The following is a 461,373-nucleotide window of genomic DNA, read 5'->3' as shown; positions in this document are numbered from 1 at the left end:
CCTGGCTCACCCGCGTGGGCAACCGCAAGACCCAGCTCGTCTTCGAGCTGCCCATGTTCGCCATGATCATCCTGGTCATCACGGTCATTGAGGACCTCAACACGCCGTTCGTGGGCATTGTGAACATCGACACGTCGTTTTTCGACTACGCCCTCAAACGCGTCAGCGAACTGGCCGGGCTGCCAAGGCCATAAGGCCACGCCGCCTGACGGCCGACAGCCGGCCGGCCCGGGCGATTTCCCCGAACCGGCCGGCGCTTCAATCAACCCGGGCCGCGAATCCCTGGGCGGCGTGGCCGGCCACGATGGCCTCGGCCAGCCGGTCCAGGGCGGCATACGTCTCCGGGGTGGGCAGGCCCTTGCACAGGACCGGCTCCAGCACCTCGGCCTTAATGTTGGGCACCATGCCGGCCAGGACCTCCACCGTGCGCCCGCCCCAGCCATACGAGCCGATGATGGACAGGAACTTGGCCTTGGGCCGCAGGGCGTTGGCCAAAAAGGCGGCATGGGCGGCCAGGGGATGCGGCCCGGCCAGGACCGTGGGCGCGCCGACCACGATGGTTCCGGCATCCAAAAGGGCCATAGCCAGCTTGCCGACGTCGGCCACGGCCAGATTGAACAGTTCCACCGCCGTCCCCCGGGCGACCAAGGCGGCCGTCAGATGCTCGACCATGCGCCGGGTGCTGCCGTGCATGGACACGAAGGGCAAGGCGACCAGATTGGCCGGCGCAGCCGTGGCCCACTGCCGGGTGGCGGCCACGATCCAGTCGGGCTTGTCGTAGACCTGGCCGTGGCTGGGGGCGATCATGGCCATGGGCAGGCCGGCCAGCTTGTCCAGGTTCTTTTCGATCATGGGCCGAAACGGGGCCATGATCTCGGCGAAGTAGCGTTTGGCCGCCTCGCGCACCCGGCACGGGTCGGTGACGAACAGCTCCGAGGCGGCGATGTGGGAACCAAAGAAGTCGCAGCTAAAAAGGATGCGGTCCTCGGCCAGGTAGCTGGCCATGGTCTCGGGCCAGTGCACCCAAGGCAGATGCAGGAAGGTCAACGTCTTGCCGCCAAGCTCCAGCCGGTCCCCGTCTGCCACGGCCTCCACCCGGTCCTCGGGGAGTCGCAGCAGATCATGGAGCATGGCCTTGCCCTTGGCCGTGGCCATCACCCTGGCTTCGGGATAGCGCTCAAGGAGCAAGCCGATGGCCCCGGAATGGTCCTGCTCCGCGTGCTGGCTGATGATGTAGTCCAGGCGCGGCACGTCGGCCAACTGGGCTAAAAGCGTATCGGTCATGGCCGGTTCCACGGCGTCGAGAAGGGCCGTCTTGTCCGTGCCCTGCACGAGATAGGCGTTATACGAGGTGCCGTCGGGCAGGGGCACGAGGTCGTCGAAAAGCCGCCGGTCCCAGTCCACCGCGCCAAGCCAATAAACGCCCGGGGCCATCAGTTTTTTTTGCATGACTTGCTCCTTGTCGTTTCTCGGCCGCGCACGGCCCGGCCGGTGAAAGCTCTGGGGCCGCAACAACACGATTGCGCCCTGCATCCATCGCGTCTTGTCCGTTTCCCCACGGCTAGGCCTCCTGGGTGCAACAGCCGCCCAGCCGCCCTTGGCCGGCCATTGCTGGCGAAAGCGGAAAAGGTTTTGGAAGGAAGCTAGCACGCAGGCCGACTTGTTCACAAGGAAAAGCAACAGAAGGCGGATGTCGGCGACGATGCCCGACGCGTCACCGACGACCGGGGCCGACCGGCGGCGGCCGGCCAGGGTGGCACGGCAGGCCGTCCCCCTTGCGCCATGGCCGAAAACTCCACGCGCCGCTTGGCCGCCCCTGGGACGGCGAACGCAAAAAAGCCCCAGTCGCGGCCAGCGACAGGGGCTTGGTAAAAACGCGGACCCGAAGGCCGGTCGGCTATTCTTCCTCGATGCCGTTGCGGTCGTCCACCACGCGCTTGGTCTTGCCGAAGGTGCGCGGCAGCGTGCCCGGAGCCATGATCTCCACCCAGCCGCGCACGAAGAGGTGCTTGCGCATTTCGATGGAAATGGCCTCGGACAGGTTCTGGTCCAGCTCGGGCCCGGTGCCGGGCTTGCGCTCCACCTTGACCACCATCTGGTCGCGGCCGTCGCGGCGCAGCAGGCGAATCTGGAACTCGCTGTCCACGTCCTTGAAATGCTCCAGCACGCTGGCGATCTGGCCGGGGTAGATGTTGACCCCGCGAAACACGAACATGTCGTCGGAACGGCCGAGAATCCGGTCGTGGCGCGGCATGGACAGGCCGCACGGGCACGGCTCGGGCAACTGGCGGGTGAGGTCGCGGGTGCGGTAGCGAATCAGCGGCGCGGCTTCCTTGCACAGCGAAGTGACCACCATCTCGCCCACCTCGCCCGGGGCCACCGGGGTGAGCGTCACCGGATCAAGGACTTCCAGGATGAACTTGTCGGCCCAATAATGGATGCCCTGGTGGGCCGTGCATTCCAGGCCCGCGCCGGGACCGTAAAGCTCGGTCATGCCGGTGATGTCGAAGCTCTCCTCGATGCCCAGCCACTTCTCGAAGCGCCGCCGCATCTTGTCGGTGTGGGTCTCGGCCCCGAAAATCACCTTTTTGAGCTTCACGCGCTTGCGCAGGTCGCGCTTGTGGACCTCCTCGGCCAAAAGCAGGGCCATGGAGGCGGTGGAGCACAGGCAGGTGGAGCCCATGTCTTCCAGAAGCTGCAAGTGGATTTCCATGTTGCCCGGCCCCACCGGCAGGGCCATGGCCCCGAAATGTTCGCAGCCCAGCTGAAAGCCGGCCCCGGCCGTCCACAGGCCGTAGCCCACGGCGATCTGCACCCGGTCCAGGGTGGTCAGGCCGGCCAGCTCGTAGCAGCGGGCGAACATCTCCTTCCAGGTATCGATGTCGCGCTGGGTATAGGCCAGGATCTTGCGCTTGCCGGTGGTGCCGGACGAGGCGTGGATGCGCACCACCTCGGTCTCGGGCACGGACAGAAGCGGCAGGGGATAGCCCTGGCGCAGGTCCTCGACGGAGGTCAGCGGCAGGCTGGTCAGGTCGTCCAGGGTCAGGTTCTGGCCGGGTTCGTAGCCGGCCTCGGCCAGGCGTTCCCGGTAGACCGGGCTGCCGGCAAAGGCATGGCGGCAGGTCCAGTTGAGGCCGGAGGCCTGAATGTCGGCGATGGCTTCGGCGGAAAGATCGGGCAAAAAACGGTATGCAGACATGGACGGCTCCGAGTGGGCGGGATCGGTGGGGGCTTTTATCCGAAAACCGCGATAAAGAAAACGCCCACCACCATCACCGCTGCGCCGGGCAGACGGTGGGCCAGGTCGGGCTCGCGAAAAACCGCCGCGCCAAGGAGCACGCCGAAAATGATGCTCAGGCGTTTGACGGCAATAACGTAGGACACCTGCGTAAGCGGCAGGGCGTGCATCTGGCAGAAAAGGCCCACGGCTTCCAGAAAGCCGGCCGTGAGGATGGCCCAGGGAAAGCCCGGCAGGGCGGCCAGGGAATGCTTGAGGGTTCGGCCCAGAAACGGCAGCAGCCCCAGGGCCGTAGCCGTGTAGACGCTGGCTCCCCACAGGGCCGGGGACGAGGCTTGCAGCCCCAATTTGTCGATGTTGGCCCCGATGCTCCAAACCACGGCCACGGCCAGCATCAGCCGCGAACCGGCGTTGGTGAAAAGCGCCCGCACCGGGCCGAGCAGCCCGTGGCGGCGCTCCCGGAGATTAAGGACGTAAGCCCCGACAACCACCAGGGCGATGCCCACAAGTCCGCCTGGACGCGGAAACTCCCCAAGGGTTATGGGAGAGGTGATGAGCAAAAAAAGCGGCGTGAAGGCCAGCATGGGCAGGGTCAGCGACAAATCGCCGCGCGACAGGGCCAGGCCGTAAAGCCAGTAGGTCAGGCCGCCAAGCGCCCCGCCAAGGGCTAAAAGCGGCCAAAAGGACGGGGCCAGAACGACCTCGGCCGTGGGCGCGGCAAAAAGCCACAGGAACATGGCCGCGCCGGCGCTGTAGAGAAACATGGCCAGGGTCGGATCGGTCCGGCCCATGGCGGCTTTGAGGAAGGTGTCCTTGACCGCCTGGGTGGCGGCAGTGGTGAGGGAAAGCCAGAACCAGTGCATATTGCCCAATTGCCAACATAACGGATGTTATGTTTGAAAATATGTAAACGCATCCGTGGATATGGCTGGTTCCGGCTGCACTATGGCAGCGTAACCGAAACACGGCCCGCCGTGCCTGAATAGCCCGGCCGCGCGGGCCGCGTGCCGGGCACGGTACAGAGGCCGGCGGGCAAGGGCAAGGAACTTCGGCCGCCGGGCGGATGCCCGGTTGCCAAAGGAGAACGGCATGGAGTGGGGGCAGGTGTTTCCGCTGGCCCCGGCGGCGCTCAAGACCGGCTGGTTGACGGCGCTGTTCGGGGGCATGTTGGTGCTGTGGGTGGGACTGTTCTTTTTCATCACCCACATGATCCAGGGCGCGGCCTCGGCGCGCATCGCCGTTTCCGGCGGCGTGCTTTCGGCCAAGGGCGGCTTCTACGGCCGCGACATCGCACTTGCCGACGTGGACGCGGCCGGCGCGTATCGCCTGGACCTCAGCCAGGGCGGCCCCAAGGGCCTCAAATGGCGCACCAACGGCGTGGGCCTGCCGGGGCTGGCCGCCGGCTGGTACCGGCTGACCGGCGGCGAAAAGGCCCTGGTCTTCGTCACGGACAAGGCCCGGGCCGTCTACGTGCCCACGCGCCTGGGCTACGCCCTGGTGGCCAGCCCGGCCGACCCGGACGGGTTTCTCAACGCCCTGCGCCGGGCGGCCGACGACGCCGCCAAGGACGCCGACGCGCCCCGGGCGTCGGACGCCCCGCCGCCGGCGGCCGGCCCGGCGACGTGAGGCGGAGGGGATGCCTCCGGCGGCCGGGGGCCTGAGGCCCCCGGACCCCCCGCATGGAGGAAAAGTTCAAGGGGTTTTGGCGACAGCGGCGGCCAACAGGTCGGCCGTTTCGATAAGCCCCCGCTCCCGGCCGCGTCGGCTCCCCCTCCCCCAGGGCCACGGGCACCATGAGCCAGCCATGGCGGCAATCCCCATAGAGCGCGTCAAAGGATGGATAGCGCGCGAGAAACGTCAGATAGTCGGCCACGGCGGCCAGACAGGTGGGCGTATCGGGCATGGGGCCTCGTAAGAAGAACCGGCTTCCCGCCGTGCCATGGGGGCTTACGAAAGTCCACTAGAGACGAGGCGACGCAAGGACGGCGACCAACCGTTGCTGTCGCCGACCAGTTGCAGCAGCCGGCCGACCGAACGGCAGCCTGCCGCTCTGCGACTATTGCCATGACAACTATACACTTTTGGAATTGCCTATTTTGCGACCAACCTCTTGCACTGGTCCATAAATTCTATATTATTAAAATAGTCTAAAAGTGACTGCCGGCCATAGGCGAACAGCTCCCGAGCCGACACATGGTCTGCACGAGACTGAAAAGCCGTAAACGTTCCTTGCTGTTTGGCGTAAACCTGCCGGCGTGACGCACAAAACCCAAGGACAAACGCCCTGGAGACAATTACGATGAAAGTTCTGCTGTCCGCCGCTGCCTTGCTGTCCGTGCTTTGCGCCGCCACTTTGGCCTTCGCCGGTTCCGACGACGCCAAATGGGTGGCGAAATGCATCTCGGACAACAAGGATGCCAAGGTCTCCATTGAAGTCGTCACCAAGTACTGCACCTGCATGAACAACAAGATGGACGACAACGAAACGCTGTCCATCACCGCCTGGGAAAAGACGCATCCGACCGAACAGGCCGCCTGCGACAAGGAATCGGGCTGGACGAAATAGGTTTTCGCGCGTGCGGGACAACCACGTGCCCGCCCCCAAAACAAACGACCGGAACCTGTGGGGGGTTCCGGTCGCCGTCGTGGGGTTGGAGGGTTTTGGAGGTTGTGTGGGATGCGATGTATGGCTTGCCGGACCATGCGTCGTCCGGTTTGCTTGTGCTTTCGTATCGGGCCGGGCCGCCTGCGCCAGACGCCACTGGACAGGCGACCGCCCGGCTCCGGGTTGCCCCGTCGCGTTGGAATTATTTCTAGATCAATTGAGATTAAGAATCAAGATCAAAAATTAGCCTTTGTTAACGAAATCCCGAGGGCAACAAATATCCCGCTCGAACTGACGGTTGCCATACGCTCCGCACAGGCCGCAAGAGTCGAAAAACGGAACACCGTCCAGCGTCCTCAAAACCGCAACCCGCTTTTTGAGAACCCAAACAGGAAGGGCTGCCCCTGGCGCGGAAGGCTCGAAACGGCAAGCCCTGAGGTGACGCTACCGGCCGCGACGACGCAGGCAGGCCGCCCCCAGGCCCAGGTTGGCCAGCAGGCTCAAGCCCAAAGCCACGTCGCGCCAGTTCGGCCCGATGCCGGCCGTGGAAGCGGCCTGGGCGGGCATGGCTGCAAGGGCGGACGCAGTCATCGTGGCCGCGCCGGACTGTTGCGGCGCCCCGGGCTGGCCGGGTTGGCCTGTAACATCCCCAACCCCGCCGGCCGTCTGACTGAAAACGCCGGGGTTCGTTCCGGCAGCTTTCGCCCCGCCGGATGAGCCAAGCGCGGACGTCGCGCCAACCGCGACCTCCCGCTCGGCCCGATGGCCCTGGCCGTCACTGGCGGCCACGCGCCACACGCCGCTGCCCGACGGCAGGAAGGCGAACCCTCCCTTGCCGTCGGTGCGGGCGCTTTGGTGGACGGTCCCGTCCGGGGCCGTCACCTGGACCTGGGCAAAGGCCATGGCTTCCCCGTCGGCGTAGAGGAAGACCATGGCCCGGGCCGCGCCCGGGTCCAGCTCGCGCGAGCCGACGCCGTGGGCCATTGCCCCGGCCGGGTGCCAGACAGCTGCGACAAGGCACAGCGCCGTAAGCGCGAGGGGGAGGCGGAACATCGTTACTTCACAAAAAAGGTCAGGGTGGAACGCAGCACTTCCTGATCCGCCGAACCGTCGGCCGGCACGGCCTTGGCTTCCGTGCGCACCAGCCACAAGCCGGCATGGGTCAGGCGAACCTTGGCCACGCCGCTGTCGTCGGTTTCGGTGTAATAGGCGTAGGTGTTGGGATTTTTGGTAAACCCGTCATAGGTAGCCAGCACCGTGGCCGGCATGGGCTGGCCGTCCAACAGCACCTTGACCGGCAGATCCTCGCCCACCTTGGCCTTGGCCGGATCGGTCAGGGGCACGAGCTCCAGGCGCGCGCCGACCAGGGCGTCGAAGCCGGCCGTCTCGCCGCCCACGGCCACGAGTCCCTTGGCGAACTTCTCGTAGCGGTTGCTCTTGGTCGCGCCGGGCAGCTCCTTTTTGGTCCCCTTTTTCATGCCCTCCGGGGTCAGGCTCCAAAACTGGGGCAGCCGGTGGACATAGACGATGCCCGTGCCGGGCTTGGAGAAGACCGCTTGGCCGTCATAGGTTAAGCCCTTGTCGTTGGCCTTAAGGGCCAGGGCCACCTCGGCCAGCTTGCCGCCTTCGAACACAAAGGCCTTGACGTCGGGCGCGGCTTCCAACTCCTCGCTTTCAATAAACACGTGGGCCGAATGGACGCCAAAGGGCAGGGCCTTGCCCGGCGCGGCCGCTTCGGCCCCGGGTTTGACCACGGTCTCATGGGCCAGGGCCGGCCCGGCCGCCAGCAACGCTCCAGCCAGGAACAACGTCAGGCCTTTGATCAGGCTGTGCATGGAACTCCCCCTCTCAAGTGCTTTTGAAGAAATTTCATATGCGATCATTCGTCTTAAATATTTTTTCGTAACACGTGTCAACAACGTTTTCCCTCTCCACCCGCACTCCAGACGATCCTTGGCCCCGCCCCGAAACCCGGTTAGGATGGCCCAAAGGAGGCGCTCATGCCGCATACCTCGCCCATCCAGCCCATCTTCGCCCCGGACGCCATCGAGGCAGCCTCCCTGGCCATCATCGACAGCGAGGTTCCCGAACCGCGTCCCTACGACGGCCCGCGCTGGGACGTCGTGCGCCGGCTCATCCACACCACTGCCGACTTCGAGCTGCTTGATCTGGTCCGCTTTTCCGAAGGCTCGGTCCGGGAGGGCATCCGGGCCATCGAGGCCGGGGCCACCATTGTCACGGACACCGAAATGGCCCGCTGCGCCATACCGCCCCGGCGGCTGGCCCCCTTTGGCTGCGCCGTGCGCTGCTTCATGAACGACCCGGAGGTGGCGGCCGCGGCCAAGGCCGCCGGTTCCACCCGGGCCGCCCTGGCCGTGGATTTCGCCCTGGACCTGCCCGGACCGCTTATTTTCGTCATCGGCAACGCCCCCACCGCCCTGCTGCGGCTTTTATCCCGCATCGACGGCGGCGCGTCCGCCCCGGCCCTGGTGGTCGGGATGCCGGTGGGGTTTGTCAACGCCGCCCAGTCCAAGGCCCTGCTCATGACCCGGGCCGACCTGGCCTGGATCGCCATCGCCGGCCGCAAAGGCGGCTCGGCCCTGGCCGGAGCGACCATAAACGCCCTGGCCATCCTGGCCGGAGCCAAGACGGCTTAGCACCGCGATGCCGCAGATCGGATTCGCTTGAGGCGGGAAACGGGCCTGCGGCGCGACGGAAAACCGCAGGCATTCAAACAACCGGGGTTACGACCATGTCCCGGGTTCTGCGGCCCCGGGCCGTGACGGCCGGCCGCCATGAAAAAGGGCCGGACCAACAATTGTTGGTCCGGCCCGATCCGCAACAGGGCGGCCGCCCGCCCGGTTGCGTCCGTTTCGCCTTAAGCCGCGTCCTGGAAAACGCCTTGGCGCTTTCGCCGTAAGCGGCCTGCAACCATGGCTTATCCCCAAAAATGCCGTCGCTTCGGCCAGGGTCGCCGGGCTAGACGTTAAACAGGAAATGCACCACGTCGGCGTCGGCCATGACGTATTCCTTGCCTTCCTGGCGCAGGACGCCGGCGGCCCGGCATTTGGCCTCGGTCTGGTGCTTGAGGTAGTCCTCGAAACCGATGACCTCGGCCCGGATAAACCCGCGTTCGATGTCGGAATGGATCTGCCCGGCGGCGGCCGGAGCCTTGGTGCCGGCGGCGATGGTCCAGGCCCGGACTTCCTTGGGGCCGGCCGTGAAAAAGCTCAAAAGCCCCAGGGTCCGGTAGGCCAGGCGCACCACACTGTCCAGGCCCGACTCGTCGAGATTGTAGGAGGCCAAAAATTCCAGGCGCTCCTCGTCGGTCAGCCCGGCCAGATCCTCTTCCATGCGGGCGCACACCACCACCGTCTCGGCCCCGCGCGACTCGGCGATGGCCCGGACCTTGGCCACCAAGGCGTTGTCGGGCTGGCCCAGGTCCCCTTCGGCCACGTTGGCGCAGTAGATGACGCGCTTGGCCGAAAGCGGGCGGATCTCGTCAAAAAGAGCGATCATGCCCGGCGTATCGACCCCGTCCACGGAACTGGCCGGCTGGCCGGTCATGAGATGGTCGAGCAGACGCTTGCCGGCCTCGACCTTGTCGAGCAAATCGCGGTCCTTGCTGCCCTTGGTCTGTTTCACCATGCGGTCGAGCCGGTTTTCCAGCACCTGGGCGTCGGCCAGGATGAGCTCGGCGTCGATGACCGCGATGTCCCGGGCCGGGTCCACCGAACCCGAGACATGGACCACGTCGTCGTCCTCGAAGGCCCGGGCCACGTGAATGATGACCTCGGTTTCGCGGATGTGGGCCAAAAACTTGTTGCCCAGCCCCTCACCCTTGCTGGCCCCGGCGACCAGGCCGGCGATGTCGGTGAAGCGCACCGTGGCCGGCAGCACCTGCTGGGGCCGCACCAACTCGGCCAGGGCGGTCAGGCGCGGGTCCGGCACCGGCACGATGGCCACGTTGGGTTCGATGGTGCAGAACGGATAGTTGGCGGCCTGGGCGTTCTGGGCCTTGGTCAGGGCGTTGAAAAGCGTGGATTTGCCGACGTTTGGCAGACCCACGATGCCGACGGAGAGGGCCATGGGGCGATGATCCTTTTGCGGCGGGGCCTCCGCCGGACGGGGCCGGGAAACGGCCGTTGGCAGGAAAAAAAACCGGGCGGCGGCAGGCCGCCCGGCCGGGCTACTTGATGTCGCGGGTACGCAGCACGGTTTTTTGCATGAACGCGATGAGTTCGTAATCCGAGGCCATGCGGCTGAGGGCCTTGGACACGGTCATGCTGAGCAGCTTGTCGAACTCCGGCTCCACGCCCTCGGCCGGCAGCTTCCAGACCGTGTCGGCCTCATAGCGCCGGGTCAGGATCTGGCCGTTGTTGTCGGCCGTGACCTTGACCGCGCACACGGCCTTGGCGGCCAGATGCACGCCCTCGTGGCTCGGTTTGTAGGCCAGCTCCACGAGCTCCACCGTGATCGTGCGCACCACGGATTCCCGGGCCGGCGACGGGGTGAACCCCTTGTCGCGAAGGCCCTTCTCCACAGCCGCGTGGATGGCCGGCGACGGATCGCAGGCCGTTTGCAGCTTGCCGGCGAACGACGACTGGGGATTGCACAGCCCCACTTCGTCGTTGGGCCGGGCGTCCTTGACGGCCACGGACACGTCCACGCCGCGTCCAAGGGCCTCGGGCTCGACCACCACCGACGGCGTCACCGTCGCTTTCTGGCCGCCGCAGCCCCCAAGGGCCAAAATCAGAACCAGGGCCGCAAAAAGGGCCGACGCCCGAAGGCGTCGGCGCGAAGACGAATGGTTTTTCATGGTCGCACCTGCGCCGCCCCAAGGGCGGACAGGCCGTCTCTACAAGACCTTGCCCAAGGCCGCAAGGGCGGCGGCGTAGTCGGGCTCGTTGGTGACTTCCTTGACCAGTTCCAGGTAGGCCACCTTGCGGTCCGGGCCAAGGACCAGCACGGCCCGGGCGAGCAAGCGCAGTTCCTTGATGAGCAGGCCATACGCCTGGCCAAAGGAGGCGTCGCGGTGGTCGGACAGCGTCACGATGTTGGTGACCCCGGCCGCTTCGGCCCAGCGTTTCTGGGCAAAGGGCAGGTCCATGCTGATGACGAGCGCCTTGGCCTTGCCGCTAAGGCTCTCCATCTCCTTGTTGAATTTGCGGGCTTCCAGATCGCACACGGCCGTATCCAGGGACGGCACGGCAATAAGGATGAGGCCCTTTTCGGGGAAATCGGCCAACTTGGCCGGGGCCAGTTCGTTGGTGAGTACGGCAAATTCCGGGGCCGCGTCGCCAACGCCGACCGGGTTGCCGACAAGGGTCAAGCCGCCGCCAAGAAACGTGATAAGTCCGGTACGCTCGCTCATGGGCGTGTTCCTCCTGAGGGTGAGTAAGCCGCCCTGAAAAAAAGGCGACCTTATGACTTTATGCCCCCGGCGGGGTTTGGCGTCAAGAAGAGGCCGCGCCGCCGACCCAGGGCTTGCCCGCCGCCCGTATTGACAAGGCCGCCCGGCCGGGCATTGTGCCGGAAACAAAGGAGTCGCCCATGCCCGTTCGCCGCCTTTGCCCGCCCTTTACGGCCCTGTGCGCTTTCACCCTCGCCCTCCTCCTGGCCGCTGCCCCGGCCCTGGCCCAGAAAACCCCGGCCCAGGCCGGCCTGGTGGACATCACCACCGTGGCCCCGGACATCGCTCTCGACATCCGCTACGCCACGCCCAACAATTTCACCGGCGTGGCCGTCTACCCCGCCCCGCGCTGCTTCCTGCGCGCCGACGTGGCCAAGCGCCTGGCCAGCGCCCAGGCTGAACTCAAAAAAGAAGGCCTAAGCCTCAAAGTCTACGACTGCTACCGGCCCTTTGCCATCCAGAAGAAATTCTGGGCCCTGGTCCCCAACGAGGACTGGGTGGCCAAACCCGTGGAAAAGGACGGCAAGCCGGCCAGCGGCTCCAAGCACAACCGGGGCGCGGCCGTGGACCTGACCCTGGTGGACGCCGCCGGCCAGGAATTGCCCATGCCGTCCGGGTTCGACGATTTCTCGGAAAAAGCCCGCCGCGACTACACCGGCGGCGATCCGGCCGCCCGGGCCAATGCCAAACGGCTGGAAGCGGCCATGCAAAAGGCCGGCTTCGATCCGCTGCCCTCGGAATGGTGGCACTTCGACGGCCCGGGCTGGCAAAGCTTCGAACTGCTGGACGTGCCGATTAATTAATTGAAGACGGGGGAGGCCTCCGGCGGCTGGGGGCCTGAGGCCCCCAGACCCCCCGCATGAAGACAAAGGGTAAAGGGGGCTTGGCGTTGAGCGGCGAGGCGGCGTGGGGTCAGCGCGACGCGCCGTCGGCCGGCTTGGCCGAACAGGCGTCGGGCGCGGCCGCCCGGGGCAGATACACCTCGAACCGGCTGCCCTTGCCCTGGGCCGTGGTCAGAAGCACCGCCCCGCCGCAGCTCTTGACGATGCCATGGACCACGGCCAAGCCCATGCCCGTGCCCTGGCCGGGCTTTTTGGTGGTGAAAAAAGGTTCGAACACCCGCTCCGCCACTTCCGGGGCCATGCCGTGGCCGGTGTCTTCCACCCACAGCCGCACATACGGCCCCGCCGCCAAGGACGCCAGGGGTGCGCCGGCCGCGATGCCGCCGCCCTCCGGCCGCGGCGGCCCATCCACCGGGGCCAGCCCCACTTCCAGCCGGCCGCCGCCAACCATGGACTGCACCCCGTTGAGGCACAGGTTGACCAGCACCTGATGCATCTGGGCCGGATCGGCCCGCACGCAATACGGTTCTCCGCCGATCTCCAACTTCAGCTCCACCCCGGCCGGGGCCATGCCGCGCACCAGCTTGGCCGTCTCCTTGACCAGCGGGGCCAGGGGCAGATCGGACACCGAAATCTCGCCCTGGCGGCTGAAGGCCAAAAGCTGGCGCACCAGATCGCGGGCCCGCTCCGAGGCCAGCACCACGTCGGACAACGGCTTGCGCAGGGGATGCAGCACCGGCAGATCGGACAGCACCAGCTCGGAATTGAGCAAAATGGGCGTGAGGATGTTGTTGAAATCGTGGGCCACCCCGGCGGCCAGCACGCCAATGGCTTCCAGTTTCTCGGCCTGGCGCAGCCGGCGTTCCAGGTCGAGTTCGTAGGTCATGTCGCGCACCAGCAGGATATGGTTGACCACCTGGCCGGCCGTGTCGCGCACCGGGGAAATAAGCGCCTCGGCCACGGCTTCCTCGCCGCCCGGCCGGGTCAGACGCAGCCGGCCCGACCAGCGCAGCCCCAGCCCCAGCATCTTGCGCACGGACTCGGTCAGAAACGGGGCCAAAAGCCCATCCAGGGCGTCGCGGCCGAGCATCCCCTGGCCGCCGGCCACGATCTGGGCAAAGGCCGGATTGGCGTATTCCAGACGAAAATCCCGACTGACGATGACCAGCCCCTCGGCGCTCTGGTCCACGGCCGAAACCAGCAACATGCGCTCGCCCTCGGCCCGCTTGCGGTCGGTGATGTCCCGGGCCGCCCCCTCCACCCGGGCCAGCCGGCCGTCGGCGTCCAGCACCGCCCGGGCGTTGACGGACAGCCAGGCGGCCCGGCCGTCGCGACGCACCACCTGCATCTCGAAATCGTAGACCCGGTTGTGGCGGGCCAGCTGGCGCAAAAATTCCAGACGGTCCTCCTGCCGAGCCTGGATGCGGGTGAACAGGTCGCCCGGCTCGGCCAGGACCGCTTCCGGCGAGGCATAGCCGAGGATGCGGGCCAGGGCGGGATTGCAGGCGACAACGGCTCCGCTCGGCTCGAACTGGAAAATGCCCTCGGCGGAATGCTCAAAGATGTCACGATATTTGGCTTCGCTTTGCGATAGTTCCTGTTCCATGCGGCGCACGATGGAGACGTCGCGCCCCAGGGCCTGGTATTCGCCGATGCGGCCGGATTCGTCGAAAATGGCCCGCACCGACCAGTGCAGCCGGCGCTCTTCGCCCGAGGGCAGGACAATGGCGTGTTCCAACTCGCAGGTTGAGGCGCGCGGCGTCAGTTCCAGCAGCCGCCGACGCAAGGCCTGGGTCTCGGCCTCGGGCAACCGGTCGCCGAAATACCCGCCAATGAGGGCTTCCACCGGCGCGCCCAGCAGGGCGGCCAGATTGGCGTTGACGAAAGTGCGCCGCAAGGCCGGGTCCAGGCGAACCACCAACTCGGTCTGATCCTCCACGAGAGCCCGGTAGCGCCGTCGGCTGGCGTCGAGTTCCCGCTGGGCCATGTTGCGGTCGGTGATGTCCGTGAGCAAGCCCCACACGCCCAAGGGCAAGCCGTCGCGCAGAAGCGGAATGCGCGTGGCCAGGTACTCGCGCTCCCGGCCGCCGTGGACCAGCGTCACTTCCTCCGTGTTGGGCGTGCCGCTGTCCAAGGCGGCCAGGGCCGCCGCATGGAAACGAGAAAAGATGGCCGCCCCAATGATATGGGCCAAATGGCGGCCGAGGTACTCCCCGGCCTGTCCCCCGTGCAGCGAGACAAAGGCCCGGTTGACGTAACGCACGATAAAATCCCGGTCCACGGCAAAAATCGAATTCGGGGCCTGTTCGAGCACCGGCAACAGCCCCTCCTGGACCGTCCACACGCCAGCCTCGAAAACGCACACCACCCCGTCCCGCCCGTCCGGCCCAAGGCCGACGCAGGCTGCGCCAGGCGCGATCACGGCCGGCCCGCCCCGGGTCGGACAGGCCTCGCAGCCCTCCCCCCTGGCTCGAAGTACCCGATGGCAGGCCGCGCCCTGCCTTTCAAAAAACTCCCTGGCCCGGGCGTTGCCCCGCACGAAGCGGCGCTGCCCGTCCAGCACGGCCACGCCCAGGGACAACCCCTCGGCCAGGCTGCGCGACGGTTCGCCCGAAAGCGCCGACGCGCCCTCCTCAGCCAGGGCCTCGGCCAATTGGCGCGGCGACGGCCCGGTCATGAACAGCCCGAGCCCGAAACGGCTCCGGACGGCTGGTTTCGCCGCCAGGGAAAGATGGCCCGGCCGGGCTGGCCTTTTCGCCTGAAACGGTTTACCTTCAAACCATCCACCCATTTCCATCGGTCGTTTCGCATGGAAAAAGTCCTTATCGTCGAAGACAGCAAAGTCTTTGCCCGCATCCTCATCCGCAAGATCGAGGATGAACTCTTCTTCGACGCCTGCTGGGCCTCGAACTTCGAGGAAGCCCGCTATCTTATTGAGGAAAACCCCGACAAACACGACTACATCGTGGCCCTGCTCGACCTGCACCTGCCCGACGCCGCCGATGGCCGGATTGTTGATTATGTCATCGGCAAGGGCATCCCGTCCATCGTCTTCACCGGCGACGTCGACTGCGCCGTGCGCGACCGCATCTGGTCGAAAAAAGTCGTGGACTACGTCGCCAAGGATTCCCCCGACAGCCTGGACTATCTGTGCTCCCTGGTGCGCCGGGTGTCGCTCAACAAATACGTCCACGTCCTGGTGGTCGACGACTCCTCCACCGTGCGCCGCCATCTCATGCGCCTGCTCGAAGCCCACGAATTCATCGTCCATGAGGCCGAAAACGGCGAAACCGCCCTGGACGCCATCTCGCGCCACCCCGAAATCAAGGTGGTCATCGCCGACTACTTCATGCCGGGCCTGGACGGCGTGGAACTCACCCGCCGCATCCGCCGGCTGCGCCGCAAGGACGAACTGGCCGTCATCGGCATCTCCGCCTACGGCAACACCATCCTCTCGGCCCGGTTCATCAAGAACGGCGCCAACGATTTCTTGAACAAACCCTTTTCCAGCGAAGAGTTCTACTGCCGGGTCACCCAGAACCTGGAAATGCTCGAATACATCCAAAAGCTGCGCGAGACCGCCATCCGCGACCCCCTGACCGGCCTGTACAACCGCCGCCACTTCTTCGAGGCCGCCAAGACCCTCCACGCCGATCTGGCCCGGGGCGACACGCCCATGACCCTGGCCATGATCGACATCGATTTTTTCAAGAAGGTCAACGACACCTACGGCCACGCCGCCGGCGACGAAGTCCTCAAGCACGTGGCCCAGGGCCTTGGCAACCGCTTCCGCGGCCACGACGTGGCCGCGCGCCTGGGCGGCGAGGAATTCTGCGTCCTGGCCCGGGGACTCTCCGGCCAGCAGGCCATGGCCGCCTTCGACGATCTGCGCAACAGCATCGAACGCTCCAAGGCCAAGGCCGGCAAAACCGCCATCGGCGTCACCGTCTCCATCGGCATCTGCGACAAACCCCACGGCTCCGTGGACGCCATGCTGGCCGCCGCCGACGCCGCCCTCTACAAAGCCAAACGCACCGGCCGCAATCGCGTGTTGTGGGCAGAGTAAGCGTTATGAATAAATTAAGATGCCTCCGGCGGCTGGGGGCCTCAGGCCCCCAGACCCCCGAAAGGGGTGAAGGGGAAAGTGTCAGCTTGTCGAGGGAGTGGGAAAATTACCAGGCGCGCGGGGGCAGGCCGGTCAGCGTCCGGAAACGGTCTTCCAAGTCGGCCAGATAGGCCGCCGCCCCGGGCGTTCCCTCGGCCGGCGCGAACGGCGCGAAATCCTTGTCGTCAAGCGGCGCATACGGCCCGGGCTTGACCTCGAACACGGCCGTGTCCGCAGCCAACGCCACGATGCCATGCCACAGCCCCGGCCGCACGTCGATGGCCAGCACGCCCCGCTCCCGGTCGAGCACCACGCAGTCCGCCGCCGTAAAACTCCCGTCATCGGCAAAAACCACATGCCCCAGACTCCCGGTGAGCAGCACGAAGGATTCGGACTTGGCCGGCGACAAATGCCGGTGCGGCCGCACATAGCTCCCGGGCTGGAGCGCGTTGACCATGCGCTGGGGATTTTCGGCGTTGGCGGCGTGGAAGCGGTGCATATCACGTAGCCGGGCGTTGGCCCGGGCGTCGGCGGCCTTGACCGCAAGCAGAGCCGCATCGACCACGGCGAACCGGTCGTGGCCGGACTCGGTGGCTCCGGGGCCGATGCGGCGAAAAAGGGAATCGGAAGGCGTGTTAGCCATGCAGGGGCAGACCGGCGGCGATCATGCGGCAATAGGCGGCCGTGAGCTGGCCCGACAGGCACATGTCGCGCAGGACCAGGGCGGCGATGACCAGCCAGAAGCCCCAGGAACAGATGCATTTTTCCCGGCCCGAGGTCTGGCCGCGCTGCACGCCGAACAGATAGAGGCTCACAGCGGCGATGGGCAGCATGATCCACCAACGGATGGTGACGGCTTCAAAGAACATAAAAAGCACGAACAGCGCGCCAAGCGCCACGGCGATCCAGGTCATGGGCGCGAAACACGAACACGGGCAACCGCATTTGTTGTCGGACATGTGGGCGACTCCTTTGAAGGTTTGCCCGCTTATAGCGTCCGGGGCGCGCATATGTCCAGCCGGGCGTAGGCCGCGCCAAGGGCATCGGCCACGGCGGCCGGACTGTAGCGCGCCGCCACGGCCTGCCGTCCGCCCTGTCCCAGCCGGGCGGCCAGGGCCTCGTCTGCCAGAAGCGTGGCCAGGGCATCGCCCAGGGCCGGGGCGTCGCCCGGCGCTACGACCAGCCCCGTTTCGCCCTGGCGGTTGACCGCCGCCACGCCCGAACCGGCAATGGCCGTGGAAACCACCGGCTTGCCCCAGGCCATGGCTTCAAGCTGCACGATGCCGAACATCTCGGCCCGGGTCACCGACGGCAGGCAAAACACGTCGCAGGCCGCGAACCAGGCCGGCAGCTCGTTGTCCGGGATGCGTCCGGCCAGCAACACCTTATGGCCAAGGCCAGCCGTCTGAATCTGCCGGGCCAGTTCCCCGGCCAGGGGTCCGCCGCCGCCGATGACCGCCACGGCGTCGTCCGGCAGCCAGCGCGCCGCCTCAATGAGCACGGCAAAGCCCTTGTAGGGCACAAGCCGCCCCAGGGCGAACACCAGCCGCCGCCCGCCCGCGCGCGCCCGCACGGCGGCAAGGCCGGCCGGGTCGAGGCGGTCGGGATCGGCCGTGCCCGGCTCGACATAAAACGGGACCACGGCCCCCTTGCCGACAAAAAGCGCCGCCCTATTGGAAGCCTGCAAATGGACTGCCGTGGGGCCGATGACCAGATCGGCCCTACGGCACAGCCAGGCCTCAAAGGGCGAAACCAGGGCCCGAAGCGCTTTCTTGCCGATGATGTCGCTGTGCCAGTGGAGCACGATCTTCGCCTGGGGGCGGATCAGCCATAGAGCCACGGCGGCCAAAGGGTTGGGGCAATGGACGTGGAGCACTTCGAAACGCGGGGCCAGATCGGCCAGACGCAAAAGATACTCGGTGGAAAGGGGCTGGGAGGCGATGGTGGCCCAGGCCGCGGCCCGCAGGACCGGAACCGTTTCTGCTCCGTCGTCGTAGGGGCCGGCTCCGGCAAAACACAGCACGGCGTTTTCGTGGCCCAGCCGCGTCAAGGTCTCGACCATCTGCCGGGTGCCGGTTTCCACGCCGCCAGCGTCGGGCGGATAGAACTTACCGACCTGCAACACCCTCATGACGGCGGCAACAGCCCTTCCAGGGCTTCGGTGACGGTGCGGCGCAGATTTTCGACCCGGCGCAGGGTGAATTCATTTATGGGGTCGGCGGCCACGTCCTTGACCAGCCATAAGGCTCCCAGGGGCCGGCCGCCCTTGGCCAATAGCGGCAGTTCGAGCTTCATCACGGCCGGCGAACACAACAGTTCCCGGTCGGACACGGCCGACCCTTCCCGCCGCCAGCGGTAGACCGGCGGGCCGTCGACGGGAGCCGCCCCGGGCGGCTCGGGGTCCAGCCGGCAGGAACCGGCCCCGTCGCCGGACAGCACCATCTCGGCCAGGTCGAAGCGCAGATGGTCCAGAGCCTCGGTCATGCGCGTCCACAGCTCGGCCAGATCGTGGGCTTGGGAAATCTCGATTTGATGATGCAGAAACGTGCGCCGCTCCCGGGCAAACCCGGCGTCGTCGGACACGTCGCGCAGCCAGCCAAGAATCTTGTCCATGGCGAAATAGCTGCAATAACCGGCCTTGCGCACCAAAAAGACCAGCGCGCCGCCGACGACCAGCAAAAACAGCCCCGCCGGCACGTTGCGCAGATTGACCAGCACCAGGGCCGAAAGGGCCAGAAAAATGGTGATGCCATAAAGGAAAAGCACCACCTGGCGCTGAGACCAGCCGCGCGAGAGGAGCTTGTGGTGGACGTGGCGCTTGTCCGGCTCGAACATGTCCCGGCCGCGCATGAACCGCCGCAAGGGCGCGGAGATGGTGTCGAGAAGTGGCACGCCCAGGGCGATGACCGGCATGAGCAGCGTGGCCCCCACCTGGCTCTTGACCGAACCGGAGACGGACAACGCCGCCAGCATGTAGCCCAGGAAATAGCTGCCGCCGTCGCCCAGAAACAGGCTCGCCGGATTGAAATTGTAGCGCAAAAACCCCAGCGTGGCCCCGGCCAGCACGGCGAAAAGCGCCGCCGTATGCGGCTCGGCCCGCATGACGGCCAGCCCGGCCTGTACGGCGCTGGCGAAAAACACCACCCCGGCCGCCAGCCCGTCCAGGCCGTCGATCAGGTTGATGGCGTTAATAAGCAGCACGAACCAAAAGACCGTCACCAGATAGGACGAAACGTCGAACTGGACCACAAAAAGCCCGGGCAGGGCAAAAGACGTGATGCGCGCGCCGCCGTAGTAGGCGATGGACGCCGCCGCGATCTGGGCCAACAGCTTGAGCTTGGATGGCAGCGTCCACTTGTCGTCGGCAAAGCCCACGGCAAAGACCAGCGCCGCGCCCAGCAGCACATAGCCCATGGTCCGTCCGCCCAGCACGGCCACGGCCGCCGGAGGCAACAAGGCCGCCGCCAGGGGCAGACAGGCCATGAAGGTCAGAAACAACGCCAGCCCGCCGCTGCGGGGCATGGGCGTCACGTGAATGTTGCGGGCCGCCGGCATGGCCAGAATGCCGAAACGCCGCCCGGCCCACCGGGCAAAGGGCGTCAGCGCCAGGGACAGGCCCAGGGCGATGAGGAAGAGTACGGCGATTGGCGTCATAGGCGTACGGGCGGCCCAGGGCCGCTATTTCAAAAAGACGGCCAGCAGCGTCCCCAGCCCCAGCAAGGCCGCGATGACGCCGTTTAAGGTGAAAAAGGCCACGTTGATGCGCGACAGGTCGTGCTCGGAAATAAGCTTGTGCTCCACAAGCAGCACCGCCGAACACACGGCCCAGAAGGCGTAGTAGATCCAGCCAAGCCCGGCCGCATAGCCGGCCAGCAGATAAAAGGCCGCCGCATCGACATGGGCAAACGCCGCCAAGGCCAGGGCTGTGCCTACACCAAATCGCGACGGCATCGAGTGCAACCCCTGCGACCGGTCGAACTCCACGTCCTGGCAGGCATAAAGCACATCAAACCCGGCCACCCAGCAGGTGACGCCGCAACCGAAAAGGATCGCCGGCAAGGCGAATTCCGGCGCAACCGCCAGCCAGCCGGCCACCGGAGCCAGGCCCAGCACCGAGCCCAACACGAAATGACACAGCCAGGTGAAACGCTTGGTCAGGCTGTAAAACGCGCCCCAGGCCAAGGCCACCGGCGAAAGCGCCAGACACAGCGCATTGAGCCCGGCGCAGGCCCCGACAAAGACCACGGCGCAGCCGGCCGCGAACACCCAAGCCGCCCGCAACGACACCTCGCCCGTCACCAGCTCCCGGCCGGCCGTGCGGGGATTTTTCCGGTCAAACTTCACATCCGCCAAGCGGTTGACCGCCATGGCAAACGACCGCATGGCCACCATGGCCACCGTCAGCAATAGAAACGGTCGCCAGCCCGGCCAGCCGCCAGCCGCCACAAAAAGACCAATATACGCGAACGGCAAGGCAAACACCGAATGCTCCACCTTCACCAACCGCGCCATCGCGCCGACCATAGTGCGATCTCCTTTGGAAACTGGGAACCTGAGGGAGGGAACCTTTTTTTGCAAAAAAAGGTTCCCTCCCCCAGACCCCCACCCTCCCAAAAAACTCTCAATGGGGTGTTCAGTCCTGTCGCGGCCCTGTGTCGTGTTGCCGCCAACACCCAGCCCGGCAAGCAGCCCGAGGCTGGGCCTATCTGGTCGCTTTTTCTCCAACTTTTCGGCCCCGCTTCGGGGCCGAGGGCCAGGTGGGGCCTGGAATTTCAGGGGGCGCGGCCGGCGCGCCAGCGCTGGCCGCGCCCCCTGAAATTCCAGGCCCCTTCTTCGCGGCCAGCCGACTGCCGGCCGACCGCCTTCCCCGCCCGCCCGACCGCGCCCCGATCGGGGGTCCGGGGGGATGATCCCCCGGCGGGTCCGGGCAGCGCCCGGCGGGTGCAGGGCAGCGCCCTGCCGGGGTCCGGGGCAGCGCCCCAGCTAAACTCCGAGAGTAACTACGCCGTAGTTCTTTTTGCCTTTGCGCAACAGGGCGATATTGCCGCCGATGTAGTCACTGGCGGCAAGGGTCTGGTTTTCGTCGGCCACGCGGACGTTGTTGAGGTAGATGCCGCCGGCCTTGATGTCCTTGCGGGCCTGGGACAGCGACGGGCACAGGGCCAGATCGACCAGGAGCTTGGGCAGGGGCGGCACGACGTCCAGGGCGTCGTAGTTCTTGCCGGGCGCGGCGTCCAGGGCGGCGCGCAGGGTGGCGGCGTCCACGGTGCGCAGGTCGCCGCCGCCAAAAAGCGCTTCGGTGACGGCTTCGACCTTGGCCAGTTCCTCGGCCCCGTGGATCATGGTGGTGGTTTCCCGGGCCAGGGTTTTCTGGGCGGCGCGCAGGTGGGGCCGCTCGGCGGTCTCCACGGCCAGGGCGTCGATGGCTTCCTTGGATAAGTAAGTGAAGTAGCGCAGGAAGTTGCAGACGTCGCGGTCGTCGGCGTTGATCCAGTATTGGTAAAAGGCGTAGGGCGAGGTCAGGGCGGTGTTTAAGTAGATGGCCCCTTTTTCGCTTTTGCCGAATTTCGCGCCGGTGGCGGTGGTGATGAGCGGGAATGTCAGGGCAAAGGCCTGGGAGCCGGATTTGCGGCGGATGAGTTCCAGGCCGGCGGTGATGTTGCCGAACTGGTCGCCGCCGCCGATTTGCAAGGTGCAGCCCATGGTGCGATTCAAGTATTCATAATCCAGGGACTGCAGGATCATGTAGCTGAATTCGGTGTAGGAGATGCCGGTATCTTCACGGCCGATGCGCGATTTCACGGAATCCTTGGCCATCATGTAGTTGATGGTGAAGTGTTTGCCGGTGTCGCGCAAGAATTCGATGACCGAGATGGGCTGGGTCCAGTCGAGGTTGTTGACCGGGGTAACGCGGTCGGCCACGCCTTGGCGCTCGAAGAATGCCATGGCCTGGGACCGGATTTTCTCGGCCGAGGCGGCGACCATGTCGGCGGTGCGCATCTGGCGTTCCTTGTCCTTGCCGCTGGGGTCGCCGATAAGGCCGGTGGCGCCGCCGAGCAGGAACAGGGGCTTGTGGCCGGCCTTGGCGAAGCGGGCCAGGGCCATGAGCGGCACGAGGTTGCCGATGTGCAGGCTGTCGGCGGTGGGGTCGAAGCCGCAGTACATGACGCGGTCACGGGAGCTTAAGTGTTTGCGCAGTTCGGCCTCGTCGGAGCACTGGTGCACGAGGCCGCGCCAGGAGAGTTCGTCGAAAATATTCACGGCGATTCCTTTTCGGTAAAGCAGTCGGACGGATCAGATGCCCGAAGCAGGCACGGCCGGGGCTGGCGAGGAGCCGGCCGGCGCGGCGGTCTTGGCCGGCGTGCGTTCGCGCAGCAGGGGTTTCACCCCGGCGATGCGCTCCAGCCGGGTCATGGTGTCGGGCTGGCGGTCGTAGACGTCGACCAGGACGTTGAGCACGAACTGGCCGTTTTTGATTTCGGTCTCGATGCGGCATTCAAAGCCGTTCTGGCCAAGCTTGGCCTTGAGCGCATTGGCGTTGTCGGCTTTGCTAAACGACCCGACCTGATAGGTGTCATGGGGGCGTTGCCAGTCGTAGACGGTCTCGTCGCCGCAGCCGCCAAGCAGGCAGACCCCGGCCAGGAGCAGGCCCAGAAGAAGCGCGCGCATGCCTGGACCGCCTAGGGTTTGGCGTCGGGCCGGCGACGCTGCTTGTCGTTGTATTCGATGATCTCGGTGCGGCCGTTCTGGCGCTCGGTGACCAGCAGCAAACGGTCGCCGTCCACGTTGACGTTGACCAGGCGCGAACATTTGTTGATGGCGGGCACCACAGCATAAGTCTTGTCCGCGCCCACGGCCACGAGGTCGTAGGTGATGGGGCATTCGGCGTTGCCCACGCCATGGCGGATGAGCACGGCGTCGTAGCCGTCGCCGAGTTCGCCGACGCTCATGTAGGACTGGGCGGTGAGCGCCGCGCCCATGGCCTGGTGGATGACCCGGCCGCCGAGGAGCACGGTGGAGGACGCGCCGTCGCGCACCACTTCCAGGGGGCCGGCCACGGTCATGTAGATGGCCGTGCGTTCCGGGGCGGCCTGGGCGGCGGCGGCCAGGACCAGACAGGCCAGGGCGGCAAGCAGCAGTCTTCGGGCGTATCGCATGGGTGTTCCTCCGCTTCGCGGCGGTTTATCCGGCCAGCCGCCAAGGCGCAATAGTTACGACCTTGCCGGCGGAGGCGTCAATATCCATAAGCGCCCCCTGCATCTCGGGGGCGGCCTTGGACACGACGAACCGGCGCGGCAGGCCGGTGCGGAACCGGGCGATGACCTCTTCGGGGTCCATGCCCAGGGCCGAGGCAGCCGGACCGGTCATGCCCAGGTCCGTCATGTAGGCCGTACCCTGTGGAAGCAGCTGGGCGTCGGCGGTCTGGACGTGGGTGTGGGTGCCCAGGACGGCGCTGACCTTGCCATCGAGAAAATAGGCCAGGGCCTTTTTTTCGCTGGTGGCCTCGGCGTGGAAGTCGATGAGCCGCAGGGGCACGTCGGCGGGCAGTTGGCCGAGAATGCCCTCGGCGGCGGCAAAGGGGCAGTCCACGGCGGCCATGAAGGTGCGGCCCAGGAGGTTTATCACGGCGTAAGGGGCGGCGTCCTTGGGGCGAAAGACCTGCCAGCCGCGCCCGGGCGCGCCGGCCGGGTAATTGGCCGGACGCAGCAGCCGGTCGTTGGCGCCCAGCAGCGGCGACAGGTCGGGGTGGCGGAAGGTGTGGTTGCCGCCGGTCAGGACATCGAGGCCGGTTTCCAGGAGCTGGCGGGCCGACTTGGCGGTCAGGCCAATGCCGCCCGAGGCGTTTTCGGCGTTGGCGAGAACCCGGGTCAAGCCCAGGTCGCGCCGCAGTCCGGCCAGGCGCTGGGTGACGATGGCCCGGCCTGGCCGGCCGAAGATGTCGCCGAGAAACAGCATCCGCATGACATGCAGTCCTTATTCGTAAACGAGAAAACCCGGGAGGTCCGGCACTTGGGCTTGGTCCGCCTCCGGGCCGCCGCCCCAGGCGGCGAGGCCCTGGGCCGGTTCGGCTTCGGGCACGGCAAAAAGCCGCAGGGTTAGCAACAAATCGCCCGGCGGCCCGTCGCCGACGCCGGGCTGGCCGGCTCCGGCCACCCGGACCATGTCGCCGTCGCGGGAGTGCGGGGCGATGACGAGCACGCCTTGGCGGGGCTTGTCGTGGCGTCCAGACCCGGCGCAGGCCGGACAGGTCGCGACAACGAAACCCCGGCCCGAGCAGGGCGGGCAGCCCACGGCGGACAAGCCGCCGCCAAGGGGCTGCCAGATGGTCCCCCGGCCGGCGCACATCCAGCAGGCTTGGCGCAGCGCCCCCTTGCCGTCGCAGACCGGACAGTCGCCGCCAACGCCGAAATCCAGGGTCAGCCGGCCGCCGACAGCGGCCAGGGAGTCGGGGATGTCCAGCATGGCGGCCATGTCCTTGCCCCGTCGCGGCAAAAGGACGCGCGGATCCAGGGGGGCAAAGGCGGCGGGCGACGATGCCGCGACCGGAGACGGCGTCACGTCCCGGACCGCCTTGGCGTAGCGGCGGCGGCCGTCATAGGCGGCGCGCCGGGCCGGATGGCCCAAAACAGCGTAGGCGGCGGCCAGGGTCAGGAAGCGTTCGGCGGCCCGGGGATCATCCGGGTTGGCGTCGGGGTGGCAGTGCCTGGCCAGACGGCGGTAGGCGCGGCGCACGGCGGCCGCGTCAGCGTCCTCGGGCAAGCCAAGGACGGCATAGCAGTCGGGCTGTTCCATGCGCCCCCGCTTGGTCTGGTTTTTCAAAACGCGCCACGGGCCGCCCGAGGAAGGCGGCCCGAAACGCGGCAACATCGGCCTGGCCGCTATTTGGCGATGCCCACGGCCCGCCGCTCGCGGATGACCGTGACGCGAATCTGGCCGGGATAGGTGAGGTTTTCCTCGATGCGCTTGGCGATGTCCTTGCAGAGCAAAAACGTCTTGTCGTCGTCGACGTTTTCCGAATCGACCATGACCCGCACCTCGCGGCCGGCCTGGATGGCGTAGGCTTTGGACACGCCGTCGAAATCCAGAGCCAGGTTTTCCAGTTCTTCCAGACGCTTGACGTAGCTTTCCAGAAGTTCCTTGCGGGCGCCGGGACGCGCGCCCGAAAGGCTGTCGGCGGCTTGGACCAGGGTGGCCAGTATGGACTTGGGCGGCACGTCCTCGTGGTGGGCCATGATGGCGTGGAGGATGTCGCCGGATTCGCCGAATTTCTTGGCCAGATCCGCGCCGATGACGGCGTGGGGGCCTTCGATCTCGTGATCAACGGCCTTGCCGAGGTCGTGGAGCAGGCCGGCGCGCTTGGCCCGTTTGATGTCCACGCCCAATTCGGCGGCCATGATGCCGGCCAGGGAGGCCACTTCCAGGGAGTGCTGGAGCACGTTCTGGGAGTAGCTGGTGCGGTATTGGAGCTGGCCGAGCAACCGCACGAGCTCGGGGTGGATGCCGTGGACGCCGCAGTCGAAGGTGGCCTGCTCGCCGATCTCGCGGATCTTGACGTCGAGTTCCTGCTCGCACTTCTTGACGATGTCCTCGATGCGGGCGGGATGGATGCGGCCGTCGGTGATCAGCCGCTCCAGGGCCATCTTGGCGATCTGGCGCTTGAGCGGCGAAAAAGCCGACAGGATGACGGTCTCGGGGGTGTCGTCGATGATGAGATCGACGCCGGTGGCGGCTTCCAGGGCGCGGATATTGCGGCCTTCGCGGCCGATGATGCGGCCCTTCATCTCTTCGGAGGGCAGGGTCACGGCGGTGACGGTCTGCTCGCCCACGAAATCGCCGGCATAGCGCTGGATGGCCAGGGCCAGGATCTTTTTCCCGCTCTTGTCGGCGGTCTCCTTGGCCTCCATCTCGATCTGGCGGACCATGCGGGCGGCCTCGTGGCGGGTCTTGGACTCGATCTCGTCCATGAGGCGCTTTTTGGCCTCTTCCATGGTCAGGCCGGAAATTTCCTGAAGCCGTTTGTCGTGCTCGTCAGCCAGGCGGGTAAGTTCCTCGGCCTTGTCGGCCAGTTCCCGCTCCTTGGCGGTAAGCCGCTTTTCCGAGGCCAGCATCTCGGATTCCTTCTGGACGATGAGCTCCTGCTTTTCTTCCAGACGTTCCCGGCGCTTGTGGACCTGTTCTTCTTTTTCTTCCAGGGACTGGGTCTTGTCGCGGAATTCCTTTTCGAGTTCCTGTTTCTGACGGAACAGCTCGTCCTGGGCGGCGACGACGACTTCTTTTTTGTGGGCGGAAGCTTCCTTGCGGGCCTCGTCCAGGATGCGGTCGGCCAGGGTCCTGGCTTCGTTCAAGGTTTTCTGGGAAATCCACTTGTCGAGATAATAGCCGGCCGGCACACCAAGGCCAATGCCCACGATGCCCATGAATATGGTCGAAAATTCCATGCGTTCTCCCGAAGCGGGGGGAGAAAAACGGGGCAGAGCCCAAGGGCAGGGAGGGGGGACCGGCTCAATCCGGACAATGCGTGGCGCTCGCCGCGTGCGGTATGGCATGGGACGGGGGATGTCCGGCCGCCCGGGACAACGGCGGCCAGTCATCAACACCGTTTTATAACAAAGCCCCAGAGCGCCGTGTCGTCAGTTCTTTTGAACCTTGGCAACCAAGGTGGACGCCACTGTTTGACCTTCAGGCCACCCGGACGAGCCGGGCACGCACACCAGCCACGCGTCGCAGCATCCTATTTTTGAGTATCGGCTCAAAAATAAACCGACGATCACGCACACCCCAGGGAACTTTTCAAGGACGCGCCAGCAGACGCCGTCCGTCAATCTATCTTGTGCAGCAGCTCCCCCACCCGATCGTGGAGCGCGTCGAGCCGCTGGTTCGAAAGCAACATATCGTCAGCCAGACCCAATGCGACAAAGGCCAGCAATTTCTCCTTGCCGAGCGTTTTCCCGCCCGCCTGAAGCAAGTTATATCGTTGTTCCACCAGTTTTCTGGCGGCTTCCACGCGCTGCGGTTCGGCGTCCGTCGTAAACGACAGGTCGAGGCCCACTATGGACAAGGAATACTTGGGCATCGCCGTACCGAATTGTCCCCGCCGGCCACATGACCGGCCGCGCGTCAGGGCTCAAGCTCCTCCTGGAGTTTCTCCAGGAGGCCGTCGAGTCGCGTAGCGACCGTCTTTTGCTCGTCGGCCAAGCGGGCCACCTCGGCCTGAAGCGCCGCGTTCTCTTCTTCCAAAGCCTTTTTGCGGGCAACAAGGGCTTCAACCCGTTGTTCCAGGGCGTCGAAAATGTCCATGTCCCTTGCTAGCTCCATTTCTCCTGAAAAGCAAGCCAGGGCCTCACTTCCTGGGCTTAATCACCTGCCGGCCGCGCCCCAGGGCCAAGGCCCCGTCCGGCACATCCGAAGTAATCACCGATCCGGCCCCGACAAGTGCGCCGTCGCCTATCGTCACCGGCGCCACCAGGGACGTATTGGAACCGATGAAAGCCTTTTTGCCGATGACGGTCTTGTGCTTGTGCACCCCGTCGTAATTGCAGGTGATCGTGCCGGCCCCGACGTTGGTCCCAGCCCCGATTTCGGCGTCGCCAAGATACGTCAGGTGGTTGGCCTTGGCCCCGGGACCAAGGGTGGCCTTTTTCATCTCCACGAAATTGCCGGCGTGGGAACCCTCTTCCATGACCGCGCCGGGCCGCAGACGGGCATAAGGGCCGACCAGACAGCCCGAGGCAACCCGGGCCTGGGCGATGTGGCAATAGGAATGGATGGTCGCGCCCGAAGCGATTTCCGCGTTCTCGATGCGGCAGTGGGAGGCGATGGTCGTGCCCGTGCCGATAGTCGTGGGGCCGTAGATTTCCAAGGGGCCGCAGAGATCCGCCCCTGGGCCGATGGCCACTTCCGGGCCGATGCGCACGGACTCCCCGGCCCGGATAATGACCCCGGCGTCGAGGTGGGCGTCGACGATGCGCCGGCGCAGGATCTCCTCGGCGGCCACCAGCTCGCGCGGGCAGTTGATGCCGAGATAGGCCTCGTCGTCGCCGCAACCCACCGGCAGCACGGACAGGCCCGCTTTCTGGGCCAGGGCCACCAGGTCGGTGATGTAGTATTCGCCGCTCTTGTTGGCGTTGGACAGGCGGGCCAGCAAGGGAGCGATGGTCTCCAGGCGCAGCCGGTAGACCCCGGCGTTGATCTCGCCCGTGGCCTCGCCGTGGACGGCCGGATCGAAATCCTTGGCCTCGACAATGGCCACGCCTTGCCCCGAACGCACCACCCGGCCGTAGGAACCGGGATCGGGCAGGCTGATTGTGACGAAAGCCAGATCGGCGTCGGCATTTCTGGCCGCGTCCAGGAACGCGCCCAGGCTGGCGTCCGTAACCAGCGGGGCGTCGCCGTTGACCACAAGCACGTGGGTCAATCCAGCGGCGGTGAGCGTCGGCAGGGCGCAGGCCAGGGCATGGCCGGTGCCGAGCTGCTCGGCCTGGAGCACCAACCGGCCGGCCAGTTCGGGAAAGGCGGCTTCCACCGCCTCGGCCCGATGGCCGACCACGGCCCGGACTTCGTCGCCAAAAAGCGCGGACAGCGCCCGGGCAACGTACCACAGCATGGGTTTGCCTAAAAGCGTGGCCAACACCTTGGGGGCGTCGCTTTTCATGCGGGTGCCCTTGCCGGCGGCCAGGGCCAAAGCGCCTTCGCGCTGCGTCATGGGAAGTCTCCGAGGGTAAACGCCAACCGCCTCGCCGGCGGGACAGCCAGACGAGGCAGCGACCAATCGCTTGGGACCAATAAAAGGCCTTAGGGCCGACCGAGGCCGGCGGCCTGGGGCACGTTGCCCAGTTTCATGCGGGTCAGCGCCCGTTGCAAGGCGGACTTGGCCCGGGTGTAGTCGATGTTTTCCTGGCGGGTGGCGGCCAGCCGGGCTTCGGCCCGCTCCCGGGCCTTGCGGGCCCGGTCAATGTCGATCTCCTCAGGCAGTTCGGCCGCCTCGGCCAGGATCAGGACCTTGCCGGCGGTGACGTCGGCAAAGCCGCCCGAGACGAAGACATAATTCAACCGCCCGTTTTCCCGGTAGGCCAGGGACCCCACGGACAAGGCGGCCAGAAACGGCACGTGGTACGGCAAGGCAGTGAATTCGCCGGCCACGCCCGTGGCCGTAACCGAGTCCACGTCCTTTTGGAGCACCATCCGGTCCGGGGTCACGATCTGCAGCGCAAACGTCTTGGCCATGGCCTGTCCTTGTCTTCGGGTTTCATCGCTTGTTTCTGTGCTTTACCAGAAACCGGCCCAGGCCGACAACCGCTTCGAAGCAGCCTCAGCCACAAGGAACGGCAACCCTGCGGCTCATGTTACGTTGGCCAGCGTTCCCAGCCCCCCGGCCCGCCGATGTCGCCAAACTGCTTCCTCAACAACGGTAGCCAACAATACAACGGGGCGCATGGCGGCGTAGGAAAAGACGTATGAAGCTTTCACGACAGGGCAGGCCACAAAAAAAAGGCGGCTCCCGAAGGAGCCGCCTGACAGCCGGAGAGTACGGGGTCGGCCTAGTGGGCGTTCTCGCGCACGCGCATGCGGTAGAACGCACGCTGCATGGCGGACTGGGCCCGGGCGAAGTCGACCTTGTCCTTTTCGCGGTCCATGCGCTGCTTGGCCCGATCCTGGGCGCGGCGAGCGCGTTCGATATCGATGTCTTCCGGACGCTCGGCCACCTCGGCGAGGATGGTGACCTTGTTGCCGGAGACCTCGGCGAACCCGCCGGCGACGAAGACGTAGTTCGCCTTGCCGCCGACCTTGTACATCAAGCTCCCGATGCCCAGGGCCGACAGGAACGGGATGTGATTGGCCATGACGCCGAATTCGCCAAGCAGACCCGGAGCGCCCACATAGTCAACATCCTGGGACAAGACCAGCTTGTCCGGGGTGACGATTTCAAGGCGGAGTTGGGCCATGATCGTTATCCTTTCTTGGCGTTTTCAACGGCCTCGTTGATGTCGCCGACCATGTAGAAGGCGCCCTCGGGGATCTCGTCGTGCTTGCCGTCGATGATCTCGCGGAAGCCCTTGATGGTGTCCTCAAGCTTCACGTAGCGGCCTTCCTTGCCGGTGAACTGGGCGGCAACGAAGAACGGCTGGGACAGGAAGCGCTGGATCTTACGGGCGCGGGAAACGGTGAGCTTGTCGTCGTCGGACAGCTCGTCCATGCCCAGAATCGCGATGATATCCTGGAGATCCTTGTACTTCTGCAGGATCGACTGGACTTCGCGGGCGGTGCCGTAGTGCTCGCCGCCCAGGACGTTGGGGTCCAGGATGCGGGAGGTGGAGTCAAGGGGGTCAACCGCGGGGTAGATGCCGAGCTCGGCGATCTGACGCGAGAGAACCAGGGTGCCGTCCAAGTGGGAGAAGGTCGTGGCCGGCGCGGGGTCGGTCAAGTCATCGGCGGGCACGTAAACGGCCTGGACCGAGGTGATCGAACCTTTGTTGGTCGAGGTGATGCGTTCCTGGAGACCGCCAAGGTCGGTGCCGAGCGTGGGCTGGTAACCGACCGCGGAGGGCATACGGCCAAGAAGCGCGGACACTTCGGAGCCGGCCTGGGTGAACCGGAAGATGTTGTCGATGAAGAGCAACACGTCCTGGCCTTCCTCGTCGCGGAAGTACTCGGCGCAGGTCAGCGCGGTCAGAGCGACGCGGGCACGGGCTCCGGGAGGCTCGTTCATCTGGCCGTAAACAAGTGAGGCCTTGCCCAGGATGTCGGCTTCCTTGAACTCGTTGTAAAGGTCGTTGCCTTCACGGGTACGCTCACCAACGCCGGCGAACACGGACAGACCGCCGTGGTGCTTGGCGATGTTGTTGATGAGTTCCATGAGAACGACGGTCTTGCCGACGCCGGCGCCGCCGAACAGGCCGAGCTTGCCGCCCTTGGGGAAGGGAATCAGCAAGTCGATGACCTTGATGCCGGTTTCCAGCAGCTGGATGCTGGTGGACTGGTCGACGAAGGCCGGAGCGGCACGGTGGATGGGCATGAAGGTCTTGGAATCGACCGGACCCATTTCGTCCACCGGGCGGCCGACGACGTTGAGGATGCGGCCAAGGGCGCCCTTGCCGACGGGCACGCTGATGGGCGCGCCGGTGTCGATGGCGGTCATGCCGCGCACGAGACCGTCGGTGGAGTCCATGGCGATGCAGCGCACGACGTTGTCGCCGAGGTGCTGGGCCACTTCGACCACGAGGTCGGTGGCGAATTCGTTGTTAACGTTCTTGATGTCGAGGGCGTTCAAGATATTCGGCAGTTTGCCCTCGGGAAATTCGACGTCGATAACGGCGCCGATGACCTGCACGATTTTTCCGACATTTCCGCTTGTCGCGCTCATTGTATGGTGCCCCCTTGGTTATCCCTTGAGTGCTTCGGAACCGCCGACGATGTCCATCAGTTCCTTGGTAATGGCCGTTTGCCGGGCCTTGTTGTAGACCAGGGTAAGCGAGCTGACGAGGTCGTCGCAGTTCCTGGTGGCATTGTCCATGGACCGCATGCGGGCAGCGTGCTCGCTGGCCGAGGTGTCAAGCAGCCCGCGGTAGATCTGGACATTGATGAACCGGGGCAGCAACTCGGCGAGGAGGCCTTCCACGGACGGTTCATAGATGTACTCGGCCTTGGCCCCGACGTCCTCCTTGACCTCGCCGGCTTCGGCGGGGGAAAGGGGCAGCACGGGCAAAAGCGTCGGTTCCTGGCGGGCAAGGCTGATGAACTTGCCAAAGGCCATGGTCACTTCGTCGTAGGTCCCGCCGACGTAGCCGCCGATGACCTCGGCGCCGATGCGCGTGGCCAGGCTGAAGTCGAAGGCGGCCATTTCGTTGACGTAGGCGGCAACGATTTCGAAGCTGGTGCGCCGGAAGCTGTCGCGAGCCTTGCGGCCCACGCACATGATCTTGACGTCCTTGCCTTCGGCGGTCTTGGCCCGGGCGACCTTGAGGGCCGCGTTGATGATGTTGTTGTTGAACGCGCCGCACAGACCGCGATCGGAAGTGATGACGACCAGAAGGACGGTCTTCACTTCGGCGCGGGCTTCCAGCAGCGGATGGATCGAGGAATCGGCGCCCTTGGCCAGTTCTCCGAGCATTTCGTAGAACTTGTCGGCGTAGGGACGGAACCGCTCGATGCGCGACTGGGCGTTGCGCAGTTTTGCCGAGGCCACCATGTTCATGGCCTTGGTGATCTGCTTGGTCTTTCTGACCGCGTTGATCTTGACCTTTACGTCTTTGAGCGCAGGCATGGCTCCCCCTTTAGGCCTGTATCAGCGTTGCGCGGCGGCCGGCTCGGGCCGCCTGGTTGCAAAAACCCTGCATGGTTTTTGACCGCGTCGCTTAGGCCTTGAAGCCCTTTTTGAACTCGTCGATGGCCGCGCCGAGCTTGGCGATGAGGCCTTCGTCGAGCGCCTTTTTCTCCTGAATCTCATTCAGGATGTCGCTCTTGGCGTTGTGGAAGTACTCCTGGAGGCCTTCCTCGAACTTGCGGACGGCTTCGACGGGCACATCGTCCATGAAGCCGCGGGTGCCGGCGAACAGGGAGATGACCTGCTCGGCCACGTTCATGGGCTTGTACTGGGGCTGCTTGAGCAGCTCGACCATGCGCATGCCGCGGCTGAGTTTCAGCTGGGTGGCCTTGTCCAGGTCGGAGCCGAACTGGGCAAAGGCGGCCAGTTCGCGGTACTGGGCGAGGTCGAGGCGCAGCGTGCCGGCGACCTGCTTCATGGCCTTGACCTGGGCGGCGCCGCCGACGCGGGAGACCGACAGACCGACGTTGATGGCCGGACGGATACCGGCGTTGAACAGGTTCGGTTCGAGGTAAACCTGTCCGTCGGTGATGGAGATGACGTTGGTCGGGATGTAAGCCGACACGTCGCCCGCCTGGGTCTCGATGATGGGCAGAGCGGTCAGCGAACCGGCTCCCAGGGCGTCGGACAGCTTGGCGGCGCGCTCCAGCAGACGGGAGTGGAGGTAGAAAACGTCGCCGGGGTAAGCTTCACGTCCGGGAGGACGACGGAGCAGCAGGGACATCTGGCGGTAGCTGACGGCCTGCTTGGAAAGATCGTCATAGATGATCAGGGCGGCGCGGCCGTTGTCGCGGTGGTACTCGGCCATGGTGCAGCCGGAGTAGGCGGACATGAACTGCAGCGAAGCCGGCTCGGAAGCGGTGGCCGAGATGATGGTCGTGTATTCCATGGCGCCGTGGCGACGCAGGGTCTCGGCGACCAGGGCGACGGTGGACTTCTTCTGGCCGATGGCGACGTAGAAGCAGAACACGCCCTGTCCCTTCTGGGCCAGGATGGCGTCGATGCAGACGGCGGTCTTGCCGGTCTGGCGGTCGCCGATGATCAGCTCGCGCTGGCCGCGACCGATGGGGGTCATGGCGTCGACGGCCTTGAGACCGGTGTACATGGGCTCATGGACCGACTTACGGGCGATGATGCCGGGGGCCTTGATTTCGACGTTACGGGTCTCCTTGGCTTCAACGGGGCCAAGGCCGTCGATGGGGTTGCCCAGGGGGTCGATGACGCGGCCGGTGACGGCGTCGCCGACGGGCACCGAGAAGATCTTGCCGGTGCGCTTGACCGGGTCGCCTTCCTTGATGTGGGTGTCTTCGCCGAGCAGCGCGACACCGACGTTGTCTTCTTCCAGGTTGAGCACCAGGCCCATGACGCCGCCGGGGAACTCCAAAAGCTCCATGGCCATGGCGTTTTGGACGCCGTACACGCGGGCAATCTGGTCGCCGACGGACAGCACGGTGCCAGTCTCGCTCATCTCAACGCGAGACTCGTAATGCTGAATCTGCTGTTCGATGATCTGGCTGATCTCTTCCGCTTTGATTTGCATGGCCCTACTCACCCCTCTTGATTTGTTCTTTCAATATTTCGAGCTGGGCGCGAAGGCTCGCGTCCAACACCTTGTCGCCGACCTTGAGGACGACGCCGCCGATGATGGAGGGATCAACGGCGAAAGACAGCACCAGCTTCTTGCCGGATTGCTTTTCGAGCTTGACCTTGATCTGGTCCTGGCGCGCGTCGGCCAGGGCGAAGGCGGTGACCAGCTGGCCGCGCATGACGCCTTCGGCCTCGTCCAGAAGAGTCCGGTAGAGGGCGGACACTTCCAGGACGCAGGGCAGGCGGTCCTTGTCGGCCAGAAGGGACAGGAAGTTGATGACCATGGGCTTGAGGCCGATTTTGCCAGCCACCCCGGACAGCACCGACTTCTTCACATCGGCGCTGATGATGGGGTTGGCAAAGACCTTAAGCAGATCCGGAGACCCCTCAAGGACGGAGGCAAAGGCCTCCAGGTCCTTGCCGTACTCCGCCGGGGCTTTCTTGCCGGCCTTTTTGGCCAGCGCGAAAAGCGCCTTGGCGTAACGGCGCGCGACGATGTTGCCGGTCAATTGAACACCACCTTGGTTAAGTATTCATCCACGAGCTTGTCCTGGTCCTTGGCGGTCAGCTTCTTTTCCAGCGAAGCCTTGGCCGCGGCCACCACGGAGTCGGCCAGCTGGGCGCGAAGCTCCTGCATGGCGACACGGGCTTCGGCAGCGGCGGCAGTAACGGCCTGCTCCTTGATCTGGGCGGCCTTGGCCTCGGCGGCGGCGACGATGGAGTCGCGAAGGGCTTCGCCCTGGCGACGGTATTCGTCTTCGATCCGGGCCTTCTCGTCGCTCAGATTGCTGATGGAGGCCTCGATCTCGGCCAGACGCTTGGCCGCTTCGGCCTTGCGCGACTCGAGCTCGCTCAGCTGGTTCTCAATGGCCTCGCCGCGCCCCCGGAAAAAGCCCACGATCTTTTTCCCGGCCAGCTTGGCGATGACGCCGAACACCAACACGAAGTTGACCACGCGGAACAGGAAATCCTTCCAGTTCAGTCCGTGGGCTTCCGCGCCCCCGGCGTCGCCCGACGCGTAGGCCACGGCAGCCAGGCCGAACACCAGGGCCACGGTGGCGATGAGGTGGAGCCTTTTCAATTGAACCCTCCCTTTCCTTGAGAAATCCTGGAAACCTTCGGCCTTACGCCGCCAGCACCTTGGCAACGGCCTTGGAGGCCAACCCCGACACCTTGCCCTCCAGGGCCTTTTTCGCCGCAGCGGACTGGGCGGAAATCTCGGCCCGGGCCGCCTGCAGTTTCGAAGCCGCCTCAGCGCCGGCAGCCTCGAGCAGATCCTTTTCCTTGGCCTGTCCCTCGGCCTTCATGGCCATGCGGCCGGCCGTGGCGGCCGCGCGGGCGGCGTCCAGGGACAGTTCGTAGTCCTTGAGCTTGGCGTCGGCCGAGGACGCGAAAGATTCGATGCCTTCCATCTGGGAGGCAACGAACTCAGCCCGCTTTTTGAGAATCTTGCGGATGGGGCCGATGAGGATGACATTGAGCAGGATCAGGATGAGCACAAAGTTGACGAGTTGGACGAAAAACGTGGCGTTTAAGTCAATCATCGGCGCCCTCCGGGAGGTTGTGAAAATTTTTGCAAAGTCAGCAAGCGGCAGTAGCGGATTTACTCCGCCCTGTCTAGCCCTTTTTGACAAATTCCGTACTGCCCCGCACCCCAAAAACCCGCGCCCCGCCTAGCTTGGCGGGGTTTGTGAAGAATTGACCGAAGAACCTGCGGCCAGGGCCTGACGGGGCGGTTGCTCCCCGTTGCCCATGGTCACCAGCCCGTCCACCCGGCCCCCTTCGGCCACGGACAACGACGGCGTGCGCACCGCGCCGCAAAGCCGACCCCGACCATGCACCGCCACCGAAGACGACGCCGCCACCTCGGCGGCCACGACCCCGTCACACACCAGGCGCGCCACCTCGACCCGCCCGGCCACATGGGCCTGGCTGCCGACCACCAGGGTTCCCGTCGAGACGATTTCGCCTTCGAAATGCCCGTCAATGCGCACCACGCCGCCAAAGGTCAGCCGTCCCACAAAAGACGTTCCGACCCCCAGGAAGGCGTTGATGTCGTGCTTGCCCACAAGGCCCTCCGACCGCCGGGGAACGCTCCCTCCGTGGCCGCAAGTCCTTTCCGCGCTAGCCTTTCTTGAACAGGTAGCGCCGCATGGAGACGTTGACGACAATGCCCACGAGGGTGAAGTTCACGATGGTGGCGCTCCCCCCGTAGCTGATAAACGGCAAGGGGATGCCAACGACCGGCATGATGCCGAGCACCATACCCATGTTGATGAGGATTTGCCAGAAGAAATAGAAGAACACGCCCGCCGCCAGATAACTGCCGAAACGGTCCTTGGCGTTTTTGGCCGTGACGTAGAATTGCAGCAAAAACAGGCAGAAAAGGGTCAGCAGCGCGATGCCGCCCATGAAACCCCACTCCTCGGCGAAAACCGCCACGGCAAAGTCGGTGTGCTTTTCGGGCAGGTAGCGCAACTGGCTCTGGGTGCCCTCCAAAAAGCCCTTGCCCCACATCTGGCCCGAGCCGATGGCGATCTGGGACTGGATGATGTGGTAACCGGCCCCGAGGGGATCGCGCTGGGGGTCGAACAGGGTCAGGATGCGCCCCTTCTGATAGGGCTTGAGAAAAAACCAGCCGCAAGGGATGAGGATGGGGCCGGCGATGGCCAGGGTCTTGAACACCGGGCCGGTAAGGCCCCGGTAGAGGATGAGGCCGGCCACCAGGAGCAGGACGTTTAAGCCCGTGCCGAGATCGGGTTCCACGATGATAAGCAGGGCGACAGGCAGGGACACGGCCAGGATGCCGGCCAGGTCAAGCCAGCCCAGCCGCTCCGAGCGTTTGGACAGGATCTTGGCCGCCAACAGCAGCAAGGCGATTTTGGCCACCTCGCTTGGCTGGAAGGCAAATCCGCCAATGGGCAGCCAGCGTTTGGCCCCGCCCACGGTCTTGCCCATGACCAGCACCAAAACCAGCAGCACCGAGGTGGAAATGACCAGGGGCCAGGCGATGGCGGCCAGATACTTGTAGTCGAAAACCACCATGGCCAACATGCAGCCAAGTCCGGCCAAGCCCCAGATGAGCTGGCGGTTGTAGAAAGGCTGCATGGACAGCTCATCGCCCATGCGAAAGCCGCTGGCCGAATAGAGATTGAGCACCCCGACCCCGAACAACATGGCGGTCAGGGCCACCAGGGACCAGTTCACGCTCAGGATGAAGCGTCTGTCAAAGGGCATGGAGCAACCCCGGCTTGGCGGCGGGCGCCCGGCCCGTCGTGGGAAAGGTCCCGCGACGGCCGACGGCCGCGTCTGCATGGTTAAAAGGGCGCCGTCTGCGGCCGGCCGGCTAATCCCCGACGTCGCCGGGGTCGACGGCCGGTTCGCCAGGCGCGGCGGCCGGGGCCGCGCCGGCCGCCCGGGGCGGCTTGCCCGGAGCCGGGCCGAACAAATATTCGTAGACCTTGCGCACCAGCGGACCGCTGACCTCGCCGCCGTGGCCGCCGTGCTCCACCAGACAGACCACCACGTAGGTCTTGCCGTCCTTGCGGCCCCAACTAGCGAGCCAGGCGTGGTCGCGCTGCTCGTAGGGCATTTCGTGGGTCTTGCGGCGGATGTCGGCGTTTATCAGCTTGACGACCTGGGCCGTGCCGGTCTTGCCGGCCATGACCGCGTCGGAGCGCAGCAAGGACTTGGCCGTGCCGCTTTCCACCGTGGCCACCATGGCGTCGAGGATCACCTGCCGGTCGCCGTCTTTCAGCGGCAGCGTGGCGTCCACCTGGGGCGCTTCGGTCTCCACCAGCTCGGGCTTCATGAGCCGGCCGCCGTTGACCAGGGCCGACAGGTAGCGCCCGATCTGCAGCGGCGAGGTCAGGACGTAGCCCTGGCCGATGGAGGCGATGACGGTCTCGCCCTTGGACCAGGCCGCGCCGAAACGTTTCTTTTTCCATTCCTTGGAGGGAATGAGCCCGGCCTTTTCGTGGGGCAGGTCGATGCCGGTGCGGGTCCCGAAACCGCTGGCCACGGCGTAGTCGTGGAGCCGGTCGATGCCCATACGGTCGCCGAGCTTGTAAAAATAGATGTCGCAGGAATGGACCAACGCCCCGCGCAGATCCAGCGCCCCGTGGCCGCCCTTTTTCCAGTCGTGGAAGTCGCGGTTGCCGACCTTGTAGACCCCGGGGCAGGCCACCACGTCGCCGGGGCGGACAAAGCCCTCGGACAGGCCGGCGGCGGCCATGAGGAGCTTGAAGACCGAACCCGGCGGATACACGCCCTGGGTCACCCGGTTCTGGATAGGATGGCGCGGGTTGTCGCGCAGCTCCCGCCATTTGTCGGCCGGCACTCCAAGGACGAACATGTTGTTGTCAAAGCTCGGCTGGCTGACCATGGCCAGGATCTTGCCGGTGTCGGGTTCCATGACCAGCAGCGCCCCGGCCTGGCCCTCCAGCAATCGGGAACACTCTTTCTGCAGGCCGATGTCGATGGACAGCTTGAGATCGGCTCCGGCGCGCGGCGGCTCCAGGATGAATTCGTTATGCTGGCGGCCGAAAGCGTCGACTTCCACCTGCTTGCGGCCCTTGGAGCCGCGCAGCTCGTCCTCGTGAGTGAGTTCCAGGCCTTGCTTGCCCACGGAGTCGCCCAGGGAAAGCTGGGGATTTTTCTCCAGTTCGTCTTCGTTGGCCTCGGCCACGTAACCCAACACATGGGACATGAGCGCGCCGGTGGGGTAGTAGCGTTTCTGGCGCACCACGATTTCCAGGCCCGGATAGAGCATGGCGTTGGCCTCGATGCGGGCCAGGGCCTCGTAGGGCAGGTCGGTGATGAGGATGAGCGGCTCAAAGGGCTTGACCCGTTTCTTGCCGCGCTTGACCGTCTCGGACAGCACGTGCTTGTCCACGCCGGTCCATTCCGAAACCTTGGTCAGGGTGCCGTCAATGTCCTCGCAGTCCTCGCGCACCAGGCCCAGGGCAAAGGACGGTTCGCTGACGGCCAGGGGCGTGCCGCTCCTGTCGAGGATGCGCCCCCGGGCCGAACCGATGAGCACCTGGCGCAGCTGGTTGTCCCGGGCCATGTCGGAAAACGTGCCGCCCTTGTGGACCTGCAAATACCACAGGCGCAGGGTGAACAGGCAAAAAAGCCCGAGCACCAGGGCCTGGAGCAGAATCAGCCCGGAACGGGGGGCGTGTTGTTGCGGGGTTTCGGTCTCAAGCCGCATGGGGATCGCCCGGCAGATGGTGGTGGATGAGGTACAAAAGGCCCCATTCGATGGGGAAGATCAGGGCCTGCTGCACCGCCTCGACGCCCAGTCGGTCCATATAAATGGACCAGTCCTGGAGCAGGGCCATGACGTTGATGAAAAGGAAATGCATGGCGCCGAGGCAGGCTCCCAAGATGAGCATGAAAAGGAAATTTCGGGCTTCAAACAGCCAATGCCCGAAAAAATACAAGCCGGCCAAGGCGCCGTACCAGAGGATACCCGCCCCGAAGGGCATGGAGCCTGTCCCCTCCTGGATGAAGAGCCAGATGCCCCCCAGCCAGACCGGCACGGTCCATTTCTCCTCCTGCATGGCCAGGATAAGCCCTGGAGCCAGGAAGTCCACCCCGGGGACGATGTTTTGCAGCCAGACCCCGCCGAGCGTCAACAGGGTCCAGAAGACGATGTGGGCCGGTCTCATTGCCCTTCGGTCCGGGCCGGCTTGCGGCGTTTTTTCTCGGACTCCGCCGGCTTGTCGGCCTTCTTGGCCGGTTTGGCCGGTTCGACCACGGCCGGGGCCGGAGCCGGCGTCGGCGCGGGAGCCGGGGGCGGGGGCGGCGGCGCGCCCTGGCCCGGAGCCGGCGGGATGGCGGCCGGGGTCTTGAGGCCCTTGGGCGGCTTGACGGACGGGGCGGCGTTTGGCGGGGTGATGACCGGCGACACCGGGGCTGTGGCGGGCGGCGGCGGCGGCGCGACCACGGGCGCGGTCGTGGGAACCGGCGCGGCCGCGGCCGTGGCCCTAAACAGCAGGGCCACTTCCTCAAGCTGGCGCGGCGTGAAAAGCGGCGCGGCGTGGATAAGCTGAAACAACGACGACCCCGAGCGCCCCACCGAGGTCACCTTGGCCACGGGCAGCCCCTTAGGGAAAATTTCTTCCAGCCCCGAGGTGACCAGCACCTCGCCTTCTTCCACGGGCGCTCCCTGGGGCACGTACTGCAGGGTGAGTTCCTTGGTCGGCCCCTCGCCCTTGACGATGCCCTGGGTGCGGTTTTTCTGGGAAACCACAGGAATGCGGCTGTTGGGATCGGTGATGAGCAAAATGGTCGCGGCCGTGGGCGACAGGCGCAGCACCCGCCCGACCACCCCGTCGGGAGAGACCACCGGCATGTTGACCGAAACGCCGTGGGCGCTGCCCTTGTCGATGAGAAACGTCTCCAGGGCGGCGTTGGGACCCAGGCGATGGGAAATAATACGTGCTGCCCGACGCGTCCAATCGATGGGCGGCGTCAGGGACAGAATTTGGCGCAAACGCTCCACCTCCGAAGCGCTTTCACGCAACTCGGCGAGCTCCTTTTTCGCGGAATCCAGCTCCAGGCGCAGCTGGTCGTTTTGCTGCCGGATGCCCACGAAATACAGATAGCGGCTCCAAAACGACGCAACCTGTTCGTGGACCCACTTTCCCGGGGCCAAAACCCACCTGGCGAACTCCAGTCCGGTGTGGCTCGCCAGCGTGTCGACGTAGCCTGTCCGGATGTTCCAGGTGAAAAGGCCGAGGTAAAGAAACAGGACGACGAGCAGGCCGATCGCGATCCGCTGCGGGGTGGGTTTAATCTATCGTGACCTCCTTCAGGACGTCCAGGTTGTCCAGCGCCCGGCCGGAGCCGAGGACAACCGTCGAAAGGGGGTCGTCAACAACCGTGATGGGCAGCGAGGTTTCCTCGCGCAGCAGCTGGTCGAGGCCGCGCAGAAGCGCGCCGCCGCCGGTCAGCACGATACCCCGGTCCACGATGTCCGCCGCCAGCTCCGGAGGCGTCTGCTCCAGAGCGATACGCACGGCCTGGACAATGCTCTCCACCTGCTCGGAAATGGATTTCTGCACTTCCTCGGAGGAGATCGTGATGTTCTGGGGAATGCCCGTGACGAGGTCGCGGCCCTTGACTTCCATCTCGCCCTGGCTGGTGGAATGATGGGCCGAGCCGACCTGGATCTTGATCTGTTCGGCCGTGGATTCGCCGATCAGCATGTTGTACTTGCGCTTGACGTACTGCATGATGGCTTCGTCCATCTTGTCGCCGCCAACACGCACGGATTTCGAATAGACCACGCCGGACAGCGAAATGACCGCCACTTCCGTGGTGCCCCCGCCGATGTCCACCACCATGTTGGAGGTGGGTTCGGTGATGGGCAGGTTGGCCCCGATGGCCGCGGCCATGGGTTCCTCGATGAGGTAGACTTCACGGGCGCCGGCGCTCTGGGCCGATTCCTTGACCGCCCGCTTTTCCACCTGGGTGATGCCCGTGGGCACGCAGATGATGATGCGCGGGCGCACCAGCCGGCGGGAATTGTGGACCTTGGAAATAAAATGCCGCAGCATGGCCTCGGTCACTTCGAAGTCGGCAATGACGCCGTCCTTCATGGGACGGATGGCCACGATGTTGCCCGGGGTGCGGCCAAGCATCCGCTTGGCTTCCAGGCCCACAGCCAACACCTTGTTGCCGCCGCGGGGGTCCTTTTTCACCGCCACCACCGAGGGTTCGGACAGGACGATGCCCTTGCCCTTGACGAACACCAAGGTGTTGGCCGTTCCCAGGTCGATGGCCAGATCGTTGGAGAAAAGCCCCAATATCCTATTCAAAAAACTGGACATATCGCCTCGCTTGCCGCAAAATCGGCCTATGCTGTCGCAGACGGGTTGTGTTTGCCGATTCGTCCCGTGTTGTCAACGAGAGATTTTCCGGCCAAAAAACCGCCATGACTGCCCGCGTCCACACGCTCGCCCAGGCTTTTCGGGCCGTTTTCGGCCGAAAGGCCAAGAAAATTCCTTTGGATGCGGGAAGTTCCTGCCCCAATCGGGACGGTGCGCTCTCCCGGGGCGGCTGCCTGTTTTGCAACGCGGCCGGATCGGGAACGGGATTGCACCTTAAAGGCTTCGGCCTCCGGGCGCAATGGGACAGACTCACTCTCCCGGCCCGGCGGCGCAATGAAGCCCTCGTCGCCTATCTCCAGTCCTTTTCCAACACCTACGGCCCGCCCGAGCGCCTGGCCGCGCTTGTGGCCGAACTTGCCACCCTGCCCGACATCGAGGGCCTTTGCCTGGGCACGAGGCCGGATTGCCTGGACCTCGAAAAAATCGCCCTGCTGGCCGCCGCGCCCGTGGGCCATGTGCGCCTGGAAATGGGCTTGCAGTCGGCCAACGACGCGACGCTTCGGCGCATAGGCCGGGGCCACACGACGGCCGATTTCGCCCGGGCGACCATCATGGCCGCCGACGCGGGCCTTGCCGTCACGGCCCATCTCATGGCCGGCCTGCCCGGCGAGGGCGTCGAGGATTTTCTCGCCACCGTGCGTTTTGTCGCCGCCCTGCCCATTGCCGGGGTCAAGCTCCACAATACCTTGGTGGTGGCCGGCTCCGGCCTGGCCGCCCTCCACAAAGCCGGCGGCTACCAGCCCATGGCCCGCGAAGCGTATGTCGAGGCCGTGTGCCGGGCCATCGCCCTGCTGCCGGGTCACGTGGCCGTGGAGCGCCAAAACGCCGACCCCGCCCCGGGCGAACTCCTCGCCCCGGCCTGGGCCGCCGACAAACAGGGCATCCTGGGCGACATCGCCGCGCGGCTGGAACGCGAGGACATCCGGCAGGGGTGCGCGCTAGGAAGCGAGACAGGCATGCAGCCCCAGGGGCCTCCCTCGCCTCGCCCTTGATTTTTATCGGCCAGCCAATACACTGACAGCGAACAATCCACCCCGCCCTGCCCTACGGGTCAATCGAGAGCGGCACCCTCCCGGACGCCCAGGCCGACATGAAGGATCGTCCCGCCCATAATAAACGCTGGCCAAAGCCCGCGATTTTCTGGAGCCTGCTGGTCCCGGGCCTGGGGCACATCGCCGTCGGCTATCCGGCCAGAGGGATAGCCCTTTCCGTGCTTCTCACGGCAACGTACTTGGGGCAGATCTACTTCAAGACCATCTACACGACCTCAGGCTTCTTCCTTCTCATCGTTTCCTATACCGCGATCTATGGATACATCATATTCGACGCCTGGCGGCTCTCCTCAAGTGAACCCCAAAAAGAAAAACGATGGTTCATGCGTCTGGACAGTCTCATAGCGTTCGGCGTTCTTGCTTGTCTGTCTTCCTTCTATTTTGATTCATTACATTTTATCCCGGACGAGTGGCGCATGCCTTCCAGCTCCATGAGCGACGCTATTCTCTTAAACGAGCATTTCCTTGTCGACCTGACGGCATACTCGCCAGGAGAACCGGATTACGGCGATGTGATCGCGTTTCTCTTCCCCGAGGACGAAACGAAATTGTTCATCAAACGGATTATCGCCAAGCCCGGCGATCTCGTGGTTATCGAGAACAAGCAGGTGTTCGTCAACGGCGCTCCTATTGACGACAGCCATGCCAGGCATGGCGACACGGCGTTTCAGGCCAGAAGAGACTCGATGCCCGCCATGACCGTAGCCCCCGACACCTACTTCGTCCTTGGCGACAACAGGGAAGAATCCTACGATTCCCGCTTCTTCGGCACGATTCCCAAAAATAAAATCCTTGGCCGGGCCAGAATCATTCTCTGGTCCGACACGCTTTCGCGCATCGGCAAAACCTTGTGACGCCGCCGCGCCCCCTTGAGCCACGCCCGGGATTTCCGCCACGACCAACTCCAAAGAGGCTCCCATGACACCGACTTTCCCCTTGCTGCTGCGCCGCTTCGCCCTTTTCCTGCTCCTCCTCGCCGCCCCGGCCCTGGCCCGGGCCGCCGCCCCCAGCCTCATCGAACGGCCGCAGTGGCAAAAACCCTTCAACGACGCCGGCCTGACCGGAACCATGGTCCTGCGCCAGGAAGGTTCGCCCGAAATCCTCGTCCACAATCCGGCCCGGGCCGCGACCGCCTTTCTGCCCGCCTCCACCTTCAAAATACCCAACTCGCTCATTGCCCTGGAAACCGGGGCCGTCTCCGGCCCCAGCGAAGTCTTCCCCTACGACGGCAAGCCGCGCCATCTTCCCGAATGGAACGCCGACCTGACCCTGGCCCGGGCCTTTGCCGTGTCCTGCGTGCCGGTTTACCAGGAAATCGCCCGGCGCATCGGCCCCGAACGCATGGCCAAATATCTGGCCGACTTCCACTACGGCAACGGCGACATCGGCGGCGGCATCGACCGGTTCTGGCTCGACGGCGCGCTGCGCATCACCGCTCTCCAGCAACTCGACTTCCTCGGCCGCCTGCACCGCCGCGAACTGCCCCTGCGCCGTCAAGTCATGGACGACGTGCTGACCATGATGATCACCGACAAGACGCCAAACGCCGTGCTGCGGGCCAAGACCGGGCTGACCGCCCGCGTTTCGCCCAACGTCGGCTGGTACGTCGGCTCGGTCACGCGCGGCCCCGACGTCTGGTACTTCGCCCTCAATCTCGAAGTGCCCGAAAACACCCCCGCCGCCGTGGCCGCCCGAAAAAAGATCGCGCTGGATATTTTGAAAATGGAAGGACTTTGGGAATAAGATCTCGGGAGGGGGTCACCCCCTCCCGAACCCTCCTGTCATGGGGCGGCGTTTTGCCTGGGCGGACGAAGCGTCCGCCCAGGCAAAACGCCGCCCCAAGGCAAGGGGATGCGAGATGATGGCAGGGCGGGACGAAATAGCGTAAAAGACCGCAACCCCGTCGCGGGGGTCCGGGGGGATCATCCCCCCGGCGGGTCCAGGGCAGAGCCCTGGCCGCCGGAGGCAAAACACCATGTCCGCACAGACGTTCACCGACATCTGCGTTGCCGATCCGTTGGCGTTGGAAATCACCTGGAAGGACGGCGAGGTCACGGCCTTGAAACTGACCTGGGCCGAGGGCAAGACGCGCAGCGTGGCAAGCGAGGCCGGCCGGGCGGTGCAGGCCGCCCTGGAGGCTTATGTGGCCGGCGGCCAGGCCGACTGGCCCAAACTGCCCTTTGCCTGGGGCAAGGCGACGGATTTTTCGCGCCGGGTGTTGGAAGAGCTGGCCCAGGTGCCGGCCGGACAGCCGGTCAGCTACGGCTGGCTGGCGGCCAAGGCCGGACGCCCCAAGGCGGCCCGGGCCGTGGGCCGGGTCATGGCCTCCAATCCGTTTCCGCTCATTTACCCCTGCCACCGCGTGGTCGGGGCCAAGGGCGCGCTCACCGGCTTCGGACCGGGCATCGACATGAAAAAATACCTGCTGGAACTCGAAGGGACGAAGTAGGCGGAAGACCGGGAAGGAAGCGGCAAGACCGGGCGCTGCCCGGACCCGCCGGGGGGCTCAGCCCCTCGGACCCCCGACATGGGGAACGAGTGAACGCAGGGCGAGGACAGGTTTTTTATGTTTACGGGACTGGTGATGGGTTTGGGCCGCATCGCGGCCGTGGAGTCGCGGGGCAATGAGACGCGGTTTCGCATCAAGGCGCTTTTCGATCTGGACAACATCGTTCTCGGCGAATCCATCGCCGTCAACGGCGTGTGTCTGACCGTCGAAACCTTCGGCGACCGGGAGTACACGGCCTATGCCTCGGGCGAGACGCTTTCGCGCTCGAACCTGGGCAAGCTCAAGATCGGCGGTGTGGTGAACCTGGAGCGCGCCCTGGCCCTGGGCGACCGCCTGGGCGGCCATATGGTGTCGGGCCATGTGGATTGTCTGGCCGAGGTGGCGACGGTGACGCCGGCTGGACAGTCCATGCAGTATAAAATAGATTTCCCGAAGGAATTTTCGATTTTCGTCGTACCCAAGGGGTCGGTGGCCCTGGACGGCATCAGCCTGACCGTCAACGAATGCGGCGAGGGGTGGCTCACGGTGAACATCATCCCCTCGACCCAGGGTGCGACCACGATTTCCGGCTGGAAGCCCGGCACGGTCATCAACATGGAGACCGACGTACTGGGGAAATACGTGCTGCGGATGCTTGGGCCGTGGCAGGACGCCCAGGGGAAGAAGGAATCGAAGATTTCCGAGGCGTTTTTGCGGGAGAACGGGTTTTAACCGCCGCATCGCCGCGACCTGAAAGGAGCCGCCCCATGAAACGTCTCGCTTTCTTCCTCCTTTGCGCCATGCTCTGTCTGGCCGCCGGCTCGGCCCTGGCCGCCGAGGGCGACGAAGCCGCCGCCGAGGCCGCCGCCGGCAAATGGCTGGCCCTGTGCGACGCCGGCAAGTATTCCGAAAGCTGGCGCGAAGCCTCGTCGTTTTTTCGCGGCGCCGTCACCGAGGACGTCTGGAACAAGGGCCTCTCTGGCCTGCGCGCCCCGCTGGGGCCGGTCCAGAAACGCGTCCGCAACACCATCATCCAGGCCCGGTCCCTGCCTGGCGCGCCCGACGGCTCCTATGTCGTGCTGACCTACGACACCACCTTTGCCCAGAAAGCCGCCGCCATCGAAACCGTGACCGTCATGCACGAAAAAGACGGCTCCTGGCGTCTGGTCGGCTACTACATCAAGTAATTCCAGCCGCCTACGCCACGGAGGCCCCAATGCCCATCGAATACCGCAGCGTCTGCATCTTCGTGGCCGACATCGACCGCGCCCGGGCCTTTTATGAAGAGCTTATGGGCCAGTCGCCCCTGCACGTGCTGCCGGGCTACGTCGCCTACCCGCATTTCTGCCTGTGGCGCGAGGACACCGCCCGCCGCATCGTTTTCGACGAGGAAGCAGGCCCACCGGCCGGTCCCATGGGCCGCGACAATCTGGAACTGTATTTCGAGGACGCGGCCCTGGAAGACGCCTTCGAGCGCGTCATGACCCGGGCCGAGATCATCCATCCGCCCAAGTCCGCGCCCTGGGGCCAGCGCGCCTTTCGCCTGCGCGACCCGGACGGCCACATCGTCGAGGTGGCCGAACCCATGGAGGCGGTCGTCGAGCGCCTGCGCGACAAGGGCCTGTCCCCGGCCGAAATCACCGCCGCCACCATGATGCCGGCCGAATTCGTGGCTTCGGTGCTGGGCGGCTAACCCCCCTCGCCTTCAAGGCCCGACTGTCCAGGGAACCAGTCGGCTCTCAAGCATCGCTTCTTTCGCGCCAGCTGTTGGCCGCAGTCGCGGCCCCCAACCCCGGCGAGACGTCCGACCGGTCAGGTCGTTACACTATTTCCCATCCCTCCCTAATCTTCCTCTTACGGCCGGCCGATAAGTGTTGACACGCCAACCGGAGGAAAACCGATGGACGTCGCCGCCCTTTCCGCGCTGACCCAGACGACCAGCGCCGTGGCCGCGCCGACGACGAAAAGCCCGCAACCCGCTGTTGCCGCCAAGACCGACAACATGCTGGCCGGCAACTTCGTCCAGGCCGACGCCGGTCCCTCGAAATATCTGCAGGCCCGGCTGGATGGCTTGCAGACGGAAAAATCCTTTGGCGGCTCCATGAGCGCCCTGCTCACGTCCATGTCGACGCAATTTGCCTCCACCATGGCCAAGGTGGGGTCCAGCAGCGGCGACTCGACCTTTGTCGCCGCCGTCATAAACAAATACAAAGTGGAAGACAGCGTCGGCCAGGCCGTCGATAAAGAAGTCGGCGACAGCGCCCAGGACAACCTCGACGCCACCCGCCAGGACATCGAGGACAAGGCCGAGGCGGCGGCGACCGGCCAGTCGGAAGACGCCGCCGGCCAGGGAGCGGCCACGCCCGATGCGACGACCACGGCCGGCGACGCTTCGACCACCGAGGCCATCCAGGCGGCCGCAGCCGCCCAGGCCACGTCGGCCGGGCAAACGGCCGAAGCCGTGCCTGCCGAAGCAGCCGGGCAGACAGCCGAGACCGCGCCTGCCGAATCGGTCGGGCAGACCGAGCCGGCCGGGCAGGCCGAGCCGGCCGGGCAGGCCACGCAAGCCGGGCTGGTCGCGACGGCGCAAAGCCCGGCCCAGGCCGCTCCCGTGCCCGCGCCCGGGTCCACCATCGACATTCGGGTTTAGTGTCGCGTCCGCGAGAAGCCCACAGGGCCTTTCGCAGGAACGAGACGAACGCCATGACTTTTTTACAATTCCTTGCGCATTGTTTCAGGGGCGCGACGCGGACCGCCGCGTCGCGCCGACCCTTTTGCCGACGCCCCGCCGCGCCTCGAAAATCCCGCTATTCCGCCCCGCTTGCCTTGGCCGCCGGCCTGGAATAGGATGCGTCCCCTTTGACCCGGCCCGTCCCGGGTCTTTGGTCTTTTCCCCAGGGAGCCGGCCGCACAGCGCCGACCCGAACGAGGTATACCCACATGCGCTTAAGCCCCATCGAGGACGCCATCGAGGACATCCGCGCCGGACGGATGATCATCCTCGTCGATGACGAAGACCGTGAAAACGAAGGCGACCTCACCGTCGCCGCCGAAAAGGTCACCCCGGAAATCATCAATTTCATGGCCACCCACGGCCGCGGCCTCATTTGCCTGTCGCTGGCCCCCAATCTCGTGGACCAGCTCGCCCTGCCCATGATGACCCAGGACAACAAGTCGCCGTTTGGCACCGGCTTTACCGTCTCCATCGAAGCCAAGGTCGGCGTCTCCACCGGCATCTCGGCCTATGACCGGGCCACCACCATTTTGGCCGCCGTGGCCGACGGGGCCGTGCCCGAAGACCTCGTGACCCCAGGCCATATCTTTCCCCTGCGCGCCCGCGAAGGCGGCGTGCTCGACCGCGCCGGCCAGACCGAAGGCAGCGTGGACCTGGCCCGGCTGGCCGGCCTCAAGCCCGCCGGCGTCATCTGCGAGATCATGCGCGAAGACGGCAACATGGCCCGGATGCCGGACCTGATCGAATTCGCCGAGAAGCACAATCTCAAGATCGCCTCCGTGGCCGACCTCATCCGCTACCGCATGCGCTACGGCCACGTGGCCGTGACCAAGGTGGCCGAAGCCACCCTGCCCACGGCCTTCGGCTCTTTCCGCGCCGTGGCCTTCGAGGCCAGCTCGGACAAAAAGACCCACATCGCCCTGGTCAAGGGCGACATCGTGCCCGGCGAACCGGTGCTGGTGCGGGTGCACAGCGAGTGCCTGACCGGCGACGTGTTCGGGTCGCTGCGCTGCGACTGCGGCAACCAGCTGCATGAGGCCATGCGGATGATCGAAGAGGAAGGCAAGGGTGTCATCCTCTACATGCGCCAGGAGGGCCGGGGCATCGGCCTTGGCAACAAGATCAAGGCCTACGCGCTGCAGGACCAGGGACTCGACACCGTGGAGGCCAATCTGAAGCTCGGCTTCAAGGCCGACCTGCGCGAATACGGCACCGGCGCGCAGATTCTGGTGGAGCTCGGGATCAGCAAAATGCGGCTTATGACCAACAATCCCAAAAAGATCGTGGGACTGGAAGGCTACGGCCTGGAAGTGGTCGACCGGGTGGCCATCGAGACCTGCCCCTGTTCGGAAAACACCTGCTACCTGACCACCAAGCGCGACCGCATGGGGCATATCCTGCATCTGCCGGACCCCGACTGCGGCCAGGCGAAGTAAACTCGGACATCAATCCAGACGACGGCCCGGCCGTCAGGGAGAACAGCCATGCTGCACGTGAGCACCATCGAAGGCCAGCTTGACGCCAAGGGACTCAAATTCGCCCTGGTGGCCGGCCGCTTCAACGACTTCATCACCGAACGCCTGGTCGGCGGGGCCGTGGACTACCTCGTGCGCCACGGCGGCGACCGCGCCGACCTGACCATCGTGCGCGTGCCCGGGGCCTTCGAGATTCCCCTGGCCGCCAAGAAACTGGCCGCCTCGGGCAAGTACCATGGCATCATCTGCCTGGGCGCGGTCATTCGCGGCTCCACCCCCCACTTCGACTTCGTGGCCAGCGAATGCGCCAAGGGCCTGGCCCATGTGATGCTCGACGCCAACGTGCCGGTGGGCTTTGGCGTGCTGACCGTGGACAACCTGGAGCAGGCCATTGAGCGCGCCGGCAGCAAGGCCGGCAACAAGGGCGTTGAAGCCGCCTCGGCCGTGCTGGAAATGGTCCGCGTTCTGGAACAGATTTAGTGCGGCGTTCGCAAAAACCGCTCCTGTTTTTTGGTGAAGGACAACAACGGGCGCAACCCGTTGTTGCGCCAACAGACAACGCGGCGTTTCCGAACGCTTGCATGAGCTACGCGCCCGCCTCGCCGTCCCCCGGCGCGGCGACAACACTCTAGACTCCTTGCATGTCCCCCGGGCTTCCGGCCGGAATCCCGGGGGACGCATCGCCAGGCAACGACACCATGACCGAATCCGACGACAAAAAGCCCATTGTTTCCCGGCGTAAGGCCCGCAAACAGGCCTTCGAATTCCTCTATGGCCTCAGTTTCGAGCCGGCCGCCGACGAGCGTTCGCTGTTGCGACTGTTCAAGCGCTGTCCCCACGACGTGGCCGAGGGCGAGGACGACGCCGGCCACGAATTCGCCTGGGAGCTGGTCCTTGGCGTGTGGCGCAACCAGCGCGACATCGACGCGACCATTGTGCGCTTCTCCAAGAACTGGAAAATCTCGCGCATCGCCAAGGTGGAACTGACCATCCTGCGGCTGGCCGTGCATGAAATTCTAAGCCGCCCGGACATTCCGCTGCGGGTGTCGCTCAACGAAGCCATCGAACTGTCCAAGCGCTACGGCGACGAAAACTCCCGCAACTTCATCAACGGCATCCTCGACGCCCTGGCCAAGGCCGTTGACAGCGGCGAATTCGGGATTCAAAAGGATTTGTAAGCAAGCAATCCGGTATCTGGAGCACTGGCGATGAACATGGAAAAGGTCCTGGCCGATCTGGCCGCCCTGCCGCCGCAGGCCATGGAAGAGGCGGCCGATTTCATCGCATTTCTGCGGGCGCGGCACGGCTCGGCCGCGTCCGACGCTCCGGCCGGAACCAAGTTCGCGTCGGGCGAGACCTTTTTCGGCCTGTGGCGCGACCGCCGCGACCTGTCCGATGCGAGCGCCTGGGTGGACGGGTTGCGGCGCGACGAGTGGAGACGTTAAGCGTGCCCAACGTCGTGCTGTTCGACACCGACGTGCTCATTGACTACGGACGCGGCGACCCTCATGCCGCCGCCGTTCTTGACGCCGCGCACCAGGATGGAATTTCGGCCGTCAGCGTCATCGTTCACTGCGAACTGCTGGCCGGCTGCCGGGACAAACGGGAACAAGGCATCCTGGACGCCTTCATGGCCGGTTTTCGTTGCGTCCATATTGACGCGAACATTTCCGGCGGCGCGCTGGGCCTGTTGCGTCGCTACCGCTTAAGCCATGGCCTGCGTCTGCCCGATGCGCTCATCGCGGCCACGGCCCTGGCCCACGACTGGCCGCTGGTGACAAAAAACCAGAAAGATTACCGTTTCATCGAAGGGCTTCAGCTTCCGCCCTACTAAGAACTCGACGCGCCGCCCTTTGCCCGGTGTGCGCTAAGACTAATTTTGCGCCAAGGAGCGTTTCCCCATGAGTAAATACGTGCCCGAGGACGTCGAACGGAAATGGCAACGCATTTGGGAGGAAGGCGGCCACTTCCACGTGGAAGCCGACCCTTCAAAGCCCAAGTACTACGTCCTGGAAATGTTCCCCTACCCCTCGGGGCGCATCCACATGGGGCATGTGCGCAACTACTCCATCGGCGACGTGGTGGCCCGGTTCAAACGCATGGAAGGCCACAACGTCCTGCACCCCATGGGCTGGGACGCCTTCGGCATGCCGGCCGAGAACGCCGCCATCAAGCACAAGCTGCATCCCGCCGCCTGGACCATCTCCAACATCGACTCCATGCGCACCCAGCTGCAGCGCCTGGGCTATTCCTATGACTGGCGGCGCGAAATCGCCACCTGCCACCCCGGCTACTACGTCCACGAGCAGCGCTTTTTCCTGAAGTTCCTCGAAAAAGGTCTGGTCTACCGCAAGCACTCGCCCCAGAACTGGTGCGAGACCTGCGGCACGGTGCTGGCCAACGAACAGGTCATCGACGGCTGCTGCTGGCGCTGCGACCAGGCCGTGGTCCAAAAGGACCTGGAGCAGTGGTTTTTGCGCATCACCGACTACGCCGAGGAACTGCTGGCTGACCTCGACCAGCTCGTCGGCGGCTGGCCCGAGCGCGTGCTCACCATGCAGCGCAACTGGATCGGCAAGTCCGTGGGCGCGGAGATCACCTTCAAGCTGGCCGAACCCGTGGCTGGCTCGGAGGGCGTCACGGTCTTCACCACCCGGCCGGACACGCTGTTCGGGGCCACCTTCATGAGCCTGGCCGCCGAGCATCCCCTGGTGCCGAGCCTCATCGCCGGCAAGCCCCAGGAAGCGGCGGTGAACGCGTTCGTCGAAAAGGTCCGCAACATGGACCGCATCGTGCGCTCGGCCGATGATCTGGAAAAAGAGGGTGTTTTCACCGGGGCCTACTGCGTGAACCCGGCCACGGGCAAACAGATTCCCATTTACGTCGCCAACTTCGTGCTCATGGGCTACGGCACCGGCGCGGTCATGGCCGTGCCGGCCCACGACCAGCGCGACTTCGAATTCGCCCGCAAGTACGACCTGCCCCTGACCGTGGTCATCGAACCCAAGGGCGAGACCCTGGACGCCTCGGCCATGACGGCGGCCTATACCGATCCCGGCGTGCTGACCGCTTCCGAGCAGTTCACGGGGATGGACAACGAAGCGGCCAAGGCGGCCATCATCGACTGGCTCGACGGTTCCGGGCGCGGCAAGAAAAGCATCAATTATCGCCTGCGCGACTGGAACATCTCCCGCCAGCGCTACTGGGGCGCGCCCATCCCGGTCATCTACTGCGAGTCCTGCGGCATCGTGCCCGTGCCCGACGCCGATTTGCCCGTGGAGCTGCCCCGCGATCTGGCGCTCATGCCCGACGGCCGCTCGCCCCTGCCCCATTCGCCGTCGTTTACCGACGTCGCCTGCCCCAAATGCGGCGGCAAGGCCCGGCGCGAGACCGACACCCTGGACACCTTCTTCGAGTCGTCGTGGTACTTCGCCCGCTACGCCTCGGCCCGGGAGGCCGGCCGGCCGTTTGATCCGGCCGAGCTGGCCTACTGGCTGCCCGTGGACCAGTACATCGGCGGCATCGAACACGCCATTTTGCACCTGCTCTACTCGCGCTTTTTCGTCAAAGCCTTGCGCGACCTCGGCTATGTTGGTTTCGACGAGCCGTTCGCCAACCTGCTGACCCAGGGCATGGTCATCAAGGACGGCTCGAAGATGAGCAAGTCCAAGGGCAACGTCGTGGACCCGGATCTCATGATCGGCAAGTACGGGGCCGACACGGTGCGCGTGTTTATCCTCTTTGCCGCGCCGCCGGAAAAGGACCTGGAGTGGAGCGACACGGGCATTGAGGGGGCTTCGCGCTTCCTGTCGCGCCTGTGGCGCCTGGTGACCGAGGAGCTTTCGGGCGTGCTGACTCCCATGCCGGCCTGCGCTCCGGCCGAGGTCCTGAATCTGGACGGTCTGCCGCCCCTTTTCGCCGAGCTGCGCCGCCGCGAACACGCCGCTGCCGCCAAGGCCGGGGCCGACATCCGCGAGCGATTCCAGTTCAACACGGCCATTGCCGTCGCCATGGAGCTGGTCAACTTCCTGTACGCCAACGTCGAGGCCCTGCGGGCCGAGCCCAAGGGGGCCAAGGCCGTGTCCTCGGCCGTGGCCACGCTGCTCACCGTGCTCTCGCCCATCGCCCCGCACATCTGCGAGGAGCTGTGGCAGACCGTGGGCCACACGAGCCTGCTTTTGAACGAACCCTGGCCGACCCACGATCCGGCCGCCCTGACTTCCGACACGGTGGAAATCGTGGTGCAGGTCTGCGGCAAGCTGCGCGGCAAGCTCACCGTGCCGGCCGACGCCGACAACACCGCCCTGGAGCAGGCCGCCCTGGCCGAGCCCAACGTGGCCAAGCACATCGAAGGCAAGACCGTGCGCAAGGTCATCGTGGTGCCGGGCAAGCTGGTCAACGTGGTGGCGAACTAGGCCGCCGACTGCGCCGTCAAGAACGCCAAAAGCCGGGAGGACTTCCGTCCTCCCGGCTTTTCTATTTTGGGATGCGGTAAGGTTAGGCCCGGTCGCTCCAAGCCCCGCAGCCGGCCCCAGGGCCGGTCAGGGCCGCCCTGGCCGCCCGCAACAGAAACGAGGAACGGCTGACGCCTTGCTCCCTGGCTCGGGCGTCAATGGCCTCCAAATCCGCTTGGGGCAGCATGACGTTGACACGCACGTTTTTCGGCCTGGCTTCCGGCAGGGACACGAGCACGGCCACGCCGTCGGCGAAATCGGGATGGCGCGCCACGGCGTCCAAGGTCATGGGACGCGGCGGCGAAAGGCCCTCCTCGGCCAGGCCGCGCACATGCAAGGCCAGGGCCTCGGCCGCCATGCGCCGGGCTTCCTCCAGGGTCTCGCCGGCCGTGACGCAGCCGGGAAAATCCGGGAACGACACGCCCCAATCCGAATCCGCGTCCTTGTGGATGACGGCGATATAGTCCACGAAATCCTCCTTAGGACCGCAGGGAGATGCCGGCTTGGCGCTCGATGCTGCGCAGGGTGCCGGCCGGAAGATCTTTTTTCGGATGCGGCGCCGTCACCCGGCCCGGCTTGACGGCGTGCTTAAACTGGAGATGGGAGACGGCCTGGGCGACGCGGAACCAGCCGTCGGCTTCAAGACGGCGTATGATCTCCCGACTATCCATCCGTGTGTAAAATCACACACGGCGAGCAAAAGTCAAGCCGCCCTCAGGCCGCTGTCGGCGCAGCGCGCCGCTTGCGCAGCGGCGCGCCGGTCAGCACGGCGTACAGCTTCGGCGTAAACCGCGACAGGCCCCGGGCCAGCCAATAGAGCAGGATCAGGGCGACCAGACCCGGCAGCATAAAGGCGACGAGCTGCGCCGCCGCGCCCTCGGGCCGCCATACGGCCAAAAGCCTCGTCTGCAGGATCGATACGGTCGGCTCGTGGGTCAGGAAAATGAAAAAGCTCGCCGCAGCCATGCGGTGCAACAGCCCGCTGCCCATGATCCAGGGCTGGCGCGACAGACACCACAAGGCGACCACGCCGAGGATCTGATAGAACCGCTTGCCCACGGCATAGGCCACCACGTCCTGGGTCAGCCACGGGGCCAGCCCGACCACGGCCGTGGCCAGGACGAAAAGCGGCAGCACCCACCGATCCAGCCGGGCCGTGTCGCCCAGGTCCAACCCGGACCGGGCCAGCAAGCCGCCGCAATAGAACCAGAAGGCGAAGCCGCAAAAGCCGTATTCGTCGGCGGGACGCTCAACGAACCACAAGACGAACAGTAGCGCCAGTCCGGCGCGCGGCAGCCGCCCCAAAAACAGCAGAAACACCGGTGTGATGGCAAAGATCTTCAGCAGCTCACGCAGAAACCACAGCGGGTAATTGACCGGCGAAGTGTCGTAGCCCAGAAGCTTGGGCAGGATGCCGGCTTCCAGGATGTAGGAACGGCCGCCAAACTGGGCAATGCTGCCCACCCAGAGAAACCAGACGATCCAGATGGCGTTGAAAAGAAGAAACGGCAAGCCGATGGAGTAGAGTTTGCGGCCCATGAGCTGCACGTAGCCGGCCGGGGTGAGTTCGAGCTTTCGCAGCAGCAGATAGCCGGAGATGGCGAAAAACAGCGGCACGGCCAGACAGGCCGGCCCCCGGTTGAAGGCCGTGGCCGCAAACTGGACTACCGGGCCGTCAAAAGGGACCAAGACGCCCAGATAACGGCCGCCGTGGCACAGGACGATCAGCCCGATGAGCACAATGCGCAACACGTCGATGCGCGCCGAAACGCCGGCCTCGACCGGTCCGCGACAAGGGGCGAAACCGCCCGCAGGAGAAGAAAAAAGCAAAAGCACTCCGCAAGATGGGGACGAAACGCCAAGACTTCCGCCGCAGGACGGCAAGGGCAAAAGCCGCGACCACAGCCACGCAGACTGCGTCGGATCATCCCCCCGGCCGGTTACAGCACGACATGGACCCTCAAGGCCCAGGCCCGACCCTCCCGGAGACGCTACGAACGCTTGTGGGGCCTTCTACCCGTCATGATCCGCCAGGGCAAGCCGTGGCGGCAGGCGACGGCTGCCCGCCCGGTCCGGCAAGCGGCCACGGAGCCAGGGGCGTGGGCGCGCTCCAGGCCTCCCAGACCGTCCGGGTCGGCGAGGCGATGGCCCGCCAGAAAGCCGGGAAACTCGTTTCCGTGACCTCCATATGAGGACTGCCCAGGTCGAAATGGGCGGCAAAAGCCTCCCGACGGGCCGGACACTGGCCCAGATCGAGATAGGTCGCCTGCCAGTCGGCCGGGGCACGAAGCCCCCGGCCATAGGCGGCCGACCAGACGTATTCTTCCCGCCAGCCGGTTCCGGGCTTGGCCAGATCCAGAAAATAGGTGGTCACGTCGAGCAGTTCCAGCGTGGCCCGGTCGTAGGTGTGGCACTGGTAGCCGGGGTTGTTGCCGGTGATGGGCGAGATGGACGGGGCCAGCCCCATGCCGCCGGCCGGCTCGCCGCTGGATGTCTTCCAGATGCGGAAATCGTCGCGGTGGACGTGGCCGGCAAACGCCGCCTTGACGACGGTTGGCGCATAGGCGGCCAGCAGTTTGGCGTAGGCGTCGTTTTGCTCCTCGCGCAGGAACCCTTTGTAGCGGTCCTCATCCTTGCGCGCCAAAGCCGCGCCGCTGGCCATGCTGTCGTCGCCGGGCGGAATGTGGGCCATGAGCCAGACCTTTTCCCCGCGCGCCTTGGCCCCGACCAGCTCGCGCTCCAGGAAGGCCAGCACCGGGTCGCCCAGGGCCGCGTCCGGGTGCTTTACGGACAGGAAAACATTGTTGATCACCACCAGCCGCACGCCGCCGGCCTCGGCCAGGGTCACGGCGTAACAGCCGTACTGGGGATAGGTGGCCCCGAAATCGGCCCGGGCCGATTCGTTCGGCAGCAAGGCGGCCAGAGCCTGGACGGTCAGGGAAAGGTAGGGGCTGTGGGCCGCGATGCGGTAGTCGCCCTCCACGCTGTCGTTGTTGCCAAGGGCCGCGTAGACCGGCACGCCCGGAAAACGCCGGGCCACTTCGCCGAAGAAATAGGCCACGGTCTTTTGAATAAACGCCTCCAGCCCGGCCTGGGTCGTGTCCTTGGAGAGCTTGGGATACAGCGTCCAGAAATCGTGGCACAAGAGGTCGCCCGGGAAAAGGATGAAGTCCGGGCGCGGATTCCTGGCGGCCATGTCGTCCAAAAACGACTGGAACAGGGCGTTGTTGGTGTCCTGGCCGTAGGGCGACAGCCCCGGCTTGGACCGGGCCAGGATGGCCCGCCACCACTCCACGGGCGAGCCGGCCAATTCGCGCACCAGGGAAGGATCGGCAAAGGGCGAAAAGTGGACGTCGGAAAACAGCGCAAAACGCCCCGTGGCTCCGGGCTGCGAGGCCGTATAGGATGCGGTCGGCCCCAGGGGGCACGACTCGTCGGCCAGGGCCGGCCAGACAGCCAAAGCCAGGCAGGCCAGAACCGCCCATAGTGTCCGCTCCGTCAGCCGCCCAAGCCGAACCACACACTCCCGACCCCGCGCACTTTGCCTGCCCATGCCGCCCCCCGCATTGTCTTTTTCCGGTCGTTGTCCCAGCCAGACCCCAGAGCCGCCCCTTCTCCGCTTCTTCGATTTCTTCCATGCCCCGGCCTTCCTGGCAACCCTGACGACAGAGATTGCGACTCTTCCGGCCCGGGAATACGGCCTGCTCCGGTTCACGGACGCAACCGCAACAAGGCGCTACGCCGTAGCAAGCAATTTCGTTTGACGACCAAAATGAAATTGATTATCGCTCTCGACACGGAGACGCCATGCAGGAACAAGTCATCGAAATTCGCGGCTTGCGCCACAGTTACGACGGCCGGGTCATCCACAAGGGCCTCGATCTCGACGTGGGGCGCGGCCGGGTGGTGGGCCTGCTCGGCAAAAACGGCGTGGGCAAAACCACACTCATCAACATCCTCATGGGCTTCCTGCGGCCGGCGGCCGGGCGCTGTCTGGTTTACGGCGAACCTTCCCACGCCCTGTCCCCGGCGACCAAAAGCCGGGTGGGACTGCTGTTCGAAGGCCACCTGGCCTACGATTTCATGACCATTGACCAGATCGAACGCTTCTATTGCCGCTTCTACCCCCGCTGGAACCCCGGGCGATTCCGCGACCTCATGGCCCGGCTGGGGCTGCCCGGAAGCCACCGCATCCGCCACATGTCCGAGGGGCAACGCTCCCAGGTGGTCCTTGGCCTCATCTTTGCCCAGGAACCGGATCTGCTCATTCTCGACGACTACGCCATGGGCCTGGACGCCGGCTATCGCCGCCTGTTCGTGGATTATCTGGCCGATTTCGCCCGGGAAGGCAGGCGCACGGTGTTTTTGACCTCCCATGTCATCGAGGACATGGAGCGGCTGGTGGACGAACTGGTGCTGCTGCGCGCCGGCGGCGAGGCCCGGCGGATGCCCCTGGCCGCTTTTCGCGACGACTTTCGCTGCTACATTTTGCCCGGCAACGCCCGCGAGGTTCCCCGGGCCGGCGGAGCCATCCACAACGTCGAGCGGGCGGCCGGGGGGCGCTACGAAATCTTCAGCTTCGCCGATGCGCCGGAGGTGGCCAAGGCCCTGACCGCCGCCGGCGTCTCGCCCGAGGGGCTGGCTCCCCAAGCCATGAGCCTGGAAGACGCCTTTGTCGGCTACACGGGGCGGTATTAGCTCCGCAACACCACGACCGTATCGGCAACAACCGCCCGTGCCGCGAGGTGACGGCGACGGCCATACGTTTCCAAGGATGGGGCACGAGCCATGACACGCGCGCTTTTCTGGAAAGACTGGCTCAAGGTCCGGGCCGCCTTTTTCGCCCTGGCCGCAGCCCATGCCGCGGCCGGGGTCTGGGCCGTGGTCGCCCTGCGGGCGGCCTTTGCCGCTGAGCATCCCGAATCGGTCTGGTATCAGGCCGCCGTGCTCGGCAACGTCTCCTTCGACATCCTGCGCCATCTGCCCTGGGCCGGCGGCCTGGCTTTGGCCTGCGCCCAGCATCTGCCCGAAACGCGGGGCAAGCGGCTGCGCCTGACACTGCATCTGCCCGTGACCATGGAACGAGCGCTTTCCTGCTCCCTGGCCCTGGGACTGGGCCTTTGCGCCTGTCTGGCCGCCTGGGACCTGGCCGTGGTCGGGCTCTCGGCGGCCGCGCGGTTTCCCCGGGAGATCGTCACGGCCCACCTGGCCGCCCTGGCCCCTTGGGAAGCGGCCGGATTGGCCGCCTATCTCGGGACCACGAGCCTGCTTTTCGAACCGACCACGGCCGGCCGGGCGCAACTGCTCCTCGTGGCCGCCAGCGTGGCGGCGGTGTTTCTGCTCCCGGCCGCGCCCGGAGCCTGGGGCCATCCCGGGGCCCTGGCCCTGGGGCTGACGCTGCTGGCCGCCCTGGCCGCCGTGCCGTTTCTGGCCGTCTCCCGCCAACGCCTCACCGGCAAGAACCAATAAGGCCCCGCCATGCCCGCCGCCGCCCTGGGCCGGATCGCCCTGGCCCTTGCTACCTGCCTCGTGGCCGCCGTCTGGCTGCCCCTTGGCCTCGACGCCCTGTTTGGACTGCGCTGCGTACGCAGCATCGCGCTTTTCAGCCCCGTGGCCGGCCAGTTCCTTTTCCGCGAGTACCTCAGCCCCGGCCAGGAAGCCGCCCTGACCGCCGCCGAGGCCGGGCTGGCCGAACATGGGCTGCTGCACCGCGACGCCTCGGGCAAAGCCCTTTCCCGCATGGACTTCGAAAACGCCCTGCCCTTCCAGTACGCCGAAAGCCTGCGGGTACGGGGGCTTTTACCCGTCACCATCCAAGGCCGGGAATTCGACGCCGAGGCCCTGCGCCAGGGCCGGCTCATCCTGGGCATCCGACCGGCCGATGTCGCCGGGGGCCGGCCCGACCCGGGGCTGTACGCCCTGCTCGACTCCCGGCCCGACCGGGTCACCCTCGTCTTTCCCGAGGACCGCTTCCGCCTGGCCGGCCGTCTGGAATTTGTCAACGCCGACCACAACGCCCCGGACCCGGCCCTGTCCGAGGCGGTCAACGCCGCCCTGGCCGCCGCCGGCTTCGTCTTTCCGGCCACGGCCGCCTACGGCCGCGACACGTTGCTCAAGCCCTTCGACGCCGGCTGGTTTCTCACCGACGCCGCCGGCGGACTGTATCAGCTGCGCCGGGTGCGCGACCTGCCCCAGGTCGCCCGGGTGCCCCTGCCATCGGGCGAGGCCGTGGCCCATGTGCAGGTGCAGGAGGCGGCTGGCGGGACGGCTCTGGGCCTTGTGGTCGGCACGTCGGGCACGGTCTACTGGCTCGGCGGCGACCTCGGCCTTCGAGCGCTGCCCTGCCAGGGCTACGATCCGGCCCGCCACTGGCTCAAAGCCGTCATCGATCCCTTTGGCGACGCCTGCATCGTGGATGACGCCGCCGCCGTCGCCGCCGCCTACCGGCCGGCCGGCGGCGGGCCGGAAATCCGGGCCACCCGGGCCGTGCCCTCGGCCGCGTCCGGCCCCGGGGCCATGGTTTCCTGGCTGTTGTGCCCGCTGCGCCTGACCCTGGCCCCGGAAACGAGCGCCTTTGTCGCGCCGACCCTGGCCGTGGGCGGCCTGTGGTCGGTCCTGGGGGCCGGCCTGTGGGCCGCCGTCGCCGGGGCGTTTGCCTGGAGAAAGGGCGGGGCAGCCGCCGTGCCCCTGGCGGCCGCCTGCGGCGCGGCCGGCGGACTTTGCGGGCTGGCCACGGGCTTTTGGACGCCACACAAACCTTGCGCTTCGCCGCTTCACGACACCCCTGTCGCCTGCCCAGCCGACGCCCCTAACGGCTGATCGACCACGCCCTTGGGCAATATTGACCGCAAAAAAGCGCGGCGACCGCATCCCGGCCGCCGCGCTGCCAACATTTGCCGCCCCTTCCAGGGCTTGCGCCCATCGTTACGGCAACGCCGCTTACTGTTCCCCCAAGTGGGGGGGCCGGGGGCCTCAGGCCCCCGGCCGCCGGAGGCTTCTTCCTCTTATTCCTCGCCCGCCTTGGGCGGGGTGTAGTCGCACAGGGGTTCCGGGGCCATGTAGTTGCCGGACATGGTCTGGGCCCGGGCGCGGCAGCCGCCGCAGACGCGGTGGTACTGGCACACGCCGCACTTGCCTTCGTACTCCTCCTTGTTGCGGAACTGGAGGAACTGCCGCGAGGTGCGCCAGATTTCCGGGAACGGCTTTTCGCGCACCTGGCCGCAGTCGAGATCGAGATAGCCGCAGGGCTGGACCTGGCCCACGGCCGAGATGAAGCAAAAGCCGGTGCCGCCAAGGCACCCCCGGGTCATGGCGTCCATGCCGAAGGTGTCCGGGGTGACGGCCAGGCCCTCGGCCTTGGCCCGCTGGCGCATGATCCTGTAGTAGTGCGGAGCGCAGGTGGCCTTCAAGTGCATCGTGGTGGTCTTGCGGAAGTCGTAGAACCAGTTGAGGACTTCCTCGTATTCCTTGGCCGTGATGATTTCGGCCCCAAGCTGGGCGGCCCGGCCGGTGGGCACCAGCAGGAAGATATGCCAGGCAGCGGCCCCGAGCTTTTCGGCCAGTTTGAAGATCTCCTTGAAGTTTCCCATGTTGTGCCGGGTCACGGTGGTGTTGATCTGGAACTCCATGCCGGCCGATTTCAAGTATTCGATGCCGCGAAGGGCCCCTTCAAACGCGCCGGGCACGCCCCGGAAGTCGTCGTGGTCGGCGGCGGTGGGGGCGTCTATCGAGATGGAGCAGCGGGCAATGCCCGAGGCCTTGATCTCCCGGGCGTTTTCCGGGGTGACGAGCGTGCCGTTGGGGGCCATGACGCAGCGCAGGTCGCGGCTTCTGGCGTGGCGCACGAGGTCGAAGATGTCGGGACGCAGCAGCGGCTCGCCGCCGGTGAAGATGATGATGGGGCTGCCGGTCTCGGGGAAGGTGTCGATAAGCGCCTTGGCGTCTTTCGTGTCGAACTCGCCCGGCCAGGGATCGAGGCAGGCTTCGGCCCGGCAGTGCTTGCAGGCCAGGTTGCAGGCCCGGGTGACTTCCCAGGCGACGAGGCGAAGCGGCGGCGCGCCGGCCGGGCCGGTCTGGGGGTGGCCGCCCGGATGCCCGAGGGGATGGCCGCCGGGGTGGCCGGAGCCCATGCCGTGGGGATGGCCGGAACCTTTGCTGTGGGGATGCTGCATATGGCGTGGGCCGCGACAACGTGCGTCGCGGCGTCCTCCTTGGCGGGAATTTGCCGCCAGCTTGGCGGCGACGGTCCGCTCAATATAACGGTTGGGGCGGGTGAGGCAAGGCAGGGGCGGGGGCTTGCCGGGGGAGGGGCGGCGGGAACGGCCGGGGGCATCGCCCGGGCTGATGTCGCTGCCCGCGCCCGCCGGCGGCAGGGCGCGGCGAAGGCCCCTCGCCGGGAAACCCTGTGGCAGCGAGGTCGCGGCGGCGCGGCCAGGCCACGACCGCCTTGACATTTCACGGAAAATACCATCCATCATGGACACTCTGGCAGCCAAGGAGCCGTTCATGAAATCCGCTGCGACCGTTCTTGAATTCGTTGCCGCCTGCTTTGTCGTCGCCTGCCTTGCGCTTTTGCCGTCCGTGCCGCGCGCCGCCCACGGCGAAACCCTGGCGCAGTTCCAAAAGAGCAACACGGACAAAAGCATTACAATCCAAGGCAATCAGATCAAATTTTACGACCTCGACGTCACATTCAAGAAGAGTCGCGACCCTATGACGCCCTGGGTCGTCGATGCCGTGTACAAGGGCAAAAAAATCCTCAAGTCGGCCCAGACGACCGACACGTTCAAGCAAACGGAAATCGCCGTCAATTTTCCTAAGCAGGGCATGTCTACCCTGGTGCTCAAACTCTTTGACGGCGGAGCCAGCTGTTGCTGGGCCCATGAAGTATTCACCTACAACGGTGTATCCATCAGCTATGCCCAGGTCGCCATCGGCTGGGGCGGTTCCTTTTCGCCTTTTGCGCAGGACGGCTTGCTGGAAACCGTTGACCACAGTTTAAACGGCTTCAGCGACATGGCCCCCAACGACGTCGTCATCGATTATTATCCCGGTTCCCACCCCGCCCCGATCCGCTACGGCGTTTTCGCCGACGGCGGCTGGCGTCCCGACAAGCCGGGCGAATTCCCCAAACGGTACGAAGAACTGGAAGCGGCGGCCAAGAAAGCGGCCACCGCCGCCGGCTCAAATGAGCAAAAACACCTCGAAGCCGCCACCGCTGCCTACTACTGCCTCATGGCCGGCAAGGCCAAGGCCCAATGCCTGGGCGACCTCAAGGCCAACCTGCCCCAGGGCTACCAGCCCTTGGCCGGAGCGCTGCTCGACGCCATCGACACGTCGGTCCAGAAGTTCAGTTTTCATTAATCCGGCGTCAGGCTTGCCCCGCGCTCCGGCTCCCGGCCCAACGTCCGGCCGACGCGCAGGGCGCGGCGGCCTCGCAACTCCAGCCCCGGCCGCCGGCCGGAAGCCGCCGGCGGCAAAACGAGACCGCCTCGGCCCGCAACATTCAGCCCAACGCCTCTTCCAACGAAAAACGGCGTCCGGAAGCCTCGCTCCCGGACGCCGTTTTCACGTGGCCGTCGCGCCACCCTATTTGATCCAGGGCAGCACTTCCTCGGCGAAGTAGGTAATGATCATGTCCGCGCCGGCCCGTTTGATGCCCAGGAGCGCCTCAAGCACCGAACGCTTGGGGTCGAGCCAGCCGTTGGCGATGGCGGCTTTGAGCATGGCATACTCGCCGCTGACCTGATAGGCGGCGATGGGCGTGTCGAAATTGTCCCGCAGCGCCCGCAAGACGTCGAGATAGGGCATGGCCGGCTTGACCATGAGGATGTCCGCGCCCTCGGCCAGATCGGCCGCGGCCTCGCGCAGGCCTTCGCGGAAGTTGGCCGGGTCCATCTGGTAGCCCCGGCGGTCGCCGAAGGCCGGGGCGCTGTCGGCGGCGTCGCGGAAGGGACCATAGAAGGCCGAGGCGTATTTGACGGCGTAGCTCATGATGGGGATATGGAAAAAGCCGGCATCATCGAGTGCTTCCCGGATGGCCGCCACCCGGCCGTCCATCATGTCCGAGGGGGCCACGATGTCGGCCCCGGCCCGGACATGGCTCACGGCCGTCCTGGCCAGCAGTTCCAGGGTCGGGTCGTTTCGCACCTCGCCGTGGGCGTCGAGCAGGCCGCAGTGGCCATGGCTGGTGTATTCGCACAGGCACACGTCGGTGACCACGGTGAGCGAGGGGTAGGTTTCCTTCAGGCGCGTGACGGCCCGCTGCACGATGCCGTCGTCGGCGTAGGCTCCGGTGCCGGCCGGGTCTTTCTTGGCCGGCAGGCCGAAGACGATGGCCGCCCGAAGCCCCAGGTCCATGGCCTGGCCCACCCGGGCCACCAGCCGCTCCACCGAGAACTGGCTCTGGCCGGGCATGGATTTGATGGGCTTTTCAAAGTCGGCGTCCGGGGAATCGACCACGAAATAGCCCTGGATCAGGTCGGCCGGGCGCAACTCGGTCTCGCGGACCAGGTCGCGCAGCCCTTCCGTGCGCCGCAGACGACGGCCACGGTGGAAATCACCGATATTCACGATACACCTCTTTTCTGGAATGTGGATCAATGCTTGCGGACAGGGAAAAAGGCGCTGACGATCTCTTCCACCTGGGACAGCCCGGCCTCGGCCAGCTCGCCCAGGCGCTCGGGGGCGACGCCGATCCGCTCCCAGGCCGGGGCGTCGAGGATGGGCGCGACAAAGGAGGCCGGCGGCGAAATGCCCATGCCCACGGCCATGAAATCGGCCACGTGGAGGATGGCCGGCTCGACATTGCCGGCGCAACTGGCCGGCTTGTGATGGCAGGCCACGCAGGACACCAACGCGTCGGGGAACTTCCAGGCCCGCAACAGCAGCCCGCCGACCAAGGGATGGGAAAACCCCATGACCTCTTCCTCGGCGGCGTAGAGCGGCAAGCCGTTGGCCTTGGCGTAGTAGATGGCCTCCACGGCCGCGTGGGGCATCTTCTTGAACAGCACCAGCCGGCCGATGTCGTGGAGGATGCCGGCCACGAACAGCCGTTCGGCCCCGCCCTGGCCGGCCGCCGCGCCCAGCAGCCGGGCGTAGACGCCCACAGCCACGGAATGCTCCCAGAACGTGCGCATGTTGATCAGTTCCGGGGGAATGTCCTTGAAGGCGTTCATGGCCGAAATGCCGAGCACCAGGGTGGAGATCTCCTGGCCGCCGATGACCATGACCGCCCGGGAAATGGAGTCGATGCGCTGGGGCAGCCCGTAAAAGGGGCTGTTGACGAGCTTTAAGAGCTTGGCCGAAAGGCTCGTGTCCTTGCTGACGACGTCGGCCACCTGGCTGGGCGAGCTGGTGGGCGAATCGAGGATCTGGCGGATCTTGAAATAGATGTCCGGGAAAGACGCCAGCTTGACTTCGCTGGTGACGATGTCCTTGACGCTGCCTTCCTCGCGGAAAAACATGTCGGGCATGGACTCGGCCCGGGGACTCGGAAAAATATCGGGCAAAAGCGGCGCGCCGGCGGCCAGTTCCCGGGCCTGACGCAGCACGGCGGCTTCGTAGACGGCGGCCACGGCCGGATGCTCGACGTCGTTGGCGGCAAAACGCCTGACCACGTACTGGGCGCTGGCTTCGATCAGGGCCGGGTCGAGATTGGCCGCACTGGCCATGGCCTCGTCCTGGCCGCTGCCCACGTCGGCCTGGACCACGCCGCGACGCCGCAGGCTGGCGATATGGCTCTCGGTAAGGACGATCCCCTTGGGCAACAGCATGTTGCCGTCCGGCCCCTTGAGATCGGAGGCCAGGGTCATGCCGGATTCCAGGGCGTCCACAGGCAACCAGGCCACGGTCTCCCCCTTGCCGGCCGCCCATGCCGAACGGCGGCCAGTCGTAATCGCAACACTATTCCTTTTTCCCGTGCACGGTCAACCGGGGAAGAGGCTTTACAGACCGGCGGCCCGGGCGTATGAAGCCGCCGGGAAAACACACGGCCGCCCGGCCAGCAAGGGGATGCGAGATGAGCGCCACTGCCGCCACTGTCAAGAAAGCGAAAGAAATCGAGACCGTTGTCGCTGACATAAACCTCTCCGCCGAGGAACGTCTGGCCATCGCCGTGGAGGCTCTGGCCGACATCGTGGCCGAGAACGACCTGACCTGCATGCGGGCGCTTTTCCGTATGCGCCGCCGGGCCGAAGTCGCCCTGGCCCGCGTCGCCGCCGCCGACCATCCCCGCCACTAGGCGACCGCCCCTTGGCTGGCCCAACCGCCGGCCCCCCGCCCCGGAACCCCACCGTGCTTGAAACGGCCCGGGCGTCCGCCCCCCAGGGAGACGGACGCCCGACTGACGCGTCGCCTACGCGGCCTTTATTCGTGCTTGAGGCTCATCTTGTAGACGAGGGTTCCAAGCAGGGCCAGAAACACCAGCGCGCCAAGGATGGCGCCGACATCCATCAGACTCATGTCCGACTCCTCGGGGGGTGTCCCCAAGTCGCCGACGGGCGGCTGCCGTCGTCCGCCGGGTTTGCGTCCGGCGATCTCGTGCGGCGTCCGGGGCCCGGGCGGGCGGATGGCGGGTCCGGGTCTCGTCGATCAGGCGCTTGCCCCGGGGGCGGGCGTCCGGTCACAACGGAAACACGAGGGGCGTTGGTTGCGGGGGTTGTCCAAACCAGGGCCGTTTCGCCTCTTCTCAACCATGCCGTCCCGTCGTCCGCTCTCCGAACAACATTCCGAACGCGGCGGCAGGCCACAAGGCCCGGGTACGCCCGGCCCGGGCCACTGGCAAGGCCTTCTTGGGAAAAAAATCACAGGAAGCTCGGGATGTGGCCGCATCCTGTCGTTATATTGCGACAATTATTTCAAAAAGAAATTTTCATTCATCCGCCCCCGACCCCGGCGGCGCGGCCTGGGAAAGTCAATCCGCCCATCCGGGCCAACGCGCCGAGGCCTGAGCGAGCAAGGCTGGGCCGCCATGGGGCCGATGGCTAGTGTAGCATCCCTTAAAACATACGAGAGTATTATTTAAGAAAACCACATGATTTTAATATGATGCTTACGGAATGTCGTATGTGCTTCTCGCGGACGCGACGCTAGCGGGCATAGAGCAGGAAATCGAGAAACACCGCGGCCAAGGGCCGGGCGTCGGTCGGCATATGGGCCATGGTCCGGCCGTTCCAGTCGGACACGGCAAAGGCCAAGACGTTCTCCCCGGGCCGGGCCTGGAAGGTCAGGGCCGCCGCCACCGACGGCTCCAGCCAGCCGACCCGGGGCAAGGGGCCGTAGGTCGCCAGAACGCGCCCGTTGAGGGAAACCGTCACCAACTGGTCCGGCAGCGGGTTCATGAGGCGAAAACGCAGGGTGTAGGGCCGGGCCGCGTCGCTGGCGAAGGCCACCCGGCCTTCGGGGCCGAGCAGCCAGCGCCAGGCCCCCTTCTCGTCGTGCTCCAGCCCTTCGATATTGGTGAGCACGGCCGGAGTCGTCTGGCGGAAGGTGAACAGATCGAGCATGGCCAGGGGCGCTGGCCGGCGGCTGTCGCAGCCAAGCACCGCCAGGGCCAGCAGCAGGGCCAGGACACAGGTCGCGGCGCGTGTTGTCATGATCCGCCTTCCTTTCCCGCGACGGCGGAAGCCGTTACGGCTTCCTCTAATGGGATCACCTTCACGTCCAGGCGCTTGAAACCCAAGGTGGATTGGTTGCCGCCAGCGAAATCCGCCGTGTACGGGGCCAGGACCATCTCCACCCGGATGGTCAGGCGCTTGTACGGCTCGCGGCGCTCGGCCACGAAGCCCAGGTCCACGGCCGGGCTTGGCCCCGTCAGCCGGGCCGCTTCCACGAAGGACTCGTCGTTGAAGCGGTAGCGCACCACATAGGTGTTGCCCCGGCCGGTGTTGACGAGTTCCTGATGGCAGACCACGAGCTGGGGTCCGGCCACGTGGTTTTCGATGACGTATTCAAAGCCGCCCTCGCCGGTGTCGGCCGGGCCGGCTGCCCCGCCCCAGTCCGGGTTCAGGGTCAGGCCCCAGGCCCGGTCCACGCCGGCGAAAAAGCTCGTCAACCCGGCCTCGGCCGTGGCCGTGTAGGGCAGTGCGCCGATGGCCGGCAACGGCGTCTTGGCCACGTCAAAGCGGTAGACCGCCGCCTGGAAGGTCTTCTCGACGCTGGCCGGCGCGCCGTAGCGGGCCAGGAATTCGGCCTCGGTCTTGGCGAAGCCGCCAAAGGAGCCGCTGCCCGAGACGAACCGCACCGGGCGAACGGCCTGGCCCTGCTCCACGGCCTGGGCGCGGATGCGATCCCCCGCGCCATACTGGTCGGCGTACCAGTAGTAGCCGTTTAACGTGCACATGTCGCAAAAGACCACGGCCCCGTCCTGGCCGATAAGCGGCGGCAGATTGCGGGCCAAGGGCTTGGACAGGGTGAAAAAGGGCAGGATGGCCGTGTCCGGGGCGTAGAAGGCGTCGTAGCGGGGCCCAAGCATCCAGGCCCCAAGCCCGGTGGCCAGCACAAGCGCTGCGGCCGCGGCCGGAACCTGGGCGGCCACCCGGGCCGACAGGCGCGCCGCCGCCAGCCCGAAGGCCATGGAAAACGGCACGAGCAGAAACGACAAATGCCAGACATTGAAGGCGTAGTAGTCGTATTTGGTGGCTCCCAGAAACACCACTGGCAGCACGCCCAGGCACAAGACGACCCGCCCCAGGTTGGAACGCAGCCGGGCCGCCAGGACCAGCCCGACCAGGACGATCAGGGCGAAAAACACCGCAGCCGGCCACTGGTGCGGGAAGAACCACAAGGTTTCGCCGACCTTGGCCAGCATGTTGCCGGCCGCCTCCAGATAGGAATAGCCCATGAACTGGCCGCGATGGGTGCGCAGCAGGCGGCTGATGAAAAACGGCGCCACCAGGCCCACGGCCAGGGCCGAACCGGCCAGGTAGAGGCCGATGTCGGGCCAGGGCCGGCGGCCGCCCCGACGCGGAGCGATCCACAGCACGGCCGCGAACTGGGAGGCCAGGATCATAAACGAGACGTAGTGCAGGCTGGTCATGACCAGATTGACGCCGACCAGGCGCAGCAGGTCGCGCCGGGAGCCGCTCTGGGCCCAGGCCAGGAGGAAACCGGTGGAGCAGATGAGGAGAAAAACGAGGATGGCGTACATCCGCACCACCCGGGACACGTACAGCGCCAAGGGCGTGGCCGCCAGGAAGGCCATGGCGAACAGGGCCGGGGCCAGGCCGGCATGGCGGCGGGACAGGACAAAGATCGCGGCCACGCTGGCCAGGCCAAAAGTCGCCGAAAGGCTGCGCAGGGCGAAATCCGACACGCCGCAGGCCATCAGGAGTTTGACCAGCAGATAATACGTGGGCGGGTGCACCTCGGAGGTGGTGACCAGATCGAAGAGGTAGGACACCGGATGGCGGGCGGCCATGGGCACGAGAATCTCGTCGAGCCACATGGACGGCGTTTCCAGGTGGAAAAAGCGCAGCCAGGCGGCGACGAGCAGGATGGCCCAGAAGACGGCCCGCACGGCCGGCCCGTCGTCGGCAAGGCCGGGCCGGCCCGGATCGGACCTGACGGCCGGAGAAAAAGGCCACAAGAAGCGCGACAGGGTCACGGCGGCGGTCCTCCCGAGGCGGCCGTCGATGGCGGCGTCGCCTGCGTCAAACAGGTGCGGCGGCGCACAGGCCGTGCGCCGCCGCGTATGAAGTCCGTAAGCTCTCGCGTCCGGCTCAATCCTCGGCGCGAATCTCGTCGTCGGTCAGGTAGCAGGCCGGATCGGGCGCCCAGACGTCGTCGTACACGGCCTCGGCCCGGGCCCGGAAGTTGCCGCCGCAAATCGACAGGTAGCGGCAGGTGGCGCAGCGCCCCTTCACGTGCTTTTTCTTGTCCTTGAGCTTGGCCAGCAGTTCGATGTTCGGGTCGTCCCAGATCTCGGAGAACGGACGCTCGCGCACGTTACCGAAAACATGGTGCCGCCAGAACTGGTCGGGATGGACCTTGCCGTCCCAGGAGATGCAGCCGATGCCCCGGCCGGAGTTGTTGCCTTCGTTAAAGGACAGCAGCTCCATGACGTCGGCGGCGCGGGTCGGGTCCTCGCGCAGCAGGCGCTGGTAGACGTAGGGGCCGTCGGCGTGGTTGTCCACGGTGAGGACTTCCTTGGGCAGGCCGGCGTCGTGCAGGGCCTTGGTGCGGTCCATGATGAGGTCCACAATCGCCCGGGTGGCGGCGTGGTCAAGGTCCTCGGCGATGAGTTCCGAACCCCGGCCGGCGTAGACCAGATGGTAGAAACAGATGCGCGGCACTTCGCGTTCGCGCAAGAGGTCAAACAACAGCGGCACTTCGGAGGCGTTGCGCTTGTTGATGGTGAAGCGCAGGCCGACCTTGAGGCCCTCGTTCTGGCAGTTCTCGATGCCTTCCAGGGCTTTTTTGAACGAGCCGGCCACGCCGCGAAACTTGTCGTGGACCTCTTCGCCGCCGTCCAGGGAAATGCCGACGTAAGAAAGGCCCACGGACTTGAGTTCCCGAGCCTTGTCGCGGGTAATGAGCGTGCCGTTGGTGGAAATAACGGCCCGCATCCCCTTGGACACGGCATGGGAGGCCAGTTCGGTCAGGTCCTTGCGCACCAGCGGCTCGCCGCCGGAGAACAGCATCACCGGCGCGCCGTAGGCGGCCAGATCGTCGATCATGGCCTTGGCTTCGACGGTGCCGATGTCGTCGGCGCCCTCGGGGTCCACGGCCTTGGCGTAGCAGTGCACGCACTTGAGGTTGCACCGGCGGGTCATGTTCCAGACCACGACGGGCTTTTTGTCCTTGGAAAATTGCAGCAGGTGCGACGGGAGCTTGCCGGAATGCCGACCGTAGCGCAGGGCGTCGGAAGCCTCCACGCCGCCGCAGTAAAGCTTGGATATGCCGATCATGAAGAGTCCTTTGTTCGATGGGTGGGATGGGCCTATAATACATTTTGCCGGCCGGCGGTAGGGGCCGGCCGGGAGAAAAACCCGGCCGGCCCACGGCCAATGGACTAGTGGGGAAAAGGCGTCAGGCCTCCCCTAAAACGTGACGTCGGTCACGCTTTAGGGGAGACATATCAGGAGATTATCCCTTGCACCGGCGGCAACGCGGGAAAGGGAAAAAGCCTCAGGCCCGTGGCGCGGCCCCCTTGGGCGGGAAGGGTTTGATGCCCCAGATGTCGCGGGCGTACTCGCGGATGGTGCGATCCGAGGAAAACCCGCCCATGCGGGCCACGTTGAGGGCGGCCTTGCGCATCCAGACGTCGGGGTTGGCGTACTCCATGCCGATGCGTTCATGGGCGTCGAGATAGGTCATGAAATCGGCCAGATGCAGGTAGCGTTCGTTTCGCGACAAGAGCTTTTCGAACATCCAGTGGAACACGGCCGGCTCGTCCGGGGAAAAGCGCCCGGCCGACAAGGCGTCGAGAACCCGGCGGATTTCGGGGTGCTTGCGGTAGTATTCCCAGGGGTCGTAGCTGCCTTCGCCAAGCAAACGCTCCACCTCCGGGGTGGTCAGGCCGAAGAGGTAGAAGTTTTCCGCGCCCACGGCCTCGCGGATCTCGATGTTGGCTCCGTCGAGGGTCCCCACGGTCAGCGCGCCGTTTAAGGAAAACTTCATGTTGCCTGTGCCCGAGGCCTCGGTGCCGGCGGTGGAGATCTGTTCGCTGACGTCGGCGGCCGGGATGAGCTTTTCGGCCAGGGACACCCGGTAGTCGGCGGCAAAGACCACCTTGATCCAGTCGCTGGCCCGCTTGTCGGCGTTTATGACCTTGGACAGGCGGCAGATGAGGTGGATGATCTCCTTGGCCTCGAAATAGCCGGGCGCGGCCTTGCCGGCGAACACGTAGACGCGCGGGGCCGGCGGCACGTAGCCGTCCTCGGTCACGCGCAGATAATCGTGGATGACGTGCATGGCGTTTAACAGCTGGCGCTTGTATTCGTGGATGCGCTTGGCCTGCATGTCGAAGACGGCGTCGGGCGAGACCACGATGCCGGTGGTCTTGGCGAAATAATCCGCGAGCTTGGCCTTGGCCGCCCGCTTGACCCCGGCGAAGCGCTCCCGAAACGACGGGTCCTCGGCCAGGGGGGCGAGCTTTTGCAACTGGTCGAGGTCGGTGATCCAGTCCTCGCCGATGGCTTCGCTGATAAGGCCGGACAGCCCGGGGTTGGCCTTGTACAGCCAGCGCCTGGGCGTGATGCCGTTGGTCTTGTTGTTGAATTTGCCGGGCCACAGGGCGGCGTAGTCCGGGAAGAGCACTTTTTTCACCAGCTCGGAATGGAGCTTGGACACGCCGTTGACCGAGTGCGAACCGACCACGGCCAGATGGGCCATGCGCACCTGCTTGCCGCCGTTTTCATCAATAAGCGACATGCGCCGGATTTTCGCCTCGTCGGTGACGCCCGAGGCGCGCACGGTATCGAGGAAGCGGCGGTTTACCTCGTAGATGATCTGCAAATGGCGCGGCAGCACCTTCTCCATCAGCTCCACCGACCACATCTCCAGGGCTTCGGGCATGAGCGTATGGTTGGTGAAGGCGAGCGTCCGGGTGACGATGTTCCAGGCCCGGTCCCAGGGCACCCGGCGTTCGTCGACCAGAAGCCGCATGAGCTCGGCCACGGCCAGGGCCGGGTGGGTGTCGTTGAGCTGGATGGCGGTGAATTCCGGCAGCTCCTCAATGTTGCGGTTCTGCTTGAGGAAGCGGCGGGTGATGTCGCGGATGGAGCAGAAAACCAGGAAGAACTCCTGCACCAGCCGCAGCTCCTTGCCAAAGGAGATGGATTCGCTGGGGTAGAGCACCTTGGAAATGAGTTCGGAATAGACCTTCTGGTGGATGGCCTTGATGTAGTCGCCTTGGTCAAAGATCTGCATGTTGAAGTTGTCGGTGGATTTGGCGGCGAAAAGGCGCAGGTAATTGACGGTGCGGTCGCCGTAGCCCACGATGGGGATGTCGTAGGGCACGCCGACCAGATCCTGCCAGTCCACCCACAAGGGCAGATAGCCGCCGTCCGGGCCTTGATGGTCCTCCACCCGGCCATAGAGCGGCACAATGACGGCCTGGTCGCGGCGTTCCAGTTGCAGGGGCATGCCTTCGGCCATCCAGTAGTCCGGCCGCTCCACCTGACGGTCGTTTTCGATGGACTGCTTGAAAAGCCCGTATTCGTAGTGGATGCCGTAACCGCAGCCCGGCATGTCCAGGGTGGCCAGGGAGTCGAGGAAGCAGGCGGCCAGTCGGCCCAGGCCGCCGTTGCCCAGGGCCGGGTCGCGCTCGTGCTCGCGGATTTCCTCCAGGGAAAAGCCCCAGGACTGGAGCAAACCGGCCATCTCGCCCTGCAGGTTCATATTATAGATATTGTTGCCCAGGCATCGGCCGAGCAAATACTCGATGGACAGGTAGTACATGCGCTTGGCCCGGGACTCGCGGTAGCGGTCGCGGGTTTCCAGCATCCGGTCGACCAGCCGGTCGCGCAGGGTCAGGGCCATGGCCGTGGCCACGTCGCGGCAGCCGGCCTCCTGGCCGCGTTTTCCCAGCGAGTGGGCGACATGTTCGCGGATGGAGCAGGACAAATCGTCGGCGTCTAGGCCATGCACGGGGCAGGAAGCGACAGGCATGCGGTCCTCCTGGACGGGGCTTGAGTCGTAGCCGGGTCATAGCAGCAAAAAGGACGCCCTGTCCAACCAGACGCTAAACTCCGCCCGAACCGTGGCCGATAAGTGACGAGGAGCGGGAAATTTTCCCTCAAGGAGGCGACATGGACGCAGTGAGCGGCGGCAGCGCCAAACCCACGACTTCGGCCTTGGACCAGCAGACCATGGGCGCCCAGGTGGTGACCCAGACCCTGGACAAGCTCAACACCGACGCCAACGGCAAGGTCGACGCCGACTACGATTTTCAGACCAAGGTGCTCTCGGCCATGGGCAAGGGCGCGCATCTCAACACGTCCGCCTGAGGCGGGCGGGGCCTTTTTCCTCCAGGGGCGCGACTCGGAACCTTTCCGGCCGCGCCTCTTGCTTTTCCCGCCGCCCCGTCGCACCCTCCCCCATGGCCGTGATTCTCCATCTCGACATGGACGCCTTTTTCGCCTCCGTGGAACAGCACGACGAACCTTCCCTTAAGGGGAAGCCCGTCATTATCGGCCACCACCACCGGGGCGTGGTCTCGGCCGCCTCCTACGAGGCCCGGGTCTACGGCGTGCGCTCGGCCATGCCCGTGTCCGAAGCCAAACGCCGCTGCCCCCACGGCGTGTTCCTGCCCGGCAACCGCCGCCGCTACAGCGAGGTTTCCCGGATCGTCATGGAAACGCTCGGCCGCTTTTCCCCGCTGGTCGAACCCGCCTCCATCGACGAGGCCTACGTCGACATCACCGGCAGCCAGACCCTCTTCGGGCCGCCCGAAACCATGGCCCGGGCCATGAAGGCCGACATCCGCGAGGCCACGGGCTTGCCCTGTTCCGTGGGCGTCGCGCCGGTCAAATTCATCGCCAAGATCGCCTCGGACTACGACAAGCCCGACGGGCTCACCATCGTCACCCCGGAAACCGCCCTGGATTTCCTGGGGCCCCTGCCCGTGTCCAAGATTCCGGGCGTGGGCAAACGCGCCGAGGAGAGTCTCGCCCGCCTGGGCATCCGGGTGGTGGCCGACATTCGCCGCCACGAGCCGGAATTTTTGGCCCGCCACTGCGGCAAATGGGGCCTGGACCTCTACGACAAGGCTCACGCCCGGGGCAGCGCCGTCGTTTGCACCGACCGCGAAGCCAAGTCCGTCAGCGCCGAGAACACCTTCGAGGCCGACACCGCCGACCGCGACATCCTGGCCGCCTGGCTCCTCAAACAGGCCGAACGCGTGGGCCGCGAACTGCGCCAGGAATCCCTTCGCGGCCGCACCGTCACCATCAAGCTCAAGTTCAACACGTTTAAGCAGATCACCCGCAGCCGCACCCTGGCCGAACCCACCGCCTCGGACAGCGCCATCTTCGAGACCGCCCGGGCGCTGCTCGACGCCGAACCCCTGCCGCACCCCCTTCGCCTCATCGGCGTCGGCGTCTCGCAGTTTGGCGAGCCGCACCGCCAACTCGCCCTCCTCGAACCGCCAGGCAAAACACAAGCCCGACACGACGCCCAAATAGACGCCGCCCTGGACCGCATCCGCGACAAGTTCGGCAAGGCTGCCATCATGCGGGGGAGACTGTTTGAGTACGAACGGAACGGGGAGCGAAAAGAGGAGTAAGAGGCCTCCGGCGGCCGGGGGCCTGAGGCCCCCGGACCCCCCAATGGGGGGAGGGGGCGGGGCTAGTCCGCCGCTCCGCGCGCCCGACAGGCCGGGCACAGGCCGAAGAAATCCAGGCGATGGGAAGTGATGGCATAGCCCGTGGCCTCGGCCAGAGCTAGGGCCATGGCCTCGACGCCCGGCAGGTCGGAATCCGTCACCGTGCCGCAGCCCTGGCAGATCAGATGCGGATGGGGCTTGGGCCGGGCCGCGTCGTAGCGGTTGTCCTGGTTGCTGAACTGCAGCTCCAGCACCTCGCCGCAGGCCTTGAGCGCGGTGAGGGTCTTGTAGACCGTGGCCAGGCTCAAGTCGGGGATGTACGGGAGCAAGCGGCGATGCACAACCTCGGCCGTGGGATGGTCCGGGCTGTCGGCCATGGCGGCCAGAATGGCCTCGCGCTGGGGCGTGACCCGGTAGCCGCCCTCGTGCAGCCGGGCGATGATGGCCTGGAGGCGTTGCGAGCGCGGCGGTTTCATGGCCCTTGCTCCCTGCCGGATGTCGCGTGCCGCCCGGGAGGGACGGCAGCAGTTTTTTTATCAGACAATTTTACGTCTCCGGCAAGGCCCGGCCGGGCGCATATTGCGGCAACCAGCCGTTTGCAGGGAACTGCAGGCCGCACACCTGGGAAACGGCGGCCGTTCCGGGCCGCTCCTGAGCAAGGACGCTAGCGAGCCAGCATGGCCCGCAGGATGTCGGCGCAGCCCTCGGCGCTGTGGCTGGCCCGAAACACGTATTCCACGAACCGGATGATCTGGTAGACCCGGGCGAACTCCAGCTCCGAGGCGTAGGCGGCGGCAATAAGCGAGCGTTTGGAACGCACCACCTTGAGGTGCTGCAGCCGGATCTCGTGCATCCGTCCCTTGACCTCGCCCCGGTCGCTGCGGCCGGCCAGCACATGGTTCACGGTTTCCGAGAGGGCCGGCTCCAAAAGCTCCACCGTGCGCCGGGCCTGGGCCACGCACTCGATCATGGCCTCGGCCAGGTCGCGCGGCATGGCGAATTCGCCAAGTCCCAGCCAGACCACGGCTTCCTGCACGGCGTCGAGGATATTGTCCTGGCTTCGCGTGTAGTTGAGAAACAGCGTCTTGTCGACGACCATGAGAAAGCCGGCCGGCAGATGGTTGCGGATGCGCCGCTTGATCTTGTCGGCCTCGGCTTCGAGGATGTCGATCTCCCCGGCCAGCACCTTGAATCCCGCGTCCTGTCCGGCGGCCAGGCTGCGCCCCAGGGCCTCGCCCAAAAGGGCCATGCCCCGGGAGATGGGCACGTAGTGGTCGAGCAGCCCCGGAAGGTAATCCTGGCGGCGGGGGCCGAGAAATCGCAGGGAAGGACTGAGCATCATGGTCTCCTTGGCGTGGGACGCCCGGTCGGGCGCACGAGGCCAAGGGATGCGGCAAAGGGGACGCCCTGTCAACAGCCCGGCCGCTTTCGACGATTCGGGCCGGACGGTGAGCTGGGAACACAGAAGGAAACAACCGACGACTGGACTGTCCTGTCGCCGGTACGGCCGGCCACCGTCGGCTCGCATCAGGCGGATGCGATTCACCGTGCATGAAAATGCAATAGTTACATATTGTATATTATCGTTGCCGCGGCAACCGCCGCCATCCTGCCCCAACCGTTGCCGACTCGCAAAGATTTCTCGCCCTTTTTGGAGATTATGATTGCGCCAACGTGCCAGCTTTTTTATAAAACAGATATCGTATGCCACCGCCAAGGAGAACTGCCATGCGCCGACTGTTGCTGCGCCCCCTGCCGACCTGTCTGTCTCTGCTCCTGCTTGCCGCCCTGGCCTGCCTGTCCGGTTGCGGCGACCAGGACGCGGCCAAGAAACAGGCGGACGCCAAACCGGCTGAACCGCCGGCGGTGCTGGTGCAGGCCAAAAAGCCCGTGGTGGCCGATGTGCCGGTCTACGGCGAATATGTGGGACGGGTGGCGGCCAAGGAAAACATCGAAGTCCGCGCCCGGGTGGAAGGCTATCTCAAGGAGCGCAACTTCACCGAAGGCGCGCTGGTCAAAAAGGGCGATCTGCTTTTCGTCATTGAGCCGCGCCAGTATCAGGAAAACCTGCAGAAAGCCCGGGCCGAGCTGGATCGCCAGAACGCGCTTCTGGCCAAGGCCAAGGTCGATCTCGGCCGCTTCGAGCAGCTCTATAAGCAACGCGCCGTCAGCCGCGACGAATATGACACCCGGCTGACCAACGAACGCGAGCTGGCCGCCAACGCCGACAGCGCCAGGACCGCCGTGGAAACCGCCGAACGCGACCTCGGCTACACCCGCGTCACCGCCCCCATCGCCGGCCGCATCGGCAAGGCCTACGTCAATGTCGGCAACCTCGTCGGCAAGGGCGACAACACGCTTTTGGCCGAAATCTCCTCCACCGACCCCATGTACGTCGATTTCTCCATCAGCGAACGCGACTACCTCGAATTCACCAAGGCCATCATGGCCAATGGCGACAAGCCCCGGGAATATCCCCTCACGCTCATCCTGGCCGACGACTCCATCTACCCCTTGAGCGGCGACGCCGACATGGCCGACCGGGCCCTGGACGCCAAGACCGGCACCCTGGCCGTGCGCGGCGTCTTCAAAAACCCCCAAGGCGTGCTCAAGCCCGGCCAGTTCGCCAAGGTCCGGGCTTTGCTCGAGTACCGCAAGGCCGCGCTGCTCGTGCCCCAGCGGGCCATCATCGACGTCCAGGGCAGCAAGTCCGTCTACGTCGTGGCCGGCAACGGCAAGATCGAGGCCAAGGCCGTGACCCTTGGCGGCTCCAAGGACGGCAACTTCGTCATCGACTCGGGGCTTACCCCCACCGACATGGTCGTCGTGGAAGGCGTTTCCAAGATCCGGCCGGGCGTGCCGGCCAAGATCGTCGAGGCCGAGGCCCAGACGCCGGCCCAGCCCCCGGCCGCCGCGCCGGCCGCCAAGCCCTAGTGTCGCGTCCACGGAAAACGCCTCCGGCGTTTCGCGGGCAACAGCTTAAAACCATGAAGTTTTCTTAGAAAATACGTGCGTATTTTCTAAGGGACGCAACACCAGGACGCCGCCATGGTCAACTTTTTCATCGACAGGCCGGTTTTTTCCGCCGTCATCTCCATCGTCATCACCCTGGTCGGGGCCATCTGCATCCTCACCCTGCCCATCGCCCAGTATCCCCAGATCGTCCCGCCCACGGTCCAGGTTTCCGCCACCTACGACGGGGCCAGCGCCCAGGTCGTGGAGGAATCCGTGGCCACGCCCATCGAGCAGGAGGTCAACGGCGCCCAGGACATGCTCTATATGAACTCCGTCAGCTCCAACGACGGACGCATGGTCCTAAACGTCACCTTCGACATCTCCCGCGACCTCGATCTGGCCACCGTGGACGTCCAAAACCGCGTGGCCCTGGCCAACTCCCGCCTGCCCTCGGAAGTCGTCAGCCGGGGCATCTCAGTCAAAAAGCAGTCCCCGGACATGCTGCTGGTGATTAACTTAAGCTCCCCCGACGGTAGCCGGGACACGCTTTTTCTCAACAACTACGCCAAGATCAACATCACCGACGCCCTGGCCCGAGTGCCCGGCGTCGGCAACGTGGCCGTTTTCGGCGAGCGCGACTACGGCATGCGCGTGTGGCTCGACCCGGACAAGCTCGCACGCCTGGGCCTGACCTCCTCCGACGTGGCCCAGGCCATCCGCGAACAAAACGTCCAGGCCCCGGCCGGCCAGATCGGCCTGCCGCCCGCCCCCCCGGGCCAGGAATTCCAGCTGTCCGTCCAGGTCAAGGGCCGGCTGGCCGACCCCGAGGAGTTCGCCGATATCATCGTGCGCACCGGCAAGGGGGCGGAGATGGTGCGCGTGCGCGACGTGGGCCGGGTGGAGTTGGGCAGCCAGAGCTACAGCGCGTTTACGCGCCTGAACGGCAACCCCACCTGCACCATCCAGGTCTACCAGCTGCCCGGAGCCAACGCCCTGGACGTGGTGGAAAAAATCCGGGCCATCATGGCCGAGCAGGCCGGCTACTTTCCGCCCGGCGTCAGCTACACCATCCCCTATGACACCACCAAGTTCGTCACCGCCTCCATCCACGAGGTCATAAAAACCCTGTTCGAGGCCGTGCTGCTCGTGCTCATCGTGGTCTACGTGTTCCTGCAAAACGGCCGGGCCACGCTTATTCCCATGCTCACCGTGCCCGTCTCCCTGGTCGGAGCCTTTGCCTTCATGCAGGTCTTTGGTTTCTCCATCAACACCCTGACCCTATTTGGCCTGGTGCTGGCCATCGGCATCGTCGTGGACGACGCCATCGTCGTGGTCGAGGCCGTGCAGCACAAGATCGACCACGAAAAACTGCCGCCCAGGGAAGCCACCAAGGCGGCCATGGCCGAGGTGGCCGGCCCGGTCATCGCCATCTCCCTGGTGCTCATCTCGGTGTTCGTGCCCGTGGCCTTCATGGGCGGCGTCACCGGCCGGCTCTACCAGCAGTTCGCCTTGACCCTGGCCGTGTCCGTGGCCCTGTCGGCCATCTGCGCCCTGACCCTCTCCCCGGCCCTGTGCGCGCTCATCCTGCGTCCGGCCGGCGAAGGCAAGGGCCCGCTTGGCGCGTTTTTCCGGGGCTTTAACCGCGTCTTCGACGCCTGCACCCGCGGCTACGCCGCCGGCGTGCGCGTGGCCATCCGGCGGATGCTGCTCACCATCATCTGCCTTTTCGCCGTGGGCGCGGGGGCCTGGCATCTGCTCGTCACCCTGCCCACGGGCTTTGTGCCCGACGAGGACCAGGGCTACTTCATCGTCAACGCCATGCTGCCCGAAGGCGCGTCGCTGGAGCGCAACGACGCCGTGGTCAAACAGCTGGAACAGACCTTGTCCGCCGACCCGGCCGTGGCCGACGTGCTGGCCCTGGGCGGCTTCAATCTGCTCACCAGCACCTACAGCTCCTACAGCTCGGTCCTGTTCGTCATTTTAAAGCCCTGGGAAGACCGCGCCACGCCGCAGCTCTCCCTGGACGCGGTCATGGACCGCACCCGCAAGCAGTTCGCCGGGGTCCAGGAAGCCATCGTCATGGCCTTTAACCCCTCGCCCATCCCGGGCCTGGGCACCACCGGCGGCTTCCAGTTCGAACTGCAAGACCGCACCGGCGGCCCGGTGGCCGAACTGGCCGCCACGGCCTACGACTTCCTGGCCGAGGCCCGGACCATGCCCGCCGTCACCGGCCTTTTCACCGACTTCAGCGTGGAGGTGCCCCAACTCTTCTACAACCTCGACCGCGACAAGGTGCAGACCTTGGGCATCCCGCCCAAGACCGTGTTCGAGGCGCTGCAGACCTATCTGGGCGGCCTCTACGTCAACGACTTCAACAAATTCGGCCGCACCTACCGCGTCATGCTCCAGGCCGAGCCGCGCTTCCGCACCAGCCCCGCCGACATCGAACGCTTCTACGTGCGCTCCTCGGCGGACGAGATGGTTCCCTTGAGCACCCTGGGCGTAACCAAAGACATCCGAGGCCCGGAATACATCCGCCGCTTCAACCTCTTCCGCACCGTGGAAATCTCCGGCGGCACCCCCGAAGGCTTCTCCTCCGGACAGTCCCTCAAATCCATGGCCGAACTCGCCCGCGACAAGCTGCCCCAGGGCTTCGGCTACGCCTGGACCGGCATCGCCTACCAGGAAGCCACCTCCGGCGGCCAGTCCGTGTTCATCTTCGGCCTGGCCCTGCTCATGGTCTTCCTGGTGCTGGCCGCCCAGTACGAATCCTGGGCCGTGCCCTTCGCCGTCATCCTGGCCGTGCCCATGGCCGTGCTTGGGGCCATGGGCGCGCAAATGCTGCGCGGCCTGGAAAACAACGTCTACGCCCAGATCGGCCTGGTCATGCTCATCGGCCTTGCCGCCAAGAACGCCATCCTCATCGTCGAATTCGCCAAGGCCCGCCACGAGGCCGGCGACAGCCCGGCCGAAGCCGCCGTCTCGGCCTCCATCCTGCGTTTTCGGCCCATCCTCATGACCTCGTTCGCCTTCATCCTCGGCGTCGTGCCCATGCTCGTGGCCAAAGGGGCCGGCGCGGCCAGCCGCCACGCCCTGGGCACCGCCGTCTTCGGCGGCATGATCGCCGCCACCGTCCTCGGCGTGTATTTCGTGCCGGCGCTCTACTGCGGCATCCAACGGCTGGTGTCGCGGGGCGATGTGAAAGGGGAGAAGACAGCGGAATAAAGAAGAATTAAGAAGGATTAAGAGGAAAGATGCCTCCGGCGGCCGGGGGGCTCAGCCCCCCGGACCCCCGATATGGGGAAGGGCAGGACGGGCGCGGCAGCGAAGCGGCGGGATCGGCGCGATCAAAGCCTCGCGCCGATCCCGCCGCTTCGCGATGTCCTGAGCTTGATCGACAGGACAGGGGAAAGCTAAGAACCCTGAGCCTGCCCCGCTCTTCCCCAAAGAACGCGCTTGCCCGCTTCGGGTAACCCAGGGCGAACCGGGTTGTTGGAATTTGCGGGGCGTCGAGCACCCGGCGACAGCCGGGCGCATCGACGCCCCGCAAATTCCAACGACCCATGCGGCGCAGCCGCCCAGCGCGCCAGCGCTCTTTTCCCCTGCTTCACCTCCGCCCGCTGACATGACCCCATCTCTTGCCATAACCCCGATGGGGGGTCCGGGGGCCTCAGGCCCCCGGCGGGTGTGGGCAGAGCCCGCTCTTCGTCTTCCTCTTCCCCTTCCTCTCCCCTTACCTACTGAAATATCTGCCCCAACGTCTCCAGCACGGCGGCGGCGGCCAGGGGTTTGGGCAGGGTGAATTTCGCGCCGTAGCTTTTGGCCCAGCCCAGGGTTTCGGTGTCGGTGAAAGTGCTGCCGGCGCTCATGGCGATGATGGGCAGGCTTGGGGCCAGTTCGAGAAGCTCCTTGATGGTGGCCAGGCCTTCCTTGCCGGGCATGAAGATATCGACGAAGGCGGCCTGGGACGGGGTTTCGCGAAAGGCGGCGATGGCAGCGTCGCCGTCGGCGGCCTCAACCACTTGGTGGCCGGCTTTTTCCAGGATGCCGCGCAGCATGGTGCGGGTGATGGCGGCGTCGTCGACGATGAGGATTCGGGCCACGGGCGATGCTCCTTGGGCGTTTGAGGGTCAGGACGGCAGGCGGCGCGGTTGGTCGTCGGTCTCGGCCTCGCCGCTGGTCTGCATGTGTTCGATGAGTTGGCCAAGTTCCCGGGTTTCGTCGTTGAGTCCGCGCACGGCGTCCACCGAGGCGTCCATGCCGGCGCGGATGTCTTCGGCGATGCGGCTGACTTCCTCGGTGGCCCGGCTGATTTCGGCGGCGGTGGCGGATTGTTGTTCGGCGGCGGTGGCGATGGCCCGGACCTGGTCGGCGGTGCTGTCAACCATGCCGACGATGGCGGCCAGGGCTTCGCCAGCGGCTTCGGCCAGATCGGTGCTGCGCGACACGGCTTCGGCGGCCCGGACGGTTTCCTGATTGCCCCGGCGGGCGGCTTGTTGCACGGCGGTGATGGCCTGGCCGACCTCGCGGGTGGCGGTCATGGTTTTTTCGGCCAGTTTGCGCACCTCGTCGGCAACGACGGCAAACCCCCGTCCGGCGTCGCCGGCCCGGGCGGCCTCGATGGCGGCGTTAAGCGCCAGCAGGTTGGTCTGGTCGGCGATGTCGGAGATGACCTCCAGCACGCGGCCGATATTCTCGGCGGTCTTGTCGAGTTCGGCCATGTCGCCGCGCAGGGTTTCGGCCATGGCTTTGACGTCCTCGATGGCGGCCACGACCTGGCGCACCATGTCCGAGCCTTGGCGGGCCTTCTCCTTGGCTTCGTCGGCGCTGCCGGCGGCCAGGCCGGCGTTTTGGGCCACTTCCAGCACCGAGGCGTTCATTTCCTCCATGGCCGTGGCGGTTTCCAGGGTGCGTTGGCGCTGGTAGGACACGCCTTCATTGGTGCGGTCGATGCGTTCGGCCAGGTCGCGGGCGTTGTCGGCCACCTTGGCCGAGATGCCCTCGGCGGTGTTGGCGGCGGCGGCGATGAGCCGGTTTTGTTCGGCCAGGGCTTCTTGTTGCAGTTTGACCTTGGTCAGGGTGGCCAGCATGGCGAAGACGCCGAGCATACGGCCAGCGCCGTCGCTGATGGGCGCGGCGTCGATCTTGATGAAGAAGCGCTCACCCCAGGCGTACCGGCCGTCGTATTCGACGTTGGTCATAATTTCCCGGCGGCTCATGACGTCGCCAAGGACCTGGGAGACGATGGCGTGGCTGGCGAACACGTCGTTCATGTGGCGGCCGACGTAGGCTTCGGGTTCTTTTTTCTCGCCCAGGAAGTGGGCCAGCCAGCGGTTGACCAGGGTGATCTTGCCGTCCGGGGCGGCCACCACGCAGGGCAGGGTGACGGAGTTGAGGATACCCTTGGCGAACTCCAGTTCGGTCTTGAGGTGGTCCACCATGGCGCTGATGGAGGCGGCCAGGCTGGCCATTTCGGCGGTCAGCCCCGAGGCGGGCGCGGCGGCCAGGTCGCCGCCGGCCACCTTGTCGGCGTAGGAGACGATGGCTGAGATCGGCCGGTTGAGCAGCCGGCGCACCGTAAGCAGGCACAGGGCGGCCATGCCGATAAGGAAGACGATGGAGAAGATGACCAGTTTGACGACGATGGCCCGCACGGCCTGGTCCAACTGGGCGGCTTCCTGGGCCACTTCGCGGTCGATGCCGTCCACGTAGTCGCCCATGCCCACGATCCAGTTCCAGGGTTTGAACAGCTTGACGTAGCTGAGTTTGGGGTAGGATTCGCTGGTTTCGCCGCCGCCGGCCTGGGGTTTGGGCCAGGCGTAGCTGACGAAGCCTTCGCCGGTGGCGGCCACAGCGTCGGCCATGCCCGTGGCGATGTTGGTCTTGCCGCCGGGATAGGGCACTGCGGCGGCCTGTACGCCCGGGCTCATGGACGTGGCTTTGTCGAACTGGGCCGTATCAAGGATCTTGCCGTCGAAATCCGGCCGGATGGGGTGCATGACCACCCGCGGAATGGGCCGGGTGTTGTCGTAGATAAAGAAATAGTTGCCGTCCGGCAGGCGCATTTTGGACAGCTGGGCCTTGGCTTCGGCCTGCAGCCGGGCCGTCTCGTCCTCGACCCAGGCCCCGGAACCGAAGATCCAGCCCAGTTCGGGCACAAGGCGCACGTAGGAAACCTTGAGCTTGGGATCGTTTTTGGCCCCGGGCTTGTCCCACATGTAGGCCACCATGCCCTGGCCCTTGTCCTTGGCCGCCTTGACCATTTCCTGGAAAAGGGCCGTGCCCTTGGGATCGCGGTAGCCCGAGATGTCCTGGCCCTCCAGGGCCGGCTGGGTCGGGTGCATGACCATGCGGGGGGTCAGGTCGTTGATCCAGATGTAGTTGTCGCCGTCGAAGCGGGCCTGACGGACCATGGCCTTAAGCTGGGCCTCAATCTCCTCGCGGGGCATGGCGTCTTTATGGGCGTCGTAGTAGGCCTTGGCCTGGCCCGCGACCGCGTCCACCACGGCTTTTAAATGGTCGTGGGCGCGCTTTTTGAGCGCCGCGTCGTCCTGGGAAACGTCATAGAAGTATTTGATGACGTCGTAAGCTTGGCCCACGGCCTGGCGTTGGCTGTCCTTGGCCTCGGCCATGAGCCGGTTTCGCAGCTCAAGGCCGCTGGCCTCGCGGTATTGGCCAAGCTCGTAGAGGAAGTAGAGCATGGTGAAGCCCGACAGGGCCGTCAGCATGGCAATAAAGACAATGGCGATCTTGAGGCTGATGGACCAGTCGCGCGGTGCTTTCATGGACCTCTCCGGGGCGTTTGTCTGGCGGCGTCGGGCGGCGCATAAAGGAGAGACGACGCTTGACCGTATATGACGCAACACTCGGCCCATGGCAAGCGCCCGACGCAAAAGAGGCTTCCCTTTCAGGGGGGCATGGTGCATAAGCCTGCCAGGAATACCCTATGAGCACGTTTTACGAACTCGCCACCGATCTCTTCGACCCCCTGCACTCCTTCTGGGAACACCCGAAGACCCGACGGGTCGTGGCCGTGAGCCAGGTCGTGGCCTTTCTCATCGGCCTGATCGGCATCGAACTCAACATCCGGGGACTTTTGCCGCCGTTTCTGGCCCGCATGACCCCCATGTCCCATTTCTACGCCATCAACTTGGCTTTCACCCTGGTGCTGATCCAGGAAGTCGTGGACCTCATCTTCGTCCTGCCCTGTTCGGTGACCAAGTCGCTGGGCAAGCAGTTCGAGGTCTTGTGCCTGATTTTATTGCGCGACGCCTTCAAGGAACTCGTCCATCTGCACGAACCCATCGTCCTCGTTGAAGCTGTGGATGTGTTGTTGCCCATGCTGGCCGACGGGGCCGGCGCGCTGATCGTGTTCATGGGTCTTGGCCTGTACTACCGGCGTTACCGCAAGCGCGCCCAGGGCAAGAAAGGCCCGTGGCTCTATCCCTTCGTGGCCACGAAAAAATTCCTGGCCTTCTGCCTGCTGCTGGCGTTCCTCGCCTACGGGGCCTGGATCGGCTGGCAGGCCATGACCACCGGCCATGTCCATCCGTTTTTCTCGGTGTTTTATACCGTGCTCATCTTCAGCGACATCTTCATCGTGCTGTTGTCCCACACCTATCAGCCGGCCTTCCATTCGGTCTTCCGCAATTCCGGCTTCGCCCTGGCCACCCTGCTTATCCGCTTCGCCCTGGCCGCGCCGGCCTACTACGCCCCGGCCATCGGCATCGCGGCCATGGCCATGGCTTACGGCGTATCCCGGGCCAGCGAAGCCTTCGAGGCCGACACGTAACAGGAGATCGCCATGCCCTCGGAAACATCCATCGCCCTGCGTCCCATCGGCGTGATCCGCACACCCTACGCCGCCCTCGAAGGCATGCCCATCCAGCCCGGCGGCGCCAGGGACAGCCTGGGACGGGTGGAGCTTGACCCCGAACTGGCCCCGGCCCTGGCCGACGTGGACGGCTTTTCCCACGTCTACCTCATTTACTGCTTCCACGAGTCCTCGGGCTACAAGACCACGGTGACGCCCTATCTCGACGACACGCCGCGCGGGCTTTTCGCCACCCGCGCCCCCAAGCGGCCCAATCCCATCGGCCTGTCCGTGGTGGAGGTGGTTGCCATTGACGGCAACGTGCTGACCGTTCGCGGCGCGGACATGCTCGATGGCACGCCGCTACTCGACATCAAGCCCTATGCCCCGGCCTTCGACGCCCCGGCCGGCCCGGTGCGCAGCGGCTGGCTGGAAGGACGCGGCCAGACCGTGGGGCAGACGCGCTCCGACGACCGGTTTGTCGGCCCCAACTGAGCCGTCCCCTTCCCGATCCCGACAATGAAAACGGCCGCATCCTTGCCTGGATGCGGCCGTTTTTTCAGCGTTGGCCTATAAAAGGCCCGGGGGAACCCCGTAAGCCTGCGGCGCAGGCCGTGGGAAGGCCATGGGGCCGCGTCCGGAACACCCGGCGCGGTCCCATGCCTTCGGGCGACCCGTCGCTACTTGGCGACGTCGGCCTTGAGCTGCTTGATCATCTCGGAAACCTTGGCCAGGGACGCCTTGTTGGCGTCGCCCTCAAGGGTGACGGCCAGGGCGTCGGCCGTGGCGGCCAACTCGGCCAGACGCGCCGCCGCCATTTCCTTGCGCAGCTTGCCCGGCAGGGCGTCGAAGGCCGCGATCTTGGCGTCCATGGCCGCCACCTTGGCCGGCACGTCGGCCACGGACTGGGTCACCACGGACAGTTTGGCGTCCAGGGCGACATACACGCCCAGGGCCAACACAATGGCCAAAATCCCGATGGCCAGGCCGGCCCGGGCCGAATTGGCCGTTTCCTTCGCCTCAACGGCCGGATTGCCGACCTTGCTCTCGACGTCATCGCCATACATCGCCCGGACTTTCTTCTCCATGCCAAGCATAGTGGTCTCCTCCGAGGCAAAAATTTAGAATTCAAAGTAAACTAGTCGAAAGCCATTGGAGTCACAACGGGAAATGCGGTCTTTTCGACACGCGCTTGTGAATTTTTTTTCAATCTCCCAGCGGACAAGTCGGAAAATGCCCCGTATTTTGACGGAAACTGGCTGGTTCACGGCCGGTTTCCATGGACTTGTGGGTCTTGAGGGCGGCGGGAACAACCGCCGCGAAAGGAGACCCAAACATGATCCTGCGCTGCCGCCTGTGTCACGCCCCCATTGCCGCCTGCGACCCCGCCCGCCTGATCCCGCCGCTGACCAGCGCCGTGTTTGAGCCTCTGGAGCCGGGGTTCCCGCCGCCCTTCCCCCCGGACGTCCCCTGGGAGGCGGCGCGCTGCCCCCAGTGCCGTCACCACCCCCAGGGGTACGCCCCGGACGGGGCCAAGAGCCTCGAAACCGACCAAGGAACCTGGCCGCTTCCCGAACCGGAACAGCCCGACGCCGCCAGCCCCGACCCGAAACCCGCCAACCCCGGCCCGATCCCCAAACGCGACAAGCCCAACCGGAGAAGCCGATGACCGACGCTGTCAACCAGCTCCTGCCCCCGGCCGCCGAGCCCCAGCGCGTGGGCCGCCGCGTCTTCGAACTTCTCGAGGCGGTGGTGCGCGACAAGGCCCGCCTGGGCCTGGCCGAGGCCTGGACCCGCAACTACCGACTGGGCCAGGGCCGCCCCTGGCAGGGGCCGGCCCAGCCCGGCCTGCCGCGCCTGGGGGCCAATCTCCTGCACCTGCACCGCCAGCGCACCGTCAACCTGCTCACCGACAACCACCCGACCTTCAACGTCAGCCGGGTCAGCCCGGTGGGCGACGAGGACGTCTACCGCGTCCTGGAACGCGCCGCCGCCTGGTGGTGGAACGAACAGGAACAGCAGGCCGTGTTCGAACGCTCGGTCATAAACGGCGAGACCTACGGCCTGGCCGTGGAAAAAGTCGTCTTCGACCCCGAACTGGAATACGGCCTGGGCGAAGTGCGCACCGTAAACGTCGATCCCTTTGCCTTTGGCGTCTATCCCACCAGCTGCCTGGACATCCAGGAGGCCGAGGCGGTGCTCCACTTCGCGCCCATGAGCCTGCGCCAGGCGGCCCGGCGCTGGCCCGAGGCAGCGGGCCAGCTTAAAAGCGACGCCGCAACCCTGGCCGATCTCGGCGACGGCCGGCGCGAAATCCTCCTCGGCGACGGCCGGCGGCAAGGGCTTTTCACCCGCTTCGGCGAGGTGCTGCGCCAGCTGGCCGGAGCCGGGGGCGGCGACGCCCTGGGCCAGGACACGGTGCTCGTGTGCGAATGCTGGGCCCGCGACTACACCATGACCGACGACGGGCCGCTGTACCCGGGCTTTATCCGCTGCGTGGTCGTGGCCGGCCCCGGGAGCCTCGTCCTGTCCGACCAGCCCAATCCGTCCATCAATCCCGCCCTGCCCCTGGACCAGGCCATGGCCAGCTATCTCTACGACCGCTACCCCTTTGCCCTGGCCAATTCGCTGACCGATCCCACCACCATCTGGGGAGCCTCGGACTTCGAACAGCTGGCCGAGCTGCAGCTCGAAATCAACAAATGTCTGTCCCAGCTCACGTATCATAAGGACCGCTGCGCCCGGCCCAAGATCATCAACCCGCGCGACTCGGGCGTGGACAACGCCGCCTTCACCAACCGCCTGGGCATCGTCAACCCGACCTCCATGGCCGCCGCCCAGGGCATCCGCTATCTGGAATTCGCCAACAACACCCGGGACATCGAAAGCGTGCTGACCCTCTACCGGGAGCTTTTCAGCCAGATCTCGGGCATCGGCGAACTGGAGCGGGCCGCCTCCCCGGACCATCCCGTGGTCGCCTACAAGGCCATCGCCGCGCTGATTGAACAGGCCTCCACCCTGCTGCGCGGCAAGATCCGCAACTACTCGCGGCTGGTGCGCGAACGCGGCCGGATGTTTTTAAGCCACATGCAGAACTGGTACGCCAAGGAACGCTGGATCAGCTTCGCCGAAAACGGGGCCATCGCCATTGCCCCGCTCAGGGGCGAGGCCTGCCGCGTGCCGGCCCGGCTCACCGTGGTCGCCGGCTCCACCATGCCCGTCTCCCGGGTCCAACGCCGCGAGGAAGCCCTGGCCCTCTACGACATGGAGGCCATCGACCGCCGCGATCTCCTCGAAAAGCTCGACTGGGACAACCGCGCCGCCGTGCTGGCCAGGATGGAAGAGCCAGGAGGGGCTCCGCCCCTCCTGGACCTCCCCGCCGGGGGGGATAATCCCCCCCGGACCCCCTTGGCGGGGTGAGGCCAGGGGCGTTTGGCCGGACTTGGGTTGTTCATGCCGAACCAAAGACACGGGAGTAAATAAATGCCGCTGTATGATTTCGCCTGCCGGGTCTGCGACCGGGAGTTCGAAGCCATGGCCCCCATGGACCGGACCGAAAACATTTGCACCTGCGGCGGCTCGGCCAAGCGCTTGCTGTCGGTGGGGCGCGGCTACCGGGCCGACGCCGACTGGCTCCCGTCCGTCACGGCCGTGGCCGACAAGACCTCGCCTGCTCCCCATGTCCGGGCCTTCCTGGCCGAACCCAGCCGGGCCAACTACCGCCGGTTCCTGCGCGGCGAAGGCATCCGTCCCCAGGAACCCGGCGAGGAGCGCGCGCGCCGCCCGGACCCCGGCCCGGCCGTCGCCCGGGAAGTCCTGGAGCGCCATAAAGCCCGACGCGGGCTGGTCTGACGCCGCGTCGGACGCCGCCGAACCGCCGTTTCCCGACCGTTTTCCCCGGGCTGCCGCCACGGCCGTCGTGGCCTCGCGCGCCCAAAACAGCGCCGGCAGCGCCCGGGACAACACCTTGCGCCAAGGGCCCGGCCGCGCCCGGCCCCGCGCGCCAACCCCAGCCCACCTATGAGGGAACCATGGAACAGCCGACCCATCCCGCCGCCGCGCCAACCGCCGGTCCCGCCCCCGGGACCGCTCCGGGAACCGAGGCCGGGACCGACCCCGGCATCGCCGGCCTGGAATCGGTCTTTAGCGACCTGGAGGCCCGCCTCGACGCCCTCATCGAGGCCCGTCTGGAAAACCTCGAAGCCCGGCGCGCCGCCTCGCAGCGGGCCGAACTGGCCCAGCGCTTCGCCGCCGAACACCCGGATTTCGAAACACTGCGGGAAAACGGCGCGCTTGCCGCCCGCCAGCGTGAAAACTCGCTTCTGGACGAGGTCGGGGCCTACTTCTCCCACCACCTGGCCGAGGCCGGAAAGGCGAATCAGGAAGAAACCGAGCGCGTGCGCCAAAAAGCCCTGGCCGAAGGCGAGGCCGCGGCCATGGAGCGGCTGCGCGCCCGGCGCGGCAGCGTCGCCCTGGGCGCGCCTTCAGGGGCTCCCCAGCGCGGCCGGGCCGACGATCCCCAGCTTGAAGCCCCGGACCGGTTCGGCGGCGTCCATGCCGTCCTGGCCGCCCGCATGGCCGCCCGCCGCCGCGACGCCGGCCTGTAACCCCAAGGAGGAACCAGCATGTCCCTTTCGCTCAGTGAAATCGAAGCCATCACCAACGACTATTTCGCCGCCGCCGGCGGCCGGGCCGTGGACATCTACTTCCGCAACTCGTTTCTGCTCGACCTGCTCATGAACCGCCAGGCCGGCCTGTTCGAGCGGCCGGCCGGGGGCGAGAAGATCCGGGTGCCCCTGTCCTACTCCGACAGCGAAGGCGGCTTTTTCACCCGGGCCGACACGCTCTCCAGCGACGACCGCGTCACCATCAACGCCGCCGCCTTCAACTGGAAGCACGCCTACGGCAACGCCACCGTCTACCTCACCGACGAGGTGGCCGCCGCCGGGGACTACGCCGTGGTCCAGTTCGTCACCCAAAAGCTCGAAACCGCCCAGCGCACCTGCTCGGGCTGGCTGGCCGCCACCCTCTATTCCGCCGCCGGCGACGAGGCCCCGACCCTGACCGGCCTGCGGGCCCTGACCAGCCCCGATCCCGACAAGGCCTACGGCGGCATCGCCGAAAACGACCTCGTGGCCGCCGACGGCTCCAAGCCCTGGAAGGGCGTCACCGTGGCCGACGCCGAAACCATGAGCCTGGAGACCCTGCAGACCCTGCGCAGCGCCGCCAAGGTCTCCGACGGCCGCGACGGCAAGCCCAACGTGGCCGTCACCACCGAGGCCCTCTACAACAAGGTCTCCCGCATCCTGCAAGTCCAGCAGCGCTTCGTCACCGACGACGGCGTGGCCCAGGCCGGATTCGCCCACCTCGTCTACGAAGGCATGGTGCTGGCCGCCGACGACTACTGCCCGGCCGGCCATCTCTTCGCCGTCAACACCAACCATCTCGGCTTCGCCATCCACCAAAACGGCTTCTTCGCCCGCCAGCCCTGGGTCGATCTGGCCGGACCGGCCGGCCGCTCCATGAAGATCCTGTGGCACGGCAACCTCATCTGCTCCAACCGCAAGGCCCACGCCTGCCACGCCAATCTGTCCTAACCGCCAACCATCGGAGGCAACAATGGCCCAACCCATGAAGCTTTCCTTTACCCAGGACGTGGGCGAAACCTCGCCGGCCAAACGCGAAGCCGTCGGCGCGCTGCGCATCACCGCCGACGGGCGCAAGTTCCGCTATGCCAAGGCCGGCAGTTCCCCGGTGCCGGCCGGCTCCCTGGTCATGGCCCCGGCCGCCGTGGCCGCCCACACCGGCCGCGCCGCCACCCCGGCAAACGTTGGCGACCGCGTCGTGAGCCTGGTCGTCGGGGCTGCGTCCGTGTCCGAAAACGCCTACGAGGACGGCTACCTGCAAGTGGCCGCCAACGACGGCGGCGGCCGGCAGCATCGCATCCTGTCCAACACCGCTTGTCCCGCCGGCGGCACGACTGTCATCACCCTGGCCGAGCCGGTGCGGGCGCCGCTCACCGCCGCCTCCGTGGTCTCGCTTATCCCCTCGCCCTGGTGCGGCGCGACCGTGTCGGCCAGCGAGGAAAACCTGCCGGCCGGGGTGGCCGTCTGCGACGTGCCGGCCGGGCACTACTTCTTCGCCCAGACCGGCGGCGTGGCCTGCTGCCTGGCCGCCGGCACGGCCGCCGTGGGTTCCATGCTCGTGCCCGGGCCGGCCGCCGGGAGCCTGGCCGCCATGAACGCCAGCCTCGACGTGGACCAGCCCGTGGCCGGCGTGGCCTTTGCCGCCGCCTTTACCGACGGCAAGCATCAGCCCTGCCTGCTCACCCTCGATTAGCCCGCGCCCCGCAGACAAGACCTCAGCCCAAACGTGTTGCCGGGACGCGACGCAGGTCCGCCCCGACCCACCCCCAACCAACGGAGAACGCCATGGCCATGGCCGCCATGAACCTGCCCCGGGCCGACGCCCAGGGGATACGCCGCGCCGTGCCCGACAGCCTAGCCGGGCTTACCGCCGAAGTGTCGGGCATCGTCGGCGACCCGTCGGTGTCCGAGGACGACGTGGCCCGGACCCTTGGCCGGGGTTTGCTCGCCGCCGCCGCCGCCGCGCGCCTGCCCGATCTGGCCGCCTGGGCCGAGATTCCCCTGGCCCCGGGACAGGCCGACGCGCCCTTGCCGGCCGATCTCCTCCATGCTCCGGTCGATGCCTTCCTCCTCCCCGCCCGTGGCCGGGTCCGGCTGGCCCCGGACCTGGCCGTCCTGCGGCGGTCCTGCCCGGCCACGCGCCCCGGCCGGCCGCGCCTGGCCGCGTTGGCCGGCGGCCGGCTCCATGTCCGGCCCGTGCCGGCGGTGGATGTCGTCATCGGCTTCGAATACGGCCGTCTGCCCGCTCCCCTGGCCGCGCCCGGGGACAAGCCCGAGGGGCTGCCCGTCCATCTGGCCGGGCCGCTGCTGGTCGCCTACGCCTGCCGCGAACTGTTCGAGCGCCTGGAGGAAGGGGCCGACGGCGTCAAAACCCAAACAGCCGCCTACGGCAAACGCTACGAGACCTTGCTGGCCGAGCTGACGGCCACGTCCGCCCCGCGTCAGACCGCGCCGGCCGATGTCCCGTCGGCCGCCGACCCGTACGGATTTGGCGAGGACTGGCCGTGAGCCGGGTCGTGCGCCTGACGTCCTGCCTGGGCCTTGGGGCCTCGGCCGCCCCGGTCGGGCTGGTCTGCGACCCGGACACCGGCCGCTATGCCCTGGCCGAGGCCGTCAACGTAGACGTGGTCGAGGGCCGGCTGGTCCGCCGGCCGGGATACGAACGCCTGGCCGGGTTCGGCTTCGGCGAACTGTGTTCCGGCGGGGGCGACCTCTACGGCGTCGCCGGGGACGGACTCTACCTGATCCCGGGCCAGGGCCAGCCCAGGCTCCTGCGCGGGGGGCTGACGCCGGGCGCGCCCATGGTCTGGCTGCGCCTCGGCGACGACGTCTACTACGCCAACGGCTTTGAAAACGGCCGCCTGCGCCAGGGCCAGGCCCAGCCCTGGGCCGGGGAGCGCTATCCCGGCCCGGACCGCCTGGACCGCTTCGGGCCGCCGCCGGTCGGCCATGAACTGGCCTTCCATGCCGGCCGCATCTGGATCGCGGCCGGGGCGCTTGTCCACTTCACCGAAGGGGCCGGCCTTTTCGACTGGGTGGACGCCCTGGCCGGCTATCTGCCGCCCTTTGTCGGCCGGGTGCGCCTGCTGGCCCCGGTGACCGGCGGACTCTACGTCGGCGACGAGGCCGGCGTGGCCTACGTGGCCGGCAACGACCCCAGGACCATGACCTTTGCCCGGGTCTGCCCGACCCCGCCCATCCCGGGCAGCCTGGCCCGGCTGCCGGCCGGCCGCCACGAGGCCGTGGCCGGCGAGGAGCTTGGGGGCGACGCCGCCGTCTGGGCCGCAAGCGACGGCATCTGGCTCGGGCTTCCCGGCGGGGTCGTCAAACGCCTGGCCGCCGTGCCCGTGCCCCTGGCCGGCCGGGCCGCCGCCGTGGCCACGCGCGGACGCTACCTGCTTTTTGACCGCATCTGAAACCTCCCCGGCCCCTGGCCGCCAACCCTTTTGCCCAGGAGATCCCCATGGCGCTTCGTCTTTCCACCGGCCTTCGCAACATGCTGCTCGGCACGGCCAGCTTCAAGGACATCATGCAAAACGGCGTGATCCGCATCTTCCCGGGCGTGCAGCCGGCCACGGCCGACTACGGCGAAGGGGCCACGCCCCTGCTGGAAATCACCGTCTCCTCCGGGACCTTCACCCCGGGCACGCCCACAAACGGGCTAAACTTCACCGCCCCGGCCTCCGGGGCCTGCGCCAAGGCGGCCGGCGAAGTCTGGTCCGGCGCGGCCACGAGTTCGGGCACGGCCGGCTGGTTCCGGTTCTACGCCAACGACCGCACCACCGGGGCCGACACCGGCCACGCCCGCTTCGACGGCTCGGTCTCTACCTCCGGGGCCCAGCTCAACATGAGTTCCACCGCCATCACCGCCGGAGCCACCACCACCATCGACAGCTTCGTGGTCACCATGCCGGCGTCCTAGCCAGGCCACGTCTCGAAACGCTCCTGCGCCGCCTGGGGCATTGCCCAGGCGGCGCGATCCCGGGGCCGGGAGTCCGTCCCGGCCCCGTTAACCCCCACCCGGGCCGCGCGCCCAAGGACAGGCCATGGCCGACCTCTATCCGCAGTCCCTGCCCTGCCGTTTCGAGGGCTTTCCGCCCCGCATCCAGGTCGTCTGCGGCCGGGCCTTTTCCGAGCGCCCGGGCACGCCCTATTCCTTCGGCAGCCGGGTCATCCTGGCCCAGACCCCGAGAAGCGGCCAAACCTCCTGCGTCCTGGCCGTGGGCGAGCCCATCCCGACCACCGAAATCATCTACGCCGACACCGGCGACGACGACGAATACAACCTCAAAATCTCCCACTACGGCCTGGGACGGTTCTATTTGGCCGACGCCGACGACGCCTGGTTCCGCCTGGTCGTGGTCAAGGGCATCCGCCTGGAAGCCGCTGGACTGTCCCGCGCCTTCGAGACCGTGGACATCTGGGAAACGCTGATCCCGGCCACCGCCGCCGTGCCCGCGCCGTCCGTGACCCCGGACGCCGTCTGGCTGGAAGATGCGACGGACGCGACCGAGACCGACCGGGTGCGGGCCACCTGGTTTACCGGCGACATTCCGGCTGGCGGACGCATCGTGCGCGGCCGGCTGCAACTGGCCGGCGACGTCGCCGTCGGGTTCTAGGAGAGTCCCATGACCAGTTCCCTCGTCTACTACCAAACCGGATCCACGGTCGCCGCCGCCGCCCTTGATCCGGGCCAGACCGCCTTTTACCGCGACCTGCTCGTGCGCCACCGCTTCCGCGACGCCTTGGGCCACGTGCCGGGCGACGACGACGCCCTGCTGTGGGTCGAGGGCGAGGTGTTCTACTCCACCTGCGGCGTGCCCGGCCCCCACTCCGTTAATACCTTCAGCGTCGGTTCCAGCGACGGCCGCAACGGCTGCTGGGCCCCGGACCCCAAAAACGCCGTGCCGGAATATGTCGGGGTGCGCTTCGACACGCCCATCCGCGTCACGGCCTTCCAGTTCGCTTCAGGCCTTTTCAGCAATCATTACTGCCCCTACGGCTACGGCCCCTGCGCCTGCCCCACGGATTTCCGTTTCGAGGCCTCAAACGACGAGGTCAGCTGGACCACCCTCTACGCCGCGACCAACTACGGCGGAATGCGGGTGGCCACGGCCAGCCCCTTTTACGACGAGCCAGCGGACTACTGGGACGACGGCGTGTTCCTGTCCGAGCGCCTCAATTGCGACAACGACCACTATTACCTGAGCTACCGGCTGGTCGTCTCGGCCTTCAAACCCGACAAGAACGGCAACTACAACATCTCCGAACTCGTCTTTTACGGCCGCACGGCCTGAGGCCCAGCCCCAGTGAAAGAAAGGACCAGCCATGAAACAACAACAGTCTTCCGCGCCGCCCCTGGTCATGGCGGAACAGGCCGGCCCGAGCGGGGCGCTCATGACGGCGACGGCCGGACAGGACGCCGATCCGGCCGGGCGGGCCGTGCCGGCCGCGTTTGCCGGCCTGCGCTGGCGTTTGCTGCCGGACCGAAGCCCGGCAAGGGGGCATGATGGCAAGCCTTGACGAGTACCTTTTCGCCATGGAGGCCCTGCCCGAAGAGACCCTTGCCGCCCAAAGCCTTGTCGTCCTCGACCTGGCCGCCGCCGCGACCGGCACCTGCGGCGTGGTCACGGCCGGCCACGGCCTGACCCTGCCGCTGCCGGCCGCCCTGGCCCAGGGCTCCTGGAAGCCCGCCGCCGCCGCGCGCCTGCCCCTGCCCGAGATCCGGGCCAGCCAGGCCGGCTGGCGTCCGGGCGTCGGCGAGACGACGCTTCCCCCGGTCCAGGCCGCCGCCACGGGGACCATCCCGGCCCTGGCCGAGGCCGTGCTGGTCCCGCTGTTCGCCCTGGCCGGCGGCGCGGCCTGCGCCGCGCTGACCCTGCCGCTTACCGTGCTGGGCCTGTCCGACCTTTCCCGCCGGGGCAGCGGCGCGCCGCGTCTGCCGGGATTTGTCGTCCGGGGCCAGTCCTGTTCCCTGGAAAGCCCGGCCCTGACCGGGGTCGTGGAGGCCGCCCGGGCGGTGGCCCTGCTCGGCGTCGGCGACCCGGACCTGGCCGAGGCCGTGGCCGGCCTGCCGTCTGGTGACGACGCCATCGCCCTGGCGCTCCTGGACAGGACCGCTCGGGCGCTGACCTACGTGGCCGATGCCGACGACGCCTGGCGCTGCGCGCCGGCCACCTTGGCCCTTGGCCGGGGCGACTGCGAGGACGGGGCCATACTGCTCCACGGCCTGATGCTGGCCGCCGGGCTGCCGGCCGACCGCATCGTCACGGTCTTTGGCCGGGTGGGGGCCAACCGCGACGGCCATGCCTGGGTGGCCTGGCGGCGACATGGAGACGGCCGCTGGACCGCCCTGGACTGGACTCTCGGGCCGGCCCAAGGCCCCATGGCCGCCCTGCCGACCATGGGCGACCCCAATGCCTACACTTTCGTGGACTACGCCCTGACCAGCGGCGCGTTTTTCCCGGTGCGCCAGGATGTGGCGGTCTTTTTCGCCCGGGCGGCCGGCGACGCTCTCGCCCTGCCCCTACCGGCCTGTCGGGCCGGGGCGGCCCACGGCGCGGCCGGAGAAGCCGATTTGCCGGCGACTTGGGACGCCGCCGGCCGCACCGGCGCGCGCGCCGCCGTGGCCCTGGCCGCGCCGGCCGTTGTCGGGCGGGCCGGATACGTCCGCGCCGTCCTTGTCTGCCCGGGCCTTGTCGCCAAAGCCTTGGCCGGAGAGCGCGCCAGCCTGCCGCTGCCCGGCTGGCGCACGGCCGGGTTTGGCGGCGGCGGCGGGCAGGCCGCCGCCGGACTGCCGGAGTGGGCCGGCCTGGGGCAGGCCGTCCAGGCCGCACTGGTGTCGGGCGAGGGCCGGTTGCCCTATCCAGACTGCCGGGCCTGTGGTCTTGCCGGCGCAGCCGGCTTTGTCCTCTGCCGCTTGCTGCCGCCGCGAGGGGCCGGGATCGGCCTGGTCGGGCCGCTGGGCGTGAGCGTGGCAATGCTCCCGTGCCTGATCCCGGACGGAGCGGGCCGGCCGGAAAGCCTGGCCCTGGGAGCCATGGCCCTGGGCGGCCCGGCCGCCGCCGGGCAGGGACGCGCACAACGCCCGGGCCTTGGCGGCCGGGGCAACGGGGAGGAATGGACATGACGGGTGAAGGACTTTCCCTGGAGCTGGCCTCGGGCGCGACAACGGCCGTAAGCAGCCTGCCCGTGGCCTGCGCTTGCCTGCACAACGGCCGGGTGGTTTTCAGCGACGGCGTGGCCCTTTATCGCGTCGGCGGCGACAACGACGACAGCGCGGCCATCCCGGTGCGCCTGACCCTGCCGCCGGTTGTTTGCCCCGGCCCGGCCCGGTTGGGCGGCTTGGCCCTGGACGGCCTGGCCGATGGCCGTGTGGCAATAACCGCCGTCAGCGACGCCGGCGCGGAAGCTTGGGGCGAACTCGGCCCGGCCGGCCGGGGCGGGCTGCCGGGTCGGGCCGCTTGCCGGCTTGGTCGGCAGTATGGCCATGTCTGGTCCATCAGCCTGCGGGCCGACGACGGCGCGACCCTGGACGTCGTCGCCCTGGAAGCCCGGTTTACCGACCTGGACCGGAGGCCGTGATGGACGACGACTTTACGCCAACCCCGCGCCTACGTCTGGCTGTCGGCGGCGACGAACCGGCCCGGCTGCGGCGGGCCGGGCTTCGCGAACTCGACATCATGCGCCGGGAAAACGTCTTCGATCTGCCCGTTTACGAACGGCGTTCGCGCCTGGCCACCGGCGAAACGGTCCTGTGCCGGCTGGTAGGCGGCCAGGAGTACGTGACGCTGGGTCCAAGCCGCCGCCGGGAACCCACCGACGAACCCCGAACCGCGCCAGCGCCCAAGCGGCGGCGCGACGGCGACTTCTACGCCATCCCGGACTGCCTGGCTCGCTACGAAGGCCTGGCCGCTCTCCAAAACGCCGTGCCCCACGGCTCGCTGGCCGGCTGGACCCTGGGTCTGGGCGCGGCCGTCACCGTCATTCCGGCGGCCGAGGCAGGGCTGCCGGCCTACGCCGGCCTGCCCCAGGCCGGCATCAGCCGCGACGTCGGCGTCTTTCGCCTGCCTGGCGGGGCCGCCTCGGGCCTGCTCTACGGCCGGGAGCATATCCCGGACGACGCGCCCTTTTCCGTGAGCTGCCTGGTGCGCCTGACCGCGCCCCTGGAATACGACTACGACTTCGACGCCCGGGGAGTGCTGAACCCTGTGCGAGCCTATCTGTTGCGAAGCCAGGACGGTGGGGACTTCCTCAAGGACTGCCCGGGCGACCTGTCGCCGCTGCTCGGCTTTTGCTCGCCCCATCGCCATCCCAAATGGGAAGAGGACGCCGTCTATCCCTGGTCGCCCTGGAACGACGACTTCCACGCCGCGCCGGACCGCATCGCCGGCGCGCGCCGGGCCAGCGCCCCGTGCCCCGAGGCCCCGCGCCTGACCGGTGAAGCGTATTTGGACGGCCAGGGCAACCCCTATCCTTATCCCGACGGTTTCGAGATGGGCGTCCAGGCGGCCGGCGTGTTCGTCACCGGCGGCAACCGGCTGCTGGCCGCCCGGCTGTCGCACTTTGAAAACCAGTTCGGCGCGGCACCGGCCGTGTCCGATCCCCTGGAAATCGGGGTCTGGCACCATGTCGTCATGACCCATGAAACCGACGAAACCGTGCGGCTCTACGTCGTACGCGAGGACCAGGCCCAGGGAACGGCTTACGGCGGTAAAATGCCCCTGTGCGCCCTGGATGCGGCTTGTACCTACCAGGCCAGCGGGGTCAACGCCTGGACCCTTCGCAGCGGCGAGAACGGCGAGGCCATCGCCGCCTATCGCATGAACGCTGCCATGGACGTGGGCTTGCCGCGCTTTTTCCACTACGCCCTGTCGCCCGGCCAGGCCTGGCTGCTGTCCCTGGAAGCCCTGTCGGGCCTGTTTGTGGCCGACGACCACGAAACGGCCCAGGCCGTGGCCCAGGGCCTTACCCCCGTCACCATCGTCAAGGAGGAGGCATGAGCGAACCAAACGACGCGGCCGGCATTGTGCGCAACAAGTTCGAGACGGCCCAGAACTACGCCAACGACGCCTGGCATTCGGCCACGAGCTTTCTGGCCCGCCTGGGCGGCCTGGCCCGGGTGGCCTATCCCAAGGACCACCTGCCCGAGCTGCCGGCCGCCCCGCAGTACTCGGGGGTCCCTCAGCCGCCGGAACTCTCCGGCGTGGCCCTGGACACCGTGGCTGCCCCGATCCTGCCGCAACTCAAGGACCTCGACCTCGACGGCATCGAGATACCGGCTTTCCGGGCCGTCGCGCCGGACATCGTCCTGCCCGCCGCCCCGGCCATGGAATTGCCCCGGCCGCCGGGCGACGCGCCGAACCTGCCCGACCTCGAACTGCCGGCCGAGCCGGCTCTCGTCCTGCCCGCGCCGCCAGTCTTTGCGCCCCTGGTCATCCCCGAGCTGACCACGGCCGTCACCCCGACCTTCGAAGGGGAGCGCCCGCCCCTGCCCGACATGTCCGCTCCGGGCAACCTCTATGTGGTCCCGGGCGAGGAGCGCCACGACTCCTCCCTGCGCCGGGCCCTGGCCCAGCGTCTGGAAGCCGAGGTGCGCGCCGGCGGGGCCGGCTACGGCCCGGAGCTTGAGGAAGGCCTGTGGGAGCGCGCCAAGCGCCGGGTGGACGACGCCCTGGCCCAGAAACTTCAAGAGGTGTCCGACGACTTCGCCGCCCGGGGCGCAACCGGCCTTGGCGGCCCCATGGTCGCTCTGCTGCGGGCCGCCCGGGCCGATGCGGCCGAGGGGCTCGCCAGCCACAGCCTTGATCTCCTGACCAAGCAAACCGAAATGGCCGCCCAGAACGGCCGGGCCGCCGTGGACCAGGCCCTGGCCCTGGAAGCCCAGGACATCGACCTGGTCAACCAGCGCGTCGCCCGGTCCTTTGAAGCGGCCCGGGAGCTGGCCCGGTTCGGCTACGAGGGGCTTGCCGCCGAAGTGGCCGTGCACAATGCCCAGCTGGCCCGCTACCAGGCCGACGCGGCCGTGTTCGAGGCCCGCATCCGGGCCGGGCTGTCGGAGCTGGAGGCCTACAAGGCCCGGGTCGAGGGGGCGCGGCTGGCCAGCGAGGTTCAAAAACAGGCAGCCGATCTCTACCTGGCCGAACTGTCCGGGGTCACGGCCATGATTGGCCTGTACAAGGCCCGCATGGAAGGCGCGGCGGCCAAGGCGTCACTCGGGCGCGACCGGCTTTCCGCCTACGAGGCCCAGGTGTCGGGCTATGTGGTGGCGGTCAACGCCAACACGGCCCGTTTCAATGCCCACGCCGCCGCCCTGGCCGGCGAGGAGGCCAAGGCGCGCATCTACGCCGAGCAGGTCCGGGCCTACGGCGGCGAGGTGGAGGCGGCCAAGACGGCGGCCGAGACCAGACTCGCCGTTGCCGCCCGGGAAAACGACACCCGCCTTGAAGCCTACAAGGCCGACGTGGCCCGGTTCGAGGCCGAACTGCGCCAGGCCCAGGCCAAGGCCGACACGCTGCTCAAGGAAAAGGAACTGGCCCTTGGCCTCTACGACGCCGTGCTCAAGGCCGACGGAGCGCAAAACGAACTGCGCTCCCGCGACCACGCCGCCCAGGTAGACGCCTTTCTGAAGTCGGCCGAGGCGTCCATCAAGGAAGCCGACATGCTGCTGCAAAATTCGCTGGGCGAACTGCGCCTGGAGTCGGAGAAAATCCGCTCCGGCGCCCAGATCTCGGCCCAGATGGCGGCCAGCGCCCTCAATGCCGTCAGCGCCACGGCCCAAATAGGATTCAGCGAATCCGTGGGCGAGCGCACCACCACCACCACCTCCGATTCCACCCAGCGTTCGGTCAGCGAATCCACCTCCCGCTCCACCGGCTCCCGCGAGAGCTTCAACCACAACTACAACTACCGGGTTTAACGCCGCAAACCGTCGCCGGTTCGACGCGGGCGCGCTCCCCTTGGGGAACGCGGTCTTGCCTCGCGGCCCCGGCGCGACACAGGAGGCAATCATGGCCGATCTCATCTACGCGAGCTTCAAGGAAGGGCTGGGCAAGGGGCATTTCAACCTGGCCGCCGACACGGTGCGCTGTGCCCTGCTCACCAGCGCCTATGTCCCCTCGGCCGGCCACGCCGCCCTGGCCGACGTGGCCGCAAGCGAAACGGCCGGCGCGGGCTACGTGGCCGGCGGCCAGGCGCTTTCCGGCGTCGCCTGGACCCTTGCCGGCACAAGCGCCGCCCTGGCCGCCGCCGATCCGAGCTGGACCGAGGCCTCCATCACGGCCCGCTACGCGCTCATTTACGTGGCCAAAACCGTCGCCGGCCGGACCAACCCCCTGGTCTGCCTGCTGGACTTCGGCGCGGACCGGGGCGTCACCGGCGGCACGTTTTCCGTGCGCTTCGACGCCTCGGGCGTCCTGGCCCTGGAGTAGGCCGTGAACGGACCGTGGAGCAACGCCGCTGCCGCCTGGACCGCCGTGGCCGCGGCCTGGGGGAAATTGGGCGGCCAGGCGGCGGAGGCGACGGTCGGCCGGCCAGCCATCGCTCTGGCGGCAACAGGCGGCGCGGGCGCGGCCCGGGCCGATAACGGCGGCGAGAACCTGGCCTTGCGTATGGAGACACGGCCGGCCGGAACCCTCGCGGCCGCTCAGGCGCCGGTCAGCTCGGCCGCCCCGGGCGTCGCCGGTCGGCCGGCGGCCGCAACCGGACTGGCGGAATTGATCGCCGCCAGGACCGATTTGGACATGGCCGGTCGGGAGGCCAAGACATTTGCGGCGTCGACCGCCCTTGCCCGGCCGGCCGTCCTGGCCGCCGCGCCCCGGGCCTGTCTCGCCGGCACGGGCATCCGGGAAGTGCTGCGCCTGCTCTCGCCGCCAACGACGGCGACTCGGCTGGCTTCCCCCCTGTCCACGCGGCTTGGCCTGTCTTGCGCCATCGACATCGAACAGACGTGAGGAACCCATGGCAGACACCATCTATCAAGGCGACGTCGGCCTGGAAATCCTGGTCGACTGCGGCCGGGACCTGACCGGCGCGGCCAGCCCCGCCCTGCACGTGCGCCTGCCCTCGGGCGCGGCGCGCTCCTGGCCGGCGGCCGTGGCCGGCCCGGGCCAGGACGCCGCCAGGCTGCGCTATGTCACCCGGCCCGGCGACCTGGCCGAGGCCGGTGTTTATAAACTCCAGGCCGCGCTGACCCTTGGCGATTGGTCCGGCCTGGGTCGGACGGCCAGCTTCACGGTGCGGCCGCGATTTTCATGAGGCAAGACATGACCACTCCCGTTTACGATAGCGTGGCCTTCCTGGCCTCCGACACGTTCGCCGTGTTCAACGCGGCCGGGGATTCCTTCGTCAGCGCGTTCGCGCCCGGCCTGCGGCTGCGGGCCGACTGCGGGACCGATGGGGTTTTGTTTGGCACGGTGGCGTCCTCCAGCCATGACGCCGAGACCGGCCGCACCGTAGTCGCCACGGCCATGGACGGCGGCGCGGCGCTGACCGCCAATCTGGCCGAAGTGCTTCACGGCAATGATGTGCCCGAGTCCCTGTGCGCCCACGCGGCGCTGCACGCTCTTGGCGGCCGCGACGCCCTGCCGGCCGCGTCCACCGGCGTTCCGGGATTGGTGGCCTTGGCCAACGCCGCCGAGACCAGGGCCGGGGCTGAAGCCGCCAAGGCCGTGACCCCGGCAGGATTAGCCGCCGCCGTAAAAGGACTGATCACCACCAATACGACCATTTACGTGGCGACCACCGGCAACGACACGAGCGGCGACGGTTCGTCCGCCGCGCCGTACGCCTCCATCGCCAAGGCGCTCTCAAGCATAGCCAACAAGCTCATTGCCTCGGGTGCGGTTGTGACCATTCAAGTCGCCGATGGAACGTATTACAGCAACAGCACCATCACCATCGACCATCCGGACGCCGACAAAACCCAGATACTCGGCAACACCTCGACCGAGACGACGGTGCCCATTGCGAGCATCGACACATTGGCCCAAACGCTTACCATCGTCGGCAACTATCTCTCCAACGCCGACGGCGCCAAAAACATCCAGCCCGGCGATATTATCGGCCTGACAGGTTCCAGCACCAGCGGACTTAACGGGGCGTATCTCGTCTCCGGGGTCAGCTTTGACGGGACCAACACGATCATTGCGTGCTTGGCCGAGGCCATAGCGTCAGCCACGGTCGGCGGCGGGGTCGCGGTGATCAAGCCGTGCAACCGCGTGCAGCTCAATTTTGCCAGCGGCGTGCATGGGGTTACTTTTGCTGTCCCGACGACTTTCAAAAACCTCAAGGGGTTGCGTCTCAACAGTCTCGGAGGATCGTCGCGCGGCCTGTACGCTCCCCGGGCGGCGGCGGCCAACGTAGGCGGCCAGCTGATTTTTCACGGTTGGGCTGTTGGCGTCTACGCCGCGTCTCAAACAATTTTTGACCTCACGACAGCGTATTTCTATGGATGCACGACGGCTGTCTTGGGCTACATGTCAAAGGCAAACCTTTATACAGGGTGTGTGATTTCTAAATGCACCACAGGGATAAACGCTCAACGTGGATCGTACATTTTCTCCAACAGCACAGTTTTCCGGGCGAACACCACCGACACGTCTCCGGCTCTCAACACGGCCGGATTCAACGGGCAGTCGTACATTACCACTTCCTAAAGGAGCCAGGCATGTTCGTAGTCGTAAAAAACGGCGTGATCGCGGCAACATCCCCGGCCGCCCCTGATGCATCGTCCCTGGCCGCCTATCAGGGAGCCGTCGTCCTTAGCGTCCCTGATGGCACGCCCGTGGAGATCGGCCAGGCCTGGGACGTGGCTTTGGACGCCGCCAAAACCTCGGCCTGCAACGCCATCGACGCCGAGGCCGAGCGCCGCCGCAGCCTCGTGCTCACGCCCGGGGCTGGGCAGATGGCCGCCTATCAGGAAAAAGAGCGCCAAGCCCGGACGCTTCTGCAAGACGACACGCCCACCGAGGGCGAGTACCCGGACATTTTCAGCGAGATCGGCATCACGGCCAACTCTGCCGGCGAGGTGGCCATGGCTGTGCTGGCCGCTGCCGAAAAGTGGCGGGCCTACGGCCGGCAGGTGGAGCGGGCCCGGCTGACCGGAAAAAAGACGGTCCGGCAAGCCGAGGACGTCGAGACTGTCATTGCCGCCAAAGACAGGGCGGTCTGGCCGTAAAATCGCGGCTTCGCCTTGTACGAAGCCGGAAAAGCCTATAGCATGTCCGGGCGGCGTCACAGCCGCCCGGACTTTTTTTTACCGGCTGCGAGGCGACCATGGACAAGCCCTGTATCCTCTTTGTCGATGACGACCCGGAGATCCTGGCCGCATACGGTCGCGCCCTACGCAAACGCTACGCCGTGGAAACGGCGGCCGGACCGGAAGTCGGCCTGGAACGGCTGGCCGCCCTGCCCGATGTGGCCGTGGTGGTCTCGGACCTGCGGATGCCGGGCCTGGACGGCGTGGAGTTCCTGGGCCGTGTCCGGGAGTTGCGCCCCGACGCCGTGCGCATCATCCTCACCGGCTTTGCCGACATCGACGTGGCCATCGCCGCGGTCAACAAAAGCAAGGTTTTCAGCTTCCTGACCAAGCCTTGCCCCGAGGAGGCTCTGGAAGAGGCCCTGGAAGCCGCTTTGCGCCAATACCAGCTCATAGCCGCCGAAAAGGAACTCCTGCGCGGCACCGTGCGCGGCACCATAAAACTCCTGACCAACCTGCTCGAAATGGTCAGCCCCGAGGCCTTCGGCAAATCGTCGCGGGTCAAGCGTCTGGCCGTGGACCTGGGCGCCTACCTGGGAATTGCCGAAGCCTGGCGGCTGGAGCTGGCCGCCATGCTCTCCCAGATCGGCTGCGCCGCCATGCCGGCCGAAACCCTGCGCCGAGCCTATCGCGGCGACCCTCTGCCCGGCGACAAGGCCTACGAATTCGCCATGCACCCCAAGATCGCCGCCGAGCTTGTGGCCAACATCCCCCGTCTGCGTGAAGTCGCCGAGATCATCGCCTATCAAGAAAAACGCTACGACGGCGGCGGGCTGCCTCCCGACGCCCTGGCCGGGGAGCGCATTCCCCTTGGCGCGCGCATCCTCAAGGTCGCCCTGGATTTCGACACCCTGACCGCCCACTACGGCGAGAAGCGGCGTTCCCAAACCCCCGAGGCCGACGCCCTGGCCCGCATGCGCGACCGCGACGGCTGGTACGACCCGGAAATCCTGGATGCCCTGGAAACCCTGGCCACCCTGCCCGACGGCTTCGAACCGCGCCAAGTGCCCACCGATGCCCTGGCCGCCGGGATGCTGCTCGACCAGGACGTGGTCGCCCTGGGCGGAACCCTGGTCCTTGGCCGTGGCCTGGAACTCAACGCCATGTCCATCCGCCGCCTGGCCCGGCTTGACGGCGAACGCGGCGTCAAGGGCCGCTGGCGGGTGCTGGTGCCGCCCCCGGAACAACTGGCCTTTGCCATGATGCTTGATGGCTAGGCCCGTTTGCGCCTATCAAGGTCAGGCGTCCCGTCCGCACGGGCCGCGATCCGGTCCGCATCCCCAACCATCCGGCCCGTGCCGACAGCCCCATGGCAGCAGTTCCACAACCCGACAGCCCCCCGCCCAAGGCCGCGAACGAGCCTTTTCGCGGCGTTTTTTCCACCCAGACCCAGGCCTTCATCGGCTTCGGCGCGACCAAGCGCAAGGTCAAGCAGAACGTCCAGGTCTATGCCGAGGAGCAGGCCGACGGCTCCTATCTCCTGCGCAGCCTCAACAAGCATTTCATCCCCTCCGGCAAGCCCCGCCGTGTGACCCGGGAACAGCTCCTGTCCGAATACCTGCCCGAGCCCGACCTCTACATGAACAAGGTCGTGCCCATGATGCGCCGGGCCAGACAGTACGTCGACGCCGGCGACGCCCACCGGGCCGAGGGCGAACTCCTGTCGGCCGAATTCGAATACAAAAACGCCTTGCGGGTGGACGAGGAGCACATCCGGGCCACCTTCGGGCTTGGGCTCACCTACCTCGACCGGGGCGAACTGGACAACGCCCGGCTGGTGTGCCGGCGCATCATCACCCTGGAGGCGGCCTTCGGCGAAGAGCACAAACACCTCTTCAACGAATTCGGCATCAAGATGCGCAAGCACAAGATGTACGATCAGGCCCTGCGCTACTATTTCAAGGCTTATCGCTTGAGCAAGACCGACGACCATCTCCTGTACAACATCGCCCGCACCTATTTCGAACGCGACAAACCAAAGCTCGCCCTCAAGTTCCTCGGCATGGCCCAGGCCATCAATCCGGCCTTTCCCGAAGCCGAGGCCCTTGCCCGGGCCATCGAACGCAAAGCCCTGGAAGAGACCCCCCTGCCGTCATCGGGACGGTCCTCGGCCAGAGGCTTCTAACGAGGCGGCCTGCCGCCGCGCGAGGACGCACATGAGCTTTCTCGGACGTTTCCTGGTGGAGCAGGGGGCCATCACCGAAGCCCAATTGGCAGAGGGCCTGGCCTACCAACGTGAAAAAAACCAGCGCATCGGCGAGGTGGCCGTGGAGCGCGGCATGCTCACCGCCGAGCAGGCCGAGGACATCCGACAGCGCCAAAACGTCGATCCCCGGCTTTTCGGCGACATCGCCGTGGGGGAGCGCCAGCTCTCCCGGCGGGCCGTGGACGACCTGCTTTTTCTCCAGAAAATCCACCATACCTACCTGGGCGAGGCGCTGCTCGTGCTCGGACACATCGACCGGAACCAATATCAGGCGCTCATGGGCCGCCACTACGCCCTGCGCGACAAGGGGCGGGTGAGCCTGCGCTACCTGCAGGAGTTTTTCGCCGAGAACCGTGTGGCCGAATGCCTGTTCGCCGCCCTGTCCCGGGCCCTGCAGCGGTGGACCGGCGAGGAAGCCGCGGCAAACGGCCTGGACAGCGCCCACGATCCCGCCGAGTTCCCCGAGCACACCCGCATCGAGGGCACGGTGCTTGGCCAGCGGCGTTTCGCCGCCACCATCGGCCTGTCGCGGCCGCTGGTCGAGCGCCTCGCCCAGGCCGGCCCCGGACTGGACGCTTTTTACGCCACCGTGCTCCACTATTTCGGCGACATGCTGCGCGACAAGGGCCTGCGCCTGGAAACCGGGACCCTGCTCCCGGCGGCCGGACATCCGCAGGCCTGCCAGGACTGCCTGGTGGTGCGCGCCCACACGCCCACAGGCGGGCTCGGCCTGACCTTCTGGCTCGAAGAGGCTGGGACGTGAGCTCGGACCGGGCCGAAACAACCATGCCCTGCGACGCGGCCCAGCGGGAAATGGCCCTGGCCGCCCGGGACATCGAGCTGTTGCTCGGCTCCATCCGCTCCATCCTCGTCACCCTGGACGGCCACAACCGCGTGCGTCGTTTCAACGCCAGCGCCGAAACGGTTTTCGGTCTGACGGCCGGGTCCGCAGCCGGCCGGGATTTCTTCGACCTGGGCATTTGTTGGGAAGGCCCGGACGTGCGCCTGGCTCTGGAAGAAAGCCGGCGCGCCCACGCGCCGGTGCGGGTGGACGAGGTGCGCTGCCGCACGGCAGCCGGCGAGGAGCGCCTGCTTGGGCTCACGGTCAACCCCGTGGACCCGGCCGGCGACGAGGCCCCGGGGGCGCTGATTCTCGGCCAGGACCTCGGCGAGATCAAAGCCCGGGAACTCAAGGCCATCCACGAGCGCCGGATGCAGGCCATCGGACGCCTGGCCGCCGGCATCGCCCACGAAATCAACACCCCGGTCCAGTACGTCGGCTACAACGCCGGCTTTCTCGACGAGGCCTTCACCGAACTGCTGGCCCTGCTCCAAGCCCACGGCCGGCTGCTGGAGGCCGTGGAAGCCGGCGACGCCCCCGCCGTGGCCGCCGCCGCCGCCGAGGCCCGGCGCGTGGCCGGGGAAACCGACATCGACTACCTGCGCCAGGAAATCCCGGCCGCCATCGCCAATACCCGCAAGGGCATCGGCCAGGTGGCCGACATCGTGCGGGCCATGCGCCAGATGTCCCACCCCGGAACCGGGGAGATGCTCTTTTTCGACGTCAACGCCAGCGTGCGCGACATCGTGGCCGTCACCCGCAACGCCTGGAAACATGTCGCCGAAGTGACCCTGGACCTTTCCCCCGAGCTGCCCTTGGTGTACGGTGCCCCTCACGAGGTGTCCCAGGTCCTGCTCAATGTGGTGTTAAACGCCGCCCAGGCCGTGGAGGAACGGGTCGCCGCCGAACCCTGGCGGCACGGGAGCATCCTCGTTTCCTCCCGGCTCGTTCCCGGCTTTGCCGAGATTGCCGTGGCCGACAACGGTCCGGGCATGGACGAGGCGGTGCGCGGGCGCATCTTCGACCCCTTTTTCACCACCAAGGCCGTGGGCAAGGGCACCGGCCAGGGGCTGGCCATCAGCCACGCGGTCATGACCCGCCACGGCGGCGGCATCGACTGCCTGTCCCGCCCTGGGGAGGGCACGACATTTTTCCTCCGTTTTCCGCTGGAAGACGGCCAGACGCAACACGGGGCGGCCTGACCGCGCCCCGGCAACCGGCAAAGGCGGCGGGCCAATGGGCGGCAAGGCAAAAATCCTGTTCGTGGACGACGATCCAGAAATTCTGGCGACCCTTAAACGCACGTTTCGACGCAAGTACCTGGCGGAAACCGCCCTTGGCCCGTTGCGGGGGCTGGAAGTCGCCGCCGAGCACGGCCCCTATGCCGTGGTGGTGGCCGACCTGCGGATGCCGGGCCTGGACGGGCTGGAATTTTTCACCCAGCTCAAAAAACTCTCCCCCGAAACTGTGCGGATCATGCTGACCGGCTACGCCGATCTGCGCGCCGCCATGGACGCCGTCAACACCGGCCACGTCTTCCGGTTCCTGGCCAAGCCCTGCCCCGAGGAGGAGCTGGCTGAATCCCTGGCCGCCGGCGCGGCCCTGTATGCCCAGGCCACGGCCGAGCGCGATTTTCTCAAAGGGGCCCTTCGCGGCATCATCAAATTGCTGTCCGACCTGCTCGCCCTGCAAAACCCCGAGGCCTTCGCCCGGGCCATGCGCGTGCGCCGGCTGGTGGCCGACATGGCCCGCTACCTGGGCGCTCCCGACGCCTGGCGCATCGAGCTGGCCGTCACCCTGTCCCAGCTGGGGGGCCTGGTCCTGCCCCAAGACCTGTTTGCCAAGCTGCGCCGGACAGGCGATCTCGCCGGCGACGAGGCTCGGCTTTTCGCCCGCCACCCGGGCCTGGCCGGGGATTTGCTGGCCAACATTCCCAAGCTTGACGAAGTGGCCGCCATAATCCGCCACCAGGAAACGCCCCACGCCGGAGCCGGCCGGGACGTTCCGCTTGGGGCCAAACTCCTCAAGGCCGCCCTGGATTACGACGTGCTCCTGACCTCGGGCCGCGCTCGGGACCAGGCCCTGGACGCCCTGGCCGGCCGGGAAGGCCTCTACGATCCCCAGGCCCTGGACGCCCTGACCGCCCTGGCCGGGGAGCGGGAAGGACTGGAGCGCCGGGAAATCCCCCTTTCGGCGTTGACCCCGGGCATGATCCTGGAGGATGATGTCGCCTTGCCCCACGCCGCAGTCCTGGCCACGTCCGGCCAGATGGTGGACGCCGGCTGGCTGGCCTGCCTGGAGGCCGAGTCCCTGCCGGGCGACGTCCGCTGCCGGGTGCTCGCACCGCCGGCCGAGGACGCGCCGCCCCCGGGCCTGGCCGACCCCGAACTGCTGGCCCTCTTGCGCCGGGTCGGGCGCGCCCAAGGCTCCCCCTGACCCCAAGGACCCTAGCCCATGCCCAATGCCGTCAAATTGCGGGCCGAACAAGCGGCCCGACGCTACGAGCGCATCGTGGCCGACTATTTCGCCGAAGGCGGACTGGCGGTCCTTTGCACCGACGACGACAGCTTCGTGCGCCAGCTCAAATACGCCCTGGGCGCCCTGCGCGTGGACGTCAAAACCGTGCTGCGCGAGGTGGCCGACTACGACGACGTGGCCACCCTGGCCGCCAAGATCGCCGATCGGCTGCCCGTCCCCTTGCTGGTCTTTCTGGAGCGCCGCCTGCGCCAGACGGCCTGCTTAAAGACGGTGCGCACCCTCAAAACCCTCTACGGCGACAAGATCCGGCTTGTGGTGACCACGGTGGAGCTTTCCCGGGACGAGCTGGTGCTCACCCACGAGATTGGGGCCGACAGCTGCATCACCAAACCCATTTCGGCCAATGCCCTGGTGGAGAAGTGCGCCTTTGCGGTGCGCCCCAACAACCAGCTCGGGGTGCTGTTCGACCGGGCCGCCGCCCTGCTCGCCGCCGGAGACCTGGATCAGGCCGCGCGGGTGGCGGCCAAGGCCTTCGAGATCAAGCCCGACAGCTTAAAAGCCCACCTGCTTCTTGGCGACGTGGCCCTGGCCAAGGGCGATCACGCCCAGGCCGAAAGCCATTACAAGGACGCGGCCCGGGCCGAGAAGCTTTATATCGAACCCCTCAAGCGCCTGGTCGAGGTCTACACGCAGACCGGCGACGACGCCAAGCGTCTGGCCTGCCTGACCCGCCTGGACGAGCTGTCGCCGCTCAATTTCGAGCGCAAGGCGGTCATCGGCGAGGCGTATCTCGACCTGGGCGAGAACGACAAGGCCCGGGCCTTTTTCGAGGAGGCCCGCAAGGTGGTGGGCAAGGTCGCCTCGGACATGGTCAGCGACGCCCTGATGGAAATGGCCAAACGCATCGGCGAACGCGACCAGGAAACGGCCCTGCGCTTCGTCACCGAGGCCATCGAGGCCAAGGGCGAGGCCCTTGGCCCCAAGGATCTGTGGATGTTCAACAATCGTGGCATCCTGCTGCGCCGCCAGGGCAACTGGCGCGAGGCCGCGGAGAACTACCGCAAGGCCCTGTCCATCGCCCCCAGCGACGCCGGCCTGCGCTACAACCTCGGCGTGGCCCATGCCGAGGGCAAGGACTACTATACCGCCCTGACCCACTTCGAGGAGGCCCTCAAGCTCGATCCCGACCTCCTCCTCCAAGGGCCCACCGTGGGCTACAACATCGCCACGGCCTACCACCGTTGCCGCGATCTGCCCGCTGCCAGGGAATTTTTGGCCCAAACCCTCAAACGCCACCCAGGCTACGAACCGGCCAGGCGCCTGCTGGCCCACCTGGGCCAATGACCGCCGCCGCGACGTCGCCCCGCGCCATGTCCATGCGTCCCCTCGCCTGCCTGCTGGCTGCCTTGTGCCTGGGCCTGTCGTCCGGATACGCCCGGGCCGGGACCGACGCCTCCCCGGCCGTGACCGCCCTGGTGTGCGGGGCGCTTCTCCGGGACACCGTCCCGGGCGAGGGCTGGCCGGCGGCCAGGGATGTGCGCTTGGGCGAGGCCGTGGGCGCTGCGGACCGGGGCCTTGGCTGCCGCTTCGTTGTCTCCGGCGAGGCGGGACAAGCTCCCGTCGTCGTGGCCGTCCGGCTGACGCGGCCATTGCCCGAAGGCGGGACAGCCCAGGACATCTGGCAGGCGGCGGCCCGGCCGGGAGAACCGGCCGTGGCTGCCTACGCCCTGGTTGCCGGCCTGCCCGTGGCCGCCGGGGAGTGGACGCTGACCCTGATCCCGCCGGGCGGCCAGCCGGCCGTGGCCCGCTTCCAGGTGGCCGGCCGGCCGGCCGAGGCCGCCGCGTCGCCGCCGGCCGCCATGCCAACGGCCCCAGGGGCCAAGGCGGCGGTCAAAGCCGCTGCCGCCGCGCCGCGCCCCGAACCCGCGCTCCCCGTGGCCGCGCCCCAGACCCCTCCGGCAGCCCCGCAGGCGGCTCCGGCCCTTCCCGCCCTGGCGGCCGCGCCCGTCGCCCCGGCCGAGCCCGGCGACCAGACGGCCCGGCCGGTCGTCCCGACTGCGGCCCAAACGACCACGCCGGCCGCCGCACCGGCCGGCCAGGCCAACACCTCGGCCCCACCGTCCCCCCCCCCGGGGCCCGCCAAGGCCGAACCGCGCCCCAAAACCCCGCCGTCTCCCAAGGCCGAACCGGCGGCCGGCTATCTGGCCCTGCAAACCGGCCTTTTTGCCGACGCGGACAACGCCGCCGCCCAGGCGGCCAAACTCCGAGCCCAGGGCCTGCCGGCCTGTCTGGCCATGTCGGACAAGGACGGCAAACGCCGTTACCGGGTGCTGGCCGGCCGCTTCGGCGACCGCCGGGCCGCTGCCGCCGCCCGGGCCGAAGTCATGGCCGCCACGGGCGTGGCCCCCCTCGTCACGCCCGTGGCGGCCAGCGACATTCCCCGGCTGCGCTGCCGGTAGGGAGGCAAGCCATGCCCGTGACCGCCTCCCTGGCCGTGTCCTTCGTGGTGGACGCCCAGCCGAAATTCCGCCTCCAGGCCTTCAACCTGCTGGCCACCCTGCTTGGCTCGGGCACCGTTACGCCCCAGGCCGTCCAGGTGCATCTGGTGGGCGAGCACCCCCCGGACTTTGTCCGTTTCCTGGCCGGCCTGAGCGTGGTCGCCGTCCCGACCAAACCCTACGGCGCGGCCGCCTCACCTTATTGCAACAAGCTGACGCAACTGCGCTCCAAGGCCCTGGCCGGGGCGGACCACGTGGCCCTGCTCGACGCCGACGTGGCCGTGACCGGGGATCTGTCCCGGGAACTGCCCGGGCCGGGGGCGCGGGGCAAGATCGTGGACACGGCCGCGCCGCCCCTGCCGCTGCTGCTCGCCCTGCTGCGGGCGGCCGGCCTGCCCCGGGACGCGGCCACGGCCCCGGCCGGCTTTGGCCCGGGCCAGACCCTGGCCGCCAACTTGAACGGCGGGGTAACGCTTTTTGACCGCGAAACCCTGGCCGCCGTGGGACCGCACTGGCTCAAGTGGACCCATTTCACCTTGGAAAACGCCCGGCTTCTTGGCCCCTACGCCAAGCACGCCGACCAGGTCGGCCTGGCCCTGGCCCTGATCGACCTGGGCCTCCCCCCGGGCCACCTGCCCGACCGGCTCAATTTCCCCACCCATCTGCGCCCGGCCAGCTACCGCCCGGAGCACGACCAGGACGCGGCCATCCTCCACTACCACCATCGCCTGGACGACGACGGCTGCCTGACCCCTCTCGGCCTGCCCCGCATCGACGCCGCCCAGGCTCGGGCCAACGCCCTGATCCGGGATTTCCAGCTCCGCCATGGCCGGCAGGCCGGTCTGGATGCCCTTTTGGCCGATTGGCGGCGCAGCCGTTCCCGGGCCTGACGCGGCCTGCCTCTTCCCAGTCCTTCCCCGCCGGCGCGAGCCGGTTTTTTTTGTCGCTTCGCCCGGAGCCCGGCCTAAAGAACGCGTTTTACGGCGTCGATATGAAGGCAAAGAGGCACAATCCGCCACCCAGGCCGAAGGCCCACGGCCGGCGGATGACACAAGGGCAAGGACGCCCGTCGCATTCAAGGAGGAAACAACCATGGCTCTTACCATTAACAGCAATCTGATGGCCGCCAACGCGGCCCGCAACCTGTCCAACTCGTACTCCGCCCTGGCCACCTCGACCCAGCGTCTGTCTTCGGGGCTGCGCATCAACAGCGCCGCCGACGACGCCGCCGGCTTGGCCATTCGCGAGCTCATGCGCGCGGACATCGCTTCCATCAATCAGGGCGTGCGCAACGCCAACGACGCCATTTCCATGATCCAGACCGCGGACGGCGCGCTCCAAGTCATCGACGAAAAGCTCATCCGCATGAAGGAACTGGCCGAACAGGCCTCCACCGGCACCTACACCTCGGACCAGCGCCTCATCATCGACTCGGAATACCAAGCCATGGCCTCGGAAATCACCCGAATCGCCAACGCCACGGACTTCAACGGCATCTATCTGCTCAACGGTAACCTGTCCGGCTCGACCCACAGCGGCGCCGGCATCAATTCCAGCGGCAAGCTCAAGGTGCACTTCGGGTCCGGCAACGAATCTTCGGAAGATTACTACTACGTCCAGATCGGCACTTCCACCGCTTCGGCCCTGGGTCTGGGCATCGGCGCCGCCTCGGGCAACGACGGCCGCAGCATCTCCACCCAGCAAATGGCCCAGAAGGCCCTGGAAGCCATCAACGACGCCATCGTGTCCAAGGACAAGATCCGCGCCAACCTGGGCGCCCTGCAAAACCGCCTGGAGAACACCATCTCCAACCTGCAGATCCAGTCCGAAAACCTCCAGGCCGCCGAGTCCCAGATCTCCGACGTGGACGTGGCCACGGAAATGACCCAGTTCGTGCGCAACCAGATCCTCACCCAGTCGGCGGTGGCCATGCTGTCCCAGGCCAACTCCATGCCTCGGATGGCCATGCAGCTCATCGGCGGTTAATAAGCGACGCTTCCGGCCGGACCGCCCCGGGCGGTCCGGCCCCTCGCAGTTGGCATCCGCCTTGCTCCTGACGTGACGAAGTCCTGCCGCCAGGAATTTTTTGCCGCCGGGGGAGCACCATGTCGAACACCGTCAGCAGTTATTCGCCGATCACCACCTCGGGGCAGATCACCTATTCGGGCCTGGGCAACGGTACCGATTTCGATTCGATGATCAAAAAGCTCGTCCAAGTCGAGCAATCACGAATCACGAGCCTGCAGACCTGGAAAAAATCCTGGACCGACAAGCAGGCCGCCTTCCAAGAACTCAACACTCAGATGCTGACCCTCAAGACCAGCCTTGAGGACATGGACAGCATGGACGAGTTCATGACCAAGGCGGTGGATTCCTCGGATTCCACCGTGGTCTCGGCCGTGGCCGGGGCCGGGGCGGAAAACGGTTCCCACGAGGTCGTGGTCAACCGTCTGGCCACGGCCAAAGCCATGGTCACCGCCACCGGCTACGCCAGCGCCTCGACGGACATCAATTCCTCAAGCTCCGACGCCATGTTTGCCTATACCTACAAGGGCGTCACCTATTCCAACACCGTCGGGGCCAACTGCACGCTGACCGATCTGGCCAGCATCATCAATAACGATCCCAGCAATCCCGGGGTCAAGGCCAGCGTTTCCTACGACGGTTCCAAGTATTACCTGCAGCTGCGCGGCATGGACACCGGCTCCACGGCGAGCCTGGTCATCGCCAGCAACTCGACCCTGTCCGGCTTCGGCAACAGCGATTTCAGCACCATCACCTCCAACGCCAGCGCCCAGCTCAAGCTCGACGGCTGGCCGACCGCCTCAGGCTCCTGGATTACCCGGGAAACCAACTCCGTCACGGATCTCATCCCCGGCCTGACCATGACGCTGAAGAGCACCGGGTCCGCCACCGTGGTCACCACCACGGACACCGACGCCATCAAGGAAAAAATCGAGACCTTCGTTGAGCAGGTCAACCTCGTGCGCACGAAGATCCAAGAAATCAGCCGGGTTGACTCCACAACCCAGCAGGCCTCGCTGCTCACCGGCAACTACGGCATCCAGCTCATCGACACCAATCTCAAGAGCGCCGTAGCCGGGCTTGGCGTGGGCTTCGACTACGATCAGGACAAGTATTCCACCCTGTCCCAGCTGGGCATTCTCACCGACGCCGAGCAGGGATCGACCACCGAAGGGCTGCTGGTCATCGACGACGACGTCCTCGACGCCGTACTGGCCTCAAACGCCGACGCCGTGGGCCAGCTCTTTGCCGCCCAGTACGTAGGCCGCACCAGTTCTTCCGATTTTTCCATCTCCTCCTACATCAAGAACACCACCAAGAACGGCACCTACAAGCTCTCCTACACCACGGACGCCAGCGGCAAGATCACCGCCGCCACGATAAACGGTCACGCCGCGATGTTTAACAGCAACTCAAACCTCATCACCGGCGCCCACGGCTATGACGAAGCCGGCATGGTCATCCGGGTCGTGGACACCACCCCCGGCACCCACACCGGCGAAGTCGGCCTCAAGCAGGGCAAGGCCGGACAATTAAGCGATCTGCTCGGGGAACTGACCGACAGCCAGGATGGCCCGCTGCACATTCTCGACGACAACTACGACGACATCACCGCCATGATCGATGACAAGATCGCCTACGAACAGCGGCGAATATCGACCTATGCCAGCAACTTGCGAAAGCGGTTCGCCAAGGTCGATTCCATGCTCGGCACCTACGACCAGATGCAAAGCCAACTTGAGTCACAAATCAAGCAGCTCTCTTCAGATTAATTCGTTCCTGCCGATAAGCATGCAAAGGGAGAGAGCTCCATGCAAAACGCCGTCAAGACTTACCTCCAGACCCAGGTGTCCACCACCACCCAGGGCGACCTCGTCATCATGCTCTACGACGCGGCGCTCAAGTTCCTGCATCAGGCCAAGGAACGCATCGCCGAAAAAAACTACGCCCAAAAGGGCATCCTCATCTCCAAGGCCCTGGACATTTTGTCCGAGCTGCAAGGGTCGCTTAACGTCAACAAGGGCGGGGACTTGGCTGAACGACTGCAAAAGCTCTATTTCTTTTGCAGCTCCCGCCTGCTTACCGCCAACCTCAAGATGGACGTGACCAAGATCGACGAGGTGGTGGGCATCTTAACCGGCCTGCGCGAAGCCTTTGTCGAGGCCAACGCCATGGTGGCCACCAAAGCCGTGCCTACCGAGGCGACCCAGAACACCCGGGTCGGCGTCACGGCCGCACCCCTTGGCCGCAACCATCTCGGCGCGGTCATGGGTGGCGCTTCCCTGCCGCATCCCGGTCTGACGACACGGCCCCTGGCCCAGGTCCGGCCGGCCGCGCCCACCTCCGCCGTTGCCGTCGCGGCAGCCGTGACGACGCCCCCGGCCGCGCCCACACGCCCCGAAGTGCCCGTGGCCTCGGCCACGCCGCCTGCGGACACAGCCGTCGAAGCCGACCAGGAAGCCGCCCCCAGCGCACCGGTTGTCATTGAAACGCCCCGGCCAGCCATCTCCCCGGTACGCCGGGCCATGGCCGCCTATTCCCAGGGACGCGCCACCGGCTAGTTTCGCGTCCACGAAAAGCCTACAGGACAATTCGCGGACAACAGACTCAACCAATAATTTTTATTAAGAAATACGCTCGTATTTTTTAAGGGACCCGACACGAGCCGCCCATAAACCGGCGTCGCGGCCAAGGGCCTTTGCCCGGCCTCTCCCAAGGGCAGGCATGGCGGTTTGTCCCGCATAGGGCCGCCGCCCGTGCCGTTTTGCCCAAATCCGGGAACCCGGGACATGGCGTCCCGGGCTTGTCGCCGGAGCGACGCCACGCTAGCTTGGGCCATGATCGCCGCCGCACCGCATCCGTTTTTCACCTACAGCGCTGAAGTGCTGGCCTGGCGGCTCGGCAGCGGCCAGGCGGTCCCCCCGCCGCCAGCCGCCGCGCCCGAAGCCACCGCCGCCCGGACCGCCCGCGTCCTGCGCGCCCTGGGCGAACGGCGGCGCGTCGCCCTGCTCGGCCTTGGCAGCGGCGATCTGGCCGCCGCCCTGGCCGCCGCCCTGCCGGAAAATACAGGCCTGGACGTCGTCTGCCTCGCGCCGGACATCGCCCGGAAGTCCCTGGCCGCCGGACGGGTGCCCTGGCTGAAGCCGGGTGGGCCGGCCCAGCTCGTCGCCGACGCCTCGGTCCAGGCCGTGTGCCACCTGCTGTGGGCCAAAGGCCTTGCCCCGGAAAACACCCTGGTCACGGTCAACCCCGAACCGGCCGAGACCGGCGAGGCCAATTCCCTGGCCCGGGTCCGCCGGCTGCTGACCGCCGGCCGGCTCCTGCCCGATCCCGGCCCGACGCCGACCAGCCGGCCCCTCCCGACCCTGGCCCTGCTCGCCCGGGCCGATGAACCGGCTCTTGGCACTTTTTTCGAGGCCGCCAGGGGCCTGGCCTGCCAGGCGGTCATCGTCTGGGACGCCGCCGAAATCCCCCCGGCCGCCGAAGCCGCCGCCCGCCTGGACATTCCCGTGCGCCACCTGGCCCGGCCCCTGGCCGGGGATTTCGCGGCCCAACGCAACGCGCTACTGGCCGCCTGCCCGCCCGGCTGGGTGCTGTCCCTGGACCCCGACGAACGGCCCGGCCCCGGTTTCGCCGCCGCCGTCGTCAGAATCATGGCCTGTCCGGAAGCCGGAGCCGCCTATTTCCCGCGCCTGACCCTCTATCCCGCCCCCGGCTGGGCCAAGGTCGGCCACGGGCTGTGGCCGGACTGGCAACTGCGCCTTTTTCGCACCGACGCCACGCCCGGACCGCGCTACGTCCGGCCCCTGCACGAACGCCTGGAAGGCCATCCCGGGGCCGCCGTCCTGGCCCTGGACGCCCCCATCCTCCACCACAACAGGCTTGTGGCCGACGCCGCCGGCGTGGCCGACAAGCTCGAAGCCTTCAGCCGGATGGCCGGAGCCGCCCGACACCGCTTAAACGCCGATTACCCGACCCTGCCCCTGGACTTTTTCACGTCCCTGGTCCCGGGCGGCGGCCCCGGACGCTGCCTCCTGCTGCCCCCGGGCCTGTAGCCGCGCCCCGAAACCGCCACGTCCGGGCAAGGCCTGGCCGAGGTTGCCTTGGCGGCTTGGAGAAGTTACACTACGCCTTGTCCATGCAGGCCCTGCCACAGCGCGCCGGGCGTTTCGCGAAGGTACATGATGCGCATAACCTGTCCTCAATGCGGCTTTTTCCGGGAAATCCCCGACGCCAAGGCTCCGGTCACACCGACCATGGCCACCTGTCCCAAATGCCGCCACCGGTTCCGGTTCCGTCCCCAACCGACCCCGGCCGTCGAAGAATCCTTCGTTACGGCCGAACCCGGCGTGTCCTCCTGGCGTCGCCCCGCCGCCCGGCAGGAGCGTGCCGCCACGCCCCCGGCCGCCTGGGAATCCCTGGAAGAACCGGCCGTGGAGGCCGCCCCGGAAGACCTCGGGCCGTCCGGCCCGGCCCCCGTGGCCGACGCCACCTTCGCCCCCGACCCCGCGCCCCGGGCCGACGCCATGCCCCAACCGGATGAAATTCCGGCTGAGGACGACGCCGTGCCGCCCCCCACCCACTGGGAACAGCAGCCCGAACCGCGCCAGCCCCTGGTCCAGCGACGCCGCCTCGACGCCCTGGACGAACAGGACGAGCCGGCCGCCACGCCCCGGCCGGCCAAATCCGCCGCCAAACGCCAACCGGCCCCCACCGTCCGCGAAAGCGTGGCGACGACGCCTCAGCCGGCCCGCCAACCCGGACTGGAACCCAAGCCGGAACCCGATTTTTCCGACCCCGACATCCCGGACGAAGCACCCTCGGACATCGCCCGACGCATCCGCGCCCGGGTCGAACAAGGACTTGACCCCACGCCCGCGCCGCAACCCGTGGCCGCCGCCGCGCCCGAACCGGAACCGGAAGCCGCATCCGAACCGGCTCCGGCCCCGCCGCGCGCCGCGAAACCCCAAACGGCATCGACGCCTCCGCCCCGCGCCACGGCTCCCAAGGCCGAAACGCCGGCCGCGCCCCAGGCCTTGGCCCCCGAAGACGCCGTCCCCCCCGCCACCACCAATGCCCCGGCCGACGACCAGCCCCAGGAAACCACCGTACGCGCCGACGGCGTGCGCGATATTTGGGCCAGACTACAAGCCCTCGACGACCGCAAGGCCGCCCGGCCCCACCTGGAACACCAACGCCCGGCCGAGGACGAACCCGAGGAGCCGGCCCGGGAAACCGTCACCGACCCCGTGCCCTGGGAACGCCAGGACGCCTACGGCTTTTTCCCGGCCCTCATCCTCACCCTGCGCAAGATCCTCTTCCAGCCCCTGGACTTCTTCGGCAACCTTCCCGAAGGCCGGCCCAAGTCCAAGGCCCTGGTTTTCAACCTGCTCATCAGTGAATTTCTGCTGCTCATCGATTTCATGTGGACCCTGGCCGGCCTGCGCGCCCGCATCGGCAGCCCGGGACAAAACGACGCCTTAAGTGTGCTCGGCAGTTCGCCCCTGTCGTTCCTGCTGGCCCTGCTCCTGGTGCCCCTGGTCATCTCCGTGGGCATCTACCTCGACGCCTGGGTGACCCACCTGCTGCTCATCCTGTTTCGCAGCACCAAAAAGAGCTTCGACGAGACCTTCCGGGTGCTGTGCTACTCGGCCGCGCCCACCGTGCTCACCGCCGTGCCCGTGGCCGGCCAGCTCCTGTCCCCGGTCATCCTCGTCTGGTACATGGCCCTGCAGGCCATCGGCCTCAAGAAATGCCACGAAGGCGCCTACACGCAGACCCTGGCCGCCATCTTCATCAAATGGTCCATCTACCTCTTCCTGCTCCTGGCCATGCTGCAAAGCTTCACCCCGGGCCAGTAGCCCGGCGCGGCCTTGACGGGGCCGGCGCGATACGCCCATAAAGGAAGCAGACCCACAGGGATTCTTCCCGGGAGTGGACCATGCTGTCATGGCTTCAGACCAAATGGCGCGCTCTGTCCGAGTGGCGGCGAAAAGTCCGGGAACTCCACCCCGACGCCTTTAGGGCCATGGCCGGCGAACTGGCCGAACTGGCCGAAGTCGCCTCCAAGGTGCGCCCCGAAGAACAAGCCTTCCTGCTCAAAATCCGCCGCATCCGCCAGGAAATGCGCGAACTCGAACGCCTGGCCGAACGCCCGGAATTCCGCCTGCTCTCGGCCAAGAAACGCCACGAACTGCGGGTCAGCCTGCTCTCCTCCCGCGAACAACTCCTCAAAACCCTCTCCGACGCCCCAGTGGTCACCACCACGCCCCAATAACGGGCCACTTACGGAGGTCCCATGCGCCACGCCACGCTTCTCCTCCTCGCCGCCCTCGTCGGCGCCCTGCTCGCCGGCTGCTCGGTCGAACCGAAAATGACGGCCCAGCACAACGTCTACATCGACAACTGGACCAAACGGAACAACCCCGAAGTCTACGTGGAGCCCCAAAAAGCCCCGCCAGTGCCCGTCTCGGCCCTCATCGTGCCCTTCCAGGTCACCCAGGACATCCCCTACGGCCAAGACCTCGGCGAACAACTCACCCGCGTCGTCTGGCAAACCTGGACCCGCGACCGCGTGTTCCCCAAACTGCTCTACGAAGCCAACCTCAAAAACGCCTCCACCCCCCAGGCCGTGGCCCTGGCCCGCAAAATGGGCATCGACACCGTCGTGGTCGGCAAATTCACCTACATCATGTCCGGCGGCTCGCGCGGCGACTCCGGCGTCTCCCTCACCTTCGACGTCATCGACGCCCACAGCGGCGAACGCCTGTGGTCCATGGCCCATGGCGGCACCATGGAAACCGGCCTGACCGAGGACTATATCCTGTTCCTGCGCAAAAACCGGATGCCCACCGAACCCCTCTCGGCCATCACCGCCACCCTGGCCATGGATATGGGCAGCCCCATCACCAACTGGAACTACGGCTACAAAGCCCCGCCCCCCGCCAGCCCCAACCCGCCGCCGCCCGCGCCGCCTGCGGGCGCGGGAGCGGGAGCGGGGTCGTAAGGGAGAAGGGGAGAGGATGAAGGCGAAGACGAAGGCGGAGAGCGGGCTCTGCCCGCACCCGCCAGGGGCCTGAGGCCCCTGGACCCCCACATGGGTCGCCCGGAGCCGGAGCGCGACGGGGGGCGGGAGTGCGTGAAGCCCCCTTGGGCGCGGAGCGCTGGCGGCTGCGCCGCATGGGCGGTTGGAATTTCGAGGGCGTCGATGCGCCCGGCTGTCGCCGGGTGCTCGACGCCCTCGAAATTCCAACCGCCCGGTTCGCCCGGGGTTAGCCGGCCCAAAACATCGTCCCATGCCCCAGTTCCGGAAATGCGAAACGGGCCGATTTTCACGCGAGGCTTTGATCGCGTGAAAATCGGCCCGTTTCGCTGGCGAAGTGGGGGCTGGAATTTCCGGGTTTCTGTCGGGCGGCTTCCGCCGGACAGAAACCCGGAAATTCCAGCCCCCTTCTTCTCTCGGGCCTATCGCCCGCCGACCATGCACCCAACCGACCGACCGCCCCCCATGTCGGGGGTCCGGGGGGCTGAGCCCCCCGGCCGCCGGAGGCATTCTTCACACCTCACACCTCACGCTTCCCCTTCCCTCACCTCATCACCCGTCTAGCCGGGCTTACGGGCGGTCATCAAAAACACGCCGTAAGGCCGGTCGCCGCAGCATTTGGTGGGTTTGACGATGGTGGCGGCGTCGGCGGCGTTGATGTCGGTATAGCCCAAGCCTGCCAGCATGTCGGCCAGATCGATGCGATCGAAGCCGTTGTGGTGCACGCCGGCCGGGTCGTCATGGAAGCTGCCGTCTTCGGCGTCGAGGTCGGCCAGGGCGAAGCGCGCGCCAGGGGCGGCGGCGGCCAGCAGCCGTTTGAGCACGGGTTCGGGTTCGGAAACGTGGTGCAGGGCCATGGCCGAGGCCACGAGGTCGTAGCCGCCGGGCACGGGCGTTCCGGCGGCCAGGTCGGCTTCGAGGACGCCGACGTTGGGCAGTCCGGCCCGTTCGATTTTGGCGGCAAGTTCGGCCAACATGCCGGGCGAGGTATCCAGGCCGGTGACGCTTTCGCAGCGTTCGGCCAGCTCCAGGGTCAAAAGGCCGGTGCCGCAGCCGAAGTCCAGGGCCGAGGCCACGGGTTGGCGGAACAGGCCGGCGGCTTCCATGGCGGCGGTGATGTCGCGGGCCAGTTTGCGGCGATGGGGGCTGGCGTCCCAGGCGGCGGCCCGGGCGTCGAAGCGGGCGACGTCGTCATGCATGAGATTCGCTCCTTGGGGAGGGGGCCGGTTCGGGCGCAACGGCCCGGATGGCGGCTGCCAGTTCCTCGATTTCGCAGGGTTTGACGAGATGGCCGGCAGCTCCGGCGGCCAAGGACTCCCGGGCGGCCTCTTCGGAGCCGTGGCCGGTCAGCATGAGGGCGGCAAGGCCGGGTTGGGCTTCCCGCAGCCGGGGCAACAAGGTGAGGCCATCGGCGTCGGACAGGCGATAGTCCACCACGGCCACATCGAAGGGTTGCCCGGCCACGGCGGCCAGGGCCTCGGCCCCGGTCAGGGCCACCACGGCGTGAAAGCCCCGGCGGCGCAGGCGTTTGGCCAGCACTTCGGTAAAACCTTCCTCGTCGTCGACAAGCAGTACGCGGATGGGCGCGTCCGACATGGGATTTCCTTGAGATCAGCGGGCGTGGGCGACGGGCAGGCTGACCCGGAAAGTCGCGCCCCGGCCAGGGGTGGAGGACACGGCGATGTCGCCGCCGAGTTGGCGGACGATGCCGGCGCAGATGGAAAGTCCAAGGCCCGTGCCCTTGCCGGCGGCCTTGGTGGTGAAAAAGGGTTCAAAGACCCGGTCGGCCACAGCCTGGGGGATGCCCGGACCGGTGTCGGACACGGTGAGGACGAGGCGGCCGCCTTCCCGGGTGGTCTCCAGGGTCAGCTCGCCGCCGTCCGGCTCCATGGCGTCCAGGGCGTTATTGATGAGGTTGAGCAGCAGCTGTTGCAGTTGGGAGGCCGAGCAGGCAGCCGGCGGCAGGTTCGGGGCCAGGCGGGTGGCGAGCTGCACCTTGGCGTAGTCGGCACGTTTGGCGGTCAGCCCGGCCATTTCTTCAACCAGGGCGCTGACGTCCACGGCGTCGCCGCGACCGTCCGGGGTGCGGGCAAAGGCCAGCACCATGTGGGTGATTTCCTTGCAGCGCGCGCCTTGGGTTTCGATCTGCCCCAGGGCCCGGCGCAGTTCGGCCAGGTCCTCGGCTCCGGGCACGGCCCCGTCGGCCAGGATGTCGCCGCCCAGGCCGGCTTCCTCCATCATGATGGCCACGGGGTTGTTGATCTCGTGGGCCAGTCCGGCGGCCATTTCGCCGATGGCGGCGAGCTTGCCCAGGCGCAGGACCTGTTCGGCCAGCACCATGGACTCGCGTTCGGCCGCCGCCAGCTGGGCGTCTCGGCGTCCGGCCAGCAGCGTCGCGCCGACGGCCGCCGCGCCGCCGAGAAAAACGGCCAGCCAGACGCCCGGCGTCCGGGCCTGGCTGTCAAGGAGCACCAGGCAAAGCGCCAGCGGAGCCAGAGGGGCCAGGGGCAGGGCCGGGGCGAGCCACGCCCAGTCGCCGCAACGGGGCAGGACGTCCCGCAAACTCACGCGCGCGCTCCGGCCAGGGACGCGGCAAGGGCGGCGAGCGCGGGAAAGGCAGTGGCGAAACGCATGGAAAAAGCATACGTCCGAGAGCATGGTTTTACAAGGCGGCTGCGCCAATCCTTCATGCCCGACCCAATGGAGGCCTCATGGCTGACGGCGTCATTGATCTCAAAAAGCAGCTCAAGGAACTCAAGGCCCACGAGAAATTGGCCGGCTTCACGGGTTTTCGCCTTGATCTCGGCGACGGCGGCCCGGCCAAGGACGGCGTGCTGAAAATCGCCGAATTCGTACGGCCCGACAAATCCGGCTACGTCACCCTGACCTTCCAGACCGATCCCGATCCCGAGCTGGACCGGCGCGCCGCTTTGGCCGGGGTGTTCGACCGCTTCGGGCGTTTCGCCCAGGCCGTGGACGCGGCCGCCGGGACCGCGCGTTTCGGCCCGGGGTTCGAGTATATGATGGTGGTCAACGACGGCCTGGTCGATGGCGATCTGTGGTTCGTGGTGGAATTCGATCTTTATTACCAAAAACTTGCCGGCCGGCTTCGGGCGCTTATCGAACAGGCCGTGTTGCCGGGCCTGGCCGGGGTCATGCCCGTGGTTTTCGAGCCGGTGAACTGGTGGGAGGGGGCCTCCTGACCCGGCCCGGCAAAGTGCGGCGGGCAGGCGTTGCCCTGGTCCGGCAAATGGCCTAAGAAACGGGGTGCGGCCTGTCCGGGCCGACGACGCAAGGCATGTGAGTCATTTTGAAGAACAAGCGCGTTTTGACGGCGGCCGTCGGGCTGCCGGTGCTGGGCGCGGCCGTCTGGTTTGGCGGCTGGCCCCTGATCGTTCTCGTCGCCGTCGCCTCGATCCTGGGGATGCGGGAGTTTTTCGCCATGACCGGCCGTCCCGGGCCTGTGCTCGAAATCGTGGCCTACGTCCTGGGCGCGGCCTGCGTGGCCTGTCTGGGGTTCAAGCTGTGGCCGGCGCTCATCGGCCTTTTGGCCCTGGCGCTGTGGCTGGAGCAGTTCGATTTTCTGCGCCGCTTCGCCGCCCTGGGCGAGACCGAGCCGCCGCGCGGCCGTCTGGCCGTGGCGCTGCTCTACGTGCCCGTCAGCCTGGGTCTTATCTGCGCCTTTTCGCCCCTGGAAACGGCCCTGGTCCTGGCCGTGGTCATGGCCGCCGACACCGGGGCCTATTACGGCGGCCATGCCGTTGGCGGGGCCAAGGTCTGGCCGGCCGTGAGCCCGGGCAAGACCTGGGCCGGGACCATAAGCGGCGTGGTCGCCTCGACCCTGGTCGCCTCGTGCTTCGCCGCCGTCACGGCCGCCGCCCTTCCGGCCCTGGCCGGCCTTGGCGCGGGGCTGGCCGTTATTTCCCAGTTCGGGGACTTTTTCGAATCCGCCCTCAAGCGGGCCGCCGGAGTCAAGGATTCCGGGGCCATCCTGCCCGGGCACGGCGGGCTGCTCGACCGCGTCGACGGCCTGCTCCCGGCCATCCTGGCCTATGCCGCCTGCCGCTCCCTGTCGGGACTGGCCGGATAGGAGCCGCCACGCCATGGACGATACCGCTTCCCTTGACCGCGACGGCCGGTTTGCCGCCTGCCTGGAGCGCCTTGAGGAACTCAAGGCCATAAAAGCCCGACGGGAAGTGCTGGAGGAGCGGGTTTTCCTGGAGTTTCTGCGGGCCAACCGGGGCCGCATCAACGAATTTCCGCTGCTCGAAACCGAGCAGCAAAGCCTTATGGACATGCTCCTGCGCCGGGCCGAGGGCCTGCACCCCGGCCACGCCTTTCTCAAGGAGCATTTTTCCGCGTATTTGATCGAGCTCAATCACTGGGGCAAGGCCAAGGCCGTGGGCGACGCCGCGGCCCAGGAAAAGCTGGCCCGCCGCCTGGAACGCCAGGAGACCCTCCTGGCCAAGTGCCTGCAAGGCGCGGTCTATGCTTCAAGCCTGGTCAAGGACAATTTCAGCGACGCCGTCATCCGCCACTTCGGCGAGAATTCTTTGGTGAAGATCGAGGAAATCACCGCCACCATGGTCTTTGACGAGCTCTACTGGCGGGCCTACATCGACCGGTTCATCAAGGAAGAGGTGCTCGGGGCCTACGACGGCATCCTGGCCGCGCGCCGCTACCGTCTACTACGCGAAGGCCAGCTGCTGATTGTGGTCTACCCCTTCGACGCCGTGCTCGAAGGCCTCAAGGGCACCACCAAGGCCATCTCCAAGACCCGCGTCCAGAGCAGCTTCGAGGAGGCGGTAAGCGGCGACGACGGCCGCCAAAACGCCGAGGCCGTCCTGTCCCTGTGCCTGCGCGCCGACCTCGGCGACACGGACAAGCGTCTGGACCGCGACGAACTCACCTTCGCCGCCCGGGTGGGGGCCATGGACGCCGTGGCCGGCGACTATCGTGAAGCGCTCACCGACGCCGCCGAGGACGCCGAGGAAAAACGCGAACGCCTGGGCGAGCTGTGCGTGGCCCTGGCCCTGGGGGCCATGGTGTCGCTGCGGGTGGTGCGCGAGGATTTTTCCAAGGCGCTGCGCGACTTTTCGGCCAAGGAAGTCGCCTGGCTCATCCAGGCCGCCGGCTACTTCGAGGCCAAGCGCCTGGGCAACGTCCTTGAGCACGTCATGGAACTCGATTTCGCCCATTTGCTGCGCGAAAAAGGCGAGGCCGACGCCGCCCGCATCCAGGTCAAGCCGGCCCGGACCCGGCGGGCCGCCAAGGCCGACGTGGACGCCCTGGCCGAGGCCGGACTGAACAAGATCCGGCGCAAGCAGTTTTTCGACGACGACCCGGACCAGCCGGAGTCCCTGCTGTGGCGGGCCAAAAACCCGGCCGAGTTCCAGGAGAAGTTGAAGCTTTTCCAGATTGAGCCGGAGCTGGCCAAGTCCCTGGTCACGTTGTGGGAAGAGGCCGGCTTCAAGGTCGACCTCTATTTGTGCATCAATCTGGCGGCGCTGGGGAAGGTGGCCACCAACCTCCCGGCCCGGGTCGCCGAAATTCTCGGCCGCTACGGCATTGCCCCGCCCGGGGCCGCCGATCCGGCAAAGGCGCGACGCGACGCATGACCCCGATTTCCGCCGCCAACGCGGCTGGTCCCTGTCCCTGCCCCGGCCAAGGCTATATCTCCTCCCTGTCCGCCCGCGACCCCGGGCGGCCGAGGCGCTTGGCCCTGCTCGGGGCCACCGGCTCCATCGGCGTCAGCACGCTGAAAGTCGCGGCTGAGCATCCCGGCGAATACGACGTCGTGGCCCTGGCCGGCGCGACCAACGTGAAGCTTTTGGCTAAGCAGGCCGCCGCCTTCCGGCCGGCCGTGCTGGCCGTCATCGACGACGCCCGGGCCGCCGCCCTGGCCGAGCTGCTGCCGGCCGGCTACCGCCCGGACATCCTCACCGGCCCGGCCGGCTACGCCGCCCTGGCCAGCGCCCCGGAGGTCGATCTCGTGGTCTCGGCCATCGTGGGCGCGGCCGGCCTTGGACCGACGCTGGCCGCCGTGGCCGCCGGCAAGATCGTGGCCCTGGCCAACAAGGAATCCCTGGTCCTGGCCGGCGACCTCATCCGGGCCGCCGCCGCCGCCTCGGGCGCGGTGATCCTGCCCGTGGACTCCGAACACAACGCCCTGTTCCAGGCCCTGGGCGGCGTGGGCCTGCCCGATCTGCCCCTGGTCGAAAAGCTGGTCTTGACCGCCTCGGGCGGCCCTTTCCGCTGCGCCGACCGGGCCTGCCTGGAAACCGTCACCCCGGCCATGGCCCTGGCCCACCCCAACTGGTCCATGGGCCCCAAAATCAGCGTGGATTCCGCCACCCTCATGAACAAGGGCCTGGAGGTCATCGAGGCCTGCCGGCTGTATGGCCTGCCCGTGTCCCAGGTGGACGTGGTGGTCCATCCCCAAAGCATCGTCCACTCCCTGGCCCAGCTCCACGACGGCTCGCTTCTGGCCCACCTCGGCCCGCCCGACATGCGCGTGGCCATCGCCTACTGCCTGGGCTATCCGCGCCGGCTGTCCCTGGCCGTGCCCCGGGTCGATCTGGTCAAACTGGCGGCGCTGACCTTCGAAGCCCCGCGCGACGACGATTTTCCCTGCCTGGGCCTGGCCCGACAGGCGCTTTGCGGCGGCGCCAGCCACACCGTGGTCCTCAACGCCGCCAACGAAGTGGCCGTGGACCTTTTCCTGACCGAACGCCTGGCTTTCCTGGACATTCCGGCGGCCATCGCGGCTGCCCTTGACGCCCACGCCGGGCAGCCCCTGCCCGATGTCGCGACCGTCGCCGACCTCGACGCCCGGGTGCGCCGGGAAACGGCCGACTGGGCCGCGCGGCGGCGATAAGTTGCCTTTGCGCCGACGCCGCTTATCTTTATCCTTCGGCAGGACCGAAGCCGGATTTCCCGGCCGAAGCCCCGCCGTCAAACACCGACGCCGGCCCGACTCCTTTGCCGGCGAGTGCGAGCGCCCATGATAGAAAGCATCGTTGCCGTGGCCCTGGTCCTTGGCGGCCTGATCTTCTTCCACGAACTGGGGCATTTCATCGCCGCCCGGGCCTTTGGCATGGGCGTGACCACCTTCTCCCTGGGATTTGGCCCGAAAATCTTCGGCTTCACCCGTGGCAAGACCCGCTACATCCTCTCGGCCATTCCCCTGGGCGGTTATGTCCAGCTGGTGGCCCAGGACCCCGACGACACCGCCCCGGACGACTTCCCGCCCGAAACCCATTTCCGCCTGCGCCCGGCCTGGCAGCGCATGGTCGTGGTGGCCGCCGGCCCCATTTTCAACTTCGTCCTGGCCTGGCTGCTGTTCTGGGGCCTGCTCGCCGCCGACGGCCGCTTCGAGATGCTGCCCATCATCGGCCAGGTGCAAAAGGACAGCCCCGCCGCCGTGGCCGGCCTGGCCCCGGGCGACGTCGTCACCAGCTTAAACGGCGGCCCGGTGGCCAACTGGGACGCCCTGTCCACAGCCATTCGCGGCAGCAACGGCCAGCCCGTGAAGCTGACCGTCAGCCGCGACGGCAAGGACGAGACCTTTGTCCTGACGCCCACCCTGCGCACCGTCAAAAACCTCTTCGGCGAAGAGGAAACCGTGCCCCTGGTCGGCATCGTCGCCTCGGGCAAGACCCGCACCGTGCCGCTGGGGGCCGGCTCGGCCGCCGCCGAAGCCGTGAAACAGACCTGGAACGTGGTGGTCGTCACCTACACCGGGATTTTAAAGCTCATCGAACGCGTGGTGCCCCTGGACAGCATCGGCGGCCCCATCATGATCGCCCAGATGGTCAGCAAGCAGGCCGGAGAGGGCCTGGGCAACGTCGTGGCCCTGGCGGCGCTTATCAGCGTCAACCTCGGCGTGCTGAACCTGCTCCCCATCCCGGTCCTCGACGGCGGCCATCTGCTGTTCTACGCCATCGAGATCGTCATGCGAAAGCCCGTCAGCCCCCGGATGCGCGTACTGACCACCAAGATCGGCCTGGCCTTCCTCATCGGCCTCATGTTGCTGGCTACGGTCAACGACATCCGCCGCCAGTTGAGCCTTATCGATGGCTAATTTGCCTCTTCCCGGTCCCGGGAAGCTCCTTGTCCTAAACGCCGTGGCCCCGGCGCTGTGGGTCACCTGCGGCCGGCCCGGCCAGGACGTGGTCCACCGCCGGGCCGAGGCCACCGGCCGCTGCGCCGAGGTGCTGGCCCCGCTTATCGCCAAAGTCCTGGCCGAGGCCGGCGTTCGCCCGGCCGAACTGGGCGGCCTGGCCTGCGTGCGCGGCCCGGGCAGCTTCACCGGCATCCGGGTGGCCCTGGCCACCGCCCTGGGGCTGTCCCTTGGCGCGAACGTCCCCATGGCCGGCCTCGACCACCTGCCGCTTCTGGCCGCCACCGCCGCCGCCAAGGCCACTGGAGCCGTGGTCGCCATCACCCACGCCCGCTCCGGCCAGGTCTACCTGCAATCCTTCCTGGCCGACGGCGACCTCATGCCCATGGGCGCGCCCCAGGCGCTCACCGTGGCCGAAGCCGCCGCCCGGGCCGTCGACGGGGCCGCCGTCGGCCCGCTGTGGCTGGTCGGCGACGGCGTCGCCCGCTACCGCGACGCCTTCCTGGCCGCCGCCCCCCTGGCCGCCATCCTCGGCCCGGAATACGATTCCCCCAGCCCCGCCGCCCTCATGGCCGCCGCCGCGTCGGCCAGCTACGGCTTCACGCCGGTGGAACCCCTCTACCTGCGCCCAAGCGACGCCGAGGAAAACCTCGACGCCATCGCCGCCCACCGGGGCCTCACCCGCCACGACGCCGAGGCACGAATTCGCCAGGCCATGGAATAATGGGGAGAGGAAGAGGGAAGAGTGCCTCCGGCGGCTGGGGGCCTGAGGCCCCCAGACCCCCCGAATGGGAAAAGTTTAAAGGGGGAAAGGCGGATGGCGGCAGTCGGGACGATAATGGAAAAAGCCCCTGCGCGGCGTGCCGGGCAGGGGCTTTTCGTTTACGAACCGGACGGGGCCGGCTTGTCGGGCAGGGGCGGCGGGAGTCTCTTGCTTTTCAAGCAAGGACAGCCCCTTGCGCCACTACCATCCTTGGGATATCTGAATGGAAAGCATCCGTGTGCTTTTGCATGGGCTGTGGACACACTGGCCTGCGGGTATGCCCACTACCAGCGCACGAAATCCTTATTCATGAGGTGACGCATGCCGGACATTCCCTACGACATCAAGGAACAGATCATCGACCTGTCCAAGCGCATTCCGGCTGACAGACGTTCTGTCTTTATCAGTGCGGCGAAGAAACGTCTCGACGGCGTTTCCACATCCTACACGGCGAAATGGGCCATTGCCGGGATGGCTATTGGCTATTTGATCGACCTCCTTCCTTTTTTTGAAGACGCCACAGAGATCGGCGGTTTGCTGGGCGCGGCCATTGGCCAAATCAAAGATCAAAAAGTCAAGGAAGAAGCAGAAAGACTCAAACTCCTTATTGAGGAGTCCTTCCGTGAAGCAATGGCTTAGCAACAACCACAAGCTCCTCGCGAAAGTGGCAACCAGCGCCGCCAAAGGCAGCGCCGCAGGCGCGATCGCCTCCATCTCAACCGGAGTTGCGGTTATCGCCACGGCCCCGGCCTGGCTTCCCATCGCCGGGGGCGCAATGTTGATATCGGGCGCGACGTTGGCGACATGGGGCGCCGCCGGGGCCGTCGTCGGCGCGGTAACAGGCGGCGGCCTGCAACTGTACAAAAAAAAGAAAGTGCTCGACGAGTGGGACAAGCATTAAGCGATTCGTCGCTTTTCCCATAAAGAGGCGACGGCAGGAGACGAAAAGCCCCTGTACGGCGGGAAGCCGGACAGGGGCTTTTCCGTGGGCGAACCGGCCGGCGGGTCCACCCCGGGTGTGGCCCCCGCGCCGTCGCAACGGGCTTTTCGTTTACGAGCCGGACGGGCCGGCCGGAGCCGGCTTGTCGGGCAGGGGCGGCGGCAGGTCCGGGGCGTTGCCGGACGACGGTTCGGACGTCGCCGAAGGGGATGCTCCGCCCGGTTTGGCCGGCCCGGCGGCCGGCGGCGCGCCTTCAGGCGCGGCCTTGGCGTCTTCGCTCTTGGCCGGCGCGGCCTCGGAGCTGGCGGTCTGGCCGTCGTCCTTGGCCGGCGCGGCCTCGCTGCCCGCCGCCTTGGCGGCGGCGTCCTGGGCGGCCGCCTTGGCCTGATCCTGGGGCGACGCCGGGGTCCGGTCGGCCGGCTCGGGCGGGGCCACGGTCTGGCCGGCCGGCGGCGCGGTCTCGCGCAGGGGCTTGGAAGCGTCCGGCCCGGCGGCGGCCGGCGCGCCTCCATCCGCGGGGGGCGCTGTTTCGGGACCGGCCGGCGCGGCGGCGCTCCCGGACTCAGACCCGGACGCCGTAGCTCCGACGTCCGACGTACCCGGTGTACCCGGCGCTCCGGCCGCCGCCGGTGCTCCGGCCGTCCCGGCCGCGCCCCCGGACACCGTGCCGCGCATGGACTGGGAGCCGGTCTCGCCGGCCAGAAGCGGCACATCGGCCACGATGATGTCCACCCGCCGGTTTTCCTGCCGCCCTTCCGGGGTGGCGTTGCTGGCCACGGGCTGGTAAAAGGCCCGGCCCATGGCCGTGAAGCGTTCCGGGGCCAGCCCGCCGGACTCGGACAGGTGGCGGATCACCGAGGCGGCCCGGGAGGCCGACAGCTCCCAGTTGGACGGGAACAGGGCCGAATGGATGGGCACGTTGTCGGTGTGCCCGACCACGTAGATGCTCTTGTCCTTGACCTTGGCCAGCACCGCCCCCACCCGGGTCAGGATGTCCCGGCCCCGGGGGCTGATTTCGGCGCTGCCCGAGGGAAAAAGGATCTTGTCCACGAAGTTGATTTCGAGCTTTTCCCGGAACTGGCGCACCCGTATCTGCCGGCTGTCCACCTCGCCGCGCAGATCGGCCACCAGGGCGTCGTAGGCGGTTTGCAGTTCCTCGGTCTTGCGCTCCAGGTCCTGGGCGCGCTTTTCGGCCTTTTTCTCCTCTTCCTTGGACTGGAAGAGCTGGCGCGTCAGATTCTCCAGGGCCTGGGGCACGCCCTTGCGGTGGTAGAGGGAATTGGCCAGATAGGCGGTCAGCCCCACCGGCACCAGCACCAGGATAACCATGAATATTTTGAGCAGACGTCCACGCATGACTTTCTCCCGAACACGCCGCGCCGACAACGGCCAGGCGCGGGGCAGGACTGCACCGGCCGGGAATCAGGCCGATTTTCCCGAGCCTTACCCGCATTCGCCCCAAAAGGCCACCGCCGCCCGTTTGCGCGGCCTGGGCCGGGAAAAGGCGTAAGGCCATGCTCGGCGAGGCCGTCTTTTTCTCCGCCGCCGGCCCGGACGGTTATTCGCCCTGGGGCTGGTCCCGGGCCTTTGCCGCCCCGGCCTGGCACGGCCAGGCCTACGCGGCCGCCGAGGTCATCCCCCTTCTGGAACGCGCCGGCCGTGAGCAGGAGCGCGGCCGCTGGTTGGTTCTGGCCCTGGCCTACGAAGCCGCACCGGCCTTTGATCCCGTCCTGGCCGTCCACGCCCCGGCCCCGGGCGAGCCCATAGCCTTTGCCGCCGCCTACGACGCCCCCCTGCCCCGGCCGCCACGGCCCGGGTTCGCGCCCTTGCCCGCCGCGCCGTTTTTCCCGTCCCTGGCCCGGCCGGACTACGACCGGGCCATCGCCGCCATCCGGGGCGAACTCGGCCGGGGCGAAGCCTATCAGGTCAATTATACATTTCCGCTCTCCGGCCCGGCCCCGGCCGATCTTTCGGCCTGGTTCGCCGCCCTGGCCGTGCGCCAGCAGGCCGGGCTGTGCTGCCGCATGGATATGGGCGGCCGGGTGGTGTTGTCCTTCTCGCCGGAACTCTTTTTTACGCGCCAAGGCCATCGCCTGACCGTGCGGCCCATGAAGGGCACCGCCCCGCGCGCCGCCGATCCCGAGGCCGACGCGGCCGCCGCCCGCGCCCTGGCCGCCTGCCCGAAAAATCAGGCCGAAAACCGCATGATCGTCGATCTCATGCGAAACGACCTCGGCCGCCTCGCCGTGCCCGGCAGCGTGGCCGTGCCGGAACTCTTCGCCGTGGAGCCCCTAGGCGCGGCCTGGCAGATGACCACCACGGTCACGGCCGACATCTCCCCGGCGACCGGCCTCATCGACGTCCTGCGGGCGCTTTTCCCCTGCGGCTCCATCACCGGCGCGCCCAAGGCCGCAGCCATGCGCCTTATTCGCGAGCGCGAAACCGGGCCGCGCGGCTTGTACACCGGCGCGCTGGGTTTTGTCGCCCCGGACGGCGACTGCGCCATGAGCGTCGCCATCCGCACCGTGGTCGTGGACACGGCCCGGCGGACGGCCGTGTATGGCGTCGGCGGCGGCATCACCCACGATTCCCGGGCCGGCGACGAATACGCCGAATGCCGGCTCAAGGCCCGGTTTCTCAGTGACCCGGCGGCCGGCTTTTCCCTGCTGGAAACCCTGCGCCTGGACGCCGGACGCCTGAGTTTTCTGCCCGAACACCTGGCCCGTCTGGCCGCCTCGGCCGCCGCCCTGGGGTTTGCCTACGACGCGGCCGCCGTGGCCGCCGCCCTGGACACAGCCGCCCGGCACCCCGGCCGGGCCCGGCTGCGCCTGACCTTGTCCCCGCTGGGCGAGGTGGCCGTCACCCGCCATCCCCTGCCCGCCCGGCTGGGGCGACCGGCCCGGTTGGGCCTGTGTCCCGAACCCGTGGACCCGGCCGATCCGACCCTTTTCCACAAGACCACCCGCCGCGCCCGCTACGACGCCGCCCTGGCCGCCCGGCCGGACCGCGACGACGTGGTCCTGTGCAACACCCTGGGCGAGGTGACCGAAAGCTGCCGGGCCAATCTCGTCGTGCGCCTGGACGGTCGGCTGCTCACCCCGGCCGCCGAATGCGGCCTGCTGCCCGGCACGTACCGGGCGCGCCTTCTGGCCCGGGGCGTGGTGGCCGAGGCGCGGCTGACGCCGGCCGACCTCCAGCGGGCCGAGGCCGTGTGGCTGGTCAATGCCCTGCGCCTGTGGACCCGGGCCGTGCCGGACTTCCAAGCCCCGGCCGTCGGGATCGCCCTGGGCCTGCCTTGACCCGTTTTCCAGACCGGCCGGCCGGACGCCGGCAAGGCCGGACAACAAGCCGGCGATACGCGGCGAAGCCGGGCGACGGGCAGGTTCCACCTCGGAGGCCGGGGACGCGCCGCCCGGCCCGACGCGCGGCCCTCGACGGGCGCGGGGCGATCTGCTAGTCTGACGGCATTTCCTTGCAAGGAGTGAGGCATGGACATTGAGGCCGTTTGCGGCAAATCCGTTCCGTTTTTCAAGATGCAGGGCTGCGGCAACGATTTCGTGTGCGTGGACAACCGCGTGCTCGGCATCGATCCGGCGGCCATGCCCGATCTGGTCATGCCGGTGTGCCGCAAGGCCTTTGGCGTCGGGGCCGACGGCATGATCTTTTTCGACCACGCCCCGGAAGGTTCCGGCTTGGCCTACATCTGGCATTTCTTCAACGCCGACGGCTCCCGGGCCGAGATGTGCGGCAACGGTTCGCGCTGCGCCGCCCGGCTGGCCTGGATGCTCGGCATCGCCCCGGCCAAACACGTTTTCGGCACCGACGCCGGCCCCATCGAAGCCGAGGTCGATCCCGACTCCAACCAGGTGACGGTGCAGCTCACCCCGCCCAAGGACCTGCGCATGGCCATCGACATCGAGGTCGAGGGCCGGCCCTTCCACCTGCATTTCGTCAACACCGGCGTGCCCCATGCCGTGGCCGTCATGGACCACCTGGAACTGGTCGACGTCTGGAAGCTCGGCCGGGCCATCCGCCAGCACCAGTACTTCGCCCCGGCCGGCACCAACGTCAATTTCATCAGTTCCGAGGAAAAGGGCACGCTGTCCCTGCGCACCTACGAGCGCGGCGTGGAGGACGAGACCTACGCCTGCGGCACCGGGGCCGTGGCCTCGGCCATCGTGGCCCGGGAGCTCGGCATGACCGGCGAGGAGACCGACATCACCACCACCGGCGGCGAAGTGCTGGGGGTCATCCTGCGCGACGGCAAGACCTATCTGCGCGGCGCGGCCGAGCTGGTTTTCAAGGGCGAATTCTACCCGCAAAGCCTCGGCATCGATACGGAATAACCCTGTCCCGCGCCCAAGGGGGAAACGCCATGCGCTACACCGGCATCAACCACCTGGCCATGGCCACGGCCGACATGGACGCCACCATCCGGTTCTGGCGCGACCTGCTCGGCCTGCGTCTGGTGGCCGGCCTGGGGCGTCCGGGCTACCGGCATTATTTCCTGGAGATTTCCCCCACGGACATGCTCGCCTTTTTCGAATGGCCGAGCGTGGAACCCATCGCGCCCAAGGACCACGGCGTGCCGGTCAAGGGGCCTTTTGCCTTTGACCACCTGTCCATCGGCGTGCGCGACCGCAACGACCTGTGGGACGTGAAAGACCGCCTGGAAGCGGCCGGCTTCTGGGTGTCCGAGGTCATAGACCACGGTTTCATCTTCTCGGTCTATTCCTTTGATCCCAACAACATCGCCATCGAATTCAGCTGTCCGGTGCCCGGGGTGGACATCAGCTCCCACCCCATCATGGCCGACCGCCATCCCTCGGCCACGGCCCAGGAAGGAGCCGAACCCCAGCCCGGCCACTGGCCGGCCCCGACCCCGACGCCCCCGGTCGAACGACGCATCTACCCCGGTGAAGGCCGGGAGCTGGTGCTGGTCGAGGACGAATAGCCCCGGCCGTCACGGCCAGGCACGTTTTGCCCCAAACACCCCGGCGCGCCTGCTTGCCGCGCCATGCGAAAGGCCCGCTTCCCTCAAGGGCAGCGGGCCTTTCGATGCTGGTTCGCGACGAAGTCGTCGCCGGCCGGCTACCGGCCCCGGCGCTTCTCGATGGAGCGGCGGGTGAGCACGGCGAAAAAGCCGCCGATAAGCCCCAGCACCAGCCCCCGGCGCATGTCCATGAAAAAGAGTCCGCCCAGGACGCCCACGGCCCCGCCGACGAGCAGGCCGCGCTTGACCTCGCCCCAGAATACCTTGCGCTGTTCTTCGGTCATCATGCCCGTTTCCCCTCCGGTTCCAGAACTTCCAGGCCGCCCATGTAGGGCACGAGGGCCCTCGGCAGCACCACCGAGCCGTCGGCCTGGACGCCATTTTCCAAAATGGCGGCCATGGTCCGGCCCACGGCCAGGCCCGAGCCGTTTAACGTATGCACGTAGGCCGTCTTCTTGCCGCCGTCGGGCTTGAAGCGGATGTCGGCGCGCCGGGCCTGGAAGTCCTCGAAATTGGAGCACGAGGAGATCTCGCGGTACTTGCCCTGGGCCGGCAGCCAGACTTCGAGGTCATAGGTCTTGGCCGAGGAAAAGCCGATGTCGCCGGCGCAGAGGGCCACCACGCGATACGGCAGCTCCAGGGCCTGCAGCACGGCCTCGGCCTGGTTCGTCAGCTTTTCCAGTTCGTCGTAGGACGTGTCCGGGTGGACGAAGCGCACCAGCTCCACCTTGCCGAACTGGTGCAGGCGAATGAGCCCCTTGGTGTCCTTGCCGTAGGAGCCGGCCTCGGAGCGGAAGCACTGGGTGTGGCAGGTGTAGCCCAGGGGCAGGGCCGACTCGGGCAGCACCTCGCCCCGGTGGAGGTTGGTCACCGGCACCTCGGCCGTGGGAATGAGATAGGCGGCGCGGCCTTCGAGCTTGAACAGGTCCTCGGCGAATTTCGGCAGCTGGCCGGTGCCGACCAGGCACTCGTCGGTGACGATGTAGGGTGTGACCACCTCGACGTAACCGTGGGACCCGGTGTGCAGGTCGAGCATGAAGGCGGCCAGGGCGCGTTCCAGCCGGGCAAGCGCGCCGCGCAGCACGGCAAAGCGCGCCCCGGACAGCTTGACCGCCCGTTCGGCGTCCAGGCCCAGGGCCGCGCCCACGTCCTGGTGTTCGCGCGGGGCAAACTCGGTGAATTCGCGAGGCTGGCCCCACCGGCGCACCTCGGGGTTGTCGGCCTCGCTGGCCCCGTCCGGGGTGGTGGCGTGGGGGAGGTTGGGCACGCCCAGGAGCAGGGCCGCCACTTCGGCGTCAATGGCCTTGGCGTCCTCGTCCAGAGCCTTGATCTCGTCGGACAGCGCCCCCAGGCCGGCCAGGGCGGCCGAGGCGTCGCCACCGGCCCGCTTGGCCTTGGCCACCTCGGCCGAGGCGGCGTTGCGCTGGCTTTTTTTCTGCTCGGCTGCCGTGATGCAGGCCCGGCGACGCTCTTCCAGGGCGAGAAACGCGTCGAGGTCAAAGGGGAAGCGCCGCCGGGCCAGGCCGGCGGCCACGGCCTCGGGGTTTTGGCGCAGAAATTTCAGATCAAGCATGGCTGGCTCCTTGTCGTTTCCGTCGGCCTTGCCTGTACGCGTCCGGCGTTTCCCGCGTCAAGTCGGGACGGGGCCTGGCCGGCCGGCCCGGGCTGGTGGGCGGGCGGGCCGGATTCGTCGGGACGGCCGATCTTGTCGGGACGGCCGATCCGGGCGAGACAGCCGGCCTGGGGACACGCCCCGGGCGGCGTTCGGCAAATTGCCAATTTTGGCAACCTCCACCGGCCGTGTCCTCGGTGACAGGCGGCGGGAAATCCGATACTTGGCGCTTATCGAGGGGGAGGTTGGCTTTATGGAAGAGACCTTGCGACTGTTGGCGTTGCGCCTGGGCGAGGCCCTGTCCGCCCGGGGGTGGCTGCTGGGCTGCGCCGAGTCGTGCACCGGAGGGCTGCTCTCCAGCGTGCTAACCGACGCGCCCGGCGCTTCGGCCTGGTTCGCCGGAGCGGTGGTGGCCTATGCCAACGGCGTCAAACGCGATGTGCTGGGGGTGTCCCAGGCCGTGCTCGACGCCAAGGGGGCGGTCAGCCGCGAGAGCGTGCTGGCCATGACCCGGGGGGCGCGCGGGGTGCTCCACGCCGACGCCGCCATCGCCATAAGCGGCATCGCCGGCCCGTCCGGCGGCACGCCCCAAAAACCGGTAGGCACGGTCTGGATGGCCTGGGAAGGCCCGGATTTCACCGATGTCCAGCGCTTCCAGTTCGCCGGCGACCGGCTGGCCGTCAAGCGCCTGGCCGTGGCCGCGGCCATGGAGGGCTTGCTGGCCCGGGCGCTCCAGACCGCCGGCCCCGAAGGCTAGCGCCGCGTTCCCTCGGCGCTACGGCGTCTGATAGACGGTTTCGCCGCCCACGATGGTGCGCGTCACCTGCGCCGTGGCCAGCTTGTCCCCCGGCATGGTGAAGAGATTGTCGGAATAGACCGTCAGGTCGGCGAACTTGCCCGGCTCGATGCTGCCCTTGACCGCGTCCTCGCCCAGGGACTCGGCCGCCCAGATCGTCCACATCCGTAGCGCCTGTTCGGGCGAAAGCGCCTCGGCGGGCAAAAAGACGCCGGCGTCGGAAGCCCGGGTGACGCAGGCGGCCATGGCTTTGACCGGTTCGAGATTGCCGGGATAGATGCCGGTCATGTCCGTGCTGGCGGCCGGCCGCAGCCCGGCCTCGACCATGGTCTTAAACCGGAAGCCCGAGGCGGCCAGCCCCTTGTCCATGTTCTCGAAATCGGCCCGCACCAGTTCCGTCATCCACATAGGCTGCACCGAAATGCGCAGCCCCTTGGGGAAAAGGGCCTTGGCCCGGGCCAGCTCGTCGTCTTTGAGCTGGAACATCCCGAAATGCTCGATGCGCATAAGCGGCGGCCTGGCCCCGGAGGCCAAAAGCGTTTCATAGGTGGAAAGGCCCAGGTCCATGGCCGCGTCGCCCGAGCAGTGAAGCATGGGGGCCAGGCCGTTTTTGGCGGCAATGGCAACGAACCGCTCGGCCTGGGCGGCCGTGGTCACGAGGCTTCCCCGGCCGCCCGGGGCGTCGTCGGGGCGATGCCCCAGGTAGTGTTCGCACATGTAGCCGCTTCTGGCGTCGTTTTCCCCATCCATCCAGGCTTTGATGGCCGCGAAGCGGTAGAAGGCCGGATCGGCCCCGGCCGGCATGGCAAAGGCGGCCAGGGACTCGGGCATATCGGCCCCGTTGGGCGCGGTCCAGACCGAAACCGTGTAGCGGATGCGCGGCTTTTCCCCGGAAACGGCGGTTTTTTGCAGCACGGGCAGGGCGGCGGCCGGCGTGATGGCCATAAGCGAGGTGAAGCCCTTGGCGTTCCACATGTCGGCGATGCCCGTTTCGTAGGCGTAGGCCAGGGTAGCCGGGGTCGGATTGGTGGGAATGTCGGCCTGGGCGTCGAGGACCACGCCGGTGGGTTCGCCGTCCCCGTCCAGGATGACCGAGGCCCCGCGAGCCATCCTGGCCTGGCCCTTCTGGATGCCCAGGGCCTTTATGGCGGCGGAGTTGATGACCACCTGATGCGCCCCGTTGGCCAGGACGACCGGGTTGTCCGGGGCGGCCTGGTCGAGTTCGTCCCGGGTGGGCAGGCGTTTTTCGGCGAACTTGTTTTCCGAGGCCGACACGCAGGCGGCGTAGATCCACTGGCCCTTGGGCGTCTTGGCCGCCCAGGCGCTGATGTTGGCCAGGGCCTGGGCCACGGACGGCACGCCCGGGTAGCGGCAGTCCACCCAGTCCTTGAGGAGATAGACCGTCTCCATGGGATGGGTGTGGGCGTCGATGAGGCCGGGGCTGACAAACCGGCCGCCCAGGTCCACCACCCGGGTGTCCGGGCCGGCCAGGGCCAGGATGTCGTGTTCCGTGCCCACGGCCGTGAACTTGCCGCCTTTGACGGCCACGGCTCGGGCCAGGTCGCCGGCCGGATTGCAGGTGGCGAAAACGGCGTTGCGGAAGATGACGTCCGGGGGCGCGGCAGCCGGCGGCGCGGCGGCGGCAAGGGGACTGCAAGCGAAAAGCAGCAGCGAAAAGGCGAGCGCGAGACGGTGCATGGATGGTGCTCCTTGCCCTGTTGCGGGTTTGGGGAGCGGCCGCGATTGTCGGGTCGTTGCCGCGTCCGGCCACGCACATGACGGACAAGGGGCGGACAGTCCCCAGGCCCTTGGCGCGCCTGTCCTGGTGCATAACAGAAACACCGGCCGCGCGCACCTGACATTTTGTCTTACGTCCAAAAGGCGGGGAATAAGCGGAGGCAGGAACGGGGGGCGGCGGCGGCAGGCGAAGCGGAGAAGGCCGGTCAGGAGGCCGTGGTCCTGGGGCCGTCCTCGGCGCAGGCCGGCGCGCGGTGGCCGACCCGGCGCAGGGCGTCGAGGCCCTTTTGCGACACCACCCAGCCCTTGGCCTTGACCGTGCCCTTGAGATTGATGCGCAGCAGGTAGCCGTGCAGGAACAGGTCGCGCACGTCGTCCCCGTCAAACTCCCCGGCCAGTTCCTTGGGCATCATGCCCCGGTTTTTCGACAGCTTGGAGTAGTGGTAAATGTCGGACAAAATGCGCAGATGCTCGGGCTCCAGGGCGCAGGCGGCGTCTTCGCCGGCCAGGGCGAAGCGGCCGCCGGCCGTGATGCGCCAGCCTTCGACATCCTTGCCGCAGGGAAATGAGAGCTTGACCCGCTCCAGAAATCCGGCATCTTCAAGTTCCGCCAGCCGCGTTTTGTCGTAATGCAGGGCCTGCCTCCTGGGCATGGTCCCGTTGTAGCGTGCGATGGAAGAAAAGGCGGCGGCGGCGCGCAGGATATCGACGTGGGCGGCAGTGGTTTGCATGTCGGCTCGCTTTTTTCCAAGCCTAGCAAAAGCGCCATAGACCGGCAACAGGCCGGGAATTCAAGGCGATTTCCGCCCGAACCGGGGGAATTCCGTCCTTTACAATTTGCGTTTTTCTGGTAAGGAACCAGCCTGTTAAGCGATTGTGAAGAAAGGTACATTTCATGCTGAAACTGGTGGATCATCTCGTCCTCGACCAGCAGGCCGTCCTTGACGCCTGGTTCGACCTGATTCTCGGCACCTACTCCGAGAATACGGCCGTGCTGTGGAAAAAACGCGACGACCCCTTCGCCAATCCGGTGCGGCACCGGTTCGAAGCCGGCATGCGGGGCATCGTGGTGGGGCTGGCCACCTGCGGCCAGACGCCTGACGTCGAGACCTTCGGTCCCTATCTCGACGAGATCGTGCGGGTGCGGGCCATCCAGGATTTCACGCCTTCCCAGGCCACGGCGTTTATTTTCCTGCTCAAAAAGGCGGTGCGCGAGACCCTCTGGGAAAAAATCGCGGAGCACGACCTCTTCGTCGAGCTTCTCGCCCTGGAATCTTCCATCGACGTGCTGGCCCTTTTCGCCATGGACATCTACTGCCAGTGCCGGGAAAAGCTCGCGGCGCTGCGCATCGACCAGATCAAGAAACAGTACGACCGGCTCCTTAAACGGGCCAATCTCGTCTGCGACCTCTCCGCCGAGGGAGGGGAGGCCCAGTAGGCGTCAATGGGGAAACCTTTAACGAGGTGAGGGTACATGGCAGCGTTTTACTCCTTTCTCGCGGTACTGGCGCTCATCGTCATCCCGTGGTTGGGCGTGGGGATGGGGATGGGTGCGCTGTTCGGGATCGTGCTCCCGTACATCGCAATCATCATTTTCATGGTGGGATTCACCATGCGGATCGTGGATTGGGCCAAAAGCCCCGTCCCGTTTTGCATTCCCACCACCGGTGGTCAGCAGAAATCGCTGCCCTGGATCAAAAACAGCCCCTGGGACAACCCGTATGACAAGAAGGGCGTGTTCATGCGCATGGTGCTGGAAGTCTTGTGCTTCCGGTCGCTGTTCCGCAACACGTCGGTGAAGCTCCAGCAGGAAGGCCCCAAGGTCGGTTACAGCTCGGAGAAATCCCTGTGGCTGTTCGCCTTGATCTTCCACTACTGCTTCCTGCTCATCTTGGTGCGCCACCTGCGCTTTTTCATGGCGCCGGTGCCCTATCCGGTCCACATCGCCGAATTTCTGGACTCCATCCTCCAGATCGGCTTGCCGGTGATGTACCAGTCCGACGCGCTCATCCTGGCCGGACTGCTCTTCCTCCTGGCTCGCCGCGTGTTCGACGGCAAGGTGCGCTACATCTCGCTCATGCAGGACTACTTCCCTCTGCTCCTGCTGGTCGGCATCGTGGTCACCGGCATCTGGATGCGCTACGTGGTCAAGGTCGACGTCATCGCGGTCAAGGAATTGGCCATGGGCATCGTGACCCTGCATCCGCACATGCCCAAGGCGGCCATCGACCCCTCGGTCTATGCCCACCTGACGCTGGTGTGCGCGCTGTTCATCTACTTTCCCTTCTCCAAGCTCATGCACATGGGCGGCGTCTTCCTCTCGCCCACCCGCGTGGCGCCCAACATGAGCCGCCGGGCCATGTGGGTGAACCCCTGGAACGATCCGTCCATCAAGCCGCACTCCTACGCGGCCTACGAGGACGACTTCCGCGAGAAGATGATCGAAGCCGGCCTGCCCGTGGACAAGCAAGCCTAAAACGGGCGCAACCTTACCATTTCTGGAGAGAAGTGAGGATAGACCATGGCCAAGTATCCGCCACCGGAAGAACTGATCAAGATCAACTACACCACGCCGGTCAAGTCGTGGATGGACACCAAGACGGCTTTTAAACCGGGCAACTTCAGCTACCCGGGCAAGCCCGATATCCTCAAGTACCTGGGGATGCCCAACCCCCGCGAGTGGACGCCCACCGACGACGACTGGAAGCTGCCCCCCGACTGGCAGCGTATCGTCATGGAAAAGTTCCGCTCGCTGCTCAAGAAGTACCGCTCGTTTAAGATCTTCATGGACATCTGCGTGCGCTGCGGCGCCTGCGCCGACAAGTGCCACTTCTTCATCGGCGGCGGCGACCCCAAGAACATGCCGGTGCTGCGCGCGGAGCTTTTGCGCTCCATCTACCGCGGCGAGTTCTCGGCCGCGGCCAAGGTGCTCGGCAAGCTGGCCGGCGCCCGCAAGCTCGAAGAAGACGTCATCAAGGAATGGTTCCTGTACTTCTACCAGTGCACGGAATGCCGCCGGTGTTCGCTTTTCTGCCCCTACGGCATCGACACCGCCGAAATCACCATGATGGCCCGCGAGCTGCTCCATGAAGTGGGCTGCAACATCAACTGGATCCTCGAGCCGGCCGCCAACTGCAACCGCACCGGCAACCACCTCGGCATCCAGCCCCACGCCTACAAGGACATGATGGATTTCCTCTGTGACGACATCGAGGAAATCACCGGCAAGCGCATCCGGCCCAACGTGAACAAGAAGGGTTGCGAAATCCTTTTTATCACGCCGTCCGGCGACATCTTCGCCGACCCGGGCATCTACACCTACATGGGCTACCTGATCCTGTTCGAGCACCTCGGCCTTGACGTCACCTGGAGCACCTACGCTTCCGAGGGCGGCAACTTCGGCCTTTTTACCTCGGACAAGATGATGAAAAAGCTCAACGCCAAGATGTACGCCGAGGCCGAGCGCCTGGGCGCCAAATGGATTCTTGGCGGCGAGTGCGGCCACATGTGGCGCGTCATCAACCAGTACATGTCCACCATGAACGGCCCGGCCGACTTCCTGGAAACCCCGGTGTCCCCCATCACCGGCACCAAGTTCGACGCCGCCGCCGGCACCAAGATGCTCCACATCGCGGAGTTCACCGCCGACCTGATCAAGCACGGCAAGCTCAACCTTGATCCGTCGCGCAACGACAACTTCAAGACCACCTTCCACGACTCCTGCAACCCTGCCCGCGGCATGGGCCTTTTCGAAGAACCCCGCTACGTGCTCAAAAACGTCTGCCGGTACTTCTACGAAATGCCCGAAAACACCATCCGCGAGCAGACCTTCTGCTGCGGCGGCGGCGCGGGCCTCAACAACGAAGAGTTCACCGAGACGCGCCTGCGCGGCGGCCTGCCCCGGGGCAACGCGGTCAAGTATGTGCGCGATCGTCACGGCGTCAACAACCTGGCCTGCGTCTGCGCCATCGACCGCGCCACCCTGCCGCCCCTGTGCGACTACTGGGCTCCGGGCGTTGGCGTCTCCGGCCTGCATGAGTTGGTGGGCAACGCGATCATCCTCGACGGCGAGAAAAAGCGGACCACCGATCTCAGGCAAAACCCCCTGCCGGGGATGGAGGACGAGGAGGAATAACCTATGTACAATGCCAAATATATCATACCAGGCATTATCTTCTTCCTGGCCCTCGCCTTCGTTCCCGTGGTCTACAACATGGGCCACAAGTTCGAAGTGACGCCGGAGCTGCCCAAGGATCAGAAGGACTGCGTGCTGCCGACCCAGGAAATGCGCGACAAGCACATGCAGCTGCTCAACGAATGGCGCAATGAAGCCGTTCGCGACGGCAACCGCATCTTCGTCAACGCCAAAGGTCAGAAGTTTGCCAAAAGCCTGACCAACACCTGCATGTCCTGCCACCCGGACAAGGCCAAGTTCTGTGACCGTTGCCACGACACGGTAGGCGTGGCCCCCTATTGCTGGGATTGCCACAACCTCACGCCGGACCAGAAGTCGCCCATCCCCCCCGTCGCGCAAGCGGCCACGGGCGGGCACTAGGCCGGCGTCGGCGACACCACCACTCAAGGGGACCTTACCATGAAAAGCAACAGACGAGAGTTTCTGAAGCTGGCCGCCGTCTCCGCCATGGGGATCGGCGCCGCCCGGCTCGGTTTCCTCGGCGACGCCCCGGCGTTCGCCGAGAGCGTGCCCACGGTCGCCAACTTCGAAGAGGGCCTCAAGGCCAAACACTGGGGCATGGCGATTTTCACCGCCAAGATGACCCCCGAAATGAACGCCAAGTGCCGTAAGGCCTGCCATACCGAGCACAACGTGCCCGACATCGCCGGCCCCAAGGAAATCAAGTGGTTCTGGGGAGCAAACTACGAAGAAACCTTCCCCACCGAGCACGGCCACTACCTGTCCGAAGAGATCGAGCACCGGCAGTTTCCGCTTTTGTGCAACCAGTGCGAAGCCCCTATGTGCGTCAAGGTCTGCCCGACCCAGGCGACCTTCCAGCGCCCCGACGGCATCGTCATGATGGACTTCCACCGCTGCATCGGCTGCCGCTACTGCATGGCCGGTTGTCCGTTTGGCGCGCGCAGCTTCAACTTCCAGGACCCGCGCCCGTTTATCAAGAGCTTCAATCCGCTCTTCCCCACCCGGATGCGCGGCGTCGTGGAAAAATGCAACTTCTGCGCCGAGCGCCTGGCCATCGGCAAGCTGCCCGTGTGCGTGGAAGCGGCCGAGGGCGCGCTGGTCTTCGGCGACCTGTCCGACGAGCAGTCCGACATCCGCAAGGCGTTGCGCGAACACTTCGCCATCCGCCGCAAACCGGACGCCGGCACCTCGCCGAGCGTGTATTACATCCTGTGAGGTAAGCCATGCTGGAAAAAGCGCTCAAAGGAAGTCCCCGCTATTGGGGCACGCTGATCGCCCTTGGCCTGGTCATGGCGCTGGGTCTGGGCTTTTGGCTGTACCAGTTGACCTTCGGCATGAAGATCACGGGGCTCAACCGCGACGTGTCCTGGGGCTTTTACATCGCCCAGTTCACCTATCTGGTCGGCGTCGCCGCCTCGGCCGTCATGCTGGTCCTTCCCTACTACTTCCACCACTACAAGGAATTCTCCAAGATGATCATTCTTGGCGAATTCCTGGCCATCGCCGCCGTGGTCATGTGCCTGGGCTTCATCGTGGTCGACATTGGTCAGCCCCAGCGCATGCTCAACGTGCTGCTAAACGCCACGCCCCACTCGGTCCTGTTCTGGGACATGGTCGTCCTTAACGGCTACCTGTTCCTCAACATCATCGTGGGCTGGACGAGCCTGCAGTACTTCAAAAACGACATGACCCCGCCCAAGTGGGTCAAGATCCTGGCCATCGTGTCGGTCATCTGGGCGTTTTCCATCCACACCGTCACGGCCTTCCTGTACGCCGGCCTACCCGGGCGCCACTACTTCCTGACGGCCATCATGGCCGCCCGGTTCCTGGCCTCGGCCTTCTGCTCCGGTCCGGCCATCCTGCTGCTGCTGACGCTGTGCCTGCGCCGCCTGACCGGCTTCGATCCCGGCCAGAAAGCCATCAACCGCCTGGCCGTCATCATCACCTACGCCATGTGCGTGAACATCTTCTTCTTCCTGCTGGAAGTGTTCACCTCGTTTTACAGCAACATGCCGGGGCACATCGCGCCGTTTAAGTACCTGTTCACCGGCATCGACGGCCACGACATGATGGTGCCCTTCATGTGGACCGCCGTGGTCCTGGGCCTGGGCTGCCTGCTGTTCCTCATTCCCACGCCCATCCGCCAGAACCCCACGGCCCTGACCATCGGCCTTATCATGCTGGTCATCGCTTCCTGGATCGACAAGGGCCTGGGGCTTCTCATCGGCGGCTTCACGCCCAACCCCTTCGAGACCGTCACGGTCTATAGCCCGACCGTCCCGGAGATCATGATCTCGCTGATGGTCTTCGCGCTCGGCGGCATCGTGCTGACCGTGCTGTGGAAGATCGCCATCGAGGTGCGCAGTGAAGTCGAGGGCGGCAACCTGTCCATGGTGCCCCCGCCGGCCGCTGAATAAGCGCCCGGCGCATACGCTGTCCGTGAGGCCCGCTTCCGCAAGGAGGCGGGCCTTTTTGCGGCTGGCGGCCCCAGACGAGATTTCCCGGGCAGTCCCTGGGGAGTCCGGTAGACGCAACCGGGAAACTTCCGAAAACGCCAGGCCTCCTTGCGGAGACTTCTAAACGACTTCAACCGTCGCAGCTGGCTGCGCCGGCTTCCCTTCGGCTGGACAGGCTGATGTCTCGCCATTGAGTGTAGCGAGATGCTGACGTTGTTACGGCTGCAAAACCAGGGTGCGCGCCGCACTTAGCCCGGTAATCACCCCGCAAGCCTACGGGGTGGCGGCGGGGCGCCTGAGGCTTGGCCAAGGAACGGGCTATGCGCTTGCTCTACCCGCCTTGCGCCGCAGTGTCTGGCCCACAACCGCCAGTTGCCGCTTGGGCTGGTGACGCCGCGCCCGGCCACGCCAGCCTCAGCCGTTGGGCTGCCCTGACGCCGCGCCCAACAAAAAGCCCGCCTCCTTGCGGAAGCGGGCCTGGGAAGTCCCTTGCCCGGCCTGGGGGCCGGTAAACGGGCCGCTACTGGGCGGCGGCCAGATCGAGCTTCTTCATGCCCATGGCCACGTAGATGTCGGCCAGGGCGCTTTGGTAGTCGGTCAGCGCCTGGGTCAGGTTGTACTCGGCGGTGCTCACCCGGGCCTGGGCGTCGAGCACGTCGGTGCTGGTGCCGACCTGGGCCTGGTAGCGGGCCACGGCCATGCGGTAGCCTTCCTTGGACGCCTCAAGGGCTGTGCGGGCCACCGAGATGCGTTTGGCCGCGTCCTGGATATTGAGATAGAACGTCTTGACCTGATAGCCGATGTCCAGGCGCAGCTTGGCCAGATCGGCCTGCAGCTTTTTCACGTTTTCCCGGGCCGCCTGGAAGCCGAAGAAGGTCGAACCCCAGTCCCAGGCCTGCAGCGAGGCGGTGATGCTGAAAGACGTCGTTTCCGGGGTAGTGCCGCCGGAATTGTCGCGCACGTCGAGATCAAGAGTGTTGCCCTCGCGCTGATAGATGGCCTGGGCCTGGACCTGGGGATACAGCGGGCTGGCCGCGATCTTGGCGTCGCGCTCGGCGATCTGCACCGATTTGACGGCCATGTAGAGGTCCGGGCGCTGTTTGTAGGCCAGATCGAGGCAGTCCTCGATGTTCATGGCAAAGGGGATGTAGGCCAGCTCGCCCAGGTAGTTGGTCTGCTGGTTCAGCGGCAGGTTCAGCAGCGAATTGAGCTGGGCGATTTGCACCAGGACGTTGTTTTCGGCCTTGAGCAGGTCCTGCTCGGCCTGGGCCAGGTCGGATTCAGCCTGCAAGACGTCCAGACGGGGCTTGAGGCCGACATCGTAGTAGGCCTGGGCCACCTTGTACTGGGATTCGAGACGGGCCACCGAGTCCTTGTTGGACTGGACGTTGGCCCGGGCCTGCAGCAGTGTCAGGAAAGCCTGCTGCACGGCCTTGACCAGGGTCAGCTCGGTGTACTTGATGTTGGCTTGGGCTTGCTCCTTGGTCAGGGCGGCCTTCTGGTAGGAACTGAGGAGCTTGAAGCCGGTGAAAAGCGGCTGGGTGGCCACCAGCTGCAGCTGGTAGGTGTTCTGCCAGGTGCCCACCCGGGTGGACGAGGTGCGGGTGGTGGACAGGTTCGTGCCCTGGGTGGCGTTGATGATCTGGTTGGCGGGGATGTTGAGGCTGGTCGAACCCACGACCTGGGCGTCCACGCGCTGGAAGGAGTAGCTCACCGTGCCCACCGGGCCGAAGTTGGCCAGGGCCTGGCGGCGCAGATCCTCCGACCCGGTCAGCTGGGCGCGGGCGGACTGCATCTGCGGGTTGGCGTCCAGGCCACGCTGGGCGCTTTGCTGCATGTCGAAGCTCTGCCCGTCGCCGGCCTGGGCCGCGCCGCCGGCCTTGGGGGCGGCCGGATCAGTCTGCTTTTCCTTGACGAAATCAGGCAGCGGAATCTTTTCGACCTTGGTTTCCAGCGACGGGTCGGTGATGGGCGGCGGCCCGTAGCCGTCCTGGGTCTGTTGGATGGCGTAGCGTTTGGCCACGCGGTCGTTGCTGCCCGAGCCATTCTGGGCAAAGGCCGATCCGGCCGTAAATACCGAAAGAATAAAGCCCATTACCAGAAGAAGATGGGGCCGTTTCGCAGCTGCGGTCATGCCGAGTCCTCACATTCGGGGAGATTTCCCCGCAAGCCAGGGAGGTTTCCCGATAATACAATTAATACCGGATGTATACTCTTGTGAACAAGCATTCACCAAACCGGCATACACCCTATCCAAGCGCAGTATCTTACGCCTGTTCCCGCGACTTGTCGAGAGCCGAGCCGGCTTGGTTGCATCCCGGCCGCCCCTGCCGTACAAGCGCGGCAGCAGCGGACGGTCCATGCCGTCAGGAGGATTCCCATGTCCCTGGCCAATCGGCTCGGTTTTTCCCAAACGCCCCTTTTTCTCGTGGACGGCAGCGCCTACATCTACCGGGGCTACCATGCGTTTCGCGACCTGGCCCGGTCCGACGGCTTCCCGACCAGCGCCTTGTTTATGATTTTTCGACTCCTGTTCAAGATTCTCAAAGAACAGGAGCCGCGCCATCTGGTCTTCTTCCTCGACGGCAAGGGGCCGACCTTCCGCAGCAACATCTATGCCGCCTACAAAGCCAACCGCGAGGCCATGCCCGAACCCCTGGCCCGCCAGCTTGAGCCCCTGCGACAGGGCCTCAGCCTGCTTGGCGTGCCGGTCATCATCCCCCAGGGAGCCGAGGCCGACGACGGCATCGCCAGCCTGGCCGCCCGGTTCTCGTCGAATCTGCCCGTGGTCATCGTCGGTGCGGACAAGGACCTCAAACAGTGCTTAAGCGACCGGGTGGTCCTCTACGATCCCTCGGGCAAGGCCGAAAAAATCACCACCCTGTCCGATTTCACCGCCGACTGCGGCATCGCCCCGGCTTCCTGGCCCGACCTGCAAGCCCTGGTCGGCGACACCAGCGACAACATCCCCGGTATCCCCGGGGTCGGCCCCAAAACGGCCCTGGACATCCTGCGCCAGCTGCCCACCCTGGAAGCGGTGCGCGACGGCCTGGACACGATCAAGCCGAAAGTGCGCGACAAAATAGTCCCCCTTATGGAAGAGCTTTTCATCTACCGGGAACTCACGCGCCTGAAAACCGACATCCTGCCGGAGACGAGCCTCGACGACGCCCGGCTCGGCGCGCCCGACGCCAAGGCCCTGCGCGAATTCCTCCTGGCTTATGAGCTGCGTAATCTGGCCCGGGACATCCCCGGCCAACCGCCGGCCGCCGCCGGATCGGCCACCTCGGCCGCGCCGGCCGCGTCGGCCGGACCACGCGCGGCCCAGCTGTCGCTTTTTGATGCCCCACGGCCGGACGTTGCCCAGTCCGCGGGCACCTTGTCTGCCCCCCCCGCCGCCGTGCCGGCCCCGGTCGTCTTCACCCCCCTGGACGAACTGCCTGACCCGGCCGGCAGGCAACTGGCCCTGGTCCCCCTGGAAACAGGCTACAGCCTGTCCTACGGCCCGGATGAATACGGCATTGATCCCACGCCCGACGCCTTGGCCGCCTTCCTGGCCCGGGCCGACCGGGCGGCCGTGCCCTCGGTCAAGGCCCTTTTGTCCGCCAGCCTGGCCTTTGCCGCCGTCCCCCTGGCTGTCTGGTTCGACTTGGGGCTGGCCGCCTACCTGCTCAATCCCGAGAGCCGGGCCTATGCCTTCGACCGGCTGCGCGACAGTCTGTTTGCCGACCCGTCCGTGGACACCGAGGGCGTGTCCCCCACCGACAACGCCCGGGCCGCCGCCCTTCTGGCCGACGTCCTGGCCGCCCGCCTGGAAACGGCCGGCCTGTCAAGGCTCGTGGCCGAGCTGGAAATGCCGCTGGTTCCGGTGCTCGTGGCCATGGAACGGGCCGGCATCGGCATCGACAAGACGGCCTTTGCCGCCTTTGCCGACGAGGTCGCCGGCCGGCTGGCGATCCTGGAAACCGACATCGTCGCCCTGGCCGGCAAGCCGTTTAATCCGCGCTCCAGCCAGCAGCTGGGCGAGATCCTCTACACCGATCTTGGACTCAAGGCCCATGGCAAGACCCCGGGCGGCGCGGCCTCCACCTCCCAGGACGCCCTGGAGCGCCTGGCCGGCGCGCACCCGCTGGTGGACCGCATCCTGGAATTTCGCAAACTCGAAAAGCTCAGGTCCACCTACCTCGCCCCCATGCCGGCCCTGGCCGACAGGGACTCACGCATCCACACGACGCTCAACAACATGGCCACGGCCACCGGACGGCTCTCCAGCTCCAATCCCAATCTGCAGAACATCCCCATTCGCGGCGAATTCGGTCGGCGGATGCGTGCCTGCTTCACGGCCGGTCCGGGCAACCGGCTGGTGGCCGCCGACTATTCCCAGATCGAGCTGCGGGTGCTGGCCCATCTGTCCGGCGAGTCGGCGCTGCTGGACGCCTTTGCCCACGGGGCAGACATCCATGCCCGCACCGCCGCGATCCTTTTCGACAAGCCCGAGGAGGCCATCGCCCCGGACGAACGCCGGCAGGCCAAGACCATCAACTTCGGGCTGCTCTACGGCATGGGGCCACAAAAACTGTCCCGCGATCTTGGCATCAAACTCGACGCGGCCAAGGCCTTTATCGCCCGCTACTTCGAGCGTCTGCCCGGGCTGTCCGCCTTTTATGAAGGCATTGTCGAGGCGGCCAAGCGCGACGGCTTCGTCACCACCCTGGCCGGCCGGCGGCGGCTTTTGCCCGACATCGGCTCGGCCAACAGCCAGCTGTCCTCCCAGGCCCGGCGGCAGGCCATCAACACCGTAGTCCAGGGCGGCGCGGCCGACATCATCAAGATGGCCATGCTGGCCGCCGCCGGCGACGCCGCCCTGGCCGGACTCGGGGCCGTGCTCGTGCTCCAGATCCACGACGAACTGCTGCTGGAAACGCCCGAGGCGGCGGCCAAGGAAGCCGGAGCCCGGCTGGCCGGCCTCATGACGGGCGTGATTTCCCTGGCCGTGCCCCTGGAAGTGGACTGGGGGACCGGGCGCACCTGGGGCGAGGCCCACTGATCGCGACCGACGCATTTGGGCCGGGCACATGGGGCTTTTCAACCCGGGCAAAGTGCCCTACCATCATCCAGATTCGGTTTTTTCCCAAACGCCAACAGGAACCACAAGGAACCGACGGGATGCCGCCATCCGCCAAGTCCATCCGGGAAGATCTTGCCCGGGCCAAGGCCGCCTACGCCAAGAACGACGAACTGCGCGCCGTGCAGCTGTTGGCCGGGGCTTTTCGTTCCTTTACTGCGGTCAAGCTGGCCGGCAGCGACCGAGCGCCCATCGAAAGCCTGTTTCGGGAATGTTTGACCAACATCGGCAAGCTCGACGGCGTCAAGAAATACGCACCCAACGGCGTTCCCTACCTCAAGGGGCAGGAACCCAAGCTGGCCGCGTTCATGGCCACCCTGGCCAAGAAAATGGAGGCCGATCTGGCCGAGGAGGGGCTGGAGGCCATGCGCCAGCGCAAGCTGCGCATCGACCATGCCGTCATCAAGGGCACCAAGCTTCTGGCCGACGGCAACCTGCTCGAAGCGCAACGCAATTTCCGGGCCGCCGTGGAAGAGTATATCGACGAGGCCGGGCTTTTTCCGCTTATTGCCGGCCGCCTCATCGACGCCGGCCACCACAAGGCTTCGCTGGAGTACTTGAAACGCGCCCTGGAAGAGTCGCCGGACAATCAGCGCATTTACGACTTCCTGCTCCAGGTTGGCGGCAAGGGCGAGGAATGGGCCGCCGTGGAGCGCGTCCTGCTCGACGCCAAGGGCAAGACCAGCGTTCCGGCGCTGTTCGATCAGACGCTGTCCCTGGCCGCCGCCCGTCTGGGGCACTGGGAAGTGGCCAAGGCCGCCGCCGCCCAGGCCCTGGCCGCCGATCCGGGGCTTACCGACGCCAAGCGCGTCTACGCGGCGGCGACCCAAAAGCTGGTCCAGCCGGCCGCGCCGTCCCAGTAAACCCGCCGTCCCCAGGCCAAAACGTCCGGGGCGTCGCGCCCTTGGCCACCCTCTCCCCCGGCGACGTCGGGCCGGCATGAATCAATAAAGCCCTTGCCCGGCCGGCGCGCTCAACAATGCCCTTCCCGCTCGGAGCCCAGGCCGCGCCCCAAGGCCGCCACCACCACGGCCGCATGGTCCGGCCAGGCCGTGGCCAACAGCGCTGCTTCGTCGTCCGGGCAGGGCCAGGCCAGGCCCTCGGCGGCCCGGACCAGTTCCTCGGCGCTAAAAGACCCCAAGAATTCAAGCAGCCCGGCAAGGCGTTGCGGCTCCAGGTCCAAGGCCCCCAGGCCATCGAGAAAGCCTTGCACCGCCGCCTCAGCCACTTCCGGGCCGGCCACGACCAGCTCGCCCACCCCTTCCACCCGGTCCAGCCGCAGGCGCATGGTCATGTTGGTGAAAAAGCTCAGAGCCGCGAACTTCTCGGCCAACTCGCCGGCAGCGGAAAAATCCCGGGACGCGCCGTAGCCGCGCACGGTGATGAGCCGTACCGAAACGCCTGCATTATCGACCCGGGCCACGAAATCGCCGGCGGCGTGATGCCACGGCCCGATGCTCGCGCCGGTGGCGACATGGTAATAGCGGGTGAGGATGGCGGCGGCCTGCCGGTAGAGTTCCCGGCCCTGGGCCGGTGAAAGGGTCCGCGTCCCGGTGTCGTAGTCCCAGAGGCTGACCAGTCCCGCGTCGTTCTGGTGGAATTCGTGGTAGCCGGCGAACCAGTCTTCGAGGAGAAAGGCCAGGCCGTCGTGCTCGGCAAAGGCGTGGGGGGCAGGCAGGAACTCCGGCGTGAAATTGTCGCGAAGGCCGGTCAGCAACCCGGCTTCCAGTTCCAGCATGGCCCGGGCCTCGGCCGTGGCGGCCACGTTGACGCACAGCTTGGTTTCCCGGCCATCGACGGTCAGGGTGAGGCTGGCCGGATGGTAGAGCGCGCCGTGTTTTTCCGCCCGAAGCACCACCATCTCCGGTTCGCCGCCGCACAGCCCGGCCAGGAGCGAACGGGCCGGCTCATGGGTGACAAAGGCTTCCAACCCGTCGAAATACCGGCCGTAGTCCAGCCCTTCGGCCCCTTCCACGGCCACGCCGGCCAGTTCGGACTTCCAGGCGATCAGCCCCTCCGGCGAAGCAATCTGCCGAACAACACGCATAACGTCTCCTTCTCCCCCTTTCCCCAATCGGGGGGTCCGGGGGCATCAGGCCCCCGGCCGCCGGAGGCATCTTACTTCTTCTTCTCGCCCCGCGCGCGGTAAGCGCAAGCGGCGGCGACGAAATTGGGGGCCCAGTGGGGCGCGCCGTCGGCGTGGATGTGGGTGTAGGCGGCGAAGGTGTTGGCCGTGACCAGGCCGTCCAAGCCGGCCAACATGCCCACGCCCCGCTCCATGACCAGGGCGAAGGCTTCGGGGCCGGGCAGGGGGGGGACATCGCCGGGGCAGGAGCCGATGGCCGCCTGGCATTTGGAGTAGTGGAACTCGTGGCCGCGCAGCACCGTGCCCACGGGATGGAAGGGATTGTCGCGCACCACGGCGGCCAGGCTGTAACCCAGGCCCTGAGGGCGGGCGCACAAGGTGGTGGTCACGGGAAAGACGCCGGCCATGGGATGGACCATGCCGGCCACGTCGAGCCCCTGGCACAGGTACATGAAGCCGCCGCACTCGGCGTAGATGGGCAGGCCGGCCTGGGAAAGCCGGCGCACCCGGTCGCGGGTGGCGGCGCTGGCGGCGATGGCCTCGACGTGGGTTTCGGGGAAGCCGCCGCCGAGGTAGAGGCCGTCGAGCTCCGGCCAGGGGGCGTCGTCAAGGATGCTGACCGGAACGAGGCGCGCGCCGGCCCGTTCCAGGGCTTCGAGATTTTCCGGGTAATAAAACCACAGGGCGGCGTCGCGCACCACGCCGATGGCCGGTTGGCCGGCGTCGGCGGCTGGGGCAGAGGTCGGGCAGACCGGCGGCAGGCTGTCCGGCAGGGCCGGGGCGCTTTGGGCGATGGCCAGCAGGCGGTCGAGGTCCACGTGGTCGGCCACGATCTTGGCGATGCCGTCGAGGATGGGGTCCACGGCGTCGTGTTCGCGGTTGGAGACCAGCCCCATGTGGCGTTCGGGGATGGGATTCTCGGCAATCTTGGGCAGCTGGCCCAGGACCGGCACGTGGGCCAGGGTTTCGATGGCTTCGCGCAGGATGTCGCGGTGACGCGGGCCGGCGGTGCGGTTAAGGACCACGCCGGCCAGATTCAGGCCCGGTTCAAAGGCGGCCACCCCGGCCACCACGGCGGCGGCGGTGCGGGTCATCTTGGTGGCGTCGAGGATGAGGACCACGGGGGCGGCCAGGCTTCGGGCCAGGGCGGCGGTGGAGCAGGAGCCGGCCACGTCCATGCCGTCGAAGATGCCGCGGTTGCCTTCAACGACGCTGATGTCGCAGCCTTCGGATTTTTCGAGAAAAAGGGAGGGGATGCGCTCGGGAGGCAAGAGAAAAGGGTCCAGATTGGTGGCGTCGCGGCCGGCGGCGAGGCCGAGCCAGGCGGCGTCGATGTAATCCGGACCCTTTTTGAACGGACGGACGCGAAGACCTGTCTGGGCCAGGGCCCGGCAGACGCCGAGGGAGAGGATGGTTTTCCCGGCCCCCCCGGAGAGTCCGGCCAGGACCAGACGCGGACGATAGTTCACGGCGCGTGTCTTTTGGCGCGCTGTCGCGCGTCGGAAAGTTCGGGTTTCACGAAGCGGTCCCGCAAGAGCCGCTGGGGCATGTCGTAAACGGCGAGGTTCGGGCCAGGCCGTCGCGGCTTGCCGGTCGGGGTCGCGAAACGCAACGCGCCGTCGGCGACTATTCTTCCTCGGCCTTCTGCTTGCCGGCGCCGGTCATGCCGTACATGGTGGTGGAGCCGCTGGACCAGAATTCCAGCTTGCCCTCGTTGACCAGCTCGGTGAGGATCTTTTTGACTTCGCGCTGCTTTTTGTCCGGGAAGATCTTGCAGAAATCGCTGAAGTAAAACTTGGACTTGCCCGTCTTCCCCGTGAGGAACTCGAGAACTTGCTCTTTCTCGGAAGACATGCCGTGCTCCCTTGGTTTTGATCCGGGCGGGGAGGATTCCCCGCCCGGACGTTATTGGCTCTAGGCTTCGATGTGCTTGGTGAACTTGAACTGGGTGCTCTGGCGCCACGTGTAGTAGGCCGGATCACGGAAGTCATCGATGCAGTGGTGGGTGAACTCCAGGTCGCACAGCTCGAAGAACTTTTCCCAGCCGATGCGCTCGGCCCATTCGCCCAGGCGCTCGTACTTGCGGGCTTCCTTGGCGTAGACTTCGACGATCTGCTTGATCATCTTGGTCAGCGTCGGCCAGCGGGGCGGCTCGTTGGGGATGAAGGCCACGACGACCTTGGAGAACTTCGGCATGGAGATGCGGTTGGACACCTTGCCGCCGACCATGAGCACGATGCCGTCGCCCTCGCCGGAAGCGAGCGGCATGGCCGGGCACATGGTGTAGCAGTTGCCGCAGTACATGCAGCGCGAGGCGTTGACCGCGACGGAGTTGACCTTCTTGCCGTCGATTTCAACCTTGGCCGGCTTGATGGCGCCGGTGGGGCAGGCGGAAACGGCCAGGGGCACTTCGCAGATGTTGTCCAGGCGGTCGTGCTCGACGATGGGGGGCTTGCGGTGGATGCCGACGATGCCGATGTCGGAGCAGTGGACCGCGCCGCACATGTTGAGGCAGCAGGCCAGGGAGATGCGCACCATGGCCGGCAGGGTCATGGTCTGGAAGTACTCGAACATCTCGTCCATGACGGCTTTGACCGGGCCGGAGGCGTCGGTGGCCGGGGTGTGGCAGTGGGCGTAACCCTGGGTGTGGACGATGTTGGAGACGCAAGCGCCGGTGCCGCCGACCGGGAACTTCTGGCTGCCGCCAGCGAACTTGCGGGAAGCCAGATCGGCCAGCAGGCCTTCCACGGCGGCTTCGGTCTCGACCATGAATTCCACGTTGTTACGCGTGGTGAAGCGCAGGTGGCCGCCGCAGTGCTTCTCGGCGATCTCGCAGATCTCGCGGATGTGCGTGACGCTCATGAGGCGGGCAGCGCCGACGCGCACGGTGTAGACCACGTCGCCGGACAGGCCGACGTGCTTGAGCACGCCGGGTTTGACGATCTCGTGGTAGTCCCACTGACCTTTGTTCTTTTTGATGACCGGCGGATAGAACTCCTCGAAATGACGAGGACCAATATCCGTGATCCGGTTTTCCATGGGCTTGTCGGGATTGTATCCGGAAGAGATGAATGCCATTTCTTGTGTCCCCCGCTTATCTCATGTGTCTCTGGCGATAGGCCTTTTCGTCATGGGCAAAGCCGCCGGGCACCTCTTCTTCCTTGAAGAAGATGTACGGGTTGGAGCGCGGCTCTTTGACATGCTGCGGCATGGCCTTGATGTTGGTGACCTCAAGCAGCTTCTGGAAGGAGAGACGCTTCATGGTCTCGCCCACGCGCTCGCGGTTCTTGCCTTCTTCCATCCACCAGTCCCAGATGTTCTCGATGACTTCCTTGATCTCGTCGTAGGGATTTTCCACAACGACGAAGGGAACGAGCAGGGAGGACATCTGCGCGCCGTCCAGGATGGGGGCCTTGGCGCCCAGCAGGATCGAAGCGCCGGTCTCGGCGCCGATCTTCACGGCGGCGGGCATCGTGTTGATGCAGTGCATGCAGCGGGTGCAGTTGGCGTTGTCGATGGACAGCTTGGCGCCGTCGTAGCTCATGCAGCCGGTGGGGCAGCGATCAACGACTTCGGCCACGATGTCGAACTTGCCCCAGTCGCGGCCGGAGTGGGAGCCGCCGCCCGGCTTGAACTCGCCGGCAACATAGGCTTTCACGCGGTCCTGGTCGATGCGGATGTCGTCCTTCCAGGTGCCGATGACCGAGAAGTCGGAACGGGCGATGGAAGCGACGCAGCCGTTGGGGCAGCCGTCGAACTTGAACTTGAACTTGTAGGGGAAGGCCGGGCGGTGCAGCTCGTCCTGATAGTCGTTGGTCAGGGTGTGGCACAGATCCTGGGTGTCGTAGCAGGCGAATTCGCAGCGCGAGGAGCCCAGGCAGTCGGCCGGGGTGCGCAGGTTGCCGCCCGAGCCGCCGAGGTCGGTGTTCATCTTGTGGGTGACGTCGAAGAAAATTTCTTCCAGCTGCGGGGTGGTGGTGCCGAGCAGCACGATGTCACCGGTGGAGCCGTGCATGTTGGTCAGGCCGGAACCGCGCAGGTCCCAGATGTCCATGATGCCGCGCAGGTAATCGGCGGTGTAGTACTTGCCGGAGGGCTGGGCCAGACGCACGGTGTGGAAGTGCGCGACGCCGGGGAACATTTCGGGCTGGTCGCAGTAACGGCCGATGACGCCGCCGCCGTAACCGAACACGCCGACGATGCCGCCGTGCTTCCAGTGGGTCTCTTTGTCCTTGAAGGAGAGTTCCAGAACGCCGAGCAGATCGTCGGGGCAGTCAACGGGGACCTGATAGTCCAGGCCGTCGGGGTTGGCGGCCCGGTGAGCGGCCTCCTGCTTGATGTCGGACACGAAGCTGGGCCAGGGCCCAGTTTCGAGCTGGTCCAACAAGGGGGTTTGGTGTTTCGCCATTTGCTTCCTCCAGTGGGGTTTGAAGAGTTACCGCCTTAACCAGCTAACACGCGCTCCGGCGGGACGGGCCTCGCCTTGCGCCCTCCCCACCGACCGACCCTGCTCGCCGACGTGTGGGGTGTTATTCAATGGGGATTGCAACGTAAAACGTGAAGTTTTGAACAATCGCGCCTGATTTAAAATGAGAACACGCGCCGTGTCAACGGCAAACCGAGCTTACGCCGGGTCCCCCCGGAACATTTCCCCTACCACGAGAGCTTTTTCCTTGCAAAGCCTATTTGCCGCAAGCCCCACTCCAGGGCCTTGCAAAAGCACCGTTTTTGTCCCATTTCCCGGCCATGGACGACACCCCAGCCCATACCCCGGCCGCCCTCTCCGCCCCCCCCGCCGCCTGCCGCCGCTGCGGCCGCTGCTGCCGTCTGGGCGGTCCGGCCCTGCACGCCGCCGACCTGGCCCTGCTGCGCGCCGGACGTCTGACCCTGGCCGACCTCGTCACCCTGCGGCGCGGCGAAGGCGTCACGGACAACGTCGCCGGCCGGGTCGGCCCCTCCCCGGCCGAACTGGTGAAGCTGCGCCCGGCCACGAGCGGCCGGGCTTGCCTCTTTTACCGCGACCCGCCGGCCTGCGCCATCCACGACGCCTCGCCCCTGGAGTGCCGGACCCTTTTTTGCGACGCCCCCCAGGCCCTGGCCGCCCTCTATGAAAAAGACCGCCTGACCCGGGCCGACATCCTCGCCCCCGGCCCCCTGGCCGAGCTGTGCGCCCACCACGAGGCCGAAACGGACCTCAGGCGTCTGGCCGCGGTGTGCCGGGCCGCCGCCGCCGGCGACGAGGACGCCCGCGAAGCCGCCCGGGCGGCCCTGCGCTTCGACGCCGCCATGCGGGAACTGCTGCCGGCCCGCCTGGGCGTCGCCCCCGAAACCCTGCCCTTCCACCTCGGCCGGCCCCTGGCCCAGGCCCTGCCGGCCCTGCGCGCCGCCGCCGCCCCGGCCGCCCTTTACAAGCGCCGGCCATAGGCCTACATCCGGTTCGACCCGAAAAGGCCGGCCACGTCCGGCCACGGGGAGGACGCACCATGTTTAGAGCCTTGATCGTCAGCCTGTGTCTCGTCCTGCTATCCCCGGCCCTGCCGGCCTCGGCCGCCTCGGGCCGCCACGTCTTCGGCAAATACGCCTTTGGCGAGTCCTGCCAGAAACTCTTCACCGGCCCGTCTTTCGCCGAGGAAAAGGCCCGGCCGATCTGGGACCCCAAATACCAGATGTTCGGCCTGGTCCATGACCCGGAAGTCACGGCCCAAAGCCGCTTCACCCTGCACTACGACCGCGACGCCAAACCCAATTTCGAGGGCGTGCCCCTGGGCCGGGTCTACTACGGCTGCGACAAAGCCACCGGCCGGTTCTCCCTGGTCGTCATGTCCCACGATCTGTTGGCCGTGCCGGGGCTCGTGCGCAAGGCCACCGAAAGCTTCGGCCCGCCGACCATGACCACCATGATCCAGACCATCTGGAACCTGCCCGATCTCTACGTCCAGATCGATCAGGTCTACATGATCATCTACGACACCCGGGCCGGCAAACCCGGCGGCGCGTCCTGACCGTGGCCCCCCCCCGCGACCTGCGCTTTCTCGAAGCCGCCCGCACCCTGGCCATGGCCGTGGTGGTCTGGTCCCACGCCAGCAACACGGTCTTTTTCCGGGAAGGCGACTTTTCGGCCACGCCGCTGTTCACCTCGTGCCTGGTCACCTTCGCCGTGCCCACGTTTTTTTGCATCTCGGGCTACCTGCTCGCCCTGTTCGCCCCGGCCGCAGGCGACCAGGCCGCCCGGCCCCTGCGCCAGATCAAAAAAATCCTGCCGCTGTTTTTGGCCTGGAACGCCCTGACCCTTGTCGTCTTGCGCCTGGCCTACGGGATGCCGCTTGTTTCGCTCACCGCCCTGGCCGATCTGGCCACCGGTCCGGCCCAGCTCTATTACCTGTTCGCCCTGCTCCAACTCCTGGCGCTCACCGCCCTGGCCGCGCCCTTTGCCTCCCCCGCCCGGGAACGCGTCTGGCTCCTGGCCGGCGTGGCCACGACCCTGGGCTTTTACCTCGCCTCCACCCTGGCCCTGCACCTGTCCCCGCCGGCCAGCCACGCCTTCGAGCTGGTCGCCATCAAGATCGGCCCGGTCTGGCTGGGCTTTTTTGGCCTGGGCGGCTGGCTGGCCCGAAATCCCCAACGCCTTGACGCCCTCACCCGGCGCTGGCCGCTTTTCACCGCCCTGGCCGTGTGCGCCTTTATCATTTACTGGGCCGACGTGGACGCCCAGGCCCGGTCGCTTGGGGCCAACTACCGCCAATACTTCCTGCTCTCCGGGCTGGCCTTCCAACTCGCCGGCTGCCTGGCCCTGCTCGGCGGCTGCCGGGCGGCCGAAGCCCGGGCCGGCCGACTCTTCACCCTCCTGGCCGAAACCGGCCGCGACACCCTGGGCATCTACCTCGCCCACTACGTCCTCGTGCTGCTCTTCTACGCCGCCGTCCCGGCTCCCGTGGCCCCGGCCTATCGCCTGCCCCTGGGCGCGGCGGCCATGGCCGTGTCCTTCGGCGGCTCCCTGGCGCTCGCCCGCCTGGCCCGCCGCCACGGCGGCGCGGTTTGGGCGAGGGTGTTGTTTGGGGTGTAGAGGAGACGAGAAGAGGGAAGAGGCCTCCGGCGGCTGGGGGCCTGAGGCCCCCAGACCCCCCGAATGGAGAAGGGGGGAAGATGCTTGGTCGGCTCCGGGGCCGATCTTTTTTTGTCGACTTAATTGACAATGATTTTCAATTTCGCCTAAAGGGGATGCAACGGCCACGCGGACGGCCAAGGAGCACGCCCCATGCAGCGCAAAACTTTGAATGACAACGCCGAATTCGCCTGCCCCATCGTGGGCACCTGCCTGACCATCGCCGAACTGCGCCGCATCTGCCGCAAATTCGGCGACGCCGTGCCCGAGGCCGCCTCGGACTACGAAGCCCACGTCTTCCTCGTCGGCCAGGCCAAGATCACGGCCAGCCCGGCCTCGAAGTATCTCCAGAAGTACCTGGACAAGAAATACCGCAAGGAATTGCGGATGTTTTGGAAGACCGAGGACGAGGCCGAACTGCGCCGGCTGTGGCGCGAACGGGCCGACGCCGGCGACGTGCCCGGTCCCTTCTGGGCGCTCATGTCCCACCCCACCGCCACAAACGAACTGCTGCGCGACGTCTACGGCGAAGTCCACATGCTCTCCCACCGGGTGGGCGCGGCCAACCGGGCCGATCTGGCCAAACTCTCCCGCCTGGAGGACAAGCTCGCGGAAACCGCCGCCGCCCTGGAGGACAGCAAGCTCGTGCTGCGCCAAGCCGTGTCGGTCTGGAAAACCCGCTGCCGCCAGGCCATGGAAGAACTCGCCGCCGAACGGACCAAACGCCAAGCCGCCGAACGCGAACGCATCTCCCTGCGCGAGGCCATCGAAAATTCTGCCGTGGCCGCCGTGCGCCGCGACCGCGACATCCTGCGCGACCAGCTCATGGAACTGGCCGACCGTCTGCAAACCACCGAGGCCGAAGCCGGACGCCAGGCCCTGCTCCTGGAACGGATGCACGCCGACCTGACCAAGACCCGCCAGGAACTGGCCGACCGCGACAGCGAAGTGGCCGCCCTGGAAGCCTCGCTCTTTGCCGCCCTGGGCGAAGCCGCCGCCGCCCACGCCGCCCACGCCGAGCACCATATCGACGATCCCGACGGCCTTGGCGATCACCACGACCAGCCCCATGCCTGTACCGGCGACTGCCCCTGCCCGGCCGGCGGCTGCCGCCGCGATCCGGCCGCGGCCGGCTCAAGCCTCCACCTCGTCGGCGGCGGCCTGGCCGGCAAACGCGTGCTCTACGTCGGCGGCCGGTCGTCCCTGGTCTCCCACTACAAAGTCCTGGCCGAGAAATTCGGCTGCGAACTCATCCACCACGACGGCGGCCGGGAACAGTCCTCCCACCGCCTCTGGGAATTGCTCGGCTGCGCCGACGCCGTGGTCTGCCCCGTGGACTGCGTGAGCCACGAGGCCTGCTCGCTCGTCAAACAAGCCTGCAAAGGCTGTCTCAAACCCCTTATCCTCGCCCGATCCTCGGGGCTTTCCAGCCTCGCCCGCTCCCTGGCCGAACTCGGCGCGCCGGCGCAGTAGGCCACCCACCTCCCTTTCCGGGCCACGGTTGCGTCCGTCCGCCCGACCGGCTATTCCTTTCGGGAAGCGCTCCGCACCAGGAGCGCTCCCCAAAGGAGATCGCCCATGACCCCTCGCCGCAACATTTCCTCCGGCTCCAAATGGGAACCCCTGCTCGGCTACTCCCGGGCCGTGGTCGCCGGCAACACCGTCTACGTGTCCGGCACCGTCGGGGCCAACGCCGACGGGACCATCCCCGAAGGCGCCTACGCCCAGACCAAACGCGCCCTGGAAATCATCCGCGACGCCCTGGCCCAGGCCGGAGCCGACCTGACCAACGTCGTGCGCACACGCCTTTTTATGGCCGACATGGGCGACTTCGACGCCGTGGCCAAGGCCCATGGCGAAGTTTTCGGCGACATCCGCCCGGCCACCACCATCGTTGAAGTGTCCAAACTCGTGGACGCCGCTTTTGTGGTGGAAGTGGAAGCTCTGGCGGTGATTTAGAAGAGGGAAGATGCCTCCGGCGGCCGGGGGCCTGAGGCCCCCGGACCCCCCAAATGGAAAAAGGGGGCTTGCCGAGCAGGGAATCGTCACCATATGTGCGGGAACGGTGAGAGCCACGGGCAACGTGGCGTTTTCGCAACATTGTGCGGGAATAGTGCTTGATCAGCGCAACTTTTGCGGGTAATTTGTGAAAAAAGTGACGAACGAGGCCCGCGCCCATGAAACATGAAATCGTCATCTGCATGGGCAGCTCGTGCTTTGCCAGGGGCAACCGCAAGCATCTGCTCATGATCGAGCAGTATCTGGCCGATCACGGACTCAGCGAATCCGTGGTGCTCACCGGCTCGCGCTGCGAGGACCAGTGCCGCTGCGGCCCCAACATCCGCATCGACGGCCAGCTCTACGGCGACATCAATGGCGAACGCCTCCTCGAACTTTTAAGCCGCCATCTGGCCGGCTGATCCCGCCCGCGCCGACGCCCCCCGCCGCCTTGCGATCCCGCCCGTCCGGGCGTACCCAGAACGCAACCCCAGGCCCTTACGACGGAGACGGCATGCTTTCCCATTATCCGATTTATACCATCGAAGCCGAGTGCCAGGACTGCTACCGCTGCCTGCGCCAATGTCCGGTCAAGGCCATCCAGGTGGAAAACGGCCGGGCCACCGTGGTACCCGAACTGTGCATCGCCTGCGGTCAGTGCGTGGCCGCCTGCCCGTCCCAGGCCAAGCAGGTGCGCAGCGATCTTTTCGGCGTCTACAAGCTCTTGCGCTCGGACAAGCTGGCCTACGTCTCCCTGGCCCCGTCCTGGGTGACGGAATTTCCCGACGTCTCCCCCGAGGCCATGATCGCCGCCCTGCGCAAGCTCGGGTTTTCCGGCGTTTCCGAGACGGCGCTGGGCGCTCAGGAAGTCTCGGCCGCCGTGGCCGGCATCCTGGCCCAGGGCGGCCCCAGGCTCCTGTTATCCACCGCCTGCCCGGCCGCCGTGGACTTCATCCGGGGCTACATGCCCGAGCTTGTGCCCAACCTCACCCCGCTGCTCTCGCCGCTTCTCTCCCACTGCCGGATGCTGCGTCGCAACTACGGCCCGGACATCGGCGTGGTCTTTTTTGGACCCTGCGTGGCCAAGAAATCCGAGGCCGACAACCACCCGGCCCTGCTCGACGCGGCCATGACCTTTACCGACCTCAAGGCCATGCTGCGCGAGGAAAACATCCGCCCCGAAGACCTCATCCCCGGTCCGGCCGACCGCTTCATGCCCCACCCGGCCAAGGAAGGAGCGCTGTATCCCGTCGAAGGCGGCATGTCCGACACCATCAAGGCCTATGCCGGCAACGACAAGGTCTGTTTCACCACGCTCTCGGGCATCCCCACCATCGAATCGGCCTTGCAGGGCGTCCACAACCATGTGCTGCCCCGGCCGGTCTTTATCGAAATGCTGGCCTGCGTGGGCGGCTGCGTGCGCGGACCCTGCGTGTCCAGCCGCCGGCCCCGGCTTCTCGACCAGCTCGACGTGTTCGCCCGGGCCGCCCAGCCCGGCGACGATCTGCCCGTGCGCCAGCCGGCCGTGTCCATTGCCGAGCGCAAAAACCCCTCGCCGGTGGACCTGCCCGTCTACAGCGAGGACCAGTACACCCGGGTGCTGCGGCTTATCGGCAAGTTCGCGCCCGAGGACGAGGTCAACTGCGGCGGCTGCGGCCACGAGTCCTGCCGGGGGCTGGCCAGGGCCATGCTCGAAGGCCTGGCCGAACCGTCGATGTGCGTGCATTTCCTGCGAAAGCGGGCCATGCGAAAGGCCAACGCCTTGCTGCGCTGCATCCCGGCCGGCGTGGTCATCGCCAACAACAAGCTGCAGATCATCGAGTGCAACGAGCACTTCGCCCGGCTTTTCGGCGAGGAGACGGTCATGGCCTACGAGGCTAGCCCAGGCATGGAAGGGGCGGCCCTGGACAAGATCGTGCCCTTCATCAGCCTGTTTCGCCGGTCGCTGGATACCGAGACCGACATCCACCGCGACGCCCTGCGCTTCGACGACCGCGTTTTCAGCGTCACCATCTTCACCATCGAACCGCGCAACGTCATCGGCGGCATCGTGTTTGACGTCACCGGCTCGGAGCTGCGCCGCGACGAGATCGCCAACCGCGCCCGGGAGATCATCCGCAAAAACCTCGAAACCGTGCAGGAAATCGCCTGCCGCCTGGGCGAAAACATGGCCGACACGGAAATCCTGTTGCGCTCCCTGGCCGAAGGCTTCTCCAGCGGGGCCAAGCCCATCGGCGACAAGGACATGCGGGGGCGGCGGCCGTGACCGAGGAAGTCTTTATCGAGGTGGACGCCGCCCAGCGCAACCGGTTCGGCGAGGACATCTGCGGCGACGCCTTCAAGACCCTGCGCGTCCAGGACGAGGGCCGGGTCATCGCCGTGCTCTCCGACGGCCTGGGGCATGGCGTCAAGGCCAGCATCCTGTCGCTGATGACCGCCACCATGGCCCTCAAATACACGGCCACCGATGCCGACGTGGTGCGCGCCGCCGAAGTCATCATGGACGCCCTGCCCGTGTGCCAGGTGCGCAAAATCAGCTACGCCACCTTCACCGTGGTGGACATCCACCCCGACGGGGCCACCCGCGTCGTGGAGATGGACAATCCGCCGGTGATTCTCCTGCGCGCCGGCAAAGCCCTGCCTTTGGACTTCGAGGAAGTCTCCTCGCCGCGCTACAATGATCGCCTCATCCGGGTCTACGACCTGAACATGCAGCCCGGCGACCGGCTCATCTTCACCTCCGACGGCATAACCCAGGCCGGCCTTGGCTCGGAACGCATGCGCCTGGGCTGGCGCATCAAGGGCTGCCGGGAGTTCGTCGAAGAAGTCGTGGCCAAGGACCCGTCCATCTCGGCCCGCAACCTGTCCCAAAAGATCCTGTCCCAGGCCCTGCGCCAGGAACCCTTCCAGCGCGCCTACGATGACATGACCGCCGCCGTCATCTACTTCCGACGCCCACGCCGCTCCATCGTGCTCACCGGCCCGCCCTACGCCGCCCACCGCGACCGGGAGTTCGCCCAGATGCTGGCCGAATTCCCCGGCCGCAAGATCATCTGCGGCGGCACCACGGCCAACATCGTGGCCCGGGAACTCGGCCGCACCATCCGCGACAGCTTGCAAGTCGGAGCGATCAGCGACATCCCGCCGGCCGCCGAAATGGACGGCGTGGACCTCGTCACCGAAGGCATCTTGACGCTCACCCGAGTGGCCCGGCTCCTGGAACAGGACGAAGCGCCGCGTGAAAAGAATCCGGCCGTGCAGCTCTACGACATCCTGCTCGACAGCGACTCCATTGAATTCATCGTGGGCGCGCGCATCAACGAGGCCCACCAGGACCCCAACCTGCCCATCGACCTGGAAATCCGCCGCAACATCATCCGGCGCATCTGCAAGGTGCTGGAAGAGAAGTATCTAAAAGAAACACGGATGAGCGTTTTTTAGGCGAAGGGGAAAGGGGGAGGCCTCCGGCGGCTGGGGGCCTGAGGCCCCCAGACCCCCCATATGGAGAAAAGTTCAAGGGGTTTTCGGGCGAGTGTCGGCCGGGCAGCACAAGAGACCGTGATCACCGGCCAAAGGCCGCGAAAAAGGGCCGCGTCCCGCCGGAAACCGCCGAGCCAGGCAGGACGCGGCCCCGCGCCGGAAGGGAGACGTTACTCCCCGACGGCGCACGCCAGGTCGGGAGTCGCCCGAGCCGGCAAGGCCGCGGCGAAATGCCCGAGGATCGTCTGGTAGAGCTTGCTGCCGCAACCGGCCCGTCCCCGGGCCAGAGCCAGCGCTTTTTCGAATTCTTCGGCCGCCTCGTCATGGCGTCCCGCCTTGTGCAGGGTCAGGGCCAGCCGGTAGGAGGCGTTGGCCGTCACCACGTCCAGGCCGGCCTCGTTTTCGGCCAGGGTCACCGACTGGCGCAACAGGGTCTCGGCCTGCTCCAGGTTGCCGGCGTCCATGGCGTCCATACCCGCCTCGCGAAGCCGCCGCACCTGGCTCGTCAACATGCATTTTCCGCCTACGCAAGCCATGATGTCACTCCTTTGCCGCCCACGAATCGGGCGGCGTATGCGGCTTCGCCCCGACAGGCGGACCAAGCCGTGAAGGCGTCGTTTGCTCGGGCCGCGACCCGGCGACAAACTGCCCTTGTTCACTCGCTGCCCCCTCAACCCCTTTTCCCAGGCGGGGGGGCTGGGGGCCTCAGGCCCCCAGCCGCCGGAGGCACTCTTCTCTTCCTCGTGTCACGAACAACTAACTGGAACCATAAATGGTCTAAAAAAATACTGTCGTATTTTTTTACCGCGAGACACTAAGCCGCGCTTTGCACGACGTCCTTGGCCCAGGACACGGCTTCGGCCTTGTCCGGGTCGCCGTCGATCTTCAGCGCCATGCCCACGACCTTGGCCCCGCACTGCTCGGCTTTTTCGGCTATGGCGTCCACGGCTCCGCAAAAGTGCGTGTAGCTGGAGTCGCCGCAACCGAAAACCGCCACCTTGCGCCCGTCGAGCCGGGCTTTTTCCAGCTCGTCATAGATGGGCACGAAATTTTCCTGCAGCTCGATCTCGTCATCGCCCCAGGTGGAGCAGCCAAACAGCACGAGGTCGTAGCCTTCGGCCAACCCTTCGGCAGTCACGTCGGCGGCGTTTTTGAGATCCACCGCCAGACCTTCGCTTTTCAGGGTTTCGGCCACATACTCGGCCACCGACTCGGTATTGCCCGTGGTGGACCCAAACAGAACCAGCGCTTTACCCATGGCCCTCTCCGTGCGGTTGACGTTGCCGGCCGCCCGGGCGGGCAGCCGTTTCGTGTTGCTCGGTATTTAATGAAAATGATTTTCAGTGTCAATATCATTATACAGCCCCCTTGAGCCGGCAAGGGGCGGCAGGATAGTTACCGCCAAGGGAGGACGGAAACATGGCCCGAAACATCGAGATCAAGGCCCGGCTGACGGATCGGACGAGGGTCGAGGCGGCGGCCGCCGCCCTTGCTGACGGCCCGGCGGAGCTGATCCGCCAGGACGACACGTTTTTTCCGTGCGCCAAGGGCCGGCTGAAGCTGCGGGAATTCGCCACAGGGCGTGGCGAACTGATTTTCTACCAGCGCCCGGACGCTTGCGGCCCAAAGGCCTCGTGGTACGACATCGCGGGAACGGACGAGCCGGCGGAGCTGCGCCGGGTGCTGGGGCAGGCCCTGGGCGCGGCTGGACGGGTGCGCAAGGAGCGCACCTTGTATTTGATCGGCCGCACCCGGGTGCATCTGGACCGGGTGGAGGGGCTGGGGGATTTTGTGGAGCTGGAGGTGGTGTTGGCCGAGGGCGAGGCCGAGGCGTCGGGGCTGGCCGAAGCCCGCCGGCTCATGGCGTCCCTGGGCATCGACGAAACGGCGCTTATCGCCGGAGCCTACGTCGATCTCCTGACCGCCTCGCCAACAAACGCCTGACCAATCACCCCCGGCACGCCCCTTTAAAACTTCTCCCAGGCAGGGGGTCCGGGGGGCTTAGCCCCCCGGCCGCCGGAGGCATCTTCCCTCCTCCCCTACGCAATCTTGGCAGCCAGTTCTTCCCAGCGGGCGTAGAGCCGAGCCACTTCGGCCTCCATGGTCTGGACGGCTTCCAGGCGTCGGGCCAGTTCAACGCCGTCGGAGGCCACGGCCGGATCGGCCAGGGCGGCGCGGGCCGCTTCCAGGGCTTCCTCGGTTTCGAGGATGGCCGCTTCCATGCCGTCGTATTCGCGTTGTTCCTTGAAGCTGAGTTTCTTGGCCGGTGTCGCGGCCTTGGGTTTGGCCTTGGCCGGCCGGTCCTCGCGGGCCTTGGCTTCCCGGGCCTCGGCGCGCTCCCGGGCCAGGAACTCTTCTTCCCACTGGGCGTAGTCGGCGAAGACTTCCACGCCGCCCTGGCCGTCCAGGCCGACGATGGCCGTGGACACCCGGTCAATAAGCGACCGGTCGTGGCTGACGAGCACCACCGCGCCGGGGAAGTCCATCAGGCTGTCCTCCAGCATCTCCAGGGTGGGGATGTCGAGGTCGTTGGTGGGTTCGTCCAGGAGCAGCACGTCGGCCTGGCGCAGCATGAGCCGGGCGATGAGCACCCGGGCCTGTTCGCCGCCGGACAGCAGGCCCACGGGCAGGTCGAGCTGTTCCGGGCGCAGGGCGAAGCGCTTGGCCCAGGTGACCAGGTGGACGGGCTGGCCCCGGTAGATGACGCTGTCGGCGTCGGGGGTGAAAGCGCGGCGCAGGGTCTGGTCCTTGTCGAGCTGTTCGCGCTTCTGGTCAAAGGCGACCACGGACAGGCCCGGCGCGGTGGACACCCGGCCGGCGTCGGGCTTGTCCTCGCCGGCCAGCAGCCGCAGCAAGGCGGACTTGCCCGAGCCGTTGGGGCCGACCAGCCCCAGGCGCGTACCCGGGGAGAGCACGAGGTCGAGGTCGGCGAAGAGTTCCCGGCCGCCCAGGCTGCGGGCGAGGTTTTCGGCCACGAGCAGACGTTTGGTCTGGCGGCCGGTGGCGCTGAAATCGATGCCGGCCCGCAGGGCGGCCCGGTTGCGGGCCTGGGTGGCGGCCAGATTCTCCTTGAGGACCCCGGCCGCGTCGATGCGGGCTTTGGCCTTGGTGGCCCGGGCCTTGGGGCCGCGCCGCAGCCATTCCACCTCGCGGCGCAGCTTGTTGGCCAGCGACCGTTCCAAGGCCCCCTGGCTCTCCATGAAGGCCTCGCGGGCCTCGACCAGGGCGCTGTAGGGGCCGTCCACGGACAACACGCCGTCGGGATAGGCGCTGGAGAGCTCCACGGTGCGGGTGCAGACGTTTTCCAGGAAAAACCGGTCGTGGCTGACCACCACGAAGGCGAAGGGCGCGCCGGAGAGAAACTGTTCGAGCCAAAGGATGGAGCGCAGGTCCAGGTGGTTGGTGGGCTCGTCCAAGAGCAGCACGTCGGGTTCGCCGGCCAGGCCCCTGGCGATGGACAGGCGCTTGCGCCAGCCGCCGGAAAACGACTCGACCAGGGCGGCAGGGTCGGTGAAGCCCATGCGGCCGGCCAGGGCCGCGACCCGGCCGCCGGAGACGGCCTCGGCCCGGCCGAAGGCGGCCTCCACGGCCCGGGACAGCACGCCTTCCACGGTGTCGCCCGGTTCGAAGGTGTCGTGCTGGGCCACGTAAGCTAGGCGCGCCCCCTGGCGCAAGGTGCGCTCGCCGCTGTCGGCCCCGGCCAGACCGGCCATGATTTTGAGCAGCGTGGACTTGCCCGAGCCGTTGGGGCCGACCAGGCCCACCCGCTCCCGCTCGGCCACGGCCATGGAGATGCCGGAAAACAGCTGGCGCACGCCAAAGGCCTTGGAAATGCCGCGAAGATTGATGGTGCAAACGCTCATGGCCGCTTTAGGTAGACAATGCCGGGCAGGGCGTCAAACGGCGCGACGAAGGATGGACGATGCCGGAAGGTTGCCGCTCGCCGGGCCTGCGCGCGGCGGGGCGGGGCGGCCCGGCTACTGGGTCCGGCTGACGGCGGCGGTGGTCGGGGCCACGATGACCTGATTGCGGCCGCTCTGTTTGGCCCGATACAGGGCCTTGTCGGCCCGGGCCACCAGGGCGGCCGGCCCGGGATCGGCCTCGTAGTCGGCCAGGCCGAAGCTGGCGGTGATGCGCCCGACGATGGGAAAATCGGTGTCCTGGAGTTCCCGGCGCAGGGCCTCGGCCAGAACCCGGGCGTCTTCCACGGTGGTTTCCGGGCACACCAACAGGAATTCTTCGCCGCCAAAGCGGCCGACAACGTCGGTTTCGCGCACCACGGCCAGCAGGATGTCGGCCACGCGCAAAAGGACCGCGTCGCCCACGGCGTGGCCGAAGGTGTCGTTGACGTCCTTGAAGTTGTCGAGATCGATCATGATGACGGAAAAGGGTGTGCCGTAGCGATGGGCGCGCCGCCATTCGCCGGACAGGACCTGATCAAGGCGGCGGCGATTGCACAGGCCGGTCAGGCGGTCGGTCAGGGACAGGACGGCCAGGGCCTGGTTTTTGGCGTCGAGTTCGCGATTCTTGGCGTCGAGTTCCAGGGTGCGCTGGCGCACCTTGTCTTCCAGGCCGCCGACCAGATCGTGGATCCGGCCGTTCATGTCGGCCAGGGCCCGGGCAAGCAGGCCGATTTCGTCGGAACCGGCCATGTCGATGGCCCCGCCGAAGTGGCCGTCGCGGACGTTGCCGGCATAGCGCGTGAGTTCCACGATGCGGTTGGTCACGGCCCGGTGAAGCAGCCGCGCGACCCAGAAGATGCAGCCAAGGCCGAGCAGCGCCGAAAACAGCACAATGCCGCCGGCCAATCTGGTGGCCCAGCCGATGCGCCCCTTGGCCCGCTCCACTTCCACAGCGGTGATGCGGCGCAGATCCTCGGCAATGGGGTCCACGGCCCGGGCCTGAAGGGCAAAATCGTTGGCGTTGGCGCTCATGGACACAGCCGTGTCCATGAGCCTGGCGGCGACCTTGTCAAAGGTGTCGCACAGCCGCAGGGCCTCGGTCTTGCGGGCGGTCTCCAGCCCTGGCGTGGCCGCGATGAGCCGGCGCAGGGCCTCGACCTTGTTGACCGCCGTCTGCATGACCGGCCGCTGCCGGGACAGCTGATACTGCTGGATGAGGACGCTGATTTCGCGAACGGCAAAAGCCAGTTCGTCCCAACCCTTCAGGCTCACGCCGAGCTGGCGCACGGCGGCGTTCATCTGGACGTCGAGGCCGGTCTCGGGATCGGCCACCAGGATGACCAGTTCATTTTCGCTTAACAGCGTCTGGGAGAAGCGCTTGGCCGTGGACGTGAAAAAGCGCATGTCGATCTTGCGCTTGGCCATGTCGCTGCCGTCGGGCATGGCGGCCATGGCCCGGCGGAGGTTTTCGCTTAAGGCAATGACCCGGGCTGCGGCGGCCAGGGCCGGTTGTCCGTAGCGCTCCTGGGCCTGGGCGAAGCCGACGAGAGGCACCTGGAGCAGAAAATCCCGGTACAGCCGGCGGGCGCGTTCAAGCTGGCTTTCCATCTCCAAAACGCCGTTTCGCAGCTCCAGGTTGGCCACGATGTCGGCCTCGGCTCCCCGCACCACGGCCAGCCCCACAAAGCCGGCCCCGACGCCCATGAGGAAAATGGCGAACAGCACGGCAAACGACAGCCGCAGCTTGGTCGTGATGCCCTGATTGTCCCACAATGCGCGAAACGACATGCCGGAGCCCTAACGAGGGGAGTACGTGAAGACCACGTTGGCGGTCAGTCCGGCCACGCCCTGGGCGGGATCGTCCATGCGCAGCACGTTGAAGCGCGGGATGGCGCAGTCGCCAAAGCCGTCGCAACGGAGTTTTCCGCCCAGCCCCGGATAGTCGGCGGTGGCGGCCAGGGCGTCGCGCAGGGCCTGGCGGCCGATGACCAGGGAGCCGTCCTTGCCGGGCACGGCCGCCTTGGTTATGGCGGCGAACAGGATGCCGGCGGCGTCAAAGGCGCTGGCGTAGTAGTCCGTGGCCGGCGTGGCCCGATACTTGGCCTGGTACTGGGTGCGCAGGGCGTCCAGGGCCGGCCCGGGGGCCGGCGGGGTGGGGCCGACGAAATACATGCCCTTGGACGCTTCGCCGACGGCCTCGATAAAGCTTTTTTCAATGAGCGCGCCGTCGCTCATGAGCTTGACGCCGACCAGTTCGGGCATGGCCCGGGCAGTGAGCAGCACGTGGTTGCCCTCGGGCTGGAAGAGCGGGAAAAAGAGCAATTCGGCCTTGGAGGCGGCCACGGCCTCAAGAAGCGGGCGCATGTTGGCGTCGCCTTTGTCCACAGCCGCGAACAGCACGGTGCGGCCGCCCAGGCGTTCGAACTCGGCCCGAAATCCCTCGGCCAGGCCCCGGGTGTAGATGTCGCCGTCATGGACCATGGCCACGGCGCGCACGCCCAGGCCCTCGTAGGCGTAACGAGCGGCGGCCGGGCCGGAATGCTCTTCATTGGACGACGTGCGGAAATAGCCGGGCTGCCATTTGGGGCCGCGCTTGCCGCCGACGGAGGTGAGGAAGGGAGCGCTGTTGTTGCCGGAGATCATGGACAGGCCGGCCTCGGTCATGACCTGGGCGGCGGCGGCGGCGTCGCCGGAGCAGGTGGTGCCGAAAATCGCCACCACCGAAGGGTCGGAGACGATACGCAGGGCCGCGTTGGCCCCGCCCTCCTGGCGGCAGCCGGTGTCCTCAATGACCAGTTCCACGGGATGGTCGAGCAGTCGGCCGCCCTTGCGGTCCAGGGCCAGTTCCAGGCCGCGCAACTGGTCCTGGCCGATGGGCGCGACCTTGCCGGTCAAGGCCTGGATGACGCCCAGGCGAATGGCCCCGCCGGGCGCGATTTCCACGCAGCCCAGGGGATCAAGGCAGGGTTTGGGCTTGCCGTTGGACAATCCCCACCAGACGCCCGCTCCGGCCAATGCCGCCACCACCAGCACCGCCCCAAGTCCCAGCCATCGCACCATGAGCTCCACTCCCCATGCCCGGCCTCCCAGCCGCGCCATGCATTTCCAACTATTTGTCTATACGCTTCATCCGAAAAGACCAATCATTTTTCGGCCGCGCCGGGGGCTGTCCCGCTGCGCTCCCGGTGCGACAGCACCTGATCGATGACGGCCAGCAGTTCGCCGAGTTCCACGGGCTTGGTCACGTAGCCGTCCATGCCCGCGGCCAGGAAGCGTTCCTTGTCCCCCTGCATGGCGTAGGCCGTCATGGCGACGATAGGGGTTCGCGCCGCTGCGAGGCCGGCCTCGCCGGACCGGATGCGCCGCGTCGCCTCCAGGCCGTCCATGGCCGGCATCTGGACATCCATGAGCACGAGGGCAAACGGCTCCCGGGCGAGCAACGTCAAGGCTTCGCGGCCGTTTTCCACCGTACGGACGTCGTGGCCCTCCCGGCGCAGCATACCTTGAATGGCCAGGCGGGCCAGAGCCTCGTCCTCGACCAGCAAGAGGTTGAGGCGGTCGGTAACCGTTGCCCGTGGACGCAGGGCGGCCGGTTGCGGCAACACGTCGGAAGGCAGGCCAAACGTCAGGTTGAAATGGACGACCACGCCCTGGCCCGGCTCGCTCTCGATGCCGATGGAACCGCCCATGAGTCCGACCAGACGTTTGCAGATGGCCAACCCCAGGCCCGCGCCCTGGTAGTCGCGGCGATAGCCCTGATCGACCTGCGTAAACGGCGCAAAGAGACTGTCGAGCTTGTCCTTGGGGATGCCCACGCCGCTGTCGGCCACCGAAAACAGCACCTGGGGATGGCCGGCCGAGGCATCCGGCTGGGCCACGGCCGTGACGGACACCGTTCCGCTGGCGGTGAACTTCAGCGCATTGCCGAGCAGGTTGGTTAAAATCTGCTGGAACCTCGTAACGTCGCCGATGACGATTTCCGGGACGGCGTCATCGATGGAAACGGTGCAGGTGACGCCCGGCGGATCGCCGGCCGGCAACAGGAGTTCGCGGACTTCCATCATGGCTCGGCGCAAATGGAACGGCGCCTGGACAATGGCCATCTTGCCGGCCTCGACCCGGGAGATGTCCAGGATGTCGGACAACAGCCTGGTCAGGCGACGGCTGGCGGCCAGGGCCATGCGGGCCTGGTCGGCCTGCTCCTCGGTCAGCCCCGAGGCGACCATGAGCTGAAGGATGGTCACGATCCCGTTGATCGGCGTGCGGATTTCGTGGCTCATGTTGGCCAGAAACTCGCTTTTGGCCCGGCTGGCGGCCTCGGCCTGATCCTTGGCCGCAGCCAGGAGGGCCGCCCGCTCCTGTTCTTCGGTAATGTCGTGATAGATGGTCATGTGCGTCGATGCGCTTTCGCCGCCAAGCCGACGCCCCGTCATTTCGACCCAGCGCGTCCGGCCATCCCCGCACACGATCCGGTAACATTCCCGGCCAAGGTCCAGTCCCTGCCGCAGCCGATCTTCCAGGCGCGGCCGCAGCAAACGGCGATCGTCCGGATGGGCGAGACTCCAGAGCTCTTCGGCCGACAGGGCGTAGGCGTCTTCGGCCGAAAGCCCGAACAACTTGCAAAAAGCCGGATTAACCCACTGCAACCGCAGCGGCGCTCCTTCAATCAAGGCAATGGCGTCCAGGGAGTTTTCGAAAAGCGCCCGGTAGCGTTCCTCGCTGTCCCGCAGCGCCTGTTCCACGGCCTTGCGTTCGGTAATATCGCGCGCCACGGACACAAAGTAGAATTCGCCCTGGATGGCGACGCCGTTGACGCTGACCTCCACCGGAAAAACCGAGCCGTCCTTGCGCCGATGATGGGATTCGAAAACCGTCCTGACCGCCAAGGGATTGTTGAAACTGCTGCGAATGGCCGCCTCGTCCCAGTCAGCCTCGTAGTCCCAGGTCAACATGCCCACCACCGCGTCCTGCTCGTAGCCCAGCATCTCGGCAAACCGCCGGTTGGCCTCGACGATCCGATGTTCGCTGTCGATGACCACGATGCCGTCGTCGCTGGAGTCCATGAGCGTCTGCCGCCGCAGGGCCTCCCGGGCCAGGGCGTCCCGGGCCGCCACCAGTTCGGCTCGGTCTTCTTCCAAGTTTTGGGCCATGCGGTCCATGGCCTGGGCCAGCCGACCGAGGGTTCCCCGGCCCCCGGTCAGGCCCGACCGGGCGGTGAGATCGCCGCCGCCAAGACGTTGGGCCGTCTCGACAATGCGCACCAGAGGATCGTGGATGCCAAAACGGCCGACGATCCAGGCCAGGGCCGTAGCCAAGAGCAGGGACGCGCCGGCCCAGCCCAGCCAGAGGCCGGTGACGGCGTCGGCCGCCTCAAAGGCGATAGATTCCGGGATGCTCACGAGAATCGAGAGATAGGGTTGTTCCTGCTCGGACAAGGCCACGCTGTGGGCGGCGAATATGCGCCGGACGCCATCGGTGGCGACAGCGGAGAAAACCGCCTGGCCATTGTCTGCCCGAATGCGGTCCCAGACATCACGGGCGATAGGCTTGCCCACTGGGGCTTGCGCGGACGGCGGATGGCGATACAGGCGCCGGCCCTCGCGATCGGTCAACCCGACAAAGGAACCGGCTGGCATCATGGATTGATCGAAAACCGTGGCGATGTCCTGCAACCGGACCGTGACGATGAGCACCCCCGAGAGTTCGCCTGAGGCGCCGTAAACGGGATAGGCAAAAGGCAGCACCTGGACGCCGCTGACCTTGCCTATGGCATACTCGCCCACGGAAAATCGTCCCGTGGCCTTGGCCTGGCGGAATTCGGGCCGCTCAGCCAGATTTTGCCTGGTAAAGGGCAGGGCCGAGGCCAGAGCCTCACCATCAGCGTCCATGAGAGCGAAATTGACGCAGTTGGGATTGCCGACCAGGACGTCGCGAAACAGCGCGGTACAGGCAGGAATGTTTTTTTCACGCACCGCCGGTTCGGCGGCCAGGCCGGCCAGGACGGCCCGCAGGCGAGCCGTTTCGCTGGCTTGCTGATGAGCGTAATACTGGGCCAGACGCATGGTGGTCTGGCCGACGTGGACAATCTCATGTTCGCGCCGTTCCCAGCCCGATCCCAGCACCACGCCCAGCACCGGAAGCACGCCGCCAAGGACCACCAATATCAGGTTCAAACGAATAGAACCCGGCAAGCGCAGCATGGATGGCCCCTTCGGTTCCCTGGTGGCGTAACGGCGGTCTCCTAGACGCTCGAGCCCAAGCACCGGCCCGGGGAGCTTCCCCAAAGCCCAGAGTCGGCGCCCCGGAGCCAAGACCCAACCTTGAGCGCAAACACGAGCCAGCGACGCCGCTTTTTAGCATACGCTCCATGGGTGCTAGGGTCTTTAGGACCTTCTACAGTGTCCAGAGCCTTGGAGCAAGGGTTCCTGTCGGATAGTCGGGCACTTGGCCTGTCAGGGCCTGTCGGCCTTCTCAAATCGACGCCTGACGTCGGCCAGTTCTTCCGGTTCCAGATACGCCCCGTGTCGATACAGAAACCGGCCGTCGAAATAGGACTGCGCATAACGCTGAAACGACAGTAAATGCACGCCGCGTAGCAGACTGTAGGGCGGATAGGTCACGATGACTTTGCCGTCTTCCCGATGCCCCACCGCCGCCGCCGCGCAGGGATAATTGTAGATCGGGTCAACGGGCACGAACAGGTGGTGGGAATACACCACGTAATTGAGCGCCATCTGCTCCGTGACATGCCAGGTGAAGGCATAGCGTTTTTTCTTCCGGTAGCCGCGCTGGATCTCCTTGGCCCACAGCGCCCAGACCGGGGAAGCGCGGTGCAGGGCCATGAACCCGCTGTTGAGCACCGGCAGATGGCAAAACGCTTCGGCCACGCCCTCGTCGAAAATCTCGCCATACCACAACCGGGCAGCGTCCACGGCGCTTTTTTGATTGCGCGTGAAAGCGAGCCCATAATGATGCTCCGGGCATAAGACGGCCTGCTCCTGATGACGTAGCGCCAGTTCGGCGAAAAGCGCCATACCGTCGCAGGACTGGAACCAGAAATCGGCGTCGCACCAAAGGTAGATGTCGTAGCCCGACAGCATTTCACGCAGAAATGGCCGACACAGCTGAGCGTCTGCATAAGGCGGCAAATGTTCTTCCGGCAGGAAGTAAACATGGCGTTTGCGGTCGAAACGCACAACCCCGACGCCGTGGGCGGCAAACCAGGCCCTGGCCGCGTCGTCAAGGCCGATATCGACGACGAAGCAATCAAACAGCGACCGCATCCGTTCCTCGATGGACAGCACCAACCCCTTGGCCAGAAAAAAATAGTTGGCGTCGGTGGCAAAGACGAAAGCGCATCGGGTTTGCATGGTAAAGACGGTTCCCCTTGAGGCGTTTGGCAGGTGGTGCGCCATTGGCCGCGATTTCAGCCCAGGCCCACACGCTCTTTTGCCTGCGAGCCAGCGAAAAAGCAAACCGTCATCACGGCCAATCAGGCCCACCTGATCAAGCGCAGGGCCAACACTGCCATAGAACACGATACATGACTTAACGCTGAGGGATTACGCCGGAATCGTCACTCCGCATTAAGCGCCATGAGATGCTGAAGGAATCATTACAGCGAAAGTGTTTTATTTTTATTGACAAGCTCGTACGCAAAAACTAGTCAACATATAGCTCATCAAAAGCCCCTGAACGTTGCATGAAAGGAGATCAAATGAAAACACTCATTTTTTGCGCCGATGGAACCTGGAACGGCCCCAATGGCGACACCGACGGCGATAACCTTCCTGACGCCACGAATGTTTTCAAACTCTTTTGTTGTCTCCCTGGAAATAATGCCGACGCGTCCTTAAGACTACAGAACGAGCAGGAACGGTTTGACGCCAACACCCGTACCTTGGCCAAGTACCTCCATGGGGTGGGGGATTCCAACAACCCGCTTGTCAAAGCCCTGGGCGGCGCATTTGGTTCCGGCATCACGGCCAGAATCATTCGCGGCTACACGTTCTTATCCAGAAACTACAACAAAGGAGACGAGATCGTTCTGGTCGGTTTCAGTCGCGGAGCCTATACCGTGCGGGCCTTGGCCGGATTCATCGCCGCCTGCGGCCTTCTCGACGCCACCAAGGTTGATCTTTCGGATAAGATGGAGGCCTACGTGGCTGCTGTCGGCGCTTGGCATCAGTACCGCAAACAGGCCAAGGGGGACGGGATCAAAGATATCTTTGATTGGTTCCCTTCGATATTCACCTTGTTCCAGGGCGTCAAAACCACCGGCAAGGGCTCCGTTCCCATAGAGGCCGTGGCGGTGTGGGATACGGTGGGAGCCCACGGCATTCCGCTGTATATCCAAGACAAGGACAAGCGTTACAACTATTTTCAGTTTGCTGACTGCAAGCTCAGCCCGACAGTCAAACACGGCATCCATGCCGTGGCCGCGGACGAGGAACGGACGGATTTCAGCCCGACGCTGTGGGAACCGCGCGACGGGATCACGCAAATGCTCTTTGCCGGAGCCCATGCCGATGTGGGCGGCGGCTACAACACGACGAATCTGGAAAGCGATTTGTCCAACATCGCTCTGGAGTGGATGCTTAACGAACTTGCTGGACTCGGAGTAGCTTTCGCCCCTGCCTGCCGTCAAATCTGGGGACTGCACCCGGCCAACCCGCTTGGCCCTTCCCATCAACCCTGGACCGAAGGCATTTGGCAAAAGCTGGGCCACTCGCGGCGTGTTTTCCCCCCAGGAGTGCTGCTGGAAGCGCCGAGTCGTGTGCAGCGAAAGGGCAAGACCGTGGTGCTTTTGCCGTCCGGAACTTCCGCAATCTACACGTAGAAGGGGAACCAGACACGCGTCACGCGCAGCTTGTTTTCAGGATCAAGGAACATATAACAAGGCTGCAGACGAGCGGAGTCAACTGCAACAAGCGGCCCCCCGGATGCGCCGCACGGAGGTGGCTTGGCTTCCGGGCATCCGATCCCAAACCACAGGGCCGGAACCCGAACCTCCGGCCCAGAAACCATAAAAAAGCCCCCGAATCTTTCGATTCGGGGGCTTTTGAAAAGTAGCCCTGGCGGCGACCTACTTTCCCACACAAGAATATGCAGTATCATCGGCGAAAGAGGGCTTAACTTCCGAGTTCGGAATGGGGTCGGGTGTACCCCCTCCTCTATGACCACCAGGACAAATATATAAGTTAAAATAAGGGATGGGATTGTCTGTTGGCAAAAATCAAGTCGAACGGACTATTAGTACCGGTCTGCTCAAACATTGCTGCTTTTGCACATCCGGCCTATCAACCATGTAGTCTACATGGGTCCTTCAGGGAGAACTCGTCTTGAGGCAGGCTTCCCGCTTAGATGCTTTCAGCGGTTATCCTTTCCGAACATAGCTACCCTGCGATGCCGTTGGCACGACAACAGGTGCACCAGAGGTTCGTTCATCCCGGTCCTCTCGTACTAGGGACAACCCCTCTCAATTCTCCAACGCCCACGGAAGATAGGGACCAAACTGTCTCACGACGTTTTAAACCCAGCTCGCGTACCACTTTAATCGGCGAACAGCCGAACCCTTGGGACCTGCTCCAGCCCCAGGATGTGATGAGCCGACATCGAGGTGCCAAACCGCATCGTCGATATGAACTCTTGGATGCGATCAGCCTGTTATCCCCGGCGTACCTTTTATCCATTGAGCGATGGCCCTTCCATTCGGGACCACCGGATCACTAAGGCCCACTTTCGTGCCTGGTCGAGATGTCTCTCTCGCAGTCAAGCTCCCTTATGCCTTTGCACTCGACGGCTGGTTTCCAATCAGCCTGAGGGAACCTTTGCATGCCTCCGTTACTCTTTGGGAGGCGACCGCCCCAGTCAAACTACCCGCCAGACAATGTCCTCGAACCGGATAACGGTCCGAGTTAGAAGCTTAAACAACCGAGGGTGGTATTTCAAGGATGGCTCCGCCGACGCTGGCGCGCCGGTTTCACAGCCTCCCACCTATCCTACACACGGTTGCCCAAGCTCCAATGTCAAGCTATAGTAAAGGTGCACAGGGTCTTTCCGTCTTTCCGCGGGTAGACGGCATTTTCACCGCCACATCAATTTCACTGAGTCTCTGGTCGAGACAGCGTGGAGATCGTTACGCCATTCGTGCAGGTCGGAACTTACCCGACAAGGAATTTCGCTACCTTAGGACCGTTATAGTTACGGCCGCCGTTTACCGGGGCTTCGGTTTAGAGCTTCGCTTGCGCTGACTCCACCCCTTAACCTTCCGGCACCGGGCAGGCGTCAGTCCGTATACGTCGTCTTACGACTTCGCACAGACCTGTGTTTTTAGTAAACAGTCGCCACCACCGTTTCACTGCGACCCCCCGCGGCTTATGCAGTAAATGCTTCACCATAGGGGGCACCCCTTATCCCGAAGTTACGGGGTCATTTTGCCGAGTTCCTTAACCAGAGTTCTCTCAAGCGCCTTGGGATACTCTCCCCGCCCACCTGAGTTGGTTTGCGGTACGGTCTGCTTGTGCTAAACTTAGAAGCTTTTCTCGGCAGCCTGGGATTAGTCACTTCAGTCGTAAGACACGGCATCACGTCTCGGCCTTGAAGGAGAACGGATTTGCCTGTTCTCCAAGCCTACACGCTTGCACCGGCACTTCCAACAGCCGGCTGACCTACCCTCCTGCGTCCCTCCGTCGCACACACAAACAGGTACAGGAATATTAACCTGTTTTCCATCAGCTACGCCTTTCGGCCTCGCCTTAGGGACCGACTCACCCTGGGAAGATTAACTTTACCCAGGAAACCTTGGGCTTACGGCGAACGGGTTTCACACCCGTTTTATCGTTACTTATGCCAGCATTATCACTTCCCGTTAGTCCAGCAGACTTTACAATCTGCCTTCATCCCGTCCGGGAACGCTCCCCTACCGCCTATCGTTAAGATAGGCCCGAGGCTTCGGTACCATGCTTAGCTCCGTTACATTTTCGGCGCAGGACCACTAGACCAGTGAGCTATTACGCTTTCTTTAAAGGATGGCTGCTTCTAAGCCAACCTCCTGGCTGTCAGAGCGGTCCCACTTCCTTTCCCACTGAGCATGGATTTGGGAACCTTAGCCGTCGATCTGGGCTCTTACCCTCTCGACCCTGGACCTTCGCACCCAGAGTCTGACTCCCGGGAAATAAAAGAACGGCATTCGGAGTTTGATAGGGTTTGGTAATCTGGTGAGACCCCTAGCCCTTTCAGTGCTCTACCTCCGTCCTTCCTTCCCGAGGCTATACCTCAATATATTTCGGGGAGAACCAGCTATCACCGAGTTTGATTGGCCTTTCACCCCTATCCACAAGTCATCCCAATGGTTTTCAGCCCATATGGGTTCGGTCCTCCACTCGGTTTTACCCGAGCTTCAACCTGCTCATGGATAGATCACCCGGTTTCGGGTCTATCCCGCCGTACTGTTCGCCCTATTCAGACTCGCTTTCGCTACGGCTCCGGCATTTTAGCCTTAACCTCGCACGACAGGATAACTCGCTGGCTCATTATGCAAAAGGCACGCTCTCACCGGACAAGTCCGGCTCGAACCGCTTGTAGGCAATCGGTTTCAGGTTCTCGTTTCACTCCCCTCACAGGGGTTCTTTTCACCTTTCCCTCACGGTACTGGTACACTATCGGTCGCTGAGGAGTATTTAGCCTTGGAAGATGGTCCTCCCGGATTCCCACGAGATTTCGCGTGTCTCGTGGTACTCAGGTACCTCCAGCGTCACGTTCGGTTTCAGGTACGGGGCTTTCACCCTCTATGGCGCGCCTTCCCAGACGCTTCCCCTGCCTAATGATGAATCGCTTGATGGAGGCCCTACAACCCCAGACGTCCGGAGACGCCTGGTTTGGGCTCTTCCCGGTTCGCTCGCCGCTACTACGGGAATCTCTTTTGATTTCTTCTCCTGCGGGTACTGAGATGTTTCACTTCCCCGCGTTCGCCTCCCAAGACCTATGTATTCGGTCAAGGGATAACAGGACATGACTCCTGCTGGGTTTCCCCATTCGGAAATCACCGGATCAAAGCACGTTTGGCTGCTCCCCGGTGCGTATCGCCGCCTACCGCGTCCTTCATCGCCTCTCAGCGCCAAGGCATCCACCGATTGCCCTTAATTACTTGGCTTTTGCCTAAATCCCATCCCTTATTTAACTGTCAAAGATCAGTGTCGCGCACCCGTTTCACATCCAATGGTGGAGGTGAACGGGATCGAACCGATGGCCTCCTGCGTGCAAGGCAGGCGCTCTCCCAGCTGAGCTACACCCCCGGTAAGCATGGTGGGCCTGGAAGGACTTGAACCTTCGACCTCACGCTTATCAGGCGTGCGCTCTAGCCACCTGAGCTACAGGCCCATCGTGTGCGCAACTTGCAAAGACGCGTGGTCCTTGCAATTAAATAGCGAGTTGGGTTTTCGTATCCATAAAAGGAGGTGATCCAGCCGCAGGTTCCCCTACGGCTACCTTGTTACGACTTCACCCCAATCATCGGCCCTACCGTAGACTCCTGCCTCCTTGCGGTTAGCCCGGAGCTTTCGGGTAGAACCAACTTTCGTGGTGTGACGGGCGGTGTGTACAAGGCCCGGGAACGTATTCACCGGAGCATGCTGATCTCCGATTACTAGCGATTCCGACTTCACGGGGTCGAGTTGCAGACCCCGATCCGGACTGGGATGGGTTTTTTGGGATTGGCTCCACCTTGCGGTCTCGCAGCCCATTGTACCCACCATTGTAGTACGTGTGTAGCCCTGGGCGTAAGGGCCATGATGACTTGACGTCGTCCCCACCTTCCTCCCCGTTGACCGAGGCGGTCTCTCTAGAGTGCCCGACATTACTCGCTGGCAACTAAAGACAAGGGTTGCGCTCGTTGCGGGACTTAACCCAACACCTCACGGCACGAGCTGACGACAGCCATGCAGCACCTGTCACCGCGCTCCCCGAAGGGCACTCCTCCTTTTCGGGAGGATTCGCGGGATGTCAAACCCAGGTAAGGTTCTTCGCGTTGCATCGAATTAAACCACATACTCCACCGCTTGTGCGGGCCCCCGTCAATTCCTTTGAGTTTCAGCCTTGCGACCGTACTCCCCAGGCGGGATGCTTAATGCGTTAACTGCGGCACCGAAGATCGCTCCCCGACACCTAGCATCCATCGTTTACAGCGTGGACTACCAGGGTATCTAATCCTGTTTGCTCCCCACGCTTTCGCGCCTCAGCGTCAGTACCTGTCCAGGTGGCCGCCTTCGCCACCGGTGTTCCTCCGGATATCTACGGATTTCACTCCTACACCCGGAATTCCGCCACCCTCTCCAGGACTCAAGCCTCCCAGTTTCGAACGCAGTTCCTCGGTTGAGCCGAGGGCTTTCACGTCCGACTTAAAAGGCGGCCTACGCGCGCTTTACGCCCAGTGATTCCGATTAACGCTTGCACCCTCCGTATTACCGCGGCTGCTGGCACGGAGTTAGCCGGTGCTTCCTTTGGAGGTACCGTCAGTTCCAGGGCTTATTCAGACCTGGAAGGTTCTTCCCTCCCGACAGAGGTTTACGACCCGAAAGCCTTCTTCCCTCACACGGCGTCGCTGCGTCAGGGTTTCCCCCATTGCGCAATATTCCCCACTGCTGCCTCCCGTAGGAGTCTGGACCGTGTTTCAGTTCCAGTGTGGCTGATCATCCTCTCAGACCAGCTACCCATCGTAGCCTTGGTGGGCCATTACCCCGCCAACAAGCTAATGGGACGCGGACTCATCCAGATACGACAGCTTGCAAGCAGAGGCCGCCTTTCCCCCAACCGAAATTGGAGCGTATCCGGTATTAGCGGCAGTTTCCCGCCGTTATCCCGAATATCTGGGTAGATAATCCACGCGTTACTCACCCGTGCGCCGCTCTACTCAGGGACCGAAGTCCCCTTTCTCGCACGACTTGCATGTGTTAAGCACGCCGCCAGCGTTCAATCTGAGCCAGGATCAAACTCTCCAGTTTAAATCCTTATTAGCTGAAACCTAAGTATGCGTTGCCGCATCTTAAGCATGGCTTACAGAAATCACCCAACTCGCTATTTAATTGTCAAAGACCGCGTTGCTTCGCCCGCCGTTGCCGGCGGTCAGCAGGAAGCGGCAACCTACGCTGCCCGCATTCCCGCGTCAAGCACTTTTTTTCAAAACCCGCCGACTCGTTTGTCGGCGGCCGCTTTCCGGTTTCCCGAAGCGGAGGGCGTATCTACGCTGCCCCGTCCGGCCCGTCAAGCATTTTTTTCAATCACCGTTTCGCCCGTTTGGCGATCCGGCCGCGTTGCCGTTTTTCGCAGCGCGGAGGGAGCTTCTACGCATCCCCGCGCGGCCCGTCAACACTTTTTTTCACTCAACCCGAAGCACCGTTGTCCCTCGGTCCGCGTCGCCGGTTTCCGTCGGCGCGGAGGAGCGTGTCTACGCTCGCCCACCCGGCCCGTCAACGCTTTTTTTCACTCCCGCCCAAGGTTCTTGCGACCCCTGGTCGGGCCCGGCGCGGTTTCCCGCAGCGGGATGGGCTGTCTACGCGGGGCGGGGACGGGCGTCAACGGTTTTCTGGACAGCGGGGCGTTTTCCCCGCGCCCCACCGCGCCGCTAGAGGTTGCCTTCCTTGACGGTATTTTCCAGAACGTCATTGATGCCGAAGGTTTGACTCGTCATTTGGCCCTTATCCACCACGTAGCGGGTGATGGTCCAGGCGTCGTTGTCGATGGCGTCGCAGTGGCCCGTGGCCTCGGGGCCAAAGGTTTCAGCCAGGGCTTCCAGGAAGCCCTCGACGTCGGCCCAGCGGCCTTCGTGCTCCAGGGTCAGAACGCCGTCGGCGTAGTCGGCCGTATCCAGCGGACACTGCCCGGCCAGGCGCTCCCAGGCCTCGGGGGCGAGGCCGCGTATCTCGCCGTACACGCGATAGTCCGGTCCGGCGGCCATGGGCTCAGCCCTCGTCGGCCAGCAGGCGCTTGGCCACGTTGACGTCGTACATGACCAAGGGATCGGCCCCGGCCCCGCGCTTTTTGTACTCCGCCGCCGCCGCCTCGATGTCGGCGTAGGGAATCCAGTCGTGGCGCTCCCAGATCTCGGGGTGTTCGCGGTTCCACAGGCGGAATTCCACCTGGCCGAAGCTTTCGCGAACGTACATGCGCACCCGCTTGTCGGCGGGATTGGGATAGTAATAGATACCCTGACTGTCTTTCATCTTTTTTCCCTCTATAACTTCCAAACACCATCGTTTGGACATTGTTTACAGAACCCCAGGTGGGGTTTCCAAAGGGGCTCAGCCCCTTTGGCCGCCGGAGGCATCTCCCCTTCTCCGTTCCCCTACTGCACGCTCTTCTCAAACTCCTCCACTGTCCGCCGGGCTGATTCGGCCCAGGAGAACAGCCCGGCCCGGGCCAGGCCCAGGCGGGAGGCTTCGGCGCGCAGGGGCGCGTCGGCGGCGACCCGGGCCAGGGTTTGTCCCATGGCGGCCGGATCGGACGGGTCGTCGAGGTAGATGCCGGCCTCGCCGGCCACTTCGGGCAGGCTGGTCAACCGGGTGGTGACAGCCGGGCAGCCGCAAGCCATGGCTTCCAGCACGGGCAGACCGAAGCCTTCGTAGATGCTCGGATAGACCAGGGCCAGGGCCTTGGAATAGAGCGCAGCGAGCGTCGCGTCGTCGCAGTAGCCGAGTTCGACGGGCGGCGCGCCGTCCAGGCGTTCGGCGGACCAGCCGCTCCAGCCGGCGGTGACCAGCGGCACGTCCAGGCCGGCTGCGGCCAGGGCCTTGGGGATGACGTGGAGGTTCTTGCGCGGGTCGTTGGTGCCGACGAACAGGAAGTAGCGTTCGGGCAGGCCGGCCGGCAAGGGGCCGTCCACGGGGCGGAACACTTCGGGTTCGTGGGCGTTCCAGGTGACGCGGATGCGTTCGGGGTCCAGGCGCAGCAACCGGACCATTTCCGCCTTGGTGTAGTTGGAGACGGCCAGATAGCGGGCGACGCCGGGCAGGCGTTTGTGGAAATAGCGGTTAAAGTAGCGCACGCGCTCGGCCGGATGGCGCTCGGGAAGCGTTATGAGCGACAGGTCGTGGATGGTGAAGACCGTGGCCACGTTTTTCGGCACGCGGAAGGGGAAAAAGGCGGCCTCGTGGTAGAGGTCGTAGCCTTTGGCGGCCTGGTAAAAGACGGCCTCGCGCTGCCAGTGGCGGGCCAGGCGCACGGCCAGGCCGACGGCGGGCGGGAGTTTCCACAAAAGGCTCGTCAGGCGCGAGCGGCCGGCCAGGTCGGCCGGAGGCTGGGGGGGCGTGGATGAGACGCGCTTGCCGTCGAAGTAGGCGATGTCGAGGTCGCGCCCGTAGTCGCGCTCGATGGCGGCGTAGAGGCAGCGCAGGTAGCGGCCGATGCCGGTATTGACCGTGGCCAGGGGCACGGCGTTGACGAGGACGCGCAGTTTTCTCATTTTTGCAGCTCGTTGTGAGAGTGGCCAGCCATCACTTCCCGGGCCAGCTTACGCATGTTGTCCATGAAGACCGTCGTGTCGAAAGCCGCCGCCCGACGCTGGCAGGCTTCGCGCATGGCCAGGGCCTCGGCCGGTCCCAGGGCGCGCACGGCCCGGGCCACGTCCTCGGGGGTGGGATCGGGCGGCAGCAGGATGCCCGTCTCGCCGTCCACCACGGTTTCGGTCAGCCCGCCCTCGCGCACGCCGATGACCGGCTTGCCGGCGGCCATGGACTCCACCGGCGAGATGCCGAAATCCTCGTCGCGCGGGATGTAGATGGTGGCGATGGCCGTGCCCATGAGCCGGCGCAGTTCGGCCGCCTCGGTCCAGCCGCGGATGTCGATGTTGGGATGCTCGCGCGCCATGGCCCGCACCCGGTCGAGTTCCGAGCCGCCCGACACCACCACGAGTTTTTTGTCCGGCATGGCGGCAAAGGCGGCCACCACGCGGTCCACCCGCTTGAGCACGTCCACCCGGGCCGTGGACAGGTAGAACGGCTCCTGCCCTCTATATTGATAGGCGGCCGTGTCCACGGGCGGATGGATGACGACGGCGTCCAGGCCCAGGAAATCGCGGATGCGCCGGCGCACGGTCTCGGAGTTGGCGACCACGGCGTCCATGGCCCGCACGGCCGCTTCGTAGCGGCGGCGGTAGCGGCCGGCCAAAATCCGCCACAGCGGCCGGCGAAACGCTGGTTGGCGGGCGAGGTAGAAGTCGCGGTGGTCGTAGAGGATGCGCGGCGGCGTGTGGCAATAGAGCAGCTGCGGTCCGTGGATGCGGCCGTGACCGAGGAGCGTGAGCGAACCGCTGTGCAGGGCCAGCGGCGCGGCCACGGGCGGCATCCCCTCGAAGGCCAGGGACATGGCCAGGGTCAGGGACAGTTTCGCGGCCAGGGGATGACGGGAGCGGGCCTCAAGGCTGACCGGGGCGCGGCCGGCGAAATAGCCGTCCGGGAAGGCGGCCGGATCAAACCGGCCCGTCAGCATATCGGCCTCGAAGGCCCGGGCCAGGGTCACGGCCACCAGTTCCCCGCCGCCGGGAAAGGCAAAGGCGTCATGGAGCACGAGGGGGCGCGGGGACATGGTCACTCCTTGGGGGTTTTGCCGCCCTCGGATAGCCCGAGCGGCCCCGGCTGGCAATCCCCGGGCTTGCCCCGGCCGCCGGGCATGGTACAAGGGAGCATCCGAAACGGGAGGACATTGCCATGGACCAGGAGCGAACCATCATCCTTGGCGGCGTGGAATGCGACTATGACCCGCAAACCCGCATCGCGCTGGTGTACTGCGCCAACTGCTCGGAGCGAAACGAAGTGGAAGTCTGGCTGGCCGACGACGGCCGGCCGGAATACGCCGGCTTTGTCTGCGAGAAGTGCGGCTTTTTCAATACGCCGGAAGGCTGACCGGGCGCTTCGTTGACCGTGCCGGCTGTCGCGCGACGCCTGGGGAGCGGCAAGGCTTGGCCCCCACAAGACGACGTGGGGCTGGGACTTCCGGGCACAAACGACATTGCCCCGGGCGGCCGCCTCGGCTACACCCGTTGCCACGGCAACCAGCCGCCATGGGAGACGTACGGTCATGGCGCAGGACAACACCCTGACGTATTATCTGGAGATGATTGAGCAGGCCCCGAGCTACCAGGATCTCGTTTTTATCCGCAACCGCATCTTCGACGCCGTCGAAGCCACCCTGCCCAAGGAGGACGTGGACACGGTCAAGCGGACCTGGACGGCCCGGGCCAAGGACGAATCCGTGCCGGTGGTGCCGCCGGGACAGGGGAAGACGGCCTAGGGGGAGCTCGCCCAGGGAAAAGCGCGTTGATCGGGCTTTGGCCTGGAAACGATGGGACTCCCTGAGGGTCCCCGCCCAAAGGTCACAGCCATGAAAAGCGCCCATGGCGCTTCGCGCAAAAGACGAGAACTACGGGTTTTTCTAAAAAATACGCTGGGATTTATAAGCGACGTGCCCCTAGGGACCGGCCCGCCGGGTCAGGCGCAGCTTGAGGGAGGGGCCGGACTTGGGGGCAAAGACGGCCTCGGCCGTGTCCGGGCCGGTGAGCGTGCCCTTGAGCAGATGGCCGCTGGCGTGCTGGGCCGCGAACTCGTCGCCCAGGATCACGCCGGCCACGTGGTAGGTGTTGGAACCGCCGGAAAGCGGGTCCGGGATGACCACCACGCCGTAGATCATGTCGCCCTGGCGGGTGAAGCTGGCCGTGACCGTCTGGCCCAGGGCCTCGGCGGTCCAGTTCCCGACGATGTCGTGGCCGCCTGCGCCACGAGCCGCCCGGGCTTCCGGGGCCGGGACCTTGGGCGGAACCTGGCCCAAGACCGGGCCGGGCGCGGCCAGCAGCAAGGCGGTCATCGCCGGGGCGAGGAAAAGGGCAAGCCGGCTCACAACAGCCCCTCGCGGCGCATCAAGGTGACGAATTTGGTGCGTACAGCCTTGAGTTCCATGACGATGGACTCCACCTGGGCGTAGTGGCTGGAAAATTTGACGGCCGCGTCGAGTTCGCGCTGGCGCTTGGCCAAGCGTTGGTTAACGAAGTCGAGAAAGGCCTGGGGGCCGGAATCCTTGTTCTCCAAAAGGTGCTCCCACGCCATGGCCTGCTGACGCGGACAGGCCCGCGCCGAGAAGCGGCCGCAAGGCCTTTTCCACGATGGCGTCCTCGGGCTATAATCACGATTGGGGCGTCCAGCAAGCCTAAAGGGCGGGAGAGGACGGGCGTCGCCAAAAAGCGGAAGCCGCCCAGGCCCAGGGAGTGGCCCAAGCGGCTTCCTGAAAAGGCCGTGGTGGCGTGTTGGGGGAGGAGGCTAGGGGGTGACCGCCACGGCCAGTGATTCGAGCGGCTCGGAGTGGGAAGGCCGTCCGCTTTCGATTTTTACTTGAGCAAATCCCGGGCCAAACAAACGAAACCTGTAGGAATTTTTTTCAACTGTTATTTCAGCTCATTGCAACCAAGCCCTCCAAAAACTCCATCCCAGGGCTGAAAAATCTGGTGCGGTGTCTTTCTTTTCGGTTAGCTTTTTTACAATCTTAATCCGCAGGGGCGAGATTCCCGCGCCGCCGGGACCACAACCCGGGGGCAACCGCACCGGAGGCACAGCCAGTGGGCAAACGCAACATCGACGACATCACCCCGGGCATGACTCTTGGACAGGCGGTCTGCGCCCCGGACGGCCGGGTCCTGGCCGCCGCCGGCACGACCCTGTCCGAGGACCATCTGCGCCTCATGCGGGCTTTTGGCGTGCGCAGCGCCGACATCGCCGGACAGGACGGCGATCAGGCCGACGATGCGGCAAAGGCCCTCACCGCCACGGCGCAGCGTTGCCGCGATCTGCTGCGCCGCCGTTTCCTGGCCTTGGACCGGGAAAGCGCCGTAGGCAAGACGATCTTCGAGCTGGCCGTCTCCCGGGCCGCCGCCCGGGTGCTGGGCCAGGGCCTCGACCTGGACGACGTCGCCGCCTCCCCGGCCCTGCCCTGCCTGGCGCCGGAACGCCAACTCTTCGACGCCGCCGCCGTCGATCCGGCCGAGCTCGTCTCCGGCGACGTGGAGCTGGCCACCCTGCCCGAAGTCCACGTCCGGCTCCTCGACGCCCTGGGCAAGGACGAGACCGGGCCGGCCGATCTGGCCGCCATCATCGGCCGCGACCCGAGCCTGACCGCCCGGTTGCTGCGCCTGGTCAACAGCCCGGTCTACGGCCTGCGCGGGCCGGTGGACTCCATCACCCGGGCCGTGACCATGGTCGGGCAAAAGGAGCTGTCCACCCTGGTGACCGGGCTGGCGGCCGTGTCGGCTTTTTCCGACATCGCCCCGGAATTATGCGACATGCGCATGTTCTGGAGGCACGCCGCCGCCTGCGGCGTCTACGCTTCGCTCTTGGCCCGCTCCGTGCCGGGGCTGGCCCCGGACCGGGGGTTCGTGGGCGGCCTGCTCCATGACCTGGGGCAGCTCGTCATCCTGCGCAAGCTGCCGGCCGCCGCCGGCCGGGCGCTGATTCTGTCGCGGGTGGAGGGGTTGCCGGCCAGCGAGGCTGAAACCGCCGTGCTGGGCTTTGACCATGCCGCCGTGGGCCGCACGCTCCTTGCCGGCTGGAATTTCCCGCCGGCCCTTATCGCCATGGCCGGCGATCACCACCACCCCGACGGCGCGCCCGGTTCCCGGGAAACGGCCCTTATTCATGTGGCCGACATCCTGGCCCAGGCCTGGGATTGGCCGGCCTTTTCCGGTCCGCCCACGCCGGCCCTGAACGAACCGGCCTGGCACAGCCTCGGGCTGCCCGAATCCGTTTTGGCCGAAGTGGCCCGGGACGGCGACGCCGCCATCGCCGAAATCGAATCGGTGTTTTTCTCCGGCCCGGCCGGCCGGCCGCACTAAACCCCAAAGGAACCGCCATGACCGCCGACAAACCGCGCGCCATCCCCCGCCGACACCTGATCCGCGCCCTGCTTGGCCGCGACGTTCCCAGCGCCCCGGCCCCGGAGCCGGAACGGACCGTGCCCGCCGCCCAGGCCGCCGATCCCCACGCCGCCGGGAACGCCGCCTACGCCGCCGGCGATTATGCCGAGGCCGCCGCCGCCTACCGGGCCTCGGTGCGCGGCGATCTGTCCAACCCCCTGGTGCGCGCCCGCCTCGGCTACGCCCTTTATGCCACCCGCCAGCTCATCCAGGCCAAGGTGGAATTCGAACACGTGCTGCACCTGACAAACGGCGGCGACGCTTTTGCCCGGCTATGTCTTGGCCTGACCCTGGCGGCCCTGGGCAAGACCGACAAGGCGGCCGCCAACCTGGAGGCCTTCGACGCCTCCCAAGCCGAGGAACTGACGGCCCTTAGCCGGCGCATCGCCGCCAAGCTGCGCGACATCGGCAACGGCGATCCCGCCCCCCTGCTCCTCACCCTGGAACGCTCGGCCCGGGCCATGGGCTTTTTGCCTGAGGCCTGAGCCGGTTCCCGGCGCTTCCCGAAAGCCGCCTGGGACGTGCTCCGCCCGGGCCGCGGCAGCTCCTGAAGGTCGCGCGTCGCGGCCGTTTTGACTCTTGTGGCCGTACACCGTGCACGCTATGGTGCACGGATGACACCCCCGCAGCACCCTTTTGGCCAACGCATCCGGGAACGCCGCCTGGCCCGGCTAGCCACCGACCCGGCCTTCACCCTGCGCCGGCTGGCCGGACGCCTGGGCATCCAGCCGTCGTACTTGAGCCGCCTGGAACGCGGGGCCGCCCCCAGCCTGTCCGAGGACAACATCCAGGCCCTGGCCCGGGAACTGGGCGATGATCCCGACATCCTGCTGGCCCTGGCCGGCAAGCTGCCGGCCGACGTGCGCCAGGCGCTTTTGGCCGCGCCCGGCGACCTGCTGCCCCTGGTGCGGGGACTTGTGCGCAATCCCGCCCTGGCCCCCGGCTCCTCGGCGCAGCTGTGGCAATCCTACCGCGAATCCCAGCATCTGGCCCGGGTGGGCAGCTTCGTGCGCGACCTGGTCACCGGCCAGGATTCCTGGAGCGAGGAATTCTTCCGCATCTTCGGCCTGCCCCTGGATGACCCTACGCCCACCTTCGAGGACTTCATGACCCTGGTCCATCCCGAGGACCAGCCGGCCGTGGCGGCGGTGCGCGCCCGGCTCATGGCCGACGACGGACCGGTGCAATACGCCTACCGTTTCCGGCGCGGCGACGGACTGTGGCGGCACGCCAAGGCCGTGGCCCGTTGCGAGCGCGGCCCCGATGGTCGGGCGCGGCGCATCCATGGCACGGTGCAGGACGTCACCACCGAACGCCAGGCCTTAAGCGACCTGCGCAGCGTGGCCCAGTTTCCCGAGGGCAACCCCAACGTTGTTTTGCGTTTGGCCCGCGACGGCCGCCTGACCTACGCCAACCAGGCCAGCGCCGGCCTGCTGGAGACCGCCGGCCTGACCGTGGGCGATCCTGCGCCCGCGCCGCTGGCCGCCGCCGTGGCTCAAGCCCTGGAAACCGGCCGGGAGACCAGCCTGGAACTGCCCGACGGCGAGAAAACCCAGCGGCTGACCGTGATCCCCGACAGCGCCCAGGCCCATGCCAACTGCTACGGCCGGGACGTGACCGCCGAACTGGCCCTGGCCGGACGTGTCCACGAACTCAGCCGGGAGCTGGCCGAAACCCGGGCCAGCCTCGACGCCGTGCTCGAGGCCAGCCACGACGGCGTGGTCCTGGTGCGGGCCGACGGGTTCGTGCTTCGCGGCAACGCGGCCATGGCCCAATCCCTTGGTCGGACCGACGGCCCGGACGCCCTGCCGGGGCTGCACCGAAACGATGTCTTTGGCCCGGACACCGCCCCGATGGTGGAACACGACGATCTGGCCGTCATGGCGGCGGACAGGCCAAGCCTCCTGCCGCCGCCCGTCAACGTCGTCGTCAGCGACGGGTCCACCCGCGCTCTCCAGATTTCCCGCGCCCCCCTGCGCGACGCCGACGGCCGGGTGGCCGGCTTTTGCGCCATCACCCGGGACATCACCCAATGGCGGCAAGCCGCCGAGGCCCTGGCCGATTCACAGGCCCGCCACCAGCGTTTTTTTGACGACGCGGTACTCGGCGTCTTTCGTACCACGGCCGAGGGCCGCATCTTGGCCGTCAATCCGGCCCTGGCCCGGCTTTTCGGCTACGCCTCACCCGAGGCCATGCTGGCCGAGATGGGCGACGACGTCTCGGCCGGCTTCGCCGAGCCGGAAAAACGCCGTGACGTGGTGCGACGCCTGGCCAGCAAGGAAGGGCTGCTGGATTTCGAAAATGTTTACCGCCGCCGCGACGGCACGACGTTTATCGGCGCGCTCCACGCCCGAATGACGACGACCCCGGCGGGGGAACGCCTTATCGAAGGCTTTGTCGAGGACATCAGCGAACGCAAACGCATCGCGGCGGAACTGGCCGCCAGCGAGGAACGCCTCAAGACCCATCTGCGCAACTTTCCCCTGCCAAGCTTCACCTTCGCCAAGCGCGGCCGGGACCTTGTGCTGGCTGACGCCAACAAGGCCGCCGAGGCGCTCTTTCGCGGCCGCGCCTCGGCCATGCTCGGGAGTTCGGCCGAGGCGGTCTTCGCCGACGCCCCGGACGTCTACCTGGCCTTGTGGAGCGCCTTGGAAGGCCGGCGCGGCGACCGGCGCGCCCTGGCCCTGCGTCCGCCCGGGGCGTCCGAGCCGGGGCTTTTCGACATGACCTTCGTTTTCGTGGCCCCAGACACGGTGATGCTCCACGCCGAGGAAATAACAGCCCTGGCCCGGATGCGCGAAAGTCTGCAACGCACCTCGGACCAGTTGCGCTCCATCCTCGATCATGTGCCCTGTGCCGTGTATTTCAAGGACACCGCCGGCCGCTGCATCATGGTCAACCGGGCCGTGGCCGAGGCCTTCGGCCTGCCCGACGAACCCCTGGCCAATCTGCCCGGCGGCTCCATCCACGAGCCGGAGACGGCCGTGCGCATCGCCGACGACGACCGCCGCATCCTGGCCTCGGGCCAGGCCGAAACCTTTGAGGAAGACGTCCTGGTCCGGGGCCGGCCGCGCCGCTTCCTCACCACCAAGACACCGCTTCACGACGAGCAGGGCCAACCCTACGCCCTGTGCGGCATGTCCCTGGACATCACCGAACGGGTGGAACTGGCCCGGGTGCTGGAAGCCGAACGCGACACCCTGCGCACCATCCTTGACCATGTGCCTTACGCCGCCCTGCTCGCCGCAAACGACGGATCGACATTGTTCATCAACCACCGCTTCACGGCCTTGATCGGCTACAGCCGGCACGACATTCCCCATGTGGCGGCCTGGTTGCCCAAAGCCTACCCGGACCCGAACCTGCGCGCCCGGGTCGAGGCCGACTGGCGCGCCTGCCAGGGCGTCGACTGCCGCAGAATCTATCCGGTACGCTGCGGCGACGGCCGCTCCCGCTGGATCGAGTTCCGCTGCACGGCCCTGGCCGAAGGCCGGATGCTCATCACCCTCAACGAAGCCGATCCCCGTCGGGTAGCGCACTGGCTCGCGCCCCAGCCCGCGGTCTAAGACCGGCGGCTGCGCCCGCCACAAGAAAACGCCCGGCCGCGAAAGCGACCGGGCGTTTTCTTGTCCAACCGACAGCCGAGCGTCAGTTGCCCGGAGCCGGGACAGGAGCCGGGGCCAAGGCCCGGTAGAGCAGATCGGCCATGACGGCGTTGAGTCCGACATTGGCGTGGCTGTCCACGCCGTTGACCACGAGCTCACCGGGCTTTTTGTCGATGATAAGCGGCGTGAGATCCAGGACGTCCACGCCCCGCTCGCCGAAATAGCCGGCTACCCGGGCGGTCATGGCGGCGCTGCCGGCCACGTCGGACAGGCTGGGGATAAGCAAGGCCACCAGACGGATGCGGCGCTCCCGGCACCAGGCGACAATGGCGTCCAGCTCGGCGGCGTGGGCGGCGAACACCGTCTTGTCGGCGTAGGCCCCGCGCAGCCGGTCCCAGAAGCCGGCCGAGGCGTCGTCGAGATTGCCCATGCGGGCCAAGCGCCAATACACGAAGTTGGCCAGGGCGAAATGATCGACCAGGTATTTGGTGAGCGTTCCCTGGGGAAAGCGCACGGCAAAAGTCAGGGAGTGGCCCGATTTCTCGGCGGCGCGGTAGATGTCGTTGACGAAATAGGCCAGCACCACCACGTCCGGGGTCACCGGATAGGCGGCCATGGCCTCGTATTCGTCCACCGAGTCCCAGCCGATCTTGGCCACGTTGACCACCCGCCAGCCCTGCCCCAGCCGCCGGGCCAGCCCGTCGCCGAAGCGGTCGGCCGGATTGTCGACGCCGTGCCCGGCGGCAAAGGAGTCGCCAAGGACCATGACGATCTTCTCGCCGTCCTTACGCGGGGCCGGCTCGACGTCACGGTAGCCCAGGGAATTGACCGGCTGCCAGTAGCGCTCGAACCACTTGCGGCTGGACATGGTGAGGTTGAAGCCGTCGGACTGGGCAAAGAAAAGCGCCATGCACAGTTCCAGGACAATAAGCCCTAAAGCCAGGGCGTCCACGGCCACGAGCAGGCCCATGCCGGCCGTGCGCCCGCGCCCCTTGGGCAGCCGTGAGAGCAGCCAGCCGGCCGCCAGATTGACGGCGACCAGCCCCAGGACGACATACAGAAGATGCAGCATGGATCAGGCGGCCTTGGCCCGGTCCTTACGCCAGGATTTCTCCTGGCCGCTTCTAAGCCGGGCGATGTTGTCCCGGTGCTTGTGGATGACAAGCCCCCCGATGATCGCCGCCGCCGGGACCAGGAAAACCGGTCCGAGCCAGGCGCACAGGATCGGCAAGGCCACGGCCAGGGTCAGGGAACCGGCCGAGACGTAGCCCGACACCCGGATGACGGCCACGCAGACGGCCACGGACAGCAGCGCCGGAATCGGGGCCCCGCCGAGAAACACGCCGATGGTGGTGGCCACGCCCTTGCCGCCCTTGCCGTAGAGGAACACCGAATACATGTGCCCGACCACGGCGGCCACGGCCACCATGCTCAGAAACACCGGCGAGTCGGTCATGGCCCGGGCGCAAAGCACCGGGACAAGCCCCTTGGCCAGATCCAGCACCAGGGTGAGCACCCCAAGCTTCGTGCCGCACAGGCGCGAGACGTTGGTGGCCCCGGTGTTGCGGCTGCCGGCCAATCGCGGATCGATGCCGCGCCCGACCAGGGCCACCACCAGCCCGAAAGGAAACGCCCCCAGCAGATAGGTCAGGACAAGAAATGCTGTCGCCGCCATTTAGCCCTCTCCGAAAAGCTGTTCGTCGGGCAGGCTGGCCGGAATCTCTTCCGCGCCGAACACCCGCAGTTCGTTGGTGAGCGGATCGATACGCCCCAAGCGTAGCGCATACCGCTGGCCGGTGTAAATCGTATCGCCCAAGGTGTCCCGGGTGGCCCGGACGTAAATCTGGAAATCGGGCAGGGACAGGGAGATGAACCCGCCGGCCACGTCCACCACCACGCCCTCAAACGTCCGTTCCTTGCAGTGGCGCTGCAGAAAGGCAAGCTTCCAGTAGCGCGGCCGGAAACGCTGCACCCGGCCCACGGCCTCGATGCGCGAAGACAACAGCGGCAGCCGGGCTTCCAGCTCCCCCCGGCTCCAGCGCGGCGCACCGGTGCGCAGCAGGGCTTCGAGCTGGGCCAGGTTGATGAGGTCGGCATAGCGCCGCAGCGGCGAAGTGACCGGAGCGTAGGCCGGCGCGGCCAGGGTGGCGTGGGGCCGGGGATCGGGTTCGGTCAGGGTCGGGGGCAGTTCGCGCACGGCCCGCTGGATGGCCGGCGGATCGCTGTGAATGCCGCGAACCTCGGGCGGCAGGCGCGCGTCCTGGGTGCGAAAGAGCATGGCCGCGCCGTGGGACACGGCATAGTCGGCGGCGGCGGCGTTGCCCAGGATCATGAGTTCGCTGACCAAGAGCTGGGCCTTGGGATAGGCCGGGCAGACCGACATCTCGATTTTGACGTCGTCGGGGTAGCCCGACAGGCTGATCTCGGGTTCGGGGCGTTCGATGATGACCGCTCCGCGCTCCAAGCGCTTGGCCCGCAGCCAGGAGGCCACGCGCCAACCGAGCTGCAGATGGGGCGCGGCGTCGCCCCGGTCCAGGGCCGCTTCCACCACGGCGTAGGTGGTGTTTTCCGCCACCCGGACAAAGGTCTTGCGCATGGCGAAGCCCACGATCTCGCCTTCGGGGGAAAAGTCCCACTCCATGACGAGCGACGGCCGCACGTCCCCGGCGCGCAGGCTGTAAAGGTCGGTGCCCAGGCACTCGGGCAGCATGTGGCTCACGCCCTCGGGCAGATAGAGGCTCGAAGCCCGGTGGGCCACGGCCGTGTCCAAGGGGCCGCCGAAGTCCCAATCCAGGGCCGGGTCGGCCAGGGCCAGGACCAGCCGGATGGTTCCATCGGGGCGGGTCTCGGCGAAAAAGGCATCGTCGATGTCCCGGGTGGTGGGGGAATCGATGCTGACAAAGGGGATGGGTTCGGGCTCGCGGGAAAGCGCGGCCAGCCCGGCCCGGCGGGCCTCGATCTCGGCGGCGTAGGGCGCGTGCCAGTCGTCGCCGGCGACGTAGTCGGCCTGGTCGAGATGGTAATTGTAATGCGGCGGGACAATGCCCCACTGGGTGGCCAGGATATAGGCCTGGAGGGGATGGTCGGGCAGGCCCTTGCGCAGCATGGCCCACAGCACGGCGCTTTCCTGGTCGTCGGCGTCGGCCATGAGCCGGCGCAGCATGGCGGCCAGCTTGGCAGCCGCCTCGGGATCAAGCTTGGCGGCCAGGGCCGCGCCCTTCTTGCGGTCGCCCGTGGCCCAGCCGTGCCAGAGTTCCTTGAAAAAGACCTGGCCGGCCACGACCACCTTTTCGCGTTCCTCGGCGGCGGCGGCTTCGGTGAGGCGGCGCTCCACGGTCTCGGCGGAATAGACCTCGAACTTGGGGGCGTGGAACTTGAAATGGGTCTTACAGCCCAAAAGCGCCCGGCCCATGCCGGCCACGGCGTCGACATCGGGTTTTTCGCCCACAAGGCCGGCGAACCATTCGGCCGATTCCTCGCGCACCTCGCCCTGGGCCAGCTCCCACAGCTCCAGGGGGGCGATGGCCTTGGCCGCGGCCTCGCGTTTGGCCTGATGACCAGCCAGGATCTCGGAAATCGCGCTGCGGTCGCGGGCCCCGTCATAGCGCGGCCCCATCCAGGGCAGCACCCGGGCCATGGCCATTTTTTCCTCGCGATGCGTGAGCGTATACACTCGCAGCCGGCCCGAAGACTCTTCCAGCACCCAGGCCACTTGCGCCTGGTTGCCCTGCATGAACTCCACCAGACACCCCGGGCCGACGTAGCGTTCCAACGCCATCGATAATCCTTCTGTTTCGCGCGCAAGGCGGCCGGCGGCGGCCGGACGGCTACCCGTCCGGCCCCGCCGGCCGCCCTTTTCCGTTTACGACAAGCCAAGATCGCACCAAACCCGCGCCCTCGGCACAAAATACTCGTTCCGCCCCCTTAAAACCCTTTCGGGGGGTCCGGGGGCCTCAGGCCCCCGGCCGCCGGAGGCACTCTTCTCTTCTCTACATCATCTAATGTCTAAACGACCGCTGCCCCGTAAACACCATGGCGACCTGGGGCGTGGCTTCGTTGCAGGCGGCGATGACTTCGGTGTCGCGGATGGAACCGCCGGGCTGGGCGATGGCCGTGACCCCGGCGCCGATGCACAGGTCCACGCCGTCGCGGAACGGGAAGAAGCCGTCGGACACCACCACCGATCCGGCCAGCCCGCCCATGGTCGCCTCGGTGCGGGCCTTGATGTCGGCCAGGCTGGCGGCGGCCTCGGGATCGGCGGCAGCCTTTTGGGTCAGTTCGTAGAGCGACAGCTTGTGGGCAGCGAAGGCCAGGCTGTCGGCGTACTTGGTCTTGGCCTTGAAGATGGTCAGCTCGACCACGCCGACCCGGTCCTGTTCGCCGGTGCCAATGGCCACGGTGGCCCCGTTTTTGACGAAGATGACCGAGTTGGAGGTGACGCCGGCTTCCACGGCCCAGGCAAAGAGCAGATCCTCGGCTTCCTGGGACGTCGGAGTCCGGGCCACGACGGTGGTCCCAGCCTTGTCCGTGGCCTGGGCGGGCAGGAAATCAGCGGCGGCCAGGATGCGATTCCTGAACGAGAACTGGGCCACGATGCCGCCGTCGGCCAGGGACTTGAGGTCCAGGTAGGGCTGGCCCACGAGCTTGTCCAGCTGGGCCAGGCCCGGAAGCTTGAAGATGCGGAGATTTTTCTTGGACTTGAGGATGTCCAGGGCGGCCGGTTCGTAGTCCGGAGCAGCCACCACCTCGAAATAGACGGCATTGATCTTTTCCGCCGTGGCCACGTCCAGGGTGCGGTTGACCACGATGGCCCCGCCAAAGGCGGCGATGCGGTCGGAGGCAAAGGCGGCCTCGAAGGCGGCGCACAGGCCGGCCTCGGACCAGGCCGCGCCGCAGGGATTGTTGTGCTTGAGGATGACGGCGGCCGGCTTGGCGGTCAGGTACTGGAGAATATTGACGCCGTTGTCCACGTCGGTGAGATTGGTCTTGCCGGGATGCTTGCCGGACTGGAGCAGATGCTCCTCGGTGGCGGCGCAAATGAGGCCGTCGCCGGGGCCGCGAAATTCCACGCCGCCCAGGGACAGGCGGCCGGCGGCCGGGGCGTAGAGCGCGGCCGGCTGGTCCGGATTTTCGCCGTAGCGCAGGCCCTTTTCTTCGCCGTCGATGGTCCAGGTGCGCTTGGCAAAGACCAGCTCGGTCTCGCCCAGGCGGATGACGAGCTCGGACGGGAAGGGGTCTTCCACCACGGTGGTGTACATTTTCTTGAGGTCGCTCATGGCTTGACCGCTCCTTGTGGCGTGTGTGCAGGCTGCCTAGCACAGCCGGCCCGGGGGGGCAAATTGCATTTGGAAGGGCCGGCCAATTCTGCTACCAAGGCCTGTCCGCGGCGCAACACGCCGCAGGTTTTCGGGGCAAGGGAGTTGTCGTGGAACAGGTGTTGCTCAAGATGGCCAAACAGCTTCGGGCCTTTGACGAAGCCTCCATCATGGCGCTTTGGGACAAATACGCCGAAACCGTCGAACGTTTCGAGCCGACCCAGCGCTGGGAAGAGGCCGTCCTGGTCCTGGCCATGATCCAGGGCATGCGTTTTAAAAACCAGTTGTTCAATCATCACTGGGCCAAGGGCCGCCAACCCGGCGAGGCGAACGAACCCGCCCCGGCCCCGGCCGCGACGGACATCGCCGCGCCCGCGCCGGCCGCCGCCAAACCCGGCCCCAAGCGCCAGGGCAAAGTCCTGGCCTTCAAGCCCAAGGATGGAGGAGAAGCATAATGGGTGAATTTCCGACGCAGCAAAACCCCGGTTCCGGGCGCGGCATCGTCATCCACGGCGCCCAGTGGGGCGACGAAGGCAAGGGCAAGATCGTCGATCTGCTCACCGAATCGGCCAAAGCCGTGGTGCGCTTCCAGGGCGGCAACAACGCCGGCCACACCCTGGTCGTGGGCGGCGAGAAAACCATCGTGCACCTGATGCCCTCGGGCATCCTCCACGACGGCAAGACGTGCCTCATCGGCAACGGCGTGGTGCTCGACCCCGAAGTGCTGTGCCGCGAGATGGACACCCTGGCCGCCCAGGGCGTGGACGTCACCCCCGAGCGCCTGACCATCTCCAAAAAAACCCAAGTCATCATGCCCTACCACCGGCTCCTCGACGGCGCGCGCGAAACGCTGCTGGCCGGCGCGAAGATCGGCACCACCGGCCGGGGCATCGGCCCCTGCTACGAAGACAAGATGGCCCGCATCGGCATCCGCGCCGGCGACTTCGCCTACCCGGAACTGCTGGCCAAGAAAATCGCCAAGGCGCTGGTGGAAAAGAACACCCTTTTCACCAAGCTCTACGACATGCCCGCCCTGGACCCCGACGCGGTGCTCGAACAGATCCTGCCCGTGGCCAAACGCCTGGTGCCCTACCTCGGCGACGTGTCGAGCATCATCCAAAAGACCCTGGCCGCCGGCGGCGACGTGCTGTTCGAAGGCGCCCAGGGCACCCACCTCGACATCGACCACGGCACCTACCCCTTCGTCACCTCGTCCAACACCGTCTCGGGACAGGCCGCCGCCGGCAGCGGCTGCGCGCCAAGCGTGCTGGGCCGCGTCGTGGCCGTGGTCAAGGCCTACACCACCCGCGTCGGCTCCGGCCCGTTCCCCACGGAACTCTTCGGCACCGTCGGCGACTACCTCCAGGAAAAAGGCGGCGAATTCGGGGCCACCACCGGCCGCAAACGCCGCTGCGGCTGGCTGGACCTCGTGCTGCTGCGCGAATCCGCCCGCCTCTCCGGCCCCACGGACATCGCCCTGACCAAGCTCGACGTCTTAAGCGGCCTTTTTGAAATCAAAATCTGCATCGGCTACCGCTACAAAGGCAAAGTCTACGAATACCCGCCCCAGGACGAAGGCGCGCTGGAATTCGTCGAGCCGATCTACGAAACCATGCCCGGCTGGGAAGAAGACCTGTCCGGCATCACCACCTGGGAAGACCTGCCCCTGGCCGCCCGGGAATACGTCTCGCGCATCGAACAGTCGCTCAAAACCACCTGCTCCATCCTCTCCGTCGGCCCCGACCGTCGGCAGACGATTATCAGGGGATAGCGGCAGGGATTAGGGAGAAAAGCGAGAAAGCGGGGAATAAAGACAGAAGAGCGGGCTCTGCCCGCACCCGCCGGGGGGATTATCCCCCCGGACCCCCGTCCCGGTGTTCGGTTGGGAGGGACGGGGGTCCGGGCGGCGGGCGCGAAGGCGGCCGAGCCATAATGAAGGCCGGGATTTCGGTTGGTTGTCCGGGCGGAAGCCGCCCGGACAACCAACCGAAATCCCGGCCTTCCACTTGCCAGCGAAGGGGGGCGGATTTGGGCGCGATCAAAGCCTCGCGCCCAAATCCGCCCCCCTTCGCATTCTTGGAACCGGAGCGACAGGATAAGAAGTTGACAGGATAGCCAATCACGGGACCATTCGCTTTGCTCCCGCGCCGGGCAACCCCGGGCGAACCGGGTCGTCGGGATTTCCAGGGCTTCGAGCACCCGGCGGCAGCCGGGCGCATCGAAGCCCTGGAAATCCCGACGACTCACGCGGCGCAGCCGCCACGCGCCCCGCCACGCCCCCCACCTGCCAACCGCTTGTGGCTCCCCCGCCCGCCACAGACAGCCAGGGGGTCCGGAGCAACGCCCTGGCGGAGCCCTGCCGTCCCGTTCATCGGGAGGCTTGAAGCGCGGCCGGTTTCGGCGTAAGGCGACATTTCGCCGCAAGGCATTCCATTGGAGGTTTCATGAGCAAGCGCAGCAGCGTCGCCCTTGGCACGATTCTCAAGCAGTCGGTCAAGGTGGCCCGTCATCCCTGGATCGCCGGCCGCCTGGCCGCCCTTGAGAAAGAAAAGTTCCTGTTTTCCTTCCTCAATCCCCAGGCCGAGACCGGCCATGCCCGCAGCATCCGGCAGCTCTCCATCCGCATCACGGACGTGTGCAATCTGCGCTGTCATACCTGCGGCCAGTGGGGCGACCAGGGTTTTCTCCACGGATGCGATCTCAAGGACCTGAAGAAAAAGGAAATCTCGCCGGAGCGCTATCTGGCGCTCTTGGAGGATCTGGCCCGTCACGGCCATCGTCCTTCGGTGTACCTGTGGGGCGGCGAGCCGACCATGTATAAAGGATGGTTGGAGATCATCGAGCGGGCAACCGAGCTGAGAATGCCGACGTCCATCGCCACCAACGCCACGCGTGTGGCGGCGGCGGCGGACCGTTTGGCGGCCGCGCCGATGTTTTTGCTCCAGATGTCCATCGACGGCCATTCGGCCGAGACCCACAATGCGGCCCGGCCTTCGGCCGGCGGCGGCGACAACCACAAAGTGGTCCAGGAAGCCCTGTCGGCCATCAAGGAAGCCAAGAAGGCCCACAAGACCCAGCTGCCGCTGGTGGCAGCCTTGACCACGATTTCCAGCGCCAACGTCCATCATTTGGTGGATATTTACGAGGCCTACAAGGATCGGGTCGATCTTTTTGTCTATTACCTGTCCTGGTGGATTGACGAAAAGAGCGCCAAGGCCCATGACGAGGACTTCACCCGTCGCTTCGGCTTCACGCCCAAGCTGCATTGGGGATGGGTGGGCGATTGGACCATCAAGGACCATGAGACGCTCAACAAGCAGCTGGCCGAAGTGCAGCGCCGTTCCAAGGGCTGGAACAATCCGCCGGTCAACATCATCCCCAACGTGGCCGGCGTGGACAGCCTGCGCGAGTACTACACCAACCACGAATCGACCTTTGGCTACAACCAGTGCATCTCCATCTATCAGGCGGTGGAGCTGGATTCCAACGGCGACATGTCGCCGTGCCGCGACTATCATGACTACATCGTCGGCAACGTGCGCGACCACACCATCACCGAGCTGTGGAACAGCGAGTCCTATCGCCGCTTCCGTGCCAGCCTGCACACCGAGGGGCTGATGCCGTCGTGCACCCGTTGTTGCGGGTTGATGGGGTATTGATGGCGCGAGAGACTCCCGCCCGGGTCGTTTTCCTGTTGCAGGACCTGGAGTTCGGCGGCACCCAGCGCCAGGCCTTGGAGCTTGGGCTGCGTCTGGACCGGTCGCGTTTCGCCCCGGAGTTCTGGATGCTGGCCGACGTCCGCGACTTCGCGCCCCGAGCCGAGGCCGGCGGCATCCCGCTGACGTGGTTGTCGCCCTATCCCAAGGTCGGGGCGCAATCCCTGGCCGGGCTGTGGCGCAAGCTCAAGGCCAGCCCACCCGATCTCTTCGTGCCGCTGACCGCCGTGCCCAACATCTGGGGCCGGGTGTTCGCCAAGCTGCAAGGGGCCAGGCCCGTCATCGGCACCTGCCGGGGCGGCGGGGCCATCAAGCGGCAGCACGAACGATTTTTAAAAGGGCTGTGCGACCGCCACATCGTCAACGCCGCGCCCCTGGCCAAGGAGCTCATCGCCCTTGGCCGGCCGGCCGAGCGCGTGGAGTGCATCCCCAACGGCGTGGACACCGACCATTTCCTGCCCCCGCCCGACGACATGCGGCCGGTGCGCGAGGTGGTCTTGTGCCTGGCCCGGTTTTGCGAGGACAAGGACCACGAGACGCTCATCCGGTCCTTTGAATACGTCGTGGCCCGGCGTCCCCGGGCCGAGCTGTGGCTGGTGGGCGACGGGCCGCTGCGCACATCGGTGCGGACCCTGGCTGCCCGCAGCCCGGTGCGCGGGCTCATTCGCAGCTACCCTTCCACCCCCGATCCCCGGCCGTTTTTCCAGCAGGCCTCGGTGGCTGTCCTGTCCTCGGTGCGCGAGGGGCTGCCCAACGTGCTGCTCGAAGCCATGGCCATGGGCCTGCCCGTGGCGGCCACGGCCGTGGGCGGCATCCCGGACTTGGTCGTGCCCGACGTCACCGGGCTGTTGTGTCCGCCGCGCAATCCCGAAGCCCTGGGCGAGACCATCGCCGGCCTGCTCGCCGACGAGGACAAGCGGCTGGCCATGGGCCGGGCCGCCCGGGAACGCGCCGTGGCGCTGTATTCCATGGACGCCATGGTGCGCCGCCACGAAACCGTCTTCGCCCAGGCGTTAGCCGGGAAACGTGCCCCGGCCGCCGCCAACCGCGACGCCGAGACGTAAAACCCGCCCGCGCAGCCGCGCGACCCTGTTCCGGCCATGGAGTCCGACTCATGCGACACCGCCTGCACGCCGTTTTCTTCGCCTGCCTGATCCTTTTTTCCCCGGCGCTGGCCGCCGCGGAAGCCGACGTGGCCGGCGTCTGGCGCGGGTCGCTCTATGGCTCCAACCTGCAAGCCGTGGTCGAACAGGACGGCAACGCGGTCAAGGCCCAGGTCGTCGTCAGCGCCCTGACCGGCGAAACCAACGTCTACCACGTGGTGGGGGCCATCTTTAACGGCCACCTCTACATGCTCCACGGCAGCGGCCACATCTTCGAGGGCGACGCCAAAGGCAACGAACTGACCGGCGTGCTCACCACCAAAGGCGGCAGCAAAGTCGAACTGCGCGCCGTGCGAACGCCGTAGAGAAAAGAGAAGACGGAAGATGCCTCCGGCGGCCAAAGGGGCTGAGCCCCTTTGGAAACCCCACATGGGGTGATGGGGGCGATGGACGAAGAGGCCGGGAGGGTCTCTTCTTTGTTATGGAAGACGATAATATCAGGCGGCCGCCGGCCGCTTTGGAGGATGCGTGGAGGGATTCGTTTTCGGCGTCATGGCTGCCCAACTGGTGGTGCTGGCCGCCCTGTTCCTGCTCGGGCGCAAGCATGTGCGCGGCGGCGACGGCCCGGAGGCCATGCCGCAAGACCGCCCCCGGGCGGCGGTCATCGTGCCCGTCACCGGCGACACGCCCGGGATGCGCCAGGCCGTGGCCTCGCTGATCGATCAGGACTACCCCGATTTCCTGGCCGTGTTCGTGGTGGCCGAGGCGTCCGACCCGGCCGCCGATCTCGTCGTGGGCGTGGCCGGGGCCGATCCCCGGGTCCAGGTGGTGGTGGCCGGCCGGGCCGAAGCCTGCGGTCAGAAAAACCACAACATCTTAGCCGGCCTGCGCGCCGCCCACACCGCCGATGTGTTCGTGTTCTGCGATTCCACCCACGTGGCCGACCGGCACTTCGTCACCAATCTCGTGGCCCCCATCGCCCGGGGCGACGCGCCCATGACCAGCGGCTTCCACAAGGTCGTGCCCGGCGACGGAGCCACGGCCACGGTGGGCATGGCCGTCACCTGCCTGGCCCTGCATCTGCTCCAGCCCATCCGGGCCATCACCCAGCCCTGGGGCGGGGCCATGGCCGTGTCGCGCCAAGCCTTCGACCGGTTCGGATTGGCCAGGCTCTGGGGCCAAAACATCGTGGACGACTTCTCCATGGGGCCGCATCTCCACACCTTTGGCGTGGCCGCCTGGCCCGTGGCCGCCGCCTGCCTGCAAACGCCGCTGGAGAAGGTATCCCTGGCCCGCTGGGACGATTGGCTGACGCGTCAGCTGCTCTATTTGAAGTTCTGCATCCCGCCCGGCTGGATCGTCTCCATCGCGGCGGTGCTGCTCCTGGCCGCGCCGCCCGTGGCCGCCGCGGCCATGCTGGCGGCCTGGATTTTCGGCGCGGGCTGCGGCGCGGGCGCGGCGCTCTCGGCCGTCTATCTGGCCGCTTTTGCCGGGCTGGGGCTGTGTTTCCGGTCGCTGTGCCCGCGCCGGGTGGGCATGCTCGCCTGGCTGCGCGGCTACGCCGCCACGTTTCTGATGCTGGGCTGGTGTTTTGGCCGCACCTTTACCACCAACACCATGTCCTGGCGCGGCATCCGCTACAAGGTCGGCTGGGGCGGCGTGGTCATGCGGGTGATCCGGGACTGACGCACGATGCGGCCGCCTGCCTGCAGACGGCCGCGCCCCCTCCCTGTTGACGCCGGCCCGCTTGCCGTTTAGTGCTGCCCCACCTCTGGCTGCCGCGCGCCGCCGGCAGCGCCCCATATTTTCATCGGAGACGCGACACCACCCATGGCCCGCATCCTCTACGGCGTCCACGGCACCCAGCACGGACACGCCATACGCGCCCTCATTCTCGCCCGGCGGCTGGCCGCCCTGGGCCATGAATTCCTCTTTGTCTCCAGCGAGGAAGGGGCGGGCCTGCTCTCCCGCGAATTCCGGGTCGAGCGCTTCGAAAACCCCGGCACCCGCTACAAGAACCAGCGCCTGGACACCCCGGCCACACTCAAGCTCGCCGCCCGCACCCTGATCAAGCGCCCCTCGGAACTGGCCCGCCTGGCCCGGCTCATCGCCGATTTCAAACCCGACGCCGCCATTTCCGACTACGAATATTTCGTGCCCATCGCCGCCAAACGCGCCGGCATCCCCTGCCTGTCCATCGATCACCAGCACGTCATTTCCTGCTGCGACCATCCCGTGCCCTGGCGGCTGTATCCCGACTACCTGGGCATCCGGGCCTCCATCCGGTTTCTTTTTTCCGCCTGCTCCGATTATCTGGCCATCTCGTTTTTCCAGCCCCCGGCCAAGCCCGGGGCCAGGGCCATGGTCGCCCCGCCCATCCTGCGCCAGAGCGTCATCGACCGCAGCCCGAGCCAGGGCAGCCACATCCTCGTCTACCAAAGCTGCGGCATCTGCGACGCCTTTGCCCCCTACCTGAAAAGCATTGACCGGGAATTCCGGGTCTACGGCTACAAGGTGGACAAGGTAGACGGCAATCTGACCTTTCGCAGCTACGCCGAGGACGGCTTTCTTGACGATCTGGCTTCCTGCGCCTACGTCATCTGCGGCGGCAGCCACAATCTCATGAGCGAAGCCCTTTTTTACGGCAAACCGGTTCTGTCCTTCCCGGTGGCCGGGGCTTTCGAGCAACAGTTAAACGCCATCTACCTGGAACGCCTGGGCTATGGAAAGGCCGCCTCCATGGAGCGCCTGGCCCCCGGGCTCATCCCGGATTTCGAAGCCGCCCTGCCGGCCATGCGCCAGCGTATTGCCGGCGGCCGGTTTTGCGGCAACCAGGACGTGTTCGGCCTTATCGACGCCTTTTTGCGCGACGGCCGTCTGCCGGGCCGTTCCTGACCACGGCCCCTGGCATAAAATTTCCGGTTTTTTTACAGTGCGCCCACGCCAATCCCAGCCCAAGGAGAACCCCATGCGTCGCCTCACCATCCTGGCGGCCGTCGCCGCCCTGTTGGCCGTCCTGGCCGGCTCCGCCCTGGCCGCCGACAAGCCGCTGACCTTTGGCATGTTGCTCGTCGGCCCCTACAACGACAAAGGCTATAGCCAGGCCCAGTACGAGGGTGGCAAATACGTCGAGGCCAAGCTGCCCGGCGCGAAAATGCTCTACCTCGACAAGGTCAACCCGGCCGACCGCCCTGGCGTCACCATTCCCCAACTGGTGGACGATCTGGCCGCCAAGGGCGCGACCCTGATCCTGGCCGGTTCCGACGACATGAAGGACGGCATCCGCGAGGCCGCCGAAGCCCATCCCGACCTCATGTTCGTCCATATTTCAGGCGACGACGCGCTCACCGGCAAGGCCCCGAAGAATCTCGGCAACGTCTTCTCCAAGATGGAATACGCCAAGATGATGGCCGGCTTTTCCGCCGCCATGACCACCAAGACTGGCAAGATCGGCTTCCTTGGGCCGCTGATCAACGACGAGACCCGCCGTCTGGCCAACGCCGCCTACCTCGGCGCGCGCTACGCCTGGGAAAAGGTGCGCGGCAAAAAGGCCGAGGACCTGTCCTTCAAGGTCAGCTGGATCGGTTTCTGGTTCAATATCCCGGGCGTGACCTCCGACCCCAACCAGGTGGCCGGGTCGTTCTTTGACCAGGGCTACGACGTGGTCATCTCCGGCATCGACACCCCCGAGGCCCTTACCGTGGCCGGGGCGCGCAAGAAGGCCGGGGCCGACGTCTACGCCCTGCCCTACGACTACAAGCTGGCCTGCCAGGCCGCGCCCGAAGTCTGCCTGGGCGCGCCCTACTTCAACTGGGGTCCGCCCCTTTTGACCGTGGCCAAGGCCGTGGCCGCCGGAACCTACAAGCCGGGCTTCGAATGGCTGGCCCCGGATTTCGCCGCCTTAAACGACCCGGACAAGAGCCCCATCGGCTTCACCGAAGGCGACGCCCTGGCCCCCGAGGCCAGAAAGGCGCTGGCGCAGTTCATCGCCGACCTCGGTTCGGGCAAGGTCAATCTCTATGCCGGCCCCCTGGAGTACCAGGACGGCGCGGTCTTCGTGCAGGCCGGCTCCACGGCCACCGACAAGGCCATCTGGTTTTGCCCGCAGCTGCTGCGCGGCATGGACGGAGCCAGCGCCTCCAAGTAGGGGGGCGCGGCCAGCAAAGGACTGCCCGTGGACGTCGTGCTGTCCCATATCGTCAAGCGTTTCGGCGCCCTTGCCGCCAACGACGACGTGACGGCGCGTTTCGCGCCGGGCCGCGTCCACGGCATCCTGGGCGAGAACGGGGCCGGGAAATCGACGCTCATGCGCGTCATGTGCGGCGTCCTGGCCCCGGACGCCGGATCGATCACCGTGGACGGCACGGCCCATGCTCGCCTGGACCCCGACGGGGCCGGCAAACTCGGCATCGGCATGTTGGCCCAGGACCCGCTGGATTTCCCGCCGCTTACCGTGTGGGAAAACTTCGCCCTGGGCGGCGGTCCAGTCCTGTCCCGCGGGCAAGCCCGGGAGCGTCTGGACGCCGTGTGCCGGCGCATGGGCTTCGACCTGCCCCCGGATGTGCCGGTCGGCAGCCTCACCGTGGCCGCCCGGCAACATCTGGAGCTGGCTCGCCTCTTTGACCGCGACGTGCGCTTGCTTATCCTCGACGAACCCACCTCCGGCATCTCCCCGGCTCAGAAGGCCGCCCTTTTCGACGTGCTGCGGACCTTTGTGGCCGATGGTGAGCGCTCGGTGGTGCTGGTCACCCACAAGCTGGCCGAGGCCAGGGAGCTGTGCGACGAGGCCACGGTGCTGCGCCAGGGCAAGGTGGTGGGGCATTTCGCCGCGCCGCTGGACCCCAAGGCCCTGCTCGGGGCCATGTTCGGGGCCGACGGGGCCTGTCAGGCAGCCGTCCCGCCCAGGCCCACCGCCAGCAGCGGCGAGAGCCTGCTGACCGTGCGCGACGCCGTCATTGCGGATGAAAAACTCGTGCTCGAACCGTTTTCCCTGGACGTGCGCCCGGGCGAGATCGTCGGCGTGGCCGGCATTTCCGGCGGCGGCCAGGAAGCCTTCCTGCGGGGTCTGGCCGGCATCGCTCCGGCCGTGGCCGGTTCGCTGCGCGTCGGCGGCCTGGAGCTGGCCGGCAAGCCCCACAAGCGGTTCCTCGACGCCGCCGTCCATTATTTGCCAGCCTCGCGCATGGAAGAGGGCCTTTTTCCGGGCCTGACCCTCCTGGACCATGTGCGCCTGGCCTTCCCGGACCGGCGCGACGAGGCCCGGGCCATTTTCGAGGAGCGCTGCGTGGGCCGCTTCCGCCTGACCAACCAGCCCCACGCCCCGGCCGCCCGGCTTTCCGGCGGCAACCAGCAGCGCCTGCTGCTCTCCCTTGTGCCCGACGACACACGCCTGCTGCTGGCCGACAATCCCACCCGGGGCCTGGACGCCGCGTCCATCGCCCAGATCTGGGACCATTTCCGCCAGCGCGCCGCCGGCGGCGCGGCCGTGATCTTTTTTTCCGAGGATCTCGACGAACTCCTGGCTCAGGCCGGGCGCGTTCTCGTCTTCTACAACCGCGCCCTGGTCGCCGACCTGCGGGCCGGCGTCTTTGACGCCGGCTGCGTGGGCGACCTTATGACCGGCCGTCTGGCCCCGGGGGAGATGCCCCAATGACCGACCGCGCCGCCTTCCTGCGCCGGGCCGGCCTGTCCCTGGCCCTGGCCCTGGGCGTGACCCTGGCCATTGTGGCCGCCGCCGGCGCGCCGCCCATCGACACCCTGGCCGTGATGCTTTCCGGCGGCCTGGGTTCGGGCCAGGCCTGGCTGCGCACGCTTTCGGCCCTGGTCCCGCTGCTGTTATGCGGCGCGGCCCTGTGCGTCACCTTCGCCGCCAACCTCTGGAACATCGGCGTGGAAGGCCAGATCACCCTGGGTTCGGTCTTTTGCCTCTGGTTTCTGCGCGATTTCGGCCTCTCGGGCGGCCTGCCGGGCGAGCTGGCCGTGGCCGGCTCCCTGATTGCGGCCATGGTCGGCGGCATGGCCTGGGCGCTGTTATCGGGCGTGCTGCGCACCCACGGCCGGGTTCATGAGATTTTCTCCGGCCTGGGGCTCAATTTCGTGGCCATGGGCGTGTCGTTGTGGCTGATCCTTGGCCCCTGGAAGCGCCCGGGCATGGCTTCGATGTCCGGCACAGAGCCCTTGCCCGCCGCCTTGTGGCTGCCGGCCCTGGGCGGCAAGCCCATGAGCCTGTGGGGCCTTGTCCTGGCCGTGTGCGCCTTTGTCTTCGTGGCCTGGCTGCTCCATCGCACCTTTTTCGGCCTGACCCTGTCCGCCGTGCGCCAAAACGCCATGGCCGCCGAGCGTTTGGGCCTTTCGCCAAAGCGCCGGATGCTGGCCGCCATGGCCATCGGCGGGGCCCTGGCCGGCCTGTCCGGCGGCATATTGGTGGCCGGGCTCTACCACCGCCTCATTCCGTCCATTTCCGGCAACTACGGCTACACCGCCATCATGGCCGTGCTGTTGGCCTCGGGCAGCCTGCGCTTTCTGCCCCTGGCCTGCCTCTTTTTCGCCGTCCTCACCGTCGGCTCCATCCAGCTGCCCCTGTCCCTGTCATTGGATTCCTCCCTGGCCGGCGTGGTCCAGGGGGTGCTGGTGCTGACCCTTTTCGCCGCCCGGCGCATCCTGCCGGCCGGACTCGGCGGAGGCCGGCCATGACGTTGGATTACGCCGCCGCCCTGCTCGGGGCCGTGCTGTTCGCCGCCGCGCCGCTTATTCTTGCTGCTCTCGGCGAAACCGTGTCCGAACGGGCCGGGGTCATCAACCTGTCCATGGACGGCACCGTGCTGTTCGCCGCCATGGCCGCCTTTGCCGCCGCCCGGGCCACGGGCGACCCGTGGCTGGGGCTTGCCGCCGGGGCCGGCTCCGGCGCGGCCATCGCCGCCGTCTTGGCCGTTTTCGGGCTATTTCTCGGCGCATCCGAGCTGGCCGTGGGCTTTGTACTGACCCTTTTTTGCCGGGAACTGGCCTATTTCATGGGCCATGCCCAGGCGAGGCAGCCCGGGCCGGATCTCGGCGCGCTGTCCATTCCTGGGTTGTCCGACCTGCCGCTTATCGGCCCGGCCGTCTTTCGCCAAAGCCCGGTGGTGATGCTCAGCCTCGTGGCCGTGGCCGTGGTCTGGTTTTTCCTCATGCGCACCCGGCCGGGGCTGGTGGTGCGGGCCGTGGGCGAAGCCCCGGCGGCGGCCGCCGCGCGCGGGCTGGCCGTAAAGAAGGTGCAGTTCGGTTGCGCGCTCATCGGCGGAGCCTTGGGGGGGCTGGCCGGCGGTTTTTATTCCCTGGCCGTCAAGCCCGGCTGGGGCCATCCCCAGGGCTGCGAGGGCGCGGGCTGGATTGCCCTGGCCATCGTCATCTTCGGCGGCTGGAAACCGGTGCGGGTGGCCCTTGGGGCGCTGTTCTTCGCCGCCATCCAGGTCTCGGGCATAGCGCTCCAGGACGTGCTGCCCGGCCTTTCCGGCACGCTGTTTCAGATCGCCCCTTTCCCGGTCATGATCCTCACCCTGCTCGTGGTCAACCTGCGCCGCTCGGCCGCCTTCCGCGAGGCGGCAAGGCGCGTGCCGCTTTTGGGCCGCTTCATGCCGCGCACGGCCGGCGGCGCGCCCGGAGCCATCGTCGGCGCCCTGGACAAGGGCTTCTAGTTTTTTTCCACCCTTTCTTCCCCAGCGGCCCGGACGGTGTTCGGGCCGCTGCAGCCTTGCGACCCGCGAAAACATGCCGTTCCCGGGCATCGCGGTTGCCAGCCCCGGCCATTTGCGGTAACGCAAACGCCGAGTCGCCGCCAAAGCGGCAAATACCCTGCCCAATGGATGCAACCGCCATGAGAAAACGCCCGCTGACGCCGCATCTGTACTACCGGATGCCCTGGAACCTGGCCGACAACGCCATCACCTGGCTTGAGCCGACGACCAAGTGCAACCTGTACTGCGAAGGCTGCTACCGCGAGAACGATCCCTTCGGCCACAAACCCCTGGCCGACGTCATCCGGGATCTGGAGCAGGTCAAAAAGATGCGTCGCACCGACGGCATCTCCATTGCCGGCGGCGAGCCGCTTATTTATCCCGACATCGTGCCCCTGGTGCGTTACGTCGCGGCCCAGGGCTGGAAGCCCATCATCAATTCCAACGGCCAGGCGCTGACCCCGGAGCTGGTGCGCGAACTGACCGCCGCCGGCGTGGTCGGGTTCACCATGCACGTGGACTCCCACCAGGTCCGGCCCGGCTGGAAAGGGGCCAGCGAGAAAGATCTGTGCGCGTTGCGCCTGAAACTCGCCGAAATGATCCACGAGCACAGTGGCGGCACGGTGTCGTGTTCGTTTAACGCCACCATCTACCGCGACACCCTGGCCGACATCCCCATGCTCACCCGCTGGGCCCACGAGCACATCGACCTGGTCCAGACCATGGTCTACATTCTCTTCCGCTCGGCCCGAAAGCGCGGCGATTTCGACGTGTTCGCCAACGGCAAGCCCGTGGACGTCGGCAGCCTCGTCTACCAGCTCGACCATCAGGAAAACCACGAGGACCTCGACTCCCAGGAGATCGCCGACGCCATCCGGCTGGCCTATCCGGACCACGAGCCTTGCGCCTATCTAAACGGCACCGAGGACCCGCGCACCATGAAGTGGCTGCTCACCCTTCGCGCCGGCTCCAAGGACGAAATCTTCGGCTACCTCGACGCCAAGTTCGCCGAGTGGATGCAGGCCTTCCACCACGTGCTGTTCGGCACCTACCTGGCCTACACCCGGCCTTGCTGGACGGCTTGGCTGCAAAAGCTCATTTTCCTCACCCCCTTCAACAAGAGCCTGCGCAAGATTTTCGGCCGGCTGCTGCTCAAGCCCAAGCAGTGGACCAAGCCCATCCACATCCAGTCCATCATGGTCATCCAGCCCTGCGACCTCTTTGACGACGGCCGCCAGAACATGTGCGACGGCTGCCCCGACGCCATCTACTACCAGGACAAGCTGGTCTGGAGCTGCCGGGTGGACGAGCTGGAGAAGTTCGGCGCGTTTATTCAGTGCGCCCCGCGCGGCTGCTGCGGCGGCGGCGCCAAGGCGGCCCCGGCTCCCGCGCCCCAGGCGGCTGCCGAGCCGGCCGCCGAACCCGTGACGGCTCCCGAACCCGCCCCTGAGCCGGTGAAGGAACCTGAGCCGACGCCCGCGCCCCAGCCCGAACCGATCCCGGCTCCCGCGCCGGCCCCTGCGCCGACGCCCGCGCCGGCCCCGGCACCCGAGCCCGTGGCCCAGCCCGAGCCGCAGCCGGAACCCGCTCCGGCACCCGAGCCCGTGGCCCAACCGGAGCCGACGCCTGAGCCGGAACCCGAACCCCTGCCCGAACCGGCTCCTGAGCCTACGCCGGAACCGACTCCGGAACCGACTCCGGAGCCTGCGCCGCAGTCCGAGCCGGAACCGACTCCGGAGCCTGCCCCCACGCCGGAACCTGAGCCGCAGCCCGTGCCGGCCCCCCGGATCGAGACCGCCCCGGCCACCAAGGGCATCAGCGATCCCGTGGTGAAAGTGGACCTGCCGCCCGCGCCGGCCGCGCCCGAACCGGCCAAGGCCGCCAAACCGGCACCGGCCGCCGAAGCCAAGCCGGCCAAGGCCGCCAAGACGGCCAAGCCCGCCGCTGAAAAGCCGGCCAAGAAAGCCGGCAAGGCCGCCAAGAAAAAGACCAAGGGACGCTAGTCGTACCGCCTGAACTTCCCTTCCGGCCGCCCCGCGCGGCCGGAAGGGGGAACACCCGATGCCCCCCAAATCCCCCGAGCCCAGCAAAGCGTCCAAGCCGTCCTACGGCATCCTGTCCAAATTTCTGCAACTCGCCGGCGCGCAGTGGATACACGACGGCCTGCACACCTTTTTCCTGATCTACCTCGCCCGGCTGTCCTCCAGCGACTACGGCGAATTCATGGTCGCCTTCGGCCTGGCCTCCATCATTCTCTTTCTTGGCGAATTCGGCCTCAACCAGCCGCTGGTCTCGTCGCTGTGCAAGAAGTTCAGCCACAAAGGCGACATCCTGGCCCAGTACACCCTGCTCAAAGGCGCGCTCCTGGTGGCCGGGTGGCTGGGCGTTGCCGTCTTTATCCACTGGCAGGGCTATACGCCGGGGCTGAAGAACCTCGTCCTGGTCATCTCGGCCGGCGTGGGCCTGGAAGCCATCGCCAGCTCGTTTTTCGTGGCCATACGGGTGGAAGGCCGGCAGGACATCGAGGGCCGCATCCGGGTGGTGTCCGGCATCCTCGGCTATGGCTACGCCATCGCGCTGTTGTCCCTTGGGGCAGCGCCGCATTGGATCGCGCTCTTTAAACTCATCGAAAACGTCGTCAACCTTATCGGCGGCGTCTGGATGGCGCTCAAGTTCACCAATTTCGACGGCCTGTCGCTCAAGCGCAAGTCCCTGGCCCGCACCTGGGCCACGGCCAAAAACGGCACGGTCTTCGTGCTCATGGCCCTGGCTGCCATCCTCTACAACAAGGCCAACCTCTACTTCCTGCAAAACCAGGCCGGCCCCACCAAAGTGGCCCAGTACAGCGTCACCTGGGAGCTGGTGGACGGCATCTCCATCCTGGTCTCCAACCTGCTCCTGCGCAGCATCCTCTACCCGCTGTTCGTGCGGCTGTGGAAAAGCGACAAAAGCGAGTTCACCCGTCTGGCCAACAACTCCGTGCGTTGGCTCATCGGCGCGTCCATCCCTATCATGTTCGTGCTGTATATCGAGTCCGACAGGCTCATCGGGCTGATCTACGGCGGGGCATACTACGACGCCATGTGGATGCAGAAGTGGCTGGTCGGCACCATCATCTGCGGCTTCATCCACAACCTCGCCGCCTATCTTATGATGAGTCAGGGCAAGCAGCGGCTGCTGCTGTTCGTCTACATCGGAGGGCTGGTCCTGAACCTGGCCCTGTGCGCCACGCTCATTCCCATGGACCCCCTGCTCGGGACCTGCCTGTCCATGCTCATCACCAAGGCGGCCGTGGCCGTGACCACCACCACCTACTGCCAGGCCACCATGCGCATCATCGACCTCAAGTCCATGTGGCGCATCGCGGTGGCCTGTCTGGCCGGCGCCGCACTCTATTTCGCCACCTACCGGCTTGGTATTCGCGAGATCCCGGAAGTGTTGGCCCTGGTTCCCTTTGTATTCCTGGTTCTGCAATGGCGCAAGGAACTGCGGGCCCAAAAGGCCCAGGTGGGAATGGGCTAAGCCTCTTGGACCCCACGCGGGATCGACGATGTGCACGATCTGAAACGCAGCGCACGGATTATCGCGTCTGCCTTCTGTTAGTATGCCCACTTGCCCAGGGCATCCTATTGCAATGAAGAATGAATGTTATTCGTCGAATGACTGGAGTAATTGCTGAATTTCTTCTCTCTAAAGACAATCAATTCTGAGACATTCGTTTGCTCGCACTGGCACGATCAATCAAACGACAGTCAAATTTCTCCAGACGTTTTGACGATTGGTTGGCCCATACGCCGATCTATTTCTTTCGATAGCCTCGGAGCCTTTCCAGTAACCATGCCTTGTAACTGACCATTCCTCAAAAGCAACGATTTGCGTCAAGGCTTGCGTTCCAGACAGTGTTGAGATCAAACGTAAACAAAGAATAGTTATCCCAAGACAATTACAATAAGTGGAAATAGTTAGCTTCCACAAAAGATCCCCGCCGAGCATGGAGTGATCTTGACTGGCAGACAAGAAATGGCTACAAGATAGTAGACTTCTTTAATTTTTGAACCCTGGTGAAATACGACACTATTTCTCCGTGTCGCGAAGTTGATCCGACCGAAATGCTCCGAGAGAAGCTTAAAAAGGCTTACCTTGTCTCACCCCCACCAAAGATGGACCATGAAAAAACACTGCCACATCAACAGATATATGTATAACGTCTTCGGCATAACACTTTGCTGCCTTGCCGGAGTCGTTTGCATTACCTCATTATCATTGGCTCAAGACGCCAAACAACTCTCAGTATTTTGTCAGAATACAAGCCTAAGTGATTGCCTGAAGATATTCACCAAAGAAAGTCAGATTGAGGTTCAGCTCGTTGGGATATCCTCAAGCAACATGGTTCGGATCAATATTCAGAGCAACTCACAAATCGACATCCTCAATAGAATTCTTGAGGCAGCAAAAGTCGAGAGTTATGCGATAACCATTGACCAAGCCAAGCAGCGTGCTGTCATCAACGGCATTGGTGTTCAGGCAAACGCCCCTATCAGCGCCAGCCAACCATCGGATCTGACATCCATCAATTCGGCAAAAAATACGCCACAGCAGGCCCAAGCCGCCAACGCCTTTCCGGAGATTGACCCCGCCCAAACCGCAGCCGATGCTTTGACAGCCAAGGCCCCCCCGAATCTCGACGAAGTCATAGAGTTTCCGAACGAGGAGAACGTTACGGTTCGCGAGCTTCTTCTCCGGCGCGATCAGATCGAACTGCTTACACCTAAACCTCACGACATCGCGTTCCAGGGGGACGATGGACAACCTGTAACATTTGGAGATCTGCGCAAGCAACAGCATGAGGCGGATGCGGTCACCAGCGCCGACAGAGTCATTGAACTTCCTGACGGAACCACTCTCACGCACGAACAAATGCGTGCGGATCTCATAGAAGCCAACAAAACCCTGGCGGACAAAAGTGCCTCCGTGGCAGACTCCAAGTCTGAAGCTGACAGCGCCACGTCTCAATCCACGACTTCGTCAACGCTGCGTTCCAGCATGAAAAGCAGTCCATCGGGGACTGAAAAATTGGACACCCCAAAATAATCGGAGGAACTGATGAAATCGTTGTTCAAGATCCTGCTGCTGATTTCTCTTGTGGTGCTTTCCACCACAACGCCCTCCTGGGCAGCTCCGACCACAGGCACCGTGAACTACCTTTTGACGGTACCCTCCGGGGCCGACGCTCCTGTCAACTATATAAATATCACTCCCACGGGTAGCTCAACATCTGCTACACTAACTATTCCCAGCGGCTCCGTTTCCATGGTTTCCGCCATTGCCATGACAGCGCTCGCTTCCAATCTTACGGTCCAGTACCAATCATCCAACAAAGTTTTAACAGCCCTTTACCTTGTCAAGCAATAGTTCAAAATAAGATTTTATCCTGCCAGTTAGTCCCGTGCATTGCAAAGATATTGACAAAGCCCTGCAAAGTTCTGTTTGCAGGGCTTTCCTCATTAACTTTTCCCTCATCTACAAGTGCGTGACCAGAATGCGCGGACGCCTATAGCCAAATTACTTTCTGACGGCCGCCATGATTACCTGTGTGATCAACCCACAAGACATATGTCATCCCGCTGACAGCAACACAAGAGTTTCCCTCGCAGTTTCACTCCAAGGTTTATTCACGCTTTGCATCATCGCCCTAATCTGACAAGATGGATCAACCCTCTGCCTTTCCGCAAAGAAACAACCCTTCCATTTTGCATCGAAACAAGGCAAACTTCTCACGTCTAGTATTTTTCGGATTAGTTATGACGACACTTTCAGATCCTATTCTCCTCAACGAGGATCACGACGATGAACGGACGTGATGGCTCGAAAGAAGCTTCTATACAACGGGGAGATCGTTCGTTTTTAATTCATCCTGATGTTGCACGACACGACTTTGGCAACGACCCTTTTGCTGGTAGCCATGGCGCACTGGATCATTATCTGGGAGCTGGCATTTTATACTACGCGCTCGGCTATCTGAGTCGTAGCCAAGTGTCGATTTGCATCGGCTCAGGTGGCGGTTTCGTTCCAAGCCTCATGCGCCGGGCACAACTGGACATTGGCATTGATCCGTCAGTAACCATGCTTATTGACGCCGACATACCGGATCTGGCTTTTGGCAGCCCTCACCAACCAGGGGGATGGCTGACAACGGAAAATACTTTTCTACAGCGGGAATCAGATATTCTCGTCTTGCCCATGCTTTCACGGGATGCGGCGAAAATCTTAACTACGGAAGGTATTGGCATTGATTATTTACATATCGACGGCGACCATTCCCGGACCGGGGTCTTGGCGGATTTTAAAGCCTATGCCCCTCTATTGACGCAACAGGGTATGATCACCCTGCATGATTACCGCCTGCCGAGCGTAAGCGAAGCTGTTAGAGAGATTTTGGAAAGCTATCCAGGATGGGAACATCTCACTTTCCCCGAAGTGGGTACCGGCACAATCCTCTTGCGCCGCGCCCTGCCACCAGATGTCCCGAGACAACCGCAGAATTGGACTGAATTTACTGACAAAGGTCGTAAAACAACATTGGCACAAGAAGAGCTACAGTCTTGCATTACCGAATACAAGAGAAAATCACGATTTACACATTGGCAGTATTTGACTACCTCTGCCTACCGCTTACGATACGTTCTAGCGATGGAATTCATCGATCAGACTGATTGCACCGTCGTTGAAGTTGGCGGCTACCCCAATACTGTCGTCAGACACCTGCAACAAGCCTCCGTGGTACATCTCGTTGAGCCTTACGCACCGCAAGAATACGTTGCTGAAGTTGAAGCCTTGGCAGCGGAAGCAGGCACCACGCTCTTTTTACACCAGACGAACCTAGCTGATTCTAATTTCGATTCCTCCTGCCTGGGAGCCTTCAATCTTGTGCTGCTCGGCCTGGATATTTCACCAGGCTGCGAAACACGCGAAGACTATGAGCAGACGCTTGTAGCGTTGCTCCGTCTCATTAGCTCGGCCAATCGCGTAGCCCTTGAGATTCCCGACCGTGCTCCGTCGAAGATGACATGGACACTCATTAGCGAGGCATTTCACCCCACCCTCCAGTTAGACGTCACATTGGATTATGGGCATGACCCTGTTGCCGACGCTTATTACGTCAAAGACAACAGAAGCTTAAGAAGGCTGATTCTGTTTTCCTTGGAAGACTCTCCCTGTCCGACCACAGAACGGATCAGGAGTTTAGTCCACGAAACTGCCGATGCTCTCTGGAAAATTCACATCAAACTCAACGAACCACATAACTACGCTTACTGCATTGGCACAACGATTGACTTTACCAGCGAAGGCAACGCAGACGGCTATAAAGCACAAGGCTGGGTCGGCGCGGAAAAAGACCACTCGTGGATGATTGGCGATGAGTCAGTACTTTTTTTGTCGTTCGACGAGAAAAGTATGCCCTCTATTCCTAGCGTTGCCCTCGAAATGGATCTCAAGCCCCTTTTGGCTCCAGGACTTCTTGAACGACAACGAGTAACAGTGACAATCAACAATTTCCCTTTTTTTAGTCTCATTGTTACTGAACCAGGAACCATAAATATCAATATCCCGACCGACATTTTACGAGGCCAACAACCTATAAAATTGTTGTTACAGCATCCCGATGCCAGACGGCCGTGTGATATCAACCCCGAAAGCACTGACCGAAAATTATTATCCGTGGCTGTCCGGAAACTAGTGTTCAAGAACTTGCAACAAATCACTGAAAACCATGACATATGATCTGAATATACCAGGCCAAATCAATGAATTCCAACTTCGCGCCATTGAGGCTGTGGCAACTCTCGTGCCTGAAAACGGGGTTGTTGTTGAAATCGGCTCATTGTTTGGGCGATCAAGCTACGCTTGGGGAGCTAGTGTTTTACCATCTGTGACAGTACATTGCATAGATCCCTGGAAGGGAAACTCCGGCGCAACCCCCCTGCAAGACCGCTGGGGCATTACCTATTCTATTGAACAATTTCGTGAGTACACCAAGAGACTTCAAAACATCGTTCCACATCAGGGTTATAGCCCACGAGACTTTTCAACATGGGATCAAGACATTGACCTGTTTTACGAAGATTCCGTCCATCGCAATCCCACCTTCTCGAAGAATCTTCACTTCTGGCTTTCTCATTTAAAATCCACAGGGATTGCCTGTGGCGATGATTATCGACCGAGGTTTCCGGATATCGTCAATGGCGTCGGTGCGCTGGCGGAGCAGCTTGGCAGAGAATTAATCATAGTTGACAAGTTCTGGTGCTTGCTTCCTTCCGCCGAACTTGTTCCAGCAGTTGAGGCGATACGAGAGCGCCTGCTGGTTATCAAATCCGAAGCGGAAGAGGCCGCGTTGACACATCCATTCGCTCATACACTTTCTATCACCAACAAATCGCACACCATCTCGGCCGGCACGCCTCTCTCTATCGAAATATATGCCTGCAATGAAAGTCCATTTTCCTGGAATGATGACTGCGGAAATCCTTTAACAAGCAATGTACTCATCGGTTTTCAATCTACTGCAAACAGCACCACTGCCAGCTCTATTTACCCACTCAACACGGCGCTTGAACCTGACCGACCGGTCATTGACACCGTCTTGATCTCTACCACAGGATTATCGCCTGGAACGTTCACCGCAACGGCCCAACTTCTTCTTACGGATGACCAGGGAAAGGTTAATCATATACTAAAAGACAACATGCACTGGCTATTTGAAATAACTCCTGAAAAAAATTTGCACGGTATTCCGGATACTTACCAAGCTTTTCACGAAGATAAGCCAGAAAATTTTAACGAAATAAGCTCACTCGACGTCCATGCTGCCTACAGAATGTTCCTTGGGCGCCCCCCCGAAGGAGGAGAGCAAAGGATTTCGAACCATCTTGAAGCAGCAAAAAGTCTCGATGGATTACGACAGCGCTTTATAGTTTCGCCTGAATTCCAACGAACGATTCGTCGCTTTATTCCCGACGGGTACACAAAAAGACACCCTACCGACTTGAATACAATTAAATTCAGGCATCAAAGCGTTAAACATCGCGACCGGACTATGGATAAAATATTTGAGATTCCTGTCGTCGATCCAAATCTTTCACGAGATCACTTGCTTAATATTTTTAGATATCAACCCTTTAAGCTGCCGGACGGCACAATTACGGGTTCAGGCAATGGACAAGTTTATGGCGGCCTCACTCGAGCGATGCGGCCTGGCGAAGTCACCAAAAAAGAATGGGATAATTTTTTCCTTTTAAACAGTGAACTTACCATGATGTATGAAGACATCATCTGGGCTATCAAGAATGAATTTGGAAGCTTCAAAGGGCTCTCATTTGCTGACTTTGCCTGCAATAGCGGGTACTTCTGTTACCGCTACCTGCAGGAAGGGGCCGAAATGGCAACGGGTATTGACGGCTACGATTTTAGCGAAGCATTTTCTATCGTTAATCGCGCGTGCAGTCTTAACGCCAAATTCATCCACGCTTCGTATAACATGATGACTCATGAAGCGAAAGGGCTAGCTGACACTTACGATATCGTCTCATGCATTGCATTCATGTGTTACAGTAGCGACCCAACATATCTATTAACATACCTAGCCAAGCTGGCAAATCGTGCCCTTGTAGTACTATCAAAAATTCCTCACGGAAATGACGAACTCTTTATTAAGTACGCAAACACCGAATCAAAATATTTCAACAAACAATTTCCCATTTGCTTTGACGCCGCAACAGAAATATCCGAAGAATTATTTCGCTGCGGATTAAAGTCTCTGGGTTTTAAAACAGTAATAGAAATTTTAAGGGAAAAACATTGGCAACCCCGTGGAACTGCCTGGAGATGTTTTATTGCTCTCAGATGAGACCAAAGAATTAATCTGTTGCCAACTCTTGATGGAGCAATTGACGCTTATGGGTCGTATAAATATCGTCACTTCAGATAAAGGCTGGATACTCGAGAAATTGGCAACAGAAATCACATCGCGCGTTCCCTATACAACATATACAGACGCAGAAGATCTCAAATCCGACATTCAATATTATATTACTTATTCAAGACGCATTCGCCGTTTCTCACCAATAGAAATTGCTTGTTATACACACCAAGAACACGACAAAGAAGCTGCTAACCTTTTTTTTTCTACAGCATCTGAAGTTGAATATTGCATCTGCATGTCAAAAAGATACGAAGACGTGCTTCGCGGCCATGGCCTCACGCACGTTTCCACTATCTCGCCTGGCGTCGACCTGGATGAACTGTCGCTTAAAATCCGAATTGGCGTTGTCGGGCGGACCTATCACACCGGTCGCAAAGGCGAGCACTTGGTGGCCGCCGTCATGGATATCCCGGAAATCGAATGGCATTTTACCGGTGAAGGCTGGCCCGGGCCTGCAGAAAATATCCCTGCCGACAAGATGGCCGACTTCTATCGGGACATGGACTACATTTTGGTCCCTGCCTTGTATGAAGGCGGCCCGATGTGCGTCGTGGAGGCTTTGGCCTGCGGACGGGAAGTCATCGCGTCTTCGGTCGGGTGGGTCGATAATTTTCCCCATATTCCTTTCAAGAACGGCGACGCGAACGACCTGCGCCGAGTCTTGAAGTCGCTTGTCGAGCAGAAAAGCGCGCTTAGAGCTGCCGTGGCAGCTTACACCTGGGACAACTGGGCGGAAAGCCACGATCGGCTGTTTCGGGACCTGTTAGCTCGCCACGGCAGACCTCCGATAGCCGGCAGCAACGTGTTTTCTTTTGGCAAGGCTTCACCCACGCTCTCGACGGCCTCCTTTCAACCAGCCTTGATCCTGCACGGCAACGAATCCAACAGCAAAGGCGGGCCATCCTTGCGCGTGCCGCGCACCGCCAAAGAACTGCGGAATCATGGTTTTTCGTGCGAAGTTGTATGGAACACCATCAGGGCCTCGAGTGCGCATGACCTCGTTCATCTTTTCAATATTTGGAGCCCCCAGAGCGCTTTGCGAATACTGCGCCAAGCCCGGTCCCTGGACAAACCCGTCGTCTTCTCGCCCATCTATCTGGATCTTCACGAACATGCCTACTGGAGCAACCAGCTGCTCAACCACTTCAAGCGATTTAGAGGCAGCGAATTAGAGACCGTGCTCACGTGTGAAGCAAAGCGATTGGCAAAGACAAGACCTGAAACAATTCTTTTCGAACCATTGCCAGGCTTTCATTCATACTTGCACGAAGCAGTTTCTCTGGCTGACCACACCATTTTCTTAAGCCAGCACGAACGCGACCGAGTCGCCGCGTTAGGGATTTGTCCTGAACAATCGAGCATCATCCACAATCCCGTAGATTCGGATTTTGGCTTGAGCGAAAACCCGCAGCTGTTCGCCGAAACACATGGGCTGCGAGAGTACATTCTCTGTGTTGGCCGCATCGAACCGCGCAAAAACCAACTTATGCTGGCGCTGGCTACGCGAGACCTCGACATCCCTGTTGTCTTGCTCGGGCATAGCGGTTCACAGCAATACACCGAACTCATTTACCAGGTAAATCACCCAAACCTCGTGATGATCGATCGCCTGCCAAATGACTCCGCACTCCTGCGTTCAGCTTACGCAGGAGCCCGTGTAGTCACCTTGCCAAGCTGGGCGGAAGGCGCTTCCCTTGCGGCTTTGGAAGCCGCCTCGACCGGCGCATCGATGGTCCTGGGCAATCGGTCATCAGAGCTGGAATACTTCGGCAATCATGCGCGCTACTGCGACCCGGCCCACCCTGGATCCATTCGCGACGCCATTGTAAAAGCCTGGGACAATCCTCGCCACCAAGACGAAATTCAAGAGCTGCGCCGTATGGTTGCAGATCGTTATTCCTGGGAACGCTATGCCGCAGCGACTGCTGACGCTTACCGGAACGCCGTCGTCGTCCATTCTTCAAAAAAGCGTCCTGATTCGAATTCCGTGGTGAACCGCTCGGGGACTACGCCGACACGCCTCGTGTTTGACGTTACGACCAGCGCCAACCATCGAGGCCGAATTACTGGCATAGCACGCCACGAACGCAACATGGCTCTTGCTCTTCTGAAACACGAAGGCCTCGAGCTCTGCTTCATTGTCTGGCACGATCCAAGCCGCCAGTTTATCGAAGTGCACTCCCGACTGGTTGAACACGGCCTGCTGCCGGATTATCTGAAATACTGCCAGCCTGACAAAGACCTCTTAACCGTACGCTCGATGCCAGGTGCTCCTTTGCTTGTTTGCGGCAGTGCTTGGATGCAAAACAGCCGTTACACAGCCGGTCTGTTGTCCTTAGTCAAGAAGACTGACCTCCGTTTGACTTTTATCATTAACGACATAATCCCTGTAAAATTTCCCTATTGGTTCCAGGACAATTACGCTCCAGTTTTCAACACAAACTTGAGGCACCTTCTCATTGCGGCACATCAAGTTTTGGCCATATCCCGGTCATCGGCGAATGACGTTGAGCAGTTCGCGCTGGATAATCTCGAGACTTCGATTACAGTATCAACTTTTGAATTAGGCAGCGCCATTATCGAAGCTGGCAAAGCCGACGTCGCTGTTGCGCAATCCCTTTCCGAAAGGCTACAAGCTGTTGCCAATATTCAGCAAGGATTTGTCCTGTGCGTAGGCGCCATTCATCCCCGAAAGAACCATCGGCTGCTATTCGATGTATGGACAAAACTCAATGAGACCATGGGAAACAAGACGCCAGTTCTGATCATCGTTGGCGGCGTGGCTTGGTGCGGCGAGGACGTAGCACGCGCTTTCCAGGGCTCCCCCTTGCACCAAAAATATGTTCGAAATCTCACCGACATCACCGATAGTGAACTGCAATGGCTTTACGAGAATTGCCAACTCACCGTCTATCCGTCTCTCTATGAAGGGTGGGGCCTTCCTGTTGCTGAAAGCTTGCGGTATGGCAAGATCTGCTTGGCCAGCAACACTTCGTCTATTCCGGAAATTGCCCCGAACCTAACGGATTTGCTTGATCCTTTGGACGCTTCGCCTTGGGCGCAACGAATTGCTTTTTATTGCAAAAGCAAAACAGCCCGGGCTCAGCGAGAAGAGAAAATCGGACGGCTGTATCAGCCAAAAACCTGGGAAGAAGCGGCTTCGAGCCTCTTGCAATGTCTGGGAACAACTCACACTGCGCCGTCCTGGCGCTATCTCCTGGGATCGTTACTTCGCGGCAATTGTGTGGATGAGTATATCCGCTATTTTACAACAGGGTGGCATACTCCCGAGCATTGGGGCATTTGGTCCGCCGAAACTACTGCCAGCATCAAGCTAAATCCCACACCGCAACCCCAGGGCGACATGATACTCGCAGCCAGTTGCATGGCTGTCAATTCACCATCTTGCCCTTTTATCTGTACGCCGAGCATCAACGGCACAGCATTGCATCGCTGGGTCCTGGACAATCGGCAGTCGAAAATCTGTTTCGCTTATATTCCCCAGAAACTGATCGATGGCTCCGATGCAATCACTGTTGACTTTACCTGTGAGACACTGACGCACATAGGTACGGCAGTTAACAAAAATGACTCCCGATACGTCGGACTCGGCATAAAGGAGATTGCCTTAACCGATGCGGGACAAATTGAGGCCATTCCTCATCTTTTTACGGACAACGCTGCGACGGCCCGGCTCCTGCGCCCCGGGGATTCCATCGGGATCCACACCCCCGGGCTTCATCTGCGAAACTGTGTTGCCGACGGGCAGGTGGTAGACGGGTGGGGCGTTGTCGTCTCCGAAGGGAAACCTGTCCGCTTGTCTCTGTCGCTGCTCGAATTCCACAAAGACGCCGTGCTGGAATTTCTCGTCAGACCCGTGGCAACGACAGAACACCCCGTGGAAGTTTTTGCTTTCGCTCAGGGAAAATTCCTGACGGCGTTACGTTTTGCCGATGACGCGGTAACGACAGTGACGCTTTGCGTCCCACAGAGCGCCCAGTATCCAGGCATGGTCTCCCTAAACATCGAATTCGTCGGAACATCGCCCCTGACACCCAGCAAGTTGGGCATTGGCTCTTCTGACTGTCAATTTTCTCTTGGTTTTTTTGGCCTTCGCATGGGCAGGCAAACCTCGCCCTCCCGCTACAGGGAGGCATGGATGACACTTGGCAAAGAATATGGCGCGGCCGAAGATTGCGCCCAAACCCCCTGCCCAACCTATGATTGTGACTGGTATCCGCCCGAACCCGAAGGCCGTTGGAGTATCGGGGCCCTGGGCACGCTTCGGTTCCAGCTGGCCGACGCTTGTGACGTGCCGCTGTTGCTGGGCATCGAGGCGACGCTCCCGCCGCAGCCGAACAATGCACGCCCCCGACTCAAGGTCGCCCTCAACGACGTGTCCCTCAGGAACGCCAATGCCCCCAACCCCGGTCGCTGGCGGTTCTTTTTCTTCGTATCCCCCGACATCCTGCGCCAAGACAACAGCAACACGTTGACGATTTCCACGGACACCGGCATGGCACCCTTCAAACTGGGGTTGCCAGATGAACGGCATATGGGCGTACAGCTGCACGCCCTCCGGATGGACCGGATTGACGCGGAATCCGCCCTGCGTAACGCATTGTCTTCCCTGACCTCCCCTGTGATCTTGTCTGATGCAATGCCTTGCGAGATGCGCAATCGCCTGCACCTGACAAACCAATCCCTGGCCACCGGGCCTGTCTCCGGGACGTCAATACTCGGGGATGATTTGTTCTCCGTCGCCTTTGACGCAGAGCCTGGCCAACCCCTGCCCATACCTCATATTGTGCTGCTCCTCTTCAAAGCAAGAGCCGACCTTCAGGCGGCCTATTCGTTAGACACGCCTCAAAGTCGTTTCCAACTGCTTCTTTGGTTTTTATTTTTCGAACTTGACAGCGAAACGGCCAAAGCACTGCCACAGAACTATTATAATTTCTTAATCACGCCTCAAACATCTTCTTATTTGAAAGAAGACACCCCACTTCCTTTCTTCGCACATCACATACTACACCTTCGAGACGACGTCATGTCGGCGGTAAAAGATGAACATGGCTCCTTGCAACAAGAAAAATATCTGTACTGGCTGATGCGCTACGGCAGAAATGACTATGCTGTCGTCGATGAAATATTCAAAAGAGTACGCGATACCGCCCTGAACTTGAGTTGATGCGTTCTAAAAGAGCCGAACATCCACAAAGACGTGCCGACAGACTGCTCATGAAACGATGAAGCCACGGACATCCCGCGACCAATAGCGACAGCGCCTGAATGTATTGCCGACGCCGCCCAAGCAATGGCCTGCGAGGCCTACGCCAGCCCAAGACGACCGACCCCAAACCAGACCACGGGGCTTTCGCTCTGGAGCCAGCGCCCTTAGCTTGACCCGACCAGACCCAAGATGTGCCGATTTTGCTTGTACCAAAGATCCGCATAGAGCGGACAGGTACGCAGCAGTTCATCATGCGGAGCGTTGCCCACCAACTCGCCTTTTTCCAGAACAATAATGGAATGGCAAATGGTCAACATGGAGAGGCGGTGGCTCACAATAAGCATGGTGCGCCCATGAGCGATGGCCGTGAGGTTGGCCTGAATGATTGCTTCGGATTCCGCGTCCAGTGCGCTTGTGGCTTCGTCCAGAATAAGGATCGAGGGCTGAGTCAACAATGTCCGGGCAATGGACACGCGCTGCCGCTGCCCGCCGGAGAGGTTCGAGCCGCCCTCGAACAACGGCGTGTCGTAACCGTTGGGAAGCCCCTGGATAAACTCATCAGCTCCGGCCATACGCGCGGCGAAAACAATTTCTTCAAATGTCGCGGTAGGCTTCGTGATCGCGATATTTTCCCGTATGGTGCCCTCGAACAAAAAACTCTCCTGAAGCACCACGCCGATGGAGCGCCGCATATGGGCTAGGTCAAAATCCCGCATATCCGTGCCGTCCAACGTTATGCGCCCCTGCTGCAAAGGATAAAGCCCTTGAATGAGCCGGGTGAGCGTGGACTTTCCCGAGCCGGAACGTCCCACGACACCGACGATAGAGCCGGCTGGAAAGTAAAGGGAAATGTCAGACAGAGCGGGAGGCAAGTTCGCGGCATAGCGAAATGTCACACGATCGATGCCGATGGACCCCGTAATGGGCGTCGTGAGCCCCCGGACGTTGGGAGATTGTTCCGCGGGACGGTTGAGTATAAGCCCGAGCATCCCCACCGACACGGCAACTTCTTGGTACTCATGCAGCAGGGAAACAATCTTGCAGATCGGCGACGTGATGAGATTGCTCAGCATCACAAACGCGACCAGACTACCTGCGGTCATTTCCTGCTCAATGGCTAAACGGCAACCGTACCAGATGAGGACCACACGAAGCAACGCCTGGAGAAATTCGCTGAGCCCCATGACGACAAGCGACAGCTTTCGGATGCGAAAATTTCGCGAAACGGTCTGGGCCGAGTCGGCCTCAATACGCCTAAAGCGGGTGGGCTCCAGGGCCAGCGCCTTGATGGTGCCCATGCCGCGCAGGGTTTCAACCATATAGCGATTTTTTACCGCTTCGGCATGCTGCAACTGCTGCATGGCGTATCGAAAAGTCTTCATCGTCGAAAAAAGAATCAAAGCAACAACTGAAGTCATCGCCAAGACAATGAAGGTCAGCTTCCAGGAATAGAAAAACAACACTGGCAGAACGACGACAATCATACTCAGATCGAACAGGGTCGTAAGAAGCGTCCCCGTCATGAATTGCCGAATACGCTCCTTCTGAAACATATAGCGGGTTATAAGCCCTATCGGCGTAAAATCAAAAAAATCGATAGGCAGGCGCAAAATATGGGCAAAAATGGTCTTATCAAGCCGAAGATCAATCTTACTGGTAGCAAAAAGAACGATATATCCCTTCAAATACTGCAAAATATGGTCAAAAATAGTAACCGCAACCATGGAGACAGATAAAACGATGAGCGTCGACAAGGCTTGATGCCCAACAGCCTTGTCAAATGCCAACTGCAGATAAATTGGAAGCGCAATTGCCAGAAAATTGACAAAGACCGTGGCCAATGCGACGTCGCGAAACAAGGATTTATGTCGTATGATCTCAGGTATGAACCAGTCAAGTCCGAACGGTTTATATGTATCCTTTGAGCTGTAAACTTTCTTGAGCAAGAGCATGTCGCCTTCCCAAATCTCCTCCAGTACAGCTCTGGACAGAAACTGAAACTCAAGCGTTCCAAGACTTGGATCGACCACGACGATTTCGCCGCCTTCATGCTCGCCGCGAACTCCTGACATGATGACGTATTTACCGGAACGCAATCGAGCAATGAGAGGAAAAACATTGCCTAGAAAAAAAAGCTTCTTCCATCCAAGCCGAACTTGGCGCACCTTGAAGCCAATATCCTTTCCAGCACGCCATAGCTGCTTTAGCGAAACGTCTTCACCATGAATACCATAGCGATGAGAAAGACTGTCCATTGTCAAGTCAATGCCATGATGCCTCGCCACAAGCAAAAAACACATCAAGCCTGTATTGTGACGAAACGCCTCACTACCATTGCTCATAAGAACCTCACATCAACTAACTGGCCAACAAAAGGGCAATTCCTTCGCTTTGGAAAATGGCTTGCAAAACGATGATTCCGCTTCTAGAATAAAATATCTGCGGACGCCAGCCCTTTACGCCGAACCGTTGAGGAGCAAGCATGACAGAGGATCAATTTAAAACCCCATTGGATCTTCAATACAAGACCGACCGTCACAACGAGGCGCAATCGGCCGCCCCCTCCGCACATTCTAGACTCGAAGCAGGCCCTTCAAGCCTTGTCGGCCTCCGGGGGGACAATTTGACGTTTCACACGCAAGGGGCCAGCAAAAAAGGCTACATGAACCTCCTCTGGGGTTGGGCCTGGAAAGACCTTGCCGCCGCATTTCTCGGCCTTCTGCAGATATTCCTGCCGTCAAAACGCCAATAGGCCCGCAAACAAACAGTCCTCAGACATCATAAGATCATGGCATTTACGTCTTTACACCACAAGACGGACCACAGAATCGCCCAGGGAACGCCGTTATAGAACCAAGCATTTCATCGCGAGCCAAAAGCATCAAATCGTCTCTCAAGACGATACGACCCGATGCACTCGACATCGGCGCAATGCCGACAAGATTCCCAGCATCCGCCGCGTTCACTCAATGCTCTTAGGCATTCTCCGTGAAAGGAAAATCAGCTAGACTAGCGCACCGAGCAGCGATTGCATCCGCAAATCCCGGCAACGGCCGGTATAGCCGCCGCCAAGCGGCACGCCCGGGCGTGTTCGTCCATGTCCGACGGCACGTAAACTGGCGGGGTAACGCCCAAGCCTGACACAAAAGGTCCGACCGGAGCCTCGGGGCTAGCGGAGGAAGGCGCCGGCGACCTTCACCGGCAGTATTTTGCGCCCAGCAGAATCATTGCGCCGGCAGATTCATCACAAACAGACTCAGCGATCCGTCCTCATCCCGAAAGACATTGCCCGTCAGCGTCACGGACTGCCCCTTGAACTTCTTGTGAAATGCCTCTTCCTGCTCCAGGCTCACTTCCTCGGGGGTCAACACCATGTAGCTGGTGCCGTCCTCGGTGGTGACGAGCAGGCCGTCGGTATAGTCGTCTTCAACGATGCCGGTTATCGTAACGCCGGTCTTCAGCGGTTTGCCGTCGTCATCAGCCTTGGCCGCGCCAGCCGAGCCGGCGGCCAGCACCATCAGGCAAACCAGAAGCACAGCGGCCATGAGTCCAAGGTAATATCGGTGCTGTCTCATAAAATCTCCACGCGTCCGTATCATGCGCCAAGCGGCTCGGGCCGACGCGCCATGCCCTCGCGGACTGCATGTATACCGGAACGTTCGGCCCGGCAATCGTCCCAAGCCCGCTGGAATGCCTTGCCATAATTCTTTTTTATGCAGTATGTCGGGACATGTTCCAAGATGACGAAACCCTGGCCGGGATGCTGCGTCGAAACGCCCAAGTCCGGGGCGGTGCGCCGGCCATCCTGTCCGGCGACGTGTCCGTGTCCCACGAGGCCCTGGCCGAGGCCGCCCTGCGTCTAGCCGGCGGCTTGGCCGGCCTGGGTCTGGCCCCGGGCCAACGTCTGGCCGTCTATGCCCGTAAAACGCCCCAGGCCGTCACCGCCTTCCTGGCCGCCGCCGCTGCCGGCGGCGCCTTTTTCCCCCTGGACCCCAACCAGCCGCCCGAAGTGACCCGGGCCATCCTCGACCGCCTGACCCCGGCGGTCCTGGTCGTGGCCGCCGAATACCTGCCGGCCCTGGCCGCTCTCTACCCCGAGGACGCGCCCATGCCCACGGTGGTCTGCGACGGACCGGCCCCGGCGGGCAAGCCGACCCTGGCCGAACTGGCCGCCGGCCCCATGCCCGCCGCCCTGCCCCGGGTCCAACCCGACGACCCGGTCTATTTGAACTTCACCTCCGGCACCACCGGCGCGCCCAAGGGCGCGGTGACGACCCTGGGCAACCTCCTGGCCAATACCGCGGCCGCCATTGACGCCTTCGCCCTGACCCCCGACGACGTTCACCTGTGCATGATGCCGGTTTTCGTCCACCCCCACGAGACCCTGCTGCGCCCCCTGGCTCTGGGCGGAACCATGGTCCTTTGCGACAGGGTTTCGTCCCGGGCCGTGGCCGAGGCGTGTTCCCGCCACAAGGTCACGGCGCTGATGGCCGTGGCCGCCATCTACGAAACCTTGCTGCGCCTGCCGGCCGGGGCGGACAATCCGCTTGCCGCCGTGCGTCTGGCCGAATCCGGCGGCATGCACGTGCCCTCGGCCCTGGCAGCCGGCCTTCGGGAGCGTTTTGGCGCGTCGATCCTGCCCGTCTGGGGCAGCACCGAGACCACGGGCGTGGCCCTGGCCAACCGCCCGGGCGACGCCTACGCCCCGTGCTGCCTGGGCCGGCCCGTGCCCGGCTACGACGTGGCCGTCACCCGCGAGGACGGCTCGCCCTGCGACCCGGGCGAACCCGGCGAGCTGGTAATATCGGGGCCGGGCGTCTGCCCGGGCTATTTCGGCGAGGAGCCGCGGCCGGAATTTCGCCTTTACGGCGGCCGCTTTCGCACCGGCGACGAGGTCTTTCACGACGGGGACGGACGCTTTTTCTTCGCCGGCCGCCAATCCATGCTGCTCAAGGTCGGGGGCATGAAGGTCTTTCCGGTGGAGATCGAGGAGGCCTTGCGCCAGCACCCGGACGTGGCCGAGGCCGTGGTCATTCCGGTGGCCGACGCCCTGCGCGGCGAGGCGGCCAAGGCCGTGGTCGCCCCGAAAAACGGCGCGTCCTTGAGTCCCGGCGAGCTGCGCCGTTTCCTGTCCGGCCGGCTGCACCGCCTGAAAATGCCGCGGGTCATCGAAATCCGCGACGCCCTTCCCCGCACTCCAGGAGGCAAGATCGCATGGCGCGCCCTTGTGTCGGACTCGCCCACGCCGTAATCGGCGAGGCCCCGGACAATTACACCGAGGCCGGCTTGACCGCCGTGACGGCGCTGGTCGACCGGGCCGTGGCCGTCTGCTGTGACCTGCCGGCCTTGGTCGGCGGCAAGTCGGTCTTTCTCAAGCCCAACCTCGTGCGGCCCAATCCGGCCAGCCCCCGGTCGGTGGTCACCGACGAACGGGTGATCCTGGCCATGGTCCGGCTCCTTGTCCGGGCCGGGGCGCGGTCGGTTGCCGTGGGCGACAACCCGGGCTGGGGCCTGTCCCTGCTGGAGGCCACCGCCGGTCTGTCCGGCTTCCTGCACCGCCTGGAGGCCGAAGGCGCGCAGCTGGTCGCTTTCGACGCTAAGCCGCCGGTCCCGGTCCCCAATCCCGGGGCCTTTCTCTTCGACCCCGTGCCCCTGCCCCAGGCCGTGCTTGAAGCCGAGGTCTACATCAACCTGCCCAAGATGAAGACCCACGTGCACACCCTGGTGACCCTGGGCATCAAAAACCAATACGGACTCATTCTCGACGACAACCGGATGCCGTTTCACCGCAACGACATCAACCTCAAGATCGTGGACATCCTGCGGGCCATCCGGCCCCATCTGACCGTGGTGGACGGGCTGTGGGCCGTGCAGGGCCAAGCCCCGCTGTCCGGGTCCAGCCTGCCGGACATGAACGTCGTCGTGGCCGGCGCGGACGTCTGCGCCGTGGATACGGTCTGCGCCGACCTCATGGGCATCGCCGCCAACGAGGTGGCCATGCTGCGTCTGGCCCGCCAGGAGGGCCTGGGCGAGACCGACCTGGCCGCCATCGACGTGGCCGGCGACGATCCGGACCGCTGCCGACGGCGGTTTGTCCGGCCGGTCCTGAGCTCCATGGGGGCCTATCCCGCCGTGCGGGTCATCGAGGGCGGGGCCTGCCAGGGCTGCCAATCGGCCCTGCGCCACGCCCTGGACAAACTGGCCACCGAGGACGGCTTCGCCGCCGGCACGCCCCACACCGTCTATCTCGGCGTGCCCATGCCCCAGGCCGTCAATCTGCGAAACGTGCCCGGCCAGCTCTGGTGTTTCGGAGCCTGCGCCGCGCCCCTGGCCTTTGACGTGCGCCGGCCGGGAAACGTGGCCCGCTTCGTGGCCGGCTGCCCGCCGCACATTCTCGACTTCTACAAGGCCTACAAGGCAGCGACCCGGTGACGTCTCCCGGCCGCGACGGCCAAGGCCGCCGCCCCCCTGCCTTGACAGACCACCGCCGGCATCGCACAACCCCTGGGCGCGACGTCGCGCCAAAGGACACCATGCCATGCGCGTCGCCCTGATCTCCCCCTATCCCGACATCACCGCCTACGGCCTGCGCTCCATCGCCGCCTATCTCAAGGCCCGAGGCCTGGCCGTGCGCCTGATCCTTTTGCCCGATCCCCTGGGGGACGCCCTGCTGGACGCGCCCGAGCGTTACCCGGCCCACGTCATGGCCGATCTGGTCCGGCTGTGCGCTGACTGTTCCCTGGTCGGGGTGTCGCTGATGACCAACTACGTGGACAACGCCGCCCAGATCACCCGGGCGCTGGGGGATGCCGGCGGCCCGCCCGTGGTCTGGGGCGGGGTGCATCCGACCATCCGGCCCGAGGAGTGCCTGGCCGTCGCCGACTACGTCTGCGTGGGCGACGGCGAGGAAGCCCTGGCCGATCTGGCCGAAGCCCTGGCGACCGGCAACGACGCCACGGCCATCCCCAACATCTGGACCCGGCGCGCCGACGGCTGCCTGGCCCAAAATCCGGTGCGCCCCCTGACCCAGGACCTCGACAGCCTGCCGCCGCCTGACTGGTCCCACGACGACCACCACATCTGGGACCCCGAGCATCCCCAGGACGGCATTGTGCCCTTGACCCCGGCCATGACCGAGGCGTTTTTGGCCCGGGGCACGGTGTCGCGGCTGCTCGGCCGGGTCGGCTACCAGACCATGACCGGCCGGGGCTGCCCCCATCGCTGCGCCTACTGCGTCAACGACGCGGTCAAGGCCCTGTACGGGGCCAAGGGCTATCTGCGCTGGCGCGGCACGGAGCACGTCATGGCCGAGCTGGAGACCGTGCGCCGGACACTGCCGCATATCGGCTACGTCTGGATCTCCGACGACGCCTTTTTCGCCCGGCCCCTGGAAGAAATCCGGGAATTTTGCCGCCAGTGGAAGGCCCGGGTCGGCCTGCCCTTCACCTGCCTGGGTTCGCCGGCCACCATCACCCGGGAAAAGCTCGACGCCCTGACCGACGCCGGCCTATGCTATCTGCAAATGGGCGTCCAGACCGGCTCGGCCCGCATCCAGGAACTGTTCAACCGCAAGGCCATGGGCAACGCGGTGATGTTAAAAGCCATGGCCGTCATCAACGCCTACAAGGACAAGCTCCTGCCGCCGAGCTACGACTTCATCCTGGACACGCCCTACGAGACGCTGGCCGACCGTCTGGAATCGGTGCGCTTTATCGCCCAGATCCCCAAGCCTTTCCGGCTCCAGCCCTTTTCCCTGGTGCTCTACCCCGGCACCAAGCTCCACGCCATGGCCGCCGCCGACGGATTTCTCACCGACGAGCGCCGGCAGGTCTATACCAAAAGCTACACCATGCGCCGGCCGGACTACGTCAACCTGCTGATCCTGTTGGCCAAGGGCGGCCGGATGCCCTCAAAGCTCCTGGCTTGGCTGGCTTCCGACGCCGTGGCCGTGCCCCTGTCCCAGCCGGTCATGGCCCCGGTCTGGCGGGCCGTGTTCGCCCTGGCCGAACCGGTCAAAAAGCTCCTGCGCCTGGCCCGAAGCTGGCGCGCCCGGCCGGGGGACCACGCGTGAGAATCGCCCTGGTCCAATCCTGGCTCGGCCCCGGCACGACAGACCCGGTTTTCCCCATCGGCCTGGCCTCCCTGGCCGCCAGCCTGCCGGGGCATGTCGTGGCCGCCTTTGACCCCAACGTGGCCCCTGGCGACCCCATGGCCGCCCTGGCCGGGTTCCTGCGCGACTTCGCCCCGGACCTCACCGGCGTTTCCCTGCGCAACATCGACTCCACCAACACCCGGGTCAACGTCTCCTATCTGCCGCCCTTTGGCGAAACCGTGGCCGTGGCCAGGCAGGAGACAACCGGGCCGGTGGTGGTCGGCGGGGCCGGTTTTTCCATGTTCGCCGAGGCCGTCATGGCCGGCTGGCCGGCCATCGACCACGGCGTGGCCCTGGAAGGCGAAGCCGCCTTCGCCGCCCTGGCCGCGACCCTGGAGGCCCGGGGCGACCCGGCCGCCGTGCCCTCGCTCTGGACCCGCCGGCCAGACGGCAGCCCGTTTTTCACCGGCCCCTCGGACAAGATCGATCTGGCCGACCTGCCCTCCCCGGATTTTTCCATCCTGCCCCTGGCCCCCTACGTCGCCGTGCCCTGGGGCGTGGGCGTCGAGACCAAGCGCGGCTGCGCGCTTGCCTGCGTCTACTGTCCCTACGGGTTCCTCAACGGCCGGCGCTACCGCCGCAAAGCCCCCGGGCAGGTGGCGGTCGAGGTCGTCGCCCTTCGCGACGTCCACGGCGCGCGGCGGTTCACCTTCCTCGATTCGGTCTTCAATCTGCCCGCCGACCATGCCGCCGCCGTCATGGAGGCCCTCATCGAAGCCGGTTCGCCCCTGCCCTGGTCGGCCTGGTTCGCCGAAAGGGGACTCACGCGCGATTTTCTGACCCTGGCCCGCCGGGCCGGCTGCGACACCGTGATCTTTTCGCCGGACGCCTTTAGCGATGAGGCGCTGGGTGCCCTGGGCAAGGCCTCGTCCGTGGCCGAGATCGAGGCTGCCTACGCCCTGGTGCGCGATCTGGGCTGCTTCGAGGTCAGCTACAACTTCTTCAAGAACCCGCCCGGCCAGACCGCCAAGGCGGCCCTGGCCATGCTGCGCTTTATCCTCAAGGCCCGCCGCGAGATGGGCAGGAAAGCCCACTTCGAGCTCAACAGCATCCGGGTCGAGCCCCATACCGCCCTGGCCCGCCGGGCCGTGGCCGAGGGAATTATCCCCCCGGACGCCGACTTGCTTGCGCCGGTCATGTACACCCAGCCAAAAACCGCCTGGATCGAAAAGGGCTTCGATCTGCTGCTGCGGGCCGCCGGGAAATAGCCGTGCGCGTGCGCGAAAGCTTCTCCCGTGACCTGCTGCGCCTTTTCGTCTGGTATCCCCTGCGCCTTGTCGCCGAGCGCCTGCCGCCCCGGGCGGCCGTGGCCCTCTACCGGGCCATGGGCCGGCTCCACGCCGCCCTGTCCCGGGGCCGGGCCGGGCGCATCGCTATCGCCGCCCGGGCCGTTAATCCCGCCCTTGCCGAGGCCGAGGCGGAACAAGCCGTGCTCGACGCCTTTGCCACCCACTACGTCAACCAGCTCATCGTCTTTCAATTGCCGCGCCTGACCGCCGCCAATTTCCACGAGTTGCTGGAAATCGACGGCCTCGACCGCTTGGGGCTGGCCCTGGCCCACGGCCGGGGCGCGGTCATCCCCATCGGCCACTTCGGCCCGACCCAGATGCCCCTGGCCGCCCTGGGAGCGCTGGGCTTCCCCATGGTCCAGATCGGCCACCTTTCGGACGAGGGCTTGTCGTTTGTCGGCCGCCGCGTGGCCTTCCGCCTGCGGGCGCGCTACGAAGCCCGCATCCCGGCCCGCATCGTGCCGCCCGGGCCGGGCGTGCGCCTGGCGCTCACCCACTTGCGCGCCGGGGGCGTGGTCATGACCACGGCCGACGACGGCCCGGGCCAGCCCGCCTTCGGCCATCACGCCACGGTGGAGTTCCCGGGCGGGGCGCTGTCCGTGCCCCTTGGCCCGGCCCGGCTGGCCCTGTCGGCCGGGGCGGCGCTTGTGCCGGGATTTCTCGAACCCGGACGCGACGCCCCCTTCCGTTTTGTTCTGGACGCGCCCATCATCCCGCCCCAGGGCATGGACCGCGACGCGGCCGCCCTGGCCATGACCCGGGCGTTCATGGCCCGCTACGCCGACCGGGTCGCCTCCCGGCCCGGCTGGTGGCATGGCCTGGAAACCCATCTTTTTTCTTGAAGCCCGCGCCCCCCTCGGACACAATCGCGCCCCAACGCCACCGCCAAAGCGAGCCTGCCCATGAAAAACGCCATGCTGCTGTCCGTCGTCATCCCGGCCTACAACGAGGAAGGCAACATCACCGCCACCATTGACGGCATCCGCGCCGTGCTGCGCCGCGAAGGCGTTCCCTACGAACTGGTGCTGGTCAACGACAACAGCGCCGACGCCACCGGCGCGGTTCTCGACGCCCTGGCCGAGGCTGACCCGGGCGTGGTGGTCGTCCACCGCGAGCCGCCGCGTGGCTTCGGCCGGGCCGTGCGCGCCGGCCTGGAACGGGCCAGCGGCGACGTCATTGTCATCTGCATGGCCGACCTGTCCGATGACCCCGAAGACATCATCAAATACTACCGCAAGATCGAGGAAGGCTACGACTGCGTCTTCGGCTCGCGGTTCATGCGCGGCTCGCGCTGCGTCAATTACCCGAAGCTCAAGCTCTTCGTAAACCGCCTTGTCAACAAGATGATGCAGATCATGTTCTGGACGCGCTTCAACGACTTGACCAACTCCTTCAAAGCCTATCGCTCCTACGTCATCCGCGACATCATGCCGCTCAAGGCCTGCCACTTCAACATCACCATCGAACTGTCGCTCAATACGCTTATTCGCGGCTACGCCATCGCCATGGTGCCCATCTCCTGGCAGGGCCGCACCTGGGGCAGCTCCAACCTGCACCTGACCGAAATGGGCCGGCGCTACCTCAGCACCCTGCTGCGGGCCTGGTTTGAAAAGAATCTGATCCTCGACGACCTCATGGCCGAATCCATGGCCCACCGCACCCGGCTGGCCGAAAAAGCCGCCGGCCTCGAAGGCCGCGTCGCCTCCCTGGAACGCCGGCTGGCCGCCGTCGAGGCCAGGGTGGGAGACTGAGCAAGGGCAAGAGCAAGAGGAAGATGCCTCCGGCGGCCGGGGGCCTGAGGCCCCCGGACCCCCCATAGGGGATATAAAGGACGCGACATGGCCGATATTTTGGTTGTAAACGCCCCATTTTTGCCCAAATTCTCCCGGCCCCAGCGCTCCCCGGCCGTGACCAAGAGCGGCACGCTCTATTTCCCGCTGTTTTTGGCCCAGGCCGTGGCCGTGCTCGAAGCCGACGACTTCGAGGTCGTCTTCGTGGACGCCCCGGCCGCCGGCCTGGACCTCGACGCCGTCGTGGCCCGGGCCAAGGCCGAAACGCCGTTTTTAGCCGTGCTGGACACCTCCACCCCGAGCATCGACGCCGACATCAAGGCCGCCGCCGCCCTGAAAAAAGCCCTGCCCGGACTGACCACCGTGCTGGTCGGCCCCCATGCCACGGCCCTGGCCGGCAAGGTGCTCCAGGACGGACGCGGGGCCGTGGACGCCGTGGCCCGGCGCGAGTACGAGGCCACCGTCCTGGAACTGGCCCGGCTCCTGGCCGCCGGACCGGCCACACCGCAGCGCCTGGCCACCGTGGACGGCCTGTCGTTTCTGGGGGCAGGGGGCGTCGTCGTCCACAACCCGGACCGGCCGTTTATCGAGGACCTCGACGCCCTGCCGCCCGTGGCCCCGGTCTACGCCCGCCACCTCGACATCCGGCACTATTTCAATCCCAACGCCAAGCCGCCCATGGTCACCCTGGCCACCTCGCGCGGCTGCCCGTTTCGCTGCTCCTTTTGCCTGCACCCCCAAACCCTCACCGGCCGCACCGCCCGCTGCCGCTCCATCGACAAGGTGCTGGACGAAGTCGCCTGGTGCCTGGACCACTTCCCGGGCCTTCGCACCATCTTTTTCGAGGACGATACCCTGACCGCCGACAAGGTCCGCTGCCGGGCCTTTTGCCAGGCCATCATCCGCCGGGGGCTGGTGTTCGAGTGGACGGCCAACGCCCGGGCCGATCTGGACCCGGACCTCATGGGCCTGATGCGCCGGGCCGGCTGCCGGCAACTCTGCGTGGGCTTCGAATCCGCCGACCCCACGGCCCTGTCGGCTATGAAAAAAGGCCTGGGCGCCGAGCGCATGCGGTGCTTCCGGGCCGACGCCGCCGCCGCCGGCATAAAAATCCACGGCTGCTTCATTTTCGGTTTCCCCGGCGACACCAGGGAGTCCATCCTGGCCACTATCGACTTCGCCCTGGACCTCAATCCGGAAACCGCCCAGTTCTACCCGGTCATGGTCTATCCCGGCACCGAGGCCTTCGCCGACTACGAGGCGCGCGGATTTATCGCCGCCGGCCGCTGGCGCGACTGGCTCACCCCCGAAGGCCTGCACGGCTGCGTGGTGCGCAACGAGTCGCTGTATCCGGCCGAGATCGTGCGGCTGTGCGACCTGGCCCGCAAACGGTTCTACCTGCGGCCGCAATTTCTTATCCGCCGTGCCCTGGCCGCCTTGGCAAGCCCCGGCGAAATGGCCCGGACCCTGCGGGCCGGCCGGGTATTCTTGAAGCACCTGCTGCGCGGCTCCAAGGTGTAAGGGGAGTGGCATGCCCCGCCTGACCGTCGTCATCCCGGCCTACAACGCCGCCGCCACCCTGGGCGACGCCCTGGACGCCCTGGCTGCCCAGACCATGCCCCGGTCGGCGTTTTCCGTCATCGTGGTCGACGACGGCTCCACCGACGCCACCGCAGCCATGGCCCGGGCCAGGGGCGTGGCCGTCATTTCCCAGCCAAACGCCGGGCCGGCCGCCGCCCGAAACGCCGGAGCCGCCGCCGCGCCGCCGGACAGCGACATCCTTGTTTTCACCGACGCCGACTGCGCCCCGGCCCCGGATTTCCTGGCCCGCCTCACCGCCCCCCTGGACGATGGGGCCGTTGCCGGCGTCCAGGGTGCCTACCGCACCCGCCAGACGTCGCTTGTCGCCCGGTTTGCCCAGATCGAGTTCGAGGACCGCTACGCCTATGTCGCCAGGCGTCCGGCCATCGACCTCGTGGCCACCTACGCCGCCGCCTACCGCCGCGCGGTGTTTGATGCGGCCGGCGGCTTCGACACGTCCTTCCGGGCGGCCGACAACGAGGACACCGAGCTGTCCTACCGGCTGGCCGCCGCCGGCCACCGGCTGGTCTTCGCCCCGGACGCCATCGTTTATCATCGCCATCCGGCCACCCTGGGCCGCTACTTGACCATCAAGGCCAGCCGGGCCTTTTGGCGGCTTCGCGCCTGCCGGGAACACCCCGAAAAGCTCGTGCGCGACGGCTACACCCCGCCGGTCATCCGCCTCCAGACCATCCTGGCCGGGCTGTTCGCCCTGGCCACGGTCCTGGCCCCGTTCTCCCGGCCGGCCGGCCTGTTCGCCCTGGTTGCCCTGACCGCGCTGCTGGGCAGCGCCCTGCCCTTTGCCCGCTTCGCCGCCCGGCGCGACAGGGCCGTGGCCCGTCTGGCCCCGATGTTCGTCACGCTGCGCTCCCTGGCCTTTGCCGCCGGCCTGGCCCGGGGGCTGGCCGACCGCGTGCTGTCCCGGACAGCCTGCCGCCCGCCGCATGGGACAACCCCAAAACGGGTGGGCCTTGATCTCCACACCATTTCCGGCATCCGCCAGGGGTCGCGCACCTACATCGAAGCCCTGGCCGCCCGGCTGCCCCAGGCCGCCCCGGACCTCGACTTCGTCTTCTACGCCACCCGGGATGGCCTGGACGCGGCCCGGACCCTGGCCGGAGACGCCCCCAACGTCACGGTGCGCGAGATCCCCGCCGGCCGTCTGGCCCGGCTGATCGCCCCCTTCCCCTGGCGGCTTCGCCGGGAAGTCGACGTCTTCCACTGCCAGTACCTCGCGCCGCTCACCCCCACGGTCCCCTGCGTGGTCAGCCTCCACGACATCCTGCACGAAGCCATGCCCGAGCATTTCCCCAAGGGGCTTTCCCGCCTCATGCGGCTGCTCTATCCCCTGGGCGCCCGCCGGGCGGCCAGGGTGCTGACGCTGTCGGCCTATTGCCGCGACGAGATCGTCGCCCGCTACCGCGTGCCGGCCACGCGCGTGGCCTACGCCTTTCCCGGGGTGGACCCGGCCTTCGCCCCGGTGACGGACCCGGCCGCCCTGGCTGACATGCGCGCCCGCCTGGGGCTGCCGGGTGGTCCCTACATCCTTTTTTTGGGGCGCATGGAGCCGCGAAAAAACGTGCCTGGGCTGGCGGCGGCCTATGCCCTGCTGCGTCGGCGGCTGGGGGCGCAAGCGCCCACGTTGGTCATCGCCGGGCCGGACGACGGGCTTTTCGCCGCCTTCGGCCAGAAGCTGCGCGAAGCGGGAACGGGGGAAGGCATTGTCTTTTGCGGCGGCGTGGCCCAGGCGGAGCTGCCGGCCTTGCTGTCCGGGGCGGCGGTCTTTGCCTATCCGAGCTTTGGCGAGGGATTCGGGCTGCCGGTGGTCGAGGCCATGGCCTGCGGCGCGCCGGTGGTGGCAAGCCTGGCCCCGGCCGTGCCCGAGGCGGCCGGCGGCGCGGCGCTTTTGGTCGATCCGTCCGACCCGCAGGCCCTGGCCGAGGCCCTTTATCGGGTGCTGGCCGAGCCGGAACTGGCCGCGGAACTGCGGGCCAAGGGTCTGGCCCGGGCAAAACGGCTTGATTGGAACGACACGGCGGCCATGGCCGTGGCCGCCTACCGGCGGGCCTTGGCCTGATGTGGCGGTCGGCGGCGATCAGCCGGCCGCATCCACCGCCCGGCTGCCGGCCATGGCCTGCCCCAGGGCACGCCCCAGCTCGGCCATGTCCACGGGCTTGACCAGATAGGCGTCCACGCCCGCCTCCAGGGCGGCGCAACGGTCCTCGGCCAGTGCGTGGGCGGTCAGGGCCACCACGGGCATGGTCCGGGCGGCCGGCCCGGCCTCGCCTCGCCGCATGGCCCGCACAGCCGAAAGCCCGTCCAGCTCGGGCATGCGCATGTCCATGAGCACGCAATCAAACGTGCCCTCGGCCAGGGCCGTGAGCGCTTGGCGGCCGTTTTCGACCAGTTGGGGCCGGCAGCCCAACTTTTGCAGCATCACCCGGATGGTCAGGCGGTTGACGGCCTCGTCCTCGGCCACCAGCACCCGCTTGCCGGCCAAGGAGGCTGGCTCGCGGATCGGGCGCGCCGGCGCCGCCTCGGGCAAGGCAAAAGGCAGGGTGACACGCACCTCGGTGCCCCGGCCCACTTCGCTGGCCAGCATGATCTCCCCGCCCATTTCCTCGGCCAGGCCCTTGGCGATGCAAAGCCCCAGTCCGGCCCCGCCAAAAATCCCGCCCCCGTGGGGCCGGGCCTGGGCAAAGGGTTCGAACAGCCCCGGCAACCGCTCCCGGGGGATGCCGATACCGGTGTCGGAGAGGCCAAAACGCAGCTGCAGCGGTTCGCTGGCGGGCACGGTTTCCACGGACAGGACCACTTGGCCCTCGGCAGTGAATTTGACCGCGTTGCCGGCCAGGGCGAAAAGAATCTGGCGCAGCCGGGCCGCGTCGCCGCGAAGATGCCGTGGCACGTCCGGAGCCACCCGCTGCACGAACTGCAAGCCCTTGATGTGGGCTTCATAGGCCAGGGAGGCGGCCACCGGGGCGATGACCGCGTCGAGGTCGAAATCCTCTTCGGCCAGACGCACCCGACCGCCCTGGATGTTCGTCACCTCCAAAAGGTCGGAGAGAATCCGCAAAAGCCCCCGGGCCGATTCCATGGCCGTATCCAGGTAGTCGGCCACCTCCGGGCCGGGACAAGCCGATTGGGCCAGCTGCAACATCCCCATGATGCCGTTTAAGGGCGTGCGCAGTTCATGGCTCATGTGGGCCAGGAAGGCGGATTTGATGGCTTCGGCCGCCTCGGCCTTGGCCAGGGCGTCGGCCCGCTGTTTTTCCAGGCCCTGGCGGGCGGAAATATCGCGAAACATCACCTGGATCGTGCCGGCCTGTCTGTCCAGCAGCCCGAAGGACACGGCCACGGGCAGATACGTGCCGTCGGCCCGGCGGTAGCGCCGGTCCATGTGGCGCGGCCGGCCGTCCAGGGCCGCTCGGTGGTTGGCGCGCAGGGGGGCTGCGGCCTGGTCGTCTGGATGCACAATATCGGCCATGCTGGCCCCAACCAGTCTGTCCCGGTCATAACCGAGCAGGGCAAGGGCCATGGGGTTGGTCTCAAGGATGCGGCCGGTCGCGTCGCCGACCAGGATGCCCATGGCCGATTGTTCGAAGAAAAGCCGCCAGTATCGCGCATCGTCCGACCTGTCGGCGCGGGGCGCGTCCATGGGGCCGCCGGGGGCTTGAAATGGTTGTTCCGGGCTGGTCATGGCGGCGTCACCGATCCGGGGCGTTTGGGGTCTGCGCGTCTGTCATTGGCCGGTCGGCCAAGCCGTATTGGCCGGCAGCATAACATGAGGGGACGGCCGTTTGGCAAGAGCCGTCCAACGCCCCCGCCAGAAGACAGCGACGTCTTTTTGGGATAGGGAAAGCCAATGGGAAACCCTCTGCGAGCCGCCATCGCCGCCATGACGCTTCTGGCCTGCGCCTTTTCAGCCGCCCTGGCCGGGCCGGCGCCGGCGCAGACTGCCGCGCCGGCGGTGCTGCTGCTCAGTTCCTACCACCACGGCGACCCCTGGTCGGACCGGATCGTGGCCGGTTTTCTCCAGCGTCTGCCCACCGCCAAAGCCCGGGTGTTCGTGGAGCACCTCGACGCCAGGCGCTTTCCCGAAACCGAGGACCGCGGCGATCTCACCGACTATCTGGCCGCCAAATACGCCCATGTGCCCATTGCGGTCCTCGTCTCCTGCGACGACGCCGCCCTCAATTTCTGGCTGGCCCGACGCGAAACGCTCTTTCCCGGCCGGCCCATCGTCTTTTGCGGGGTCAACGACTTCACCCCGGCCCGCCTCTCCGGCCAGACCAACATCACGGGCGTGGGCGAGTCGCCGGACGTGGTGGGCACCCTGGAGCTGGCCCTGGCCCTGGTCCCGACAGCCCACACCGTGCTGGCCCTGACCGCCGACGACGCCGCTTCGTCCCGGGCCAATATCGACCGGTTCCGCCGGGCGGCCCGGGCTCTGGAAGGCCGGATGCGGCCGGTGGAGCTGCAAAACGTCAGCCTGGAGGCGGCGAAAAAGGCCCTGGCCGCCGCGCCCCGCGACGCCGTGGCCGTGCGTTTGGCTCCCCTGAAAAGCGAATCAGGCGCTGCGCCGCTCATGGGCGAGGATCTGGCCGCCTTGGCCGCCGTATCCCAGGTCCCCCTGTTTTGCCTGTGGGACTTCGATTTGGGCCTTGGCGCGGTGGGCGGCCGGGTGCTGCGCGGCCAGGACCAGGGCCGGGCCGCCGCCGCCCTGGTGGAACAGGTGCTGGCCGGCAAAGCCCCGGCCGACATCCGGGTGACCGACGTGCCGGCCGAAACGGTTCTGGACCAGACCGTCATGACCCGGCTTGGCCTGCCGGTGGACCGCGCGCCCCCAAACACCGTCTTCGAAAACGCGCCGGCGTCCTTGTATGAACGCCACAAAGGTCTTTTTTGGGCCGGCGGCGCGGCCCTGGTCATTTCGTTGCCCGGAGCCCTGGCCCTGCTCATCCTCCTGGCCGGACGACGGCGGGCCGAAACCCGGCTGGCCGAAAGCGAACGCCGCTACCGGGAACTGGTGGAATCGGCCAACTCCCTGATCCTGCGCTTCGACGCCGGGGGCCGGCTGGTTTTCGTCAACGAGTACGCCGAACGGCTCCTGGGCTACAGCCGGGCCGAAATGCTCTCGGGCAAGGCCGTGTTCTGGCCCTCGGCTCCGCCCGATCTCACGAGCCTCCTGGCCCGGGCCATGGCCGCGCCCCATTCCCTGGCCGGAGCGGGCAACGAAAACGAAGTGGCGGCCAAGGACGGCCGACGGGTCTATCTGCAATGGGATAACCAGCCGCTTTTCGGGCCCGACGGCCGTCCCGAGGGCTGGCTGGCCGTGGGCGCGGACATCACGGCCAGACGTCTGGCCGAGGAGGCCTTGGCCGCCCGGGCTCTGGCCGAGGAGGAGCTGGCCCTTTTCGGCCGGGAACTGCTGGCCGGCGGCGACGACGCCGTGGATCGGGCCCTGGTGCGGCTTCTCAGCGCCTTTTCCGTGGGCCGGGCCATATGGTTCGACAATGTCGAGGATTCGCGCCTGGGACTGTGCTGTCGGCTGGCCGCCGAGGCCTGCGCGGCCGGACTCGCCCCACGCCGGGACGCCCCGGAAGCGGCCCTGGTGTCTTACAGCATCGACGGCTTCCACTGGGCCGACCGCATGGCCGCCGGAGAGATCGTCACCGGCCTGGACACGGATTTTCCCGAAGACCTCCAGGAAATCCTGCGGCTGTTTGAAGCCAGGGCGTTGTTGGCCGCGCCGGTGACCCGAGATGGCTTCTGGACAGGATTTCTGGTCATCGCCGACGTGCGCGAGCCGCGCCGATTCACCCGCCAGGAACATTCCCTGCTGTCCACGGCGGCCAGCCTGCTGTCGGTCTATCTGGCGAGGCGCTAGTGTCGCGCCCGCGAAAAGCGCATATGGTGTTTTGTAGTCAACAAGCTAAAACCATTTTTTTTCTTAAAAAATACTCTCGTATTTTTTAAGGGACGCGGCACTAGCCCTTACGCCCGGCCACGGTGGGATCGTGGCGCAGGGTGCGCCGCACAAACGCGGCGATGCGGCCGAAATCGCCGCGCGACAGCGCCGTCGCCCCCTTGGCCATGAGCCTGGCCACCTCGCCCAGGGCGTAGCCGAGCTTGTACACGGCCGGCGGCACATGGCGCGAACACCAGGCGACCGTGCCCGGGCGCAGCAAAAAGGCGTAGCCCCCGGCCGGAATGCGCTGGAAGGTGAGCAGGTAGAGCATAAAGGCGGCATAGCTGCGCTGGGGCCGCAGGTAAAACGGCCGGCGGTAGATTTCCGTTTCCTCGTGATGGATGCGGCCCTCGGCCTTGGCCCGACGGTAGAGTTCGGTTTCCGGGAAATAGACGAGACTGGCGATGGCCAGGCCAAAGGGCTTGGGCAGCCGGGCCAACAGCCGCACCGTGGCCAGCAGGTCCTCTTCCGTTTCCCAGGGCGCGTCGATGATGACGTGATAGTCCGGGGGGAGCAGCTTGTCCCGCCGGGAATGCAGCAAATTGGCCCCGGCCAGAACCGCGTCGTCGTCCTCGGGCCGGCGAAAGATCTCGCGCATCCGGGGGCTGCCGGTCTGGATGCCCATTTCCACGTAGCACAGCCCGGCCTCAATGAGCACGTCGAGCTTCTCGGCGTCCAGGGTCGTTGGCGAGGCCTGGCAGTACAGCGGCAACCCGATGTCGGCCTTGTAGGCCGCCGCGAACTCCCGCAGCCAGTCCAGACGGCGGGAGAAAAAAGTGTCGTCAAAAAGCTGGATGGCCTCGATGAAGGGATAGCGGGCAATGATCCCGCGCAGCTCGGCCATGACGTGGGGCACGCCGCGATGGCGGAAATAGGGCACCCCGCCGCCCCGGAAAAGGGCCTTGACCGTGGGTACGTTGCAATAGGCGCAGCCATGCGGGCAGCCCCGGTCGGTCATGGTGCGATAGGCCGTGACCAGCCGGCCGTCCCAGTGGGGCAGGCGCGGCAGCGCCAGGCGCAAAGCCTCGGCGTCAAGGGGCACGATGCGGCCGCGCTCCGGAGCCATGACGAACTGGTCCTGGCCGGAAAAATCGAAAAAGGGCAAGGCGTCCAGGTCCGGGGCCAGGGGGGCCAGGCCGTTGTCGACCACCGCCCTGTCGCGCAGGGTCCAGACCCCGGGGATGGCGTCGGCCGGCCGGCCGGTTGCCAGTTCCCGGGCCAGTCGGTCAAGCGCCGCCTCGCCCTCGCCCCGGCAGACGAAATCGGCGTGGTCGAGCGCTTCCTCGGGCCGCACCGTGGCGTGGACGCCGCCCCAGACGACCGGAATGCCCAGGCGCTCCCGCACAGCCGCCGTCAGCTGCACGGCCCGGTCGAAATAGTTGGTGAAAAACGACACCCCGACCACGTCGGCCCCGGCGGCCAGCTCCAGGGCCTGGTCGATCACCGTGTCGGCGTAGCGGTAGACGTAGGAGCCGTCCTCCTGGGACAGGCCGATGCTGCCCGGAAACAGCACCAGCCGGACGTCGTGGCCGGCGGCCTTGAGGCTGGCTTGCAGGCTGCGCACGCCAAAAGCCGACAGGTCCGGCGGCGTGGGGGAAAAAAGCACGATCCGGGCCATGGTCAACCGCCCATTTCCAAGATTTTGCCGTCAATGGCGGCGGTCAGGGCGTCAAAGCCCTCCTGGGCCAGCACCACCATGATGTCGCCCGTGACCTGGAAGCGCTCCAGCACGAAATGGGCCCGCACATAGAGGGTCACGGTCTGGCAGGCGTCGGCCACGGCCAGAAGCGGCTCCAGGCTCTTGGCCGTGGACAGGGGCTGGTAGGTGACGTGCAGGCCCAGCATGGTGCCCATGGCCCCGAGCACGCCGACCAGGATGACGTTGCCCACCTCGCGCAGGGTGTCCTCGCGCATGTCTTCCGAGGGTTCGTCGATGCCCATGGCGGCGGTGAGCCCGGTGACGAGCTTGGCCGCGTCGCCGTAGGCAAAGGCCAGGGCGGTCATGCCCATCATGGGGCCGACAAAGGGCAGAAACACGCCCTCGCACACGGCCGGGCAACGGCCGGCGGCGGCGGCGGTCAGGGTCGGGCGGTTCATGACGCGTATTTCCGGGGCCGAAAGCGCCACATGGCTTTCGCACATGCGGTTAAGCGCCTCGGCCGCCCGGCCAAGGCCGATGTTGACGCACTCGGCGAGAATATCCATGCGGGCTTCGAGACTAATTTCCTGCGACATCAACCGGGTTCCTCCTGTCCAACGCCTTCATCATAGCCCGAGGCGAGGGACTTGGAAATCCCCGACAGGCACAAAAGGGACGACGCGGCACGCCAAACAAAAACCCAAGACGCCGCCCCACCTTGTGGGCTAGAATAGACCCGCGCGACAATTCCACCCGGAAGGTGACTGACCCTATGCACGCACAGCCCATCGTCATTGTCGGCGGCGGCGTGGCCGGCCTGGCCTGCGCCCTGAGCCTGACCGAAGCCGGCCGGCCCTGCCTGGTCCTGGAACGCGAACCCGAGGTCGGCGGGCTTTTGCGCTCGGTGGCCCTGGACGGCGTGGTCTTCGACCTCGGCCCCCACGTCCTTTTTCTCGACGCGCCCGGGCCGGGCGAGACGTTTTTGCGCGGCCTGCTCGCCGGCGCGCCGGTCATCCGCCGGCCCTTCGCCTTTTCCATTTTCGCCGCCGGCCGGCATTGGAAGTTCCCCAACCATTTAGATTTCTTCCGCTATCCCCTTCGCTACCAGATCGAAGCGCTGCGCGCCGCCCTCAAGCGCCGGGGCGCGCCGCCGCCCGAGCCCATCTCGGCCGCCCTGGAGTTGTCGGAAAAATGCGGCCCGGGCCTTTACGACCTGCTTTTCCGCGACCTGTTCGCCAAAAAGGCCCTGACCCCGCCCGAAGCCCTGCACCACCACTGGCTGGCCCGGGTGGACCGCACCATCGACAACGACAAGGAACCCTTCGTGCGCCGGGGCAAGGGGCAGGCCGTGCTGGCCGCCCTGTCCCGCCTGCGCCAGCGCTACTGGTACCCGGCCGGCGGCATGGCCGATCTGGCGGCGAGCCTTCGCCGGCGCATCGAGGCGGCCGGCGGCGAGGTGGTCACGAACGTCTCGCACATCGGGCTTGTCCGCGACGGCGGGCGCATCGCCAAGGTGGTGGCCGACGGCCGGGAAATCACGCCGGCCCATGTGGTGTGGACCGCGCCGGCCAATGCGCTCCTGGACGCCCTGGACAGCGACGCCCCGCGCCTGCCCACCGTGACCATGCGCATGGTCATGCTCACCTACGCCAGAACGGAACGTGTGCCGCGCCCCTACGTCTACAGCTACCACCCCGATCCGGCCATGCAGGCCAACCGCATCTATTATCCGGAGTCGATCTTCGCCGAACGTGGCCCGGCCGACCGCGAGGGCCTGTGCCTGGAGGTCAACCTCGAAGACGCGACCGAACCGGAAGAAAAGACCCTGGCCCGGGGCGTGGCCGACGTGGCCCGGCTGGGGCTGTATCCGGCCCAGGCCCTGCGGGCTTCGAAGGTGGTCACTCTGCCGGCGGCCATGCCGGTCTATCCCCTGGATTACGAAGATCGCCTGGCCCGGGCCATGGCCCCGGTGCGCGACATCGCCAATCTCCACGCCGTGGGGCGGCAGGGCGGCTTCTATTTCTGCCTCACTCCGGCGGCGGCCTCCCAGGGGCTGAAAATGGCCGGCCATCTGCTGGGTCGCGCCCCGGCCAAGCCCGCGGCCCCGGGCAAGAAAAGCCTGCTGGACGCCGGATTGGCCACCAAGGGGGCCGGACCGGCCGAACGGCTCAAAATCCTCAAACGCCACGCCCAGGCCTTCGTGCGCCACGCCACGCCGGCAAGGTTGTGGAACTTCTTTGCGGCCGAGCGCAACCGGCTGCAAAAGCGGACCGTTCTCGACTCCATGCCCTACATCCTCAAGATCGAGACCACCAACATCTGCAACCTGCGTTGCGCCTATTGCTACGACGACCGCCGCGCCCCGCTGCCCGGCGAGCGCCCCTATGGGCGCATGACCTTCGAGCAATTCAGGAGCATCATCGACTCTTGCGGCAAGTGGTTGTTCAAGATCAACATGTACGGCTTCGGCGAGCCGTTTTTGTTTCCCGAGACCCTGGAGATGATCCGCTACGCGGCCGACCGCAATATCGGCGTGGGCGTGTCGTCCAACTGCAACCACCGCGACCCGGACCTGCCCCGGCGCATCGTGGCTTCCGGCCTGGAAGTGCTGATCTTCTCCTGCCACGGCGTGACCCAGGAGACGGCCGGCCGGTTCATGCGCGGCGGCAACGCCGATCTGGCCTTGGAAAATTTGAAGGCCATCATCGCGGCCCGCAAGGCGGCCGGCCGCAAAACGCCCTTTATCGACTGGCAGTACTGCGTGACGGGATTTAATGAACACGAGATCGAGCTGGCCCGGGAAACGGCGGCCAGGCTCGGCGTGGACCAGGTGCGGTTCATCCGACCCTTTTTCCCCGAAGACGCGCCCGACGCCTGGTTTTCGACCATGTTTCCACGCCAGACCCTGACCCACGAACACGAGGCCGCGCCGGGCTGCTCGTGGCTGTACCGCTCGGCCTACGTCAACTGGGACGGCGGACTCATCCCCTGCTGCCGCGACCCGCGCGACCCCAGCGTGGATTTCGGCAACGTCTTTGAAACACCCCTGCCGCAACTGTGGAACGGGGAAAAGTATCAAGCCGCCCGGGCGCTTCTGGCCGATCCAAGCCGACATGATCTGCGCAAAGGGATCGTGTGCGGCCGTTGTCCGGTGACGCGCCCCTGAGGGAGGGAGAGGCCTCCGGCGGCCGGGGGGGATCATCCCCCCCTGCCCCCCTCGACGGGGCAAAGGGGTGGTTCGCGTTAATTGGTGGACCTGACCCTAGGGTCCGTCAAAGCCCAGGGTCGCCCGACACTCTCCGGGGCAGGAAACGCCAAGGGGTGTCGTGCCCGGCGACAGCTCCAGGGCCGGCAGGCTGCGCGTGTCCAGGACCAGCCGTGCGGCCATGGGGTAGACTGGCGCGCTCCACAGCTGGCCCCCGTCGCCGGTCAGGCGAAACCGCACCCGCACCGTGCCCGTGAAGCCGCCAAGGTCGAGGGAAGCCCGGCGCATCACTCCCAGCCCGTCCCAGCGCCCCGAGCGGGTGCTCAGGAAAGCGTCCAGCAGCCGGTACTCGCCGTCTCCCAGGGCCACCTCGGCCACCGCCCCGTTTTTCCCTTCCGCATCGCCAAAAAGCCTCGGGAACCACGTCAATTCCAGCGATTTGGCCGGATAGCCGGTGGTTGCGGCATAGGCCACGAAACACGGCTTGGCGTCGGGGCAGGACAGGGCCGGATCGTTTTGCAGGCGCACGGTCGTGGCGCCGACGTCGGCCGCGCCCGGGTCGAACCCTTCGGCCGTAAAAAGCGGGGCCAGGACGGCTTCGCCCTCGCCGCCCGGCTGCAGAAAGGCGCGAAGACAGGCCGGGCCGGACAAGGGCAGCGGCACGGACGCGCCGCCAAGGGCCAGGATCGCGCCGCCGGGGTTGCCGGCCAGCGTCAGGCCTTCAGGCGAAAAGGCCTCCTGGCCGGCGTTGCCCAGGACCGCCGGCCGGCCGGGCGACAGGGCCACGGTCCAGGGACAGACGCTTCCCGACGGGTCGAGCACGTACTGCCCCGGATAGGCCGTGCCGGCCGGACACGGGGCCACCGGGGTGTTGGCGGCCAGCCGGGCAGCCCGCTGGGCCGCCCCGGCCCCGGGCAGACCGGGATCGCCGGACACCGTCAGGTGCGCCTCCAGCCGGGTAACGGCCACGGGCTCGCGCTCGAAGCCCGGACTCAGGATAAGGCGCACGGTCAGTGATTTGGACGGTGGCGGCGGCGCGGCCGGATCGTAAGGGATGAGCGAATCGGCGTCCGGACCGACCAGGACAAAGGCCCGGCCGGTGGGCGTGTCGTCGTCCGGATAATCCGTGATCCGGGCGTCCATGGCCAGTGAAGCCAGGACCACGGTCTGGCCGGGCAGCGGCGTGAACACGTAGGTGGCCTCCCCGGCCCGGCCACGGTCGGCCAGGACGAGGCCCTCGCCCGTGGCCCGGAGGTTTCGCGAGGCAGCCATTTCGCCAAAGGCCGTGTCCGGCCGGAAACCGGCCGAAAAGGCGACGGGCGGCAGATTCGGGGAAGCATTTATCAGGGGCAGGCGGTGGACGCCCACCCCGGCCAGGACGGCGACGGGCGTCGCGGTCTCGGGCAAGGGCCGGGCCGAGGCGTCGCCGCTGGTCGGGACCAGGACCAGGGCCTCCCGGGCAGACCGGCCGTCCGGCCCGCCGTGGGGCAGGGACGGCAGGAACCGGCCGGGCAGATACCAGCGCGTAAAGGCCTCGAAATAGGGCCGCGTCCAGGGATCGGACTCGCGCCACAAGATCAGGGCCGCCCGGGGCGCAGCGGCCTCGTCCAGGGCGGCGGCCAGGGTTTTCAAACGGCTGTCGTCGCGGCGATAAAAAAACGGCGCGGCCGGGATATTGGGCGCGGCCAGCCCCAGGCCGAGCAGCAACGCCAGGATATGGACCGCCCGGCGAGCCGACAGCCGGGCCAGCAGCACCGAGACCCCAAGCCCGGCCGCCAGCAGGGCGGCGAACAGGCAGGGCAGCACGTAGCGCACCTGGAAATGGTGAGCCGTGGTGGCCCGGCCCCAGGCCAGGCCAAAGACGCAGACGAAAAGCAGGCCGACAAGGACCGCCCCGCGCCGGCGGGCGGGGTCGACCAGACCCAGAAGGAGTCCGGCCAGGGCCGGGCCGGCCAGTAGCCAAGGATAGGCCGGGCGGCCCAGAAAGGCGGCGTAGTGGCTGGCGAACGCGGCAAAGGCCGCTTCCAGGGACGCGCCAAGCGACGCCAGATGGGGTGCGCCCGCGCCAAGCAGATACTGGCGCAGACCCGACGTCGCCAGCCACCACGGGGCAAAGGCCACAAGGATCAGGGAGCAGGCCACGACTAGGCCGGCCAGGGTGCGGCGACGCGGCGGGGCCTCGTCGCCCTCGGGCCAGGCCAGGGTCAGCCCCGTGGCCAGGACAGCGAAGGCCAGAAACCCGGCGGACAGATACGAGGTGTAAAAGGCCGCCGCGCCAAACCAGCCGACCATGAGCCAGTCCCGACGGTGACCGCCGGACAGCGCCCGCAGCAAAAACAGCGACGCCCCAAGGAAAAAGAAACCGAACAGGGCATACAGCCGCACCTGCTGGCTGACGTCCACGTGGTACAGGCATCCCGCCAAGGCCGCGCCGGCGAAAAGGCCGCAGGCCGTGCCGCCAAGCCGGCGGCCGATGAGGAACAGCAAAGGCGCGCAGGCCGCGCCGGCCAGGGCCGACGGCAGGCGGGCGAAAAAGTCGCTGTGGCCGAAAAACCAGAGCATCAGGTGGACGACGACGTAGTGCAGCGGCGGCTGGAAATCGATAAACGGCGGATACTGCCAGGCCGCCCCGGCCACCACGTCGGCCACCGAGGGCTCCATGGCCCGCATCAGCGTGGTCAGCTCATCGTAAAAGGCGACAGACGGCCCGCCCAGTTCGTGCAGACGCGGGGCCAGGGCCAGCAGAAACAGGAGAAACGGCCAGGGACGGCGCAGGTTTTCGGTAAGATGTTTCACGGCCAAGGGGTCTATCACGCCGGGCCAGGAGTGCAAGAGGCCCGTGCGTCGGCCCGGCTCTGGACTGGCCGGCCCAGGCCAGAGCCGGGCGACATGGTGGCCATCTGCGGCGCAAACGGCCTTTTGGAGCGTGGCCCCCGGGCGAACCGGGCCTAGGCCGTCGGCGCGGCCGCCCGCTTGTGCCGCGCCCGGCGCAGCAGGTCGGCCCACACGTCGCGGGGGGAGGGTTCGTCGTCCGGCGCGCCCACCAGCACGAGCCGGGGCGCGCGGCCGGCGGCGGCGGCCAGATCGGCCGTGGCCCGGGCCACGGCGGCGGCGTCATCGACCCAAGGACGCAGACAGGCCAGCACGGCGTCGGCGTGGCGGGCCAGGGAGCAGGCGTCGCCGCTGGCTCCGGCCGGCGCGGTCGCCACCAGCACGACGTCAAACCGCCGCCCCAAGCCGTCCAGCAGCCCGGCCACGGCCGGCGCATCCAGCAGCCCCTCGGCCGCTTCCGGCGACAGGGCTCCCTGGCCGGCAGGCAGGGCAAACAGCCCGGACTCGGGGCCGGGCAGGATCACGGCGTCACGAAAAACCTTGCCGGCCACGGCCTCGGCCAGCCCCGGGCCAAGCGGCAGCCCGAGGCGGGCATGGAGGCTTGGCCGGGTGAGATCGGCGTCCACCAGGACCACGGAGCGGCCCGACCGGGCCAGGGCCGCCCCCAGCTCCAAGGCCACGTCCATGGCCTGGGTCGGGCCGGGCAGGGCGTCGGCGACGACCAGCACCTTGGGCGGCCGGCCGCTTACGGGAAAAAGCGCGTCGCGAAGCCGCCGCACCGCCTGGGCCCGGGGGAGTCCGGACCGCCGGGGCAACGTCCCGGCCACGGGCGCGCCCAGGACGGCCGCGCCGGCCGGGCTGAGGGAGGAATCAAGGTAGGCGGCCAGCAGGGCGGCGGTCAGCGCCAGAAACCCGCCCAGCACAATGCCCAGGGCCAGCATGAGCGAGAGTTTGGGGCGCATGTAGTCGTCGAGGCGCCCCGGGGGCGTGGCCGCCTCCACCAGATGGGCGATGGACAGGTCGAGGGCCTGTCCGGCCACGGCCGCCCGGTGGAGCTGGTTCAAATTGCTGAGAAACAGTTCGCCGGCCGCCACCCGGACCTTGAGCAGGGCCTCGGCCGCCGCCCGCTCGGGGAAGGCCATGATGCGGCCCTCCAGGGCGTCGAGGAGGGAGCCGTAGGCGGCGTCCTGGCTCTCCAGGCCGGCGGCCTGGGCGGTGTATTCGGCCGCCCGTTCGTTTAAGAAGGTAAACGTCGGGTCGGTGGAGATGGTCTCGGAGCCGAAAACCTTCTGGGCCTCGCCTTTTATCAGGCGCTTGGCCTCCTCGATCTTGCCCTCGATTTCCTTGACCTGGGGATGCTCTGCGGTCATGCGCGTCTTGGCCACGGCCAGATCCATGTAAAGGTCGCGCAGGGTGAGCTTCAAGGAATCGATCAGGCTCGAACGCTGGATGGATTCGCCGGATTTGCGGAATTCCGGGCGCTTGGCCATCTGCCCCTTGACGTTGGCCAACATCCCCTGGGCCTTGAGCAGGAGCAGCCGGTTGGAGTCGCGTTCGTTGCTGAGGCTGTAAAAGCGCTCCACCAGTTTTTCGCCCTCGGCGGTGAGGTCCACGATCTTTTCGCGCTGGCGCAGCTTGCCCAGTTCGGCCAGGGCCTTTTCGTAATCCTCGCGGGCGCGCGGCAGTTCGGCGGCGGCGGCGGCGGCCAGTTCCCGACACTCGCCGTGGCGCATGTCCGCCTCCCGGGCCATGAACGACCGGGCGGCGGCGTTGGCCAGGGCCATGGCCAGCTCCATGGACTCGGCCGAGCTGGAAAACTCCAGGATGTCGGCGTCGTCCATCATGGCTGCCTTGAGATAGGGCCGGGGGAAGAGGATGTGGACGATGGATTTGTTGGTGAGCTCCTCATAGGTCATGGGTCGGCGGCCGAAACGCGGCAGCCAGGTGTCCACGGCCCAGCGTACCAGCGGGACCATTTCCACGAGCTGGAGCGACTTGCGCTTGCGCGTCAGGTGCAGCTCGTCGAGCAGGGGCCTCAGGACCGGCACGATGGTGGCCAGGTCCTCGTAGGTGGCGCGTTCGGCGTCAGTAAGCGAAGCCGACCCCATCATGGCCGAGTCGAGGTTGACGCGCGACAGCAGGCTGGCCTTGGTGGAGGAGTGGTAGAGATAGACCTTGGCCGAGGCCACGTACTGGGTCTCGCACACAAGCGTCAGCAGCGTCAGGCCGCCGGCCACCAGGCCGAACACCAGCAGCATGAGGCGGCGGCGACGCCACAGCAGGGCAAGGAGCAGGCGCAGTTCCATATCACTGCACCGTGGTCACGCCGCCCTGGCGATTGCTTAAATATTCTCCGGCCACGGGCTGGCTTTGCTGGATGACCGTGTTGACCTGGTTGACCGGCCCCTGGGACAGGTCGTTTATGGCGTCGCGCAGCTGCGGCAGGAAGATGACCAGGCGCTCGGCATTGATGAAGGCGTTGACCACGGCGTTTAGGTGGCCCAGGAACTCGTCGATGTTGGCCCAGGTGCTCTTGGGCACGTAGAGCACGTCGCCGCCTTCCAGATAGCGGTCGAAGCCGGCCGTGCCCTTGCCAAGGCCGGTCCCGAGCTTCATATCCAGGATGTAGGCCTGGGGCTTGTCGGTATCCATGCCCCGGAACAGCACCACCGTGCTCTTGCCGGCGTTGTCGGTGAAGCCGCCGGCCCGGGCGATGGCCTCGAACAGCACGATGTCGTGGTCCACGGACACCACGCCCTGGGACTTGACCTCGCCCAGGACCAGGGCAGTCTGGCTGCGCAGGCTCTGGGCCGTCACCGTCACCTGGGGATCGACGAGGTATTTGGCGTAAGCCCGGGTGAGGTCGGCGCGCAGTTCCGACACGCTGCGCCCGCCGGCCGTGACCTCGCCGGCCAGGGGCAGCTGGATGCGCCCGGCTTCGTCCACCCGCACGGCGGTCTTGAGGTCGTCGTGGCGCCACACGGCCACGAGCAACTCGTCGCCGTAGCCCAGAACAGCCCGCCGGGCCGGGGCGGCGGCCGAGGCGGCGGCAGGATTTTTCGAGGAGGAAGCGGCCGGCGGCGGGGCCGTGGGCCGGGCACAGGAGACGAGCATCCACGCCGCGGCCAACAACATAAGCGGGGCGAGGGATCGCGGGAGGGCGCAGGCGGGCATGGCAGTCCTTTCGCTTTGGATCAGGGTCTCGCCCAATTACGGGATTTCGGACCCGGCGGCAAGACGGACCCGCCGCGTTGTGGTCCGGGATGATCTGGTGTAAGGGGAGGCCGCGTTCGGGCACGTCGTCTCGCCTGGGCGCTGGCGCGGTCGCGCCGCAATCCGAAACCGCCTGCAGGCATGGCATGACAGATATGAAAACCCTCTTCGGACTGGCCGCGGCGCTGCTTCTGGCGGCGGCCCTTCCGGCCTCGGCCGAGACCATCTCCTTCCAGGGCAAGGCCTACTGCCCCATCCGCTACGACATCAACTGGCCCTTTTCCGCCAAATCCAAGAAGGCCCCGACCCAAGGCAGCGGCATCACAGCCAACGTCTACGAGATGCCCAAGGAAGCCGTCGAGGAAAAATCCGCCGCCGATCTGGGCTCGGACATGCGCCGGCTGCGGATCATCTCGGCTCCGGTCCAGATCGGCCAACACGTGGTGGAAGACCAAGTGCTCATCACCTATGAGTTGCCCCTGGAAAACCTCATGGCCGAAAAGCAGCTCGTGTCGCGGGCCGAACTCAACGGCCTGGAACACGCCATGAGCGTCGTGCAGTTCCAACTTGCCACGATCCAAAACCGCCAGCGAGAGCTGGAAAACATGGCCGGCAACCAGGCCGTGGCCGTCAACGAGGTCGCCAACAACGCCCGCGACATCGAAAACCTGCTTTTGCAACGCGACTTTCTTGAAGAAAAACTGGAACTGGCCCGCCAGCGCTACGACAACAGCGTCCTGCTCAGCCAGTCCAAATTCGGCAAGGAAGTGGACCTCAAAAACCTGCCTCGCCGGGGTTACGTGCGCGCCCCCGGCGACGGCTACATCCTGTGGCTCAACTCCAGCCTCGTGCCCGGCATGGCCTTTTCCAAACAGGCTCCCCTGGTCACCATCGGCAAACTCGATCCCATCATCGTGCGGGCCTCGGTGCACGAAATCGCCATGCAGAAGCTCAAGGCCGGCGACCCCGCCACCGTGATCTTCAACGCCTGGCCCGGCGAAAAATTCCAGACCACTATCAGCAAGGTGGACTACGTGGCCCAGCCGGCCATGTTGCAGCAACCGTCCTTTTATCTCATCGAACTGACCCTGCCCAACCCCGACCTGCGCATCAAGGAAGGCATGCGCTGCGACGTCGTGGTCGATCTGCATTAAGCGGCCCGCCATGCAGCACATCGTTCTGGCTCTGGCTTTAAACGGCCTGATCTTCGCCGGCGCGGGCCTTGGCCCCATGGCCCTGCTGGCCCCGCGCCTGGGCGCCCTGGCCGTCCTGGCCCTGGCTCCGGCGGCGGGCTACGCCCTCTATTCCACGGCCCTGACTTGGTGGCTGCTCCAGGAAGGCACGGCCGGCGAGGCCGCCTGGCCCCTGGCCGGGCTGCTTCTGGCCGTCTCGGCCGCCTGCCTGGCGGCCTGCCGTGCCACCATCGGCCCGCGCCTGGCCGCCGTATCCGGCAAACGGCTTCTCGCTGGCCTGGCCGGTCTGGTCCTGTGCCTGGGCTTTTTGCTGTCCCCCCTGGCCGTCGGCAAGAAAGGCTATGACGTCTTTCGCGGCAACGCCTCGGATTCCTTCATTTATATGTTCATTGCCCGGTACTTCGACGAACACCCCCGGGCCTGGGCCTTCGAGCAGACCCCCGAGGCCGTGGAAGCGGCCGGCCCCATGCTGGTGCCGGCCCAGTCCATGCTGAGCATCCGCTGGACCTCCGGGGCCATGCTCACGGCCGCTGCCCGCCTGGGCGGTCTTGGCATCGTCGAATACCAGTACGCTTTTACGCTCACGAGCTTTGTGCTGCTTTTTGCCGCCCTGCTCCCCTTCCTGGCCGCCATGGGCCTGTCCGCCCCGGCCGCCAGCCTGTCGGCCCTGGCCCTGTCCACCGGTTATTACGCCCAGATGGTCCTGGATATCCGGGCATTTTCCCAGATCAACGTCCTGCCCCTGGTGGCGCTTCTCGCCCTGGCCCTGTCCCTGCCCGCCCCGGCCGGGCGGCGGGAAACCCTGGGCCGGCTGGTGCTTCTGGCCGGCTGCTACCTGGCCGCCTTTGTCAATTACACGGAAATATTCCCCATGATCGTCGGGGCCTCGGCCAGCTATCTGGTGCTGCGCCGGGCCCTGGGCCGGCTGCCCCGGGCCGAGTGCGCCGTCCACGTCGCCGGGTTTCTCATCGGCATGGCCGCCACCTGGCCGGTGCGGTTTCTCTGGGGCCACATGCTGGCCCAGATCCAGTTCACCCAGGGCGCGCCCCAGCTGTGGAGCGAGGCCTATTTCAGCTGGCTGTACCACAACCTGCCCTCGGGCCTGTTCGGCCTGCCGCTTTTGGAATACGGCTTCTCCCGTCTGCCGGGCTGGGGCTTTTGCGATCTGCCGGGCTGGCTGGTCTCGGTCCTGGGGCTTGGCCTGTGCGCCCTGTTCGCCCTTGGCGGACTGCGGGCCGCCGCCGACCCCGACCGCCGTGCGCCACTGTGCGCCTTGACCTTTTCCCTGGCCTCCCTGGCCGCCTTTGCCCTTTTCTGGCTGCGCGGCGCGCCCTGGGTGGCCGGCAAGGGGCTGTCCTATTTCTATCCCATGACCGCCGCCGTGGCCCTCTATGCCGCCCTGGCCCGGCCGGCCGGCAAACCGGCCCTGCCCCGGCCGGTCGCTATGGCCGCCGTGGTCCTGGCCGGCGTCTTCTTGGCCGGCCAACTCGTGGCCGCCGGCCTGCGTCCGGCCTATGCCGCCCTGAACATCGACTACCCCCGGTACGTACGCAACCACGGCCGCTACCGGGTCATCGACGGCAACATCGCCGGTCTGAAGGACGCCCTGGCCCGGGCCGGGGCCAGGCAACTGGCCGTGTGCTCGGCCGATCCCTGGAAATGGAGCTTCCTTGGGCTGTCCCTGGACGGCCCCTTCCAGGTGGTCGCGCCGTTAGCCCTGGCCGCCCCGGACGGCCCCGGCGCGGCCGAGGTTTTCGTGGCCCTGGACCGCGCCCCCGGCGGCCCGCCGCCGGAACTGGCCGGCTACCGGCTGGCCGAAAACGCCACCTCCGTCCTGTACCGGATGCCCCGAGAGGTTTGGGCCGGCCTCCTCTCCACCCTCACCTGCAACACCACGCCGTATTAGCGCACACTCATGGCCGCCCCGCATGTCCCCCCAGCTTCCGACCGCCGCTCCCTGGGCCGCAATTTCCTGGCCCTGGCCGTGTCCCGGGGGCTTCAGGCCCTAAGCGGCTTTTTCGTGCTGCTGGCGGCGGCGCGGCTTTTGCCCGTGGACGATTTCGGCCGGCTGGGCGCGGTCAGCGCCCTGGCCGGCGCGGCGGCGGCCCTGACCTATTTCGGCGTGCAGCAGGTGATGATCCGGGAGATGGCCTGCTTCCCGGCCACCTCGGGCGCGGTGGTCGGCCGGGCCATCCTGCTGCGGGCCGCCTTGGCCGTAGCCGCCGGCCTGGGGCTGGCCCTGGCCGGGGTCTGGTCCGGCTACGACGGGCCGCTTTTCGGCCTGCTGGCCCTGGCCTACGCCCTGGAACTGTGCCGGTCCTTCGGGATGCTCGGCTGCGCCGTGTTCCAGGCCCACGAGCGCATGGGCTTCGAAACGCCCCTGGCCGCCCTGTCGGGGCTGGTCTCCATCATCGCCGTGGGACTGGCCCTGTTTTTGGGCTACGGCGTCCCCGGCGTGCTGGCCGGCCTGCTCGCCGCCGCCGCCCTCCATGCCGCCCTGGCCTGGCGGGTGGCCGCGCGGCTCACCACCCCGTCCTTCGCCCCGGACTTCCCGGCCCTTCGGGCCATGTTCCTGGCCTCGTCGGTGGTGGGGCTGGGGGTGTTTTTCCAGCAAAATCTCTTCCGGGCCGGTACGCTGTCCCTGTCGTGGTGGGCCGATCTCCCGGCCGTGGCCGATTTCCAGGCTCCCCACGAGTTTCTCCTCAAGCTCGAAATCGTGCCCCAGGCGCTGATGCTGGCCGTGTTTCCGGCCCTGGCCCGGCTGGCCCCCACGGATTTCGACACGGCCCGCCGGCTGTTCCGGCTGGTCTTCCGCCACACCTTGCAGGGCATGGCCCTGCCGGCCTGCCTGCTGGCCGTCTACGCCGAACCGGCCTGCCAGCTCCTGTTTGGCGGCAAATACGCCGGGGCCGCGCCGGTCATGCGCCTGCTCGCCCTGGCCCTGCCGCTGCTGGCCCTGGACATGCTCGTCAACAACCTGCTTGTGGCCATCGGCCGCCAGCGCTATGCCCTGTATTACGCCGGGGCTGCCCTTGTGCTGGCCTTTGCCGCCAACGCCTTCCTGGTCCCGCGCTACGGGACCATGGGCGCGGCCGGCGCGGCCCTGGGCTCCTACGCCTGGCTGCTGGTCTTTTCGTTGCGCTTCGCCGCCCGCCACGGCTACACGCCCCTGGCCCTGGGGCCGGCCTTGCGCACGGCCTGCGCCGTGGCCGCCTGTCTGGGCGCTGCGTCTTTGCTGCGCGGTTCGCCCGTGCTTGGCGCGGCGGCCGCGACCCTCGCCTACGGCGCGGTGATTCTGGGGCTTAAGGGCGCAACCCGGCGCGACCTCGCCGAACTGCGCCAGATCCGGCAGGCCGGCCGCGACGCCGCCCGTGCCAAGGAGTCGCCATGTCCCTGACGGCAAAACGCGTGGTGGTCATCGGCTGGGACGGAGCCACCTTCGATGTGGCCAAGCCGCTCATGGCCCAGGGCCGCATGCCCCATCTGGCCGCCCTGCTGGCCCGGGGCGTCCATGCCCCGCTGTGTTCCACCGTGCCGCCGGTGACGCCCGTGGCCTGGACAAGCTTCGCCACCGGGGCCAGCCCCGGCCGCCACGGCGTCTGCGATGCCCTGACCCTGGACCCCAGGACCCACGAGGTCCGGTTCGTGTCCGCGGCCCAGCGCCGCCTGCCGCCTATCTGGCGCATCCTGTCCGACCGGGGACGGCCGGCCGGCGCGGCCAACGTGCCCGTGACCTGGCCGCCCGATCCCGTGGACGGCTTCGTCATTCCGGGCATGTTCACCCCCAGCCACGTCGAGGACTTCACGTATCCCCCGGAAATCCGCCGCGAGGTCGAAGCGAAATTCGGGACCTGCCGCGAATCGCCCATGCTGGACCCCGATCCGGCCAAGTACCTGGCCAACCTGCTGGCCGGGGTGGACGCCCGTTGCGAGCTGACCTTGTGGCTCATGGCCCGTAGGCAACTCGACTATTTCTGCTCGGTCTTCATGGAATCCGACCGGGTGCAGCATTTCTTCTGGGGCTACCGCGACCCGGCCCATCCCCGCCACGCCGAGCTGGGGCAGGCCATCGAGCAGGTCTACGAGCGCCTGGACCTCGCCCTTGGCCGCATCGTGGCCGCCGCCGGCCCGGACGCCGCCGTGGCCATCGTCTCGGACCACGGGGCCGGGCCGCTTAAGCGCGCCATTTTCCTCAACCGCTGGCTCATGGACCAGGGCCTGCTCGTCCTGTCCGGCGACCTGGCCCGGACCCTGGCCGGCCGGCGGCCGCCCTCGGGACTGCGGCGGCTGGTGGCGGCGGCGGCCAAGGCCGTGCTGCCGGCCTCGGTGGTGGAGGCCCGGCGCAAGGCCCGTTCGGCCGAACACGCCCGCATCAACAACCTCTTTTCCTCCATCGTGGATTGGGAGCGCTCGGCCTGCGTCTCCGAAGGCATCGCCGGCGGCATCTTTTTCAACGAGGCTGTGGTCTCCCCGGCCGACCGGCCGGCCCTGGTCGCCCGCCTCAAGGAAGGCCTGGCCGCCATCGTCGATCCCGAAACCGGAGCGTACCCCTTCTCCGCCGTCTACGCCCGGGAGGAACTCTACCAGGGCGAGGGGACGCCAAACGCCCCGGATGTGGTGACGCTGTGCGGCCCGGGCTATCAGGTGTTGGTGCCCCACGAGATCGCGCTTTACGCCCAGGACGCGCCCACCGGCCTTTTCGCCGGCCACAAATGGAGCGGCCGCCACGAGCAGTACGGCGTCTTCGCCCTGGCCGGGCCGGGCATCGCCGCCGGGGTGGAGCTGGCCGACGCGGCCATGCCCGACGTGACCCCGACCCTGCTCCATGCCCTGGGCGAAGCGCCCACCGAATCCATGGACGGCCGGGTACTGGCCGGGGCCTTTACGGCCGAAACCCTGGCCGCCCGGCCCGTGGCCGGAGCCGTGGCCGGGGCGGCGGCCACGGCTCCGGCCGCTCCCGACGACGCGGCCGCTGCGGCCGCCCTGGCCGAGGAACTCTCCGATCTCGGCTACATGTAGCAGGCGCGACCAACCGCCCTCCCGGCCTGTCGCCTTGCGTCCCGGGCGACGGCGTCGTATGGCTACACCATAAGGAACCACCCTTCCCCATGGCCGACGACGACACCCTCTACGAACTTTTTGCCGAAAGCTGCCTGGAGCAGCTGCGCGGCATCGAAACGGCCATCCTCGACCTGGAGTCCGCTCCGGCCGGCGAATTGGCCGGCCGGGTGGACGCCATCTTCCGGGCCGCCCACACCATAAAGGGCGACGCCGGAGCCATCGGCGCGGCCAATCTCGCCGCCCTGGCCCATGGGGCCGAATCCGTGCTGGAACTCATGCGCCGGGACGGACGGCCGGCCGACCGCCAGTTCGTGGGTGAACTGCTCGGGGCCTTCGACGACATGCGGGCCATGGCCGAAAACGCCCGAAACGACGCCTCCCGTGACATTGCCGAGCGTCTGGCCCGGCTGGCCGCCCTGGTCCAAAACACGCCGTCCGCCGCCGAACAGCCTGCCGAGTCAGGTGCCGAACCCGAGGCCGAGCCGGAAGCCGAGGTCGACACCGACAAAGCTCCGGGGCCGGCCTGGGCCGATGAACGCATCCGCAAGCTGGCCATTCCGGCCCTGGAACTCGACGTGCTGGTGGATCGCGTAGGCGAACTCGGCATCGCCCAGGCCCGGCTCTCCGGCCTGGCCCTGCGCCGGGCCGACCTGGAACTTCGGGGCGTGGCCGAGGAGGTCGAACGGCTCTCGGCCCTGCTGCGCGACCAGGTGCTGGGGCTGCGACTGCTGCCCATCAAGGTGAGCTTTCCCAAGTACCGCCGGCTGGTGCGCGACGCCTGCGCCAGCCTGGGCAAGGACGCCGCCCTGGTCATGGAAGGCGAGAACACCAAACTCGACAAGGCCGTCATCGAACAGTTAAACGCCCCCTGCATCCACCTGCTGCGAAACGCCGTGGACCACGGCGTCGAACCGGCCGAGGTGCGCGCGGCCCTGGGCAAGCCGCGCCAGGGGACCGTCACCCTGTCGGCCCGCCAGGAAGGCTCCGATGTGGTCATCGCCGTGCGCGACGACGGCGGCGGCATCGACGGCCGCAAGCTCTGGGCCAAGGCCGTGGCCGCCGGCCGCATCGACGCCGGCCGCCCCTTTGACCCGGCCGCCGCCCTGGAACTTATTTTCCTGCCCGGCCTGTCCACGGCCGAGGCCGTAAGCGACGTCTCGGGCCGGGGCGTGGGCATGGACGCCGTGCGCGAGGCCATCGCCGCCCTGCGCGGCCGCCTGGACGTCCAAAGCGCTCCGGGCGCGGGCAGCACCTTCACCATCCGCCTGCCCGTGTCCCTGGCCATCATCGACTGCCTGGAAGTCCGCTGCGCCGGCGAGGCCTACTACCTCCACCTGGACTACGTGGAGGAATGCCTGGAGCTGCCGGCGACGGCCGCCCTGGCCGGAACCACGGGTATCATGGAACTGCGCGGCCTCCCCATGCCGCTGTTGTCCCTGCGCCGCTTTTTCGACCTCGACCGGGTCGAGGCCCACACGCCCCACGTGGTCACCGTGCGCCGCGACGGCGGCCGGGCCGGTCTGGTGGTGGACGCCGTCATCGGCCGCAAACAGGCCGTGCTCAAGCACCTTGGCCGAGCCCTGGGCCGGGTCGAGGGCGTCCTTGGCGGCACCGTCACCGAGGCCGGCGACATGGCCCTGGTCCTGGACGTGCCGGGACTGCTGGCCGCCGCCAAGCGGCAACACGACGCCGACAACCATTAACCCTGACGGAGACCGGACCATGCCCCGCGCCCTTATCGTCGACGACAGCCGGTACCAGCGCCATCTCATCATCCAGGCCCTGGGCAGCCTTTTCACCGCCGAGGAAGCCGCCAACGGCAAGGAAGCCATCGCCCGCTTCGCCGCCGCCCAGGCCGCCGGCACGCCCTTTGATCTGGTGGTCATGGACATCCTCATGCCGGTTTTAAGCGGCCACGAAGGGCTGGCCGGCATCCGCCGCCTGGAAGAGTCCGCCGGCATTCCCGAAGAACAGCGCGTGCCCGCCGTCATGCTCTCCAGCCTCGACGATCCGGCCAACATGCTGCGCGCCCAGTTCGAATCCGGGGCCCAGGCCTACGTCACCAAGCCCTTCGAGCCGGCCACCCTGCTGGAAACCCTGGCCAGCCTCGGCCTCGTCGACAATCCCCTGGGCGACCTCGACGAAGCCGGCCCGGAAGGACCCTCCCCATGCAAGGCCTTCTAGAGCGTTTCCCGGACCACCAGACGGCTTTTTTAAATGTCGCCCAGGGCATCCTGGTCAACAAGCCCACCCTGGCCCACACCGTGCTTGGCTCCTGCGTCTCGGTCACCTTTTTCGCCCCGCGCCAAGGCCTTTCCGCCATCTTCCACGCCCTGCTGCCCCGAGCCGCCGACTACCGCCTGCACAGCCCGGGCGACACGCCCTACAAGTTCGTGGACATGGCCATAAGGACCCTGGTCGCCCGAATGGCCCGGCGCGGGGTGGCCTGCTCCGAGATCGAATGCAAGGTCTTCGGCGGGGCCAGCGCGCTTTTTGCCGAGGAAATCTCGGTTGGCCGCAAAAACGTGGAAACGGCTTTCGCCACCCTGTCCGACCTGGGCCTGCGCGTGGCCGCTTCCAACGTCGGCGGCATGGCCGGGCGCAAAATCGTCTTTTCGACGTCCACGGGGGAAATTTTCGTCCGTATGCTCAATAACGGGGCCGCCAAATGAGCCGCCATAGTCCGACCGCCATCTGGCGCGAAATTTGCCTGGACTCTGCTTCGACGTCGAAGCCCCACCACGACGCCAAGGAGCATCCCATGTACGACAACGCTTCCCCAAGCCCCCGACGCCGCGTGGCCTCCATCGCCGTGGCCGCCCTTGTCTGCCTCAACCTGGCCGCCCTGGCCGCCCTGGGGCTGGCCGTGGAACGCGGCCGGGCCGAGCTGGCCGCCGTGTCCGACCGGCTGGCCGCCCTGGCTCTGGCCGACGAAACCGCGACCCGGGACGAGCCGGCCGCCCTGGCCGAAGCCCTGGCCGCTTTGGACCGCAAGATCGACGCCCTGGCTGCGGCCTCCGGCCATGACGCCAAAACCGCCGCCGCCCTGGCCGCCGACGTCAAGACCCTTTCCGGCCGCGTCGAGGCCCTGGCCGCCAAGGCCCAGGCCTCTCGGGAAACCGCCGCCGCCGCCAAGGCCTCCCCGTCCAAACCCCAGGCCCAGGCCGCCAAGCCCGCCGCGCCCAAGGCCGGCCCCAAACCCAACTACGCCCCCATGCCGGCCTACGGCTCTGGCTACGCCGCCTGGCCCGTCTACTGACGTCCGCCGCCGGCCCGGCGGCAAAGGTCCACCCTATGCAACGTCACGCCCAGAATCTGCTGGTCCACCACCGCCGGGCCGGGGAACTCCGCCAGGAATCCGCCGGCTTCCCCTCCCATGCCCTGCGCCAGGACCAGCTTCTTGGCCTCGAATTGCTCCTGACCGGGGCGCTCTATCCTCTGACCGGCTACCTGAGCCGCGAGGCCGTCCAGAGTATCCTGGAAACCCTGCGCCTACCCACCGGCGAACTTGTCCCCATGCCGGCCAGCCTCGACATCCCGGCTGAACTCGGACGCGGGCTGTCCCCCGGCGACAAGCTCGCCCTGCGCGATCCCGAAGGCTTCATGCTGGCCGTGCTCACCGTGGCCGACGCCTGGCCCGACGATCCGGCCCGCCACGCCCTGGCCCTTTTTGGCGCGCGCACCCTGGCCGAACACCCGGCCGCAGCCGAATACGCCGCAACCCTCCATCCCTGGCGCGTGGCCGGCGAGGTGGAAGGCGTGGCTCTGCCCCAACACCCGGACTTCACCGATCTGCGCCTGTCCCCGGCCGCGCTGCTCGAAGGCTTTGCCCGGCGCGGCTGGCGAGCGGTCCTGGCCTGCCAGTTCGCCGGTATACTGACCGAACCAGACCGGGCCGCCTTCGAAGCCGCTGCCGCCGCCGCTGGCGCGCGCCTGCTGTTGTTGCACACCGTGGGCGACGCCATGACCGGTGGTCCTGGCCACTTTGCCGCCGTGCGCTGCGCCCGCCTGACCGCCGCAGCGCTGCCCAAAAACGCCGCCCAGCTGGCGCTTTTGCCCATGCCCAGCCTGGCCGCCGGCCCGCGTCAGGCCCTGTTCGAAGCCCTGGTCCAGGTCAACCTCGGGGCCAGCCACGTCCTGGCCCGCCCCGGCTATGCCGACCCGTTCCCTGGAAACGGCTCCCGGTATTATCCCGAGCAGGCCGCGCCTGAACTCCTGCGCGCCCACGCCGCCGAGGCCGGCTACACCGTGGTCGAGGCTCCGGCCATGGCCTATGCCCCAAGCCAGGGCCGCTTCCTGCCCGCCGCCTCCCTGGCCCCGGGCGAGGCCGCCCCGACCCTGGACCAGGAAAATATCCGCCGCCGTCTGGCCTTTGACCAGGATATCCCGGCCAGTACGCTGCTCCCGGACGTTGCCGCCGAACTGCGGCGGGCCTTTCCGCCCCGCTCCCGCCAAGGGCTGGCGCTTTTTATGACCGGCCTGTCCGGAGCCGGCAAATCCACCCTGGCCAAACTGCTCTATGTCGCCCTCATGGAACTGGCCAGCCGCCCGGTCTCGCTCCTGGACGGCGACATCGTGCGCCGTCATCTGTCAAGCGAGCTCACCTTTTCCAAGCAGCACCGGAACTTGAACATCGCCCGCATCGGGTTTGTGGCCAGCGAGATCGCCAAAAACGGCGGCATCGCCATCTGCGCCCCCATCGCGCCCTACGCCGCCGGACGTCAGGCCGCCCGCGACCTCGTCGCCCCCCACGGCGGCTTCATCGAGATCCACGTGGCCACGCCCCTGGCCGTGTGCGAGCAGCGCGACCGTAAAGGACTCTACGCCAAGGCCCGGGCCGGCCTCGTCACCGGCGTCACCGGCCTCGACGATCCCTACGAGGTTCCGGAAAATCCCGAAATCCGCCTCGACACCACCGACATCGATCCCTCCGAGGCCGCCCAGGAAGTGCTCCTCTACCTTGAACGCGAAGGCTATCTGGGCTAACCCCAGGCAGCCGCCACAGCCGCATAGGAGGCCCGCCATGCCCGAACGCTCCAGCACCATGCTCGACACCGCCGCCTACGTCGAAGCCCTGGATTTCGCCCGCAGCCTGCGCGCCCCGGGCAAACCTCTGGAATTTCCCGATTACGCCGAATATGTGCGACTGGTTGCCGAGCGCGCCGCCCTGGACCTCGACGTCTACGAAGGCGACCGCCACGACTTCGAGGAGCTGCCCGAACCCTACGAACTGGCCTACCTCACCGCCCGCCTCGAACGCCTGCGCGACCGGATCAAGGCGGAGAAAGATATCAATGTTGGTGAGTTGTAGGGGTATAGGAAAATAAAGAGGCCTCCGGCGGCCGGGGGGCTAAGCCCCCCGGACCCCCTGAATGGGGTGGGCGGAGCGAGTAGCGGCAGCCGTTCGTCGCCGCTGGGGTGGGCGGAGCGAGTAGCGGCAGCCGTTCGTCGCCGCTGTGGATGTGTTTACCGGACGGCGTCCGAGAGGATTTTCATGCTAGCTGCCACTGATTCGTTGCCTTACGGCGTCGCGCCGCGCCAGGCCCAGGTCCTGGCCGGCCTGGACTCCCTGGCCCGGGCCATGCCCCAGGCGCTCATCCTCGAAGGCGGCACGGCCGACGAACGCGCGGCCATGGCCATGTGGCTGGCGGCGCGTCTCAACTGCGGCGCGCACCAGCCGCCCTGCGGCGTCTGCCCCGTCTGCATCCAGATCCGCGACTTCGTGTTCAAGGATTTGCTCTATTTCGACGGCGGCCTGGAAACCATCAAGGTGGCCGACATGCGCGAGGTGCGCGCGCTTGTCGGCGAACCGCCGCGCGGAGCCGGCTGGCGGGTGGTCATCCTGGCCCAGGCCCAGGCCCTCACCGACGAGGCCGCCAACGCGCTGTTAAAGGCCATGGAGGAACCCAGGCCCGGCAACGCCTTCGTGCTGCTGACTCCCCAGCGCGAGCGGCTTTTTCCCACCCTGGTGTCGCGCTCCTTCGTCCTGACCCTGGCCTGGCCCGACGCTTCCCGGCCGCTGCCGGCCGGCGGCGAGGACGATCCCTGGCCCATCATCGACGCCCTCTACGCCTTCTGGCGCTCGGGACGGGGCTGGTTCACCGGCGTCAAGGGCCGGCCGTCGCGGCTGATCGCCGAACGGGTCCTGACCGAACTGGCCCGGGAGCTGGCCGCCTGCCTGGCCGGCCGGACCGACACGCCCCTGGCCGGCCGGCTTGCCGCCTGCGGCGAACCCGACGTGCCCCGCCGCCTCGATCTGCTCTTGGCCGAATGCCAGGAGGCGCTGGTTGCCCAGGTAAACCCGGCCGTGGTCCTGGATAGACTGGCCACCCGCGTTTATCTGTGGCTTCGCGGGTAGAGCGCCTGGGAAGGGTAGCCGACAATTTCAAAGCGCCGCCAGGGCGGGTCAGACGTCTCCCCGAAAACGCAGGCTTCGTTGTGCACGACCAGCCGCAGATACAGCCGGGCGCACGGCGCTTGGCGCAGATCGATTTCCGAAAGCCGTCCGTTTTCAAAGCCGGCAGCCCCATCTCCGGCGGAGTCCGAGACGAACTGCAGTTGTTCGTAGCGCGTCCCATCCCGTGACCAGGACAGTTGCACAAAGCCGTTGACCGGCGGAAACACCCGCCGAAAAAGCGTGACCGAGACCATGTCCAGGGGCATGTCGGCGTCAATGCGCACGACGAGTTCCCCGGTGGGCTTAAAGCGCAAATCGGGCCGCAACCCGCTAATATGGTTGCCGCCTTCCATCGTGACGTCAAAAAAGGCAAGGTTGTCGCTGCGAACCGGAACCACGGTCATGGGTTCTTGCCGTTCGGCGGCGATGCCCTCGGGCGAAAACCGCAGGACGCGGACAATGGGGTCGGCATAGGCAAAAGCCGCTGCCGCCGGCTCGACCCGTTGCCGCCCGGCCGGGTCGAATCCCAGGGATTCAGCCAGGAGCTTGGCCATGACCGTATGCCCGTGGACGTTGGGGTGGTTGTTTTTGGGCGTGAGATAAAACAAGTCGGGATTGTCGCCGGACATGGACCGCAGGACCGTGGTCATGTCGAGGACGGGAATGCCGGCGGCCCGGCACGCTTCCACCAGGGCCGCCCCGGGGGCATTCTTGTTTTCCCGCATTTGGAGCACGTCCGGAGCCAGGACCAGCAGGAGCTGGGCTCCGTCGCCCCGGACCGCGTCGCGCAGCTCGAGCAACGCCTCGCGGTAGTTGTCCCAAAACCGCTCCATGGCCGGCAGACTGGCGGCATCGAGCAAAGCCGCCTTGTCATTCAGATGGCGCTTTTCCTCCGGCGTGGCCTGGAGGTGGTAGGCCTTGAAGGGACCGGAAGCGGCCGGAGAGGGGCCACCCGACGACGACCGGTTGCGCAACCCGTCCATAAGCCAGGACAAATGAGTCTCGAACCAGCTGATCAGGACGCGCTCGACCTTTTCGCGCCCAAGCCCCTGGTCAAAAGGATTGTACCGGCCACCCTGGCGCACCTTGAGGTCCTCCCGAAAAAAAGAACCGGCCATGGCTTCCAGGTCATTGGCGTAGAATTGGACAATCACCAGATCAGGGCGCAACAAGCGCCCTTTTTCACGGTAGTAGGAGAGTTCGTCAAAGATATCGTAGAAGGGAACTCCGGCGTTCACGACCGAGACCCCGCGCGCCGGAAAACGTTTTCGCAGATAGGTTTCGAGCAAGGCGGGATAGGCTTCGCGGTCGGCCACGCCGACACCGTAGGTGAAGGAATCGCCGAGGCACAGGATACGCAGGGGGGCCGGCGTCCGGGACGGCGGCCCGGTGCGCCGCCAGCCCTCGGCGTCGATGCCCACGGCATAGGGCAGGCCGGGGATCTCGCGGGCAACAACCGAGAGCCTGGGCTCAAGGTCGCCGAGCACATTGGCGTAAGCCCGTGGCTCCACGACATCGGGTGGCGTGGTGTCGGTCAGCGCCCAATAGCCGTGGATTCCCAGGTGCAGCAACAAAAAGAGGAGAAACACGGCGCACGACGCCCAGGCGATGGCGCGGCCGCACCAGTGGGCGGCAGGAATGTCCCGCATACGGCCTGATACGCGCCATGGGCGAAAACGGCAAGCGCCCGGCCGCCGTGCATACGGCAGCCGGGCGCTTGGATGAAGTGGTGACGGGAAATCGCTATTCGGCGGCTTCCTTTTTCTTTTTCTTGGGCACGCCCTGGTAGGCCATGGTCTGCTTTTCCGTGGCCACGGGGCGATGCTCCTTGGACATGGACAGGCAGCCGGTGGGGCAAACGTCCACGCACACGCCGCAGTATACGCAGCTCATGGCTTCGCAGGTCCAGGTGCCGGCCTTGTTGTCAACGGCGATGCACTGGGACGGGCATTTGATCATGCAGGTCCGGCAGAAGATGCACTCGTCGATGTTGATATTGAGCGTCCCCCGAAACCCCTCGAAATGGCCCCGCACGGCAAACGGATAGAGCCGCGTGGAGCTTTTGGAGAAGAGGTTCGCGACGACGTTCTTGGTCATGTTGAACATGGCAGCGCGCTCCTTGTTTACCGTTCGGTGCAGCTGATGCAGGGGTCGATGGAGAGCACGATGACCGGCACGTCGGCCAACTCGCAGCCCGGCAGCATGGCCAGAAGCGGCGGGATGTTGGCGAACGTCGGGGTGCGGATGCGCACCCGGTCCATGTGCTTGGAGCCGTCGGCCTTGAGGTAGTACAGGAGTTCGCCGCGCGGCTGCTCGACCCGGGTGACGGTCTCGCCCTGGGGCTTGCCCTTGACCTTGGCGGCGATTTCGCCTTCGGGCAGACGGGCGATGGCCAGGCGGACGAGGTCCAGGGACTGGAGCGTCTCGCGGAAGCGCACGGCCGAGCGGGCGTAGCAGTCGCCGTCGAATTCGACGATGGGCTCAAAACCCAGTTCGCCAAAGGCGGCGTAGCCGGTCTGGCGGGCGTCCTGGGCCCAGCCGGAACCGCGCAGCATGGGACCGACGGCGCCGAGCTGGTAGGCTTGGTCCTTGGAGAGTACGCCCTTGCCGCAGCAGCGCTTTTTCACGGTGTAGTCGTTAAGGATGGTGGAGGTGAGCTGGCGGATCTCCTTCTCGGCGATGGCGACCTGCTCTTCGATCCACTTGCACTGTTCCGGGGTCAGGTCACGGCGCACGCCGCCGATGACGTTGACGGAAACCACGACGCGGTTGCCGCAGGTGGCTTCCATGATGTCCATGATGCGCTCGCGAACGCGCCAGAACTGCATGAACAGGCTCTCGAAGCCGAAGGCGTCGGCGAAAAGCCCCAGCCACAACAGATGGGAGTGCACGCGGTGCAGCTCGCCCCAGATGGTGCGCAGGTACTTGGCGCGGCGCGGCACTTCCACGCCCATGATCTGCTCGACGCCTTCGCAGTAGCACAGGGCGTGCAGGCAGGAGCAGATGCCGCAGACGCGCTCGACGATCTGGATCATCTGGTTGAAGTCGCGGACTTCGCAGAGTTTTTCCAGACCGCGGTGGACATAGCCCAGGGTGGGCAGGGCCTCGACGACGATTTCGTCCTCGATGGTGAGCTTTAAGTGCAGCGGCTCCGGCAAGACCGGATGCTGCGGGCCGAACGGCAATATAGTACGGGCCATATGCTTCCCTCTTTAAGACTGTTTTTCGGCCACGCTGACCTTGCAGAACGGCATGGCGCGGACTTCAGCTTCAAGGTACAAGGCCCCGCCGAAATCGAGGACGATGTCGGAGAAGCAGATGCCGAATTGGTCGCGGATCTCGTTTTCGATGAGCAGCGCGCAGAAGTACACCGGCGAGATGCTCGGCACCACGGTCTCCTTGGGGATGGAGAGCCGGTAGTGCTTCATGACCAGATCTTTGTCGTAGTGATACAGGATTTCAAAGCCGGCCTCGCCGCAGTCCACGGCGGACATGGTCACCTGCCGCCAGCCGTCGTCAAAGCACTCCTTGGCCACGGCGGCGACTTGATCGAGGCTCAGAGGTATCGTTTCCAGCACGGTAATCTCCTGGAAATCGGGGAAAACCCCGGTTGCATCCGAGTTCTCGGCAACCCTTAGGCGGTCATGCCGAGCAGTTTCTTCACCTTTTCCAGGGCCGCCACCACGCCGTCGATGATGGCCTCGGGGCGGGCCGGGCAGCCGGGCACGTACACGTCCACGGGGATGACCTTGTCCACGCCGCCGACGACATTGTAGGCTTCGCGGAACACGCCGCCCGAGCAGCCGCAAGCGCCGATGGCGATGACGGCCTTGGGGGTGGGCATCTGGTCGTAGATGTTTTTGAGCACGTGCTTGTTGCGCTGGTTGACGGTGCCGGTCACGAGCAGCACGTCAGCGTGCTTGGGGTTGCCGATGTTTAAGATGCCGAAGCGTTCAATGTCGTAAAGGGGCGTGAGGCAGGCCAGCACCTCGATGTCGCAGCCGTTGCAGCTGCCGCAGTCGAAGTGGACCACCCACGGGGATTTGATGCGTCCCTGATTGATCAGATTGCCTAACATGGCGTGCTCTCTCTTTTGGCTTCTCGGTGGTTATTGGGCATAGAGCCACAGCAAGTTGACCACGGTGAGGACCAGCCCCATGCCGACGGCGGACTTGAGCATGACCCGCCAGGTGAGGCGCGCCGTGACGTTGTCCACGATGATTTCGGCCATGTAGGTCAGGGCCACGAGCACGATCATGCCGACAAAGCTGGTGGACCAGAACAACGCGCAGATGCCAAGGACCAGGATCACCTCGTACCAGTGGGCGATCTCGATCATGGCCAGGTAGGGCCCGGAGTACTCGGTGTAGACGCCGCGCACCAGTTCCTGGTGGGCGTGGGCGCTGGCCGAGATGTCAAAGGGCGATTTGCGCAGCTTGATGGTGAGCGCGTAGCCAAGGACAATGAACATCAGCGGCAGGTCATAGAGCATGGGCCGGCTGAGTTCAAAGACCGCGCTGACCTTGAAGCTACCGGTCACCATGGCGATGGAGGCAAACACGAGGATCAAAAGCGGCTCGTAGGCCAGCATCTGGAGCAACTCGCGCTGGCCGCCGATCTGGCTGTAGGGCGACGGCGAGGCCAGGGCGCCCATGACCAGGAAGACCGCGCCGATGGTCAGCACGAAGAAGATGAGCAGCAGATCGGAGCCGGTAAAGAGCAACACCACGGACAGGGCCGCGCCGACGAGGTAAACGTAGGCGCAAAGGGCCTGCCAGGTGTTGACGAGCATGGGCTGTTTGCCCAGGAGCTTGAGCACGTCGTAGAGCGGCTGGAGGATCGGCGGGCCGTAGCGGGACTGCAGCCAGGCGGTGATGCGGCGGTCCACGCCGGTAATGAGCGCGCCGAGAATCGGGGCCGCGACCAGGGCCAGGACGGCGAGAAGGATTTTGGTCATCACAGGGCGCCTCCAAAGAGCATGATCACCAGCACGGCCAGGGCGATGACGTTGATCCACTTGGAGAGCATGGCCTCTCCAAAGAACTGTTCCAGGTAGTAGTTGCCGGACACGGCCGTGACGTTCTGGCCGAGGGGGCCAAGGAAGCCGGGCTTGCCGTCAACGGCGGTCTGCTCGCCGCACATGTAGGGGCCAACCGCCTGGGCGGCCGTGATCTTGCGGGTCTGGCGCAGGGCGAAGAAAAAGCCCAGGCCAAGCAGGATAAACAGCGGATAAACCAGGAAGACGCCGGTGGACGATTCAAAGTTGCCGAATCGCAGCACGTACGGCGCGGTCTTATAGTACATGGCCACCACGGGAGCGACCAGGCCGTTGTAGACCAGGGGCGAGAAGAAGCTCAACACCACGGCCAGGCCGGCCAGGAGGTAGAGCGGTCCCCGGATGGTGCTGTCCTGGGCTTCGGGAGCGGCCTTGGCAAAGGGCGTGGCCAGCATGAGGCCGGCCCAGCGGCACCAGAAGAGCACGGTGACGCCCGAACCCAGGGCCAGCATGATCATGAGCAGGAACTGGCCGTGGGCCGACTCGATGGCCATCCACTTGGCCATGAGCATGCCGAAAGGCGGCAGCATCATGGTCAGGATGCCGATGACGGCGACCAGGGCCGTGCGGGGCATGCGGGCGAACAGGCCGCGCATGTCCTCGATGTCGCGGGAGCCGATCTTCTGCTCGATGGCCCCGACGCACAGGAACATGAGCGCCTTGGAGATGGCGTGGAACAGGATCAGCAGGATGGCCGCGGTGATGGCGGCCGGGGTGTTGATGCCGGCGCAGGCAATAATGAGCGCCAGGTTGGAGATGGTGGAGTAGGCCAGGATCTTCTTGCCGTTGGACTGGCCGGCGGCCAGGCAGGCCGTGGCCAAAAACACGAAGCCCCCGAACAGGGCCACGAAGTTGCTGAAGTAGGTGCCGGCGTAGATCGGGGCCAGGCGCACGATGATGTAGACGCCGGCCTTGACCATGGTCGAGGAGTGGAGCAAGGCCGAAACCGGGGTGGGAGCCACCATGGCCCCGGTGAGCCAGCTCTGGAACGGGGCCTGGGCGGCCTTGGTCATGCCGGCGAAGACCAGCAGGAACATGGGCACGAGGATGGCCCCGCCGGCCACGGCGAATTCCGGTCCGCGAGCCAGGATCTCCTGGAGCGACAGGGTGCCGGTGACCTTGTACAGGAGCATGACGCCAAACAGGAAGGCCGTGCCGCCGAGCACGTTCATCCACAGGGCGCGTTCCGCGTTCTTGCGGGCGATCTCGGTGTCGTCATGGCCGATGAGCATGAACGAACACAGCGTGGTGCATTCCCAGAAGAAGTACATCCACAGCATGTTGTTGGCCAAAACGAGGCCGTTCATGGCGCCCAGGAACAGGACGATGAAGAAAAAGAACTGAGGCTGTTTCGACGTGGTCAGATGCAGATGTTCCTCGTGTTCCTTCATGTAGCCGATGCCGTACACGGCGATGAGGGAACCGACGATGGACACCACCAGCACCATGACGAGGCTGAGGTCGTCCGCGAAAAAGGCCGGCGTCGCGCCGTGGTCCTGGATCATGAAGAAGTCGAACCAAATAAGTCCGACGATCTGGGCCACGGTGAGCCATACGATGATCTGGTTTTTGCGTTTCAAGCCGACCAGCAACACCACGGCGAGGATCAGGAAGTCACCAAGGGTGACCAGTGAACCCCATAGTGGCGCCGGCGACATGATGAACGCGCCGCCCCGAAGCATGGCCAACGACGCGAGTATGAGTACTCCCGCCGTGGCGACCAGGATGACCTTGCGCACATTTTGCTCTCGCAAAACGAGCAACACGGCTGCGACCAAAAATGGCAGCAGCACCGTCACAAAGACCAGCGTGTCGAGCATAGGCACCTCGATAAAAAGGTTAGGGGACCGCCTGGGACACACGCTCCGCCTCCGCCGCGAGGCAAAACTATCCGCTAGCACCGCGGCCGCCTGCTATTGGATGGTTCTAGGCCCCTGTGGAGAGAGCGTCAAGTTTATGCGGTTTACTGGAAAATGCCATCCGCCGCAACAGCGTGATTCCTTTCACAAGGGTATCTTGCGTCCCAAAACCTGCCCAAAAGCCCTCCTGAAACAGCAGACCATCTGCCATCTGCCCGTTTTTTACAAAAATCATCAAATATACAAGCGACTTATTTCGAAAACAAAATCTTCCGGCCCGCCAAACTTTTTTCACGCCGACCTCTTGCCTTTCACGCCAATGTGTTTAGATAGTTTCCCGCCGGCGCTGGCACTCGCCGCAAGCGAGTGCCAGCAGCCAATCCATCCGCCAAAAACCATGGAGGTTATTGTATGAAGCTCAAACCCTTAGGCGATCGCGTGCTGGTTAAGCGTCTCGAACAGGAAGAAGTCACCAAGGGCGGCATCATCATCCCTGACTCGGCCAAGGAAAAGCCCATGAAGGGCGAAGTCATCGCCGTGGGTCCGGGCAAGCTGGCCGAAGACGGCAAGCACCTGAAGATGCATGTCGAAAAGGGCGACCTCGTGCTGTTCAACAAGTACGCCGGCACCGAGATCAAGGTCGATGACGAAGACTTCCTCGTCATGCGCGAGGACGACATCCTGGCCGTCATCGAAGCCTAGGGCTTCGCGCCTTTTTCGCTCCAACCATTCCGTATTCTAGCGCAAGGAGAACATACATGGCTGCCAAAGAAATTCTTTTTGATTCCAAAGCCCGCGAGAAGCTGAAAAGAGGCGTCGACAAGCTGGCCAACGCCGTGAAGGTCACCCTTGGACCCAAGGGCCGCAACGTCGTCATCGAGAAGTCCTTCGGTTCCCCGATCATCACCAAGGACGGCGTGACCGTGGCCAAGGAGATCGAACTGGAAGACAAGTTCGAGAACATGGGTGCCCAGATGGTCAAGGAAGTCGCTTCCAAGACCTCCGACATCGCTGGCGACGGCACCACCACCGCCACCATCCTGGCCCAGGCCATCTTCACCGAAGGCGTCAAGCTCGTGGCCGCCGGCCGCAACCCCATGGCCATCAAGCGCGGCATCGACAAGGCCGTGGCCTCGGTCGTGGCTGAGCTGGAGACCCTGGCCAAGCCCACCCGCGACCAGAAAGAGATCGCCCAGGTCGGCACCATTTCCGCCAACTCCGACGCCACCATCGGCAACATCATCGCCGAAGCCATGAACAAGGTCGGCAAGGAAGGCGTCATCACCGTCGAGGAAGCCAAGGGCATGGAAACCACCCTTGACGTCGTCGAGGGCATGCAGTTCGACCGCGGCTACCTCTCCCCCTATTTCATCACCGATCCCGAGCGCATGGTGTGCGAGCTCGACGAGCCGCTGATCCTGATTAACGAGAAGAAGATCACCGCCATGAAGGATCTGCTGCCCGTCCTGGAGCAGGTTGCCAAGATGAGCCGCCCGCTGCTGATCGTGGCTGAAGACATCGAGGGCGAGGCCCTGGCCACCCTGGTCGTCAACAAGCTGCGCGGCACCCTGCAGGTTTGCGCCGTCAAGGCCCCGGGCTTCGGCGACCGCCGCAAGGCCATGCTCGAGGACATCGCCACCCTGACCGGCGGCCAGTGCGTGTCCGAAGACCTGGGCATCAAGCTCGAGAACATGACCCTGGCCGACCTCGGCAAGGCCAAGCGCGTCATCGTGGACAAGGAAAATTCCACCATCGTTGACGGCGCTGGCGACGGCGACAAGATCAAGGCCCGGGTCAAGCAGATCCGCGCCCAGATCGAAGAGACCACCTCCAGCTACGACAAGGAAAAGCTGCAGGAGCGTCTGGCCAAGATCGTCGGCGGCGTGGCCGTCATCAATGTCGGCGCGGCCACCGAGACCGAGATGAAGGAAAAGAAAGCCCGCGTCGAGGACGCCCTCAACGCCACCCGCGCGGCCGTTGAGGAAGGCATCGTTCCTGGCGGCGGCGTCGCTCTCGTGCGCTGCGTCAAGAGCCTGACCGGCATCAAGGCCGTGGACGACGACGAGCAGTCCGGCATCGAGATCGTGCGCCGCGCCATCGAAGAGCCCCTGCGCCAGATCTCCGGCAACGCCGGCTTCGAAGGCTCCATCGTCGTGGCCAAAGTGCGCGACGGCAAGGACGGCTTCGGCTTCAACGCCGCCACCGGCGAATACGAAGACCTGATCAAGGCCGGTGTCATCGACCCCAAAAAGGTCACCCGCATCGCCCTGCAGAACTCCTCCTCCGTGGCCGGCCTGCTCCTGACCACCGAGGCGGCCATCGCCGAGAAGCCCGAGCCGAAAAAGGACATGCCCCCGATGCCCGGCGGCGGCATGGGCGGCATGGGCGGCATGTACTAGCCGACCCGTTTCCTCCACGTTACCGTCACGGGGGCCGCGCGCTGGCGCGGCCCCCGTTTTTTTTGCGACGACCAGAGGCCGTTTCACCGTCGCCAGCCTGCCGCCCTCCCGCGCCTTGCCCCCCGTCCCCGGCTGGTCTAGATTCACGCCGACATCGGAGGCCCCATGACCGACGCCCCTGCCCCGCAACCGGCCGCTTCCGCCGCCCCGGACGCCCGGCCCTACGACCTCACCAACCCCCAGGTGCTCCTGGCCTGGCAGCGCAACCACCTGGCCAACGAACGCACGTTTCTGGCCTGGTGCCGCACGGGACTGGCACTTTTTGGCTTCAGCTTCGTCATCGAGCGCTTCGACTTCTTCATCCGCCAGCTGCAAAACGTGCCCATGTTCGAGGGCATGGCCCACAAGCACCTGCACACCGAGACCGTGACGCTGTCCACCTTCGGCGTGGGTGTTTTGGTCATGGTTGTGGCCGTGTGGCGCTTCTGGTACATCCGACGCTGCATCAACACCGGCGCCAAGACCTTTTCGCCGATCCCGGACATCGTCTTCACCGTGGCCGTGGTCGGCATGATCCTTGGGCTTTTTTCCGTGTTCTGGCATCTCATCATGCAGTGACCGCCAAGGAGGCAGCCGCCATGCGTTTCGCGACCGCCGCTTTCGGAATCATCCTCGCCTGCTGCCTGCTGTGCCCGGCCAACGCCCCAGCCGCCCAGGCCGCGCCGCCGAAGTTCGCCCTGGCCCTGGCCGCCAGCGCCGCCGGCCGCCTCGACGATGCGCTTGCCGCCGTGGAGCAAAGCGCCAAAAGCCTTGGCGCGGCCTACAAGGAACTCTTCCGGGCCACCCCGGCCATGGTCCCCGAGGACCGTGGCCGGCTGCTGCAAAGCTACGCCGTCAAGGACGGCACGGTCGCTTTCCGCGACCTCCAAGGCCCCTGCGGCCCGGACCCGGCCGCCAAGGCCCCCTGCCAGTCCCTCTATTTCTACGACGGCGAAAACTTCTCCGACAATCTCTTCCGGGAGCTGGCCGCCCTGGGCAGCCTCGCCCCGGCCATGGCCGCCGGCTACGGCGCGCTGCCCTACTCCTGGGTCTACCTGACCACCCCGGACCAGGGATTCGCCATCTACCCCACCCTGCCCCTGGTGGAGGCCGTCAACAATTATAAGCCCACGGACAAGGACTTTTACACCGCCGCCGATTTCGCGGCCAAGGCCTGCGGCTGGCAGTCGCCCTACCTCGATCTGGCCGGCGACGGCATGATGGTCACGGTGTCCTGCCCGGTCTACGACGGCGAGACGCTACTCGCCGTGTCGTCGCGAGACGTCACCATCAGCCAGCTCTCCGGCCGGGTCATGGCCGATCTGGCCGCCATCCCCGGCGCGCGGGCCTTTCTGATGAACCGGCGCGGCAAGGCCATCGCCGTCAGCGACCCCCGGCTCGCCGCCGCCATCGACGCCATAAACGCCAAGGCCGAGGAGGCCGTGGTCTATTTCCGGGCCGACCGGGGGCTGGCCGCCATGGGCCTGGAAAAGGCCGAGGACTCGCCCGACGACGGCCTGAACGCCATCGGCGAGGCCGTCATCGAACGGGCCGAAACAGAAAAGAAGTGGCCCATGGCCTTTGTCTCGGGCAAGGACATGGTGCTGGCGGCGCGCCTTCGCGCCACGGGCTGGCATCTCGTGCTGGTGATGCCGCAAAAAGCAGTCAATTAATTGAAAGAAAAAGCTTTTCCCCACGGCGGCAATCTGCGCGCCCTGGCCGCCGAGGCCGGACGCGACCCATCCGAAATCCTCGACGCCTCGGCCAGCATCAATCCGCTGGGGCCGCCGCCCTGGCTGCGCGACGTCTTAAGCGCCGCCGTCGCCGACCTCGTCCACTACCCGGACCCGGACTGCACCGCGCTCCTTGAGGCCGCCTCGGCCCGCTACGGCGCGCCAGCCTCCCATTTCGTGGCCGGCAACGGCACAAGCCAACTCCTTTTCGCCCTGCCGCGCTGCACCGGCCTGGCCCGGGCGGTCATCCCCTCCCCGGCCTACACCGACTACGCCGTGGCCTGCCACAAGTCCGGCATGGACGTGCGCCGGCTGCCCGGCTCGGAATTCGACGGCTTCGCCCCCCAGCTCGACCGCATCGAGGCCGTGCTGCGCTCGCCCTCCCTGGTTGTCATCGCCAGCCCCGCCAACCCCACCGGCGTCGTCACCGACGCCACCGCCATCATTGAGCTGGCCGGCCGTCACCCCCAGAGCCTGTTTTTGGTGGACGAGGCCTTTGCCGACTTCGTGCCCGGCTTTACGAGCCTGGCCGGCGAGGACCGGCCCCACAACGTGGCCGTGCTGCTCTCGCTCACCAAAAGCTTCGCCATACCCGGCCTGCGCCTGGGGCTGCTCGCCGCCAGCCCCGATCTGGCCGACTGGGTGCGCCGCACCCTGGCCCCGTGGTCGGTGGGAACCCTCCCCCAGGCCGTGGGCCTGCGCGCCCTGGCCGACAGGACCTTTCTGGAGGATACCCGGGCCGCCCTGCCCGGCCTGCGCCAGCGGCTGGCCGAAGGGCTGGCCGGCCTTGGCCTCACGGTCTTCCCGAGCCAGGCCAATTTCCTGCTGGCCCGGCTGTCGCTTTCCGGCCCCAACGCCCCGGAGGTCTGCCGCCGCCTCTTAACTGAACACGGCGTGGCCCTTCGCGACTGCACCAATTTTTCCGGCCTTTCCGACCGCTACCTGCGCCTGGCCGTGCGCCCCGAGGCCGAGACCGACCGCATCCTGGACGCCCTGGCCGCCGTGCTGGCCGCCTGCCCCATGCCCGCCTCCCGCCCCCGGCCCAAGACCCCGGCGCTTATGGTCCAAGGGACCACCTCCAGCGCCGGCAAATCCGTGCTCACCGCCGGCCTGTGCCGGCTGCTGGCCCGGGCCGGCTACAAGGTCGCGCCGTTTAAATCGCAAAACATGTCGCTCAATTCCGGAGTCACGGCCGACGGCCTGGAAATGGGCCGGGCGCAGATCGTCCAGGCCCGAGCCTGCCGGCTGGCCCCGGACGCGCGCATGAACCCCATCCTTTTAAAGCCCACCTCGGACCTCGGCTCCCAGGTCATTGTCCTTGGCAAACCGGTCGGAACCATGCGCGTGGCGGACTACATCGCCTACAAACCCACGGCCTTCGCCGCCGCCCGGGAGGCCTACGACGCCCTGGCCGGCCAGGCCGACGTCATGGTGCTCGAAGGAGCCGGCAGCCCGGCCGAGGTCAATCTCAAGGCCCATGACATCGTCAACATGGCCATGGCCCGCCATGCCGGGGCCAGCGTGCTGCTGGCCGCCGACATCGACCGGGGCGGCGCCTACGCCGGGCTGCTGGGCACCATGGAATGCCTGCCCGAAGCCGAACGGGCGCTCGTCGCCGGCTATGTGCTCAACCGCTTCCGGGGCGACGCCACGCTGTTGGCCCCGGCCAACGACTACCTCGCCCAGCGCACCGGACAGGGCGTGCTGGCCGTGGTCCCCTTCCTGTCCGATCTGGGCCTGCCCGACGAGGACTCGGTCACCTTCAAGGACGGCCAGTCCCTGCCCGATACCCCGCCGGCCGACCCGACGCTCCTCGACATCGCGGTCATCGACCTGCCGCATCTCTCCAACGCCACGGACTGCGACGCCCTGGCCGTGGAACCCGACACGCGCCTACGCCGGGTGCGCGAGGCCGGTAAGCTCGGCCGGCCCGACGCCGTGCTGCTGCCTGGCAGCAAGAACACCCTGGCCGACCTGGCCTGGCTCCAGGATTCCGGCCTGGCCGCCGCCCTGACCACACTGGCCGCCGCCGGCACAACCGAAATCGTCGGCATCTGCGCCGGGCTGCAAATGCTCGGCGAGACCGTGGCCGATCCCCTGGGTCTGGAATCGGATCGCGGCCACACCGCCGGCCTGGGCCTGCTGCCGCTCACCACCCGCCTGGCCGCCGAAAAAACCCTGACCGCCACCGATGCCGTCCACACGCCATCAAAGCTGCCCCTTCACGGCTACGAAATCCACCACGGCATCACCATTATTCAAGGGGACGCCGCCGCCCTGGACATCATCGCCGCCCGGGCCGACGGCCAACCCCTGGCCTACGCCCGAAAAGACGCGCCCATTTGGGGTGCCTACCTGCACGGCCTCTTCGACGCCGACGCCTTCCGCCGCCAGTTCCTCAACACCCTGCGCCAGCGCCGGGGTCAGGAACCCATCACCCGGCTGACGCCCTACGACATCGACCCGGCCCTGGACCGGCTGGCCGACGTGCTGGAAGAACGCCTGGGGTTGGCGACCGTACGTCGATTGCTGGGATTGTAGCTGGGGAGAGTGATAAGAGGGCGAGAATAAAGAATGCTCCGGCGGCCAAAGGGGCTGAGCCCCTTTGGATACCCCACTCGGAGCGGACGGAGAAAGGATATTTCGTCGGAGGGCGCGAACGCGCCAAGCCCCTTGGGCGCGGGATCGCTGGCGGCTGCGCCGCGTGGGTCGCCCGGGGTTACCCGGAATGGGAGGGAGCCGTCCGGCCGGATGGCGGGTCGGGAATAGGCGTCCAAGGTGTTCGAAGGACGCAAAAAAACCCGTCGCGCCAGCCCTGTCGGACCGGCGCGACGAAGCAAAAATCGGAGCGGGAGCGGTCTAGGCGTCGGCGCTGGACGCGGAGGCGCTCGGGCAGGACGAACAGCCGCCGGAAGCGCAGGGCGAGGCCGGAGCCGCTGCTTCGGCGGCCGGGGCGTCGGCGGGCTTGGCCGAACCGTTGGACCCGTTGGCCGCGTTGCCCGAAGCGCTGCAACCGCCGTTGGCCTTGTAGTCGGTCACGTACCAGCCCGTGCCCTTGAGCACGAACGAGGTGTTGGACATGAAGCGCTTGCCGGGAGCGCCGCAGTGTTCGCAGGGCGCTTCGTCCACGTCGAAGCTGCGTTGAAGCACTTCGAATTCCTTGCCGCATTTGGTGCATTTGTATTCGTAGATGGGCATGATCCTCTCCGCTTACGCCTTAGGGCCGTGAAATCCGGCCGCAACAAGTCCACCTTCGGCCCGGGTTTGTCAAGGGCCGAAGCCATGGCCGGGGCCGCCCCGGCAGCACTCGCCGCGGGCGAGCGCCAAAAAAGTAAGCGGCCCGGCCGGCCAGTCAAGAGCCGGAACGGCAAAAAACGCCCGTTAACCGCCGGAACCGCCGCCGAGCTTGCCTTTCGGGTGTGCGCGTCAGTCGGGAATGATGATCACGCATACGCCTGGATAGGCGCTGAGCTTGCCCAGGTCGAGGTCGTGGCCCCGCGAGGCCGGCACAAAGACCGTGCCGCAAAAGCCCTTGTCCAACGCCTGCCACAACCCGGGTTCCTCGCCCACCGACGTCACCTCGCCCGGGCACAGCAGGAACCGCCGCGACAGCCGCCGGCCGCCGTCGTCGGCGTAGATCAGGCATGGGCGCGCGTCGTCCTCGCCCGGGCCTTCCAGCAGGTTGCGCACGGCCGCCAACAGCGCCTCCTCGTCCACGGGCTTGGCCAGAACCGCGTCGGCCCCGCTGGCGGCCCGTTCGCGGCTGGAAGCCACGGTCAGCACCATCACCGGAATGTCCCGGGTGGCCGGCTCGGCCCGCAGCCGGCGGATGGCCTCCCGGCCGTCCATACCCGGCATGTGCAGGTCCATGGTGATGCAGCCGGGTTTCCAGGCGGCGGCCAGCCGCAGCGCCTCGACCCCGCCGCTGGCCGTGGCCACGGCGTAGCCGCCCTCGGCCAGCACGGTTTCGAGATAGCGCCGCACGGCGGCGTCGTCGTCCACCACCAGCACCCGGGATGCGTCGCCTCGGGTCGCTGGCGCGGCTCTGGCCGGGCAGGCCGCCTCGGCCGTTTTCGCCGCCTGCCCGGCCAGGGCCGGCAGGATGAAGCGGAAGACGCTGCCCTGGCCGGGCACGGATTCGGCCCAGATGCGCCCGCCGTGGCGTTCCACGATCTGGCGGCAGATGGGCAGCCCCAGGCCCGTGCCCTTGGGCTTTTCGGTCAGCGTGTCCCCGGCCTGCTTGAACTTCTCGAAAATGGTTTCCAGGTCCTTGGCCGCGATGCCCGCGCCGCTGTCCGCCACCGCCACCCGCACCTCGCCGTCGACGGCCACGGCCGACAGACGCACCCAACCGGAGGTGGTGAACTTCACGGCATTGCCGATGAGATTGAGCAGTACCTGCACCAGCCGGTCGCGGTCGGCCATGACCGCCGGCAGATCCGAGGCGATGTCGGCGGTGAGCGCCAGGCCCTTGCGCGCCGCCAGGGGCGCGGCCGCCTTGACGGCGTGATCGGCCACGGCGGCCAGGGATACCGGCTCCATGTCCCATTCGCAGCGCCCGGACTCCATCTTGGCGATGTCGAGCACATCGTCCACCAGCTCGGTGAGCCGCTCGCCCTCGGCCACGATGATGTCGAGGTTCTCGCGGATCTGGCCGGCGCCGCGCGCCACCCGGGCATCGCCCGGCGGCAGGGCCGGAACCACCAGCTCCAGGAATTTGCGGCGGATGATCTTGGCAAACCCCAGCACCGACGTCAGCGGCGTGCGCAGTTCATGGGAGACCGTGGAAATGAACTCGGTCTTCATCCGGTCCACTTCCTTTTCCACGGTGACGTCGCGCACGAGCAAAATGACCGCCGTGCGGGCCTGGCCGGGCAGCCGGAAGGACGTGGCCACAACCTTGCCCGTGCCGCCGCCGGACAGGGCCACTTCGGTTTCCGGGCAGGCCTTGTCGCTGAGGCACGAGGCGGCCAGGGCGGCCATGGCCGGCGGAAAGGCGTCGCGCACCCAGCGCCCGGCCGGGTCGGTTCCGGTCAGGCCGAACATGGCGAGCAGGGCCGGGTTGTGCAGGGTGGCCCGGCCGGCGTCGTCGACCACCAGCAGGCCGTCGGCCAGGTTGTCGATGATGGCCTGGATGTGGGCCAGGGAGTCGTTGAGTTCGCGGGTGGTGTCGGCCACGGCCTGCTTGAGGTTGGACACCAGCACCGACAGCTGGCCGGCCATGGAGCCCATGGCCCGGGCCAGCACGCCCACCTCGTCGTCGCTGGCCGGGGGCGGGGTGGCCGAGAAATCGTGGTCGCGGATTTTGACGGCATATTCGGCCAGGGCGGCCAGGGGCCGGGCGATGCCCGAGACCAGGGCGTAGAAGATGACCACGGCCACGGCGAACATGGCCAGCATCAGCACTTCCTGGCGGATGACGGCCTCGCGCATGACCCGCCAGATGCCGGCCTTGTCCATGCCCACGCTCACCTGCCCGGCCTCGCCGGCCAGGATCGGGGCCGTGACCTGGATAAAATCCCCCCGGTCGGGAATCACGGCGTCGTCGATGGAAATGGCTTCCTGGTGGCTTACCGTGACCTGGGGCACGGTGGCCGGCATGGCCGGTAAAAAGGTGTGGGCCGCGATGCGCCCCATTCGGTCGGCCACAAAGACGTAGCCCACGCCCTCGATGCGCAAGAACTCGTCGATCATGGCCTGGACCGAGGCCGCGTCCCCGCCGACCAGGGCGTCGGGGCTGGCGGCGGCGATGGCCATGGCGATGGCCCGGCCCTTGGTGACGTATTCATCGGTCAGGTGGCGATGGAGCAGCCAGGCCGACAGCAGGGCCGTGGCATTGGCCGAGACCCCGAACACCAGCACGATGGCCAGCAGCGTCTTGCGGAAGAGGCGTGACACCCTCTAGTCCTCGGTCTCGGCGACGGCCAGGCTGGCGGTCAAGGGCACGAGCCGGCCGTCCTTGGCGGTATTGAGGTAGACCATGTCCAGAGCCTGATGGTTGGGGCCGGTCAATGTGACGGGCCGGCCGATGCCGATGTCGATCTGATCGATGGCGGCGGCCGCCGCGTCCAGGCCCTGGCGGTCGTCGGGGTCGGCCATGGCGTCAAGGACCGCCAGGAACAGACGGGCGTTGAGATAGCCCTCGAACCCCACGGAACTGCCGGCTTGGGAGGCCGGCGTGTCCCAGCCGCCGGGCGGCGGCTGGCGGTCGCCCAGATCGGCCAGGGCCTGGCGGTAATCATGGGCCGCCGGCAGGGTATCGTCGCGCCAGTCCGGCACGACCTGGGAAAAAAGGACGTCGTGCTCCAGATCGACGCCCAAACGCGCGCCCTCGGCGGCCAATTGGCGCAGCAGCAGTTCGCCGCCGGCAAAGGACACCACGCCGATGGCGGCGTCGAGGCCGGCCTGGCGAAAATCGCGAATGGCGGCGGCGCAGGCCGGGGCCGGGCCGACCAGCAGGATCGCCTGGGGGTTGCAGGCGGAGAGCACCTTGGCCTGGGCGGCCATGTCGTCGGCCACCGTGGCGATCCGGGCAAAGGTGGCCTCGCCGCAAAGGGGGAGGTTGCGCCGGGAAAGCGCCCGCCTCGCCCCGTCCCAACCGCTGCGGCCAAAGGCGTCGGCCTGATGGCAGATGGCTACCCGGGTGGCCCCCCTGGCGACGAAGGCCCCGACCAGGGCGTCGATCTCCTGGCGGTAGCTGGCCCGCAGGTTGTAGACATAGCGCACGTAGGGCGCCGTGCGCGAGGCTTCCAGCCCCGTGACCGGGAAAAACAGCCGTGCCCCCTGGTCGGCGTAGGCCCGAAGCACCGGCAGCACCCGGCTGACCGTGGGCGTGCCGAGCTGGGAAAAAAGGGCCAGGGCTTTGTCGCGGGTGAGGAAACGCACGGTGTTTTCGATGGCCGGCCCGGGTTCGTAGCCGTCGTCGGCAGCCTGGAGGACGACCTTGCGCAGCCCGGGCGCGGACAGGACGCTGCGGCTTTCCAGGCAGGCCAGCGCCCCCCGGTAGAGTTCCACAGCCATGGACCGGGTCGGACCGGAGAACCCGGCCGTCATGCCCAGGACGACCGGGCTGTGGTCCTGGGCCTCGGCCACGCCGAAAAGCGCCAAAACCAGGGCAAGCATCACGCCCGCGGCCTTGCGTAACCTGTCCGCCATTCTTCCCATGCCCTTCGCGTCCAAACGTCCGACGCATGAGATTTTCGAGGTATGGAACCCTAGGCCCATTTGGAAAACGCGTCAAATTGCCGGCCCGGAATTCGGGAGAGCGGCACGAAAATGTCGTCCACGGCTCGACGTTGCGCTTTGGCGCGACTGGTGTCACACAATCGTCACGCGACATACATCGCCGCGTCAAGGCGACGTGTTCTTGATGGCCCCGCAAACCTCGAGGTGGTCGCATGTCCAAGGATTCCATCCTGATTGTCGAAGATGACGAAGATATCGTCGAACTGCTCGCCTTCAATCTGCAAAGCGCCGGCTTCGCCGCCGAGACCGCCCGCGACGGTTACGAGGGCCTGGCCAAGGCCCGGCGCAATCCGCCGGCCGCCGTCATCCTCGACCTCATGCTGCCGGGGCTGGACGGCTTCGAGGTCTGCAAGGAACTCAAGCGCGACCCCAAGACCGCCAGCGCCCCCATCATCATGCTGACGGCCCGGGGCGAGGAAGTGGACCGCATCGTCGGGCTGGAGCTTGGGGCCGACGACTACGTGGTCAAGCCCTTTTCCCCGCGCGAACTGGTCCTGCGCCTGCGCTCGGTGCTCAAACGCCACGCCCCGGAGCCGGAAAAACGGCAGGTGCTGGCCCGCGACGGCCTGTCCGTGGACATGGCCGCCCACCGGGTGAGCCTGGACGGGGCCGAGGTGGCGCTCACCGCCACGGAATTCAAGCTCTTGGCCGAGCTGTTCCAGAGCGCCGGCCGGGTGCTCACCCGGGACCGGCTGCTCAATTCCGTCTGGGGCTACGAGTTCGAGGGCTACGCCCGCACCGTGGACACCCACGTGCGCCGCCTGCGCCAGAAGCTTGGGCATTTCGCCGACATGATCGAGACCGTCCGGGGCGTGGGCTACCGGTTCAAGGAGTAGGCCGTGGCCGGCTCCGCCGCCCTGGGCCTGCGGGCCGCCGCCGTGTGCGTGGGCGTGGCTGCCCTGGCTCTTGGCCTGTCGTCCCTGGTTCCGACCACGGCCACGCCGGGCCAGCGCCTGGCCGCCAACGCCGGCATCCTGGCCCTGGCCGGGGCCGTGTTCTGGTTTTTCACCCGCCGCCTGTCGCGTTCCCTGGCCGAGGTGGTGGACGTGGCCCGGGCCATTGGCGACGGCGACTACCGCCGCCGGCTGCATTTGCTCCCCGGGGGCGAGTTTTCCGTCCTGGCCGGGGCCGTCAATCAGATGGCCCGGGGCATCGAGGCCAACATCGCCACCATCGTGGCCCAGAAAACCCAGCTGCAAGCCATCCTGGACGGGATGCGCGAGGCGGTCATGGTCCTGGACGCCGCCGGCCGGGTGCGCGTGGCCAACCCGGCCCTGGCCCGGCTGGCCCCCATCGCCGCCAATCCCCTGGGCCGCCGGCCTATTGAGGTCATCCCCAGCCCCGAGCTGCAACTGGCCTGCGACCGGCTCCTGGCCGCCGATCCGGCCGGTCCCGAAGCCGAAAGCGCGGCCGAGGCCGTGACCCTGGAAGCCCGGTTCGGTCCGGGCCGGGTCTACGAGGTGTCCCTGGTGCGCCTGCCTGGCCGAGATGGGGCCGAGGCCGGGGCCGTGCTGGTCTTTCACGACGTGTCCGAGACCCGCAAGCTCTCCCGGGTGCGGCGGGACTTCGCCGCCAACGTCACCCACGAGCTGCGCACGCCGCTGACGTCCATCAAGGGCTACGCCGAAACCCTGCTCGGAGCCGCGCCGGAACTGGCCGCCGAAAAGCGGCGCTTCCTGGAAGTGATCCTCAAAAACGCCAATCACATGTCCAAGATGGTGGACGACATTTTAAACCTCGCCCGGCTGGAGGACGGCCAGGGGCCGGCCCCCGACGCCAGGGCCGAGGCCGGGGCCGCCCTGGCCGACGCCGTGCGCGAGTGCGAACCCCTGGCCCAGGCCCGGGCGCTTGAGCTGGTCCGCGCCCTGCCCGAGGCCGGGCTGGCCGTGGCCTGCGACCAGGGCCAGCTGGCCCAGGTCTGGCGCAACCTGCTCGAAAACGCCATCCGCTTCAGCCCCGAATCCGGGCGCATTGAGCTGGCCGCCGCCCCCGATCCCGACCGGGGCCTGGTCCGGTGTTCCGTTCTCGACCAGGGGCCGGGCATCCCGCCCGAGGAACGCGAGCGGGTCTTCGAACGCTTCTACCGGGTGGAGCGCCATCGCTCCAAGACCCCGGGCAGCACCGGCCTTGGCCTGGCCATCGTGCGCCACATCGTGGAGCGCCACGGCGGCCGGGTCTGGGTGGAGCGCGGCCGGGGCGAGATGGCCGGAGCCGCCTTCCACTTCACCCTGCCCATGGCCCAGCCGCCAAAGGCCGAAGCGTCGGCCGAAACGGCCGCCCCCGGGCCGCGAACCCAGGCCTCATGAACAGGCCGTCCGCCGACGCGCGTAACCGCCGCAGCAAGGAAACACCATGTCCGACACCGTGAAAATGGCCTCCAGGGCCCTCAATTTCTACTACGGCCGGTTCAAGGCCCTTCAGGACATCAACCTCGTTGTCTACGCCAACCAAGTCACGGCCCTTATCGGTCCCTCGGGCTGCGGCAAATCCACCTATCTGCGCTGCCTTAATCGCATGAACGACCTCATCGCCGGCGCCCGGGTGGAGGGCGAGCTGACCCTGGACGGCCAGGACATCTACGCCCCGGACCTCGACGTGGTGGAGCTGCGCCGCCGGGTGGGCATGGTCTTCCAAAAACCCAACCCGTTTCCCAAGACCATCTTCGAAAATGTGGCCTACGGCCTGCGCGTGGGCGGCATCCGCGACAACACCTATATTTCCGAGCAGGTGGAAAAAAGCCTTCGCGGCGCGGCCCTGTTCGAAGAGGTCAAGGATCGCCTCCACGACTCGGCCCTGGGCCTGTCCGGCGGCCAGCAGCAGCGTTTGTGCATTGCCCGGGCTCTGGCCATCGAGCCGGAAGTCATCCTCATGGACGAGCCGGCCTCGGCCCTGGACCCCATCGCCACCCAGAAGATCGAGGAGCTCATCCACGAGCTGAAAAAACGCTTCACCATCATCATCGTCACCCACTCCATGCAGCAGGCCGCCCGCGTCTCGGACCGCACCGCCTTTTTCTACATGGGCCGGCTCATCGAGGAAGACGCCACGGAAACCATCTTCACCCGCCCGGCCCAGAAACAGACCGAAGACTACATCACCGGCCGTTTCGGCTGAGGCGTCGCCGACAAACAGCGTGAAATCGGGGGCGGCCGGCATATTGTCCGGCCGCCCCCTTTGATTTTGGCGCGTAATTGGCTACACCTTGTAGCCTCTCGCCCGGGAGCCGGGTTGTTTTGTGCCGCCTCCCCGTGCCGCATCTCCAACCGCAAGGACGCACCGGCATGAGGTTTCCGCTTTTTCCCGCCAAGATCGCCCTGGCCGTGTGCCTGCCCGCCGTGGCCGCGCTGGTGCTCGGGCTTTTCGCCGTTTCCCGACTGGACGGCCTGGCCGCGCGCTCCAAGACCCTGGAAACCGCCCGGCTGCCCCGGGCCGATCTGGCCGTGGCCGTGGAACGCCGGTTGCTCCTGGCCGCCCAGGCCATCCGCGGCTATGCCCTGTCCGGCGACCGCGACGCCCTGGAACGGGCCAAGAAAGACCTGGGCCAGGCCGCCGACGCCCTGCACGCCGCCCGCGAGGCGGCCAGTCGGCCCGGCATGGAAAGCCTGGCCGCCGAAGCCCAAAAGATCGGTTTCCTGCTCGACACCTACAAGAAAGCCGCCGAATCCGCCGCCGCCGCCAACGAGTTGGTGACCAGGGACCGGGCTGATCTGGCCGCCGCCCAGGAGGCCTATGCCGCCGCCGTGGCCGGCTACATCGAGTTCAAGACCGCCCAGTGGGACAAGGAGCTGGCCGCCAAATATCCTCAGCCCGAGCCTCTGCGCCTGCACGCCAAGCGCCTGAAAACCGCCCAGGCCGTCCAGGACGCCGGGCGCGACGTGCGGCTGGCCGCCGAGGCGGCCAAGGCCGAGCGCGACCCGGGCCGCCTGTCCCAGGCGCTCACCCGCTACGACGAGGCCGAGGCCCTGCTGCGCGAGATCAAAGCCGGCAGCGACGAGGAAAACAAGCGTCTGGCCCCGGTCTTTGCCGCCCTGGCCACCTGCCGTCAGGCCGCCGGGGCGCTGCTGTCCGACTGGGAGGGCCTCAAATCCACGGGCCGCCAGATCATCGAGGCCGAGCGGGCCGCCCTGGCCGCCGGGGCCGATCTCGGCGGGGCCACCCTGGCCGAGGCTGCCGCCGACGCCTCGGGACTGGCCGATGCCGTGCGCGCCTCGCGCCTGCTGCTTGGCGGCGCGGCCTGGGGCATTTGCCTGGTCGGCATCGTCTTCGGCCTGGCCGTGGCCTTTCTCCTGGGCGGACCGGTGCGGCGCTGCGCCTTTTTCGCCCGGGATCTCGCCGTGGGGCGCATGACCGGCAATCTGCCCGTGTCCGGCCACGACGAAACCGCCGTGCTGGCCCAAAGCCTGCGCGAAATGGCCCGGCGCATCGGCAAGCGGCTGGCCCGATAAGCCATGGCAACCCTGGCCGCCCGACTGTTTGGCCTGGCCCTGCTGGCCCTGGCCGCCTGGCTATCCCTGGCGGCCAGCCCGGCCGAGGCCGCCAAGCCGCCGGAATTTCGCGGCATCCCCTTTGGCGCGCCCCTGGCGGATGTGCCCGGGCTGGTTCCGGTCCTGGACGCTGGCCCGGTGGCCCTTTTTCGCCGCGAGGCCGAAAAGCCGGCCTTTGGCGAGGACTGCCCAACCACGGTGCGCTACGGCTTTTCCCGGGGAAAATTCTTTTTCGTGCGGATGCATCTGGCCGGCTGCGAGGAGCTTGGCCATATCATCGCCGCCTACGAAGCCAAGTACGGCCGGCCGGCCCGGGAAGGCGCGCCGGGCTGGACCCGGCTGGTCTGGCGGCAGCCCACCCTGGCCGTCAGCCTGTCCCACGACGCCCGGGAAGGGACCACCGACATCGACTACGTCTATCTCCCGGACCTCAGCCACGACGAGCGCGACACCTGGCAAAGCCTGGACGACGTGCGCGCCCATGGCCCCATCGGTTTTCGCGGCATCCGTTTCGGCCGCGACATCGAAAGCCTGCCCGAAATGGCCGAGGCCTACCGCGAAGGCGCGGCCGTCTATTACCGCCGGGCCGGCGAACGCCTGGAACTGGGCGAAACGCGCCTGGGTGACATCCTTTACGGCTTTTACCAGGGCAAGTTCTTCGCCGTGCTCATGCGGGCCGACGCCGGGGTGGACTTCGAGGCCCTGCGCCAGGCCTACGCCGCCAAATACGGCGCGCCCCGGGCCATCGCAGCCACTTTAGAAGAAGAACTCGTCTGGAGCTGGCCGGCCGCCCAGATCGCCCTGTCCCGCGACACCGCCGCCGGTGGTCTGGCCATCCGCTACGCCGACGCCGCCCGGCTGGCCCAGGTCGTGGCCGCCGAGACCGCGGCCGGCGCGCCGCCGTCGCTGTCCGGGGGGCTTCGCATCTTTTCCAAGGGCGACCCGCCCCGGTCCTTTCGCGGCGCGGCCTTCGGCTCCCCGGAAACCGCCCTGCCCACCGGCGAATTCCTCTTCACCCACCGGGGCCGGCGCTACCTGCGCCGGGCCGACGAACGCTTAAATCTCGGCGACATTCCGCTTATCAGCGTGGTCTACGCCTACGACGCCGGCAAACTGGCCGGCGTGGCCCTGACCATCGCGCCCTCGGGCAGCGACCCCAAAGCCGATTACGAACGCGTGCTGGCCGCCTACAGCGCCAAATACGGCCCGCCCGTCACCCGGCCGGAACCTGACGGCGCCACCATGCACCTGTGGTCCTGGCCCGGACTGTCGTTGGCCCTGGTGCGGCCGGCCAAGGGTCCCCTGGAGGTCCATTACGTGGACGCGTCGCTGCTGCGCCGCCGCGAAGCCGCCCTGGCCGAACGCGCCCTGGACGCCCTGGACCGCAAAACCTTCGCCCCGCCCCCGCGCGGGGAAAACCGCATCGAAAATCCCGGACAGGAGTAGCACCATGGACCGCGCCCTGTGCATCCACGGCCATTTTTACCAGCCCCCCCGCGAGGACCCCTGGCTTGGCCGCATCCTGCCCGAAGGCAGCGCCGCCCCGGCCGTGCACTGGAACGAACGCATCTGCCGCGAATCCTACGCCCCCATGGCCCGGGCCCGCCGCCAGGACGGGGCCGGACGCATCGTCGAACTGTTCAACTGCTACAGCCACATGAGCTTCAACGCGGGCCCCACGCTCATGTCCTGGATGGCCCGCTCGGCCCCGGACACCTACGCCCGCATCCTGGAGGCCGACCGCGAGAGCCTGGCCCGCCTGGGCCACGGCAACGCCCTGGCCCAGATCTACCACCACGTCATCATGCCCCTGGCCACCGAGCGCGACAAACGCCTGGAAGTGGCCTGGGCCGTGGACGACTTCAAGGCCCGGTTCGGGCGCGATCCCGAAGGCATGTGGCTGTCCGAGACCGCCGTGGACACTCCGACTCTGGAAGCCCTGGCCCAGGCCGGCATCCGCTTCACCATCCTGGCCCCGTCCCAGGCCACGGCCATAAGCGACAACGGCCGCGACTGGCGCGGCGTGGACGCCGGCTCCCTGGACATCCGCCGGCCCTACGCCGTGCGCCTGCCGTCCGGCCGGGAAATCGCCGTCTTTTTCTACCACGGCCCCCTGTCCCAGGCCGTGGCCTTTGAAAATCTCCTGGCCGACGGCGAACACTTCTTCCGCCGCCTGTCCGAATCGGCCGGAGGGGGCCTGCTCTCCCTGGCCACCGACGGCGAAACCTACGGCCACCACTTCAAATTCGGCGAAATGGCCCTGGCCTATGCCCTGGACAAGGCAAAATCCGGCCGCGATGGCCTGACGCTCACCAACTTCGCCGCCTATCTGGCCGCCAATCCGCCCAAGGCCTACGCCAAGATCCGCGAGGCCTCGGCCTGGAGTTGCGCCCACGGCGTGGAACGTTGGCGCTCGGACTGCGGCTGCACCGCCGGCGACCATCCGGGCTACAACCAGCGCTGGCGCGCCCCCCTGCGAAACGCCCTGGATCTGCTCAAGTCCCGCCTGGACAGCCACTACGACGCCAAGGCCGGCGCGCTCTTCAAGGCCCCCGAAGCGGCGCTTGACGCCTACGGCCAGGTGCTGGCCGGCACCCAGTCCAAGGAGGGCTTTGAACGGCTGCACATGGCGCCATCGGCCGACGCCGTCCGCCGGGGGGCGGCCTGGAAACTCCTGTCCATGCAGGCCTGGGGACTGGCCTCGTTTGCCAGCTGCGCCTGGTTTTTCGACGAGATCTCGCGCCTGGAACCGGTCAACGCCATGACCTTTGCCCTGCGCGCCGTGGAACTGGCCCGGGCCACCGGCATGGCCGACCCGGAACCGGAAATCCTGACTATCCTGGCCCAGGCCCGCTCCAACGAACCAGCCATGGGCAGCGGGGCCGACATCTGGGAAACCATGGCCCGGCCCCGGCGCGAAACGCCCAAAACGCTCATCACCCAGGCGCTTGTGACCCTGGCCCTGGAAAACCGGCTGCCCCTGGGCGGCGAGGAAGCCGCGGCAACCTGGCCTGGCGTCGCCGTGACCGTGCGCCTGGAAAACGCCCCGGCCGGCGCGCCGCGCCCTGGCGCAGCCGCCATCGTCTACCGCCACGAAACCGCCGCCGACCGCTACGAACTGACCTATACGCCCGCGCCCACGGCCAACCCGTTTGCCGCCTGCGCCGCCATCCGGCCGGCCACGGGCGGAGTCGAGGAAGGCTTCGCCTTCGAGGCCGTAGGCCTGCCCGTCAATAAACGCCAGGCCCTGGCCGACGCCTTCTCGCGCCATCACGCGGAAGTCTTCCACGCCGAAAACCTCGCCGCCGCCGCCGTGGCCCGAAGCCTCGTCACCGAACGCCAGGAAGCCCAGAACACCCTGACCCTGGCTCCGCTTGTCCTGCACCTCTGGCCGGGACTGCTGTGGCTGGAAGTCTTCGAACCGCCGCTGCCCCCCAAAAAACGCGAGCTGCTCCACCTGTTCCTCAAGCACACTGGCGACGGTTCGCCCGTCAAGGCCGCCCTGGAAGCCCGCATCGCCGTCGAAGCCGCCCGGCTCATCGAACTGCCCGACCCGGATTGGCGACTCCTAGCCCGCCTGACCCGCCACGCCGCCGAGCTGGGGCTTCACCCCGACTGGTGGGCCGCCCAAAACGCCCTGTGGCAACGTCGGCCCTTCACCGGCCCGGCCCGGGAACTGGCCGAAGCCCTGGGCTTTGCCGTGTAGCATCGATAGCGTGTGCCCCTGGCGTAAGGTTTTTTTGCCGCTTGGCGCAAAAAGACCGGCCCCGGGGATTGTGCGCCGCCCGGCGCGCGGGTTACCGATTGGAAACAAAACCGGCGACCTCCGCCGGGCCGGGCCGGGGCCGCCGGCCGCACCAATTACGAGACTTCGACCGTTACGGGAGACGACCATGCTGCGAAACATTCCGGCCGTCCTGGCCGTTCTGGCCCTGGCCCTGGCCATCGGCGGCTGCTCCGCCAAATCCGCCAAGCCCGCCAAACAGACCTACATCAACATTGATCAGGTCTTCGCCGCCTACGACGCCAACGGCGACGGCAAAATCACCAAGGAAGAATTCACCGCCAAATTCCAGCAGAAACAAAAAGCCGATACAGCCTGGAAGAAAATCGACAAGAGCAGCAACGGTTTCGTCGAACGTACCCTCAACGACGACGAGCCGCTGCGCGTCTGGAACGACGTCGAATCCCAAAACGAGCCGTATTAGCCGGCAGCAGGGCGCTGCCCTGCACCCGCTGGGACGCTGTCCCAGACCCTGCCAGGGCGCTGCCCTGGACCCGCCGGGGGGCTCAGCCCCCCGGACCCCCGACCTGGGGTGGGGTAGGCGGGTGGTGGGGTTGTCGGCGGGCGGCGGTCCGAGAGAAAATTAGGTCGGGAGTATGCCTGAGGCGGCCCCCACCACATCCCCGTTCCGGGTAACCCCGGGCGAACCGGGTCGTTGAAATTTTGGGGCCGTCGAGCACCCGGCGACAGCCGGGCGCATCGACGGCCCCAAAATTTCAACGACCCATGCAGCGCAGCCGCCAGCGCTCCCGCGCCCAAAGGGTCTTGGCGCACTCGCGCTTTTCGACGTAATATCTGTCCGTTACCGAACCCAGAAGGGGTTTCCAAAGGGGCTCAGCCCCTTTGGCCGCCGGAGGCATTCTTCCTTCTCTCTCCTCTCCACTTCGCTCCTCTCAACTCCTTTCCGCTTCCCCCTGCGCTACCCGGCGAATTCCTGCAGCAGCACGGCGATTTCCTCGCGGATGACGGCGGCGGCCGCTTTGGGCACGGCGGTTTCGAGTTCGGCCAGCAGATTTGCGCGCAGGGTGTTGAGGGCGGCGTCGAGGTCGCCGGGGGTGACGCGGCCGCCGAGGCCGTTTAAGGCGTCGCGGGCGTCTTGCGCAGCCGCATCCACGGCGGCGGCGAGGTTGTCCAGGGCGCTGGCCGGGGCAACGTCGGCGAGCAGGTTTTGGCGCAGGGTGGCGGCCAGGGCGACGGGGTCTATGCGTTCGTTTTCCAGGCCGGCAAGACGCGGTTCCAGGGCCTGAGCCAGGGTATAGGCTTCCTGGCGGGCCGTGGCGACGGCGGTTTCGGCCAGGGCGTCGAACCGGGCGTCGAGGTTGTGGATTTCCGCGACAGCGGCCTGCCGGGCGGTCTCGGCCAGGTCGGCCAGACGTTCGTCCAGGCTGGCGGCCAGGGTTTGGACCTCCTGGCGGGCGGCTTCGGCCGTGGCTTCGAACCGGCCGTCGAGGCTGGCGGCCAGGGTTTCGCCCAGGCCGTCCAGGGCTTCGGCGAGCCGCTTGGCGGTGACGAAATCCTCGGGGTCGGGCAATTCCCGGCGCAGTTCGGCCAGGCTGGTTTCCATGGAGCGGGCGAAGTCCTCGAACTGGGTGTGGCGTCCCTGGCCCAGGGCTTCCAGGCGGGCCAGGCTTTCGCGCAGGCGTTCCAGGGCGGCGTCGAGGTCGCCGGACGGGGCTGCGGCCGGCGGCGGCAGCTCGGCGAGCAAGGCCGCGCGGTGGTCTTCCAGGCTGGCCCGCACCTCGGCCAGGATGTCGTCCTTGAGGCTGGAGGCGTCCGGGGCCGGTTCGTACTTGGCGAGCAGGCTTTCGACGCGAAGGGTGAGCGCGCTTTCCAGGCGGCCGGCCAGGGCCACGGCCAGGGCGTTTTCGTCGGGCGGCGGCGGCAGGGCGTCGAGGCGGCCGGCCAAGTCGGCGGCGGCGGCCTCCAGGGCGGCGATGCGGCCGGCCAGGGCCTTATCCGGGGCCGGGGTTTCGGCCTCGACGGCCGGGGCCTTTGAGGAATCGATGAGGTTGTCCAGGGCGCCGAGGTCGATGCCGCCGACGGACGGCCCGGCCTGGGCGCGGGCGACCACGGCCGGCATGGCGGCCGCACCCACGGCGGCGGCTGCAGCGACGGCCAGGGGGATGGCCTCGGCCGGCAGTTCATCGACGTCGGGCAGATCGGCGAAATCGGTCAGATCGTCGGCCTCGGGCAGGGAGTCGCGCGGGGCGGGCTTGTCCGGGGCGGCGTCGAAGGCGGCCAGGGTGTCGTCGTCCTCGGGGACGTCGGGCAGCGTGCCGAGCAGATCGGGCAGGGGCTCGTCGTCGCCGGGTTCGGCCAACAGCGCGTCGATGTCAGCGTCGCTGACGGCCTTGGGGGCTTCGTCGCCGTCGATGTCGGCCAGGACGGCGGCCACGGCTTCGGGTTCGCCGGTGACGTCCGCTTCGGGCGTGGCGGTTTCGAAGTCGAGATCGGCCAGATCCATGGACTCGTCGCCGTCCGGGGCGGACGCGGCGGTCTCGGCGGGCGCAGCGTCGAGGTCGCCGAAATCGATGTCATCCAGGCTGTCGGCGGCTGCGGCCTTGGCGGCGTCGCCGGGGCCGAGGTCTTCAAAGGAGACGTCGGAAAGATCGGGGGTGGCGGCATCCGGGGCCGCGTCGTCGTCCAGGCCCAGGCCGACGAGATCCAGGGCGTCGTCTTCGTCAGCGGACATGGCGGGCGTGGCGGCCGGCGGCGCGGGTTTGTCGTCGCCCAGGCCGGCCAGGGGATCGTCGGCGTCGTCATCCAGGCCGAAATTGGAAAGATCGATGGCGTCGTCGTCCGCGGCGGCGGCTGTGGCCTTGGGGGCGGCGTCCTCGGCCTCGAAACCGGCCAGATCGATGAGATCGTCCTCGCCGTCCGAAGCGGCGGCGGCCTTGGGCGCGTCATCGACCTCGAAACCGGCCAGGTCGAAAAGATCATCCTCGCCGGCGGCATCTGCCGGGGCGGCGGCGGCCGGCGGCGCTTTGGCCGGCAGGGGTTCGGAATCGCCAAAAAGATCGTCGAGCTCTTGTTCGAAGCTCATGTCGACGCCGTCGTCGGCCGCGCCATTCCCGGCGCCGCCCTCTTCCACGAGGTCAGTGAGATCGATGATGTCGTCGTCGGTATCGGGAAGGGGCTTGTCGCTTGCCATGGAATACCTCGGCCGGGTTGCATCGCGCCGTCGCGGGTCCGGGGGATAGGCACCCGGCCCCGCGACATGCGCAGTGGGGTTAGGCGCCCTTCTTGGGGTGGCACTCAGGGCACTTGGTGGGGCCCTTGGCTTCCTTCTTGTGGCAGCCCATGCAGCTCTTTTCGCTCTTCATGTCGTGGAAGGCACGATAGAACGACTTGTCGCTGGTCTTGTCCTTGGGATCAAGGCTGTCGTGGCAGCCGGCCGAGGAGCACTTCTGAGTGGCTTCGCCCTTGTGGTGGCAGGCCTTGCAGTCGATCTTGGCGTGTCCCTTGTGGGAGAACTTTACCGGCGACTGGGTGGCAGGCATGCCCTCGGGGGCTTTGATCTCTCCGTCAGCCGGAGCGTCCACGGCGTGGACCATGGGCAGGCCGACAAAGCCCACCAGCGAGGCGCACATCAGACACGAAACCAATGCTTTTCTCATCCCTCACACCTCCTTCCAAGAAGAATTTATCACTTAGAGGGTGTACGGCCAGCCTGGACAGCCTGTCAAGGCATACGCCCCGGAAAAGACGGAAGATTTACCCTCTCGGAGGTCGGAAATCAGCCCTCCAGGGCGTACTTGCCGGCATACCCGCGCGGGGTGAGGAAACGGCCGGCGGCCAGCCGGCTGGAGGTGGAGCCGACCACGACCAGGGTAAGCATGTCGGCCCAGTCGGGATCGGCCTGGGCCAGACTGGTCAGGCGGATCTCCTGGGCCGGGCGGAAGGCGTTTTTGACCATGCCGACCGGCGTTTGGGGATCACGATGCCGGGCGGCCCGGGCCAGGGCTTCGGCCAGATGGCCCGAGCGCTTGCGGGAGCGGGGATTGTAGATGGCGACCACGAAATCGGCGGCAAAGGCGGCCTCCAGCCGCGCCTCGATGACCGGCAGGGGCGTGAGCAGGTCGGACAGCGAAATGACGGCGAAATCATGGGTGAGCGGCGCGCCGAGCAGGGCCGCCGCCGCGCACACGGCCGGGATGCCGGGAACCACGGAGAAATCCAGGGCCTGGGGCAGCCCCATGGCGTCGAGCATTTCCAGGGCCAGCCCGGCCATGCCGTAGACCCCGGCGTCGCCGCTGGACACGAGGACCACCCGCCGGCCGGCGGCGGCCGCCTCCAGGGCGGCCCGGCAACGAGCCACCTCGCCGGTCATGCCCGTGGCCACCACGTCCTTGCCGGCGAGCAAGGCCGGCGACACGAGATCGACATAGGGGCCGTAGCCGACGACGACGCCGGCCTCGGCCAGGGCCGCCTCGGCCATGGGGGCCAAAAGCGCGGCGTCGCCGGGGCCAAGCCCGACTACGGTCAGCGCGCCAGGGCCAGGGCCAGCGTCGCCACGGCGTTTTTGGTCTTCGGGGCCACGAGCCTGCCCCGGTTTGCCGCCAGAATCGCCGCCGCTTCGCATACGCTTTCCACTCCCATATGTTTGGCCGCCATCGCCGAGGGATGGGGCACGCTTATGCCGGACAGTTCGTCGGCGGAAAAAAACACGATGCCCGCTCCAAGCCGCCGGGCCGCTTCGAGCAACCCCGGCTCGTGGCGCTTGGCCTCGATGCTGGCCACCTGCCCGATGGCGGCCGGAGCCAGCCGGTACTGGCGGCAGGCGGCGTCGACGAGCTCCAGGATGGCCTCGGCCGAAGCCCCCTTGCGGCAGCCGATGCCGGCGGCCAGGACGCGGGGGCGCAAATAGAGCCGCGTGGGCGTTTCCGGCCCGGCCCGCCAATCCACCACCACCAGGGGTTCGTCCGGACCCGCGCCGGCCGGATCGGCCAGCCAGACGAAATGCCGGGCGGCGGCCTCGGGCGGCGTGAACGCGCCCAGGGGATCGAACACGGCCACTGGCTCCCCGGCGGCCAGGGCGGCGTTGACGCGGCGCGTGGCAACCGGGTTGTCCAGGAACAGGCCGGCGTCCCGGGCCAGGAGCTCGATGGCCGGCGCGCCGGCCGCGTCGGTGGCGGTGGTGACCACGGGCACGGCCCCGGTCAGGCCGGCCAGACGCCGGGCCAGGTCGTTGGCCCCGCCCAGGTGGCCGGACAGCAGGCTTACGGCAAAGGTCGCGGCATCGTCCAGGCAGACCACGGCCGGATCGACGGCCTTGCCGCGCAGGTGCGGCGCGACGGCCCGCACGGCGATGCCGCAGGCGCACAGGAAAACATGGGCGCGGCGCTGGTGGAAGGTTTCGGCCACAAGCTCGGACAAGGAAGCAAAGGGCACGGCCCCGCCGTCGGCCAACCGGGCCGGGGCGTAAAGTGTTGCCGGCAGTTCCCGGGCCAGGGCGCGGCCCAGGGCCAGGCCCTTGGCCGTGACGGCATAGACGGCGACGTCGCCGGGCGTGGATGCGTTCATGGAAAAAGCATAGGCCATTTCGGTCCGGGACTAAAGACGGCCCGGCCAGGGGCCGATAAGAGCTGCGAACGGGACGAGTCCCGGACAGGAGAGAGCCATGATCGATGCGGTGGACAGCGGCGGATACGGGACCCTTGGGCTGTACGCGGCCCAGGCTCCCGCCGTGCCTGATCCGACGCCGCCGCCGCGAGTGACCAGTCCAGATGCCGAACCCGTCCGCGCCTCCCAGGCAGCCCCGCCGATCCAGGGCCAGGGAAGCGGGCCGTTGCCCGGGGCGCAGTCCGGCGCGGACGGTTCGGCCACTTCAGGCCGCGAGTTTGGCGACAGCGGCTTTGCCCAGTCCCGCCAGACGGCGGTGCTGACTTCGCTTGCCGGCGCGGTTTCGACTGCCGCGGCGACCGGGGCGGCCCCCCCCGACGGGACTGCGGCCGGCAACGCCGCCGCCAGCGCCCGGACGCTTCGGGCCTACGACCGGGCCGGCGCGTCCACCAGCGCCACGGTGGCCCCAGGGGCCATGTTCACGGCCCGGGCCTGAAATCGTCTCCCCCCAACTTTCCCACGAACAGCAGTTACCGCACCGGATAGCTGCCCGTACAGACGTCGCCTTCGGGGATGCCGTCGCGCCAGGGTTTTAATTGCTCCGTGCGCTGTTGGGTCAGCGCGGCCAGACCGTTGCACCAGCACAGGTCAAAGGCCGAGCCGTATTCCCCCTTGTCCCTGGCCGGGTAGCGGGCGGCCATTTCGGCGTCGCGGAAGGCCACCCAGGCCCGCTGGGCGACCTTGAGCTTGTCGATGAAATTCTTGTCGTCGGCGTTTTTCTTGAGAACGGCCGTATACACGGCGTTGAGTTCAGCGTCGGCCTTTTTGAGGGCCGCGCAAGCGGCGGCGTTGTAGGCCGCCTGGGACTGGGCCAGGGCGGCCGTGGCCGGGACGGCCAGCGCCAACGCCAATGCCATGACACACCGTGCGAACATGGACCCCTCCTGGCCGCGCCACGCGGCAACCATTCTACGCAGCCCCAGCCCAAACCTTCTCCCCCCTATCAGGGAGGGTCCGGGAGGGGGTTACCCCCTCCCGGCCGCCGGAGGCATCTTCGCCTTCGTATTCGTATTCGTATTCGTTTGCGCATTCGCCGGCGTACGCGGCTTGGGAAACGACACCGTGACGGTGGTGCCTTTCTGTTCGGAGGTGGCCATGGCGATCTTGGCCCCGTGGGTTTCGGCGATGAGCTTGGCCCCGTAAGCGCCAAGGCCGGTGCCGTCTTTTTTGCCGGCCGTGGCGAACTTGGTGAAAAAGCGCTGGCGCACCGAGGCCGGCACGGCCCCGGCGTTGTGCACGGCCACGTCCAGGGTCCGGCCCTCGGCCAGGGTCACGGCCACGCGCTGGCCGGGCGGCGAGGCTTCCAGGGCGTTTTTTATCAGGTTGGAGAGCATGGTGTAGAGAAGCATTTCCTCGCCGCGCACGGCAAAGGCGTCGCCGTCCTGGCGGGGGCGACCCCGCACGACGACGTCCAGGGCCAGGTCGCTGGCCTCGATGACCCCGCGCAGCTCACCGGAGATGTTGTCGAGGATGGGCAGGATGTCGACCATCTGGGGCGAGAGTTCGTAGACGCCGCGCTCCATGCGGTAGAGATCCAGGGACTGGTTGATCATGTTGAGCATTCGGTAGCCGGCGTGCTGCATGAGGCTTAACATGTCGTTTTGGCGCTCGGTCAGGTTGCCGTCGCGGCGCAGGAGCTGGGGCAGGGTCAGGACGGCGGTCAGCGGTGACTTGAGGTCGTGGCGGGTCATGCGTTCCACGTCTTCGCGCAGGCGTTCGGCCTTTTTGCGGTCCGTGACGTCAACGATGGTGTAGCCCAGGATGTCGGCGAAGTGGGTGGCGAACTCCGACCCCTTCTCGCTGGTGTAGCGGTCGGGGTTGGAATCGAAAAAGCTCAGGATGCCGACGAGCTTTTGGGGGCTGAACTTGTCGCGCAGGGGATAGATGAAGCAGGATCCCAGAAGCAGCACCTTGCGTTCGGCGCAAAAGCCCTGGCCGAAAAAGAATTCCGGGTCGGGCACGGCCCGGATGGAACCCATGAACGGCCCTGGGCCGGCGCCCTTGGGCATGAGCTCGGCCAGCTTGGCCCGAAGAGCCCCGGCCTCGGCCAAACGCGCCCCGGGCGGCTCGAAGGGGGCGTACTCCCCGGCGTCGAGCAGCAGGCTCACGGCCCGCAGGCCAAAGAGGTCCTTGATGCGATCGAGCACGGCCGGCAGATCCTCGTGGCCGCGCATGAGCTCCACCACCCGGATGGCCTTGCGGAACTTCTCAAAGGCCGTGAAACTGCCCTCGAAACGGTCCACAACGGTCTTGAGCTTGGCCTGCAAATCCACGCACTGCTTGCGGTTGCGCTCGATTTCCTTGCGGCTGTCGAGAATTTCGGCCTGGGCCAGGGCCACGGCGTTGGCCCGCATTTTAATGGAGCGGCGCAGCTCGGACAGGGCCTTTTTAAACCGGTAGCCGTTGCGGTCGGCAAAGGCCTCCTCCAGGGCGAGGAGGCGTTCCTGGATATCGGGGAAATCGTGGGTATCGGCCATGGAAGGATCAGCGCCGGCCGGCCGGAGTTTGCGGAAGCACGCAACAAGACGTGGCCGGTCGCGCGACAATGCGCGCAAACGGCCTGCGGCCGGCCAGACCCTGCCGGGCCGGCCCCCCTGGGACACATGGACGAAATGGCATGAAGGCTCCCTGCGGCAAGCGCCCGACCCCCGTCCGGCGCTTGCTTTCCCTACCCTACGGCAAGCGCCCCCCGGGCGCAACGCCGGGAGCCGGGCTTTTGACTTTCGCCATGCTCGCGGGTACAAGCGCAACGTCGATTCCGCCCCGGCTCCCGGGGCAGGCCATACGCGTTCGCCACGCAAGGGGAACCAAACCGCATGTATCACGTACTTCGCGCCAGCATTCTGGCCGCCGTAGCCATCCTGGCCCTGGTCGTCGCGCCCCTGGCCGACCCGGCCCAGGCCCTGGCCAAGGAACAGCCCGCCAAATCCCAGGCCAAGCCGGCCGCCAAAAAGTCGGCCAAAGCCGAAACCGCCCCCAAGGCCAAAAAACAGGCCAAAGCCGCCAAGGCCGCCGCTCCGTCCAAAGCGCCCCACCCGGCCAAGGCCGCCCTGACCGACAGCCCGGCCCAAAAGCCCCGGCGCGCCAAAAAAGGCGAGTTGCCGGCCAAAAATGACATCGAAAACGAGGAAGGCGACATCGGAGCCTGCGCCGTGGGGTCGCCGCTGACCGTCAAGTCCGCCATCCTGTGGAACATGAACACCGGCGAGGTGCTCTACGAGCAGAACCCGGACGTGCAGATTCCGCCGGCCTCGCTGACCAAGGTGCTCACGCTCTACATCCTCTTCGACGCCATCCGCCAGGGCCGGCTGCGCCCCTGGGACGTCATCGAGGTCTCGCCCCGGGCCGCCACCCAGGGCGGCTCCAACATGCGCCTGCGCCCGGGCGAGCAGGTCAAGGTCACGGACCTCATCAAGGGCATAGCCGTGGCCTCGGCCAACGACGCCTGCATGGCCATCGCCGACAACCTGGAAAACGGCAACGCCGAGGCCTTCGTGGCGCTCATGAACGACACGGCCAAGCGCCTGGGCATGACCAACTCCGTGTTCTTCAATCCCAACGGCCTGCCGGCCGACGGCCAGGTGACCACGGCCCGGGATATGCTCAAGCTCGCCGCCGCCTACCTGGAGCAGTTCCCCAAGTCGCTCACCATCCACTCCATGCAGTTTTTCACCCACAACAACCGCCAGCGCCACAACGCCAATTCGCTGCTGGGCCGCTACGAAGGCGTGGACGGGCTCAAGACCGGCTTCGTGTGCGCCTCGGGCTACAACATCGTGGCCACGGCCATGCGCGGCGACACGCGGCTTATCGCCGTGGTGCTCGGGTCGCGCAACCCGCGTGTGCGCGAGCGCGAGACGGCCAAATTGCTGGATAAAGGCTTCAAGATGGTCCAGGCCAAAAAGGCCGCCGGCCCGACGCCCGTGGCGGCGGCGACGCCGCCGGCCACGCCAGCCCAGGCTGTGGGACAGCCTTGAAGCGATCGCGCCCCTGACCAGGGCGGACCCAACGCACAGCAAGGGAGCGCCGGCCGCTCCCTTTTTTTCGCCCAGAAAGCGCCAGGGCCTCAGGCTCCCAGCCGCCAAGGCTCTTCTCTCTCCCCGTCCCCGCCCATCGCCACCGCCCCGCCCGCCCCCGTTACACCATTCGGGGGGGCCGGGGGCCTCAGGCCCCCGGCCGCCGGAGGCTCTTATAATCTTCTTCCTCGAACCCCAGCTTCCGCATCCGCTTCGGCGCGAGCAACGTCGCCGCCTCGGCCTGGGGCAGCAGGCCCACGGCGTCGAGGTGGGCGGCCAGGGAGCGGCCGGCAGCTTGCGCTTCGGCCATGAGCCGGGCCACGGTCTCGTAGCCCAGGGCCGGCACCAGCACCGTGGCCAGGGCCTGGCTTTTTTCCACCAGCTCCCGGCAGCGCGTCTCGTCGGCCTCGATGCCGGCCACGCATTTGTCGGCGAAAAGGGTCGAGGCGTCGCGCAGCAGGCGGATGGATTCCAGGAGCTTGTGGGCCAGAAGCGGCAGATATTGGTTGATTTCGAGCTGCCCCAGGCCGGCGACCAGGGTGACCGTCTGGTGGTTGCCCATGACCGTCAGCGCCGCCTGGCCCACGCATTCCGGGATGACCGGATTGACCTTGCCGGGCATGATGGACGACCCGGCCTGCAAGGCCGGCAAACGGATTTCGCCGATGCCGGTGTGCGGGCCGCTGGCCAAAAGGCGCAGGTCCGAGGCGATTTTGAGCAGATTGGCGGCAAAGGCCGACAGGATGCCCGAGACTTCGACGAAACAGTCGGCGTTGGCCGTGGCGTCCACGAGGTTTTCCGCCCGCGATACCGGCAGGCCCGTCAGATGGCGCAGATGCTCGGCCGCCTTGAAGATAAACGCGCGCGGCGCGCCAAGGCCCGTGCCCACGGCCGTGCCGCCCAGCGGCACCTGTTTGATGCGCTCGCGGCACTTGAAGATGCGCCACCGGTCCCGGGCCACGGCCTCGGCAAACGCGCCAAAGGTCATGCCGAGCGTCATGGGCACGGCGTCCATGAGTTCGGTGCGGCCCACCTTCACGACATGGGCAAAAGCCGCTTCCTTGGCCTGCAAGGCGTCCTGCAGGCGCGAGGCGGCCGTCTCCAGGTCCTTGAGCAGCGTGAGCGCCGCCACCCGAAGGGCCGTGGGGTACGTGTCGTTGGTGGACTGGTGCAGATTGACGTGCCCCAAGGGCGAGAGAAATTCGTGGTCGCCGGGCTGGCGGCCCATGAGCTGCAAGGCGCGGTTGGCCACGACCTCGTTGACGTTCATGTTGGTGGAGGTGCCGGCCCCGCCTTGCAGGGCATCGACGGGGAATTGCTCGGTATGCCGCCCGGCGGCGATTTCGCGGCAGGCGGCCACGATGGCCGAGGTCCGGGCCGCGTCGAGATGGCCGGCGTCCTGATTGGCCAGGGCGCAGGCCGCCTTGACCCAGGCAAAGGCGGAGAGAAGCTCCGGGGCCACGCTCTGGCCCGAAACCGGAAAGTTGGCCAAGGCTCTGGCCGTGTGCACGCCGTAAAGGCTGCCCTCGGGGAGCGCCGTCGCTCCAAGGGCATCAGTGTCCTGTCGCATGGAGCACGCTCCCCGAAAGGCAACCAGTGCGGCAGGCCGATCCCCGGACCATCCGGTTGGCGACCCCCGCTGCGGCGGCTTGGGTAACACGAATCCTGTTAAAGATCATTATCCGGGCGCTGCCCGGCAGGGCTCCGCCCTGCACCCGCCGGGCGCTGCCCGGACCCGCCGGGCGCTGCCCGGACCCGCCGGGCGCTGCCCGGACCCGCCGGGCGCTGCCCGGACCCGCCAGGGCGCTGCCCTGGACCCGCACGGGCGCTGCCCGTGACCCGCCGGGGGGATAATCCCCCCGGACCCCCTGGCCGTCTGTGGCGGGCGGGGAACCACAAGCGGGACGGCGAGGTGCGGGAAGCTTGGTTCGGTCTTGCCGACCTCTTGCAGGCGGTGGCTAGCGTCAAAGAACAGGTGGAGGGGAGTATCCCCCGCCGGACTCCCTGGCGGTCCGCGGCGGACAGGCCGCCGCGGACCGGCTGGAGCGCGGAACTGGCAGGTTCCGCCCGGCTCCCGCCAGGAAGCGAAATTTTTCCGAAGTCCCCGGCAGCCCGCGACGGCTGGAGGTGTTTACCGTCGCGGGCCAACCAGGGCAGCGGCAATCATCAAGGAACAATCCACTTCCCCCGTTAAGGGGGGCCGGGGGGGATGATCCCCCCCGGCGGAGAGGTCTGGAGAGGCAGCGCCTCTCCAGTCTTCGTCTTTATCTTAACTCCCCGACTACAGGCGCTGGCGCTTGAAGTAGTGGGTGTGCAGCAGGTGGTGTGACTTCTCGGACAGCGGCTTGCCCAGGAACTTTTCGTACAGTTCAATGATGTACGGGTTCTGGTGCGACTTGCGCAGCGGCTTGCCGGCGTCTTCGGCGTAAAGCACCTGGGTGCGCAGCTTGAGCAGCTCAATGTCACCGTGGTGGTAGGGCTGTCCGCCGCCGCCGATGCAGCCGCCGGGGCAGGCCATGACCTCGATGGCGTGGAAGGTTTCGCCTTCGCGCACCCGGTTAAGGAGCTTGCGGGCGTTGCCCAGGCCATGGGCGATGCCGATGCGCAGTTCGTGGGGGCCGACCTGGACCGTGGCCACCTTGACGCCGTCCATGCCGCGCACGTCCTCGAAGTCGACCTTCTGGAGGGTTTCGCCGGTGGCCAGCTCGTAAGCGGTGCGCAGGGCCGCCTCGATGACGCCGCCGGTGACGCCGAAGATCGGAGCCGCGCCGGTGGACTCGCCAAGGGGCGCGTCGAAGTCTTCGTCAGGCAGGCTGGCGAAGTCGATGTTCATGCGCTTGATCAGCCGGGCCAGCTCACGGGTGGAGATGACGATGTCCACGTCCGGGTTGCCGTCCACGGAGAACTCCGGCCGGGCGCGTTCGTACTTCTTGGCCAGGCACGGCATGACCGAGACCACGACCAGCTTGTCGCGGGGGATGCCCAGCATGTCGGCGTAGTAGGTCTTGGCGATGGCGCCGAACATCTGCTGGGGCGACTTGGCGGTGGAAGGCACGTCGAGCATGTCCTGGAAGTTGTGCTCGAAGAACTTGACCCAGCCGGGACAGCAGGAGGTCAGGATGGGCAGCTTGGCCGTCTGGTCGCCACCCAGGTAGCGGGTCAGGCGGTCGAGGAACTCCGAGCCTTCTTCCATGATGGTGAGGTCGGCGGCGAAGTCGGTGTCGAAGATGTGGTCAAAGCCCAGGCGGCGCAGGGCGGCGGCCATCTTGCCGGTGACGGACGTGCCCGGGGCGATGCCGAGGTCTTCGCCCAGGGCGGCGCGCACGGCCGGGGCGGTCTGGACGATGACCACCTTGTCCGGGTCGGCCAGGGCGTCGACCACGTCCCAGCTGTTGTCGTTTTCCACCAGCGCGCCCACCGGGCACACGGCCACGCACTGGCCGCAGTTGGTGCACACGGTGTCGGCCAGGTTCATCTCGAAGGCCGGGGCGACCACGGCGGTGAAGCCGCGGTTGACGCCCGACAGCACGCCGCAGGTCTGGATGTCGTTGCACATGGTCTCGCAGCGGCGGCACATGATGCACTTGTCCATGTCGCGGATGATGGAGGGCGAGACGTCCTTGCGGTAGTGGGACATTTCGCCGCCGTCATAGGGCGACTCGCGGATGCCGAACTTTTCGGCCAGATCCTGCAGCTCGCATTCGCCGGACTTGGCGCACACGAGGCAGTCCTTGGGGTGGTCGGAGAGCAGCAGCTCCAGCACGGTCTTACGGGCGTTAAGGACGCGCAGGGTGTTGGACTTGACCACCATGCCGTCGGTGGCCGGGGTGGCGCAGGCCGGAGCCAGGTTGCGCCGACCCTCGACCTCCACCACGCAGATGCGGCAGGAGGCGGCCTTGTTGTTGACCTTGAGATCCTCAAGATTGAGGTAGCACAGGGTCGGGATGTCGATATCCAGTTTGCGGGCGGCGTCCAGGATGGTGCCGCCGGCCGGGATGGTGGTGGTCTTGCCGTCTATATGCACTGTCAGCATGGACATGTGGGGCCTCCTTGATCCTTACATCTTGATGATGGAGTCGAACTTGCACTTGTCGTAGCAGGCCCCGCACTTGATGCACTTGGAGGCGTCGATGACGTGGGGCTGCTTCTTCGTGCCGGAGATGCACTCCACCGGGCAGACCTTGGTGCACAGCGTGCAGCCGGTGCACTTGGCCGGATTGATGGTGTAGGTCAGCATGGCCGTGCAGACATGGGCCGGACACTTCTTCTGGGTGACGTGGGCCTCGTACTCATGCCCGAAGGTGTCCATGGTGGACAGGATCGGGTTGGGCATGGTCTGCCCCAGGCCGCACAGGGCGGTGTCCTTGATGTTGTCCGACAGCGACTTGAGCCGGGCCAGGTCGGCCTTGGTGCCGTGGCCCTTGGTGATCTTGTCGAGGATCTCGTAGAGGCGCTTGGAGCCGATGCGGCAGGGCGTGCACTTGCCGCAGGTCTCGTCCATGGTGAAGTCGAGGAAGAACTTGGCCACCGAGACCATGCAGTCGTCCTCGTCCATGACCACCATGCCGCCGGAACCCATCATGGACTTGCGGGCAATGAGCGACTCGTAGTCAATGGCCACGTCGAGGTCCTTGTTGGCCAGGGCGCCGCCGGACGGGCCGCCGGTCTGGACGGCCTTGAACTCCTTGCCGTCCGGGCAGCCGCCGCCGATGTCGAAGATGACTTCGCGCAGGGTGGTGCCCATGGGCACTTCAATAAGGCCCACGTTGACGATCTTGCCGGCCAGGGCGAACACCTTGGTGCCCTTGGAGGTGGCGGTGCCGATCCCGGCGAACCAGTCCGCGCCCTTGATGATGATGGCCGGGACGTTGGCAAACGTCTCGACGTTGTTGACGATGGTGGGCTTTGCCCAATAGCCGGACTGGGCCGGGAAAGGCGGCTTGCTCACCGGCTCGCCGCGATGGCCTTCCATGGACTTGATCAGCGCGGTTTCCTCGCCGCACACGAAGGCGCCGGCTCCGTACTTGATCTCGATGTCGAAATCGAAGCCCGAACCGAAGATGTTCTTGCCTAAAAGCCCCATGGCCCGGGCATCGTCGATGGCCTTGCGCAGGCGCTTGATGGCCAGGGGATATTCGGCCCGGATGTAGACCGCGCCCAGGGTGGCCCCGATGGCGTAGCCGCCAATCGCCATGGCCTCGACCACGGAATGGGGGTCGCCTTCCAGGACCGCGCGGTCCATGAACGCGCCCGGATCGCCTTCGTCGGCGTTGCACACGATGTATTTCTGGTCGGCCGCGTTGGACAGGGCGATGCCCCATTTGACGCCGGTGGGGAAGCCGCCGCCGCCGCGACCGCGCAGGCCGGCGACTTTGATGATTTCCACGACTTCGGCCGGGGTCATGGTCAGGGCCTTGGCCAGGGCCTCGTAGCCGCGCACGGCAATGTAGTCGTCGAGGCTCTCGGGATCGATGAAACCGCAGTTGCGGGTGGCTATCCGAAGCTGCTTGATGTCGGTTGTGGCTGCCATGTCTGCGTCTCCTGGCGTCTTAAAGGACCACGCGTTCGTAGGTCACGGGAATGATGCCTTCCACCGGTTCGCCCTTCATGACGTACTCGGTGACGAGCTCGCGGGCCTTGGCCTCGTCCACGCCGCCAAAGACCACCGGGGCCTTGCCCGGCAGGGTGATCTCCACGGTGGGTTCGGCGTAGCAGAAGGTCATGCAGCCGGACTGCATGAATTCGACGTTGGCGATGCCGTTTAAGGCGACTTCGTCCTGCATGGCCTCCAGGGCGACCTTGCCGCCGGCGGCGATGGAGCAGGTGGCCAGGGAAACATTGATGACGATCTTGCCATTGCGCGCCTTTTGGCGGGCGAGGATGTCCTCGCGCCGGGCCCGCAGGGCGTCGAGACTGGCGATGGTGCTCATATGGGGCGCTCCTTGCGTGTGTGGGTGAGGATCGGGGCTAGAAGTCGGCCAGGATCTTTTTCACCTGTCCCGGAGTGACGTTGCCGTAGACCTTCTCGCCGACCATGACGATGGGGGCCAGGGCGCAGCCGCCGACGCAACGCAGGGTGTCGATGGAGAACTTGCCGTCCGGGGTGACGTCGCCGATGTCGATCTTGAGCTGTTCCTTGAAGGCATTGACCACCTTGTCGGCCCCCTTCACGAAGCAGGCCGTGCCCATGCAGATGGAAATGGGATGCTTGCCCTTGGGCACCATGGTGAAGAAGGTGTAAAAGCTCACCACGCCGTAGACCTGGGCCAGGGGCACTTCCATGTGGTCGGCCACGAACTGCTGCACTTCGATGGGCAGATAGCCGAAGACGCTTTGGGCCTTGTGCAGCACGGTGACGAGATGGCCCTCTTTCTGGGGCAGCGCGTCAATGAACTGGACGACTTCCCGGTAGAGCGGCTGGGGCAACACGGCGTGCTCCGGCATCCGGCATTCGCCAATCGCCTGACATGTTGAAGTTTGCATACGCGAGCACCTCTCCTTAACGGGTTTTGCGGGTCGAGTGCCTGTGGGCCTGCTTGCGGCGCCGGGACGTCGGCCGGCAGCCGGGGCGGCCCCCTTGTGTTTCGTCATCTCAATTTGTGATTATTTTCACAAATTAAGGGGGTTTGCGACAGCCGGCCATGCTCCTGGGGCGTCCCCCCGCGAAGGTCGGCTGCACGCGCAATCGGCCTCCTTTCAGCAAGAAGCAGACCATTACAAAATAATCAAAAAATACGGCTAATTGAAGGATTGCCGAAGAAAACAGTCCGGGGAGGATGGGAAGCCCTGGGGGAATCGGGAAGGAAGAAAATCCGGGACAAACGTTGCGATAATTGTAGAAAGTAAAAAAAAACAGGCTGTTATCCCTGGAAAGACAAAGTGCGCTAGCCTTCGGCAAAAAATGGGTCAAAATGTCACCCCTTTTGCGTCTGCCATGAGTCCGCATACAAGCGCGGGCCAATTGCCTGAAGATTGCGGCAAAAGTAACACGTTTTGAAAGAGAGTGCACCCCCTTTCCTGTCCTGGCGGTGTGGGCGGCCGGACGGCCATTCCGTGCCCGGATGCGTGGAAGATACCTGTCGATGTCCCAAAGACTGGCAGGGCCATTGGCCTTGCCCCGGGCGCGTGGAAGAGGCAGGTTGGTGAGGACGAAACCGCTCCGGCGCATCGCTGCCTCGGACCACGGCCCCGCCAGGGAGAACACCATGGAATCCATCGATGCCTCGGTTATCGTGCCCACCTGCGACCGACCGGAGGAACTGCGGGAGGCGCTGTCCAGCTTGGCCGGACAGACCCATGGGAATTTCGAAGTCGTGGTCGTCAACGACGGCGGCGGCGACGTGTCCGGTCTCGTGGCCGAGGCTACGGCGTCCCTGGGGGGGCGGCCGGTGCGCCTGGCCCCTCGGGGCAAGTGCTCCGGCCCGGCCGCCGCGCGCAACCGGGGACTGGCCGTCGCCCGCGGCGCGGTCGTTTTTTATCTGGACGACGACGACGTCTTTTTTCCCAACCACGTCGCCGTCCACATGGCCGCCCATGCCGCCGCTCCCGAAGCCAGCGCGGTCTACAGCGACGCCCGGCGCGGCGTCGTCAGCCGCGACGCCTCCGGCCGGGAGTCCGTGGCCTGGTCCGTGCCCCATTCCCGGGAATTCGACCCTGACGCCCTGCTGGTGGCCAACTACATCCCGGTGCTGTGCCTGAGCCACCGACGTGAGCGCCTCACCCAGGCCGGGCGCTTCGAACAAGCCCTGCCCTGCCTGGAAGACTGGGATTTCTTCATCCGCCTGGCCCGGCTCGGACCCTTTGTCCATCTGCCCGAGGCGACGGCGGCGTATTTCGAACGGGGCCTGGGGACAAGCGTCCAGGAGCGCTCCGGGACGGAGTTTATCGAGACGCTGCTTCGGGTCTACGCCCGGGCCGATGCCTTGTACCCCCACGACAAAGCCCGCCTGGACCGCGTCTGGCAGGGACGTCTGGCCCACATCGCCGCCATGGCCGAAGCTACGGCCCGGCGCTGCGAGGCGGCCGGCGATTGGTCCGGCGCGGCCATGGCCTGGGAAAACGCCGCCCGGCACGCGCCCACCCCCGAGCGCTACCTCGCCCTGGCCCGGGTCCGCAAACGCCTGGGACAAGGCCAAAAGGCCCTGGTCGCCATGCAGCTCGCCGCCGCCTGCCGCGACCTGGTCGGCGGGAAGTGAGGGGGATGTGCCTCCGGCGGCCAGGAGAGGTTCTGCCTCTGCCTTACCCTCTCCGCTGGGGGCCTCAGGCCCCCAGACGCCCGAAAGGGGGCAAATGACTGTGCTTGGGCTGCGCCGGCCTTGGGGCGCGGTTAGCCGAGGTCGCGGCCGGAGCAGGTTCCCGGGGCGGCTGACGCGGCCGACGTTTCCTCGGCCAGCATGTCGTCGGTCAGGTGCGTCAGGCGCTCGGCCTGGTCGGCCAGCCGGCTCACCGCCGCGTCGGCCGTGGCCATGGCTTCGGCCGTTTCCTGGGATATGGCGCTTATGCCTTCCAGCGCCCGGCCGATCTCGTCGATGATGCCCGACTGCTCCTGGCAGGAGTCGGCAATGGCCCCCACCTGCCGCGTGGCGTCGGCGACCAGTCCCACGATCCCGGAAAGCGCCTCGCCGGACCGGCCGGCCAGCTCCGAGGCCGCGCCGATGGCGGCCACGGCCTTTTGCACGCTGCCCACATGGTCCCTGGCTCCGGCTTGGATGCCGGTGACGGCCCGCTCCACGTCCTTGGTGGCGGTCATGGTCTTTTCGGCCAGCTTGCGCACCTCGTCGGCCACCACCGCGAATCCCCGCCCGGCGTCGCCGGCTCGGGCCGCTTCGATGGCGGCATTGAGCGCCAGCAGATTGGTCTGGTCGGCGATGTCGGAAATGACCGTGATGACCGCCCCGATGCCCTCGGCCTCCCGTCCCAGGGCCAGGATGTCCCGGCGCAGGGTCTCGGCCAGGTCGCGCAGGCCCTCGATGCAGACGGAAAGCTCCCGCACGGCCTCGGCCCCCAGTCCGGCCCGGTCCCGGGCCTGGCCCGAGACGGCGGCGGCCTTGCCGGCCGTGGCTACGGCCTCGGCGGCCACGGTCTGCATGACGCCGATGGCGGCGCAGGTTTCCTGGGCCGCATCTTTCTGGGTGCGCGCGCCGGAATCGGCCCGGGCCACGGCCTCGGCCAAGGCCACCGAAGCTTCGCTTAAATGATCGACCACGGCCTCCAGGGTCCGGGCCGCCGCCGTGGAGCCTTCACGCCGGGCGCTGGCTGCGGCTTCCCGGGCGGCCTCGGCCTCGGCCAGGCAGACTCCGGCCCGGTCGGCCTGACAGGCGGCTTCCCGGGTCTTGTCGTCGGCCTCGGCGATCTTGGCCCGCAGATTGTCCACCAGGTCGCACAGGGATTCGCCAAGAACGGTGATCTCGTCGGCGGCGTTTCTGGCCCGACGTCGGGCGTTGCGGTCGGCCACGGCCCGGCAGGCCTCCATGTCGCCGTCGGCGATCTGGCGGCTCACCCCGGCCAGGAAGGCCAGGCGGTCGATGATGGCGCGCTTCATAAAAAGGAGCAGCCCGGCCACCAGCCCGGCCAATCCGGCCAGGGATAAAAACCCGGTGCGCAGCTGGTTGTCGGCCAGGGCGGCCATATCCGGGCTGACGTCGGCCACGGTGACCAGCGCCCCGAGGACCTCCCGGGATGCGCCGTGGCAGTGGTGGCACTCGGGGGCGTTTTTGACGGCCCGTACCGTGGCGTAGCCGGTGCGGCCGCCGGCCGTTTCCAGGCCGTCACCGTCGCGGCCCTGCTCCAGGGCCTCCCGGAGCAGGCCGGCCAGGGCCGGGCCGGGCATGGCTTCGGCCAGGGGCCGGCGCAGGCTGGCGGCGTCGGTGGCGTAGGTGACCTGCCCCCGGTAGTCGGCCAGGGCCACGGATAGGCGCGAGCCGCCCGAGGCGATCTTGGCGAACTGGGCGGTGGTGGCGGCGTTGTCGCCCACGCGCATGGGTTCATCGACAATAAGCCGCACCAGTTCGGCTTCGGCCGCCCCGACCTGGCGGATGCGGGAGAACGCGGCCTGGCGCTGCCAGGCCGCGTTGGCCCAAAAAAGCCCGCCCAGGGCCAGGGCGGCAATGAGGCTGACCAGGGCCAGGGCCTTGACGCGAATGGAGCGGATGGGGCGGCGCATGGCGGTTCTCCGGCGCGCCGCCGGGGCCGGCGCGGCCTTCATAAGGTGCGACGTCAGTGGGCTCCGGCCTGGAGCAGGGGCTTGTAGCCAAAGGAGCGCACTCGGGGATCGTCGTGGCAAGGAGCGCAGTCGGCGACGGTGAGCTTGCCCTTGATGGCGGCCGGGTCGCTGGTGGCGACATGCTCCGCGCCCGGGCCGTGGCAGACTTCACAGCCGGCGTCGGCCAGCTCCGGGGTGGCGGTAAAGTCGGTGAATCCCCCGGGTTTGCCGTAACCGGTGGTGTGGCAGCCGTAGCAGGAGGCCAGTTCCTCGGGCGTAAGCCCCTTGGCCATGAGCTTGATGCCCCGTGAGGAGTGGGCTTTCTTGGAATATTGCCGGTAGCGTTCGTACTGGCCGGGATGGCAGCCGGCGCACACGGCCGAACCGACGTAGCGCGGCGCGCCTGCCGGGGTCGACCCCGCGGCCAGGTTCGACGGCGTCCAGACGGCCAGGATCGCCAGCGCGGCCAGCGCCAGAAAACGCGTTATTGGCCTTTCCATAACGGCCTCCTTGCCTGAACGAGGCGCGGGGCTGGGACATTTCGACCCAAAAAACGCCTGGACCATTGTCTCGCCGTGACGGTCCCCAACGGCGCGTGTCCGGAGCACAGCCGCTCCGGCGGGCGTTTGTTCGCCGCAACGGTCACACGAGACGGGGATGTTTTCGTGATATAAAGCAAAAGGCATACCGGAAGAGTCGCTCAGGAGCATCCTTACCGACGGGTGGAGCGGGCGTTGAGAACCCTATGCAACTAATCGTTGTTGCTGGAATTTTTAGGCAGCACAAGAAACGCTGCCGGGCCTGCCGGCCATGGCCGGGGCAAGGGGCGGGGACAGGATGCGCCAGGGCCGGCGCGTTATTACTCACTGTTTGCGAAGTGAGGGCAGTGGACAGCAATATGGAAAATCCAGGGAGTAATTAACGATAACAGCTTGATTTATTATTATAAATTATGTCTATGCGTGCAAATTTGACAGAGTGGATAGCTTGTTTTTGTGTTTTTGGTATTTTCTGAATCAGATGGGACAGCACTCAAGGCAGATTGATGAATAAGACTGGAGTTCTTGATGAATATTCACAGAATGCGAAATTTTTTTCTTGAAATGAATGTTATTCCAGAGCAAATTGGTGTTTTGCAGTCATTTTGTAAAGATTACGTAAACTATAGGAAGATAATGCTACTGCTTAAATCGCTTGACAAGCGCAGCAATGAAGATTTTTTTATTTCAATATCAAATAGTTGCGTGTTGTCTTGTGTGACGTCTTGGTGTTTATTGTTTGGCAACCCAAAAAATAATAAAATTCACTGGCATCGTAGTGCACCAGAGAATGGAGTTTCTATAGATGGAGAGGTTGTTGATAATAGCGAGTATAAAATTATTGTTGGCTCTATTTTATCTAATGCATGTTCGAGGCATGATAAAATATTGGATCAATATGTCTTTGAAATGGTATGTTTTAGAAATAAATATGCTGCGCATAGAGATATTGGAGAATATAGACCTTTGCCATTTTTAAATGCGGCATTTGGTGTCGCTTCTGCGTATATGTCCTGGTTAAGTGATGAGATATTCTGGGCACAGCCCCTTGAAACATTAGAAGAGTTGCAGGTTTCATACGAGTCAATAGTTGATAGCGTTTTGATAGTGCATAATATTAATGCCGTACAACTATAGCCTCGTTGCGCAAGGTTTGAAGTCTTTTGTGAAGAGCCGTGGTGACGACCTCCGGCTAGTTTTACCGAAGCTGGCAATCAGCTTTCCAGACTATTGACCAGGGCAAAGGAGGTGATGAGCCATTGGGGAACTCATCTGGTAGGTTAGGCAAGGTTCGGCCCGGCCGGCTCCTCAAAACAGTGGTGGTAGAGCACGTCGACGGCCAGCATGTGCACCATGACCAGATCATGGACGATGAAGCGGATGATGGCGTCGGCCGGGGATACGCCCTCATTGCACTCCCGGGCCAGGGCCAGCCCTTGCTGCAACAGGCGTTCGTGTTCGGCGGCGTGTTCTTCCAGGCCGTCAAACCCGACTTCGCGCAGCGCTCGCTCCTCGTCGCGGAAATGCTCGGCGACATGAAGTAAGGCGTCGTCCACGGCGGCGGCCAGGGTTTCGCAGTCGGCGGATTGGGTGGTCAGCAACAGCAGGTCATTGGCCTTGGTGATAAGCAGCTGGTGCTGGCGGTCGATGGCCGGGTTGCCGCTTTCAAAGGCTTCGTCCCAAAAAAGGCGCACAATGCCTTTGTCCGGTCCGCCGCTTTGGGCGGCCGGGGCGTCGCCGCCGGCCTCGACCCGGTTGCGGCCGTTTTCCTTGGCCTTGTACAGCAAGGCATCGACCTGCCTGAAGAGGTCGCCGGGGTCGGCGTCGGGTGGGCAGGCGGCGGTCAGCGCGCCGATGCTGACGGTGACCACGGCCGCGGCCGAGGAACGGGCGTGGGGAATGGCCAGGGCGGCCACGGCCTCGCGGATGGATTCGGCCACGGTCCGGGTCCCCCGGGGGCTCGTGTCGGGCAGCAGGCAGATGAATTCCTCGCCGCCGTAGCGGGCGGCCAGATCGCCCGGCCGTTGGAGGCAGCCGGCCATGGCCCGGGCCACGGCGGCCAGGCAGGCATCCCCCTGGGCATGGCCGTAGGCGTCGTTGAAGTTCTTGAAATAGTCGATGTCGAGCATGACCAGGGACAGGGGCGCGCCGGTGCGGGCATGGCGGGCGTATTCGCCGGCAAAGGCTTCGTCGAAACGGCGGCGGTTGGCGATGCCGGTGAGCGGATCGGTGGCGCTTAAGGCTTCAAGCTTGCGGTTGGACTCAGCCAGGGCAATTTCCATGAGCTTTCGGACGGTGATGTCCTCATGGGCCACCACCACCCGGGGCGGGCCGTCGCCGGGAAAGGGCGTGACCCGGCCCACGAACCAGCGCCGTTCGTGGGGGGCATGGCAGGGATATTCCATGGCGAACTGTTTGAGCTCGCCGGAGAGCACCTTGCGGATGCCGGCGGCAAAGGAGTCGGCCTCGGGCTCGTTGCGGCAGGCGGCGTTGTCGCAGGCGCAGAGGTAGTTGGTCCCTTCGCTGACCAGTTCCGGATCCAGGCCGTTTTGCCGGGCGAAGTCGCGCCAGGCCTTGTTGACCAGAAGGATGCCGCCGTCGGCGTCGATCAGCGCGATGTGGGCGGTGAGGCTGTCCAGGACCGATTGCAAGAACAGCTTGGAGGTCCGCACGCTTTCATGGCTTTTCCGGTTTTCGGCGGCGAGCTTCTGGTTGCCAAGAACGATGAGCCCGATGCTGCCGAGGGGGCCGGCCACCAGGAGAACGAGAAAGGTCAGGGTCATGGGCAGAGGGGGCGAAAGCTGCGGAAGTCCCAGGGGGGGCAGGGCGGGGACGGCGGCCAGGGCCAGGCCGTTTGCCGTAAAAAGGGCGGCCACGGTGCGCGCGCCGACGGCGATGTCCGGGGTGTTGTACCGCAGCAGAGCCCGGCTGGAGGCGAAGCAGAGCAAGGCGTAGAGGACCGAGCCGCAGACGCGGCGGGCGACTATGTCGTCGTGGACGGTGGTGAAGGTCAGGGCAGCGGCGGCGGCCAGGGCGGCCAGGGTCAGCAGGGGGCCGCGTCGCTCCCTGCGCCCAAGGAAGCGCAGGATGCCGACGTAGACAAGGAGTTGCCCGCCGATAAGGGACAGATTGTAGGCGACGATGGACGCGGTTTGGATGCTGGGGAAGTCGCGCAGAAAATTGACGACAAACCCGACGCAGCCCAGGGCGCTGGCCACGGTCCAGCACCCCGGCCCCGGCCGGGCCGGGTCGATGCGGTATTGGATAAAAAAAGCGACGAACTGCAGGAGATTGACAATCCCCAGGCAGATGGCCAGCGTGACGACGTCAATGCTCGAGATCATGGCGGCAACTCTCGGGTACGGCTTGGAGAGAGGTTGGCCGCTTGCGCAAGCGGCGGCGACGGTTGCCTCGGCCAGATGCCTTTACAGGGGTTCGCTCGCCTACATGATATTATATTCGCGGATCTTGCGATAGAGCGTCTTTCGAGAAATGCCCAACGCCGTGGCGGCCAGGGTCCGATTGTTGCCGAAGCAGGCCAGCACCTTGGCGATATGCTCCCGTTCGACGGCGTCAAGGGACAGAAAATCGCTTTCGCCCTCGGCCTTGACCGACAACTCCCGGGGCAGGGCGTTTTCGGTGATGACCCCGGCTTCGGACAGGATCACCCCGCGCTCGATGACGTTTCGCAGCTCGCGGATGTTGCCCGGCCAGTGGTAGTTGATCAGACACCCCATGGCCTTGTCCGAGACGCGATACGCCCCGCCGCCTTCGATGCGGCCGAGGAAATATTCCACCAAAAGCGGGATGTCTTCCTTGCGTTCGCGAAGGGGCGGCAGCTCGATGTTAAAGACGTTGATGCGGTGATACAGCGCCTCGTGGAACCGCCCGGCCTCCACTTCCTTGGCCAGGTTGCGGTTGGTGGCGAAGATGAGGCGGATGTCGGCCGTGCGCTCGTCCTTGTCGCCCACACGGCGGTAGGTCTTGTTCTCGAGTGTGCGCAGCAGCGAGGCCTGGACCTCCAGGGGCAGCTCACCGATCTCGTCGAGAAACAGCGTGCCCTTGTTGGCGAAGGTCATAAGCCCCTCGCGGTTCTCGGTGGCCCCGGTGAACGATCCCTTGACGTAACCGAAGAGTTCCGAACGGGCCAGTTCCTTTTGCAGGGTGGCGCAGTTCTTGATGACATAGGGCTTTTCGGCCCGTTTGCTGCGGGCCTGGATGGCCGTGGCCGCCACTTCCTTGCCGGCCCCGGATTCGCCGGTAATGAGCACGGGCACGTCGGTGGGGGCCACTTTGTCGATCAAAAACCGTATCTGCTTGACCGGGGCCGAGTTGCCGACGATCTGCTGGGGCTGGGCCTGTTTCTGGGCGTGGCGCAGCTGGCGGTTTTCAAAACGCAGGCAGGCCCGCTGGTAGGCCCGCTCCACCACCAGTTCGAGTTCTTCGAGATTAAACGGTTTGGTGATGTAGTCGTAGGCCCCGAGCTTCATGGCCTCCACGGCGCTGTCGATGTTGCCGTGGCCGGTGATGATGATGACCTCGATGTCCGGGGAGTGCTGGCGCAACTCCACGAGCACGTCGAGGCCGTCGGCGTCGGGCAGGCGCAGGTCGAGCACGGCCACTTCATAGGTGTTGCGGCGCAGCGCCTCCCGGGCCTGGTGGGCGGTCTCGGCCGTGGACACCAGACGCGAGGGCGTGGACAACTCTTTTTTGAGCAGCTTGCCGATGGACGGTTCGTCGTCCACCACGAGTACGGAATAAGGGCTGGTCACGTGGTCTTTTCCGGGTTGACGGGCAGGCTCACGGTGAAGGTCGCCCCCTGGCCGGGGGTGCTCTTCAGGGTGATGTCGCCCTGGTGTTTTTTCACGATGGACATGCAGGTGGAAAGCCCGATGCCGATGCCCTTGCCGGAGCGCTTGGTGGTGAAAAAGGGTTCGAAGAGCTTGTCCACGTTCTCCGGCGGCACGCCGCAGCCGGAATCCTCCACGGACAGGCACACCGCCCCCTTGGACGACTGATAGGTGGTGATGATGATGCGGCCCGGTCCGGTGATGGCGTCCATGGCGTTGACGAGCAGATTGAGCATGACCTGCTTGATCTGGTGTTCGTCGCCGTGGACCATGGGCAGGTTTTCGCTGAGGTCCACCCGCACGGTGATTTTGGCCTGGTTGCGCTGCTTGAGGTGGCTGCGCAGGAGCTTGAGCGTGTCGTTGACCACGGCGTTTAGGCTCACGGCCGAGAAACTGACGGTCTTTTGGCGACTAAACGTCAGCAGCGTGGTGACGATGTCCTGACAACGCCGGCACTCGCGCAGGATGGTGGCGACATAGTCCTCCACATCCTCCATGACCCGGGGATCGACCTTTTCCTTGAGCGCCGGCAGGCGACGACGCAGCCCCTCGGCAAAGCCGAAAATGGCGGTCAGCGGATTGTTGACCTCATGGGCCACGCCCGTGGCCAACATGCCGATGGTGGCCATCTTTTCGGCCTGGTAGAACTTGGCCTGGTATTCCTTTTCCCGGCTGACGTCGCGCTTAAAGACCAGGATGTGCCGGTCCGGGGCGTCGGGGCGGTTTATAGGCGAGGCCACCATCTCGAATTGCACGTTCTTGCCGCCGATCTTGAAAATGGCCGTCTCACGGCAGATGTCGCCGGCGGCAAACGAGGCGCTGGCCGGGCAGCCCGGGCAGGGCACGTCCTCGCCGCGAAAGATCTGGTGGCAAAACATGCCCTCGGGCCGGGGCACGTCGGGAAAGGTCTGGCGAAAGACGTGGTTGACCGAGAGGATGCGCAGATCGCTTGTGAGCACCATCATGATGTCGGTGATGCCGTCGAGGATGGCGGCGATCTCCCGGCGGCGCTGGGCCGATTGGGTATTGGCGTCCTTGAGCGCCTCGATGGTCTGGCGCAGCTCCTGGAAAAACCCCAGCTTGCTGTGCTCGATGCCGATGAGGTCTTCCAGGGAAGGCCCCTTCCCGGGCATCACCAGGCCTCCTGACACACGCCAAGCAGCGATTCCCAGCTAGCCGGCCGGGGGTTGGTCAGGGTGCAGGCGTCGTTGACCGCGGCTTTGGCGATGGTTTCCAGGCAGCTGCTGTCGGGCAGGATGTCGCGCAGCCGCACGGGCACGCGCAGATCGGCGAAAAAGTGTTCCAGCCAGGCGATGCCGGCCTGGGCCAGATACTCGTTGGAACACATGCGGGGCCCGCACAGGATGCGGCCGATGTTGGCGAGCTTGTCCACGCTCACGGCCAGATTGAATCGCATGACCGGCGGCAACAGGATCGGATGGACCAGGCCGTGGAGCACGTCGAACATGCCGCCCAGGCTGTGGGCTAGGGAGTGGCCGATGCCCAGGCCGGCGTTGGAAAAGGACATGCCGGCGCAGGTGGAGGCGATGCTCAAGTTTTCCAGGGCCTCGATGGAGCGGTTCTCCAGAGCCGGGCGGATGTTGTGGGCGATGAGCCGGATGGCTTTTAAGGCCTGGTGCTCGGTGAAAGGCGAGGACAACAGCGACAGATAGGATTCCACGGCATGGGCAAAGGCGTCCACGGCCGAGGAAATGATGAGTTCCTCGCTCTTGGTCAAGAGGACCAGCGGATCGATGATGGAGACGTTAGGCACCAGCGACCGGCTGATGATGGACATCTTCACCTGTCGGGCCACGTCGGTGATGATGCAAAACTGGGAGATGTCCGAGCTTGAGCCGGCGGTGGTGGGCAGGAAGATCATGGGCGGCAGGGGCCGCATGATGCGGTTGGCCCCTTCGTAGTCGCTGATGCTGCCGCCGTTACCGACGATGGTGCCAATGCCCTTGGCCGCGTCCATGGGGCTGCCGCCGCCCACGGCGATGATGACGTCGGCCCGCTCGCGCACGTAGATGTCGGCCCCTTCGTGAATCTGGTGGTCGCGGGGGTTGGAGTTGACGGCGTCGAAGTAGACCCACTCCAGGCCGTTGTCGCGCAGGATTTCCTGGATGCGGTCAACCCAGCCGGCCTTGGCCAGGCCGCTGTCGCTGACGAAGAGCACGCGGCGCGCGCCCACGCGTTTGGCGCAGGAAGCCAGATGGACGATGCTGCCCCGGCCGAAGATGATTTCGGGAATGGCGAACTTGCTGATCCGCATGAGGCTCCTTGGCGCGCGCCCGGGGGCGGCCGCGCGCGACGCGGGCCGAAACCGCCGGTCCGCCGCGCGGCCCCGGGCCGCATGCCGGCCGGCCGCGCCTGGGGAAGCCCTGGCGCTTTCAGGATATCGTTTTCGAAAGTAGCCCGCCGCCCGGCAAAAGGTCAAGCCGAGGGGGAAGCTACGGCATTGCGGGCGAATTTTGTCTCGCGCCTTGGACGATGGAGCATTTTGACCCAAGTGGCTCAAAGAGTGTTTCGTTTTTGGGGCGCCTTCGCAACACGCTATAATATTTAAAATAACATAGTTTTCAGAACCAGTTGGTTCTTTCCGGGATCGCCGGGACGGTCACGATGGGACGCAGCGCACACACCGCATTTCCAATAGAATAACACCAACACCTTGTATTCAATTGATATTATCGGCATGGAGTGATACTTGCTAGTTTTAACACAAACGTGTCCGTCCAGTCCCTGCGTTTCGGTCAAGGACGTATGCCGCCAAGACTCTCCCGTGGGGGTCGGCGGCGGGCGATGGGGCGACACGAAGCGTTTTGTTGCCGTGTGGCATGTAAGGCCGGTTGGCCAAGAAAACACCATGGTTGGAGGGTATAATGCCAAAGTTCATTCGTATCGACATGGGCGCGAAAGCGGTGAAGATCGAGGAATGCCCCGAAAAGTACGCCGGCCTGGCCGGCCGCGGGCTGACCTCCATTTTCGTGGCTGATGAAGTGAAGCCGACCTGCCATCCCCTTGGCAAGAACAACAAGCTGATCTTCGCCCCCGGGTATTTGACCGGCACCAGCGCCGCCAACTCCGGCCGCCTGTCCTGCGGGGCCAAAAGCCCTCTCACCGGCGGCATCAAGGAAAGCAACACCGGCGGCACCTTCGCCCAGCGCATGTCCAAGATGGACATCAAGGCCCTGGTTTTCGAAGGCCTGCCCGAGGGCGACGGCTTCTACGTCGTCAAGGTCACCATGGACGGCGCGACCATTGAGGAAGCCCCGGCCGAAATCATCGGCATGGGCAACTACGAAGCCATCAAGGTCCTGCAAGCCAAGTACGGCCCCAAGGTCGGCGTGGCCATCATCGGACCGGCCGGCGAAATGCGCCTGACCGCCGCCAACATTTCCTTTGCCGATCCCCAGAGCAACATCCGCAGCGCCGGCCGCGGCGGCCTGGGCGCGGTCATGGGCGCGAAAAAGATCAAAGCCGTGGTCATCGACGACACCGGCGCGCCCGGCGTGACCATCGCCAATCCCGAAGCCTTCAAGGACGCGTCCAAGCGCTTCACCAACGCCCTGACCACCCACCCGGTCACCGGCCAGGCCCTGCCCAAGTACGGCACCAACATCCTCATCAACATCCTTAACGAGGCCGGCGGCCTGCCCACCAAGAACTTCCGCACCGGCCGCAACGAGTGGGCCAACAACGTCGGCGGCGAAACCATGGCCGCCGTCATCGAGTCCCGCAAGGGCAAGACCACCCACGGCTGCCATGCCGGCTGCATCATCCGCTGCTCCCAGCACTACAACGACAAGGACGAGAAGTACCTGACCAGCGGTTTCGAGTATGAGACCATCTGGGCTCTTGGCGCCAACGCCTGCGTGGACGACCTCGACGCCATCGCTTACGCCGACCGCGAGTTCGACGACGTGGGCGTGGACTCCATCGAGACCGCCGTCACCGTGGGCGTGGCCATGGAAGCCGGCATCATCCCCTGGGGCGACGCCAAGGCCATGCTGAACCTCATCCTGGAAATCCGCAAAGGCACCCCCCTTGGCCGCATCCTGGGCAGCGGCGCCGGCGCCCTTGGCCAGATGTATGGCTTAAGCCGCGTGCCCACGGTGAAAAACCAGGCCATCCCGGCCTACGACCCGCGCGCCGTCAAGGGCGTCGGCCTGACCTACGCCACCACGCCCATGGGCGCGGACCACACCGCCGGCTACGCCGTGGCCACCAATATCCTCAAGGTCGGCGGCTTCGTCGATCCGCTGGGCAAGGAAGGCCAGGTCGAGCTGTCGCGCAATCTGCAGATCGCCACCGCCGCCGTGGACAGCACCGGCATGTGTCTGTTCATCGCCTTTGCCATCCTGGACATCGCCGACGGCTTCAACGCCCTGGTGGAGATGATCAACGCCCGCTACAACCTGTCGCTTACCGGCGACGACGTGGTGGCCCTGGGCAAGACCATCCTCAAGGCCGAGCGCGGCTTCAACGAGCGCGCCGGCTTCACCAAGGCCCACGACCGGCTGCCGGAGTTCTTTGAAGAGCCCTGCGCCCCGCACAACGTGACCTGGGACTTCACCGACGAAGAGATCGACGAGGTCTTCAACTTCTAGGGCGTCGCCCCAAGGCTTCGCTGCTCCGCCCGGGAGGAACGGCCCCTGCCGTCCCTCCCGGGACCTGGACATCCCCTTGCCGCGTCGAGCCAAGGCCTCGCCAGGACAAGGGGATTTTTGTTATCCTCGCCAGAATTGCCTACGACCAAACCTGCCGTTGGAGGGATTGTCCATGGCGAAGTCCATTGAATTGCGTGGTTTCATGGAACTGTCCGAGCTGTTTCGGGAACGGGGCTGGAACACGCCCCACGAAGTGGCCGTTTCGGGCACGATGACCGGGCCTGAACTGCTGGCCCTGCTCGACGTCGGGCGGGAGCGGGTCGAGGTGATCTTCGTCAACGGCAAGGCGACGAGTCCCGAGGCGGCCACGGTTGCCGCAGGCGACCGGGTCGCCCTGGCCCCGCCGGGCGTGCCCGGACCGTACCGCGTGCTGCTGGGTTTCAAGAAAATGGGCTGACGGGACGGTCTTTGGGCCGCGCGCCGTTTGCGCCGCTTCCGCTCCGCCGCCTGCCCGCCGACTCGGTTTCGTTTGGCTCCGGCCGTGGCGCGCGGTATTTGATCCTCCACGACTTTCCGACATTACCGCTTCCGGCGGGCCATTGGCCGCCGGGACGACGCGTGGTTCCCTGGCCGGCGCATCGAAACGCCCCGGCCGGCGGCGGCTTTGGGTCAAAAAGCGCCGGTCTAGGCGCTTCGTCGCCGTTGCGAGCGGACAGCGCCCCGGGGCACGGCATCTCCCACCCCGCCCGTTAAACCCGGCCCGGCCTGGATTTGCGGCCGCCGCCCGGCTTTCGCAGCGACGTGCGGCGTTATTTCCTACCCAATTGCTCCGCTTTTTGCATGGCCTCCTGGCGCGCCCCTAGAAAAAGGATTTTAGGCGCTTGTCCCCGAAACGCCATTGGCGCTTTTCGTGGACGCGTCACGAGACGGCAACCGCCGCCGTAGCCACGACCTCGGCGTAAACCGCGCCCAGGGCGGCCAGGAAGGCGGCCTGGACATCGGCCGGGGCCACGGTCCGGCCGCCGTAAGCCAGCTCGCGGGTGGCGCAGGCGTCGGCGGCCACGGTCACGGCGTAGCCCAAATCAAAGGCCGCCCGGACCGTGGCGTCCACGCACATGTGGGTCATCATGCCGGCCACCACCAGGCGCTTGGCGCCGCAGGCGTCAAGGGCCGCGCCCAGGCCGGTGTCGCGGAAGCTGTTGGGCCAGTGCTTGAGGATGACGGCCTCGCCGGGCAGCGCGGCCACGCAGGCGTGGATGTCGGCCCCGGGCGTGCCGGGCAGGAAAAACGTGGCCCCGGGGCGGGCGGCCTCGTGGCGGATGTGGAACACCGGCCCTCCGGCGGCCCGGAACCGGGCCAGCAGGGCGGCGGCGTTGCGGCCGGCGGCCTCGGGTTCGGCCAGGGCCATGGCCCCGCCCTGGAAATAGTCGTTTTGGATGTCGATGAGGAGCAGCGCGCTCGGCTGTTCCGTTTGGGAGCTGGTCGGCATGGCCGCCTCCGGGCATGGCCGGGCCTTGACCCGGGTTTGCGGGCGCGACTTGACGCGTGCCCGGTTCCTTTGGCAAGTGGTATCATCGAATCGATCGGTTTAATCGATTATCGCCCCCCCGTGGGGACGGGGCGCATTGTGGAGTACGAACCTATGGCCGTCATTCATAGCGTATGTGTGAGCCGCAAGAAAGGGGAACGCAAGAGCGCCGTGGAGCGCGTCTCCCTGGTCGTTGACCACGGCATCGAGGGCGACGCCCATGCCGGCTCGCCCCGGCAGGTGAGCCTGCTCTCCCTGGACGCCCTGAACCGGATGCGCCAGAAGCTCGACTGGCTGGCGCCCGGGGATTTCGCCGAAAATCTCAATGTGGACGGGCTTGAAACCCTCGACATCGCCGTGGGCCGGCGCATCCGGGTCGGCGCGGACGTAGTGCTCGAAGTCACAGCCATCGGCAAGGCCTGCCACGACGCCGGCTGCGCCATCAAGAAAGCAGCCGGAACCTGCGTCATGCCCCGGGAAGGCGTGTTCGCCAAGGTGCTCGTCGGCGGCGACGTCACGGCCGGCGATGTGGTGGCAGTGGTGGAAGAGTAAGAAAAAATGCCTCCGGCGGCCAAAGGGGCTGAGCCCCTTTGGAAACCCCACATGGGGGGGACGGGGGCGCTTGGGTAATGTGAACTGCGCCCTCTGGGCGGCGAGGAGACGGACGTGGCCGTGACCCAGAAATGCCAATACGCCCTGCGCGCCCTGCTCGAACTGGCCCTACGCGAGGGAACCGGGGCAGCCCCGGCCGGCGAGATCGCCGACCGCCAGGCCATCCCCAAACGCTTCCTGGAAGTGATCCTCAACCAGCTGCGCCAGGGCGGCTTCGTGGCCTCCCAACGCGGCAAGGAAGGCGGCTTCTACCTGGCCCGGCCGGCCTCGGAAGTGACCGTCGGCGCGGTGATCCGCTTCATGGACGGCCCCATCAGCCCGGTGGACTGCCACCGGGAGCGGCCGGGCCACGACTGCCCCCTGCAAGGCGGTTGCGTTTTTCGGGGACTCTGGGACGAGGCCCGGGACGCCCTGGAACGGGTCTACGACACCCGCAGCCTGGCCGACCTCGTGGCCGAGGACCGGCGCATACGCCAAGCGGCCAAAACCGCCGACTACGTCATCTGATAAACGTTCCCTACGGCCGAAACATGTCCGCCGCCCAGGCCAGGGCCTCGAAATAGGCGGCCGAGGCGTCGTCCGGGGCCAGGCCGTAGGCGCGAAGCGCCGCCCTGGCCGACTCGCCGCCGGCGTCGTAGCAGCCGGCCAGGGCCAGACAGGGCGTGCAGGAACTTTCCCCGCCAAGCAAGGCGACCCGCGTGCGCTCGTCAATGGAGATGCCGGCCAGGGCCTGGACCATGGGCATCCCGAGCATGGCGTCGAGCAGCGACAACAGCCCCGTCAGGCAAATGCTTTGGCCGTCGTGGCAGGTCGCGCGCCCAGGGAGGCGGCGGCCGTCGGCCAGAGCCAAAAACCGGCCGCGCACGGCCGAGGCAAAGGCCAGCTCCCGGTCGCGGGCGGAGTCCCCAATCGTGGCCAGCATGTTGACGGCCACCCAGCTGGACAGGGCGTTGCGGCCCAGGCGCGTGACCGCGAAATCCACGGACTCGATGGGCTGGCCCCGGTAGAAGCTGGCCGTGTTGACATAGCGCAAAAGCTTGTAGGTCAGCGACACGTCCGAGCCGATGATCTCGCGCACCCGGCGCACGTCCAGTTCGGGCTGGCTCACCTCAGCCAGGAGATTGAGCTTCACCGCCTGGTTGGGTTCGAGGATCTTGGCCGTGACGATCTTGGGCCGGCTGTAGAAATACCCCTGGGCCAGAGGCACGCCCCGGTCGCGGCACCAAGCCACGTCGGCCTCGGTTTCCACTTTTTCGGCCAGCACGGTCTTGCCCAGGGCCAGACAGCGGTCCACCACGGCCCCAAGCTTGGCCGAATCGCCGGCCAGGGCCAGGAAATCCACCTTGATGTAGGTCACGTAGGGTAGGATCGGATCAAAGGACGGATCGCCCACGTAATCGTCCAGGGCCAGCACGAAGCCGGCTTCCTGGATGCCGCGCACCAGCTCCACAAAGGCCGCGTCGCAGGTCACATGCTCCAGGATTTCGATGACGAAGCGTCCCGGGTCCAGGAATTTATGGTGGCCGGATTCCAGGATTTCCTTGGAAAAGTTGATAAAGATCTTCTTTTTCGGGTCGATGTCCTGGGAAATGGCGTGAATGCCGTTGGCCAGCACCGACAGGGTCGCCTCGGCATCGGAAGGAAAGGAAGCCGCGTTGGGGCCGCCAACGGTGCGATAGAGCAGCTCGTAGCCGAACACGTCGCCGTCGATGCGATAGATGGGGTGTCTGGCTACGGCGTAATTGTCGTCTGTATTGGGGGACATGGTGGTTAAGGCGCGTCTGGCGTACGGCTGAAATGTTTCTGGTTCAGGCGTTGTCCTGGCGGGGCAAAGCCTGGGCTTGGAAAAAAACGCCGCCTGTTGCAAAGGCAACAAGGAAAAACTCAGGCTTCCGGTCTATACCTCGCCGGGCCTGGGCCTTCAAGCACGAAGGCGCAAAAGCATGTTGAAGACGAAATCAGGCCAGGCGTTGGGCCAGATCGGCCGGCAGCACGGCCCAGCCGCCGACGCTCCCCGGAGCCAACCGGCCGAGGTCGTCGCGGCCAAGCAGCCGGGCCGGATTCACGGTCAGGGCCTCAAGCACGGCCCGGCCCGGGAGTTCCGGGTGGGCGGTGAAAAGCGCCCGGGCCTCGTTCCAGAGGTTGAGGTCGTCGTTGGAGGCCAGGCTGTCCGTGCCCAGGGCGAGCCGCACGCCGGCCGCCGCCAGGGCCGGCGCGTCGGCGACGCCGACGCCGATGCGGACGTTGCTGCGCGGGCACAGGCAGGCCGTGACCTCGGACCGGGCCAGGATGTCCAGATCGCCCGGGGCAAGGCTGACCACATGGACGGCCAGAGTGTCCGGCCCGAGCAGCCCCTGGGCGGCCGCTTCGGCCACGGGCGACCGGCCAGGCGGCTGCCAGCCCTTGGGCAGCAGCCGGCCGGCCAGCATGGCCGCGAACTCGCCCCGGCCGGTGGTGAACAGTTCCATTTCGCCGGCATGTTCAGCCAGATGCAGGCTAAAAGGCGTGCCGTGCTCACGGCAGACGGCCCGCGCCCGGCGCAGCAGCTCCGGGGCCGTGGAATACAGGGCATGGCCGCAGACCGTGGCCGCCACGCCGTCGCCGGCCGCGTCAGCCAGCTGGGGCGGCAGGTCCAGGGAGACGCCGGCCCGGCGGCCCAGGATCTCGCGGCACACCAGCCCGGACAGGCCGGCCGCCCGCAACGCCCGGGCCACGGCCGCCCCGGCCCGGCCGGCCACGTCGATGACGGCGGCCGTGCCCGTCCCGGCCACCTCGGCCACGGCGGCGGCCAGCACGTCCGGCGGCGCGGTGTCCCGGGCGGCGGCGAAAAGCCAGCCCGCCCAGGCGCAAAAGCCGGCCGGCGGCGGAGCCTGGCCGCGCAGATGGGAAAGTTCCAGATGGGCGTGGGCGTTGACGAGTCCCGGCACGAGGACGACGTCGCCGAGATCGTCCACGGGGCCGTGAAACCCGGCCAGCACCCGGCGGGCCGGGCCGACGTCCAGGATGCGCCGGCCGGCCAGGATCAGGGCGGCGTCATCCAGAGGCGCGTCCCCGGGGACCATGGTCAAGGCCCGGGCGGCGCGCACGGCGCGGGGAGTCGGCGGCGGGCGCAATATTAGCGTTGAAACACGACCAGGGAGGACTTGACGAAGGCCCGCAGCTTGTCCACCCGCTCGTTGAAGGCGGCCAGTTGCCGGGCGGCCGCGCCGGATTTGTTCTCCAGCGCGACATCCCCGCCGACGTAGGGCGTGTCCTTGATCTTCTGCAAGGCGTCCATGATATTGTCCAACCGGTCGAAGAGGTAGTTCTTTTCGTCCTTGGTGAAACAGTAGGTCGTCTTATTGTAGATGTAGTAGAGGTCGCAGAGATTGAGCGCCAGGCCCAGCGATTTTTCGATGCGGGCCTTGAGATCCTGGTAGAAGACGAACTCGTCGGTGTACGGGCGTTTTTCGGTCAGCCCGTCCCGGTCTTCCTGCTCCTTGATCTGGATGGCCTGGACCACCGCCTCGTTGAAGTAGTTCATGAAGTAGTTGATGCTTTGGCGCATGTTGGGCGTTTCCGCCGCGGCCGGCGCGGCCAGGGCCAGACAGACGAGGCAGGCCAGGGGCGCAAAAAATCGCTTCATGGTTGTTCACCAGACGGTTTGAAGGTTGTCGGGGGGCGTGTCCCTTGTCCGGTTTGGCACGAGGGCGCGGCCAAGTCAAACAGCTTTCGCGGCAAGGAAAAAAACCTCGTCCCGGGTAAAGCGCAACAGCTCCCGGGGCAGCCCCAGGGCGGCGTAGGCCGGGGCCAGTTCGCCGGCGTGACCCAAAAGCTGGCCAGCGAAGCGGCGCGGCGCGAAAAGGCCGGCTGGCGCGCCGCCCAGGGCGGCCGCTTCCTCCCGTACCAGGGCCAAAAGCGCCCTGGCCCGGGCGCGGTCCCCTAGGGCCGGATGGCGTGGCCCGGCGATGATCGCCGCTTCCAGTTCCGGCTGCGGGGCCAGCCCCAGGCGGGCCACGGCCACCCCGGCCCGCCACAAGGGAACCAGCGCCTCGGCCAGGGCGTCGATGGTCGCTTCCAGGGGCCAGGGAACATGCCGCCCGGCCCGGTACAGGTCGGCCAGCGCGGTGCCTTCCACCACCAGACAGGGATGGATGCGGACCAGGGACGGAGCCAGGGCGCAGGTCTCGGCCACATCCCGGGCCAGGGCCGCCGGATCGTGCCTGGGCAGGCCGGGCAGGAGCTGCAGGCCCAAATCCAGGCCGGCCGCCCGCACGGCCCGGGCGGCCCGGCGCGTGGCCTGGGCGTCATGGCCCCGGCCCGAGGCGATAAGCACGGCGTCGTCAAAGGTCTGGGCCCCGATCTCGACCAGATCGAGCCCCAGGCCGGCCAGTTCGGCCAAAAGCCCGGGCGGGCAGGCGTCGGGCCGGGTGGAGCAGCGGATGCGCCCAATGAGTCCGGCCCGGCGAAACCGCAAGGCCGCTTCCAGAAAGCGCCTGGGCCAGGGTTCGGGCAGGGCCGTGAAGACGCCGCCGTAAAAAGCCAGCTCATAGGGACCGCGTCCGTCCCGGGCGGCTTGGGCAAGCCCCCCCTCCATGGCGGCCAGGGTTTCACCCAGGGAAACTGGCGGCGCGCCGGCCTGCACGGACTGGGCACAGAACACGCAACGTCCCGGACATCCTTGAAAACTGATGTAGACCGGCCACACCCGCGTGCGCTCCCTTGGCGGCTCGGGATGCCGGAAAAAACGCCCCCGGGGGCTGCCCCCGGAAATGACATTTTGGCGAAGATGGCGAACGATATGCGTGGAGGCCATTATTTTTCTCCTAAGCCACTTGAAAAAATGCCTTTCCTTTTTTATAGCTTGAACCAAGGCGTTGGGCCGGCCCGTGGCCGGGCTGTTTCGCCTGGGGAGAGAGGGGACAATTCATGGATGCCGCCGACTGTATTTTTTGCAAAATCGTCAAGGGAGAGATCCCCTGCGCCAAGCTCTACGAAGACGAGCTGACGCTAGCCTTTCTGGACATCGCCCCGGTGGCCCCGGGCCATGCCCTGGTCATCCCCAAGGCCCATCACCCCGACCTGTTCGCGCTGCCGGTTGAACTGGGCGCGGCTTTGCTGGCCGCCCAGCAGCGGGTGGGCCGGGCCGTCATGGCGGCCATGGGCGCAACCGGCCTCAATGTCCAGCAAAACAACGCCCAAAGCGCCGGCCAGATGGTGTTTCACGCCCACTATCATCTGATTCCGCGCCGGGAAGGCGACGGCCTGGCCTTGTGGCCGGGCACGCCCTACCCCGCCGCCGCCGCCGTGGCCGCCGTGGCCGAAGCGGTGCGCGCCGCCCTGGCCAAGTAGCGCCCGGTTTCTCAACTTGTGCAATCCGCCGGCCGGGCCTGCCCGCCCGTCCTGCTCACCAAACGCAACGCGCCGGAGAACGTCATGAACGGGAAAACCCTCACCAAGGCCGACATCGTTGACTACATCTACGAAAAGACCGAGCGCAACCGGGCCGAGGTCAAGGTCCTGGTGGACCATCTCCTCGAACTCATGAAACAGTCCATCAAGCGGGACAACTCCCTGCTCGTCAGCGGTTTCGGCAAGTTCGAGTCCTACGACAAAAAAGCCCGCAAGGGGCGCAATCCCCAAACCAACGCCTCCATCATGCTGCCGCCGCGCAAGGTGGTGGTGTTCCGCCTGTCCCGCAAGTTCCGGGCCGAACTCAACCCCGACGAAGTGCTGTAGCCCGCCCGGGGTCGGGCTGGCGGCCGCTCCAGGCAGCCCTGAAATTTCGGGAGTCGACCCGGGCGGCGGCCGCCCGGCCGGAGACCCAAGCCCCGTGGCCGGCCTGGCGGTCGCCACGGCCGTCGTGCCCATGGTCCGGCAACGGACCTGCCCCACCCGCCCGGCCTTGACCCAGCGCTTTTTCTCCAGGGCGACCAGCGCACTTCCCGCCGCGCGCCCGGCATGGGCCATGCACGCCGGACAGACGACGTTGCGCCTCTCCCCCGCGCGTGGACTGGCCTGCCACTTTTCTGGAAGTTTTGAGGCGTGGCGGACCGCGACGCCCCTTCGTGCCCGGCAGGGTCCGCCGGGCCGTTACCGGGCGACGCCTCTCCCGGCCGCGCTCACGCTCGGGCGCTTCCGACAGCCCCCCTCGCCGCCGGGCCAAAGGCGTTACTGCGCGATGATAAAAGCCCCGGTAAACCGCTCGCCCAAGCGGAATCGCGCCTCGTCCGCCACCGCCGACGTCGGGAAAGTCCCGGCGTGGACCAGATGCAGCAGCGCCCCGTCGATCTCCCTGGTCTGGATGCGCGATCCGGCATACCCGGCCGCCTGTAGCCGGGCAAAAAGACGTTCCGCGTTGCCGCGCAGGGCAAAAGCCCCCACCTGCACGTAAAACGGTCCCGGCAGCTCGCCGCCGGGTCCGGCTCCCGGCGCATCGCCCTCCACCTCCACCCGCACCCTGGCCGTGCCTCGGGCGTGGACCCCGAGTTCCCGCGCCCCGGCCTGGGACAAATCAATGATGCGCCCAGCCACGAACGGCCCCCGGTCGTTGACCCGAAGCGTCATGGACCGGCCGTTCTCCAGGTTGGTCACCCGCACCTTGGTCTGCATGGGCAACAGCTTGTGGGCACAGGTGAGCTGGTATTGGTCGTAGACCTCGCCATTGGACGTGCGCTTGCCGTGAAACCCCGGGCCGTACCACGAGGCAATGCCTTCCTCGCGGTAGCCCTTGGCCGAACGCAACGGCACATAGGTGACGCCTTTAATGGTATACGGTCGCAGCGTGGCCGGTTCGCGGCTGCTGGGGCCGGGCACCGGAGCCTTGGACGCGCAGCCGGCCAGAAAAAACGCCGCGACCAGGGCGGCCAGGAGCCGAAGGGCCATCGGGCCGGCGCGTCGAGGGAGGCGCAACATGCCCCCAAGGTAGCCGCCGCGCCCGCCCCTGGCAACCATGGAGGAAATGGAGGAGGCCTCCGGCGGCTGGGGGCCTGAGGCCCCCAGACCCCCCTCCTGGAGAAAGGGTTAGGGGGTTGGGGCTGCTTCCGGTGACATGGTCGGGCGTGCATAAGAGGAGGCAGGACAAGGCGGCAGTGCGCAGGGCCTTGGATCATGTTGCCGGGGGGGCGCTCGTGGCGACTAGCCCTTGCGGCGTGGCCGCCGGTTTCGTAGGGTGGCCTAACGGGGGATCGTATGCGTCTTCGCTGGAAATTCTTCTTGATTCTGCTCGGGTTTGCCCTGGTCCCCATGCTGGTGCTCACCCACGTCAACCGGCGGCACGTGGAACGCCTGGGTCAGTCCATCGCCGCCGAGGGCAACGCCGTCATCAGCGAGGTGGTCAAAAACGAGCTGCGCCAGACCGCCGAAGACTTTTCCCTGGTCATCCGCCGCTCCAAAAGCGCCCTGGACTTCAGCCTGTCCATGACCGTCGCCGAGACCGAACGGCTGCTTTTCGCCCCGCCGTTGCCCCGTCAGGACCAGGGCGGGCACGAGACGCCGTCCGTGGGCGTCCATGTCCCCATGGGCGTACGCCCGGACACCGTCGCCCTGTCCCGGCTGGCCGGCCTGGCCCCCACGGCCGGACTGCTGCGCCATGAACTCGACAACACCGTCCTTTTTGTAGCCGTGTCCCTGGAAGACGGAATCTCCGTCGCCTTTCCCGCCCGGGAAGGCCTGCCCCCCGACTACGATCCGCGCCAGCGGCCCTGGTACAAAGCGGCCAAGGCCGCTTTCGACCCCAAGCGCCCGACCGCCCAGGAGGTGGTCTGGAACGATCCGGCCGTGGACCCGGCCACCGGCCGCCTGACGCTGACGCTGTCTCGGGCGGTCGTGGGGCCGGGCGGGCGATTTGTCGGCGTGGCCAGCCTGGACGTGCCTCTGGAGCGGGTGCTCCAGGAACAGGAGATCGCCTCCCAGTGGTCCCAGGCCATGCGCGCCTATCTGGCCGCCCCGGTCCGCGACCCGGCCACCGGCAAGCGCGTCCTTTACGTCTGGGCCCGCCGGGACGACGACGCCACGGCCCGAGACTGGAAAAGCGCCGTCAATTTCGAACCGCTGACCTCGTCCGACGCCGCCGGCTTCGACGCCATGCTGGCCGCCATGGAGCGCGACGCCTCGGGCACGGCCGAGCTGCCCCTAAACGGCGTGCCGTCCTTTTGGGCCTACGCCCGGCTCATGCGCGGGGCTTCCCTGGTCATCGTGGTGCCCACCTCCATGCTCGATCCCATGGCCGAACAGAGCCGCCGCGAGATTCTCGCGGCCACGGACCAGATCGTGCGCCTGTCCGGCGCGGTCATGGCTGCCGCCCTTTTCGCCGTGGCCCTGGCCGCCTTTTTCAGCACCAAGGCCTTTGTCCGGCCCATGGTGCGCATGATCGAGGCCTGGAAGCGCCTGGGGGTCGGCGACTTTACCGTGCGCCTGGACGAGCGATTGAGTGACGAGCGCCAGGCCCTTGTCGACGCCTTCAACGAGACCGTGCCGGTCCTGGCCGACCATGTGCGGCTCCAGCGCTCCCTGGAGCTGGCCCAGGAGGTGCAACAAAACCTCCTGCCGGCCGCGCCGCCGGTCCTGGACGGCCTGGACGTGGCCGGAACCTCGATTTCCTGCGACGAAACGGGCGGGGATTACTTCGACTATCGCGTGGTGTCGCGCGGCGGCGCGGTCTGCCTGGATACGGCCGTGGGCGACGTCACCGGCCATGGCGTGCCCTCGGCCCTGCTCATGGCCACGGCCCGGGCGCTGCTCTTGGCGACGGAAGACTCCGAGACGCCGGCCGGCCGGGTACGCCGGGCCAACAGGCTCCTGTGCCGCGACGTGGGCGACTCCGGCCGGTTCATGACCCTTCTCGCCATGGAAATCCGGCCCGGGGAAGGCATCGCCCGCTACGTGCGGGCCGGCCACGACCCGGCCCTGTGCTACGATCCGGCCCGGGGCGTTTTCGAGGAATGGCCGGGCACGGGCATACCGCTGGGTATCGATCCGGACTACGCCTACACCGAATACACCATGCCCTTTACCGCACCCGGGGTCGTGCTGGTTCTTGGCACCGACGGCATCTGGGAAGCGCGAAACGAGGCCGGCGACATGTACGGCAAGGCCCGGTTCCGGGAGGTGGTGGCTGGCGCTTCGGGGCTGTCCGCCGCCGGCATCGTGGCCGCCGTGCTGGATGATCTGGTGGGATTTCGCGGCTCCCGCCGCCAGGAAGACGATGTGACGCTGGTGGTGGTCAAGCGGCTGTAGCGTCGCGCGGCGGCGGGAAATCCGCTGTCTGTGGCGGGGCCGGCTACAGCCCCCGTTCCCTTCAGGCCTCGGCCTCGGGCCGGCCTTCCAGCAGGGTCACCACAATGGCCCGGCGCTTGCCGATCTTTTCCGCTTCCTTCCTGTCCGGCACAGCCACGTCGATGGTGCGGCGGTGGCGCTGGTGCATGGTGTCTTCGATGGTAAAAACGCCCAGGCCCTCAATGTGGACCTTGTCGCCGAAATTCCAGCCGGATTTGAGCAGATCCCGGGACACGGCCACGATGCCGGGCCGGATGCGGGTGCCGATGGCGGTGCCGGATTTCTTGCCTTTACCGCCGTTTTCCCGAGGATCGGGGGTGTAGGCGGTGACCGTGGCGGCGATGCGCTGTTTGTTGGAAAGGTTGCTGATGGAAATGTTTTTGTGGGTTGAGGCTTGCGCCGCTGCGACGCTTAAAAGCAAAGCAAAAACGACTGTAAAAACTCTCATGGATGCACGTCCTCCATGTAGTGTTTCGCGCTGGCTCCGGTGTGGGCAAAGACACCGGGCAGGCGTCCCGGGTGCATGATCCAGACGGCGGCGGACATGGATCAGGGGGAAGTTGGCGCTGTGAAGAATCCTCTCGGAGATGAAGCGAGCCGCGAGGATGATGCGGAGTGATTCTTTGGCCGTTGTGAGGGGCGGTACCTAGTGAAGCCCGGGCGGGATGTCAACCCGAAACGGGCGGTTTCGGCTTGTCTGAAATTTATTTTAATTTTTGTCTTTTAGCACGATATTTCAGGATGATAAGGCTTGACAGGAGCGGTCTGGACGCGGTCGGGGCCGATTTTTTTTCATACCGTGGCAGTCGGTGAACTCGCTAAAAAATCCAATGATTCTAGCTTATGGGCAAAGACGGTCTGCCCCCTTGCGTCCAGGCCGGCGCAAGGCTACCTTGCCGGGACGCGCCGCAAGCCGTTTTAAGCGGCGCGGCCAAGGAAAACCCATGACCATCACCCGCGCCGCACCCGTGCTCATGGTCGACGACGTCGCCCGCACCGTCGCCTTTTACCGCGACGTCCTGGGCTTTGCCTTCCTGGCCGGCGTCACCGAGGCCGGACGGGAGACCGTCGTCGATTGGCCGCCCCCCGGCCCGCTGGTCTTCGCCATGATCGAAAGCGGCCAGGCCCGGCTCATGTTCGAGACCCGCTCCTCCATGGCCGCCGATCTGCCGCGCTTCGCCGAAGCCAAACGCGGCGGTTCGCTGATCCTTTATCTCGAATGCGACGACCTCGACGCCCTGTATGAGCGCTTAAGCGAACACGCTCCGTTTTTGAAAGCGCCCCATGCCACCTTTTACGGAACCCGCGAGTGCAGCATCGAGGACCCCAACGGCTACGTCCTCACCTTTGCCCAGCGCCTCGAAAAAACATCGCCAACCCCGGAGACTGCCCCATGACCCTGTCCGCCGACCTGTTCGCCAAGGCCCAGACGCTCATCCCCGGCGGCGTCAACAGCCCCGTGCGCGCCTGCCGCAGCGTGGGCTGCGATCCGCTTTTCATCGCTTCCGCCGCCGGCTCCAAGATGACCACCGTCGAAGGCCGGGAGATGCTCGACTACGTCATGTCCTGGGGCCCCATGCTCCTTGGCCATAAAGACCCCGACGTCACCGCCGCCATCCGGTCCGCCGTGGAAGCTGGCGTCAGCTACGGCGCGCCCTGCCCGGGCGAAGTCGCCCTGGCCGAGGCCGTGGTGGACGCCGTGCCCGGCATCGACATGGTGCGCATGGTCAACTCCGGCACCGAAGCCACCATGAGCGCCGTGCGCCTGGCCCGGGGCTACACCGGCAAATCCATGATCGTGAAGTTCGAGGGCTGCTACCACGGCCACTCCGACGCCTTCCTGGCCGCCGCCGGTTCGGGACTGGCCACCTTTTGCATCCCCGGCACCCCGGGCGTGCCCGCCGACACCGTGCGCCACACCCTGCTCGCCCCCTACAACGACCTGGATGCGGTCAAGGCCCTCTTCGAGACCCGGCCCGACATCGCCGCCGTCATCGTCGAGCCCGTGGCCGGCAACATGGGGCTGGTGCTGCCCAAGCCCGGCTTCCTCGAAGGCCTGCGCGAACTGACCGCCGCCCACGGCGCGCTGCTCATTTTCGACGAAGTCATCACCGGCTTCCGCCTGGCCTACGGCGGCGCCCAGAGCGTGTTCGGCATCGACCCGGACCTCACCTGCCTGGGCAAGATCATCGGCGGCGGCCTGCCCGTGGGAGCCTACGGCGGCAAGCGCCACATCATGGAGCGCATCGCCCCCTGCGGCGACGTCTATCAGGCCGGCACCCTGTCCGGAAATCCGCTGGCCATGGCCGCCGGGCTGGCTACGCTGACCAAGCTCAAGGCTTCCGACTACGACGCCCTGGCCGAGCGCACCAAGGCCCTGGCCGAGGAAATGGCCGCCATCCTGCGCGACAAGGGCGCGCCCGTGACGCTCACCCGCATTGCTTCGCTTTTTACGCTCTTTTTCTGCGACGGCCCGGTCACCAACTTCGACGAGGCCAAAAAAGGCGACGCCGCGCGCTACGCCAGCTTCTATAACCAGATGCGCGAAGCCGGCGTCATCCTGGCCCCCTCGGCCTACGAATGCGCCTTCACCTCCTTCGCCCACTCCGAGGACGACTACGCCCGCACCCTCGACGCCGTGCGCAGCGTGAAATTCTAAGAAGACGGGGCGCTGCCCCGCGCCCCGCCAGGAGAGGCGCTGCCTCTCCTGGACCTCTCCGCCGGGGGGCTTAGCCCCCCGGACCCCCAAATGGGGGGCGTCATGTGGCGGGCGAGGGGCGTTAATCGTCGGGCGGCAGGCAGGAGCGCGGTGTTTCCGAGAAAACGAGACAAAGACGCGACGCCAGCCGCTTCCGGAGCGGCTCCGCCCGGGCCGCCGCCCGCGCGATTCGCCGCTTTTCAGCCCGACGCCCTGGAGATCGTGGCCACGCCCACGCCCGTGCGCTATCGGCTGACCCTCTATCTGCTCCTGGCCTTCTGTCTGGCCGCCCTGGCCTTTGCCTGCCTGGCCGAGGTGGACCGCATCGTCGTGGCCCCGGGCAAGCTCGTCTCGGCTCGAAAAAATATCACCGTCGCGCCGCTGGAAACCGCCACCGTGCGCGAGGTCTATGTCTCGGCCGGCAAGTCGGTCACGCGCGGCGACGCACTGATTGCCCTGGACCCGGCCTTTGCCGAGGCCGGGCTGGCCGAGCGCGACAAGGACCGGGCGGCGCTTTCCGCCAAGGTCTGGCGGCTGCGCTGCGAGGTCTCGGGCCTGTGCGCCCAACCGCCCGACGCGCCGCCCTCGGCCGCGCCGCCGGCCGAGCTGGCCTTGGAGCGCGATGTCCTCAATGCCCGACGTCGGGAATTCGCGGCCAAGGTCGACGCGCTCACCCAGCGCCAGCGGGAATTGTCGGCCAAACTCACCACCAATGCCGCCGAAGCCGCCAAGCATAAAAAGCAGATCGCCCTGGCCAAGGATCTGGAGCGCATGTACGGCGACATCTACAGCCAAGGAGCCAGCTCCAAGGTCGAGTACATGAAGGCCCAAAGCAGCCGTATCGAAGCCGAGGGGCAACTGGCCAGGCTGCAAAACGAAGCCGGCGAACTGCGCGAGTCCCTGGCCCGGGCCGAGGCCGAAAAACGCGATTTTGTGGAGAACTGGAAAGCCGGCGCGGCCAAGGAGCTGGCCGACGCCTCGCGCGAGCTGTCCGGGGCCGAGGAGCGCCAAAAAAAGGCCGAGCGGCTGCGCGATCTGGTGGTGCTGCGCGCCCCGGAGTCGGGCACGGTGCTGGACGTGGCCGCCAGGTCGGCCGGGGCCGTGGCCCAGGCCGGGGAGACGCTTCTCACCATCGTGCCGGCCGGCGAGGAGCTGGTGGTGGAGGCCGAGGCGGCGGCCCAGGACATTGGCCTGCTGCGCCCCGGCGACCCGGTGCGCGTCAAGTTCGAGGCCTTCCCCTACCAGCGCCACGGCGTGGCCGAAGCCCGGCTGGCCACCATCAGCCCCGACGCCCTGGAGAAGACCACGCCCGAAGGCCAGCGCCTGTTCTACCGGGTGCGCGCCACCCTGGGCGCGGTGCGCCTGACCGCCGTGCCGCCGGACTTCCGCCTCATCCCCGGCCTGAGCCTGACCGCCGAAATCCGGGTGGGCAGCCGCCGCATCATCACCTACCTGCTCTATCCGCTGCTTAAGACCTTTGACGAAAGCCTGCGCGAACCTTGACGGCGCGGCGTCAGGTCGAAAGCGCCCAGTCCGTGCCGTAACGGCTATGCACCAGGGTGCTGCTTAAAAGCGGCAACGGCCCCTGCGGCAGCAGGATAGGCAGCTCGGTGCAGCACAACAACGCGCACTGCGCGCCCCGGGCCTTGAGACCCTCCAGGATGGCGATAAACCGCGTGCGGTCCTCGTCGGTGTAGACGTTGCGGCACATGCGCTCGAAAATGGCGGCGTTGATGTACTCCCGGTCGGGTTGGTCCGGGGTCAGGACCGTAACGCCGCCCTTCTCTCGGATGCGGTCGCGGTAAAAGGCCTCTTCCATGAGCGGGCGCGCCCCGAGCAGGGCCACGGCGGCGTAGCCGGCGTTCTTGACCGCTGCGGCCACGGCGTCGCCGATGTGCAGGATGGGCACGCCAATCGCCTGGGCCACGGCGTCGTGGTAGCGGTGGATGAGGTTGGAGCACAGCATGACGCCGTCCGCCCCGGCCCGTTCCAGTTGCCGGGCCGCGCCGGCCAGGATGGCCTCGGCCCCAGACCGGTCGTCGGCGCGCATGGCCTGTTCGAGTTCGGCGAAGTCGATGCTGGCCAGCACCAGCCTGGCCGAGTGCAGCCCGCCCAGGCGCACGGCCACCTCCTCGTTGAGAAAGCGGTAGTATTCCACAGTCGAGGTCCAGCTCGTGCCGCCCAGCAGTCCAAGGGTCTTCATGGGGATTCCTCCGGAGACAAGGTTGCCCATGGTTTCGGGAAATACGTGGCCCGGGTCAATGGACAGATTTTTGAACTGTGTCGGCGCCAAAACAGCACAGATGGTTCTTCCGCTTGGCGGCCGATGGCGGTAGGATGGCCGCAACCACACCGGATCACGGAGCAAATCCCATGAGCGAGGAAGTGTTTGCCGACGGCATATTAGGCGTCGGTTTTGGCAAGGGGGCCGTGCGCATCGATTTCTTCGCCCTGTCGGCCGACGCCGCGGACGCCAAGGGCCAGCCGGCCAAGGAGCGCCGCCAGCGCATCGTCATGACCACCGAAGGCTTCATCGAAGCCTACGCCATGCTGTCGGGGGTCATGGAAAAGTTGCAGGCCCAGGGCCTGGTGCGACGCCAAGGCCCGGGCGCGGCCGCCCCGGACAAGGACGGCAAGGACCAGACGCCGGCTTCCGGCAGCCCGAGCCCGAATTTCTAGCGTCTCCCCGAAACTACGCGAGGTTCTGGAAAAATGCGGGTTGCGGTCTGTTGTCCGTGAGTCCGCCAGACGCGTTTTCTCTGGAAGCGGCACGCGTGGCGACTGTGGTCCGCGCGGCGGTTTGCCTTGACACGTCGCGTCGCCCTGGCCCAAGGATACGGCGTACCTGTAACGTTTAGCGGGAGGGCGGACGGCGGCATGGAAGAACGCGAAATCACCATCTCCGAACGGGTGCTGGGGCTTGTGCGCCGGATGCCCGCCTTCGCCGACCTGTCCGACGGCCAGATCATCGCCCTTTTCGCCGACAAGGGGCTGCGTTACCGCGAATACCGTCCCGGCGAGACCATCATCCGCGAGGGCGACCACGACAGCTGGGTCTACTACCTCATCTCGGGCCAGGCCCGGGTGCTGGCCCAGGAGGCGCAGGTTGCCCGGTTGGCCGATTACGGCGACATCTTCGGCGAGATGGGGCCGCTGCGGGGCCGGCCGCGCAACGCTTCGGTGGTGGCCGACTCCCCCGTGTCCTGCCTGGCCATCGATCTTTCCATCCTCGACCGCCTGCCCCCGGACGAACGCCGAGCGGCCAGCCGGCTTTTCGAGGAGCTCATCACCGACGTGGTCCACGACCGCCTGTCCCGGGCCAACCTCGACGCCGCCGCCCTGCGCCGCGATCTGGCCATGGCCGCCTCGGCCCTGGCCGGCGTCAACGCCAGGGTGCGCGACCTGGAACGCCGCATCCTGGAACTGACCCGGGAAAACCAGGAACTGCGCCGCCAGTGCGGCAGGTAGCAGCCTGCTCCACGGTCCGGCCAGCCGGTCGCCAGTCCGCGCCCGGCCAGGGACGGAACGCGCCTCGATCCCGGTTCGCCGCTGTCCGTCAGGCGGCGGCAGGAACATGAGCCGGCCATGAGCGTTGTCCGCTTCAGCCCGACCTGGCTCACCGAAGACAATTCCTATCGCGTGCGCGCCTGGGCCGAGGCCTGTTTCTTTCCCGAAACAGCAGACGATCTGGTTGCAGCCTTGCGGCAGTCCGTTGGAGTCCGGGTCGTGCTCCTCGGCCATGGCTGCAACGTCCTACTTTCCCGGGATCATTACGACAGTTCCTTCCATTTTATCGCCACGTCCCGTCTGGAGCCGGCCCTTGTCGTTGCAGGAGACAGCTTGCTGGCCGGGGCCGGGGCGCGGCTTCGTGACGTCTGCCGGCTGGCGGCCCGCTGCGGCCTGTCCGGGCTGGAGCGGCTGTGGGACATTCCCGGCAGCATCGGCGGCGCGGCCCACATGAACGCCGGCGCCTATGGCGCGTCCTTTTATGACGTGGTGGAGTCGGTGGACGTCTATGACCCGGGCGCCGGGCAACGCGCGGTCCTGTCCCGGGAACAGTGCCGGCCGGCCTACCGGATGACGGCCTTCCAGGGCACGGACACGGTGATCCTGGGGGTGGCCCTTCAGCTCACGCCGGCCGATCCGGCCGCCGTCCTGGCCGAGATGGGGCGCATCGGGAAGCTGCGGCGCTCCCGGCTGCCCTACGACTTTCCCAGCGCCGGCAGCGTGTTTCGCCGGCCCGACGGCGCGCCGCCGGTGGGGCAGATCGTGGAAGAAGCGGGGCTCAAGGGCTTTCGGATCGGCGGCGCGCAGATTTCGCCGCGCCACGCCGGCATCATCGTTAACGCCGGCGGCGCGACCGGAGCCGACATCCTGGCCGTCATCGAGGTCATGCGGCGCGCGGCCTGGCAGCGCTACGGCGTGGAGCTGGTTTTGGAGCAGGTGGTGGTGTGACGCGTGGCGGCCGGCGTCAGCTTTCGCCGACCGGCGGCCCGGCAGCTTCAATGGCTTCCCGAACCAAACGCAGCAGGCTGCCGCCCTGGAACAAATAACCCCGGATGCCGGCCCGCCGGGCGGCTTCGAGGTCGGACGGCTTGTCGCCGATGAGCAGGCTGCGCTCCCGGTCCACCCCCCAATCGTCCATGGCCGCCAGGAGCATCCCCGGCTGGGGTTTGCGGCAGGAGCACTCCACGGCCAGTTCGGCTATGAGGCCGTCCACATGGTGCGGGCAGTAGTAATAGGCGTCGATGTGTGCCCCGTGGCGGCCCAGCTCGTCCTGCATCCACCGGTGCAGACGGGCGACGTTCCCGGGGCCGTAGTAGCCCCGGGCGATGCCGGACTGGTTTGTGACGACAAAGGCCAGCCAGCCGGCGTCGTTGACGTGGCGGACGGCGGCCACGGCCTCGTCGGTCCAGACAAAGGCCTCGGGGGTGTGCACGTAGCCGGCGTCGTGATTGAGCACGCCGTCGCGGTCAAAAAAGACGGCCGGTCGGCCTTTTTTCATCATGGCTTTCGTCCTGTCGCCTGAAGGGCGCTTGCCCCGCCCGGTTCGGGTCGCGGAGGCGACGCGAGGAGGCGGCCGGCAAAAACTGCTACAGCGCGCCGCTGCGGTCAACGATCATCCGGGCAAAGGCGAAGCTGCCGGTGAAGGCCGGGGAAATGGCGTTGAGCACGTGCAGGGAATTGCCGTCGCCTTCCAGGATGTAGTCCATTTCCAGGCGCTTGGCGGCGACGCTCACGAGCTGGGGCCGGATGCCCGCCTTGGTGGTGGGCACGAGATCGTCCATTTCCAGCCCGGGAAAGAGGCGGCGGGCGCATTGGTGAAAGAACCGCTTGGAGTATTTGCGTATCTCCGTGTGGGCCAGGAGCCGGAAGTTGCTGCGGTCGGCGAGATACAGCCGGGCCAGGCGGCCGAGAATGGTCGCGGCCTCGCCCCATTTCGCGCCGGAGACCAGCCCGTAGTTCTCGCGGCCCAGGGCCGGGATGGCTGTTGGCCCCACGTAGACCTCGCCGCTTATGCCGCGCGTGAAATGCACGCCCAGAAACGGCATGGCCGGGTCGGGCACGGGGTAGATGTTGCCGCGCACCAGGTGATTTTTCTGGGGTGAGAGCTTCCAGTAGATGCCCTTGAACGGAACGAGCACGTATTGCCGGGCAAAGTTGCAAGCCTTGGCCAGCACGTCGGCGTAGGCGCCGCAGCAGTTGAAGAGAAAGCCGCCCCGGATGGGGCCGCTGGTGGTTTGCAGCGACCCGTCGGCGGCCGGGCCAAGGACGCGCCGCTGGAAGTAAAACCGCACGCCGCCCTCGGCGAGCAAGCGGCGCAGGGTCTCCAGCACGGCCTTGGCGTCGATGACCGACGTGTCCGGGCAATGGATGGCGGCCACGGCGTGGGGCGGCGCGGCCGGCTCCAGGGCAAGCAGGGTTTTGTTGTCGATGCGCTCGGCCCGTATGGCGTTGTCGGCGGCGTTTTGCATAAGCCGCTCCACGGCCGGCAGCTGGTCCGGCTCGGTGGCCACCAGCACCTTGCCGGTATTTCGCCAGGGGATGCCATGGGCGTCGGCAAAATCCTTCATGGCCCGCCCGCCGACGGCGCAGACCTGGGCCTTTAAGGTGTCGCTGCCGTAGTACAGGCCGCAGTGCAGCACGCCGCTGTTGCGGCCGCTGGCATGGCGTCCCGGGGCGTCTTCCTTTTCCACCACGGCCACCCGGGCCGACGGGGCGCGGTGCACTATTTCGTAGGCCGTGGTCAGGCCGACGATGCCGGCCCCGGCGATGATGAAGTCGAAGTGTTGCATGACGACGCCTTGCAGTGGTGCTTGGTAAACGCAAGTTCTATATACGGCATCAATTTTGCATCAATGTCAGGCATAACCCTGCACATGGAGGTTTTTGCCCATGTCGGACGCCGCCTACCAAGTCGATCTTGCCTCCGTGACGCCCATCACCGCCAGCCTCAAGGCCGTGCCCCTGGCCGAAGCGCCGGATGACCTGTTTCAAATGATGATGGCCGCGAAACAGGACATGCTCGAACAGCGCTATTCCACGCCCCCCGATACTTCGAAAAACCCGGCCTACGCGCCCTACGCCACGGTCACGGTCAACGGGAAAGTCGTGGCGAAAATCGACAACCACGGGTTCGTCGAGACCTCCAACGCCATGGGCGGGCAGTGCGCCGACGCCATCAAGGCGGCCGACGACCGGTCGGGAGGAGCCAGCGGGCCGCAGCTGGCCCAGGCCCGGGCCGAGGAAATCGCCAAGGCCCTGGGCGGCAAGGTCAACAAGGCCTCCACGGCCATGACCCAGCGCGCCTTCGAGGCCACGCCCCAGCCCAAGGCGACGGTCAATGAAGCGGCCCTGCGGGCCGATCCGGAGTACGCCCAGATCGCCCAGCTCCGGCAAGCCCACGCCGCCTTCCTCGCCCAGCACATGGACGAGGAGCAAGCCACGGCCTGACCGACCTGACGGGGCGCGCCGTCAGCCGGCGCGCCCCGTCACGGACGCACGAACCACTCCCCCCAGGCTTTGCGGGCCCGCTCGGGATAGGCCATCTTGCGGTTGGCCTTTTTCATTTTCTCTTCCAGGGGCGGCGTCAGCCCGAAATTGACGTTGCTGGGCTGGAATTTCTTGGCCGGGGTGCGCAAATGGTTCAGGAGCGCCCCCAGGGCCGTGACCACCGGCGGCGGCGGCAGTTCCTCGCCGCGCGCCAGCCTCGCCCCGAGCTGGGTTCCCAGCCACAGGCCGCAGGCCGCCGACTCCACATAGCCCTCCACCCCGGTAATCTGGCCGGCCAGATAGACGCCCGGCCGGGCGACAAGCTCCAGGCGCTCGTTTAACACCTTAGGCGCGTTGACAAAGGTGTTGCGGTGGATGCTGCCCAGGCGCGTGAACTCGGCGGCGTGCAGGGCCGGGATCATGCGAAACACCCGCTCCTGTTCGCCGTAGACCAGCTTGGTCTGGAACCCCACCAGATTCATGGTGGAGCGGGCCACGTTTTCCGGACGCAGCTGCACCACGGCATAGGGCCAGCGGCCGGTGCGTGGATCGGTGAGGCCCACGGGCTTCATGGGGCCAAAGGTCAGGGTGCGCTCGCCGCGCTCGGCCATGGCCTCGATGGGCAGGCAGCCCTCGAAATGGATTTCCTTCTCGAATTCGCGGCTGGGCACCTTGCGGGCGGTCAAAAGGGCGTTCCAGAAAGCCAGGTATTCGTCTTTATCCATGGGGCAGTTGAGGTAGTCGCCTTCGCCGTCCTGCCAGCGCGAGGCCCAGAAGGCCTTGTCCATGTCCACGGATTCGGTGGTCACGATGGGGGCGATGGCGTCGTAGAAATAGAGCCCCTCGCCGCCGATGGTTTCGAGCAAGCTGGCCGCCATCCGGTCCGAGGCCAGGGGGCCGGCCGCCACCACGACGGCCTCGAAACCGGCCAGGGCCGGGTCGGAAAGGCCCATGATTTCGCGGCGCACAAGGGTCACCAGCGGCTCGGCCTCGATGCGGGCGGTCATGTTCTCGCTGAAGCGGTCGCGGTCCACGGCCAGGGCCTTGCCGGCCGGCACGGCGGTTTCCCGGGCGGCGGCGATGACCGCGCTGCCAAGCTCGGCCATCTCGACCTTGAGCAGGCCCACGGCCGTCACCGGCTCGTCGGAGCGCAGGGAGTTGGAGCACACGAGTTCGGCCAGCCCGGGAAGCACATGGGCCGGAGAATACAGCGCCGGCTTGCACTCGAAGATGGTCGAAGCGACGCCGGCCCGAGCCAAGGCCAAAGCGCATTCGCACCCGGCCAACCCCCCGCCAATAATACCAATAGCCATAAGATATTACACTCCCTTCACAACAGAATAATATGGGGGGTCCGGGGGCCTCAGGCCCCCGGCCGCCGGAGGCCTCTTTCTCTTCCTCACCGCACCTGCGGCGTCCCGCCGCCGGCCGCCACATGCCGATTCTGGCTGTTCCAGAGGTCGCGGTAGACGGCGCAGCGTTTGAGCAGTTCGGCGTGGGGCGCGAAATCCACGGCCCGGCCGGCGTCGAGGACAAGGATGGCGTCGGCACCGGCCAGCATGGACAGGCGGTGGCTGATGACGATGGTGGTGCGTTGGCGGCCGATGCGGGCCATGTTGTCCTGGACGATGGCTTCGGATTCGGCGTCAAGCGCACTGGTGGCTTCGTCGAGGATGAGGATGCGCGGATTGGCCAAAAGCGCCCGGGCGATGGCCAGGCGTTGGCGCTGGCCGCCGGACAGGTTGGAGCCGTTTTCCTCAAGGGGCGTGTCGTAGCCGCGCGGCAGCCGCCGGATGAATTCCTCGGCTCCGGCCAAGCGAGCCGCCCAGACGACTTCCTCCAGGGCGGCCGTGGGCCGGGCCATGGCGATGTTGTCGCGCACCGTGCCGGTAAAAAGAAAGCTTTCCTGCAGGACCACGCCGATCTGGCGGCGCACGTGGGCGAGGTCCAGTTCGCGCAGGTCGTGGCCGTCCAGGCGAAGGCTCCCGTCGGTGGGCAGGTACAGGCCCTGGAGCAGCCGGGCGAGCGTCGATTTGCCCGAGCCGCTGCGGCCGGCCACGCCGATCATGGCGCCGGCGGCGAACCGGGCCGACACGCCGGACAGGGCGGCCGGCGCGTCGGCAGTCTGGCCGTAGCGGAAGGTGACGTGGTCGAGGACCACCTCGCCAACCAGGGTCGGGCGCAGGCCTTCGCCCGAGCCGGCCCGCTCGGGCGGCTCGTTCATGATGGCGGCCAGCATGTCCACGGCCAGGGCCTTTTCCTGATATTCCTGGAGCAGCGAAACAAACTGCACCAGGGGCTGGGTGACGCGGCCGGCCAGCATCTGGAAGGCAATGAGCGCCCCCACGGACAGGCTGCCGTCGAAGACCAGCGACACGCCGATCCAGGGGATGCACAGGATCATGACTTTTTCGAGGAACCCGACCCCGGCCGTGGCCGCGTTGCCGATCTTGCCCACGCCAAAGCGCATGGCCACGGCCCGGGCGGCGGCGTCTTCCCAGCCGCGCCGCCGGGACGGCTCCAGGGACAGGGCCTTGACCGTCTCCATGCCCCGGATGGTCTCGACCAGATAGGACTGGCGTTCGCCCTCGGCGGCGTAGAGGGCGGCCAAGCGCTTTCGGAAAAAGGGAATGATGACGGCCAAAAGCAGCCCCAGGGCGAGGCTTAACGCCAGCACCAGGAAGGTCAGCGGCACGCTGTAGAGAAAAAGGACCGGGATGAAGACCACCAGGGCCGCGCCGTCAAGGAGCGTGAAAAAGAGCTTGCCGCTTAAAAATTCCCGAATCTTGTCGGCCTGCTGCATGTGCTGGATGAGCACGCCCACCCGGCTGTGGCCGAAAAACCGCAGGGGCAGGGCGGTTAAGCGGGCAAAGGTGCGGGCAGCCACGCGCACGTCGATGCGGGCGGCGGCGTGGAGCAGCACGATGCCGCGCAGGTAGGAAAAGCCGGCCTCGAAGGCCAGGGCGCAAAGCATCCCGAAGCTTAAGACCTGCAGGGTGGCCAGCCCCTTGTGGGTGAGCACCTTGTCGATGACGATCTGGAAATAGATCGGCATGGCCAGGGCCAAGGCGTAGAGCATGAAGGCGGCCACGGCGGCGTCGGTAAATTCCTTGCGGCAGCGCAGAATTTCCGGGACGAACCAGGTCAGGCCAAAGGGTTGGTTCTCGTCGGTGAGGCGGCGTTTGCGTTTGAGAAGGAGCGTTTGCCCGTCCCAACGCCCGGCCAGATCGGCCACGGGCAGGGGATCGCGGCTGGGCGGGAGCCTTGTCGGGTCCACCACGTCCAGGACGGCCCGGCCGTCTTCCTGGCGGCAGCCGGCGGCGACCAGGGCCGCGCCGTCGCGCATAAAAAGGAGCACCGGATAGGCTCCGGCCAAAAGCGGCAGCTCGGCCGGGGCCAGGCGGCGCAGCTCGGCTTTGAGGCCCGAGGCGGCGGCCACGGCGCAAAGCTCGGTTGGCGTGGGTTCGGCGGCGTCGAAACCGTGCTGGGCAGCCAGGGTTTCGTGGGCCAGGGGCAGGCCGTGGTGGCGGCCTATAAGGGCCAGGGCGCGCAGCCCGGCCCGGGCCAGGGTCGGGATGGCGACGACGGTGACGCCGCCGTGGCTTTTCTCGAAACTTTCCTGGTCGACCTCAAAGGAGCCTGGGGTCTGGGCCAGGGGGTCGGCCACGCGGGCGACGAGGCCCTCTGACGTGTCGCGTACGCCCAGCACCACCACGCTGTTGCCGTTGGAAAGCACGCACAGGAGCGGAAAACGGCCCAGGGCGGCCATGGCCGGGACGTCCAGCTGTTCGACGCGGGCGGTAAGCCCCGCGCCGGAAGCCAGGGCGAGCAGGACGTCGAGGTCCGGCTCGGCCGCGCCAAGGCCGAGACGGTCGGCGGCGGCGGCCGGGTCGAAGGTCAGGCCGTAGGCGTCGGCCACGGCCTTGAGGCAGGTCAGCGCTGTCTGCATGGGCTCTCGTCGCCCGGGGGCGGCTGGCGGTCGGGTCGGATCGAATCGGGTCCGGTGTAGGGCAAATGCGGCCGGGCGGCAACAATGCCGCCGCGCCCTTGCCCTTTCCCCTTGGCGGGCGTAGACAATCGCTATCATCAACCCTTCCAGGGAGCACAAGTCGTATGAACGTGCTGATTGTCTACTACTCACTCTATGGCCATGTGGCGGCCATGGCCCAGGCCGTGGCCGAAGGCGTGCATCAGGTTCCGGGCATGACCGCGACCCTGCGCCGGGTTCCCGAGACCCTTTCCGAGGAGGTCATCGGGAAAATGGGCGCGACCGAGGCCCAAAAGGCCCTGTCCCATGTGCCGGCCTGCACGCTGGAGGAGCTGGAGGACGCCGACGCCATCGTCTTTGGCACCCCCACCCGCTTTGGCAACATGTGCGGCCAGATGCGCCAGTTCCTGGACGCCACCGGCCAGATCTGGATGCGCGGGGGCCTGGTCGGCAAGCCCGGCGGCGTTTTTTGCTCCACGGCCACCCAGCACGGCGGCCAGGAGACGACGCTGATGTCGTTTATCCAGACCCTGCTCCACCACGGCATGATCGTGGTCGGCCTGCCGTATTCCTTTGCCGGCCAGATGCGCCTTGACGAGGTGACGGGCGGCTCGCCGTATGGCGCGACCACCATCGCCGGCGGCGACGGTTCGCGCATGCCCAGCGAAAACGAGCTTGACGCGGCCCGTTTCCAGGGGCGGCACATCGCCGACGTGACTCGCCGGTTGCGCGCTTAGGGCCACGCCCGAAAAGCCGCACCCCCGCCGTGTCGTGAAAAAAGGCACGAGCTTCTTTTTTGACGCCCTCGCAGGCCTTTACACGGCCGATAAAAAGCGTCACACAGAGATATGGCCTCTGCAAACTCGTGCCTTTCCGGAGACGACGTGAGCGCCTCGCACCAAAAACTCGCCTGTCGCGGCGAGGCTGCCGTGGATAACGGCCTAAACGGCCGTCCGCCCCGTCTGCTCATCGTCGAGGACGAGCGCGTGGTGGCCCTGGACCTGAAAAACATTTTGCGTCGCCTGGGCTATACCCTGGCCGGGGTCACGGCTTCCGGGGTCGAGGCCGTGGAACTGTGCGAGTCTCTTCGCCCGGATCTCGTGCTCATGGACATCTTTCTGGGCGGGGAAATGGACGGCGTGGAAGCCGCCTGCGTCATCCAGACCGAGTGCGACATCCCGGTCATCTACCTCACCTCCCATACCGACCAGGTGACCCTGCAGCGGGCCAAGCGCACCGCGCCTTACGGCTACGTGCTCAAGCCCGTGGACGAGAACTGGCTGCGCACGGCCGTGGAAGTGGCGCTTTTCAAGCACCACACCGAGCAGGAACTGCGGCGCAGCGAAAAGCGCTACCGCGAGCTTTTCAGCGCCATGTTAAACGCCTTTTTGCTGCTGCGCCATTGCCCCGGGAGCAGCCAGGGCCAGGACGATTTCGAGATCCTCGGGGCCAACCCGGCCTTTGAGCGGGCCACCTCGCTTTCCAACGACGAGATCGTCGGCCACACCCTGCGCCAGACCCTGCCCGGCATCGAGCCCTTCTGGATCGACACCCTGGCCGCCGTGGCCGCCACCGGCCGGCCGGTGCGGTTCGAGAACTACCTGTCCGACCTCAACATGTATTTCCTGGCCCAGGCCTACAGCCCCCAGCCCGGACAGGTGGCCGTGGCCCTGGAAGACGTCACCGAGCGCAAGCGCGGCGAGGAACGGCTGCGTTACCGCACCTTCCACGATGCCCTGACCGGCTTGCCCAACCGGGCGCTGTGCCTGGACCGCATCGCCCGGGCCATCGAACGGGCCAAGCGCCGCTCCAACTACATTTACGCTTTGCTCTTTCTCGACCTCGACCGGTTCAAGCTCGTCAATGACAGCCTGGGGCATCTGGTCGGCGACGGCCTGCTGCGCCGGGTGGCCGACCGGCTGCGCCGGGAGGTGCGCCAGCTCGACACCGTGGCCCGGGTGGGCGGGGACGAGTTCGTGGTGCTGCTGGAGGAAATCGCCTCCCCGGGCGACGCCCTGCGCATCGTCAAGGCCGTGCGCGAACGCCTGCGCGTGCCTTTCGTGGTGGACGGTCGGCAGATCTACGTCACGGCCAGCCTGGGCGTAGTGCTTGGGCCGGCCGACTACGAACGCCCCGAGGAGCTGTTGCAAAACGCGGCTATCGCCATGAACGCGGCCCGGTCGGCCGGTTGCGGCCGGGTGCGGGTGTTCGACTGGTCCATGCGCGAGCGGGCCGAGCGGGTCATGGACCTGGAGACCAACCTGCGGGAGGGCTTGGTTCGCGACGAATTCGTGCTGCACTACCAGCCCATCCTGGACCTGGCCACCAGACGCCTGCGCGGGGTGGAGGCCCTGGTACGCTGGCGGCGGGTGGACGGAGAGCTGGTCCCGCCTGGGGAGTTCATCCCGGCCGCCGAACAAAGCGGGCTGATTATTCCCCTGGGGGCGGTGGTCCTGACCGAGGCCTGCCGGGCTTTGGCCCGCTGGCGGGCCGGCAGCCTGGGAGACAGTCCCTTTTTCATGGCCGTCAACCTCTCGGCCCGGCAGTTCACCCAGCCCGATCTGGTCAAGCAGGTGGTCACGGCGTTGCGCCGGGAAGCCATGGCCCCGGCCGATCTCAAGCTCGAAATCACCGAAAGCGTGCTCATGGAGCACCCGGAATCGGCCATGCTGAAGCTCCGTGGACTGCGGGAACTGGGCGTTTCCATCGGCATCGACGACTTCGGCACCGGCTATTCGTCCCTGTCCTATCTCCAGCGCTTTCCCATCGACACCCTCAAGGTGGACCGGGCCTTTGTCTCGGGCATGGAAGAGCAGGGCAACAGGGTCATCGTGCGCTCGGTGGTGAGCCTGGCCCACAACCTGGGCTACGACGTGGTGGCCGAGGGCATCGAGACGGCGGCCCAACTGGACGACCTGTCGCGGCTTGGCTGCGACATGGGCCAGGGGTTCCTTTTTGCCCGGCCCATGGAGGAGTCGGGCATCGTGGCGCTGCTGGACCGGCAGGACCCGCCCGCCTTGACTTGACGGGACGATTGGGCAAGGATTTGACCATGGGGCGCGGTTTTTTGCCATGCGCGCCGACAGGAGACACGGCATGTTCGTAGCCGACCTCATGACCAGCCAGTTGCGCTGCCTCAAGGAAACCGACAGCCTGGCCGACGCCGTGGCGGCCATGCAGGAACTGTTTATCCGCCACATTCCGGTGCTGGACGCCGACGGCCGGCTGGCCGGACTGGTCACCCAGCGCGACGTCCTGGCTCTGGAGCACAAAAAGGACCCGGGCACGCCGCTTCGCGACATCATGCGCAGCGACGTCGCCACGGTGGCCCCGGACACGCCCCTGCGCACGGCGGCCGAGACCATGATTTTCCACAAGTACGGCTGCCTGCCCGTGGTCGCCGCGGGCAATCTCGTCGGCATCATCACGGAAACCGATTTTTTGAAGCTCGCCATTTTTCCCATCGCGCCCCGGCGCGAGGGATAGGCGACCACAAGGACGCCGCCCATGTTCCTGCCCCGCGCCCTGGTCCTGTGTCTGGCCCTGACCGTTCTCGCCGTCGCCCCGGCCCGGGGGGCCGGCCAGTCCCTCAGCCTTGGAGCGTACAAGGAGCTGCGCAACGACTACGTCAAGGTCACGGACATCAAGGAACGGGAGCGCACCGAGGAACGCTACATGGACGCCGGCGGCAAGGTGACCCTGCAAAAGGTTCCCTATAAGGAAGTGCTGGTCACGGCCGAGCTGGCCCAAAAACCGCCCAGCAACATGGAAACCATGTTCGGCGGCGAGTCCAATCAGCCGTTTTTGCGCATCTGCATGACCCCCTTCGACAGCGCCGGCAAGGCCCTGGACGATACCTGCCAGGCCTTCAAGTTCCAAAGCTTCGTGCGCGGCAATGTCGGCACGACCACGTTCCGCCTGGAGCCGGGAACCGCCCGCTACGAATTCCGCATGGTCCAGCCCCAGGGCGACAAGGGCTCGGCCATCAAGCTCTGGGTGCCCACGAAGTAGTCGTTCTTCGTTGTATTCCGCCAGTTGCGTTCCGTGGAAAGACGATGGTATTTTCCACGAAAACCGTATTGATTTCATTCCGAAAAGAAATTCGCGGCGCAACGCCCATTGCGTCACATGACTGCAACGGCAATGGTTGCGTATCGTAACCGCCTTGCGTATCGTCCAACCACTGGAAATAGCGGTGGACGAAGTCGGTCGCGCCCGCGCGCCCGGCCAAGGGGGCATAATGACGCAACCCCGCATCCTCATCGTTGACAAGGACCAGGCCTCGGCCAACGCCCTGGCCCGCCTGCTTGGCGAGCATGGCTACGAGGCCGTTGGCCCGGCGGCTTCCTGCCGCGAGGCCCTGGAGACCGTGGACCGGCTTCGGCCGGACATCGCCGTGCTGGAGCTGCTGTTGACCGGCGCTTGCGACGGCCTGGACGCGGCCAAGCTGTTGCGCGAAGGCCACGGCATCCCGGTCATCCTGCTGGCTCCGGGCGGCGAACCCGGCCTCGCCGCGCGCCTCAAGAAGTCCCCGCCCTGCTGCTGCCTGCCCCTGCCCATCGACAGCCAGGCGCTCATCGTGGCCATCGAGAGCAGCCTGGCCCGAAAACGGGCCGAAGAGGCGCTGCGCCAAAGCGAAGCGCGCTCCCGGGCCATTTTTGCCGCCTCGCCCACCCCCCTTTGTCTGGTGGATGGCCACAATGCCATAGCCGACGTCAATCCGGCCGCCACCCGCCTGTTCGGCCACTGCGCCGACGCCTTGCGGGGCCAGCCGGCCCAGGATTTTTTCGCCGCCCGCGACGCGGCCACGCTGCTTTCCGTCATCGACGCCGCCGCCAACGGCGAGGCCGGCCATGTGCGTCTCAGCGGCCTGCGGCCTGAAGGCGGGGTGTTCCCGGCGGCCGTGGCCGCCTCGCCCCTGCCCGACGCGGCCGGGGTCGGCCAGGTGCTTCTCGAAGTGCGGCCCTGCCAGATCCAGGGGGCGCGACCCGACGTGCCGGAAATCGATCTGGGCCTTTCGGCCGAGGGCTTTTGCGTCATCGACGCCGAGGACCGACTGCGGTTTTTAAACGCCAGCGCCGCCCGCATGTTCGGGCTGCCGGGGCTGCCCGAACCGGGCACGCCGCTGTCGGACGCGCTGCCCCAGGAGCTGGCCGCCTCCCTGGTCCGGGACGCCTCCCGAGTCATCGCCTGGAACGAGCCGGTGAAAAAGGAAACCACCTTCGCCATCGGCGGCCAGGACAAGACCCTGCTTGTGTCGCTGTTTCCCATGGGCCTGGACGAATCCCGGCGGCTGGCCGGCGGCATCGTCACGGACATCACCGACCGCAAGCAGCTCGAAAGCCAGCTGGCCCACATGGCCTTCCACGATCCCCTGACGGGCCTGCCCAACCGCAGCCTGTGCCTGGACCGCATCCGCCAGGCCTTGGAGCGCTCCAAACGGCGCGACAATTACCAGTACGCCGTCATTTTCCTCGACCTCGACCGTTTCAAGATCGTCAACGACAGTCTGGGCCACCATGTGGGCGACCGGCTGCTGGAAAGCGTGGCCCGGCGGCTTCGCGACTGCGTGCGCAGCCTGGACACCGTGGCCCGGCTTGGCGGCGACGAGTTCGTGGTGGTCCTGGAAGAGACCGGCTCCTACCGGGAAGTGGTGCGCATCATCAAACGCATCCGCGATGCCATGAGCGAGGTGTTTCCGCTGTCCGGCCACGACGTCCACGTCTCGGCCTCCATGGGCATCGTGGTCAGCCCGGCCATCTACGAAAAGCCCGAGGAGCTGCTGCGAAACGCCAACATCGCCCTGCACCGGGCCAAGGACGAGGGGCGAAACCGCTTCAAGGTCTTCAACACCCGGATGCTCGAAGACGCCATCCGGCTCATGGACCTGGAAAGCGATCTGCGCGCGGCGCTGAAACGCGGCGAGTTCTATCTCGACTACCAGCCCATCCTGGCCCTGCGCGACCGGCGGGTCACGGGGTTCGAGGCGCTGGTGCGCTGGCGGCGGCCGGGCAAGGGCATCGCGCCGCCCGGGGAATTCATCCCGGTGTGCGAGGATACGGGGCTCATCGTGCCCCTTGGGCTGTGGGTCTTGACCGAAGCCTGCCGCACCATGGCCTCCTGGCAGGCCCGTTTCCCCGAGACGGCCGGCATGTCCATGAGCGTGAACCTGTCGGCCAAACAGCTGTCCCAGCCGAGCCTGGTCGAGGATGTGGAGCGCATCCTGCGCGACACGGGTATGGACCCCAGGGCGCTCAAGCTCGAAATCACCGAAACGGTGATCATGGACAACCCGGAAGTGTCCATCCTGCGCTTAAAACGCCTCAAGGCCCTGGGCGTGCGCCTTTCCGTCGACGACTTCGGTACGGGCTATTCGTCGCTGTCCTATTTGCAGCGCTTCCCCATCGACACCCTGAAGGTGGACCGGGCCTTTGTCAGCGACCTGGACACCAGCGAGAACCGCAAGATCGTGGGCGCGGTGGTGGCCCTGGCCCACAGCCTGGGCCTGGACGTGGTGGCCGAGGGCGTGGAGCTGGAGACCCAGTCCGACGTGCTGACCGGCTTTGCCTGCGAGGCCGGCCAGGGATTTCTCTTTTCGCGGCCGGTGTGCAAGGAGGACGTGGAACGGATGCTTCGGGAGGCATAGCAACGTTCGACAGTTGTCGGAGCGATAACGCTGCCGGATGATCTCGCCCGCCCAGGCGAGGATGCCGCCTGACCGTCGCGGCGCTCAGGGCAACCAACGACTATCGAAGGACATTGGCAAGGCTATCTTTTTGCGCTTTTGAAACACTTCGCCCAAAGATGACCGACGAAGAAACGAGCAGGCCGCCATTGTCCGTTTGGGCGATAAGCTTGCACCGCAACGCGTTGGCGGAAAATAAGTCTTTGATTCTCTTGCCGTGCTCCCCTCCAATCGCTTCAACGCTCTCCAGCTCGAACCGGACTTCGGAGTTTGGTGGCACAAAGAGGTAGTCCCCCTCGGCTTTTTTGGGAAGAAAGGGCTCGACATAAACGGAAGTCCCTTCACTGTCGTTCCCCTCGTCCCGTTCACCCGTCGCGTGGCCGTTGTTTAATCGTTTCGAAACGGCAAGGATCGTTTCCGTGCCGTTCAAGTCTTCATGCTCAAATTTGAGCCCCATGTAGGGATTGACCGTCAACGCCGTGGACCCGGAATTGTAAACCAGTGCGGACAAGGAGATATGCGACTTTGGGAGCAAAACCTTCTCGACCCCGGAGATTGTGCGGTTGAGACCATCAAGGTCACGATAGGCAATAGTCTGATACTCGTTCATGAAGTGCGCGATGTTCGCTACCGAGCCACAAGCAAAGCTTCTGGCGAGACATTCGACCATGTTCAGAGCATGTTTGGTCTTGCACCTCTTGTACGGGAAGTTAGTAACTTGTCTTTTTAGATAGATCATCCATCGATCACCGTCATTGTCTATATTGGTGACTAACTCCGTCGCGCGCAGCCGTTCAAGGCTTATGGGCGGACTTGACACTTCTTCACGGATAATAGATCCAATCAGCAAGCTCCCTATTATTTCAAGATTGCATAGGGGTGTTTTTAATATTTCGTCTAAAGATAGCTGTTGCCTGGACCCTCCTAGATTGTGCGACGTCCAGGACTTCACATTCTCGATGCCTGCTTCAAGCATTTTTTTCATTCTGAGCATATTTTCATAGCTTTTTTCTAGGCTGCTATATGTTTGATAACGCTCAAAAGACTCTGACCATGGGTTGTCTCTTGTCAATATGACAAGTTCTTCTCCTATATCAATGTATTGCTGGCCGCCAGTAAACCCTATGGAGGTGACTACGACTTCAGGCTTTGGCCTTTTTAAGTACTCGTTGAACAATGATCCGCCAATGCCCGAAATGACAAACGTCACCACCGCGGTAATTGTAATGGTCCAGACGGAGAATACTCGCTGCGTGCTCATTGTGTTGTCTCCTGTGTGAACTCCGTGGGTCTCGGGAGGCGAGCATGCCGGGCACGTGTTTACCTAGCCTCGCGTTGCGCCCCTGGAGATTTCAAAGGGAAATTTAAGCGGAGAATGCATTAACGCCGGCAGGAAATATGTTTGCACATATCGATTGCTACGGCAAGACAAATTTCAATTTATTATAGTATATTCTTTTATTGCTTTTATACCCGAAAAGCTTGAAAAATTGGCAAGAAGTAATGCGGGGGGGACACCAAAGGCGGACATGGGGGAGGGCGACCTTGGCCGCTGCTGGTCCTTGGGAGCTCCGCCGCATGGCGAACCCTTCCCTCCTGGACATGGAGCGCAGGGACCGCTGTTTCCCAAGCGGAAGCCCGGCGGGCAAAAGCAAGGCGGGCGGCTCCTTCCGGAGCCGCCCGCCTTGTTATTTCAGCGAAAGCCCGCCGCCGGCCTATTCGGCCATGAGCTTGCGGATGCGGTCCTTGAGCTCGCGCAGCCGGGCCAAGCGTTCGCTCAGCGCGTCCTGCTTCTCCCGCTCCTTGGCCACCACCTCGGCCGGGGCGCGGGACACGAAGTCCTCGTTGCCGAGCTTTTTTTCCACCACGGTCAGTTCCTTGACCGTCTTCACTTCTTCCTTGGACAGGCGCAGGAACTCCACATCGAAGTCCACCGCGCCGGAAAGCGGCACGAAAAGCGCGCACGAGCCGCAGGCGGCCGAGGCCGAGGCCTTGGGCGCGGCCACGTCCGGGCCGGCCTCGAAGCGTTCCAGCTTGGCCAGGAAGCTGATCATGGCCGCGTTGGCCGTCAGCGAGGCGGCCTGGGCGGCATCCTCGGCATGGACCAGGGCGGTGAGCTTCACGCCCGGGTTGATGTTGAGCTCGGCCCGGATGTTGCGCACCCCGACCACCACCGAGCGCAGCAGCTCCATGGCCGCCTCGGCCTCGTCGCTGATGAGTTCGGTGCGCAGCGGCGGATAGGGAACCTTGGCCAGGTTGGGTTCGGCCATGCCCGGCAGCTTGCTCCAGATCTCCTGGGTAACGAAGGGCACGATGGGGTGCATGAGGGTGAGCGTCTCGGACAGTACGGTCAAAAGCACGCGCTTGGCCGCGCCCTTCTTGAACTCGTCCTCGCCGCCCAGGTCCACCTTGGCCATTTCCAGGTACCAGTCGCAGAATTCGCGCCAGAAAAAGCCGTACAGCTCCTGGGCCGCCTCATTGAACTGGTAGCCCTCGATGGCCCGGGACACCGTGCCTTTGAGGCGCTCCAGGCGCGAGAGGATCATGGCGTGGCACAGCCCGGCCTTGGCCGCCTGGGACAACTCCATCTCCGGCGCGCCGTCGGCCACGTGCATCAGCGCGAACCGGGCCGCGTTCCACAGCTTGTTGATGAAGTGGCGGTAGCCTTCGATGCGCTCCTCGGCCAGCTTGATGTCGCGGCCCATGGCGGCGAAGGCGGCCAGGGTGAAGCGCAGGGCGTCGGTGCCGTAGCGCTCCATCATGGCCAGGGGATCAATGCCGTTGCCCAGCGACTTGCTCATCTTGCGGCCCTCGGCGTCGCGCACCAGGGCGTGGATGTAGACGTGCCTAAACGGCACTTCGTCCATGAAATGCAGGCCCATCATCATCATGCGGGCCACCCAGAAAAAGAGGATGTCGAAAGCGGTGCTTAATACCGAGGTGGGGTAAAACGTGGCCAGTTCCTTGGTCTGATCGGGCCAGCCCATGGTGGTAAAGGGCCATAGCGCCGAGGAGAACCAGGTGTCCAGGACGTCGGGGTCTTGGGTCAGGCGCGAGCCGCCGCAGGCCGGGCAGGCGGTGGGCGTCTCGCGGGAGACGATGAGTTCGCCGCAGGAATCGCAGGTCCAGGCCGGGATGCGATGCCCCCACCAGATCTGGCGCGACACGCACCAGTCGCGGATGTTGTCGAGCCAGTCGTAATAGGTCTTGGTCCACTGGTCGGGCAGGATGATGGTGCGGCCGTCTTCCACGGCCTTGCGCGCCACCTTGGCCAGGGGGCCGGTCTTGACGAACCACTGCTTGGACACGAAGGGCTCGATGACCGTGCGGCAGCGGTAGCACTCGCCCACGTTGTGCTCGTAGTCGCGGATATCGTCGAGCAGCGTCAGTTCCTTGAGGTCCTCGACCACGGCCTTGCGGGCGGCCAGCCGGTCCAGGCCCCGGTACTTCTCGGGAGCGTTCTCGTTGATGCGCCCGGCCGCGTCCTGGACGGCGATGACGTCCAGCCCGTGTTTGCGGCCCAGCTCGAAGTCGTTCATGTCGTGGGCCGGGGTGACCTTGAGGCAGCCCGTGCCGAATTCGCGCTCGACGTAGGCGTCGGCGATGATGGGGATGCGGCGACCGACCAGGGGCAGGATGGCGAACTTGCCGACCACGTCCTTGTAGCGCTCGTCCTCGGGGTGCACGGCCACGGCCGTGTCGCCAAGGAGCGTCTCGGGGCGGGTGGTGGCCACGGTGACGAACTGGTCCGTGCCTTCCACCGGGTAACGGATGTGGTAGAGCTTGCCGATGTGCGGGGCGTATTCCACTTCCAGATCGGCCAGGGCGGTGTGGCAGCGCGGGCACCAGTTGATGATGTAGTCGCCCTGATAGATCAGCCCGTCTTCATAAAGACGCACGAACACTTCGCGCACGGCCTTGGACAGTCCCTCGTCCATGGTGAAGCGTTCCCGGCTCCAGTCCACGGACGCGCCCAGGCGGCTGATCTGGTTGAGGATCTTGCCGCCGTACTCCTCGCGCCATTTCCAGACGCGCTCAATGAAGGCCTCGCGGCCGAGTTCCTCGCGGGAGGTTCCGGCGGCGGCCAGGGACCGCTCCACCACGTTTTGCGTCGCGATGCCGGCATGGTCCGTGCCCGGCACCCACAGCACCTTGCGGCCGAGCTGGCGGTGGTAACGGCACAGGATGTCCTGAATGGTGATGTTGAGGGCATGGCCCATGTGCAGGGCGCCGGTGACGTTGGGCGGCGGGATGACGATGGAATAGGGTTCGCCCGGGCCGTCGGGGTCCGGAGTGAAGGTCTTTTCGTCCTGCCAGTAGGCGATCCATTTCGCCTCGACGTCGGCCGGCTCATATCCCTTGGAAAGGGCCTCGCTGGTCATATGCGCTCCTTGAAATAGCTGCGGCGCAATGCGCCGCCAAGCGGCCCTGGATACAAAAGTTCGGCCGCAATGTCACGAGCCGACGGCAGGGACGGCCGGCCGGGGCGCGCACCGCTCCCGACCAAGCCGTCGCACCTTGGCGGCGTGGCTGACGATAGGCCCCAATACTGCGCGGCCCCTTGAAATACAAGGCGCTTCTTGCCGGCGGCCGGCCGAGGTTGTAGGACAGGGCCATGACCGCGCCATTCGCTGTTTTGTGGGACCATGCCCATGTGTGGGGGCTGCTTTTGTGCCGGGGGCTGGCCGCCCTGGGCGCGCCGTGCCGCCCCGTGACCTGCGCCGCAGTGGCCGGCGGCGCACTGGCCGCCGACCCGCCCAAGGCGCTTCTGGTGCCGGGCGGATTTTCCCGGCCCAAGTTCGCGGCTCTGGGGGAGGCCGGACAGCGGGCCGTGCGCGACTACGTGGCCGGCGGGGGCACGTATTTCGGAGTCTGTGGCGGCTGCGGCCTGGCGCTCTCCCACGAGGCCGGCCTGGGCCTTTGCGATTGGACGCGCCGGCCCTTCGCCGACCGTCTGGAACATCTGGCCAGCGGCCACGTGCGGCTTCGCGGCGACGCCGCCTCGCCGTATCTGCCGGCGGGGCTGCCCGAGGATTTCCAGGCCCCGGTCTGGTGGCCGGCCGGCTTCGTGCCGCCGCCGGGCGCGAGCGACGGCGACGGGGCGGCGGTGGTGGCCGCCTATGCCGGTCCGGGCGAGGATTTCATGCTGGCCGACATCGCCCTGGGGGCCATGCCCGGGGCGCTGCTGGGGGCCTGCCAGGAGCGCTTCGGCCTGACCCTGGCCCCGGCTTTTCTGGACGGCGGGGCCTGCGTCATCGCCGGGGCGTTCGGCCATGGCCGCTACGTGCTGTCCCACGCCCATCTGGAGACGCCGGATTCGCCCCAGGCCAATGCCTGGCTGGCCCATCTGCTGGGGATTTTCGATCCGGACGGGGAAATCGGCGGGCGGCTGGTGCCGGCCTGGCATCCGGCCAAGGAGGCGCGACGTTTTGCCGACGTCCATCTGGAGGCGGCCCGGCGGGACATCGAATCGGTGATCGCGGCCGGCATCGAGGCGCGGCTGCTCATGCGCCGCAGCGACTGGCTGCTGGGCTGGCGGCCGGGGATGCCGGGATTTTCGCTGTCCAACCTCTCGGCCCTGCTGGCCGGGGCCTCGGCCCTGCCGCCGACGGAGGCGGCCGTGGCCTACTGGCGGCAGACCGGGCCGGATTTCGCCCAGCGGGCGGCGGCCTTTGCCCGGCGGCTGGAGGTGTTTTTCCCGGCCCAGCGGCTGGAGATCACCTTGTCCCTGGTGGAGCGCCGGGCCGGGGCCGACCCGGGGCTGGCGGCCGAGCGGCGGGAGCTGTTCGGGGCCTCGCCCGGCGGCGGCGGGCTGTGCGGCGAGCTGGCCGCGACCCTCGACGCCCTGCTGCTGCGCCTGCTGTCCTGATCTTTCCCCATTCGGGGGGTCCGGGGGCCTCAGGCCCCCGGCCGCCGGAGGCATTCTTCCTCTTATCCCCCTACCTTCTCTCCGCCCCCCGCCGGCTTAAAACCAGGGCCAGGGCGGTGGTGAGCTTGACCACTTCGACGTTGTTTTTGCGCACGAGTCCAGCCAGGCGTTTGGCCAGGGCCGTGAGCAGCTTGACGCCCAGGGCCGGATGGGCCTGGAGGCAAGCGAAAAAGGCGTCGCGGTCGATGCGCAAAAAGCGGCAGTCGGTCAGGCAGGTGACGGTGGCCGAGCGGATATCGCGGTCCAGCAGCGCCATCTCGCCGAAAAAGGGGCTTTGGGCGTCGGAAAGCTCCACCAGGGTCTTTTCGGCAGCCGTGCCGTCCAGTCCCGGGGCGACGATGCCCTTAAGCAACATGGCCTTGCTCACACGCACCCGGCCGGAGGTGAGCAAAAACATGTCGTCTCCGGGCTGCCCTTCAACGATGACCGCCTGGCCGGCGGCCAGGGACAGGGGCGCAAACGCCGGCATGAGCCGGTCGCGTTCGTCGTCGCTGAGGCCGGCGAACAGGGCGGCTTTTTTCAGGGCCTCGCCGTTCACGGCTGTTCTCCGTCGCCGGCCGGGGCGTGGGCCTTGGCCGGCGGAGCCTGGGTTTCGAGCAGGATCAGGCCGTCGAAATCGGCCAGATCCAGGCCGTCGCCGGGATTGACGGCCACGGCCGGCCCCTGGCGGCCCAGGCGGCCTTCCTGGCCGTAGGCGGCGAACATTTCCAGGATGAACTGGTCCAGGGCCGAATCGGCGTCCAGGAGCTCCTTGATGGTGATGTCGCGGCGCAGGCGAAAAACGGCCACGGGCAGGCCGTCGCCAGCGGCCAGGGCATGGCCGACCAGGGCCGACCAGCGCAGGGCCTTTTCGTCGTGGCTCATGGCCCGGGCGCGCATGGCCCGATGGCCGGACGTGCCGAGCAGGCGTTCGAGAAAATGCCACAGGGCCGGGTGCTCGCCCATGGTTTCCAGGGCGCGCTCGGCCAGATCGCCGCGCACCAGGGTCACGTCCACGCCGGCCCGGGCCAGGTGCTTGCGGTTGGTTTCAAGCAGGGCCTCGGCATAGAGCTGGACCTTGGGGGCCAGGCCGCGGAAGGTGAGCGCGGTGAGGAGCGTTTGCTGGTCGGCTTCCTCCGGCGACAGCCCGTCCTGGGACAGGATGTAGGCGGCCCGGGCGGCGGCCGGGGCGGCCCGGGCCACGACGGTCTCCTGGGCCGGGTTGCCCCGGCAAAAGGTCAGGCGTTCCTCCAGGTCGAGGTCGGCGGCCAGTTCGGCAAAAGCTTCGGGAGTCAGCGGGGCGACCAGGGCCACGGCCGGGCCGCGTGTGGGCGGCGCTGCGGCGGCCAGGGCCTTGACGAGCCCCGGAGCATGGGCGTTGTAGCCCAGCACGATGCTGTGTCCGGCGGTTTTCACGGGCAGTAACCCCAGGCGTTTGCGGTTGCGGCGTTCAATGAGCGCCGAGGCCAGGTTGCCGGTCAGGGCGGCCATGATGCCGATACCCGCGCCCATGATGCCCATGCCGATGAGCCTGCCTGGCACGGTGGTCGGCACGATGTCGCCGTAGCCCACGGTGGACAGGGTGGTCATGGCCCACCACAGGGCGTCGAACAGGGTCCGGCCGGGGGTGTCGCGCAGTTCGACGAAATAGAACCCCAGGCTGGCCAACAGCAGGATGGCGGCCACCAGGGCCGTGGCCGTGGCCAGGGTGGAGGCGAACAGATGGCGCAGAAAGGCGGCGGGGGCGTTCACGGGCGGTGGGCCGGCGCGGCGGGGGGCCTGGGACCCCGCGCCGCGTTTGCGGGCCGTTGCGGATCAGTTGATGCCGATGTCCTTGGCCACATCCAGAACCTTCTTGCCGGGTTTTTTGGCGCAGGCTTCCATGAGGGAACCGGAGAAGGCTTCCAGATTCTTCCAGTTGAGCACGGCGTCACCGGAGACGCCGCTCAAATAGCCGTCGATCCACATGAGGATGATGCCGGCTGATTCCTCGTCGCCGGCGGCGATCTCGGCGATAAATTCCTTGCAGGTGACGGCCCCGAAGTCGATGTTCTGGGGTTGTTGCTGTTTCTTGGCCAAGGCCGGGGCAGCGGCCGCCAGACACAGGACCAAGGCAAGAGCGCAGGCGCGAAGGGTATGCATGGAGCCTCCGACGGTTGGGATAAAAGCACGGGCGCGCCGAACGGGCCGGGCCGATGCCGACGGACGACGACCAGCCTAGCGCAACTGCCGCCGCCCCGCCAGAGGCAACGGCGTTTGCGTCCGTGCGCCATCGCCGACCGCCCCCCTTAACCCCTTTCCCCATGTGGGGGGGCCGGGGGCCTCAGGCCCACGGCCGCCGGAGGCAAAAAAATCCGGCGCGCCGCGACGACCTAGAAGAGATTATACTGCCGAATCTTGCGATAGAGCGTCTTGCGGCAGATGCCCAGGGCCTCGGCCGCCAGCGACCGGTTGTTGTCGTAGAAGTTGAGCACCTTGGCGATGTGCTCCTTCTCCTTGGCCTCCAGGGTCAGGATTTCTTCCTCGGCCCGGGCCGGCTCCAGGAATTCGCGCGGCAGAGCGTGTTCGGTGATGAGGCTGTTTTCCGACAGGATGATGGAGCGCTCCATGACGTTGCGCAGCTCGCGCACGTTGCCCGGCCAGTCGTAGCTGGTCAGGCACTTCATGGCCCGGTCAGAGATGCGGAACGGGGCCTGGCCGGCCGTGAGGCGGGAGAGGAAAAATTCCACCAAAAGCGGAATGTCCTCGCGGCGTTCGCGCAGGGACGGCATCTCGATGTTAAAAACGTTGATGCGGTGAAACAGGGCCTCGTGGAACCTGCCCTCGGCCACTTCCCTGACCAGCTCCCGGTTGGTGGCGAAAATCAGCCGGATGTCCACCCGGCGTTCTTCTTTCTCGCCGACCCGACGGTAGGTCTTGTTTTCCAGCACGCGCAACAGCGCCGCCTGGACCTCGATGGGCAGCTCGCCGATCTCGTCAAGAAACAGCGTCCCCTTGTTGGCGAAGGCCATGAAGCCCTCGCTGTTTTCCACCGCGCCGGTGAACGAACCGCGCAGATGCCCGAAGAGTTCGCTTCGGGCCAGCTCCTTTTGCAGAGTGGCGCAGTTCTTGATGAAAAAGGGTTTGTCGGCGCGCTTTGACAGGGTCTGGATGAGGTGGGCGGCCACCTCCTTGCCGGCCCCGGATTCGCCGGTAATCAGCACCGGCACTTCGGTGGGGGCGACTTTTTCGATGAGGTAGCGCACCTGCTTGATGGCTGGCGAGTTGCCGACCAGCTGCACCGGCGGGGTCTGGCCCTGGAAGTGGCGCAACCGGCGGTTTTCGCGGCGCAGATAGGTGCGCTGGTAGGCGCGTTCGATCAAGAGTTCCAGCTCGGCCAGGTTGAAGGGCTTGGTGACGTAGTCAAAGGCCCCGAGCTTCATGGCCTCCACGGCGGTGTCGATGGCCCCGTGGCCGGTGATGAGAATGGTTTCGAGATCCTCCTGGCGCTGGCGCAATTCGACCATGAGGTCCAGGCCGTTGGCGTCGGGCAGGCGGATGTCGAGGACGGCCACCTCATATTCGTTCTTGGCCAGGAGTTCCCGGGCTTCCCGGGCCGAGGCGGCCACATGGACGGCCCGGGCCGGGGTGGTCAGTTCCTTGAGCAGGAGCTTGCCGATGGAGGGTTCGTCGTCGACCACAAGGACGCTGTAGGCGCTATTCACTGGGATGCCCGCTGTCGAGGGGAAGTTTCACGGTAAAATGCGTGCCGATGCCCACTTCGCTGGCCACCTCGATGACCCCGTGGTGTTCGCGCACGATGCTGTAGCAAGTGGAAAGGCCGATGCCCAGGCCCTGGCCCACGGGCTTGGTGGTGAAAAAGGGATTGAAGAGCTTGTCCATGTTGTCCGGCGGGATGCCCCGGCCGGTGTCCTCCACCGAGAGGTTCACGGTGTTGTCGTTCTCGGGATGGGTGGTGATGGTGATCTCACCTTCGCCCTCGATGGCGTCCATGGAATTGACCAGGATATTGAGGAGCACCTGCTTGAGCTGGGCCTCGTCGCCCGGGACCGTGGGCAGCCCCTGGTGCAGGTTGACGGTGAGGCGAAGTCCGGCGGCGGCCCGATCCTCCAGCCGGCTTTTGAGGATGTTCAACGTATCGGTGACGACTTCGTTTAAGCACACCGGCGAAAAGGCCAGGGTGTGGGGCCGGGAAAAGGACAGCATGGAGCGCACGATGTCGCGGCAGCGACGGCACTCCATGAGGATGGTTTCGGTGTATTCGGCCACGTCGCCGTAGAGGTCGTCGTCCACGGCCTGGCGGATGGCCGGCAGGCGGCGGCGGATGCCCTCGGCCAGGCCGTAGACGGCGGTGAGGGGATTGTTGATCTCATGGGCCACGCCGGCGGCCAACATGCCAATGGTGGCCATTTTTTCGGCCTGATAATACTTGGCCTGGTATTCATTTTCCAGGGTGACGTCGCGCTTGAAGATGAGGATGCGCGATTCCGGGCTGTCGGGATTGTGGATGGGCGAGGCCACCATCTCGAAGCGCCGGCTGACGCCGTGGATCTTGAACGTGCCCATGCAGCGGCACACGGCGTTGGAGCGAAAGGAACGATGGGCCGGGCATTCCGGGCAGGGCGAGGCCGAGGCCCGAAACAGCTTGTAGCAGTGCTGGCCCTCGGGACGCGGCACGTCGAAAAGTTCGTGGAAAACGTGGTTGACGGAGATGATGCGCAGGTCCTTGGTGAGCACCATCATGACGTCGGTGATGCCGTCGAGGATGGCGGCGATCTCCTGGCGGCGCAGTTCCGATTCCTGGTGGGCGTCCTGGAGCTCTTCGACCTTCTGGCGCAGTTCCTGATAGAACCCGAGCTTGCTGTGCTCGATGCCTATGAGGTCCTCAAGGCTTGGCGGATGGGGCAGGACGTCGGCGGCCATGGGTTCCGGGGACCGTCTGGGCAGGGGCGTGCGCAAGCGCGATGGCGTCATGAAAGATTCCCGCCCGTCGCGGAGCACGTCCAGGGTCAGCCGCCGCAGCGGCAAAGTGCGCGCCGGACCGGGCACAAGCCGGTCCAATCGCAGGCGCTGGGGAGCCTTTTGCGATGCGTCCCAGGATTTTTCATCCTCACCGGCGGCCGCGGACATCATGCCGTTCCATGGGGTCTGGCGTTACGACAGCAGCAGACAGGCCGGCTCCTCGCCCCTGGCGGCGGGCCGGGTGACGATGAGCCGGTCGGGACCGGCGGACTCTATGGCGGCAATGGCCCCGAGGTCCAGAAAATCCTGCAGCGCGGCCACGGCCCGGACCCGGAAGGCGGCCATGGGCTGGCGGGACAGCCCGGACAAACGGCGAAGAGCGGCGAAATCCAACCGCAGGGCGGCCGGGCCGTAGGACAGGAAGCCGGCCAGCCAGCGGGCAAAGCCGTCGGCCAGGGGCGCGCGGGCGGCGATGAGGCGCTCCATGCGTTCCGGGTCGCCGCAGGCGGCCAGCACGCGCGGGCCGACGTCCACGGCGCACAGCCCGGCCCGGCGGTCGCACAGGACGGCGTCGAGCAGGCGCATCTGCAGGGCGTAGCCGCCGCCGGCCTCTTCCACGTTGAGGCGACAGGCAGCCAGGCGCCACAGCGACCGTTCCAGGCGGCGGACGTCGAAACGCCGGGCCTTGGGCCGGATCAGCCGGGCCAGATCGCGCAGGGAAAAACGGGCCGAACCGCGCAAGGGGCTGCGCAGGGCCAGCAGCAGACAGCCGAGAAAAGCGTCGAGATCGTCCTGGTCCAGGGCCTCGCCGGAGACGGCGATGGCCGCTCCAGGCCAGCAGGCGGCGACCGGAACGTTTTGCCGGGACTGGCGGGGCGAACCCGTGCGGGCGGCGAACAGATCGGAGGCGAGCACAAGACCAAGCAATCGGGCGGACAGTCCCTGCTCCAGGGCTTCGGCGGCCCGGGTTCCGGGGGCGCTGTCCAGGGGGCTGGCCAGAGGCATGGCGTCAAAGCCGAACACATCGTGGTACATGGTCGTCCTCCCCCGGCTGGCGTTTGGGCCGGCGACGCGGCGGTTGCCCGCCGCCGGCCCCAAACGCGCGGTTTCGGGACGTCGGGCCAAGGCCCGGCGTCCCGCATCGGACGGTTAGGCGCTGCGACGAAGGGTCGCCAGCATCTTGGTCAACTGGCGCAGGTGGCCGCGCTCCTCGTCCAGACACTGCTTGACGATGCCGGACTCGGCCGGCGGCAACAGGTCCATCATCTCCCGGAAGTAGAGGATGGTGTCTTTTTCGAAGCGGGCGGCCAGCTCAATGGCGGCAATGGCATCGGAAGCGTTGGCCAGATCCTTTTCGGGGGCTCCGCCGCAGAAAAGCGCGTGGGAGTCGAGCAGGGCCTGGACATAGTCCATGTACTCTTCCTCATCGCTGCCGGCCGGCACCTCGATCTTGGCGATGCGCCCGGCCATGGCCTCAAAAATTGCCTGGTGGCGGGCTTCCTCGCCGGCAAAGAACTCCAGGAAGCTTTTGACGTCGGGATTCGTGGCGGCAGCCGCCGCCTTGCTGTAAACGTTGCGGCCCCGGCGCTCGATCTCGATGGCCGTGCCGACAATGTCGCTGGCGCTGAAAAAACGAGCCATGTCGCGTCTCCTTTTGAAAAGGCCTCCGGCGGCCGGGGGGGATCATCCCCCCCGGTCCCCCCGGATTGGGGACTTGCGTCGTCCCCCGGCTGTGCGTCGTGTCCTGGGCTCTTACAACTCGTTGGGGAGCTGTTTGAGCTGGGCGTAGGTGTACACCGGGCCGTCCACGCAGACGTAGCTGGTGCCGATGTTGCAGCGGCCGCAGATGCCGATGCCGCACTTCATGCGCTTTTCCAGCGTGGTCACGATCTGTTCATCGGCAAAGCCCAGCTTTTTGAGGGCTTCCAGGGTGAACTTGATCATGATGGGCGGGCCGCAGGTGATGGCCACGCAGTTGTCGGCCGCCGGGGCCATTTCCAGCAGCACGTTGGGGATAAGGCCCACCTTGTGCTGCCAGCCCTCGGCCTCGCGGTCGATGGTCAGCGTGGTTTCGATGTCGCTGCGTCCGGTCCACTCGGGCAGCTCGGCGGAGAAGGCCATGTCCAGGGGCGAACGCGCGCCGTAGAGCAGGCGGATCTTGCCGAAGTCGGCCCGGTTGTCGAGCATGTAGAGGAAGAGCGTGCGCAGCGGGGCCATGCCGATGCCGCCGCCGACGAACACGATGTCCTTGCCCTTCATGTCGGCCACGGGGAAGGAATTCCCCAGGGGCGCGCGCACGCCGATCTTGTCGCCGGCCGTGAGCGTGTGCAGCTTGGCCGTCACTTCGCCGGCCCGCATGACCGAGAACTGGAGGTAGTCCATGCGGGTGGGGGGCGAGTTGATGACGAAGGTCGACTCGCCGATGCCCGGGGCAGACAGCTGGCCCACCTGGCCCGGCTCGAAGGTGAAGGCCTTCATCTTGGCTTCGTCGTCGAAACGCACCCGGAAGGTCATGATGTTGTGGGTCTCCTGGACGGTCTCCAGGATGGTGGCCACTTCCGGCAGATAGGGATTGAATGGATCGGTCATGGGTAAACCTCTAGCCCTTGGCCTTGGCCACGGCGTTTTGCACGATCTCGCGGATGTCCACCGAGACCGGGCAGCTTTTCACGCAGCGCCCGCAGCCGCAGCAGGCGATAAGCCCGTCGTGCAGGGTCGGGTAGTAGCTGAACTTGTGGCCGACGCGGTTTTTGAGGCGGTGGGCCTTGGTCGGGCGCGGGTTGTGGCCCGAGGCTTCCAGGGTGAACTGGAAGTGCATGCAGGCGTCCCAGGAGCGCATCCGCCGGCCGGCCGTGCCCGTGCCTTCGTCGGTGATGGAGAAGCAGTAGCAGGTGGGGCACAGGTAGGTGCAGGCCCCGCAGCTCACGCACTTGTCGGACTGGTCGCGCCAGAACTCCTGGTCGTCAAACAGCGCCAAAAGCGCCGCCGGCGAGGAGGCGATGTCCGGGGCTTCGCCCAGGGCGTCGCGGCTGGCCTTTTTCACGGCCTCGGCCTCGGCGGCCTTGGCCGCGCCGTCGGTCAGGGCCGGGTTGTCCAGGAACTTCGCGCCCTTCTCGCTCACGGCCTCGACGGTGTAGCCGCCTTCGACCGGGGTTAAAAGCACGTCCGAGCCGGCCGCGTCGGCCGGTCCGGAGCCGACCCAGTGGCAAAAGCAGGTGTTCTCCACCGTGGCGCAGGCCATGGTCACGAACACCGTGGCTTCACGGGCGGCGATGTAATACGGGTCCGGGAACTTCTTGCCCATGTAGACGCGGTCGAAGATGAGAAATCCGCGCGCGCCGCAGGGCTTGGAGCCGAAGACCACCGTGGGCTGGGCTTCGGTCTTGGGATCAAGTTTGAGGGTCGGGGCGTGGTCCTCGCCTTCCTTGCCGTAGGCGTAGCTGAAAAGCTCCTGGCTGGCCGGGAAGACCGCGCCCTTGGGCGGGGCCGTGGCGTCGGAACCGAAGACCGGAGCGCGGGCCGGGTCGTATTGCCGGAACACCACGCTGCCGCCTTCCTCGACGGGGACGAGCACCCGGCTTTGGGCGGCCAGGGCCTTGAGCCACTCGGGGAGTTTCTCCCGGGGGATGTATTTGACGGCGGCCATTACCAGCTTCGCTCCTTGATGTTGTCTTCCTCGAGCTTAAACTGCAAAAGCGGCGGGATCGCGGCAACGTCAACACCGGCCTGGTAATTAAACAGGTCGTGGATGGTGCGGTTGAGGTGCTTCTTGAGCGCCAGAACCGGGATATCCATGGGGCAGGCCCGCTGGCATTCGCCGCATTCCGTGCACCGGCCGGCCAGGTGCATGGCGTGGACCACCTGGAACATCAGCTTTTCCGTCACCGAGTCTTCCTGGCTCAGCCAGTGAGGCTCGCGGCTCTGGGCGATGCAGTGGTCGCGGCACACGCACATGGGGCAGGCGTTGCGGCAGGCGTAGCAGCGGATGCAGCGGTCCATGTGGTAGCGCCAGAAAGCCATGCGCTCGGGCACGCTCATGGCGTCCAGGGCGGCCAGGTCGGCGTCGGCGGCCGGCGCGGCCTGGACCTGGGGAGCCGGGTCGCCCACAAAGGCGTCGGCCAGCACGGCGTTGGGGAACTGGCAGCGCAGGCACTTGTCGGCGGCCACCTCGGCCATGGGCATGGACACGGCCTTGCCGGCGGCGGTGACGGTGACGGTCTTGCCGTCCACGGCCACCTTTTCGGCGTTGCCGGCGTTTAATCCGGCGGCAGCCAGCTTGGCCCGCACCTTGGCGATGTCCACCACGCCGTCGCAGCCGGCGGAGAAGATCACGACGTTGTCGCGGTCAATGAGTTTTTCCTGGAGCAGTTCGACCACCGAGCGGGAGTCGCAGCCCTTGACCACCACGCCGACCTTCTTGCCGGCAAAGCTCGGCAGGTAGACGGCCGGATTGTGGACGTTGAGCGCCCCCCACTCCAGCTTGTCCACGTCGGCCTCGCCGCGGATGAAAAGCGGCGTGTTGTGCAGGGCGTCGTAGCCTTTCTGCCAACCGATGACGCATTCAAGGCCGGGCAAAGCCTCCTTGATGCGGGTTTTGAGAGCGTCAAGCCGCGACACGGTTGCCTCCTTGGATGGCCGAAGCGACCTTGGCCAACAGTTCCGGGGACACGTTCTCGTGGCGCGTCGCCGGTCCCAGGGCGTGAATCTGTTCGGTGAACACCGTCACCACCTTCTGCCAGCGCTGGCCTTCCGAGGCCGAGACCCAGGTGTAGTCGAACCGGGCCGGGTCGATGCCCAGGATAGGCAGGAAGCGCTTGAGGACTTCCAGACGCCGGCGGGCGTAGAAGTTGCCCTCGGCGTAGTGGCAGTCACGCGGGTGGCAGCCGGAGACGAGGACGCCGTCGGCGCCGTTTATCAGCGTTTTGGCGATGAACAGGGGATCAATGCGCCCGGAGCAGGGCACGCGGATGATCCGCAGGTCCGTGGGCTGATTGAACCGCCCAACGCCTGCCGTGTCCGCGCCGCCGTAGGAGCACCAGTTGCACAGGAATCCGACGATCCGCAGTTCCTTGCCGGTCAGGACTGGCATAAGGCGTTGACCTCCGCGAGGATTTGGTTGTCCGTGAAGTGCGACAGCTGGATGGCCCCCTGGGGGCAGGTGGAGGTGCAGATGCCGCAGCCCTGGCAGACGGTCTCGATGACCTCGGCCTTTTTCTGGCCCCGGAATTCGACTTCCTTGATGGCCTTGAACGGGCAGGTCATGATGCACTTGCCGCAGCCCACGCAGCGCTTGATGTCCACGCGGCTGATCTGCGGATCGCTTTCCAGCATGTCCTTGGAGAACAGGGCCAAAACCTTGGCGGCGGCGGCGCTGCCCTGGCCCACGGACTGGGGAATGTCCTTGGGGCCCTGGCAGGAGCCGGCCAGATAGACGCCGGCGGTGTTGGTCTCCACGGGCTTGAGCTTGGGATGGCTTTCCATGAAAAAGCCGTACTTGTCGTAGGAGATGCGCAGCTTCTCGGCCAGCTGGGGCGCGCCCTTGGCGGCTTCGGCGCCGGCGGCCAGAACGACCAGATCGGCTTCGATCTCGACCTGGGTGCCGGCCAGGGTGTCGGCCCCGCGCACGATCATCTTGTCGCCCTTGGGGTAGACCATGGCCACGCGGCCCCGGATGTAGCGCGCGCCATACTCTTCCATGGCCCGGCGGGTGAACTCGTCGTACATTTTGCCGGGGGAGCGGATGTCCATGTAGAAGACGTAGGACTGGGAATCCGGGATGTGGTCCTTGGTCAGGATGGTCTGCTTGGCCGTGTACATGCAGCAGAAGCCCGAGCAGTACGGCCGGTCCAGGGACTTGTCGCGCGAACCCACGCACTGGATGAAGACGACGTTTTTGGGTTCCTTGCCGTCCGAGGGCCGCTTGATGTGGCCGCCGGTGGGGCCGGAGGCCGACAGCAGACGCTCGTACTGCAGGCCGGTGATGACGTCGGGGTAGCGCCCGCCGCCGTACTCGGTCACCTTGGAGATGTCGAAGAGGTCGTAGCCGGTGGCGGCCACGATGGCGCCGACGTCCTCGGTGACGATCTCATCGGTCATGTCGTAGCGGATGGCCTTGGTCGGGCAGACCTTGGCGCACACGCCGCACTTGCCCTTGACGAACTGGCGGCAGGTGCTCGGGTCGATGACCGCTTTTTTCGGGATGGCCTGGGGAAAGGGAATGTTGATGGAGGTGCAGGGGCCGATCTTTTCGTTGAAGGCGTCCGGGTTTTTCTTGCTCGGACACTTCTCCATGCAGGCCCCGCAGCCGGTGCACAGTTCCCAATCGACGTAGGTGGCGCGTTTTTTGACCTGCACCTGGAAGTTGCCCACGTAGCCGCCGATGGAATCGACTTCGGCGTAAGCGTGGAGCGTGATGTTGGGGTGCTGGGCCACGTCGACCATCTTGGGGCCCAGGATGCAGCTCGAACAGTCGACCGTGGGGAAGGTCTTGTCGAGCTTGGCCATCTTGCCGCCGATGGAGGATTCGCGCTCGACCAGCACGACCTCAAGGCCGCCGTCGGCGCAGTCCAGGGCCGCCTGAATGCCGGCCACGCCGCCGCCGATGACCATGACGCGCTTGTTGACCGAGAACTTGCTGGGGATCAGCGGCGCGTCGCGGCGCAGCTTTTCCACGGCGATGCGCACCAGATCCACGGACTTGTTGGTATTGGCCTCGCGGTCCCGGCCGATCCAGGAGACGTGCTCGCGGATGTTGGCCATTTCGAACATGAAGCGGTTAAGCCCCGCCCGTTCGACGGCCTTGCGGAAGGTGGGCTCGTGCATGCGCGGGGTGCAGGAAGCCACCACCACGCCGGTAAGGTTTTTGTCTTTGATGGCCTGGATGATGCCGTCCTGGCCGGGTTCCGAGCAGGCGTACATGGTGTCCGTGGCGTAGACGACCTCGGGAAAATCCAGGGACGCCTTGGCCACGGTCGCGGTGTCCACCGTGCCTTCGATGTTGCTGCCGCAGTGGCAGACGAAAACGCCGATTCGCATTGCCTATGCTCCCTCGCTGTTAGTCCGCGACCGCAAGGGCCTTGGAAAGGACGGGCCTGGGGTCCACGCAGAGCTTGCCAAACCCGATGTCCTCGTCCGCGATGTTCAGGGCCACGGCCATGAGCTGGGTGAAGTAAGGGACCGGCATCCGGTAGTTGGTGCCGCCGGCGCGGTTGACCTGGCCCTGGCGCAGATCCAGGTTCATCTGGCACAGGGGGCAGGCCACGGCGACCATGTCCGCGCCGACGCTGACCGCGGCGTCCAGGAGCTTGCCGGAGAGCTTGGCCACGACGTCGGGCCGGGGGATGCCGTAGGAGGCCCCGCAGCACTCGACCTTGAGCGGAAAGGGCACGACCTCGGCCCCCATGGCGGCCAGGATGTTGTCCATGGCCATGGGGTTTTCGCAGTCGTCAAAGGCCATGAGCTCGGGCGGCCGGTTCATGATGCAGCCGTAGTAGCAAGCCACCTTGAGGCCCTTGAGCGGCGTACGGGTGGCCGATTTCACGGCGTCCAGCCCGACCATCTCGACCAGGGCCTGGAGCACGGACACGGCGTTGACGCCGCCGGCGTAGGGATCGTCCAGGAGCTTGTCGACCTTGGCTTTAAAGGGCGCGGCCTCGCAGCGGTGGTTGGCCGTGCGCAGGTTGGTCAGGCAGCTCGGGCAGGGCGTGGCCGCGGCCTTAAGGCCCATGTCGGACACGAGCTGCAGGTTGCGGGCGGCCAGGGCGGCGGAGAGCACGTGGTCCTTGGTGTGGGCCGGAGACGAGCCGCAGCAGCTCCAGTCCGGGATGTCCACCAGGGACAGCCCCAGGGCGGCGCACACGGCCCGGGTGGAGGTGTCGTACTCTTTGGACGTGCCCAGGCCCGAACAGCCCGGGTAGTAGGCGATGGCTTCGCTCATGAGTTGGACTCCCTCTCAAAACGCTCGAAAATCCGGGCCACGTGTTCTTTGCCCTGGATGTCGTGGGGCTTGAACGCGAGCTTGCCCTTGGGCAGGATCTTGGGGCCGAGGTCCATGTCGGTCCAGAACCGGCCGGTCTTGGTCACGTAGTTGATGAGCAGTCCGAGTTCGAAAACCCGGCCGTGGGCGCGCACGGAATCCAGGAAGCTGTCCCAGAAGGTCTTGACCTGGGGCACGGCGGCCAAGCCCTCGCGGCGGGCCATGTGGCGCAGCACGTCCATGACGCAGGCGACGTCGATCATGTTGGGGCAGCGGGTGGTGCAGGATTCGCAGGTGGCGCACAGCCAGATGGACTTGCTGGAGAGCACGGTCTTTTTCTGGCCGGCCTGGACAAGGCGCATGATCTGACTGACGGGGATGTCGTAGGCAAAGGTGTACGGACAGCCGGCCGTGCAGTTCCCGCACTGGTAGCACAGGCTGACGTTCTGACCGGACTCCTCCTCCACCCTGTGAACGAAATCCTCGTCATAATCGCGGGTGAGATTGATGATGTTCATTCGATCCTATCCGGTTGACGTGAAAGGTGACGACACTATCGCAAGCGGAGCGCCCAGACGCCCAGACCCCCCCGGCGGGCACGACGACCGCAGTCCGGGGTGGATAGCACGGCGGTCAGGTGTTTGCCACCCCGGACCGGGCGTCGAGCCTGGAGGAAAAAACCGAATGTAGTAGCGTGGTTATGCCAAAGCTCCAGATTTTTGGCATAGTGACCTTGTGCCATTTTGGTACAAAGTCGGAAAATTTCGGCCGACATGGGCCGCATTTTCGGTCCGTTCGGACGCATTTTCGGCCTGAGAATGCGTCCGCAAAAAGACATGGCCGGGTCGCTGCCACGGCCTTAGGCCATGCCGGATTGCCGTTATCGTCGTTTGCGCCTGACGGAGCCGCCCGGAAAGGTTCCCTGGGCTGCTCGTCAAGAGGGGGGCCCGAAGGCCCCCCTTTCGCATCCCGCGTTCCTGATTGTTACAGGGCGGCGGTGTAGATGTCGGAAACGTCCTTGTCGGTCGGGCAGCGGGGGTTGGTGAAGCCGCAGGCGTCCTTCTGGGCGTTGCCGGTCATGGTCGGGATGTCAGAGGCCTTGACGTCCTTACCGTACTTCTTGCCAAGCTCGATGAGGCCGGACGGGATGCCGACGTCGGCGGACAGCTGGCGGATGGCCTTGAGCGCCAGTTCGGCGGCGTCGCGGGTGGACAGGCCGGCGATGTTCTCGCCCATGATCTCGGCCATGGCGGCGAACTTCTCGGCCTTGGCGATCAGGTTGAACTTCTCGACGTGGGGCAGCAGGATGGCGTTGCATTCGCCGTGCGGCAGGTCATAGAAGCCGCCCAGCTGGTGCGCCATGGCGTGGACGTGGCCCAGGGAGGCGTTGTTGAAGGCCATGCCGGCCAGGTATTCGGCGAAGCACATGCCTTCGCGGGCTTCCATGTCCTGTCCGTTGGCCACGGCCTTGCGCAGGTACTTGAAGATCAGCTTGAAGGCTTCGATGGCGCAGGCGTCGGTCATCGGGTTGGCGATGGTGGACACGAAGGCTTCCACGGCGTGGGTCAGGGCGTCCATGCCGGTGGCGGCGGTCAGCGCCGGGGGCATGCCGACCATGAGGACCGGGTCGTTGATGGCGATGTGCGGGGTGACGCGCCAGTCAACGATGGCCATCTTCACGTGGCGGGACAGGTCGGTGATGATGCAGAAGCGGGTCATTTCCGAGGCGGTGCCGGCCGTGGTGTTGACGGCCAGGTAGGGCATGAAGGACTTGGAGGACTTGTCCACGCCTTCGTAGTCATGGATCTTGCCGCCGTTGGTCACGACCAGGCCGACGCCCTTGCCGCAGTCGTGGGAGGAGCCGCCGCCCAGGGTGATGAGGCTGTCGCAGCCGTTGGCCTTGTAGACTTCCACGCCCTTGTGGACGTTTTCGTCGGTGGGGTTGGGGATGGTCTCGTCGTACACATGGTACTTCATCCCGGCGGCGTCGAGGAGATCGGTGACCTGCTTGCAGATGCCGACCTTGACCACGCCCTTGTCGGTGACGATCAGCGGTTTGCTGCCGCCCAGGGCTTTGATCTTCTCGGGGATGGCCTTGGCGGCGCCGATGCCGATAAGGGTCACGCTGGGAATGAAGAAACCGTAAACTTGCTCGCGAACAGCCATGGTGCCAACCTCACTGTGGTTAAGGTTATGGTTTTGCGAACGGACCCCAAACCTGATTTCCGTTTGGCGTATGCGTAAACGTTGCCCCTTCTAGAGCAATTCCCGGGCCAACTTGGTGGTCCATGTATTTCAAGCGTTTAAAACGTCAGACCTTTTTGCCCCGGGGGCAGTCTGGCCGCCCAACGTCCCATCTCGCCCGCCCATACCGGCCCCCTTGCCGTCCCGACACACAAAAATCACACAAAAACAGTATCTTACCAGCAGTTGGACAAGTTGTCCCACGCTTCAGGGCGCGTTGGGTAAAAAGGGGACACTGGCCCGTCGTGGGACGACTTGCCCCATGGGTGTGGGTCGTGGGTAAATATATGCCGCATGATTTTGGTAGTTTGAAAAATCCGCCCCGTTGTTTGCCGGACAGGACAAAAGGAAACGCCAGCCTGTGGAGAGAGGCCAGGGGAACTCGCGACGCGACGGGCAGGGGCATGGCCGGGGAACCATTGGACGGGCCGGCAGGAGCTTTCGCCGTTTTTCCCTTGGTCGTCTGGCCTGGGCATGTGGCGTGCCCGCCGCGTCTGTAACAGAAATGCCACGGCGTCGGGCTATGCCGGGGCATCCGGTTGACAAGGAGGATTTCATGCGCGTGCTTTTCATCTGCGTGCACAACAGCGCCCGCAGCCAGATGGCGGAGGCCTTTTTGCGGCAAATGGCCGGCGACGGCGTGACCGTCGAAAGCGCCGGTCTTGATCCCACGGTGATCAACCCGCTCGTGGTCGCCGTCATGGCCGAGGAGGGCCTTGACCTGTCCGAGAAAAAGACCCGCAAGGTCTTTGATCTGTTCCGCGACGGCAAACTCTACGACGCCGTCATCACCGTGTGCGAGGAGTCCCTGGAGGGCAAGTGCCCCGTGTTTCCGGGCGTGGCCCGGCGGCTGCATCTGCCCTTCCCGGACCCGGCCACCGTCACCGGGACCGAGGAAGAGCGCCTGGAGGCGGTGCGGGGCATCCGCGACGCCATCAAGGCGCGCATGGCCGTCCTGGCCCGGGAACTGGCCGGCGAGGCCGCCCGTCCCTTGGGCGACCGGGCCTAGTGTCGTGTCCACGAAAAGCATACCGGACAATTCGCTGGCAACAGACTAACGCCATGAATTTGTCTTAACAAATACTGTCGTATTTCTTAAGGGACGCGACACTGGCGGTAACGCGTGCAGAACGCGTTTTGCCGGCCACGTGTGAAAACCGTTGTTTATTTGAAAAACCCCATGGTATTTTCCCAAGACGCGCCGCCTGAAACGTGGGCTGCGCCAGCAACCCGAATAAACCCTTTTCCCATCGCCGGGGCCCGGGGGGATCATCCCCCCGCCCGCCGGAGGCATCTTTGAAAAATATCCTCTTCCTGTGCACCGGCAATTCCTGTCGCAGCCAGATGGCCGAGGGCTTTGCCCGGGCGCTTCGCGGCGACGTGCTTACCGCCTATTCGGCCGGAGTGGAGAAACACGGCATGAATCCACGGGCCGTGGCCGTCATGGCCGAGGCCGGGGTGGACATTTCGGGACAGTCCTCCAAGCTTGTGTCCGAGCTGCCCGACGTCGCCTTTGACTACGTCGTGACCCTGTGTGGTTCGGCCCATGACCTGTGCCCGTTTTTCCCGGGCCCGGTCAAAAAGGTCCATGTCGGTTTCGAAGATCCCCCGGCCCTGGCCGCCGGCGCGGCCAGCGAGGAGGAGGCGTTGTCGCATTATCGCCGGGTGCGCGACGCCATCCGGGATTTCGTGGCCGGTCTGCCGGAGAATCTCGGGGAATAACGGCCGGAGCTCTCGTGGCCGGGGCCTCCCGTTGGCGCGCCGCGCCATGCCCTGCCGCGTTGTCCCAAGATACCCGGCCGGGCGTCAACGCACGACCCGTAAAACTCCGGCCGAAAGGCGCTCGAGGCGGTTTTGCCGGGCACTGCTTCCGGCTGCAAAAGGCCTGGCCTGAACGCCAGGCCTTTTGCGTGCCCTGCTGTCCGTAAGGAGCCGTTGGCTGTTCTCATAACAACAACTTTGGCCGATTATAGACATCTTGCTGTCAGGTTGGCATAACAGGTATTCCCCCGGGCTGTTGCGTTCCCCGCAGCCCGGAACCCTTGTCGCTGGAGGGAACGCCATGCGCCTGTCGCTTCGCGCCAAATTCTTCGCCCCCACCTTTGTTCTTGTTGTCGTCGGCATGGCCGCTCTGGTCATGGTCAATGATCGCGCCGTCAAATCGGCCTTCACCAAGGTCGAGGGACAGACCATGGCCTTGCTTGGTCAGTCGTTGGCCAAGGACGTGGCTGGTTCGGTGGCCGACAACCTGAAACTGTTGTCCAGTTTCGCCAAGGCTCCGGCCCTGGCCCGGGCCGCCCAGGGCCAGGGCGGCGAGGCGGCCTCCGAGCTGCTGACGAGTCTGGTCAAGGGCATGACCGGGGTGGACTATGCCAACGTCTTCGACGCCTCGGGCCTGTGTCTGGCGTCCACCAACCCGGCGGCCGTGGGCAAGGTCAACGTGGCCGACCGCGACTACTTCGCCGCGGTCATGACAGCAGGCAAGGCTGACGTGGTGTCCAAGGCTCTGGTCAGCCGCACCACGGGCAAGGCCGCCGTGGTTTTGGCCCAGCCCATCCGCGACGCCGCCGGCAAGCTCGTCGGCCTGGTCAACGCCGGCATGGATCTGGAGTCGCTGACCGCCGACCTGACGTCGCTTAAGGTCGGGGAGACGGGCTACGCCTTTATCCTGGACGCCCAGGGCATGGCCCTGGCCCACCCGGACAAGAAGCAGCTCATGAAGGACGACCTGGGCCGGTCCGAGGCCGGCAAGCGGGTTCTGGGCGTGGCTGTAAGCGCCGTGCTCGAATACGAGGACGCCTCGGGCCGGCATCTCGTGGCCGTGGCCCGGGACGCCAAGACCGGCTGGTTTGTGGCCGTGGAAGCGCCAGTGGCCGAGTTCGGGGCCTACGCCGACGCGGCCACGCGGCAAAACGCCATTATCGCGCTCATTGTCACCGTGGCCATCCTGGCGGCCATCCTCGTGCTGTTGCGCGTGGCCGTGCTTGGCAAGCTGCGCCAATGCGTGGATTTCGCCGCCGCCGTGGCCAAGGGCGATCTGGACCGGCGCATCGCCATCGCCTCGGGCGACGAACTGCAAACCCTGGGCGAGGCCCTGGGCGCCATGGGGGCCAGCATCAAGGCCAATCTGGCCGAGGCCCAGGCCAAGAGCCGGGAGGCCGAGGCCCAGGCCGCCCAGGTGGCCAAGGCCCTGGAAGACGTCAAAACCGCCCAGACCAAGGCGGAAGAAGCCAAGACCCAGGGATTGCTTCTGGCCGCCGACCAGCTCCAGGGCGTCATGGAGGCCCTGGACGGGGTGGCGGCGGAACTTTCCCGGGAGATATCCACCGTGGCCGCCTCGGTGGAGGAGCAGGAACGGCGCACGGCCGAGACGGCCACGGCCATGGAAGAGATGAACGCCACCGTGCTGGAGGTGGCCAAGAACGCGGCCGAGGCCTCGACCAAGGCCGACGCCGCCCGGTCTCAGGCCATGGACGGCCGGGCCGTGGTGGAACGGTCCATCGCCGCCATCGGCCGAGTGGACGCGGCCTCGCGCCAGGTCAAGGCCGGCATGGACGAGCTTGGGGCCAAGGCCCAGGCCATCGGGGCCATCATGAACGTCATTTCCGACATCGCCGACCAGACCAATCTGCTGGCCCTTAATGCCGCCATCGAGGCGGCCAGGGCCGGGGACGCCGGTCGCGGGTTTGCCGTGGTGGCCGACGAGGTGCGCAAGCTGGCCGAAAAGACCATGACCGCCACCAAGGAAGTCGGGGCGTCCATCGGGGCCATTCAGGCCGGCGCCCGGGACAGCATGGCCAAGGTGGACGAGTCGACCGCCGCCGTGGCCCACGCCACGGAACTGGCCGGCGAATCCGAGGCGGCCCTGGCCCGCATCGTGGCCCTGGTGGACGAGACGTCCTCCCAGGTCCAGGGCATCGCCACGGCGGCCGAGGAGCAGTCGGCCACCAGCGAGGAAATCAGTCGGGCCGAGGAGGCGGTCAGCCGCCTGTCCTCGGAGATCGCCCAGGGCATGCGCGAGTCGGCCGGGGTGGTCACCAGCGTGAGCCGGCAGGTCGAGGCCTTGGAGCAGCTCGTGGCCACATTCCGCAGCAACAGCTAGGGGTGTGGCCCACGCCCTCCCTTGAAACGACAAGGCCCCGCTGCGGCGGGGCCTTCGCTTTTGGAATAATATTCCTAAAATGCCGGCCCAGGCATCAGTCCAATTCCCGGGCGGTCCAGATGCAGCGGCCGATGATCTCGAAGTCGTCGGCGTCGGACACAAGCAGCACGTTGGCGTCGGCGTCCGAGGCGATGCCGAGCCGGCCCCCGGCGTCGATGAGGCGCTTGATGTACATCTGGCCGTTGTAGCGCAGGTAGTAGACCTTGTTTTTGACGAACTGGCGGCGTCCCTCGTCGATGAGCACCACCGAGCCGTCGGCGATGGTGGGTTCCATGCTGTCGCCAAAAGCCCGGATGGCGGTCATGTATTCGGGGTTGCCCTTGGAGCGGATCCAGTCGGTGCGGAAGCTCAAGTAGCTCAGGGTGCGGTCGCCGGTTTCGGTGGACCCGCCGCCCATGGAGGCCGTGGCCTCGCGCAGGGGCACTTCGGTGTAGGCCGATTGGCGATCCTCCCGGGCGTGCAGGTCGCGAAGCCAGGCCCGCAGCGCCTCGCCGCCGCGCCCCGTCGCCTCGCTCCCGCCGTAGGCCGGTTCGCGTACCTGGCAGCGCCGGCTCGCGCCTTCCTCGGCCGGGTAGGCGGCGGCGTCCAGGCGTTGGCGGCCAAAGGCCAGCATATCCTCGTAGGACAGCCCGAAAAAGGCGGCCAGCCGTCGTCGCAGGGCCGGCTTGGGGGCCTGCTTGCCGGCCAGGATCTTGCTCACGTAGCCCTGGCTGGCCCCGGCAAAGGCGGCCAGTTCGCCCTGGCTGGCTTCCTGGGCGGCGGCCAGCTCCACCAGCGCCTTCCAGAAAAAATGATCCTCCTCGGTCCGAAACCCGGACTCCGGGGAGGCGGCGGCAGGGCAGGCGTCGCGCATCATGACCGGATTGTGCCCCAGTCTGGGAGGCAATGTCCATTCCTTTTTTGGAATATTATTCTTGACAAATATTCCTAATAGGAATAATTCTGGTTTCAGGCAAGGCCGCAGTTCCACCCAAAGACCATGGAGACGGTTGCATGCGTGAAGCCGAGTTGGAGGCCACATTGGCGCAAAGCCTGGGAGCCGAGGCGGCCCGGGCCGCCCTGGACGCCCTGATCGCCGCCTGGGGCGGTTGTCGGTTGGATATTCCCAACGGGACGTCGTCCCGCAAACGCCGTCGCGACGCCGAGATTCGGCGGCGGCACCGTGACGGCGCGGACCTCTTCGCCCTGCGCGACCAGTACGGACTGTCCGACCGCCATTTGCGGCGCATCCTGTATCCGGCTCCTGGGCGGCCCCTGCGTCCGGGCGTCGTCCGCGGGCAAAGCGAGGTCGTGTCCTGACGTCGCCCTCCTGAAATCCCCGGGCGTCATGGGACGCTGCATCACTTCCCAGCCGTGCCCCGGCCGATCAGGTCGGGCAGGCCGGGAAAAGCCTGCGGGAGCGATCCCGCCCAGGCCGCCGGCTCCGAGAGTCGGCGGCTTTTTGCGGTTTTGGGCAAGGCTGGGAGCTCGGGACAGGACGTCGGGCGGCAAGTCGGCGGCAGCCGGGGCCGTTGCCGATCCAATGTCCGGCCCGGGTTACGGCCGACCACCGCCCGCCCGGTCACAGGATGGGCGAGAACAGGCGGCTGACCATGACGCCGGTCTTGAAAAAAAACGAACGGTCGGCGTAGTCGTCGGCCGTGGCCCGCAGGCAGTGCTGGAAGTCTTCCCGCAGCATGGCTTCCACGTCGGCGATGAAACCCTTGTGGGCAACGGCCAGGGTCAGTTCGAAATTGAGCCGAAACGACCGGTTGTCGCAGTTGGCCGTGCCCACGCTGGCCATGACGTCGTCCACCAAAATGATCTTCTGGTGTAAAAATCCGTTCTGGTAGCGGTAGAACTTGACGCCCAGGGTCTCCAGATCGGCCAGATAGGAAAACGAGGCCAGGTAGACCATGTGGTGGTCGGCCTTGTGGGGCAGCATCACCCGCACGTCCACGCCACGCAGCACGGCCAGCTGCAGGGCCGAGATGATCTCGCGGTCGGGCACGAAATAGGGCGAGACGATCCACAGGCGTTTCTGGGCGGCGGAAATGGCCTGGAAGAAAAAGAGGTCGCAGGATTCGATGTCGTCGGCCGGGCCGGTGGGCAAGACCAGCACCGGCATGTCGCCGCCCGGAGCCGGGGCCAGCTCCCAGCGCAGGGCCGGGGTCTGCCTCGTGGCCCAGTACCAGTCCTCCAGGAAAGACAGCTGCACCAGGGCCACGGCCGGGCCGTCCAGGCGCACGTGGGTGTCGCGCCAGTGGCCCAGGCGCGGGCTTTTGCCCAGGTATTCATCGCCCACGTTATGGCCGCCCACAAAGGCCGCGACGCCGTCGGTGACCACGATCTTGCGGTGGTTGCGAAAATTGAGCTGGAGCCGGTTGCGCCAGCCCAGGGTGGTGTTGAAGGGCGAGGCCTGGACGCCGGCCTTTTTGAGTTCGTCCAGATACGCGGCGTTTAGGGAATGGCTGCCGATCTCGTCGTAGAGGAGATAGACGGCCAGGCCCGCCCGGGCCTTGGCGATCAAGCGTTTTTGCAGCGCTCGGCCGATGTCGTCGTCGCGGATGATGAAAAACTGCACCAGGACATAGTGTTCGGCCGCGTCGATGGCGGCGAAGATGGCCTCGAAGGTGGCCTGCCCGTCGATGAGGAGCCTCACGTGGTTGCCGGCGGTAAACGGCAGCTCGGCCAGGCGCTCCAGCACCGGAAAAAGCCCGGGCAGGCCCGGGGCATGAGGATCGGGGAAGGCCTGGACGGCGTGGAGCTTGGGGGCCATGGCGTCCACGGCTTTGTCGCCGGCCCGGCGCGAGGCGACATAGCCCTGGAAGCGGTTGCGCCCGAAAATCCAGTAGAGCGGCACGGCCAGATAGGGGAAGGTGATCATGGCCATGACCCAGGCCATGGCTCCCTGGGACGAGCGGGCCGTGAAAAGCGCCCGGGCGGCGGACGCCGCGCCGATCAAGTGGCAGCATAAGAGAATGAGAAACAGCACCGGACCTCCCCGGCCGGCGGTCCTTGGGAACACGTCTTCGCGTCCCGGGCTTGACCGGCCTTTGCCTCTTTCTATACGCACCCAAGAGTCCCGGCAAGAAAGGCCGGCATCCCCACAGCCCAAACGGAGAACTCCATGTCCGAACAAGCCTTCGACGTGTCCCTTAACGCCCCGGTTTTCGCCGAAGACGCCAAGGTCGGGCGCGTGGCCAACGTCGTGGTCGATCCCTCCCACGGCCGGGCCACATTCCTTGTGGTGCGCGAAGACGCCCTGCCCAACACCCTGCGCCTGGTCTCCGAAAAACACATCGCCGCCTCCGGCCCGGACGGCGTGCGCCTGTCCTGCCCTCCGGCCAAGTTCGCGGCTATGCGGGAATACGTGCTGACCGAGTACTATTCGCCCGAGTATTTCCTGCACATGGCCGAAAAAGAGCATTGCAAGCTGCCCATGGCCCCGTCGAGCTGGACCGTGGAGCGCCCGGCCACCCCAGCCGGCTCCGTGGCCCTGGCCGGTCACGAGGCCGTCGAAGCCACCGACGGCAAGGTCGGCAAACTCGACGGCGTGCACCTGGAAGCCCACACCGGCCGCGTCATTTACCTCATTTTGCGCCAGGGACACCTCTGGGGCGCGCGCGAAGTGGCCATCCCGGCCGGGCTGGTGGCCGGCTACGAAGACGGCGTCATCAAACTGTCCGTGGACAAGGCCGCCATCGCCGCCTTGCCGGCGCTGTAAGCAAGGGTATCAGGCGGGAGCGGCCTTGCGTTGTCCCTGGGTGTTTGCCAGGAAGAACCAGGGTGCGGCAAATCCGCGGCCCTTCCCCCGGCCTTATGCCGCAGCCGGGAGAAACCGGCGTTTTTTCCTGAATCCAAACGGTTGTTTCTGCGGCAGGGGCTTGCCTGCCGCCGCATGGATACGCAGAGGTGGAGATGGAACGGGAAAAGCCCTGGGCGGCGACGGGATTGGCGGAGGTCGGGCTGGCCGGCCGCGTGGCCGGGTCGGATCGGCTGTTTTTCCACGCCGCGCTCTATTCCAATTTCGCCCGGGACCGGGCCATGGCCGACGCTCTGGAGGCAGCCTTGCGCCGTCCCGGGTTCGAACGCCTGGAAGTGGTGTCCCTGGACCCGGTGGCCCGGCCGCCCTACTGGGACGAGTTCCGCCAGATCCTGCGCCAGGACATGCCCGCCGCCGCCATGCAGCGGGAATTTTCCGTGTCCGCCGCCTTTCTTGACGCCCTGGCCTCGCGCCATCCCCACAAGGTGCGGCTTTACGTGACCGTCGCCCTGCCCCTGGCCCCCATCCTGCTTTTGGATGACGTGGTCATCGTCGGGCACTACGCCCACTCCCCGGCGCCCGCGCCGCTGGGGCACTGGCTGGTGATCCCGGCCGACGTGGCCTCCCTGATGGAATTGGCCGAGGAAGGGGCGCAGCCCGAATCCCTGGACCCGGCCGACGTCGGGGCCTACCGGCTGATCTGCGACTGCCTGGCCGCCCGCCTGGCCTCGCGACGGCTGGCCTAGCAACGGACCCACGAAAAGCGAATAAGGCGTTTCTCAGGCAACTCGCTCCAACAAGAAATTAGCTTAAAAATACTCTCGTATTTTTCAGGGGATGCGGGCCTAGCGGCACACCCCTACAACAATACGCGCGTATTTTAGAAGTGACACCGTATGCAACAGGCTGAAATCGCCAAGCTGCTGGCCGGGGCCGACGATCCAGGACTTTTTTCCGCCGCCGCCGCCCTGACCAGGGAAAATTTCGGCGACGAGGTCTATCTGCGCGGGGTGGTGGAATTTTCCAACCACTGCCGCAACAACTGCCGCTACTGCGGCCTGCGCGTCGCCAACACGGCCGTGCACCGCTACCGCCTGTCCGTCGAGGACGTCATCGCCTGCGCCGGCCTGGCCCGGGAGCTGTCCATCGGCACCATCGTCATCCAGTCCGGCGACGACTTCCACTACACCCGCGACGACATCGCCCGCATCGTGGTCGAGGCCAAGGCCCGGGCCGACGTGGCCGTCACCCTGTCCCTGGGCGACCGGGCCGATGACGAGCTGCTGTTCTGGCGCGAGCATGGGGCCGACCGGTATCTGCTCAAGGTGGAGACCTTTGACGAGGCGCTCTATGCCCAAAGCCGGCCGGGGCTGACCCTGGCCGACCGGCTGGCGCGTCTGGAAACCCTGCGCCGGGCCGGCTACGAGGTCGGCTCGGGCGTCATCACCGACCTGCCCGGCATGACGCCGGAAATTCTGGCCAATGATCTCGTCCGGCTGGCCGAGCTGGACCTGGACATGGTCGCCGTCGGGCCTTTCGTGCCCCATCCGGCCACGCCCTACGGCGACGCCCCGGCCGGCTCGATCCTCACCGCCTTTCGGGCCATGGCCGTGCTGCGCCTGCTTTCCCCCCTGGCCAACATCCCCTCGACCTCGGCCCTAAACGCCCTGCGCGACGGCGCGCGGGAGCAGGGGCTGACCCTTGGGGCCAACGTCGTCATGCCCTCGCTGACCCCGGAAACCGTCAGCCCGGATTACGCCATCTACCCCGGCAAGAATGCCTTTCGCGCAGACGCCCGCTCCCGGGTCGAAGCGGCGCGGGAGGCCATTCGCCGGGTGGGCAAAATTCCCTCCACCGCCGTGGGCGGTTCCAAAAGGAGACGCCATGTCTGAAACCGCCGCCGAGAAAGCCCCACGCGGGGTGCGTCTGGTCATCACCTTTGTCGGGCGGCGAAACGCCGGCAAGTCGTCGCTCATTAACGCCGTCACCGGCCAGGACGTGGCCATCGTGTCCGATTTCGCCGGCACCACCACCGATCCCGTGGCCAAGCCCTACGAGCTGTTGCCGCTGGGGCCGGTGACGCTCTACGACACGGCCGGCCTGGACGACGAGGGCGAGCTTGGGGCGCTGCGCATCGCGGCCACGCGCAAAGTCTTGTGGCGCACGGACATCGCCGTGGTGGCGGTGGACGCGGCCGGCGGCCTGGGCGATCCCGAACGCCGGATCATCGAGGAAGTGCGGCGGCTGGAGATTCCGTTTCTGGTGGTCTTCAACAAGACCGACCTGGCCGCGCCGTCGCCGGCCGATCGTCAGTGGTGCCGCGAGCAGGGCATTGCAGTGGTGACGGCCTGCGCCGCCGACGGAACCGGGGCCACCGCCGTCAAGGAGGCCATCATGGCCCTGGCCCCGGCCGAAAGCCTGCGCGAGCCGGTCTTGTGCGGCGACCTGTTCGCCCCGGGTGAGACCGTGGTCTGTGTGGTGCCCATCGATCTGGCTGCGCCCAAGGGCCGGCTGATCCTGCCCCAGGTGCAGGTGTTGCGCGAGGTCCTCGACAACGACGGTATCGCCGTCACGGTCAAGGACCGGGAGCTTGAGGCGGCGCTAGGGAACCTGCGCCAGCCGCCGGCCGTGGTCATCACCGACTCCCAGGTGATCCTCAAGATGTCCGGCGACGTGCCGGACGAGGTGCCGCTGACGACTTTTTCCACGCTTTTTGCCCGCTACAAAGGCGATTTGACCACCCTGGCCGCCGGGGCGGCGGCCATCGACAACCTGCGCGACGGCGACGTGGTGCTCATGGCCGAGGCCTGCTCCCATCATGTCCAGTCCGACGACATCGGCCGGGTGAAGATTCCGCGCTGGATCTCGCAGTACACCGGCCGCGACCTGACCTTTGAGATGCACGCCGGACACGACTTTCCGGACGATCTGGAACGCTACGCCCTGGTGGTGCATTGCGGCTCGTGCATGTTCGGGCGCATGGAGATGCTGCGGCGCATCCGCGAATGCACGCGCCGGGGCGTGCCGGTGACCAACTACGGCGTGGCCATCTCCAAGGTGCAGGGGGTGCTGGACCGGGTGCTGGCTCCGGTCATGCGGTAGCCACCCGCCTCTACACCGGAAAGGTCAAGGTAAACGTCGCGCCGCCCTGATTCTCGGCCACAAGCATGCCCCGCAGTTGGCGGGTCAGGTTGGCCACGAGCTGCATCCCCAGGGTCTGGCAGGCTTCCACGGCAAACCCTTCGGGCAATCCTGGCCCGCCGTCCGCCACCATGACCCGAAAGCCCTCCGGCGTCCGGGACAGGCATACCCGCACCTCGCCCGCCTCGCCCGGGGCGTAGGCGTGCTTGATGGCGTTGGTGAGCAGTTCGTTGAGCAACAGCCCCAGCGGCGCGGCCTTCTCGATGGACAGGTGCGACGGCTCCAGACACAACAAGAAGCGTACCCCGTCCCGGCCGCCGATGGATGATTCCAGCTGATGCGTCAGCCGCGACACGTAGTCGGACAGTTCAATGCGGCCGAAGTCGCCGGTGCGGTACAGCCCCTCGTGGACCAGGGCCATGGAAGCCACCCTGGCCCGGCTCTCCAGAAGCACTTCCCGGGCCTCGGCATTGTTCGTGACCTCGGCTTGCAGGAAAAACAGGCTGGAAATGACCTGCAGGTTGTTTTTCACCCGGTGGTGCACTTCCCGCAGCAGCAGTTCCTTGTCTTCCAAGGATTGGCGCAGGGCCTCGCCGGCCCGGCAGCGGTCGGTGACGTCCTCGCCCACGCACAGGAAATATTCCGGCTCCCCTGCCTCGTCGCGCACCAGATTGACGGTCAGGGCGCAGCGAAGGGCCAGCCCGTCCGGCCGGATCACGGACGCTTCCCGGGCAAAGGTCGCCGCGCCGCCGGCCAGGGCCGTGGCCATGCCCGCCCGTAACGCTTCCCGGTCCTCGCCGTCGGCCAATCCGTCCAGGGAGCCGGCCAGCAGTTCCGCCCGGCCGCGCCCGGCCAGCCCGCACAGCCGGTCGTTGACCCGAAGCCAGGCCCCATCCGGCGCGGCATGGCCCATGCCCACCGCCGCCTGCTCGAAGGACGACCGGAAAAGCCGCTCGTTTTTGACCAGCGCCTTGGCCATCTCGTCAAAGGCCCCTTCAAAGACGGAAAGTTCGGCAAAAGGAGCCGATCCCTCGGTCTCGTCGACGCTTTTGGGCAGGCTGGCCGCGAACCGGGCCAGCGGCTCCTCCACCCGCTCCCGCAGCTCCTTGCGCAAAAGCCCGGACGTCAGCACGAACGCCCCGGCCATGAACACGAAAAGCAGTCCCGTGGGATACAGCGCCGGGGCCACCAGTTCCCAGACCGGCACGGCGAGCAGCACCTGCCAATCGCCGGGTTCCGCCTTACCGGCCGTGCCCAGCCACAACCGTCCGCCTTGGGCGTAGACCACCCGGTGTCGCCCGGCCTTGGCCGCCAGAAAAAGCGGCGTGTCGCCGATGTTGGCCTGTTCGGCCACCTGCCGCGATTCCGGGTGGACGATAAGGTTGCCGTAGGCGTCGCAGGCCATGACCCGGGCGTCCGGCATCCCGGCCATGGACGGCAGCTGCTGGGCCAACCCGCCCAAATCGAGTTCGCCGGCCAAGATGGTCCCCTTGGGGCCGCGCACGCCGATATAAACGCACAGCCGGCCGTCCACGGGCGAGGGCAGCGGCCGCGACAGCATGAGCCGCTCGCCGCGCAGCCGGTCGAACTGGAGCGGAAAATCCGCCCCGGCCTGGCCCGGCGGGGCGGTCTCGGCCACCATGCCGGCGGCGTCGATCCAGAGCAGCCGGCGCATGGTGGGCGAAAAAAGCAGCAACTCCCCAAGGGCCTCGCCGCTGGCCGCGCCCTGGGTGTCCGGCAAGCGCCGGGCAAACACCTCAAGGGAGCCGTACGCGTTGTCCAGGTAGGCCGAGACAAAGGCGGCCAGGGTCTTGGCCAAACGGACATTGTCGCGCTCCATGGCCCGCCATTGCAGGCCCGCCGTGGCCGTGGCCAGAAGCGCCAGCAAGGCCAGTCCCGGCGCGACCAGCCGCATAAGCAGGCTGCGGCCCACGACCCGGCTTAAGGGCGAAGTCCGCACGCCTCAGTCTCCCTCAAGGGCCGAAAACCGCCCATCCCGGATGGTGACCAGAAAGGTCTGGCGGTGCACGTCGCCGTAGGCGTCAAAGGCGAAGGAACTCATGAGGCCTTCCTGCTGGCCCAAGGCCAGCAGGGCTTCGGGCAGGCCCGCCGTGCGCCCGCCGGTGCGGCCCAGGGCGGTGGCCAGGACCTCCACCGCCTCATAGGCGTAAACGGCGGCGAAATTGGCCGGCCAGCCGAAGCGTTCCTGATAGCGGCGCATGAAGTCCTGGAACCGGGGCCGGGGATTGTCCTCGGTATAGCTGGCCGCGAACACGATGCCGTCCACGCTGCGCCCGCCCATGGTCAGGATTTCCCGGGTATAGGGCCAGGTGGGGCACAGGATGGGCAACCGCTTGCCGGCCGCGTCCATGGCCCGGGCCAGGGCGGCCACGTCCTTGGCCGAGGCGGCGGCCACCACGGCCCCAACGCCGTTTTTCGTCGCGGCGTCCACCAGGGCCGCCCAGTCGACGCCCTCCCGGGAGGAAAACATCCGGCGACAGGCCACATGGCCTCCGGCCTCGTCGTAGCCCTGGTCGAAGGCGTCCAGGAAGCTTTGGACATAGGAGAGGTTGTCGCTGTCGCCAACCAGGCAGACCGCGGGCCGTCCGGCTCCGGCGGCGTGGTGGGCCAAAGCCAACCCCCAGGCGACATTGGTGGGGATCACCCGGAAAAACAGGTCTTTTTTCCCCGAAAGTTCGGGGGTGGCCGTGGTCGGCGAGAGCATGACCAGGCCGGCGGCGGCGGCCTGGGGCAAGGCGGCCAGGGTCTGGGCGCTGGTCATGTGGCCCACGATGGCGGATACGCCGGCCTTGATGAGCTGGGCATCGGCCTCCACGGCGCTTTCCGGCGTGGCCCCGTCGTCGCAGGCCACAAGCTTAAGCGGCCGGCCGGCGATGCCGCCCCGGGCGTTGACGTCCTCCACGGCCAGGGTCGCGCCGTTGCGGCCCTGCACCCCGAGATCGGCCCGGCCGCCGGTGAGGGGGCCGCTGTAGCCGATGAGGATGGGTTCGTCCCGGCCGCAGCCCCAGGCCATCAGGGCGCAGCATAAGGTCAGCCAGGCGACAAGACGCATCGACAACCCCGCTCCGACCGCCAAGGGCCGGCAAAACCAAAAGGATAGTCATCTTTACGACAGCCGGCCCGCTGCCGCAATGGCCTTGTCGTTACGCCATCGCCACGCCTTGCCACGGCCGCCGCCCTCCCGTACCTTGAGGCCATGCAACGCAAGCCCCTTACCCTGCGCAACAACGAGGAACGCCGCCTGCGGGCCGGACACCTGTGGGTGTTCAGCAACGAGGTGGATACGAAAAAAACCCCGCTGACGGCCTTCGCCCCGGGCGAGGAAGCCCTGGTGACGGCCTCGCGCGGCCGCCCCCTGGGTGTGGCCACGGTCAACCCCGGCTCGCTCATCTGCGCCCGGCTCATCGACCGCGACCCCGAGGCCGTCCTTGACGCCGACTTTTTCCGCGCCCGGCTGCGCGAAGCCCTGGCCCTGCGCCAGCGGCTCTACCCCACGCCCCACTACCGGCTGCTTTTCTCCGAAGGCGACCATCTGCCCGGGCTGGTCCTGGACCGCTTCGGCGACGTGGTGGTCGGGCAGTGCAACACCGCCGGCATGGACGCGCGAAAAGCCCTGATCCTGGAGGCGCTGCTGGCCGAGCTGTCGCCCCGGGCCGTCATCTGGCGCAACGACAGCGCCTCGCGCGATCTCGAAGGCCTGCCCCGGACCGTGGAGGTCGCCTACGGCGACGCGCCGGACCACCTCGACGTCGAGGAGGACGGCGCGCGCTTTGCCGTTCCGGCCCTGGGCGGCCAGAAGACCGGCTGGTTCTACGACATGCGCGAGAACCGCTCCAAGCTGTGCCGGCTGGTGGCCGGCCGCACGGTGCTCGACCTTTTCGCCTATGCTGGAGCCTTTGGCGTGCGGGCCGCCCTGGCCGGAGCGGCCAAGGTGGTCTGCCTGGATTCGTCGGAAACGGCTTGCGCCATGGCCGCCGAGAACGCCGCCCGAAACGGCGTGGCCGACCGGGTGACGGTGGTGCGGGCCGACGCGGCCGATTATCTCGAAGCCGCCGCCGCCGAAGGCCGGACCTTCGACGTCGTCAGCCTGGACCCGCCGGCCCTGGTCAAACGCAAAAAAGACCTGGAAGCGGGACTCAAGGCCTACGAACGCTTCAACCGGCTGGCCATGGACGTGGTGGCCGACGGCGGCCTGCTCATGACCTGCTCCTGCTCCCAGCACGTGGACGCCTACGAGCTGCGCCGGGCCGCCCTGCGCGCCGCCGCCGGCCGCAACCTGCGGGCCCAGATCCTCGACCAGGGCCGCCAAGGCCCGGACCACCCCGGCCACCCGGCCATGGCCGAGACAGAGTACTTGAAGTCGTTTTTGCTGCGGCTGGTGCGGCCGTAGGGAGAGGGAGAAGAAGAGAAGAGGCCTCCGGCGGCCTTTATCGGAGACGGCTAGATCTCTTCAGGGCCGCCCGAGGCGTCGGGCCAGGCGTCTTCCTCGGCTTCCGGCGCTTCCGGGGCGGCGGCCTCCCACAGAGCCTCCACCACCGCCTCCACGCCTTCCCCGGTCAGGGCCGACATGAAAAAGAGCTTCTCGCCGGCCGCCTTGGCCGCGGCCTTGCGCTCGGCCAATTCCTCGGGGGTGAGCAAGTCGATCTTGTTGACCACCCGGATCTGCGGCCGCTCGGCCAGGGCCGGGTCGAACTTGCGCAGCTCCTCGTCCACCACGCCAAACGCCTCGAACACGCCCTCGGCCGAGGCGTCCTCGGCGGAAACCACGTGCAGCAGCACCCGGGTGCGCTCGACATGGCGCAAAAACCGGTGCCCCAGGCCCTGGCCCAGGTGCGCGCCTTCGATAAGCCCCGGGATGTCGGCCAAAACCAGCCGACGACAGGCATCGTCGTGCTCGATAACCCCGAGGTTGGGGGTCAGCGTGGTGAAGGGATAGGGCGCGATCTTCGGCCGGGCCCGGGACACGGCGGCGATAAACGTGGACTTGCCGGCGTTGGGCAGGCCGATGATGCCGACGTCGGCCAGGACCTTGAGCACGAGCTTGATGCGCCGCTCCTCGCCGGGTTCGCCGGGCTGGGCGAACCGGGGCGTGCGCATGGTGGAGGAGGCGAAGTGCAGGTTGCCCTTGCCGCCGCGTCCGCCCCGGCAGGCGATGAAAGTCTGGCCGGGCTCGGTCATGTCCACCAGGAACGTGGGCTCGTCGTCCGGGGCTTCCGACTCGATGGCCGGGGCTTCGTCCGCCTCGTCGTCCACGGCGATGTCCATGGCCTGTTCGGGAACCCAGGTCTGGACCGGCTCCTCGGGTTCGTCGTCAAAGGAATCCGGCGCAGGCAGGGGCGGCAGCTCGAAGAGCTGGGTGCCCACCGGCACGTCGATATAGAGGTCGTCGGCGGCCTTGCCGCATTTCTGCCGGCCCATGCCGCCCTGGCCGTTTTTGGCCTCGTAGATGCGCCTCAGCCGCAGGTCGTACAGGGTCAGCAGGTCCGGGTTGGCCCGAAACACCACGTCGCCGCCCTCGCCGCCGTCGCCGCCGTCCGGGCCGCCCCGGGGAATGAACTTCTCGCGGCGAAACGACACCGCGCCGCGACCGCCCTTGCCCGAGCGGACCACAATCCAGGCTTCGTCGACAAAACGCATGGGACCTCCAGGATGCCGGCGCGGTGTGCCGCCGGTCCGTGAATGGACCAACGTCGCGCCGCGATATGCCGTGCCGCCAGGGGGCGGCGTTTATTGCGGGGGGAGGCGGCCTTTAAACAATGCCGCGACCTTTGGCAAGCCGGCGCTCCGGCCGGCCTTCAGGGACGCAGCCGGGTCAGCCGGTCCTCGCGGCCGACGATGACGAGCTTGTCGCCCTGGCGCAGTTCCTCGTCGGCCCGGGGAATAAACGAATAATGGTCCTCGCCGACCCGTTTGCGGGCGATGACCTGGACCTGATGCTTGTTGGTGAGATCAAGCTGACGCAGGGTCCGGCCGGCCCAGTCGTCGATGCCGATCTCCTTGAGCGCCACGTCCTTGTCCATGGGCAGATACTCGATAAGCCCGGGACTGGCGAGCTGATGGGCCATGTTCTTGGCGGCAAAGCGCTCGGGAATAAACACGTTGTCCACGCCGATTTTGTGCAGCAGCTTTTCGTGGTCCGTGGAAATGGCCTTGACCCACACCTGGGGCACGCCGAGTTCCTTGAGGTAGAGCGAAATAAGGATGCTCGCCTCCATGGAATGGCCAACCGACACCACCACATGGGACATCTCGTCCACGTGGATCTGCTCCAGGGCTTTTTTATCCCGGGCGTCGAGCTGGTAGACCTGAGTAAAGACGTTCTGGGCGTTTTTGACCTTGTCCTCGTCGCCGTCGACGCCAAGCACCTCGCGCCCGAGCTCCACCAGGCACCGGCCCAGATGAAACCCGAACTTGCCCAGTCCGATGATGCAGATCCGTTCCTCGACCATGCGCTCCCTCCGCCCGGCCGGCGCACCGCGCCCGGCCGGAAAAACCGTTATCCGATCATCATGCCCTGTTCGGGCCACCGGTAGCGCCGGGGCTCCTCGAAGCCCTGGAGCACAGACAGGAAGAGAATCGGCCCCAGCCGGCCCACGAACATGAGCATGATGATGACCAGCTTGCCGGCCGGCGTCAGGCTGGTGGTGATGCCCGTGGTCAGGCCCACCGTGCCGAAGGCCGACACCACTTCGAAAAGGATTTCCAGAAACCGGCCGCCGGCTTCCACATGGGGCGCCACCGCGCCCTCGGTGAAGCACATGAGCAGCACCGAGGCCAGGACCAGCCCGAGGGCAAATATCGTGAGCGTCACGGCCCGGTCCACGGTATCGTCGTCCACGGCGTAACGCCCCACCACCGACTGTTTGCGGCCAAACATCTTGGCCCGGCCAAAGGCCACCAGCACCCGGAAGGTGGTGGTCTTGATGCCGCCGGCGCAGGAGCCCGGCGAACCGCCGATGAACATCAAAAGGATCATGATGACCAGGGAGGCGTCGGCCATGCGGCCGATGTCGATGGTGTTGAATCCGGCCGTGCGGCAGGTGACGGACTGGAACAGCGCGGCCATGGCCTTGTCGAGCAGCGACAACTCGCCGTAGCGGCCGCCCAGGAACTCGCCGCAGTAGATCATGGCCGCGCCGGCAAAGATCAGAAACGCCGACACGCCGAAGATGGTACGGGCCTGCCAGGACAGGGCCAGAGGTCGCCGGCCAGGGGCGGTCACCAGGATGACGAGCCGGTCCTTGACCACCCGGTAGCCTTCGATGAGCACGGCAAACCCCAGGCCGCCGCTGACGATGAGCCACATGATGACGCCGTTGACCCCGGGATTACCGGCATAAGCCACGAGATTGTCGGGCCTTAGCCCGAAGCCGGCGTTGCAAAAGGCCGAGACGGAATGGAACACGGCGGAAAAGGGCGCAAAGCCCACGGGATCGAAGGCGTAAAGGGAAAGCGCTCCCACGGCCTCGATAAAAACCGTGACCGCCGCCATGCGCACCAGGAAGCGGCCCAGGTGGAAGGAAGCGTCATGGAGCAGGCTTTGGCCCACGGCGATGTGGTCGGCCAGGGACACCCGGCGTCGCCAGAGATAAAAGATGAGCGTGGAAAAGGTCATAATGCCCAGGCCGCCAAGCTGAATAAGGGCCAGGATGACGGTCTGGCCGAAGCGGTTGTAGGCCGTGCCGGTGTCCACCACGGTCAGCCCGGTGACGCAGGCGGCGGAGGTGGCGGTAAAAAGCGCGTCGAGAAAGGAGACCGGCTCCCCGACGCAGCTTATGGGCTGGCACAATAGCCCGGCCCCGAGGAAAATGGCCGCAGCGAAGAAATGGATGGGCAGGGCCAGCGGGGTGTAGATCTTTTTCAGCCACATGGGCGTGTAGGTAGCCTATGCGCCGGGGATTCTCCAGGGGGTGGACAGGGGTCCGATAAAAAAGGGCCGCCGGGTCCCTGCCGAGCAGGGATCATTCTTCGGCGCAGGCGGCGGTTTCGGGGCAGTGGTTTTCACCTTGTCCAGTTTCTTCTTCTATCCCAATGCAAAAAGAAAGGCCCCGGCTGCACAAGCCGGGGCCAGTAAAGTTATGTTTCTTAAAAAGACTTATGGGTTGACGATTGCGCCTCGACTAGAAACGTAGAGCTCGTGTTTGCCACACATGGAGCTTGCCAGATTGCATTTTTTTACTGGCCTTCAAGTGCTCTACTGCGAGGAAGACTCTCCGACAATTGATTCACCCAATGGCATCGCCTCCGTTAGGGTTGCTGACAACCTTCACTAGGGACACGACTAACATATAGGCCCGGGACCAACCGCTGTCTAGTGCTTTTTTGGAGGAAGATTCGAAATACTCATGGCGCATTCCTGTCGGCGGAGAAAAGTGCAGGAAGTTCAAGGGGAAATTTGTGCTTCTTTCCCGGCGATGGCCCAGGCAGGGGAAAACGGCCTTTTCCGGCATCAGAGGCGGCCGTAGCGGCCGGTGGCTGGTCGCGCCGAGCCGGAGTTCAAACGACTAGCGCAGCTGCCTGCGGCCGCTATACCACAAACACGATCTCGAAAAGCAGCCAGCCCAGGGCGCAAAGTTCCAAAAACGCGTAGGACAGCAGGTTGGCCCTGAACATGGCGGACTGCAGCCGCGCCCTGTCCGCATCGCGCAGCATTCTGGCCGCCGCCAGATACTCCAGCCACCAAGACATGAAAAAGGTCGGCACCAGCAGCCACATCATGGCCGCCGGCACCATCCAATAGAGATTGTGGTCCGCCTCGTACGGGATCAGCCAAGGAGCCTGCCAGGTGACGGCCAGCAGCTTCTTGGCCGGCGTGTCGATGCCGTAGGCGCGATCACCGCCGGTCACGCCCTCCAGGACGGTCAGGATGGCCCAGGTCAAGGGCACCCCGACAACGGTGGTCAGGAGGTTCGCCCAGGCCGAGACCTTGAAGGCCACCCGCCGCGTCAGGCCCAGGCCCTTGGCCAGGACCTGCATCTCCAAGAACATCACGGGAACCAGAGCCAGGGCCATGCCGGGCAAGGTCAGAAAGATCATGGGCACGCCCGCGTTCGCCTGGGCCGGGCCGGGAAAGCACAAAACCCAGGCCGCGACCCACAGGAACACGCGCAGGCGTTTCATAATGGGCTTCATGGCAGATTCCCCGTGGGCGCTACGAAAGCAACAGGGCCGGGCAACGGCTATTCGCCCAGATCCAGGTAGGTCTCCGAGGATTTGAGGAACTGCTGGATCGCCTTGTACATCTCGCTCGCCTTGCGGGCAGCCGCCACCGCCTGCCCGGGGTCGGCGCCCCTGGCGTTTACGGTATAGAAGGAGACGGCGGGCTGAGAGAACTGAATGGCGATGACCAAGGGAATCGGCCCGTTGGCGTCTTTTATCATGGCGGCCACCTTGGCCTCGTCGGCGTCGGCCAGGGGATTGAGCAAGGTGATGGTCGGCTGCTGGTTGGCGTTGACCGTGTTCTTGCCATAGCGAATCCACTTGCCGGGCATCTCGGCGGCCTGGGCGCTCATCGCCGACAGACACAACACCAGCGCCAATGCGGTGGCCCGAATTGCGGTGAAGATGGTCATGGGCGGCTCTCGGAGGATTGGGGTTGTGGGGCGGTTAGGTACGACGGGAGAAGTATTGGGATACGTTTTGGGATAAATCGCGGGGAAAAGCTAGATGGGGATGGTGGGGCGGTGGGGGGATGCCTGCCAACGGTCATGTAGGCGTGCCATCAAGCTAAATTCTTCCAATGTGTAAGCGGCTTGGGCTGGATCGCGCCACGATCTTTCGCAAGCTCAAGCGATCGAGCGGCGAATAGCGCGTTTTCCCCAGTGACCAGACGGCGCGACCACCGGCCCGGTTTTACCCCGCGGCCTTCGTTGCCGCGACTTCCGGCGCGCGGCCTATCCGCCCCCCCTCTCCCACGCCACGCAAAAAGGGCCAGGAACATGTTCCTGGCCCTTGGTCATTGTCGAGAGGCGTAAGTGGAGTCCTCGGGGACTACCAGCGGCTGCCGCCGCGGTTGCCGCCGCCGGAGCGGGGCTTGTCCTCGGCTTCGTTGACCTTCAGATTGCGGCCGCCGAAGTCCTGGCCATCCATGCCGGCGATGGCCGCACGGGCGCCTTCGTCGTCCATCTCGACGAAACCGAAACCGCGCAGACGGCCGGTTTCACGATCGGTGATGAGATTGACGCTGATGACTTCGCCGTAGTTGGAGAACTGGGTGCGGATGTCGTCTTCGGTGGAATTGAAAGACAAGTTGCCGACATAGAGTTTCTTGGACATGGGTTGCTCCTGTTTTTAGCATTTCTTTTCGCATCGAGTGGAGCTGTACATCAGAACGCCCAAGATCCAAAAAATCCATGCTCGTTGAAATAGACTGAACTCAGAACAGATACGCCTTTCACAGCACATGTAAAGAGATTGGCCTGAAAATAATTTTATAATTGGCATTATTTTAGTGTTCCATGCCCTTGCCGGGGTCGTTTCATGGCGTTGCATAAACTGACTTTCGGCCATAAAGAGTAAAGTAGCGCGGCGTGTTACGTTGTATTTTGCGAATCGATGAAGGGTGACGACAATATTTTGGCCGGGCCGCGACAGGGGGGAGCGGCATGGGCAGGAGGCCGACCGCCGGACAGGCAGCGAACCGGCGGCAGGCAAGGCTAGGCAAGGGGGTGGTCCCATTGCAAGCCCCTGTATGAGCTGGTCGGGGTGTAAGCCTCCCTTAAAATAGGACAGTCTGCTAAGCAGCGTCACTACCGAAATGATTATGACACGACAGGCCATCACGTATCTGATACTCTGGAAACAGAGCCGAGCGCCGTCCTCATCCCATGGAGACCCAAAGGTGGCGAAAGAAAAAGAGCGCGTAAGCCTGGTTCTGGCCCTGCCCCCGTCCGTGATACTTTGCTTTTTCATCGCGGGCAGGGAGAGTCATGCCGCCCCTTCCCTGGGCGTGGCGGCGGTTGTCTCCGCGCTCGTCTTTTTCGCGCTGTACGCCGCGCTCAACGTGCGAAAAAACCCACTCCCAATTGGATGGGCGTTTATTTTCTTGTTCTGGCTGGAGTTTTCATCCTGTCCTTTTTCCCCGTAGCGGTCATTTTCGCCTTGATGCTGTTGGTGGTCCCGGGACTGCTCATCCTTTCGGCCGGAAGCGTCCTGTTCTACTCCCTCCTTCTCTCTCCCCTGCTGCTGCCCTGCAGGACGAAAACGGGATGCCTGGCCCTTACGCTCTTCACGCTTGTTTTTTTCTTCAGCGCCATCCTTTCCCCGTCCCTGATCGGACGCAGTCAACTCGCCAGCCTGACAGTGAATGACGTGAGCCCAGATCTCGACGCGTTGAAGGAGGGGAGGATACGATCCATCGCCTTGGGAACGACCGACAACCGCATTCTCGCGGGCGGTCCGAACCTGCCTGCGGTCCGCTGCGACCAGACCTGCCAACAGCTCCTTTTCAATAAGGAAGTGGACGTGGTGGTCATGGAGCATCTCAAAATCAATTCCCTGGCGCCGACTCCCGACAAATCCACCACGTACCGCATAGAACGTCGGTCGGAATGTCCGAACCTCTATCCGCAACGCTACGCGTCGCCTTTGGCCGAAAGCGTCGCGATGCGCATCGCGGCGGGCGAGTGCCTTGTCGCCGAGGAAGGCGAAGACCGAGAAGTCGTGGACGCGCGGGTAAGCGTCCTGGAGATTGGGCATTTGACCGGACCCTTTGTCGAAGCCCGGGGAAACCGGGCAAACTCTTTTTTCAGCGATGCCCGGACAATCAAGATATGCGCCGTCACCCGGGGGGATGATGCGTCTCGCCCCCTGGTCCGAAGGATTGAGGCCCTTGGCGAGGTCCCAAGCATGCCGTTGACGGTCGGCAATACAAAAATACACGGGCTGGGCTTAGGGCGCGGCTTGGTCACCGTGAACGAAACCGGCATGCGCGACATTCTCAAAAAGGATTTGGGATTCACGCTTGCCCCAGTCCCGGACAGTCTCGACAAGGTTGAGCTGGCCAAAAGCGTCCTGGCGGCTACCCAGGGAAACGACAAGCAGATCACAATCGAGCAAATCCGGCTCATCGAAGACGCGGCAAAGAAAATGGGGAAACAAGGTCCCACCAGGGAAAATGTGGAGCTGGCCCGCCGCCTCATCCGCGACCCCAGGATCGCTTCCAGTTCCGCCCTAAAGGATATTTTCTGCCCCAACGCCTACGCCCTGCACGATCTGCTTCCTGATATCCTTGACCGATTGGCCAGGGCCGATCCCGCCAGGGATCGCGACATCCTGTTCGCCCTCAATTATGTGATCCGCCATCTGATGCCCTTGGACCTGCTCAAGGAACACAAGGAACGCATCCTGGAAATCGTTGGAAACGCGCTTGGTCCGGCGCCTCCCCAATCGGGCAAGGATGGGCCGCCCGTGGCCGTGCATCACAATCCCGCCGACTGGGCGAGCAGAGCGTGGGCAGTGGACGGCCTCATCTCCAGGCTCGGCGACATGGGGTCGGAGGCGTTGCCATTGCTCAGGGAATTCGTGCGGCATAAACAATCCGAGGAGGTGGTGCGCTGGGCTGCGGTCTCCCTGTGCCGCATGGGACCGCCCCTTGCGGTTGCGGCGATCCCGGACCTGGAACAGGCCTTTGTGGACCTCCGTGAATCGGGGAAATCAGATCAAAACGAGGCCGTGGCCAAGGCCCTTATCCGCCTCGGCGATAAAGAAGGCCTGCGCCGACTCGTGGAGCAAACCATTACTTTTAAGAAAAACTTTGATAATACGCTCGAACTGGAAGCGGGCTTTTCGGCTTCGGAATGTTGGCCAGTATTCCATTTCATGCGTTGCCAAATAGAACCGCCGGATTAACCCAAAGGAACAAACCCAACCACGCCCAGTGACAGGGTAATCCTCCCCGAACTGCCCAGACTTTTTCCTCCGGATGCAGCCGAAAAGTCCAAAAGCAGGGGCGACCTCTTGAAAAAATTCAAGCGACCGTGGAATGGTTTCTCGGTCTAACAGGTGGGCTGGGAAATGGTTCTGCCCTGGTACATACCCGCCAAACCCTAGTGTTGACGGCGTTGGCGCTTAGGCAAAGAAAAGGGGTTACCGAGTTCACGGCAACCCCTTTAAATTATTATTTGTAAAGTCGGAGGCAATCGAACCCACAGGAGCAACGGTCGAGTCTCTTGGAGGGCTTACTTTTGTCTTTTGGCTATCCCAATAGCAACAACACTGTCAGATGGCTTGGCATGGCGATATACACCCTCAAGCTTATCTTTGCCAACAATTCGCCAATCGACAAATCCATCTGCATCAACAGAGTACATGAATTTTCCATCAGAAGAGATCATCCCGATGATTTTTTCAGACCCGCGTTGAGACGTATACGTCCCTTTAACAAAACGATCATCCTGACTGATGATTTCAAGCTGTCCGTTCAGAATTTTTTGACCAGGAGTCCAGTGCGTAATGCTTGACTCTTTATCCGAATTCAGCATCACGCCTCCTTTCGTCTCTACATCCCATTTTCCAACCAACGAAGGGATTTTGCCCTCGGCCAATGCAAACGACGAAGAGAGCAGCAAAGAAAGCACTGTAGCAACAAGAGCGGTACACTTCATGTCTCGACCTCCAGGCGTTACATGTTTCGACTATAAATGAAAGAAAGCATCTCAACGGGCCAGGGTAAAAAGCCCAGCCCCTGTGACTCACTCCGGCTGTCGTTCCGCTAGACCCTGTGTCACCGCTCGCTCATGGAGAAAACGCCTCGCGCCCAAATCTCCGCATCAATTGGTCTGCCGATGCATCATTGGACCTTTTCCTTCATGCGAAGAACCCGCTCGACAACCTCAACTAGCGCTTCTTTATCCACGGGCTTTGCAATGTAATCATCCATCCCAGACGCAAGAAACTTTTCCTTGTCGCCAGACATTGCGTATGCGGTCATCGCGACGATTGGGATGCTCGACTTCACTCCAAGTATGCTTGAGCCTCTGATTGCCTTTGTCGCTTCGACGCCGTCCATGACAGGCATCTGGACATCCATAAGGATCAGATCGAAATCCTGTTCAGTCAGTAACTGCAGCGCTTTCTGCCCATCATTGGCGGCAGCGACAGAGTAGCCGGACTTCTCAAGCATCCGCTTGCAGGTAAGTGAGCTTAGCGCATCATCCTCAGCAAGGAGTATGCGCCTGGGAACTCGTCCAGGGGGTGATGCTCCATATGCGATAAGCTCCTCTGTTTTCTGCGAAGTCGCAGGAAGCTTGAACGGCAGGGAGAGATAAAACGTCGACCCTTCACCAGGGGTACTATCAATCGATATATCACCATCCAGGAGCTTCACCAGCCGACGAACGATGGAAAGTCCCAGGCCAGCCCCTTGAAAACGCCGAGTATATGAGCCCTCAGCCTGAACAAATGGCTCAAAAATGTCCTTGAGGTGCTCCTCGGAAATCCCAATCCCCGTGTCGCCGACTGTTACCAACACACGGACCGAAGAGTCGCTTGCTCTTGGCAACAAACAAGCATCGATTCGTATTGTTCCTTTTTCAGTAAACTTTATTGCGTTTCCAACAAGGTTAAAAAGGATCTGTCGAAGCCGAACTTCGTCTCCAATCAATCGCAGAGGCAGGTTGTCATTCCATCGGAATTCCAAAAGGAGTCCTTTCCCGCGTGCCTCCATGTCAAACAGTTCGCTTATGGAGTCCCGCACCATCTTAATGTCGAATTCTGCCTCAACAATCTGCATCCTGCCTGCTTCGATCCTTGAAACATCAAGAATATCAGAAAGAAGACGGGTCAGTCTATTTGTAGACCGGATCGCTCCCAACAGGTACTCTTTCTGTTCGTCATTCGGATCAGTAGTCTTAAGCAATTGAAGCATTCCGAGAATGCCGTTGAGCGGGGTACGTATTTCATGGCTCATATTGGCAAGAAATACTGACTTTGCCTTGTTGGCTGACTCCGCTTCTTCTTTGCTTTGCCTGAGAGCCTCCTCGGCCTGTTTGCGCTGGCCGATGTCCAGGGAGATCTGCACGCGCACCGTCTTGCCGTCGAACCAAGGCAGGAGGCGGTCGTGGTTAAGTTGCCATCTGCCTGAAATGGGGTTGCGATCCTCCCACACGCTGACGCCAGCCTCCCCTTCCGTATTCACGCTCATCCGTTCGAGGTGGCAGTTCTCGCAGACGCAGGACTTGCCACGGAAAACGTCATGGCAGACTCCACCGACGCCATCCCTGCCCAAGGCCTCCTTCAGCGCCCGATTCATAAACAAGACTTCCCGGGTGGAGACATCCACCACGTTTACCAGGGCTGGGATTCCGTCCAAGACCGCGGCGAGGGTCCTGTTTGCTTCCGCCAGCTTGCGCTCGGCCTCTTTACGGGACGTGAGGTCCGATACGATCCCCAGCGCATGCGGAACGCCGTGCAGTTCCAGCATGACGGCACGAACCTCGACCGGATAGATTGTGCCGTCCTTGCGTCTGTGGTGTGACTCAAACGTCATGCCGGTTGCGGACTGCATAACCGCCTGGACAACAGCAGCGCCTTCCATACTTGAACTCGCGTCGACATCCGGGATACTCATTGCCAGGAGTTCTTCTCGCGCGTAGCCGGTCTGCCGTTCCGCAGCGGCGTTGACCTCCACGAACCGCCCACTCTTATCTGCAAGGTAGATGGCGGCGGCCGCGTTCTCTACGACGGCGCGCAGGCGCTCCCGGCTTTCCCCAAGGTCTTCCAACGCCTGTTGCCGCGCGGTGACGTCCTGGACGATGGAAAACAGCAGCTCCTTTTCCCCACTCTCCACGGGGGTGGAAATTACCTCAACGGTCTTGACGTCCCCGTTCTTGAGTTTGTGAGGAAATATGAACTGCTGTTTGTATCCGGACAAGGCCAGGGTGCGCACGGAGGCGAGCTCTTCCGGAGCGAGCATGTTGATCTGACTGATGTTCATGCCCTTGAGTTCTTCCAGGCTGTACCCGTAGAATCCAACCGCGCCGGCACTGGCATCCATGATTTGTCCGGAGAACGGTTCAATGAGAAGGAACGGAGCCTTGTTTCCGTGAAACAATGATCGGAACCGTTTCTCGCTACGCGACAATTCAGCTTGCAGCGCTTCCATGTAGGCCATCATGATTGCCACTGCGGCAAGAAGTCCGAGTACCGCGCCGATGAGGAATCCCCACGGGGCAAACCAAGCCATCGGACGCAGGAAAGGATAGTCGAAGTGGTGAAGGCCCCACAGGATCATCGCGCATCCGGCAATACGCCCGCCGATGCTCTCGCCGCGCGACTTTCGAATGAGGACCAAGCCGTTATAAATCTGGCTCGATCCGAAGAAAAAATAGTTAGGGATAAAGAACCACGGCTGGGGGACGGCGAATACCACTGCCGCGACGGGCCACAGCACGGCCCCTCCCACTGCGGCGAAGAACCATCTCCTTGGCGACTTGCCGACGTAGTAGAGCGACCCCAGAAGTAGAAGGGACCCCGTGCAGGCCACCAGCATCTGTTCCATGATGGCCAGGAAGACGATGGGGCCGTAGGTCGTGTTGACAAGGATGGTCACATTGCGCAACGCGTGAGATAGCCACGCGATGCCCCATAGCATCAGCGAGGCACTGCGATATTTGGCATAGAGGAAACAATACAGGAATCCGACCATTGAAAAACAGACGGCTCCGGCGAAAAGCGCGACGGTAAGCCAGTTATTCATACATGCAACCATTCATATATGAAGCAAATCCTGAAAGTGTAAATCTGGCCCACCGAAATATCTGGCCAAGCAGAAGGAACCTAGTTTGGCATACAGTGCTGTCCGGCTAAAGGTCAAATATATATTCCAAACCTCCGGGGGAAATCCCCCCAGAGACTACGCGATTTGCTGCATTCCATAGACATCTGGAATGCGAAGGACTATGATTCATGGGATAAAATATTCACAATTCTTGCTGCTTTTACCCCTCTCCTTGCATGGTTTCCAGACGCATGACGCCTGGCCCGGTCGGTTCAGGACGCAATCCAATGCAAAGCCGTGAAGGCCGTCGCGCACAGCTTTTCCGCCGCCAACATCCATCGGGCTGAACTGTGAAGATTTAAATTTACTCCGCCTAACAGCGTGTTGAAAAACTCCGCCAAGTGACCGAGAATCCAGCCATCGCGGTTCCGGAGGTGATCTGATGGGGCTTGGCCGTCAGGGTGATCAGCAGGGGACGATGTATCTGGCCTGGGATGAGATTCCTCGGTCTCGTGGGCACGCTTTTTACGATCGTCTCCAGCAGACTCTCCGGAAAGCCGCCTTCGATGGTTTCGCCGAGAAGCTGTGCAAGCCCTTCTATTCCGACAAGGGGCGTCCCTCCATTCCGCCTGGCCGGTATTTTCGGATGCACCTCGTGGGGTATTTCGAGGGCATCGACAGCGAGCGCGGCATTGAGTGGCGCTGCGCCGATTCGCTTTCCCTCCGGGATTTTCTCCAGCTTTCGCCCAAGGAGTCTGTGCCGGATCATTCCTCGCTCAGTCGGACACGGTCCCGTCTGCCGCTGGCGACCCACCAAGAGGTTTTCACCTGGGTTCTCAAGGTGCTCAGCAAGGATGGCTTGGTCCTTGGAGGCCGCATTGGCGTGGACGCTTCGACCATGGAGGCCAACGCGGCGCTCAAAACCATCGTGCGCCGGGACACGGGTGAGAGCTACCGCAAGATGCTCCTGCGCATGGCTAAGGAGAGCGGCATCGACTCTCCGACGGATGAGGATCTGGCTCGCATGGACCGCAAGCGCGTCGGCAAGACGCTTTCGAACAAGGACTGGCAGTCGCAGGTCGATCCCGAGGCGAAGATCGCCAAGATGAAGGATGGCCGAACGCATCTGGCGTACAAGCCGGAGCACGCGGTGGACCTGGACACCGGCGCGGTCGTGGCGGTCGAGGTGCATGAAGCGGACAAGGGGGACACTTCGACTCTGCAAAAGACGCTGAAAGCCGCTCAAGAAAGTTTGCGACGGGTCACTTCCACACCGCCATGCCCGGACGATCCTGCGGAACTGGTCGCGGACAAGGGCTATTTCTCCCGGGATGTCCTCAAAGACCTGGACGGAGGGCCATGGCGGACGAGAATCGCCGAACCCAAGCGCAACGGCCTGAACTCCTGGCGTGGCGATCATGAGGCGCGGCGCGCCGTGTACAACAACCGAATCCGGATATCGTCGATGGTCGGGAAGGCCATGGGAAAACAGCGGACGGAACTGGTCGAAAGAAGCTTCGAGCATACGCTGGACCGGTCTGGCGGTATGCGCCGGGTCTGGCTCCGGGGACGGGAGAACATCCAGAAACGGTATCTGCTCCATGTGGCCGGTTTCAATCTCGGCCTGCTGATGCGGGTCAAGACCGGCCATGGCACCCCCAGGGGCTGGGCCAGTGCCTGGCTTGCGCTCATTTGGCCCAATCAGCATCCCTCAATGGCCTATTTGGCCATCGTCATGGTGGTCGAAGGACGATGCTGTGGAATCATGCCCATCGCCGTCATCTGCGGGGGAGAATAGCCGGAAACAGCTTTTTGCAACGGCCTGCTAAAATCTCCCCAAAACGATCACAATTATTTTTCAGCAACATATTTCACCATTTTTTAGCTTGACGCTTTTCAAACAAGCGATACTATCACCAGAAATAAATATCGTTTGGAGGTCATGACATGCCTATCGCCAAAGGCCAAAAGATCGAAGCAAAATACGACGGGGAAAAACTTTACGGCCTTATCAAGGCTGGCAGCAATGAAGCCCAAATCATGGCCGAGCTTGGCATTCAGTCGAAACCGACTTTGAAGAATCATCTGCTCAAGCTCATGAATGAAAAAAAGGAATACTTGGAAATTGCTGGCTCTTCGACCAGGACCAGAAGCAGCTCCCCGGTTTATCGCGGCAGGAAGATCGTGCTGACCGCTAACATGCTTGCTGGAATCGAGTTCGAGGAAGGGCAGAAATTTCGGATCGAGAAGAACGACGCCGGATTGATGCTGATCCCCGTGTAGCTCGCGTCTGACTCATAAGACGAAGGAGAGGCCCAGCGCGGCTGTTGGGCTAGATTTCAGAGCTGGCGACCGCCCAGATCGTTCGCACTGGAGTAGCCCGGCCTGCTGACGCTGCTTGTCGTCTGATTTTTCACAGCCCACGCATCGAAAATGTCCGAAAGTCCATCCTGCCCGGTCATCGGGAATCGCTTCAGCCCACCCAATGCAAAAAGAAAGGCCCCGACTACACAAGCCGGGGCCAGTAATATTACGTTGCTTAGAAAGACTTATGGGTTGACGATTGCGCCTCGTCTATGAACGTAGAGCTAGTGTTTGCCACACATGCAGCTTGCCAGATTTCATTTTTTACTGGCCTTCAAGTGCTCTACTGCGAGGAAAACTCTCCGACAATTGATTCACCCAATGGCATCGCCTCCGCTAGGGTTGCTCACAACCTTCACAAAGGACACGCTTAAGATATAGGGCCGGGCTGCAACTCTGTCTAGTGCTTTTTTCGAGGGCGATTAGAAATAACTGCAGTGAATTCAGGCAGTCGAGAAAAAGGTCAGTAAGTTCGCCGAGATTTTTGTGCGCATTTCCTGCCGATGTCCCAAGCCCAAGTGAAATCGGACATTCAGCCTAGGAAGCCCACCCTGGAGCGGGGGAGGGACCGGGGGACAAAGGGGCCAGGACCAGGGGAACGGCCCAGGAAGGGGGGCTAGGGCGCGCATACAGGGGGTGTCCAGGCCGGCGACCGGGGGAGAGGATGGGGCAGGACCAGGAGACCAACAGGCCCCGGTTATTTCCCAGCCCCTGTGACTCAATAGGCCAATTCCTGCGGCACTTTCTCGGGCAGGGTCAGTCTTCGATGCCGACGGCGAGGTACCGAACCAGAGATTTCGCATCTGATTTTTACAGCGGCCATATTTGAAATGTCACATTTGCCACCAGCAGATAAGTTTCATTAATTAAGTTGCTTATCTAGAAATCGCCGGCGCATGGTGTGACATTTGGTCCAGTGGGCGACACGGGACAGGACCAGGAAGACCAACCGGCCCCTGTAAAATCCCAGCCCCTGTGACTCCATAGGCCAGTTCCTGGGGCTTTTCCTGCACCAGCACTCGTCCAAGCAGAAAACTGTGAGCAGCCCCCGCTCGGGACATCCCGAAATATCTCTTACTCACATGAATCATTGAGTATTTCGCTTCAAGCTCAGAACCCTCTCGATCACCTCAGCCAGCGCCGCCTTATCCACAGGCTTCGAAATATAATCGTCCATGCCCGCCGCCAAAAAAGTTTCTTTGTCTCCAGTCATTGCGTATGCGGTCATCGCAACGATTGGGACGCTCGACTTCGCCCCAAGATTGCTTGCCCCTCGGATAGCTTTAGTTGCTTCGACGCCGTCCATAATAGGCATCTGGACATCCATAAGGATCAGGTCAAAGCTCTCTTCAGTCAGTCGCTGCAGCGCTTCCTGACCATTTTTGGCGGCAGAGACTGAGTACCCGGATTTCTCAAGCATCCGCTTGGCAGTAATGAGGCTGATGGTATCGTCCTCAGCGACGAGTATGCGTGAAGATACGTGCACAGGAGATGGATCGTCTGAGGCAATCTCTACAGATTTCTGCTCAGTCTTTGGAAGCTTGAACGGCAGCGAGAGGTAGACGGTCGTCCCTTCGCCAACGGTACTGTCAATCGATATATCACCACCCATGAGCTTAACCAGCCGCCGAACGATGGAAAGCCCCAGTCCTGCCCCCTGAAAGCGCCTCGTGTATGAGGCTTCAGCCTGAACAAATGGTTCAAAGATGCCCTTGAGGTGCTCCTCGGGGATTCCTATACCTGTATCTCTGACGGTGACCAACACACGAACATGGGAGTCGCTTGAACTCGGCAACAATGATGCATCAATTCGAATTTCACCTTTCTCGGTAAATTTGATAGCGTTCCCAACAAGGTTGAAAAGGATTTGCCGTAGCCTTGCCTCATCTCCGACTAATACCAGGGGGAGGTCTTCATCGCGTCCGAACTCTAATCGAAGCCCTTTTCCTTTTGCTTCTGGGTTAAATAGTTCCTTAATAGAGTCACGCGTCTTCTTGATGTTGAATTCAACCTCAACAATTTCCATCCTTCCTGCTTCGATCCTAGAGATATCAAGAATATCTGAAAGCAACCTAGTCAGTCGTTTTGTGGAACTTATAGCTCCAAAGAGGTACTCTTTTTGTTCATCAGTCTGGTCTGTGGTTTCAAGCAATTGAAGCATGCCTAATACGCCGTTCAGTGGCGTGCGTATCTCGTGGCTCATGTTAGCCAGGAATTCGCTCTTTGCGCGGTTGGCTGTCTCGGCGAGGTGCGTAGCCTTCTGCAAGTCCTGCTCAACCATGCTGCGACTCACCATCTCGCCAATTAGCCTTGCTGTCGTCTTGAGTCGCTGTTTAGCTGTGTCGATGATGAAGTCGGGGCGATGCTCGTACTCCATTGACAACTTCCACAACTCGTCAGGATCAACCTGATAAAGGGCGGCTAGTTCGGCAATGACTTTCCTGTCGCGAGGCGGTGTGCCATATCCGAAGTTGACTGCCCCCACTATTGCGTCCCCGGACTTGATCGGAACGGCGTATAAACGGATGCCCCCCGTGCAGGCAATGTCCGCAGGCTGCCGGGTTTCAATGGCGGTTAGAGAAGCCTCGCTCCAGCACGACTCATGACAGAGCCACTTGCCGCTAGCCAAGGCCTCTGCATTGGTTGTACAGCCACACAGCCGACGCGAGGCCTGATCCATTGTCTTGCACCAGCCGGATGCAAATATTCCGAAGGCGTAGTCGCCATTAATTTCATACACAGCTGAGGAAGTGCTAAGTATCTCCATATAGTCTTGGACCATGTTAGCGAGAATGTCACTGCCCACGGCATTGAGGATGACGCGGGAGTTATTCAGCTGGACAAGATCACCGTATTCGCTGGCCTCGGGTGCCAAGGCTGGGCGAACCTCCTTGTCCACAAGCCACTTAATGGAGTTCAGCGATGCCTCAGCCTGCTTGCGTTCGGTGATGTCCTGCATTGCACCGATCATGCGAATTGGCTTACCCTGTCCGTCTCGAAGTAAGTAGCCGCGGTCTATGACATCTGCATAAGTACCGTCTGCTTTCATAAATCGGTATTCGTCATGCCAGACGTCAATCTCAGGATTGTTAACAACGGAAAAGAATGAATCGTTCACCCTTTCCCGGTCATCAGGATGTACCCGATCTACCCACCAGTGTGCACTCACTGGTCGCGCTACAATTTCAGTCCAACCGAAAACGGCTGTTCCTGCCTCATTCCATTGTTGGGTATCCTGGGTGACATCCCAATCCCATATCACGTCATTGGTCGCTTTATTTGCCAAGCGAAGGCGTTCAGCAGTCACGTGCAGTTTATCCTCTGCACGTCTACGTTCAGTTATATCGGTGAAGATGCAGTGAGTGCGTATGAAATTGCCCTCACGGTCAGCCTGCACCCGGCCGTTGAAGCTCACGGTGATGCGTCCGCCATCCATGCGGAGCATCTCGAACTCCACGCCGTCGATGACACATGCTTGCTTGAACATGGGAAAGTTGATGTCGAAGTGGTCTTTGTAGTCAGGTGCCAAGAAATCGCCGAACCATTTGCCGAGCACCTGCACCTTGTCCTCATATCCAAGGGATTCCAACCATTTGCGGTTCACGTCCAGGAACCGTCCATTTTCGTCCAGGGACTGATAGGCCAGCGGCGCATTTTCGAACAGGTTACGGAAGCGCTGCTCGCTCTCCTTGAGAGCTATTTCGCTTCGACGCCGCTCTGTAACGTCCACCCCCATACATGTTACGTCGAGGGGCAATCCTTGGGAATCCAGGGTAAGCACGTTAAACCATGCCACGGTCAGGCATTCCCCGTTACGTCGAAGAATATCGTTTTCATAGGTGGAGTAGTCGTGATCGTGCATTCGAGTCATGGAACTATTAAAAATTCCACGAATCTCATCACGAACAACTTCAGGAATACAGGTATCGAACCAATTCCTACCCAACAGTTCTTCTCTGTTCCACCCAGTCAGATCGAAATAATGATTATTTGCAAAAATAATTTTTCCGGATGGGTCAAGCGATATGACAATTTGTGGAGCATTAATCAGAGTATTATTCCATTTGTTCTCTACCGAACCGACCACGTGCTCAAGTTGGGATATTCGTGCGCGGGCCGCATCAAGTTCGGCTAAAAGCTGCTGTGAGGTCTTGCTTTCGTCACTGACCATTTTGGGCTATCCTCGAAAATTGTTAACAGGACAAATACCCAGCTGACAAACTGCCCAAGGTAAATTCGCAGCCCTCGGTGACATCTTTGGGTTTGAACTCGCGCCACCACCTGCGTCGATACTCATACAGAATAAAATGGTGAACTGTCTCCGCCCCTGGTCGTCCCTTGTCCCAACTTACTACTTCCATGAATGCCCCCTAAATGTCCTAATGTCCAAGCAGATAACACCGACCAGGCCCGGCATTCATACTATAAAGCACCACATCCTCTCTATTTTTCGGGCTTTCACCCTAGGGGGTCCACCCTGGAGCGAGGACGGAGCCGGGGGACAAAGGCCCCAGGACCAGGGAAATGGCCCAGGAAGGGGGCGTAGGGCGCGAATAAAGGGGGGTGTCCGGGCCGGCGGCTGGGGGAGAGGATGGGGCAGGACGGACAGGCGATCCCCGTGAGCATATTTTTTGTTTCAGTCGCGTATTCCTTCTGGGAGGAACATTTTTTTTGTTGCTTCATCTGCAGGGCAGAGTGATTCGATACGCAGTTCCTGGGATGTTGAGTCAAGTGGAGTGCCAAGAGTGGTTATTAAGGTGAAGAACTTACATAGCATACCATCACACTTAAGCGTAATACTGAGCACAGGCAGGTCTGCAACTTGCTGCTCAGCGCCTTCCTCGACATCTGAAAACATGGACAAGCACTGCTGATAAAGCGAGTAAACTTTACTGTTCTTGGTCATGATCGCTTCGTTCATTAGTCGATCAAGCATAAATCTACCAACAGCTGGCCAGGATTCAATGTGATTACAAAACCCATCACATGAAAATGTAAGTAAATACGCATTGTTATGACGACTAAAAGCATCTTCTCCAATAATGCTTTTTGCCATCCTCTCGTACCCAAAATTCTTCATCAAAATATTGTACTCACCGTCGATGACAAAAGCGGGATAAGGATCGTGAGCGCTCAGAAATCTCTGCAAAGCTTGACGGACTATACCCATTCCTTCGCCGTTAAAAGATTCCTCTGCGAATTCAGAAGAATATCCTGCGAGTGCTAGTAATGCATTTCGATGCCTAAATGGCATTTTAAGAGATTCCGCTATTTTAAAGACCAGCTTGCGGCTGGGCCGAGACTTGCCCGTTTCAACGAAACTTAAGTGCCTTGTGGAAACGTCGACTTCCAGGGCCAAATCCATTTGACTGATTTTTTTTGTATTTCTCCAAAAGCGGATGAGATCACCAACGGTCCTCGGCTCGGCTGGTTCGACTGCCAATTTGTTCATTGAGATTACCTGCAAGGTAATGGATTTGGTTACCTGACGAAGTTATCCTCCCCAGAACTTTAGGGCAACCACTAACAACTGGGAAGGAAACATGCTTGCTTTTCGTGCCTTGCTGGGTTTATTTATCATCTGCGTCTCAGTCTATACATCTGTTGTAATCAGTAAACATGGCTGGAATTTATTTACAGTATTTTTCGGAGACATGTTCGCCATGAACTGGGCAGGACAATTCAATACCGATTTTACTTGTTTTCTTACTCTTTCAGGACTCTGGTTGGCGTGGCGTCACAAGTTCACTCCAATGGGTATTTTGTTTGGAGTTCTCGGATTTTTCGGAGGCATCATGGTACTTGCTCCATTTTTGCTTTACATAAGCATCAAAGATAAAGGGAATATTTCCAAAATGCTGTTGGGAAATAGACAGATCCAGGACTGATGTGTTCTGGATTTGACGACTGGGGACGAGGCCGGAGCAGGCCCAGGAAACCAACCAGCCCCGGTAAAATCCCAGCCCCTATGCCTCAATAGGCCAGTTCCTGCAGCACTTTCTCGGGCAGGGTCAGTCTTCGATGCCGCCGGTGAGGTACCAAACCAGAGATTTTGCTTCTGATTTTTGCAGCGACCATATTTGAAATGTCACATTTGCCACCTGCAGAGAAGTTTCATTAATTTAGTAGCTTATCTAGAAATTGCCGGCGCATAGGGTGACATTTGGTCCAGTGGGCGACACAGGACAGGACCAGGAAAACCAAACGCCCCGGTAAAATCCCAGCCCCTGTGCCTTCATAGGCCAGTTGCTGCGGCACGTTCTCGGGCAGGGTCAGCCAAAGTTTCCGCCCGCAGGAAACGGGGCCAGAAAATTTTCAGGGGATGCACCCGGAAAGTCCAAAAGTCCAAAATGGGGGGGATCGCTTGAAAACCGCCCAAGCGACCGTGGTTTATTTTCTTGTGCAACCACGCATAAAGTAGGGGATTATTTTTGACAGGAGCGAAAGAGGCGGAGGGGGGGCGACCTCTTGAAAAAAATTCAAGCGACCGGGGAATGGTTTCTTGGTCTAACAGGTGGGCTGGCAAATGGTTCTGCCCTGGCACATACCCGCCAAACCCTAGTGTTGGCGCGCGTTGGCGCTTAGGCAAAGAAAAAGGGGTCACCGATTTCTCGGTAACCCCTTGGCATGCTTCGTGGTGGAGCTGGAGGGAATCGAACCCACGACCTCTTGAATGCCATGCCAACAGAAAATCATAACATATTTAAAATATTAAATTTTTAGCATAAAATTTGGGGAGCCACAGTGCCTTTGTTGGCTCCTGCCAACAGTCACCAGTAGGTCTGTGGCGCATCAGCCAACGGACAGCCAACGGGTAGCCAACGGTCATGTTGGCGCGTCTGCCAACGGTCATATTGGCGCTATCAGTCGATAAACATGCTCCATGTTGGAAAGCCTTCTGCTACGTTTTTACATGCACTTTCCCTCCAATTCCCCCAAATAAACGAGATTTGCATTAGAGTCATCCGCCGAGCAAAACGGCTAGGTCCGTACTTATAATATTCACCACTGGCGTTAACTGGTTCGTGACCAGGGCGCACAGCCAGCCTGGGGTCAATTCAGGATGAAATATCCTCCAGACTTCCTCGCCCAGACGAATGGACTCCCCTCGGGCGTCGATGAGGCTCGGATCCAGGGACATCCCACGCCCGTCGGCCTTGAGAGTCGCCTCCTTGCCCGTCCATAATTCAAGTGCCCGCCTAGATTGATTCTCGGCCGACCGAATATCTGACATTTCTTCAGGGCAGAAAGCCGCATCGAGCGCTTCAATCGGGAGTGGTGCCAAGACCTCCACGTCCACACCCACCCGACCAGGCAAGCTCACCGCTGCCGCGACAAGTCCGCCGGAGTGGCTCACGCTGCAATCCGCTGCGCAACCTGACAGATAGGGGCGTCCAAACTGATCCAAGCGCCACCCTGCCAAGTCTCCGTTGGCCACGCCCAGGGTTTCCAGAGCCAAGCGGACAAGCAAGCGCCCTAAGACCCGGGTTTGGCGATCCATCGGATTGCGCCAGCGCGCCATTTCCCGACCCATCCAGGGGGGCAATTGGTTCAGCGCGGCGACCATGCATCCGTCTGGCCACGGTTCCCGGGCCTGCGCCCAGACCAGAATCAACCGACCAGACATCGACCAAATGAGTGCATATGATTTGGCATGCGTTTCCAGTCCCACCAGCGGTCAAGGGCAGGAACGACCTTCTGCCCGTGCGCGCTTTCGTTTAACAGGCAAGAGGCTTTCCAAACCAATCCAATGCGTATTCACACGCGCAGTCCAGACTTCAGACGCCCTTTCAACCAACACGTCTCGCCGGCGCTCCCTGCCATTTGGTGCCCTGAGGCAGGGTCTCACCCTTCATCAAAAGGGACAAATCCCCAAGGGACACATTGTCCTCAAGGCAGGTGTTGTAAAGAACCGTGGCCTTCATGCCCACTGCGCAGCGTTTCCCAATGACCACCTTGCCCACTTTCATGACCCGGTCCTCGAACAGGTGGGTCTGCAGGTTGGCGTCCTCGTTCAAGGCTGCCTCCTCACCGATCTCCACAAGATCGAACTCCGTGAACCAGGTGGAATCGATGTAGCAGCGCGGTCCCACCCGCATGCCAAGCATACGCATAGGCCAGCGAATAAACGGCGTCCCCCGTAAAAGTTCGAGCAAGAACAGGGTGCCAAAATTCTCATATACTCCTGTGACCAGCTCTGTACGCCAGACAAAGCCGCACCAGAGTGGATGGTTACTTTCGCGGTAACGGCCAACCACCAGCCATTTGAGCCCGACTACCAACAGCAGGGCCACCACTCCTGCGGCCAGGTACAGAAACGGCAGCGACGCGATCTGGAGCCACAAGGGCAGCCAGTCCTGGTACATGTCCACCACGTTCATGATCATGGTGGCCAGCAGCACGAAAAGCGTCAGCGGCAGGGTGACGCGGAAGAACTCGATGATGTAGCGCAACAGCACCAGATGCCATGGCGGGGAATAGGTTTGTTTTTCCGAAAAGCGCTCGGCCTCCTGCCGCCTTGGCAAATGGATGGCAGGAGACCCGAACCAAGAGGTTCCCGTGGGTACGGGGTTGACGACCGGCGTGGTGGACAGGCAGCCGATCAAGGCCCCGTCGCCCAGGACCATCCCCCCGGGCACCAGGGCGCTGTTTCCCACGAAAGTTCTGTCGCCCACGTGCACATAGCCGATGCTAATAGAACCACCGCGTACGCTGGGCGCGCCGATCATGACGTCGTCTGCCAGGAAGCAGGCCTTGCCGGCCACCAGGAATTCGGGGTTCACATGGCGTACCGTGGATATCTCCGACCCCTTGCCCAGGCGTGCCCCGAGCACGAAAAACCAGGGCTTGAGGTAAAGCGTGGAATAAAGCGTGCCCAGTATTTCCAAGCTCACCTGCATAAGCTGCGTGAGAAACCATTTGCGCCAGTAGAACCATCCGCGCAACGGGTAGCGCCCTTCCTTGATACGGGGAAGAAACAGCCATTTGAAAAAGGCGATCTCAAAGCATATCAACACAATAAACGATATTCCAACCACAGGCGCGTAGAGCGTCCACCAGTAATATTGATCAATGTTGTCAAGTATCTCCATGAACATCAAACCTGGAAAGATCGCACCTTCCACGAGCAGGGGGAACAGAAACACTCCCAGAACGAAAAGCAACCCATAGCCGAAGGACCAGGTTCTGGGGGGAGAGACGTCCTCGAAAGTCCCCGCCGACACAGCCGGCGTACCGCTATACAAGCTCCCGGAAGGAATCACGCCGCCTTCCGGCAACATGGACAGGTCCGCCAAGCCGGAATTGTCCTGCATGACGGCGCTGGGACCGAGCACCGAACGGTTGCCCACGAAGCAGTTCTTGCCGATGGTTACGGGCGCCAAGTGCAGTAGACCGTCCTCCACCCAGGATCCGTCCACGCTGCTGTCGTAGCCGATGCTCGTGCCGTCGCCCACGGTCAAGAGGTCGAAGGTCATAAGCCCCGCGGTGCCGAAAAAGACATCCTTGCCCACCCTCGCTCCGAGCAGGCGGTAGTACAGGCAGAGCAGGGGCGAGCCCGCGAGATATTTCACGGCCACGGCCCGGGACAGTTGGCGTACGAACCAAAACCGAAAATAATACCACCCCCACAACGGATGCTGGCCGGCCTTGATGCGCCCAAGAAACAGCCATTTTGCCAGTACTACCACGGCCAACAGCAGGGGATACGACACAGCGTAGACTAGCAAGCCCGCCAGCAGGGATGGCCCAAGTTCCCAGTGATCCAAGATCAGATACGCCGAGGTGAAAAACGGCCCCAACCACTGCCAGGCATAGACCCCGGCCAGCACAACCACGGCCAGGAGCTGGGCACACGCGCAGGCGAAATGGCGCGAGGGGGGTATTTCGTGGAAGGCTTGGCCTGGAGCCGGTTTCGGTGCCGTTGTGTCTTGGTCGCGGATCGTGGCCAGAGATTCTATGGTCGGGTGCTGGTAGACGTCGCCGACGGATACGCCGGCGAACCCGGGCACATGGCGCAGCTTGGAGACCATGACCGCCGCAAACAGCGAATGTCCGCCCAGATCCAGAAAGAAGTCATCCGTCACCGAAAGGCCCTTGCGCTTGAACACCTCCTCCCACACTCCGGCCACGTCGCGCTCGACTTGACTGCGCGGGGCGGTCACCTCGCGGTCCCGATCCTCGAAGGGGTCCACCGGGGCCGGCAGGGCCTTGCGGTTGACCTTGCCGCTGGTCAGCAGGGGCAACTCGGCGATCACGTCCAGGGTCGCGGGCATCATGTAGGGGGGCAAGCGCTTGGCCACAGTCTCCCGCATAAAGCCCAGGTTCAGGCTCGTGCCCTGGCGGGTCACCACGTAAGCGGCCAACGCTCCGGTTTCACGCCACATGGTCACTGCGGCGCACTGTACTCCCGGGCATTGCATGAGCACGGCCTCGATCTCGGTAAGCTCAATCCGGTAGCCCCGGACTTTGACCTGATCGTCGGCCCGGCCCAGATAGTCGATATCCCCGTCTTCGGTGAAGCGGGCCAAGTCCCCGGTGCGGTACAGGCGCACCGGTTCGCCGGTGACCCGCTCCGTCGTGATGAAGCGGTCACGCGTAAGGTCGTCGCGGTTCAAATATCCCCGGGCCACGCCCGGACCGCCGATGAAAAGTTCCCCCTCGGCTCCCGGGGGCACGGGGTCGAGCTTTTCGTCCAGAATGTAACAGCGGTAATTGGGCAACGCTTGGCCTATGGTCACCGGCCGGTTGGGGACGAGCACGCCGTAGGTGGCCGCCACGGTGGTTTCCGTGGGGCCGTAGGAATTGAATATGGTCCGGGTGGGTCGGTGCCAGCGTGCGGCGAGGTCTTTGGGGCAGGCCTCGCCACCCACGATGAGGATACGCATGGTGTCGATGTCGCCCTCGATCATGGAAAGAAGCGTGGGCACGCAGGACAGCACGGTCACGCCGCGTTGGCTCAAGGCTTGGCCCAGCATGGGCCCGGTGCGCATGATCTCCTTCGTGCCGGCCACCAGGGTGGCTCCGTGCAGGAACGCCATCCAGATTTCTTCCAGGGAGGCGTCGAAGGCCGTGGACGCGCATTGAAAGACGCGGTCCTCTGCGTGGATGCCGTAGACCTTGGCCTCGGAGCGCACTAGGCTGCAGATGTTGCGGTGTTCGATCAGACAGCCCTTGGGGCGGCCGGTGGTTCCGGAGGTGTAGATCACGTAGCACAAGCTTTGCCGGCCAAGCCCAGTCTGCTCCCGGCTCAGGGGCGTGTCCGGTTGTCCCGAAAGTCCCGGGCCGTCGCGGTCAGCCAAGAAAACCGGTGTGCCCCTGACCTCTTGGCCCAGGGCCTCAAATAGCGCCGCATCCGTAATGCATAACTTGGCGGCGCAATCATCCAAAATAAACCCAACGCGGTCAGGAGGATAGGCCTGGTCCAGGGGAACATAAGCAGCACCGGCCTTGAGCACGGCCAGCATTGCTACGTAAACGAATTCAGTCTTAGGCAAAAGCAAGGCCACCCTGTCTTCATGGCCGACGCCAATATCTCGCAGATAATGCGCCAGCTGGTTGGCCCTACGATTCAGCTCATGATACGTTACTTCTATAGAACCGCTTTCAACTGCTATCTTTTCGGAAAACTGTCTGACTGTCGCTTCGAAAATCTCATGCAGGAGCTCGTCTCTATCCAAATCGACATCGTACGGAAGGCCGCTAAACTTTTGCAGCAATTCTTCGCTTTGGATATCTTGCATATGTGATGGCTCTTTCGTCTAAGATTATATCCAATCACCAAAAAAACAACGACACGAGTTCCCGCCCAGATCGACTTGTCAAAATTATTGCCAGTGCATGAATGAGCATCCCCGCTTGTCAGTGGATTCGAGGACACCCTTGACGCGTGCTTTGCCCACGAATGCATGACAGTTCGGTATTTGTGTGTGGCGAATAAACCTTACAGAAACAATGCATCTTAAATGGCCAAAAGTCCAATGAGAAGCTGCCGACTGACACGGACCATTCCCCTGCCGCCAACCCAGCGCAAGGGAGGACTGTACTGAGCAAAAAGGGAAAAGGTATCTAAATCGCTACGGCTAGGGTTCCTCCTCACCGCTTGAACCCCTCTCAAGAGATCCCCCTTCAAATTATAAAAATTTATCAAACAAAGATATATAAAAACAAAACGGGGATCGAAAGTGCAAATTATATCTTCTATAACTCAATGCGCCCAGAGTGATACTAATTCAATGGCAGTATCATTCTGACAATCAGCCCTCCATCGCAGGCATTCATAGCAGATATGCGTCCACCATGAAGACGGACGGCCCTGTCGGATATGGCCAGCCCAACACCAGCACCACCCTTTGTATCCGTCGTATCGCTGGCCACTCGATAAAAAGGGAGAAAAATATTGGTCAATTCTTCTTCAGGGACACCTTGGCCATGATCCTGCACTTCCAATGCTGCCACTGCTCTCCCGGATTCTGACTCTTTGGCCAAGCGAACTATTACGCCAGTCTGGGGAGCTGTATGCCTGATAGCGTTTCGCACCACATTTTCGATGGCCTGACGCAGCAGTTCACGATTGGCGGTGATGCGGAGCGCCCCACAGATCTCCGTTCCTATCCACCGCCCCTGGCTATTCGCTTCGAAGCCCACATCTCGCGCTATTTCCTTCAATAATTCCACGAAGTCGAATTCTTCATAGGTAATATTCGGTTGTTCTCCTTCCAGCCTGGCCAGTGTCAGCAATTGCCCGATCAACTCATTTAGCCTGCTTGATTCCCGCTCCATTCTGTCCAAATAGGTGACGGCACTAGGTCCGGCGCTTTGCCTGGCCAATTCTAGTGCCACATTGAGCCGGGCTAGGGGGGATCGCAACTCATGGGAGATGTCGCGTAAGAGTCGCTTCTGGGTCTTTACGAGTCCCTCAATACGGCTTGCCATCCGATCGATGTCAAGCCCCAGATCCGCGATTTCGTCCCCACGTTGATTCAACGCGTGGTCGACGCGAACGGTGAGGTCGCCGGCGGCCAGTCGCTGGGCAACCAGGCGAAGCCTTCGCAAGGGCCTCGTTATGCGCCACGAAAGCAATCCACATGATGCGCCGCTGACGATAAACACAATGGCCAAGACCTTACCAAGCCTATCGCTATAACTGTCCAGGCTCCCTTCACTCCAAGGAGTCAGTGACCTAAGCCAGTGTGTGGCTTTTCTTGCGTCGCCCGACTTGGTTTCCCGGGACGGCGCGACCTGGGCAAGAGGCTCCCGGCTCCCTGGAATATCTCCGATGGCGGAGGAATGGAGGGGTGGCACATTGGGTGTCCCACCCCCAAGGGCCAGTATCTCGGGTACGCAAATCAACCGAGGGTCCGTCCATTCACGGCATTGCCCATGCTCAAGGCCATGACGTGAATAGAAGGAACAGGCGTCACCTGGGTTCGCTCCGGCGCAGGCCTCTACGGCTTCGGGCCTCGGCCTGCGCGGCGCGGGCGCGCCCCCGGCCGGGTCCAGTTGGGTTTTGCCAACAACGACATACATTCCTTTCACGGCGTCCCGCAGGGGCTTGGCCAACAAGAACTCGTCTTGATGCTCGGCATATTCCGTTTTACCCGACAGCCAAGCGCGCCTAGCCAATTCCAAAACATCCGGGGGCGCTTGGCCTTGTACCCAGGCACGGTCGGGTTCGATGAAGAAAAAGGGGCGCACGCCTGCGGTCCGCGCCAATTGCTCGCCGTACACCTCAAGGGCCTGGGGGCCGGCCTGGTCCACGAGGCGTATGGAAGTTTCCCCGTAAAAAGAGAGCATGTCGGAAAGTTGGCTACGACGTTCTTCTGCCTGCGTCCGAGAGGTTTCCTGGTTGCGGGCAAGCTGGCCTTGTACGGCGGCAATAAACAGGATTGTGCCAACCAGCACCATCATTAGCCAAAACCAGAGAAATATTTTTACATAAAGAGATCGCGATCTGACTTTCATAGGAGCCACAGACGCCGCATCATATAAGAGTCAAGTCGACAGAACATACAGATAGCCCATATTGCGAACGGTCTTGATCCGTTCACCATAAAGAGAATGCGTTCCAAGCTTCTTGCGCAGACTACAAATATGAACATCAAGACTGCGCTCGTAAGCTGAATGCTTTCGACCCATTGCCTTCTCCGCGAGTTCCTCTCGGCTCACTACCTTACCAGCCATTCTCATCAGTACTTCCAAAATCGAATATTCGATGGATGTGAGATCTAAAGGCTTCCCATTACACAGGACACTCCTTCCGCCGACATTAATCACTACATCGCTAATGGAAATGGATTCGCCTGCTTTGCTAGGAGTGGGCTCCCCCGTCTCGGTCCGGCGCAGAATCGCCCGGATTCTTGCTACGAGTTCGCGCGAGTTGAACGGCTTGGGGAGGTAGTCGTCAGCACCAATCTCCAGGCCAACGATGCGATCGACATCCTCCCCTCTTGCGGTGAGCATGAGTACAGGGATCTGCGATGCGGCCCGTATGCGTCGCAGAACCTCAAATCCATTCAGCTCAGGCATCATGACGTCCAGCACGACGAGGTCATGTTGGCCGGACACTGCTCTTGTCACCCCGACCATGGGGTTGTGGACCGATTCAGTGTCAAACCCCTCGCCGTGCAGGTAGTCGCCAAGCAATTCGCACAACTCCATGTCGTCATCAATCAAGAGGAGGCTGTTCATTGCCTTTGCTCCTATGCCCCCGAAGGAGCTTGAGGCAGTGGCCCGCTTTTGAAGGCTCCAGGCTTTTCAAACAATTGTAAATACAAAAACTTGGATCTTAACAAATCTTAACGGAAGCAGTAGATAATTTAACACACCTTTAGACTCCCCAGGCGTAAGAGATTAACAAGGCTTAAGAAAGAATTATGTTCGTCTGGCGTCGGCATGTCGTCAATAATTTTTCTACGCGATAAGGCTCTTTTCTTACTAGGTCAAAGGCAACTCTACCAGGAGGAGTTATGAACAACACTTTAACAAAATACATACTACTTCTAGCCATGCTCTCTTTTGGGCCTTGCCTTCTCTGGGCAGGCGAAGAGCCGCAACGAAAGACAAACGCGAGACTGCAGCAAGGTCCGCCACCTCAGGCTCTGCAAGACTGTTTAGGCAAGAATGCCGGCGATAAGGTGCTGCACAACACCCCTGAGGGCAAAGTCGATGCCACATGTGTAGAAACGCCACAAGGCCTGGCGGCACGTCCCCTTCAGTCACCCTCCACGAGCGATGTAGGCTTGGAAATGCGGTCCTCGCCTGAGCAACGGGAGGGTAGGCAACAGGACGCGCTTCAAGACGACAGCCGTCCTTTCCCGTCCTTGCCCCAGCAGCAGCGCAACGCATCTGCAGAGCCTCTTCTCGCACCCCCACCCCAAACGGAGGCGAGACAGCAACAAGGGCCGCCTCCCAGGGCCTTTCAGGATTGTCTGGGCAAGAAGGCCGGTGACCAGGTGCTGCATGCGACACCCGAGGGCAAGGTCGATGCCATATGTGTGGAGACGCCTCAAGGCTTGGCGGCACGCCCCCTGCAGCCCAGGGCTCCAGGGAAAAACGGATTGGAAAAGCCAGATCCGTCCGGGCAGGCGCGAGGCAGGCAAGGTGACCTTCAAGACAGCCGTTCTAGTCCTACCCTGGCCCCGAGCCGGCGTGAAAGACCGGTGGAGCCTCTCTCCAGGCAAGTGCAAAGGATGAGCGCCACAAATGGGGACTACTCTATCGAACAGGCACTCTCTGATCAAGCCCAGCGAGACACTATTGCCTTCAACGCCCTGGCTTTTATCACAGGGGATTTTCGCGCAGATACATTTCTTCCCCCCGGAAAAGTGTCGGACTACTTTGGTTTTCAGTATATGCGCGATATAGATTCTGGAGACAAAGGACATAATACATCATTTCTCACTAAGATCGCCGACAATACGCTCACCATTCTCAGCGATAGCCAGCGGGCGCAACTAGTGGCCTTGGCCCGGGAGCAAGAAGCCGGCATCCGGCAATTCGCAGAAAAACGATTCCCCTTGATCCATGCCTTTCGCCGCAATCTCGAGGGGAATATCCCGGCCGGATCCAAGGGCCTGGACCGAGACGCCGTAAAGCGGGCCTCGGCCGACCTGTACGAATTGGACGGTGCCTTGGCATACGGTCGGGCAAAGGTCATGGGGCGAATTCTATGCGAACTCAATGCGCCGCAAAGGAACGCCTTGGCGCGGTTGAAATTTGGTGATTCTCGATCCTGGCCTGAAGTGGGTTCGCCGCTTGACAAGAGGAGCATGTCGCATGTGAACCATGTGGCGGTGATGACCTATGCCAGCGAGATGTTTGCTTGGCATGCGGGGTCTCTGGACGCTGACATATATTTTTGTCCGGAACGCCACGGAATGTATTTCGGTGGGTTCGGCCTCAAAACCGCGCCGGCCATGGGCAAGCCCAATTTCTCCATCAGCACCGGACTCACAGCTGATCGGGGAGAATCCTTCTTGTCCATGCTGACTGGCACGCAGCAAAAATTCATAACAGATACGGTGAATGAGCAACGCCAACTTTTACATGATATTGTCAGGATACGTCGAGAAATTGCGACCCAATTGCGAGATTTTGAGCGGTGTGGTTCTGCCAATTGGGAGAAAGTCCGTGCACTCTCAAGGAAGTATGGAGAAATAGATGGAGAGATCTCCTACCTGTATGCAACGACGTTCGCCTCCATAGCAAAAACCCTTACCAACCAACAGAAGGCAAGCCTGTCAAGGCTACGTCCTTCAAATCCTTCCGATCCCAAGGGACCGTTTTTGTATTCTGAACCAATTCCTATGCCGCGCATCGATAACACCGACTTCCTTTTTGGCGTCAGGTGAGTTTCTCTCCTTTGCCAACCTTGTCACACGACAAAAGGAATCCGCACCATGAAAGCTCTTATAATCTCGATCATTAATGCGTTGACCATGATAGCTGCTGTGGCGGCCATCGCTGCAAACTCGCCTTTGAATCTCCAAAAATTAAGTACCGATTCCGAGGGTCCGATTATCACCGCCTTTAGTATGCCAATGACTTCCACCAGCCTGACCATCCAGGTGGCACTGTCCGCTACCGACAACACCGGCGTCTCAAGCTATTGTATTTCTGAGTCCAACGATAGCGGAAGTTGCTCCTGGAGCGCTACGCCTCCTGCGAGTTACACTTTTGCGAGCCCAGGCTATAAGCTCTTGTACGCTTTCGCAAGAGATGCCGCGAATAACGTCTCTGGGAGCGCCACAGCGTACTCCATCATCGTGACGGGCACCTCTCCGTTTAATATCGTCCAGGCTTTAAGTGATGGGGCCCAGGGCACGACTATCGCTTTTGCCGGATTCGGCATGATCACCGGCAAGTTGGGTGCCCAATCTTTTTTTCCACCCGGCAAGGTGGCCGATTATTGGGGATTCCAGTACTTGCGCGACAATGATCCGGACAACATGGGACATAACACGAGTTTCCTGACCAGGGTTTCCTGTAATATTTTGTATATCTTGAACGATACACAAATCGCATCACTAAAGAACCTGGCGCAAAACCAGGTGGACAATATCAATCTCTATGCGTGGAAGCGCTACCCACTGATGCAGGCATTTCGACGCCTTATCGACGGAGCGAAGCCAACGGGTGCTACTGGTTTGAATCTGACGGCAGTGAAGGCGGCTAGTCGAGAATTATATCTTCTTGATGGGCAAATTAGCTATGAACGGGCCATCACTTATGCCAATATATACCGTTCGTTGAGCACAAGCCAAAAAGCATATATTGATGCCATGGTCGGCAAAGGGTTCAACTCTTGGCCGGACAAGTCAGAAGTTGATGTCAGGACAAAGCTTCAGGGCCTGCCAAGCGATGTTGTGGTGGCCATGATGACCTATGCGGGGGACCTTTATTCGTGGTATGCTGGATCAGTTGATTCTGATGTTTATTTTTGTCCCGAACGGCACGGCACATATTTTGGTTCATTCTATATGAAAGACGCACCAGCAATCGGACACCCTGGCTACAGTATCGATGAACAAATGACAGCGACAATAGGCAAGGTACTCTGCGACAGCAGTTTTGGCTACATTTCCGACGCTGGTGCTGCCAAAATGAATGCATTGACTAGCGTGCAAAAGTTAAACCTCTATGCCAATCCCAGTGAAAACATTGTTTTGGCCAGGACAAGAATATCTGAGGCGTTGCGTAGCCTTATTGTCGATACGGCTCCGTCTGAAGCCACTCTTGCCCAAGTCAAGGCCACGGTCGATAACTTCTCCGCGATCTATGGGATGCTCGACGGAGAAAACAATTTCCATTACGCCACCACATTTGCACAGTTAAACTGCAACATTGCCGCAAATTATTTTACGACTGCTCAAAAGGCAGCCATGACTTCCTTGAGGAAGCAGTATATGACCGTTACTTATCCGGACGGAACAACGGCTGACTATTCAAGCCTAAACAAATATTACCTTTACGGGCAGGAAATTCCGGAAGGGACACAAAACCTAGCCGTCTACACCAGTGACAACGCCACCAATGGTTTTTTCAGCTTCGGCTCAGCCAGTGCTTCATTGCCGAGCCTCCTTCTGCTCCAATGAATAGCTGCGTAACGCAGGTCGTTACGAGAAACACATTACTCAGGGCATGAAATACCTACCTAACAGGCCGTTGCAAAAAGCTGTTTCCGGCTATTCTCCCCCGCAGATGACGGCGATGGGCATGATTCCACAGCATCGTCCTTCGACCACCATGACGATGGCCAAATAGGCCATTGAGGGATGCTGATTGGGCCAAATGAGCGCAAGCCAGGCACTGGCCCAGCCCCTGGGGGTGCCATGGCCGGTCTTGACCCGCATCAGCAGGCCGAGATTGAAACCGGCCACATGGAGCAGATACCGTTTCTGGATGTTCTCCCGTCCCCGGAGCCAGACCCGGCGCATACCGCCAGACCGGTCCAGCGTATGCTCGAAGCTTCTTTCGACCAGTTCCGTCCGCTGTTTTCCCATGGCCTTCCCGACCATCGACGATATCCGGATTCGGTTGTTGTACACGGCGCGCCGCGCCTCATGATCGCCACGCCAGGAGTTCAGGCCGTTGCGCTTGGGTTCGGCGATTCTCGTCCGCCATGGCCCTCCGTCCAGGTCTTTGAGGACATCCCGGGAGAAATAGCCCTTGTCCGCGACCAGTTCCGCAGGATCGTCCGGGCATGGCGGTGTGGAAGTGACCCGTCGCAAACTTTCTTGAGCGGCTTTCAGCGTCTTTTGCAGAGTCGAAGTGTCCCCCTTGTCCGCTTCATGCACCTCGACCGCCACGACCGCGCCGGTGTCCAGGTCCACCGCGTGCTCCGGCTTGTACGCCAGATGCGTTCGGCCATCCTTCATCTTGGCGATCTTCGCCTCGGGATCGACCTGCGACTGCCAGTCCTTGTTCGAAAGCGTCTTGCCGACGCGCTTGCGGTCCATGCGAGCCAGATCCTCATCCGTCGGAGAGTCGATGCCGCTCTCCTTAGCCATGCGCAGGAGCATCTTGCGGTAGCTCTCACCCGTGTCCCGGCGCACGATGGTTTTGAGCGCCGCGTTGGCCTCCATGGTCGAAGCGTCCACGCCAATGCGGCCTCCAAGGACCAAGGCATCCTTGCTGAGCAGCTTGAGAACCCAGGTGAAAACCTCTTGGTGGGTCGCCAGCGGCAGACGGGACCGTGTCCGACTGAGCGAGGAATGATCCGGCACAGACTCCTTGGGCGAAAGCTGGAGAAAATCCCGGAGGGAAAGCGAATCGGCGCAGCGCCACTCAATGCCGCGCTCGCTGTCGATGCCCTCGAAATACCCCACGAGGTGCATCCGAAAATACCGGCCAGGCGGAATGGAGGGACGCCCCTTGTCGGAATAGAAGGGCTTGCACAGCTTCTCGGCGAAACCATCGAAGGCGGCTTTCCGGAGAGTCTGCTGGAGACGATCGTAAAAAGCGTGCCCACGAGACCGAGGAATCTCATCCCAGGCCAGATACATCGTCCCCTGCTGATCACCCTGACGGCCAAGCCCCATCAGATCACCTCCGGAACCGCGATGGCTGGATTCTCGGTCACTTGGCGGAGTTTTTCAACACGCTGCTAACACCGTCACGAGGGCAAATGGCGCTCTGTCATGATCTCTGTCGGCCAACTAGAGCAAGATGTTAGATATTAAGTGCTCCCAGCAATTAAAGGTCCTATCCTGGCTGTCAAATATTTCAGAGACCTGGCCTGTGGTATGTTGCGACACCCCGGTTGGTGGACATTGAAAAGAAAAAGCTCTTCCTTCTTGCTTGCGGCCCTTTTCGGGACCGCCTTTCTATTTCACCTGGGGACCTTGATCGTTCCTCGCTCCGTCGCGAATGCAAACCCAGGGCCGGTTCTACTGGCCCAGCAATGGCCGCCGCCCGGATTCGATCCCGACATCCGCTATAACCAGCCACCGCCTCCGCCCAGGCCGGGGGGAGACAGTAGGTATCCGCCGCCAGCACGGAGGCCGGGACGCATAGATCACTATCCTGACATCGACCAGGGACGTTCTCCCCTGGCCCCCGGTCCGCCGCCTCATCGAGGCCCTCCTGGGGGAGAAGGCTGGCGCGGACCATCAAGTCCGGGGCCCGGACGACCAGGTCAGCGGCCGCCACCATTCCCAGAACCAATCGACAGATATCCGCGACCACTGCCCCCTCCTCCGGGACCGGGTTCGTATGGCTGGCGAGGGCCACTGGGGCCGTGGCGTCCTGACTCAAAGACGTCGACACAGCCACCCGAGTTGGGTCCGGAGCTTCGATTTCCGGGCCAGCCAATGCCCCCCCCTAAGCCGGGAAACCATGACTTGCCGTTGCATCCCAGGCAGCAGGCGGAGCGTCCAGACACGAAACCACCTGCCTCGGGCAGTCGAGAGGTGGCACCTATTACCTACACTTATGGCCTAGGCTAAGGAGAAGTCGGTTTTTCCCCCTTTTTCCTGACCGCTTTCCTTCGGAGTGGCCTTAAGCTGTTCAGACTCAGCAGCAGGAGTGTCCACCGCCGAAGGGGCATCTTCGGTTTTCTGGTGTCCGAGCTTGTTATCCTTGGCAGATTCCTTCCGCTTTTTGCTGAGTTCACCCGAGACAAGTGCCGTTTTGGGTGCATAGCCATACTTAAGCAAATAGGACGTCTTATTCAGGCCATGCTTAGCGAGATGGGCATCTCCGAGCATCTTCATTTTGGCACCACACTCGCAGCACTGAACGTAGTCTTCCTGAATAGCCATTTTGGGATCAACACCCGCAGGCGATTTCACTCCATCGGGTTGATTGCCACTTCCAGCTTGCGCAGGACTACCGCTCGGGACACCACCCGAGAGCAAAAGGCTAGTCTTGATCATGTTCTGACCGATCAACAGCTTTTCCAGCATAACTAAAGCTGCGTCAGGGTTAATCCCGGGATAGTTGTCCAAGATAGACTTCAAAAGGGAATCAGTCTGCATTATGCACCTCCATTGGTGCTACAAATATTTTAATACCCGTGTCGAGTCGCTTGTTATGTCACCAAGAACTTTTCGACACGATTCCAGGACACTCCTTGTTTTCCGGTCGAACCGGCTAGATGATCATCATGCGCCTCTGCCCATTATAAAAGGTATTTTGCCAGTGGGCCAAACAATGTTGAGTTAAACAACTTGGCGCTTCAAGTATCTTTACTATCTCCTGTTTCGAGTGATGAGGTCAGTTCGCCCACGGGGCCGGCATCCGTTCCAAGGAGAGCTTCCACATCATCAGAGCAGACAAGCTGCTCAATGTCGTGCCGGTCACCCCACCAAGGCCGTCCCTGCCTAGCTCACTGCCACGACTTTTTGCCGTGGCCAGGACGGTGCCTCGACCTCTGCGAGCAGGATGTGCCTGCTCCTAGGTAGAGCTTGCTCTTTAGCCGAGCCCACAAGGCTAATGACCTTGCTGATCAGCTTAGGATAGCTTTGGAGAGGGGCTTGGGATGACTCTTGGCGGGACATCCGCTGTTCTCCTTGGAAAGACGCCCCAGCGCCGAGGACAAGTGGCGTTCGCCTTACCCCGGGCTGGTGACAACCCTTTTTCCAGACGGAACATCAGAAGTCCCGCCATGTTCTAGAAAAAGAAAATGGCAGGAGACGGGCGGCACGAGAAAACTATTGATTTAAGGATATTATCGTACGATTTTTAATGCAATAATCCGTCACATCGTAATACCCGCGCACCCGTTTCCGGCGCGTCACGATTTGTTCCCAGACCTTGCCGGATACCCCGGCCTGTTCAATTTTTGACTTCAGCAAGGGATAAACATCATCAAACTGTGCAGGATTATCTTCATTTTGCTTATGAGCTTGATCCCACAGCCAAAGCATTGCGAGACGCATTATACTGGAGCTTTTAATATGTTTTCCAGCCAAACAAAATCTGTATATCAGCTGAAGCATGTAATCAGTGACAAGTGGATTTTCTTGTTTGCAGCCATTAACAAACAATCTATTGAGAAAAGCAAGAACATTGGCCATGCCAGAAATCGTTCTTTGATCTTCACGATCTAGGATGACGTCATCTGAAAACTTGAAAACCTGATCCATCTCTATCTTGATATTATTTTGACCAGTATTTTCGACCGACACCATCTCTGCAAACCATGGCCCTAATATTTTGATTCGAGCCTTTGAATAATCAAGCGTTAATTTCAATTTTAATTCTTGCGGCAAAATCGCTATAAGGTCAACTAGATCTTTTATTTCAAAACATGGCAAATTACCAGAAAGCAGTTTGTCAAGCTGTTCACTGGAATCAATACCAATGTGACAAGGCTTAAAATACCTTTTAAACTTCTTATTGAAGCCATGAAACAATAACCTGTATCTTAAAAACAACATTCCCTTTTCCCGATCGAGACCCCTGATTAAAAACCATTTGAGCAAATGATTTATAGACTGTTCTCCTTCTTGCTTGTATAAGTATTTGTCGAAGATTCCTCCGAGAGGGACGACTGTAATGTCTTGATGCAATCCTCCAGCGCCAATAAGCCCATTGCGAAACGACTCAATTTTATTGCTATACAGTTTGTACAACCTATTCCTTCTTGTGTACTCCCAATGCCAAAATGCGATTGTTTTAAAACGACCAACGTCGTCTGCTTGCGTTATTGTATTCATACCTGTAACTTAACAGGGATGCTCGAGCAAATCAATAATAGCGGCGGAATATCGGCAATGCTCCACAAAATTATACATTTAATCAGATAGTTGTAGAATCCGGCCAAAGCCAGGCGTGCTTCTCTAACACAAAAAACTCTTTCTCCCACTCGACCCCTTATTTTCGAAGGGGAGTGCTCAAGATCCCTGGGTTTGACTTTTCGATATTCCACCACGCCTCAAATTCAGAAGATTTTAACGCCAAAGAATCCCACCTTGCTGATTATTATCTTGAGACGCCACGCAGCAATTTCATCGTAATTTCGTATAGAATTCGTGCGTGTCATTTTCAAGCCATCCTTCAGGTATCTTTGAGCAATTAGTCGTCTTCCGGCAGCATGATCGTCATGACCGGCTCGCCCTGGTCACCAGGGCCGATGACCGCCACGACATGGGCCGTATCCCAGTGCCCGGGGGCCATGAGGAACAGGACGCCGAATTCGGCGCGGTCGCTGTCCCTGATAGCCTTAGCCGCGAGCAAGGTGCGAAAGAGGAGGTCGTGAAGCCGCCCCTCGATGGACTGCCCTTCGCCTTCCAGGCCTGCCGGCGGAACAATGTAATCCCCATAGAGGTGGTCGGTGACCACCGTGTGCACCTTGAAGCCTACCTCGGCGGCTTGGGCGGTGACGTCGATCAGGACGCCGTCGGCGATAGCCTGGGCGCGGGTGTAGCTGAAAATGATCGGCCAATCGTCCATGGTAACTCCTCCTGTCGGGCAAGTTCGCGGTTACTCGTAGAACTTCGGGTCGCCCTTGGTGACCTTGAGGTCCTTGAACCGGCTACGGACGTTCTTTTCTTCCTTTCGAATCGCATTACGAACATTGTCCCGACCAACAATCGCACCGCCGCCGTGGGCGATCATCTTGATGACCCCACCAGCCGCAGCACCTAAGGCAATTCCGGCGATGAATTCGAAAAGCATCATGTTCTCAACCTCCGTTTACGTGCGTTTACGGACCAGAACTTCAGTCGTTTTTCCTAGATGTTGCGACGATCTGGTCCAGGTATTCCCGAAAGCTAACGGCGAGCTGCGTGCCGATGTCTGCCCAGCGGCGCACAAAGACGGCTTGGACGCCAACGTCCGCCGCGCCCATGACGTCGAAGAGCTGTTCAATAGGGCGAAACCGCTGGATGATTTCTTCGGCCAGTTCGAGCGTCTTGTCGTTGGATTCGGCATCGGTCGGCACGCTCACCTCGTGATCTCGGGAATCGGGGCCAAGAGAGGATACCCTCGGGGCTACGCCGGGGTCACGGGGCAGGGGCCAAAGGCTGAGACATAGCAAGGAGCAAAGAGGTGGTGCATGTATACTTGTTGCTGACGGCCCCCTTAGCAGCCGACGATCAGCCTTTCAGCCAATAGGACGGAACCCGTCATTTCAAAGAATTAGTTTAAAGACATTAATTTATATCGATCAGAAAGAACAAGTAGACTTGCCAAAAACGATTACAACCTCGACGACAAAAACACCATTTCTGAGCCCGACGAACAATCCTAAGAACAACGATTGGCAGCCCTCGTGCACAGCCTCTCAGGCACAAACGCCTATCAATCAGAACTATGGAGCTTTAAATTCACTCCGCGTAAAATTTCCCCAAAACGATCACCATTATTTTCCAGCGACACATTTTAACCGTTTCTAATTTTTAGCTTGACGATTGTCGAACAAGCGATACTATCCCCAGAAATAAATATCGCTTGGAGGTCAAGACATGCCTATCGCAAAAGGCCAAAAGATCGAAGCCAAATATGACGGGGAAAAGCTTTACGGCCTTATTAAGGCTGGCAGCAATGAAGCCCAAATCATGGCCGAGCTTGGCATTCAGTCGAAACCGACTTTGAAGAATCATCTGCTCAAGCTCATGCAGGAAAAAAAGGAATACCTGGAAATTGCTGGCGCTTCGACCCGGACCAGAAGCAGCTCCCCGGTTTATCGCGGCAGGAAGATCGTGCTGACCGCTAACATGCTTGCTGGAATCGAGTTCGAGGAAGGGCAGAAATTTCGGATCGAGAAGAACGACGCCGGATTGATGCTGATCCCGGTGTAGCGCACGTCTGACTCATAAGACGAAGGAGAGGCCCAGCGTGGCTGTTGGGCTAGATTTCAGCGCTGGCTACCGCCCAGATCGTTCGCAACCTGGAGTAGCCCGGCCTGCTGACGCCGCTTGTCGTCGGATTTTCGCAGCCCACGCACCCGAGATGTCCGAAAGTCCATCCCAGACCGACATCCGGATATTCCTTCAGCCCTCCTGATGCAAAAAAGAAAGGCCCCGACGGTACAGGTCGGGGCCAGTAATGTTACGTTGCGTAGAAAGACTTATGGGTTGACGATTGCGCCTCGACTATGAACGTAGAGCTAGTGTTTGCCACACATGCAGCTTGCCAGATTTCATTTTTTACTGGCCTTCAAGTGCTCTACTGCGAGGAAGACTCTCCGACAATTGATTCACCCATTGGCATCGCCTCCGCTAGGGTTGCTCACAACCTTCACTAGGGACACGACTAACATATAGGCTCGCGGCCCAACGCTGTCTAGTGCTTTTTTGAGGTGGCTTCGAAAGAATTGCTTTGAATTCAGGCAGGCGGGAAAAAGCTCAGCAAGTTCGCTGAGAAATATGTGCGCATTGTCTGGCGATGGCCCAAGCCCACGGGGAAATCGGACTTTCACCCTAGGGGGTCCACCCTGGAGCGAGGAAGGCCCGGGGGGAAAAGGTTCCAGGACCAGGGGAACGGCCCAGGAAGGGGGTGTAGGGCGCGAATACAGGGGGTGTCCGGGCCGGCGACCGGGGGAGAGGATAGGCCCATGAAAAAGGGGGCTACCCGGTGCATGGGCAACCCCCGTCACATCAGAAAAACCGGACAAATCTTGCCGGGCTGGTTACTTCTGGCGCTTAGCGATTCCAATAGCGACAACACTGTCCGTTGCCTTCACATGACGATAAACAATTTCAAGCGTATCTTTATTGGTAATTTTGCAATCAAAGAAACCATCGGTATCTGAGGCATACATATATTTTCCGTCAGGAGTGATCATTGCGATAAACTTTTCTGATCCACGGGCAGAAGTGTACGTCCCTGACACAAATCGATCTTCTTGAGTCGTAATGTCCATCAGCCCTTTAAGAACCTTCTGACCCGCAGTCCAATGGGTTTCTTTCCCTTCCTTTTCAGCATTGAGCATCATCCCACCTGATGACTCTACGCTCCATTTTCCAATAAGCGTAGGTATTTTCCCGCCAGCCCAGGCAATAGATGAAGTAAGAATCAATGCGAAGAAAAACCCAAAAGCGACCTTAAGTTTCATACTGTGTTCTCCTGGCAGGTAGATGGTGCATGCTGACACAGAGCGACAATCCCACTTCGGCTACACAATCAAGGATTTCCCTAACAATTGAATATTCCCACAAAAAAAACGCAAGGGCAAGAAGCAGATCCGCCTTAACGCTACGCAACATTAAGCCTACAGAAACATTTACTTTAAAGCCAACTTCGTGCGCGCTCCAATCTTGCTTGCAGGAGCCTCCGTGCCACCACCCTCGTCTTTCATCTGGTCAATCAAACTCTTGAGCACCTGAGCTTGGTGAGCGAGTTCACCAACAGCCTGTGCTGATTGCCTCATTGCATCAGAAGTCTCTGATGAAATCCGGTTGACGTCTTCGATGCTTCGGTTGATCTCTTCACTGGCTGCTGATTGCTGCTCGGACGCTGTTGCGATCGACCGGACTTGGTCGGTCGTCAGGTCAACGAGGGATACAATCTCGTTCAGGGCCTCACCGGATTTGCCAGCTAAACCCGTCGCAATATCGATCTTTATAACAGCGTGATCAACGTTGGATATATTTTTACGTGCGCCCTCTTGAATTCCACGAATTGCATCTCCAACTTCTTTGGTGGCTGTCATTGTCTTTTCAGCAAGCTTACGAACTTCATCGGCAACGACCGCAAAGCCTCGGCCAGCATCACCAGCACGGGCTGCTTCGATGGCGGCGTTAAGTGCAAGTAGGTTTGTCTGGTCCGCTATGTCCGAAATGACGTTGAGAATCTGCCCGATTTCTTCGGCTTGTTTGCCGAGAGCAGTCATATCTGTTTTGAGTTCAAGGGCTGACGCCTGAACTTCTCCGATTCCCTTAACCACTTGGGTGACAACCTGGGAACCATCTTCCGCTTTATGCTTTGCCTTGTCGGCAGTTCCAGCAGCCCGAGAAGCGTTCTTTGCAACTTCAAGGACCGACGCGTTCATTTCTTCCATGGCGGCGGCGGTTTCACTCGCTCGGTGCGATTGCTCTTCGGAACCTCGGCTCGACTGCTCGATCTGGGCAGAAAGTTCTTCGGAGGCGGAAGTGACTACCTCGACGATACCTTCCAACTGGTGTGCAGCTTGAAACATGCCTTCAGCTTTAGCACGTTCAGCTTCAGCTTTGGCTGCTTCGGCATCAGTCATGGCCAGCCGTGCTTTTTCGGTCTCTTCGGCAGCCTTACATAAGGCAGCTTCCGCTTCTGCGATCTTGCCTTTAAGAGCTTCGACCATGTTCTCCATGGATTTTGCTAAATCGCCGATTTCATCATTAACTTCGACGTCGAGATTTGCAGTATAATCTCCTGACTCTACCTTACGAGCAAAAGTCGCCAAACGTAAAACTGGGTTTGTAAATTTTTTAGAAGCAAGATAACCTGCCATAGCCAGAAAAGCCATAGCAACAAGGCAAACATATAGGATATTTAAGAATGCGACCATCTGCTGATCTTTGACTACCGACATATCTTTTCCTAAAAAGAACATCCCAACTGGCTTCCCATCGTTATTGAAAAACGGCCAATATGCAGCCATATATGGCCGGTTAAATAACGTAATCTTTGTCAAGTACGGCTCTTTTCTTTCCATCACACGCTCGATGACACTTTTATTGTCAAGAGTTGTTCCAGCTGCCCGTTTACCATCAACAATTATAGTGGTAGATTCGCGAACGTTGCCATAAAATATCGTCGATTCTGCATCTAGCAATTTTTTAAGACTGTCTACAAACGCATCATTTTTAGAAATATTCATTCCTACAATGACTGCACCAATAATTATGCCGTCTTTTTGCACAGGAGAGGAAGCCCGCAGTGAGACCTTGACTACTTTCCCGGGTTCGAATGTGCTACAACTTAATCCACTCAAAGCTTTGATAACGCATTCTTGCTCTGCAATGCTATCCCCAAAGGTGTCATCGTGGCCCCTTGCGAGCACCTTGCCATTGTTGTCAACGAAAACAATGAAATCAGTTTGACCAGACTTCATCAGGTCTTGGCCTAGCTTTTTAAGCAGTGTATGATCAGCTGTCGCCACACCATTTATGACGTTTGGTCTTACGCTCTGAGCTTGGGCCAACCCCTTGTAGCCTGTATTGAGTCGATCTATTAAATCTTGTGTTACTTTCATGTCTGAATTGATAACTTCAGAAAAAGTTTTTTCGAAGCCTTGCCCTACTGAATAATAAGACGCTATCAAGGCAGATGTGCCGCTTATAAGCACTGATGCCATAACAAGAACGACTAATTTGAATGATATATTGATGCGCACTTCTCACCTCCGGGTTCTTGATATCTTGGAGTGGGCTGCGAGGTGGACTCCGGTACATATAGGTTCATTTTGTACCGAAGGGATTGGCTTTGGACAATCGGAAAATCGCCCTAACTGTGTTGCTAGCAGTTGAGGGAAGGACGGGATTGGCCCAGGAGACCAATCGAGCCAGGTAAAAAGCAGAACCGGGGAAATCGGGCTTTGGCCCTAGGGGGGCCACCCTGGAGCGGAACCAGGCCCGGGGAGACCAATCCCCCAATCCCAGGGGAACGGCCCAGGAAGGGGGCCTACCGCGCGATTCCAGGGGGTGTCCGGGCCGGCGGACGGGGGGAGAGGGCGGGGCAGGTCCAGGAAAACCAACGGGGGCGGGTAGAAACCGATCCCCTGCGACTCTCTCCGGCTGTTTCCGAGTCAAACCCCGCGTCAGTGCTCGCTCATGCAGAAAATGGTTAGCGGCCCTCGGCACCTTCATCACTTGTCTTTCATTTATTTTCGGGGGTACACTTGAAATATCCAAATGCCCGACTGGGAGGTATCAGACGAGCAGGCCAGTGTTTCCCAATCCTCTAGCCGCAGAAGGAAGTAAGCATAATGGACTACGGCAGAATCAATCACTTCTGGCAAAGTATAAATCTGCTCGTTGCTCCGATTTTGCTTACCCTTCTGATCCTATTCAAAGATCACATGTCCCCGTGGATGTGGCTCATGGCTATCCATCTGCCAATCTTAATGATTCACGAAATCGAGGAATACGTTCTTGCACCAGAGGGCTTTAAGGAATTCATCAATAAGCGCTCCCCGTTAGGTACCGGCAATGATCCCGATTATCCGTTGGACGAGGCCTACGTCTTTCAGGTGAATATCCTAATCGCTTGGCCACTGATCATTCTCGGGACTTTTCTGGCTAACGTCGCTCCGTGGGTAGGTATGTCAATGATCTGGTTCCAGATCATCATCAACAACGTGATGCACACGGTCGGCTTCCAGCAAGGCAAACCAACTTACAATCCGGGCCTACTCACGAATTGCCTCATCATCGTGCCTTACTGCGTTTACGTAATATACGAAGCGTTTGGATTCTTTCGCTGGTACGACTGGGGAATGTCGCTCCTGCTTGGCGTCGGCATCACCCTCCTTCTGATGAAAAAGACGTTTGGACGTCTAGCTGCATACAAAGCCGTCACGAATACCACTGACAAGCAAACCACGTAAATTCTAAGTGTTGCATCAAACTTGCCGGCGCATAGGGTGACATTTGGTCCAGTGGGCGACACGGGGCAGGACCAGGAAGACCAACCGCCCCCGGCAAAATCCCAACCCATGCGACTCAATTGGCCAGTTCCTGCGGCACTTTCTCAGGCAGGGTCAGTCAAAACCACCGCCGGCGAAAAATGGGGCAAGAAATTTTTCAGGGGATGCACCCCAAAAGTCCAAATGTCCAAAATGGGGGGGGATCGCTTGAAAATCCCCCAAGCGACCGTGGTTTCTTTTCTTATGCAACCACGCATAAAATATGGGAATTATTTTTGGCAGGAGCGAAAGAGACGGAGGGGGAGGCGACCTCTTGAAAAAAATTCAAGCGACCGTGGAATGGTTTCTTGGTCTAACAGGTGGGCTGGCAAATGGTTCTGCCCTGGTACATACCCGCCAAACCCTAGTGTTGGCGCGCGTTGGCGCTTAGGCAAAGAAAAAGGGGTCACCGATTTCTCGGTAACCCCTTGGCATGCTTCGTGGTGGAGCTGGAGGGAATCGAACCCACGACCTCTTGAATGCCATGCCAGCAGCCCATTGAAATAATTACAGTTTTTAAAAAAATTTGAGGGTAGCCACAGCGTCTTTGTTGGCTCCTGCCAACAGTCACCAGTAGGTCTTTGGCGCATCAGCCAACATACCGCCAACGGACAGCCAACGGGTAGCCAAAGCGTCTGTGGCTCACCTGCCAACGGTCATGTTGGCGAGACAGCTAACGATCCCCATCAGCAGGTTCTTTTCTGTTTCTTAAACCTATTTTGCATTGTACTGGTCGTCGGTTACTTTTTCCAGCCACTCCACCGCGACGCCGTCCTGTTCCTCTTGGAGCGCAATATGCGTCATGCTTGTTGTCGAGGCTGCTCCGTGCCAGTGCTTCTCTCCAGGTTCAAACCAAACTACGTCGCCGGGCCTGATTTCCTTGATGGGCCCGCCCTCCCGCTGGACCAAGCCTAATCCGGCAATCACGATAAGCCGTTGCCCTACCGGATGGGTGTGCCAAGCCGTTCGCGCGCCCGGCTCAAAGGTAACGCTGCCGCCGGTCATTCGTGAAGGTTCAATGGCCTTCAAAAACAGTGGATCAATGCGAACCTCGCCGGAAAACCAATCCGATGGTCCCTTGAAACTGGCTTGAGATCCGATCCGAGTGATGTTCATTTGTATGTCCCTCTTTTTTGAACTGCATAATCAAACTACAATGCGTTTTGGGGCACAAGTAGCTTACCCCAATAGTCTTAGGCGAGCCGGCCGGTGTCCTTCGCATAGAGGGAAAAGCTGACCTTGATCAGGATTGAGGCGATAACAAGAAATCCGGCCGCAGCCAGAAAGATGCCCTGAATACCGCTCCGATCGAAGATGAAGCCTCCGATGGCGGCTGCCCCGCCGATGGAGAACTGGATGGAGGCGACCGACAATCCGCCCGCCATCTCAGCCCGGTCAGCGAGAGTACGTGTTATCCATGAAGACCAGCCGACCGGCATGAACCCCCAGAGAAATCCCCACAAGACCACCAGCGGGATGCTTGCCCGCAGGAATCCGTCAGTCAGGTAAAGCAGGACGGCCACCACCGCGAGGACACCCTGCAGGAGAATCATACAGCTTCTGAACTGCCGGTTGAAAAGCAATCCGGCAGCAAACGTGCCGACACAGTTGGCTACCCCGAAAACACCCAAAACGATTGACAACGTGTTCGGGCGCAAGAAGAGATCAAGCTCCAGAAATGGTCTCAGGTAGGTAAAAAAGACGTTATAACCGCCGAAGCTGAAAATGGTGGCGAGGATGCCCAGAAGGACCCAATCCTGACGAAAGAGTCTGAGCATACCACGGAAATCATTGCTCTTGTCGGACGAAAGCGAAGGCAAGGAAACAAATTGCCAGACAAGCCCGACTCCCCCCAGCAATGCCTCAAGGTAAAACACGTTTCTCCAGCCAAGGAGATGACCAAAATAGCTGGCGACCGGCAATGAAATGATGGTCGCACCCGCCACCCCGGCGTAGATGATGCTCAAGGCGCGTGGGACATAATTTATCGGCACAAGTTGCAAGGTCACCGCAGCCGACATCGACCAGAATCCGCCCACACAGATACCGAGCAGGCCGCGACCAATCAGCATAATCGGATAATTAGGCGCGACGGCGACCAGGATATTGGAGACGAGGAGCATTGAAGAGAACGCCAACAGGATATGCCGCCGATTGACCCCCTTGGTCAAAGGAGCCAGCAGGAGGCTTGTCAGAACGGCGAATATCCCAACAACCGTCACGGTCTGCCCAGCCATGCCTTCCGTGATGGCGAGATCGCGCGCGATGGGAGTCAGAAGGCTGATGGGAATGAACTCCGCAGCGACCAGACTTGTCACCCCGACGAACAAGGAAAACACCGCAGACCAGTTGGCAGTCCTGTTGTAGAAGAGAGCTTGTTGTGAGCACATGAAATCAGTTACCCGCTTTATGCTCATGATCTGATGAAGCATCATGCGCTTATTGCTTTAGCGTTGTCGCTGCACTTTTAAAAAAATAGCGGGAACACCATGCGAACAAGGAGTTCCCGCCATGCTTGCGTCAATCTCATATCGCTAGAAACGAACGAATGACTCCCGTTATTGCAGCGATTTATTGAAGAAAGTGTTCAATTTATCCCAAGGAATGAGACCAACGCGGTCGTAGAGGTCCACATGCCCGGCACCTTTGACGATCACGAGTTCCTTCGGTTCGGCGGCCAGCTTGTAAGCCTCTTCGCTGAACTCAATGGAATGCGCATTTTCCCCGGCAATAAACAGCATGGGACGGGGAGAAATCGTCTCGATGTCGTTGAACGGGTAGAAGTTCATGAACTTCACGTTGCTGGTCAGGGTGGGATGTGTCGTCAGCTTCGGCGATGAGCCTTCAGGCGTAACTTCTCCCCTCGGAGTGCGGTAGAACTCATAGAATTCAATCTCAATCGGATGCGATTTTTCAGTAATCTCGTGCACAGTCCCGCTGGTGTACTTGGTCTCGCCTCCGGTGAACTCCACATAGCGCTGCTCAGCCGCTTCTTCGAGGACTCGCTTCCTCTGCTCAAGGGTCATGGAATGCCGCAGCGCATTACGGTTGGCAGCCCCCATGTCATACATGCTGACGGTGGCAATAGCCTTCAGGCGAGGGTCGATCTTGGCCGCGCTGATGGCGAAGCTGCCGCTGCCGCAAATACCGATGACACCTATCCGCTCCCTGTCGATGAACGGTCTGGTCCCCAGATAATCCACCGCCGCGCTGAAGTCCTCGGCATAGATGTCCGGCGAAACGGCGTTTCGCGGCTGGCCTTCACTCTCTCCCCAGAAGGACAAGTCCAGGGACAAGGTGACGAATCCCTGTTCAGCCATCTTCGTGGCATACAGATTCGCGCTTTGTTCCTTCACTGCGCCCATGGGGTGCCCCACGATGATCGCTGGATATTTCTTGTTCGTATCCAGGTTTTTGGGCGTAAAAAGATTCCCCGCGACCTTCATTTTATATTGATTGTCGAATGTTACTTTCTGGACATCCACCGTCTTGCTTTTGTAAAAATTATCCGCGTCCCTGGGCTTGGTTTGAGCAAAAGCGGTTGAGCCGACAGCTGTCAGCATGCCCATAATAAAAACCACCATGCACCATTGTGTAAGCATACGCATCTCAGCTCTCCTTCTCGTCAGAATATTCCATTTTGTCGCCACGCATAGGTCCGTTACACAGCGGCCTTGAACACTTCTACGATATCCGCTTCGCTCATCGCCGGTCGCCCTGGCAGCTTGCCGTCTGCATCGTGGATGATCTTCAGGGTGTCCTTGGCATAGGTCTCGAACAGTTCACTGCCGATGCCGAGTTCGGAGAACCGCGTGGGGCAGCCAATAGCCCGCAGGAATGCCTCGAAACGGTCTATCCCTTCCAGTGCGCAATCGAGGTCCGTTGTGGATTTGGCCTTGAGACCGAAAACACGCTCGGCGAACTGAACGAACTTGGCGGAATTGGCCCTAGCAGCGAAGCGCATCCACGCCGGGTTGATCACTGCCAAGCCTGCCGCGTGGGTGACGTCATGGTAAGCGGAGACCGTGTGCTCAAGCATGTGCACGGGGTACATGGGGTTGGTGCCGGCATGGACCCAGCCGTTAAGGGCAACCAGGGCCGCCCACTGCACCTGGGTTCGTGCTTCCAGGTCATTGCCGTCGGCGATGGCCTTGGGCCCCCATTCCATGGCGGCAAGGATGACGCCCTCGGCGAAACGGTCCTGGAGGGGCGTACCGTCAATCCCATTACAGTAGGCCTCGGTCACATGGGTAATGAGATCGCAGACGCCGAACGCCGTCTGGTCCTTGGGCACGCTTACCGTCAGCTCAGGATCAACGATGGCGATGCGAGGAAAAAGACAATCCGCCACGAGGAACGACTTTACCTTGGTTTCCTCATTGGTGATAACCGCCCCGTTATTCATCTCGGAACCGGTTGCCGCCAGGGTCGGGATGGTTATAAGGGGCAAGGCTTCACTGGGAATGTGCCACTTTTCCTGGCCGTGAAGGATCATGTCCCAGGGGTTGCCATCGTAAAGGACAGCGGCTGCAATGACCTTCGAGGCGTCCATGGTGCTGCCGCCGCCTAGCGCGATGACCATGTCGCACGCCTCCTGCCGGGCGATTTCAGCCCCTCTGACAACTGAAGTGATGCGCGGGTTGGGCTCGATACCCGAGCATTCAGCGATGGAGACGCCGGCGGCTTTGAGGGTCGCGACGGTTCGATCAAAAACCCCGCTCCGCTTGACGCTGCCGCCCCCCGTGACAAGCAAGGCCTTTTTGCCAAGCCGGCTGGCAGCTTCACCAATCCGGAAAAGTGAACCTGCTCCAAAAATGAGCCGCGTCGGGTTTTGAAATTCAAAATTCATACGAATCTCCAGGTGTTTCGTTTTCTGTTCCGCCGTATCTACTGCGGCAAAGACTTGCCTTGAACACCTGATCCTCTCAAAATGATGCCTATTCCTCTTCAGACTCCTCATTCCGGTTGAATTCTTGCCGTGAATGGTATCCAAGATAAGAAGACATTGCCGGAGGCCATGCAAATGCCAAAAATTGTCGAATTACTTGGAAAATTTCAGATAACCGACGGCGGGGCAACGGAATCGAGACTTACCGGGGTGCGGTTTTTTAAAGACACACAGCCCGTTCCCCGAAGGCCAATGCTGTACAATCCTGGAATCTGCATCGTCGCCCAAGGCCACAAGATAGGCTATCTGGGGGGACACACGTTTCGTTATGACGCCGACAATTATCTTGTGACTTCTGTGGCCATGCCTTTTGAATGCGAAACGTTCGCAAGCCAGGACGACCCGCTACTTGGCCTCTACATCGATATTGACATGGCCCAGCTTCATGATTTGATCGGCCAGATGGCCCTTCAAGAGGAGGTCGGCAAACTGGGAGAGAATGATTTTCCACTGGGGATCGGACCGTCCACCATGGATGAGGACATGAGGGACGCGGTCATCAAGCTGCTCAAAGCCCTCTGGACTGAGACTGAAGCAAAAATTTTAGCGCCAGGTCTAGTTCGGGAAATATACTACCGCGCTCTTCGTGGAACACAAGCTCCTGTGCTCTATTCCTTGGCGAGGGGAAACGGTTCATTTGCTCAGGTAGGGCGAACGATCAAGATGATGCAAAGCAACTATTCAAAAAAGTTAGAGATAGAAGACTTGGCAACTACAGCCAACATGAGCGTTTCAGCTTTTCACAAGGCGTTCAAGGAGATTACCTGCGACTCGCCACTTCAGTACTTAAAGAAAATTAGACTTTCGAGAGCCAGAGACTTGATTGTGCAGCAAAAAGCGAAGGCTTATATGGCCGCCAGCGAGGTAGGATATGAAAGTCCGTCCCAATTCAGTAGGGAATTCAAGCGCTACTTCGGGCATAGCCCGGCCGACTTGATGCGTGAGGTCCGTTAATTCGCAAGTAATAGTGCAACGGTTTCAAGCTGGCCCTTCCGATCGCTTGAACCCCTCTCAAGCAATCCCCTCTCAAATTTACAAAATTTTTCAAATAAAAACATATAGATAAAAACAAAACAGGGGATCGCTGGAATTTTAGTCAAGAGGTCGGGGGTGGGCGAAGGATCGCTTGAATAGAGCATCAAGTGTCCGAAAACGCGTCTTTTTCAAGCACCTGATATGACTAACGATTAGTCAGGAGCGCGCCTGAATGCCATGCCAGCATACCATTGAAATCATTAACTTTTTTCAAAAATTTGGCGAGCAGCCACAGAGCCTTTGTTGGCTCCTGCCAACAGTCACCAGTAGGTCTGTGGCGCATCAGCCAACAGGCTGCCAACGGGTAGGCAAAGCGTCTGTGGCTCGCCTGCCAACGATCGTGTTGGCGCGACAGCCAATCTTTAAAGCTGAGTGTGATTACCCTGTGTACGCTTCGACACGATCACTCCGCAATTAAATATAGCCTTCCAGGTTCTACAGCGTGAGCCAGCGACCGATCCGTGAGGCTCTCATGACTTGCAATAAAACATTTTATATAGTAGACCAATAAAGCGTTGGTTTGATAAATAACTTTTCACAATTTAACAGGAACACAGTCTGAATGAAAATTTTTAAAACATACTGCCTGATTGCTGTCATATTATTACTTTTTACAGCAAAAATTGTTTTTGCCCAACCTCCACTTAAGGAGTGCGTTTATGGAGACTTCCGCTGGACAATCGCCCCCTATGGGTGGCTTACGGGTATTTCCGGCAAGGTTGGAGCCCGAGGCTATACGACTTATGCAGACGTTTCGTTCGCGGATTTGTCAAAGTACTTGAACCTCGCCGCCATGCTCCATGCCGAGGTTACCTACAACAACACGTTTGGCCTTTTTACTGACTTCAATTATTCACTCCTCGGTGACCAGGCATCCGGCAAACGGGTGTCCCTGGACGGAAAATCTCATCTGATCCTGACGGATGTTGCCGCCTTCTATCGTGTCGGAACCGTCCCTCTGGGCAGGACGCAAACCGCATCCGTTGATTTTGACCTGCTCGGGGGAGCCAGGATCTGGAACATGGCGCTTACCAGCGTGTTGAAAAACTCCGCCAAGTGACCGAGAATCCAGCCATCGCGGTTCCGGAGGTGATCTGATGGGGCTTGGCCGTCAGGGTGATCAGCAGGGGACGATGTATCTGGCCTGGGATGAGATTCCTCGGTCTCGTGGGCACGCTTTTTACGATCGTCTCCAGCAGACTCTCCGGAAAGCCGCCTTCGATGGTTTCGCCGAGAAGCTGTGCAAGCCCTTCTATTCCGACAAGGGGCGTCCCTCCATTCCGCCTGGCCGGTATTTTCGGATGCACCTCGTGGGGTATTTCGAGGGCATCGACAGCGAGCGCGGCATTGAGTGGCGCTGCGCCGATTCGCTTTCCCTCCGGGATTTTCTCCAGCTTTCGCCCAAGGAGTCTGTGCCGGATCATTCCTCGCTCAGTCGGACACGGTCCCGTCTGCCGCTGGCGACCCACCAAGAGGTTTTCACCTGGGTTCTCAAGGTGCTCAGCAAGGATGGCTTGGTCCTTGGAGGCCGCATTGGCGTGGACGCTTCGACCATGGAGGCCAACGCGGCGCTCAAAACCATCGTGCGCCGGGACACGGGTGAGAGCTACCGCAAGATGCTCCTGCGCATGGCTAAGGAGAGCGGCATCGACTCTCCGACGGATGAGGATCTGGCTCGCATGGACCGCAAGCGCGTCGGCAAGACGCTTTCGAACAAGGACTGGCAGTCGCAGGTCGATCCCGAGGCGAAGATCGCCAAGATGAAGGATGGCCGAACGCATCTGGCGTACAAGCCGGAGCACGCGGTGGACCTGGACACCGGCGCGGTCGTGGCGGTCGAGGTGCATGAAGCGGACAAGGGGGACACTTCGACTCTGCAAAAGACGCTGAAAGCCGCTCAAGAAAGTTTGCGACGGGTCACTTCCACACCGCCATGCCCGGACGATCCTGCGGAACTGGTCGCGGACAAGGGCTATTTCTCCCGGGATGTCCTCAAAGACCTGGACGGAGGGCCATGGCGGACGAGAATCGCCGAACCCAAGCGCAACGGCCTGAACTCCTGGCGTGGCGATCATGAGGCGCGGCGCGCCGTGTACAACAACCGAATCCGGATATCGTCGATGGTCGGGAAGGCCATGGGAAAACAGCGGACGGAACTGGTCGAAAGAAGCTTCGAGCATACGCTGGACCGGTCTGGCGGTATGCGCCGGGTCTGGCTCCGGGGACGGGAGAACATCCAGAAACGGTATCTGCTCCATGTGGCCGGTTTCAATCTCGGCCTGCTGATGCGGGTCAAGACCGGCCATGGCACCCCCAGGGGCTGGGCCAGTGCCTGGCTTGCGCTCATTTGGCCCAATCAGCATCCCTCAATGGCCTATTTGGCCATCGTCATGGTGGTCGAAGGACGATGCTGTGGAATCATGCCCATCGCCGTCATCTGCGGGGGAGAATAGCCGGAAACAGCTTTTTGCAACGGCCTGTTACCCTCGATGGCGACACACGTCGCAACAGCCGCACTGTTTCCAAATCCATAACCTGGGCTGACCCGATTGTCGGGACCAGGGCCGTCTTTCACTTTACGGATAAATGGCAGATGAGCCTTCGTGGAGGCGTGGGAGGCTTTTCGGTCAGTTCGGTCTTGACCTGGGATACAACGGCCGTCATTGGCTACACTTTTTGGGAGCATGGTACGTTCTGGGCCGGCTATCGGGCGGTTGGCGACAACTACACGAGCAACGGGAAAAACGCGTTCAAATTCGATGCGGTTCTTCATGGCCCCATCATCGGTCTGGCGTTCACCTTTTAAGAAAATCAGCGCCAATTTAGATGTCAGGGCACTAAACAACCACCAGCTGAAGCTGGTGGGTTTGAACCAGCGGACTGAAAGTCCAGCTATTGACCGGCAGGCTTCGCAGCCGGTTGCTCAACCTCGAAGGTGTCATTGGGGTCTCGCTCAAAATGATGTGCAAGGTACTCCTGGATCATTTCTTTGGTAAGCTCACCTGCTGTGACGCAGAAGTATCCTCGCGCCCAGAAATGTCGTCCCCAGTACCTTTTCTTCACCATGGGAAATTCTTCAAATATTTTACTGGACGTTCTCCCTTTGATGCGCCGCATGATTTCAACCGGCGCAATCTCAGGGGGAGCTGAAACAAATATGTGGACATGGATCTTTGCTGACAACGCCTCGCAGTTTTTGAATCTCAAACCGTTCGCAGACTTGGCGCACCAGATCACGGACTCGCACGGCAAGGTCGCCCTGAAGAACCTGGTAACGATATTTCGTTACCCACACAAAATGGTACTCGACCTTGTACTTGGCGTGGCTGCCACGGCGGTAGTCCATGCCAGCTTTCTTAAAGCAACCGCTAGCTGAAAGCTACCCGGCTGAAGCCGGGGGTTTTAACCTTAATTCGGACGAATAAAAAAGCAATCTACACGACAAACGCCATCGAGTCGCTTAACATGTCACTTCGTAAGGTCACCAAGAATCGTGGGCATTTTCCCAGTGACGAAGCGATGTTCAAGTTGCTCTATCTGGCCTTGAAGAATATTGCGAAGAAATGGACTCTGCTTATCAGAGACTGGAAGTCAGCATTGAATCAGTTTAGCATTATGTTTAACGATAGGTTGCCGACCTTCTGAATCAGGGAAAAGCATCTACATATAGAATACACCGTTCTAACCAGTTACGAATTATGGGCAGTTGGCGCCACCGCCAGCAGTTTCGGAATGACCGCGTTACTCAATGAGGAGGTTAATAATGAAGTTCAGTTTCAGACATTTGCTGCTTGTTAACGCTCTTCTAGTTCATTCGGCAGTCTACGCTGCGGAACCCGTCACGGTCGACAACTTCGTCCGTGCAGAGTCCGACATGACCATCGCCCGTTACGCCAAGCAAGGAGCGTTTGGCAAGTTCCTGCACATTCGCCAACCCACGCCAATCGACAAACAGGACGTCATCCGCATGAACCGCGACACGCTCTACTCGGCTGGTGTCTTCGACCTTACCGAGCAAGTTACAATCATAAAGCCGGACTCCAAAGGGCGGTTCCAGTCGATGATGGTCATCAACGAGGATCACTCGATACTTCCCGTTGAGCATGGCGCTGGCGAGTTCACATTGACGAGGGAAAGAGTCGGGACGCGCTACGCGATAGTGCTCTTCCGCACATTCGTCGATGCGAATGATCCACAGGACATCAAGGCCGCCAACGCCATGCAGGACAAGATTGCCGTGCGGCAGAAGAACACGGGAACGTTCGAGATTCCAGATTGGGATGAGGCGTCGCTGAAAAAGGTTCGTGATGCGATCAACGTTCTCGCGGAGACCCGAACCAGTGCCAAGGGCATGTTTGGCGACAAGGCTAAGCTCAACCCGATCAGTCACCTGCTGGGCACGGCTTTCGGTTGGGGTGGAAATCCTGAAGAGGCCGCCGTCTATGACAACGTCGTGCCGACGAAGAACGACGGCATGACGCCATACCGTATAACCGTGAAGGACGTGCCGGTTGACGGTTTCTGGTCCATTACCGTTTACAACAAGGCGGGCTTCATGGAGAAGAACGACCAGAACGTCTACTCCTACAACAACGTGACGGCGATGAAAAACGCAGATGGGAGCATCACGATCAACTTCGGCGGTGGCCTCAAAGCCATCAATAATCTGCCGATATCTCCCGGTTGGAACTACATTGTGCGCATGTACCAGCCGAAGCAGGAGGTCATTAACGGTTCCTGGAGCTTCCCTATAGCACAGCCCTCCGAGTGATGGGCGAAGTCCACGAGTATAGCAACGAGTACATAAACCACCGCCGCGCGGCGGAAAACAAAAGGAGGAGAGCATGAAGATAGTTAAATCGATGACCCTACTGGCACTTGCGCTGCTGGGTGCCGTGACGCCGACTCTGGCCGAACAGAACGTTGCCCTGAAGGACCCTTGCCCGATCAAGATTGAGAACTGGCGCGGCAAGCCCTTCTACGAAATTCTGTTCATGAACCGCAAGGACGACGGCAGGGGGGTCGGTTACTACTACAACTCTCTGGGCAAGGAATTTGAGGCAACCGACGAGGTGATGGACGCCCGCTTCCGCGCGCTGAATGCCGATACCTTGAAAAAGGAGTACGGGAGCGATGGCATCCTCTTCAATGGCCCGCGCCGTCTGGTGACGAACGGCATAACTGGGATGGCCTGGGATGGCTGCAAGGAGAGGGTGATCACCACGATACCCTTACGCGTTTTGGGTATCTTCGAAACCCCTGACCTCAGCAAGGCTGTTTCCGGAACGTTGCCTGCTTACGAGGTGCTGGTTTCCAAACGTAGCAATACCTTCAGCTTCAATGCGGGCGAAACGGTGTATGAGTTGATCACTCCAGAGGGCGCCGTATACACGATGTTCAGTCTGTCCCTGAAGAAGGACACCAATAACACCATCGAGAACCTGCCCACGCTGGGCAAGCGCCTGACCTTGCCGCAGGGCTGGCAATTCAGATCACGCAAGTTGGACAAGGATATGATGCTGACGTCCACCGCCGATTCCGATCCGCCCAACACCATCGTTCTCGACGAGCTTGATGGCAACTATCAGTACAACGCTGGTGCCAGCGCTAATGCCGAACAGAAATCCTATGTCGCAGGGGCCTTTGCACCGCAAACATCCACTGCGGAACCCAAGGTGCTTCGTGACGGCGAAGGTGCCAAATCCATACGTATCGATAATTTGCACAAAGTACGTTTCGCCGAGATCTTTCTTGCCCACCGCGATGCGAAGACGGGGAAGATGGTTGCGGAGTGCTACAACACGAGTCTTGCCCCCAATGCCGTTCCCGCTTCGAAGGACACGGCCCCGCAGGGGTGGGCTAAGGGCCTCAATTTCAACAAGATGAAGAACAAGTTCGGAGTCCTGGGTGCGTCGTTTAATGGCCCGAAGCTCTGGATGCCCGATTGGATTGAAACCCTGAATGGCGTCGTAAGGGACTTCAATGGCCGCAACGTTCCCTGGGTCGGCCGACTGGACATGGGCGACAACGCGGGTGGCGTATCAGAGTCCACGCCCTACAAACCCGTAACCATCGCACGAGGTGACATCGGTTGGTACAAGGGTACTACAGCATTGCTGCTTGATGATGCGGAAGGCAACACATGGATCATGAAGGGGTTTCAGGTCGGTCTGAAGCCGGCATACACTTTCGAGCAATTCGTTGCCGCAGGGCAAAGCCAGTTCAAGAAACTGCCGCCGGGCTGGAAGTTTCGTATCAAAGTCCTGGATAAGGACTTGACAGAGAGGCCCGAAGGCGGCGTGGCCACGATTATGGTCGACGAGTTCTTCAACGTGTATGACAAGACCGGGCCGGGCATGAGCAACTACAAGCCGTAGGCATTCGACAAATTAACTGCGGAACCGAATCGGTTCACTTTGTCTGACTGAGGGTATCAGCAATTAAGAAGGGGCACCGGCCTAAAGCCGCCGGTGCCCACCCACCCTGTTGCTGCAAATATAGAGCATCTCATCTAAGGCCAGCAGTCTATCATGTGAGCCTATTATTAATGATAGTTGTTGCATCTTTTGCGCTGATGGTGCCATTCGCTCTGGCAACAGAATCTGAAGATGAGCTTGCAAAAAAGGCCCAGAACCTGGTTGCCCGTCTTGTCAACGTTCCGTTACAGTCCAATTGGGATTTCAAAATGAGATTCGCCTATCCGAGGGCTGGGCCGGGGAGACCAATCCCCCCAGTCCCAGGGGAACGGCCCAGGAAGGGTCTTGTTGACCGCCCGCGATTCCAGGGGGTGTCCGGGCCGGCGGCCGGGTGTGGTTGTGGACGGGGCAGGCCCAGGAGGACCAAAAGGGACGGGTAGAAACCGTGCCCCCTATGACTCATTCGGCCTGTTCCTAAGACTTTTCCTGCATCAGGATCAGTCTTCGATGCCGGCGGCGAGGTACTCAAACCAGAGATTTCGCATCCGATTTTTTCAGCGGCTATATTTGCAATGTCACCTTTGTCATCACAAAATAAGTTGCATAGATTCAGATGGTTGCCTGCAAATTGGCGGCGCATAGGGTGACATTTGGTCCAGTGGGCGACACGGGGCAGGACCAGGAAGACCAACCGCCCCCGGCAAAATCCCAACCCATGCGACTCCATTGGCCAGTTCCTGCGGCACTTTCTCAGGCAGGGTCAGTCAAACCACCGCCGGCGAAAAATGGGGCAAGAAAATTTTCAGGGGATGCACCCCAAATAATGGTATGGACCGCGCCCCCTTATACCCCCTAGTCTCGGCTGACTTCACTCAAACGAGACAGGAAAGGAGGCGGGCCCATGGCAATTATTACCACTGTTGGTCTTGATCTGGCAAAGCGGTATTTCCAGGTGCATGGCGTGGACAAGCAGGGCAAAGTCGTTCTCAAGAAACAGCTTTCTCGGGAGGGAGTGCTCTCCTTCTTCGTCAACCTTCCGCCTTGCCTTGTGGGGATGGAAGCCTGCGGGGGCTCACACTACTGGGCCAGGGAGATCGGGAAGTTCGGTCACACGGTCAGGCAGATAAGCCCTCAGTTCGTGAAGCCCTACGTCAAGTCGAACAAGAACGACGCCAATGATGCCGAAGCAATCTGCGAGGCTGTCAGTCGTCCCAGCATGCGCTTCGTCACAACCAAGAGCATTGAGCAGCAGGATATCCAGGCCTTACACCGTATCCGAGATCGGTTGGTAGGCAACAGAACGGCCCTGGCCAATCAAACGAGGGGCCTGCTCCTTGAGTTGGGAATCGCCATGCCGCAGGGAATACGGCATCTGCGAACGATGTTGCCCATAATCATTGAAGATATGGATAACAACCAGACCCTCCTTGAGAAGGACTATTTATCCGACCTTTACTCCGAATTGGTCGAACTTGATGCGAAGGTCGCTGCCTACGACGCCAAACTCGCCGCCATCTGCAAGCAGTCCGCAGAGTGCATGAGGTTGTTGAAGGTTCCCGGCATAGGTCCTCTTTCCGCCACGGCAATTGTGGCGGCGGTGGGCCAGGCTAAGGAATTTAAGAACGGACGGGAGTTTTCTGCCTGGCTGGGCTTGGTGCCTCGACAAAACTCTTCGGGGGGCAAAACAAAGCTTCAAGGCATCAGCAAAAGGGGTGACATCTACCTGCGGACTCTGCTGATCCATGGAGCCAGGGCTGTGGCCTACCGAGGTAGTAGCGGGAACGATGCCAGGAGCCAATGGCTAAGAGCCATCTGCGACAGGCGGGGCATGAATCGGGCAGTCGTGGCCCGGGCCAACAAGACCGCCCGAATAGTCTGGGCTGTGCTGGCCAAGGGGGAGGCCTATAAGGAGGCAGCATGATGAACAGCCTCAAGCCTTGGCGAAAAAGTGAGGCGATGGTTGTGGCGTCGGCAGGGTAACTGTTCAGAATTTCCTACCCATTGGATGCGACAAGAGATGATTGATGGCACGACAGGTCGAACCGGCTTGCGAAAAACCTGATTTGGACAAAGGCCATCGAAGGCCGATGAAATGATGAGGAGCGCAAGCGCGGATTTCCATCGGGGCAGCGGGCCATGCCCGACATGCCGGATACATGGCTGCATTCAACCTGGAAGGCGTCAGAAATCTCTTGCCATCGGGGTGCGGTCCATACATGTCCAAACGTCCAAATCGAGACAGGAAATTTGGGGGACTGCTGGAATTTTTTCCAGGTAACCTGTTGAAAATTTTCAAGAGGTCGCCCCCGGGGGTGGGGAGGGAAGCGAGCCAGCCGGCCGGGGACCGGGCTGTCAGAGCCAACGGGAGCGTTGGCGGTGAGTTGGCACGGGGCCAAAGAAAAAGGGGTCACCGATTTCTCGGTAACCCCTTGGCATGCTTCGTGGTGGAGCTGGAGGGAATCGAACCCACGACCTCTTGAATGCCATGCCAGCAGCCCATTGAAATTATTGACTTTTTTTAAAAAATTTCAGGGGAGCCACAGAGCCTTTGTTGGCTCCTGCCAACAGTCACCAGTAGGTCTGTGGCGCGCCAGCCAACGGACAGCCAACAGGCTGCCAACGGTCATGTTGGCGCATCTGTGGCTCGCCTGCCAACGATTATGATGGCTGTCCCCTCATTTTGCTTTGATAAACTAACTTTGATTTTTACAAACAACCCATCACTACTAATTACAAAATTCAATCAGGTTTATCTTAAATATATGAATACTGACCGTCAGCCAATCTAAGAATGGGAGGAAACCCACTGGCCTCGCTATCCCACGCAAGACCATGAATAGGGATCAAGACCCTTGGATTCATCACTTGAGCAAACTTTTGCAGATCATCAGTTGAAGCGTGACCACTGGTATGAATATGATACGGCTGACTTTGTCCAGAATCGAACCAGGACTTAACTTTTTGACCATCATCCTTCGACAAATAACCACTCCACATAGACCAGCACCATGAATCTTCTTGCGTGGGCATTACGCCTTTGAATTCATAATCACGGATGAGAGATGGTCGTGTCATTATCACCCATTTGGACGGCGTTGCAGCGAGTTTATCCGCAGCGATACCGAACTTTGCCATTCTTGCGACGAAATCTTCGCGTCCGGCGTTACGATATACGCGGGCAAAGGAGCTAGTCACTACCACCTTAAGATTTCGCCATCCTGGCCTTGGCAAACGCCCAAACTTCGCCAATACTTCCAGAACCTCTGCAGTGTAAAGATCAATTACAAGCACTCTATTTGACTGTAGACATGCACGATAAAGGGTAACAGTACGATCAATATTCTGCGCCGACCAGGACACGAATACTCGTCCCTTTGTGTTTCGAAAAAGATCCACAAAGCGGTTCTCTAATTCGACCTCGGAGCAACTGGGTTTATCGCTGCCTAGGTTTGTCCCCTCCATAATCAAAGCATCAAGATTTTCTGGTGGATTAGCCATAATGTCACGAACTAGTTTCCCTTTACGCCCATGCATTCTAAAGTCACCCGAATAAAGGAGACGCTTTCCATGCGCTTCAATGAGCAGCATATAGGCATCAAAAGCTGAATGATCTATCAGATAAGGAGTGATCGTAAACGGACCAATCGCGAATGGGACTCCACTTTTCCATGAGTTGAAATGTTGGGGGGGCGTAACTCCAAATATACGGCCTGTCAGTTTGACCAACTTCTCACAAGCAGCCCCAGCATAAACAGGCCAGGCAGCAGGCAAAACTCCTAACAACCCGTAATGGTCTTGATGAGGATGCGAGAGCAGAAGGCCTTCGACTGACGCTGACGTATCCAGCGTAGTTGGCACGAGACCTTCTGTCACCCCCACAGGGGCATCCAAAGGGCGTCCGGCATCAAGGAGAAGACTTTGTCCAGTAGAAGATGTCAGTTCTATACAATTACCACCGATTTCATGGGCTGCACGGTGGATAACAAGTTTTAGTGTACACACGCATCAAACTCCGGGCCGATCACATCTCCAAAATCAGATATTTTAATCATTTGAAAGGACACAGGCCAATCAATCTTAGTAGTAGCGCTGTTAAGTAAATCGAGAATTATCCCGCCACAAAGAAGTGGATGAAACTCCGGGGCCAAAAAGCAAGCTTTAACACTTTTGCAATTCATTATAGCCCTTCTTACGCCACCAGAGAAACGAAGCGAAGGCCCATCTGGCATCATGATTCTCTCCCGAAGCACATCACGGATTAAAAAAGCATAAAAAAACAATTCTGAAACGACTCCCATCTTGTTATTTTGGCGTTGCTTGAGTTCGAATATCCAGAACTGTCGTTCTAAATCAGTTCCGAAAAGATCTATAGCACTCTTTCTACCACAGAATACTCTGCTTTCATCGCTGACAGTTCCATCAAAAAGACCAACCGGGAGTTGCCGCTCTAAATGTTCCAACTTAAATTGTTTTTTAAATTTATCTGAACGTACAATCAGCCACTCAAGCGCCGCTTCGGAATTGTCGTTAGGCGCAGCTTGAGAAGATTTACTACCAGCAATATTAAGAACCAATTTGTCGGACTTAAGGAATAAAGCTTCGGATATAGCCGCATCAGGCATTACACTAAACCAATCGTGAAACATATTCTTGAAATGATGCAGGCGATAAAGAAAACGTCGATAATGACATTCCTTGCTGTCGCTGCCATTACCGCCCTCAGGGGGGGGGGGGGGATTCCCAATCAATTGCTACATTTTTTACACCACACCAAGATTTCAAGACCAAAGCCCATGCTTCAAACGCGGCCGAATCACCTTGCATATTTGCAGTTACAGCCTCACGAGACAACCAAATCCTCACATTATCAATGTCACCTTCAATTTTTATATCCCGCCCTGCGGGGAAACGGACTTTACTGTCTATTCCAGTTGCATCCTTAAACCTGCCCTTAAGAAAAGCACTCCAATCTATAGTGGCCATAAAAAACTCCTTTGTTAAATAACATGCCAACAAAAAGCGCAGAAAAACTAACCGCCTAATCGACGAACAATCTCGTATGGATCTGCTGAAAACAATGCATTTTCACACTCTACAGTGCAATAGACCCCGGCATGATATCCGTAAAATTTATTCAATTTAATATACATTGAGCAAGAGCAAATCTCACAGTTGCCAAAGTAAGCCCAAGAATAATGAAATGACGACGATTCCAATTCTGGATTTTGAGAAACCATCTTGTCAAGCTTAAATCGACAAATATCAACAACCGTTGCTTGCCCTTCCCCGCCAGCAATCACACATTGAGCGCTCCCTAAAAACAAAAGTTTTTTGAAGTGTGCCAAACAAGAAATATCTTCAACATCAATATCTACACTTTCTAAATTATCTGACATCTCAAATCGATCAACACGCATTTTCTCTACATGTCCGCAAGATTCGCATTGCACTTCAAAATCCACACCCTACTCCTGGCTGACCATATACCCCTTTACAATACGAGAACACCATCACCATGACAGCTCGACAAATACAAAAATCAGCAACAGCAATACATATTCATTCTAAAAAAGAAACCGACTCGACTAAAACAATGACCCCGTTTTCTTATTCCGTATCGAAAATTAAATAACGTCGAGATCAGTTGAAAGTATTGCCATATTCATGAATTTCTTTTTCGAATATCACTAGAAGAGTTGTTGTCCCCAAAGAATTCTTGAGAAATCTCATCTCCAGTACAAATTTGTTTAGCATCTTCAGCGCTCTCCGGAAGGCCGAAGAGTTTATTTAGTTTTACGACAGTCTCATCGTCCAGAGAATTGTTTTTTCTAGTCATTGAGCAGTCCTTTTGGGTTGCAGTTATATTTCTTTAAACCTTACCTTAAATTAAAAAACTTTTTGGTTGTATTTGAATTCTACACCACCCTCTCGAAATATCGGGCAAAAAAACAGGCATAACACCCAAAACAACTGCGCTACTCGCAATTTTAAAATAACAGAGCAAAACCCAAAATGTCACTAACTAGCTAGACGAAAACCCATACTTTTCTAAAGACTTTAATAAACGATTCCTGACCATAGTTCTCAAATGCGCCGGCTCAACAACTTCAGTCTTATCCCCAAAGCTTAAAATCCAAGCAACAACCTCTTCTAAACTATTCGCAGTTAAACTCATTTCGACACCACCTGTCGGCAAAAATTTAAAGGTTTGATCACTGCTCCAAGTTCTTTCAGTGACATAATTTGATACCGATTTATCGAAAACTAATGTCACTTTTTCGCTTGCAGACTTAATAAGACCAAAGTTTTCATTGTCTTTGCCGGGCATATCCTTAAAAGAGTGTTTTTCTAGAGTCGGATTAACGCTCTCAATTCTTTGCACAGACAAAACCATAGACTGCAAATTATTACAATCAGCTTCTCTCTTGATTCGCCAATTTTCGACATACATAGCATTGTTATATGTCAGCAGCCTCATCGGTGCTACAAGAAAAATCTTTGGCGATGGTGACGATAGACTTCTGTAATTAACTTCACATAATATTTTTTTAGAAATAGATTGGATAAGAATTTTAATTATTCCTTGAAATGGTGTATAGTCAATTGAGCCTCTCGCAAGAGATCTTCCCAGTGGTTGCATCGCCAATTGCTTTATACAGTCATCAGATATAAATTCCGCCGCTTGAGCCACTGTACTTTCGATGTCTTCTTTTAGCTCCGACGGCAAAACAGTTGCCGCAAAATCCTTGCACAATGACAATTGCTGTATTTGCTCACACATTATCATTACTTTTTTATTTTTCCGCAGTCTATTTATCTGGTACCATCGTTCTCGGCCTTCTTTGCCACGTTCAACTTGGTCAAAAAGTTCTATCTCGCTTATTAACCGATCTATTGTCGTTTTAGAGCATTGAAGACGCTCTGCGAGAGTCGTTAACGTGTATTTTCTGCCACTAAACAGAAGCAAAGAGTACAATTCAAGCATCTTGCGTGAACTTGAAGCATCTGGGTTCAATCTAGACGGCATTTTCATCCTTCCACCAGATTGGTCACACATGGGCTTATACCAGCTATGATCCCACGGTACGGAATTTTCCCAGGACAAAAAAATTTATTCACTGCCGACCATAATCATTCAACTGTCTAGAATAATATAAAAAAGAGAGGCCCCGAAGAGCCTCTCGCCAGATATTTTTAAACTCTAGCAAGGCTGGGCAATTTTCCAACCGCCTTTTCCTTCTCGCCTTCAAGGTAATGGTAGTACACGTCGGCGGTCATCTTCACGGTCGAGTGCCCCATGAGCTTCGACACCGCCGCCAAATCAGCGCCATTGGCAAGCATGGTTGTCGCGAAGAGGTGACGCAGGTCATACATCCGCACATCCACGGTGATTCCAGCCTTTTCACACGCCGTATTGAAGCTCCGCCGAATCGTCGTCAGCGGCTTCCCTTCATATTCGACGATGAACCCGGACTGGCTCTGATCCCGCATCTCCCGCAGACGAATCAGGAACGACTCCGTCACCGGCACAGTCCGAAAGGTCTTCGTCTTGGTCGCGTAAATACGCACGGTCCCGGCATCGAAGTCAACGTGTTCCCAGCGAAGGGCGAAGAGCTCCGACGGGCCGGGGCGAGTTCCCAGGTTGAAGCAGACCTCCATGGCCCACCGAATATGCGATTCTGCATGGTCCATAATTCGCTTGAGGTCGTCAATGCCAATCTGGACATCCCGGGGCTGCTCCTTGGCCTTTTTTCTCCCCTTCATCGGACTTTTGGAAATGAGTTCCATTTCCATCCCGAAGTTGAAGATCGCGTCGACATAGTCACAGTAGCGATTCACGCTGGCCTGAGACCGGGGCTTGCCAGTCTGCTGGCTGACCCCTTGCATCTGACGGATGAACGGGACAATGTCCTTCAGGTAGGTCATCCCGGCCACCGGGGTATCCTTGCCCAGAATGTCGAAGAACATGCGTTTGAGCAAGTTTTCCAAACTGGCAATGTGCTTCTCGGTCCGCCCCGACACTCGTAAGTGGTCAAGATACATCATCGAAA

Annotated in this window: 392 protein-coding genes, 2 tRNA genes, 3 rRNA genes, 1 other RNA gene and 2 pseudogenes (2 of these 400 running past the window's edge); 206 read left to right on the top strand and 194 right to left on the bottom strand. The window is 64.4% G+C overall.

The window, feature by feature from the left end:
- Window positions 1–194: the end of a DUF4239 domain-containing protein gene (locus DMR_RS02390; RefSeq protein ID WP_012750085.1), read on the top strand. It extends 580 nt beyond the left edge of the window; 194 of the gene's 774 nt are visible here — the last part of the coding sequence; its start codon lies off the left edge, out of view; it ends in the stop codon at window positions 192–194.
- A gap of 64 nt (window positions 195–258) precedes the next feature.
- Here DMR_RS02390 and DMR_RS02385 read toward each other — a convergent pair whose 3' ends face one another.
- The 3 genes from DMR_RS02385 to DMR_RS02375 form a co-directional block, all read right to left on the bottom strand.
- The gene (locus DMR_RS02385; protein WP_012750084.1) at window positions 259–1,449 is read right to left on the bottom strand and encodes an FprA family A-type flavoprotein; all 1,191 of its coding nucleotides are present in this window, start codon (window positions 1,447–1,449) and stop codon (window positions 259–261) included.
- Window positions 1,450–1,897: 448 nt separating this feature from the next.
- Window positions 1,898–3,199 (bottom strand): phenylacetate--CoA ligase family protein, encoded by a 1,302-nt coding sequence (locus DMR_RS02380; RefSeq protein ID WP_012750083.1) that lies wholly within the window; start codon window positions 3,197–3,199, stop codon window positions 1,898–1,900.
- 35 nt (window positions 3,200–3,234) lie between these two features.
- Window positions 3,235–4,101 carry a DMT family transporter gene (locus tag DMR_RS02375; protein ID WP_012750082.1) on the bottom strand — a complete coding sequence of 289 codons (867 nt, stop codon included), beginning with the start codon at window positions 4,099–4,101 and terminating at the stop codon, window positions 3,235–3,237.
- Between the two features lie 226 nt (window positions 4,102–4,327).
- On the opposite strand from DMR_RS02375, the gene DMR_RS02370 reads away from it, so the two are divergent.
- Together DMR_RS02370 and DMR_RS02365 are read left to right on the top strand one after the other, a co-directional pair.
- The gene (locus DMR_RS02370; RefSeq protein WP_012750081.1) at window positions 4,328–4,864 is read left to right on the top strand and encodes a PH domain-containing protein; all 537 of its coding nucleotides are present in this window, start codon (window positions 4,328–4,330) and stop codon (window positions 4,862–4,864) included.
- A gap of 673 nt (window positions 4,865–5,537) precedes the next feature.
- Window positions 5,538–5,804, top strand: a complete 267-nt coding sequence (locus DMR_RS02365; RefSeq protein ID WP_012750080.1) for a hypothetical protein — start codon at window positions 5,538–5,540, stop codon at window positions 5,802–5,804.
- Window positions 5,805–6,287: 483 nt separating this feature from the next.
- Here DMR_RS02365 and DMR_RS02360 read toward each other — a convergent pair whose 3' ends face one another.
- Together DMR_RS02360 and DMR_RS02355 are read right to left on the bottom strand one after the other, a co-directional pair.
- Window positions 6,288–6,896, bottom strand: a complete 609-nt coding sequence (locus DMR_RS02360) for a carboxypeptidase-like regulatory domain-containing protein (RefSeq protein WP_012750079.1) — start codon at window positions 6,894–6,896, stop codon at window positions 6,288–6,290.
- Window positions 6,897–6,898: 2 nt separating this feature from the next.
- A complete protein-coding gene (locus DMR_RS02355) occupies window positions 6,899–7,678 on the bottom strand; it encodes a DUF4198 domain-containing protein (RefSeq protein WP_043599886.1) in 780 nt (259 codons plus the stop codon).
- A gap of 165 nt (window positions 7,679–7,843) precedes the next feature.
- Between DMR_RS02355 and DMR_RS02350 the strand changes: the two genes are divergently transcribed.
- Both DMR_RS02350 and DMR_RS24860 read left to right on the top strand, forming a co-directional pair.
- Window positions 7,844–8,500, top strand: a complete 657-nt coding sequence (locus DMR_RS02350; protein ID WP_012750077.1) for a precorrin-8X methylmutase — start codon at window positions 7,844–7,846, stop codon at window positions 8,498–8,500.
- A gap of 95 nt (window positions 8,501–8,595) precedes the next feature.
- Window positions 8,596–8,763 (top strand): hypothetical protein, encoded by a 168-nt coding sequence (locus tag DMR_RS24860; protein ID WP_012750076.1) that lies wholly within the window; start codon window positions 8,596–8,598, stop codon window positions 8,761–8,763.
- Window positions 8,764–8,822: 59 nt separating this feature from the next.
- Here the strand turns inward: DMR_RS24860 and ychF are convergent, their stop codons facing one another.
- From ychF to tpx, 3 genes are all read right to left on the bottom strand, one after another.
- Entirely contained in the window at window positions 8,823–9,932 is a 1,110-nt protein-coding gene (ychF, locus tag DMR_RS02345; RefSeq protein ID WP_012750075.1) for a redox-regulated ATPase YchF, read from the bottom strand.
- Between the two features lie 100 nt (window positions 9,933–10,032).
- A complete protein-coding gene (locus DMR_RS02340; RefSeq protein ID WP_012750074.1) occupies window positions 10,033–10,662 on the bottom strand; it encodes a YajG family lipoprotein in 630 nt (209 codons plus the stop codon).
- A 39-nt stretch (window positions 10,663–10,701) separates the two neighbouring features.
- Complete coding sequence (tpx, locus tag DMR_RS02335) at window positions 10,702–11,217, bottom strand: thiol peroxidase (protein ID WP_012750073.1); 516 nt, start codon at window positions 11,215–11,217, stop codon at window positions 10,702–10,704.
- Between the two features lie 179 nt (window positions 11,218–11,396).
- Here tpx and DMR_RS02330 point away from each other — a divergent pair, with 179 nt between their 5' ends.
- The gene (locus DMR_RS02330) at window positions 11,397–12,059 is read left to right on the top strand and encodes a M15 family metallopeptidase (RefSeq protein ID WP_012750072.1); all 663 of its coding nucleotides are present in this window, start codon (window positions 11,397–11,399) and stop codon (window positions 12,057–12,059) included.
- A gap of 109 nt (window positions 12,060–12,168) precedes the next feature.
- On the opposite strand, the gene DMR_RS02325 is transcribed toward DMR_RS02330, so the two are convergent.
- Complete coding sequence (locus DMR_RS02325; RefSeq protein WP_012750071.1) at window positions 12,169–14,775, bottom strand: PAS domain-containing sensor histidine kinase; 2,607 nt, start codon at window positions 14,773–14,775, stop codon at window positions 12,169–12,171.
- Between the two features lie 132 nt (window positions 14,776–14,907).
- Here DMR_RS02325 and DMR_RS02320 point away from each other — a divergent pair, with 132 nt between their 5' ends.
- On the top strand, window positions 14,908–16,164 hold the full coding sequence (locus DMR_RS02320; protein WP_012750070.1) for a diguanylate cyclase: 1,257 nt from the start codon (window positions 14,908–14,910) through the stop codon (window positions 16,162–16,164).
- A 106-nt stretch (window positions 16,165–16,270) separates the two neighbouring features.
- On the opposite strand, the gene DMR_RS02315 is transcribed toward DMR_RS02320, so the two are convergent.
- The 29 genes from DMR_RS02315 to DMR_RS02180 form a co-directional block, all read right to left on the bottom strand.
- A complete protein-coding gene (locus DMR_RS02315) occupies window positions 16,271–16,846 on the bottom strand; it encodes a WbuC family cupin fold metalloprotein (RefSeq protein ID WP_012750069.1) in 576 nt (191 codons plus the stop codon).
- On the bottom strand, window positions 16,839–17,162 hold the full coding sequence (locus DMR_RS02310; RefSeq protein ID WP_043599883.1) for a hypothetical protein: 324 nt from the start codon (window positions 17,160–17,162) through the stop codon (window positions 16,839–16,841). Before DMR_RS02310 ends, DMR_RS02315 begins: the two co-directional genes overlap by 8 nt.
- 29 nt (window positions 17,163–17,191) lie before the next feature.
- The gene (locus tag DMR_RS02305; RefSeq protein WP_012750067.1) at window positions 17,192–18,334 is read right to left on the bottom strand and encodes a glycosyltransferase; all 1,143 of its coding nucleotides are present in this window, start codon (window positions 18,332–18,334) and stop codon (window positions 17,192–17,194) included.
- Entirely contained in the window at window positions 18,331–19,857 is a 1,527-nt protein-coding gene (locus tag DMR_RS02300) for a glycosyltransferase family 4 protein (RefSeq protein WP_012750066.1), read from the bottom strand. Before DMR_RS02300 ends, DMR_RS02305 begins: the two co-directional genes overlap by 4 nt.
- Window positions 19,858–19,881: 24 nt before the next feature.
- The gene (locus DMR_RS02295) at window positions 19,882–20,727 is read right to left on the bottom strand and encodes a 4-hydroxybenzoate octaprenyltransferase (protein ID WP_043599880.1); all 846 of its coding nucleotides are present in this window, start codon (window positions 20,725–20,727) and stop codon (window positions 19,882–19,884) included.
- Window positions 20,728–21,186: 459 nt separating this feature from the next.
- Window positions 21,187–22,464: a tyrosine--tRNA ligase gene (gene tyrS / locus DMR_RS02290; RefSeq protein WP_012750064.1), complete on the bottom strand. Its 1,278-nt coding sequence runs from the start codon at window positions 22,462–22,464 to the stop codon at window positions 21,187–21,189.
- Between the two features lie 33 nt (window positions 22,465–22,497).
- The gene (locus DMR_RS02285; RefSeq protein WP_012750063.1) at window positions 22,498–22,872 is read right to left on the bottom strand and encodes an SPOR domain-containing protein; all 375 of its coding nucleotides are present in this window, start codon (window positions 22,870–22,872) and stop codon (window positions 22,498–22,500) included.
- 11 nt (window positions 22,873–22,883) lie between these two features.
- On the bottom strand, window positions 22,884–23,360 hold the full coding sequence (locus tag DMR_RS02280; RefSeq protein WP_012750062.1) for a hypothetical protein: 477 nt from the start codon (window positions 23,358–23,360) through the stop codon (window positions 22,884–22,886).
- 25 nt (window positions 23,361–23,385) lie between these two features.
- Window positions 23,386–24,165 (bottom strand): TIGR00282 family metallophosphoesterase, encoded by a 780-nt coding sequence (locus tag DMR_RS02275; RefSeq protein ID WP_012750061.1) that lies wholly within the window; start codon window positions 24,163–24,165, stop codon window positions 23,386–23,388.
- A 12-nt stretch (window positions 24,166–24,177) separates the two neighbouring features.
- The gene (locus DMR_RS02270) at window positions 24,178–24,996 is read right to left on the bottom strand and encodes a DnaJ domain-containing protein (protein WP_012750060.1); all 819 of its coding nucleotides are present in this window, start codon (window positions 24,994–24,996) and stop codon (window positions 24,178–24,180) included.
- Window positions 24,997–25,082: 86 nt separating this feature from the next.
- A complete protein-coding gene (rny, locus tag DMR_RS02265; protein ID WP_012750059.1) occupies window positions 25,083–26,642 on the bottom strand; it encodes a ribonuclease Y in 1,560 nt (519 codons plus the stop codon).
- 169 nt (window positions 26,643–26,811) lie between these two features.
- Window positions 26,812–26,992, bottom strand: a non-coding RNA gene (gene ssrS / locus DMR_RS22735) — 6S RNA.
- 30 nt (window positions 26,993–27,022) lie between these two features.
- Window positions 27,023–27,277, bottom strand: coding sequence for a cell division protein ZapA (locus DMR_RS02260; RefSeq protein WP_012750058.1), 255 nt, complete (start codon window positions 27,275–27,277; stop codon window positions 27,023–27,025).
- Window positions 27,278–27,321: 44 nt separating this feature from the next.
- Entirely contained in the window at window positions 27,322–27,501 is a 180-nt protein-coding gene (gene zapB, locus DMR_RS02255; protein ID WP_012750057.1) for a cell division protein ZapB, read from the bottom strand.
- A 43-nt stretch (window positions 27,502–27,544) separates the two neighbouring features.
- A complete protein-coding gene (gene glmU / locus DMR_RS02250) occupies window positions 27,545–28,906 on the bottom strand; it encodes a bifunctional UDP-N-acetylglucosamine diphosphorylase/glucosamine-1-phosphate N-acetyltransferase GlmU (protein ID WP_012750056.1) in 1,362 nt (453 codons plus the stop codon).
- A gap of 89 nt (window positions 28,907–28,995) precedes the next feature.
- Entirely contained in the window at window positions 28,996–29,427 is a 432-nt protein-coding gene (locus DMR_RS02245; protein ID WP_012750055.1) for a F0F1 ATP synthase subunit epsilon, read from the bottom strand.
- 314 nt (window positions 29,428–29,741) lie between these two features.
- Window positions 29,742–30,146 carry a F0F1 ATP synthase subunit epsilon gene (locus DMR_RS02240; RefSeq protein ID WP_012750054.1) on the bottom strand — a complete coding sequence of 135 codons (405 nt, stop codon included), beginning with the start codon at window positions 30,144–30,146 and terminating at the stop codon, window positions 29,742–29,744.
- Window positions 30,147–30,151: 5 nt separating this feature from the next.
- A complete protein-coding gene (gene atpD, locus DMR_RS02235) occupies window positions 30,152–31,564 on the bottom strand; it encodes a F0F1 ATP synthase subunit beta (protein ID WP_012750053.1) in 1,413 nt (470 codons plus the stop codon).
- 18 nt (window positions 31,565–31,582) lie between these two features.
- A complete protein-coding gene (locus DMR_RS02230) occupies window positions 31,583–32,464 on the bottom strand; it encodes a F0F1 ATP synthase subunit gamma (RefSeq protein WP_012750052.1) in 882 nt (293 codons plus the stop codon).
- Between the two features lie 91 nt (window positions 32,465–32,555).
- On the bottom strand, window positions 32,556–34,064 hold the full coding sequence (gene atpA, locus DMR_RS02225; protein ID WP_006920166.1) for a F0F1 ATP synthase subunit alpha: 1,509 nt from the start codon (window positions 34,062–34,064) through the stop codon (window positions 32,556–32,558).
- 4 nt (window positions 34,065–34,068) lie between these two features.
- Entirely contained in the window at window positions 34,069–34,620 is a 552-nt protein-coding gene (locus DMR_RS02220) for a F0F1 ATP synthase subunit delta (RefSeq protein WP_012750051.1), read from the bottom strand.
- Window positions 34,617–35,192: an ATP synthase F0 subunit B gene (locus DMR_RS02215; RefSeq protein WP_043599873.1), complete on the bottom strand. Its 576-nt coding sequence runs from the start codon at window positions 35,190–35,192 to the stop codon at window positions 34,617–34,619. Before DMR_RS02215 ends, DMR_RS02220 begins: the two co-directional genes overlap by 4 nt.
- A 43-nt stretch (window positions 35,193–35,235) precedes the next feature.
- The gene (locus DMR_RS02210) at window positions 35,236–35,655 is read right to left on the bottom strand and encodes an ATP synthase F0 subunit B' (RefSeq protein ID WP_012750049.1); all 420 of its coding nucleotides are present in this window, start codon (window positions 35,653–35,655) and stop codon (window positions 35,236–35,238) included.
- A gap of 129 nt (window positions 35,656–35,784) precedes the next feature.
- Entirely contained in the window at window positions 35,785–36,180 is a 396-nt protein-coding gene (locus DMR_RS02205; RefSeq protein ID WP_043599872.1) for a bactofilin family protein, read from the bottom strand.
- 55 nt (window positions 36,181–36,235) lie between these two features.
- Window positions 36,236–37,348, bottom strand: coding sequence for a rod shape-determining protein RodA (gene rodA, locus DMR_RS02200; protein WP_012750047.1), 1,113 nt, complete (start codon window positions 37,346–37,348; stop codon window positions 36,236–36,238).
- A gap of 109 nt (window positions 37,349–37,457) precedes the next feature.
- Window positions 37,458–39,323, bottom strand: coding sequence for a penicillin-binding protein 2 (gene mrdA / locus DMR_RS02195; RefSeq protein ID WP_012750046.1), 1,866 nt, complete (start codon window positions 39,321–39,323; stop codon window positions 37,458–37,460).
- Window positions 39,313–39,783, bottom strand: a complete 471-nt coding sequence (locus tag DMR_RS02190) for a hypothetical protein (protein ID WP_012750045.1) — start codon at window positions 39,781–39,783, stop codon at window positions 39,313–39,315. The genes mrdA and DMR_RS02190 overlap by 11 nt, the downstream gene beginning before the upstream one ends.
- Window positions 39,780–40,772 (bottom strand): rod shape-determining protein MreC, encoded by a 993-nt coding sequence (gene mreC / locus DMR_RS02185; protein WP_012750044.1) that lies wholly within the window; start codon window positions 40,770–40,772, stop codon window positions 39,780–39,782. The genes DMR_RS02190 and mreC overlap by 4 nt, the downstream gene beginning before the upstream one ends.
- Before the next feature lie 136 nt (window positions 40,773–40,908).
- Window positions 40,909–41,949, bottom strand: a complete 1,041-nt coding sequence (locus tag DMR_RS02180; protein ID WP_006920175.1) for a rod shape-determining protein — start codon at window positions 41,947–41,949, stop codon at window positions 40,909–40,911.
- 104 nt (window positions 41,950–42,053) lie between these two features.
- Between DMR_RS02180 and DMR_RS02175 the strand changes: the two genes are divergently transcribed.
- From DMR_RS02175 to leuS, 14 genes are all read left to right on the top strand, one after another.
- Window positions 42,054–43,001, top strand: a complete 948-nt coding sequence (locus tag DMR_RS02175) for a TIGR01212 family radical SAM protein (protein WP_043599867.1) — start codon at window positions 42,054–42,056, stop codon at window positions 42,999–43,001.
- 98 nt (window positions 43,002–43,099) lie between these two features.
- On the top strand, window positions 43,100–43,915 hold the full coding sequence (gene lepB / locus DMR_RS22255) for a signal peptidase I (protein WP_012750042.1): 816 nt from the start codon (window positions 43,100–43,102) through the stop codon (window positions 43,913–43,915).
- Window positions 43,916–43,979: 64 nt separating this feature from the next.
- Window positions 43,980–44,804, top strand: a complete 825-nt coding sequence (blaOXA, locus tag DMR_RS02165) for a class D beta-lactamase (RefSeq protein WP_012750041.1) — start codon at window positions 43,980–43,982, stop codon at window positions 44,802–44,804.
- Window positions 44,805–45,036: 232 nt separating this feature from the next.
- The gene (locus DMR_RS02160; protein ID WP_012750040.1) at window positions 45,037–45,510 is read left to right on the top strand and encodes a methylated-DNA--[protein]-cysteine S-methyltransferase; all 474 of its coding nucleotides are present in this window, start codon (window positions 45,037–45,039) and stop codon (window positions 45,508–45,510) included.
- 117 nt (window positions 45,511–45,627) lie between these two features.
- Window positions 45,628–46,281: a riboflavin synthase gene (locus tag DMR_RS02155; protein WP_012750039.1), complete on the top strand. Its 654-nt coding sequence runs from the start codon at window positions 45,628–45,630 to the stop codon at window positions 46,279–46,281.
- Window positions 46,282–46,316: 35 nt separating this feature from the next.
- The gene (locus tag DMR_RS02150; protein WP_012750038.1) at window positions 46,317–46,736 is read left to right on the top strand and encodes a DUF4019 domain-containing protein; all 420 of its coding nucleotides are present in this window, start codon (window positions 46,317–46,319) and stop codon (window positions 46,734–46,736) included.
- Window positions 46,737–46,765: 29 nt separating this feature from the next.
- Window positions 46,766–47,242, top strand: a complete 477-nt coding sequence (locus DMR_RS02145) for a VOC family protein (RefSeq protein ID WP_012750037.1) — start codon at window positions 46,766–46,768, stop codon at window positions 47,240–47,242.
- Window positions 47,243–47,449: 207 nt separating this feature from the next.
- A complete protein-coding gene (locus tag DMR_RS02140; RefSeq protein ID WP_012750036.1) occupies window positions 47,450–48,199 on the top strand; it encodes a hypothetical protein in 750 nt (249 codons plus the stop codon).
- Window positions 48,200–48,489: 290 nt separating this feature from the next.
- Window positions 48,490–49,719 (top strand): bifunctional 3,4-dihydroxy-2-butanone-4-phosphate synthase/GTP cyclohydrolase II, encoded by a 1,230-nt coding sequence (locus DMR_RS02135; protein ID WP_012750035.1) that lies wholly within the window; start codon window positions 48,490–48,492, stop codon window positions 49,717–49,719.
- Between the two features lie 48 nt (window positions 49,720–49,767).
- Complete coding sequence (ribE, locus tag DMR_RS02130) at window positions 49,768–50,238, top strand: 6,7-dimethyl-8-ribityllumazine synthase (protein ID WP_012750034.1); 471 nt, start codon at window positions 49,768–49,770, stop codon at window positions 50,236–50,238.
- A gap of 218 nt (window positions 50,239–50,456) precedes the next feature.
- Entirely contained in the window at window positions 50,457–50,936 is a 480-nt protein-coding gene (gene nusB / locus DMR_RS02125) for a transcription antitermination factor NusB (protein WP_012750033.1), read from the top strand.
- Window positions 50,937–50,966: 30 nt separating this feature from the next.
- Window positions 50,967–51,203, top strand: coding sequence for a hypothetical protein (locus DMR_RS02120; protein WP_012750032.1), 237 nt, complete (start codon window positions 50,967–50,969; stop codon window positions 51,201–51,203).
- Between the two features lie 2 nt (window positions 51,204–51,205).
- On the top strand, window positions 51,206–51,592 hold the full coding sequence (locus DMR_RS02115; protein ID WP_043599863.1) for a type II toxin-antitoxin system VapC family toxin: 387 nt from the start codon (window positions 51,206–51,208) through the stop codon (window positions 51,590–51,592).
- A 67-nt stretch (window positions 51,593–51,659) separates the two neighbouring features.
- A complete protein-coding gene (leuS, locus tag DMR_RS02110) occupies window positions 51,660–54,173 on the top strand; it encodes a leucine--tRNA ligase (protein ID WP_012750030.1) in 2,514 nt (837 codons plus the stop codon).
- 82 nt (window positions 54,174–54,255) lie between these two features.
- On the opposite strand, the gene DMR_RS02105 is transcribed toward leuS, so the two are convergent.
- The 4 genes from DMR_RS02105 to DMR_RS02090 all read right to left on the bottom strand — a co-directional run bounded on the left by DMR_RS02105 (window position 54,256) and on the right by DMR_RS02090 (window position 57,732).
- On the bottom strand, window positions 54,256–54,681 hold the full coding sequence (locus tag DMR_RS02105; protein WP_012750029.1) for a type II toxin-antitoxin system HicB family antitoxin: 426 nt from the start codon (window positions 54,679–54,681) through the stop codon (window positions 54,256–54,258).
- A 10-nt stretch (window positions 54,682–54,691) separates the two neighbouring features.
- Window positions 54,692–54,883 carry a type II toxin-antitoxin system HicA family toxin gene (locus DMR_RS02100; RefSeq protein ID WP_012750028.1) on the bottom strand — a complete coding sequence of 64 codons (192 nt, stop codon included), beginning with the start codon at window positions 54,881–54,883 and terminating at the stop codon, window positions 54,692–54,694.
- A gap of 43 nt (window positions 54,884–54,926) precedes the next feature.
- Window positions 54,927–56,048: an acyltransferase family protein gene (locus tag DMR_RS02095; RefSeq protein ID WP_407636333.1), complete on the bottom strand. Its 1,122-nt coding sequence runs from the start codon at window positions 56,046–56,048 to the stop codon at window positions 54,927–54,929.
- Between the two features lie 184 nt (window positions 56,049–56,232).
- Window positions 56,233–57,732 (bottom strand): metallophosphoesterase, encoded by a 1,500-nt coding sequence (locus DMR_RS02090; protein ID WP_232502866.1) that lies wholly within the window; start codon window positions 57,730–57,732, stop codon window positions 56,233–56,235.
- 287 nt (window positions 57,733–58,019) lie between these two features.
- Between DMR_RS02090 and DMR_RS02085 the strand changes: the two genes are divergently transcribed.
- The 3 genes from DMR_RS02085 (at window position 58,020) to DMR_RS02075 (ending at window position 61,031) form a co-directional block, all read left to right on the top strand.
- Window positions 58,020–58,910, top strand: coding sequence for an ABC transporter ATP-binding protein (locus DMR_RS02085; protein ID WP_012750025.1), 891 nt, complete (start codon window positions 58,020–58,022; stop codon window positions 58,908–58,910).
- Window positions 58,911–59,000: 90 nt separating this feature from the next.
- A complete protein-coding gene (locus DMR_RS02080; protein ID WP_012750024.1) occupies window positions 59,001–59,681 on the top strand; it encodes a hypothetical protein in 681 nt (226 codons plus the stop codon).
- A 9-nt stretch (window positions 59,682–59,690) separates the two neighbouring features.
- On the top strand, window positions 59,691–61,031 hold the full coding sequence (locus DMR_RS02075) for a DUF4857 domain-containing protein (RefSeq protein ID WP_012750023.1): 1,341 nt from the start codon (window positions 59,691–59,693) through the stop codon (window positions 61,029–61,031).
- Between the two features lie 185 nt (window positions 61,032–61,216).
- On the opposite strand, the gene ahbD is transcribed toward DMR_RS02075, so the two are convergent.
- Window positions 61,217–62,383, bottom strand: coding sequence for a heme b synthase (gene ahbD / locus DMR_RS02070; RefSeq protein ID WP_012750022.1), 1,167 nt, complete (start codon window positions 62,381–62,383; stop codon window positions 61,217–61,219).
- Between the two features lie 334 nt (window positions 62,384–62,717).
- Between ahbD and DMR_RS02065 the strand changes: the two genes are divergently transcribed.
- Window positions 62,718–63,575, top strand: a complete 858-nt coding sequence (locus tag DMR_RS02065) for a hypothetical protein (RefSeq protein ID WP_012750021.1) — start codon at window positions 62,718–62,720, stop codon at window positions 63,573–63,575.
- Window positions 63,576–63,800: 225 nt separating this feature from the next.
- Here the strand turns inward: DMR_RS02065 and hemB are convergent, their stop codons facing one another.
- Both hemB and DMR_RS02055 read right to left on the bottom strand, forming a co-directional pair.
- Entirely contained in the window at window positions 63,801–64,784 is a 984-nt protein-coding gene (gene hemB, locus DMR_RS02060) for a porphobilinogen synthase (RefSeq protein WP_012750020.1), read from the bottom strand.
- 26 nt (window positions 64,785–64,810) lie between these two features.
- Complete coding sequence (locus tag DMR_RS02055; RefSeq protein WP_012750019.1) at window positions 64,811–66,061, bottom strand: HDOD domain-containing protein; 1,251 nt, start codon at window positions 66,059–66,061, stop codon at window positions 64,811–64,813.
- Window positions 66,062–66,231: 170 nt separating this feature from the next.
- Here DMR_RS02055 and DMR_RS02050 point away from each other — a divergent pair, with 170 nt between their 5' ends.
- Entirely contained in the window at window positions 66,232–66,453 is a 222-nt protein-coding gene (locus DMR_RS02050) for a hypothetical protein (protein WP_012750018.1), read from the top strand.
- Between the two features lie 847 nt (window positions 66,454–67,300).
- On the opposite strand, the gene DMR_RS02045 is transcribed toward DMR_RS02050, so the two are convergent.
- The 4 genes from DMR_RS02045 to DMR_RS02030 all read right to left on the bottom strand — a co-directional run bounded on the left by DMR_RS02045 (window position 67,301) and on the right by DMR_RS02030 (window position 73,823).
- Window positions 67,301–67,807 (bottom strand): hypothetical protein, encoded by a 507-nt coding sequence (locus DMR_RS02045; protein WP_012750017.1) that lies wholly within the window; start codon window positions 67,805–67,807, stop codon window positions 67,301–67,303.
- A complete protein-coding gene (locus DMR_RS02040) occupies window positions 67,804–69,816 on the bottom strand; it encodes a glycosyltransferase family 39 protein (protein WP_012750016.1) in 2,013 nt (670 codons plus the stop codon). The genes DMR_RS02045 and DMR_RS02040 overlap by 4 nt, the downstream gene beginning before the upstream one ends.
- 115 nt (window positions 69,817–69,931) lie before the next feature.
- Window positions 69,932–71,119, bottom strand: a complete 1,188-nt coding sequence (ahbC, locus tag DMR_RS02035; RefSeq protein WP_012750015.1) for a 12,18-didecarboxysiroheme deacetylase — start codon at window positions 71,117–71,119, stop codon at window positions 69,932–69,934.
- Between the two features lie 220 nt (window positions 71,120–71,339).
- A complete protein-coding gene (locus DMR_RS02030; protein ID WP_012750014.1) occupies window positions 71,340–73,823 on the bottom strand; it encodes a glycogen/starch/alpha-glucan phosphorylase in 2,484 nt (827 codons plus the stop codon).
- Window positions 73,824–73,963: 140 nt separating this feature from the next.
- Here DMR_RS02030 and DMR_RS02025 point away from each other — a divergent pair, with 140 nt between their 5' ends.
- Together DMR_RS02025 and DMR_RS02020 are read left to right on the top strand one after the other, a co-directional pair.
- Window positions 73,964–74,161 carry a hypothetical protein gene (locus DMR_RS02025; protein ID WP_012750013.1) on the top strand — a complete coding sequence of 66 codons (198 nt, stop codon included), beginning with the start codon at window positions 73,964–73,966 and terminating at the stop codon, window positions 74,159–74,161.
- On the top strand, window positions 74,158–75,438 hold the full coding sequence (locus tag DMR_RS02020) for a DNA polymerase IV (protein ID WP_268741125.1): 1,281 nt from the start codon (window positions 74,158–74,160) through the stop codon (window positions 75,436–75,438). The genes DMR_RS02025 and DMR_RS02020 overlap by 4 nt, the downstream gene beginning before the upstream one ends.
- Before the next feature lie 62 nt (window positions 75,439–75,500).
- Here the strand turns inward: DMR_RS02020 and DMR_RS02015 are convergent, their stop codons facing one another.
- Both DMR_RS02015 and DMR_RS02010 read right to left on the bottom strand, forming a co-directional pair.
- Window positions 75,501–75,953, bottom strand: coding sequence for a Fur family transcriptional regulator (locus DMR_RS02015; protein ID WP_012750011.1), 453 nt, complete (start codon window positions 75,951–75,953; stop codon window positions 75,501–75,503).
- A 188-nt stretch (window positions 75,954–76,141) separates the two neighbouring features.
- On the bottom strand, window positions 76,142–76,819 hold the full coding sequence (locus tag DMR_RS02010; protein ID WP_232502865.1) for a DUF47 domain-containing protein: 678 nt from the start codon (window positions 76,817–76,819) through the stop codon (window positions 76,142–76,144).
- Between the two features lie 386 nt (window positions 76,820–77,205).
- Between DMR_RS02010 and DMR_RS02005 the strand changes: the two genes are divergently transcribed.
- Together DMR_RS02005 and DMR_RS02000 are read left to right on the top strand one after the other, a co-directional pair.
- Window positions 77,206–78,411 (top strand): efflux RND transporter periplasmic adaptor subunit, encoded by a 1,206-nt coding sequence (locus tag DMR_RS02005; protein ID WP_012750009.1) that lies wholly within the window; start codon window positions 77,206–77,208, stop codon window positions 78,409–78,411.
- 114 nt (window positions 78,412–78,525) lie between these two features.
- Window positions 78,526–81,657, top strand: a complete 3,132-nt coding sequence (locus DMR_RS02000; protein ID WP_012750008.1) for an efflux RND transporter permease subunit — start codon at window positions 78,526–78,528, stop codon at window positions 81,655–81,657.
- 512 nt (window positions 81,658–82,169) lie between these two features.
- Here DMR_RS02000 and DMR_RS01995 read toward each other — a convergent pair.
- Both DMR_RS01995 and DMR_RS01990 read right to left on the bottom strand, forming a co-directional pair.
- Window positions 82,170–82,535 carry a response regulator gene (locus DMR_RS01995; RefSeq protein WP_012750007.1) on the bottom strand — a complete coding sequence of 122 codons (366 nt, stop codon included), beginning with the start codon at window positions 82,533–82,535 and terminating at the stop codon, window positions 82,170–82,172.
- Window positions 82,536–82,562: 27 nt separating this feature from the next.
- Window positions 82,563–85,217 (bottom strand): methyl-accepting chemotaxis protein, encoded by a 2,655-nt coding sequence (locus DMR_RS01990; RefSeq protein WP_012750006.1) that lies wholly within the window; start codon window positions 85,215–85,217, stop codon window positions 82,563–82,565.
- 161 nt (window positions 85,218–85,378) lie between these two features.
- Between DMR_RS01990 and DMR_RS01985 the strand changes: the two genes are divergently transcribed.
- Both DMR_RS01985 and tsaA read left to right on the top strand, forming a co-directional pair.
- Window positions 85,379–86,224, top strand: coding sequence for a hypothetical protein (locus tag DMR_RS01985; protein WP_012750005.1), 846 nt, complete (start codon window positions 85,379–85,381; stop codon window positions 86,222–86,224).
- Between the two features lie 12 nt (window positions 86,225–86,236).
- Window positions 86,237–86,740, top strand: coding sequence for a tRNA (N6-threonylcarbamoyladenosine(37)-N6)-methyltransferase TrmO (tsaA, locus tag DMR_RS01980; RefSeq protein ID WP_012750004.1), 504 nt, complete (start codon window positions 86,237–86,239; stop codon window positions 86,738–86,740).
- Between the two features lie 185 nt (window positions 86,741–86,925).
- Here tsaA and DMR_RS01975 read toward each other — a convergent pair whose 3' ends face one another.
- Entirely contained in the window at window positions 86,926–87,342 is a 417-nt protein-coding gene (locus DMR_RS01975) for a hypothetical protein (protein ID WP_012750003.1), read from the bottom strand.
- A 239-nt stretch (window positions 87,343–87,581) separates the two neighbouring features.
- Here DMR_RS01975 and DMR_RS01970 point away from each other — a divergent pair, with 239 nt between their 5' ends.
- The 37 genes from DMR_RS01970 to DMR_RS24855 all read left to right on the top strand — a co-directional run bounded on the left by DMR_RS01970 (window position 87,582) and on the right by DMR_RS24855 (window position 122,471).
- Complete coding sequence (locus DMR_RS01970; RefSeq protein ID WP_043599857.1) at window positions 87,582–87,914, top strand: hypothetical protein; 333 nt, start codon at window positions 87,582–87,584, stop codon at window positions 87,912–87,914.
- Window positions 87,911–89,665 carry a hypothetical protein gene (locus DMR_RS01965; protein WP_012750001.1) on the top strand — a complete coding sequence of 585 codons (1,755 nt, stop codon included), beginning with the start codon at window positions 87,911–87,913 and terminating at the stop codon, window positions 89,663–89,665. The genes DMR_RS01970 and DMR_RS01965 overlap by 4 nt, the downstream gene beginning before the upstream one ends.
- Before the next feature lie 63 nt (window positions 89,666–89,728).
- On the top strand, window positions 89,729–90,097 hold the full coding sequence (locus DMR_RS01960; protein WP_012750000.1) for a zinc ribbon domain-containing protein: 369 nt from the start codon (window positions 89,729–89,731) through the stop codon (window positions 90,095–90,097).
- A 179-nt stretch (window positions 90,098–90,276) separates the two neighbouring features.
- Window positions 90,277–90,852, top strand: coding sequence for a hypothetical protein (locus tag DMR_RS01955; RefSeq protein ID WP_012749999.1), 576 nt, complete (start codon window positions 90,277–90,279; stop codon window positions 90,850–90,852).
- Between the two features lie 18 nt (window positions 90,853–90,870).
- Window positions 90,871–91,842: a phage major capsid protein gene (locus DMR_RS01950; protein WP_012749998.1), complete on the top strand. Its 972-nt coding sequence runs from the start codon at window positions 90,871–90,873 to the stop codon at window positions 91,840–91,842.
- Between the two features lie 22 nt (window positions 91,843–91,864).
- The gene (locus DMR_RS01945) at window positions 91,865–92,584 is read left to right on the top strand and encodes a hypothetical protein (RefSeq protein ID WP_012749997.1); all 720 of its coding nucleotides are present in this window, start codon (window positions 91,865–91,867) and stop codon (window positions 92,582–92,584) included.
- A 92-nt stretch (window positions 92,585–92,676) separates the two neighbouring features.
- Window positions 92,677–93,399, top strand: a complete 723-nt coding sequence (locus DMR_RS01940; protein WP_012749996.1) for a hypothetical protein — start codon at window positions 92,677–92,679, stop codon at window positions 93,397–93,399.
- Entirely contained in the window at window positions 93,396–94,307 is a 912-nt protein-coding gene (locus DMR_RS01935) for a hypothetical protein (RefSeq protein ID WP_012749995.1), read from the top strand. Before DMR_RS01940 ends, DMR_RS01935 begins: the two co-directional genes overlap by 4 nt.
- Before the next feature lie 47 nt (window positions 94,308–94,354).
- Window positions 94,355–94,813, top strand: a complete 459-nt coding sequence (locus DMR_RS01930) for a hypothetical protein (protein ID WP_012749994.1) — start codon at window positions 94,355–94,357, stop codon at window positions 94,811–94,813.
- A gap of 124 nt (window positions 94,814–94,937) precedes the next feature.
- A complete protein-coding gene (locus tag DMR_RS01925; RefSeq protein ID WP_012749993.1) occupies window positions 94,938–95,510 on the top strand; it encodes a hypothetical protein in 573 nt (190 codons plus the stop codon).
- Window positions 95,511–95,519: 9 nt separating this feature from the next.
- The gene (locus DMR_RS01920; protein WP_012749992.1) at window positions 95,520–96,188 is read left to right on the top strand and encodes a hypothetical protein; all 669 of its coding nucleotides are present in this window, start codon (window positions 95,520–95,522) and stop codon (window positions 96,186–96,188) included.
- Between the two features lie 31 nt (window positions 96,189–96,219).
- On the top strand, window positions 96,220–96,414 hold the full coding sequence (locus DMR_RS01915; RefSeq protein ID WP_012749991.1) for a hypothetical protein: 195 nt from the start codon (window positions 96,220–96,222) through the stop codon (window positions 96,412–96,414).
- Complete coding sequence (locus DMR_RS01910; protein ID WP_012749990.1) at window positions 96,398–98,020, top strand: transglutaminase-like domain-containing protein; 1,623 nt, start codon at window positions 96,398–96,400, stop codon at window positions 98,018–98,020. The genes DMR_RS01915 and DMR_RS01910 overlap by 17 nt, the downstream gene beginning before the upstream one ends.
- Entirely contained in the window at window positions 98,017–98,475 is a 459-nt protein-coding gene (locus DMR_RS01905; RefSeq protein ID WP_012749989.1) for a hypothetical protein, read from the top strand. The genes DMR_RS01910 and DMR_RS01905 overlap by 4 nt, the downstream gene beginning before the upstream one ends.
- Window positions 98,475–99,893, top strand: coding sequence for a hypothetical protein (locus tag DMR_RS01900; protein ID WP_012749988.1), 1,419 nt, complete (start codon window positions 98,475–98,477; stop codon window positions 99,891–99,893). Before DMR_RS01905 ends, DMR_RS01900 begins: the two co-directional genes overlap by 1 nt.
- Window positions 99,890–101,809, top strand: coding sequence for a hypothetical protein (locus DMR_RS01895; protein WP_012749987.1), 1,920 nt, complete (start codon window positions 99,890–99,892; stop codon window positions 101,807–101,809). Before DMR_RS01900 ends, DMR_RS01895 begins: the two co-directional genes overlap by 4 nt.
- Window positions 101,810–101,900: 91 nt before the next feature.
- On the top strand, window positions 101,901–102,320 hold the full coding sequence (locus DMR_RS01890; RefSeq protein ID WP_012749986.1) for a hypothetical protein: 420 nt from the start codon (window positions 101,901–101,903) through the stop codon (window positions 102,318–102,320).
- A gap of 3 nt (window positions 102,321–102,323) precedes the next feature.
- The gene (locus tag DMR_RS01885; protein WP_012749985.1) at window positions 102,324–102,842 is read left to right on the top strand and encodes a hypothetical protein; all 519 of its coding nucleotides are present in this window, start codon (window positions 102,324–102,326) and stop codon (window positions 102,840–102,842) included.
- A 7-nt stretch (window positions 102,843–102,849) separates the two neighbouring features.
- Window positions 102,850–103,146 carry a hypothetical protein gene (locus DMR_RS01880; RefSeq protein WP_012749984.1) on the top strand — a complete coding sequence of 99 codons (297 nt, stop codon included), beginning with the start codon at window positions 102,850–102,852 and terminating at the stop codon, window positions 103,144–103,146.
- Between the two features lie 8 nt (window positions 103,147–103,154).
- A complete protein-coding gene (locus DMR_RS01875; RefSeq protein WP_148208337.1) occupies window positions 103,155–104,546 on the top strand; it encodes a hypothetical protein in 1,392 nt (463 codons plus the stop codon).
- An 11-nt stretch (window positions 104,547–104,557) separates the two neighbouring features.
- Window positions 104,558–105,067 carry a hypothetical protein gene (locus DMR_RS01870; RefSeq protein ID WP_012749982.1) on the top strand — a complete coding sequence of 170 codons (510 nt, stop codon included), beginning with the start codon at window positions 104,558–104,560 and terminating at the stop codon, window positions 105,065–105,067.
- A gap of 98 nt (window positions 105,068–105,165) precedes the next feature.
- Window positions 105,166–106,365, top strand: a complete 1,200-nt coding sequence (locus DMR_RS01865) for an HD domain-containing phosphohydrolase (protein WP_012749981.1) — start codon at window positions 105,166–105,168, stop codon at window positions 106,363–106,365.
- 92 nt (window positions 106,366–106,457) lie between these two features.
- Complete coding sequence (locus tag DMR_RS01860; protein WP_012749980.1) at window positions 106,458–107,273, top strand: tetratricopeptide repeat protein; 816 nt, start codon at window positions 106,458–106,460, stop codon at window positions 107,271–107,273.
- Window positions 107,274–107,304: 31 nt separating this feature from the next.
- Window positions 107,305–108,117: a hypothetical protein gene (locus DMR_RS01855; protein WP_043599851.1), complete on the top strand. Its 813-nt coding sequence runs from the start codon at window positions 107,305–107,307 to the stop codon at window positions 108,115–108,117.
- Entirely contained in the window at window positions 108,114–109,397 is a 1,284-nt protein-coding gene (locus DMR_RS01850) for a two-component system sensor histidine kinase NtrB (RefSeq protein ID WP_012749978.1), read from the top strand. The genes DMR_RS01855 and DMR_RS01850 overlap by 4 nt, the downstream gene beginning before the upstream one ends.
- 34 nt (window positions 109,398–109,431) lie before the next feature.
- The gene (locus DMR_RS01845) at window positions 109,432–110,631 is read left to right on the top strand and encodes an HD domain-containing phosphohydrolase (RefSeq protein WP_012749977.1); all 1,200 of its coding nucleotides are present in this window, start codon (window positions 109,432–109,434) and stop codon (window positions 110,629–110,631) included.
- An 18-nt stretch (window positions 110,632–110,649) separates the two neighbouring features.
- Complete coding sequence (locus DMR_RS01840) at window positions 110,650–112,017, top strand: response regulator (protein ID WP_012749976.1); 1,368 nt, start codon at window positions 110,650–110,652, stop codon at window positions 112,015–112,017.
- 26 nt (window positions 112,018–112,043) lie between these two features.
- Window positions 112,044–113,132, top strand: a complete 1,089-nt coding sequence (locus tag DMR_RS01835) for an SPOR domain-containing protein (RefSeq protein ID WP_232502864.1) — start codon at window positions 112,044–112,046, stop codon at window positions 113,130–113,132.
- 11 nt (window positions 113,133–113,143) lie between these two features.
- Entirely contained in the window at window positions 113,144–114,061 is a 918-nt protein-coding gene (locus DMR_RS01830; RefSeq protein ID WP_012749974.1) for a hypothetical protein, read from the top strand.
- 202 nt (window positions 114,062–114,263) lie between these two features.
- Entirely contained in the window at window positions 114,264–115,157 is an 894-nt protein-coding gene (locus DMR_RS01825; protein ID WP_012749973.1) for a flagellin, read from the top strand.
- Between the two features lie 119 nt (window positions 115,158–115,276).
- On the top strand, window positions 115,277–116,968 hold the full coding sequence (gene fliD / locus DMR_RS01820; RefSeq protein ID WP_012749972.1) for a flagellar filament capping protein FliD: 1,692 nt from the start codon (window positions 115,277–115,279) through the stop codon (window positions 116,966–116,968).
- Window positions 116,969–117,007: 39 nt separating this feature from the next.
- Complete coding sequence (fliS, locus tag DMR_RS01815; RefSeq protein ID WP_012749971.1) at window positions 117,008–117,757, top strand: flagellar export chaperone FliS; 750 nt, start codon at window positions 117,008–117,010, stop codon at window positions 117,755–117,757.
- Window positions 117,758–117,985: 228 nt separating this feature from the next.
- Window positions 117,986–119,251: a hypothetical protein gene (locus DMR_RS01810; RefSeq protein ID WP_232502863.1), complete on the top strand. Its 1,266-nt coding sequence runs from the start codon at window positions 117,986–117,988 to the stop codon at window positions 119,249–119,251.
- A 126-nt stretch (window positions 119,252–119,377) separates the two neighbouring features.
- Window positions 119,378–121,057 (top strand): YIP1 family protein, encoded by a 1,680-nt coding sequence (locus tag DMR_RS01805; protein ID WP_012749969.1) that lies wholly within the window; start codon window positions 119,378–119,380, stop codon window positions 121,055–121,057.
- A gap of 80 nt (window positions 121,058–121,137) precedes the next feature.
- A complete protein-coding gene (locus tag DMR_RS01800; RefSeq protein WP_006919986.1) occupies window positions 121,138–121,473 on the top strand; it encodes a hypothetical protein in 336 nt (111 codons plus the stop codon).
- Window positions 121,474–121,494: 21 nt separating this feature from the next.
- A complete protein-coding gene (locus DMR_RS01795; RefSeq protein WP_012749968.1) occupies window positions 121,495–122,202 on the top strand; it encodes a hypothetical protein in 708 nt (235 codons plus the stop codon).
- Between the two features lie 128 nt (window positions 122,203–122,330).
- Entirely contained in the window at window positions 122,331–122,471 is a 141-nt protein-coding gene (locus DMR_RS24855; protein ID WP_158304235.1) for a hypothetical protein, read from the top strand.
- Between the two features lie 327 nt (window positions 122,472–122,798).
- On the opposite strand, the gene DMR_RS01790 is transcribed toward DMR_RS24855, so the two are convergent.
- The 3 genes from DMR_RS01790 to DMR_RS01780 are packed head-to-tail and all read right to left on the bottom strand — an operon-like array spanning window position 122,799 to window position 124,806.
- Window positions 122,799–123,437, bottom strand: coding sequence for a class I SAM-dependent DNA methyltransferase (locus DMR_RS01790; RefSeq protein ID WP_012749967.1), 639 nt, complete (start codon window positions 123,435–123,437; stop codon window positions 122,799–122,801).
- Complete coding sequence (locus DMR_RS01785; RefSeq protein WP_012749966.1) at window positions 123,430–123,834, bottom strand: response regulator; 405 nt, start codon at window positions 123,832–123,834, stop codon at window positions 123,430–123,432. Before DMR_RS01785 ends, DMR_RS01790 begins: the two co-directional genes overlap by 8 nt.
- Before the next feature lie 15 nt (window positions 123,835–123,849).
- The gene (locus tag DMR_RS01780; protein ID WP_012749965.1) at window positions 123,850–124,806 is read right to left on the bottom strand and encodes a sensor histidine kinase; all 957 of its coding nucleotides are present in this window, start codon (window positions 124,804–124,806) and stop codon (window positions 123,850–123,852) included.
- 143 nt (window positions 124,807–124,949) lie between these two features.
- Between DMR_RS01780 and DMR_RS01775 the strand changes: the two genes are divergently transcribed.
- The 8 genes from DMR_RS01775 (at window position 124,950) to DMR_RS01735 (ending at window position 132,024) form a co-directional block, all read left to right on the top strand.
- Complete coding sequence (locus DMR_RS01775) at window positions 124,950–125,441, top strand: hypothetical protein (RefSeq protein WP_012749964.1); 492 nt, start codon at window positions 124,950–124,952, stop codon at window positions 125,439–125,441.
- Between the two features lie 107 nt (window positions 125,442–125,548).
- Complete coding sequence (locus DMR_RS01770; protein ID WP_012749963.1) at window positions 125,549–126,328, top strand: phosphatidate cytidylyltransferase; 780 nt, start codon at window positions 125,549–125,551, stop codon at window positions 126,326–126,328.
- A gap of 13 nt (window positions 126,329–126,341) precedes the next feature.
- The gene (locus DMR_RS01765; protein WP_012749962.1) at window positions 126,342–127,856 is read left to right on the top strand and encodes a hypothetical protein; all 1,515 of its coding nucleotides are present in this window, start codon (window positions 126,342–126,344) and stop codon (window positions 127,854–127,856) included.
- The gene (dxr, locus tag DMR_RS01760) at window positions 127,853–129,115 is read left to right on the top strand and encodes a 1-deoxy-D-xylulose-5-phosphate reductoisomerase (protein ID WP_012749961.1); all 1,263 of its coding nucleotides are present in this window, start codon (window positions 127,853–127,855) and stop codon (window positions 129,113–129,115) included. Before DMR_RS01765 ends, dxr begins: the two co-directional genes overlap by 4 nt.
- Before the next feature lie 126 nt (window positions 129,116–129,241).
- Window positions 129,242–130,321: an RIP metalloprotease RseP gene (gene rseP, locus DMR_RS01755; protein WP_012749960.1), complete on the top strand. Its 1,080-nt coding sequence runs from the start codon at window positions 129,242–129,244 to the stop codon at window positions 130,319–130,321.
- Window positions 130,314–131,084 carry a tRNA (adenosine(37)-N6)-threonylcarbamoyltransferase complex dimerization subunit type 1 TsaB gene (gene tsaB, locus DMR_RS01750; RefSeq protein ID WP_012749959.1) on the top strand — a complete coding sequence of 257 codons (771 nt, stop codon included), beginning with the start codon at window positions 130,314–130,316 and terminating at the stop codon, window positions 131,082–131,084. The genes rseP and tsaB overlap by 8 nt, the downstream gene beginning before the upstream one ends.
- A gap of 360 nt (window positions 131,085–131,444) precedes the next feature.
- On the top strand, window positions 131,445–131,762 hold the full coding sequence (locus tag DMR_RS01740) for a hypothetical protein (protein WP_012749958.1): 318 nt from the start codon (window positions 131,445–131,447) through the stop codon (window positions 131,760–131,762).
- Window positions 131,746–132,024, top strand: a complete 279-nt coding sequence (locus DMR_RS01735; protein ID WP_043599843.1) for a hypothetical protein — start codon at window positions 131,746–131,748, stop codon at window positions 132,022–132,024. Before DMR_RS01740 ends, DMR_RS01735 begins: the two co-directional genes overlap by 17 nt.
- A 150-nt stretch (window positions 132,025–132,174) precedes the next feature.
- Here the strand turns inward: DMR_RS01735 and DMR_RS01730 are convergent, their stop codons facing one another.
- Window positions 132,175–133,419: an OmpA family protein gene (locus tag DMR_RS01730; protein WP_043599841.1), complete on the bottom strand. Its 1,245-nt coding sequence runs from the start codon at window positions 133,417–133,419 to the stop codon at window positions 132,175–132,177.
- Between the two features lie 158 nt (window positions 133,420–133,577).
- Between DMR_RS01730 and DMR_RS01725 the strand changes: the two genes are divergently transcribed.
- The 3 genes from DMR_RS01725 to DMR_RS01715 all read left to right on the top strand — a co-directional run bounded on the left by DMR_RS01725 (window position 133,578) and on the right by DMR_RS01715 (window position 137,017).
- On the top strand, window positions 133,578–135,362 hold the full coding sequence (locus DMR_RS01725; protein ID WP_012749956.1) for a chorismate-binding protein: 1,785 nt from the start codon (window positions 133,578–133,580) through the stop codon (window positions 135,360–135,362).
- A gap of 189 nt (window positions 135,363–135,551) precedes the next feature.
- Window positions 135,552–136,409 carry a diaminopimelate epimerase gene (gene dapF, locus DMR_RS01720; protein ID WP_012749955.1) on the top strand — a complete coding sequence of 286 codons (858 nt, stop codon included), beginning with the start codon at window positions 135,552–135,554 and terminating at the stop codon, window positions 136,407–136,409.
- A gap of 29 nt (window positions 136,410–136,438) precedes the next feature.
- Window positions 136,439–137,017 (top strand): VOC family protein, encoded by a 579-nt coding sequence (locus DMR_RS01715; RefSeq protein ID WP_012749954.1) that lies wholly within the window; start codon window positions 136,439–136,441, stop codon window positions 137,015–137,017.
- 137 nt (window positions 137,018–137,154) lie between these two features.
- Here DMR_RS01715 and DMR_RS01710 read toward each other — a convergent pair whose 3' ends face one another.
- The gene (locus DMR_RS01710; RefSeq protein ID WP_012749953.1) at window positions 137,155–137,343 is read right to left on the bottom strand and encodes a hypothetical protein; all 189 of its coding nucleotides are present in this window, start codon (window positions 137,341–137,343) and stop codon (window positions 137,155–137,157) included.
- Complete coding sequence (serS, locus tag DMR_RS01705) at window positions 137,340–138,629, bottom strand: serine--tRNA ligase (protein WP_012749952.1); 1,290 nt, start codon at window positions 138,627–138,629, stop codon at window positions 137,340–137,342. Before serS ends, DMR_RS01710 begins: the two co-directional genes overlap by 4 nt.
- 292 nt (window positions 138,630–138,921) lie before the next feature.
- Between serS and DMR_RS01700 the strand changes: the two genes are divergently transcribed.
- The gene (locus DMR_RS01700; protein WP_012749951.1) at window positions 138,922–139,425 is read left to right on the top strand and encodes a CinA family protein; all 504 of its coding nucleotides are present in this window, start codon (window positions 138,922–138,924) and stop codon (window positions 139,423–139,425) included.
- An 18-nt stretch (window positions 139,426–139,443) separates the two neighbouring features.
- On the opposite strand, the gene DMR_RS01695 is transcribed toward DMR_RS01700, so the two are convergent.
- Both DMR_RS01695 and DMR_RS01690 read right to left on the bottom strand, forming a co-directional pair.
- A complete protein-coding gene (locus tag DMR_RS01695; protein WP_012749950.1) occupies window positions 139,444–141,162 on the bottom strand; it encodes an amidohydrolase in 1,719 nt (572 codons plus the stop codon).
- Window positions 141,163–141,407: 245 nt separating this feature from the next.
- Window positions 141,408–141,932: a hypothetical protein gene (locus tag DMR_RS01690; RefSeq protein ID WP_043599839.1), complete on the bottom strand. Its 525-nt coding sequence runs from the start codon at window positions 141,930–141,932 to the stop codon at window positions 141,408–141,410.
- Between the two features lie 164 nt (window positions 141,933–142,096).
- Between DMR_RS01690 and DMR_RS01685 the strand changes: the two genes are divergently transcribed.
- From DMR_RS01685 to dsrP, 6 genes are read left to right on the top strand one after another with little or no spacing between them, the layout of a single operon-like run.
- Window positions 142,097–142,639, top strand: coding sequence for an RsbRD N-terminal domain-containing protein (locus DMR_RS01685; protein ID WP_012749948.1), 543 nt, complete (start codon window positions 142,097–142,099; stop codon window positions 142,637–142,639).
- Between the two features lie 36 nt (window positions 142,640–142,675).
- A complete protein-coding gene (gene dsrM / locus DMR_RS01680) occupies window positions 142,676–143,677 on the top strand; it encodes a sulfate reduction electron transfer complex DsrMKJOP subunit DsrM (protein WP_012749947.1) in 1,002 nt (333 codons plus the stop codon).
- A 45-nt stretch (window positions 143,678–143,722) separates the two neighbouring features.
- The gene (gene dsrK, locus DMR_RS01675; protein ID WP_012749946.1) at window positions 143,723–145,336 is read left to right on the top strand and encodes a sulfate reduction electron transfer complex DsrMKJOP subunit DsrK; all 1,614 of its coding nucleotides are present in this window, start codon (window positions 143,723–143,725) and stop codon (window positions 145,334–145,336) included.
- A gap of 3 nt (window positions 145,337–145,339) precedes the next feature.
- On the top strand, window positions 145,340–145,756 hold the full coding sequence (gene dsrJ, locus DMR_RS01670; RefSeq protein WP_012749945.1) for a sulfate reduction electron transfer complex DsrMKJOP subunit DsrJ: 417 nt from the start codon (window positions 145,340–145,342) through the stop codon (window positions 145,754–145,756).
- A 39-nt stretch (window positions 145,757–145,795) separates the two neighbouring features.
- On the top strand, window positions 145,796–146,572 hold the full coding sequence (dsrO, locus tag DMR_RS01665; RefSeq protein WP_012749944.1) for a sulfate reduction electron transfer complex DsrMKJOP subunit DsrO: 777 nt from the start codon (window positions 145,796–145,798) through the stop codon (window positions 146,570–146,572).
- Window positions 146,573–146,580: 8 nt separating this feature from the next.
- Window positions 146,581–147,774 (top strand): sulfate reduction electron transfer complex DsrMKJOP subunit DsrP, encoded by a 1,194-nt coding sequence (gene dsrP, locus DMR_RS01660; protein WP_012749943.1) that lies wholly within the window; start codon window positions 146,581–146,583, stop codon window positions 147,772–147,774.
- A gap of 559 nt (window positions 147,775–148,333) precedes the next feature.
- On the opposite strand, the gene DMR_RS01655 is transcribed toward dsrP, so the two are convergent.
- Window positions 148,334–149,947: a TolC family protein gene (locus DMR_RS01655; RefSeq protein WP_012749942.1), complete on the bottom strand. Its 1,614-nt coding sequence runs from the start codon at window positions 149,945–149,947 to the stop codon at window positions 148,334–148,336.
- Between the two features lie 246 nt (window positions 149,948–150,193).
- On the opposite strand from DMR_RS01655, the gene polA reads away from it, so the two are divergent.
- Window positions 150,194–152,860, top strand: a complete 2,667-nt coding sequence (gene polA, locus DMR_RS01650; RefSeq protein ID WP_012749941.1) for a DNA polymerase I — start codon at window positions 150,194–150,196, stop codon at window positions 152,858–152,860.
- A gap of 119 nt (window positions 152,861–152,979) precedes the next feature.
- Window positions 152,980–153,801 carry a hypothetical protein gene (locus DMR_RS01645; protein ID WP_012749940.1) on the top strand — a complete coding sequence of 274 codons (822 nt, stop codon included), beginning with the start codon at window positions 152,980–152,982 and terminating at the stop codon, window positions 153,799–153,801.
- Window positions 153,802–153,911: 110 nt separating this feature from the next.
- On the opposite strand, the gene DMR_RS01640 is transcribed toward DMR_RS01645, so the two are convergent.
- The 5 genes from DMR_RS01640 to dsrA form a co-directional block, all read right to left on the bottom strand.
- Window positions 153,912–154,985 (bottom strand): hypothetical protein, encoded by a 1,074-nt coding sequence (locus DMR_RS01640; protein ID WP_012749939.1) that lies wholly within the window; start codon window positions 154,983–154,985, stop codon window positions 153,912–153,914.
- Between the two features lie 71 nt (window positions 154,986–155,056).
- Complete coding sequence (locus DMR_RS01635) at window positions 155,057–156,493, bottom strand: cobyrinate a,c-diamide synthase (protein ID WP_012749938.1); 1,437 nt, start codon at window positions 156,491–156,493, stop codon at window positions 155,057–155,059.
- Window positions 156,494–156,650: 157 nt separating this feature from the next.
- Complete coding sequence (locus tag DMR_RS01630; protein WP_012749937.1) at window positions 156,651–156,878, bottom strand: dissimilatory sulfite reductase D family protein; 228 nt, start codon at window positions 156,876–156,878, stop codon at window positions 156,651–156,653.
- A 60-nt stretch (window positions 156,879–156,938) separates the two neighbouring features.
- Window positions 156,939–158,102: a dissimilatory-type sulfite reductase subunit beta gene (gene dsrB / locus DMR_RS01625; RefSeq protein WP_012749936.1), complete on the bottom strand. Its 1,164-nt coding sequence runs from the start codon at window positions 158,100–158,102 to the stop codon at window positions 156,939–156,941.
- A 16-nt stretch (window positions 158,103–158,118) separates the two neighbouring features.
- Window positions 158,119–159,432, bottom strand: a complete 1,314-nt coding sequence (gene dsrA, locus DMR_RS01620; RefSeq protein ID WP_012749935.1) for a dissimilatory-type sulfite reductase subunit alpha — start codon at window positions 159,430–159,432, stop codon at window positions 158,119–158,121.
- A gap of 320 nt (window positions 159,433–159,752) precedes the next feature.
- Here dsrA and DMR_RS01615 point away from each other — a divergent pair, with 320 nt between their 5' ends.
- The 8 genes from DMR_RS01615 (at window position 159,753) to DMR_RS01580 (ending at window position 167,565) form a co-directional block, all read left to right on the top strand.
- Window positions 159,753–160,448 carry a YkgJ family cysteine cluster protein gene (locus DMR_RS01615; protein WP_232502862.1) on the top strand — a complete coding sequence of 232 codons (696 nt, stop codon included), beginning with the start codon at window positions 159,753–159,755 and terminating at the stop codon, window positions 160,446–160,448.
- 59 nt (window positions 160,449–160,507) lie between these two features.
- Window positions 160,508–161,026 carry a hypothetical protein gene (locus DMR_RS01610; protein ID WP_012749933.1) on the top strand — a complete coding sequence of 173 codons (519 nt, stop codon included), beginning with the start codon at window positions 160,508–160,510 and terminating at the stop codon, window positions 161,024–161,026.
- Between the two features lie 2 nt (window positions 161,027–161,028).
- A complete protein-coding gene (locus tag DMR_RS01605) occupies window positions 161,029–162,087 on the top strand; it encodes an acyltransferase family protein (protein ID WP_012749932.1) in 1,059 nt (352 codons plus the stop codon).
- A 192-nt stretch (window positions 162,088–162,279) separates the two neighbouring features.
- Complete coding sequence (locus DMR_RS01600) at window positions 162,280–163,599, top strand: DUF2325 domain-containing protein (protein WP_012749931.1); 1,320 nt, start codon at window positions 162,280–162,282, stop codon at window positions 163,597–163,599.
- A gap of 105 nt (window positions 163,600–163,704) precedes the next feature.
- Complete coding sequence (locus DMR_RS01595; protein ID WP_012749930.1) at window positions 163,705–164,085, top strand: RidA family protein; 381 nt, start codon at window positions 163,705–163,707, stop codon at window positions 164,083–164,085.
- Between the two features lie 218 nt (window positions 164,086–164,303).
- Window positions 164,304–164,546, top strand: coding sequence for a (2Fe-2S) ferredoxin domain-containing protein (locus DMR_RS01590; RefSeq protein WP_012749929.1), 243 nt, complete (start codon window positions 164,304–164,306; stop codon window positions 164,544–164,546).
- 92 nt (window positions 164,547–164,638) lie between these two features.
- Window positions 164,639–166,390, top strand: coding sequence for a [Fe-Fe] hydrogenase large subunit C-terminal domain-containing protein (locus DMR_RS01585; RefSeq protein ID WP_012749928.1), 1,752 nt, complete (start codon window positions 164,639–164,641; stop codon window positions 166,388–166,390).
- Window positions 166,387–167,565: a SpoIIE family protein phosphatase gene (locus tag DMR_RS01580; RefSeq protein WP_012749927.1), complete on the top strand. Its 1,179-nt coding sequence runs from the start codon at window positions 166,387–166,389 to the stop codon at window positions 167,563–167,565. Before DMR_RS01585 ends, DMR_RS01580 begins: the two co-directional genes overlap by 4 nt.
- 209 nt (window positions 167,566–167,774) lie before the next feature.
- On the opposite strand, the gene DMR_RS01575 is transcribed toward DMR_RS01580, so the two are convergent.
- Window positions 167,775–168,116 carry a tetratricopeptide repeat protein gene (locus tag DMR_RS01575; protein WP_232502861.1) on the bottom strand — a complete coding sequence of 114 codons (342 nt, stop codon included), beginning with the start codon at window positions 168,114–168,116 and terminating at the stop codon, window positions 167,775–167,777.
- A 302-nt stretch (window positions 168,117–168,418) separates the two neighbouring features.
- Window positions 168,419–168,862 (bottom strand): flavodoxin, encoded by a 444-nt coding sequence (locus DMR_RS01570; protein WP_012749925.1) that lies wholly within the window; start codon window positions 168,860–168,862, stop codon window positions 168,419–168,421.
- A gap of 161 nt (window positions 168,863–169,023) precedes the next feature.
- Here DMR_RS01570 and DMR_RS01565 point away from each other — a divergent pair, with 161 nt between their 5' ends.
- Window positions 169,024–169,548 carry a class IV adenylate cyclase gene (locus tag DMR_RS01565; RefSeq protein WP_012749924.1) on the top strand — a complete coding sequence of 175 codons (525 nt, stop codon included), beginning with the start codon at window positions 169,024–169,026 and terminating at the stop codon, window positions 169,546–169,548.
- A gap of 95 nt (window positions 169,549–169,643) precedes the next feature.
- Here DMR_RS01565 and DMR_RS01560 read toward each other — a convergent pair whose 3' ends face one another.
- The 5 genes from DMR_RS01560 to DMR_RS01540 form a co-directional block, all read right to left on the bottom strand.
- Entirely contained in the window at window positions 169,644–171,467 is a 1,824-nt protein-coding gene (locus tag DMR_RS01560; protein WP_012749923.1) for an ABC-F family ATP-binding cassette domain-containing protein, read from the bottom strand.
- A 114-nt stretch (window positions 171,468–171,581) separates the two neighbouring features.
- Window positions 171,582–173,294 (bottom strand): GGDEF domain-containing protein, encoded by a 1,713-nt coding sequence (locus tag DMR_RS01555; protein WP_012749922.1) that lies wholly within the window; start codon window positions 173,292–173,294, stop codon window positions 171,582–171,584.
- Between the two features lie 9 nt (window positions 173,295–173,303).
- Complete coding sequence (locus DMR_RS01550) at window positions 173,304–174,566, bottom strand: branched-chain amino acid ABC transporter substrate-binding protein (protein WP_012749921.1); 1,263 nt, start codon at window positions 174,564–174,566, stop codon at window positions 173,304–173,306.
- Between the two features lie 83 nt (window positions 174,567–174,649).
- Window positions 174,650–177,706 (bottom strand): PAS domain S-box protein, encoded by a 3,057-nt coding sequence (locus DMR_RS01545; protein ID WP_148208336.1) that lies wholly within the window; start codon window positions 177,704–177,706, stop codon window positions 174,650–174,652.
- Between the two features lie 252 nt (window positions 177,707–177,958).
- Complete coding sequence (locus tag DMR_RS01540; RefSeq protein WP_043599836.1) at window positions 177,959–178,876, bottom strand: hypothetical protein; 918 nt, start codon at window positions 178,874–178,876, stop codon at window positions 177,959–177,961.
- Between the two features lie 347 nt (window positions 178,877–179,223).
- On the opposite strand from DMR_RS01540, the gene DMR_RS01535 reads away from it, so the two are divergent.
- Complete coding sequence (locus DMR_RS01535; RefSeq protein WP_052278937.1) at window positions 179,224–180,345, top strand: DUF2235 domain-containing protein; 1,122 nt, start codon at window positions 179,224–179,226, stop codon at window positions 180,343–180,345.
- 233 nt (window positions 180,346–180,578) lie between these two features.
- On the opposite strand, the gene rrf is transcribed toward DMR_RS01535, so the two are convergent.
- The 9 genes from rrf to DMR_RS01490 all read right to left on the bottom strand — a co-directional run bounded on the left by rrf (window position 180,579) and on the right by DMR_RS01490 (window position 189,083).
- A 5S ribosomal RNA gene (rrf, locus tag DMR_RS01530) occupies window positions 180,579–180,693 on the bottom strand.
- 44 nt (window positions 180,694–180,737) lie between these two features.
- A 23S ribosomal RNA gene (locus DMR_RS01525) occupies window positions 180,738–183,660 on the bottom strand.
- Window positions 183,661–183,726: 66 nt separating this feature from the next.
- Window positions 183,727–183,802, bottom strand: a tRNA-Ala gene (locus tag DMR_RS01520).
- Window positions 183,803–183,810: 8 nt separating this feature from the next.
- A tRNA-Ile gene (locus DMR_RS01515) sits at window positions 183,811–183,887 on the bottom strand.
- Between the two features lie 70 nt (window positions 183,888–183,957).
- Window positions 183,958–185,506, bottom strand: a 16S ribosomal RNA gene (locus tag DMR_RS01510).
- Together the 16S, 23S and 5S rRNA genes with 2 tRNA genes alongside form the textbook arrangement of a ribosomal RNA operon.
- A gap of 620 nt (window positions 185,507–186,126) precedes the next feature.
- Window positions 186,127–186,459 (bottom strand): hypothetical protein, encoded by a 333-nt coding sequence (locus DMR_RS01505; RefSeq protein WP_012749917.1) that lies wholly within the window; start codon window positions 186,457–186,459, stop codon window positions 186,127–186,129.
- 4 nt (window positions 186,460–186,463) lie between these two features.
- Window positions 186,464–186,724 carry a hypothetical protein gene (locus DMR_RS01500; RefSeq protein WP_006922724.1) on the bottom strand — a complete coding sequence of 87 codons (261 nt, stop codon included), beginning with the start codon at window positions 186,722–186,724 and terminating at the stop codon, window positions 186,464–186,466.
- Window positions 186,725–186,846: 122 nt separating this feature from the next.
- A complete protein-coding gene (locus tag DMR_RS01495; RefSeq protein WP_012749915.1) occupies window positions 186,847–187,962 on the bottom strand; it encodes a glycosyltransferase family 4 protein in 1,116 nt (371 codons plus the stop codon).
- Window positions 187,959–189,083 carry a glycosyltransferase gene (locus DMR_RS01490; protein WP_012749914.1) on the bottom strand — a complete coding sequence of 375 codons (1,125 nt, stop codon included), beginning with the start codon at window positions 189,081–189,083 and terminating at the stop codon, window positions 187,959–187,961. Before DMR_RS01490 ends, DMR_RS01495 begins: the two co-directional genes overlap by 4 nt.
- A gap of 122 nt (window positions 189,084–189,205) precedes the next feature.
- Here DMR_RS01490 and DMR_RS01485 point away from each other — a divergent pair, with 122 nt between their 5' ends.
- Window positions 189,206–189,400, top strand: coding sequence for a hypothetical protein (locus DMR_RS01485; protein WP_012749913.1), 195 nt, complete (start codon window positions 189,206–189,208; stop codon window positions 189,398–189,400).
- 175 nt (window positions 189,401–189,575) lie between these two features.
- Window positions 189,576–189,788: a hypothetical protein gene (locus DMR_RS01480; protein ID WP_012749912.1), complete on the top strand. Its 213-nt coding sequence runs from the start codon at window positions 189,576–189,578 to the stop codon at window positions 189,786–189,788.
- 177 nt (window positions 189,789–189,965) lie between these two features.
- Here DMR_RS01480 and DMR_RS01475 read toward each other — a convergent pair whose 3' ends face one another.
- Together DMR_RS01475 and DMR_RS01470 are read right to left on the bottom strand one after the other, a co-directional pair.
- Window positions 189,966–190,391, bottom strand: a complete 426-nt coding sequence (locus tag DMR_RS01475; protein WP_012749911.1) for a hypothetical protein — start codon at window positions 190,389–190,391, stop codon at window positions 189,966–189,968.
- The gene (locus DMR_RS01470; RefSeq protein WP_012749910.1) at window positions 190,388–190,597 is read right to left on the bottom strand and encodes a hypothetical protein; all 210 of its coding nucleotides are present in this window, start codon (window positions 190,595–190,597) and stop codon (window positions 190,388–190,390) included. Before DMR_RS01470 ends, DMR_RS01475 begins: the two co-directional genes overlap by 4 nt.
- Window positions 190,598–191,103: 506 nt before the next feature.
- On the opposite strand from DMR_RS01470, the gene DMR_RS01465 reads away from it, so the two are divergent.
- From DMR_RS01465 to DMR_RS01455, 3 genes are all read left to right on the top strand, one after another.
- Window positions 191,104–192,372: an HDOD domain-containing protein gene (locus DMR_RS01465; protein WP_043599835.1), complete on the top strand. Its 1,269-nt coding sequence runs from the start codon at window positions 191,104–191,106 to the stop codon at window positions 192,370–192,372.
- A gap of 17 nt (window positions 192,373–192,389) precedes the next feature.
- Complete coding sequence (locus DMR_RS01460) at window positions 192,390–192,938, top strand: hypothetical protein (RefSeq protein WP_012749908.1); 549 nt, start codon at window positions 192,390–192,392, stop codon at window positions 192,936–192,938.
- 129 nt (window positions 192,939–193,067) lie between these two features.
- Window positions 193,068–196,019 (top strand): PAS domain S-box protein, encoded by a 2,952-nt coding sequence (locus tag DMR_RS01455; RefSeq protein ID WP_043599833.1) that lies wholly within the window; start codon window positions 193,068–193,070, stop codon window positions 196,017–196,019.
- A gap of 82 nt (window positions 196,020–196,101) precedes the next feature.
- Here the strand turns inward: DMR_RS01455 and DMR_RS01450 are convergent, their stop codons facing one another.
- From DMR_RS01450 to DMR_RS01435, 4 genes are all read right to left on the bottom strand, one after another.
- Complete coding sequence (locus DMR_RS01450) at window positions 196,102–197,130, bottom strand: SGNH/GDSL hydrolase family protein (RefSeq protein ID WP_012749906.1); 1,029 nt, start codon at window positions 197,128–197,130, stop codon at window positions 196,102–196,104.
- A 3-nt stretch (window positions 197,131–197,133) separates the two neighbouring features.
- Window positions 197,134–197,733 carry a glycerol-3-phosphate 1-O-acyltransferase PlsY gene (plsY, locus tag DMR_RS01445; RefSeq protein WP_012749905.1) on the bottom strand — a complete coding sequence of 200 codons (600 nt, stop codon included), beginning with the start codon at window positions 197,731–197,733 and terminating at the stop codon, window positions 197,134–197,136.
- Window positions 197,734–199,836: a ribonuclease catalytic domain-containing protein gene (locus DMR_RS01440; RefSeq protein ID WP_012749904.1), complete on the bottom strand. Its 2,103-nt coding sequence runs from the start codon at window positions 199,834–199,836 to the stop codon at window positions 197,734–197,736.
- A gap of 220 nt (window positions 199,837–200,056) precedes the next feature.
- A complete protein-coding gene (locus tag DMR_RS01435; RefSeq protein ID WP_012749903.1) occupies window positions 200,057–201,334 on the bottom strand; it encodes a phosphoribosylaminoimidazolecarboxamide formyltransferase in 1,278 nt (425 codons plus the stop codon).
- Window positions 201,335–201,483: 149 nt separating this feature from the next.
- On the opposite strand from DMR_RS01435, the gene DMR_RS01430 reads away from it, so the two are divergent.
- From DMR_RS01430 to DMR_RS01355, 18 genes are all read left to right on the top strand, one after another.
- A complete protein-coding gene (locus DMR_RS01430) occupies window positions 201,484–201,828 on the top strand; it encodes a hypothetical protein (protein ID WP_043599832.1) in 345 nt (114 codons plus the stop codon).
- A complete protein-coding gene (locus tag DMR_RS01425; protein WP_012749901.1) occupies window positions 201,828–203,144 on the top strand; it encodes an adenylosuccinate synthase in 1,317 nt (438 codons plus the stop codon). Before DMR_RS01430 ends, DMR_RS01425 begins: the two co-directional genes overlap by 1 nt.
- A 673-nt stretch (window positions 203,145–203,817) precedes the next feature.
- Window positions 203,818–205,032 (top strand): radical SAM protein, encoded by a 1,215-nt coding sequence (locus DMR_RS01420; RefSeq protein ID WP_012749900.1) that lies wholly within the window; start codon window positions 203,818–203,820, stop codon window positions 205,030–205,032.
- Window positions 205,032–206,153 carry a glycosyltransferase gene (locus DMR_RS01415; protein WP_012749899.1) on the top strand — a complete coding sequence of 374 codons (1,122 nt, stop codon included), beginning with the start codon at window positions 205,032–205,034 and terminating at the stop codon, window positions 206,151–206,153. The genes DMR_RS01420 and DMR_RS01415 overlap by 1 nt, the downstream gene beginning before the upstream one ends.
- 50 nt (window positions 206,154–206,203) lie before the next feature.
- Complete coding sequence (locus DMR_RS01410; protein ID WP_043599830.1) at window positions 206,204–206,557, top strand: hypothetical protein; 354 nt, start codon at window positions 206,204–206,206, stop codon at window positions 206,555–206,557.
- Window positions 206,558–206,720: 163 nt separating this feature from the next.
- Window positions 206,721–207,878, top strand: coding sequence for a glycosyltransferase (locus tag DMR_RS01405; protein ID WP_012749898.1), 1,158 nt, complete (start codon window positions 206,721–206,723; stop codon window positions 207,876–207,878).
- Between the two features lie 144 nt (window positions 207,879–208,022).
- Window positions 208,023–209,087 carry a glycosyltransferase family protein gene (locus DMR_RS01400; protein WP_012749897.1) on the top strand — a complete coding sequence of 355 codons (1,065 nt, stop codon included), beginning with the start codon at window positions 208,023–208,025 and terminating at the stop codon, window positions 209,085–209,087.
- A gap of 73 nt (window positions 209,088–209,160) precedes the next feature.
- Window positions 209,161–210,339 carry a BMP family lipoprotein gene (locus DMR_RS01395; protein ID WP_012749896.1) on the top strand — a complete coding sequence of 393 codons (1,179 nt, stop codon included), beginning with the start codon at window positions 209,161–209,163 and terminating at the stop codon, window positions 210,337–210,339.
- A 27-nt stretch (window positions 210,340–210,366) separates the two neighbouring features.
- Window positions 210,367–211,845, top strand: coding sequence for an ABC transporter ATP-binding protein (locus tag DMR_RS01390; RefSeq protein WP_012749895.1), 1,479 nt, complete (start codon window positions 210,367–210,369; stop codon window positions 211,843–211,845).
- Window positions 211,842–212,885 (top strand): ABC transporter permease, encoded by a 1,044-nt coding sequence (locus tag DMR_RS01385; RefSeq protein WP_012749894.1) that lies wholly within the window; start codon window positions 211,842–211,844, stop codon window positions 212,883–212,885. The genes DMR_RS01390 and DMR_RS01385 overlap by 4 nt, the downstream gene beginning before the upstream one ends.
- The gene (locus DMR_RS01380; protein ID WP_012749893.1) at window positions 212,882–213,865 is read left to right on the top strand and encodes an ABC transporter permease; all 984 of its coding nucleotides are present in this window, start codon (window positions 212,882–212,884) and stop codon (window positions 213,863–213,865) included. Before DMR_RS01385 ends, DMR_RS01380 begins: the two co-directional genes overlap by 4 nt.
- A gap of 179 nt (window positions 213,866–214,044) precedes the next feature.
- Window positions 214,045–215,907 carry a radical SAM protein gene (locus DMR_RS01375; RefSeq protein ID WP_043599828.1) on the top strand — a complete coding sequence of 621 codons (1,863 nt, stop codon included), beginning with the start codon at window positions 214,045–214,047 and terminating at the stop codon, window positions 215,905–215,907.
- A 58-nt stretch (window positions 215,908–215,965) separates the two neighbouring features.
- Window positions 215,966–217,426 (top strand): oligosaccharide flippase family protein, encoded by a 1,461-nt coding sequence (locus DMR_RS01370; protein ID WP_012749891.1) that lies wholly within the window; start codon window positions 215,966–215,968, stop codon window positions 217,424–217,426.
- A 645-nt stretch (window positions 217,427–218,071) separates the two neighbouring features.
- On the top strand, window positions 218,072–218,995 hold the full coding sequence (locus DMR_RS24190) for a hypothetical protein (protein ID WP_012749889.1): 924 nt from the start codon (window positions 218,072–218,074) through the stop codon (window positions 218,993–218,995).
- 12 nt (window positions 218,996–219,007) lie between these two features.
- Entirely contained in the window at window positions 219,008–219,316 is a 309-nt protein-coding gene (locus tag DMR_RS24185) for a hypothetical protein (RefSeq protein WP_012749888.1), read from the top strand.
- A 435-nt stretch (window positions 219,317–219,751) separates the two neighbouring features.
- On the top strand, window positions 219,752–221,686 hold the full coding sequence (locus tag DMR_RS01360; protein WP_012749886.1) for a class I SAM-dependent methyltransferase: 1,935 nt from the start codon (window positions 219,752–219,754) through the stop codon (window positions 221,684–221,686).
- The gene (locus tag DMR_RS22870) at window positions 221,676–223,808 is read left to right on the top strand and encodes a class I SAM-dependent methyltransferase (protein ID WP_012749885.1); all 2,133 of its coding nucleotides are present in this window, start codon (window positions 221,676–221,678) and stop codon (window positions 223,806–223,808) included. The genes DMR_RS01360 and DMR_RS22870 overlap by 11 nt, the downstream gene beginning before the upstream one ends.
- Window positions 223,771–229,071, top strand: a complete 5,301-nt coding sequence (locus DMR_RS01355; RefSeq protein WP_148208335.1) for a glycosyltransferase — start codon at window positions 223,771–223,773, stop codon at window positions 229,069–229,071. Before DMR_RS22870 ends, DMR_RS01355 begins: the two co-directional genes overlap by 38 nt.
- Window positions 229,072–229,277: 206 nt before the next feature.
- Here the strand turns inward: DMR_RS01355 and DMR_RS01350 are convergent, their stop codons facing one another.
- Entirely contained in the window at window positions 229,278–231,455 is a 2,178-nt protein-coding gene (locus DMR_RS01350) for a peptidase domain-containing ABC transporter (RefSeq protein WP_012749883.1), read from the bottom strand.
- A 140-nt stretch (window positions 231,456–231,595) separates the two neighbouring features.
- Between DMR_RS01350 and DMR_RS01345 the strand changes: the two genes are divergently transcribed.
- The gene (locus DMR_RS01345; RefSeq protein ID WP_043599821.1) at window positions 231,596–231,865 is read left to right on the top strand and encodes a hypothetical protein; all 270 of its coding nucleotides are present in this window, start codon (window positions 231,596–231,598) and stop codon (window positions 231,863–231,865) included.
- A 472-nt stretch (window positions 231,866–232,337) separates the two neighbouring features.
- Here the strand turns inward: DMR_RS01345 and DMR_RS01340 are convergent, their stop codons facing one another.
- Window positions 232,338–232,688 carry a hypothetical protein gene (locus DMR_RS01340; protein WP_012749882.1) on the bottom strand — a complete coding sequence of 117 codons (351 nt, stop codon included), beginning with the start codon at window positions 232,686–232,688 and terminating at the stop codon, window positions 232,338–232,340.
- 155 nt (window positions 232,689–232,843) lie between these two features.
- Here DMR_RS01340 and DMR_RS01335 point away from each other — a divergent pair, with 155 nt between their 5' ends.
- The 8 genes from DMR_RS01335 (at window position 232,844) to DMR_RS01300 (ending at window position 244,002) form a co-directional block, all read left to right on the top strand.
- A complete protein-coding gene (locus DMR_RS01335; RefSeq protein ID WP_012749881.1) occupies window positions 232,844–234,364 on the top strand; it encodes a class I adenylate-forming enzyme family protein in 1,521 nt (506 codons plus the stop codon).
- Window positions 234,328–235,545: a DUF362 domain-containing protein gene (locus tag DMR_RS01330; protein ID WP_012749880.1), complete on the top strand. Its 1,218-nt coding sequence runs from the start codon at window positions 234,328–234,330 to the stop codon at window positions 235,543–235,545. Before DMR_RS01335 ends, DMR_RS01330 begins: the two co-directional genes overlap by 37 nt.
- A gap of 106 nt (window positions 235,546–235,651) precedes the next feature.
- Window positions 235,652–237,184 (top strand): B12-binding domain-containing radical SAM protein, encoded by a 1,533-nt coding sequence (locus DMR_RS01325; RefSeq protein WP_012749879.1) that lies wholly within the window; start codon window positions 235,652–235,654, stop codon window positions 237,182–237,184.
- On the top strand, window positions 237,181–238,473 hold the full coding sequence (locus DMR_RS01320) for a B12-binding domain-containing radical SAM protein (protein ID WP_012749878.1): 1,293 nt from the start codon (window positions 237,181–237,183) through the stop codon (window positions 238,471–238,473). Before DMR_RS01325 ends, DMR_RS01320 begins: the two co-directional genes overlap by 4 nt.
- Before the next feature lie 2 nt (window positions 238,474–238,475).
- Complete coding sequence (locus DMR_RS01315) at window positions 238,476–239,396, top strand: hypothetical protein (RefSeq protein WP_012749877.1); 921 nt, start codon at window positions 238,476–238,478, stop codon at window positions 239,394–239,396.
- 60 nt (window positions 239,397–239,456) lie between these two features.
- Window positions 239,457–240,305 (top strand): glycosyltransferase family 2 protein, encoded by an 849-nt coding sequence (locus DMR_RS01310; protein WP_012749876.1) that lies wholly within the window; start codon window positions 239,457–239,459, stop codon window positions 240,303–240,305.
- An 87-nt stretch (window positions 240,306–240,392) separates the two neighbouring features.
- Window positions 240,393–241,865 (top strand): B12-binding domain-containing radical SAM protein, encoded by a 1,473-nt coding sequence (locus DMR_RS01305; protein WP_012749875.1) that lies wholly within the window; start codon window positions 240,393–240,395, stop codon window positions 241,863–241,865.
- 10 nt (window positions 241,866–241,875) lie between these two features.
- A complete protein-coding gene (locus DMR_RS01300; protein ID WP_012749874.1) occupies window positions 241,876–244,002 on the top strand; it encodes a glycosyltransferase in 2,127 nt (708 codons plus the stop codon).
- Between the two features lie 18 nt (window positions 244,003–244,020).
- On the opposite strand, the gene DMR_RS01295 is transcribed toward DMR_RS01300, so the two are convergent.
- Window positions 244,021–245,583, bottom strand: a complete 1,563-nt coding sequence (locus DMR_RS01295; RefSeq protein ID WP_232502860.1) for a response regulator — start codon at window positions 245,581–245,583, stop codon at window positions 244,021–244,023.
- Between the two features lie 207 nt (window positions 245,584–245,790).
- Between DMR_RS01295 and DMR_RS01290 the strand changes: the two genes are divergently transcribed.
- Window positions 245,791–247,815, top strand: coding sequence for an ABC transporter substrate binding protein (locus DMR_RS01290; RefSeq protein WP_012749872.1), 2,025 nt, complete (start codon window positions 245,791–245,793; stop codon window positions 247,813–247,815).
- A gap of 100 nt (window positions 247,816–247,915) precedes the next feature.
- Here the strand turns inward: DMR_RS01290 and DMR_RS01285 are convergent, their stop codons facing one another.
- Together DMR_RS01285 and DMR_RS01280 are read right to left on the bottom strand one after the other, a co-directional pair.
- A complete protein-coding gene (locus DMR_RS01285; protein WP_012749871.1) occupies window positions 247,916–249,514 on the bottom strand; it encodes a B12-binding domain-containing radical SAM protein in 1,599 nt (532 codons plus the stop codon).
- A gap of 2 nt (window positions 249,515–249,516) precedes the next feature.
- Window positions 249,517–250,131, bottom strand: coding sequence for a hypothetical protein (locus DMR_RS01280; protein WP_012749870.1), 615 nt, complete (start codon window positions 250,129–250,131; stop codon window positions 249,517–249,519).
- Window positions 250,132–250,307: 176 nt separating this feature from the next.
- On the opposite strand from DMR_RS01280, the gene DMR_RS01275 reads away from it, so the two are divergent.
- On the top strand, window positions 250,308–252,701 hold the full coding sequence (locus tag DMR_RS01275) for an FAD-dependent oxidoreductase (RefSeq protein ID WP_012749869.1): 2,394 nt from the start codon (window positions 250,308–250,310) through the stop codon (window positions 252,699–252,701).
- 96 nt (window positions 252,702–252,797) lie between these two features.
- Here DMR_RS01275 and DMR_RS01270 read toward each other — a convergent pair whose 3' ends face one another.
- The 3 genes from DMR_RS01270 to DMR_RS01260 form a co-directional block, all read right to left on the bottom strand.
- Window positions 252,798–255,536: a glycosyltransferase family 39 protein gene (locus DMR_RS01270; protein WP_232502859.1), complete on the bottom strand. Its 2,739-nt coding sequence runs from the start codon at window positions 255,534–255,536 to the stop codon at window positions 252,798–252,800.
- A 152-nt stretch (window positions 255,537–255,688) separates the two neighbouring features.
- Window positions 255,689–257,878, bottom strand: a complete 2,190-nt coding sequence (locus DMR_RS01265) for a tyrosine-protein kinase domain-containing protein (protein WP_012749867.1) — start codon at window positions 257,876–257,878, stop codon at window positions 255,689–255,691.
- 1 nt (window position 257,879) lies between these two features.
- Window positions 257,880–258,686 (bottom strand): polysaccharide biosynthesis/export family protein, encoded by an 807-nt coding sequence (locus DMR_RS01260; protein ID WP_232502858.1) that lies wholly within the window; start codon window positions 258,684–258,686, stop codon window positions 257,880–257,882.
- Window positions 258,687–258,931: 245 nt separating this feature from the next.
- Here DMR_RS01260 and DMR_RS01255 point away from each other — a divergent pair, with 245 nt between their 5' ends.
- From DMR_RS01255 to DMR_RS01205, 11 genes are all read left to right on the top strand, one after another.
- Complete coding sequence (locus DMR_RS01255; RefSeq protein WP_043599820.1) at window positions 258,932–259,939, top strand: efflux RND transporter periplasmic adaptor subunit; 1,008 nt, start codon at window positions 258,932–258,934, stop codon at window positions 259,937–259,939.
- 10 nt (window positions 259,940–259,949) lie between these two features.
- Entirely contained in the window at window positions 259,950–261,884 is a 1,935-nt protein-coding gene (locus DMR_RS01250) for a hypothetical protein (RefSeq protein ID WP_012749864.1), read from the top strand.
- 9 nt (window positions 261,885–261,893) lie between these two features.
- On the top strand, window positions 261,894–263,375 hold the full coding sequence (locus DMR_RS01245; RefSeq protein WP_012749863.1) for a polysaccharide biosynthesis C-terminal domain-containing protein: 1,482 nt from the start codon (window positions 261,894–261,896) through the stop codon (window positions 263,373–263,375).
- The gene (locus tag DMR_RS01240; protein WP_012749862.1) at window positions 263,366–264,997 is read left to right on the top strand and encodes an alkaline phosphatase family protein; all 1,632 of its coding nucleotides are present in this window, start codon (window positions 263,366–263,368) and stop codon (window positions 264,995–264,997) included. Before DMR_RS01245 ends, DMR_RS01240 begins: the two co-directional genes overlap by 10 nt.
- Window positions 264,998–265,086: 89 nt before the next feature.
- Window positions 265,087–266,742 (top strand): chemotaxis protein CheA, encoded by a 1,656-nt coding sequence (locus tag DMR_RS01235; protein ID WP_012749861.1) that lies wholly within the window; start codon window positions 265,087–265,089, stop codon window positions 266,740–266,742.
- 19 nt (window positions 266,743–266,761) lie between these two features.
- Entirely contained in the window at window positions 266,762–267,223 is a 462-nt protein-coding gene (locus DMR_RS01230) for a response regulator (protein WP_012749860.1), read from the top strand.
- Window positions 267,208–267,711, top strand: coding sequence for a chemotaxis protein CheD (locus DMR_RS01225; protein ID WP_012749859.1), 504 nt, complete (start codon window positions 267,208–267,210; stop codon window positions 267,709–267,711). Before DMR_RS01230 ends, DMR_RS01225 begins: the two co-directional genes overlap by 16 nt.
- Complete coding sequence (locus tag DMR_RS01220; protein WP_012749858.1) at window positions 267,708–268,298, top strand: hypothetical protein; 591 nt, start codon at window positions 267,708–267,710, stop codon at window positions 268,296–268,298. Before DMR_RS01225 ends, DMR_RS01220 begins: the two co-directional genes overlap by 4 nt.
- A 35-nt stretch (window positions 268,299–268,333) precedes the next feature.
- The gene (gene cysC, locus DMR_RS01215) at window positions 268,334–270,025 is read left to right on the top strand and encodes an adenylyl-sulfate kinase (RefSeq protein ID WP_012749857.1); all 1,692 of its coding nucleotides are present in this window, start codon (window positions 268,334–268,336) and stop codon (window positions 270,023–270,025) included.
- Window positions 270,026–270,062: 37 nt separating this feature from the next.
- Window positions 270,063–270,350, top strand: coding sequence for a hypothetical protein (locus DMR_RS01210; protein WP_006917733.1), 288 nt, complete (start codon window positions 270,063–270,065; stop codon window positions 270,348–270,350).
- Window positions 270,351–270,533: 183 nt separating this feature from the next.
- Window positions 270,534–271,397 (top strand): DNA polymerase III subunit delta', encoded by an 864-nt coding sequence (locus DMR_RS01205; RefSeq protein ID WP_012749856.1) that lies wholly within the window; start codon window positions 270,534–270,536, stop codon window positions 271,395–271,397.
- On the opposite strand, the gene DMR_RS01200 is transcribed toward DMR_RS01205, so the two are convergent.
- The 8 genes from DMR_RS01200 to DMR_RS24180 all read right to left on the bottom strand — a co-directional run bounded on the left by DMR_RS01200 (window position 271,376) and on the right by DMR_RS24180 (window position 278,646).
- Window positions 271,376–273,085 carry an SGNH/GDSL hydrolase family protein gene (locus DMR_RS01200; protein WP_012749855.1) on the bottom strand — a complete coding sequence of 570 codons (1,710 nt, stop codon included), beginning with the start codon at window positions 273,083–273,085 and terminating at the stop codon, window positions 271,376–271,378. The two genes, DMR_RS01205 and DMR_RS01200, sit on opposite strands and share 22 nt — an antisense overlap.
- 94 nt (window positions 273,086–273,179) lie before the next feature.
- Complete coding sequence (locus DMR_RS01195; protein ID WP_012749854.1) at window positions 273,180–273,542, bottom strand: 4Fe-4S binding protein; 363 nt, start codon at window positions 273,540–273,542, stop codon at window positions 273,180–273,182.
- Between the two features lie 17 nt (window positions 273,543–273,559).
- Window positions 273,560–274,636 carry a nickel-dependent hydrogenase large subunit gene (locus DMR_RS01190; protein WP_012749853.1) on the bottom strand — a complete coding sequence of 359 codons (1,077 nt, stop codon included), beginning with the start codon at window positions 274,634–274,636 and terminating at the stop codon, window positions 273,560–273,562.
- Window positions 274,637–274,648: 12 nt separating this feature from the next.
- Window positions 274,649–275,014 (bottom strand): NADH-quinone oxidoreductase subunit C, encoded by a 366-nt coding sequence (locus tag DMR_RS01185; protein WP_006919066.1) that lies wholly within the window; start codon window positions 275,012–275,014, stop codon window positions 274,649–274,651.
- A gap of 56 nt (window positions 275,015–275,070) precedes the next feature.
- Window positions 275,071–275,514, bottom strand: coding sequence for an NADH-quinone oxidoreductase subunit B family protein (locus DMR_RS01180; RefSeq protein ID WP_006919067.1), 444 nt, complete (start codon window positions 275,512–275,514; stop codon window positions 275,071–275,073).
- Window positions 275,515–275,544: 30 nt separating this feature from the next.
- Entirely contained in the window at window positions 275,545–276,393 is an 849-nt protein-coding gene (locus DMR_RS01175; protein ID WP_012749852.1) for a respiratory chain complex I subunit 1 family protein, read from the bottom strand.
- Window positions 276,393–278,312, bottom strand: a complete 1,920-nt coding sequence (locus tag DMR_RS01170) for an NADH-quinone oxidoreductase subunit 5 family protein (RefSeq protein WP_012749851.1) — start codon at window positions 278,310–278,312, stop codon at window positions 276,393–276,395. Before DMR_RS01170 ends, DMR_RS01175 begins: the two co-directional genes overlap by 1 nt.
- Before the next feature lie 106 nt (window positions 278,313–278,418).
- Window positions 278,419–278,646 (bottom strand): hypothetical protein, encoded by a 228-nt coding sequence (locus DMR_RS24180; RefSeq protein ID WP_148208333.1) that lies wholly within the window; start codon window positions 278,644–278,646, stop codon window positions 278,419–278,421.
- A 116-nt stretch (window positions 278,647–278,762) separates the two neighbouring features.
- Between DMR_RS24180 and groES the strand changes: the two genes are divergently transcribed.
- The 5 genes from groES (at window position 278,763) to DMR_RS01145 (ending at window position 285,063) form a co-directional block, all read left to right on the top strand.
- Entirely contained in the window at window positions 278,763–279,053 is a 291-nt protein-coding gene (groES, locus tag DMR_RS01165) for a co-chaperone GroES (RefSeq protein ID WP_006919070.1), read from the top strand.
- Window positions 279,054–279,109: 56 nt separating this feature from the next.
- Window positions 279,110–280,750 (top strand): chaperonin GroEL, encoded by a 1,641-nt coding sequence (gene groL / locus DMR_RS01160; RefSeq protein ID WP_006919071.1) that lies wholly within the window; start codon window positions 279,110–279,112, stop codon window positions 280,748–280,750.
- A 165-nt stretch (window positions 280,751–280,915) separates the two neighbouring features.
- Entirely contained in the window at window positions 280,916–281,368 is a 453-nt protein-coding gene (locus DMR_RS01155) for a YidH family protein (protein WP_012749850.1), read from the top strand.
- A gap of 20 nt (window positions 281,369–281,388) precedes the next feature.
- Entirely contained in the window at window positions 281,389–282,462 is a 1,074-nt protein-coding gene (locus tag DMR_RS01150) for a cache domain-containing protein (protein WP_043599818.1), read from the top strand.
- Window positions 282,463–285,063, top strand: a complete 2,601-nt coding sequence (locus DMR_RS01145) for a cobyric acid synthase (protein ID WP_012749848.1) — start codon at window positions 282,463–282,465, stop codon at window positions 285,061–285,063.
- A 318-nt stretch (window positions 285,064–285,381) separates the two neighbouring features.
- Here the strand turns inward: DMR_RS01145 and DMR_RS01140 are convergent, their stop codons facing one another.
- From DMR_RS01140 to DMR_RS01130, 3 genes are all read right to left on the bottom strand, one after another.
- The gene (locus DMR_RS01140) at window positions 285,382–285,720 is read right to left on the bottom strand and encodes an FmdB family zinc ribbon protein (protein WP_012749847.1); all 339 of its coding nucleotides are present in this window, start codon (window positions 285,718–285,720) and stop codon (window positions 285,382–285,384) included.
- A 228-nt stretch (window positions 285,721–285,948) separates the two neighbouring features.
- Window positions 285,949–288,420: an ATP-binding protein gene (locus DMR_RS01135; RefSeq protein ID WP_012749846.1), complete on the bottom strand. Its 2,472-nt coding sequence runs from the start codon at window positions 288,418–288,420 to the stop codon at window positions 285,949–285,951.
- A 3-nt stretch (window positions 288,421–288,423) separates the two neighbouring features.
- On the bottom strand, window positions 288,424–289,644 hold the full coding sequence (locus DMR_RS01130) for an ABC transporter substrate-binding protein (RefSeq protein WP_232502944.1): 1,221 nt from the start codon (window positions 289,642–289,644) through the stop codon (window positions 288,424–288,426).
- Window positions 289,645–289,919: 275 nt separating this feature from the next.
- Between DMR_RS01130 and DMR_RS01125 the strand changes: the two genes are divergently transcribed.
- From DMR_RS01125 to DMR_RS01095, 7 genes are all read left to right on the top strand, one after another.
- Window positions 289,920–290,603 (top strand): response regulator, encoded by a 684-nt coding sequence (locus DMR_RS01125; RefSeq protein WP_012749844.1) that lies wholly within the window; start codon window positions 289,920–289,922, stop codon window positions 290,601–290,603.
- A 3-nt stretch (window positions 290,604–290,606) separates the two neighbouring features.
- Window positions 290,607–292,073, top strand: a complete 1,467-nt coding sequence (locus DMR_RS01120) for a sensor histidine kinase (protein WP_012749843.1) — start codon at window positions 290,607–290,609, stop codon at window positions 292,071–292,073.
- A 46-nt stretch (window positions 292,074–292,119) separates the two neighbouring features.
- Window positions 292,120–292,881, top strand: a complete 762-nt coding sequence (gene pstB, locus DMR_RS01115) for a phosphate ABC transporter ATP-binding protein PstB (RefSeq protein WP_012749842.1) — start codon at window positions 292,120–292,122, stop codon at window positions 292,879–292,881.
- A gap of 167 nt (window positions 292,882–293,048) precedes the next feature.
- Window positions 293,049–294,212: a hypothetical protein gene (locus tag DMR_RS01110; protein WP_043599814.1), complete on the top strand. Its 1,164-nt coding sequence runs from the start codon at window positions 293,049–293,051 to the stop codon at window positions 294,210–294,212.
- 3 nt (window positions 294,213–294,215) lie between these two features.
- Window positions 294,216–295,697 carry a hypothetical protein gene (locus tag DMR_RS01105; RefSeq protein ID WP_012749840.1) on the top strand — a complete coding sequence of 494 codons (1,482 nt, stop codon included), beginning with the start codon at window positions 294,216–294,218 and terminating at the stop codon, window positions 295,695–295,697.
- 4 nt (window positions 295,698–295,701) lie between these two features.
- Window positions 295,702–297,957: a DUF3536 domain-containing protein gene (locus DMR_RS01100; protein WP_012749839.1), complete on the top strand. Its 2,256-nt coding sequence runs from the start codon at window positions 295,702–295,704 to the stop codon at window positions 297,955–297,957.
- A 187-nt stretch (window positions 297,958–298,144) separates the two neighbouring features.
- Window positions 298,145–298,459, top strand: coding sequence for an EF-hand domain-containing protein (locus DMR_RS01095; RefSeq protein ID WP_043599812.1), 315 nt, complete (start codon window positions 298,145–298,147; stop codon window positions 298,457–298,459).
- A gap of 495 nt (window positions 298,460–298,954) precedes the next feature.
- On the opposite strand, the gene DMR_RS01090 is transcribed toward DMR_RS01095, so the two are convergent.
- The 4 genes from DMR_RS01090 to DMR_RS01075 all read right to left on the bottom strand — a co-directional run bounded on the left by DMR_RS01090 (window position 298,955) and on the right by DMR_RS01075 (window position 303,576).
- The gene (locus DMR_RS01090; protein WP_012749837.1) at window positions 298,955–301,186 is read right to left on the bottom strand and encodes a hypothetical protein; all 2,232 of its coding nucleotides are present in this window, start codon (window positions 301,184–301,186) and stop codon (window positions 298,955–298,957) included.
- 79 nt (window positions 301,187–301,265) lie between these two features.
- The gene (locus tag DMR_RS01085) at window positions 301,266–301,652 is read right to left on the bottom strand and encodes a cytochrome c3 family protein (protein WP_012749836.1); all 387 of its coding nucleotides are present in this window, start codon (window positions 301,650–301,652) and stop codon (window positions 301,266–301,268) included.
- Window positions 301,653–301,771: 119 nt separating this feature from the next.
- On the bottom strand, window positions 301,772–302,617 hold the full coding sequence (gene cobJ / locus DMR_RS01080) for a precorrin-3B C(17)-methyltransferase (RefSeq protein WP_012749835.1): 846 nt from the start codon (window positions 302,615–302,617) through the stop codon (window positions 301,772–301,774).
- On the bottom strand, window positions 302,518–303,576 hold the full coding sequence (locus DMR_RS01075) for a cobalt-precorrin 5A hydrolase (protein WP_012749834.1): 1,059 nt from the start codon (window positions 303,574–303,576) through the stop codon (window positions 302,518–302,520). The genes cobJ and DMR_RS01075 overlap by 100 nt, the downstream gene beginning before the upstream one ends.
- Before the next feature lie 79 nt (window positions 303,577–303,655).
- Here DMR_RS01075 and DMR_RS01070 point away from each other — a divergent pair, with 79 nt between their 5' ends.
- Window positions 303,656–304,093 carry a hypothetical protein gene (locus DMR_RS01070; protein ID WP_043599810.1) on the top strand — a complete coding sequence of 146 codons (438 nt, stop codon included), beginning with the start codon at window positions 303,656–303,658 and terminating at the stop codon, window positions 304,091–304,093.
- A 34-nt stretch (window positions 304,094–304,127) separates the two neighbouring features.
- Here DMR_RS01070 and DMR_RS01065 read toward each other — a convergent pair whose 3' ends face one another.
- Window positions 304,128–304,532, bottom strand: a complete 405-nt coding sequence (locus tag DMR_RS01065) for a lysozyme inhibitor LprI family protein (RefSeq protein ID WP_043599808.1) — start codon at window positions 304,530–304,532, stop codon at window positions 304,128–304,130.
- A 90-nt stretch (window positions 304,533–304,622) separates the two neighbouring features.
- A complete protein-coding gene (locus DMR_RS01060) occupies window positions 304,623–306,134 on the bottom strand; it encodes a sensor histidine kinase (RefSeq protein WP_012749831.1) in 1,512 nt (503 codons plus the stop codon).
- Window positions 306,135–306,473: 339 nt separating this feature from the next.
- On the opposite strand from DMR_RS01060, the gene DMR_RS01055 reads away from it, so the two are divergent.
- Entirely contained in the window at window positions 306,474–307,634 is a 1,161-nt protein-coding gene (locus tag DMR_RS01055; RefSeq protein ID WP_012749830.1) for a D-alanyl-D-alanine carboxypeptidase family protein, read from the top strand.
- Between the two features lie 187 nt (window positions 307,635–307,821).
- Here DMR_RS01055 and DMR_RS01050 read toward each other — a convergent pair whose 3' ends face one another.
- From DMR_RS01050 to DMR_RS24850, 6 genes are all read right to left on the bottom strand, one after another.
- A complete protein-coding gene (locus tag DMR_RS01050; protein ID WP_043599805.1) occupies window positions 307,822–309,243 on the bottom strand; it encodes an aspartate ammonia-lyase in 1,422 nt (473 codons plus the stop codon).
- 711 nt (window positions 309,244–309,954) lie between these two features.
- Window positions 309,955–311,712 (bottom strand): NADH-dependent [FeFe] hydrogenase, group A6, encoded by a 1,758-nt coding sequence (locus tag DMR_RS01045; protein WP_012749828.1) that lies wholly within the window; start codon window positions 311,710–311,712, stop codon window positions 309,955–309,957.
- A gap of 18 nt (window positions 311,713–311,730) precedes the next feature.
- Window positions 311,731–313,203: an NADH-ubiquinone oxidoreductase-F iron-sulfur binding region domain-containing protein gene (locus DMR_RS01040; RefSeq protein ID WP_012749827.1), complete on the bottom strand. Its 1,473-nt coding sequence runs from the start codon at window positions 313,201–313,203 to the stop codon at window positions 311,731–311,733.
- Window positions 313,204–313,222: 19 nt separating this feature from the next.
- On the bottom strand, window positions 313,223–313,603 hold the full coding sequence (locus DMR_RS01035; RefSeq protein WP_012749826.1) for a (2Fe-2S) ferredoxin domain-containing protein: 381 nt from the start codon (window positions 313,601–313,603) through the stop codon (window positions 313,223–313,225).
- Window positions 313,604–313,640: 37 nt separating this feature from the next.
- Window positions 313,641–314,156, bottom strand: coding sequence for a complex I 24 kDa subunit family protein (locus tag DMR_RS01030; protein ID WP_012749825.1), 516 nt, complete (start codon window positions 314,154–314,156; stop codon window positions 313,641–313,643).
- Between the two features lie 133 nt (window positions 314,157–314,289).
- A complete protein-coding gene (locus tag DMR_RS24850; protein WP_158304234.1) occupies window positions 314,290–314,889 on the bottom strand; it encodes a hypothetical protein in 600 nt (199 codons plus the stop codon).
- Between DMR_RS24850 and DMR_RS01025 the strand changes: the two genes are divergently transcribed.
- Entirely contained in the window at window positions 314,879–315,868 is a 990-nt protein-coding gene (locus tag DMR_RS01025) for a glycosyltransferase family A protein (RefSeq protein ID WP_012749824.1), read from the top strand. The genes DMR_RS24850 and DMR_RS01025 overlap by 11 nt on opposite strands.
- A 131-nt stretch (window positions 315,869–315,999) precedes the next feature.
- Here the strand turns inward: DMR_RS01025 and DMR_RS01020 are convergent, their stop codons facing one another.
- Both DMR_RS01020 and DMR_RS01015 read right to left on the bottom strand, forming a co-directional pair.
- The gene (locus DMR_RS01020; protein WP_052279052.1) at window positions 316,000–317,835 is read right to left on the bottom strand and encodes a methyl-accepting chemotaxis protein; all 1,836 of its coding nucleotides are present in this window, start codon (window positions 317,833–317,835) and stop codon (window positions 316,000–316,002) included.
- Between the two features lie 53 nt (window positions 317,836–317,888).
- Window positions 317,889–318,374 carry a cytochrome c family protein gene (locus tag DMR_RS01015; RefSeq protein ID WP_012749822.1) on the bottom strand — a complete coding sequence of 162 codons (486 nt, stop codon included), beginning with the start codon at window positions 318,372–318,374 and terminating at the stop codon, window positions 317,889–317,891.
- A gap of 567 nt (window positions 318,375–318,941) precedes the next feature.
- Here DMR_RS01015 and DMR_RS24175 point away from each other — a divergent pair.
- Complete coding sequence (locus tag DMR_RS24175; RefSeq protein ID WP_148208331.1) at window positions 318,942–319,550, top strand: hypothetical protein; 609 nt, start codon at window positions 318,942–318,944, stop codon at window positions 319,548–319,550.
- A gap of 143 nt (window positions 319,551–319,693) precedes the next feature.
- Here the strand turns inward: DMR_RS24175 and DMR_RS01010 are convergent, their stop codons facing one another.
- From DMR_RS01010 to DMR_RS00995, 4 genes are all read right to left on the bottom strand, one after another.
- Entirely contained in the window at window positions 319,694–321,757 is a 2,064-nt protein-coding gene (locus DMR_RS01010) for a diguanylate cyclase domain-containing protein (RefSeq protein WP_012749821.1), read from the bottom strand.
- A gap of 99 nt (window positions 321,758–321,856) precedes the next feature.
- On the bottom strand, window positions 321,857–323,185 hold the full coding sequence (locus DMR_RS01005; protein WP_012749820.1) for a sigma-54-dependent transcriptional regulator: 1,329 nt from the start codon (window positions 323,183–323,185) through the stop codon (window positions 321,857–321,859).
- Window positions 323,182–324,396: a two-component system sensor histidine kinase NtrB gene (locus DMR_RS01000; RefSeq protein ID WP_012749819.1), complete on the bottom strand. Its 1,215-nt coding sequence runs from the start codon at window positions 324,394–324,396 to the stop codon at window positions 323,182–323,184. The genes DMR_RS01005 and DMR_RS01000 overlap by 4 nt, the downstream gene beginning before the upstream one ends.
- Entirely contained in the window at window positions 324,396–325,538 is a 1,143-nt protein-coding gene (locus DMR_RS00995) for an iron-containing alcohol dehydrogenase (RefSeq protein ID WP_043599801.1), read from the bottom strand. Before DMR_RS00995 ends, DMR_RS01000 begins: the two co-directional genes overlap by 1 nt.
- A 610-nt stretch (window positions 325,539–326,148) precedes the next feature.
- On the opposite strand from DMR_RS00995, the gene DMR_RS00990 reads away from it, so the two are divergent.
- Window positions 326,149–327,876 carry an aldehyde ferredoxin oxidoreductase family protein gene (locus DMR_RS00990; RefSeq protein ID WP_012749817.1) on the top strand — a complete coding sequence of 576 codons (1,728 nt, stop codon included), beginning with the start codon at window positions 326,149–326,151 and terminating at the stop codon, window positions 327,874–327,876.
- A 172-nt stretch (window positions 327,877–328,048) separates the two neighbouring features.
- On the top strand, window positions 328,049–328,333 hold the full coding sequence (locus DMR_RS00985) for a hypothetical protein (RefSeq protein ID WP_012749816.1): 285 nt from the start codon (window positions 328,049–328,051) through the stop codon (window positions 328,331–328,333).
- A 462-nt stretch (window positions 328,334–328,795) separates the two neighbouring features.
- On the opposite strand, the gene DMR_RS00980 is transcribed toward DMR_RS00985, so the two are convergent.
- Window positions 328,796–329,365 (bottom strand): cysteine hydrolase family protein, encoded by a 570-nt coding sequence (locus DMR_RS00980; protein ID WP_012749815.1) that lies wholly within the window; start codon window positions 329,363–329,365, stop codon window positions 328,796–328,798.
- A gap of 153 nt (window positions 329,366–329,518) precedes the next feature.
- On the opposite strand from DMR_RS00980, the gene DMR_RS00975 reads away from it, so the two are divergent.
- Both DMR_RS00975 and DMR_RS00970 read left to right on the top strand, forming a co-directional pair.
- Window positions 329,519–329,956 carry an MOSC domain-containing protein gene (locus DMR_RS00975; RefSeq protein WP_012749814.1) on the top strand — a complete coding sequence of 146 codons (438 nt, stop codon included), beginning with the start codon at window positions 329,519–329,521 and terminating at the stop codon, window positions 329,954–329,956.
- Window positions 329,957–330,070: 114 nt separating this feature from the next.
- A complete protein-coding gene (locus tag DMR_RS00970) occupies window positions 330,071–330,523 on the top strand; it encodes an RrF2 family transcriptional regulator (protein WP_012749813.1) in 453 nt (150 codons plus the stop codon).
- Window positions 330,524–330,533: 10 nt separating this feature from the next.
- Here DMR_RS00970 and DMR_RS00965 read toward each other — a convergent pair whose 3' ends face one another.
- The 4 genes from DMR_RS00965 to DMR_RS00950 form a co-directional block, all read right to left on the bottom strand.
- Window positions 330,534–331,781, bottom strand: a complete 1,248-nt coding sequence (locus DMR_RS00965; protein WP_012749812.1) for an EAL and HDOD domain-containing protein — start codon at window positions 331,779–331,781, stop codon at window positions 330,534–330,536.
- Between the two features lie 193 nt (window positions 331,782–331,974).
- On the bottom strand, window positions 331,975–333,102 hold the full coding sequence (locus DMR_RS00960) for an amidohydrolase family protein (protein ID WP_232502857.1): 1,128 nt from the start codon (window positions 333,100–333,102) through the stop codon (window positions 331,975–331,977).
- A 29-nt stretch (window positions 333,103–333,131) separates the two neighbouring features.
- Window positions 333,132–333,641, bottom strand: a complete 510-nt coding sequence (locus DMR_RS00955) for a hypothetical protein (RefSeq protein WP_012749810.1) — start codon at window positions 333,639–333,641, stop codon at window positions 333,132–333,134.
- Between the two features lie 75 nt (window positions 333,642–333,716).
- A complete protein-coding gene (locus DMR_RS00950; protein ID WP_012749809.1) occupies window positions 333,717–334,811 on the bottom strand; it encodes a radical SAM protein in 1,095 nt (364 codons plus the stop codon).
- Between the two features lie 113 nt (window positions 334,812–334,924).
- On the opposite strand from DMR_RS00950, the gene DMR_RS00945 reads away from it, so the two are divergent.
- Window positions 334,925–335,347 carry an HIT family protein gene (locus DMR_RS00945; RefSeq protein WP_012749808.1) on the top strand — a complete coding sequence of 141 codons (423 nt, stop codon included), beginning with the start codon at window positions 334,925–334,927 and terminating at the stop codon, window positions 335,345–335,347.
- An 84-nt stretch (window positions 335,348–335,431) separates the two neighbouring features.
- On the top strand, window positions 335,432–335,734 hold the full coding sequence (locus DMR_RS00940) for an integration host factor subunit alpha (RefSeq protein WP_006920179.1): 303 nt from the start codon (window positions 335,432–335,434) through the stop codon (window positions 335,732–335,734).
- A gap of 432 nt (window positions 335,735–336,166) precedes the next feature.
- Here DMR_RS00940 and DMR_RS00935 read toward each other — a convergent pair whose 3' ends face one another.
- Window positions 336,167–336,880: a septal ring lytic transglycosylase RlpA family protein gene (locus DMR_RS00935; protein WP_012749807.1), complete on the bottom strand. Its 714-nt coding sequence runs from the start codon at window positions 336,878–336,880 to the stop codon at window positions 336,167–336,169.
- Window positions 336,881–337,186: 306 nt separating this feature from the next.
- Between DMR_RS00935 and DMR_RS00930 the strand changes: the two genes are divergently transcribed.
- A complete protein-coding gene (locus tag DMR_RS00930; protein WP_012749806.1) occupies window positions 337,187–339,232 on the top strand; it encodes a SpoIIE family protein phosphatase in 2,046 nt (681 codons plus the stop codon).
- Between the two features lie 61 nt (window positions 339,233–339,293).
- On the opposite strand, the gene DMR_RS00925 is transcribed toward DMR_RS00930, so the two are convergent.
- On the bottom strand, window positions 339,294–339,719 hold the full coding sequence (locus DMR_RS00925; protein ID WP_012749805.1) for a 3D domain-containing protein: 426 nt from the start codon (window positions 339,717–339,719) through the stop codon (window positions 339,294–339,296).
- Between the two features lie 496 nt (window positions 339,720–340,215).
- Between DMR_RS00925 and DMR_RS00920 the strand changes: the two genes are divergently transcribed.
- The 3 genes from DMR_RS00920 (at window position 340,216) to DMR_RS00910 (ending at window position 343,472) form a co-directional block, all read left to right on the top strand.
- Window positions 340,216–340,668, top strand: coding sequence for a VOC family protein (locus tag DMR_RS00920; protein ID WP_012749804.1), 453 nt, complete (start codon window positions 340,216–340,218; stop codon window positions 340,666–340,668).
- On the top strand, window positions 340,665–341,930 hold the full coding sequence (gene hemL, locus DMR_RS00915) for a glutamate-1-semialdehyde 2,1-aminomutase (RefSeq protein WP_012749803.1): 1,266 nt from the start codon (window positions 340,665–340,667) through the stop codon (window positions 341,928–341,930). The genes DMR_RS00920 and hemL overlap by 4 nt, the downstream gene beginning before the upstream one ends.
- Before the next feature lie 150 nt (window positions 341,931–342,080).
- Window positions 342,081–343,472 (top strand): HlyD family type I secretion periplasmic adaptor subunit, encoded by a 1,392-nt coding sequence (locus tag DMR_RS00910; protein WP_043599795.1) that lies wholly within the window; start codon window positions 342,081–342,083, stop codon window positions 343,470–343,472.
- A 10-nt stretch (window positions 343,473–343,482) separates the two neighbouring features.
- Here DMR_RS00910 and DMR_RS00905 read toward each other — a convergent pair whose 3' ends face one another.
- A complete protein-coding gene (locus DMR_RS00905; protein WP_012749801.1) occupies window positions 343,483–344,172 on the bottom strand; it encodes an aspartate/glutamate racemase family protein in 690 nt (229 codons plus the stop codon).
- A 170-nt stretch (window positions 344,173–344,342) separates the two neighbouring features.
- On the opposite strand from DMR_RS00905, the gene DMR_RS00900 reads away from it, so the two are divergent.
- The 3 genes from DMR_RS00900 to murB all read left to right on the top strand — a co-directional run bounded on the left by DMR_RS00900 (window position 344,343) and on the right by murB (window position 346,424).
- Window positions 344,343–344,648 carry a hypothetical protein gene (locus tag DMR_RS00900; protein ID WP_043599792.1) on the top strand — a complete coding sequence of 102 codons (306 nt, stop codon included), beginning with the start codon at window positions 344,343–344,345 and terminating at the stop codon, window positions 344,646–344,648.
- 198 nt (window positions 344,649–344,846) lie between these two features.
- Window positions 344,847–345,437, top strand: a complete 591-nt coding sequence (locus DMR_RS00895) for a cyclic nucleotide-binding domain-containing protein (RefSeq protein ID WP_012749799.1) — start codon at window positions 344,847–344,849, stop codon at window positions 345,435–345,437.
- 117 nt (window positions 345,438–345,554) lie between these two features.
- Window positions 345,555–346,424 carry a UDP-N-acetylmuramate dehydrogenase gene (gene murB, locus DMR_RS00890; protein ID WP_012749798.1) on the top strand — a complete coding sequence of 290 codons (870 nt, stop codon included), beginning with the start codon at window positions 345,555–345,557 and terminating at the stop codon, window positions 346,422–346,424.
- Window positions 346,425–346,440: 16 nt separating this feature from the next.
- Here the strand turns inward: murB and DMR_RS00885 are convergent, their stop codons facing one another.
- Window positions 346,441–346,977 carry a D-glycero-alpha-D-manno-heptose-1,7-bisphosphate 7-phosphatase gene (locus DMR_RS00885; protein WP_043599790.1) on the bottom strand — a complete coding sequence of 179 codons (537 nt, stop codon included), beginning with the start codon at window positions 346,975–346,977 and terminating at the stop codon, window positions 346,441–346,443.
- Between the two features lie 85 nt (window positions 346,978–347,062).
- Window positions 347,063–348,265 (bottom strand): L-2-hydroxyglutarate oxidase, encoded by a 1,203-nt coding sequence (gene lhgO, locus DMR_RS00880; RefSeq protein ID WP_012749796.1) that lies wholly within the window; start codon window positions 348,263–348,265, stop codon window positions 347,063–347,065.
- 100 nt (window positions 348,266–348,365) lie between these two features.
- On the opposite strand from lhgO, the gene DMR_RS00875 reads away from it, so the two are divergent.
- On the top strand, window positions 348,366–348,923 hold the full coding sequence (locus tag DMR_RS00875; RefSeq protein ID WP_012749795.1) for a hypothetical protein: 558 nt from the start codon (window positions 348,366–348,368) through the stop codon (window positions 348,921–348,923).
- A 38-nt stretch (window positions 348,924–348,961) separates the two neighbouring features.
- Here DMR_RS00875 and trmFO read toward each other — a convergent pair whose 3' ends face one another.
- Together trmFO and DMR_RS00865 are read right to left on the bottom strand one after the other, a co-directional pair.
- Window positions 348,962–350,275 carry a methylenetetrahydrofolate--tRNA-(uracil(54)-C(5))-methyltransferase (FADH(2)-oxidizing) TrmFO gene (gene trmFO, locus DMR_RS00870; protein ID WP_012749794.1) on the bottom strand — a complete coding sequence of 438 codons (1,314 nt, stop codon included), beginning with the start codon at window positions 350,273–350,275 and terminating at the stop codon, window positions 348,962–348,964.
- 86 nt (window positions 350,276–350,361) lie between these two features.
- Window positions 350,362–352,911, bottom strand: a complete 2,550-nt coding sequence (locus tag DMR_RS00865; RefSeq protein ID WP_012749793.1) for an ABC transporter transmembrane domain-containing protein — start codon at window positions 352,909–352,911, stop codon at window positions 350,362–350,364.
- Window positions 352,912–353,075: 164 nt separating this feature from the next.
- Between DMR_RS00865 and wrbA the strand changes: the two genes are divergently transcribed.
- From wrbA to DMR_RS00840, 5 genes are all read left to right on the top strand, one after another.
- Complete coding sequence (gene wrbA / locus DMR_RS00860; protein ID WP_012749792.1) at window positions 353,076–353,687, top strand: NAD(P)H:quinone oxidoreductase; 612 nt, start codon at window positions 353,076–353,078, stop codon at window positions 353,685–353,687.
- Window positions 353,688–353,834: 147 nt separating this feature from the next.
- Window positions 353,835–355,976, top strand: a complete 2,142-nt coding sequence (locus tag DMR_RS00855) for a putative bifunctional diguanylate cyclase/phosphodiesterase (protein ID WP_052278935.1) — start codon at window positions 353,835–353,837, stop codon at window positions 355,974–355,976.
- A gap of 70 nt (window positions 355,977–356,046) precedes the next feature.
- A complete protein-coding gene (locus tag DMR_RS00850) occupies window positions 356,047–356,436 on the top strand; it encodes a CBS domain-containing protein (RefSeq protein ID WP_012749790.1) in 390 nt (129 codons plus the stop codon).
- 21 nt (window positions 356,437–356,457) lie between these two features.
- The gene (locus DMR_RS00845) at window positions 356,458–356,961 is read left to right on the top strand and encodes a hypothetical protein (protein WP_012749789.1); all 504 of its coding nucleotides are present in this window, start codon (window positions 356,458–356,460) and stop codon (window positions 356,959–356,961) included.
- Window positions 356,962–357,190: 229 nt separating this feature from the next.
- Window positions 357,191–359,596, top strand: coding sequence for an EAL domain-containing protein (locus tag DMR_RS00840; protein ID WP_012749788.1), 2,406 nt, complete (start codon window positions 357,191–357,193; stop codon window positions 359,594–359,596).
- A gap of 100 nt (window positions 359,597–359,696) precedes the next feature.
- Here the strand turns inward: DMR_RS00840 and DMR_RS00835 are convergent, their stop codons facing one another.
- Complete coding sequence (locus DMR_RS00835) at window positions 359,697–360,896, bottom strand: hypothetical protein (RefSeq protein WP_012749787.1); 1,200 nt, start codon at window positions 360,894–360,896, stop codon at window positions 359,697–359,699.
- A 454-nt stretch (window positions 360,897–361,350) separates the two neighbouring features.
- Window positions 361,351–364,017: a valine--tRNA ligase gene (locus DMR_RS00830; protein WP_012749786.1), complete on the bottom strand. Its 2,667-nt coding sequence runs from the start codon at window positions 364,015–364,017 to the stop codon at window positions 361,351–361,353.
- A gap of 233 nt (window positions 364,018–364,250) precedes the next feature.
- Here DMR_RS00830 and DMR_RS00825 point away from each other — a divergent pair, with 233 nt between their 5' ends.
- The gene (locus tag DMR_RS00825; protein WP_012749785.1) at window positions 364,251–365,504 is read left to right on the top strand and encodes a hypothetical protein; all 1,254 of its coding nucleotides are present in this window, start codon (window positions 364,251–364,253) and stop codon (window positions 365,502–365,504) included.
- 70 nt (window positions 365,505–365,574) lie between these two features.
- Here the strand turns inward: DMR_RS00825 and DMR_RS00820 are convergent, their stop codons facing one another.
- The 15 genes from DMR_RS00820 to DMR_RS00750 all read right to left on the bottom strand — a co-directional run bounded on the left by DMR_RS00820 (window position 365,575) and on the right by DMR_RS00750 (window position 380,646).
- On the bottom strand, window positions 365,575–366,102 hold the full coding sequence (locus DMR_RS00820; protein ID WP_012749784.1) for a cyclic nucleotide-binding domain-containing protein: 528 nt from the start codon (window positions 366,100–366,102) through the stop codon (window positions 365,575–365,577).
- Window positions 366,099–367,295, bottom strand: a complete 1,197-nt coding sequence (locus DMR_RS00815; protein WP_012749783.1) for a potassium channel family protein — start codon at window positions 367,293–367,295, stop codon at window positions 366,099–366,101. Before DMR_RS00815 ends, DMR_RS00820 begins: the two co-directional genes overlap by 4 nt.
- A gap of 63 nt (window positions 367,296–367,358) precedes the next feature.
- A complete protein-coding gene (locus DMR_RS00810; RefSeq protein ID WP_012749782.1) occupies window positions 367,359–367,685 on the bottom strand; it encodes an HdeA/HdeB family chaperone in 327 nt (108 codons plus the stop codon).
- A gap of 230 nt (window positions 367,686–367,915) precedes the next feature.
- Window positions 367,916–369,247 carry a sigma-54-dependent transcriptional regulator gene (locus DMR_RS00805; protein WP_012749781.1) on the bottom strand — a complete coding sequence of 444 codons (1,332 nt, stop codon included), beginning with the start codon at window positions 369,245–369,247 and terminating at the stop codon, window positions 367,916–367,918.
- Window positions 369,240–370,676: a two-component system sensor histidine kinase NtrB gene (locus DMR_RS00800; protein WP_012749780.1), complete on the bottom strand. Its 1,437-nt coding sequence runs from the start codon at window positions 370,674–370,676 to the stop codon at window positions 369,240–369,242. The genes DMR_RS00805 and DMR_RS00800 overlap by 8 nt, the downstream gene beginning before the upstream one ends.
- 21 nt (window positions 370,677–370,697) lie before the next feature.
- A complete protein-coding gene (locus DMR_RS00795; protein ID WP_012749779.1) occupies window positions 370,698–371,540 on the bottom strand; it encodes a hypothetical protein in 843 nt (280 codons plus the stop codon).
- A 114-nt stretch (window positions 371,541–371,654) separates the two neighbouring features.
- A complete protein-coding gene (locus DMR_RS00790) occupies window positions 371,655–372,146 on the bottom strand; it encodes a ferritin-like domain-containing protein (protein WP_012749778.1) in 492 nt (163 codons plus the stop codon).
- Between the two features lie 111 nt (window positions 372,147–372,257).
- Entirely contained in the window at window positions 372,258–373,094 is an 837-nt protein-coding gene (locus DMR_RS00785; protein WP_012749777.1) for an FAD/NAD(P)-binding protein, read from the bottom strand.
- 10 nt (window positions 373,095–373,104) lie between these two features.
- The gene (locus DMR_RS00780; protein ID WP_012749776.1) at window positions 373,105–374,151 is read right to left on the bottom strand and encodes a 4Fe-4S dicluster domain-containing protein; all 1,047 of its coding nucleotides are present in this window, start codon (window positions 374,149–374,151) and stop codon (window positions 373,105–373,107) included.
- Complete coding sequence (locus DMR_RS00775; protein ID WP_012749775.1) at window positions 374,151–375,122, bottom strand: 4Fe-4S dicluster domain-containing protein; 972 nt, start codon at window positions 375,120–375,122, stop codon at window positions 374,151–374,153. The genes DMR_RS00780 and DMR_RS00775 overlap by 1 nt, the downstream gene beginning before the upstream one ends.
- Window positions 375,109–375,594 carry a hydrogenase iron-sulfur subunit gene (locus tag DMR_RS00770; protein WP_006921948.1) on the bottom strand — a complete coding sequence of 162 codons (486 nt, stop codon included), beginning with the start codon at window positions 375,592–375,594 and terminating at the stop codon, window positions 375,109–375,111. The genes DMR_RS00775 and DMR_RS00770 overlap by 14 nt, the downstream gene beginning before the upstream one ends.
- Window positions 375,582–377,540 carry a CoB--CoM heterodisulfide reductase iron-sulfur subunit A family protein gene (locus tag DMR_RS00765; RefSeq protein ID WP_012749774.1) on the bottom strand — a complete coding sequence of 653 codons (1,959 nt, stop codon included), beginning with the start codon at window positions 377,538–377,540 and terminating at the stop codon, window positions 375,582–375,584. Before DMR_RS00765 ends, DMR_RS00770 begins: the two co-directional genes overlap by 13 nt.
- A 19-nt stretch (window positions 377,541–377,559) precedes the next feature.
- Entirely contained in the window at window positions 377,560–378,441 is an 882-nt protein-coding gene (locus tag DMR_RS00760) for a CoB--CoM heterodisulfide reductase iron-sulfur subunit B family protein (RefSeq protein WP_012749773.1), read from the bottom strand.
- Window positions 378,438–378,998, bottom strand: a complete 561-nt coding sequence (locus tag DMR_RS00755) for a 4Fe-4S dicluster domain-containing protein (protein WP_006921951.1) — start codon at window positions 378,996–378,998, stop codon at window positions 378,438–378,440. The genes DMR_RS00760 and DMR_RS00755 overlap by 4 nt, the downstream gene beginning before the upstream one ends.
- A 466-nt stretch (window positions 378,999–379,464) precedes the next feature.
- Window positions 379,465–380,646: an iron-containing alcohol dehydrogenase gene (locus DMR_RS00750; RefSeq protein WP_012749772.1), complete on the bottom strand. Its 1,182-nt coding sequence runs from the start codon at window positions 380,644–380,646 to the stop codon at window positions 379,465–379,467.
- A 634-nt stretch (window positions 380,647–381,280) separates the two neighbouring features.
- On the opposite strand from DMR_RS00750, the gene DMR_RS00745 reads away from it, so the two are divergent.
- From DMR_RS00745 to DMR_RS00735, 3 genes are all read left to right on the top strand, one after another.
- Entirely contained in the window at window positions 381,281–381,733 is a 453-nt protein-coding gene (locus tag DMR_RS00745; protein ID WP_043601429.1) for an arsenate reductase ArsC, read from the top strand.
- A 287-nt stretch (window positions 381,734–382,020) separates the two neighbouring features.
- On the top strand, window positions 382,021–382,446 hold the full coding sequence (locus DMR_RS00740) for an arsenate reductase ArsC (RefSeq protein ID WP_012749770.1): 426 nt from the start codon (window positions 382,021–382,023) through the stop codon (window positions 382,444–382,446).
- Between the two features lie 340 nt (window positions 382,447–382,786).
- A complete protein-coding gene (locus DMR_RS00735; protein WP_012749769.1) occupies window positions 382,787–384,826 on the top strand; it encodes a methyl-accepting chemotaxis protein in 2,040 nt (679 codons plus the stop codon).
- Between the two features lie 94 nt (window positions 384,827–384,920).
- Here DMR_RS00735 and DMR_RS00730 read toward each other — a convergent pair whose 3' ends face one another.
- Window positions 384,921–385,772 carry an XRE family transcriptional regulator gene (locus DMR_RS00730; protein ID WP_232502856.1) on the bottom strand — a complete coding sequence of 284 codons (852 nt, stop codon included), beginning with the start codon at window positions 385,770–385,772 and terminating at the stop codon, window positions 384,921–384,923.
- A gap of 107 nt (window positions 385,773–385,879) precedes the next feature.
- Between DMR_RS00730 and DMR_RS00725 the strand changes: the two genes are divergently transcribed.
- A complete protein-coding gene (locus DMR_RS00725) occupies window positions 385,880–386,185 on the top strand; it encodes a Mor transcription activator family protein (protein WP_012749767.1) in 306 nt (101 codons plus the stop codon).
- 262 nt (window positions 386,186–386,447) lie between these two features.
- Here DMR_RS00725 and cls read toward each other — a convergent pair whose 3' ends face one another.
- Window positions 386,448–387,860: a cardiolipin synthase gene (gene cls, locus DMR_RS00720; RefSeq protein ID WP_012749766.1), complete on the bottom strand. Its 1,413-nt coding sequence runs from the start codon at window positions 387,858–387,860 to the stop codon at window positions 386,448–386,450.
- Window positions 387,861–387,995: 135 nt separating this feature from the next.
- On the opposite strand from cls, the gene DMR_RS00715 reads away from it, so the two are divergent.
- The 4 genes from DMR_RS00715 to hydF all read left to right on the top strand — a co-directional run bounded on the left by DMR_RS00715 (window position 387,996) and on the right by hydF (window position 391,733).
- On the top strand, window positions 387,996–388,592 hold the full coding sequence (locus DMR_RS00715) for a hypothetical protein (RefSeq protein ID WP_012749765.1): 597 nt from the start codon (window positions 387,996–387,998) through the stop codon (window positions 388,590–388,592).
- A gap of 194 nt (window positions 388,593–388,786) precedes the next feature.
- Complete coding sequence (locus DMR_RS00710) at window positions 388,787–389,377, top strand: hypothetical protein (RefSeq protein ID WP_052279049.1); 591 nt, start codon at window positions 388,787–388,789, stop codon at window positions 389,375–389,377.
- A 150-nt stretch (window positions 389,378–389,527) separates the two neighbouring features.
- The gene (gene hydE / locus DMR_RS00705) at window positions 389,528–390,523 is read left to right on the top strand and encodes a [FeFe] hydrogenase H-cluster radical SAM maturase HydE (protein WP_012749763.1); all 996 of its coding nucleotides are present in this window, start codon (window positions 389,528–389,530) and stop codon (window positions 390,521–390,523) included.
- Window positions 390,516–391,733: a [FeFe] hydrogenase H-cluster maturation GTPase HydF gene (hydF, locus tag DMR_RS00700; protein ID WP_012749762.1), complete on the top strand. Its 1,218-nt coding sequence runs from the start codon at window positions 390,516–390,518 to the stop codon at window positions 391,731–391,733. Before hydE ends, hydF begins: the two co-directional genes overlap by 8 nt.
- A 10-nt stretch (window positions 391,734–391,743) precedes the next feature.
- Here hydF and DMR_RS00695 read toward each other — a convergent pair whose 3' ends face one another.
- Window positions 391,744–393,732, bottom strand: coding sequence for a sensor histidine kinase (locus DMR_RS00695; protein ID WP_012749761.1), 1,989 nt, complete (start codon window positions 393,730–393,732; stop codon window positions 391,744–391,746).
- A 3-nt stretch (window positions 393,733–393,735) separates the two neighbouring features.
- Window positions 393,736–394,845 (bottom strand): ABC transporter substrate-binding protein, encoded by a 1,110-nt coding sequence (locus tag DMR_RS00690; RefSeq protein ID WP_012749760.1) that lies wholly within the window; start codon window positions 394,843–394,845, stop codon window positions 393,736–393,738.
- A 144-nt stretch (window positions 394,846–394,989) separates the two neighbouring features.
- On the opposite strand from DMR_RS00690, the gene DMR_RS00685 reads away from it, so the two are divergent.
- A complete protein-coding gene (locus DMR_RS00685) occupies window positions 394,990–396,183 on the top strand; it encodes a class I SAM-dependent rRNA methyltransferase (protein ID WP_012749759.1) in 1,194 nt (397 codons plus the stop codon).
- Window positions 396,184–396,233: 50 nt separating this feature from the next.
- Here DMR_RS00685 and cgtA read toward each other — a convergent pair whose 3' ends face one another.
- The 6 genes from cgtA to DMR_RS00655 all read right to left on the bottom strand — a co-directional run bounded on the left by cgtA (window position 396,234) and on the right by DMR_RS00655 (window position 402,068).
- Window positions 396,234–397,430 (bottom strand): Obg family GTPase CgtA, encoded by a 1,197-nt coding sequence (gene cgtA, locus DMR_RS00680; protein WP_012749758.1) that lies wholly within the window; start codon window positions 397,428–397,430, stop codon window positions 396,234–396,236.
- A gap of 158 nt (window positions 397,431–397,588) precedes the next feature.
- Window positions 397,589–398,242 (bottom strand): potassium channel family protein, encoded by a 654-nt coding sequence (locus tag DMR_RS00675; protein ID WP_012749757.1) that lies wholly within the window; start codon window positions 398,240–398,242, stop codon window positions 397,589–397,591.
- A gap of 47 nt (window positions 398,243–398,289) precedes the next feature.
- Window positions 398,290–399,663 (bottom strand): TrkH family potassium uptake protein, encoded by a 1,374-nt coding sequence (locus tag DMR_RS00670; protein ID WP_012749756.1) that lies wholly within the window; start codon window positions 399,661–399,663, stop codon window positions 398,290–398,292.
- A gap of 656 nt (window positions 399,664–400,319) precedes the next feature.
- On the bottom strand, window positions 400,320–400,925 hold the full coding sequence (locus DMR_RS00665) for a hypothetical protein (RefSeq protein WP_012749754.1): 606 nt from the start codon (window positions 400,923–400,925) through the stop codon (window positions 400,320–400,322).
- 47 nt (window positions 400,926–400,972) lie between these two features.
- Window positions 400,973–401,365, bottom strand: coding sequence for a hypothetical protein (locus DMR_RS00660; RefSeq protein ID WP_012749753.1), 393 nt, complete (start codon window positions 401,363–401,365; stop codon window positions 400,973–400,975).
- A gap of 418 nt (window positions 401,366–401,783) precedes the next feature.
- A complete protein-coding gene (locus DMR_RS00655) occupies window positions 401,784–402,068 on the bottom strand; it encodes an RNA recognition motif domain-containing protein (protein ID WP_012749752.1) in 285 nt (94 codons plus the stop codon).
- A 565-nt stretch (window positions 402,069–402,633) separates the two neighbouring features.
- Between DMR_RS00655 and DMR_RS24170 the strand changes: the two genes are divergently transcribed.
- Both DMR_RS24170 and DMR_RS00650 read left to right on the top strand, forming a co-directional pair.
- The gene (locus tag DMR_RS24170) at window positions 402,634–402,879 is read left to right on the top strand and encodes a hypothetical protein (protein ID WP_148208330.1); all 246 of its coding nucleotides are present in this window, start codon (window positions 402,634–402,636) and stop codon (window positions 402,877–402,879) included.
- 14 nt (window positions 402,880–402,893) lie between these two features.
- Window positions 402,894–404,642 (top strand): HEAT repeat domain-containing protein, encoded by a 1,749-nt coding sequence (locus tag DMR_RS00650; RefSeq protein ID WP_148208329.1) that lies wholly within the window; start codon window positions 402,894–402,896, stop codon window positions 404,640–404,642.
- 329 nt (window positions 404,643–404,971) lie between these two features.
- Here the strand turns inward: DMR_RS00650 and DMR_RS00645 are convergent, their stop codons facing one another.
- Both DMR_RS00645 and DMR_RS22250 read right to left on the bottom strand, forming a co-directional pair.
- Window positions 404,972–405,397, bottom strand: coding sequence for a hypothetical protein (locus DMR_RS00645; RefSeq protein ID WP_043599783.1), 426 nt, complete (start codon window positions 405,395–405,397; stop codon window positions 404,972–404,974).
- 185 nt (window positions 405,398–405,582) lie between these two features.
- Window positions 405,583–408,489, bottom strand: a complete 2,907-nt coding sequence (locus DMR_RS22250) for a PAS domain S-box protein (RefSeq protein ID WP_052278934.1) — start codon at window positions 408,487–408,489, stop codon at window positions 405,583–405,585.
- A 463-nt stretch (window positions 408,490–408,952) separates the two neighbouring features.
- Here DMR_RS22250 and DMR_RS00635 point away from each other — a divergent pair, with 463 nt between their 5' ends.
- A complete protein-coding gene (locus tag DMR_RS00635; protein WP_012749714.1) occupies window positions 408,953–410,308 on the top strand; it encodes a transposase in 1,356 nt (451 codons plus the stop codon).
- Between the two features lie 149 nt (window positions 410,309–410,457).
- Entirely contained in the window at window positions 410,458–410,793 is a 336-nt protein-coding gene (locus DMR_RS00630; protein WP_012749749.1) for a hypothetical protein, read from the top strand.
- 1,168 nt (window positions 410,794–411,961) lie between these two features.
- On the opposite strand, the gene DMR_RS22245 is transcribed toward DMR_RS00630, so the two are convergent.
- Together DMR_RS22245 and DMR_RS00620 are read right to left on the bottom strand one after the other, a co-directional pair.
- A complete protein-coding gene (locus tag DMR_RS22245; protein WP_012749746.1) occupies window positions 411,962–415,045 on the bottom strand; it encodes a PAS domain S-box protein in 3,084 nt (1,027 codons plus the stop codon).
- A gap of 465 nt (window positions 415,046–415,510) precedes the next feature.
- Window positions 415,511–416,326 (bottom strand): helix-turn-helix domain-containing protein, encoded by an 816-nt coding sequence (locus DMR_RS00620; RefSeq protein ID WP_012749745.1) that lies wholly within the window; start codon window positions 416,324–416,326, stop codon window positions 415,511–415,513.
- 91 nt (window positions 416,327–416,417) lie between these two features.
- Between DMR_RS00620 and DMR_RS00615 the strand changes: the two genes are divergently transcribed.
- Window positions 416,418–416,762 carry a hypothetical protein gene (locus DMR_RS00615; protein ID WP_012749744.1) on the top strand — a complete coding sequence of 115 codons (345 nt, stop codon included), beginning with the start codon at window positions 416,418–416,420 and terminating at the stop codon, window positions 416,760–416,762.
- Window positions 416,763–417,835: 1,073 nt separating this feature from the next.
- On the opposite strand, the gene DMR_RS22240 is transcribed toward DMR_RS00615, so the two are convergent.
- From DMR_RS22240 to DMR_RS00595, 4 genes are all read right to left on the bottom strand, one after another.
- Entirely contained in the window at window positions 417,836–418,441 is a 606-nt protein-coding gene (locus DMR_RS22240) for a 4'-phosphopantetheinyl transferase family protein (RefSeq protein ID WP_052278932.1), read from the bottom strand.
- 223 nt (window positions 418,442–418,664) lie between these two features.
- Window positions 418,665–422,615 carry a Pls/PosA family non-ribosomal peptide synthetase gene (locus DMR_RS00605; protein WP_012749741.1) on the bottom strand — a complete coding sequence of 1,317 codons (3,951 nt, stop codon included), beginning with the start codon at window positions 422,613–422,615 and terminating at the stop codon, window positions 418,665–418,667.
- A 484-nt stretch (window positions 422,616–423,099) separates the two neighbouring features.
- Window positions 423,100–424,782, bottom strand: a complete 1,683-nt coding sequence (locus DMR_RS22230) for a sensor histidine kinase (RefSeq protein ID WP_052278929.1) — start codon at window positions 424,780–424,782, stop codon at window positions 423,100–423,102.
- An 84-nt stretch (window positions 424,783–424,866) separates the two neighbouring features.
- Complete coding sequence (locus tag DMR_RS00595) at window positions 424,867–425,562, bottom strand: response regulator transcription factor (protein WP_012749739.1); 696 nt, start codon at window positions 425,560–425,562, stop codon at window positions 424,867–424,869.
- 278 nt (window positions 425,563–425,840) lie between these two features.
- Here DMR_RS00595 and DMR_RS22225 point away from each other — a divergent pair, with 278 nt between their 5' ends.
- Window positions 425,841–427,724 carry a hypothetical protein gene (locus DMR_RS22225; protein ID WP_052278928.1) on the top strand — a complete coding sequence of 628 codons (1,884 nt, stop codon included), beginning with the start codon at window positions 425,841–425,843 and terminating at the stop codon, window positions 427,722–427,724.
- A gap of 48 nt (window positions 427,725–427,772) precedes the next feature.
- Entirely contained in the window at window positions 427,773–429,467 is a 1,695-nt protein-coding gene (locus DMR_RS00585; RefSeq protein ID WP_012749737.1) for a hypothetical protein, read from the top strand.
- 90 nt (window positions 429,468–429,557) lie between these two features.
- On the opposite strand, the gene DMR_RS00580 is transcribed toward DMR_RS00585, so the two are convergent.
- From DMR_RS00580 to DMR_RS00555, 6 genes are all read right to left on the bottom strand, one after another.
- The gene (locus DMR_RS00580; protein WP_012749736.1) at window positions 429,558–430,913 is read right to left on the bottom strand and encodes a transposase; all 1,356 of its coding nucleotides are present in this window, start codon (window positions 430,911–430,913) and stop codon (window positions 429,558–429,560) included.
- An 897-nt stretch (window positions 430,914–431,810) separates the two neighbouring features.
- Window positions 431,811–432,350 (bottom strand): MucR family transcriptional regulator, encoded by a 540-nt coding sequence (locus tag DMR_RS22220; RefSeq protein ID WP_012749735.1) that lies wholly within the window; start codon window positions 432,348–432,350, stop codon window positions 431,811–431,813.
- A 675-nt stretch (window positions 432,351–433,025) separates the two neighbouring features.
- Window positions 433,026–433,949: a hypothetical protein gene (locus DMR_RS00570; RefSeq protein WP_043599780.1), complete on the bottom strand. Its 924-nt coding sequence runs from the start codon at window positions 433,947–433,949 to the stop codon at window positions 433,026–433,028.
- Between the two features lie 442 nt (window positions 433,950–434,391).
- Window positions 434,392–434,769: a DUF6573 family protein gene (locus tag DMR_RS00565; protein ID WP_012749731.1), complete on the bottom strand. Its 378-nt coding sequence runs from the start codon at window positions 434,767–434,769 to the stop codon at window positions 434,392–434,394.
- Window positions 434,770–434,799: 30 nt separating this feature from the next.
- Window positions 434,800–434,997, bottom strand: a complete 198-nt coding sequence (locus DMR_RS00560) for a hypothetical protein (protein ID WP_012749730.1) — start codon at window positions 434,995–434,997, stop codon at window positions 434,800–434,802.
- A gap of 40 nt (window positions 434,998–435,037) precedes the next feature.
- The gene (locus tag DMR_RS00555) at window positions 435,038–435,259 is read right to left on the bottom strand and encodes a hypothetical protein (RefSeq protein WP_043599778.1); all 222 of its coding nucleotides are present in this window, start codon (window positions 435,257–435,259) and stop codon (window positions 435,038–435,040) included.
- A 523-nt stretch (window positions 435,260–435,782) separates the two neighbouring features.
- Here DMR_RS00555 and DMR_RS00550 point away from each other — a divergent pair.
- Entirely contained in the window at window positions 435,783–436,118 is a 336-nt protein-coding gene (locus tag DMR_RS00550; RefSeq protein WP_012749727.1) for a hypothetical protein, read from the top strand.
- 830 nt (window positions 436,119–436,948) lie between these two features.
- Here DMR_RS00550 and DMR_RS00545 read toward each other — a convergent pair.
- Window positions 436,949–437,374, bottom strand: coding sequence for a hypothetical protein (locus DMR_RS00545; RefSeq protein WP_012749725.1), 426 nt, complete (start codon window positions 437,372–437,374; stop codon window positions 436,949–436,951).
- A 168-nt stretch (window positions 437,375–437,542) separates the two neighbouring features.
- The gene (locus DMR_RS25175; RefSeq protein WP_012749723.1) at window positions 437,543–439,633 is read right to left on the bottom strand and encodes a methyl-accepting chemotaxis protein; all 2,091 of its coding nucleotides are present in this window, start codon (window positions 439,631–439,633) and stop codon (window positions 437,543–437,545) included.
- 705 nt (window positions 439,634–440,338) lie between these two features.
- Here DMR_RS25175 and DMR_RS00535 point away from each other — a divergent pair.
- Window positions 440,339–440,845 carry an HXXEE domain-containing protein gene (locus DMR_RS00535; RefSeq protein ID WP_158304233.1) on the top strand — a complete coding sequence of 169 codons (507 nt, stop codon included), beginning with the start codon at window positions 440,339–440,341 and terminating at the stop codon, window positions 440,843–440,845.
- A 792-nt stretch (window positions 440,846–441,637) separates the two neighbouring features.
- On the opposite strand, the gene DMR_RS00530 is transcribed toward DMR_RS00535, so the two are convergent.
- The 4 genes from DMR_RS00530 to DMR_RS00515 form a co-directional block, all read right to left on the bottom strand.
- Window positions 441,638–442,039 carry a (R)-mandelonitrile lyase gene (locus DMR_RS00530; RefSeq protein WP_012749719.1) on the bottom strand — a complete coding sequence of 134 codons (402 nt, stop codon included), beginning with the start codon at window positions 442,037–442,039 and terminating at the stop codon, window positions 441,638–441,640.
- Between the two features lie 77 nt (window positions 442,040–442,116).
- Complete coding sequence (locus DMR_RS00525) at window positions 442,117–443,358, bottom strand: MFS transporter (RefSeq protein ID WP_012749718.1); 1,242 nt, start codon at window positions 443,356–443,358, stop codon at window positions 442,117–442,119.
- Between the two features lie 123 nt (window positions 443,359–443,481).
- On the bottom strand, window positions 443,482–444,531 hold the full coding sequence (locus DMR_RS00520; RefSeq protein WP_012749717.1) for an alpha/beta hydrolase: 1,050 nt from the start codon (window positions 444,529–444,531) through the stop codon (window positions 443,482–443,484).
- A 53-nt stretch (window positions 444,532–444,584) separates the two neighbouring features.
- Entirely contained in the window at window positions 444,585–445,772 is a 1,188-nt protein-coding gene (locus DMR_RS00515) for an iron-containing alcohol dehydrogenase (RefSeq protein WP_043599775.1), read from the bottom strand.
- A 174-nt stretch (window positions 445,773–445,946) separates the two neighbouring features.
- On the opposite strand from DMR_RS00515, the gene DMR_RS00510 reads away from it, so the two are divergent.
- From DMR_RS00510 to DMR_RS00495, 4 genes are all read left to right on the top strand, one after another.
- Complete coding sequence (locus DMR_RS00510; protein ID WP_043599773.1) at window positions 445,947–446,825, top strand: AraC family transcriptional regulator; 879 nt, start codon at window positions 445,947–445,949, stop codon at window positions 446,823–446,825.
- A gap of 643 nt (window positions 446,826–447,468) precedes the next feature.
- Window positions 447,469–447,966 (top strand): hypothetical protein, encoded by a 498-nt coding sequence (locus DMR_RS00505; RefSeq protein WP_052278926.1) that lies wholly within the window; start codon window positions 447,469–447,471, stop codon window positions 447,964–447,966.
- Window positions 447,967–448,003: 37 nt separating this feature from the next.
- Complete coding sequence (locus DMR_RS00500; protein ID WP_012749714.1) at window positions 448,004–449,359, top strand: transposase; 1,356 nt, start codon at window positions 448,004–448,006, stop codon at window positions 449,357–449,359.
- Entirely contained in the window at window positions 449,314–449,712 is a 399-nt protein-coding gene (locus tag DMR_RS00495) for a hypothetical protein (protein ID WP_193763670.1), read from the top strand. Before DMR_RS00500 ends, DMR_RS00495 begins: the two co-directional genes overlap by 46 nt.
- Window positions 449,713–449,798: 86 nt before the next feature.
- Here the strand turns inward: DMR_RS00495 and tnpA are convergent.
- A pseudogene (gene tnpA / locus DMR_RS22860) lies at window positions 449,799–450,252 on the bottom strand (IS200/IS605 family transposase).
- Window positions 450,253–450,329: 77 nt separating this feature from the next.
- On the opposite strand from tnpA, the pseudogene DMR_RS00485 reads away from it, so the two are divergent.
- The 4 genes and pseudogenes from DMR_RS00485 to DMR_RS00470 all read left to right on the top strand — a co-directional run.
- Window positions 450,330–450,551: pseudogene (locus DMR_RS00485) on the top strand (transposase); the annotation flags it as partial.
- Between the two features lie 118 nt (window positions 450,552–450,669).
- Window positions 450,670–451,677: a DUF1214 domain-containing protein gene (locus DMR_RS00480; protein WP_148208328.1), complete on the top strand. Its 1,008-nt coding sequence runs from the start codon at window positions 450,670–450,672 to the stop codon at window positions 451,675–451,677.
- A 73-nt stretch (window positions 451,678–451,750) separates the two neighbouring features.
- Complete coding sequence (locus tag DMR_RS25170; protein ID WP_012749710.1) at window positions 451,751–453,283, top strand: hypothetical protein; 1,533 nt, start codon at window positions 451,751–451,753, stop codon at window positions 453,281–453,283.
- 940 nt (window positions 453,284–454,223) lie between these two features.
- Window positions 454,224–455,243, top strand: a complete 1,020-nt coding sequence (locus tag DMR_RS00470; RefSeq protein WP_012749707.1) for an IS110 family transposase — start codon at window positions 454,224–454,226, stop codon at window positions 455,241–455,243.
- A gap of 833 nt (window positions 455,244–456,076) precedes the next feature.
- Here the strand turns inward: DMR_RS00470 and DMR_RS22210 are convergent.
- The 7 genes from DMR_RS22210 to DMR_RS00465 all read right to left on the bottom strand — a co-directional run.
- Window positions 456,077–457,324, bottom strand: a complete 1,248-nt coding sequence (locus DMR_RS22210) for an MBL fold metallo-hydrolase (RefSeq protein WP_012749706.1) — start codon at window positions 457,322–457,324, stop codon at window positions 456,077–456,079.
- Window positions 457,312–457,944 carry a hypothetical protein gene (locus DMR_RS24165; RefSeq protein WP_012749705.1) on the bottom strand — a complete coding sequence of 211 codons (633 nt, stop codon included), beginning with the start codon at window positions 457,942–457,944 and terminating at the stop codon, window positions 457,312–457,314. The genes DMR_RS22210 and DMR_RS24165 overlap by 13 nt, the downstream gene beginning before the upstream one ends.
- A gap of 97 nt (window positions 457,945–458,041) precedes the next feature.
- The gene (locus DMR_RS24160; RefSeq protein ID WP_012749704.1) at window positions 458,042–458,305 is read right to left on the bottom strand and encodes a hypothetical protein; all 264 of its coding nucleotides are present in this window, start codon (window positions 458,303–458,305) and stop codon (window positions 458,042–458,044) included.
- 47 nt (window positions 458,306–458,352) lie between these two features.
- A complete protein-coding gene (locus DMR_RS24155; RefSeq protein ID WP_012749703.1) occupies window positions 458,353–458,784 on the bottom strand; it encodes a hypothetical protein in 432 nt (143 codons plus the stop codon).
- 200 nt (window positions 458,785–458,984) lie between these two features.
- Complete coding sequence (locus DMR_RS24840; RefSeq protein WP_012749702.1) at window positions 458,985–459,158, bottom strand: hypothetical protein; 174 nt, start codon at window positions 459,156–459,158, stop codon at window positions 458,985–458,987.
- A 186-nt stretch (window positions 459,159–459,344) separates the two neighbouring features.
- Window positions 459,345–460,355 carry a helix-turn-helix transcriptional regulator gene (locus DMR_RS22850; RefSeq protein WP_158304232.1) on the bottom strand — a complete coding sequence of 337 codons (1,011 nt, stop codon included), beginning with the start codon at window positions 460,353–460,355 and terminating at the stop codon, window positions 459,345–459,347.
- Window positions 460,356–460,516: 161 nt separating this feature from the next.
- Window positions 460,517–461,373, bottom strand: the 3' portion of a protein-coding gene (locus tag DMR_RS00465) for a tyrosine-type recombinase/integrase (RefSeq protein WP_043599764.1). The gene runs 337 nt beyond the window's last position; only the last 857 of its 1,194 coding nucleotides appear in the window; its start codon lies beyond the right edge, outside the window; its stop codon occupies window positions 460,517–460,519.

The sequence above is a fragment of the Solidesulfovibrio magneticus RS-1 genome (assembly GCF_000010665.1).
In the GTDB taxonomy this organism is placed as follows: Bacteria; Desulfobacterota; Desulfovibrionia; order Desulfovibrionales; family Desulfovibrionaceae; genus Solidesulfovibrio; species Solidesulfovibrio magneticus.
The sequence above is the reverse complement of the archived record's forward strand: the minus strand, read 5'-3'. Positions and strand labels throughout refer to the sequence as shown.

Excerpts from the sequence above, each read along its gene's own strand:
- DMR_RS02385 (WP_012750084.1), bottom strand. The coding sequence starts at position 1,449 with ATGCAAAAAAAACTGATGGCCCCGGGCGTTTATTGGCTTGGCGCGGTG.
- DMR_RS02380 (WP_012750083.1), bottom strand. The coding sequence starts at position 3,199 with ATGTCTGCATACCGTTTTTTGCCCGATCTTTCCGCCGAAGCCATCGCC.
- DMR_RS02375 (WP_012750082.1), bottom strand. The coding sequence starts at position 4,101 with ATGCACTGGTTCTGGCTTTCCCTCACCACTGCCGCCACCCAGGCGGTC.
- DMR_RS02370 (WP_012750081.1), top strand. The coding sequence starts at position 4,328 with ATGGAGTGGGGGCAGGTGTTTCCGCTGGCCCCGGCGGCGCTCAAGACC.
- DMR_RS02365 (WP_012750080.1), top strand. The coding sequence starts at position 5,538 with ATGAAAGTTCTGCTGTCCGCCGCTGCCTTGCTGTCCGTGCTTTGCGCC.
- DMR_RS02360 (WP_012750079.1), bottom strand. The coding sequence starts at position 6,896 with ATGTTCCGCCTCCCCCTCGCGCTTACGGCGCTGTGCCTTGTCGCAGCT.
- DMR_RS02355 (WP_043599886.1), bottom strand. The coding sequence starts at position 7,678 with ATGCACAGCCTGATCAAAGGCCTGACGTTGTTCCTGGCTGGAGCGTTG.
- DMR_RS02350 (WP_012750077.1), top strand. The coding sequence starts at position 7,844 with ATGCCGCATACCTCGCCCATCCAGCCCATCTTCGCCCCGGACGCCATC.
- DMR_RS24860 (WP_012750076.1), top strand. The coding sequence starts at position 8,596 with ATGTCCCGGGTTCTGCGGCCCCGGGCCGTGACGGCCGGCCGCCATGAA.
- ychF (WP_012750075.1), bottom strand. The coding sequence starts at position 9,932 with ATGGCCCTCTCCGTCGGCATCGTGGGTCTGCCAAACGTCGGCAAATCC.
- DMR_RS02340 (WP_012750074.1), bottom strand. The coding sequence starts at position 10,662 with ATGAAAAACCATTCGTCTTCGCGCCGACGCCTTCGGGCGTCGGCCCTT.
- tpx (WP_012750073.1), bottom strand. The coding sequence starts at position 11,217 with ATGAGCGAGCGTACCGGACTTATCACGTTTCTTGGCGGCGGCTTGACC.
- DMR_RS02330 (WP_012750072.1), top strand. The coding sequence starts at position 11,397 with ATGCCCGTTCGCCGCCTTTGCCCGCCCTTTACGGCCCTGTGCGCTTTC.
- DMR_RS02325 (WP_012750071.1), bottom strand. The coding sequence starts at position 14,775 with ATGACCGGGCCGTCGCCGCGCCAATTGGCCGAGGCCCTGGCTGAGGAG.
- DMR_RS02320 (WP_012750070.1), top strand. The coding sequence starts at position 14,908 with ATGGAAAAAGTCCTTATCGTCGAAGACAGCAAAGTCTTTGCCCGCATC.
- DMR_RS02315 (WP_012750069.1), bottom strand. The coding sequence starts at position 16,846 with ATGGCTAACACGCCTTCCGATTCCCTTTTTCGCCGCATCGGCCCCGGA.
- DMR_RS02310 (WP_043599883.1), bottom strand. The coding sequence starts at position 17,162 with ATGTCCGACAACAAATGCGGTTGCCCGTGTTCGTGTTTCGCGCCCATG.
- DMR_RS02305 (WP_012750067.1), bottom strand. The coding sequence starts at position 18,334 with ATGAGGGTGTTGCAGGTCGGTAAGTTCTATCCGCCCGACGCTGGCGGC.
- DMR_RS02300 (WP_012750066.1), bottom strand. The coding sequence starts at position 19,857 with ATGACGCCAATCGCCGTACTCTTCCTCATCGCCCTGGGCCTGTCCCTG.
- DMR_RS02295 (WP_043599880.1), bottom strand. The coding sequence starts at position 20,727 with ATGGTCGGCGCGATGGCGCGGTTGGTGAAGGTGGAGCATTCGGTGTTT.
- DMR_RS02285 (WP_012750063.1), bottom strand. The coding sequence starts at position 22,872 with ATGCGCGCGCTTCTTCTGGGCCTGCTCCTGGCCGGGGTCTGCCTGCTT.
- DMR_RS02280 (WP_012750062.1), bottom strand. The coding sequence starts at position 23,360 with ATGCGATACGCCCGAAGACTGCTGCTTGCCGCCCTGGCCTGTCTGGTC.
- DMR_RS02275 (WP_012750061.1), bottom strand. The coding sequence starts at position 24,165 with ATGCGGATGCTGTTTCTCGGCGACATCTTCGGCCGGCCAGGCCGGGCC.
- DMR_RS02270 (WP_012750060.1), bottom strand. The coding sequence starts at position 24,996 with ATGGAACAGCCCGACTGCTATGCCGTCCTTGGCTTGCCCGAGGACGCT.
- rny (WP_012750059.1), bottom strand. The coding sequence starts at position 26,642 with ATGGAATTTTCGACCATATTCATGGGCATCGTGGGCATTGGCCTTGGT.
- DMR_RS02260 (WP_012750058.1), bottom strand. The coding sequence starts at position 27,277 with ATGCCCAAGTATTCCTTGTCCATAGTGGGCCTCGACCTGTCGTTTACG.
- zapB (WP_012750057.1), bottom strand. The coding sequence starts at position 27,501 with ATGGACATTTTCGACGCCCTGGAACAACGGGTTGAAGCCCTTGTTGCC.
- glmU (WP_012750056.1), bottom strand. The coding sequence starts at position 28,906 with ATGACGCAGCGCGAAGGCGCTTTGGCCCTGGCCGCCGGCAAGGGCACC.
- DMR_RS02245 (WP_012750055.1), bottom strand. The coding sequence starts at position 29,427 with ATGGCCAAGACGTTTGCGCTGCAGATCGTGACCCCGGACCGGATGGTG.
- DMR_RS02240 (WP_012750054.1), bottom strand. The coding sequence starts at position 30,146 with ATGGCCCAACTCCGCCTTGAAATCGTCACCCCGGACAAGCTGGTCTTG.
- atpD (WP_012750053.1), bottom strand. The coding sequence starts at position 31,564 with ATGAGCGCGACAAGCGGAAATGTCGGAAAAATCGTGCAGGTCATCGGC.
- DMR_RS02230 (WP_012750052.1), bottom strand. The coding sequence starts at position 32,464 with ATGCCTGCGCTCAAAGACGTAAAGGTCAAGATCAACGCGGTCAGAAAG.
- atpA (WP_006920166.1), bottom strand. The coding sequence starts at position 34,064 with ATGCAAATCAAAGCGGAAGAGATCAGCCAGATCATCGAACAGCAGATT.
- DMR_RS02210 (WP_012750049.1), bottom strand. The coding sequence starts at position 35,655 with ATGATTGACTTAAACGCCACGTTTTTCGTCCAACTCGTCAACTTTGTG.
- rodA (WP_012750047.1), bottom strand. The coding sequence starts at position 37,348 with ATGCCCTTTGACAGACGCTTCATCCTGAGCGTGAACTGGTCCCTGGTG.
- mrdA (WP_012750046.1), bottom strand. The coding sequence starts at position 39,323 with ATGCGGCTTGAGACCGAAACCCCGCAACAACACGCCCCCCGTTCCGGG.
- DMR_RS02190 (WP_012750045.1), bottom strand. The coding sequence starts at position 39,783 with ATGAGACCGGCCCACATCGTCTTCTGGACCCTGTTGACGCTCGGCGGG.
- DMR_RS02180 (WP_006920175.1), bottom strand. The coding sequence starts at position 41,949 with ATGTCCAGTTTTTTGAATAGGATATTGGGGCTTTTCTCCAACGATCTG.
- DMR_RS02175 (WP_043599867.1), top strand. The coding sequence starts at position 42,054 with ATGACTGCCCGCGTCCACACGCTCGCCCAGGCTTTTCGGGCCGTTTTC.
- lepB (WP_012750042.1), top strand. The coding sequence starts at position 43,100 with ATGAAGGATCGTCCCGCCCATAATAAACGCTGGCCAAAGCCCGCGATT.
- blaOXA (WP_012750041.1), top strand. The coding sequence starts at position 43,980 with ATGACACCGACTTTCCCCTTGCTGCTGCGCCGCTTCGCCCTTTTCCTG.
- DMR_RS02160 (WP_012750040.1), top strand. The coding sequence starts at position 45,037 with ATGTCCGCACAGACGTTCACCGACATCTGCGTTGCCGATCCGTTGGCG.
- DMR_RS02155 (WP_012750039.1), top strand. The coding sequence starts at position 45,628 with ATGTTTACGGGACTGGTGATGGGTTTGGGCCGCATCGCGGCCGTGGAG.
- DMR_RS02150 (WP_012750038.1), top strand. The coding sequence starts at position 46,317 with ATGAAACGTCTCGCTTTCTTCCTCCTTTGCGCCATGCTCTGTCTGGCC.
- DMR_RS02145 (WP_012750037.1), top strand. The coding sequence starts at position 46,766 with ATGCCCATCGAATACCGCAGCGTCTGCATCTTCGTGGCCGACATCGAC.
- DMR_RS02140 (WP_012750036.1), top strand. The coding sequence starts at position 47,450 with ATGGACGTCGCCGCCCTTTCCGCGCTGACCCAGACGACCAGCGCCGTG.
- DMR_RS02135 (WP_012750035.1), top strand. The coding sequence starts at position 48,490 with ATGCGCTTAAGCCCCATCGAGGACGCCATCGAGGACATCCGCGCCGGA.
- ribE (WP_012750034.1), top strand. The coding sequence starts at position 49,768 with ATGCTGCACGTGAGCACCATCGAAGGCCAGCTTGACGCCAAGGGACTC.
- nusB (WP_012750033.1), top strand. The coding sequence starts at position 50,457 with ATGACCGAATCCGACGACAAAAAGCCCATTGTTTCCCGGCGTAAGGCC.
- DMR_RS02120 (WP_012750032.1), top strand. The coding sequence starts at position 50,967 with ATGAACATGGAAAAGGTCCTGGCCGATCTGGCCGCCCTGCCGCCGCAG.
- leuS (WP_012750030.1), top strand. The coding sequence starts at position 51,660 with ATGAGTAAATACGTGCCCGAGGACGTCGAACGGAAATGGCAACGCATT.
- DMR_RS02100 (WP_012750028.1), bottom strand. The coding sequence starts at position 54,883 with ATGGATAGTCGGGAGATCATACGCCGTCTTGAAGCCGACGGCTGGTTC.
- DMR_RS02085 (WP_012750025.1), top strand. The coding sequence starts at position 58,020 with ATGCAGGAACAAGTCATCGAAATTCGCGGCTTGCGCCACAGTTACGAC.
- DMR_RS02080 (WP_012750024.1), top strand. The coding sequence starts at position 59,001 with ATGACACGCGCGCTTTTCTGGAAAGACTGGCTCAAGGTCCGGGCCGCC.
- DMR_RS02075 (WP_012750023.1), top strand. The coding sequence starts at position 59,691 with ATGCCCGCCGCCGCCCTGGGCCGGATCGCCCTGGCCCTTGCTACCTGC.
- ahbD (WP_012750022.1), bottom strand. The coding sequence starts at position 62,383 with ATGCAGCATCCCCACAGCAAAGGTTCCGGCCATCCCCACGGCATGGGC.
- DMR_RS02065 (WP_012750021.1), top strand. The coding sequence starts at position 62,718 with ATGAAATCCGCTGCGACCGTTCTTGAATTCGTTGCCGCCTGCTTTGTC.
- DMR_RS02050 (WP_012750018.1), top strand. The coding sequence starts at position 66,232 with ATGAGCGCCACTGCCGCCACTGTCAAGAAAGCGAAAGAAATCGAGACC.
- DMR_RS02045 (WP_012750017.1), bottom strand. The coding sequence starts at position 67,807 with ATGACAACACGCGCCGCGACCTGTGTCCTGGCCCTGCTGCTGGCCCTG.
- ahbC (WP_012750015.1), bottom strand. The coding sequence starts at position 71,119 with ATGATCGGCATATCCAAGCTTTACTGCGGCGGCGTGGAGGCTTCCGAC.
- DMR_RS02030 (WP_012750014.1), bottom strand. The coding sequence starts at position 73,823 with ATGCCTGTCGCTTCCTGCCCCGTGCATGGCCTAGACGCCGACGATTTG.
- DMR_RS02025 (WP_012750013.1), top strand. The coding sequence starts at position 73,964 with ATGGACGCAGTGAGCGGCGGCAGCGCCAAACCCACGACTTCGGCCTTG.
- DMR_RS02015 (WP_012750011.1), bottom strand. The coding sequence starts at position 75,953 with ATGAAACCGCCGCGCTCGCAACGCCTCCAGGCCATCATCGCCCGGCTG.
- DMR_RS02010 (WP_232502865.1), bottom strand. The coding sequence starts at position 76,819 with ATGATGCTCAGTCCTTCCCTGCGATTTCTCGGCCCCCGCCGCCAGGAT.
- DMR_RS02005 (WP_012750009.1), top strand. The coding sequence starts at position 77,206 with ATGCGCCGACTGTTGCTGCGCCCCCTGCCGACCTGTCTGTCTCTGCTC.
- DMR_RS02000 (WP_012750008.1), top strand. The coding sequence starts at position 78,526 with ATGGTCAACTTTTTCATCGACAGGCCGGTTTTTTCCGCCGTCATCTCC.
- DMR_RS01990 (WP_012750006.1), bottom strand. The coding sequence starts at position 85,217 with ATGAAAGCACCGCGCGACTGGTCCATCAGCCTCAAGATCGCCATTGTC.
- DMR_RS01985 (WP_012750005.1), top strand. The coding sequence starts at position 85,379 with ATGAGCACGTTTTACGAACTCGCCACCGATCTCTTCGACCCCCTGCAC.
- tsaA (WP_012750004.1), top strand. The coding sequence starts at position 86,237 with ATGCCCTCGGAAACATCCATCGCCCTGCGTCCCATCGGCGTGATCCGC.
- DMR_RS01975 (WP_012750003.1), bottom strand. The coding sequence starts at position 87,342 with ATGCTTGGCATGGAGAAGAAAGTCCGGGCGATGTATGGCGATGACGTC.
- DMR_RS01970 (WP_043599857.1), top strand. The coding sequence starts at position 87,582 with ATGATCCTGCGCTGCCGCCTGTGTCACGCCCCCATTGCCGCCTGCGAC.
- DMR_RS01965 (WP_012750001.1), top strand. The coding sequence starts at position 87,911 with ATGACCGACGCTGTCAACCAGCTCCTGCCCCCGGCCGCCGAGCCCCAG.
- DMR_RS01960 (WP_012750000.1), top strand. The coding sequence starts at position 89,729 with ATGCCGCTGTATGATTTCGCCTGCCGGGTCTGCGACCGGGAGTTCGAA.
- DMR_RS01955 (WP_012749999.1), top strand. The coding sequence starts at position 90,277 with ATGGAACAGCCGACCCATCCCGCCGCCGCGCCAACCGCCGGTCCCGCC.
- DMR_RS01950 (WP_012749998.1), top strand. The coding sequence starts at position 90,871 with ATGTCCCTTTCGCTCAGTGAAATCGAAGCCATCACCAACGACTATTTC.
- DMR_RS01945 (WP_012749997.1), top strand. The coding sequence starts at position 91,865 with ATGGCCCAACCCATGAAGCTTTCCTTTACCCAGGACGTGGGCGAAACC.
- DMR_RS01940 (WP_012749996.1), top strand. The coding sequence starts at position 92,677 with ATGGCCATGGCCGCCATGAACCTGCCCCGGGCCGACGCCCAGGGGATA.
- DMR_RS01930 (WP_012749994.1), top strand. The coding sequence starts at position 94,355 with ATGGCGCTTCGTCTTTCCACCGGCCTTCGCAACATGCTGCTCGGCACG.
- DMR_RS01925 (WP_012749993.1), top strand. The coding sequence starts at position 94,938 with ATGGCCGACCTCTATCCGCAGTCCCTGCCCTGCCGTTTCGAGGGCTTT.
- DMR_RS01920 (WP_012749992.1), top strand. The coding sequence starts at position 95,520 with ATGACCAGTTCCCTCGTCTACTACCAAACCGGATCCACGGTCGCCGCC.
- DMR_RS01915 (WP_012749991.1), top strand. The coding sequence starts at position 96,220 with ATGAAACAACAACAGTCTTCCGCGCCGCCCCTGGTCATGGCGGAACAG.
- DMR_RS01910 (WP_012749990.1), top strand. The coding sequence starts at position 96,398 with ATGATGGCAAGCCTTGACGAGTACCTTTTCGCCATGGAGGCCCTGCCC.
- DMR_RS01905 (WP_012749989.1), top strand. The coding sequence starts at position 98,017 with ATGACGGGTGAAGGACTTTCCCTGGAGCTGGCCTCGGGCGCGACAACG.
- DMR_RS01900 (WP_012749988.1), top strand. The coding sequence starts at position 98,475 with ATGGACGACGACTTTACGCCAACCCCGCGCCTACGTCTGGCTGTCGGC.
- DMR_RS01895 (WP_012749987.1), top strand. The coding sequence starts at position 99,890 with ATGAGCGAACCAAACGACGCGGCCGGCATTGTGCGCAACAAGTTCGAG.
- DMR_RS01890 (WP_012749986.1), top strand. The coding sequence starts at position 101,901 with ATGGCCGATCTCATCTACGCGAGCTTCAAGGAAGGGCTGGGCAAGGGG.
- DMR_RS01880 (WP_012749984.1), top strand. The coding sequence starts at position 102,850 with ATGGCAGACACCATCTATCAAGGCGACGTCGGCCTGGAAATCCTGGTC.
- DMR_RS01875 (WP_148208337.1), top strand. The coding sequence starts at position 103,155 with ATGACCACTCCCGTTTACGATAGCGTGGCCTTCCTGGCCTCCGACACG.
- DMR_RS01870 (WP_012749982.1), top strand. The coding sequence starts at position 104,558 with ATGTTCGTAGTCGTAAAAAACGGCGTGATCGCGGCAACATCCCCGGCC.
- DMR_RS01865 (WP_012749981.1), top strand. The coding sequence starts at position 105,166 with ATGGACAAGCCCTGTATCCTCTTTGTCGATGACGACCCGGAGATCCTG.
- DMR_RS01860 (WP_012749980.1), top strand. The coding sequence starts at position 106,458 with ATGGCAGCAGTTCCACAACCCGACAGCCCCCCGCCCAAGGCCGCGAAC.
- DMR_RS01855 (WP_043599851.1), top strand. The coding sequence starts at position 107,305 with ATGAGCTTTCTCGGACGTTTCCTGGTGGAGCAGGGGGCCATCACCGAA.
- DMR_RS01845 (WP_012749977.1), top strand. The coding sequence starts at position 109,432 with ATGGGCGGCAAGGCAAAAATCCTGTTCGTGGACGACGATCCAGAAATT.
- DMR_RS01840 (WP_012749976.1), top strand. The coding sequence starts at position 110,650 with ATGCCCAATGCCGTCAAATTGCGGGCCGAACAAGCGGCCCGACGCTAC.
- DMR_RS01835 (WP_232502864.1), top strand. The coding sequence starts at position 112,044 with ATGTCCATGCGTCCCCTCGCCTGCCTGCTGGCTGCCTTGTGCCTGGGC.
- DMR_RS01830 (WP_012749974.1), top strand. The coding sequence starts at position 113,144 with ATGCCCGTGACCGCCTCCCTGGCCGTGTCCTTCGTGGTGGACGCCCAG.
- DMR_RS01825 (WP_012749973.1), top strand. The coding sequence starts at position 114,264 with ATGGCTCTTACCATTAACAGCAATCTGATGGCCGCCAACGCGGCCCGC.
- fliD (WP_012749972.1), top strand. The coding sequence starts at position 115,277 with ATGTCGAACACCGTCAGCAGTTATTCGCCGATCACCACCTCGGGGCAG.
- fliS (WP_012749971.1), top strand. The coding sequence starts at position 117,008 with ATGCAAAACGCCGTCAAGACTTACCTCCAGACCCAGGTGTCCACCACC.
- DMR_RS01810 (WP_232502863.1), top strand. The coding sequence starts at position 117,986 with ATGGCGTCCCGGGCTTGTCGCCGGAGCGACGCCACGCTAGCTTGGGCC.
- DMR_RS01805 (WP_012749969.1), top strand. The coding sequence starts at position 119,378 with ATGATGCGCATAACCTGTCCTCAATGCGGCTTTTTCCGGGAAATCCCC.
- DMR_RS01800 (WP_006919986.1), top strand. The coding sequence starts at position 121,138 with ATGCTGTCATGGCTTCAGACCAAATGGCGCGCTCTGTCCGAGTGGCGG.
- DMR_RS01795 (WP_012749968.1), top strand. The coding sequence starts at position 121,495 with ATGCGCCACGCCACGCTTCTCCTCCTCGCCGCCCTCGTCGGCGCCCTG.
- DMR_RS01790 (WP_012749967.1), bottom strand. The coding sequence starts at position 123,437 with ATGCATGACGACGTCGCCCGCTTCGACGCCCGGGCCGCCGCCTGGGAC.
- DMR_RS01785 (WP_012749966.1), bottom strand. The coding sequence starts at position 123,834 with ATGTCGGACGCGCCCATCCGCGTACTGCTTGTCGACGACGAGGAAGGT.
- DMR_RS01775 (WP_012749964.1), top strand. The coding sequence starts at position 124,950 with ATGGCTGACGGCGTCATTGATCTCAAAAAGCAGCTCAAGGAACTCAAG.
- DMR_RS01765 (WP_012749962.1), top strand. The coding sequence starts at position 126,342 with ATGGACGATACCGCTTCCCTTGACCGCGACGGCCGGTTTGCCGCCTGC.
- dxr (WP_012749961.1), top strand. The coding sequence starts at position 127,853 with ATGACCCCGATTTCCGCCGCCAACGCGGCTGGTCCCTGTCCCTGCCCC.
- rseP (WP_012749960.1), top strand. The coding sequence starts at position 129,242 with ATGATAGAAAGCATCGTTGCCGTGGCCCTGGTCCTTGGCGGCCTGATC.
- tsaB (WP_012749959.1), top strand. The coding sequence starts at position 130,314 with ATGGCTAATTTGCCTCTTCCCGGTCCCGGGAAGCTCCTTGTCCTAAAC.
- DMR_RS01740 (WP_012749958.1), top strand. The coding sequence starts at position 131,445 with ATGCCGGACATTCCCTACGACATCAAGGAACAGATCATCGACCTGTCC.
- DMR_RS01730 (WP_043599841.1), bottom strand. The coding sequence starts at position 133,419 with ATGCGTGGACGTCTGCTCAAAATATTCATGGTTATCCTGGTGCTGGTG.
- DMR_RS01725 (WP_012749956.1), top strand. The coding sequence starts at position 133,578 with ATGCTCGGCGAGGCCGTCTTTTTCTCCGCCGCCGGCCCGGACGGTTAT.
- dapF (WP_012749955.1), top strand. The coding sequence starts at position 135,552 with ATGGACATTGAGGCCGTTTGCGGCAAATCCGTTCCGTTTTTCAAGATG.
- DMR_RS01715 (WP_012749954.1), top strand. The coding sequence starts at position 136,439 with ATGCGCTACACCGGCATCAACCACCTGGCCATGGCCACGGCCGACATG.
- DMR_RS01710 (WP_012749953.1), bottom strand. The coding sequence starts at position 137,343 with ATGATGACCGAAGAACAGCGCAAGGTATTCTGGGGCGAGGTCAAGCGC.
- serS (WP_012749952.1), bottom strand. The coding sequence starts at position 138,629 with ATGCTTGATCTGAAATTTCTGCGCCAAAACCCCGAGGCCGTGGCCGCC.
- DMR_RS01700 (WP_012749951.1), top strand. The coding sequence starts at position 138,922 with ATGGAAGAGACCTTGCGACTGTTGGCGTTGCGCCTGGGCGAGGCCCTG.
- DMR_RS01695 (WP_012749950.1), bottom strand. The coding sequence starts at position 141,162 with ATGCACCGTCTCGCGCTCGCCTTTTCGCTGCTGCTTTTCGCTTGCAGT.
- DMR_RS01690 (WP_043599839.1), bottom strand. The coding sequence starts at position 141,932 with ATGCAAACCACTGCCGCCCACGTCGATATCCTGCGCGCCGCCGCCGCC.
- DMR_RS01685 (WP_012749948.1), top strand. The coding sequence starts at position 142,097 with ATGCTGAAACTGGTGGATCATCTCGTCCTCGACCAGCAGGCCGTCCTT.
- dsrM (WP_012749947.1), top strand. The coding sequence starts at position 142,676 with ATGGCAGCGTTTTACTCCTTTCTCGCGGTACTGGCGCTCATCGTCATC.
- dsrK (WP_012749946.1), top strand. The coding sequence starts at position 143,723 with ATGGCCAAGTATCCGCCACCGGAAGAACTGATCAAGATCAACTACACC.
- dsrJ (WP_012749945.1), top strand. The coding sequence starts at position 145,340 with ATGTACAATGCCAAATATATCATACCAGGCATTATCTTCTTCCTGGCC.
- dsrO (WP_012749944.1), top strand. The coding sequence starts at position 145,796 with ATGAAAAGCAACAGACGAGAGTTTCTGAAGCTGGCCGCCGTCTCCGCC.
- dsrP (WP_012749943.1), top strand. The coding sequence starts at position 146,581 with ATGCTGGAAAAAGCGCTCAAAGGAAGTCCCCGCTATTGGGGCACGCTG.
- DMR_RS01655 (WP_012749942.1), bottom strand. The coding sequence starts at position 149,947 with ATGACCGCAGCTGCGAAACGGCCCCATCTTCTTCTGGTAATGGGCTTT.
- polA (WP_012749941.1), top strand. The coding sequence starts at position 150,194 with ATGTCCCTGGCCAATCGGCTCGGTTTTTCCCAAACGCCCCTTTTTCTC.
- DMR_RS01645 (WP_012749940.1), top strand. The coding sequence starts at position 152,980 with ATGCCGCCATCCGCCAAGTCCATCCGGGAAGATCTTGCCCGGGCCAAG.
- DMR_RS01640 (WP_012749939.1), bottom strand. The coding sequence starts at position 154,985 with ATGCGTGTTGTTCGGCAGATTGCTTCGCCGGAGGGGCTGATCGCCTGG.
- DMR_RS01630 (WP_012749937.1), bottom strand. The coding sequence starts at position 156,878 with ATGTCTTCCGAGAAAGAGCAAGTTCTCGAGTTCCTCACGGGGAAGACG.
- dsrB (WP_012749936.1), bottom strand. The coding sequence starts at position 158,102 with ATGGCATTCATCTCTTCCGGATACAATCCCGACAAGCCCATGGAAAAC.
- dsrA (WP_012749935.1), bottom strand. The coding sequence starts at position 159,432 with ATGGCGAAACACCAAACCCCCTTGTTGGACCAGCTCGAAACTGGGCCC.
- DMR_RS01610 (WP_012749933.1), top strand. The coding sequence starts at position 160,508 with ATGTTTAGAGCCTTGATCGTCAGCCTGTGTCTCGTCCTGCTATCCCCG.
- DMR_RS01600 (WP_012749931.1), top strand. The coding sequence starts at position 162,280 with ATGCAGCGCAAAACTTTGAATGACAACGCCGAATTCGCCTGCCCCATC.
- DMR_RS01595 (WP_012749930.1), top strand. The coding sequence starts at position 163,705 with ATGACCCCTCGCCGCAACATTTCCTCCGGCTCCAAATGGGAACCCCTG.
- DMR_RS01590 (WP_012749929.1), top strand. The coding sequence starts at position 164,304 with ATGAAACATGAAATCGTCATCTGCATGGGCAGCTCGTGCTTTGCCAGG.
- DMR_RS01585 (WP_012749928.1), top strand. The coding sequence starts at position 164,639 with ATGCTTTCCCATTATCCGATTTATACCATCGAAGCCGAGTGCCAGGAC.
- DMR_RS01575 (WP_232502861.1), bottom strand. The coding sequence starts at position 168,116 with ATGTTGACGAGCCAGGTGCGGCGGCTTCGCGAGGCGGGTATGGACGCC.
- DMR_RS01570 (WP_012749925.1), bottom strand. The coding sequence starts at position 168,862 with ATGGGTAAAGCGCTGGTTCTGTTTGGGTCCACCACGGGCAATACCGAG.
- DMR_RS01565 (WP_012749924.1), top strand. The coding sequence starts at position 169,024 with ATGGCCCGAAACATCGAGATCAAGGCCCGGCTGACGGATCGGACGAGG.
- DMR_RS01560 (WP_012749923.1), bottom strand. The coding sequence starts at position 171,467 with ATGAGCGTTTGCACCATCAATCTTCGCGGCATTTCCAAGGCCTTTGGC.
- DMR_RS01555 (WP_012749922.1), bottom strand. The coding sequence starts at position 173,294 with ATGTCGTTTCGCGCATTGTGGGACAATCAGGGCATCACGACCAAGCTG.
- DMR_RS01550 (WP_012749921.1), bottom strand. The coding sequence starts at position 174,566 with ATGGTGCGATGGCTGGGACTTGGGGCGGTGCTGGTGGTGGCGGCATTG.
- DMR_RS01545 (WP_148208336.1), bottom strand. The coding sequence starts at position 177,706 with ATGCTGCGCTTGCCGGGTTCTATTCGTTTGAACCTGATATTGGTGGTC.
- DMR_RS01540 (WP_043599836.1), bottom strand. The coding sequence starts at position 178,876 with ATGCAAACCCGATGCGCTTTCGTCTTTGCCACCGACGCCAACTATTTT.
- DMR_RS01535 (WP_052278937.1), top strand. The coding sequence starts at position 179,224 with ATGAAAACACTCATTTTTTGCGCCGATGGAACCTGGAACGGCCCCAAT.
- DMR_RS01505 (WP_012749917.1), bottom strand. The coding sequence starts at position 186,459 with ATGGCCGCCGGACCGGACTATCGCGTGTACGGCGAGATACGCGGCCTC.
- DMR_RS01500 (WP_006922724.1), bottom strand. The coding sequence starts at position 186,724 with ATGAAAGACAGTCAGGGTATCTATTACTATCCCAATCCCGCCGACAAG.
- DMR_RS01495 (WP_012749915.1), bottom strand. The coding sequence starts at position 187,962 with ATGAGAAAACTGCGCGTCCTCGTCAACGCCGTGCCCCTGGCCACGGTC.
- DMR_RS01490 (WP_012749914.1), bottom strand. The coding sequence starts at position 189,083 with ATGTCCCCGCGCCCCCTCGTGCTCCATGACGCCTTTGCCTTTCCCGGC.
- DMR_RS01485 (WP_012749913.1), top strand. The coding sequence starts at position 189,206 with ATGGACCAGGAGCGAACCATCATCCTTGGCGGCGTGGAATGCGACTAT.
- DMR_RS01480 (WP_012749912.1), top strand. The coding sequence starts at position 189,576 with ATGGCGCAGGACAACACCCTGACGTATTATCTGGAGATGATTGAGCAG.
- DMR_RS01470 (WP_012749910.1), bottom strand. The coding sequence starts at position 190,597 with ATGGCGTGGGAGCACCTTTTGGAGAACAAGGATTCCGGCCCCCAGGCC.
- DMR_RS01460 (WP_012749908.1), top strand. The coding sequence starts at position 192,390 with ATGACCGCCGACAAACCGCGCGCCATCCCCCGCCGACACCTGATCCGC.
- DMR_RS01455 (WP_043599833.1), top strand. The coding sequence starts at position 193,068 with ATGACACCCCCGCAGCACCCTTTTGGCCAACGCATCCGGGAACGCCGC.
- DMR_RS01450 (WP_012749906.1), bottom strand. The coding sequence starts at position 197,130 with ATGCTGCATCTTCTGTATGTCGTCCTGGGGCTGGTCGCCGTCAATCTG.
- plsY (WP_012749905.1), bottom strand. The coding sequence starts at position 197,733 with ATGGCGGCGACAGCATTTCTTGTCCTGACCTATCTGCTGGGGGCGTTT.
- DMR_RS01440 (WP_012749904.1), bottom strand. The coding sequence starts at position 199,836 with ATGGCGTTGGAACGCTACGTCGGCCCGGGGTGTCTGGTGGAGTTCATG.
- DMR_RS01435 (WP_012749903.1), bottom strand. The coding sequence starts at position 201,334 with ATGAGCGACCTCAAGAAAATGTACACCACCGTGGTGGAAGACCCCTTC.
- DMR_RS01425 (WP_012749901.1), top strand. The coding sequence starts at position 201,828 with ATGGGTGAATTTCCGACGCAGCAAAACCCCGGTTCCGGGCGCGGCATC.
- DMR_RS01420 (WP_012749900.1), top strand. The coding sequence starts at position 203,818 with ATGAGCAAGCGCAGCAGCGTCGCCCTTGGCACGATTCTCAAGCAGTCG.
- DMR_RS01415 (WP_012749899.1), top strand. The coding sequence starts at position 205,032 with ATGGCGCGAGAGACTCCCGCCCGGGTCGTTTTCCTGTTGCAGGACCTG.
- DMR_RS01410 (WP_043599830.1), top strand. The coding sequence starts at position 206,204 with ATGCGACACCGCCTGCACGCCGTTTTCTTCGCCTGCCTGATCCTTTTT.
- DMR_RS01400 (WP_012749897.1), top strand. The coding sequence starts at position 208,023 with ATGGCCCGCATCCTCTACGGCGTCCACGGCACCCAGCACGGACACGCC.
- DMR_RS01395 (WP_012749896.1), top strand. The coding sequence starts at position 209,161 with ATGCGTCGCCTCACCATCCTGGCGGCCGTCGCCGCCCTGTTGGCCGTC.
- DMR_RS01385 (WP_012749894.1), top strand. The coding sequence starts at position 211,842 with ATGACCGACCGCGCCGCCTTCCTGCGCCGGGCCGGCCTGTCCCTGGCC.
- DMR_RS01380 (WP_012749893.1), top strand. The coding sequence starts at position 212,882 with ATGACGTTGGATTACGCCGCCGCCCTGCTCGGGGCCGTGCTGTTCGCC.
- DMR_RS01375 (WP_043599828.1), top strand. The coding sequence starts at position 214,045 with ATGAGAAAACGCCCGCTGACGCCGCATCTGTACTACCGGATGCCCTGG.
- DMR_RS01370 (WP_012749891.1), top strand. The coding sequence starts at position 215,966 with ATGCCCCCCAAATCCCCCGAGCCCAGCAAAGCGTCCAAGCCGTCCTAC.
- DMR_RS24190 (WP_012749889.1), top strand. The coding sequence starts at position 218,072 with ATGAAAAAACACTGCCACATCAACAGATATATGTATAACGTCTTCGGC.
- DMR_RS24185 (WP_012749888.1), top strand. The coding sequence starts at position 219,008 with ATGAAATCGTTGTTCAAGATCCTGCTGCTGATTTCTCTTGTGGTGCTT.
- DMR_RS01360 (WP_012749886.1), top strand. The coding sequence starts at position 219,752 with ATGAACGGACGTGATGGCTCGAAAGAAGCTTCTATACAACGGGGAGAT.
- DMR_RS22870 (WP_012749885.1), top strand. The coding sequence starts at position 221,676 with ATGACATATGATCTGAATATACCAGGCCAAATCAATGAATTCCAACTT.
- DMR_RS01350 (WP_012749883.1), bottom strand. The coding sequence starts at position 231,455 with ATGAGCAATGGTAGTGAGGCGTTTCGTCACAATACAGGCTTGATGTGT.
- DMR_RS01345 (WP_043599821.1), top strand. The coding sequence starts at position 231,596 with ATGACAGAGGATCAATTTAAAACCCCATTGGATCTTCAATACAAGACC.
- DMR_RS01340 (WP_012749882.1), bottom strand. The coding sequence starts at position 232,688 with ATGAGACAGCACCGATATTACCTTGGACTCATGGCCGCTGTGCTTCTG.
- DMR_RS01335 (WP_012749881.1), top strand. The coding sequence starts at position 232,844 with ATGTTCCAAGATGACGAAACCCTGGCCGGGATGCTGCGTCGAAACGCC.
- DMR_RS01330 (WP_012749880.1), top strand. The coding sequence starts at position 234,328 with ATGGCGCGCCCTTGTGTCGGACTCGCCCACGCCGTAATCGGCGAGGCC.
- DMR_RS01325 (WP_012749879.1), top strand. The coding sequence starts at position 235,652 with ATGCGCGTCGCCCTGATCTCCCCCTATCCCGACATCACCGCCTACGGC.
- DMR_RS01310 (WP_012749876.1), top strand. The coding sequence starts at position 239,457 with ATGAAAAACGCCATGCTGCTGTCCGTCGTCATCCCGGCCTACAACGAG.
- DMR_RS01305 (WP_012749875.1), top strand. The coding sequence starts at position 240,393 with ATGGCCGATATTTTGGTTGTAAACGCCCCATTTTTGCCCAAATTCTCC.
- DMR_RS01300 (WP_012749874.1), top strand. The coding sequence starts at position 241,876 with ATGCCCCGCCTGACCGTCGTCATCCCGGCCTACAACGCCGCCGCCACC.
- DMR_RS01295 (WP_232502860.1), bottom strand. The coding sequence starts at position 245,583 with ATGGACGCGCCCCGCGCCGACAGGTCGGACGATGCGCGATACTGGCGG.
- DMR_RS01290 (WP_012749872.1), top strand. The coding sequence starts at position 245,791 with ATGGGAAACCCTCTGCGAGCCGCCATCGCCGCCATGACGCTTCTGGCC.
- DMR_RS01285 (WP_012749871.1), bottom strand. The coding sequence starts at position 249,514 with ATGGCCCGGATCGTGCTTTTTTCCCCCACGCCGCCGGACCTGTCGGCT.
- DMR_RS01280 (WP_012749870.1), bottom strand. The coding sequence starts at position 250,131 with ATGTCGCAGGAAATTAGTCTCGAAGCCCGCATGGATATTCTCGCCGAG.
- DMR_RS01275 (WP_012749869.1), top strand. The coding sequence starts at position 250,308 with ATGCACGCACAGCCCATCGTCATTGTCGGCGGCGGCGTGGCCGGCCTG.
- DMR_RS01265 (WP_012749867.1), bottom strand. The coding sequence starts at position 257,878 with ATGGAACTGCGCCTGCTCCTTGCCCTGCTGTGGCGTCGCCGCCGCCTC.
- DMR_RS01260 (WP_232502858.1), bottom strand. The coding sequence starts at position 258,686 with ATGCTCGTCTCCTGTGCCCGGCCCACGGCCCCGCCGCCGGCCGCTTCC.
- DMR_RS01255 (WP_043599820.1), top strand. The coding sequence starts at position 258,932 with ATGACAGATATGAAAACCCTCTTCGGACTGGCCGCGGCGCTGCTTCTG.
- DMR_RS01250 (WP_012749864.1), top strand. The coding sequence starts at position 259,950 with ATGCAGCACATCGTTCTGGCTCTGGCTTTAAACGGCCTGATCTTCGCC.
- DMR_RS01245 (WP_012749863.1), top strand. The coding sequence starts at position 261,894 with ATGGCCGCCCCGCATGTCCCCCCAGCTTCCGACCGCCGCTCCCTGGGC.
- DMR_RS01240 (WP_012749862.1), top strand. The coding sequence starts at position 263,366 with ATGTCCCTGACGGCAAAACGCGTGGTGGTCATCGGCTGGGACGGAGCC.
- DMR_RS01235 (WP_012749861.1), top strand. The coding sequence starts at position 265,087 with ATGGCCGACGACGACACCCTCTACGAACTTTTTGCCGAAAGCTGCCTG.
- DMR_RS01230 (WP_012749860.1), top strand. The coding sequence starts at position 266,762 with ATGCCCCGCGCCCTTATCGTCGACGACAGCCGGTACCAGCGCCATCTC.
- DMR_RS01225 (WP_012749859.1), top strand. The coding sequence starts at position 267,208 with ATGCAAGGCCTTCTAGAGCGTTTCCCGGACCACCAGACGGCTTTTTTA.
- DMR_RS01220 (WP_012749858.1), top strand. The coding sequence starts at position 267,708 with ATGAGCCGCCATAGTCCGACCGCCATCTGGCGCGAAATTTGCCTGGAC.
- cysC (WP_012749857.1), top strand. The coding sequence starts at position 268,334 with ATGCAACGTCACGCCCAGAATCTGCTGGTCCACCACCGCCGGGCCGGG.
- DMR_RS01210 (WP_006917733.1), top strand. The coding sequence starts at position 270,063 with ATGCCCGAACGCTCCAGCACCATGCTCGACACCGCCGCCTACGTCGAA.
- DMR_RS01205 (WP_012749856.1), top strand. The coding sequence starts at position 270,534 with ATGCTAGCTGCCACTGATTCGTTGCCTTACGGCGTCGCGCCGCGCCAG.
- DMR_RS01200 (WP_012749855.1), bottom strand. The coding sequence starts at position 273,085 with ATGCGGGACATTCCTGCCGCCCACTGGTGCGGCCGCGCCATCGCCTGG.
- DMR_RS01195 (WP_012749854.1), bottom strand. The coding sequence starts at position 273,542 with ATGTTCAACATGACCAAGAACGTCGTCGCGAACCTCTTCTCCAAAAGC.
- DMR_RS01190 (WP_012749853.1), bottom strand. The coding sequence starts at position 274,636 with ATGGCCCGTACTATATTGCCGTTCGGCCCGCAGCATCCGGTCTTGCCG.
- DMR_RS01180 (WP_006919067.1), bottom strand. The coding sequence starts at position 275,514 with ATGTTAGGCAATCTGATCAATCAGGGACGCATCAAATCCCCGTGGGTG.
- DMR_RS01175 (WP_012749852.1), bottom strand. The coding sequence starts at position 276,393 with ATGACCAAAATCCTTCTCGCCGTCCTGGCCCTGGTCGCGGCCCCGATT.
- DMR_RS01170 (WP_012749851.1), bottom strand. The coding sequence starts at position 278,312 with ATGCTCGACACGCTGGTCTTTGTGACGGTGCTGCTGCCATTTTTGGTC.
- groES (WP_006919070.1), top strand. The coding sequence starts at position 278,763 with ATGAAGCTCAAACCCTTAGGCGATCGCGTGCTGGTTAAGCGTCTCGAA.
- groL (WP_006919071.1), top strand. The coding sequence starts at position 279,110 with ATGGCTGCCAAAGAAATTCTTTTTGATTCCAAAGCCCGCGAGAAGCTG.
- DMR_RS01155 (WP_012749850.1), top strand. The coding sequence starts at position 280,916 with ATGACCGACGCCCCTGCCCCGCAACCGGCCGCTTCCGCCGCCCCGGAC.
- DMR_RS01150 (WP_043599818.1), top strand. The coding sequence starts at position 281,389 with ATGCGTTTCGCGACCGCCGCTTTCGGAATCATCCTCGCCTGCTGCCTG.
- DMR_RS01140 (WP_012749847.1), bottom strand. The coding sequence starts at position 285,720 with ATGCCCATCTACGAATACAAATGCACCAAATGCGGCAAGGAATTCGAA.
- DMR_RS01130 (WP_232502944.1), bottom strand. The coding sequence starts at position 289,644 with ATGCTTGCCCTGGTTTTGGCGCTTTTCGGCGTGGCCGAGGCCCAGGAC.
- DMR_RS01125 (WP_012749844.1), top strand. The coding sequence starts at position 289,920 with ATGTCCAAGGATTCCATCCTGATTGTCGAAGATGACGAAGATATCGTC.
- pstB (WP_012749842.1), top strand. The coding sequence starts at position 292,120 with ATGTCCGACACCGTGAAAATGGCCTCCAGGGCCCTCAATTTCTACTAC.
- DMR_RS01110 (WP_043599814.1), top strand. The coding sequence starts at position 293,049 with ATGAGGTTTCCGCTTTTTCCCGCCAAGATCGCCCTGGCCGTGTGCCTG.
- DMR_RS01105 (WP_012749840.1), top strand. The coding sequence starts at position 294,216 with ATGGCAACCCTGGCCGCCCGACTGTTTGGCCTGGCCCTGCTGGCCCTG.
- DMR_RS01100 (WP_012749839.1), top strand. The coding sequence starts at position 295,702 with ATGGACCGCGCCCTGTGCATCCACGGCCATTTTTACCAGCCCCCCCGC.
- DMR_RS01095 (WP_043599812.1), top strand. The coding sequence starts at position 298,145 with ATGCTGCGAAACATTCCGGCCGTCCTGGCCGTTCTGGCCCTGGCCCTG.
- DMR_RS01090 (WP_012749837.1), bottom strand. The coding sequence starts at position 301,186 with ATGGCAAGCGACAAGCCCCTTCCCGATACCGACGACGACATCATCGAT.
- DMR_RS01085 (WP_012749836.1), bottom strand. The coding sequence starts at position 301,652 with ATGAGAAAAGCATTGGTTTCGTGTCTGATGTGCGCCTCGCTGGTGGGC.
- cobJ (WP_012749835.1), bottom strand. The coding sequence starts at position 302,617 with ATGCGAAGCGGCGGCGATTCTGGCGGCAAACCGGGGCAGGCTCGTGGC.
- DMR_RS01075 (WP_012749834.1), bottom strand. The coding sequence starts at position 303,576 with ATGGCCTATGCTTTTTCCATGAACGCATCCACGCCCGGCGACGTCGCC.
- DMR_RS01070 (WP_043599810.1), top strand. The coding sequence starts at position 303,656 with ATGATCGATGCGGTGGACAGCGGCGGATACGGGACCCTTGGGCTGTAC.
- DMR_RS01065 (WP_043599808.1), bottom strand. The coding sequence starts at position 304,532 with ATGTTCGCACGGTGTGTCATGGCATTGGCGTTGGCGCTGGCCGTCCCG.
- DMR_RS01060 (WP_012749831.1), bottom strand. The coding sequence starts at position 306,134 with ATGGCCGATACCCACGATTTCCCCGATATCCAGGAACGCCTCCTCGCC.
- DMR_RS01055 (WP_012749830.1), top strand. The coding sequence starts at position 306,474 with ATGTATCACGTACTTCGCGCCAGCATTCTGGCCGCCGTAGCCATCCTG.
- DMR_RS01050 (WP_043599805.1), bottom strand. The coding sequence starts at position 309,243 with ATGCGACAGGACACTGATGCCCTTGGAGCGACGGCGCTCCCCGAGGGC.
- DMR_RS01045 (WP_012749828.1), bottom strand. The coding sequence starts at position 311,712 with ATGTCCATGCTGACAGTGCATATAGACGGCAAGACCACCACCATCCCG.
- DMR_RS01040 (WP_012749827.1), bottom strand. The coding sequence starts at position 313,203 with ATGGCAGCCACAACCGACATCAAGCAGCTTCGGATAGCCACCCGCAAC.
- DMR_RS01035 (WP_012749826.1), bottom strand. The coding sequence starts at position 313,603 with ATGAGCACCATCGCCAGTCTCGACGCCCTGCGGGCCCGGCGCGAGGAC.
- DMR_RS01030 (WP_012749825.1), bottom strand. The coding sequence starts at position 314,156 with ATGCAAACTTCAACATGTCAGGCGATTGGCGAATGCCGGATGCCGGAG.
- DMR_RS01025 (WP_012749824.1), top strand. The coding sequence starts at position 314,879 with ATGGAATCCATCGATGCCTCGGTTATCGTGCCCACCTGCGACCGACCG.
- DMR_RS24850 (WP_158304234.1), bottom strand. The coding sequence starts at position 314,889 with ATGGATTCCATGGTGTTCTCCCTGGCGGGGCCGTGGTCCGAGGCAGCG.
- DMR_RS01020 (WP_052279052.1), bottom strand. The coding sequence starts at position 317,835 with ATGCGCCGCCCCATCCGCTCCATTCGCGTCAAGGCCCTGGCCCTGGTC.
- DMR_RS01015 (WP_012749822.1), bottom strand. The coding sequence starts at position 318,374 with ATGGAAAGGCCAATAACGCGTTTTCTGGCGCTGGCCGCGCTGGCGATC.
- DMR_RS24175 (WP_148208331.1), top strand. The coding sequence starts at position 318,942 with ATGAATATTCACAGAATGCGAAATTTTTTTCTTGAAATGAATGTTATT.
- DMR_RS01010 (WP_012749821.1), bottom strand. The coding sequence starts at position 321,757 with ATGATCTCGAGCATTGACGTCGTCACGCTGGCCATCTGCCTGGGGATT.
- DMR_RS01000 (WP_012749819.1), bottom strand. The coding sequence starts at position 324,396 with ATGCCCGGGAAGGGGCCTTCCCTGGAAGACCTCATCGGCATCGAGCAC.
- DMR_RS00995 (WP_043599801.1), bottom strand. The coding sequence starts at position 325,538 with ATGCGGATCAGCAAGTTCGCCATTCCCGAAATCATCTTCGGCCGGGGC.
- DMR_RS00990 (WP_012749817.1), top strand. The coding sequence starts at position 326,149 with ATGCCAAAGTTCATTCGTATCGACATGGGCGCGAAAGCGGTGAAGATC.
- DMR_RS00985 (WP_012749816.1), top strand. The coding sequence starts at position 328,049 with ATGGCGAAGTCCATTGAATTGCGTGGTTTCATGGAACTGTCCGAGCTG.
- DMR_RS00980 (WP_012749815.1), bottom strand. The coding sequence starts at position 329,365 with ATGCCGACCAGCTCCCAAACGGAACAGCCGAGCGCGCTGCTCCTCATC.
- DMR_RS00975 (WP_012749814.1), top strand. The coding sequence starts at position 329,519 with ATGGCCGTCATTCATAGCGTATGTGTGAGCCGCAAGAAAGGGGAACGC.
- DMR_RS00965 (WP_012749812.1), bottom strand. The coding sequence starts at position 331,781 with ATGTCCCCCAATACAGACGACAATTACGCCGTAGCCAGACACCCCATC.
- DMR_RS00955 (WP_012749810.1), bottom strand. The coding sequence starts at position 333,641 with ATGAAGCGATTTTTTGCGCCCCTGGCCTGCCTCGTCTGTCTGGCCCTG.
- DMR_RS00950 (WP_012749809.1), bottom strand. The coding sequence starts at position 334,811 with ATGGCCTCCACGCATATCGTTCGCCATCTTCGCCAAAATGTCATTTCC.
- DMR_RS00945 (WP_012749808.1), top strand. The coding sequence starts at position 334,925 with ATGGATGCCGCCGACTGTATTTTTTGCAAAATCGTCAAGGGAGAGATC.
- DMR_RS00940 (WP_006920179.1), top strand. The coding sequence starts at position 335,432 with ATGAACGGGAAAACCCTCACCAAGGCCGACATCGTTGACTACATCTAC.
- DMR_RS00935 (WP_012749807.1), bottom strand. The coding sequence starts at position 336,880 with ATGGCCCTTCGGCTCCTGGCCGCCCTGGTCGCGGCGTTTTTTCTGGCC.
- DMR_RS00930 (WP_012749806.1), top strand. The coding sequence starts at position 337,187 with ATGCGTCTTCGCTGGAAATTCTTCTTGATTCTGCTCGGGTTTGCCCTG.
- DMR_RS00925 (WP_012749805.1), bottom strand. The coding sequence starts at position 339,719 with ATGAGAGTTTTTACAGTCGTTTTTGCTTTGCTTTTAAGCGTCGCAGCG.
- DMR_RS00920 (WP_012749804.1), top strand. The coding sequence starts at position 340,216 with ATGACCATCACCCGCGCCGCACCCGTGCTCATGGTCGACGACGTCGCC.
- hemL (WP_012749803.1), top strand. The coding sequence starts at position 340,665 with ATGACCCTGTCCGCCGACCTGTTCGCCAAGGCCCAGACGCTCATCCCC.
- DMR_RS00905 (WP_012749801.1), bottom strand. The coding sequence starts at position 344,172 with ATGAAGACCCTTGGACTGCTGGGCGGCACGAGCTGGACCTCGACTGTG.
- DMR_RS00900 (WP_043599792.1), top strand. The coding sequence starts at position 344,343 with ATGAGCGAGGAAGTGTTTGCCGACGGCATATTAGGCGTCGGTTTTGGC.
- DMR_RS00895 (WP_012749799.1), top strand. The coding sequence starts at position 344,847 with ATGGAAGAACGCGAAATCACCATCTCCGAACGGGTGCTGGGGCTTGTG.
- murB (WP_012749798.1), top strand. The coding sequence starts at position 345,555 with ATGAGCGTTGTCCGCTTCAGCCCGACCTGGCTCACCGAAGACAATTCC.
- DMR_RS00885 (WP_043599790.1), bottom strand. The coding sequence starts at position 346,977 with ATGATGAAAAAAGGCCGACCGGCCGTCTTTTTTGACCGCGACGGCGTG.
- lhgO (WP_012749796.1), bottom strand. The coding sequence starts at position 348,265 with ATGCAACACTTCGACTTCATCATCGCCGGGGCCGGCATCGTCGGCCTG.
- DMR_RS00875 (WP_012749795.1), top strand. The coding sequence starts at position 348,366 with ATGTCGGACGCCGCCTACCAAGTCGATCTTGCCTCCGTGACGCCCATC.
- trmFO (WP_012749794.1), bottom strand. The coding sequence starts at position 350,275 with ATGGCTATTGGTATTATTGGCGGGGGGTTGGCCGGGTGCGAATGCGCT.
- DMR_RS00865 (WP_012749793.1), bottom strand. The coding sequence starts at position 352,911 with ATGCAGACAGCGCTGACCTGCCTCAAGGCCGTGGCCGACGCCTACGGC.
- wrbA (WP_012749792.1), top strand. The coding sequence starts at position 353,076 with ATGAACGTGCTGATTGTCTACTACTCACTCTATGGCCATGTGGCGGCC.
- DMR_RS00850 (WP_012749790.1), top strand. The coding sequence starts at position 356,047 with ATGTTCGTAGCCGACCTCATGACCAGCCAGTTGCGCTGCCTCAAGGAA.
- DMR_RS00845 (WP_012749789.1), top strand. The coding sequence starts at position 356,458 with ATGTTCCTGCCCCGCGCCCTGGTCCTGTGTCTGGCCCTGACCGTTCTC.
- DMR_RS00840 (WP_012749788.1), top strand. The coding sequence starts at position 357,191 with ATGACGCAACCCCGCATCCTCATCGTTGACAAGGACCAGGCCTCGGCC.
- DMR_RS00835 (WP_012749787.1), bottom strand. The coding sequence starts at position 360,896 with ATGAGCACGCAGCGAGTATTCTCCGTCTGGACCATTACAATTACCGCG.
- DMR_RS00830 (WP_012749786.1), bottom strand. The coding sequence starts at position 364,017 with ATGACCAGCGAGGCCCTTTCCAAGGGATATGAGCCGGCCGACGTCGAG.
- DMR_RS00825 (WP_012749785.1), top strand. The coding sequence starts at position 364,251 with ATGACCGCGCCATTCGCTGTTTTGTGGGACCATGCCCATGTGTGGGGG.
- DMR_RS00810 (WP_012749782.1), bottom strand. The coding sequence starts at position 367,685 with ATGCATACCCTTCGCGCCTGCGCTCTTGCCTTGGTCCTGTGTCTGGCG.
- DMR_RS00800 (WP_012749780.1), bottom strand. The coding sequence starts at position 370,676 with ATGATGTCCGCGGCCGCCGGTGAGGATGAAAAATCCTGGGACGCATCG.
- DMR_RS00795 (WP_012749779.1), bottom strand. The coding sequence starts at position 371,540 with ATGTACCACGATGTGTTCGGCTTTGACGCCATGCCTCTGGCCAGCCCC.
- DMR_RS00790 (WP_012749778.1), bottom strand. The coding sequence starts at position 372,146 with ATGGCTCGTTTTTTCAGCGCCAGCGACATTGTCGGCACGGCCATCGAG.
- DMR_RS00785 (WP_012749777.1), bottom strand. The coding sequence starts at position 373,094 with ATGACCGATCCATTCAATCCCTATCTGCCGGAAGTGGCCACCATCCTG.
- DMR_RS00780 (WP_012749776.1), bottom strand. The coding sequence starts at position 374,151 with ATGGCCGCCGTCAAATACATCCCCCGGGAGAAACTCCCCGAGTGGCTC.
- DMR_RS00770 (WP_006921948.1), bottom strand. The coding sequence starts at position 375,594 with ATGCCAGTCCTGACCGGCAAGGAACTGCGGATCGTCGGATTCCTGTGC.
- DMR_RS00765 (WP_012749774.1), bottom strand. The coding sequence starts at position 377,540 with ATGCGAATCGGCGTTTTCGTCTGCCACTGCGGCAGCAACATCGAAGGC.
- DMR_RS00760 (WP_012749773.1), bottom strand. The coding sequence starts at position 378,441 with ATGAGCGAAGCCATCGCCTACTACCCGGGCTGTTCGGGCCTGGGCACG.
- DMR_RS00755 (WP_006921951.1), bottom strand. The coding sequence starts at position 378,998 with ATGAACATCATCAATCTCACCCGCGATTATGACGAGGATTTCGTTCAC.
- DMR_RS00750 (WP_012749772.1), bottom strand. The coding sequence starts at position 380,646 with ATGGCTGTTCGCGAGCAAGTTTACGGTTTCTTCATTCCCAGCGTGACC.
- DMR_RS00745 (WP_043601429.1), top strand. The coding sequence starts at position 381,281 with ATGCGCGTGCTTTTCATCTGCGTGCACAACAGCGCCCGCAGCCAGATG.
- DMR_RS00735 (WP_012749769.1), top strand. The coding sequence starts at position 382,787 with ATGCGCCTGTCGCTTCGCGCCAAATTCTTCGCCCCCACCTTTGTTCTT.
- DMR_RS00725 (WP_012749767.1), top strand. The coding sequence starts at position 385,880 with ATGCGTGAAGCCGAGTTGGAGGCCACATTGGCGCAAAGCCTGGGAGCC.
- DMR_RS00715 (WP_012749765.1), top strand. The coding sequence starts at position 387,996 with ATGTCCGAACAAGCCTTCGACGTGTCCCTTAACGCCCCGGTTTTCGCC.
- DMR_RS00710 (WP_052279049.1), top strand. The coding sequence starts at position 388,787 with ATGGAACGGGAAAAGCCCTGGGCGGCGACGGGATTGGCGGAGGTCGGG.
- hydE (WP_012749763.1), top strand. The coding sequence starts at position 389,528 with ATGCAACAGGCTGAAATCGCCAAGCTGCTGGCCGGGGCCGACGATCCA.
- hydF (WP_012749762.1), top strand. The coding sequence starts at position 390,516 with ATGTCTGAAACCGCCGCCGAGAAAGCCCCACGCGGGGTGCGTCTGGTC.
- DMR_RS00690 (WP_012749760.1), bottom strand. The coding sequence starts at position 394,845 with ATGCGTCTTGTCGCCTGGCTGACCTTATGCTGCGCCCTGATGGCCTGG.
- DMR_RS00685 (WP_012749759.1), top strand. The coding sequence starts at position 394,990 with ATGCAACGCAAGCCCCTTACCCTGCGCAACAACGAGGAACGCCGCCTG.
- cgtA (WP_012749758.1), bottom strand. The coding sequence starts at position 397,430 with ATGCGTTTTGTCGACGAAGCCTGGATTGTGGTCCGCTCGGGCAAGGGC.
- DMR_RS00675 (WP_012749757.1), bottom strand. The coding sequence starts at position 398,242 with ATGGTCGAGGAACGGATCTGCATCATCGGACTGGGCAAGTTCGGGTTT.
- DMR_RS00670 (WP_012749756.1), bottom strand. The coding sequence starts at position 399,663 with ATGTGGCTGAAAAAGATCTACACCCCGCTGGCCCTGCCCATCCATTTC.
- DMR_RS00665 (WP_012749754.1), bottom strand. The coding sequence starts at position 400,925 with ATGAAGCCCATTATGAAACGCCTGCGCGTGTTCCTGTGGGTCGCGGCC.
- DMR_RS00660 (WP_012749753.1), bottom strand. The coding sequence starts at position 401,365 with ATGACCATCTTCACCGCAATTCGGGCCACCGCATTGGCGCTGGTGTTG.
- DMR_RS00655 (WP_012749752.1), bottom strand. The coding sequence starts at position 402,068 with ATGTCCAAGAAACTCTATGTCGGCAACTTGTCTTTCAATTCCACCGAA.
- DMR_RS00645 (WP_043599783.1), bottom strand. The coding sequence starts at position 405,397 with ATGAAGTGTACCGCTCTTGTTGCTACAGTGCTTTCTTTGCTGCTCTCT.
- DMR_RS22250 (WP_052278934.1), bottom strand. The coding sequence starts at position 408,489 with ATGAATAACTGGCTTACCGTCGCGCTTTTCGCCGGAGCCGTCTGTTTT.
- DMR_RS00635 (WP_012749714.1), top strand. The coding sequence starts at position 408,953 with ATGGGGCTTGGCCGTCAGGGTGATCAGCAGGGGACGATGTATCTGGCC.
- DMR_RS00630 (WP_012749749.1), top strand. The coding sequence starts at position 410,458 with ATGCCTATCGCCAAAGGCCAAAAGATCGAAGCAAAATACGACGGGGAA.
- DMR_RS22245 (WP_012749746.1), bottom strand. The coding sequence starts at position 415,045 with ATGGTCAGTGACGAAAGCAAGACCTCACAGCAGCTTTTAGCCGAACTT.
- DMR_RS00620 (WP_012749745.1), bottom strand. The coding sequence starts at position 416,326 with ATGAACAAATTGGCAGTCGAACCAGCCGAGCCGAGGACCGTTGGTGAT.
- DMR_RS00615 (WP_012749744.1), top strand. The coding sequence starts at position 416,418 with ATGCTTGCTTTTCGTGCCTTGCTGGGTTTATTTATCATCTGCGTCTCA.
- DMR_RS22240 (WP_052278932.1), bottom strand. The coding sequence starts at position 418,441 with ATGGTCGCCGCGCTGAACCAATTGCCCCCCTGGATGGGTCGGGAAATG.
- DMR_RS00605 (WP_012749741.1), bottom strand. The coding sequence starts at position 422,615 with ATGCAAGATATCCAAAGCGAAGAATTGCTGCAAAAGTTTAGCGGCCTT.
- DMR_RS22230 (WP_052278929.1), bottom strand. The coding sequence starts at position 424,782 with ATGATGGTGCTGGTTGGCACAATCCTGTTTATTGCCGCCGTACAAGGC.
- DMR_RS00595 (WP_012749739.1), bottom strand. The coding sequence starts at position 425,562 with ATGAACAGCCTCCTCTTGATTGATGACGACATGGAGTTGTGCGAATTG.
- DMR_RS22225 (WP_052278928.1), top strand. The coding sequence starts at position 425,841 with ATGAACAACACTTTAACAAAATACATACTACTTCTAGCCATGCTCTCT.
- DMR_RS00585 (WP_012749737.1), top strand. The coding sequence starts at position 427,773 with ATGAAAGCTCTTATAATCTCGATCATTAATGCGTTGACCATGATAGCT.
- DMR_RS00580 (WP_012749736.1), bottom strand. The coding sequence starts at position 430,913 with ATGGGGCTTGGCCGTCAGGGTGATCAGCAGGGGACGATGTATCTGGCC.
- DMR_RS22220 (WP_012749735.1), bottom strand. The coding sequence starts at position 432,350 with ATGCAGACTGATTCCCTTTTGAAGTCTATCTTGGACAACTATCCCGGG.
- DMR_RS00565 (WP_012749731.1), bottom strand. The coding sequence starts at position 434,769 with ATGGACGATTGGCCGATCATTTTCAGCTACACCCGCGCCCAGGCTATC.
- DMR_RS00560 (WP_012749730.1), bottom strand. The coding sequence starts at position 434,997 with ATGATGCTTTTCGAATTCATCGCCGGAATTGCCTTAGGTGCTGCGGCT.
- DMR_RS00550 (WP_012749727.1), top strand. The coding sequence starts at position 435,783 with ATGCCTATCGCAAAAGGCCAAAAGATCGAAGCCAAATATGACGGGGAA.
- DMR_RS00545 (WP_012749725.1), bottom strand. The coding sequence starts at position 437,374 with ATGAAACTTAAGGTCGCTTTTGGGTTTTTCTTCGCATTGATTCTTACT.
- DMR_RS00535 (WP_158304233.1), top strand. The coding sequence starts at position 440,339 with ATGGCTATCCATCTGCCAATCTTAATGATTCACGAAATCGAGGAATAC.
- DMR_RS00530 (WP_012749719.1), bottom strand. The coding sequence starts at position 442,039 with ATGAACATCACTCGGATCGGATCTCAAGCCAGTTTCAAGGGACCATCG.
- DMR_RS00525 (WP_012749718.1), bottom strand. The coding sequence starts at position 443,358 with ATGATGCTTCATCAGATCATGAGCATAAAGCGGGTAACTGATTTCATG.
- DMR_RS00520 (WP_012749717.1), bottom strand. The coding sequence starts at position 444,531 with ATGCGTATGCTTACACAATGGTGCATGGTGGTTTTTATTATGGGCATG.
- DMR_RS00515 (WP_043599775.1), bottom strand. The coding sequence starts at position 445,772 with ATGAATTTTGAATTTCAAAACCCGACGCGGCTCATTTTTGGAGCAGGT.
- DMR_RS00510 (WP_043599773.1), top strand. The coding sequence starts at position 445,947 with ATGCCAAAAATTGTCGAATTACTTGGAAAATTTCAGATAACCGACGGC.
- DMR_RS00505 (WP_052278926.1), top strand. The coding sequence starts at position 447,469 with ATGAAAATTTTTAAAACATACTGCCTGATTGCTGTCATATTATTACTT.
- DMR_RS00500 (WP_012749714.1), top strand. The coding sequence starts at position 448,004 with ATGGGGCTTGGCCGTCAGGGTGATCAGCAGGGGACGATGTATCTGGCC.
- DMR_RS00495 (WP_193763670.1), top strand. The coding sequence starts at position 449,314 with ATGCTGTGGAATCATGCCCATCGCCGTCATCTGCGGGGGAGAATAGCC.
- DMR_RS00480 (WP_148208328.1), top strand. The coding sequence starts at position 450,670 with ATGAAGTTCAGTTTCAGACATTTGCTGCTTGTTAACGCTCTTCTAGTT.
- DMR_RS25170 (WP_012749710.1), top strand. The coding sequence starts at position 451,751 with ATGAAGATAGTTAAATCGATGACCCTACTGGCACTTGCGCTGCTGGGT.
- DMR_RS00470 (WP_012749707.1), top strand. The coding sequence starts at position 454,224 with ATGGCAATTATTACCACTGTTGGTCTTGATCTGGCAAAGCGGTATTTC.
- DMR_RS24165 (WP_012749705.1), bottom strand. The coding sequence starts at position 457,944 with ATGCCTGATGCGGCTATATCCGAAGCTTTATTCCTTAAGTCCGACAAA.
- DMR_RS24160 (WP_012749704.1), bottom strand. The coding sequence starts at position 458,305 with ATGGCCACTATAGATTGGAGTGCTTTTCTTAAGGGCAGGTTTAAGGAT.
- DMR_RS24840 (WP_012749702.1), bottom strand. The coding sequence starts at position 459,158 with ATGACTAGAAAAAACAATTCTCTGGACGATGAGACTGTCGTAAAACTA.
- DMR_RS22850 (WP_158304232.1), bottom strand. The coding sequence starts at position 460,355 with ATGAAAATGCCGTCTAGATTGAACCCAGATGCTTCAAGTTCACGCAAG.